At 36.6% G+C, this 461,373-nt stretch carries 425 protein-coding genes, 4 tRNA genes and 2 riboswitches (1 of these 431 only partly in view); of the genes, 191 read left to right on the forward strand and 238 right to left on the reverse strand.

The window, feature by feature from the left end; genetic code table 11:
- Positions 1-1,126 precede the first annotated feature (1,126 nt).
- The 7 genes from BMW64_RS09295 to BMW64_RS09325 all read right to left on the reverse strand — a co-directional run bounded on the left by BMW64_RS09295 (position 1,127) and on the right by BMW64_RS09325 (position 13,866).
- Entirely contained in the window at positions 1,127-1,423 is a 297-nt protein-coding gene (locus BMW64_RS09295; RefSeq protein WP_312903130.1) for a VanZ family protein, read from the reverse strand.
- A gap of 55 nt (positions 1,424-1,478) precedes the next feature.
- Complete coding sequence (gene gcvH / locus BMW64_RS09300) at positions 1,479-1,856, reverse strand: glycine cleavage system protein GcvH (protein ID WP_089855944.1); 378 nt, start codon at positions 1,854-1,856, stop codon at positions 1,479-1,481.
- 112 nt (positions 1,857-1,968) lie between these two features.
- Positions 1,969-9,033, reverse strand: a complete 7,065-nt coding sequence (gene sov, locus BMW64_RS09305; protein WP_394332262.1) for a T9SS outer membrane translocon Sov/SprA — start codon at positions 9,031-9,033, stop codon at positions 1,969-1,971.
- A gap of 51 nt (positions 9,034-9,084) precedes the next feature.
- The gene (gene ruvA, locus BMW64_RS09310) at positions 9,085-9,669 is read right to left on the reverse strand and encodes a Holliday junction branch migration protein RuvA (protein WP_089999721.1); all 585 of its coding nucleotides are present in this window, start codon (positions 9,667-9,669) and stop codon (positions 9,085-9,087) included.
- 583 nt (positions 9,670-10,252) lie between these two features.
- Complete coding sequence (locus tag BMW64_RS09315; protein ID WP_089999722.1) at positions 10,253-12,547, reverse strand: NADP-dependent malic enzyme; 2,295 nt, start codon at positions 12,545-12,547, stop codon at positions 10,253-10,255.
- Positions 12,548-12,568: 21 nt separating this feature from the next.
- Positions 12,569-13,420, reverse strand: a complete 852-nt coding sequence (locus BMW64_RS09320) for a BadF/BadG/BcrA/BcrD ATPase family protein (RefSeq protein ID WP_090000119.1) — start codon at positions 13,418-13,420, stop codon at positions 12,569-12,571.
- Positions 13,421-13,602: 182 nt separating this feature from the next.
- The gene (locus BMW64_RS09325; RefSeq protein WP_089999723.1) at positions 13,603-13,866 is read right to left on the reverse strand and encodes a hypothetical protein; all 264 of its coding nucleotides are present in this window, start codon (positions 13,864-13,866) and stop codon (positions 13,603-13,605) included.
- A gap of 232 nt (positions 13,867-14,098) precedes the next feature.
- Here BMW64_RS09325 and BMW64_RS09330 point away from each other — a divergent pair, with 232 nt between their 5' ends.
- The 10 genes from BMW64_RS09330 (at position 14,099) to BMW64_RS09375 (ending at position 24,870) form a co-directional block, all read left to right on the forward strand.
- A complete protein-coding gene (locus tag BMW64_RS09330) occupies positions 14,099-14,557 on the forward strand; it encodes a GtrA family protein (RefSeq protein WP_089999724.1) in 459 nt (152 codons plus the stop codon).
- A gap of 2 nt (positions 14,558-14,559) precedes the next feature.
- Positions 14,560-15,288, forward strand: a complete 729-nt coding sequence (locus BMW64_RS09335) for a lysophospholipid acyltransferase family protein (protein WP_089999725.1) — start codon at positions 14,560-14,562, stop codon at positions 15,286-15,288.
- A gap of 41 nt (positions 15,289-15,329) precedes the next feature.
- The gene (locus BMW64_RS09340; protein ID WP_089999726.1) at positions 15,330-16,775 is read left to right on the forward strand and encodes a sugar MFS transporter; all 1,446 of its coding nucleotides are present in this window, start codon (positions 15,330-15,332) and stop codon (positions 16,773-16,775) included.
- The gene (locus tag BMW64_RS09345; protein WP_228400902.1) at positions 16,765-17,826 is read left to right on the forward strand and encodes a DUF3810 domain-containing protein; all 1,062 of its coding nucleotides are present in this window, start codon (positions 16,765-16,767) and stop codon (positions 17,824-17,826) included. Before BMW64_RS09340 ends, BMW64_RS09345 begins: the two co-directional genes overlap by 11 nt.
- Before the next feature lie 424 nt (positions 17,827-18,250).
- The gene (locus BMW64_RS09355) at positions 18,251-19,780 is read left to right on the forward strand and encodes a thioredoxin domain-containing protein (protein ID WP_089999729.1); all 1,530 of its coding nucleotides are present in this window, start codon (positions 18,251-18,253) and stop codon (positions 19,778-19,780) included.
- Positions 19,781-19,832: 52 nt separating this feature from the next.
- On the forward strand, positions 19,833-20,648 hold the full coding sequence (locus BMW64_RS09360; protein WP_089999730.1) for a GLPGLI family protein: 816 nt from the start codon (positions 19,833-19,835) through the stop codon (positions 20,646-20,648).
- A gap of 44 nt (positions 20,649-20,692) precedes the next feature.
- Positions 20,693-22,894, forward strand: a complete 2,202-nt coding sequence (locus tag BMW64_RS09365; protein WP_089999731.1) for a peptidase domain-containing ABC transporter — start codon at positions 20,693-20,695, stop codon at positions 22,892-22,894.
- An 81-nt stretch (positions 22,895-22,975) separates the two neighbouring features.
- On the forward strand, positions 22,976-23,158 hold the full coding sequence (locus BMW64_RS21150) for a bacteriocin-like protein (RefSeq protein WP_312902485.1): 183 nt from the start codon (positions 22,976-22,978) through the stop codon (positions 23,156-23,158).
- A gap of 138 nt (positions 23,159-23,296) precedes the next feature.
- Positions 23,297-23,500, forward strand: coding sequence for a bacteriocin-like protein (locus BMW64_RS09370; protein WP_089999732.1), 204 nt, complete (start codon positions 23,297-23,299; stop codon positions 23,498-23,500).
- A 41-nt stretch (positions 23,501-23,541) separates the two neighbouring features.
- Positions 23,542-24,870, forward strand: coding sequence for an HlyD family secretion protein (locus BMW64_RS09375; protein WP_228400903.1), 1,329 nt, complete (start codon positions 23,542-23,544; stop codon positions 24,868-24,870).
- Positions 24,871-24,979: 109 nt separating this feature from the next.
- Here the strand turns inward: BMW64_RS09375 and BMW64_RS09380 are convergent.
- The 7 genes from BMW64_RS09380 to greA form a co-directional block, all read right to left on the reverse strand.
- Positions 24,980-25,053: transfer RNA gene (locus BMW64_RS09380), tRNA-Met, on the reverse strand.
- Positions 25,054-25,097: 44 nt separating this feature from the next.
- Positions 25,098-26,384 (reverse strand): TlpA family protein disulfide reductase, encoded by a 1,287-nt coding sequence (locus BMW64_RS09385; protein WP_089999733.1) that lies wholly within the window; start codon positions 26,382-26,384, stop codon positions 25,098-25,100.
- 60 nt (positions 26,385-26,444) lie between these two features.
- A complete protein-coding gene (locus BMW64_RS09390; RefSeq protein ID WP_089999734.1) occupies positions 26,445-26,666 on the reverse strand; it encodes a hypothetical protein in 222 nt (73 codons plus the stop codon).
- 5 nt (positions 26,667-26,671) lie between these two features.
- The gene (locus tag BMW64_RS09395; RefSeq protein WP_228400904.1) at positions 26,672-28,657 is read right to left on the reverse strand and encodes a T9SS type A sorting domain-containing protein; all 1,986 of its coding nucleotides are present in this window, start codon (positions 28,655-28,657) and stop codon (positions 26,672-26,674) included.
- A 75-nt stretch (positions 28,658-28,732) separates the two neighbouring features.
- Positions 28,733-29,920, reverse strand: coding sequence for an ATP-dependent Clp protease ATP-binding subunit ClpX (gene clpX / locus BMW64_RS09400; RefSeq protein WP_089999735.1), 1,188 nt, complete (start codon positions 29,918-29,920; stop codon positions 28,733-28,735).
- A 61-nt stretch (positions 29,921-29,981) separates the two neighbouring features.
- Positions 29,982-30,371, reverse strand: a complete 390-nt coding sequence (locus BMW64_RS09405; protein ID WP_089999736.1) for an HIT family protein — start codon at positions 30,369-30,371, stop codon at positions 29,982-29,984.
- A gap of 35 nt (positions 30,372-30,406) precedes the next feature.
- Positions 30,407-30,877, reverse strand: coding sequence for a transcription elongation factor GreA (greA, locus tag BMW64_RS09410; RefSeq protein WP_089999737.1), 471 nt, complete (start codon positions 30,875-30,877; stop codon positions 30,407-30,409).
- Between the two features lie 109 nt (positions 30,878-30,986).
- Here greA and BMW64_RS09415 point away from each other — a divergent pair, with 109 nt between their 5' ends.
- Genes BMW64_RS09415 through BMW64_RS09425 form a run of 3 tightly spaced genes read left to right on the forward strand, consistent with a single transcriptional unit; the run spans position 30,987 to position 32,602 of the window.
- Positions 30,987-31,439, forward strand: coding sequence for a hypothetical protein (locus BMW64_RS09415; RefSeq protein ID WP_089999738.1), 453 nt, complete (start codon positions 30,987-30,989; stop codon positions 31,437-31,439).
- Entirely contained in the window at positions 31,440-31,889 is a 450-nt protein-coding gene (gene dtd, locus BMW64_RS09420) for a D-aminoacyl-tRNA deacylase (protein ID WP_089999739.1), read from the forward strand.
- A gap of 29 nt (positions 31,890-31,918) precedes the next feature.
- Positions 31,919-32,602, forward strand: coding sequence for an FKBP-type peptidyl-prolyl cis-trans isomerase N-terminal domain-containing protein (locus BMW64_RS09425; protein WP_089999740.1), 684 nt, complete (start codon positions 31,919-31,921; stop codon positions 32,600-32,602).
- Positions 32,603-32,677: 75 nt separating this feature from the next.
- Here BMW64_RS09425 and BMW64_RS09430 read toward each other — a convergent pair whose 3' ends face one another.
- The 7 genes from BMW64_RS09430 to BMW64_RS09460 all read right to left on the reverse strand — a co-directional run bounded on the left by BMW64_RS09430 (position 32,678) and on the right by BMW64_RS09460 (position 37,175).
- On the reverse strand, positions 32,678-33,190 hold the full coding sequence (locus BMW64_RS09430; protein WP_090000122.1) for a hypothetical protein: 513 nt from the start codon (positions 33,188-33,190) through the stop codon (positions 32,678-32,680).
- A gap of 52 nt (positions 33,191-33,242) precedes the next feature.
- Positions 33,243-33,785, reverse strand: coding sequence for a hypothetical protein (locus BMW64_RS09435; protein WP_089999741.1), 543 nt, complete (start codon positions 33,783-33,785; stop codon positions 33,243-33,245).
- Between the two features lie 198 nt (positions 33,786-33,983).
- Positions 33,984-35,354, reverse strand: a complete 1,371-nt coding sequence (locus BMW64_RS09440) for a DUF4153 domain-containing protein (RefSeq protein ID WP_089999742.1) — start codon at positions 35,352-35,354, stop codon at positions 33,984-33,986.
- A gap of 15 nt (positions 35,355-35,369) precedes the next feature.
- Positions 35,370-35,855: a Coq4 family protein gene (locus tag BMW64_RS09445; RefSeq protein ID WP_089999743.1), complete on the reverse strand. Its 486-nt coding sequence runs from the start codon at positions 35,853-35,855 to the stop codon at positions 35,370-35,372.
- Positions 35,856-35,880: 25 nt separating this feature from the next.
- Complete coding sequence (locus BMW64_RS09450; RefSeq protein ID WP_089999744.1) at positions 35,881-36,171, reverse strand: hypothetical protein; 291 nt, start codon at positions 36,169-36,171, stop codon at positions 35,881-35,883.
- 63 nt (positions 36,172-36,234) lie between these two features.
- Positions 36,235-36,525 (reverse strand): winged helix-turn-helix domain-containing protein, encoded by a 291-nt coding sequence (locus tag BMW64_RS09455; protein ID WP_089999745.1) that lies wholly within the window; start codon positions 36,523-36,525, stop codon positions 36,235-36,237.
- Positions 36,526-36,557: 32 nt separating this feature from the next.
- A complete protein-coding gene (locus BMW64_RS09460) occupies positions 36,558-37,175 on the reverse strand; it encodes a hypothetical protein (RefSeq protein WP_089999746.1) in 618 nt (205 codons plus the stop codon).
- Between the two features lie 153 nt (positions 37,176-37,328).
- On the opposite strand from BMW64_RS09460, the gene BMW64_RS09465 reads away from it, so the two are divergent.
- Positions 37,329-38,126 (forward strand): hypothetical protein, encoded by a 798-nt coding sequence (locus BMW64_RS09465; RefSeq protein ID WP_143052674.1) that lies wholly within the window; start codon positions 37,329-37,331, stop codon positions 38,124-38,126.
- Positions 38,127-38,179: 53 nt separating this feature from the next.
- On the opposite strand, the gene BMW64_RS09470 is transcribed toward BMW64_RS09465, so the two are convergent.
- On the reverse strand, positions 38,180-38,944 hold the full coding sequence (locus BMW64_RS09470; RefSeq protein ID WP_089999748.1) for an enoyl-CoA hydratase/isomerase family protein: 765 nt from the start codon (positions 38,942-38,944) through the stop codon (positions 38,180-38,182).
- 253 nt (positions 38,945-39,197) lie between these two features.
- Between BMW64_RS09470 and BMW64_RS09475 the strand changes: the two genes are divergently transcribed.
- The 3 genes from BMW64_RS09475 to BMW64_RS09485 are packed head-to-tail and all read left to right on the forward strand — an operon-like array spanning position 39,198 to position 41,165.
- Positions 39,198-39,743: a phage tail protein gene (locus BMW64_RS09475; protein ID WP_089999749.1), complete on the forward strand. Its 546-nt coding sequence runs from the start codon at positions 39,198-39,200 to the stop codon at positions 39,741-39,743.
- A 30-nt stretch (positions 39,744-39,773) separates the two neighbouring features.
- Positions 39,774-40,319: a phage tail protein gene (locus tag BMW64_RS09480; RefSeq protein WP_089999750.1), complete on the forward strand. Its 546-nt coding sequence runs from the start codon at positions 39,774-39,776 to the stop codon at positions 40,317-40,319.
- Between the two features lie 18 nt (positions 40,320-40,337).
- The gene (locus BMW64_RS09485) at positions 40,338-41,165 is read left to right on the forward strand and encodes a T9SS type A sorting domain-containing protein (RefSeq protein WP_089999751.1); all 828 of its coding nucleotides are present in this window, start codon (positions 40,338-40,340) and stop codon (positions 41,163-41,165) included.
- A 108-nt stretch (positions 41,166-41,273) separates the two neighbouring features.
- On the opposite strand, the gene BMW64_RS09490 is transcribed toward BMW64_RS09485, so the two are convergent.
- The 17 genes from BMW64_RS09490 to BMW64_RS09580 form a co-directional block, all read right to left on the reverse strand.
- On the reverse strand, positions 41,274-41,957 hold the full coding sequence (locus BMW64_RS09490; protein WP_089999752.1) for an SMUG2 DNA glycosylase family protein: 684 nt from the start codon (positions 41,955-41,957) through the stop codon (positions 41,274-41,276).
- 53 nt (positions 41,958-42,010) lie between these two features.
- Positions 42,011-44,506, reverse strand: a complete 2,496-nt coding sequence (paaZ, locus tag BMW64_RS09495) for a phenylacetic acid degradation bifunctional protein PaaZ (protein ID WP_089999753.1) — start codon at positions 44,504-44,506, stop codon at positions 42,011-42,013.
- A gap of 72 nt (positions 44,507-44,578) precedes the next feature.
- Positions 44,579-45,409 (reverse strand): alpha/beta hydrolase, encoded by an 831-nt coding sequence (locus BMW64_RS09500; protein ID WP_089999754.1) that lies wholly within the window; start codon positions 45,407-45,409, stop codon positions 44,579-44,581.
- Between the two features lie 76 nt (positions 45,410-45,485).
- Entirely contained in the window at positions 45,486-46,067 is a 582-nt protein-coding gene (locus BMW64_RS09505; protein WP_089999755.1) for a transposase, read from the reverse strand.
- Between the two features lie 74 nt (positions 46,068-46,141).
- Entirely contained in the window at positions 46,142-46,735 is a 594-nt protein-coding gene (locus BMW64_RS09510; protein WP_089999756.1) for an acyltransferase, read from the reverse strand.
- 164 nt (positions 46,736-46,899) lie between these two features.
- Positions 46,900-48,105: a 3-oxoadipyl-CoA thiolase gene (gene pcaF, locus BMW64_RS09515; RefSeq protein ID WP_089999757.1), complete on the reverse strand. Its 1,206-nt coding sequence runs from the start codon at positions 48,103-48,105 to the stop codon at positions 46,900-46,902.
- 75 nt (positions 48,106-48,180) lie between these two features.
- Complete coding sequence (locus BMW64_RS09520; RefSeq protein WP_089999758.1) at positions 48,181-48,531, reverse strand: four helix bundle protein; 351 nt, start codon at positions 48,529-48,531, stop codon at positions 48,181-48,183.
- 67 nt (positions 48,532-48,598) lie between these two features.
- Complete coding sequence (locus tag BMW64_RS09525; protein WP_090000123.1) at positions 48,599-49,012, reverse strand: PaaI family thioesterase; 414 nt, start codon at positions 49,010-49,012, stop codon at positions 48,599-48,601.
- 239 nt (positions 49,013-49,251) lie between these two features.
- A complete protein-coding gene (locus BMW64_RS09535) occupies positions 49,252-49,566 on the reverse strand; it encodes a hypothetical protein (RefSeq protein WP_089999760.1) in 315 nt (104 codons plus the stop codon).
- A gap of 317 nt (positions 49,567-49,883) precedes the next feature.
- The gene (locus BMW64_RS09545) at positions 49,884-51,017 is read right to left on the reverse strand and encodes a 3-hydroxyacyl-CoA dehydrogenase NAD-binding domain-containing protein (RefSeq protein WP_089999762.1); all 1,134 of its coding nucleotides are present in this window, start codon (positions 51,015-51,017) and stop codon (positions 49,884-49,886) included.
- 105 nt (positions 51,018-51,122) lie between these two features.
- Positions 51,123-51,923 (reverse strand): enoyl-CoA hydratase/isomerase family protein, encoded by an 801-nt coding sequence (locus BMW64_RS09550; protein WP_089999763.1) that lies wholly within the window; start codon positions 51,921-51,923, stop codon positions 51,123-51,125.
- A gap of 91 nt (positions 51,924-52,014) precedes the next feature.
- Positions 52,015-52,452, reverse strand: a complete 438-nt coding sequence (gene paaD / locus BMW64_RS09555) for a 1,2-phenylacetyl-CoA epoxidase subunit PaaD (protein WP_089999764.1) — start codon at positions 52,450-52,452, stop codon at positions 52,015-52,017.
- 105 nt (positions 52,453-52,557) lie between these two features.
- Positions 52,558-53,346 (reverse strand): 1,2-phenylacetyl-CoA epoxidase subunit PaaC, encoded by a 789-nt coding sequence (gene paaC / locus BMW64_RS09560; RefSeq protein WP_089999765.1) that lies wholly within the window; start codon positions 53,344-53,346, stop codon positions 52,558-52,560.
- A 30-nt stretch (positions 53,347-53,376) separates the two neighbouring features.
- Positions 53,377-53,658, reverse strand: coding sequence for a 1,2-phenylacetyl-CoA epoxidase subunit PaaB (paaB, locus tag BMW64_RS09565; protein WP_027373980.1), 282 nt, complete (start codon positions 53,656-53,658; stop codon positions 53,377-53,379).
- A 108-nt stretch (positions 53,659-53,766) separates the two neighbouring features.
- Positions 53,767-54,705, reverse strand: coding sequence for a 1,2-phenylacetyl-CoA epoxidase subunit PaaA (gene paaA, locus BMW64_RS09570; RefSeq protein WP_089999766.1), 939 nt, complete (start codon positions 54,703-54,705; stop codon positions 53,767-53,769).
- Positions 54,706-54,819: 114 nt separating this feature from the next.
- Positions 54,820-55,905, reverse strand: coding sequence for a 2Fe-2S iron-sulfur cluster-binding protein (locus tag BMW64_RS09575; RefSeq protein WP_089999767.1), 1,086 nt, complete (start codon positions 55,903-55,905; stop codon positions 54,820-54,822).
- On the reverse strand, positions 55,906-57,222 hold the full coding sequence (locus tag BMW64_RS09580; protein ID WP_089999768.1) for a phenylacetate--CoA ligase family protein: 1,317 nt from the start codon (positions 57,220-57,222) through the stop codon (positions 55,906-55,908).
- Between the two features lie 364 nt (positions 57,223-57,586).
- Between BMW64_RS09580 and BMW64_RS09585 the strand changes: the two genes are divergently transcribed.
- Positions 57,587-59,449 carry a M1 family metallopeptidase gene (locus BMW64_RS09585; RefSeq protein ID WP_089999769.1) on the forward strand — a complete coding sequence of 621 codons (1,863 nt, stop codon included), beginning with the start codon at positions 57,587-57,589 and terminating at the stop codon, positions 59,447-59,449.
- A gap of 59 nt (positions 59,450-59,508) precedes the next feature.
- Here the strand turns inward: BMW64_RS09585 and BMW64_RS09590 are convergent, their stop codons facing one another.
- The 6 genes from BMW64_RS09590 to clpB all read right to left on the reverse strand — a co-directional run bounded on the left by BMW64_RS09590 (position 59,509) and on the right by clpB (position 66,117).
- On the reverse strand, positions 59,509-60,504 hold the full coding sequence (locus tag BMW64_RS09590) for a zinc metalloprotease (protein WP_089999770.1): 996 nt from the start codon (positions 60,502-60,504) through the stop codon (positions 59,509-59,511).
- Positions 60,505-60,693: 189 nt separating this feature from the next.
- On the reverse strand, positions 60,694-61,332 hold the full coding sequence (locus BMW64_RS09595) for a response regulator transcription factor (protein ID WP_089999771.1): 639 nt from the start codon (positions 61,330-61,332) through the stop codon (positions 60,694-60,696).
- Positions 61,329-62,114 carry a sensor histidine kinase gene (locus BMW64_RS09600; protein WP_089999772.1) on the reverse strand — a complete coding sequence of 262 codons (786 nt, stop codon included), beginning with the start codon at positions 62,112-62,114 and terminating at the stop codon, positions 61,329-61,331. The genes BMW64_RS09595 and BMW64_RS09600 overlap by 4 nt, the downstream gene beginning before the upstream one ends.
- Complete coding sequence (locus BMW64_RS09605; RefSeq protein WP_089999773.1) at positions 62,093-62,740, reverse strand: hypothetical protein; 648 nt, start codon at positions 62,738-62,740, stop codon at positions 62,093-62,095. The genes BMW64_RS09600 and BMW64_RS09605 overlap by 22 nt, the downstream gene beginning before the upstream one ends.
- 32 nt (positions 62,741-62,772) lie before the next feature.
- Positions 62,773-63,315, reverse strand: a complete 543-nt coding sequence (locus BMW64_RS09610) for a hypothetical protein (RefSeq protein ID WP_089999774.1) — start codon at positions 63,313-63,315, stop codon at positions 62,773-62,775.
- Positions 63,316-63,522: 207 nt separating this feature from the next.
- Entirely contained in the window at positions 63,523-66,117 is a 2,595-nt protein-coding gene (gene clpB, locus BMW64_RS09620) for an ATP-dependent chaperone ClpB (protein WP_089999776.1), read from the reverse strand.
- A gap of 555 nt (positions 66,118-66,672) precedes the next feature.
- On the opposite strand from clpB, the gene BMW64_RS09625 reads away from it, so the two are divergent.
- Entirely contained in the window at positions 66,673-67,251 is a 579-nt protein-coding gene (locus BMW64_RS09625) for a TetR/AcrR family transcriptional regulator (RefSeq protein ID WP_089999777.1), read from the forward strand.
- A 30-nt stretch (positions 67,252-67,281) separates the two neighbouring features.
- Here BMW64_RS09625 and BMW64_RS09630 read toward each other — a convergent pair whose 3' ends face one another.
- Positions 67,282-68,109: an endonuclease/exonuclease/phosphatase family protein gene (locus BMW64_RS09630; RefSeq protein ID WP_090000124.1), complete on the reverse strand. Its 828-nt coding sequence runs from the start codon at positions 68,107-68,109 to the stop codon at positions 67,282-67,284.
- Positions 68,110-68,258: 149 nt separating this feature from the next.
- Positions 68,259-70,205, reverse strand: coding sequence for a M1 family metallopeptidase (locus tag BMW64_RS09635; protein ID WP_089999778.1), 1,947 nt, complete (start codon positions 70,203-70,205; stop codon positions 68,259-68,261).
- Between the two features lie 1,055 nt (positions 70,206-71,260).
- Between BMW64_RS09635 and BMW64_RS09640 the strand changes: the two genes are divergently transcribed.
- Both BMW64_RS09640 and BMW64_RS09645 read left to right on the forward strand, forming a co-directional pair.
- A complete protein-coding gene (locus tag BMW64_RS09640) occupies positions 71,261-72,688 on the forward strand; it encodes a hypothetical protein (protein WP_089999779.1) in 1,428 nt (475 codons plus the stop codon).
- 280 nt (positions 72,689-72,968) lie between these two features.
- Positions 72,969-73,289 (forward strand): DUF4469 domain-containing protein, encoded by a 321-nt coding sequence (locus BMW64_RS09645; protein WP_089999780.1) that lies wholly within the window; start codon positions 72,969-72,971, stop codon positions 73,287-73,289.
- A gap of 284 nt (positions 73,290-73,573) precedes the next feature.
- Here BMW64_RS09645 and BMW64_RS20465 read toward each other — a convergent pair whose 3' ends face one another.
- Positions 73,574-73,813, reverse strand: coding sequence for a hypothetical protein (locus BMW64_RS20465; RefSeq protein WP_143052675.1), 240 nt, complete (start codon positions 73,811-73,813; stop codon positions 73,574-73,576).
- A gap of 251 nt (positions 73,814-74,064) precedes the next feature.
- Positions 74,065-74,946 carry an SDR family oxidoreductase gene (locus tag BMW64_RS09650; protein ID WP_089999781.1) on the reverse strand — a complete coding sequence of 294 codons (882 nt, stop codon included), beginning with the start codon at positions 74,944-74,946 and terminating at the stop codon, positions 74,065-74,067.
- A 188-nt stretch (positions 74,947-75,134) separates the two neighbouring features.
- On the opposite strand from BMW64_RS09650, the gene BMW64_RS09655 reads away from it, so the two are divergent.
- The 3 genes from BMW64_RS09655 to BMW64_RS09665 all read left to right on the forward strand — a co-directional run bounded on the left by BMW64_RS09655 (position 75,135) and on the right by BMW64_RS09665 (position 80,041).
- Positions 75,135-77,432 (forward strand): GH92 family glycosyl hydrolase, encoded by a 2,298-nt coding sequence (locus BMW64_RS09655; protein ID WP_089999782.1) that lies wholly within the window; start codon positions 75,135-75,137, stop codon positions 77,430-77,432.
- Positions 77,433-77,850: 418 nt separating this feature from the next.
- Positions 77,851-78,858 (forward strand): aldo/keto reductase, encoded by a 1,008-nt coding sequence (locus BMW64_RS09660; RefSeq protein ID WP_089999783.1) that lies wholly within the window; start codon positions 77,851-77,853, stop codon positions 78,856-78,858.
- Between the two features lie 286 nt (positions 78,859-79,144).
- Positions 79,145-80,041, forward strand: a complete 897-nt coding sequence (locus BMW64_RS09665; RefSeq protein ID WP_089999784.1) for a helix-turn-helix domain-containing protein — start codon at positions 79,145-79,147, stop codon at positions 80,039-80,041.
- Positions 80,042-80,168: 127 nt separating this feature from the next.
- On the opposite strand, the gene BMW64_RS09670 is transcribed toward BMW64_RS09665, so the two are convergent.
- A complete protein-coding gene (locus BMW64_RS09670; RefSeq protein ID WP_089999785.1) occupies positions 80,169-80,546 on the reverse strand; it encodes a winged helix-turn-helix transcriptional regulator in 378 nt (125 codons plus the stop codon).
- A 109-nt stretch (positions 80,547-80,655) separates the two neighbouring features.
- Here BMW64_RS09670 and BMW64_RS09675 point away from each other — a divergent pair, with 109 nt between their 5' ends.
- Positions 80,656-81,258 (forward strand): FMN-dependent NADH-azoreductase, encoded by a 603-nt coding sequence (locus BMW64_RS09675; protein WP_089999786.1) that lies wholly within the window; start codon positions 80,656-80,658, stop codon positions 81,256-81,258.
- A gap of 358 nt (positions 81,259-81,616) precedes the next feature.
- Here the strand turns inward: BMW64_RS09675 and BMW64_RS09680 are convergent, their stop codons facing one another.
- Positions 81,617-82,954, reverse strand: a complete 1,338-nt coding sequence (locus BMW64_RS09680; protein ID WP_089999787.1) for a dihydroorotase — start codon at positions 82,952-82,954, stop codon at positions 81,617-81,619.
- 158 nt (positions 82,955-83,112) lie between these two features.
- On the opposite strand from BMW64_RS09680, the gene BMW64_RS09685 reads away from it, so the two are divergent.
- The 8 genes from BMW64_RS09685 (at position 83,113) to ribA (ending at position 90,145) form a co-directional block, all read left to right on the forward strand.
- Complete coding sequence (locus tag BMW64_RS09685; protein WP_089999788.1) at positions 83,113-84,531, forward strand: lipopolysaccharide biosynthesis protein; 1,419 nt, start codon at positions 83,113-83,115, stop codon at positions 84,529-84,531.
- A gap of 135 nt (positions 84,532-84,666) precedes the next feature.
- The gene (locus BMW64_RS09690; RefSeq protein WP_089999789.1) at positions 84,667-85,683 is read left to right on the forward strand and encodes a sugar phosphate nucleotidyltransferase; all 1,017 of its coding nucleotides are present in this window, start codon (positions 84,667-84,669) and stop codon (positions 85,681-85,683) included.
- Between the two features lie 111 nt (positions 85,684-85,794).
- Positions 85,795-86,643 (forward strand): lipoprotein insertase outer membrane protein LolB1, encoded by an 849-nt coding sequence (locus BMW64_RS09695; protein ID WP_089999790.1) that lies wholly within the window; start codon positions 85,795-85,797, stop codon positions 86,641-86,643.
- A complete protein-coding gene (locus BMW64_RS09700) occupies positions 86,640-88,205 on the forward strand; it encodes a peptidoglycan DD-metalloendopeptidase family protein (RefSeq protein ID WP_089999791.1) in 1,566 nt (521 codons plus the stop codon). Before BMW64_RS09695 ends, BMW64_RS09700 begins: the two co-directional genes overlap by 4 nt.
- A gap of 30 nt (positions 88,206-88,235) precedes the next feature.
- Positions 88,236-88,442: a twin-arginine translocase TatA/TatE family subunit gene (locus BMW64_RS09705; RefSeq protein ID WP_042721620.1), complete on the forward strand. Its 207-nt coding sequence runs from the start codon at positions 88,236-88,238 to the stop codon at positions 88,440-88,442.
- Positions 88,443-88,458: 16 nt separating this feature from the next.
- Positions 88,459-89,073 (forward strand): DUF4254 domain-containing protein, encoded by a 615-nt coding sequence (locus BMW64_RS09710; protein WP_089999792.1) that lies wholly within the window; start codon positions 88,459-88,461, stop codon positions 89,071-89,073.
- The gene (locus BMW64_RS09715; protein ID WP_089999793.1) at positions 89,070-89,528 is read left to right on the forward strand and encodes a hypothetical protein; all 459 of its coding nucleotides are present in this window, start codon (positions 89,070-89,072) and stop codon (positions 89,526-89,528) included. The genes BMW64_RS09710 and BMW64_RS09715 overlap by 4 nt, the downstream gene beginning before the upstream one ends.
- A 20-nt stretch (positions 89,529-89,548) precedes the next feature.
- Positions 89,549-90,145 (forward strand): GTP cyclohydrolase II, encoded by a 597-nt coding sequence (gene ribA, locus BMW64_RS09720; protein ID WP_089999794.1) that lies wholly within the window; start codon positions 89,549-89,551, stop codon positions 90,143-90,145.
- A gap of 64 nt (positions 90,146-90,209) precedes the next feature.
- On the opposite strand, the gene BMW64_RS09725 is transcribed toward ribA, so the two are convergent.
- Positions 90,210-90,725 carry a hypothetical protein gene (locus BMW64_RS09725; RefSeq protein ID WP_089999795.1) on the reverse strand — a complete coding sequence of 172 codons (516 nt, stop codon included), beginning with the start codon at positions 90,723-90,725 and terminating at the stop codon, positions 90,210-90,212.
- Between the two features lie 121 nt (positions 90,726-90,846).
- On the opposite strand from BMW64_RS09725, the gene BMW64_RS09730 reads away from it, so the two are divergent.
- From BMW64_RS09730 to BMW64_RS09775, 10 genes are all read left to right on the forward strand, one after another.
- Positions 90,847-92,535, forward strand: a complete 1,689-nt coding sequence (locus BMW64_RS09730; protein WP_089999796.1) for a glycoside hydrolase family 3 protein — start codon at positions 90,847-90,849, stop codon at positions 92,533-92,535.
- Positions 92,536-92,585: 50 nt separating this feature from the next.
- Positions 92,586-93,734, forward strand: a complete 1,149-nt coding sequence (gene bshA, locus BMW64_RS09735) for an N-acetyl-alpha-D-glucosaminyl L-malate synthase BshA (RefSeq protein WP_089999797.1) — start codon at positions 92,586-92,588, stop codon at positions 93,732-93,734.
- A gap of 230 nt (positions 93,735-93,964) precedes the next feature.
- A complete protein-coding gene (locus BMW64_RS09740; protein WP_089999798.1) occupies positions 93,965-94,447 on the forward strand; it encodes a hypothetical protein in 483 nt (160 codons plus the stop codon).
- 549 nt (positions 94,448-94,996) lie between these two features.
- Positions 94,997-96,442 carry a hypothetical protein gene (locus BMW64_RS09745; RefSeq protein ID WP_089999799.1) on the forward strand — a complete coding sequence of 482 codons (1,446 nt, stop codon included), beginning with the start codon at positions 94,997-94,999 and terminating at the stop codon, positions 96,440-96,442.
- Between the two features lie 32 nt (positions 96,443-96,474).
- On the forward strand, positions 96,475-97,029 hold the full coding sequence (locus BMW64_RS09750; protein ID WP_317048317.1) for a DUF6705 family protein: 555 nt from the start codon (positions 96,475-96,477) through the stop codon (positions 97,027-97,029).
- 37 nt (positions 97,030-97,066) lie between these two features.
- Positions 97,067-97,630 (forward strand): hypothetical protein, encoded by a 564-nt coding sequence (locus BMW64_RS09755; protein ID WP_089999801.1) that lies wholly within the window; start codon positions 97,067-97,069, stop codon positions 97,628-97,630.
- A gap of 362 nt (positions 97,631-97,992) precedes the next feature.
- A complete protein-coding gene (locus BMW64_RS09760) occupies positions 97,993-98,223 on the forward strand; it encodes a hypothetical protein (RefSeq protein ID WP_089999802.1) in 231 nt (76 codons plus the stop codon).
- A 79-nt stretch (positions 98,224-98,302) separates the two neighbouring features.
- Positions 98,303-99,568, forward strand: coding sequence for a DUF2851 family protein (locus tag BMW64_RS09765; protein ID WP_089999803.1), 1,266 nt, complete (start codon positions 98,303-98,305; stop codon positions 99,566-99,568).
- A 1-nt stretch (position 99,569) separates the two neighbouring features.
- Positions 99,570-99,791 (forward strand): PspC family transcriptional regulator, encoded by a 222-nt coding sequence (locus tag BMW64_RS09770; protein ID WP_029297636.1) that lies wholly within the window; start codon positions 99,570-99,572, stop codon positions 99,789-99,791.
- A gap of 2 nt (positions 99,792-99,793) precedes the next feature.
- Positions 99,794-100,306 (forward strand): GNAT family N-acetyltransferase, encoded by a 513-nt coding sequence (locus tag BMW64_RS09775; protein WP_089999804.1) that lies wholly within the window; start codon positions 99,794-99,796, stop codon positions 100,304-100,306.
- A gap of 23 nt (positions 100,307-100,329) precedes the next feature.
- Here the strand turns inward: BMW64_RS09775 and BMW64_RS09780 are convergent, their stop codons facing one another.
- Entirely contained in the window at positions 100,330-101,103 is a 774-nt protein-coding gene (locus BMW64_RS09780) for a carboxypeptidase-like regulatory domain-containing protein (protein ID WP_089999805.1), read from the reverse strand.
- A 24-nt stretch (positions 101,104-101,127) separates the two neighbouring features.
- Positions 101,128-101,865, reverse strand: a complete 738-nt coding sequence (locus tag BMW64_RS09785) for a carboxypeptidase-like regulatory domain-containing protein (RefSeq protein WP_089999806.1) — start codon at positions 101,863-101,865, stop codon at positions 101,128-101,130.
- A 181-nt stretch (positions 101,866-102,046) separates the two neighbouring features.
- Between BMW64_RS09785 and BMW64_RS09790 the strand changes: the two genes are divergently transcribed.
- Positions 102,047-105,187, forward strand: a complete 3,141-nt coding sequence (locus tag BMW64_RS09790) for a UvrD-helicase domain-containing protein (RefSeq protein ID WP_089999807.1) — start codon at positions 102,047-102,049, stop codon at positions 105,185-105,187.
- 127 nt (positions 105,188-105,314) lie between these two features.
- On the opposite strand, the gene BMW64_RS09795 is transcribed toward BMW64_RS09790, so the two are convergent.
- The 8 genes from BMW64_RS09795 to folE form a co-directional block, all read right to left on the reverse strand.
- Positions 105,315-105,824: a ferritin gene (locus tag BMW64_RS09795; protein ID WP_089999808.1), complete on the reverse strand. Its 510-nt coding sequence runs from the start codon at positions 105,822-105,824 to the stop codon at positions 105,315-105,317.
- Between the two features lie 124 nt (positions 105,825-105,948).
- Positions 105,949-106,404: a Spy/CpxP family protein refolding chaperone gene (locus BMW64_RS09800; protein ID WP_089999809.1), complete on the reverse strand. Its 456-nt coding sequence runs from the start codon at positions 106,402-106,404 to the stop codon at positions 105,949-105,951.
- A gap of 180 nt (positions 106,405-106,584) precedes the next feature.
- Positions 106,585-107,586, reverse strand: coding sequence for a hypothetical protein (locus BMW64_RS09805; RefSeq protein WP_089999810.1), 1,002 nt, complete (start codon positions 107,584-107,586; stop codon positions 106,585-106,587).
- Positions 107,587-107,723: 137 nt separating this feature from the next.
- Complete coding sequence (locus BMW64_RS09810; protein WP_089999811.1) at positions 107,724-110,375, reverse strand: 4-alpha-glucanotransferase; 2,652 nt, start codon at positions 110,373-110,375, stop codon at positions 107,724-107,726.
- Between the two features lie 123 nt (positions 110,376-110,498).
- Positions 110,499-111,665 (reverse strand): T9SS type A sorting domain-containing protein, encoded by a 1,167-nt coding sequence (locus BMW64_RS09815; protein WP_089999812.1) that lies wholly within the window; start codon positions 111,663-111,665, stop codon positions 110,499-110,501.
- A gap of 249 nt (positions 111,666-111,914) precedes the next feature.
- Entirely contained in the window at positions 111,915-113,381 is a 1,467-nt protein-coding gene (cysS, locus tag BMW64_RS09820; RefSeq protein WP_089999813.1) for a cysteine--tRNA ligase, read from the reverse strand.
- A gap of 134 nt (positions 113,382-113,515) precedes the next feature.
- Positions 113,516-114,154: a putative polyvalent protein kinase domain-containing protein gene (locus tag BMW64_RS09825; protein WP_228400905.1), complete on the reverse strand. Its 639-nt coding sequence runs from the start codon at positions 114,152-114,154 to the stop codon at positions 113,516-113,518.
- Positions 114,155-114,179: 25 nt separating this feature from the next.
- Complete coding sequence (gene folE, locus BMW64_RS09830) at positions 114,180-114,845, reverse strand: GTP cyclohydrolase I FolE (protein ID WP_089999814.1); 666 nt, start codon at positions 114,843-114,845, stop codon at positions 114,180-114,182.
- A gap of 97 nt (positions 114,846-114,942) precedes the next feature.
- On the opposite strand from folE, the gene BMW64_RS09835 reads away from it, so the two are divergent.
- Together BMW64_RS09835 and BMW64_RS09840 are read left to right on the forward strand one after the other, a co-directional pair.
- Entirely contained in the window at positions 114,943-116,097 is a 1,155-nt protein-coding gene (locus BMW64_RS09835) for a hypothetical protein (RefSeq protein WP_089999815.1), read from the forward strand.
- A 17-nt stretch (positions 116,098-116,114) separates the two neighbouring features.
- Positions 116,115-116,600 carry a hypothetical protein gene (locus tag BMW64_RS09840; protein WP_089999816.1) on the forward strand — a complete coding sequence of 162 codons (486 nt, stop codon included), beginning with the start codon at positions 116,115-116,117 and terminating at the stop codon, positions 116,598-116,600.
- A gap of 95 nt (positions 116,601-116,695) precedes the next feature.
- Here BMW64_RS09840 and metF read toward each other — a convergent pair whose 3' ends face one another.
- The 8 genes from metF to BMW64_RS20915 form a co-directional block, all read right to left on the reverse strand.
- Positions 116,696-117,655, reverse strand: a complete 960-nt coding sequence (gene metF / locus BMW64_RS09845) for a methylenetetrahydrofolate reductase [NAD(P)H] (RefSeq protein WP_089999817.1) — start codon at positions 117,653-117,655, stop codon at positions 116,696-116,698.
- Positions 117,655-119,028 (reverse strand): Fic family protein, encoded by a 1,374-nt coding sequence (locus BMW64_RS09850; RefSeq protein WP_089999818.1) that lies wholly within the window; start codon positions 119,026-119,028, stop codon positions 117,655-117,657. Before BMW64_RS09850 ends, metF begins: the two co-directional genes overlap by 1 nt.
- A gap of 28 nt (positions 119,029-119,056) precedes the next feature.
- Entirely contained in the window at positions 119,057-121,717 is a 2,661-nt protein-coding gene (gene metH, locus BMW64_RS09855; RefSeq protein WP_089999819.1) for a methionine synthase, read from the reverse strand.
- Positions 121,718-121,721: 4 nt separating this feature from the next.
- The gene (locus BMW64_RS09860) at positions 121,722-122,813 is read right to left on the reverse strand and encodes a fatty acid desaturase family protein (RefSeq protein ID WP_089999820.1); all 1,092 of its coding nucleotides are present in this window, start codon (positions 122,811-122,813) and stop codon (positions 121,722-121,724) included.
- 83 nt (positions 122,814-122,896) lie between these two features.
- Positions 122,897-123,907 (reverse strand): homocysteine S-methyltransferase family protein, encoded by a 1,011-nt coding sequence (locus BMW64_RS09865; RefSeq protein WP_089999821.1) that lies wholly within the window; start codon positions 123,905-123,907, stop codon positions 122,897-122,899.
- A gap of 62 nt (positions 123,908-123,969) precedes the next feature.
- A complete protein-coding gene (locus BMW64_RS09870) occupies positions 123,970-125,136 on the reverse strand; it encodes an O-succinylhomoserine sulfhydrylase (protein WP_089999822.1) in 1,167 nt (388 codons plus the stop codon).
- A 117-nt stretch (positions 125,137-125,253) separates the two neighbouring features.
- A complete protein-coding gene (locus tag BMW64_RS20910; protein WP_228400906.1) occupies positions 125,254-126,792 on the reverse strand; it encodes an ACT domain-containing protein in 1,539 nt (512 codons plus the stop codon).
- A 3-nt stretch (positions 126,793-126,795) separates the two neighbouring features.
- On the reverse strand, positions 126,796-127,734 hold the full coding sequence (locus BMW64_RS20915; RefSeq protein WP_228400907.1) for an alpha/beta fold hydrolase: 939 nt from the start codon (positions 127,732-127,734) through the stop codon (positions 126,796-126,798).
- A gap of 56 nt (positions 127,735-127,790) precedes the next feature.
- Positions 127,791-127,897: riboswitch (SAM riboswitch) on the reverse strand.
- A 188-nt stretch (positions 127,898-128,085) separates the two neighbouring features.
- Here BMW64_RS20915 and BMW64_RS09885 point away from each other — a divergent pair.
- The gene (locus BMW64_RS09885) at positions 128,086-130,701 is read left to right on the forward strand and encodes an MGH1-like glycoside hydrolase domain-containing protein (RefSeq protein WP_089999824.1); all 2,616 of its coding nucleotides are present in this window, start codon (positions 128,086-128,088) and stop codon (positions 130,699-130,701) included.
- A gap of 234 nt (positions 130,702-130,935) precedes the next feature.
- Positions 130,936-132,618 carry a T9SS type A sorting domain-containing protein gene (locus BMW64_RS09890; RefSeq protein ID WP_089999825.1) on the forward strand — a complete coding sequence of 561 codons (1,683 nt, stop codon included), beginning with the start codon at positions 130,936-130,938 and terminating at the stop codon, positions 132,616-132,618.
- A gap of 81 nt (positions 132,619-132,699) precedes the next feature.
- Here BMW64_RS09890 and BMW64_RS09895 read toward each other — a convergent pair whose 3' ends face one another.
- From BMW64_RS09895 to BMW64_RS09925, 7 genes are all read right to left on the reverse strand, one after another.
- Complete coding sequence (locus tag BMW64_RS09895) at positions 132,700-133,125, reverse strand: OsmC family protein (RefSeq protein ID WP_089999826.1); 426 nt, start codon at positions 133,123-133,125, stop codon at positions 132,700-132,702.
- Between the two features lie 122 nt (positions 133,126-133,247).
- Entirely contained in the window at positions 133,248-134,570 is a 1,323-nt protein-coding gene (locus BMW64_RS09900) for a DUF58 domain-containing protein (protein ID WP_089999827.1), read from the reverse strand.
- Between the two features lie 42 nt (positions 134,571-134,612).
- Positions 134,613-135,644: an AAA family ATPase gene (locus BMW64_RS09905; protein WP_089999828.1), complete on the reverse strand. Its 1,032-nt coding sequence runs from the start codon at positions 135,642-135,644 to the stop codon at positions 134,613-134,615.
- A gap of 125 nt (positions 135,645-135,769) precedes the next feature.
- Positions 135,770-136,921, reverse strand: coding sequence for a hypothetical protein (locus BMW64_RS09910; RefSeq protein WP_089999829.1), 1,152 nt, complete (start codon positions 136,919-136,921; stop codon positions 135,770-135,772).
- 8 nt (positions 136,922-136,929) lie between these two features.
- Complete coding sequence (locus BMW64_RS09915; protein ID WP_089999830.1) at positions 136,930-137,730, reverse strand: DUF4129 domain-containing protein; 801 nt, start codon at positions 137,728-137,730, stop codon at positions 136,930-136,932.
- Positions 137,723-138,685, reverse strand: coding sequence for a DUF4013 domain-containing protein (locus BMW64_RS09920; RefSeq protein WP_089999831.1), 963 nt, complete (start codon positions 138,683-138,685; stop codon positions 137,723-137,725). Before BMW64_RS09920 ends, BMW64_RS09915 begins: the two co-directional genes overlap by 8 nt.
- Complete coding sequence (locus BMW64_RS09925; RefSeq protein WP_089999832.1) at positions 138,669-139,652, reverse strand: stage II sporulation protein M; 984 nt, start codon at positions 139,650-139,652, stop codon at positions 138,669-138,671. The genes BMW64_RS09920 and BMW64_RS09925 overlap by 17 nt, the downstream gene beginning before the upstream one ends.
- Before the next feature lie 27 nt (positions 139,653-139,679).
- Between BMW64_RS09925 and BMW64_RS09930 the strand changes: the two genes are divergently transcribed.
- Positions 139,680-140,429, forward strand: coding sequence for an RDD family protein (locus BMW64_RS09930; RefSeq protein WP_089999833.1), 750 nt, complete (start codon positions 139,680-139,682; stop codon positions 140,427-140,429).
- A gap of 181 nt (positions 140,430-140,610) precedes the next feature.
- The gene (locus BMW64_RS09935) at positions 140,611-140,901 is read left to right on the forward strand and encodes a GNAT family N-acetyltransferase (RefSeq protein WP_089999834.1); all 291 of its coding nucleotides are present in this window, start codon (positions 140,611-140,613) and stop codon (positions 140,899-140,901) included.
- Here the strand turns inward: BMW64_RS09935 and BMW64_RS09940 are convergent.
- The 5 genes from BMW64_RS09940 to smpB form a co-directional block, all read right to left on the reverse strand.
- Entirely contained in the window at positions 140,890-141,861 is a 972-nt protein-coding gene (locus BMW64_RS09940) for a glycosyltransferase family protein (protein WP_089999835.1), read from the reverse strand. The two genes, BMW64_RS09935 and BMW64_RS09940, sit on opposite strands and share 12 nt — an antisense overlap.
- The gene (locus BMW64_RS09945) at positions 141,858-142,685 is read right to left on the reverse strand and encodes a UDP-2,3-diacylglucosamine diphosphatase (protein ID WP_089999836.1); all 828 of its coding nucleotides are present in this window, start codon (positions 142,683-142,685) and stop codon (positions 141,858-141,860) included. The genes BMW64_RS09940 and BMW64_RS09945 overlap by 4 nt, the downstream gene beginning before the upstream one ends.
- Before the next feature lie 123 nt (positions 142,686-142,808).
- Positions 142,809-143,549 (reverse strand): YebC/PmpR family DNA-binding transcriptional regulator, encoded by a 741-nt coding sequence (locus BMW64_RS09950; protein ID WP_089999837.1) that lies wholly within the window; start codon positions 143,547-143,549, stop codon positions 142,809-142,811.
- A gap of 94 nt (positions 143,550-143,643) precedes the next feature.
- Positions 143,644-145,128 (reverse strand): OmpA family protein, encoded by a 1,485-nt coding sequence (locus tag BMW64_RS09955; protein WP_089999838.1) that lies wholly within the window; start codon positions 145,126-145,128, stop codon positions 143,644-143,646.
- 77 nt (positions 145,129-145,205) lie between these two features.
- Entirely contained in the window at positions 145,206-145,664 is a 459-nt protein-coding gene (gene smpB / locus BMW64_RS09960) for an SsrA-binding protein SmpB (protein WP_089999839.1), read from the reverse strand.
- A 195-nt stretch (positions 145,665-145,859) separates the two neighbouring features.
- Between smpB and BMW64_RS09965 the strand changes: the two genes are divergently transcribed.
- The 5 genes from BMW64_RS09965 (at position 145,860) to BMW64_RS09985 (ending at position 152,927) form a co-directional block, all read left to right on the forward strand.
- Complete coding sequence (locus BMW64_RS09965) at positions 145,860-147,482, forward strand: ABC-F family ATP-binding cassette domain-containing protein (RefSeq protein ID WP_072883960.1); 1,623 nt, start codon at positions 145,860-145,862, stop codon at positions 147,480-147,482.
- A 99-nt stretch (positions 147,483-147,581) separates the two neighbouring features.
- The gene (recJ, locus tag BMW64_RS09970; RefSeq protein WP_089999840.1) at positions 147,582-149,294 is read left to right on the forward strand and encodes a single-stranded-DNA-specific exonuclease RecJ; all 1,713 of its coding nucleotides are present in this window, start codon (positions 147,582-147,584) and stop codon (positions 149,292-149,294) included.
- A 5-nt stretch (positions 149,295-149,299) separates the two neighbouring features.
- Entirely contained in the window at positions 149,300-149,884 is a 585-nt protein-coding gene (gene nadD, locus BMW64_RS09975) for a nicotinate (nicotinamide) nucleotide adenylyltransferase (RefSeq protein WP_089999841.1), read from the forward strand.
- Between the two features lie 94 nt (positions 149,885-149,978).
- On the forward strand, positions 149,979-150,317 hold the full coding sequence (locus BMW64_RS09980; RefSeq protein WP_089999842.1) for a DUF3817 domain-containing protein: 339 nt from the start codon (positions 149,979-149,981) through the stop codon (positions 150,315-150,317).
- A gap of 312 nt (positions 150,318-150,629) precedes the next feature.
- Positions 150,630-152,927, forward strand: a complete 2,298-nt coding sequence (locus BMW64_RS09985; RefSeq protein ID WP_089999843.1) for a TonB-dependent receptor domain-containing protein — start codon at positions 150,630-150,632, stop codon at positions 152,925-152,927.
- 202 nt (positions 152,928-153,129) lie between these two features.
- Here BMW64_RS09985 and BMW64_RS09990 read toward each other — a convergent pair whose 3' ends face one another.
- From BMW64_RS09990 to BMW64_RS10085, 20 genes are all read right to left on the reverse strand, one after another.
- Positions 153,130-154,887 carry a discoidin domain-containing protein gene (locus BMW64_RS09990; RefSeq protein WP_090000126.1) on the reverse strand — a complete coding sequence of 586 codons (1,758 nt, stop codon included), beginning with the start codon at positions 154,885-154,887 and terminating at the stop codon, positions 153,130-153,132.
- 196 nt (positions 154,888-155,083) lie between these two features.
- Positions 155,084-155,377 (reverse strand): hypothetical protein, encoded by a 294-nt coding sequence (locus BMW64_RS09995; protein ID WP_089999844.1) that lies wholly within the window; start codon positions 155,375-155,377, stop codon positions 155,084-155,086.
- A gap of 121 nt (positions 155,378-155,498) precedes the next feature.
- Entirely contained in the window at positions 155,499-155,774 is a 276-nt protein-coding gene (locus tag BMW64_RS10000) for a hypothetical protein (protein WP_089999845.1), read from the reverse strand.
- Positions 155,775-155,842: 68 nt separating this feature from the next.
- Positions 155,843-156,016, reverse strand: coding sequence for a hypothetical protein (locus BMW64_RS20660; RefSeq protein ID WP_177175267.1), 174 nt, complete (start codon positions 156,014-156,016; stop codon positions 155,843-155,845).
- A 75-nt stretch (positions 156,017-156,091) separates the two neighbouring features.
- Complete coding sequence (locus tag BMW64_RS10005; protein ID WP_089999846.1) at positions 156,092-156,625, reverse strand: hypothetical protein; 534 nt, start codon at positions 156,623-156,625, stop codon at positions 156,092-156,094.
- A gap of 8 nt (positions 156,626-156,633) precedes the next feature.
- Complete coding sequence (locus tag BMW64_RS10010; RefSeq protein ID WP_089999847.1) at positions 156,634-160,095, reverse strand: DUF6443 domain-containing protein; 3,462 nt, start codon at positions 160,093-160,095, stop codon at positions 156,634-156,636.
- Between the two features lie 5 nt (positions 160,096-160,100).
- Entirely contained in the window at positions 160,101-163,559 is a 3,459-nt protein-coding gene (locus BMW64_RS10015) for a hypothetical protein (protein ID WP_143052676.1), read from the reverse strand.
- A 6-nt stretch (positions 163,560-163,565) separates the two neighbouring features.
- On the reverse strand, positions 163,566-165,350 hold the full coding sequence (locus BMW64_RS10020; RefSeq protein WP_089999849.1) for a T9SS type A sorting domain-containing protein: 1,785 nt from the start codon (positions 165,348-165,350) through the stop codon (positions 163,566-163,568).
- Between the two features lie 476 nt (positions 165,351-165,826).
- The gene (locus BMW64_RS10025) at positions 165,827-166,510 is read right to left on the reverse strand and encodes a hypothetical protein (protein WP_089999850.1); all 684 of its coding nucleotides are present in this window, start codon (positions 166,508-166,510) and stop codon (positions 165,827-165,829) included.
- 657 nt (positions 166,511-167,167) lie between these two features.
- Positions 167,168-168,091, reverse strand: a complete 924-nt coding sequence (gene ctlX, locus BMW64_RS10030; protein ID WP_089999851.1) for a citrulline utilization hydrolase CtlX — start codon at positions 168,089-168,091, stop codon at positions 167,168-167,170.
- 124 nt (positions 168,092-168,215) lie between these two features.
- The gene (locus BMW64_RS10035) at positions 168,216-168,617 is read right to left on the reverse strand and encodes a four helix bundle protein (protein WP_089999852.1); all 402 of its coding nucleotides are present in this window, start codon (positions 168,615-168,617) and stop codon (positions 168,216-168,218) included.
- Positions 168,618-168,705: 88 nt separating this feature from the next.
- Positions 168,706-169,620, reverse strand: a complete 915-nt coding sequence (locus BMW64_RS10040; RefSeq protein WP_089999853.1) for a dimethylarginine dimethylaminohydrolase family protein — start codon at positions 169,618-169,620, stop codon at positions 168,706-168,708.
- A gap of 196 nt (positions 169,621-169,816) precedes the next feature.
- Positions 169,817-170,284, reverse strand: a complete 468-nt coding sequence (locus tag BMW64_RS10045) for a hypothetical protein (RefSeq protein ID WP_143052677.1) — start codon at positions 170,282-170,284, stop codon at positions 169,817-169,819.
- A gap of 113 nt (positions 170,285-170,397) precedes the next feature.
- Positions 170,398-171,684: a citrate synthase gene (locus BMW64_RS10050; RefSeq protein ID WP_089999855.1), complete on the reverse strand. Its 1,287-nt coding sequence runs from the start codon at positions 171,682-171,684 to the stop codon at positions 170,398-170,400.
- Positions 171,685-171,769: 85 nt separating this feature from the next.
- Positions 171,770-173,062 (reverse strand): phosphopyruvate hydratase, encoded by a 1,293-nt coding sequence (gene eno, locus BMW64_RS10055; protein WP_089999856.1) that lies wholly within the window; start codon positions 173,060-173,062, stop codon positions 171,770-171,772.
- Positions 173,063-173,265: 203 nt separating this feature from the next.
- A complete protein-coding gene (locus tag BMW64_RS10060) occupies positions 173,266-173,781 on the reverse strand; it encodes a hypothetical protein (RefSeq protein WP_089999857.1) in 516 nt (171 codons plus the stop codon).
- Positions 173,782-173,816: 35 nt separating this feature from the next.
- Positions 173,817-174,017 (reverse strand): hypothetical protein, encoded by a 201-nt coding sequence (locus BMW64_RS10065; protein ID WP_089999858.1) that lies wholly within the window; start codon positions 174,015-174,017, stop codon positions 173,817-173,819.
- Positions 174,018-174,161: 144 nt separating this feature from the next.
- Complete coding sequence (locus BMW64_RS10070; protein WP_089999859.1) at positions 174,162-174,947, reverse strand: sensor histidine kinase; 786 nt, start codon at positions 174,945-174,947, stop codon at positions 174,162-174,164.
- Between the two features lie 637 nt (positions 174,948-175,584).
- Positions 175,585-176,304: a hypothetical protein gene (locus BMW64_RS10080; RefSeq protein ID WP_089999861.1), complete on the reverse strand. Its 720-nt coding sequence runs from the start codon at positions 176,302-176,304 to the stop codon at positions 175,585-175,587.
- A gap of 5 nt (positions 176,305-176,309) precedes the next feature.
- On the reverse strand, positions 176,310-176,942 hold the full coding sequence (locus tag BMW64_RS10085; protein WP_089999862.1) for a response regulator: 633 nt from the start codon (positions 176,940-176,942) through the stop codon (positions 176,310-176,312).
- 182 nt (positions 176,943-177,124) lie between these two features.
- On the opposite strand from BMW64_RS10085, the gene BMW64_RS10090 reads away from it, so the two are divergent.
- The gene (locus BMW64_RS10090) at positions 177,125-177,544 is read left to right on the forward strand and encodes a hypothetical protein (RefSeq protein WP_089999863.1); all 420 of its coding nucleotides are present in this window, start codon (positions 177,125-177,127) and stop codon (positions 177,542-177,544) included.
- Positions 177,545-177,600: 56 nt separating this feature from the next.
- On the opposite strand, the gene rplQ is transcribed toward BMW64_RS10090, so the two are convergent.
- From rplQ to rplC, 28 genes are all read right to left on the reverse strand, one after another.
- The gene (rplQ, locus tag BMW64_RS10095) at positions 177,601-178,125 is read right to left on the reverse strand and encodes a 50S ribosomal protein L17 (RefSeq protein ID WP_027381321.1); all 525 of its coding nucleotides are present in this window, start codon (positions 178,123-178,125) and stop codon (positions 177,601-177,603) included.
- 6 nt (positions 178,126-178,131) lie between these two features.
- Entirely contained in the window at positions 178,132-179,127 is a 996-nt protein-coding gene (locus tag BMW64_RS10100; protein ID WP_029297744.1) for a DNA-directed RNA polymerase subunit alpha, read from the reverse strand.
- Positions 179,128-179,160: 33 nt separating this feature from the next.
- A complete protein-coding gene (gene rpsD, locus BMW64_RS10105) occupies positions 179,161-179,769 on the reverse strand; it encodes a 30S ribosomal protein S4 (RefSeq protein WP_029297746.1) in 609 nt (202 codons plus the stop codon).
- Positions 179,770-179,788: 19 nt separating this feature from the next.
- Positions 179,789-180,178, reverse strand: coding sequence for a 30S ribosomal protein S11 (rpsK, locus tag BMW64_RS10110; protein ID WP_002983263.1), 390 nt, complete (start codon positions 180,176-180,178; stop codon positions 179,789-179,791).
- Between the two features lie 12 nt (positions 180,179-180,190).
- A complete protein-coding gene (rpsM, locus tag BMW64_RS10115; RefSeq protein ID WP_042720400.1) occupies positions 180,191-180,568 on the reverse strand; it encodes a 30S ribosomal protein S13 in 378 nt (125 codons plus the stop codon).
- A gap of 9 nt (positions 180,569-180,577) precedes the next feature.
- The gene (gene rpmJ / locus BMW64_RS10120) at positions 180,578-180,694 is read right to left on the reverse strand and encodes a 50S ribosomal protein L36 (RefSeq protein WP_007839480.1); all 117 of its coding nucleotides are present in this window, start codon (positions 180,692-180,694) and stop codon (positions 180,578-180,580) included.
- A gap of 62 nt (positions 180,695-180,756) precedes the next feature.
- Positions 180,757-180,972 carry a translation initiation factor IF-1 gene (gene infA / locus BMW64_RS10125; RefSeq protein ID WP_029297754.1) on the reverse strand — a complete coding sequence of 72 codons (216 nt, stop codon included), beginning with the start codon at positions 180,970-180,972 and terminating at the stop codon, positions 180,757-180,759.
- Between the two features lie 3 nt (positions 180,973-180,975).
- Positions 180,976-182,355, reverse strand: a complete 1,380-nt coding sequence (gene secY / locus BMW64_RS10130; RefSeq protein WP_066434454.1) for a preprotein translocase subunit SecY — start codon at positions 182,353-182,355, stop codon at positions 180,976-180,978.
- Positions 182,356-182,364: 9 nt separating this feature from the next.
- Positions 182,365-182,814, reverse strand: a complete 450-nt coding sequence (gene rplO, locus BMW64_RS10135) for a 50S ribosomal protein L15 (protein WP_089999864.1) — start codon at positions 182,812-182,814, stop codon at positions 182,365-182,367.
- A gap of 19 nt (positions 182,815-182,833) precedes the next feature.
- Positions 182,834-183,010: a 50S ribosomal protein L30 gene (gene rpmD / locus BMW64_RS10140; RefSeq protein ID WP_007839493.1), complete on the reverse strand. Its 177-nt coding sequence runs from the start codon at positions 183,008-183,010 to the stop codon at positions 182,834-182,836.
- 10 nt (positions 183,011-183,020) lie between these two features.
- Positions 183,021-183,542: a 30S ribosomal protein S5 gene (gene rpsE / locus BMW64_RS10145; protein WP_034712988.1), complete on the reverse strand. Its 522-nt coding sequence runs from the start codon at positions 183,540-183,542 to the stop codon at positions 183,021-183,023.
- 18 nt (positions 183,543-183,560) lie between these two features.
- The gene (gene rplR, locus BMW64_RS10150) at positions 183,561-183,914 is read right to left on the reverse strand and encodes a 50S ribosomal protein L18 (protein WP_089999865.1); all 354 of its coding nucleotides are present in this window, start codon (positions 183,912-183,914) and stop codon (positions 183,561-183,563) included.
- Between the two features lie 15 nt (positions 183,915-183,929).
- Entirely contained in the window at positions 183,930-184,475 is a 546-nt protein-coding gene (gene rplF, locus BMW64_RS10155) for a 50S ribosomal protein L6 (protein WP_089999866.1), read from the reverse strand.
- A 17-nt stretch (positions 184,476-184,492) separates the two neighbouring features.
- The gene (gene rpsH / locus BMW64_RS10160) at positions 184,493-184,891 is read right to left on the reverse strand and encodes a 30S ribosomal protein S8 (RefSeq protein WP_029297768.1); all 399 of its coding nucleotides are present in this window, start codon (positions 184,889-184,891) and stop codon (positions 184,493-184,495) included.
- A 148-nt stretch (positions 184,892-185,039) separates the two neighbouring features.
- Entirely contained in the window at positions 185,040-185,309 is a 270-nt protein-coding gene (rpsN, locus tag BMW64_RS10165) for a 30S ribosomal protein S14 (RefSeq protein WP_007839501.1), read from the reverse strand.
- A gap of 3 nt (positions 185,310-185,312) precedes the next feature.
- Positions 185,313-185,864, reverse strand: coding sequence for a 50S ribosomal protein L5 (gene rplE, locus BMW64_RS10170; protein WP_089999867.1), 552 nt, complete (start codon positions 185,862-185,864; stop codon positions 185,313-185,315).
- A gap of 13 nt (positions 185,865-185,877) precedes the next feature.
- Positions 185,878-186,204 carry a 50S ribosomal protein L24 gene (rplX, locus tag BMW64_RS10175; protein ID WP_089999868.1) on the reverse strand — a complete coding sequence of 109 codons (327 nt, stop codon included), beginning with the start codon at positions 186,202-186,204 and terminating at the stop codon, positions 185,878-185,880.
- A gap of 20 nt (positions 186,205-186,224) precedes the next feature.
- Positions 186,225-186,593 (reverse strand): 50S ribosomal protein L14, encoded by a 369-nt coding sequence (rplN, locus tag BMW64_RS10180; RefSeq protein WP_007839504.1) that lies wholly within the window; start codon positions 186,591-186,593, stop codon positions 186,225-186,227.
- Between the two features lie 2 nt (positions 186,594-186,595).
- Positions 186,596-186,850 carry a 30S ribosomal protein S17 gene (gene rpsQ, locus BMW64_RS10185; protein ID WP_076391860.1) on the reverse strand — a complete coding sequence of 85 codons (255 nt, stop codon included), beginning with the start codon at positions 186,848-186,850 and terminating at the stop codon, positions 186,596-186,598.
- Positions 186,851-186,862: 12 nt separating this feature from the next.
- A complete protein-coding gene (gene rpmC / locus BMW64_RS10190) occupies positions 186,863-187,048 on the reverse strand; it encodes a 50S ribosomal protein L29 (RefSeq protein ID WP_089999869.1) in 186 nt (61 codons plus the stop codon).
- A gap of 12 nt (positions 187,049-187,060) precedes the next feature.
- A complete protein-coding gene (gene rplP, locus BMW64_RS10195) occupies positions 187,061-187,486 on the reverse strand; it encodes a 50S ribosomal protein L16 (RefSeq protein WP_089999870.1) in 426 nt (141 codons plus the stop codon).
- Between the two features lie 99 nt (positions 187,487-187,585).
- A complete protein-coding gene (gene rpsC / locus BMW64_RS10200; protein ID WP_072883925.1) occupies positions 187,586-188,341 on the reverse strand; it encodes a 30S ribosomal protein S3 in 756 nt (251 codons plus the stop codon).
- A gap of 7 nt (positions 188,342-188,348) precedes the next feature.
- Entirely contained in the window at positions 188,349-188,747 is a 399-nt protein-coding gene (gene rplV, locus BMW64_RS10205; protein ID WP_029297778.1) for a 50S ribosomal protein L22, read from the reverse strand.
- Between the two features lie 2 nt (positions 188,748-188,749).
- Positions 188,750-189,028, reverse strand: coding sequence for a 30S ribosomal protein S19 (gene rpsS / locus BMW64_RS10210; RefSeq protein ID WP_002983209.1), 279 nt, complete (start codon positions 189,026-189,028; stop codon positions 188,750-188,752).
- 2 nt (positions 189,029-189,030) lie between these two features.
- Entirely contained in the window at positions 189,031-189,852 is an 822-nt protein-coding gene (gene rplB / locus BMW64_RS10215) for a 50S ribosomal protein L2 (protein ID WP_072883924.1), read from the reverse strand.
- 21 nt (positions 189,853-189,873) lie between these two features.
- Positions 189,874-190,164, reverse strand: a complete 291-nt coding sequence (rplW, locus tag BMW64_RS10220; RefSeq protein WP_029297784.1) for a 50S ribosomal protein L23 — start codon at positions 190,162-190,164, stop codon at positions 189,874-189,876.
- A 3-nt stretch (positions 190,165-190,167) separates the two neighbouring features.
- Positions 190,168-190,797: a 50S ribosomal protein L4 gene (rplD, locus tag BMW64_RS10225; protein WP_089999871.1), complete on the reverse strand. Its 630-nt coding sequence runs from the start codon at positions 190,795-190,797 to the stop codon at positions 190,168-190,170.
- The gene (rplC, locus tag BMW64_RS10230; protein WP_089999872.1) at positions 190,788-191,414 is read right to left on the reverse strand and encodes a 50S ribosomal protein L3; all 627 of its coding nucleotides are present in this window, start codon (positions 191,412-191,414) and stop codon (positions 190,788-190,790) included. Before rplC ends, rplD begins: the two co-directional genes overlap by 10 nt.
- 315 nt (positions 191,415-191,729) lie before the next feature.
- Between rplC and BMW64_RS20665 the strand changes: the two genes are divergently transcribed.
- Genes BMW64_RS20665 through BMW64_RS10240 form a run of 3 tightly spaced genes read left to right on the forward strand, consistent with a single transcriptional unit; the run spans position 191,730 to position 195,598 of the window.
- Positions 191,730-191,870: a hypothetical protein gene (locus BMW64_RS20665; protein ID WP_177175268.1), complete on the forward strand. Its 141-nt coding sequence runs from the start codon at positions 191,730-191,732 to the stop codon at positions 191,868-191,870.
- Positions 191,870-192,850, forward strand: coding sequence for a hypothetical protein (locus BMW64_RS10235; protein WP_089999873.1), 981 nt, complete (start codon positions 191,870-191,872; stop codon positions 192,848-192,850). Before BMW64_RS20665 ends, BMW64_RS10235 begins: the two co-directional genes overlap by 1 nt.
- Before the next feature lie 45 nt (positions 192,851-192,895).
- Positions 192,896-195,598 (forward strand): hypothetical protein, encoded by a 2,703-nt coding sequence (locus BMW64_RS10240; protein ID WP_089999874.1) that lies wholly within the window; start codon positions 192,896-192,898, stop codon positions 195,596-195,598.
- Positions 195,599-195,610: 12 nt separating this feature from the next.
- Here BMW64_RS10240 and BMW64_RS10245 read toward each other — a convergent pair whose 3' ends face one another.
- The 6 genes from BMW64_RS10245 to rpsL all read right to left on the reverse strand — a co-directional run bounded on the left by BMW64_RS10245 (position 195,611) and on the right by rpsL (position 200,536).
- On the reverse strand, positions 195,611-196,108 hold the full coding sequence (locus tag BMW64_RS10245) for a low affinity iron permease family protein (protein WP_089999875.1): 498 nt from the start codon (positions 196,106-196,108) through the stop codon (positions 195,611-195,613).
- Between the two features lie 82 nt (positions 196,109-196,190).
- Complete coding sequence (locus BMW64_RS10250; protein ID WP_228400908.1) at positions 196,191-197,015, reverse strand: GLPGLI family protein; 825 nt, start codon at positions 197,013-197,015, stop codon at positions 196,191-196,193.
- A 161-nt stretch (positions 197,016-197,176) separates the two neighbouring features.
- Entirely contained in the window at positions 197,177-197,482 is a 306-nt protein-coding gene (gene rpsJ, locus BMW64_RS10255; protein ID WP_002661363.1) for a 30S ribosomal protein S10, read from the reverse strand.
- A gap of 16 nt (positions 197,483-197,498) precedes the next feature.
- Positions 197,499-199,616 (reverse strand): elongation factor G, encoded by a 2,118-nt coding sequence (gene fusA, locus BMW64_RS10260; RefSeq protein ID WP_089999877.1) that lies wholly within the window; start codon positions 199,614-199,616, stop codon positions 197,499-197,501.
- Positions 199,617-199,622: 6 nt separating this feature from the next.
- Positions 199,623-200,099, reverse strand: a complete 477-nt coding sequence (gene rpsG, locus BMW64_RS10265) for a 30S ribosomal protein S7 (RefSeq protein WP_072883914.1) — start codon at positions 200,097-200,099, stop codon at positions 199,623-199,625.
- 23 nt (positions 200,100-200,122) lie between these two features.
- Positions 200,123-200,536 (reverse strand): 30S ribosomal protein S12, encoded by a 414-nt coding sequence (rpsL, locus tag BMW64_RS10270; protein ID WP_089999878.1) that lies wholly within the window; start codon positions 200,534-200,536, stop codon positions 200,123-200,125.
- A gap of 339 nt (positions 200,537-200,875) precedes the next feature.
- Here rpsL and BMW64_RS10275 point away from each other — a divergent pair, with 339 nt between their 5' ends.
- The 3 genes from BMW64_RS10275 (at position 200,876) to BMW64_RS10285 (ending at position 203,221) form a co-directional block, all read left to right on the forward strand.
- Positions 200,876-201,352 carry a Dps family protein gene (locus tag BMW64_RS10275; protein ID WP_089999879.1) on the forward strand — a complete coding sequence of 159 codons (477 nt, stop codon included), beginning with the start codon at positions 200,876-200,878 and terminating at the stop codon, positions 201,350-201,352.
- Between the two features lie 85 nt (positions 201,353-201,437).
- Positions 201,438-202,616 carry a nicotinate phosphoribosyltransferase gene (pncB, locus tag BMW64_RS10280; protein WP_089999880.1) on the forward strand — a complete coding sequence of 393 codons (1,179 nt, stop codon included), beginning with the start codon at positions 201,438-201,440 and terminating at the stop codon, positions 202,614-202,616.
- An 11-nt stretch (positions 202,617-202,627) separates the two neighbouring features.
- Positions 202,628-203,221: a hypothetical protein gene (locus tag BMW64_RS10285; RefSeq protein ID WP_089999881.1), complete on the forward strand. Its 594-nt coding sequence runs from the start codon at positions 202,628-202,630 to the stop codon at positions 203,219-203,221.
- A gap of 7 nt (positions 203,222-203,228) precedes the next feature.
- Here BMW64_RS10285 and BMW64_RS10290 read toward each other — a convergent pair whose 3' ends face one another.
- Positions 203,229-203,888 (reverse strand): SGNH/GDSL hydrolase family protein, encoded by a 660-nt coding sequence (locus BMW64_RS10290; RefSeq protein WP_089999882.1) that lies wholly within the window; start codon positions 203,886-203,888, stop codon positions 203,229-203,231.
- Positions 203,889-204,049: 161 nt separating this feature from the next.
- Here BMW64_RS10290 and rmuC point away from each other — a divergent pair, with 161 nt between their 5' ends.
- Positions 204,050-205,558, forward strand: a complete 1,509-nt coding sequence (gene rmuC / locus BMW64_RS10295) for a DNA recombination protein RmuC (protein ID WP_089999883.1) — start codon at positions 204,050-204,052, stop codon at positions 205,556-205,558.
- Positions 205,559-205,643: 85 nt separating this feature from the next.
- Complete coding sequence (locus BMW64_RS10300; protein WP_089999884.1) at positions 205,644-206,411, forward strand: TrmH family RNA methyltransferase; 768 nt, start codon at positions 205,644-205,646, stop codon at positions 206,409-206,411.
- 83 nt (positions 206,412-206,494) lie between these two features.
- Here BMW64_RS10300 and BMW64_RS10305 read toward each other — a convergent pair whose 3' ends face one another.
- On the reverse strand, positions 206,495-206,764 hold the full coding sequence (locus BMW64_RS10305; RefSeq protein WP_089999885.1) for a hypothetical protein: 270 nt from the start codon (positions 206,762-206,764) through the stop codon (positions 206,495-206,497).
- A 184-nt stretch (positions 206,765-206,948) separates the two neighbouring features.
- Between BMW64_RS10305 and BMW64_RS10310 the strand changes: the two genes are divergently transcribed.
- Together BMW64_RS10310 and BMW64_RS10315 are read left to right on the forward strand one after the other, a co-directional pair.
- Positions 206,949-208,112: a hypothetical protein gene (locus BMW64_RS10310; protein ID WP_089999886.1), complete on the forward strand. Its 1,164-nt coding sequence runs from the start codon at positions 206,949-206,951 to the stop codon at positions 208,110-208,112.
- Entirely contained in the window at positions 208,096-208,680 is a 585-nt protein-coding gene (locus BMW64_RS10315) for a hypothetical protein (protein ID WP_089999887.1), read from the forward strand. Before BMW64_RS10310 ends, BMW64_RS10315 begins: the two co-directional genes overlap by 17 nt.
- Here BMW64_RS10315 and BMW64_RS10320 read toward each other — a convergent pair.
- Together BMW64_RS10320 and trhO are read right to left on the reverse strand one after the other, a co-directional pair.
- Positions 208,626-209,174 (reverse strand): 5-formyltetrahydrofolate cyclo-ligase, encoded by a 549-nt coding sequence (locus BMW64_RS10320; protein ID WP_394332260.1) that lies wholly within the window; start codon positions 209,172-209,174, stop codon positions 208,626-208,628. The two genes, BMW64_RS10315 and BMW64_RS10320, sit on opposite strands and share 55 nt — an antisense overlap.
- Before the next feature lie 33 nt (positions 209,175-209,207).
- A complete protein-coding gene (gene trhO / locus BMW64_RS10325) occupies positions 209,208-210,575 on the reverse strand; it encodes an oxygen-dependent tRNA uridine(34) hydroxylase TrhO (protein WP_089999889.1) in 1,368 nt (455 codons plus the stop codon).
- Between the two features lie 351 nt (positions 210,576-210,926).
- Here trhO and BMW64_RS10330 point away from each other — a divergent pair, with 351 nt between their 5' ends.
- Positions 210,927-212,459, forward strand: a complete 1,533-nt coding sequence (locus BMW64_RS10330; protein ID WP_089999890.1) for a trypsin-like peptidase domain-containing protein — start codon at positions 210,927-210,929, stop codon at positions 212,457-212,459.
- 65 nt (positions 212,460-212,524) lie between these two features.
- Here BMW64_RS10330 and BMW64_RS10335 read toward each other — a convergent pair whose 3' ends face one another.
- The 3 genes from BMW64_RS10335 to BMW64_RS10345 form a co-directional block, all read right to left on the reverse strand.
- Positions 212,525-212,977 carry a hypothetical protein gene (locus tag BMW64_RS10335; RefSeq protein ID WP_089999891.1) on the reverse strand — a complete coding sequence of 151 codons (453 nt, stop codon included), beginning with the start codon at positions 212,975-212,977 and terminating at the stop codon, positions 212,525-212,527.
- Positions 212,977-213,357, reverse strand: coding sequence for a RidA family protein (locus BMW64_RS10340; protein ID WP_089999892.1), 381 nt, complete (start codon positions 213,355-213,357; stop codon positions 212,977-212,979). Before BMW64_RS10340 ends, BMW64_RS10335 begins: the two co-directional genes overlap by 1 nt.
- A 68-nt stretch (positions 213,358-213,425) precedes the next feature.
- On the reverse strand, positions 213,426-216,014 hold the full coding sequence (locus BMW64_RS10345) for a putative LPS assembly protein LptD (RefSeq protein ID WP_089999893.1): 2,589 nt from the start codon (positions 216,012-216,014) through the stop codon (positions 213,426-213,428).
- A gap of 65 nt (positions 216,015-216,079) precedes the next feature.
- Between BMW64_RS10345 and BMW64_RS10350 the strand changes: the two genes are divergently transcribed.
- The 8 genes from BMW64_RS10350 to BMW64_RS10385 all read left to right on the forward strand — a co-directional run bounded on the left by BMW64_RS10350 (position 216,080) and on the right by BMW64_RS10385 (position 220,434).
- Complete coding sequence (locus BMW64_RS10350) at positions 216,080-217,366, forward strand: N-acetylmuramoyl-L-alanine amidase family protein (RefSeq protein WP_089999894.1); 1,287 nt, start codon at positions 216,080-216,082, stop codon at positions 217,364-217,366.
- A gap of 56 nt (positions 217,367-217,422) precedes the next feature.
- Positions 217,423-217,494, forward strand: a tRNA-Glu gene (locus BMW64_RS10355).
- A 253-nt stretch (positions 217,495-217,747) separates the two neighbouring features.
- Positions 217,748-218,068, forward strand: coding sequence for a hypothetical protein (locus BMW64_RS10360; RefSeq protein WP_089856295.1), 321 nt, complete (start codon positions 217,748-217,750; stop codon positions 218,066-218,068).
- A gap of 68 nt (positions 218,069-218,136) precedes the next feature.
- Complete coding sequence (gene rpsT, locus BMW64_RS10365) at positions 218,137-218,391, forward strand: 30S ribosomal protein S20 (protein ID WP_042721082.1); 255 nt, start codon at positions 218,137-218,139, stop codon at positions 218,389-218,391.
- An 11-nt stretch (positions 218,392-218,402) separates the two neighbouring features.
- Positions 218,403-218,474, forward strand: a tRNA-Glu gene (locus tag BMW64_RS10370).
- Between the two features lie 93 nt (positions 218,475-218,567).
- Positions 218,568-218,639 (forward strand) — tRNA-Glu (locus tag BMW64_RS10375).
- 140 nt (positions 218,640-218,779) lie between these two features.
- Positions 218,780-219,637 carry an AraC family transcriptional regulator gene (locus BMW64_RS10380; protein WP_089999895.1) on the forward strand — a complete coding sequence of 286 codons (858 nt, stop codon included), beginning with the start codon at positions 218,780-218,782 and terminating at the stop codon, positions 219,635-219,637.
- 80 nt (positions 219,638-219,717) lie between these two features.
- Positions 219,718-220,434: an FAD-binding oxidoreductase gene (locus BMW64_RS10385; protein WP_089999896.1), complete on the forward strand. Its 717-nt coding sequence runs from the start codon at positions 219,718-219,720 to the stop codon at positions 220,432-220,434.
- Positions 220,435-220,625: 191 nt separating this feature from the next.
- Here BMW64_RS10385 and BMW64_RS10390 read toward each other — a convergent pair whose 3' ends face one another.
- The 15 genes from BMW64_RS10390 to BMW64_RS10460 all read right to left on the reverse strand — a co-directional run bounded on the left by BMW64_RS10390 (position 220,626) and on the right by BMW64_RS10460 (position 236,090).
- A complete protein-coding gene (locus tag BMW64_RS10390) occupies positions 220,626-222,248 on the reverse strand; it encodes a DUF5074 domain-containing protein (protein WP_089999897.1) in 1,623 nt (540 codons plus the stop codon).
- 28 nt (positions 222,249-222,276) lie between these two features.
- Positions 222,277-223,470: a cell surface protein gene (locus tag BMW64_RS10395; protein WP_089999898.1), complete on the reverse strand. Its 1,194-nt coding sequence runs from the start codon at positions 223,468-223,470 to the stop codon at positions 222,277-222,279.
- 9 nt (positions 223,471-223,479) lie between these two features.
- Positions 223,480-224,616 (reverse strand): YncE family protein, encoded by a 1,137-nt coding sequence (locus tag BMW64_RS10400; RefSeq protein WP_089999899.1) that lies wholly within the window; start codon positions 224,614-224,616, stop codon positions 223,480-223,482.
- Entirely contained in the window at positions 224,613-226,634 is a 2,022-nt protein-coding gene (locus BMW64_RS10405) for a TonB-dependent receptor (RefSeq protein ID WP_089999900.1), read from the reverse strand. Before BMW64_RS10405 ends, BMW64_RS10400 begins: the two co-directional genes overlap by 4 nt.
- A gap of 112 nt (positions 226,635-226,746) precedes the next feature.
- Positions 226,747-226,932: riboswitch (cobalamin riboswitch) on the reverse strand.
- Between the two features lie 126 nt (positions 226,933-227,058).
- Entirely contained in the window at positions 227,059-228,006 is a 948-nt protein-coding gene (locus tag BMW64_RS10410; protein ID WP_228400909.1) for a transporter, read from the reverse strand.
- Between the two features lie 3 nt (positions 228,007-228,009).
- On the reverse strand, positions 228,010-229,023 hold the full coding sequence (locus BMW64_RS10415) for a cytochrome-c peroxidase (RefSeq protein ID WP_228400910.1): 1,014 nt from the start codon (positions 229,021-229,023) through the stop codon (positions 228,010-228,012).
- A 34-nt stretch (positions 229,024-229,057) separates the two neighbouring features.
- Entirely contained in the window at positions 229,058-229,885 is an 828-nt protein-coding gene (locus BMW64_RS10420) for an MbnP family protein (RefSeq protein WP_089999903.1), read from the reverse strand.
- A 172-nt stretch (positions 229,886-230,057) separates the two neighbouring features.
- Positions 230,058-230,432 carry a hypothetical protein gene (locus tag BMW64_RS10425; protein ID WP_089999904.1) on the reverse strand — a complete coding sequence of 125 codons (375 nt, stop codon included), beginning with the start codon at positions 230,430-230,432 and terminating at the stop codon, positions 230,058-230,060.
- 8 nt (positions 230,433-230,440) lie between these two features.
- Positions 230,441-231,115 (reverse strand): superoxide dismutase, encoded by a 675-nt coding sequence (locus BMW64_RS10430; RefSeq protein WP_089999905.1) that lies wholly within the window; start codon positions 231,113-231,115, stop codon positions 230,441-230,443.
- A gap of 117 nt (positions 231,116-231,232) precedes the next feature.
- Complete coding sequence (locus tag BMW64_RS10435; protein ID WP_089999906.1) at positions 231,233-231,913, reverse strand: SCO family protein; 681 nt, start codon at positions 231,911-231,913, stop codon at positions 231,233-231,235.
- Positions 231,900-232,175 carry a YHS domain-containing protein gene (locus BMW64_RS10440; protein WP_089999907.1) on the reverse strand — a complete coding sequence of 92 codons (276 nt, stop codon included), beginning with the start codon at positions 232,173-232,175 and terminating at the stop codon, positions 231,900-231,902. Before BMW64_RS10440 ends, BMW64_RS10435 begins: the two co-directional genes overlap by 14 nt.
- A 230-nt stretch (positions 232,176-232,405) precedes the next feature.
- The gene (locus BMW64_RS10445) at positions 232,406-232,768 is read right to left on the reverse strand and encodes a hypothetical protein (RefSeq protein WP_228400911.1); all 363 of its coding nucleotides are present in this window, start codon (positions 232,766-232,768) and stop codon (positions 232,406-232,408) included.
- Positions 232,769-232,780: 12 nt separating this feature from the next.
- Entirely contained in the window at positions 232,781-233,029 is a 249-nt protein-coding gene (locus tag BMW64_RS20475) for a hypothetical protein (protein ID WP_143052678.1), read from the reverse strand.
- Positions 233,030-233,668: 639 nt separating this feature from the next.
- A complete protein-coding gene (locus BMW64_RS10455) occupies positions 233,669-235,630 on the reverse strand; it encodes a heavy metal translocating P-type ATPase (protein ID WP_089999908.1) in 1,962 nt (653 codons plus the stop codon).
- A 43-nt stretch (positions 235,631-235,673) separates the two neighbouring features.
- Positions 235,674-236,090 carry a Fur family transcriptional regulator gene (locus BMW64_RS10460; RefSeq protein WP_090000128.1) on the reverse strand — a complete coding sequence of 139 codons (417 nt, stop codon included), beginning with the start codon at positions 236,088-236,090 and terminating at the stop codon, positions 235,674-235,676.
- A 199-nt stretch (positions 236,091-236,289) separates the two neighbouring features.
- On the opposite strand from BMW64_RS10460, the gene BMW64_RS10465 reads away from it, so the two are divergent.
- The 9 genes from BMW64_RS10465 (at position 236,290) to pckA (ending at position 251,261) form a co-directional block, all read left to right on the forward strand.
- Positions 236,290-236,697 (forward strand): type II 3-dehydroquinate dehydratase, encoded by a 408-nt coding sequence (locus BMW64_RS10465; RefSeq protein WP_089999909.1) that lies wholly within the window; start codon positions 236,290-236,292, stop codon positions 236,695-236,697.
- Positions 236,698-237,327: 630 nt separating this feature from the next.
- On the forward strand, positions 237,328-240,372 hold the full coding sequence (locus tag BMW64_RS10470) for a SusC/RagA family TonB-linked outer membrane protein (RefSeq protein ID WP_089999910.1): 3,045 nt from the start codon (positions 237,328-237,330) through the stop codon (positions 240,370-240,372).
- Positions 240,373-240,383: 11 nt separating this feature from the next.
- On the forward strand, positions 240,384-242,033 hold the full coding sequence (locus BMW64_RS10475; protein WP_089999911.1) for a SusD/RagB family nutrient-binding outer membrane lipoprotein: 1,650 nt from the start codon (positions 240,384-240,386) through the stop codon (positions 242,031-242,033).
- Between the two features lie 89 nt (positions 242,034-242,122).
- Positions 242,123-244,060: a putative porin gene (locus tag BMW64_RS10480; RefSeq protein WP_089999912.1), complete on the forward strand. Its 1,938-nt coding sequence runs from the start codon at positions 242,123-242,125 to the stop codon at positions 244,058-244,060.
- Between the two features lie 11 nt (positions 244,061-244,071).
- On the forward strand, positions 244,072-245,658 hold the full coding sequence (gene bshC, locus BMW64_RS10485; protein WP_090000129.1) for a bacillithiol biosynthesis cysteine-adding enzyme BshC: 1,587 nt from the start codon (positions 244,072-244,074) through the stop codon (positions 245,656-245,658).
- Positions 245,659-245,695: 37 nt separating this feature from the next.
- Complete coding sequence (locus tag BMW64_RS10490) at positions 245,696-247,630, forward strand: amino acid ABC transporter substrate-binding protein (RefSeq protein ID WP_089999913.1); 1,935 nt, start codon at positions 245,696-245,698, stop codon at positions 247,628-247,630.
- Between the two features lie 70 nt (positions 247,631-247,700).
- Positions 247,701-248,576 (forward strand): ACP S-malonyltransferase, encoded by an 876-nt coding sequence (gene fabD / locus BMW64_RS10495; protein WP_089999914.1) that lies wholly within the window; start codon positions 247,701-247,703, stop codon positions 248,574-248,576.
- Positions 248,577-248,590: 14 nt separating this feature from the next.
- Complete coding sequence (locus BMW64_RS10500; protein ID WP_089999915.1) at positions 248,591-249,496, forward strand: GYDIA family GHMP kinase; 906 nt, start codon at positions 248,591-248,593, stop codon at positions 249,494-249,496.
- A gap of 127 nt (positions 249,497-249,623) precedes the next feature.
- Complete coding sequence (gene pckA / locus BMW64_RS10505; protein WP_089999916.1) at positions 249,624-251,261, forward strand: phosphoenolpyruvate carboxykinase (ATP); 1,638 nt, start codon at positions 249,624-249,626, stop codon at positions 251,259-251,261.
- Positions 251,262-251,526: 265 nt separating this feature from the next.
- Here the strand turns inward: pckA and BMW64_RS10510 are convergent, their stop codons facing one another.
- The 6 genes from BMW64_RS10510 to rimP form a co-directional block, all read right to left on the reverse strand.
- On the reverse strand, positions 251,527-252,294 hold the full coding sequence (locus BMW64_RS10510) for a RagB/SusD family nutrient uptake outer membrane protein (protein ID WP_089999917.1): 768 nt from the start codon (positions 252,292-252,294) through the stop codon (positions 251,527-251,529).
- A gap of 58 nt (positions 252,295-252,352) precedes the next feature.
- A complete protein-coding gene (locus BMW64_RS10515) occupies positions 252,353-253,759 on the reverse strand; it encodes a RagB/SusD family nutrient uptake outer membrane protein (protein WP_089999918.1) in 1,407 nt (468 codons plus the stop codon).
- 26 nt (positions 253,760-253,785) lie between these two features.
- Positions 253,786-256,638, reverse strand: coding sequence for a SusC/RagA family TonB-linked outer membrane protein (locus BMW64_RS10520; protein ID WP_089999919.1), 2,853 nt, complete (start codon positions 256,636-256,638; stop codon positions 253,786-253,788).
- Between the two features lie 992 nt (positions 256,639-257,630).
- Positions 257,631-260,642, reverse strand: a complete 3,012-nt coding sequence (gene infB / locus BMW64_RS10525; protein ID WP_089999920.1) for a translation initiation factor IF-2 — start codon at positions 260,640-260,642, stop codon at positions 257,631-257,633.
- Between the two features lie 78 nt (positions 260,643-260,720).
- Positions 260,721-261,956 (reverse strand): transcription termination factor NusA, encoded by a 1,236-nt coding sequence (gene nusA, locus BMW64_RS10530; protein WP_089999921.1) that lies wholly within the window; start codon positions 261,954-261,956, stop codon positions 260,721-260,723.
- A 14-nt stretch (positions 261,957-261,970) separates the two neighbouring features.
- Entirely contained in the window at positions 261,971-262,438 is a 468-nt protein-coding gene (gene rimP, locus BMW64_RS10535) for a ribosome assembly cofactor RimP (protein ID WP_089999922.1), read from the reverse strand.
- Positions 262,439-262,647: 209 nt separating this feature from the next.
- Between rimP and BMW64_RS10540 the strand changes: the two genes are divergently transcribed.
- From BMW64_RS10540 to BMW64_RS10620, 17 genes are all read left to right on the forward strand, one after another.
- Complete coding sequence (locus tag BMW64_RS10540) at positions 262,648-263,961, forward strand: UDP-glucose dehydrogenase family protein (RefSeq protein WP_089999923.1); 1,314 nt, start codon at positions 262,648-262,650, stop codon at positions 263,959-263,961.
- A gap of 5 nt (positions 263,962-263,966) precedes the next feature.
- Positions 263,967-265,046: a dTDP-glucose 4,6-dehydratase gene (gene rfbB, locus BMW64_RS10545; RefSeq protein ID WP_089999924.1), complete on the forward strand. Its 1,080-nt coding sequence runs from the start codon at positions 263,967-263,969 to the stop codon at positions 265,044-265,046.
- Between the two features lie 12 nt (positions 265,047-265,058).
- The gene (gene rfbA, locus BMW64_RS10550) at positions 265,059-265,922 is read left to right on the forward strand and encodes a glucose-1-phosphate thymidylyltransferase RfbA (protein ID WP_089999925.1); all 864 of its coding nucleotides are present in this window, start codon (positions 265,059-265,061) and stop codon (positions 265,920-265,922) included.
- Positions 265,923-266,092: 170 nt separating this feature from the next.
- Positions 266,093-266,941: an ABC transporter permease gene (locus BMW64_RS10555; protein WP_089999926.1), complete on the forward strand. Its 849-nt coding sequence runs from the start codon at positions 266,093-266,095 to the stop codon at positions 266,939-266,941.
- A gap of 27 nt (positions 266,942-266,968) precedes the next feature.
- A complete protein-coding gene (locus tag BMW64_RS10560; RefSeq protein WP_089999927.1) occupies positions 266,969-268,228 on the forward strand; it encodes an ABC transporter ATP-binding protein in 1,260 nt (419 codons plus the stop codon).
- Entirely contained in the window at positions 268,225-268,626 is a 402-nt protein-coding gene (locus BMW64_RS10565) for a sugar 3,4-ketoisomerase (protein WP_089999928.1), read from the forward strand. The genes BMW64_RS10560 and BMW64_RS10565 overlap by 4 nt, the downstream gene beginning before the upstream one ends.
- The gene (locus tag BMW64_RS10570) at positions 268,616-269,041 is read left to right on the forward strand and encodes a sugar 3,4-ketoisomerase (RefSeq protein WP_089999929.1); all 426 of its coding nucleotides are present in this window, start codon (positions 268,616-268,618) and stop codon (positions 269,039-269,041) included. Before BMW64_RS10565 ends, BMW64_RS10570 begins: the two co-directional genes overlap by 11 nt.
- Positions 269,028-269,807, forward strand: a complete 780-nt coding sequence (locus BMW64_RS10575; protein ID WP_228400912.1) for an acyltransferase — start codon at positions 269,028-269,030, stop codon at positions 269,805-269,807. The genes BMW64_RS10570 and BMW64_RS10575 overlap by 14 nt, the downstream gene beginning before the upstream one ends.
- 91 nt (positions 269,808-269,898) lie before the next feature.
- Positions 269,899-270,960 (forward strand): acyltransferase family protein, encoded by a 1,062-nt coding sequence (locus BMW64_RS10580; RefSeq protein WP_089999931.1) that lies wholly within the window; start codon positions 269,899-269,901, stop codon positions 270,958-270,960.
- Complete coding sequence (locus BMW64_RS10585; RefSeq protein WP_089999932.1) at positions 270,957-272,057, forward strand: DegT/DnrJ/EryC1/StrS family aminotransferase; 1,101 nt, start codon at positions 270,957-270,959, stop codon at positions 272,055-272,057. The genes BMW64_RS10580 and BMW64_RS10585 overlap by 4 nt, the downstream gene beginning before the upstream one ends.
- A 37-nt stretch (positions 272,058-272,094) precedes the next feature.
- On the forward strand, positions 272,095-273,015 hold the full coding sequence (locus tag BMW64_RS10590; protein ID WP_089999933.1) for a glycosyltransferase: 921 nt from the start codon (positions 272,095-272,097) through the stop codon (positions 273,013-273,015).
- A gap of 17 nt (positions 273,016-273,032) precedes the next feature.
- Positions 273,033-274,151, forward strand: a complete 1,119-nt coding sequence (locus BMW64_RS10595; protein ID WP_089999934.1) for a glycosyltransferase WbsX family protein — start codon at positions 273,033-273,035, stop codon at positions 274,149-274,151.
- Complete coding sequence (locus tag BMW64_RS10600) at positions 274,120-275,061, forward strand: glycosyltransferase family 2 protein (protein ID WP_089999935.1); 942 nt, start codon at positions 274,120-274,122, stop codon at positions 275,059-275,061. The genes BMW64_RS10595 and BMW64_RS10600 overlap by 32 nt, the downstream gene beginning before the upstream one ends.
- 36 nt (positions 275,062-275,097) lie before the next feature.
- Positions 275,098-275,766 carry an NAD-dependent epimerase/dehydratase family protein gene (locus BMW64_RS10605; protein ID WP_089999936.1) on the forward strand — a complete coding sequence of 223 codons (669 nt, stop codon included), beginning with the start codon at positions 275,098-275,100 and terminating at the stop codon, positions 275,764-275,766.
- A 42-nt stretch (positions 275,767-275,808) separates the two neighbouring features.
- Positions 275,809-277,605: an asparagine synthase (glutamine-hydrolyzing) gene (gene asnB, locus BMW64_RS10610; RefSeq protein ID WP_089999937.1), complete on the forward strand. Its 1,797-nt coding sequence runs from the start codon at positions 275,809-275,811 to the stop codon at positions 277,603-277,605.
- Positions 277,605-278,540, forward strand: coding sequence for a glycosyltransferase family 2 protein (locus BMW64_RS10615; RefSeq protein WP_089999938.1), 936 nt, complete (start codon positions 277,605-277,607; stop codon positions 278,538-278,540). The genes asnB and BMW64_RS10615 overlap by 1 nt, the downstream gene beginning before the upstream one ends.
- A gap of 5 nt (positions 278,541-278,545) precedes the next feature.
- Positions 278,546-279,484, forward strand: a complete 939-nt coding sequence (locus BMW64_RS10620) for a glycosyltransferase family 2 protein (RefSeq protein ID WP_089999939.1) — start codon at positions 278,546-278,548, stop codon at positions 279,482-279,484.
- Between the two features lie 5 nt (positions 279,485-279,489).
- Here BMW64_RS10620 and BMW64_RS10625 read toward each other — a convergent pair whose 3' ends face one another.
- Positions 279,490-280,518: an acyltransferase family protein gene (locus BMW64_RS10625; RefSeq protein ID WP_143052679.1), complete on the reverse strand. Its 1,029-nt coding sequence runs from the start codon at positions 280,516-280,518 to the stop codon at positions 279,490-279,492.
- Between the two features lie 25 nt (positions 280,519-280,543).
- Positions 280,544-281,314, reverse strand: coding sequence for a class I SAM-dependent methyltransferase (locus tag BMW64_RS10630; RefSeq protein ID WP_089999940.1), 771 nt, complete (start codon positions 281,312-281,314; stop codon positions 280,544-280,546).
- A gap of 91 nt (positions 281,315-281,405) precedes the next feature.
- Here BMW64_RS10630 and BMW64_RS10635 point away from each other — a divergent pair, with 91 nt between their 5' ends.
- The 9 genes from BMW64_RS10635 to BMW64_RS10675 all read left to right on the forward strand — a co-directional run bounded on the left by BMW64_RS10635 (position 281,406) and on the right by BMW64_RS10675 (position 289,360).
- Positions 281,406-281,951, forward strand: a complete 546-nt coding sequence (locus BMW64_RS10635) for an acyltransferase (RefSeq protein ID WP_143052680.1) — start codon at positions 281,406-281,408, stop codon at positions 281,949-281,951.
- A 33-nt stretch (positions 281,952-281,984) separates the two neighbouring features.
- Positions 281,985-282,824: a glycosyltransferase family 2 protein gene (locus BMW64_RS10640; RefSeq protein ID WP_089999941.1), complete on the forward strand. Its 840-nt coding sequence runs from the start codon at positions 281,985-281,987 to the stop codon at positions 282,822-282,824.
- Positions 282,824-283,987 (forward strand): glycosyltransferase, encoded by a 1,164-nt coding sequence (locus BMW64_RS10645; protein ID WP_089999942.1) that lies wholly within the window; start codon positions 282,824-282,826, stop codon positions 283,985-283,987. Before BMW64_RS10640 ends, BMW64_RS10645 begins: the two co-directional genes overlap by 1 nt.
- Positions 283,988-284,012: 25 nt before the next feature.
- Positions 284,013-285,164, forward strand: coding sequence for a glycosyltransferase (locus BMW64_RS10650; RefSeq protein WP_090000131.1), 1,152 nt, complete (start codon positions 284,013-284,015; stop codon positions 285,162-285,164).
- 10 nt (positions 285,165-285,174) lie between these two features.
- Positions 285,175-285,726: a serine acetyltransferase gene (locus tag BMW64_RS10655; protein WP_089999943.1), complete on the forward strand. Its 552-nt coding sequence runs from the start codon at positions 285,175-285,177 to the stop codon at positions 285,724-285,726.
- A gap of 224 nt (positions 285,727-285,950) precedes the next feature.
- On the forward strand, positions 285,951-286,619 hold the full coding sequence (locus BMW64_RS10660) for a carbonic anhydrase (RefSeq protein ID WP_089999944.1): 669 nt from the start codon (positions 285,951-285,953) through the stop codon (positions 286,617-286,619).
- A gap of 20 nt (positions 286,620-286,639) precedes the next feature.
- Entirely contained in the window at positions 286,640-286,939 is a 300-nt protein-coding gene (locus BMW64_RS10665) for a hypothetical protein (RefSeq protein ID WP_089999945.1), read from the forward strand.
- A 145-nt stretch (positions 286,940-287,084) separates the two neighbouring features.
- The gene (locus BMW64_RS10670) at positions 287,085-288,677 is read left to right on the forward strand and encodes a SulP family inorganic anion transporter (protein WP_089999946.1); all 1,593 of its coding nucleotides are present in this window, start codon (positions 287,085-287,087) and stop codon (positions 288,675-288,677) included.
- Positions 288,678-288,724: 47 nt separating this feature from the next.
- Positions 288,725-289,360, forward strand: coding sequence for a carbonic anhydrase (locus BMW64_RS10675; protein ID WP_089999947.1), 636 nt, complete (start codon positions 288,725-288,727; stop codon positions 289,358-289,360).
- A 1,027-nt stretch (positions 289,361-290,387) separates the two neighbouring features.
- Here BMW64_RS10675 and BMW64_RS10680 read toward each other — a convergent pair.
- From BMW64_RS10680 to BMW64_RS10690, 3 genes are all read right to left on the reverse strand, one after another.
- Complete coding sequence (locus BMW64_RS10680; protein ID WP_089999948.1) at positions 290,388-291,125, reverse strand: DNA-binding domain-containing protein; 738 nt, start codon at positions 291,123-291,125, stop codon at positions 290,388-290,390.
- A 112-nt stretch (positions 291,126-291,237) separates the two neighbouring features.
- Positions 291,238-292,497: a hypothetical protein gene (locus BMW64_RS10685; protein WP_143052681.1), complete on the reverse strand. Its 1,260-nt coding sequence runs from the start codon at positions 292,495-292,497 to the stop codon at positions 291,238-291,240.
- Positions 292,498-292,807: 310 nt separating this feature from the next.
- A complete protein-coding gene (locus BMW64_RS10690; RefSeq protein WP_177175269.1) occupies positions 292,808-293,290 on the reverse strand; it encodes a hypothetical protein in 483 nt (160 codons plus the stop codon).
- Positions 293,291-293,745: 455 nt separating this feature from the next.
- On the opposite strand from BMW64_RS10690, the gene BMW64_RS10695 reads away from it, so the two are divergent.
- Positions 293,746-294,183 (forward strand): hypothetical protein, encoded by a 438-nt coding sequence (locus BMW64_RS10695; protein WP_089999951.1) that lies wholly within the window; start codon positions 293,746-293,748, stop codon positions 294,181-294,183.
- 32 nt (positions 294,184-294,215) lie between these two features.
- On the opposite strand, the gene pth is transcribed toward BMW64_RS10695, so the two are convergent.
- The 7 genes from pth to mfd all read right to left on the reverse strand — a co-directional run bounded on the left by pth (position 294,216) and on the right by mfd (position 302,722).
- Positions 294,216-294,779, reverse strand: coding sequence for an aminoacyl-tRNA hydrolase (pth, locus tag BMW64_RS10700; protein ID WP_089999952.1), 564 nt, complete (start codon positions 294,777-294,779; stop codon positions 294,216-294,218).
- A gap of 87 nt (positions 294,780-294,866) precedes the next feature.
- On the reverse strand, positions 294,867-295,799 hold the full coding sequence (locus BMW64_RS10705) for a hypothetical protein (protein ID WP_089999953.1): 933 nt from the start codon (positions 295,797-295,799) through the stop codon (positions 294,867-294,869).
- A gap of 102 nt (positions 295,800-295,901) precedes the next feature.
- On the reverse strand, positions 295,902-296,756 hold the full coding sequence (locus BMW64_RS10710) for a hypothetical protein (RefSeq protein WP_089999954.1): 855 nt from the start codon (positions 296,754-296,756) through the stop codon (positions 295,902-295,904).
- 77 nt (positions 296,757-296,833) lie between these two features.
- Positions 296,834-297,583: a hypothetical protein gene (locus tag BMW64_RS10715; protein WP_089999955.1), complete on the reverse strand. Its 750-nt coding sequence runs from the start codon at positions 297,581-297,583 to the stop codon at positions 296,834-296,836.
- A gap of 3 nt (positions 297,584-297,586) precedes the next feature.
- Positions 297,587-298,408 carry a hypothetical protein gene (locus BMW64_RS10720; protein WP_089999956.1) on the reverse strand — a complete coding sequence of 274 codons (822 nt, stop codon included), beginning with the start codon at positions 298,406-298,408 and terminating at the stop codon, positions 297,587-297,589.
- A 17-nt stretch (positions 298,409-298,425) separates the two neighbouring features.
- Positions 298,426-299,244, reverse strand: coding sequence for a hypothetical protein (locus tag BMW64_RS10725; RefSeq protein ID WP_089999957.1), 819 nt, complete (start codon positions 299,242-299,244; stop codon positions 298,426-298,428).
- A 109-nt stretch (positions 299,245-299,353) separates the two neighbouring features.
- Positions 299,354-302,722: a transcription-repair coupling factor gene (mfd, locus tag BMW64_RS10730; protein WP_089999958.1), complete on the reverse strand. Its 3,369-nt coding sequence runs from the start codon at positions 302,720-302,722 to the stop codon at positions 299,354-299,356.
- Positions 302,723-302,962: 240 nt separating this feature from the next.
- Between mfd and BMW64_RS10735 the strand changes: the two genes are divergently transcribed.
- The 23 genes from BMW64_RS10735 (at position 302,963) to BMW64_RS10850 (ending at position 334,752) form a co-directional block, all read left to right on the forward strand.
- The gene (locus tag BMW64_RS10735; protein ID WP_089999959.1) at positions 302,963-303,355 is read left to right on the forward strand and encodes a hypothetical protein; all 393 of its coding nucleotides are present in this window, start codon (positions 302,963-302,965) and stop codon (positions 303,353-303,355) included.
- 189 nt (positions 303,356-303,544) lie between these two features.
- The gene (locus BMW64_RS10740) at positions 303,545-303,805 is read left to right on the forward strand and encodes a hypothetical protein (protein WP_089999960.1); all 261 of its coding nucleotides are present in this window, start codon (positions 303,545-303,547) and stop codon (positions 303,803-303,805) included.
- Between the two features lie 128 nt (positions 303,806-303,933).
- The gene (locus BMW64_RS10745; RefSeq protein WP_089999961.1) at positions 303,934-305,433 is read left to right on the forward strand and encodes a GH3 auxin-responsive promoter family protein; all 1,500 of its coding nucleotides are present in this window, start codon (positions 303,934-303,936) and stop codon (positions 305,431-305,433) included.
- A 69-nt stretch (positions 305,434-305,502) separates the two neighbouring features.
- On the forward strand, positions 305,503-305,865 hold the full coding sequence (locus BMW64_RS10750) for a hypothetical protein (protein WP_089999962.1): 363 nt from the start codon (positions 305,503-305,505) through the stop codon (positions 305,863-305,865).
- Positions 305,866-305,958: 93 nt separating this feature from the next.
- Positions 305,959-307,194, forward strand: coding sequence for an MFS transporter (locus tag BMW64_RS10755; protein WP_089999963.1), 1,236 nt, complete (start codon positions 305,959-305,961; stop codon positions 307,192-307,194).
- 89 nt (positions 307,195-307,283) lie between these two features.
- The gene (locus BMW64_RS10760) at positions 307,284-307,892 is read left to right on the forward strand and encodes a hypothetical protein (RefSeq protein WP_089999964.1); all 609 of its coding nucleotides are present in this window, start codon (positions 307,284-307,286) and stop codon (positions 307,890-307,892) included.
- Positions 307,893-307,922: 30 nt separating this feature from the next.
- Positions 307,923-310,025, forward strand: a complete 2,103-nt coding sequence (locus BMW64_RS10765; protein WP_089999965.1) for a T9SS type B sorting domain-containing protein — start codon at positions 307,923-307,925, stop codon at positions 310,023-310,025.
- 75 nt (positions 310,026-310,100) lie between these two features.
- Entirely contained in the window at positions 310,101-312,446 is a 2,346-nt protein-coding gene (locus BMW64_RS10770) for a T9SS type B sorting domain-containing protein (protein WP_089999966.1), read from the forward strand.
- Between the two features lie 166 nt (positions 312,447-312,612).
- On the forward strand, positions 312,613-314,205 hold the full coding sequence (gene dnaB / locus BMW64_RS10775) for a replicative DNA helicase (RefSeq protein WP_089999967.1): 1,593 nt from the start codon (positions 312,613-312,615) through the stop codon (positions 314,203-314,205).
- A 70-nt stretch (positions 314,206-314,275) separates the two neighbouring features.
- Positions 314,276-314,752, forward strand: coding sequence for a ribonuclease HI (rnhA, locus tag BMW64_RS10780; RefSeq protein ID WP_089999968.1), 477 nt, complete (start codon positions 314,276-314,278; stop codon positions 314,750-314,752).
- A gap of 162 nt (positions 314,753-314,914) precedes the next feature.
- Positions 314,915-317,167: a T9SS type B sorting domain-containing protein gene (locus tag BMW64_RS10785; protein WP_089999969.1), complete on the forward strand. Its 2,253-nt coding sequence runs from the start codon at positions 314,915-314,917 to the stop codon at positions 317,165-317,167.
- A 128-nt stretch (positions 317,168-317,295) separates the two neighbouring features.
- Positions 317,296-319,551, forward strand: coding sequence for a T9SS type B sorting domain-containing protein (locus BMW64_RS10790; RefSeq protein WP_089999970.1), 2,256 nt, complete (start codon positions 317,296-317,298; stop codon positions 319,549-319,551).
- 170 nt (positions 319,552-319,721) lie between these two features.
- Complete coding sequence (locus tag BMW64_RS10795) at positions 319,722-321,716, forward strand: T9SS type B sorting domain-containing protein (RefSeq protein WP_089999971.1); 1,995 nt, start codon at positions 319,722-319,724, stop codon at positions 321,714-321,716.
- A 380-nt stretch (positions 321,717-322,096) separates the two neighbouring features.
- Positions 322,097-322,657, forward strand: coding sequence for a hypothetical protein (locus BMW64_RS10800; RefSeq protein WP_089999972.1), 561 nt, complete (start codon positions 322,097-322,099; stop codon positions 322,655-322,657).
- Between the two features lie 313 nt (positions 322,658-322,970).
- A complete protein-coding gene (locus BMW64_RS10805) occupies positions 322,971-324,566 on the forward strand; it encodes a fibrinogen-like YCDxxxxGGGW domain-containing protein (protein WP_143052683.1) in 1,596 nt (531 codons plus the stop codon).
- 139 nt (positions 324,567-324,705) lie between these two features.
- Positions 324,706-325,440, forward strand: coding sequence for a DNA-binding domain-containing protein (locus tag BMW64_RS10810; protein ID WP_089999974.1), 735 nt, complete (start codon positions 324,706-324,708; stop codon positions 325,438-325,440).
- A gap of 786 nt (positions 325,441-326,226) precedes the next feature.
- Positions 326,227-326,853, forward strand: coding sequence for an NAD(P)H-dependent oxidoreductase (locus BMW64_RS10820; protein ID WP_089999976.1), 627 nt, complete (start codon positions 326,227-326,229; stop codon positions 326,851-326,853).
- A gap of 30 nt (positions 326,854-326,883) precedes the next feature.
- Entirely contained in the window at positions 326,884-328,455 is a 1,572-nt protein-coding gene (gene nadB / locus BMW64_RS10825) for an L-aspartate oxidase (RefSeq protein ID WP_089999977.1), read from the forward strand.
- A 12-nt stretch (positions 328,456-328,467) separates the two neighbouring features.
- Positions 328,468-329,328, forward strand: coding sequence for a carboxylating nicotinate-nucleotide diphosphorylase (gene nadC, locus BMW64_RS10830; RefSeq protein ID WP_089999978.1), 861 nt, complete (start codon positions 328,468-328,470; stop codon positions 329,326-329,328).
- A 210-nt stretch (positions 329,329-329,538) separates the two neighbouring features.
- Positions 329,539-332,145, forward strand: coding sequence for a TonB-dependent receptor (locus tag BMW64_RS10835; RefSeq protein ID WP_089999979.1), 2,607 nt, complete (start codon positions 329,539-329,541; stop codon positions 332,143-332,145).
- An 87-nt stretch (positions 332,146-332,232) separates the two neighbouring features.
- Positions 332,233-332,670, forward strand: coding sequence for a hypothetical protein (locus tag BMW64_RS10840; RefSeq protein WP_089999980.1), 438 nt, complete (start codon positions 332,233-332,235; stop codon positions 332,668-332,670).
- A gap of 33 nt (positions 332,671-332,703) precedes the next feature.
- The gene (locus BMW64_RS10845) at positions 332,704-333,696 is read left to right on the forward strand and encodes an aspartate-semialdehyde dehydrogenase (RefSeq protein ID WP_089999981.1); all 993 of its coding nucleotides are present in this window, start codon (positions 332,704-332,706) and stop codon (positions 333,694-333,696) included.
- A gap of 54 nt (positions 333,697-333,750) precedes the next feature.
- The gene (locus BMW64_RS10850; protein WP_089999982.1) at positions 333,751-334,752 is read left to right on the forward strand and encodes a cation diffusion facilitator family transporter; all 1,002 of its coding nucleotides are present in this window, start codon (positions 333,751-333,753) and stop codon (positions 334,750-334,752) included.
- Positions 334,753-334,780: 28 nt separating this feature from the next.
- Here BMW64_RS10850 and BMW64_RS10855 read toward each other — a convergent pair whose 3' ends face one another.
- The 3 genes from BMW64_RS10855 to xrtF all read right to left on the reverse strand — a co-directional run bounded on the left by BMW64_RS10855 (position 334,781) and on the right by xrtF (position 336,303).
- Positions 334,781-335,143: a helix-turn-helix domain-containing protein gene (locus BMW64_RS10855; RefSeq protein WP_089999983.1), complete on the reverse strand. Its 363-nt coding sequence runs from the start codon at positions 335,141-335,143 to the stop codon at positions 334,781-334,783.
- 205 nt (positions 335,144-335,348) lie between these two features.
- Entirely contained in the window at positions 335,349-335,786 is a 438-nt protein-coding gene (locus tag BMW64_RS10860; RefSeq protein ID WP_089999984.1) for an exosortase F system-associated membrane protein, read from the reverse strand.
- Positions 335,773-336,303, reverse strand: coding sequence for an exosortase family protein XrtF (gene xrtF / locus BMW64_RS10865; RefSeq protein ID WP_089999985.1), 531 nt, complete (start codon positions 336,301-336,303; stop codon positions 335,773-335,775). Before xrtF ends, BMW64_RS10860 begins: the two co-directional genes overlap by 14 nt.
- 48 nt (positions 336,304-336,351) lie before the next feature.
- Between xrtF and BMW64_RS10870 the strand changes: the two genes are divergently transcribed.
- The 6 genes from BMW64_RS10870 to BMW64_RS10895 all read left to right on the forward strand — a co-directional run bounded on the left by BMW64_RS10870 (position 336,352) and on the right by BMW64_RS10895 (position 340,413).
- The gene (locus tag BMW64_RS10870) at positions 336,352-337,371 is read left to right on the forward strand and encodes an aminoglycoside phosphotransferase family protein (RefSeq protein ID WP_089999986.1); all 1,020 of its coding nucleotides are present in this window, start codon (positions 336,352-336,354) and stop codon (positions 337,369-337,371) included.
- 36 nt (positions 337,372-337,407) lie between these two features.
- Positions 337,408-337,812 (forward strand): GxxExxY protein, encoded by a 405-nt coding sequence (locus BMW64_RS10875; RefSeq protein ID WP_089999987.1) that lies wholly within the window; start codon positions 337,408-337,410, stop codon positions 337,810-337,812.
- A 79-nt stretch (positions 337,813-337,891) separates the two neighbouring features.
- Positions 337,892-338,311, forward strand: a complete 420-nt coding sequence (locus BMW64_RS10880) for a RapZ C-terminal domain-containing protein (protein WP_089999988.1) — start codon at positions 337,892-337,894, stop codon at positions 338,309-338,311.
- Between the two features lie 100 nt (positions 338,312-338,411).
- Complete coding sequence (locus tag BMW64_RS10885) at positions 338,412-339,125, forward strand: nucleotidyltransferase family protein (RefSeq protein WP_089999989.1); 714 nt, start codon at positions 338,412-338,414, stop codon at positions 339,123-339,125.
- Between the two features lie 6 nt (positions 339,126-339,131).
- Positions 339,132-339,884 (forward strand): LOG family protein, encoded by a 753-nt coding sequence (locus BMW64_RS10890; RefSeq protein ID WP_089999990.1) that lies wholly within the window; start codon positions 339,132-339,134, stop codon positions 339,882-339,884.
- Between the two features lie 58 nt (positions 339,885-339,942).
- Positions 339,943-340,413: a DUF6702 family protein gene (locus BMW64_RS10895; protein WP_177175270.1), complete on the forward strand. Its 471-nt coding sequence runs from the start codon at positions 339,943-339,945 to the stop codon at positions 340,411-340,413.
- Positions 340,414-340,521: 108 nt separating this feature from the next.
- On the opposite strand, the gene BMW64_RS10900 is transcribed toward BMW64_RS10895, so the two are convergent.
- Complete coding sequence (locus BMW64_RS10900; protein WP_089999992.1) at positions 340,522-341,940, reverse strand: M949_1556 family lipoprotein; 1,419 nt, start codon at positions 341,938-341,940, stop codon at positions 340,522-340,524.
- A gap of 25 nt (positions 341,941-341,965) precedes the next feature.
- Entirely contained in the window at positions 341,966-344,851 is a 2,886-nt protein-coding gene (locus tag BMW64_RS10905; RefSeq protein WP_089999993.1) for a carboxypeptidase-like regulatory domain-containing protein, read from the reverse strand.
- Positions 344,852-345,097: 246 nt separating this feature from the next.
- Between BMW64_RS10905 and BMW64_RS10910 the strand changes: the two genes are divergently transcribed.
- Complete coding sequence (locus BMW64_RS10910; protein WP_089999994.1) at positions 345,098-346,288, forward strand: endonuclease/exonuclease/phosphatase family protein; 1,191 nt, start codon at positions 345,098-345,100, stop codon at positions 346,286-346,288.
- Between the two features lie 44 nt (positions 346,289-346,332).
- Positions 346,333-346,755, forward strand: a complete 423-nt coding sequence (locus tag BMW64_RS10915; RefSeq protein ID WP_089999995.1) for a DUF6146 family protein — start codon at positions 346,333-346,335, stop codon at positions 346,753-346,755.
- Positions 346,756-346,807: 52 nt separating this feature from the next.
- On the opposite strand, the gene BMW64_RS10920 is transcribed toward BMW64_RS10915, so the two are convergent.
- Together BMW64_RS10920 and rho are read right to left on the reverse strand one after the other, a co-directional pair.
- Positions 346,808-347,404, reverse strand: a complete 597-nt coding sequence (locus tag BMW64_RS10920; protein WP_089999996.1) for a superoxide dismutase — start codon at positions 347,402-347,404, stop codon at positions 346,808-346,810.
- A 213-nt stretch (positions 347,405-347,617) separates the two neighbouring features.
- Entirely contained in the window at positions 347,618-349,429 is a 1,812-nt protein-coding gene (gene rho / locus BMW64_RS10925) for a transcription termination factor Rho (protein WP_089999997.1), read from the reverse strand.
- A 145-nt stretch (positions 349,430-349,574) separates the two neighbouring features.
- Here rho and BMW64_RS10930 point away from each other — a divergent pair, with 145 nt between their 5' ends.
- The 5 genes from BMW64_RS10930 (at position 349,575) to BMW64_RS10950 (ending at position 354,568) form a co-directional block, all read left to right on the forward strand.
- A complete protein-coding gene (locus tag BMW64_RS10930) occupies positions 349,575-349,964 on the forward strand; it encodes a DUF4293 family protein (RefSeq protein WP_089999998.1) in 390 nt (129 codons plus the stop codon).
- 234 nt (positions 349,965-350,198) lie between these two features.
- Complete coding sequence (locus BMW64_RS10935) at positions 350,199-351,119, forward strand: M28 family peptidase (RefSeq protein ID WP_089999999.1); 921 nt, start codon at positions 350,199-350,201, stop codon at positions 351,117-351,119.
- A gap of 159 nt (positions 351,120-351,278) precedes the next feature.
- Entirely contained in the window at positions 351,279-353,117 is a 1,839-nt protein-coding gene (locus BMW64_RS10940) for an ABC transporter ATP-binding protein (protein ID WP_090000000.1), read from the forward strand.
- Between the two features lie 400 nt (positions 353,118-353,517).
- On the forward strand, positions 353,518-353,751 hold the full coding sequence (locus BMW64_RS10945; RefSeq protein WP_090000001.1) for a hypothetical protein: 234 nt from the start codon (positions 353,518-353,520) through the stop codon (positions 353,749-353,751).
- 61 nt (positions 353,752-353,812) lie between these two features.
- The gene (locus BMW64_RS10950) at positions 353,813-354,568 is read left to right on the forward strand and encodes a GLPGLI family protein (protein ID WP_090000002.1); all 756 of its coding nucleotides are present in this window, start codon (positions 353,813-353,815) and stop codon (positions 354,566-354,568) included.
- Positions 354,569-354,795: 227 nt separating this feature from the next.
- On the opposite strand, the gene BMW64_RS10955 is transcribed toward BMW64_RS10950, so the two are convergent.
- The 6 genes from BMW64_RS10955 to rsfS form a co-directional block, all read right to left on the reverse strand.
- Entirely contained in the window at positions 354,796-356,124 is a 1,329-nt protein-coding gene (locus tag BMW64_RS10955) for a peptide-N-glycosidase F-related protein (RefSeq protein ID WP_090000003.1), read from the reverse strand.
- Between the two features lie 183 nt (positions 356,125-356,307).
- A complete protein-coding gene (locus tag BMW64_RS10960) occupies positions 356,308-356,961 on the reverse strand; it encodes a phosphatidylserine decarboxylase family protein (protein ID WP_090000004.1) in 654 nt (217 codons plus the stop codon).
- A gap of 4 nt (positions 356,962-356,965) precedes the next feature.
- Positions 356,966-357,838 (reverse strand): phosphatidate cytidylyltransferase, encoded by an 873-nt coding sequence (locus BMW64_RS10965; RefSeq protein WP_090000005.1) that lies wholly within the window; start codon positions 357,836-357,838, stop codon positions 356,966-356,968.
- A gap of 25 nt (positions 357,839-357,863) precedes the next feature.
- A complete protein-coding gene (locus BMW64_RS10970; protein WP_177175271.1) occupies positions 357,864-358,445 on the reverse strand; it encodes an LUD domain-containing protein in 582 nt (193 codons plus the stop codon).
- 134 nt (positions 358,446-358,579) lie between these two features.
- Positions 358,580-360,592 (reverse strand): ATP-dependent zinc metalloprotease FtsH, encoded by a 2,013-nt coding sequence (gene ftsH, locus BMW64_RS10975; protein ID WP_090000007.1) that lies wholly within the window; start codon positions 360,590-360,592, stop codon positions 358,580-358,582.
- A 15-nt stretch (positions 360,593-360,607) separates the two neighbouring features.
- Entirely contained in the window at positions 360,608-360,976 is a 369-nt protein-coding gene (gene rsfS / locus BMW64_RS10980) for a ribosome silencing factor (protein WP_029298073.1), read from the reverse strand.
- Between the two features lie 86 nt (positions 360,977-361,062).
- On the opposite strand from rsfS, the gene BMW64_RS10985 reads away from it, so the two are divergent.
- Positions 361,063-361,779, forward strand: a complete 717-nt coding sequence (locus BMW64_RS10985; RefSeq protein ID WP_090000008.1) for a biotin--[acetyl-CoA-carboxylase] ligase — start codon at positions 361,063-361,065, stop codon at positions 361,777-361,779.
- Here BMW64_RS10985 and BMW64_RS10990 read toward each other — a convergent pair.
- The 4 genes from BMW64_RS10990 to BMW64_RS11005 form a co-directional block, all read right to left on the reverse strand.
- Entirely contained in the window at positions 361,773-362,882 is a 1,110-nt protein-coding gene (locus BMW64_RS10990) for an LptF/LptG family permease (RefSeq protein ID WP_090000132.1), read from the reverse strand. The two genes, BMW64_RS10985 and BMW64_RS10990, sit on opposite strands and share 7 nt — an antisense overlap.
- 140 nt (positions 362,883-363,022) lie before the next feature.
- Entirely contained in the window at positions 363,023-364,156 is a 1,134-nt protein-coding gene (gene tgt, locus BMW64_RS10995; protein WP_090000009.1) for a tRNA guanosine(34) transglycosylase Tgt, read from the reverse strand.
- Between the two features lie 6 nt (positions 364,157-364,162).
- Positions 364,163-364,540, reverse strand: a complete 378-nt coding sequence (locus BMW64_RS11000) for a DUF4296 domain-containing protein (RefSeq protein WP_090000133.1) — start codon at positions 364,538-364,540, stop codon at positions 364,163-364,165.
- Positions 364,537-365,253 (reverse strand): polyprenol monophosphomannose synthase, encoded by a 717-nt coding sequence (locus BMW64_RS11005; RefSeq protein ID WP_090000010.1) that lies wholly within the window; start codon positions 365,251-365,253, stop codon positions 364,537-364,539. Before BMW64_RS11005 ends, BMW64_RS11000 begins: the two co-directional genes overlap by 4 nt.
- Before the next feature lie 76 nt (positions 365,254-365,329).
- On the opposite strand from BMW64_RS11005, the gene BMW64_RS11010 reads away from it, so the two are divergent.
- The 4 genes from BMW64_RS11010 to BMW64_RS11025 all read left to right on the forward strand — a co-directional run bounded on the left by BMW64_RS11010 (position 365,330) and on the right by BMW64_RS11025 (position 369,284).
- On the forward strand, positions 365,330-365,998 hold the full coding sequence (locus tag BMW64_RS11010) for a DUF4271 domain-containing protein (protein ID WP_090000011.1): 669 nt from the start codon (positions 365,330-365,332) through the stop codon (positions 365,996-365,998).
- Between the two features lie 12 nt (positions 365,999-366,010).
- Positions 366,011-366,751, forward strand: a complete 741-nt coding sequence (locus tag BMW64_RS11015; RefSeq protein ID WP_090000012.1) for a uroporphyrinogen-III synthase — start codon at positions 366,011-366,013, stop codon at positions 366,749-366,751.
- 89 nt (positions 366,752-366,840) lie between these two features.
- Positions 366,841-368,883, forward strand: a complete 2,043-nt coding sequence (locus BMW64_RS11020) for a S9 family peptidase (protein WP_090000013.1) — start codon at positions 366,841-366,843, stop codon at positions 368,881-368,883.
- A 59-nt stretch (positions 368,884-368,942) separates the two neighbouring features.
- The gene (locus tag BMW64_RS11025) at positions 368,943-369,284 is read left to right on the forward strand and encodes a hypothetical protein (RefSeq protein ID WP_090000014.1); all 342 of its coding nucleotides are present in this window, start codon (positions 368,943-368,945) and stop codon (positions 369,282-369,284) included.
- A gap of 156 nt (positions 369,285-369,440) precedes the next feature.
- Here the strand turns inward: BMW64_RS11025 and BMW64_RS11030 are convergent, their stop codons facing one another.
- Positions 369,441-369,926 carry an SRPBCC family protein gene (locus BMW64_RS11030; protein ID WP_090000015.1) on the reverse strand — a complete coding sequence of 162 codons (486 nt, stop codon included), beginning with the start codon at positions 369,924-369,926 and terminating at the stop codon, positions 369,441-369,443.
- Positions 369,927-370,120: 194 nt separating this feature from the next.
- Between BMW64_RS11030 and BMW64_RS11035 the strand changes: the two genes are divergently transcribed.
- From BMW64_RS11035 to BMW64_RS11090, 12 genes are all read left to right on the forward strand, one after another.
- The gene (locus BMW64_RS11035) at positions 370,121-371,668 is read left to right on the forward strand and encodes a sensor histidine kinase (protein WP_090000016.1); all 1,548 of its coding nucleotides are present in this window, start codon (positions 370,121-370,123) and stop codon (positions 371,666-371,668) included.
- A gap of 91 nt (positions 371,669-371,759) precedes the next feature.
- Positions 371,760-372,446, forward strand: coding sequence for a response regulator transcription factor (locus tag BMW64_RS11040; protein ID WP_027380477.1), 687 nt, complete (start codon positions 371,760-371,762; stop codon positions 372,444-372,446).
- Between the two features lie 69 nt (positions 372,447-372,515).
- On the forward strand, positions 372,516-373,154 hold the full coding sequence (locus BMW64_RS11045; RefSeq protein ID WP_090000017.1) for a hypothetical protein: 639 nt from the start codon (positions 372,516-372,518) through the stop codon (positions 373,152-373,154).
- Positions 373,155-373,254: 100 nt separating this feature from the next.
- Positions 373,255-373,542: a hypothetical protein gene (locus tag BMW64_RS11050; RefSeq protein WP_228400913.1), complete on the forward strand. Its 288-nt coding sequence runs from the start codon at positions 373,255-373,257 to the stop codon at positions 373,540-373,542.
- Between the two features lie 111 nt (positions 373,543-373,653).
- Positions 373,654-376,326: a TonB-dependent receptor domain-containing protein gene (locus BMW64_RS11055; protein ID WP_090000019.1), complete on the forward strand. Its 2,673-nt coding sequence runs from the start codon at positions 373,654-373,656 to the stop codon at positions 376,324-376,326.
- A 137-nt stretch (positions 376,327-376,463) separates the two neighbouring features.
- Complete coding sequence (locus BMW64_RS11060) at positions 376,464-377,330, forward strand: helix-turn-helix domain-containing protein (protein ID WP_090000020.1); 867 nt, start codon at positions 376,464-376,466, stop codon at positions 377,328-377,330.
- An 89-nt stretch (positions 377,331-377,419) separates the two neighbouring features.
- Positions 377,420-377,839: an OsmC family protein gene (locus tag BMW64_RS11065; protein ID WP_090000021.1), complete on the forward strand. Its 420-nt coding sequence runs from the start codon at positions 377,420-377,422 to the stop codon at positions 377,837-377,839.
- A gap of 201 nt (positions 377,840-378,040) precedes the next feature.
- Positions 378,041-378,646 (forward strand): TetR/AcrR family transcriptional regulator, encoded by a 606-nt coding sequence (locus BMW64_RS11070; protein WP_090000022.1) that lies wholly within the window; start codon positions 378,041-378,043, stop codon positions 378,644-378,646.
- 10 nt (positions 378,647-378,656) lie between these two features.
- Positions 378,657-379,925 carry an acetyl-CoA C-acetyltransferase gene (locus BMW64_RS11075; RefSeq protein WP_090000023.1) on the forward strand — a complete coding sequence of 423 codons (1,269 nt, stop codon included), beginning with the start codon at positions 378,657-378,659 and terminating at the stop codon, positions 379,923-379,925.
- Between the two features lie 6 nt (positions 379,926-379,931).
- Positions 379,932-380,357: a PaaI family thioesterase gene (locus tag BMW64_RS11080; RefSeq protein ID WP_090000024.1), complete on the forward strand. Its 426-nt coding sequence runs from the start codon at positions 379,932-379,934 to the stop codon at positions 380,355-380,357.
- 59 nt (positions 380,358-380,416) lie between these two features.
- Positions 380,417-381,658: a beta-ketoacyl-ACP synthase II gene (fabF, locus tag BMW64_RS11085; RefSeq protein WP_090000025.1), complete on the forward strand. Its 1,242-nt coding sequence runs from the start codon at positions 380,417-380,419 to the stop codon at positions 381,656-381,658.
- 136 nt (positions 381,659-381,794) lie between these two features.
- Positions 381,795-382,916, forward strand: a complete 1,122-nt coding sequence (locus BMW64_RS11090) for a TlpA family protein disulfide reductase (protein ID WP_090000026.1) — start codon at positions 381,795-381,797, stop codon at positions 382,914-382,916.
- Positions 382,917-382,983: 67 nt separating this feature from the next.
- Here the strand turns inward: BMW64_RS11090 and BMW64_RS11095 are convergent, their stop codons facing one another.
- The 3 genes from BMW64_RS11095 to msrB form a co-directional block, all read right to left on the reverse strand.
- Positions 382,984-383,358, reverse strand: a complete 375-nt coding sequence (locus BMW64_RS11095; protein WP_090000027.1) for a cupin domain-containing protein — start codon at positions 383,356-383,358, stop codon at positions 382,984-382,986.
- Positions 383,359-384,123 carry a murein L,D-transpeptidase catalytic domain family protein gene (locus tag BMW64_RS11100; RefSeq protein ID WP_090000028.1) on the reverse strand — a complete coding sequence of 255 codons (765 nt, stop codon included), beginning with the start codon at positions 384,121-384,123 and terminating at the stop codon, positions 383,359-383,361.
- A gap of 131 nt (positions 384,124-384,254) precedes the next feature.
- Positions 384,255-384,695 (reverse strand): peptide-methionine (R)-S-oxide reductase MsrB, encoded by a 441-nt coding sequence (gene msrB / locus BMW64_RS11105; protein WP_090000029.1) that lies wholly within the window; start codon positions 384,693-384,695, stop codon positions 384,255-384,257.
- Positions 384,696-384,774: 79 nt separating this feature from the next.
- Between msrB and BMW64_RS11110 the strand changes: the two genes are divergently transcribed.
- A complete protein-coding gene (locus BMW64_RS11110) occupies positions 384,775-386,019 on the forward strand; it encodes a DUF445 domain-containing protein (protein ID WP_090000030.1) in 1,245 nt (414 codons plus the stop codon).
- Between the two features lie 56 nt (positions 386,020-386,075).
- On the opposite strand, the gene BMW64_RS11115 is transcribed toward BMW64_RS11110, so the two are convergent.
- The 3 genes from BMW64_RS11115 to BMW64_RS11125 form a co-directional block, all read right to left on the reverse strand.
- Positions 386,076-387,113, reverse strand: a complete 1,038-nt coding sequence (locus tag BMW64_RS11115) for a quinone-dependent dihydroorotate dehydrogenase (RefSeq protein ID WP_090000031.1) — start codon at positions 387,111-387,113, stop codon at positions 386,076-386,078.
- A 226-nt stretch (positions 387,114-387,339) separates the two neighbouring features.
- A complete protein-coding gene (locus BMW64_RS11120) occupies positions 387,340-388,035 on the reverse strand; it encodes a pseudouridine synthase (RefSeq protein ID WP_090000032.1) in 696 nt (231 codons plus the stop codon).
- A gap of 24 nt (positions 388,036-388,059) precedes the next feature.
- On the reverse strand, positions 388,060-389,115 hold the full coding sequence (locus BMW64_RS11125; RefSeq protein WP_090000033.1) for an alpha/beta hydrolase: 1,056 nt from the start codon (positions 389,113-389,115) through the stop codon (positions 388,060-388,062).
- A gap of 434 nt (positions 389,116-389,549) precedes the next feature.
- Between BMW64_RS11125 and BMW64_RS11130 the strand changes: the two genes are divergently transcribed.
- Entirely contained in the window at positions 389,550-391,091 is a 1,542-nt protein-coding gene (locus BMW64_RS11130) for a glycine--tRNA ligase (protein WP_090000034.1), read from the forward strand.
- A 102-nt stretch (positions 391,092-391,193) separates the two neighbouring features.
- Positions 391,194-392,336 carry a serine hydrolase domain-containing protein gene (locus tag BMW64_RS11135; protein ID WP_090000035.1) on the forward strand — a complete coding sequence of 381 codons (1,143 nt, stop codon included), beginning with the start codon at positions 391,194-391,196 and terminating at the stop codon, positions 392,334-392,336.
- A 173-nt stretch (positions 392,337-392,509) separates the two neighbouring features.
- On the opposite strand, the gene BMW64_RS11140 is transcribed toward BMW64_RS11135, so the two are convergent.
- Both BMW64_RS11140 and dinB read right to left on the reverse strand, forming a co-directional pair.
- Positions 392,510-395,575: a DNA polymerase III subunit alpha gene (locus tag BMW64_RS11140; RefSeq protein WP_090000036.1), complete on the reverse strand. Its 3,066-nt coding sequence runs from the start codon at positions 395,573-395,575 to the stop codon at positions 392,510-392,512.
- Positions 395,576-395,585: 10 nt separating this feature from the next.
- Positions 395,586-396,746: a DNA polymerase IV gene (dinB, locus tag BMW64_RS11145; RefSeq protein ID WP_090000037.1), complete on the reverse strand. Its 1,161-nt coding sequence runs from the start codon at positions 396,744-396,746 to the stop codon at positions 395,586-395,588.
- A 61-nt stretch (positions 396,747-396,807) separates the two neighbouring features.
- Here dinB and BMW64_RS11150 point away from each other — a divergent pair, with 61 nt between their 5' ends.
- From BMW64_RS11150 to BMW64_RS11175, 7 genes are all read left to right on the forward strand, one after another.
- Complete coding sequence (locus BMW64_RS11150) at positions 396,808-397,578, forward strand: XRE family transcriptional regulator (protein WP_090000038.1); 771 nt, start codon at positions 396,808-396,810, stop codon at positions 397,576-397,578.
- A gap of 148 nt (positions 397,579-397,726) precedes the next feature.
- Positions 397,727-398,227, forward strand: coding sequence for a M15 family metallopeptidase (locus tag BMW64_RS11155; RefSeq protein WP_090000039.1), 501 nt, complete (start codon positions 397,727-397,729; stop codon positions 398,225-398,227).
- A 185-nt stretch (positions 398,228-398,412) separates the two neighbouring features.
- The gene (locus tag BMW64_RS11160; RefSeq protein WP_090000040.1) at positions 398,413-399,450 is read left to right on the forward strand and encodes a patatin-like phospholipase family protein; all 1,038 of its coding nucleotides are present in this window, start codon (positions 398,413-398,415) and stop codon (positions 399,448-399,450) included.
- A 185-nt stretch (positions 399,451-399,635) separates the two neighbouring features.
- Entirely contained in the window at positions 399,636-399,803 is a 168-nt protein-coding gene (locus BMW64_RS20670; protein WP_177175272.1) for a hypothetical protein, read from the forward strand.
- A gap of 129 nt (positions 399,804-399,932) precedes the next feature.
- Complete coding sequence (locus BMW64_RS11165) at positions 399,933-400,853, forward strand: helix-turn-helix transcriptional regulator (RefSeq protein ID WP_090000041.1); 921 nt, start codon at positions 399,933-399,935, stop codon at positions 400,851-400,853.
- A gap of 249 nt (positions 400,854-401,102) precedes the next feature.
- Positions 401,103-401,528, forward strand: coding sequence for an energy transducer TonB (locus tag BMW64_RS11170; protein ID WP_228400914.1), 426 nt, complete (start codon positions 401,103-401,105; stop codon positions 401,526-401,528).
- 48 nt (positions 401,529-401,576) lie between these two features.
- Positions 401,577-402,008 (forward strand): nucleoside deaminase, encoded by a 432-nt coding sequence (locus BMW64_RS11175; RefSeq protein ID WP_090000043.1) that lies wholly within the window; start codon positions 401,577-401,579, stop codon positions 402,006-402,008.
- A 79-nt stretch (positions 402,009-402,087) separates the two neighbouring features.
- On the opposite strand, the gene BMW64_RS11180 is transcribed toward BMW64_RS11175, so the two are convergent.
- From BMW64_RS11180 to BMW64_RS11195, 4 genes are all read right to left on the reverse strand, one after another.
- A complete protein-coding gene (locus tag BMW64_RS11180) occupies positions 402,088-402,846 on the reverse strand; it encodes a type III pantothenate kinase (protein WP_090000044.1) in 759 nt (252 codons plus the stop codon).
- A gap of 126 nt (positions 402,847-402,972) precedes the next feature.
- Positions 402,973-404,814 carry a M1 family metallopeptidase gene (locus tag BMW64_RS11185; RefSeq protein ID WP_090000045.1) on the reverse strand — a complete coding sequence of 614 codons (1,842 nt, stop codon included), beginning with the start codon at positions 404,812-404,814 and terminating at the stop codon, positions 402,973-402,975.
- Between the two features lie 208 nt (positions 404,815-405,022).
- Positions 405,023-405,490 (reverse strand): DinB family protein, encoded by a 468-nt coding sequence (locus tag BMW64_RS11190; protein WP_090000046.1) that lies wholly within the window; start codon positions 405,488-405,490, stop codon positions 405,023-405,025.
- A 45-nt stretch (positions 405,491-405,535) separates the two neighbouring features.
- The gene (locus BMW64_RS11195; protein ID WP_090000047.1) at positions 405,536-406,369 is read right to left on the reverse strand and encodes a GLPGLI family protein; all 834 of its coding nucleotides are present in this window, start codon (positions 406,367-406,369) and stop codon (positions 405,536-405,538) included.
- A 177-nt stretch (positions 406,370-406,546) separates the two neighbouring features.
- Between BMW64_RS11195 and BMW64_RS11200 the strand changes: the two genes are divergently transcribed.
- From BMW64_RS11200 to BMW64_RS11220, 5 genes are all read left to right on the forward strand, one after another.
- The gene (locus BMW64_RS11200) at positions 406,547-406,759 is read left to right on the forward strand and encodes a hypothetical protein (protein WP_090000048.1); all 213 of its coding nucleotides are present in this window, start codon (positions 406,547-406,549) and stop codon (positions 406,757-406,759) included.
- 77 nt (positions 406,760-406,836) lie between these two features.
- On the forward strand, positions 406,837-407,853 hold the full coding sequence (locus tag BMW64_RS11205) for an ATP-grasp domain-containing protein (protein WP_090000049.1): 1,017 nt from the start codon (positions 406,837-406,839) through the stop codon (positions 407,851-407,853).
- The gene (locus BMW64_RS11210; protein WP_090000050.1) at positions 407,822-408,034 is read left to right on the forward strand and encodes a hypothetical protein; all 213 of its coding nucleotides are present in this window, start codon (positions 407,822-407,824) and stop codon (positions 408,032-408,034) included. Before BMW64_RS11205 ends, BMW64_RS11210 begins: the two co-directional genes overlap by 32 nt.
- On the forward strand, positions 408,021-409,028 hold the full coding sequence (gene gwsS / locus BMW64_RS11215; protein WP_090000051.1) for a grasp-with-spasm system SPASM domain peptide maturase: 1,008 nt from the start codon (positions 408,021-408,023) through the stop codon (positions 409,026-409,028). The genes BMW64_RS11210 and gwsS overlap by 14 nt, the downstream gene beginning before the upstream one ends.
- Positions 409,029-411,224, forward strand: a complete 2,196-nt coding sequence (locus BMW64_RS11220; protein ID WP_090000052.1) for a peptidase domain-containing ABC transporter — start codon at positions 409,029-409,031, stop codon at positions 411,222-411,224. It begins immediately after the preceding gene.
- Positions 411,225-411,282: 58 nt separating this feature from the next.
- On the opposite strand, the gene BMW64_RS11225 is transcribed toward BMW64_RS11220, so the two are convergent.
- Positions 411,283-412,971, reverse strand: a complete 1,689-nt coding sequence (locus BMW64_RS11225; RefSeq protein WP_090000053.1) for a DUF6909 family protein — start codon at positions 412,969-412,971, stop codon at positions 411,283-411,285.
- A 280-nt stretch (positions 412,972-413,251) separates the two neighbouring features.
- Here BMW64_RS11225 and BMW64_RS11230 point away from each other — a divergent pair, with 280 nt between their 5' ends.
- Entirely contained in the window at positions 413,252-415,447 is a 2,196-nt protein-coding gene (locus tag BMW64_RS11230) for a glutamine synthetase III family protein (protein ID WP_090000054.1), read from the forward strand.
- A gap of 412 nt (positions 415,448-415,859) precedes the next feature.
- Positions 415,860-416,573 (forward strand): C40 family peptidase, encoded by a 714-nt coding sequence (locus BMW64_RS11235; protein ID WP_090000055.1) that lies wholly within the window; start codon positions 415,860-415,862, stop codon positions 416,571-416,573.
- Positions 416,574-417,453: 880 nt separating this feature from the next.
- On the opposite strand, the gene BMW64_RS11240 is transcribed toward BMW64_RS11235, so the two are convergent.
- From BMW64_RS11240 to BMW64_RS11285, 9 genes are all read right to left on the reverse strand, one after another.
- Positions 417,454-418,188 (reverse strand): DNA-binding domain-containing protein, encoded by a 735-nt coding sequence (locus tag BMW64_RS11240; RefSeq protein ID WP_090000056.1) that lies wholly within the window; start codon positions 418,186-418,188, stop codon positions 417,454-417,456.
- Between the two features lie 113 nt (positions 418,189-418,301).
- Positions 418,302-419,858: a fibrinogen-like YCDxxxxGGGW domain-containing protein gene (locus BMW64_RS11245; protein ID WP_090000057.1), complete on the reverse strand. Its 1,557-nt coding sequence runs from the start codon at positions 419,856-419,858 to the stop codon at positions 418,302-418,304.
- Between the two features lie 1,013 nt (positions 419,859-420,871).
- Complete coding sequence (locus tag BMW64_RS11255; protein WP_143052684.1) at positions 420,872-421,429, reverse strand: hypothetical protein; 558 nt, start codon at positions 421,427-421,429, stop codon at positions 420,872-420,874.
- A gap of 446 nt (positions 421,430-421,875) precedes the next feature.
- On the reverse strand, positions 421,876-422,457 hold the full coding sequence (locus BMW64_RS11260) for a pentapeptide repeat-containing protein (RefSeq protein WP_090000060.1): 582 nt from the start codon (positions 422,455-422,457) through the stop codon (positions 421,876-421,878).
- 116 nt (positions 422,458-422,573) lie between these two features.
- The gene (rodA, locus tag BMW64_RS11265; RefSeq protein WP_090000061.1) at positions 422,574-423,803 is read right to left on the reverse strand and encodes a rod shape-determining protein RodA; all 1,230 of its coding nucleotides are present in this window, start codon (positions 423,801-423,803) and stop codon (positions 422,574-422,576) included.
- Positions 423,800-425,839: a peptidoglycan D,D-transpeptidase FtsI family protein gene (locus BMW64_RS11270; protein ID WP_090000062.1), complete on the reverse strand. Its 2,040-nt coding sequence runs from the start codon at positions 425,837-425,839 to the stop codon at positions 423,800-423,802. The genes rodA and BMW64_RS11270 overlap by 4 nt, the downstream gene beginning before the upstream one ends.
- Entirely contained in the window at positions 425,836-426,342 is a 507-nt protein-coding gene (locus tag BMW64_RS11275; RefSeq protein ID WP_090000063.1) for a rod shape-determining protein MreD, read from the reverse strand. Before BMW64_RS11275 ends, BMW64_RS11270 begins: the two co-directional genes overlap by 4 nt.
- The gene (gene mreC, locus BMW64_RS11280; RefSeq protein WP_090000064.1) at positions 426,335-427,189 is read right to left on the reverse strand and encodes a rod shape-determining protein MreC; all 855 of its coding nucleotides are present in this window, start codon (positions 427,187-427,189) and stop codon (positions 426,335-426,337) included. Before mreC ends, BMW64_RS11275 begins: the two co-directional genes overlap by 8 nt.
- Before the next feature lie 27 nt (positions 427,190-427,216).
- Entirely contained in the window at positions 427,217-428,242 is a 1,026-nt protein-coding gene (locus BMW64_RS11285; protein ID WP_027381028.1) for a rod shape-determining protein, read from the reverse strand.
- A 369-nt stretch (positions 428,243-428,611) separates the two neighbouring features.
- On the opposite strand from BMW64_RS11285, the gene hemA reads away from it, so the two are divergent.
- Genes hemA through hemE form a run of 4 tightly spaced genes read left to right on the forward strand, consistent with a single transcriptional unit; the run spans position 428,612 to position 432,572 of the window.
- Complete coding sequence (gene hemA, locus BMW64_RS11290; protein WP_090000065.1) at positions 428,612-429,886, forward strand: glutamyl-tRNA reductase; 1,275 nt, start codon at positions 428,612-428,614, stop codon at positions 429,884-429,886.
- Positions 429,873-430,781, forward strand: a complete 909-nt coding sequence (gene hemC / locus BMW64_RS11295) for a hydroxymethylbilane synthase (protein ID WP_090000066.1) — start codon at positions 429,873-429,875, stop codon at positions 430,779-430,781. The genes hemA and hemC overlap by 14 nt, the downstream gene beginning before the upstream one ends.
- 37 nt (positions 430,782-430,818) lie before the next feature.
- Positions 430,819-431,502, forward strand: a complete 684-nt coding sequence (locus BMW64_RS11300) for a uroporphyrinogen-III synthase (RefSeq protein ID WP_090000067.1) — start codon at positions 430,819-430,821, stop codon at positions 431,500-431,502.
- A 38-nt stretch (positions 431,503-431,540) separates the two neighbouring features.
- Positions 431,541-432,572, forward strand: a complete 1,032-nt coding sequence (hemE, locus tag BMW64_RS11305; protein ID WP_090000068.1) for a uroporphyrinogen decarboxylase — start codon at positions 431,541-431,543, stop codon at positions 432,570-432,572.
- Between the two features lie 580 nt (positions 432,573-433,152).
- On the opposite strand, the gene BMW64_RS11315 is transcribed toward hemE, so the two are convergent.
- From BMW64_RS11315 to BMW64_RS11350, 8 genes are all read right to left on the reverse strand, one after another.
- A complete protein-coding gene (locus BMW64_RS11315; RefSeq protein ID WP_090000070.1) occupies positions 433,153-433,896 on the reverse strand; it encodes an ABC transporter ATP-binding protein in 744 nt (247 codons plus the stop codon).
- A gap of 1 nt (position 433,897) precedes the next feature.
- Positions 433,898-435,364, reverse strand: a complete 1,467-nt coding sequence (locus BMW64_RS11320; protein ID WP_090000071.1) for a DUF5687 family protein — start codon at positions 435,362-435,364, stop codon at positions 433,898-433,900.
- A 398-nt stretch (positions 435,365-435,762) separates the two neighbouring features.
- Positions 435,763-437,412, reverse strand: coding sequence for a DNA repair protein RecN (locus BMW64_RS11325; RefSeq protein ID WP_090000072.1), 1,650 nt, complete (start codon positions 437,410-437,412; stop codon positions 435,763-435,765).
- Between the two features lie 64 nt (positions 437,413-437,476).
- Complete coding sequence (gene porD, locus BMW64_RS11330; RefSeq protein ID WP_090000073.1) at positions 437,477-438,385, reverse strand: type IX secretion system protein PorD; 909 nt, start codon at positions 438,383-438,385, stop codon at positions 437,477-437,479.
- A 36-nt stretch (positions 438,386-438,421) separates the two neighbouring features.
- A complete protein-coding gene (gene coaBC / locus BMW64_RS11335; RefSeq protein WP_090000074.1) occupies positions 438,422-439,624 on the reverse strand; it encodes a bifunctional phosphopantothenoylcysteine decarboxylase/phosphopantothenate--cysteine ligase CoaBC in 1,203 nt (400 codons plus the stop codon).
- A gap of 122 nt (positions 439,625-439,746) precedes the next feature.
- Entirely contained in the window at positions 439,747-440,070 is a 324-nt protein-coding gene (locus BMW64_RS11340; protein ID WP_029298198.1) for a DNA-directed RNA polymerase subunit omega, read from the reverse strand.
- Between the two features lie 41 nt (positions 440,071-440,111).
- Entirely contained in the window at positions 440,112-441,107 is a 996-nt protein-coding gene (locus tag BMW64_RS11345; RefSeq protein ID WP_090000075.1) for an outer membrane protein assembly factor BamD, read from the reverse strand.
- A 103-nt stretch (positions 441,108-441,210) separates the two neighbouring features.
- Complete coding sequence (locus tag BMW64_RS11350) at positions 441,211-441,840, reverse strand: TetR/AcrR family transcriptional regulator (RefSeq protein WP_090000076.1); 630 nt, start codon at positions 441,838-441,840, stop codon at positions 441,211-441,213.
- A 97-nt stretch (positions 441,841-441,937) separates the two neighbouring features.
- Between BMW64_RS11350 and BMW64_RS11355 the strand changes: the two genes are divergently transcribed.
- Genes BMW64_RS11355 through rnpA form a run of 3 tightly spaced genes read left to right on the forward strand, consistent with a single transcriptional unit; the run spans position 441,938 to position 443,681 of the window.
- Positions 441,938-442,564, forward strand: a complete 627-nt coding sequence (locus BMW64_RS11355) for a TatD family hydrolase (RefSeq protein WP_090000077.1) — start codon at positions 441,938-441,940, stop codon at positions 442,562-442,564.
- Positions 442,557-443,282, forward strand: a complete 726-nt coding sequence (locus tag BMW64_RS11360) for a tRNA threonylcarbamoyladenosine dehydratase (protein ID WP_090000078.1) — start codon at positions 442,557-442,559, stop codon at positions 443,280-443,282. The genes BMW64_RS11355 and BMW64_RS11360 overlap by 8 nt, the downstream gene beginning before the upstream one ends.
- A gap of 24 nt (positions 443,283-443,306) precedes the next feature.
- Positions 443,307-443,681, forward strand: coding sequence for a ribonuclease P protein component (rnpA, locus tag BMW64_RS11365; protein ID WP_090000079.1), 375 nt, complete (start codon positions 443,307-443,309; stop codon positions 443,679-443,681).
- A 64-nt stretch (positions 443,682-443,745) separates the two neighbouring features.
- Here the strand turns inward: rnpA and BMW64_RS20675 are convergent, their stop codons facing one another.
- The 13 genes from BMW64_RS20675 to BMW64_RS11430 form a co-directional block, all read right to left on the reverse strand.
- Positions 443,746-443,892, reverse strand: a complete 147-nt coding sequence (locus BMW64_RS20675) for a hypothetical protein (RefSeq protein ID WP_177175273.1) — start codon at positions 443,890-443,892, stop codon at positions 443,746-443,748.
- A 50-nt stretch (positions 443,893-443,942) separates the two neighbouring features.
- Positions 443,943-446,021 carry a hypothetical protein gene (locus tag BMW64_RS11375; RefSeq protein ID WP_090000081.1) on the reverse strand — a complete coding sequence of 693 codons (2,079 nt, stop codon included), beginning with the start codon at positions 446,019-446,021 and terminating at the stop codon, positions 443,943-443,945.
- 1 nt (position 446,022) lies between these two features.
- Positions 446,023-446,544 carry an LPS assembly lipoprotein LptE gene (lptE, locus tag BMW64_RS11380; protein ID WP_090000134.1) on the reverse strand — a complete coding sequence of 174 codons (522 nt, stop codon included), beginning with the start codon at positions 446,542-446,544 and terminating at the stop codon, positions 446,023-446,025.
- Positions 446,537-447,232, reverse strand: coding sequence for a DUF4013 domain-containing protein (locus BMW64_RS11385; protein ID WP_090000082.1), 696 nt, complete (start codon positions 447,230-447,232; stop codon positions 446,537-446,539). Before BMW64_RS11385 ends, lptE begins: the two co-directional genes overlap by 8 nt.
- A 10-nt stretch (positions 447,233-447,242) precedes the next feature.
- Positions 447,243-448,538: a sigma-54 interaction domain-containing protein gene (locus tag BMW64_RS11390; RefSeq protein ID WP_090000083.1), complete on the reverse strand. Its 1,296-nt coding sequence runs from the start codon at positions 448,536-448,538 to the stop codon at positions 447,243-447,245.
- An 81-nt stretch (positions 448,539-448,619) separates the two neighbouring features.
- Positions 448,620-449,048: a hypothetical protein gene (locus BMW64_RS11395; RefSeq protein WP_090000084.1), complete on the reverse strand. Its 429-nt coding sequence runs from the start codon at positions 449,046-449,048 to the stop codon at positions 448,620-448,622.
- A complete protein-coding gene (locus BMW64_RS11400; protein WP_090000085.1) occupies positions 449,032-450,084 on the reverse strand; it encodes a PDDEXK nuclease domain-containing protein in 1,053 nt (350 codons plus the stop codon). The genes BMW64_RS11395 and BMW64_RS11400 overlap by 17 nt, the downstream gene beginning before the upstream one ends.
- A gap of 3 nt (positions 450,085-450,087) precedes the next feature.
- Positions 450,088-451,527, reverse strand: coding sequence for a tRNA (N6-isopentenyl adenosine(37)-C2)-methylthiotransferase MiaB (gene miaB, locus BMW64_RS11405; protein WP_090000135.1), 1,440 nt, complete (start codon positions 451,525-451,527; stop codon positions 450,088-450,090).
- Positions 451,528-451,758: 231 nt separating this feature from the next.
- A complete protein-coding gene (locus BMW64_RS11410; RefSeq protein WP_090000086.1) occupies positions 451,759-453,492 on the reverse strand; it encodes a thiamine pyrophosphate-dependent enzyme in 1,734 nt (577 codons plus the stop codon).
- Between the two features lie 171 nt (positions 453,493-453,663).
- Complete coding sequence (lysA, locus tag BMW64_RS11415; RefSeq protein WP_177175274.1) at positions 453,664-454,863, reverse strand: diaminopimelate decarboxylase; 1,200 nt, start codon at positions 454,861-454,863, stop codon at positions 453,664-453,666.
- A 156-nt stretch (positions 454,864-455,019) separates the two neighbouring features.
- Positions 455,020-455,211 carry a DUF5808 domain-containing protein gene (locus BMW64_RS21115; RefSeq protein WP_394332261.1) on the reverse strand — a complete coding sequence of 64 codons (192 nt, stop codon included), beginning with the start codon at positions 455,209-455,211 and terminating at the stop codon, positions 455,020-455,022.
- Positions 455,212-455,232: 21 nt separating this feature from the next.
- Complete coding sequence (locus BMW64_RS11425; RefSeq protein ID WP_090000089.1) at positions 455,233-456,456, reverse strand: 3'-5' exonuclease; 1,224 nt, start codon at positions 456,454-456,456, stop codon at positions 455,233-455,235.
- A gap of 195 nt (positions 456,457-456,651) precedes the next feature.
- On the reverse strand, positions 456,652-458,178 hold the full coding sequence (locus BMW64_RS11430) for a helicase HerA-like domain-containing protein (RefSeq protein ID WP_090000090.1): 1,527 nt from the start codon (positions 458,176-458,178) through the stop codon (positions 456,652-456,654).
- Between the two features lie 269 nt (positions 458,179-458,447).
- Between BMW64_RS11430 and BMW64_RS11435 the strand changes: the two genes are divergently transcribed.
- Entirely contained in the window at positions 458,448-459,857 is a 1,410-nt protein-coding gene (locus BMW64_RS11435; protein ID WP_090000091.1) for an MBL fold metallo-hydrolase, read from the forward strand.
- 10 nt (positions 459,858-459,867) lie between these two features.
- Positions 459,868-460,167 carry a thioredoxin family protein gene (locus tag BMW64_RS11440; RefSeq protein ID WP_090000092.1) on the forward strand — a complete coding sequence of 100 codons (300 nt, stop codon included), beginning with the start codon at positions 459,868-459,870 and terminating at the stop codon, positions 460,165-460,167.
- Positions 460,168-460,227: 60 nt separating this feature from the next.
- Here BMW64_RS11440 and BMW64_RS11445 read toward each other — a convergent pair whose 3' ends face one another.
- Complete coding sequence (locus tag BMW64_RS11445) at positions 460,228-460,980, reverse strand: nitrilase-related carbon-nitrogen hydrolase (protein WP_090000093.1); 753 nt, start codon at positions 460,978-460,980, stop codon at positions 460,228-460,230.
- A gap of 104 nt (positions 460,981-461,084) precedes the next feature.
- Between BMW64_RS11445 and BMW64_RS11450 the strand changes: the two genes are divergently transcribed.
- Positions 461,085-461,373 carry the 5' portion of a DUF6646 family protein gene (locus BMW64_RS11450; protein WP_090000136.1) on the forward strand. The gene runs 152 nt beyond the window's last position, so only the first 289 of its 441 coding nucleotides appear in the window; the start codon lies at positions 461,085-461,087; the stop codon falls past the right edge of the window.

Here is a 461,373-nt window from a genome sequence, read left to right on the forward strand (position 1 = left end):
CTTTCTGTCAGTGTTGCTTCGTATTTGCGAGTGCAAAAGTAATAACTTATTTCTTAATGACCAAATGTTTTTGAAAGATTTTTTAAAGTTTTTTTCTTAACCTTAACTCTTTCCTAAACCTTCAATCCCTTACTCCTACGCTCCGTTTTACCGGACTGCAAAGATACAAATCTTTTTTAATTCCACAACTTTTTTCCTTAAAAAATTTTAAAGTCAAAAACTGTTTTTTCTGTATCCTTTTTAGAGTCTTATTTATTTATTACCGCTTATCTAAAAGCTCTTCTGCGCTACTTACTCATCTCTCGTTTTCAGTGGGGCAAAGATAGAGCTTATTACCAGTACAAAACAAGTAAACCAGGCATAAAGTTTACAATCCGTTCATATTAATCCTTAAATCACTGAAACCTAGGGAGAATAATTTTAAACTAACGTTTGGTTGTTGAGGGTTTAGGGGATGAGCGTTGGTGGAAATTGTGTTGGAGGGCGTGTTTGGGTTTTGTTTTAATTTAATCTCTCGCGGATTTGGCTGACGATGCAGATGGTGAATTTATAATATTCAGGCGCTTTTAATATGTGCAATCCTACTTTTATTAAAGATGTACTTGGGGAGTTTTGGATTATATGTTTAGGTATCTATTGAAAGAAAGCCCCATACCCTAGCCCGGATCGAAGCGGTTACCCCACAGCGGGGCTGGAGCGTTGGAGCGTAAAGGGTTGGAGAGCGTGTTTATCATTTTATTTTTAATTTAATCTCTCGCGGATTTGGCTGATGACGCAGATTCCGGATTTATAATATTCAGGTGCTTTTTATTTTGAGCGGCCCTCTTTATTAAATGTGTTGGAGAGTTTGGTCATAGGTTTGGAATGGTGACTGTTGAAAGAAAGCCCCATACCCTAGCCCGGATCGAAGCGGTTACCTCACAGCGGGGCTGGAGCGTTGGAGCGTAAAGGGTGTGGGTGCTGGAGCACATCGGTAAAGGTCGGCGCGAGGAGTATGAGCGGAGAGCCGGAAAAAGCTACCCGTAAAAATAGGTGAGTTGGAGAGTATGAGAGGAAAAGGGTTGGTGAGAGAGAGTTTGGGAGTTGGAGAATGTGAGTTCTGTGGTAGTGAATGCTTTGAATAAGATCAGAAAAACCTTTTGACAAGAAACTTATATGTAAAGTAGCCGATGAGACAGCCAATGGTATCTGCAACAACGTCCAGAGTCTCCATTGATCTTCCGAGTCCCATTTCTTCCTGAAGGATCTCTGTAAGAAAGGCATAAATCAAGATAATCTGAATGAAGTAGTAAAATCTGATCTTTGGAAATGCAGCCATGAAACAGAAGCCAAGTGCCGCAAAAATGCTGAGATGTAAGAGCTTGTCGATCCCGTCGAACATAAACCAATATTCGTGGTTCTCTTCTCCGGGTTTGAGAAGCATATAAGTAAGAAATGCCCAATAAATGGGCAGTATCTTACTAAATATTTTTGAAATTTTATCCAATGATGGCCTGATATTCTTCAGCGGAAAGTAATTCTGACTGATCTGCACCTTCAGCAACTTCTAATTTGATGATCCATCCGTTTCCATAAGGATCTGAATTCAATAGCTCAGGCTGATCTTCAAGTTCTGAATTGAACTCAATCACTTTTCCTGAAATTGGTAAGAATAAGTCTGAAACTGTTTTTACAGCTTCTACACTTCCGAAAACTGCTCCTCCTTCCAATTCATCATCTACAGTATCTACATCTACATAAACGATATCACCAAGCTCTCCCTGAGCAAAGTCTGTAATACCGATTGTAGCCACGTTACCTTCGATCTTAATCCATTCGTGATCTTTAGTGTACTTTAATTCTGATGGTGTGTTCATTTTTAATTTTTTATTTTGTACAAATGTATTCAAAATTCTACAAGCTTCAAATATCGGATATAAAAAATGTCCTCCAAAAGCTGAAGGACATTCAAATTTATTTTAGTTCTAATTAGAAACCTCCTGAATCCCCGAAGGTAAACGTAGCTGAGATTCCTGCTCTTATCGTTGACAGCGGGAATGCGGTTGAGATTTTATATTTTGAGGTCATCTGTTCGTAGAATACTCTAAGATTCAGATTTTCCGAAACGTTGTAGTCAGCAGATATTTTAATATTCATCAACCTTTGTCCTCCGGTAACCTGTGAGTCATCCAGCAGGATGTTGGTAATGCTGGTTCTACTGTCTCTTAAGGAGAAATCTCCTCTGATATTCAGATCGCTTCCTTTAGTCTTACCTCTTCCTCCCACATTGGTCATTCCAAGTCTGAAGTTTCTGATAATATATCCTACTCTTACAACATATTCACTGTTTGAATCTTCAGTGAGCGTATGATTGACTAATCCTAATAATAGTGTTCTTAATCTATTATACTGGATTCCGAACTGCATATTATTTCTCATTGTCATGTCAACCCCGATCAGTGGTGAGAAGTTTTCTACGTAACCCACCTGAGCAAATGTAAACGGATTGATGTAATCATCGTTGATATCTCGTTGTGTCGCATTATAATTATTAAGTGAATTAAAATAATCTATACTCGACTGAACTCCCGTTGCAGTGTACGTTGCCTGATAAGCATGGAGAATATCGAATTTGGAGAATTGTCCATTAATAATCGGAACATTCCTTAATCCTGAATAGGTGATCTTCCAGTTCGGGATCGGAAGCCCTGCTTTTTTAGGATTGCCCATCATTTTTGGAGTCTTACCTTCCACCGCAGCCCTGAACGCAGGAATAAGAATATAAGCATTTGATATTCCGTATCCGTCTTTGAATCCATTTGGTTCCAAAGCTCCCGGCATCTGCTGAGATAGTATCCTTGCGTTTTCCCTGATCGTCTGATAGATTGCAGTACCATCTTTAAATGCTGTTTTAAGGAGTACCACAGAATTGGTATAAGTTACCATATCATTGGCAAATGTATAATCAGGATTTGCGATTCCTGTAACTGGATCTCTGTAATTAAATCCTGTATGGGTAAAATTCCTGTTATAATTATGCAGCGCACTGATATCAATTCTGAGATCATTCATCGGCATGATCTGCAGATTTGCACGAAGCTCTTTTGTTGACATCCGGACATAAGGATCAGTCATAAATTCAGAGTCACTCACCCAACCATTCTCCATAACGGTTCTTCTGATATCTGCCTGTGAACCGAAAAGGAATCCGATTGTAGGACCACCTAATGTCTGACCATACCCGTACCAGTTTGGCGCAGAAAGTAATCCCGGAAGTACAGTACCATTATTTTCAGAATAGTTGATATCCAATTGTTTCATTGAGGTCAACAGATATGCCATACTCTGAAGTGGCGTTAGTCTGTTTTTAAACTTATATTTTTTATAAGCGTATTTGTTTTTCTCCCACTGTTGAGTGTACGCATTATTTAATGAATCAATTTCCTGCTTACGTTTCTGAAGTTTGGCAGAAATATTTTTGAAATATTTAAACTGACCGAAGAACTTCGTAAAGTCTGCTGTACCGGTAGCCAAAATTACATTGGTATTCTGCCCGATCGATCCTAAACTTCCATCCGGACCTGCCAAAAGAACAGTGGATCTCGCATTCCAGTTATAGGTAAATCCGTAACCTAATTCCGCATCGATGAAATCTAAGTACGGAAGATACTGGAACGGCAATTTATAATTTAACTGAACTCTGTGGTTATACAATACAGGTCTTCCGGCTCTGAACACATTTCCGAAAATGGAATTATTATCCATGGTGTTCACATCCACATTGTCATTCAATGTTCTGGTAGCTGAGTTGATTTCCAGTTTTAAAGATTTTGTGAAATTAAATCCTAAACCATACTGCCATCCGAAATAGAAGTTTCTGTTTTTGATTGCCCCGAAGTCATCATTATAGTTTCCATTTAAAATAGCATCAATATTACGGAACTCCAGTTCGTTATAATTTCTGTCAACTTCCGTTCTGAAAGAGAATCTTGTTGGAATTGGATTGAAATTAAATTCTTTTACCCATTTCAGGTATTTCGTAGATTTTGCCGTATCGCTGATCATTTTATTGAACGGACGGATTACCCACGGTTTAAAAGTATAATTGTAATCTATATACCCTCTCAGATATTGCCTGTAATTTCTTTTGGTGTAAATATCCCTGTAAAAATCATCGTTGTAAACGGCAGTCACAGAAATATTTTCCACATCATAGAATTTAGGTTTTCTATTCTGATTCATTCTTTCTTTGTGCATGTTTACGACACCGATGCTTCTCTGTTGAGTGTAGGTTCTTGCTACTTTTTTCAGTTCTTCCCTGTTAGCGGCTTTTTTAAATTCAACATCGGTATCCAAAGGATTGTATTTCGGATCTTCGATAGTCTGAGAATATGAATAGTTTAACGGGATTTTCACTCCTGTTTTTTCAGGTAAGAATTTATCAACGTTAATTGCCGTATTGATGCTGAAAGCAGACTGTGTAGACTGGTTTCTTTCTGCCGGTTTAGAATCAATATTTCCGAATCCGACGGATGTGTAGGATGCACTGGTATTCACCGTAGCAAAGTCTCCGAGGTTGAAATTTAAACTTGCATTTCCTGCATAACCTCCATCATTTTCAATTTCGGAAAGACGAATTTCATTTACCCAAAGAATTCTGTCGATAGCACCACCGGTACCTCTGTCATTCCCGTTTCGGATACCAATCATTATGGTCGTGATATTTCCTAAGCTCGGACGTCCTTTGATGTAAAGACTTTTAAAGGTATTTCCGGGATCAAAAACCTCATCTTTTAATCTCTGCACAATCTGAGTCGGATGATTCTTATCTCTTCTAATTTTAGCATCTACAAAATCCTGAATATTCAAGTCAACATCATTTTCCATCGGCCAGATTTCCATAGGAGCGGTCGCTGTGGTCGGTGTTATTTTTAATGAAGATTCATATTCGTAATAGTTGTCGGTAGCATCACTTCCAAAACGGATAAAGAATTTTGTTTTCTCATCAATCTGTCCGATATTCGGATCGCTGCTTCTAGGATCAGTATGGGTATGTACAAAAAGCTTCAGCTTTTTATATCTTCTCATATCCAATGTGGTGTTTTTAAATACACCTCTTGCTTCAGAAGAGGCAAGCGAGGTAGCTTTCAAATAGAGGGAGGCCTCATTTTGTCTTTGCGCTCCGGCGTTTCCGCTTAGAATCTGTCTGTCAATTCCCGGAGGTAATACATAAGGAGGTTGGTTTAAAGCATTTTCTTCAATATTCACACTCCCTACCTCAAAATCATTATTATTTACAACGACTGTACCTTCATCTGTTGCTCCGGAGTTTCCTGTAATTGCAATATTTTTAGGATATTTTCTCCAGTCTGATCTTACAAGATCCATTGTTCCGAATCTTAATGTAGAAGTCTGATCAAACCCTGTTAATAATAATCTTGCGAATCTTACATTATTTAAAATTGAAGGGTCCTTTTCTCCCCCAAGATTTGGTCTATTAGAGTTATTAAAATCTGAAACAGGGATTCTAAATAAATACCATTTCACATCATCAGTCTGACCATTTTGAAATGTAGCCTTAACAGTTTTCTGATCAACAATATAATTATCGGTTCCTGCTACTAAACTTGCCTGATCCAAATTAACAATATATTCATTATAGCTTTCGCTCTGATCAAGGTTATAATCTTTGTTAATATCTTCCGAATCCGGAGTCTGGGTAGAAACTTCCAGGGAATTACTCTGTGAATTTCCTTCCGGACCTCTGAAATATTTATAACGCTGTACTACAGATGCCGCCTGATTTCCGGTAAATCTGTCTGACATGTAGAATACGAAATCATCCACTGCAGGGTCAGATATGTTTGTAACCGGGTTTACAAATGTATTTCCAAATAAAGCCGCTTCCTGATCTGAACTTAATCCATCGTACCCTAAATCCTGTGCCGTTCTGTCTGCACCTTCGCTTGAGAAAGCGTATAAAATCGGTGGCTGCTTAGGCTGAACTCCCCAGTTCGAGTTTGTGGTAACCGATGGAGCAGAAGGTGTAGGCAATCCGTTCTCGTATTGCATTTGGCCGTCTTTAAGGATATCTTCAGATACGTTACCTAACTGTAATAAAAGTTTTGGATTTGCACCTAACGAATTTCCATCGGCATAAGGATCCATCATCCAGAATTCCACATATTCAATATTGGAACTTACAAAATTCGAAACCGAGATTGGTCTCATGATACCAGCCCATCTTTGCGATGTACTTTCAGCGGCAGGGTTTGAGTTATAAGGTCCTTTCTCTGCAGGATAGTATGAAATATCAAATGTGTTGGTATACGTCTGTTCTCCTGCAACGAAATCCCTGTTATTGAAAATCTCGGAGAACTGAACCCTTCTGGAAGCGTGGTTGGAAACCGACTGCGGGGTAATCCCGTTCGGAGCTCTTCCTCCTACTCCCCAGAATCTTGGGTCTATGTTATACCATGATAATAACCCTCTTCCATAGCCCTCTGTGATATCATTATTCTTACCGGCTCCTGTAAACAAAGGATTAGATTGGTTTTTTTCAGGTTTTGAAGCCAGACTCCATGCGGTCGGTTCTTTTAGAGTAATCTTTGAAGTGGTCTGCTCAAAATCGTCGATATAAGACTGATCATTAATTCCTTTATTTAAACCCGGAAGCAAATAAGCAGTTTCCATTTTGAAATTTAAATTGGAAGGTGCTTCTGTATTTACAAACGGAATTTTATCGGTTAATCGGGTCAGGAATGGCAACTGATTGTTGTACATCAAATTGATTCCCGCCATGGTATTGTTTACGGCTTCCTGTCCATAGTTTACTTTTTGAGTAAGCGGTGATTCGGAATAATTAACAACAGTTCCTCCTAAAATAAAGTTTTCATTAAATCTTCTTTCTAAATTTAATCCTAAGAAACGTTTTCTCTGGGTATTAAATGTAAGTTGATTTTCTAATGAAATATTAATCGCCTGACCGGATTGTTTCACCTGTTCATTGATAATGGTTACGGTACCGAGCATATAATCCACAGTATAGTCGATTCCTTCCGTCAGCTGAACACCATTTGCAGAAACTTTTACAGAACCCTGCGGAACATTTACGGCTCCTAAAGATATTCCTTGTCCTTGAGTTCCTTTGTAACGGCCTTCGATGGTATATCGCTGAGCAAGGTTACTGGATATGGCAACCTGCTTCTGCTGGCTGTACAGATCCGAGAATACATACTGCGGATCATTACTTCCGATCACCGACTGGATATAATTACCAAATGGCTGTGCTTTGGTAAAGATCACCCTCCCTGTTTCCGGTCTGATGGTGATTCCATTGACAAAGTCAAAAATTCCATCACCAGTTGTATTTCCATTGGATTGTAAGTCACCGTTGGCATTGAGTCGGTCCCAATTCAGTAATTTGATTAAAGGAACATTGTTCACCTGCGGATTATTAGCCACCGGAAGATAGTTTAGTTTACCTCCGGACTGCGGATCCCTGTATAAAACATTCAGTAGAAATCCGTCCTGAATAACCTGTCCTGCATCCAGCGAATAGATGTTTTTCATCATCAGATCCCACATTGGAGAGGAAGTCTTTACTGTGGTATTCGGTTTTAAAAGTTTTGCTACCAAAACCGTACTTTCTTCAGAGAATTCCCCGACTTTGTACACCTGATTGCTTCCGTTTACCGTATATGAAAATGACACCGCCAAAAGCTGGTTGTCATTCAGTTTCTGGTTTAATGAAATGTATCCTAATTGTGGCTGCAGGATATATTCGTTGGTATTTAATCTTCTTGCTTTTTTGTTAAAGATAAAATGTTCTCCGTCTGTATACGTTTGTGTTCCGCCCGATGCAACAGGAAGATTAGCTCCTTTTATAGCATCATAAGCTGTACTTGCATCTCTTAATCCAGGTAGCGCATTTACTGCAGAGTATAAATTAAATCCGGTTTGGTCGTTATTTGGAAGTACTCCCGGAGCGTCTCCAAGGTCCCTTACCCCAACTATACTTTTCTGATATTGTAAGTTGCTGTTTCCCTGATCCAGCACCCAAACTTCCATTCTAGTGATGCTGATCTTCGAATTGATCTGGGGATAATTTAATAAAGCATTATCATAATTGTTCAGGAAATAATGCCCGATAAAGTAATGCTGATTGTCTTCATAATCAATAGCATTCAGTTTAAACGTATTCATCACACCCCCTCCCTGAACGGTAATATTTCTGGCTTCTCCCTGTTGCTGGGATAACACAACAGTTCCGTAGGTTTTCCCTAACTGGAATTCTGTCTTTACCCCGAATAAAGATTGAGATCCACGGATCAGACTGGTTGAAAGCGGCATATTTACGTTACCGAATTCCACTCTTTTGATGATCTTGTCTTCACCGCCGGCACTAGGTTTATCAACATCCTGAAGCCCTTTCTGCTGAAGATCTTTCCAGCTTCCTTTGGCCTGCCATACGAGGTTCATCCTATTTTCGAAGGCAAAACCACTCTGAGTGTCATAATTGGCCTTTAACTGAAGATTCTCTCCTACTTTTCCTAATAAGCCAAGCTGAATTCTCTGATCTATGTCGAAGGTAAAACTTTTTCTGTTTTGCGGTAAAATCAGTGGATTGTCAATCTTCTGATAAAGCCCTGCAAAGTCAAATGAGACATATCCTGTGGGAATGATTTCAATTTTATTGCTTCCGAAAATTGTTTCAAAAAGACGGTTGTTAATGGTAAGAGAAGGAATTAACCCTTTTCTGGCCGCATCACTTTTATCCTTTCTGAACATCAGGCTGTAGCGGTCCGACTTTTCTTTGTAATAAGCCCTGGTCTGCTCTGCCATCATAAATTCTTTGTAGTCTTCGGGAGACATGGCTGTAGGAGGGCCGGTAATGGTATTTCCGATCTTCGGATATACGTAATACATACCGGTTTTTATATCATAATAGGCTTCGTACTGTGTAGGATCTGCCAGCTGATAGTCTTTTTTTATTATTGCTGTGTCTTGAACCGCCGGTCTCTGCTGGGCAAAAGTCATTACTGACATGCACATGAACGACAGGAACAGGAATATATTGAAATACTTAATATTTGCCACCAAATGTTAAATGTTTTTTAAAATTTGTTTTACCAATTCTTCGATTGAAATCTCCGGATTTTGCTTTATGATTCTGTCTGCAAGCTTCTCACTCATCCTCTTAGGAATACCCAAAACTTCTAATGCAGATAACGATTCTTCCTTCACTTTATTATTTGCCAGTGTAGAAATATTTTCTTCCGGATTGCTGAATTTCTGGACTTTATCTTTAAGGTCTACAATAATTCTTTCGGCTGTTTTAGCACCGATTCCTTTGGCTTTCTGGATCAATGCACTGTTCCTTGAAAGGATGGCCGAAGCAATCTCATCAAGAGCTAATGTTGAAAGTAAAATAAGAGCAGACACTGCCCCTACTCCGTTAACGCTTATTAACAGATTGAACATCTCTTTTTCTGATCTGGTTTTAAATCCGAAAAGCAAATGAGCATCTTCCCTGATGATCTGCTGAATAAAAAGAATGGTTTCCTGATTGGTGGTAAGGGTTTGTGAGGTCATTAAGCTAATACCTACATAGTAACCAACTCCCTGGACGTTGATCACTGCGTAAGTAGGCGTAAGTTCCTGAACAATGCCTTGTAGTGAAAATATCATTATTAATTTTTAAAACTCCCAAATATAGCAAATTAAACTAATTAATGTTTTCATTTCATGGACGAATGACTTTTAACTTAATTTTTAATTTGAATTTTAAAGATATGCCACAAAAACAAAAGACTTGAAAAACAGTCATCCGACATATATTTTAAATTCATCCTTATGAATCAGGAAAATCATCAGGATAAATTCGGGAAATTACCAGGATAAATTCCAAAAGTTATCAGGATAATATTTTCGGACAATACATAAAAAAACAAAGACTCCGGAAATGAAGTCTTTGTTTTATATATTTTTTAGCTTAAATAACCTGAGTTCGGATAAGAGATATTTAAATAATTGATTTTCAAAATAAAATTATTTTATCGCAAAGAGAAACAAAGAAATGTTTAATTTTTTGAGACGTTTTTAAGTTAAACAATGCCACTTCGTTTACCAAAGTAATACAAGAATTTTGTACTACTTTGATAAGTTTCACGCCTTTGTATATCTTTAATTTTTAAAAACCATGTAATTATACTTTTGTTTAGCTTTGCGTTATATAAACTTATCCCAAACTCAGGTTAAATACTGTGGAAGGTTATTTTTTCTCTTTAACCTCTCTTCTCTGAGCATCCAGTACGGCAATGGTTGCAAGATTTACAATTTCATCAACGCTTGAGCGCATTTGCAATACGTGAACCGGCTGCTTAAGTCCCATTAAAATTGGGCCGATTACCTGTGCCAGTTTCATTCCTCGAAGAATCTTGTACGAAAGATTGGCACTTTCAAGATTCGGAAAGATAAAGGTATTGGCCGGTGTGTTTCCTAATTTTGAGAACGGATAATCACTCAGGTGATCAGAATCCATGGCAAAATCTGGCTGTATTTCTCCGTCAACGATCATTTTAGGATATTTTTCGTGAAGAATGCTTACTGCTTTTGCCACTTTTTTAGATGTTTCGGAGATCGCAGCAAAGTTTTCAAATCCAAGCATTGCAATTCTCGGCTCGATGGCAAAAGATTTCACCGTTAATTCTGCCATTTTAGCAATATTAACAAGATCTTCGGCGGTAGGATTCTGGTTGATGGAAGTATCTGCAAAGAAAATCGGTTTTTTCTCAGAAAGAATCATCATCATTGCGGCTACTTTATCAACGCCTTTATCTTTTTCGATCACCTCTAAAACCGGTCTTAATGTAGACACATAGTTTTTAGAGAAGCCAACGATCAATCCATCGGTATCACCATGTCTCAGCATCAAAGGCCCGAAGTAATCTCTCTGGCGAACAAATCTTTTGGCTTTATATTCGTTCATCCCTTTTCTCTGACGAAGCTTCCACAGTGTTTCTCTGTATCTTTTTCTGTTTTCTTTCTGATCGTCATCACTAGGATCGATAATCGGAACATCAAGGGTAATTCCGAAACGCTCCATCTGTTCTTTGATGTATTTTTTGCTTCCTAAAAGACTCGGATAGGCAATTCCTTCTTCATACAGAATCTGCGCAGCTTTCAACACGTTGTATTCTTCAGCATTTCCTAGAGTAATTCGCTTAGGATTTGCTTTGGCGCGGTTCTGCATCATTCTCACTAACTTTTCATCTCTTCCCATTCTGTCGAGAAGGCTGTTTTCGTATTCTTCAAAGTCGGTGATGGTCTTTCTCGCTACTCCACTTTCTACGGCTGCTTTTGCTACGGCACTTGAAACCTTTGTAATCAGACGGTTATCAAATGGTTTCGGAATAAAATATTCTCTTCCGAACTGAAGATTCTGAAGGTTGTACGCTAAAATCACTGCTTCAGGCACAGGTTCTTTAGCAAGATCAGCAATAGCATGAACGGCAGCAAGCTTCATTTCTTCATTAATAGTTTTCGCCTGTACATCCAGTGCTCCACGGAAAATATACGGGAAACCAAGAACGTTGTTTACCTGGTTCGGATAATCACTTCTTCCTGTCGCCATGATCACGTCTTTACGCGTTTCAATGGCAAGATCATAGGCGATTTCCGGATCAGGGTTGGCTAATGCGAATACGATAGGATTTTCATTCATGCTCAAAAGCATTTCGGGTGTCATTACATTTCCTTTTGACAATCCTACGAAAACATCAGAACCTTTTACGGCATCTTCCAATGTATCAATATCGGTTTGAGCGATGAAATCCAGTTTTTCGGGTGTCAGATTTTCTCTTCTCTGGTTGATTACTCCCTTACTGTCGCACATCAGTACGTTTTCTCTTTTTAAACCTAAAGAAATATAAAGGTTGGTACAGGCAATCGCAGCGGCTCCGGCTCCGTTTACCACCATTTTTACTTCTTCGATTTTCTTATTGGCGATTTTTAAAGAGTTTATTAAGGCTGCAGCAGAAATAATTGCTGTTCCGTGCTGATCATCGTGCATCAAAGGAATATCCAGCTCTTCTTTTAATTTCTGTTCGATATAAAATGCTTCCGGAGCCTTAATATCTTCAAGGTTGATTCCTCCGAAAGTAGGCGCAATTCCTTTTACAATATCAATGAATTTGTCCGGATCTTTTTCGTTGATCTCGATATCAAATACATTGATGTCTGCGAAAATTTTAAACAAAAGACCTTTTCCTTCCATCACAGGCTTTGACGCCTCTGCACCAATATCTCCCAATCCGAGAACCGCTGTACCATTAGAGATAACTGCTACCAGATTTCCTTTTCCGGTGTAATCGTAAACGGTTTCCGGCTTATCGTGAATTTCCATACAAGGCACTGCAACTCCCGGCGAGTACGCCAATGACAGATCTCTCTGCGAAGAGTGCGGTTTTGAAGGAATCACTTCGATTTTTCCTTTAGGTTCGGCTTTATGATAATCTAACGCGGCCTGATTAAAGTTCTTTTCGTCGCGGTGGGTTTTACTTGACATATATTGAATTTTGTTATTTAGTTATAATACATATTGAATATGGTAGCTGACTAAGCTTTCGATAGGCTTCTGTACAATCTGCCCCACATTTAAATTGAGTTCTGCCGCTGCTGCACGCAGAATATCTTCATAGTAATAGGCAATCGACCCGATGAAATTGATCTCTGCATTTTTTGATTCTTTGTAAGGAATCACCTGGTAGTCGAAGAAGTTAAGCATTTCTTCATGTACCATTTGCTGTAAATAAGGATGATTTTTTCTTTCTACAACAAATTTATTGAAATCTGCTAAATAGGCATTTGGCCGGGTGGTATGATACATATTTTTCAATGCCTCATCCACGGTAAGGTTATACGTTTTTTCAAATTCGTTTGAAAGATCTTCAGGGAGTTTCTGCATAAAGAATCTACGTACCAGTTGTTTTCCGATGGCACTTCCGCTGCCCTCGTCCCCGACAAGGAAACCTAATGAAGGTAATTGAATTTTTATGTTTACACCATCAAAATAGCATGAATTTGATCCAGTTCCTAAAATACAGACGATGGCCGGCTTTCCTCTGTATGCGGCATAGGCTGCTGCGGTAAGATCTTCTTTTACGATGATTTCCGCATCAGTAAATACTTTCCCCAGTTCTTCGATAATGGTATCGCAATTCTGCTGAACGCCACATCCTGAGCCGTAAAAATAGATTTTTCTGATAGAATTTTTAACGGAGGTAAGGCTTGTATTTTTTTTAATTTCGGGAACGATGAGTTCCTTGCTGATAAAATTGGGGTTGAAGCCAATGGTTTCTGTTTTCAGGAAGACTTGTTTAAAATCGTCCAGAATAACCCAATCTGATTTTGTAGAACCACTATCAACAATAGCAACCATATTTTCCATTTTAGTTTAAGGATGCTAAATTATGAATTTATCTTTTAAGATGTGGGATAATTGACATGACATATGTGTTGTTTCTAAAATCTGAAAGTAGTGTTAATTTAAATGAACATTAAAATAAAAAAGAGCAAACCAAATAAGTAAGCTCTTTGTTGCAGGAGGAAAAAATTGCATTTTCATTGTTTTATCTCTGGATTTTTATCGTTAAACTGCACAAGCCAGTCTTCGATCTCATCTTCGAGATAGGAGGTCTGAAGGATCATGGCATTGATAAAGTCATCGGGAACGGGTTCGTTGTCTGAATTTTCAAGATTCCAAAGTTCCTCTGACATATTTTCATACTCTGAATAAACGCGTTTGAAACGTGAATTTTCTCTTTCTAGAGCTTCAATATTTTTCTGCTGAAGCTGAAATTTTCTGTATTTGTTTTGGCTTTTCATACAAATATTATTAAAATTTGGGCGTAAAAAAATTTGGATCATATGATTTTTAATCATATTACAAGATAGAAAAAACCATCAACACAAATAGTTGAAAATGAATTTATTATCAGGTATAGCTTGTCTCAATTGGAAAACTAAATTTAGAAATTATTTTGAATCTAAAAAAATTTTTAACAACTTTTTTCAGGGTTTAACATATAGTTATAAATTTGCACATTATATCAATCGGATGAGAGATTTACTACTACGACAGAAGCAGGTTTTATTCTTTATCATAGCAGGAGGGCTGAGCGCTGTTGTTGAAATCGGAAGCTTTAAACTATTTAGCACCACGATCCCTCAGTTCTTTCCTCGTGAAATTAATTTCCACGGAATTCATTATCCTTTAAGTAATATTTTCTCAACAAGCTGCGGAATTATCACCAATTATTTCCTAAGCATCTGGTTTGTTTTTGAAAGAGGAAAACATTCAAAAAGAAAGGAATTTGCCTATTTCATGCTTGTTTCATTTATTTCGACATTACTGAGTCTCGGCTTCTTCCAGATTTTTTACAGCTATGTCTTTAAAGATACGATTGATCTTGTGGTTTATGCATTAAGCCCTGAAATTATCAGTAAGATTGCAGCAATCCTGCTGGTTTCGATCCTGAACTATTCAATTAAGAAGAAATTAATCTTTAACGGATAGAAATGGCAAAGGTTTTAAACTATCTCTGGAGAGCCTGGCTTCTGATTCTGGCATTTGTCTTTACCCTAATTTTTGGACTTCCGGTTTATATTTTATCATTTAATAAAAAGCATTATAAATATGCCTACCGTTTCGTAAGATATTGGAGTTACTGTATATTTTACGGTATGGGACTTCGGTATGAGTTAACCAGATTATCGAGGGAAACGCTTGACAAGAATCAGCAATATGTTTTTATTTCCAACCACACTTCGATTATGGACATTATGCTGATGTGCATCTTGTGCGCTGATCATCCGATCTGTTTCGTGGGAAAAAAAGAGCTGGTAAAAATCCCGATCTTTGGCACTATCTATAAAAGGATATGTGTAATGGTAGACCGTGGAAGCGCCAGAAGCCGTGCAGATGTATACCGCAGATGCGCCGAGAAAATGGAAGAAGGTAACAGCATTGTGATCTTTCCTGAAGGTGGTGTCCCGGATGATACTTCAATAATTTTAGATGAATTTAAAGATGGAGCTTTTACACTTTCTTCGAAACATAATTCGCCAATTGTAATCTATACTTTTATCGGATTAAAGGAAATTTTTCCGTTTGACAATTCAAAAGGTTATCCGGGTAAAGCAAAAGTATATTTTAACGGAATTTTATACCCTTCCGCACCTCCGAAAGAGCTTAAATTGTCTTCTTTTGAGACAATAAAAAAAACATTGCTAAAACACTATAATTAAAAGAAATAATATATATTTGTTTTCAGAAATTTTCAACAAATATGTCAAATTATTCTAAACAAACTAATTGGGGACAATTCATCCCATTGGTTACTGTGTTTTTCTTCTGGGGATTTGTGGCGGCAAGTAATGACATTTTGATCCCAGTTTTCCAAAAAGCTTTTAAATTATCACAAACCGAAAGTATGCTGGTGCAGATATGCTTCTATGTAGCATATACGGTGGGTTCTTTGATTTATATGGCTATTTCCAAAGGTATAAAACAGGATTTGGTTAATAAAATCGGTTATAAAAATGGTCTTATTGTAGGGCTTCTTATTTCTGCGGCAGGAACACTTTTATTTTATCCTGCAGCCAATCTGCATTCTTTTACTCTGATGATCTCGGGTCTTTTTATTGTAGGACTGGGATTTTCATTACAGCAAATTGTAGCAAATCCGTTAGCTATTGAGGTAGGTCCTGCTGAAACAGGTTCTCAAAGGCTTACCATGGCAGGAGGAATAAATAACCTGGGCACAACGATAGGTCCGCTTATTGTATCTTTCGCGATTTTCGGTTCTGCAGCTGCTGCTACAACTGACGTAAGTGTTGAAAGTGTAAAGGTTCCTTATCTAATATTAGGAGTAGCCTTTGTTCTGGTAGCTATTATGTTGAAATTTTCTTCCCTTCCGGCCATTACGCCAACCGTAACTGAAAATACGGATGATGTCGTTCCTGGACAACATAGAAAGTCCGCTTTTCAATACCCGCAGCTTTTTATGGGGATGATTGCGATATTTGTGTATGTGGGTGTGGAAGTTTCTACAGCCAGTAATCTCCCTGCCTACATGGAAAAAAGTTTAGGTTTTGAAACTAAAGATGTTGCGCCTTACATCTCTTTATATTGGGCTTCATTAATGATCGGCCGTTGGACCGGAGCTGTAGAAGCTTTTGACGTAAGCGCCGGAATTAAAAAAATATTGAGATTTTTAGCTCCTTATCTTGCTTTTGGAGTTTTCTTATTAGTGAATGCAATTGCAAAACATGATCTTTCCCATTTTTATGTATATGGATTGATTATCATTGCGATGATCATTTGTGACATTATGAGTAAAGGTAATCCTGCAAGAATGCTTCTTATTTTCTCAGTTGCGGGGATTGCGGCTCTGTTAATCGGAATGTTCACCACCGGTATGGTTTCGGTATACGCCTTTACAAGTGTAGGCTTATTCTGTTCTACTCTATGGCCTTGTATTTTTGCTTTGGCAATCAATGGTCTTGGCAAGCACACCAATGAGGGATCCGGCCTATTAATTATGATGATCATGGGAGGCGGAATTGTAAGTCTTATCCAAGGATATGTAGCAGACCTTACTAATATCCACTTCAGTTATATTGTGGGAGTAATCTGTTTTGCGTACCTTGCTTTCTATGCAATAAGAGTAAGCGGAATCCTGAAATCCCAGGGTATTGATCTTGACAAAATCACAAAAGGCAGTGGTCACTAATACAACAAAAACAATATATAAGAAAAGAGTTTGGGCAGGTTTATTACTTGCCCAATTTCTTTTGTTCTTCGCGTTCTCCAGATCTTCGGTAATGATTTCTTTTTTTGAAAACTTCTTCGAAATTCAAAAGAAATTTCATCAGCTTATCTTTTCATGGATTCCTTTTTCGTTTGGAGATGTTCTTTATATTTTATTAGGAATTTTTCTTCTTTATCATGTTATAAGCTGCTTCAGTAAAAAGAATCGGAAAAACTCTTTATTCAAAATTCTTGTATCTATTAATATCTTTTACTTTATATATCAGGTATTTTGGGGAATGCTTTATTTCCAGACTCCGATTATAAAAAAACTTCCTTCTCAAAAAGAACCGACAGTTGATAAAGCCAAAATTTTAACATTAAAATATCTGCAAAAATGCAAAGACACCAGAAAACTTACGAAAGAAGATAAAAACGGTATTTTCGTGATTGCCGATTTGAAAGCTGTGCAGAAAGAGATTCTTTACCGGCAAGCCTTACTTCCTGGAAACATTTCAGGAAAAAAAGCTCCTGGGATTAATTCTTTTAAACCTAGTCTTTTTAAAAATATTATGAGCTACACCGGAATTTTAGGGTATTACAATCCTTTTACAGCAGAATCTCAATTTAATTCCCAGCTGCCAAATACATTTATTCCTTTTACATCTGCTCATGAAAGCTCACACCAACTTGGTTTTGCAAGAGAACAGGAAGCTAATTTTGTCGGATATCTCATTGGAATCAATTCTAAAAATTTAGATTTACGCTACAGCACGGAATATTTTACTTTAAAAAGCTTACTGAATTATATTGCAGATAAAGATCCTGATTTTGTAAAGAACATACTTCGAAATTATTCTCAAGAAATGAAAAAAGACAGGGCTTATGAAAAAGCTTTTATGATGAAACATCAGGGTTTACTGGATGATTTTTTCGGATTTACCAATAATCTTTTTCTTAAGAGCAATCAGCAGGAAGGATCGATCACCTATTCTTATTTCATTGATCTTCTTCTGAATTATGAAAAGGTATAAACAAAAGAATCGTATCAGGCGATACGATTCTAAAAACACAAATGATGAAAAAAAATTTATTACCTTGACTTGTTCCCTCATTCAAGGCGTTGTAAAAGTACAATATAATTTAGAAATAAAAAAATATTTTCAAGTTTTTTTTCACAAATTTTTGACAATTAAATTTCTGAAATTGCTATAAATTCTTCTTATACTCTTTACTTTTCTTTCAAAATGCCGGTCATTACTCATTATTAGGTGATTATATCTAATATTTTTTTTTGGAGATATTTATCATTCTGCAGGGAAATAAAATTTTCAATAAAATTATAATTAAAGTAAATTTAAAAGAAGAGCTTATTCCTAAAAAATTATATATCCCAGAAAATTGAAAAAAAAGTTTGTTTTTTTCAAACATCTCCCTATTTTAGACAAAAAAATTAATATGCTATTGGACAAACTCATTAATTATCTGAAACTGGACAAACAGGAGTTTCTGTTTCAGTTCAATTCTCACCCGAATTACCCATCAGCATTAGCTTTTAGTGATACCCTTAATTTTATGGGCGTGAGAAACGATGCCTATGAGTTGGATAAAGAATATTGGGACGAGCTTCCTGAAGAATTTATTGCCATTGTTGATAATTCTTTCTCCATAGTAAAAAAATCGGGGAATCAATATTCTATTTATTCTGATAAAGCGAAAACTTTAAACAAAGAAGAACTTCATCAAAAAGCCACGGACTTTGTCTTGCTTTTTGAAAAAGATAAAGCAGAAAGTAAATCTGTTACAAGTTATAAGCCATTTGTTTATGGCATTTTTGCAATTGCGCTTTTATATTCAGTTTTAACACAGACCTGGTATGAAGCTTTATTTAATCTCCTTTCTCTCACCGGAGTTTATATTTCGCTTGAAATCTTTAACCAGAAATTCGGAAATACTTCCGTAGTGATCGGGAGCATTTGCGGTGACACAGCTGGAAATCAATCTGTAAACTCTTGTAACAAAATAATTACACAAGACAAAACGAGTATTCTCGGTCTTAAGTTTTCTGATTTTTCTCTCATTTATTTTATCGGAATTACCATTTTAGGATTATTTCTACCTACAACTTCTTTAGTGGTGAAAGGTTTTTCGTTTGCTTCAATCATTGCCATCGGCTATTCATTATACATCCAGGGATTTGTGGAAAAGACTTTCTGCAGAGTTTGCCTTTTGATTATTTCTATCCTTTTAGCTCAGCTTTTCATCAGTGCTTTTTTGTTTGAGAATATTTATTTTGATACAGGAATTGCCTTACTAAGCCTTATTTTATGGATTGTTTTGTTTTCTTCAGTCTTATATCTTAATAATACGCTTGAAGAGAAAGAAAAACTTCAGAAATCGAATGCTAAAAATTTAAAGTTTAAAAGAAATTATGACCTTTTCAAAAGAGAACTTCTGGAAAAAGAAAAAGTAACTTTCACAAATAACGAAACATTTTTTATCGGAAATAAAGATGCAAAACTTCATCTTTCCATTATTTCAAATCCGTATTGTGGATTTTGTAAAGATGCTCATAAAATAATGGAAAATTTACTTGAAAAATATCCGGAATATATTTCTGTACAGATGAGATTCAATTATTCTCCTGATCAGCAGAATGAAAAATTCACCAATCTCATTTCCGATTTCATGTACACATATAAAAACAAAACTTCGGACGATTTTTTAAAACTTGTTGACTATTGGTTTGAAACCAGGGATGAAAATAAAATCAGACAGAAAGCCGGAGCCGTTTCAGGCATTGAAGATTTAACTCCTTTGGTAGAGATGTCAGCAGAAAACAGAAATGAAGGACTTAATTTTACTCCAATCATTCTAATCAATGGATATCAGTTCCCAGATAAATACGACCGGGAAGATATTTACTATTTTATTGAAGAGTTAATGGAGGATGAAGAAACTAATAATGAAATAGTTTCCGATTTATAATATTCACTTATATTAGGACAAATTAAGCGGAACCTGAAAGCTATATAATCAAATGAAAAAGATCTTGATCATCATTGCTATATTACTTATTAATTTGTTGTACAGCCAAAAGATGACAGGTATCTATGAATTAAAATTCAGAATTAATCCAGATAAAGATAGTTTGATAACAAATATTTTTTATTTAGATATTGATGGCTTTCAATCTACTTTCAGATCTGAAATAGAAAGAAAATCAGATTCTTTAATTAATAAAAAAGGCTTTGGTTACGGAAGAAAATCTCTTTTTATAACGGATTTATATTCAAAAAAAGATTTAAAAACTAATGAAATTCAAAAATTAATAATTTCAGGTCTGGTAGGTAATCGCTACTTTATAAAAATAGATGATGAACTAAAATGGGAGATTAAGAATGAGAAACAGAAAATAGGGAATTTAGATTGCCAAAAAGCAGAAGTGGATTATGGTGGAAGGCATTGGATTGCCTGGTTTTCAGAGACCGTAAACTTACAAGAGGGTCCTTATATTTTTCATGGCTTACCAGGGCTAATTATAAAGATAACAGATCAAAATTTAGATTATGATTTTAATCTCATTCAATTAAAAAAAGCAGAAAATTATAATATCTATTTTCATAAATCAAAAGAGAAACAAATAACTTGGCTAGATTTTCAACGAATGATACAAAACTATTACAATGATCCACTATATGAAATAAAAAATAGTGGGATGAAATATACAATCGTTGATGATAAAGAAAATATCTCTACATTAAACCCCAAAATGATACAGAAAAAGCACCAAACTAATTTAAAGAATAATGACAGTAATCTAATAGAACTGGATAAAATGATTGAGTTAAAATAACAATAATATTAGCAATAGCTAATCAGATATAAAAATATTATCCAATGCTTAAAAATAAGCAATTTCCATTTTATCGCCAGCCAGACTCTAAAGACTGTGGACCTACCTGCCTTCGTATCGTAAGCAAATATTACGGAAAAAGCATTTCTTTACAGCAGATCCGTAACCTTTCGGAAACTACCCGCGAGGGAAGCAGCCTTCTGGGGCTGAGTGATGCTGCCGAAGATCTGGGTTTTCGTTCTATGGGTGTACAGATCGACTTCAATACACTTGCAGAGGAGGTTCCGCTGCCGTGTATTGTGCACTGGAACAAAAATCACTTCGTGGTCGTATACAAAATCGATAAAAATAAAAAGATCTATGTTTCCGATCCTGGTTATGGCCTTATCATTTATACAAAAGAAGAATTTATCCGACTATGGATCGGTGAAAATGCTGATGAGAAAACCGAGGAAGGTATCGTATTAATTTTAGAAACTACTCCCGCCTTCTTTCAGACTGAATTTGATGACAAGGAAAGTAAAGCAAGTTTTTCTTTTCTTTCAAAATATCTTTTAAAATACAAATCACTCGTTATCCAGCTGGCAATAGGACTGCTGGCAGGAAGTTTACTATCGCTGATTTTCCCGTTCCTTACGCAGAGTATTGTCGATGTCGGTATTCAGAATCAGGATTTGAACTTTATTTATCTCGTTCTTCTGGCTCAGATCATGCTTTTTATAGGAAGAATGGGTATCGAGGTAATTCGGAGCTGGATTTTACTCCACCTCTCTGCCAGGATCAACATCTCCATCATCTCTGATTTCTTTATTAAACTGATGAAATTGCCCATCAGCTTTTTTGATACTCGAATGACAGGAGACATCATGCAGAGGATCAATGACCATCACAGGATCGAACAGCTGTTAACAAGCTCTTCTTTGAACACATTATTCTCACTAGTGAATCTCATTATCTTCAGTATTGTTCTTTTGTTCTATGATTACCGGCTGTTTATCGTTTATCTTGTAGGTGCGGCGGCCTATATCGGGTGGATCAGTTTTTTCCTTGGAAAAAGAAAGGAGCTTGATTACAAAAGATTTTCACAAGTTTCGGAGGAGCAAAGTAAGGTGATCGAGCTAATTAACGGAATGCAGGAAATCAAAATGCATAATGCCGAAAAGCAAAAAAGATGGGATTGGGAATTTTTGCAGGTAAAATTATTTAAAATAAGGATAAAATCGCTTTCACTGGAGCAATGGCAGTCTGTGGGGGGAAATTTTATCAATCAGATGAAAGATATCCTGGTCAGCTTTCTTTCTGCAAAACTGGTCTTAGAAGGAAACCTTACGTTGGGGATGATGCTTTCTGTTCAGTATATCATTGGCCAGCTCAACAGTCCTTTACTCCAATTAATCGACTTTATCAAACAAACCCAGGATGCCAAGATTTCTCTCGAAAGACTGGGAGAAATCCATGATAAGGAAGACGAAGAAAATAAAGATGAGCAGTATGCCCATGATCTTCCACAAAAGGATATCGAAATCGAGAATCTTTCTTTCCGTTATATAGGTTCAGATGCCTATGTTTTTGAAAATTTAAATTTAAATATACCTTACCAAAAAACAACAGCCATCGTGGGAGCAAGTGGAAGCGGAAAAACAACCCTGTTAAAGCTTCTCATGAAGTTTTATGAGCCCAATGAAGGAGAAATAAGACTGGGGAATACGAAGCTTAAACATATTTCTCCGAGATTCTGGCGAGATCACTGCGGGGTAGTGATGCAGGAAGGTTATGTATTCAATGACACGATTGCCCATAATATTGCCGTGGGTGAAGATTATGTTGACAAACAAAAATTAAGGAAAGCGGTAGAAATTGCCCACATTAAGGATTTTATTGAAGAATTGCCGTTAAGCTACAACACAAAAATCGGAAACGAAGGTCTTGGTGTAAGTGGCGGACAAAAACAAAGGCTCTTCATTGCCAGGGCCGTATATAAATCTCCGGATTATATTTTCTTTGATGAGGCAACCTCGGCTCTTGACGCCAATAACGAAAAAATCATCATGGAAAATCTTGAGCAGTTTTTTAAAGGCAAAACCGCAATCGTTATTGCCCATAGGCTTTCAACGGTAAAGCACGCCGATAAAATTATTGTTTTGGATAAAGGGAAAGTCGTTGAAGAGGGAAATCATTCTGAACTGGTGGCCTTAAGAGGTGAATATTACAGGCTTGTAAAAAACCAATTGGAATTAGGAAATTAATTATTTATACTTAAAATAAACTTTAAAAATAGTGGAATCCGAAAAACTAATAGAGTAGGAACAAATTAAAAACAAATTATTATGAAAAATTTAAAAAAACTAAATCGAAAAGAATTAAAAAACGTTGCAGGGAGCGGACCTGGTGACTGGCAATTGTATTGTGATCCAAATTACTCTGGAAGTGGTTCACCAAAAGGTACATGTGTTACAGGATACGTAATGTGTCTAGACTGTTGCTACAAAGTAGGTCAATCAATTTGCTAATCAAATCAAAGAGGCTGTTTAATATAGTCTCTTTGAAATTTATACAGGCAATTATTTTAATAATAAATAAACCATATTAAAGCAGAGACTAAATATATTTTGTTAATTTTAATCAACCAATTCAAAAATCTATTAGTTATGAAAAATTTACAGAAAATCGGAAGAAAAAATCTTCGAGAAATTCATGGTGCAGGACCTGTTCCTGTATTTCCGTGCAATTGTTTCTGCTACATCAACAATATAAAACAGTGGAATGCATGCAACCGTTACTGTCCCGATGGAGATATTCCAGGAGTAGAGCCTGGCAATAATCCGAAATGTGATTATACATTGCCATTATAGCATTAATTCAGAAATCACTCAATAATCTTCAGATCATAAAGATGATGGAGATTATTGAGTTTTATTTTTATATGAAAAAAGACGTTTTAGATACTATTGAATTACGCTCAGAAAGCGTTCAGGATATTCTTACACAGCCTCCTCACTGGATGATCCGATGGGGAAACACCATTATATTTTTAATTCTTGTGATGATTCTCATCATGAGCTACATGATCCGGTATCCTGAATTTATCCCTGCCCCGATTGTGGTAACCTCTCAAAATCCGCCGGAAAAACTGGAAGCCCGTACCAATTCGAAAATCGAAAAGATTTTTATTAAAGATCATCAGCATGTTAAAAAGAATGATGTTCTGATGGTCATGCAGTCGACAGCGAATTATAAAGATATCCTGGAACTGAAAAAGCTGGTTGATTCTATAACGCCGGATCAGCTGGCCTCATTTCCTTTAAGCAAAGCCTCAAACTTTAAACTTGGTGAACTGCAAGGGGATTACAACAATTTTGCAAAGGCATTTCAGGATGAAGCATTATTTACAAGGCTGCAGCCTTATGCCCCGGAAAATCTTGCCGCCAATCAAAGCCTCTCAGAATACCGTGTGAGAATCGCTACATTAAAACAGCAGAAAAGTCTTGAACAGGCCAAATATGAAATTACCAAAAAGAATTATCAGCGTTCGCAGGAGTTGTTTAATCAAGGCGTAATTGCGGCCGTAGAACTTGAAAATGAAAAAATAAAATTTCTGCAGGCTCAACAAAATTTAGAAAACATCAATATTTCTCTTTCACAGATCGAAGAGGGAATTTCCAATGTCAACAAAACAAAAAGCGGAACAGCAATTAATACCGAAAAGGATAAAATCACATATTCGTCACAAACTTTACAGCTTTTCGAACAGCTCAGAAAATCACTAAAAGAATGGGAACAGAATTACCTGATCATTTCCAATACAGATGGTGAGGCCAGCTTTCAGCAGTTTTTTGGTGAAAATCAATTTGTAAAGGCTGGAGATGCCATCTTATCCATTTTACCCGATAACAAAGAAAAGCTTGTGGGAAGAATGGCTGTTCCCGCCGCTAATTCAGGGAAGATCATTGCCGGTGAAAAAGTATTAATCAAACTCGATAATTACCGCTACCAGGAATATGGGATTGTGGAAGGAAAAGTGCAGAATATTTCTCTTTCTCCTGATAAAGACGGAAATTATTATGTAGATATTGCTCTTCCAAAAGGATTGAAAACTTCATACAACAAAACTCTGACATTCGATAAGGAATTAAAAGGTAGCGCCGAAATTGTGACACAAGATTTACGCTTAATTGAAAGATTCTTCTATCAAATCAGAAAATTATTGGGATACCAAAGCTAGCAAATTTTAAAGCCGAAGAGTCTTCTTTGGCTTTTACTATCTTATAGTAGAAAATACAATTATCTTAAAAAGTAAAAAGTCTGCAAGAGTATCTTACAGACTTTTTTTGTAGCGAAGACGGGAATTGAACCCGTGACCTCAGGGTTATGAATCCTGCGCTCTAACCAACTGAGCTACCTCGCCTTTTTGGTGGTGCAAATATAGAAAATATTTACAACTAACCAAAATTATTTTAGCTTAAAATATTCCAAAACATCACCTACATGTTCTGGTTTACTGATAATCTTATTGTTAGCATCCAAAATAAAATACGTCGGTGTTGCATGAACGTTATACGTATCGGCGTAGCTACTATTCCATCCTCTTAATTCGGTATCATTTACCCATGGAAATGCACTGATTTTTTTGGTATAAGAATCCTTGTCAACATCCAACGACAAACCAACAACCTGAATATTTTTCGCTTTTAGGTCATTATATTTTGCCAATAACTGCGGAAGCTCACTTTCACAGTGAGAACACGTAGACGACCAAAATATCACAACTTTTTGATCAGCCTTTATATCATGAAGGGTTTTAGCATTTGTATTGACCGGAGATTGAAATTTATAATTAGGAAAAACAGCACCGATTTCAACATTAGCATTTGATTTTAAAGTAGATGCCAATCTGTCTGTAATTGTACATTTCAGATTTTTAGCCAGACCAAGGTATTTATCTTTAAAATCCTGCATGTCGTATACATCGAAAATATCGATTAATTCAGAAAGAACAGTTTGCCCTCTAGGAGTTTCCACTTTTAATCTATCGAGGAGTTTATCTACAGATGTGCTGACATTGGTATTGCCTCCGGAATTAAGATATGACACAAGCACAGGTCTCAATAAAGACGATGTTTCCAGCATGTCATTCGATTTATCAATAAAATTAATTATATCATCCTGACTTACTTTTTTCGAGGTATCATTAGAAAGGAATTTATTATAATTCGTATTATAGTAATAAATAAACGGATGCTTTGCCTGATCTATCCCCTCAGAACTGCCGTTGAGTCTGTTTATTTCGGCTTTTAGCGCTTTACCAAAATCTGTATCATCTTTATAATACTCTTTTATCTGTGACAATGCGGGAAGTATGAGCTCTTTTTTCTGAGATCCTTCCTGGAATTTACTCATAAGATCATTGGCTTCATCAATATAAGTAATATCCTTAATTTTATTGTTCTGTGTTTCAAGTTTTACATTGACATTTTTATTTTCAGAAATAAAATTAAATGTATTGTTTGAGCTTGGGAAATAAACTTTCATCATTCCCATGTAATTCTTAGGATATTTAAAAATCCATGTATTATTTTTACTTTGTTCCTTTGAAAAAATAATGTCTTTGGAACCATTCAAAGTATATAAAATAGCATCTTGATCTTTGAAATCAGCAGGGGCCTTAATCGTAACGGAAAACTGTGCCTGTAATGAAAATGCAGCTATTAAAGCCGGTATTGTAAAAATCTTTTTCATAGGGTAAAAATAAAAAAACTCTCCGAGTAATCAGAGAGTTTAATATTTTTTTAATAAAAATTATATTTTCTTGGTTGTATACTTTCTACTGAAGAATATTATTAGCATAATCGCTACAATACCTAAAATGTATATATACATATCAATAGGTGAAGATTGTACTCCAGGTCCTACAATTCCTTTAGCACTTGAATTAGGCGGCGGAACTTTATCCTGGGCATTGATGATCAGTTGAAATCCGAGTAGAAAAAAAACAGGAATAAATTTATTTATTGCTTTCATATTTATTATTTTAAGATTTTAGCAGTAACGATTTCTCCCTTTTCGGAAACAACTTTTACTAAATAAGCATTTTTAATTTTATTATCTAGTTCAATGACAAAATCTGTTGAAGTATCCACAGCTTTTTTAGTGATAACCAGCTTACCACTCATATCATAAACGTCAATATCTGCCTTTTTCCAGTTAGGATCAAATCTCACAATGTAATTAGTTATTGCAGGATTATAAACTACCATAGTACGAGAAGGTGTAGACGTTTGGGTATCGGCTGTTGATAGTACAATGTTGCTTGGCTCTCCATAATAAAGATCAAATTCTGCAGTATTTACAGGAATTACCGCTCCCTGAACAGCCTGCTGAACAGTTCCATTTTGGGGTCTATAGTAGAAACCAATTCCTGAAGATAATGCATGGGTTCCATTACTCACTAAATTGGCATTTTCTCTTATTTCAAATTTGTAGGATTTTATTTTATTAAGATCATAATTTACCATCTTAATATTTTTTCCTGTAAAGTTATTTTCATTAGCCTCATTAATATACAACCAGTATTGGCCAGAATAATTGGTATCATATCCACCTGTAGGAGCTTCTTCAAATGTTCCTAAAATATCAGAAGTATTTGCCTTTACCTGAGTTAAGGCTTCGGAAGTAGAATGTCCTGTGGTACCATCAGGATAAACAACATAGTAAGTTCTTGCAACCTCATTACCATTAGCATCAAGCCCAATAACTCCTAATTGTTTTACTGTATTATTTAATGTATTTTTATTGGCAGTAACATTATAAGTTGTACCAGCACTTCTGCTATAATAATTGAATCTTCTAAGATTAGCAAAATTAATCTTATTATCATTTGGATCAACCACACTATTACTGGTAAGTTTAATAACAAAAGTTCCTAGCGGTCTTACCATTACATAGTCTACATCACCCGTTGGAACACCAGACATAAATGTTATATATTTATATGCACCACTTCCTAATGCAAAAGTTCCTCCTGATGTACTCTGAACGGCACCACCCGAAATTTCCAGTCTTACTCCTTGAATTGTTTTTAAGTTGACACCATCGCCGTTACTATCATCTATAGCGATTTGTGATAAATCAAGATTTGTTAAGAATGGATTTGCGTAGTGATACATGTACCTTCCATAGGTTCCGGACCAGGGTGTTGTCACAAACTCATCCTGAAGATAGGTATAGTACTTTTCATGATATTGATTTTCTGCATTACCATTAGTTCCAAAATTTACGGTGGCTCCTGCACCTTGAAGCGTAATAACACTGCCTTCACTTAAAGGACGTCCTTTGATTGTTCTAGTAACAGTGCTTACATCAAGGCCATTTCCTCCCAACATATAGTAAGCTATACTAGGATATTCAGGACTTCCTATATAAGAAGAAGGACTAACACTCATCGGAACAACATTGGTATTATTAACCATGAGAACATCGTTTTGAGATCGTCTTGCATTGTTAAATGTTTTACCTAGTTCCGTACTTAAGCTCCCTACTCTTTTATAATAGAAGGGTAATCCTATTTGCTGATAAGTACCATGATTGATGGCTCTAAATTCCTGATCTATGATACCTATAATGTTTAATTGATTTAGCCCTGAGATGTAGAGTTGGCCATAAGTGTAAGTTGGTGTAGCAGATGAACTATTTACATTATACTGGTCATACTTATCCGGTTCATTCAATTTATTGATAAAATTACCACCTCCGTTCGCTTCCGTTTTATCAATCCCTACCGGAGCAGACATATCAATAGTTTTAAAATAGTCGCTGGAAGTTCCTTCAATCATAAAATTACCATGATTTTCGATACTTCCACTACCTCTCATTTGTAACCCCCCACCAGAGTAAAACAGAGTTCCTTTACTGACGTAAGTAAGCGCAGTATCATCTACGTGAACTAATATATTCTGCGCCTGAACAGAATAAATAGCCGCTATTAAGCCAATAGCAAATAAATTTTTTCTCATTGTATGTATTATTTGTGTGTTATACAATATTTCAATTGCAAAGTTATATTTTTTTCATTAAAAAACAAAAATATTTTACTTATTAACAAAAATGTTATCCTCAGTTAATATAATTTTCTTTTCTTCACCGATGGAAAACATATAGTCTTCGAGCACTTTTTCCGTTGTCCCTCTGAGTCCTCTGGCACCTAATCCTTTTTCAATCGTTTCCTCTACAATTTTCTCAATTGCTCCATCTGTGAAAACAAGATCAGCCCCGTCCATTTTGAAAAGTTCGATGAATTGGTTAACAATTGAATTCTTAGGTTCCTTCATAATCCTGATCATCGTTTCTTTGGTAAGTTTGTCAAGATAAGTAATGATCGGGAATCGTCCCAACAACTCAGGAATTAAACCGAATGAACGAAGATCAATGGCATTAATATTTGTTAAAACATATTCATCTTCATCAGTTTTATTGATTTTCTCAGCACTGAAACCGATAGCCTGCTTATTCATTCTTCGTTCGATAATTTCCTTGATTCCATCGAATGCACCACCGGCAATGAACAGGATATTCTGAGTATTCACCTGAATATATTTTTGGTCCGGGTGCTTTCTTCCCCCTTGAGGCGGAACGTTAACAATACTTCCTTCAAGCAACTTTAATAAACCCTGCTGAACTCCTTCTCCGGAAACATCTCTTGTAATGCTCGGATTATCTGATTTTCTGGCGATCTTATCAATTTCATCAATGAAAACAATTCCTCTTTCAGCTTTCTCCACATCATAATCTGCCACCATCAGAAGTCTGGATAAAATACTTTCAACGTCTTCTCCTACATATCCTGCTTCAGTTAAAATAGTAGCATCAACAATACAGAAAGGCACATTAAGCTCTCTAGCGATGGTTTTTGCCAATAAAGTTTTTCCTGTTCCGGTTTCACCAATCATGATGATATTTGATTTCTCAAGCTCAACCTCGCGGTTTTCGTTCTGGGCGTGGAGTAATCTTTTGTAATGATTGTAAACAGCGATTGACAATTGTTTTTTTGCCTGATCCTGCCCGATAACATATTGATCCAAAAATTCCTTGATTTCTTTTGGCTTTTTCAGCTCTTCCATATTTTCAGCAGGAGAGAATCCTGTTTTTGCCGAACTGTCTTTTACGATGGCATGCGCCTGCTCGATACAGTTTTCACAAATAAAACCATTCTGACCGGAAATCAGCATCTGCACTTCATTTCTCTTTCTTCCGCAGAAAGAACACTGGTTTGAATTCATTTTTATATATAGGTAAATATAGATTAAATAAACTCGTAAAAATTTACGAGTTTATTGTTTTTTAAGAATTAATAATCGAGTTCTGAATTTCAGTATACTCTTCATTTGTAAGCTTCAGTCTTTCATTTCTGAAATTCATATCTTCCATTTTATTTAAAGGAATCAAATGAATATGAGCATGAGGTACCTCTAGTCCTACTACTGCTACCCCTACTCTAACACAAGGGATTGCATTTTTAATTTTTTTTGCAACTTCCTGAGCAAATCCCCAAAGATTTTTATATTCTTCACTTTCAAGATCAAAAATAAGGTCTATTTCCTTTTTGGGAACTACCAACGTATGACCTTTCACCAAAGGCATTGCATCCAGAAAAGCAATAAAGTGATCATTCTCGGCAATTTTGTATGAGGGAATTTCGCCATTGATGATCTTCGTAAAAATTGTGCTCATTTTTCTAAAATTTAGAGTTCAGCAGTCAGATTTGATTATAAAGTAATATCTAATACTTCAAAAGAAAGTTTATTTCCGTTAGGAAGTGTGATATCCGCAGTTTCACCGACAACTTTGCCTAAAAGACCTTTTGCAATCGGAGTATTCACAGAAATTTTTCCAGCTTTAAGATCGCTTTCATTATCAGGAACCAGCGTAAATACCTGCTCCTGTTTTGTGGCATTATTTTTCAGTCTTACTGTGGTAAGAATTGAAACTTTTGAAGTATCAAGTTGACTTTCATCTATGATCTTGGACGTAGCTATAGCATCTTTCAGCTTTGAAATTCTCATTTCAAGCATTCCTTGAGCTTCCTTGGCTGCATCATACTCTGCATTTTCAGACAAATCTCCCTTGTCTCTTGCTTCTGCAATCTGCTGGGTGATCTTTGGTCTTTCTACAGTTTCCAACTGTTCCAGCTCAGCTTTCATTTTGTCTAATCCCTCCTTTGTAACATAGCTTGCCATAATTTTCAAAATTTAGTTTTAGTATAAAAAAATAATCCGACATTTGCCGGACAATGTTTTCGAGTTGTAATCGTTTAATTTTTACAAATATATAAAAATTTAAATTGAAATGAAAAAAACTTTCTCAATATTATCTATAATAACATTATTGATAGTCAGTATTTTAGCCATAAAATCTTGTGGGAGCAGAGAAGATACCGTAAGTTGCTTCCCCAGTAATCCTATAAATGTCACACTTAATCTTAATCTTCCTGCCTATTACGTTCTGAACCAGGTTGGAGGATGGGTTTATATTAATGAACAACAATCCGGTACCAGAGGCCTTATCGTGGTAAGAGCCTCCGATACAACCTTTAAGGTCTATGACCGGAATGCTCCGCATATATGCCCTGATAATAATACAACACTTGAAGTTCAGGAAAACATCAGGGTAGTTTGTCCAAAGGATAATGCACAGTGGATACTTCTTACCGGACAACCTACAGCCGTGGCCAATGTACCTCCTAAAACTTATCTTTACAATTATGACCCATCGGGGAAAATTTTAAATATTTATTATTAAATGAAAGTTGTCGTACAAAGAGTTTCAGAATCCAGTGTAAAAGTAGACGGAAAAATTGTAGGAGAAATCGGAAAAGGATTGATGTTGCTGGTAGGAATTGACGAAAATGATACTCAGACAGATGCCGACTGGCTTGTGCAGAAAATTTTAAACTTAAGAATTTTCGGAGATGATGAAGGCAAAATGAATCTTTCCGTACAGGACATTAAAGGTGAAATCTTGTGTATCAGTCAGTTTACTCTGATTGCGGATTACAAAAAAGGTAACCGCCCGTCATTCATTAAAGCGGCAAAGCCCGATAAAGCCATTCCGCTATTTGATTATTTTAAAGATGAAATTTCAAAATCCGGATTAAAAACCGAGAGCGGAATTTTCGGAGCCGACATGAAAGTTTCACCAATTAATGACGGACCTGTAACAATTGTGATGGATTCTGTAATTAAATCTTAAATTTGCACCTAATTTTTAATTAACAAAAAATGAAAAAAACATTCGTTACTTTACTTATTCTCGGCGGAATAAGCTCTGTGTATGCTCAAAAAAGCTATACTGAAGATCAAAAAGCTTCTTATTATATCGGTCTTGATATTGCACAAAATATGAAGAGACAAGGTTTCGCAGTAGATCCCGACTTGCTTGCCCAGGCAATGAAAGATGAGTTTGGAGATAAGCCAAAACTATTTCCAAAAGAAGAAATGGGGAATTTTATGCAGGGCTTTATGCAGAAGCAGAATGAAAAAAGAATGGCTATAGAAAAAGCTAAGGCGGAAGAAAATAAAAAGAAAGGAAATGATTTTCTCGCTAAAAATAAGCTTAATAAAAATATAAAAACCACTGCCAGTGGCCTTCAGTACGAAGTGCTTAAAGAAGGCGACGGAAAAGCAAAACCGACTGCAACGAGCACCGTAACTGTTATCTATGCCGGAAAACTGATGGATGGAACGGTATTCGACTCTACAGAGAAAAACGGTGGAAAACCTGCTGAACTTAGCCTTTCCGGAGTAATAAAAGGATGGACCGAAGGTATACAGCTGATGAGTAAAGGGGCAAAATACAGATTCTATCTGCCTGCCGACCTTGCTTATGGCGACAATGGTGCCGGGAATATCATTCCTCCAGGATCAACGCTTATTTTTGATGTCGAACTGGTTGATTTCAAATAAATTTTAATCATACAAAAAACAAAAACGTCTTTCATTGCTGAAAGACGTTTTTTCCAATAAACTTTTATAAAAAAACTAATTCGCAGGAATACTGCTGAAATTAAGAGCAATTCTGAGATTCATGTCTGAACTTGTCTGATTTTTCAGTTCGTAAACCGTTCTTACGGTAACCCCTGTACTTTTCACGACCTCATCAAGAAAACCTGAATTTTCAAGATCAAGCGTTAGGCTTGAAGCATCGGTAGCGATATTCGTCCTTGAGGCAACCAGCCTTTCTCCTGTACCGCTTGATGATATATAAACTTTAATTGATTTAAAAGCACTTAAATTTCCTCCCGAAGGTGATACTACAGAAACTTTAGCATCGGAAATTCTTACATCTTTAATTTTTGCATTATTGTTTCCCCCAAACCAAGTTTGCACATTGGATGCTGTTGCGGTAGATGAAACTTCTTTATCTGCAGGAACGCCTGTTGAAATCAAAACATTAGCTGTATAAGGAAATGTATTCTGAACCAACGACTGCACTGTTCCGCAGCTTACTACAGCAAGTGAGGCCACTGCCGCTGTCAAAATCATATTTTTCATATTGATAAATTTTAAAGTTTTGCAAGCAGAAATTATACCAAATTCCAAAACATCATTCTATACTTACTGTAAAATTTCCTTTGGTATTTCCTGAGGCCATATTACTTTTACCGATAATCAGCCACACCTCGCCTTTATTTTTTATTTCATAGGTAAGATCTCTCCCGAAAGGACCATCGTAATCGCCGTTTGGTAATTTTATCTGATTGAAGCGTATGTTAAAATCCTTCTCTTTGGTCGAAATTCTGGCCTTTATTTCAGGATTACTGTAATCGGTAATTTTGAGAACAAGCTCCTGATTGTCTTTAGTAAATTCCTCACCCAATGTTATCGGAAGATGCTCACCGTCTACCGTTCTGATGATTTGTCCGTCCTTAACTTCTCTCATAACGCCGGTGCGTAAAACATCCTTCGTTTTTGGAGCATTATTGATAATGGAATCTTTCATCTTTACGGCAGAGGAATCTGTTTTTTCAGGATTTGCAGTTTGTTCCGTTGTCGACGCCAGTGAATCCGTATTCTGCGTTTCCTGTATTTTCGATTCTTTTTTACATGATATGATGATGAGTGGGATGAGAAAAAATATTTTTTTCATAATGGCTGTATTAATTTAATGTATTAAGCTTTAATTGTTTATGTTTAAATTTTAAACAAAATAATTTTCAGTATTTCAAACTTTGAGTATATGAAGATGCCAAAATTATTCCAATGGCTTATTTTTTAGCTTAAAAAAATATTAGGATTTGATTTAAAGAAAATCAATTGCGACTTATCATATTTAGATTTTTCACCATTATTTTATCGTCTGATAATATAGAATCTTTGAAAGCATTTTCTCCTCTTGTTGTGGTTTTACTTTATTTAATACTTTCTGCTTAAGCTTCTGGTTATGGTTTCTTTCTGCATATTCCAGTAATTGTTTTTCATTGAAATTAATGGTTGTTTCATAATAATTTATCATAAAATCTTTACGTTTCATATTTTGGGAGGTAATGATTCCGCCCCAGTTGATGTAGCTGCAAGCCAGAATTGTTCCATAGATGTACCACGTCATCACATTGAAAAGAAATACATTTCTTTTTCTGAGCTGTATTTTAATGTACGTCATCACCAATCCTATGAATGAAAGAATTAAAAATGCATACACACCAAATCTTTTATAAGTAAACCCATAATTTTCAATATATTCCGCGTTCTTCACCAATGCTGAAATGACGAGAACAGCATTCAGGAAGATCCAAACTTTTGCTAATATTTTCATTAAGCCTGCTTTAGGATCAAAATTGAAACTGGATTTAAAATAAAACATAATCACAAAAATGGCCATAACTATGGAAATAATCACAACATTCACTCTCTCATGTGTTTCCTGGGAAAGCCGGGACGGACTTTTTACTGTTTCATAAAACTGCTCGTAGTTGTAAGTAATTATGAAAAATACCAGCAGAATATTGAGAGCCAGTAAGGAAATCAAGCCGCTCATTCTTTCCGTATCAAGGTCAAAAAAAGAATAGGTAGGTTTCAGAACTTTATCCTTTTCTCCAAAGTTATTGTCCAAGAGCCCGTTAGTTTTGTAAATAATTCTTTCAACAATATAATTCCAGTAATTAAATGCAACAAAAAGTCCCAAAGCAGTAATGGCAATCAACTGCCAGAAATTAATGTCTAGTTCAATATTTGTAAAAAGATTGGCAAAATGATCGCTTCCTGCCGAGTAGACTCCGAAGAATACAGAAATCAGCAGTAACGGAATTAATATAAACGCAAACATTTTCTGCCAGAATCCGGGAATTTTTCTCTTTGGGAGCCATTTGTCAAAGCTAAAGAACCTGCATAAAAAAGTTGAGCAATTGGTAACAATAACGGGTACCAGCAAAAGAATTTTCATTCTTCTGTTTTTTGAGCGATAGCCCAAAAGTAATACCGAGCTTACGATAGCCAGAAATGAAGGGAAATCTCCGTACCAGGCAAATGCTGCTGCCGAAAATAAACTTGTAATAAAAAGGAAAAAGAAAGTGGGAGTTCTGTTTTTCACAGGCGTTCTGAAAAACGTGAGGATGGAATAGATTACAGTTATAATTCCAAGATTGAGTCCCATATTCTGGTCGTAAAACAGAATGATAAATAACACAGTTGTAAGGAAGATATAGTGATGTGTTTTCATAGTTTTTATTTAATTTTAAAAGTGAACCTCCGTATTTTTTTGTTGAATAAAATCTTTCAGATGCTCAAAATTTTGCCATAGTAAGGCCTCAAAATCCCATTCATAAAATGGGCGCATTTTTTGTCCCTTTCTGTAGGCTTTAATGTAGGTTTTATAATATTCCGGTAAAATCAGACTTCCTAAAACGATAGCTGCCAAAAGATGAGCATTCAGTTTGCCATTGCCGAGCAAAAGAAACTGCATGGCAATTTCATCTTCGAAATTAGTCCCACAGCCTGTAATCAGATGGTGAACATCATGATTTTCCATTTTCGGAATCATACTAAAACCGTGTTTTTTATAAAATTCACCTAATTTTCTTCCTAAAGAATCTTCCTGAAATTCCAGCAGCTGTTTTTCGGTAAACTGCCACTGCCTCTCCTTTTTCTTGAAATATTTCCGGTAAAGCTTTTGGGTTTTATCATAAATGAAAAGCAAAAATTGAACGCGTATTTTTTTCATAAAAAATTAAATTTTAAAGGTTCACTTAGTTTCCTGCAAAAGGACTCCCGAAAATACCTACAGCCAACTCGATCCAAACCAGACAAACGATCAGCAGTATGACAAATGAAACCAGAACTTTGGTGATAAAAGTTTTATTAGAAAGCACAACGAGATTTACGAAAAAAGCAGTTCCGAAAAGGATTACTGTGGCGACAATGAAATCAAAGATGGACCAATTCCAGTCTTTCATCAAAAGGTTTGCAAAAAATGCGGCAGCAAGCAATAAAGCAGGTACAGCGAAAATAATTGTTGTTTTTTGTTTTTGTGTAATCATTATTTAATATTTTAAATTAAAAAGTACTTTGTATTTCAAAGTTTATATTTAAAAAAAATTCCTTTATTTTCCAAGCAATTTTTCCAATCCATTCAGATGGTCAGTGAAAGCTTTTCTACCGTTTTGTGTAACACGGTAAGACGTTTTAGGTTTCTTTCCGACAAATTCTTTCTTTACTTCAATATATCCCGCCTTCTCCAATGCGTTGCTGTGGCTTGCCAAATTGCCGTCTGTGATCTCAAGCAGACTTTTCATTTCAGAGAAATCAACCCAGTCGTTGACCATGAGAACAGACATAATGCCTAATCGTACCCGGCTTTCGAATTCTTTATTGAGTTGATTTATCTTTATCATTATTATATCAATTAGATCTGCAAAAGTAATTATTATTTATACTTAATATGCATGATCATTCCATAAACAACATGTAATACTCCGAACCCGATCGTCCAGAAAAGCAATCCCCATCCCAAAACAAACAGTGAGATTAATCCTAAAATGATCTGACAATATCCCAGGTATTTTACGTCGGTTAAGGTATATCTTTCTGCACTTACCAGAGCTAATCCATAAAAAATAAGAGTTGCAGGTGCTACGAAAACAAAAAGATGATGATAAAGAAGGCCCAGGCAAAATACTCCACCGGTAACCAGTGGAACCGCAAAAGTGACGAGCAGACGTTTTGTCGTTGCATCCCAGATCTTCAGTCCGTTCTTTTTACTTTTGTGAGCTGTAAATAGATATCCGCTCAGAATAGCGACGACAAGAATAGCAGTTCCAATGAAAATCAGTTCTTTTACCAAAGAAGGTCCGAAAATATTTCTGTCACCATCAAAATAGTCAATTCCTTCTCTTTTAAAAACAAAATAAACATACACGGCACCGATGATAGCAGCCAAACCTGCTACAACTCCTGATAATCCGCTTAAAGAAATAAATCTTGAAGAACGCTCCATCATGGAACGAATATGTGATAAGTCTTCGTGATAGTTTTTTGATTCCATAAAAAGAACTTTGAATTACAAAGTTATTATTTTTTTTGAATTAACAAATATTTTTTATCAAAAATTACAATGTGAATTTGTTATTGAAAATATATTGTATACAAATAATGATTTTGTATTATTACATTTAAAAAAATGACTGATAATATAATTATGAAGAAAGTTTTTGTCATCTTGTTTCTCGCCTGTTTAGGATTTATGATTTATTTATTTGTATCTGATTATTCTGATAACACTGAACCAGTCGCAAAAAACCTAACCGCTGAACAAAATAAATATTCAAATATTTGCGATACCATTACGACCGTTGAAGGACAACCATTTCTTTTATTCACGGATTTTAAACCTTCAGAATATAAGGATCTTAAGTTTCAAATACTCAGAAATAAAAAGCTTATTGAAGACACTGTTTTAAAGAATAATTATAGTCCGGATAGACTATACCGCTTAAAAATTCCTTATAAAAGGTTTTACAAAACCGACACAATTATTGTAACAACAAGTAATAACCTTAAGTTTTCACTCTCCGGATTTCATCATGAAGCATTGCTTGAATATGGACAATTTGAAAACGTAATTAATCATCAATGTTATGTATCTGAATCTTATACCATTAATAAATCTATTACAAAAGGTAAAATCTCAAGATATTTGATAGAATTGCCTTCCAGTAAAAATAAGCGCTTGAAATTCGTTAATCCCGGTACAAAAGAATTTGACAACCTCAATCAAAAATTGAAAATAAACCTCAACACCGCCCAAGAGATTTTCAGAGAAAACAGAAAAAATAAAAAGTTTGAATCACAAATTTTATGCGGAATAGAAATTCTAAAAAATGGCAGCAATTATATTTTTGAAGAAGAAACTGAAAATGGAGATCACTTTGAAACTGTTACAATTAACACAGAAAGTGGAGAATTCAAAAGATATACTGATTACCCTTTTCATTAAACAAAAAAACCACCAAAGTCTAGACTGGTGGTTTTTATTTATAGCAAATTATATTATTTCGCCCTTAATCTTTCCTTAATGGCTCCAATATTCTTTTTTGCAGAATCTTCGAGGATCAGGCTCGCACTCATGTGAATTCTTGCAGGCATCAGTTCGTTGAAATCATCCGTGCCTTCCCAGGAAACCTTTTTAATCAAAGCTAAAGCATCACTACTTCTTGACGCAAGTGTCTGAAGGAATTTCTCAAGCTTAGCATCCATTTGTTCAATACTTTCAGAAACGGAATGATAAATATTATGCTGCTCCGCCCATTCTGCCGACCTGAAATCTGCATCAATAGCCATTGCCGAAAACTGTGATTTCCCGATTTTTCGCTCCACATAAGGACCGATCACGAAAGGGCCGATACCTAAATTAATTTCCGTAAGCGCCAGTGCAGCATCTTTTGTTGCGAAACAATAATCTGCCCCACAGGCAATTCCCACTCCACCTCCGGTAGTTTTTCCCTGAACTCTTACTACGACAATTTTACCGCAGTTTCTCATGGCATTCAGAACTTTAGCAAAGCCTCCGAAAAACTTTGTGGATTTTTCAAGCTCTTCAATTTCCAGCAATTCATCAAAGCTTGCTCCGGCACAGAAAGCTTTTTCGCCTTCGCTTTTTATAAGAATGGCTTTTACTTCATCTTTTAATCCCTCATCAAGAATAGTCTGTGCTAATTTTTCCAGGATGGCTCCGGGAAGAGAATTGCTTTTGGGTGTTCCGAAAGTAATTTCGGCGATATTATTTTTAAGTTCTGCTACTACAAATTCGTTCATTTTTAGTTTTAATTAGATTTTTACAAATGTAATAAATACAATGCTTTCAGAAGAAATACGCATGAACTAAATTTTTTCTAAACTCTCACTACGTAGAAATACGTAATCATGAATTTAGTATTTTCTACTCTATACCAACGTTTGTGATTGTCGTTACTTTGAACTGTCAATCAATATGACATTTACACCAAAAAGGGCGGTATCCGAAAAGCCATAAAAGAGTAGGAATTTAAAACTGAAAAAATTATTAATCATGGACGACGAATTAATGGGTGTAATCAAAGTATTCTCAGGAAACTTTGCACCCAGAGGATACATGTTCTGTAATGGCGCTTTATTAAGCATTTCACAAAACGAAGCACTATTCTCAATCTTAGGAACAACGTACGGAGGTGATGGTGTGACAACATTTGCGCTTCCTAATCTTAACGGACGTACTCCAATCGGTACAGGAAGATCAACTACGGGCGAATCTTATGTCTTAGGAGAAATGGGAGGAGCACCACAAACCACTCTGCTTTCTTTTAATCTACCAAGTTTTACAAGCCAACTGAAAATTGCCAACACAAATGCGACATCAATAACGCCTGGACCGTCTTCTGCTATTGCCATTACAGGGCAACCCAATGGAAGACAGTTTGATGCTATTCCTAGTTTCGTAGATGGTAATCCGGATACGGCTATCAATCCAATGTCTGTAAGTTATATAGGGCAAAATGTTCCTGTAGCAACAATGTCTCCTTACCTCGGAATAAACTACATCATATGTGTAGAAGGAATTTATCCAGTAAGACCTTAAAATATTAATAACTATCAAATACAAATAATCATGGACGAAGAACTATTAGGAACCATAAAATTGTTTGCAGGTAACTTTGCACCTAAAGGTTATATGCTTTGCAATGGAGCTTTACTAAGTATAAGCCAAAATACAGCCCTTTTTTCTTTATTGGGGAATACGTACGGAGGAGATGGAAGAACAACATTTGCTCTACCTAACCTTAACGGACGGGCTCCTTTCGGAGCAGGAACTTCAAATACAGGGAAGAACATTGCTCTTGGAGAAGCTGCAGGAAATCCGCAGACTACTCTTTTATCACAAAATCTACCAAGTTTTAACAGCCAGTTAAGAATAGCAAATACAAATGCTTCGAGCATCACCCCTTCGGCGGTATCATCTATTGCAATAACGGGTCAGCCAAACGGAAGACAGTTTGATGCTATTCCAAGTTTTGCGGATACCAATCCGGACACTGCTATTAATGGAACCTCTGTTGTGTATATCGGGCAGAATATTCCGATAAATACAATGTCTCCTTATCTAGGAATGAATTACATCATTTGTGTTCAAGGTATTTTCCCATCAAGACCATAAACAATAAATATCTAAATCATGAAAAGAACTACCATTTTATTAATCTACAGTCTGCTTATTTCTGCCTTTTCAACTGCGCAGACCAGTACAGAGCAATTTGAAACCGAATCAGTTGGAAGTACAAGCTTCACGGATAATGGTGTGATTTTTAATATTATATCCGGTGTGGCAACCTATGATATATATACTCTTAACGGAGGCGGCTGGAATGGTATAACGACAGACAACAGATTTATAGACAATACTGGAACTGCTACTGCAGCTTTCGCAAATTCATCATTAACTATAAAAACGACTTCGAACCTGTTTAAAGTTAATAGATTTTGGGTATATCTCGCAGACAGATTTAATGTTCTTTCTGCTCCTGGAACGATTACAGTCACAGGAAAACTTTCTGGTGTCACAAAATTCGCTCAGACAAAAACCACCGGTTTTACAACCTCTATTAACATCAATAACGGATATACGCTTATTGATCTTACAAATTTAAATGGCCAAAATTATAGCAATCTGGTGATCGACCAGCTTACCCTTACGATAGGTGGAGATTTCCGTTATATGGCGCTGGATGCCTTTACTTGGGTGAAAGACAGCAATCTTGTACTAGCGGCTAATGATGTAAAAGCTTCTAAAAAAGCAAACAACGTCTATCCGAATCCTACTAGCGGGCCTCTTACGATTGAAGCAACGGAGAATTCTAAATTTGAAGTATATAGTCAATCTGGGCAGTTGGTTAAAACTATTGAAGCAAGAAAAGGTGTAAATCAAGCAGATATTTCTGAACTTCCAAAAGGTAATTATCTGGTAAAATCTTCTTCAGAAGTTTATAAAATTATCAAAAAATAAAATACTTAACTAATAACCACGAAACTTTTTGATACAGGTAATTATACCGTGACGGTTCTAATGCATAAGTGTGTGATGTAAATCCCCTGAATTGAATTCGGGGGATTTTTATTTTTTTAATGCTAAAATATATTTGTCGATAAACAACTGCTTCTCTTTCGACTTATATTGCTGAATATATCGAGGATGCTCTAAAACGGTCATTTTATCAAAAAGTCCGGCTTCCTGATTAAGTTTTGAAATAAAATCTGCATTTTTCTTCCCCATAATAAATACTTCCGAAGTATCCAGATTGAGACTGATGTGTTTTTTTAAGGAATCAATCATAAAATCCTTTACATCATTAAACAAAGCTTTATCGTCATAATAATTAGCATTGACCCAGCTTCCTTTCGATTTTCTTACAATTGCCAACGGAAAAGGTGAATTAATATACACATCTCTATAGAATTCTTCTGCGCCTCCATATTCTGCAATCATATCATACACAAATACCGATGAAACTTCATGCGTACGTGCTGAGGTCATTGGAATTCCGCAAACACTTTCCAGGCGTTTGGTATCGGTAAAAGGAACTCCGGTAACCCCGGCTCCATGACGGCTGGGATTAATTCCAATTAAAAATTTCCGACGGTTTGAATCATTATAATATTTACAGTAAAACTGCTGCATGACTTCCAGCGTTTCCGGATTGTCGAGATAAGGATTCAACACCTGAAAATCTTCCGGAAGCTTTCCATTGTAAGTTAAATTTTTGTTGAATTCAATTATGTTGTCTGCTAAATTTCCCACAATACAATATAAAAAAATGTAGCAATTAAACTGCTACATTGTATATGATTAAATTAAATCAATCCAAACTGCTCAAAATGATGCGTAAAATGTTTTCTGTGCATCAGCTCCCACATTTCTTTATTCAACTTTCCGAATACGAAATTCATGTGTTCCGCCTGTGGATTTTCTTTATAATAAATTACGAATCTCTTAAGATTTTCCAGGAACGCCTGTTTGGCTGCTTCCAGGTTTTTATGTCTTAATTCCAAAAGCTTTTCATCATCCGCTAAGAACGGAGCAGGGAAATCTTTCGGCATTTTTCTATGATTGTAAAGTGAATCCTGCCATTTTTCCAGGTGTTCTTCCGGAGTATAGCATTTGTCTGCTTCAGGTTCTCCTAAGCTTACCAATACGCCATGTTCCAGATGCTCGATCATTTGTTGAGGTGACATTTTCCCCCATTTCGCAGTTGTGGTTTCTGTTAGGCCGTTGAGAATTTTCTGAACATTTTTTACATTAAGATCGATGAACGGTGACTGTTTTGCAACAAGCGTTAAAATTGTTGCTACACACACTACTTCTTCCCTCTGATTAACAACCTCAACCAACCATTTTACCACTCCAGAAGGAATATTTCTACCCTTCACTCCGCGGTTGATTTTTTCTTTCGCCGTTAAATAAACGGTAATCGTATCTCCTGCATAAACCGGCTTGAAGAATGAACAGTTTTCCAACCCATAGTTGGCAATAACAGGTCCTTTTTTACCTGATACAAACAATCCTGCCGCTGCAGAAAGGATAAAGTACCCATGAGCAACCGTTTTATCGAAAATAGTTCCGGATAAGCTTGTTGCATCAGTGTGTGCATAAAAATGATCCCATGAAACATTGGAAAAATTCACAATATCGGCATCAGTCACTGTTCTTCCTGCTGTTTCAAGCGAATCGCCAACTTCTACTTCTTCAAAATATTTCTGGAACGGATGCTTATCAGAATATTTCTTTTCAGCACCCTGCTGATATACTTTAGTAATTGCCGTCAATATATCCGGAGAACCCTGAATCGCTGTTTTCTGAAGGAAAAAATGAAGGCCGTTCAGTCCGCCCATCTCTTCGCCTCCTCCAGCTCTTCCGGGACCGCCATGCATTAATGTCGGAAGTGGTGAACCGTGACCGGTGCTTTCCTTGGCATTATCTCTGTTCAAAACAAAAATTCTCCCGTGCTGGGACGCCATTTTCCATGAAGTTTCTGCCACAAACTGATCGTCGTAAGAAACGATGGATCCAACCAGGCTTCCTTTTCCTCTTTTTGCCAAGGCAGCTGCCTCCTCCGCATCTTTATAAGGCATTAAAGTAGAAACAGGTCCGAATGCCTCTACATCGTGAGAGATATTTTTTTCAAAAGGTTTGTCATTTAAGAATAATTTCGGACTCATAAATGCTCCGTTTTCATAATCGGCATCTACCAGTTCATGCTGCCCATCATAAATCAGTTCGGTTTCAGCTTTCAGCAAATTGATCTTTCTTAAAACCTCATCATACTGCTGTTTTCCTACCAGAGAACCCATTCTCGTTTCCCTGCTTAACGGGTTTCCGATTTTGGTCTGATCTAAAGCTTTGGATAAAGCATGCTGCACATCTCCGATTAAGTTTTCAGGAACGATAATTCTTCGGATCGCTGTACATTTCTGTCCTGCTTTTGTGGTCATTTCGTTACGAACTTCTTTGATAAATAAATCAAATTCAGGAGTTCCAGGCTTTGCCTCCAAACCGAGAATTGAACAGTTCAAAGAATCTGCTTCCATATTAAAACGAACAGCATTTCCCGCAACAGATGGTAAAGATTTTAATTTTCTACCCGTTGTTGCAGAACCCGTGAATAACACAGAATCTCCATCCTGAACATAATCCAGAATATTTCCGGGCTCTCCGCAAACTAATTGTACGGCTCCTTCGGGAAGGATTCCGCTTTCAATCATATCCTGAAAAACGGCATTCGTTAAATAAGATCCAAACGGAGACGGCTTTACAATGGAAGGAACACCCGCCAATAATGATGTCGAAAGTTTTTCCAACATTCCCCAAACCGGGAAGTTGTAGGCATTGATCTGGACGGAAACCCCTTCACTTGGCGTTAAAATATGGGTTCCGAGGTGAGTTCCGTTGGCAGAAATTTTCTGTGTGTCTCCATCTACCCAAAAAGGTGTATTCGGAAGCATTCTTTTTGCCAAACCTGAGTATGTAAAGAAAGTACCAAAACCTCCCTCAATATCTACCCACGAATCGACATGAGTCGCTCCTGTTTTATAAGATAATTCGTAATATTTTTTCTTTCTTTCTAAAAGGTAAAGTGCTACTTTTTTCAGCATCTCCCCACGGTCATAGAACGTCATGGATGAAAGGTTTTTGTACCCAATCGTTCTTCCGTAATCCAAGGCTTGTTCAAAATTAAGCCCTTCTGTATCGGAGATAGCCACCTGTTCTCCAGTCACCGCATTGTACAAAGGAATTCCGTTTCCGGTACCTTCGATCCATTCGCCGTGGATATAGTTTTTTAATTTTTGCATAAAATTTAATTTAACAATGTAGCAATGTAACAGTTTACCAATTGATTATACATTTTTACATTGGGATTATATTTATTTTTTCTGTTCCTGATAGGGAAATAATTTCACCAACCCTTCGTATAGACTTCTGTGCAAAATCGTTGCATGATTGTCCGTTTCCATCATTTTATATTCTACTGCCCAGTTTTTTTTGTTTGATTTTTTAAGAACATCATATAAATCTTCTGCATCTTTTACCATCACAGGATGTTCGCCTTTTCCGACCGAAATGTAAATAAATTTCGTAGTATCAGGAATTTTGGTTAATAGCTGGTTTGCCTTCTTTAAAAGGCTTTCATCATCCCACCACAAGCTCGGGCTGATAATAAAATAGTGGTTAAACATTTCAGGTTTTTTCAATAAAATCTCTGTCGCTAATAGTCCGCCAAGGGATTGTCCGAAAATATAAGTATCGGTAGTTTTAAACTGACTTTCGATATAAGGTTTTAATTCATTTTCAAGGAAATTAATGAACTTATCAGAATGTCCTGTTGTAGGATAATCTTTTTGCAAATCTTTTAAATCGGTATGAAACGTGAAATCTCTTTTTCTGTCGACATTCGCAATTCCTACCACGATCGTTTCCGGCATTGAATACATTTGATTGAAAAACTGTACAAGCCCTGTAACGTGGATAAAATCTTCATTCATGCTTCCATCCAAAAGGTAAATAACAGGGTAAGATTTGCTTTTATCAAAATTTTGCGGAAGATAGATGTTTAACGTTCTATCTTCATTTAAAATTTTAGACTTAAATGTTCTGTTTTCTCCGATAGTCAGTGGTTTCACATTCCCGTTTTGGGCTAAAATCACATTTTGAAATACAAATAAAATACTACAGAAAATGAGAAGTTTTTTTAACATACTTTATTTCTTTGTTGGCTGTTCTCTCAAAACTTCATAGGTTTTAAAAACCTATGAGGTTTGAATTAAATTCTATTTATTCGATTGTTAGAAAATCATACTCTACATTTGATTTATGATATTCTACAAATTCATTTATGGTATCAAAATATTGCATCATTTCTTTTCTTTCAATTCTGCTTTCTTTAGAAAAATTAATATAAGACTGATAGGATGAATATTTCCAATCATTAATATCTTCTATAAATCCGTGATTGACAGGATTATTGTGGATATAATGTAATAATTTAAGTAAATATTTTTTATTATCAACTCTTTTACGCCTTATATAGTCAAGAAAAAGAGATCCTTTTCTATTATATCTTTTGTTATATGCTTTTGCATATCCGTTTAGTAAATTGCTAAAATGTTTCATTAAATAAAAATGCTCATTTTCGATCTCTTTCAATTCTTTAAATCTTAACAATAGGTGAAAATGATTTGGCATTAAACAATATGCATACATTTCAGTTATTGGATTTATATATTTTTCAAGTTTCTTTAAAAAATATCTATAATTTTCTTCTTCCCGAAAAATTAAATCATTTCCATTTGCATGAGTGTAAATATGATAAACATACCCACTCTCAAAATTTTCTGTGTTTGAGTTTTTCTTCATTTTGTGTTTTTAAAGCAAGGTATACTGAGTAAAACCACGTTGTAAACCTCATAGGTTTTAAAAACCTATGAGGTTTACTTCATATCATCCCAAATACTATAATTTATAATTTTAGTAGGAATCTGCTGAACATATTCTGTAAAAGGCTCGCAAGGTAAAATGGCATCTTTTCCTTCTCTTGCTAATTCCTGATACAATTTTGTTCCTTCGGTTTTCCATTTGATCATTTCATCTGAAACATCACGGATAATTTTTGCCGGGCTTCCTACGATTAATTTTCTTGCATCACATGTAAAGTTTGCGGGAACAAAAGCTAACGCCCCGATGATGCATTCATCACCAATAATTGCTTTATCCATCACGACAGCGTTCATTCCAACTAAGCAATTTTTTCCGATATGCCCGGAATGAATGATTGCACCATGACCGATGTGCGCAGATTCTTCCAAAACAGTTTCAATCCCTGGAAAAACATGCAGCGTGCAGTTTTCCTGGACATTTGCTCCGTCTTTAACGATGATTCTTCCCCAATCTCCACGGATTACCGCATTGGGTCCCACGTACACTTCTTCACCGATTTCCACATTTCCAATAATTACCGCCTGCGGATGAATGTAAGCGGAAGGTTTAATGATCGGTCTGATACCGTGATATGAGTAGATATTCATAAATTTTTTGTTAAAAATTTAATATAACAATGAATCAGTTTACCAATTTACCAATTGAAATTATTCTACAATTCAGTAGTAACTGATTTTCAATAAACATTACATTGTTACACTGTTACATTGATGCATTGTTAAATTGGTATATTGTTTCATTTATTGAAAAATTATACTTTTTCAATCACCATTGCGTAACCTTGTCCGACACCGATACAAAGGGTACACAGGGCATATTTTTTATTCTGTTTCTGTAATTCCATGGCAGCAGATCCTACGATTCTCGCGCCGGAAACTCCAAGCGGGTGACCGATTGCAATTGCTCCTCCATTTGGATTGACTCTTGAATCATCATCTTGTAATCCTAATGTTCTTGTTACGGCTAAAGCCTGAGCTGCAAAGGCTTCATTCAGTTCAATAATATCCATATCATCCAACGAGAGATTCAATCTTTTCAGTACTTTCTGAGTGGCTTCTACAGGACCGATTCCCATAATTCTTGGCTCTACACCGGCAACGGCTGAACCTAAAATTTTAGCAATCGGCTGGAGTCCGTATTTCTGTACCGCTTCTTCGCTGGCTAAAATCAATGCAGCAGCACCATCATTCATTCCTGAAGCATTTCCTGCAGTTACTGTTCCTTCTTTTCTGAAAGCAGGACGAAGTTTTCCTAGTCCTTCCATTGAGGAAGTTGGTTTGATGAATTCATCAGTATCAAAAACTTTAGGATCACCTTTCTTCTGGGGAATTTCAACTTTCACGATTTCTTCCGCCAGTCTTCCGCTTTCCTGAGCTTTGCTCGCTTTTTGCTGTGACCAAAGGGCAAATTTGTCCTGATCTTCACGACTGATCTGGTGCATATCCGCTAAATTTTCAGCTGTCTCTCCCATTCCATCTACCCCGTACATTTCTTTCATTTTAGGGTTGACAAACCTCCATCCGAAAGTAGTGTCAAACATCTGGCTGTCTCTTCCGAAAGCCGTGCTTGGTTTTGACATTACATAAGGTGAGCGTGTCATATGCTCTACGCCGCCCGCAATATAAATTTCACCTTCTCCTGCAGCAATCGCACGGAAAGCATTGGCTACCGCCGACATTCCTGAAGCGCAAAGCCTGTTTACTGTTTCTCCTCCGATTTTACATGGAAGTCCGGCCAGCAGCAGCGCCATTCTCGCCACGTTCCTGTTATCCTCACCGGCCTGGTTGGCACACCCGAGAATAACATCTTCAATTTCCTCTACGGGAACTTCCGGGTTTCTTGCTATGATTTCTTTAATAACTACCGCTGCCAAATCATCCGCACGAACTTCTGAAAGTCCTCCGGATAATTTTGAAATCGGTGTTCTTACATAATCTATGATATATACGTTGTTCATAATATTTTAAAGGTAACAATCTAGTAATGTAACAGTGTAACAATTGATACATCGATAAACTGTTACATTGTCAGGTTAATTTTTTAAACTTGTACTCAATATTTTATAAATAATTTTCCCAATCTCAGTAATCTGATTTTCTAACCTTTCGTTGAAAGGATAAGTTTTAGAATTTTTACAGAGATAGAGCCAGTATTTTGTTTCTTCTAATTCTTTAGCCGCAATTTTAATTTTATTAATAAAATCATTCTTGCTGTGAGGGTTTTGTGCTTCAAATGCATTGGCTCCAATACTCGTTCCGGAGCGTAACAACTGTTTTGCAATAACAAACTTTCTTTTTTCATCTAACAATTCACAAAATTCAATTATGTCTAAAGAAAATTGAACCGTTTTGTCAAGGAGTGGATTATTTTCAAAATTTATCATTTGTGTTAAAAATTAATTCTATTTTATGATTGGTAAACTGTTATATTGATACATTGTTATATTGAGCTTAAAGCTCGGTTACTTTTTTCCCTATTTTATACACCGTTCCGACAAATTTGGCAATCAGCTCGTTGTTTTGGTTGGTAATTTTAATGTCGTAAACAGCAGTTTTTTTGGTATCGTTCACTAAAATACTTTCTGCCCTGAAAATATCACCTTCTTTCCCGGCTTTGGTAAAATTGATGATACAGTTTAAGGCAACAGCAGCATCTCCTGAATTATTAGACGAAAATGCCAGCGCAGAATCGGCAAAAGCAAAGGTAACGCCTCCGTGAACGGTTTTTAGCCCATTCATCATTTCTTTTTTGATGGGCATTTCGATTAAACAATAGTTTTCTTTTACTTCAATCAGTCTGATATTCATCCATTGAGAGAACTCATCCTGATTCAACATATATTCTGCAACCTGTGTTGGAGTCATTTCCATATATTGATTAACTTAATCCGTTGTTTTTTGTTTTAAAAATATCTTTCCGGCTTAGCTCTTTATTTGCCAGAAAATAATTGGCTGAAAAATAAATCACAAAAAGTATGATCATGAAACGCCATGAAAAAATTTTCATATCTGAAAAGTAGTATGTCAGATAATTTGCGATTGCCATAACCGAAAATGAAATTGCTGTCTGCGTGAACGCTTTTTTAAGTTTTTGATTATTCACTTTACTCTGTATCTGCTATTCTTTCATATAAATCGTCTGCCATCTGGTCATAAATATTCATGGTTACACCGAGAATGACCTGTCCATTAGAAAGATTTTTCGACTTAGGATCATTTTTTTTCTGATAGAGAGCATTCAGATCCAAACCTTCCTCATCCGCAAGCCTTTTGATAAGCAACTTATATTTCTTATTAAATTTTGGCAGCAATTCAATCCGCTCCTGATAGGTTTTAATAGAATCAAGCTCCTGAATAATATATTCTTTTTCAATAAGAAGCCTTGTTTCCAATTCTGCCCTGAATGCATTTATATCCATTAACCGTTCTATTTTATCAAATCTTTTCGACCAGTCTTTTTAAAAAAAATCATCAGTCTATCCATAAAAAGACGACTTATAAACATCACTGAAAAATAGATGATTACAAATCCCCAACTAAACATTTTATCACCGTCAGCCGCTCTAAAACGAGTATCAGTTAAGTGAAATATACCTCCTACAAAAATTGTTGAGAAAAGGGCTACCGTAAAAGATGAGATCAATTTCTTTTTAATCATAATTATAAAGCAACAATTTCAAATGATATAGTTCGACAGGTTTGCTCAACATGATATTCGTTGTCAATTAGTATATTGTTACATTCTACGCAGCAGCGGACTTTGTCTGTATCTGTCTTCCTGGTATTCATCATAAAGATTTTCAAGGACTTCAGTTACCAGATCATATCCGATTTCTTTCCCCCATTGTAAAAGACCTTTTGGGTAATTTACACCTTTCTGCATGGCCAAATCAAGATCTTCATCACTGGCGATTCCCAATCTTTTTGCTTCAACCGCTTCATTAATAAGCATGGAGAGAATTCTGTGAAAAATATCATCATACAAAACTTCATCCTTCTGAGGAACAGGCTTTTCTGCCCCTTCAGAATAATCGTAGAAGCCTTTTCCTGTTTTTCTGCCGTGAAGCTTAGCTTCAGACATTCTTTGCTGCAACAAAGACGGTTTATATTTCGGATCGTAAAAATAGTCTTTATACACGGTTGTAGTTACGGAAAAATTCACATCAATTCCAATAAGATCCATTAATTCAAATGGTCCCATTTTAAAGTTCCCATAAGTTTTCATGGCATCATCTACCTGTTCGGGAGTTGCAATATTTTCCTCAACAATTCTTAATGCTTCTCCGTAATATGGGCGTGCAATCCTATTCACAATGAATCCTGGAATATCTTTGGCAATAACAGGCGTTTTGCCCCATTCTTTCATTAAATGGTAAATTTTATCCGCTAAAGATTTTTCAGTAAGCAAAGAAGGAATTACCTCCACCAAAGGCATGATAGGAGCCGGATTAAAGAAGTGAATTCCGATGAAACGCTCAGGATTCTTTAATTCTGCACCGAGTGAGGTGATGGAAATGGAGGATGTATTAGAACCAATGATACAGCTTTCTGAAACGTGGCTTTCCAATTCAGTGAATACTTTGGTCTTAATTTCTTTATTTTCAATGATGGCTTCAATGATGAGCTCACATTCTTTGAAGTCTTTCAGTTCTGTTGCGATAGAGATATTGGATAAAATTTCAGTCATTTTATCTGCTGAAATTTTCTGTTTGTCTACCAGTTTGATCAGTGTTTTCTCCAGACCAAGGGTTGCAGTTTCCGCTTGTTTGGGATTGGCGTCGTAAACCAAAACTTTGCATCCGTTGGTGGCGGCCACCTGTGCGATGCCAATTCCCATAGTCCCGGCACCGATAATTCCTACATATTTCATAATGTGACAGTGTAACAATGTATCAATGTAACAATCACTGTCATGCTGAGCTTGCCGAAGCATCTCACTGGTAAACTGCTACACTGGTACATTGTTATATTAATTTTATTTTCCTTTATAATCAGGTTTTCTTTTTTGTAAAAAGGCATTTACTCCTTCGATAAAATCTTCAGTTCCTGCAGCTTCCTGTTGCAGATCGGCTTCCAGTTCAAGTTGTTCTTTTAACGTATTGCTGTAAGAGTTGGCGAATGCTTTTTTCGTTAATTTAATTGCTGCTGTCGGCATATTAGCCATTTTTTCAAGAATCTCCATTGATTTTGAATTGAATTCTTCTTCCGGAAATACTTCAGCAACCAGACCGTATGATTTTGATTCTTCTGCAGACAATTTTTTTCCTGTAAAAGCTAAATAATTTGCCAGCTGACGGCCCATCAATCTAGGCAAAAAATATGTTCCTCCAGTATCAGGAATTAGTCCGATATTAGAGAAGGCCTGTGCAAAATAGGCTTTATCACTTGCTAAAACAAAATCACTGATCAGCGCCAACATAGCTCCGGCTCCTACGGCAGGGCCGTTTACCAATGCTACCACAGGTTTTTTGCAGCGTGTAAGTTCAATCACCAAAGGATTGTAATAATCCGTTACAATTTTTCTGATGATATCGTGATCATGATGCTCTTTGCCGGTAACGAATGCATCGTCCAGATTTTGACCTGAGCAAAAAGCCCTGCCTCTTCCTGAGATCGCGACACATCGTACAGTTGGATCTTCACTGCATTCTTTAAAAAAATCTTTTAAATCTGATAATGAAGGCTTTGTGAGCGCGTTCATGGTTTCCGGTTGGTTGAGATAAGCGATTTTTAGTTTTCCTTCAAAGTGCGTCTCAATATCGAGTTGTGTGTACATGGTTTTAAATTTAAGTTTAACTTATTTAAAAATTCAAAGATTTAACGATGCTCTAATTTAACAATATTAAATCATGTAACAAGACATCAATTTAATGACATTTAAAATAGTCAAAAGGTTCTAGACAGTCTAAGCATTGATAAGAAGCTTTACATAATGTAGATCCAAATCTGCTGATCTGCTTCGTATGCTCGGAACCACAGCGTGGACACTTCTTCGGTTTCCCGATATGATGTTCATCTGCTCCTTTTTCGGGAGGAGTAATTCCGTAAACACGAAGTTTTTCTCTTGCTTCATCCGTCAGCCAGTCTGTCGTCCAGATCGGAAACATTTTGGTGACTACTTTGGCTTCCCAACCGTTTTGTTTCATGATCTTGATAATGTCTTCTTCAATGGTAAACATGGCTGGACAGGCAGAATAAGTTGGCGTGATCGTTACTTCACAAGAATTCTCACCGATAACTTTAGCTTCTCTTACAATGCCTAATTCCACAATATTGATCACGGGAATTTCCGGATCGGGAACCATTTCTAATATGTCTAAAGGATCTCTCAATTTAATCTAACAATTTAACAGTATATCAATGTACCAATCATTGCTAGAGTGCTACATTGATATATTGGTACATTTTATTTACCACGTACACCCCGGATATGCTCTCTGCATATATTGTAATTCACAAAGGATATATCCGAAATATTCTGTGTGATAGCCTGTTCTTGATTTTGGCTGCATGAAAGGATTTACAGGATATTCCAGCCCGAAATCTGCAAAGTCTTTTTGCGTAATCGTAAGGAATTCTTCGTAAAGAATATCTGTATTAGGTGCAATATTTAAGGCAACTAAATCATCTTCACCTTCTGTTTTCGCAAATAATCCTTTTGTATATTCCCAGATATTTTCGATGCCTTTCACCAGCCGAATTTTACTTTCTTCCGTTCCCTGAGCGAAGATTTTCATCCAGGAAGCGGCATGGGTATAATGATATCTAACTTCTTTCAAAGATTTCTGAGCAATGGCAGAAAGCTCTTCATTCGCAGAGTTTGACAATGCTTCATACATCAGCTTCTGGTACACCGCAAATACATACACTTTTAAAATCGTCTGTGCATAATCTTCGTTGGGAAGCTCTACCCAATGGGCATTTACATATTCATGTTCGTATCTTAAAAAGGCAAGATCATCTTCACTTTTCCCGTCATCAATAACTCTTGAAGCGTAGACGTAAAAGTTGTTGGCTTGCCCAAGTTCATCCAATGCGATATTCGTTAACGCGATATCTTCCTCCAGATAAGGGCCCTCACCACACCACTCGGACAAGCGTTGTCCCATGATGAAGCTGTCGTCTGCCAGTCTTAACAAATAATTGTATAATGGGTTCATTATTTTAGCTTTTGGCTTTTGGCGTCTAGCTTTTGGCAAATTGCCAGCAGCTAACAGCCAATCGCTGTTTTACATATTTTTTACATCATTCGGGATCTCGTAGAATGTCGGGTGACGGTATAATTTGTCATCTGCCGGATCGAAAAACGCTTCTTTATCTACTCCTTCCGAAGTTACGATATATTTACTTGGAACCACCCAAACCGAAGTTCCTTCCTTTCTTCTTGTATAAACGTCTCTTGCATTCTGCAAAGCCATTTCTGCTGTGGGTGCCTGTACCACTCCAACATGTTTGTGGGATAATCCCGGTTTAGTCTGAATAAACACTTCCCACATATCTAAGTTTGCCATAATTAAATTAATTTAACAATGTATCAATGTAACAGTTTAACAATAATGAGATTCTTCGCTTTATACAGAATGACAATAGGATTGTTACATTTTTACATTGGTATATTGTTATATTGAAATTTTTTCCTGTTTCTCTGCAAAAGCCGCTGCGGCCTCTTTTACCCAAGAGTTTTCTCGCTGCGCTTTTCTTTTTGTCTCGATACGCTTTTTGTTGCAAGGGCCGTTTCCTTTTAAAATTTCCATAAATTCATCCCAAGGAAGCTCTCCGAAATCGTAATGCTGTCTTTCTTCATTCCATTTCAGATCTTTATCCGGAATGGTTAAGCCTAAAAATTCAGCCTGAGCAACGGTAACGTCAACAAATCTCTGACGAAGGCTGTCGTTGCTTTCTCTTTTCACTCTGTAATTCATAGAGATCTTAGAGTTTGGCGAACTGTCGTCATTCGGACCGAACATCATTAAAGCCGGCCACCAGAATCGGTTTAGCGAAGCCTGCGCCATTTCTTTCTGCTGTTTTGTACCACGACAAAGGGCCATCAAAATCTCGTATCCTTGTCTTTGATGGAAAGATTCTTCTTTACAGATTTTCACCATCGCTCTAGAGTAAGGACCGTAAGAATTCCCCATCAACATTACCTGATTCATAATCGCAGCTCCGTCCACCAGCCAGCCGATTGCGCCGATATCTGCCCAACTCAGAGTCGGATAATTAAAGATGCTGGAATATTTTGCTTTTCCTGAAAGCATATCGTCATAAGTAGCATCTCTGTCTGCTCTTACCGTTCCGTCTCCTAAAGTTTCAGTTGCAGAATAAAGGTATAAACCATGGCCCGCCTCATCCTGAACTTTTGCCAAAAGCGCCATTTTTCTTCTCAATGAAGGTGCTCTGGAAATCCAGTTGGCTTCTGGCAACATCCCTACAATTTCGGAATGGGCGTGCTGTGAAATCTGACGAACCAATAATTTCCTGTAATCATCAGGCATTACATCTTTTGGCTCTACTTTATTTTCTTCATGTACGTATTGTACAAATTTTTCTAAATCCATAGCTTTCAATTTAGCAATATATCAGTTTAGCAATGTACCAATTAGAGATGCTTCGACAAGCTCAGCATGACAGTGATTGTTACACTGGTAAATTGTTAGATTGTTACATTAATTTTAAACATCATAATTCAACATCACCACATTCGTTGTAGGATGACACTGACAGGTAAGAACATAACCTCTGGCTACTTCTTCTTCGGTAAGCGCGTAGTTTTTTTCCATGAAAACTTCACCTTCTAAAACTTCGGCTTTACACGTACAACAAACTCCGCCTTTACAGGCAAAAGGCACAGGGAGATTGTCTTTCAATGCTTTATCTAAGATACTTTCTTTTTTTGAATTTAAATGGAATGAATATTCATCATCATCAATGATCACCGTTACCATACTTTCGATATTGGCAATGGCTTTGAATTCATCGCTCATTTCTTCTGTATTTTCTTCATCCGGAGCGGTGAAATATTCAAATAAAACCTGTATTGCCGGTACTTTTTTATCTTTCTTTAAATAATCTGCAATCCCTTTGATCATTTCTGAAGGTCCGCAAATGAAGTAAGTAGCTTCTTTTACATCGATATCAGTATACCTTTCGAATAAAAGTTCCAATTTTTCAGGAGAAATTCTACCTTCGAAAATCGGGTCTTCATGCTGTTCACGACTTACTAGATAAACCACTTTCAACCTTCCGTTGAATTGTTCAACCAATTTATCGATCTCAGCTTTTTTCATCACATGATTCATGCTTCTGTTGCTGTAAAACAGATAAGCATTTGAATTCGGTTCCTGGTAAAGACTTTCTTTGATATTTGACAACACCGGGGAAATTCCGCTTCCTGCCGCTAAACCAATATAGGTTTTAACGTTCGTCGGGTGATAGGAAGTGTTGAAGCCGCCCATTGGAGGCATTACTTCAAGAACTTCATCCATATGAAGATGCTCGTTGAAATATCCGGAAACCTTTCCACCTTCCAATAGTTTTACCAATACTTCCAGCGTGTTGCTTTTTTCACTCGGCGCATTGCAGATAGAATAAGACCGTCTCTCTTCGTTTCCGTCGATCATCATTCTGAAATTAAGATACTGTCCCTGCTTAAACCTGAATTTATCCTTCAACTCTTCAGGAATTTCAACGGCTACATTTACTGCATCGTTGGTATCTTTCTGAACCTTAACCGTTTTTAGTTTATAAAATGAATTCATTTATTTTTTAAGTATTCTGTTAATTTTTCCACCTTCGCATTTCGGAAGACTGTCCTGGGCATGAATTTTTACTTTTGTAGTGATTCCTACCCGCTTTTTAATTTCGTTTTCTATACTTTTTCCAAAGTTTCCGACAAAAATAGCATAATCATCGGTATTTAAACTTAAATTTTGCGCCCGTACCAATTCATCATCTACTTCCACATCAACATCCAGCGCGACACACATTTGTTCTTTTTCTACAGGTGTCAGATAATAATTTGGAACAACTCCTTTCACGTGGGAAAATGCTTCCTCGATCTGACTCGGATAGACATTTACTCCCCTTACGATCAGCATATCATCGGCTCTTCCGAGAATGGGTCTCATTTTTACCATTGTTCTTTTACCTTTTTCGTCGTAATAGAGACTTGTGATATCATTTGTCCAGTAACGTAACAGCGGCATTGCTTTTTTCGTTAAAGTCGTGATTACCAAAACTCCTTCTTCCCCGAATGGCACCGGCTGTTTGGTAACCGGATCTAAAATTTCAGGATAAAAGTGATCTTCCCAAATATAAGCACCCCCTTTTTCCTCAAAATCTTCCATTGAAACTCCTGGACCGATAATTTCACTTAAACCATAAATATTGGTCGCGTGAACACCCAGCCTTTCTTCGATGTGATGCCTGATAATTTCTGTCCACGGCTCAGAACCTAAAACGGCATATTTCAAACTGATTTCATCCGCAGAAATTCCTCTTTTGGCAAATTCATCAGCTAGCGTTAAAGCGTAAGAGGGTGAACAGCAAAGAACTTCAGGCTTAAAATCTATAATTAAATCTACCTGTCTCGTTGTCATTCCTCCTGAAATGGGCAACACGCTCATTCCTAATTTTTCTGCTCCATAATGAAGTCCTAATCCGCCTGTAAAAATTCCGTAACCGTAGGCATTATGCAACTGCATTCCCGGTTTTGCTCCCGCTGCGTTTAATGATCTTGCAACCACTTCGCTGAATAAATCAACATCTTCTTTTGTATATCCTACTACCGTTGGTTTTCCCGTTGTTCCGCTTGAGCAGTGAATTCTCTGCAGCTCATTTTTCGGAACAGTAAATAATCCAAACGGATAATTATCTCTCAAATCCTGTTTGTAAGTAATCGGAAGTTTCGTAATATCTTCAATCGACCTGATATCCTGCGGAGATATTCCTAATTCATTAAATTTTCTCTTATAAAATTCCGACTTTCCTCCAAGATAATCTACCAATCTAGTCAATCGCTCAGATTGAAGCTGTCTCAATTGGTCAAGCTTTAAATATTCAACTGAAAAATCCATACTATAACTAACTAACACTTGTTAGGCGTAAATGTAAAAAGATTTTTTGTTTCTGCCAAATTTTTATGATTTTCGTCATATGGTTGATTAAAATAATGCAATACTTTATAAAATAATCCGTTTAAATACGCTGTAAATAGGACTTCTTTTTAATATACTTTTTATGGCATCCGTCCTAAATTGACGTATCTTTGCGCGTTCGATTAAAGCTGTACAATATATTCTGAAAGCAAAAAACCAAAACTGGATACAATTTGTCTTGAATTTTACTTGTTAACAGCTGATAAATAATAAGATGAAGTAATATTTTATTGCTGTTTTTCATTATTTTTATGTTAAATTAATTGATTATAAAAAAACTTTAATGAGAAGATTAGTTTGGGGATTATTGCTTTTGGCTTCATGGCAATTTTCCGCTCAGGAGCTGTATATGCCAAGAAATATAAAAAAGGCATACGAAAACGGAACCCGCGACTTGTCCGGTGCACCGGGAAAAAATTACTGGCAGAATAAAGGAATCTATAACGTAGAGGTAAAAGTAGATGCCGGAACAAAGATCGTTTCAGGGAAAGAGACGATCGTTTACAGTAATAACAGTCCCAATAATCTTAGTGAATTGGCTATCCGGTTTGTAAATAATTTACATAAGCCCCAAGCTCCAAGATCAGGAATGGTTTCTAAAGATTTTCTGACATCCGGATTGCATATTAAATCATTCTCTGTAAACGGAGAAAAATATACTGTGAACAGTGAAAATTGGGGAACAGTAGAAAAGGTCAAACTCCACACTCCTTTAAAGTCTAAAGGAAAAGCAGAAATTAAAATTGAATGGGAATATCCTCTATCGGTACAAAGCGGAAGAGAAGGCCAGATTGATCCGGAAACGTTTTATGTTGCCTATTCTTTCCCGAGAATATCCGTGTATGACGATTACAATGGATGGGATATGCTTCCTCACTCCGACCGACAGGAGTTCTATAATGATTTTAACGACTATAGTTTCGCCATTACGGCTCCAAAGAATTATGTAGTCTGGGCCACGGGGGATTTTCTCAATCCGGAAGCTGTTCTTCAATCAGAATATTTAAAAAGATTTAAATCTTCTTTAAAAAGTGACAAGGTCATTCATGTTGCTACTGAGCATGAAATGAAAGCCGAAAAAGTCACGAAGCAGAACAAATGGAACGTCTGGAAATTTAAAGCCAATCATATCACCGATTTCTGTTTTGCATTGAGTAATCATTATACATGGGATGCTTCCAGTGTTCAGCTAAAAACCAAAAGAGCCAGCGTACAGGCCGCTTACAAAGCCGATGCAAAGGATTTTGAACATTATGTAGAATGGATGCAGTACAACCTGGATTGGTTTTCAAAAAACTGGCCGGGCGTGGAATATCCTTACAATGTCATGACAGCCGTGCAGGGATATGCCGATATGGAATATCCAATGATGATCAATGACACCAGTATTCCTGATGATTTTCAGGATGCAAGGTTAACCGCGGATCACGAAATTGCACACACTTATTTCCCATTCTACATGGGAATTAATGAAACAAGATATGCTTTTATGGATGAAGGCTGGGCCACCACATTGGAATACCTGATCGGAATCGATGAAAACGGTGAAGCAAAAGCCAAAGAATTTTATAAAAATTTCAGAGTAAAAAGATGGATCAATGATCCTTCTGCAGAACAAGATCAGCCGATCATTACCATGAGCACACAGGTAAGCGGTGCGGGATATGGCAACAATTCTTATGTGAAAGCATCATTATCTTATCTTGCGCTGAAAGATTATCTTGGCGATGATGTTTTTAAAAAAGCGCTTCATCATTATATGGATAACTGGAATGGGAAACATCCTATTCCGTGGGATTATTTTTATTCAATGAATACAGGTTCAGGAAAAAACCTTAACTGGTTCTTTAATAACTGGTTTTATACTAATAATTATATTGATCTTAAAGTAACAGGAGCCATCCAGGTAAATGGTCTTCTTACCGTGAATATCAATAACATTGGTGGCTTCGCTATTCCATTTGATGCGGAGATCGGATATGATGACGGTACGGTTGAAAAGCTTCATTTTTCACCGTCCGTATGGGAAAAAGATCAGAAGCAGACGATGCTTACCATCCCCATTACCAAGAAAGTAAAATCGGTGAATATTGATGGAGGTATCTTTATGGATTATACGCCGGAGGATAATAAAAAATCTTTATAAAACAAGTCGGGCTGTTTCATTCTGAAACAGCCCGACTTTCGTATTGATGAAAAGGTTATTTAATATAGTCTTAAACCTGATCTTGCCCCGGATGAAGCAACTACTGACTGCATTCTTGTTTTCTGACCGGCAGAGAACATGAACATAGCCGCATCATCTACGTAATCCATATAATTCATGAACATAACAGATCTTTGAACACCGCCACAGGTATTATATAAAGGATAACTTGGCGTTCCATAATTTGGTCCTGTCTGTGTAGGAGTATCGGATACAAGGTCGTTTCCGCAATTGGCATCTCCCCAGATATGTCTTAAATTTAAATAATGTCCCACTTCATGAGTTGCAGTTCTTCCTTTGTTAAACGGAGCCGAAGCACCCGTTTTACCGAAATAGGAAGCAGCTATTACAACACCATCGTTCCATAGTCCTGAGGATTCAGGGAAAGTAGCATAGCCTAGAATCTGGCCCATATTTCCAACAACCCATATATTGAGATAATTGGCAGGACTGGTTGCATCAATACCGCCGCTGGAAGATCTTTTCATGGCATCATTTGTACTCCAGCTGGTTTTTGTGGTTGATTTTCTTACTGTGTTTGCCAGTCTGAATCTGACTTTTACATCCCCGGCTTTTACTCCCTGAAAGGCAGTTGGTATACTCGAAGCATCGGTATTTGTTCCTCCATAATCTGCATTCAGAACAGCAATCTGCTCTGCAATACGGGAAGCGGAAATATTCTCCGATGATGTTCGGTATAAAACATTTACCACGACCGGAATTTCAACCGTCCCATCAGAAAGTACTTTTCCAAGCTTAAGGTCATTTTGAAATTTTTCAGTTTTGGATTCAAGTTCAGAATATTTTTGTCTGAGCTCTGAGCTGTTCTGGAGGGCAATTTTCCTAATTTCCTCAGAAGGACAGCCTCTTTTTAAGGCTGATCCAGACAAAGATTCCTGCTTGTTTGATGATTCTTCGGTTTGGTTTGCAATGTTGTCGCTGTTACAGCCGGACATGAAGCTCAGTACGAGAACTCCGAATAGTAGTTTTTTCATAAAAGGAATATTTTGTTACGAAAATGAAATTATAAAATTCGGAATTACTACGCAAGTATTTCACCCAATTGTTATATATTTTTATTATTCAATCAATAACAATTTTAAACATAATCCCAAAACATATCAATACAAATAAGCTTTTATTGATAAAAAACTACTTAAATTTAATTTCTGTTAAACCTTAACTTAGCCCGCAAAACCATTTTTAATTGCAAATACAGCCAATCCTACACGGGTTTTAAGATCCAGTTTCTCGCAAAGCTGATCTCTGTAGCTTTCCACAGTTCTGGGGCTGCAACACATTTTGTCGGCAATTTCTTTATAGCTGAGCTCGGTAACGGTGTACTTTAGAAATTCTTTTTCGCGTTCAGAAATCCTGATATTTCCGGCAGGATCATGATTATTCATATTAGAAAAAATAATTTTTGATGCCCAGTCCGGATAGAAAAAACCCTCAGTATTAAGCTTAATTAAGGCGTTTTCGAGATCTTTTGGATGGGTATTTTTAAGCAAATATCCTTTTGCTCCGTTTTTAATCATTTTGATCACACTTTTATCGTCACCCTGCATGCTTAATGCCATGACTTTGATACCAGGATGATTTTCTTTGAGCCACAGAACAGTTTCGAATCCATCCATGATCGGCATGCTGATGTCCATTAAAATAATATCCGGAATACTGCTGTTATTTTCAAATTTCTGAATAAGATCTCTGCCGTTTTCGGCAACATAAATCACTTCGAAATCTTTAAAATTCCCAATAATACCCTCTAATGCTTTTGCAATAAGGATGTGATCGTCTACAATCACTATCGTTTTTTTCATGGCTGTCTTTTTAAAATAATGTTGAGTGTGGTTCCTAAATGTTCCTTACTTTCGAGGTTAAAATCAGCGCCGATAATCCGTGCTCTGTTTTCCATGTTGGTAAGGCCGATTCCGTTTGACCTGACGGATGATTGGTCAAAACCGATCCCATCGTCTTTAATATTCAGCTCCCAGAGGGCTTCTTCAGAAGTATTCAGACTAATAAAAATATTCTTGCAATGCGCATGTTTTATACTGTTCTGAATAAATTCCTGAGTAATTCTTAGCAGAACATTTTTATGAACAAATCCCAGATCGAGCTGTTGAAAATTATGCTTAAAATCGACATGACATTTTTTGAAAGCGTTGGTATTGTCCACTTCTTCCTGGATTAAAGTTACGATTTCCTTTTGGTTGATATTATCATCTGTCAGGGTTTTCGATAAGCTTCTGAGATCCTGTAATGACTGGTTGATAATTTGCGACACCTGATCAATTCTTTCGCTTACTTCAGGAGCTTTATTTTCGTATAGAAGTTGTTGGGTATAAAGACTCACCAGGGTAAGCTTTTGTCCGATATTATCATGAAGCTCCCGGCCGATCTGTTGCATGGTCGCCTGCTGGATTTCCAGTTGGGTAGCCAGAAGTTCACGTTTGTGAATTTCGTTTTTTACCTCAATCTCATTCAGGTATTCTTTTTTGCGCTGTCTGTATTTCCGGATGTACACCATCACGGCGGCTACAAACAACACAAAAAACATGTTGAATAGTATAATTGTTATCAGGAGCTCTGTTTTCCCCATATGAATGAAATTGAAAATAATATATACATAATGATTCCTGTCATAAGGAAATAATTAAAATAAATATTCCATAGCTCCGGATATTTGCTTAACAGGTTAAAAAATGTCCAGAATGGCAACGTTCCGATATAAAATAAAGTTACCCCCAGATTAATGTAAAACATTTTATTCTTATTAAAATGTAAAATTTCTGAAGAATTAATCTGTCTGTAATATTCCATTATTACAAGAATCATCAGAATAAGGCAGCCAAATGTATAATTGAACGAAAAAATTATTTTCCCTGCCCCGAAGAAATATTCATTGGGAATAAAGGAAAGCAAATAAAGAAGTGATACAATATAAAATAATTTAGGCTTTTTAAATGTTTTTGAAGCATATAGCCAATAGAGAAATAAAAATTCAATAGGAATGACAAAATAATTAAAAAATATCGGTTTGCTATATTCTATAAGATTGCCACCCCATTTTCCAAACACTTCACTTAAAAACATGACGATTAAGTAAATGGAAAAGTACTTCCAATAAGAATCCTTTGCATTTTTGTAAAATATGATAGAAATAATGGCAGCCAGCCCCTCAGTCCAGATTAAAGATTCCTGTAGTACTCTTTGAAATTCACTCATTGTGCCTGTTTGTATAAATATAAATTTTTATCCTAAAACAATTCTGTTATTTTTGTTGCAGGAGGAGATAATGTACCATGATTCTGACAAATAAATTCAATAGCTGTATCGGAATCCTTTCCAGAAGTCCCCGCAATCGTTCCTTTTCTGCTCATAACTAAAGGATTAAAATCGTAATCACCCATTTCTCCGTTATCATCTTTCCGTTTAATAGTAGGAACCATTACCAGCGTATGCCTTCCAGCGTATTCTTTTTGTACAGGTGTATGAACCATGAGATCCCAGTTTTCTGCTTTAGGATAAGCGGCATAGTAGAATCTTATACCAAGATCTTCTGTATTTATATCAGGATTATTTGTGATGGATAATGCTTCAATATCGGAAATAAATTTCTTCAGGGTCGTGAGATCAAAATGGATAGAATGAGCATCTTCGATTCCCAGTTTTTCTTTTACATACATCAATTGATTACTCCTGTAATTATCTACCAGCGTACGGATAAGATCGTTGGTCATTGTGTTGGGTAGCAGCTTAAGGTCCGGAGTTTCAGCTCCCGGGTTAGATTTTGTTTTCATAAGCTAGTTTTTTTTTAGAATGTTAGTTGATGCTGCAAATTTCGTAAAAAAACATATTGCAGTAATACGTTTTTTTCCTGTTTATTTATGGGGTTTTTACGGATTGTATAATTTGAACAAAACCATTAGCATAAATCAAAAAAATAAGTGCTGCAGAAAACCTGCAGCACTTACTTACAAAAATAATATATATATGAAAAAAACTACTTATAGATCTGTCGGTCTGAACACCAAACCTGTTTCCTCGAAATAATCTAAAGTGATTCTGTCACCGTCATTCACTTTTCCTGCAAGAATCTCTCTGGATAGTCTGTTTAAAACTTCCTGTTGGATTACTCTTTTCAAAGGTCTGGCTCCGAAAGCCGGATCATATCCTTTATTCATCAGATAATCTACCGCATCCTGAGTAGCGGTCATAATGATATTTCTTTTTGCGAGCATATCATTAAATCCTCTCAGCTGATACTGAACGATTTTTCCGATTTCTTTTTTTCTTAAAGGCTGGAACAATACCACCTCATCAATTCTGTTTAAGAATTCCGGACGTAAAGTCTGCTTCAATAAATCAAAAACTTCATCTTTTGTTTTGTCAACAATTTCATCCTGATTTTCATCGGTAATATTTTCAAAATTCTCCTGAATTAAGTGCGAACCTAAATTCGAGGTCATAATGATGATCGAGTTTTTGAAATTCACAACACGGCCTTTATTATCCGTTAAACGTCCATCATCCAAAACCTGCAGCAACGTGTTGAACACATCCGGATGCGCTTTCTCAATTTCATCTAAAAGCACTACAGAATAAGGTCTCCTTCTCACGGCTTCTGTCAGTTGTCCGCCTTCATCATACCCTACATATCCCGGAGGCGCACCCACCAATCTCGAAACGCTATGACGTTCCTGGTATTCACTCATATCAATTCTCGTCATATTGTTTTCATCATCGAATAAAAATTCAGCCAGGGCTTTTGCCAGCTCGGTTTTTCCGACACCGGTTGTTCCTAAAAATAAGAAAGAACCGATCGGCTTTTTATCATCGCTTAATCCCGCTCTGTTTCTTCTGATGGCATCGGCAACCGCTGTGATGGCTTCGTCTTGCCCAACTACTCTGTGATGAAGTTCAGTTTCAAGATTTAATAACTTTTCTCTTTCAGACTGAAGCAGTTTCGTCACAGGAATTCCTGTCCATTTTGCAATGACTTCGGAGATATTTTCAGAAGTCACTTCCTCTTTAATCAATTCATTCTGATGATTTTGCATCTCGATTTCAAGCTTGGAAAGCTCTTCTTCTTTTTCACGAAGTTTTCCATACTGGATTTCCGCTACTTTTGCATAATCTCCGGCTCTTGAAGCTCTTTCAGCCTCTAATTTCAGAGATTCAATATCTTTTTTAATCTGGGTTAAATCTTCAGATTTTTGTTTTTCTTTTAACCATTTTGCGTTGATTTCATTTCTCTGTTCAGAAATTTTGGCAATATCTTCTTTTAAATGGTCAATTTTCGTTTGGTTTCCTTCTCTTGAAATAGCTGCCAATTCGATCTCCAGCTGCATCAGTTTTCTGTCCAGGACATCCAGCTCTTCAGGTTTTGAATTGATTTCCATTCTCAGTTTCGCTGAAGCTTCATCAATCAAATCAATAGCTTTGTCCGGTAAAAATCGATCAGAGATGTATCTTTGAGACATTTCCACCGCCGCAATAATTGCTTCATCTTTGATTCTTACTTTGTGGTGCGCTTCATATTTATCTTTAATTCCTCGAAGGATGGAAATTGCGGATTCCGTATCAGGTTCTTCCACCATCACTTTCTGGAAACGTCTTTCCAACGCTTTATCTTTTTCAAAATATTTTTGATATTCATTTAAAGTCGTTGCACCGATTGCTCTTAATTCTCCTCTTGCCAAAGCAGGTTTCAGAATATTAGCAGCATCCATTGCACCTTCACCACCTCCAGCTCCCACTAATGTGTGAATCTCATCGATGAAAAGAATAATTTGCCCGTCTGATTTGATCACTTCATTTACAACGGATTTCAAACGTTCTTCAAACTCACCTTTGTATTTTGCACCGGCGATCAAAGCCCCCATATCCAATGAATATAAAGTTTTATCCATTAGGTTTTCAGGAACGTCACCACTGATAATTCTGTGGGCAATTCCTTCAGCGATGGCAGTTTTACCAACACCCGGTTCCCCGATCAGAATCGGATTGTTTTTCGTCCTTCTCGAAAGAATCTGCAAGACCCTTCTGATTTCTTCATCACGGCCGATTACGGGATCCAATTTCCCTTCTGCGGCTAATTCGTTGAAGTTTTTTGCATATTTATTTAAGGACTGATAGGTTTCCTCTGAGCTTGCAGAAGTGGCCTTGCTTCCTTTTCTTAATTCTTTAATTCCACCCTCCAGAAGATTTTTCGTAACGCCCATATCTTTCAGCATTTTCGAAACTTCTGAATTTGTTTCCAGTAACGAAAGCCATAAATGCTCGATCGTCACATATTCATCACCCATTTTCTTAGCGATGTTGGGTGCATCAAGCAAAACTTTATTCGCCGATTGTGAAAGATAAATATTTCCTCCCTGCACTTTTGGGAGCTTTTCTAAATTTTCACGGTTTCGCTCTCTTACCAAAGCAGCGTCTGCTTCAGATTTTTTTAATAAGAATGGCGAAATATTTTCATCCACCTGAAAAATACCTTCAAGAAGATGTTGAGGCTCAATACTCTGGTTACCAAACTCCATGGCTACCTGTTGAGCGGCCTGGATGGCTTCCTGCGATTTTACAGTATATTGGTTTAAGTTCATATTCTATATATTTTTGATGTAATTTAAAGTTCCCGATTATTGATTTCAGACATCAGATTTCAGATCATAAAGATGTAATAAATGTTAATTTTTATATCTGATTTTCTAATTTCTGATGCCCTCCATCTTTATTTAATCATTTAATTCGAAAACTATATCGCAAAAAGTATTCAATTATTGAATTTTCAAAAAATACAGACAAAATTTCCGAAATATATAGCGATAAGAGATATTATAAAGACAACTTTTCCGATTCTTATTAAATTTAATGAAAATTATCGGAAGAATAGTCATAGTTGGTAAATTTAAATAAAAGGCATGTGTTTTAAACCATTAAGACTTTAATTAAGAAGTAAAGTGGGTTTAAGATGGCTTCACTTATTCATATATAAAAAAATATCTCTTTCATTCTGAATGGAACAAAGTGAAATGAAGAATCACTTATTATTAATGTTATAGATTCTTCCTTCGTCAGTATGACAATTGTCGGATCAAAAATCATAATCCGAAAATCAGAATATTAAAATCAAAATAATTACTTTTGCCTTTTACCAGATGGAGCTTAAAGAAAAACAAAAGAAAATATTAGATGTAGCCGTAGAACTCTTCAAGGAAAAGGGCTATATGGGCAGTTCTGTACGGGATTTAGCCACGAAACTTAATATCAAAGCCGCTTCTTTGTATGCGCACATCCGCTCCAAAGAAGAAATTTTAGAATGGATTTGTTTTGGGATTGCCCAAGAGTTTTTTGATGAACTGCAGGAGGTGAAAAATACGGATATTCCGCCGAAGGAAAAATTAAACCTTTTTCTGGATAAACATTTATCGGTTGTCCTTAAAAACCGCGACGTTACCCATATCTACTCAAACGAATGGAAGCACCTGGAAGAACGTCTTCCCGAGTTTATTGCTTTACGAAAAAGCTATCAGCAGGAAGTGGAAGAGCTGATCTCCCAAATTCATCAGGCCGAAAACTGGGAACTGAAATCGCCGGCTTTTACCACTAGATTCATTCTACATACATTGAATAATTCTTATTTCTGGTTTAAAAGAAATACAGAATCTACATCAGAGATCACCGATGAGATCAGAGATAAGATTCTGTACGGTCTTTTGGGAAATAATAAACAGTGATAAGCTCACTGATTTCTCTCCAATGATATTTTAAAACTGCAGATCGGTAAGCACCGGAAAATGATCCGACGGATACAGCAGGTTTTCGCGTCTGTCGTTGATATGTCTGTGAGATTTAATTTTAAATCCTTTTACAAAAATATAGTCGATTCTGTCTTTTGGAATTTCGTTGACATTAAAACCCGTGAAAGTTCCTTTCGGTCCGTAATGTTTTGTTTCGGAATGATAGAAGCTGTCCTGCACATTCTGCGACATAATCTTAATGGGTTCCGAATTTTCCGTTAAATTAAAATCCCCGCTAACGGTTACCGGTAAATTTCTAGTATTAAGCTCTTTAATTTTCTTTAAGATCAGCTCAGAAGATTTTACCCTTGCCACGTTTCCGATATGATCGAAATGAAGATTCAGGGCCATGAATTCTTTTTTTGATTCTTTATCTTTGAAAAGCGCGTAGGTACAAATTCTGTTCAACGCTGCATCCCAGCCTTTAGAAGGCTTTTCAGGAGTTTCGGAAAGCCAGAAGGTACCCGATTTTATAACCTGAAGTCTGTTGGTATCATAAAATAGGGCAGAAAATTCACCTTTCTCCTTGCCGTCGTCTCTGCCCACCCCTACATAATCGTAATTTTTCAATCTGCTTTTAATATCCTTCATCTGCTCTGGCAGGGCTTCCTGAACGCCGAAATAATCCGGGTGATAATACGTCAGCAGATCTGCTACATCCTGTTTTCTCTTTGTCCACGAGTTTTCTTTATCAGAATCTACATTCAGACGGATGTTGAAGCTCATCACTTTAAGATCCTGCGAAAAACCTAATGCAAACATCATAAGACCTACGATTGAAAATCTGAAATTCATAATCATATATTTTTAATTAGCTCAGACAAAAGTAAGGCTTATCATGAAGACAACACTCAGTTTGAACTTAATTTAAAATAAAAAACTCCGGATTTCCGGAGTTTGCAGCATATTATGGTCCAGGACATTTAATTCCTGCTTTAATTTCCTTATGGTTTTGCATCTGCTGAAGTCCACATGTTGTTTGTCATGTTAACATCCGGGATCTGTGATTTAGGGTCAAGCTTTACCTCAATAATTTCTTTTGCTGAATCTAACCGGAATGTCCACTCGGCATTTCTTTTCCATACCTCAATCGGAATATTTGCCGTCTGCTCCGTACCATCCTTGAATTTCACCTGAACAGTCGTTGGCATAGGCAGCTGGCCGATATTCTCAACAGTGATGAGTGCTCCGTTTTTAAAGTCATCGTTCACATACTTTACACTTTTTACAGCTTGGTCAATTTTCCATTTATTGATAAACCATCCTCTCCAGAACCAGTTCAGCTCTTCTCCCGAAACGTTTTCCATAGTATGAAAAAAGTCCCAGGGCGTAGGATGTTTAAAAGCCCAGCGCTGAATATAGGTTCTGAAAGCCTTATCAAACTTTTCAGGTCCCAGAATTGACTCTCTCAGGACACCTAACCCTACCCCAGGTTTAAAGTAAGCCAGAATACCAATACTGCTTTCCTTCATATTATCCGCTCCTGTCATCATCGTCTCAAAACGGTCGTTCATCAGGAAAGATCCCATTTGCGCAACATTTTTCTTCTGATAATATTCGCCTTTATTAAAAGCTTCCGTAGAAAGTTCGTTAATAAAAGTATTAAATCCTTCATCCATCCATGCAAACAGTCTTTCATTAGAGCCTACGATCATCGGGAACCAGTTGTGTCCGAATTCATGATCAGTAACACCCCAAAGCCCTGCACCTTTAGAAGTCATATGACAGAATACAATTCCCGGATATTCCATCCCGCCTTCATTTCCGGCAACATTGGTGGCCGCAGGGTAAGTATATTCGTACCATTTTGCAGAATAATGCTCAATAGCCGCCTTGGTATATTCCGTCGATCTTCCCCATGCTTTTTCGCCCCCACTCTCCGCAGGATAAGCAGAAATAGCCAATGATTTCTTACCGCTCGGAAGGTTGATCCTGGCAGCATCTAGTACAAAGGCGGCTGACGATGCCCAGGCAAAATCCCTCGCCTGTTTTATTTTAAATTTCCAGGTTTTTGTTCCGGCCTGTTTATCCTTTCCGATCTCTGATTCAGGGCGGATCATAACGGTTTTATCGCTGTTCCTTGCCTGCTCCCATCGGCTGTTTTCTTCTTTGGTGTAGACTTCTTTAGCATTCAGAAGCTCTCCGGATGCCACGACGTAATGACTGGCCGGTACTGTAATATTAGCTGTAATATCTCCATATTCAAGATAAAATTCGGAGGCTCCCAGATAGGGCATGGTATTCCATCCCATGACGTCGTCATAGACACACATTCTCGGATACCACTGGGCCATGGTAAAGATCTTCCCGTTTTTGCTATCCTGTATTCCCATCCGATCGGATCCATATTGCGGGGAGATGAAAGAATATTCAATTGTAATCTTAGCAACACCGCCGCGGGCTTTTAGTTCAGATGGAAGATCGATCTGCATTCTTGTATCGGTGATGGTATAGTGTACCTCCTTACCCTCAAGTTTTACCGATTTTATCTTATAGCCACCTTGAAATTCTTCACCATGCGCACCGTTTCGACTTCCTGACATAGGCACCACCGCATTTCCGCGTGAATCTTTTTCAAATAAATTCTGATCAAGCTGAAGCCACAGAAAACCAAGTTTATCAGGGCTGTTGTTGGTATATTTTATTTCGGCTGTTCCGGTAATTTCATTATTCACTTCATTGAGGCTTACGTTGAGGTGATAATCCGCTGCATTCTGCCAGTAGGCATATCCTGGCTGCCCGCTTGCAGATCTTGTTGAGGTACCGGTCTGTGTATAGAAAAAAGGCTTGAAAGCTTCCACATAATCATACTTTGGTGATTCCTGCGCATAAGACTGCGAAAAAGCGACAACAGCTAATGCAGAAACAAGATTTCGAAATGTCATTTTCATAATTCTTTTTTGACGACAAGATAGTAAAAATAAACATCCCACAAAGAGGAAAAGGCATGATAATATTCCCGGTTTGGGATCGCTGTGCGAAAGGTTTTACCCTTCCTGGCCAAAGTAAATAACCAGTAAAGCTTATCGTTTAAAAGTCTGAATTCAATTTAAATCGGATGCTTTAGAAGAGTTCTAGCGAGATTTGCGATTTAACATATTAAAAAAACAAGATAATATTGTTTTATATAATCATAAAATATTTACATTTGCTGCCTAAATATAGTCTGGGAAAGACTACTTTATTGCACACTTGATAAAAAAAACAAATTGATGAACCATCTCCATCTACCTCTGTTCCTGCATTTCTGCTTAAGGATACTGTACTTAGTCCTATTCAGTAATATACCTTTTACTTTAAAAATTACCACAAGCTACTTCAGCCGTCCTCCACCAGCTTAATCATAACACAGTTTTTTACCACATAAGTCACATAAGAGGCAAGATTAAAAACTGTGAAACAAAAGAGCACATAAGTTTTGAAAATCGTTGATTTTCATTCGCAGCAAGCAACCATATACTATCCATTCGGTTTGTCATTGACTCCGTCGAATCTTCGATTTCCGTAGGGATCTCAGCAAAGAATACCACGTAACATTAGTTGAGTTCGTAGTAAACCATTAATGTCCTTCGTGTTTAATCTCTGCGAGCTCTTATAAGCGAAGCGCCTTTGTGAAACTTAAAGCATTATACATTAAAAAAACTTTGCGCACTCGTGTTCTATAGAAATAATGCATATGGGCTGAGTCATAAAATTAAATTATGGATGACTAGACACAACCACCCCGTCAAAAATTCATTGAATTTTCGCCACCCCCTCCGGAGGATGGGAATTTCCGGAGTTCGATACAATGAGTGGTCGTCCATCTTCAATAGTTTACTCCGTGAGCTCTTATAAGCGAAGCGGCTTTGTGAAATTTAAAAGCATTAGGCATTAAAAAACTTTGTGCACTTCGTGTTCAATAAATAAAGTCATCAAAACATTAACAACTTACAATACATAAACAATGAAAAACATTATTACACTGGCTGTTCTGTTCATCAGCCTTACGGCGTTCGCTCAGGTAGGGATTAATAATACTTCTCCGAAAGCAACCCTTGATATCAGTCCTAATACAATCGACGGCAGCAAACCGGAGGGACTTCTTATTCCACAATTAGACGGTAATTCGCTCAAAACCACAGCTTACGGAACTTCTCAAAAAGGAGTGATTGTCTATGCTAAATCAGCAGCTAGTCCCACCGATACCAAAACCGTGAATGTAACTACGGAAGGGTATTACTTTTATGATGGTAGTGTGTGGCAGAAAATGACCGGGGCAGCCGCGGGAGATACCACCAACGATGCCTGGGTAAATGACACCACCAACGGTCTGGTAAAATTAGGAACGAAAGCAGATGGTACAGTCAGAGCCGTAGGAGCAGACTTTGTGGCAAAAGATAATGGACAAGTGGGAATAGGAACAAGCAGCCCGGATGCCAGTGCAGCATTGGAAGTGGCTTCAACTAACAAAGGAATGCTTATTCCAAGAGTAGCCCTGACAGGTTCTACCGATCAAACCACCATCCCTTCTCCTGCTACCGGATTAATGGCTTACAATACCGGGGCAGCCGGTTTAGCTTTTAAAGGTTTTGTATTCTGGAATGGTACAGAATGGAGATCGGTGAATAATAATCCCACAATATCTCCTACTATTACAAGTCTTAAATGTACAGATGCTTATCTAGAGCCCAATACACTTTCAGCAGGAGTTGCTTACACAGGAGTACTTAAAGTTCCATATACGGGAGGAAATGCAGGGTTATTTTCAGGAGGAACCGGAATCAGTTCTACAGTAAATACTGGTTTAACAGCTACGCTGAACAGTGGGGAACTTGAAAGCGGATCAGGAGTATTAAGCTATACAGTAAGCGGAACACCCTCACAAAACAGCCCGATTGTAGCCAGCTTCAATCTGGGATCAACCGTATTTGGAGCGACAGGCTGTACAGTATCGGTAGGTGATGAGGTTGGAACAAATGTAACAACAAAAAAGATAATCTATACCTCGGCCAATGCTAATGCGGCCTATACTGTTAAAATGGATGATCTTGAATTTAAGATCAACCCCGATTCCGGTACTTATGGTATTGTTTACATGAGATTTACAGCTAATCCAAATCTTACTACAGCTATACGAGGCATGGATATTTGGCAGTGGTCAAATGATAACCAGAGGATAAGATCATTTTCAATAAGTACAACAACAGCTAATTCTTTGTCCTGGGCTATTTTACAGGATACGAATGGAGATTACTTTAATAATGCATTAGAACTTCAGTTTACTTCTGAGGTTATAGTCCCAGGAAGAAATAATCTTTACAAAGTTTATGCTACCCGATTTAGATCTTCAGGATCTAATGGAATATATGTATTAACAGTAACTAAATATTAATACATTATATGTTCCGATGGCGCGAGCATCTGGTTCTATAGGTTTAAAGCAATGCTTAGACAGGGTTTGGTCGCAAGCAGAACGCTTTAGCCAGCCAACTGATCTTACTTACAATCTATAACTGACAACCCTAAACCTTCAATCATTTTAAAAGCAAATTAATATGGCAACAATTCTTCGCAGAATCAAAGCATATCTATACGATAATGTTTTAATGAAAGACAAATCCCAATGACTTCACAGCGCGCACCGCGAGCGAGCGCAGCCTTAATGTTCAGCAGTGATCTTACAGGTTACGGACGTCAAAAGCGATTTTGTAAATGATCTGCTCACTTCGGGCAGAAACCTGGAGATCGCCGGCAGCACGATGAAAGTAACAGGCGAAGATCCTTCGGTGGGCGTGTTTTTTGTCAATGCCGCCATGCAGGCCAGAATAAAATTAGAGGCGTCCGATATTGTTACGAATAATCCTTCGGAGGTTATGGTGGTAATTCCTGAATTAGCAGCAGGAACTTATGAAATAAAGGTCGTAACGCAATATGCAGGCATTATTATTCTAAAGGAACCTCGCGTCGCAACCTTGACAGAGAATTGGCCGTAGAATAACAAGCGGATTGCATCGGTGCAAGCATGGTGATTGCTAGGAAGCAAGCAAGGGTCTTACTTCGAGGCTAACAAGACGCTTATTTGGTAGCAAGCAATCGGCTTGTTCTAACAAACATATCCCAATCCTGAAATTATATTATACAGTTAAGGTATATATAAGCGCAAAAACATTCCATCATGAGGGAATGGGTATTTTCATCAGTGTGTGATACTCCGGTCTGGGAACTCTTTCCCGGCCGGAGTTTTTTTGTGGGACTGGTGGCTTTGTGTATGGCAGCGTCATAAACCACCCCACCAAAAATTCTTTGAATTTTCGCCACCCCTCCATGGGACGGGAATTGTGAAGTGAGCGGTTTTAGATGATGAAGAGGTACATATCCTGGCAGGGCCGGTGGCTTCGACTCCGCTCAGCCACCACTCAAAACGATCCACCATTTTACTCGTAACAGTAAACCCAAAGTTCACCGTAAGAAGACTGTCGAAAAAATTCCCCTCCAGGGAGGGGTGCCGAAAATTCAAAGAATTTTTGGTGGGGTGGTTTAAGGAAGATTGCGGGACCTGATGCTTTCAGTGGCCGGTGGCTGAGTGGAACCAAAGTCACCTTTCGGAAATTGCGATTGAATTGTACGCCCTCGCACAGTGATTGCGTAATAAACCTCCCCGTCGTAAATTCCGGTGGAATTTCCGCCAACCCTCCTGAGAATGGGAATGTGAAAAAAAATGGCAGCCCCGGAATCCGAAGCTACCCTTGAGAAAGTCTTTATCTCAAATTAATTTGATTTCTTTGCTTTAATCATTGCTTCCAAAGCATCCCACATCTCCTGCGGGATATCTTCCAGCATGTTGAATTCTCCGGCACCCTGCAGCCATTCTCCCCCATCAATGGTCACCACTTCACCATTCATATAGGCAGAATAATCGGAAACGAGGTATGCAGCCAGGTTCGCAAGTTCCTGGTGTTCTCCTACTCTTCTCAACGGAACTTTTTTTCTCATATCAAACTTTTCCTGCAGATCTCCCGGAAGCAACCTGTCCCAAGCTCCTTTGGTAGGAAACGGTCCCGGTGCAATTGCGTTGAAGCGGATTCCGTATTTCGCCCATTCTACCGCCAGCGATCTTGTCATAGCCAGAACACCCGCTTTTGCACAGGCGGATGGAACGACATAGGCAGAGCCCGTCCATGAATAGGTGGTTACAATATTCAGAACAGTTCCCGGAGTTTTAGTATCAATCCAGTGTTTTCCGATGGAAAGGGTACAATTTTTAGTTCCCTTCAGTACGATATCCAAAATGGAATCAAATGCGGAATGCGTTAATCTTTCCGTTGGGGAAATGAAATTCCCGGCCGCATTGTTTAATAAAATATCTATTTTCCCAAATGCCTTTAAGGTAGCTTCTTTCATGGCTTCCACCTCATCCCAGTTGCGCACATCGCATGCTACGCAAAGCACTTTACCTCCTGTTTCTTCCTCAAGTTCTTTGGCTGTTCCCTGTAATTTCTCAAGATTTCTGGATGTGATGACCACCTTGGCGCCCAACTGAAGAAAGTATCTGGTCATGGCTTTTCCAAGACCGCTTCCGCCACCGGTAACAATGGCTACTTTGTCTTTCAGGGCATCTTCCCTTAACATCGGCTGTGTATATAGATTCATAATTTTATTGTTTCAGTAAATTTAATATTTTAAGTTATTCGGAACGTTATAAATAATATGCTAGCAATAAGAGGTTGTTATTAGTTTCGGCGGCGGCTTTGCCGCCGCCGAAACTAATCCTTCATAAAGACCTGTTTCATTACATTTAAATTTAACTAAATTTACGCTTCCACAAAAAATATGTATTCATGAAAAAGTCGGAAGCTTCTGTTTTTCTATTAATTTTATTTTTCAGTGTATATGGTAAAGCCCAGCAATTCGAAAAACTGATTCAGTATGTGAATCCTCTTATAGGAACCGAAAAAATGGGACACACTTATCCCGGAGCAACTACGCCGTTCGGAGCCGTACAACTGAGCCCGGAAACCGATACGATCTCTTATGCCCTAAACGGTAAATACAATGGTGAGGTGTATAAATATTGTGCAGGATACCGTTATGAAGACAAAACCATTGTAGGCTTCAGTTCGACACACTTCAGTGGTACAGGCCATTCTGATCTTGGAGATTTTCTGGTTACGCCGACAGTGGGAAAATTACAGTTAAATCCGGGAACAGCATCAAATCCTGAAAGTGGTTACAGAAGCCGATTTTCACATCAAAACGAAAAGGCAGAAGCCGGATATTATAAAGTAAGACTGGACGACCATCATATTTTGGCAGAACTCACCGCAACGACAAGAGTGGGTGTTCACCGTTATACATTTCCAAAGTCTGATCAGGCACATATCATTCTTGATCTGATGGCCGGAATTTATAATTACGACGGTAAAAACGTGTGGACCTACGTACGCGTGGAAAACGGAAATACCATAACAGGCTACCGGCAGACCAACGGCTGGGCGAGAACGAGAACGGTTTATTTTGCCATGACATTTTCAAAGCCTTTCAAATCGTATGGGCAGAAGAATTACGATGGTAAACAAGTGTACAACGGATTCTGGAGAAAGTTTGACCAGACGAAGAACTTCCCTGAAATCGCTGGAAAAAATCTGAAAATGTATTTTGATTTCGATACAAATGAAAACGAAGCCATTGAAGTGAAGCTGGCTATCTCACCAGTAAGTCAAGCCAACGCCCTGGAAAATTTAGAAAAAGAAGCCGGAAACTTATCGTTTGACCAGATCAAAGCTCAGACTCAGGAAAGCTGGAATAAAGAATTGAACAAAATTGTCATTAAAACCTCCGACATAGATAAAACGAATTTTTATACGGCCTTATATCACACATTTATCAATCCTACCATATACATGGATATAAACGGAGAATATAAAGGATTAGACCAAAATATTCATAAAGCAGAGGATTTCACGAATTATACCACTTTTTCGCTTTGGGACACGTACCGGGCGCTTCATCCTTTCTTTAACATTATCCAACCTAAAAGAAATGGGGATATGGTGAGATCGATGATGGCTCATTACGACCAGTTTTCGATGAAAATGCTGCCGATCTGGTCGCACTACGCCAATGACAACTGGTGTATGAGCGGCTATCACAGTGTAAGTGTTGTGGCTGATGCGATCATCAAAGGAAATTACTCCGATGATGCCAGGAAAGCGCTGATGGCTTGTGTGGAAACAGCCAACAAAAGAGATTACGAAGGAATAGGACAATACATTGATCTGGGCTATATTCCTGCAGAAAAAAACGGAACTTCAGTTTCCAATACACTGGAGTACGCTTATGATGACTGGGCTATTGCTCAACTGGCAAAGCACCTTGGGGAAACGGAAATTTATAATCAGTTTATCAAACGTTCTGAAAACTGGAAAAACAACTTCGACAGATCGACCGGATTTATGCGCCCACGTTTGGCAGATGGCAGTTTTAAGAAAGATTTTAATGCATTAAGCACTCATGGACAGGGCTTTATCGAAGGAAACTCATGGAACTACAGTTTCTTTGTTCCCCAACAGCCGGATGAACTTATTACGATGATGGGTGGGAAGAAAAAGTTTGCCTCCAAACTGGATGAATTGTTTACCATGCATTTGCCCGACGAGTTTTTTGCAGATACGGAAGATATTACAAGAGAGGGAATTATCGGCGGCTATGTTCACGGAAACGAGCCGGCACATCACGTGGCTTATCTTTACAACTGGGCAGGACAGCCCTGGAAAACCCAGGCGCAGATCAGGAGAATTTTAGAGATGCAATACAAAGCAACCCCTGACGGATTGGGAGGAAATGATGATGCGGGACAGATGAGTGCATGGTATATTATGAGTTCGCTTGGCTTTTATCCTGTTGCACCGGGATCGGAAGATTATGCGATCGGAAGTCCGGCCGTGGAGCATGCGGTATTACATTTAGAGAACGGAAAATCGTTTGAAATTGAAACTTTCAATCAAAGTCCGAAGAATGTATATGTACAGAAAATTCTTTTGAATGGAAAAGAAATTAAAAACTTTACGCTGAAACATTCTGATATTATGAATGGCGGAAAACTGAGTTTTTATATGGGTACTAAGCCAAGAAAGTAATCTGGTAAATATGAATTTTAATCTTACTTGATTTTCACATATGATTCCGTTGTATTTTGTCATTCTGAATGGAATGAAAACGGAATGAAGAATCTCCATTTATAATTTTTATCTCCCCCTGATTTTGTAGATAACGCAGATTATTATAATGTTTAAACTTCTTATTTAACCGCAAAAGCCACAAAAGATTTTCAGCGTGTTTAGATATTCAAAAGGTTACAAAATTTTTTCATTCTGCTTTTTTGAACTTTTGCCAATCTAAATGTTTTCCCGATTTTTCTTTTGTAACTTTTGCGGTTAAATCAAATATCAGTTAACATTATATTATAACTTCTGTAATTTGCATACGACAACCATGGTTTTGCATACACGTGGCTTTTAATTTCTGCTGAATTTTGTATCAATAAAAATCAACAATATGAAATTGAAACAGGTAAAATTAGGAAGTCAGGGATTAACAGTTCCCAATATTGGTTTGGGATGTATGGGAATGACAGGTTTTGGCGATGCAGACATGTACGGCAAAACCGATGAGAAAGAAGCTATCGCAACGATTCACCGTTCTTTGGAACTGGGCGGGAATTTCCTTGACACGGCCGATCTGTATGGCCCTTTCAAAAATGAGCAATTAATTGCCAAAGCGATTGAAAGCAATAGAGATCAGTATATCATTGCTACCAAATTCGGATGGGAAATTGATGATAATGACCAGGTAACCTGGAAGATCAACGGAACTAAAGACTATGTAAAAAAATCAGTAGAACGCTCTCTGAAAAATTTAAAAACCGATTATATCGACCTTTACTACATGCACCGTCTTGACAAAAACACTCCTGTCGAAGAAACCGTCGGAGCAATGAGTGAGTTGGTAAAAGAAGGCAAAATCGGGTATATCGGTTTGTCGGAAGTATCTTCTGAAACGGTGAAAAAAGCCCATGCCGTTCATCCAATTTCTGCAGTGCAGAGTGAATATTCTCTTTTTGAAAGAACCGTTGAAGAAAAAGGCGTCATCAAAACATTAAATGAATTGGGGATTGGTTTTGTGGCCTATTCGCCTTTAGGAAGAGGTTTCTTATCCGGACAAATCCGCACGATTGATGATCTTCCGGAAAATGATTTCAGAAGAGGAATTCCACGCTTTCAGGAACAGCATTTTTATAAAAACATCGAATTGGTAGATGCCATTGAAAGCCTGGCTAAAGAAAAGAATATCACCTCATCTCAACTGGCTCTGGCATGGATTATCAGCAAAGGAATTCTTCCTATTCCGGGAACGAAGCGCAGAAAATACTTGGAACAAAATATTGAAGCCGCCAATATTCAACTAAGTGAGTCTGAAATTCAGCAACTGGAAAGCATTGTCCCACTGGGAACAGATACGGGAGCTACCTATGATGAATTTGGAATGGGACTTTTGGATTATTAATTTGTAATTTTAATTATTTAAATTATTCTACAGTTTGTCATTCTGAACATAGACTGAAAGTCTACGAACGTAGGTCAGAAATGTAGTGAAGAATCTCCCCTTTATTTATTTGTGAGATTCTTCCTTCGTCATAATGACAGACTGCTAAATTTATAAACGCAGAAATGTCGCGTCCCGGCTTGAACGGAGCTCTTTTTGGAACAAAAAAGCGGGAGTCCTTCGACTTCGCTCAGGATAAATTACAGACGGAAAAAGACGCCCAAATTATCATTAAAGGTTAAAAGCTATGAACACAATAAAATCTATTTCGGCATTTCATAAATTACTTTCTCTGCCGGAGCCGAAGCATCCTATGGTAAGTATCATTAATCTTTATGAAAGTATTTTTATTGAAGATAAGGTGTGGGATGGTTTTGTGAGTAAGCATTACTGTGTAGCGCTGAAACGTAATGCGAAAGGAAAAATAAAATACGGTCAGCAGCATTACGATTATGATAAAGGCGTTCTAAGCTTTACGGCACCTAATCAAGTTCAGTATCTGGATCTGAAAACAATGGATTGTGAAAATACAGGATATTTACTGGTTTTTCATGAAGATTTTCTATTGAAGCATCCTTTGGCAAAAACCATTTCTTCTTATGGATTTTTCTCATACGCTGTGAATGAAGCCCTACATTTATCTGAAGATGAAGAGAATGATCTGCTTGAAATCATGTATAAAATCGATAAGGAATGTCAGCATATCGACCATCACACGCAGGAAATCATCCTGTCTCAGATTGAATTGCTGTTGAATTATTCCAAACGCTTCTACGAAAGGCAGTTTATTACCCGAAAAAGCGGAAGTCACCAGCTTTTAGCAAAATTTGAATCTTTCTTAAATGATTACTTTAACAAGCATTCTTCTGAAAAAGGCTTATTAACCGTTCATCAAATTGCAGAAGCGATGAATCTTTCTCCAAATTACTTAAGTGATCTTTTGAGAGTGCATACCGGGCAAAATACGCAGCAGCATATTCACGAAAAGCTGATCAGCAAAGCAAAGGAGAAACTTTCGATGACAGAATTGTCGGTAAGCGAGATTGCTTATGAACTGGGGTTTGAGCATTCGCAGTCGTTCAGTACACTCTTTAAAAAGAAAACGAATATGTCGCCTTTGGAATTCAGACAATCTTTCAATTAATGCTTTTCTTAATGATATTTTTTTCTCTCACAGATTTCTCAGATCTTCACAGATGATTGTGTTTAAAATCTATGTTATCTGCGGGAGAAATATTTTGCATAAAGCAAATGCTGATGATTAATTAAATTTAAAAAGCATCTTCTCTGATGTTTCGTTTATGCGTCTTGCCCCAATTCGAAAGTGCCATGATCACAGGCTGTAACGTTCGGCTATAATCGGTTGAAATATATTCTACGACCACAGGCGTTTGCTCTGCATGGACGACTCTTTTTACAAATCCGTTCAGCTCTAAATCTTTCAGCTCATTGGAGAGCACCCTTGCCGAAATACCCGGAATATTCCTTTGCAGCTCATTGAATCTGATATTACCGTTTTCCTGTAAAACAATGATAATTTTAAGCTTCCATTTTCCGCCAATTACATAGATGGCATCTTCAACAGCAGAAAGATGCTCGGTACAGCCTTGAGCCGTTATACGCTCTTCTAAAACTTCAGTATTTTTCATAAGTCCTATTTCAACTAACCTAAAAGTTACTACTAACCTTCTGTATACTACTAACTTTTGATAAGCAAATGTACATAATTTTGCTAAAGAGATTTTTAAAATTTAAAAAATGAAAAACATACTTCACATTATTTCAAGCCCGAGAATGGAAGTTTCCGCAAGCCGAAAACTGGGAAAAGCTGTAGTTGAAAAAATAAAAGAGAAATATCCTGATGCTGTAGTAAAAGAGCGGGACCTGGCAAAAAATTCTGTTCCTATTTTAGATGAGGTTCACATCAATACTTTTTTCACGCCGGCAGAAAGCCATTCTTCAGAACAGGCAGAAATCAATAAATACTCAACAGGATTAATTTCAGAGCTGCAGGAAGCCGATATTATCGTTGTTGAATCTCCGATGTATAACTTCTCGGTTCCGGTGGGGCTAAGAGCTTATTTTGACTTTACTTCCAGAGCAGGATATACCTTTAAATATGATGAAAACGGACCTAAAGGTTTACTGAATAATAAAAAGCTGTATATCGCTTTTACATCCGGAAATATTTATTCGGATGGTCCTCATCAGATCTATGATTCGAATGTTCCTTACGTTAAAAATGTTTTTGGATTTTATGGTATTTCAGACGTCACCGTCTTCCGGGCAGAAGGCTTATCAATTCCGGGAATCATGGAAAATTCGTTGGAAAAAGCAATTGAAGGTATTACGATAGATTAATTATACATATACACTGAAGCCTTTTTAAATTGAAAAGGCTTCAGTTTGTTTTAAGATAAGTTTTGGCTAAAGCCGACCGATGATTACAAATAAAAAGCGGGCTTTAGTTTAGCCCGTTCCTATTGATATAACGATATTTTTTTATTGTATGCCTGTTTAAACTTTTATATAACCGCAAAAGTTGCAAAAGACGAGCTCAACTTTTATTTAAAGTTGATAATGACAAATAAAAAAGGTTACAATAGCTTAAAAAATCTTCGATTTTTATTCTTTTGAAAACTTTAAATACACTAATCATTTCATTGTGATTATCTTTTGCAACTTTTGCGGTTAATTCTGAAATTAGTTTAAACAAGTTTTATTCCTGAACTTCAAAAAGCAGACGTTCTCCGAATTTCTGTTCATTAATTTTTCCGTTTTCGTACACCAGGTTTCCATTGACAAAAGTATGAGTCACTTTAGAATGGAAATTCATGCCTTCCAACGGACTCCATCCGCATTTATAAAGGATATTTTCTTTAGCGACTGTCCAGTTTTCATTCAGATCAACCAGCACCAGGTCTGCTTTATAGCCTTCTCTTACAAAACCTCTTTTTTCTATTCTGAACAATATCGCCGGGTTATGAGACATTTTCTCAACGATTTTCTCTAAAGAAATCTTACCGTTTTTATAGTTTTCAAGCATTACATTCAATGAATGCTGTACCAGCGGTGCTCCGGAAGGGCATTTGGTATACACATTCTGCTTTTCTTCCCAGGTGTGCGGCGCGTGGTCGGTTGCAATCACATCGATTCTGTCATCCAGCAACGCTTCCCAAAGTCCGTCTTTGTCTTTTTGTGTTTTTACAGCAGGATTCCATTTAATCAATCCGCCTTTGGTTTCGTAATCTTCATTGGTAAACGTAAGGTGGTGAACACAAACTTCGGCCGTTATTTTTTTATCTTTTAAAGGAATATCATTTCTGAAAAGTTCCGTTTCCTTTGCCGTTGACAAATGGAAAACATGAAGTCTCGCTCCTGTTTTTTTCGCAAGCTCGATCGCTTTTGAGGAAGATTTATAACATGCCTCTTCGCTTCTGATCAGATGATGAAATTTTACCGGAATATCCTCTCCATATTCATCCATATACTTTTGGGTATTGGCTTTAATGGTTGCCTCGTCTTCACAGTGCACCGCAATCAGCATTTTGGTATTGCTGAAAATATTTTCCAGGGTTTCCGGATTATCAACCAGCATATTTCCAGTGGAAGAGCCCAGAAACAATTTAATTCCCGGAACATTTCTCGGATTTGTTTTTAATACTTCTTCAAGATTATCATTGGTTCCGCCCATCATAAAGCCATAGTTGGCATACGCTTTTTGGGAAGCTATTTCATATTTGTCTGCCAGCAATTCCTGCGTCACAGCATTCGGAACAGTATTGGGCTGATCAATAAAGCTTGTGGTTCCGCCTGCAATTGCAGCTTTCGATTCGGTTTCAATATCTCCTTTATGAGTAAGTCCCGGTTCACGAAAATGCACCTGATCGTCGATCACTCCCGGCAGAAGATATTTCCCTGCTCCATCAATAATTTGGTCGGCATCGTAAGAAATTTGAGAGTCTATTTTAGAAATTAAATCGTTTTCAATTAAAATATCACCTTCAACGATTTTGCCTTCGTTGACGATTTTTACATTTTTGATTAAGGTCTTCATTTACTTTTTGAAATTAGAGATGAAAATTTGACTGTCAACTTTCTCAAAGTTCGAAACTTTGACAAAGTTTTTCAAAATTAAGGTTTATGAATGAATTTTAACCCAGCCAACAATAAATCAATTTCTAAATATTTACATTTGCATAAAATTTTCAGATTTTGAAGAAGCTTCTTAACGAAACAATTATATATGGAATCGGGGCGATCATGCCGAGGATAATTGTCGTATTGCTGAATTACCTATTTATTAAAAATATAGACAACAGTGCATTTGCCATTTTTACTAATCTCTATGCGCTGATATCATTTGTCAATATCGTCCTTTCCTTTGGTTTTGAAACGGCCTATTTCAGGTTTTCATCAGATAAAAATAATGAACAAAAAGTTTTCAACACCTCTTTCTGGTTCTTAACGGGCTTATCAACAGTTTTCCTGATTTTGGTTTTATTTTTTAACCAGCCTATTGCCAATGTTTTTGGATATTCGACCACTCCTGAATATATCAGATGGTTTGCATGGATCGCATTTTTTGATAATATTCTTGTTATTCCGCTTGCATGGTTCAGATTTCACAACAGACCAATAAAATATACGGCAGTAAGAGTCATTCAGGCAGTTTTCCAGAGTGCTTTTGCCATTGCTTTGTTTCTTTATATCCCGCAGGAATTCAGTTTAAAGTTAGGCTTAAAGGAAAAAGTTTCTTATCCTTTTTACAGTAATCTTGCGGCAAGCTTTGTAGGTGTTCTGCTAGTCTTACCTGTAATTTTAAAGGTAAAACTGCAGTTTTCAAAAGATCTTTTCCTGGAAATGCTCAAATATTCCTGGCCGATTATGATTGCCGGACTTGCCTTTATGGTCAATGAAAACTTTGATAAATTTATACAGAAATTCATTATTAATGATGGTGATGCCGGAGCTTACGGAGGATGCTATAAAATGGCTGTTTTAATGACGCTTTTTGTTACGGCATACCGAATGGGAATAGAGCCGTTTTTCTTTAAACAGATGAATAATGAAAATGCGAAGAACACTTATGCCAAAGTAACAGAATATTTCTCGTTTTTTGCATCAGTGGTTGCATTGGGAATTATCGCGAATGTGTCTTGGTTAAAGCTCTTGCTGGTACCCAATAGCTCGTACTGGATCGCACTCAATATCATTCCCATCATCGTTATTGCAAATCTTTTTTTCGGCATTTATTATAACCTTTCCACCTGGTATAAAGTCACTGACAGAACGAGAGTAGGAACATATATTTCCTGGCTTGGCGCCATCATTACGATTATTTTAAATCTTGTTCTTCTCAGAAAATATGGTTTTATGGTTTCGGCGTGGGTAACACTGGCTGCCTATTTTACAATGATGGTGCTGTCTTATTTTTTAGGCCAAAAATATTATCCTATCCCATACAGAATGAAAAAAATCTCTTTTTTCGTGATACTCCTGGCTGCATTCAGTTATATAATTGTAGAATTATTTGATTACAACCTGTGGATCGGAAATCTATTTTTTGTGGCTTACGCGGGTATTCTGATCTATTCTGAAAAAAATATGCTGCTGTCGAGAATTAAAAAATGACTTTGGTCTTTTATTTGTTGCTATGGGTTTCATTTAATATAAACAATACTTAAAAGAAGTATCGTACCTCAGCAACGGTTTTATTACTATCTTTATACAAAAATAACTTACTAAACGAACATACTATATATAATTATGAAAATTATCGTTCCTATGGCTGGACGTGGTTCCAGATTACGACCACATACTCTTACCGTTCCGAAACCTCTGATTCCTATTGCCGGAAAACCGATCGTACAGAGACTGGTAGAAGATATTGCCAAGGTCGCAGGAGAAGAAATTGAAGAAGTAGCTTTCATTATCGGAGATTTTGGTCCCGAGATAGAGAAATCACTGCTTCAGATTGCTGAAAAGCTTGGAGCAAAAGGCAGCATCTACTATCAGAATGAACCTCTTGGGACCGCACACGCGATCAAATGTGCAGAGCAATCAATGAGTGGCAATATTGTGATCGCTTTTGCCGACACTCTTTTCCGTGCAGATTTTGTTTTAGATAAAAATTCCGATGGCGTGATCTGGGTGAAAAGTGTGGAAGACCCGTCTGCTTTTGGTGTTGTAAAACTTGACAACTACGGATTCATCACAGACTTTGTTGAGAAACCTAAGTCTTTTGTTTCAGATCTTGCCATTATCGGTATCTATTACTTCAACAGTGCAGAAAAGCTAATGGATGAGATAAATTATCTTATGGATAATGACATCAAAAATGGTGGAGAATATCAGCTTACATCTGCTTTGGAAAACCTACGTGCTAAAGGTGCAAAATTCACATTGGGAAAAGTCAACGACTGGATGGATTGCGGAAACAAAAATGCGACCGTAGAGACCAACAGCAAAATTCTTGCTTATGAGCAGGAAGCGATGTCGCACTTTCCGGCTTCGGCTCAGATTGAAAACTCACTGATCATTCCGCCATGCTTTATTGGAGAAAACGTGAAAATATCCAATTCAAAAGTAGGACCTGGAGTTTCATTGGGGAACAATACCGTTGTTATTAATTCAAATATTGAAAATTCCCTGATCCAGGAAAATACAAAAATCAACCACGGAAATCTTTCCAATTCCATGATCGGAAATTCGGCGCAGTATTTTGGGGTAGCGAGGGAAATTTCTCTTGGTGACTATTCAGTTCTTGATTTCTTATCGAAATAATTTGATAGAGATATATCAACGTAAATAACTATCTTCAAACCACACAAAATGTTTTGTGTGGTTTGGCGTTAATATTGCACCGTAATTTTTTAAAATTGAAAAGGTAAATACATGAAAAACTGGATCATAGTACTGTTATTGCTTTTTGCTGTAACTTCTTGTAAAACGAGAAATGCGGCAAAAAAGTCTAAAAATAGCATTAAAGTTGATAGTACATTCGTTCTGGAAAATGACCAGAATCCCAAAGATATCAATGAACCCATAAGAAATAAACTTCCGTTTTTTGAGCACGTGATTCCTATGCCGCATTTTGAGCAGATCAAGATCAATAGCAAAGTTAATGTGGAAACAGGAAGCTTTATACCTACATTGGACGCTACCATTTATATTGAAAAAGATAAAAAAGTCTGGATGAATCTTCAGGCATTCATCATCACTGTAGCACGCGGAATGGCAACCCCGGAAGGCATCAAAGGCCAGGATAAAACCAGCAAAACCTATATCGATTCTGATTTTGATTATTTAAATAATCTTCTGAATGTGAATTTCATTGATTACAAATCTTTGGAGAAAATTCTCATAGGACGAACATTTGTAAAGGTTAATGATTCCCAGTTTACACTTACTCAAAATTCACAAGGCTTTAAGATGGCATCCAATGTCAATCAGAAAATTGTCACCGATGAAAAGACCAGAGAATACAAAATTGTTCTGAACTACGATACAAATTATGACCTTTTAAACGTAAATCTTAAGGATGTTCTTTCTCCTGATGAGCTTGACGTATCCTACAGTAATTGGGAAGAAATCAACGGAATTCGCTTACCCAGAAATGTTAAAATAATTATAAAAGGTTCGAAAAGCAGTCAGATTTTACTGGAAAATACGAAATTTGACTTTTCGAGGATGGATACACCTTATTCTGTACCATCCAGTTATAAGAAAATTGAGATTAAATGATTAAAAAATTTAGCTTTTTAATAGGTATTTTATTGTTCGGACTGCACTATGGACAAAGCGGTAAAAAAGAACAGTTGCAAAAACAAAATGCTGAACTTAAAAAACAAATTGCACAGATAAATACAGATTTAGCCAAAACAAGAAACGAATCTAAACTTTCAATCGCCTATCTTGATAATGTTAATAAGAAACTGGTACTGAGAGAAAAAGTGTACAACAACACTCAGAAGGAAAAGAGATTTATTGAAGATGAAATTTATCTCCGTCAGTTGGAAATTAATCGTCAGAACAGAGAACTGAAAGTCCTTAGAGAGAATTATGCGAAAGTTCTGGTGAATGCATATAAAAATAAAGGGGTACAAAATAAAGTAACTTTTATTCTTTCTGCCAAAAATTTGGGAGAAGCAATACGAAGGGTTCAGTATCTAAAACAATATTCCGATTATCAGGATAAAAAAGCGGCAGAAATCACAACTGCTGCAGCTAAAATTAAACAGTCTATTGCACAGAAACAGAATTCTGTAAAGGAAAAGGCTAATCTTCTTGTTAATCAGCAGAAAGATTTAACAACGATTAATGCTGAAAGAGCCCAGAAAGAGCAACTTGTAGCAGAATTTAAGAAAAATGAATCAAAGCTTACCTCTGAACTCCGACAAAAACAATCGCAATCCAAAGCATTGGAAGGGCAGATCAGATCGATTATTGCTGAAGAGATAAGAATAGCCAAAGCAGAAGAAGAAGCCAGAAAAAAAGCAGAAGCTGAAAAAATACGTCTCGCCAAAATAGCAGCAGAAAGAGAAAAAGCCAGAATAGAGGCTGAAAATAAAGCGCGAGCTGAAGCTTTGGAAAAAGAAAGGCTGGCTGCAGAAAATGAGGCAAGAAAGGCATCAGAACTCGCCGCCAAAAGAGCAGAAGAAGAAAGAAAACGAAACGAAGAGGCTGCCAGATCGGAAGCAACAGCGAGAGATGAAGCCCGAAAAGTAGCCGCAAAAAAAGCGTCTGATGAAGCGGCAGCAAGAGCAAAAGAAGCCTCTGAAAAACTCGCCTCAGCAAGAGCAGCAGAAGCAGCATTAGCCAAAAAGAAGGAAGACGACAAAAAAGCGGCGGAAACAAAAGCAATGACCAATTACGGCGTGACTACTGTTGCCGGAAGTAATTTCGCAGACAACAAAGGAAGACTGGGCTATCCTGCTGATAAAATTGGACAAATCACACACCGTTTTGGAAGACACCCTCATCCGGTATTTAAAAATATTGATGAGGAGAACAACGGCATCAAGATTTCAGTACCATCTGGCACACGTGCACGATCAGTATTTCCGGGAACTGTTTCATCTGTCCTGGCAAATAGTGACGGAACGAAAACCGTTATTCTTAAACATGGTAATTATTTCACCATTTATTCCAATTTGGGAAGTGTGAATGTATCAAAAGGACAACAGGTTTCTGCAGGAACTCCCGTAGGTGTTATAGGGCAGGATTTTGATGGCACCTATACTCTTGATTTTCAGGTATGGAACGGAAGTACACCAGTTGATCCTTTAGGTTGGGTTTCTTATTAAAAAAAGATTAACTTTGTAAAAAAATTAGCAATGAATACATTAACAATATTGTCATTATCATGGCAACACATCCTGATCGTAGCGATCATTCTTCTGTTGCTTTTCGGAGGTAAGAAAATTCCTGAATTAATGAGAGGAGTGGGCTCTGGTATCAAAGAATTTAAAGATGCTGTAAAGGAAGAGGATAAACCAGGTTCTGAAAACAAAACCACCAACAATAATTCTTCTAGCAACTAAAAATTCTTACAACTCAATGAATTTTACAGAGACCGCATGGAAAGTCTTCAATCAAAGTATTGAAGATTATCACGTGTCTGATGATGTTAACACTCTAATTAATAACCCGTTCGAAAAAGATACTTTGGAACGGATTTTGTATGCAAAGAACTGGATTGATACCGTTCAATGGCATTTGGAAGATATAATTAGAGATGAAAATATTGATCCGGCTGAAGCTCTCCAACTTAAAAGAGCAATAGATGCTTCTAACCAGAAAAGAACTGATCTGGTAGAATTTATAGACAGCTGGTTTCTTAAAAAATATGAAAGTGTAACTCCTAAACCTGACGCAAAAATCAATACTGAAACTATCGCATGGGCGGTAGACAGGCTATCAATTCTCGCACTAAAGGTTTATCATATGTCGTTAGAAGCTAATAGAGATTCTGCATCGCAAGAGCACAGAGCCAATTGTCAGGCTAAATTGGATGTATTGCTTGCACAACATGAAGATCTTTCAACTTCTATTAATCAGTTGCTTGCTGATATTGAGAACGGTGATGTTAAGATGAAAGTGTACAAACAAATGAAAATGTACAACGATGAAAGTCTTAACCCAGTCCTATATCAAAAGGGGCAGCAAAAATGAAACGATTTCTTTTTTTTGGAGTATTACTATTAACAATAGCATCTTGTGCAACGGAAAAACCAAATTTTTCTCCGTTGTCTACCAGTTTTTATAGCGAAACAAAAGCATCTGATTCTGATAAAGAAGCGAAAAACAGTATTGATATTAATGTAAAAGGTAATGTAAATGCTTCCGAAATTTCCAATCTAATCGCTACTTTTCCACAATTCAAGAATACAGCTTTAAACAATGAAATTGCAGCCTTAAAGTATAGTTTACAGAATTATCTTTATGCAATAGACGCTGATAATCTGAATGGGAAAAACAAAGCTATAAAAGACTTTGAAAAATCTTATAAAAAAGTTCAGAAACTGAGAGTAAATCTTAACAAAGATGACAATGAGGTTCTCAACCGCTATCTTGTAAGATTAAAAACCAATGTTTCTGCTATCGAAGACTATATTAAAGGAAATTAAAACTAATTTAAGGGGTATTAATGATTAAAATTCAGGCGGAATCCAATGTTCCTACGGAATATGGTACTTTCCGAATGATAGCTTTATCCGAAAACGAGAATGACTGGATGCCTCATATGGCTATCATCGCAGAAAAAACAGATTTTTCAAAACCTGTAAATGTGCGTTTCCATTCAGAATGCATCACCGGAGAAGTTTTCCATTCAAAAAAATGTGAGTGTGGGCAGCAACTCGACGCTGCCATGAAATATATCCATGAAAATGGAGGAGTTATTATCTACCTGAGACAGGAAGGTAGAAATATCGGAATCATCAATAAACTAAAAGCATATTCTTTACAGGAAAAAGGATTTGATACGGTAGAAGCCAATCTAAAGCTTGGACTTCCCGCAGATGACAGAAACTTTGGTGTTGCCATTGAAATCCTGAACTTGTTGGGCGTAAAGGATATTAATCTTCTTACCAACAATCCTGAAAAGGTAAAATATGTAGAAGAAAGCAATATTCATCTTAATTCAAGGATTCCTCTTCAAATTCCGGCCAACGAAATAAGCAGAGGTTATCTGCAGACAAAAAAAGACTATTTTGGTCATCTTCTTGATGACAACGATAAATAAAGCAAAAGCTCCGAAATAAATTCCGGAGCTTTTTTGTAATTATAAAAAACTGAAAAGATATATTTTAATTTACTTTAATGGTCTGTATTTTAGACTCATCAATATTATAGTATTTAATTACGCTGTTGTAATCCTCATAGTTCACATTTGCATTTTTACCAGCACTTGCAGGAACCAATACAATTCTGAATCGTTGATTATTTAAATACTGAGTTGCTTCAGCTGAAGTAAATCCTGTAGCGAGATTAAAATTTTGATCATCTATACTAATCTGTACATTATTCGTATCAAAAACAAAATTATATTGAAATTCTCTGTTTGTAGGCATTCCTGTAGCATCTGGTAAATACATCATTTTTGGAATCAACTGCCAAGAATCACCCAAATATCTATATACCAACACAACATCAGTGCCTTGTATAGCGATACCCTGTGTGAATGCATAACTATTTGAACTAGTAAAAGATCCTACAACATCTTTTGATTGTGAATACGTATCATAATCTGTATCGTCATCCTTACAACTGAATATAAATAAACCTACGAAGGCTAATAGTAAAATTGGAAGAAATTTTTTCATTTTATAAAAGTTTAGTTATTGTTTGTTATTTATAAAGCGTATTCAAATCATATACCAAAAAATTCAAAAACATTGTTTTGCTCATTTTTTTAATTGTATTTTTGTTATTATTCAAAAAAATATGAAGAAACTGGTTCGTACGTCGTTTTTTGTTTTTTTATTATTGAGCTCAAAAATTGCGGCCCAATATCTTCCGCAAAATCTTTCGAAAGAAGATCTTAAGAAAGCAAACCACTGGGTAGATAAAACCTATAGAAATCTTTCGCAGGACGAAAAGCTCGGGCAGTTATTTATTGTGGCCCTGTACACCAATAAGGGTGAAAATGAAATCAGTAATGTAAGAAATATTGTTACCAACGAAAAAATAGGCGGCCTGATCCTGATGCAGGATGATGCAGCAAGAGAAATAAATCTTGTTAACGAATTTCAGCAGAAATCAAAAGTTCCTTTGATGATCGGAATGGATGCCGAATGGGGAATATATCAGAGGATTGCTGCCGCACACAAATTTCCGTGGGCAATGACATTGGGGGCCATTCAGGATAAGAACCTGATCCGTCAGATGGCTGCAAAAATTGCGGAAGATTGCCACAGAATGGGCATCAACTGGGATTTCGCACCCGTTGTAGATGTAAATACAAATCCTAATAATCCAATTATCGGAAACAGAAGTTTCGGATCTGAGGTTAATAATGTGATCAATTCGGCTTTGGCTTATGCGAACGGGCTTCAGGACAATACTATTTTAGCAGCCATCAAACATTTTCCGGGACATGGCGATACAAGCACGGATTCTCATCTGGACCTGCCGGTTGTTTCCCATAATCTGGAAAGGCTGAATGCCGTTGAGCTCGCTCCTTTTAAAGCATTAATGAATAAAGGCATTGGTGGCGTGATGGTAGCGCATTTATATGTTCCGAGCCTGGAATCCGGAAAAGGAATTCCTGCTTCGGTTTCGAAAAATATCATTACCGGTTTGCTGAAAGATCAATTGGGATATAAAGGATTAATCATTACAGACGCTCTCAATATGGGTGCAGTGGCCAACAAATACAAACCGGGCGAACTGGATGCCATGGCTTTTAAAGCAGGAAATGACATCATGCTTTTTTCTCAGGGTGTAGCAGAAGGAAAGAAGCTCATTCAGAAAGCGATCGATAACGGAGAAATTCCGCAGTCAAGGGTAGAAGAAAGTGTGAAGAAGATTCTCCTGACAAAATATTTTTTAGGATTAGACAAATACAGTCCAAGAAATCCTGACAATATCAATTCAGATTTAAATAATGATTCGCATAAAACATTAGTTCAAAATTTATATGCTAACGCTTTAACATTATTAAAAGATGAAAAAAACTTACTTCCATTACAAGGCAAACAGGTTTATTATGTTCCTTTAGAAGAAGCCCCATACCATACATTTACCAATGAAATGGGTTCTGAGATCATCATTAAAAAAGCAAATGAAATCAGCACAATTCCAGCAAATTCTACCGTGATTGTAGGATTTCATAAAGATAATTCAACAGCGTATAAGCCCTACAAAATTTCTGACGCGTCAAAAAAGATTTTATCTGAACTTACTAAAAATCAAAATGTAATTCTTAGTGTTTTCGGAAGTGCCTATGCTTTGAAAGATATTGATATTTCAAAAGTTTCCACGGTGTTGGTTGCTTATGAGAATAATGATGATTCTATGACGGCTACTGCCAAAGCTTTAAAAGGGCAGACAAAAATATGGGGCAGGCTTCCTGTTTTGGTAAATGATGAACTGAAATCAGGAATGGGAATAAATTTGCAGCCCGCACAATAAAATAAAGTAAATCTAATATTTACATAACAAAATCAAACTACAATACAGCAATGAAAATAGGCATACTTTGCTATCCAACATACGGAGGGAGCGGAATCGTAGCAACTGAACTGGGAATGTCCCTTGCCAATAAGGGCTATGAGGTTCATTTTATCAGCAATGCGCTGCCGGCGAGATTAGATATTACCAATCCGAATATTTTTTTTCACAGGGTAAATGTTCAGACCTATCCCCTTTTCCAGTATCAGCCTTATGATATTGCGTTGAGCTCGATGATCTATCGTGTGGTGAATCTTTATAAACTGGATTTGCTTCATGCCCATTATGCTATTCCGTACGCTTATGCAGCTTTTACGGCGAAGCAGATGCTGAAAGAAGACGATAATGATATCCCATTGGTCACTACCCTTCACGGAACTGATATTACACTCGTTGGACAACACCCGAGCTATAAGCATGCGGTAGAATTTTCGATCAATCAATCCGATGCCATCACTTCTGTTTCCGAGAGTTTAAAAAGAGATACCCTTCAGTTCTTTAAGATCAAAAAAGAAATTCAGGTCATTACCAATTTTATTGATAATTCTGAATTTGATGAATGCAATGAATGCCAGCGGACACAGTTTGCCAACCCGGATGAAAAAATTCTGATTCACGTCTCTAACTTACGACCGGTAAAACGTGTGGATGAAGTATTGCAGATTTTCAAAAATGTACAGAAAAAGGTAAAATCAAAATTAATCATCATTGGCGAAGGCCCGGATATGGAAAAAGTCAACCAGTTTCTGGAAGAAAATCCTGATCTGATCTCAAAGATTCGTCTGCTCGGAAAAGTAAACGACCTGTACCGGATTCTTCAGCTTTCCGATGTGTTTTTATTACCCTCCGAACAGGAAAGTTTTGGATTGGCTGCATTAGAAGCGATGGCCGCCAATACACCAGTCATAAGCTCCAATGCAGGAGGAATTCCGGAAGTAAACATCCAGGGAGAAACCGGATTTTTAGCAGAAATCGGAAATGTAGAAGCGATGAGCAACTATACGATCAAGCTGTTGAGCAATGAAGAACTTTTAAACGAAATGAAGAAAAACGCAAAAGAACAGGCCATCAAATTCGATTTAAAAAACATTCTTCCCATTTATGAAGCCATGTACAGAACGACCATCGAAAATTTTAAAAGTGAGCTGACGAAAGCATAATCTTTTTTTATCTTGTAAAATACAGGCTGCATTTCTTGATGATGCGGCCTTTTTTATTGCTTTATTCCGATTAGACTTATTTTTTTAAGCACAAATCTTAATATTCATTAAAATTATAAATCCATTTAAAATTTTAAATTAATAAATTTCATATTATACTGATTTTTAAATATTTAAATGACGCTACAAAGTTTTTTATTATTTTAGTTTCCTTAATTAAAAAATTATAAATGATGAGTACAAACAATCAAATCAGTGTAGAAATCCCGAAGGCAGTACTTGATGAAGTAACGCAAAAGCTACAGGACTGCAAAACATTATTAGCACCCTATCTACAGGGGCTAACAGTAGAACAGAGAAAAAAACTTTTTAAAATGGGTGACAAGACCGTTGCTACCGTACAGAAAGTAAAAGACTATCTCGAAACCAATCCTGAATTTGCGCCGGCCTATATGGACAAAACAGAATTTCTGAAAGATGAAGCCGTGGTTACCGGTCTTAGCCCATTAGGAAATCTGGCAAACCAACTGGCTTCTGACATAGCCGACACCATAACGATCGCTGGAAGTGAAGCTTTAATCTCTGCTTTATTTTATTACGGAACGACCAAAGAAGCTGCCGATAAAGGGATTGCTTCCGCGAAACCCATTTATGACGATCTTAGCCAAAGATTTGTAAGAAAGGGAAACAAAGCTGTTCCTAAAAAAGAATAACTGATCACTTCTTATCTGAAAAACGACTCTTTTATACTCAATGACGAGTATAAAAGAGTCGTTTTTGAATATAAAAGACTCAACGTTGTCACAAAAAGACTCACCGACGAGGTAAAAAGACTCGACAACCACTCTAAAAGACTGGTTTTTGAGATAAAAAGACTCAACCGCCAGTCTTTTTACCTCAACGGCGAGTGTTTGAGTCTGTTTTCTGTTGAGACCGCAAGAGATTATTTTCTTCCTGAAGTTTTTTATTCTCATTTTTCAACCTTTCGTTCTCTTCTTTTAAAAGGCTGATATAACATTCCAGGATTTCATTTTAGATTCAAAAAATAAGAATTAACGCATGATGATTGATGAAAAAATATTATATTTAGCCCTTTAAAACTAAAATAACTATGAAGAGAAAAATCATTCTCAGTCTATCTTTTCTGATAGTCTCCCTCACTATTCTATGGTCGTGCCACAATGAAGATTTTACCAATGGAGAAAACAATCCCCAACGAAACAATGCCAATTTCTTTAAACATTCTCAAAAAGGCGGTTTGAATGAATGCCAAGGCAGGGGTAGATTATGTGGCTATTCTGGAAGCCTATAACAGAGAAACCGATTTTTTATCTAAAATGCCCGATCAAAGAGGAATGCCTATTTGGGACAAAATGCAGGTGGTAGATACGGAACAAGCAACAGGACTCATGATTCCCCTTTCGCATGATAATGAGACCATGAGTTCTGTACTTTTTGCCACTTTGGATGACAAAAACTCGGTAACAGGAGTGAAAGATTATGATAATACAATGCTGAAAGATATCGTTTATAATGAAGGTATTGACATCAAATTGCGAGAAAAGATGTTTTTTACCTTTATGTATATCGATAACAAAACTTTTGGAACAAAGCTTTTTACCAATGCCCCCGAAGGAATATTAGATGAAATGAAGTTTGATAAGGAGAATGGAAGGATTTTGATAAAAGATTTTGAAGAACCTAAACCTGTTCATAGTGAATCTTCAAAGATTCTGTTCTTTGAGAGTTGCGGTCTCAGTTGGTCCTGCAAAAATCATGAAACCTGGTCTAAATGCGATCATTGCCCTGCTTGCTATTCAACGTCCTGCAATACCATTATGGTCTACATCCCGGACGAAAGTTTCCCGGGGTCTCCGGGATCACCCGGCGGCGGAGGTGGCGGCGGCGGCGGCGGAACTCCCGGTTCAGGAACACCACCGAAGGATCCTTGTACTTTAAGCACGGATGTATTTTACAGATTAGCTCCCGGATGTAATGGTGGTGGCGTGGATCCGGGTATTGAGCTTGATGATCCTTGTGAAAAAACAAAAGCTTTACTTAATAATCCTGAAGTACAGACTAAATTAGACAGTCTTAAAAACAAATCTTTAAGTAAAGGAGAAATAGGTTTTAAAACGAAAAAAGATGGAACAGTAACAGGGTATATTAGTGGAGGGAAACACGAGGTAAATTTAGGTGTAAAAACCGGATACCAAGGAGGCTATCATAATCATACCCCTACAGGAATATCCATGCATTCACCACCAGATATTGATAATAACTTATTGGCATTTGCAAGAGCTCAGCCTGCCGGGGAACATAAAAATGCTTACTTTGGTATGATTGTAAAAAAGGCTTGCACAGGTTGCCCATCAGGTTATAAAATACATCATTATATCATAAGATTCGATGGAGAATATAGTGATGCTTTGACTAGTTTTTCACAATTAGATTTGGATAATTTTAATATCGATTATCAAAATAGAGAGTTTGATATGACAAATCCAACAGGTGCCTATGGCACAACTTATATAGATAGTACAGGAAAAATAACAGATGAAGGCTTAGAAAAATTATTTTTTGATACTTTAAAAGCAATGAATTTATCTAATAAAATTCTATTGCAACGTGTTGAAGAAGATGGGACTATTAATAATATTACTATAAATTCTGCTGGTACTCATACAACACCAATACCATGTCCATAAATTAATTCAGAAAAATTCAGAATATGAAAAAAATGATTTGCAAAAGCATAATATTCGTATGTTTAATTACAATAGTTAATTCCTGTAAGGCACAAATATTGCCGATGAATACAGCCTTAGACAACATTCCTGGTAATGCACATGTCAAAGATTTGAATAATGAATTAGATCCATATATAGGAACTTACAAAGCAAATTTCCAAGGTGATGAAATTACATTATTTATAATAAAAGAAGAAAATAAATTAGAGAAAAGAGTTAATAAACAATTTTATCGCGATGCTTTAGTAGTAAAGTATATCGTGAAAAATGCCAATGGGTCCATTTTGCAGAATACTCAAAACACCTCTACAAATCAGTTATATAGTATAGGCACAAGGCCATCTGAAAATTCTGTAATACTATATTATTATGGAACTAATTGCGGAGTTGGATGGGGCAAAGTAACCTTAAAAAAACTTAACTCCACTCAAATATCATGGGATTACGATCCCAACAGCACTTCTGTACGAGAAGACTGTCCTGCCACTGCTGACAAGACAGTTTATTTACCTGAAACGTCGGGCTTAATTTTTACGAAACAATAAACAAAAGCCCCCGAAGGGGCTTTTAAAATAACAAAATATGAAAGAAATAGTATTTATTTTATTGTTCCTCTCTGTTTATGGTAACGCTCAAGTTATAAAAGATACGGTTTTGGGTAAGCCAAAGTTTGTAAAAGAGTATGTGGTTTTTCTAAATGATTCCGGTCCTTCTACTTTTATGAAGAGTGATGATGAATATGGTCATGCGATGATTATGAGACCTGATAATTTAAGAAAAAGTATGGCGGGATCTTGGTTCGAAACAAACTTTTGCCGATATATCAATAACGAAACCGCTTATGACAAAAACCGCAATATCACAAAAGAAATATGGTACTATAGATCGGGAGAAATTGTAGATGATTATGATTATACGTATGATAATTTAAACAGATTAATCATCAAAAAATCTAAAAACAGTTACTCAGAAAATATTTTCCGCTATTTTTATGAAAAGAACAGTAAAACGGTTACATTTAAGGAATATTACTCAAAATGGAAGGATGAACCGATGAAGAAATATGTTGGAAAATATGAAAACTTCCAGCCTATGTTAACAACAAAATTCGACACTATTACAAAACCGACAGTATTTTCATTATAACAAATGATATTTGGAAAAAAGTTGGGGAACGTTCTTATACTGAAAGCAAAGATTCTATTTATCACAAGAAATTATGTCAGGTAAAAATTTACAATAACGAGTATAAAGTCATTGAAGCAAAATTCTTTGATTATAAACTTGATTATGAAAATAAAAAGATCTTTTTATCCGGACATATTAAATATGAATATGATGAATTTGGGAACCTAACAAAAAGTACGGATATTAAAGATGGAAAGTATCATTATTATAAAATATCAGGAAAAGGGAAAATAATTGAAGAGGAAAAAACCGGTGATTATGCCCAAACCAGCTACACAACTTATAACTATACAAAAGATCAAAAGTTAGAAAGGCAAACCATGTATTATAAAAACAACGTTTGGTCTGATATAAGATTTGAATATAATGGTAATTATATAGTAAAACTTTACTATTTAGATAAATTCGGACGTGAAGATAAAGATATTAAACCCACAGTAGTTACTTTCAAATATACCTTCGACAAGCATAAAAACTGGACCCAGATCATCAAAAACGTAGATGGCAAAGATCTTTATAAATGGGTAAGAGAAATAAAATATTATGAATAGATTGCGTTCAAATTGAGATAGATTTTTTTTATTGTCAATCATACAAATTCCCTAAATTAGCTCAACACAAAAAACACTCATGACAGAAAAATTACTCCAATACCTTTGGAACTATAAGGTTTTTACCCATTTTGACTTCAGAGACATTGAAGGAAATCCCATTGAAATTTTAGATTTTGGAAAATGGAATACCAATTCCGGTCCGGATTTTCTAACGGCAAAAATAAAAATCAATAATATCATTTTGGCCGGTCATATAGAGCTTCACGTAAAAGCTTCTGACTGGATTTTTCATAATCATTCTCACGATCCCAATTATCAAAATATTATTCTGCATGTTGTTTATCACAACGACATGGAAATCGAAGAACTAAAGAATAAAAATGTCCCGACTCTTGAGTTAAAAAGCTACATTGATCAGAATATTCTCTGGAAATACGAAAAACTGTTGAGCGGAAACCAGTTCATCGCTTGTGAGAATATTATTAATTCTGATAAAATTCCGATGCATTTTCATGAAGAAAATGTTCTTAAGAAACTCCATGAGAAATCTGCCGAACTGGAAAAAAGTCTTGACAAGTTTAAAAACAATTTTGAAGCGGTATTGTTTCATAGTCTTGCCTATTCGTTTGGATTGAAAGTCAATGCCGATATTTTCAGGCACCTTGCAGAAAGTATTGATTTTACTATTATCCTTAAAATCAGCCAAAACAAAACACAGTTGGAAGCTTTATTATTCGGAATTTCCGGATGGCTGGAAAGTCCACAGGATGAATCAATGAAAATCTGGAAGCGGGAGTTTGATTTCCTGAAAGCAAAATTCAACATATCTGAATTGAAATTTCATCCTAAATTTTTAAGGCTTCGTCCGCCCAATTTCCCGACCATTCGCCTGGCGCAGCTTGCTGATTTATACCATCAACATCAGAATTTATTTTCCAGGGTCATACATGTAAGATCAACAGAAGAATTATTCGATTTATTTAAAGATATAAAAGCTTCAGAGTACTGGAACAACCATTTCAATTTCGGGAAAATTTCCAGTGTTGAGCAGCCAAAAGTCATCAGCAGAGATTTTATTGAGCTGATTATACTGAACACGGTGTTGCCGCTGAAATATACGTACCATAAATATCACAACGAAGAAATTGCAGATCAGATGCTTGTTTTTTATAAAAGCCTTCCTGCAGAAAAGAATTCCATTATCGACAGCTGGAAGAAAATAAAAATCGAAATCCCGACTTCACTGGAAAGCCAGAGTTTGCTTTATCACTTCAATCATTCCTGTGTTGAGAAAAATTGCTTAAATTGCGGTATTGGATTTAAACTTTTAAAAGAATCTTAACATGCTAGACAACATCCGTCACAAAATGGAAAGAGAATGGTTCGGTGTCCTTACCAGAACCGGCGCAAAATTGGGTATTCCCGTATCCAAGCTCAGGGTTTTCTTTATCTATTCTACTTTCGCTACGGCTGGTTTCTTCTTTTTAATTTATCTCGGATTGGCCTTTACACTTTGGGTGAAAGATATTTTTATCACGAGACGACCTAATGTTTTTGATCTATAACTATGGAATTTTTACAGATTACATCCTCTGAAGACTACAGAGTAAAGGAGATTTATGATGCTTACTGCTCCACTTTTCCTGAAGATGAAAGAAGAGATTGGGATAAACTTGCCACGTTATTTTCACATCCGAAGGTAAAAATAATTTCGGTGTTGCATGAGTCTGAAAATATCGGATACCTCATCCTGTGGGAACTCAGTAATTATACATTTGTAGAACATTTTGAAGTATTTGAAAAATTCCGGAGCCAAAAACTGGGATCACATATTACCAAATATCTTTTTGAAAATTATCCAAGAATAATCCTTGAAATAGAACCTGAACATTCCGGTGAAGACGCAGCGAGACGCTACTCATTCTATCAGAGAAACGGCTTTCGACTGATCGATGAGATGTACGTACAGCCAAGTTATGGAAAAGGTAAAAAACCGTTGGATCTATGGCTGCTCTCTAACTACAACCCTGAAAATTTAAAAGAAATCAAAGACGAGATTTACGATATCGTTTATCATTAAAAAGTTCTTATCAAGCATCGAATTTACTTTTTATTACTTTCTTTTAATCTTTTTAAGAAAACAGGAAAGCATTCATCCATTCTTGATAAAGTACCTGTCAAATTTTTAGCTCTTACAAAAGTTCTTGTCTGAGGCTTATCCAGAAAAGAAAACTCGATAAATTCTGAAATTCTTTCTCTGGGAATTCCTTCTTTTGTAAAATAATCGTCCTCTACCCTTTCCCTGACCCATGCAATATCTTCCTGAAGATCGTCGTATCTGTACTGGCGTTTCATTCTTCTGGCATCTCCACTGATAAGATCATATAATCCCTGGATATTCAGATTTCCTAAAAGTATCGGAAACAGAACCTGCTTCACATTAGCCGGTTCTTCTCTCATTTTTCCTTTCGGCTCGGGAAGTCCTACGGCATCTTCTACGATTTTTCCTTTATCAATTTTTGCAACTGCCCGGGAATCTTTTGCAATGTCACCGGTGATTTTGGCAACCTCAACCTCTTCAATGGGCTGGGCAACCCGTATCAGTTTTATATTCAGATTTTTATTGATAAGATATTTAGCTTGTATCGAAGATCTTTCAAATCCTGCACGCACAAAACGGATCTCATCTTCCGGTGCAGCTTCTATGGAAAAAGTTCCATCTGAAGCGGTGTACGTTTTTTTATCTGAAGATATATTCATAATGGTAACAGCAGGCAGAACCACTCCGTCTTCATCGGAGATCGTAGCTTTTACAATTTCCTGCGAAAATATATTTAAAAACGGAAATAAGAGAAAAAGTAAAAGTTTTATCTTCATCACTTTTTAAATTGTACTACAAATTTATGGAGTTTTGTATGCGGAAATCCTATTCAGCACCGCATTTTTAAATCTGTTCATATCCGCTTCGGTTACATATCCGTATTTCAGAATATTTTTTCTTTCGAAGCCCGTTCTCAGAATATAAAGAATAAAATGCTGTATCTGAGATTTGTCAATTTTAAGTTCTTCAAAAAATTCATTTCCAAGAGCATTCTGAAGATAATTTAACAGGTCAACATCATCCCATTTATCTTTAATTTTTCCGAATGAGAATACCCCTTTGGTGACCGGCTGTACAAACTCACCAGGTCTTGGTGCCAAAACGGAAGGATCGGATCTACGGGACATATAAATAGCAAGATCATTTTTAAGCTTTTGTACTTTCCGCGGTGCATTCAGGTTTTTGGAATCAATTTTAATATCTCCTGTGATCTCTTTTTTTATTTCAACTTCTGCGATTAACGTTGCAGCTTTTATAAGCGTTATGTTAACCGGCGCACTGATGTTGTCATTTGTAATTTTCCTGTTAGCTCTTTCGTATCCGTTTTTTACAAAGCGAAGTTCATCGCCGCTTCTCCCGGAGATCATAAAATGACCGTCGCGGTTGGTAGGAACCCTTTCGTCCGTTCTGATATTGATGACCGTTACGCCAGGAATTTCAGCGTTATCTTCAGAAATTACTTTTCCGAAGATGTAATCCTGAGCTTTGGTATTGATGAAAAAAACAGTTAATAAAATAAAGAATAGTTTAATTTTCACGGAAAGTTTTTTGTTAGAGCAAAACTAAAATTATTTTTAAATATTACGTAAAGTTTAACCACACTTAACTCGTTTTAGGATTTCTTTTAGATTTTTCTTTCCAAAACTGTTAAATCACCAACCAGAATTGTTAAAATTTCATTTAAAAATTAATTAACTTGCAGATTGAATTCTACTCAAAATGCAAAATTCTTACACAGTCATCAACGCTTCAGCAGGCTCAGGGAAAACATATGCCCTTGTGCAGCGTCTTTTGATGATCTGTCTCCGCTATCCCAACCAACAACAGTCGATCAGGAATATTCTTGCGCTGACTTTCACCAACAAGGCAGCCAATGAAATGAAAGAAAGAATTCTTACGTGGCTTGGAAATTTTTCTTCAGAAGACTTTGCAACTAATGGAGATCTTAAGAATATTCAGAAAGCATTTGAGCAGGAAGGATTAAAAATTACGATTGATGAACTGCATATCCGCGCTAAAAAGTTGTTGGATTATGTTCTTCATAACTATTCTACTCTAAATATCGGAACGATTGACCGTTTCAATTCACGGTTGGTGAGAAGTTTCTCTTATGAATTAGGATTAGCAAAAAACTTCAACCTCGAAATTGAAGCCGAACCTTTTCTGATAGAAGCTGTCGACAAAATGCTTGACCAGATTGGGGAAAATGAAGTTATCTCCGAGTCTTTCATGGATTATGTCGATTACAGCCTGGAGAATAATGAAAGGATCAATTTAAATAAAAGTCTTTATGATTCAGCGAAAGAATTTGTAAAAGATATTCACTACGAACATCTTAAAAACAATAAAGATTTCAACAGCGCGAATTATGAAAATATAAAAAATACGCTCCGCAAAGAGATTGTATTATATAAAAAACAAGCAACTGAACTTGCAGAAAAATCAATTGACTTATTCCAATCAAGAAATATTGAGGTTGAAGATTTTGCACAGGGAAAAAACGGAATCGGCGGATTTTTTACCAAGGTTTTAGACTTTTACCAGCAAAAACGTCCTGGCTTTCCTTTTCCTACTACCGCAGAAGAATCTGTGGTGAACAATTACCGTAAAGGAGCTTCTGCAAAATCGAAACACAAGGAAACAGACATTTTGGAAATCCTGGATGAATTGCTGGAAAACAGAATGAAGCTGATTCTTCTTTATATTGAAACACAGAAGAAGGAGAAAATTTTATCAGCACTTTTACCGCTGAAGGTAAATAAAGACATCCAGGATGAATTGAGGAAAATCGAGCAGGAGAATGATCTTGTTTTACTCAGTAAATTCAATATCCTGATCAATGAAAATCTCCGAAACGAGCCTTCTGCTTTTATTTATGAAAAAGTAGGTTCGCAGTTTCAGCATTATTTTTTTGATGAGTTTCAGGATACCTCCGAACTGCAGTGGCAGAATTTTCTTCCGCTGAGAGATCATTCGATTTCGACGGAAAATACTTCATTCACATTGGTTGGTGATCCAAAACAGAGTATTTACCGTTTCCGTGGAGGAGAAAGCAAGTTGATGCTTGATATTATTAACAAAAAAGAAATTTCGCCTAAAGAAGCAGAGCTTCTCGTATTAAAAGACAATTGGCGCAGTGCTCAGAATATTGTCCGTTTCAATAATGATCTGTACCGATTTCATTCTGAAATTCTGGAAGAAGAGCACAAAAATATTTTCGGAACAGATGCGGAACAAAGTCCTAAATCTTCAATGGAAGGCCGGGTGAAAGTTAATCTGATTGAGAATCTCACCAATGACGATTTTTACAATGACACTTCGGAAAGAATGCGTAAAGATATCCAGGAAAGTCTGGATAACGGCTTTAAATTTTCTGACATTACCATTCTCTGCCGTGGAAACTTCGATATTTTCAGCTATTCTCAAAAGCTGGGAAATCTGAAAGTTTTTTATAAAGGTGAAGAAACCAATATCAAAACCATTTCTGATAAAGGACTTACCCTGGAACTTTCAAACACATTAAAAGCGGTCATTGAATTTCTGAAATGGGAAGTCAATCCGAAAAACAAGCCGAATCTGATCATGATGATGTATTACCTGAATCAGCTGGGAAGAATACATATGAATGATTTCACGTTGGAGATGAAAGAAATTCTTGATATTAATGCTCACGAGGAGGTTTTACTATTCATTCAAAATAAATATTCCTTACAGCTTAAGCAGGACCATTTTCCAAGATTTAATCTCTACAATTTTGTGGAATACTATATCAATGAATTTTCTGTTGAAAATAAGGAGACTGACTTTTTGTTGAATTTTCTTGAAATGCTGTTTAACTTTACCCAAAATGCAGGTGCCAGCACAAAAGAATTTTTGAAATATTGGGATGAAGAAGCTTCTTCATATACGATTCAGGCTTCCGAGAATATTGATGCGGTGCAGATCATGACGATTCATAAAGCGAAAGGTCTTGAATTTCCTATTGTTTTTATTCCGATGATGAATAAGAACCGCGATGCTGAATTTACCAACTGGTTTGAAACCTCACAGGATACTGCTCTAAAGTCGGTCAATATTAATCAGTTCAACAAAAATCTGGAAATTTACGATGAAGAGATTCAGAAATTTAACAAGCAAAATTCCTACAAAAATTTTGTAGACCGGCTTTGCCTGCAATATGTTGCCACCACCCGTCCCGTAGAACAGCTGTTCTTTTATATTCAAAAAGCTAATAAAACCTCCAATAATCTGGAATTGCTGGAATTTCTACAGTCGAAAAATACTGAGAATCTTGATGAGTTTGATCTTTATGAAGTGAATCCTGAACAGTTGAAAAAACATTCGAAAGAGAAAACCACTTCTTTTAAAACCAAAGACATCCATGTCCTAAAAAATATCAGCGAGAATACAACTTCGATCAAAATTGCAACGCCATCTAAAAATTATCAGGTCAGAAATGAAAAAGTGAGGATTGGTCTTTTTGTGCACGAGCTTTTATCACAGATCAATACCCAAAAAGACATCCCTAAAGTTCTGGAATGCTACATTCTTGAAGGCCAAATCACCATTGAGGAAAGCCATACGATAAAGCAGGAGCTGGAAAAAATCGTAGATACACACAGCGAATTTTTCGATGAAAAATGGGAAGTGATTAATGAAAAAGATATTATGATTTCGGAAAATGGAGAAAACAGAGTGTATAGACCTGACCGTATTTTAAAGAGCGACGAAGGTTATATTATTGTTGATTTTAAGACAGGGGAAGAATCCGCGAAAAATGAACGCCAGATCGAAAATTATAAAAATATTCTTGAAAAGCTGGGAAGAAAGGTATTGAACACACAACTTATTTATCTGTAAGATGGATCTCAATTTCTTAACTGAATCATAGATTTCCATAAGTAGATTTTAGAACTTCACCGTGGTTAAGAGATAAAGTTTCGGCGGCACCTTTGGTGCCGCCGAAACTGTTTTATGCTAGAAAAAATTAAGCTGTCGTATCTGGATTGAAAACCCTCTGTGCAAGTTCCTGGTCAAAAAGATACAATGCAGATGGGTTATCACTTACCATTTTTATTTTTGTCACCAGCTGAGAAGCGCTTGCTTCCTCCTCTACCTGCTCATTAATGAACCACTGTAGGAATGAGGTCGTTGCAAAATCTCCTTCATCATTGGCATTTTTCACGATATTGAAAATGCTTTTTGTTACTTTTCTTTCATGCTCCAATGCTCTTTCGAAAATATCGATTGCTCCTAAAAATTCGTGAGGTGGCTTTGGTATTTCACCAATGATGATTTCCCCTCCTACGTCATTAAGATAATCAAACATTTTATCGGCGTGCATCAATTCCTCTTTGCTCTGTACTCTGAAATAGTTGGCAATTCCGTCCAGGTCTTTTCCTGAAAACCATGCAGACATAGACAGGTAATATTGAGCAGCGTATTGTTCGTGAGCTATTTGTTCGTTAAGTAATTTCGCAATTTTCTCGCTAACCATAAGTAATAAATTTACGGTCAAAATTAGGGAATAAAACCCCGAAATCAAAAGTTTTAATAGAATTAATGGAAAAAGGGTGGAATAAATTCCACCCTCTAACACATTAAAAAATCAAAATTATAAACTACTTCGTTGCATCCGGAGCTACCGTATTCATTGGCTTATGCATTTTCGCTCCTCTCTCTTTCATTGCCATTCTTCTTTGTTCCATTTTAGCTTTTCTGTCAGCCTGCCATTTATCATATTGCTGAGGCGTCAGAATCTGTTTCATATCGGCATCCATTTGTGCTCTTTTAGCTTTCATCTCTTCCATTCTTGCCTGTCTTTCGCCCTTATTTTTTTCAAAGTCGGCTTTCATTTCTGCTTTTCTTTTATCCTGCAGCGCTTTGATTTTGTCGACCTGAGCTTGGTTCAGGTTTAAATCTTTCTGCATTTCTGCTAAGTGCTCTTGTTCCTTTTGCTGAAACTTCTGTTGCATCTCAGCTTTTCTTGCTTGTCTGTCCTGAGGAGTAGTGGTTTGTTGTGCTATTGCAAAACTTCCAAATCCGACAAATGCTGCTGCTAATACTAATTTTTTCATATTCTAAAATCTTTAATTATTTCTTTTATACCTTTTTGATTATTGGTTAAAACAAAAGTTAAAATGTAAATTTCATAAATTTTGTTAAAATTAAATATCAATTTGTCAATAATGATTATAAAAAAAAGAGCAGATTAAAAAAACCTGCCCTTCACACCACTTAAATATAATATATGAAAATTAATTCTTTGCAAATCCGTTTCTGAAACCGCCGTTGCCTTTTCTTTCACCTCCATTATTCTGCTGTTTCGGCGCTGAATTTTCACTTCTTCTAAAACCTCCTTCATTTCTGAAACCACCATTATTTTCTCTTCTCGGGGCCTCTTCTCTTCTCATTTCCCCACCTCTGAATCCGCCTCCACGATTTCCATTGTTTTCAGCTCTTTCATTACGGAATCCTCCATTATTTCTGATTTCGGGATTATTATTTCCCCTAAATCCTCCGTTATTTCTCGGTGCATTATTATCACTTCTGAAACCGGAATTGTCATTGCTTCTTTTATCTGCCTGGCCACGGAAGCTTCCATTATTACCATCTCTTACAGGACCTCTGAAACCATTATTTGGTCTGTCGGATCTTACGATTTTGAAAGTCGGATTATCCATTCTTCTGAACTTCGCTCTGTCGACCCTGTAGATATTGATGTTTACGTTTCTGTATCTTGGCATCGGTCTGCAGATTGCTGCATAATGCGTTCTTCTGTAATTCTGGAAATAAACTACCGGGCTATATCCTCTGTAATAATTATTCTGAAAAACTACAAAAACTCTCGGTCCCATAATTCTCTGTAACGCGTAGAATCTGTCATAGTACCATCTGTCCGGATTGTATCGGTAGAATCTATTCCATGATGAAAAGCTTACATAGAGATTGTTTAATCTTATAATCTGATCAATCTGCCATGGACTTAGCCTGTTTTGAGTAAAGAAAACATTCCAGTTGATATTAACGATACTGTTTCTGTAATCGTTGTAATTAGTCTGGTAATAATCCTGTGGATAATAGTCCTGAGGATAATTATAATAATAGTCATCCGGGAAATAGTTCTGATCATCTTCATCACTGTAATAGCCTCCGTCATTCTGATAATATCCGTCATCCTCCCAACCGTTGTTTGGATACTGCTGAGCAAAGGAAAACATTCCGAGGCTCAAAGCAAAACCGATCAATATTTTTTTCATTTTTATAGTCGTTAATTGGTTAATAATAGTCGAATTTCTTATTCTACCTTTTTGATATAAATCGAAAAAAGAAGTTAAATCTTACGATAAAACTTCTTTTAATTTTATATTAAATAATTGAAAATCAAATGTTAAATTTATAACCTTCCACTTTCTTTTACCCAATCGGAAATCTTTTTATTGAAATCTGCTTTGTCTTTAAGGTCCTCAAGTTTAAGATGCATACGGTACCTCCAGTAATGCGGGAAGACCGCAGGATTATTGATTCTTTCATTATCCATTTCTGCGTTTGCCAGCTCTTTATCAGTGGCTAAAAATTCCTGTATCGGGAATATAGCCAGCATGGCATCGTTGTATAAATGCTGCTTCATGATGATTTCGGCAAGATGCGGATCCAGATCTGCAGGCGCCTGCCCAAACTGAATCAGCTGAAGATTGAAATACTGCTGGGTAAGCTCAGGATTTTCTTTCCACCATTGTCTGAGTGTGGAGCTGTCATGGGAAGAGGCAGTTACTACGTTCAGATAACCCGCATTTTTAGGATTGTAAAAAGGAATATTATCAGAAGGCATTCTCTGAACTTTCAAAGCGACGATCGCCAGTTCATCCATTACAGCGGGAACACAATCCGGAACAAGTCCCAAATCTTCACCGCAGATCAGCATTTTGGTCGCATTCAGAATTACAGGAAGTTTTTCCATTGCTTTTTCATACCATAGATGATCCTGTCTTTTAAAGAAATAATCGTGGTACAGATCATAAATTACTTTCTTTTCCCAATCCGAAAGATAATGATAAGAATCCGTATGATATACGTTGAATCTTGGATGATAAACAACCTGCCCGTTTCTCTCTTCAATTAAGAATAAAACATTGGCACAAAGCGAAATCAACTGTTCTTCTATTGGACCTCGCGGATTTTTCTTAAAGAAATCAGATAACTTTCTCTGCGTATTGAATTCCTCTTTAAAAGAATAGGTTCCGTCATGATTGTTGTTGATAAATTCAAGTGCTTTTTCTCTGTCTTCTCCGAAATATTTCCACAAAATCTGATCATTGATAAATGGCTTGCAATATCTGTCAAAATTAAACGGAATATGCCATGCGCCGAATTCTTCCAATGTCACCGGCACAGCAGGATAAAAATAGCCAAGAATTCCCTGTATCGCTGAAATCGGCATTCTCCAGATTCTGAAAAATCCTAAAATATGGTCAATTCTCATCGCATCAAAATACTGTTCCAATGCTTTAAACCTGTTTTTCCACCATTTATAATCATCGGCTTTCATGGCTTCCCAGTTGTAGGTCGGGAATTCCCAGTTTTGGCCAAGCTCTGTAAACTGATCCGGTGGTGCACCTGCTTGGAAATCCATTCCGAATAACTCAGGCTCTGTCCATGCTTCTACGGAATATCGGTAAATTCCGATTGGCAAGTCACCCTTTACCGAAACACCAAGATGATGAGTATAATCAATGGCTTCTTTCAATTGCTTGTGAAGCTGATACTGTACCCACGCATGAAGCATTGAAGCATCATAATCTTTACTTTTGGCATTGAAGAAAGGTGCAATTTTCCCGGCTATGTATTTTTTGTGCGTTTTCCATTCGTTGAAATTAGGTGTTTTATATTTATCCCTTAAAACACAGAACGCAGAATAAGGAATAAGCCAGGATTCATTGTCTTTGATAAACTTTTTAAAGTTCCTGTCTTTGTAAATTTTATCTTTATCTTCATTAAAAACCGCTTTCAGGTATTTCCATTTACCGGAGATCATTTTTTCATAATCAATCAGCTCGAGGGAATTTAATTCAGATTTTTCATTTTCATATTCCGCAGTAAAACTTTCAGGTAAAGGGAAATCAAGATTTTCAAGTGAAATATACTGCGGGTGAAGTGCATAAACAGAAACCGCTGCGTATGGATAAGAATCCGTCCATGTATAATTTGCAGTAGTATCATTAATCGGTAGAATCTGAATGATTCCAAGATTGGTTTCATTTGCCCAGTCCGCCAGTTTTTTCAGATCAGAAAACTCTCCGACACCGAAGCCGTCATCTGTCCTGAGGGAAAAAATAGGAACGGCAACCCCTGCATCGTGATACATCTGATACAGTTTAAATTTAAAATAATGATCTGAAACGATCTGCAGAACATCTCTGGAGGAATTCGGTGACGCAAAGCGGTTCTCACCTGCTTCTACATCTACAATCTTTCCGGTCTGCTTATCATAGAGACAATATTTATACTGAATAAATTCATTTTCAGGAATTTCAACGGACGCTTCCCACACGCCAAAATCGGTTTGTGATAAATGAATTGCTTTTTCATAGTCCCAGTTCCCAAGAGAAGCTGTGCTCCCGAATAGCACAATGGCCCAGTTTGTATTGTAGATTGGCGCCTCAATTCTGAATAAATGAGTATGCTTTTTTAAAACTGATATTTTTTCAGGTTTAAATGTATTCAGTTTATTGTAAAGAATTTTGTTATTCAGGTAATTTTCGGGGAAATTTTTATTGTTCCAATGATCAAAAATGACGAATTCTTTATAATTATGAGGAAAGTTCAGACGATGCGGAACAAATTCTTCGCGCAGGATATTTCCCCTGTCATCTACAAGCTGATACTGATAAGAAATAAATTTTGAAAAATAATCAACTTCACATTTCCAAAGACCATTTTCTGTATAAAACATCGGATGAACCTGTGATACAGCATCTTCTTCGCTAATAACCAACTGAAGCCGTTCTCCGACTTTTGTACTGTAACCTACATTAAAATATAGCTTCATTTACATTTTTTTATAAAAATACATCATAATATTGAAAAATAAAACTTATTGAATATCAAATATTCATTAAAAAACCTTCTCAAAATATTTTGAAAAGGTTTAAATTTTATTAAAAATAAAGGCTTATTTCGTTACAATAATTTTTTTGTTAAGCAATACTTTTCCGGAATCGTCGGTAATATTAACCAGATAAGCACCGTTCACGAGATTCTTCAGATAAACCTGTTGATTTAAAGAGCCATTTTTCACTGATAAATTCTGATCCATTACATTTTTTCCTGACAGGTCAAAAATATTGAGTTTAATATTTCCTTTTACCGATTTGTCATTGACATTAATGTTGATCAATTTTTCATCTACTCTTGTCGGATAGATATCGAGATTAGCAAAAACATTGTTTAATACCGCTTTGTCATTAGCAAAATATTTACTGGCTAAATCATAAATATGCAAATTCTCCTGACCTGGAAGCTGTACTGCCTGCAAAGTATTAAGATCGACTTCATATAAAGCAGCACCCTTTGCACTGGCGATCACCACTTTTCCGTTAGAATTCACAGCAGATCCATTCACGGAGTAATTATCCGGAATGCCTGAAATTTTACCTACAAACTTTGCTTTTAAGTCTTTTGTTGAAACTTTAAATACATTTCCGGAAGCCGAAAAAATATAGAAATTATTATCTGCATCGGCAATCATATCACCTCCGAAACCCGTTTCAATCGTAGTGAAAGAATTTTTGCCGTTGGAAGCATCATCAGTAATGATTCCCAAATCACTTACAACATATTGACTTCCTATTCTGCTGATTTTCAGGAATTGCGTCCCAGAATTGTTGACTGCATAAATATTCCCATCATACCCCGTTGCCATTCTTGTAAAGTGAGAATTAATATCACAGGAACTCACTCTGGCTACATTATTTTCAATCAAAGTAATTTCCTTGGATTTTGCGTTCAACACATAAATATTCGACGAAAACATGGGTATGTACACAAGATTGTTATTGGAAGCATCATAAGCAAGGGTGGCCATATTCATAGCCTGAGCATTGTTATAGGCATTCTTATCTTCGGTTACCAAACCGTTTCTTGTTTGTGAAAAGACTTTTGCAGAAGTATCTGCCGTAAAAATCTTCTCCCCGGAATTTCCATTTGCTAAATCAATAGCACGGAAATCATTAAACACAATATTCGGAGTGTCTTTACCGACAAGCGCAAAAAAATCCTGTTGTGCAGATGCATTGGCACCGATTAAAAGCAGAAATAAAGGGAATAGATGTTTTTTCATAGTATATAAATTTAATTTTTAATCATTTTATTATGACTAAGTTACAAATTTTTGAATTGAATTTTAAAAAATTTTTGAGGTTAATAAAAAATTTTGAAAAGGAATCTCTGTCATTCTGACGAAGGAAGAATCTCATGCAATTATATATGAGATTCTTCATTTCGCTTTTGCTTCATTCAGAATGACATTTGCGCATAAAAAAACTCCCACAAAAATTGTGAGAGTTTGTATACCAATATTTTTAGAATTTTAATTTAAAACATAAGAAGTTCCATCTCTTCCGTCTTTCAATTCGATGCCTTCGGCAAGAAGCTTGTCACGAATCTGATCTGAAAGTTCGAAATTTTTTGATTTTCTCGCCTGATTTCTTAATTCGATTAAAACCTTTAATGTCTGATCAAGTTTTTCATTATTATTTTCTTCAATATTCTGAAGCCCTAAAACATCGAAAACAAATGCATTCAATGTAGATTTTAATTCCTCTAAGTCTTTCGTTGAAATCGTTTCCTTATTATCATTCAAAGCAAAGATATATTTTACCGCTTCAAATAAATGCGCAATTAAAACAGGTGAATTAAAATCATCTGTTAGAGCATCATATGCTTTATTTTTCCATTCCTCCAGACTGAAAGCTGATTCTTTTTCGTCGTTTGGAGTAATATTATGTAAAACTTTAATAGCTTCCATTAATCTGATGAAACCTTTTTCACTGGCCAGCATCGCATCATTGGAAATATCCAGCACACTTCTGTAATGAGCCTGCAGGAAGCAAAAACGTACAATCGACGGATGGAAAGGCTTTTCAAAGAAATCATTTTCACCAGTAACTAACTGCATCGGTAAAATATAATTCCCCGTAGACTTACTCATACGCTGAGAATTCATCGTCAGCATATTCGCATGCATCCAGTAATTTACCGGAGCGGCATCATTGCAGGCTTTTCCCTGTGCGATTTCACATTCGTGGTGTGGAAATTTAAGATCCATTCCTCCGCCATGAATGTCGAAAGTTTCACCTAAATATTTCGTGCTCATTGCGGTACACTCCAGGTGCCATCCCGGGAAGCCTTCTCCCCAAGGGGAATTCCATCGCATAATATGTGCCGGAGAAGCTTTTTTCCAAAGGGCGAAATCCTGTGGATTTTTCTTTTCTCCCTGTCCGTCCAGATCGCGGGTATTGGCAAAAAGTTCTTCAATATTTCTTTTGGAAAGCTCACCGTAGTTTAAACCTCTTCTGTTGTATTCCAGCACATCAAAATACACAGAACCATTGCTTTCGTAAGCGAATCCTCTTTCGATTAGCTTTTGGGTCAATTCGATCTGCTCTACAATATGACCGGTTGCAGTCGGCTCAATATTTGGAGGCAACAAATTAAACAGATCCAGCACTTTATGAAAATCCACAGTATATTTCTGAACGATTTCCATGGGTTCCAGCTTTTCGAGACGGGTCTGTTTTACAAAACGGTCGTTGTTTACATCACCATCATCAGTAAGGTGACCTGCATCGGTGATATTTCTTACATATCTTACTTTATAGCCAAGATGCATTAAACTTCTGTAAATAAAATCAAAGGAAAGAAAGGTTCTGACATTTCCTAAATGCACATTGCTGTAAACGGTTGGTCCGCAAACATACATTCCAACATTTCCTTCTAAAATGGGTTTAAATATTTCTTTTTCGCTGGTAAGCGAGTTGTATATTTTTAATTGCATGATTCTTTATAAGTGATAATTAATGATTGATAAATGATTTTTAAAATTTAATTCAAGATAAATCTTTCACAACAAATAATTGTCGTGATAAATATTTTATCTGAGATTTTTTTAAATTTTATCATTATTAAATTTTATTTCCAGAATACATCAGATTTTAAGTAAAAGACAGTATCAATGAAATATAAGATTCCCTTTTGTGTAAGAACATTTTCGTCATGTAAATCTTCCAGAATAATTCCCAGATCAGGATTATAATAATCATTATTTCTTGTATTTTCAAATCCGTTATTACCTAGGAAAATCTTAACCTCAGCAAGATCCGTTAACTGATCTACCTTTACAAACCTTTGTTTTACAACTGCATATAAGATATTTGAATTCATATGAAATCCAATCAATTCATATGCTGTATCAGGAAAAAAGTAATTATTCAGAAGGAGATTATAAAAGTAATCCAGCCATGATTCATAATATATCGAATCATTTAATTTTAAAACAAAATTTTCATCCTTTAAATAGACTTTTTGTTCAGCACCTTCAGACACAAATAAACTAAAATCTATTGCATCATACCAAAAGTTATTTCTATTGATCCAATCAACTAATTTTATTTCTTCTTGACTTTTGAAAGACTTTCCTTTTGAAGCCAACCCGCCTGTTTCTTTGCTTCTTCCAAGGTAACCGGTGACTGTTTGGATAATACTTCCATACTTAACTTCGCTCTTTCCTGAAAGGATATATTGGAGTTCATATTTAATGTCATTTAACATTGTTAAAAATAATACATTTTTTCATTTAATCCAATTTTGCATGGCTTCCCACATAATGAAGAAATTCCTGTCTTGTAATCGGATTGGTCCTGAAAATACCGCTCAATTCTGCCGTAATGGTAGAACTCGCTGTATCTTTTATTCCTCTGCAGTTTACGCAAAGATGCTTTGCGTCAATGATACAGGCAACATCTTTTGTACCTAAAGCCTCTTTTAAAGCATCCACAATCTGCATTGTAAGTCTTTCCTGAACCTGCGGTCTTTTCGCATAATAATCGACAATTCTGTTGATTTTAGACAGACCGATCACTTCTCCATTTGAAATGTAAGCAACGTGTGCCCTCCCGATAATAGGCAGAAAGTGGTGTTCACAGAATGAATATACTGTAATATCTTTTTCCACCAGCATCTGGCGGTATTTATATTTATTCGAAAAAGTGGAAATTCCCGGTTTGTTTTCAGGAAGGAGGCCTCCGAAAATTTCATTTACATACATCTTGGCAACCCGTCTCGGAGAGTCTTTCAATGAATCATCAGTCATATCTAATCCTAATGTTTCCATGATTTCTCCAAAGAGCTCTGTAATTTTTTCTATCTTCTCTTCTGGCGATTTATCAAAAGCATCTTTCCTTATAGGCGTATGTTCTTTTCCAGTGAAAATATCATCGTCGTTATCAGTAAAATCAACCATTTTTATTTAATTTGCACAAAAATACGGATAAAATCTGTTCGTCATATTTAATTTGGGCGAAAAACATTATCTTTCATCTCCACCATCATTTTACGTTATGATTATTGCTGAAGAAGTAAAAAACGAATCCCAAAAAAGGGAATTTTTAGAATTTCCGGTGAGACTTTATCACCATGACACAAACTATGTAAGGCCTTTGGATAAAGACATTGAGGAAATTTTTAATCCCGAAAAAAATAAGTTTTTTAAAAACGGAGAATGCGCAAGATTTTTATTTAAAAATAAAGAAAAAGAAACTGTAGGAAAGGTAGCTGTTTTTGTCAACAATCTTTACAAGCAGCAGCAACCGACAGGAGGAATTGGTTTTTTCGATTGTATAAACGATCAGCAAACCGCAGATTTTATTTTCAATTATTGTAAAAAATGGCTCCAAGAAAGAGGGATGGAAGCCATGGATGGATCGATCAACTTTGGAGAACGTGATAAATTCTGGGGTGTGTTGATTGATGGTTTTGCACAGCCTCTATATGGGATGAATTATAATTTTCCCTACTATAAAGACCTTTTTGAAAATTATGGCTTCAAAGTCTATTTTGAACAGCTTTGTTTTTCGAGACCGATTTTTGCGGACGTGTCCCGTGTTTTTACTGTTATGCATGCTAAACACAGTCGAAATCCGGATCTTACGGCAAAGCCGATGAAAAAAAATAACCTGAAAAAATTCGCACAGGATTTTACCGAAATCTACAATAAAGCCTGGGCAGCACACGGAGAAGGAAAACATATAACGGAATCTAAAGTTTTGAGAATGTTCAAAAAAATGAAACCGATTCTGAATGATCACATTTCCTGGTTCGTCTACGAAAAAGAAAAGCCGATTGCCATGTGGATGAATCTTCCTGATCTTAATCAGTGGTTTAAATATCTGAACGGGAAATTCGGTCTTTTTGAAAAGCTTAAGTTTTTATGGGTTAAAAAATTTAAGAAGAATGAAAAAATGGTTGGCCTTGTTTTTGGAGTCATTCCCGAATGGCAAAAAAAGGGTATCGAAGGATATATGATCTGGGAAGGCACACAGCATTTAAGAAAACACACTGATTTTAAAGTAACTGAGATGCAGTGGATCGGAGATTTTAATCCTAAAATGATTAAGATTGCAGAAAATCTTGATACTACAGTAACCAGAAAGCTGGCAACATATCGATATCTTTTTGACAGGAATAAAGAATTTGAAAGGCATCCGACACTATAATTTCAAAATAATATTTTATGAGCTCAGTTATTGTTTTAATTATTTTCTTTCTAATCATTATTTTTTCAATTCCGGCACTTATTTTCCTGATTGCTTATATTGCTGCAAAAAGCCGGAAAAAGAAACAGCAGGCTTTACTGGCACAGATCGGCACACCTGAGTATTATGCTTTTGTCCGTTATAATATGGGAAATGCCCAAAATGAGTTTTTTAAACTGAAAGCTTTTCAGGGTAGTGGAATTTTATATGTGGAGGGTAGAAATATCCATTTTACAGATACCTTACATCAGAATCCTCACATTTTTCCTATGAACGAAAGCAGTATAAAATGGGAAGACATCAATATTGTCAACGGTCTCCTGAAGTGGTTTTCCATAGAAGATCAGACTAAGAAATATTTTTTCAATATCGAAAGTGGAATGTTTATTTTTAACCTGGATTCTTCTAAGCCAACTACCAAAAGTGTATTTGACAGATTATTACAATATCAGAATGAGATTTAATTTAGGCTTCGGCGGCTTTGCCGCCGAAGCCTAAATTAGAAAATAAGAAAGCCTTATCATCCGACAAGGCTCTCTTTATGATCACTTTTACTCTATTAGAATAGCGCTCCCGCTACTTTTTTAATATTATCACTTTTCCCCATCGAATAGAAATGCAGTACCGGCACTCCGAAATCAAGCAATTCTCTGCATTGGGTAATCGCCCATTCAATTCCGATCTGTTTTACGGCTTCGTTATTTTTAGCATTTTCAACTTCAGTAATTAGCTCCTCCGGCAGATCAATTTTAAATATCTGTGGTAGGATTTTAAGATGCTTTTTAGTAGCAATAGGTTTAATTCCAGGAATAATAGGAACTGTAATTCCCATTTCACGTGCCTTTTTTACAAATTCGATAAACTTTTTATTGTCGAAAAACATTTGCGTTACAATATAATCGGCGCCTGCATCTACTTTTTGCTTCAGCCATTTTAAATCGTAATTCATGGAAGGAGCTTCCATATGCTTTTCGGGATAACCGGCAACGCCAACACAAAATTTGTTATGCTCTTCACACTCCTGGTCCTCATTATGCAGATATTTGCCTCTTCCCAGATTATTGATCTGATGAACTAAATCCATCGCACTGGCATGTCCTCCGGTGGTAGGTTCAAAATATTGATGTCCTTTCATAGCATCGCCACGAAGCGCCATTACATTGTCAATTCCAAGATACATACAGTCTACCAGAAGATATTCTGTTTCTTCTTTTGTGAATCCTCCACAAAGCAGATGCGGAACTGTATCAACATTATATTTATGCTGAATGGCGGCACAGATTCCCAAAGTTCCGGGGCGCATTCTGGTGATTCGGCGTTCCATCAAACCGTTCCCTTTATCGATATAAATGTATTCTTCTCTGGAAGTCGTAACGTCAATGAAGGGCGGTTTAAATTCCATTAAAGGATCAATATTTTTATAGAGATCTTCGATTCCGATTCCTTTTTGGGGCGGAACCACTTCAAGGGAGAACAGGGTTTTTCCATTTGCGTTTTTTATATGGTCGGTGATTTTCATTAATCTTGATTCGTTTTGCTTTTTATAAAATTTATAGTATAATTAATGATACTTGCTGTTACTTCATTATAAATAACATCAGGCTTATCATCATAAGTATATGTCTTATTAAATATTAAATCTACTTCTTCATTTCCAATAAAATCAAAGACTCCATTGAGATGTTCAGCTATATATTTTATTGTTTTTTTCTTAATTATAATTTTAAGAATAAGTTTAAAATTAAATTCTTTTTGGATGTGATCAATAAAATCTATTGGAAGCTTTACTTCAAGAGTATTGTTAACGAAGATACTTTCACTTCTATATCTTTTTACAAATGACTCGTAATTTGATAATAAAAATTTTGAAGGAGGATAAATTAAATACGACCCTTGAAAAAGTTCACCTATTTTGTTTAATTTAGGTAATAAATACATGAAATAATTAACTATATAATATTCAATTATTTCTTTTTTATTTTTCTCAAAATCTAAAATTGGAGCTGTATTAATCTGCGATTCTTTAACAAACAACTCAATCTCCTTATCCAAATCATCAGCTTCATTAATATTTTCTCCATTAATGGCTTTCTGGATAATACCAAAGCTATGTCTTACATTTTCTGCAAACAACTTTATCAAATCTTCATAAATCCCATTATCCGCAATATTTAAAGCAGCATAATATTGAAATTTATTTCTGTTCTTAATAACAATTACCGGATATGTATGTTTCAATAAAATAAAATTGCTTAAAATTCTTGCTAACCTTCCGTTTCCGTCATCAAACGGATGAATTGCTGTAAACTTGTGATGAAAGATTGCAGACATTACTACCGGATGAAGCCTTTCTTCTTCGGCATTTCTATACCATTCCAGCAGATTATTCATTTCAAAAGCAACATCTTCCGGATTGGTGTAATAATGAATATCTCCCGAAACTGTCTTTACATGATTCGGCGAAGTTTTATATTGCCCGATTTTTATTTCTTTTTCAAATTCAATTCCTTGCGGTGAAACAGTTTTTGAAAAATATGGTTCTATTAAAATTATTTTATGCAGATCTTTGATATCGCTTTCTGAAAGCGGACGATTCTCTTTAATCAATTGCAACATAAATCCAATTGCCTCATTATGACCTTTGATATCTAAATGATCTTTGAAAGGTTTTCCTTTTGCCGTCAATCCAAAATTTAAAAAAGCAACAGTTTCTCCATAGCTCAATTGATTTCCTTCAATGGCATTAGAATTATAATTCCAGTCTAATTTTAATTTCTGAAAGATCTTATTTTCCAGTTCTGTAGAAAACGGTCGATGAGTATCAATTAATTTTTTTTGTTCATCAATTAATTGTATTTCGTCTAAATTTTCTAATATTTTGATATTTTTCATGATGCTATTTTAATTACAAAAATAGATTTTAATCTGCTAAATTCGGCGACAGCCATTTTCTCGCCTCCTGTAAAGAAATTCCTTTTCTTACGGAGTAATCTTTCAGCTGGTCTTCGGCGATTTTCCCAAGGCCGAAATATTTGGCGTGTGGACTTCCGAAATAATATCCGGAAACGGAAGCAGTAGGAAACATGGCTAAACTTTCTGTTAAATAAACACCAATGTTTTCTTCCACTTTCAATAAGTCCCAAATGGCATGCTTTTCAAGATGGTCGGGGCAAGCAGGATATCCCGGAGCCGGACGAATCCCTTTATATTTTTCAGCAATCAGTTCTTCGTTGGTTAAATTTTCCTGATTGGCATAGCCCCAATATTCGGTTCTCACTTTTTTATGTAAAAATTCGGCGTAAGCTTCTGCAAAACGGTCTGCCAATGCTTTTACCATGATGGCATTATAGTCATCGTTTGCTTTTTCATATTCTGCCGCCAGTTCATCTGTACCGAAACCTGTCGTTACACAGAAAGCTCCCATATAATCAGTTTCCCCTGAACTTTGAGGCGCAATAAAATCACTTAACGCGAGATAATCTTTTCCTTTTGAACGTTGAGCCTGCTGTCTTAATGTCAGGAATTTTACCTGCTGTTCGTTATTTTCATCGAAGATTAAAATATCATCGGTTTCGTTAGAATTGGCTTTAAAAATTCCGAAAATAGCTTTTGCAGTCAGTAATTTTTCATCCAGAATTCTTTTTAAAATAACCTGCGCATCTTTGAAGAGCTCCTTCGCTTGAGCACCGACAACCTCATCTTCCAGAATATTCGGATATTTCCCATGTAGATCCCAGCTTCTAAAAAACGGTGACCAGTCGATGAAAGGCAACAATTCTTTTAAATCCTGATTTTCAACAACCGTAATTCCCAATTGATTTGGGGTAAAAATTTCTTCAGTTTCCCAGTCAATTTTAAACTTATTCTCTCTCGCTTCTTCAATAGAGACATAATCTTTGTCAACCTGCCTGTTCAGGAACTTTTCACGAAATTCAGAATAGTCATTTTTTAAATCTGCAACATATTCCTTATTTCGGTCGCCCAACAATGAGCTTACTACATTTACAGCCCTTGAAGCATCATTTACATGAACGACTGCATTTTTATATTTTAAATCAATTTTAACAGCGGTATGTGCTTTTGAAGTAGTTGCACCGCCGATCAGTAAAGGAAAATCAAGGTTCTGTCTTTCCAGCTCGGAAGCGATATATACCATTTCATCCAGACTTGGCGTAATTAGTCCGCTCAGCCCGATAACGTCTACTTTTTCTTCAATGGCCGTCTGGATAATTTTTTCGGCAGGAACCATTACTCCTAAATCAACGATTTCATAATTGTTACAGCCTAACACTACACTTACAATATTTTTACCGATGTCATGAACATCACCTTTTACGGTTGCCATAAGAATTTTACCGTTGGCAGGTTTTGAACCGTCTTTTTCGTCTTCAATAAATGGTTGTAAATACGCCACAGCTTTTTTCATTACTCTTGCCGATTTTACAACCTGAGGAAGAAACATTTTTCCGCTTCCGAACAGATCTCCGACAACGCCCATTCCGGTCATCAGATTAATTTCAATAACGTGTAATGGTTTTTCTGCCTGTTGCCTTGCTTCCTCAACATCTTCTTCAATAAAACGGTCGATCCCTTTAACCAAAGCATGCGTAATTCTATCCTGCAAAGGATGATTTCTCCATTCTAAGTCCTCAACTTTTTCTTTTTTAACCGATTTATGTTTTTCGGAATAGTCTAAAAGTCGTTCTGTAGCGTCTTCTCTTTTATCGAGAATAACATCTTCTACAAGCTCAAGAAGCTCTTTATTAATTTCATCATAAACCTCAAGCATTGCAGGATTTACGATTCCCATATTCATCCCAGCCTGAATGGCATGATACAGGAAAACAGAATGCATCGCTTCCCTCACGGTATCATTCCCCCTAAACGAGAAAGAAACATTAGAAACACCTCCGCTCACTGAAGCATATGGAAGATTTTGACGAACCCATCTTGTTGCCTCGATGAAATCTATTGCATTTCGACGGTGCTCATCCATACCTGTAGCAACCGGGAAAATATTTAAATCGAAAATAATATCTTCTGCAGGAAAATTTAAACGATTCACCAAAATATCGTAAGATCGCTTGGAAATTTCAATTCTGCGTTCATACGTATCCGCCTGCCCAACTTCATCAAATGCCATCACAATGACGGCAGCTCCATATCTTTTAATGGCTTTGGCCTGCCTGATAAATTCTTCTTCTCCTCCTTTAAGGCTGATTGAATTTACCACGCATTTCCCCTGCGCGACCTGAAGTCCCGCTTCCAGAATTTCCCATTTTGAAGAATCGACCATGAGAGGAATTCTGGCGATATCCGGTTCGGAAGCTATTAAATTTAAAAATTTTATCATGGAAGCTTTACCATCAATCAATCCATCATCGAAATTGACATCCAGAATCTGTGCGCCCCCTTCAACCTGATGACGGGCTATATCCAATGCTTCCGCAAACTTTTCTTCTTTTATTAATCTTAAAAACTTCTTGGAGCCGGCAACATTGGTTCTTTCCCCAACGTTGATAAAATTGCTTTCCGGTGTAATAATCAGCGGCTCGAGCCCTGATAATCTTAAATATTTCATCAATTTATTCTTCTAAAATAAAATATGCGTTATTCGCATTTTGCTTCAGCAAATCCACATGTTTGCCTAATGCTGTCGTAATTGGAAACCGTTTATAAGCCAATCCATGTTCTTTGGCGAAATGCTCGATTTCCTCTGTAATTTCATTATAATAGGCGTAACTATAATTTGGAAACAGGTGATGGGCCACATGAAAGTTGAAATTCCCCAGCACATTTCGTACAAACCAGTTATTTTCTTTTAAATCATTGGTTACCTCAAACTGATGGTGTAGCCAGCTGAAAGGCAGTCCGTTTTTCTCATCCAATTTTGGAAAAGCATTGTCAGGAAGCGGATGTAACGGCAGCAATACAAAAAGTGCAAAAATACTTGCCGCGATTACCTGCAAAAACCAAGCGCCCAACGCAAGACCGATAGAAACGTTAAAAAACAGAACAGGAACTGCAATCTGGTAGAAAAAATAGAACAGTTTATACGCAACCATCTTAACTTTTTCTCTCATCGGTATTGCCCCCTGCGTTTTCAGGATGACCCTATTGTTGTCAAAAAAATCCCTGAAATCACGGATAAACATCCAGTTAAATAAATATAAAGGATACACCAAAAAGAAAAACCTATGCTGATATTTTTGAATTCCTTTGGCTTTAATCCAAGGAATAATCAACAAAAGGCCACTCTGTTCGATATCTGTATCCCAACCGTCAACATTCGGATAGGCATGATGGCTTGCAATATGTCTTTTTTTCCAGATATAGGAATTGGCACCTACAAAATCAAAGATCTGCAACACCAGACCATTCATTTTTTTGCTTTTAAAAATATTGTTATGTGCCGCTTCGTGAATTAAGTTTAAATAAATCAACACCAAAGAAATTCCCATCAAAACAAAGCTTGCGATATATACCCAAGGCTTTTCCGCATTGAATAATGCAAATACATATAATCCAACATACAGCAAAGGCAATATAAATGCTTTGATCTGAATGTAAACATCCCGGTTTTCAGGAATTGCTTCTACTCGCTGGTTCACTTTCTTTCTTAATTCATTAAACAGTTTTGCATCATCAGAATCTTTTAAGTAAATAGGTTTTTCCATTATATTTAATTTTGTGTGATAATTAAAGATAATATTAAAAACTGTTCCCTTTCCTTATGATTCAATTAAAAAATTCTATTAAATCAGACAAATTCCTTCAATTTTCTTGGAGGATATTTCGAAACTAAATCTGCAATGGCTTTGATATGTTCCGGAGTCGTTCCGCAACAGCCTCCGATAATATTGATCAATCCTTTTTCTGCATATTCCCTGATCTGACCTGCCATATCTTCGGGCGTTTCATCATACTTTCCGAAGGCGTTGGGCAAACCTGCATTGGGATATGCTGAAACATAAAACTCTGAATTATGCGCCAATGTTTCCAGGTACGGCGTTAATTGATTAGCTCCCAGCGCACAGTTAAAACCGACACTCAACAGATTTAGATGTGAAACGGAAATTAAAAATGCCTCTGCGGTTTGTCCGCTCAATGTTCTTCCTGAAGCATCGGTAATCGTTCCGGAAACCATGATAGGAATCTGTATTTCTCTTTCATCCTGAATTTCATCAATTGCGAATAAAGCCGCTTTTGCATTTAATGTATCGAAGATTGTTTCTACCAGTAAAATATCCGAGCCACCATCTAATAAAGCTTCACACTGTTGTTTATAAGCAACTCTTAACTCTTCAAATGTGATCGCCCTGTAACCCGGATCATTCACATCTGGGCTTAAACTTGCTGTTCTGTTAGTCGGACCTACAGATCCTGCAACAAATCTTGGCTTATCAGGATTTTGGGTCGTAAATTCGTCGCAGACTTTTCTTGCAATTTTCGCAGATTCATAGTTCAATTCATAAACCAGATCTTCCATGTGATAATCAGCCATCGCAATGGTTGTTCCTGAAAACGTATTTGTTTCTATAATATCTGCCCCGGCTTCAAGATATTTTCTGTGCACCTCTTCAATGGCCTGTGGCTGTGTAAGAGAAAGCAGATCATTATTCCCTTTCACCGGGTGCTGCCAACCTTTAAAACGTTCGCCGCGATAATCTTCTTCTTCAAATTTATAACGCTGAAGCATTGTTCCCATGGCCCCGTCAAGAATTAAAATCCTTTCGGATAATGCTTTGTATAGTTGTTCTGAATTTTTCATATTATATTTTTTTCCATAGGTTTCACCTACGGCTATTATTGTTGAACCCTCCAGGTTCGTTATTATCCCAACGCCTGTTTCAAATCCGAAATAATATCCTCCACATGTTCCAAACCAACCGAGCAGCGAACAAGGCCTGCTGTAATTCCTACTTCATTTCTTTCTTCATCCGTCAATTTAGAATGTGTTGTAGAGGCCGGATGCGTAACAATTGTTCTCGTATCACCAAGGTTTGCAGAAAGCGAGCACATTTTAATCTTATTTAAAAATTTTCTGCCACCCTCAATGCCACCTTTGATTTCAAATGCGACGATATTTCCACCCAATTTCATTTGTTTTTTGGCAATTTCATAGCCTGGATGGGATTTCAGAAAAGGATATTTCACCAATTCCACATTCGGATGACTTTCTAAAAACTCAGCTACTTTTAATGCATTTTCACAATGTCTTTCAACTCGGATTGCCAGTGTTTCCAGGCTTTTCGATAAAACCCAGGCGTTAAACGGGGACATAGCGGGACCTGTATTTCTTGCGAAAAGGTAAATTTCACGAATTAAATCTTCTTTGCCGACAGCCACTCCTCCTAAAACGCGGCCCTGGCCATCAATCAGTTTTGTAGCAGAATGTACCACGATGTCTGCTCCGTATTTTATGGGCTGCTGTAAATAGGGCGTTGCAAAACAGTTATCAACAATAAAAATTAAATTATGCTTTTTGGCAATCTGTCCGAAAAACTCCAGATCCAAAACTTCAATGGCAGGATTGGTAGGTGTTTCCAGATATAAAATCTTTGTATTCGGCTGAATATATTTTTCTACGTTTTCTGCATCTTCTGCTTTGAAATAGGTCGTTTCAATATTCCATTTCGGGAAATATTTTGTGAATAAGGTATGCGTCGATCCGAAAACCGACTGGCAGCTCACAATATGATCTCCGGCATTCAGCAAAGTGGCAAAAGTGGAATAAATAGCCGCCATTCCCGTTGCAAAAGCATATCCTGCTTCTGCACCTTCCATTTTGACAATTTTATCGGTAAACTCCGTTACATTCGGATTTGAAAATCGGCTGTATAAGTTTTTTGATTTTTCTTCCGCAAAACTTGCCCTCATATCTTCCGCATCTTCAAAAACGAAGCTGGAAGTGAGAAAAAGCGGCGTTGAGTGCTCATCAAACTGCGTTCTTTCTGTTTGGGTTCTTATGGCAAAGGTTTCAAAATTTTCGTTTTCCATATTGTTTAATTTACCAATGTAGCAGTGTATCAATGAGATTCTTCACTTCGTTCAGAATGACAAAGGTTAGATATTGGTAAACTGCTACATTGTTATATTGTTATATTGTTACATTAATTACTTTGTTTCACTTAGTCTTAAAATATCTCCGAAAACTCCTCTTGCAGTCACTTTTGCTCCGGCACCGGCCCCCATAATAACAATAGGATGTTCTCCATAACTCTCTGTATAAATCTCGAAGATCGAATCGGAACCTTTTAACTGTCCTAACGCTGAGCTTGCAGGAACAGAAATTAAATTCACATCTAATTCACCTTTATCTTTCTGTAGATCTCCATGCAAGTCTCCGACGTATCTTAATACATGTCCCGGTTCTTGGTTTTCTTTTATTTTTTGATATTCTTCGTCCAATTCTTCCAGTCTTGAAAGGAATTCTGATTTTGAAACAGACAGAAAATTTTCAGGAACTAAATTTTGAATATTGATATCTTCAAATTCATTGATTAAATCCAGTTCTCTAGCTAAAATCAATAACTTTCTTGCCACATCATTTCCGGATAAATCTTCTCTTGGATCCGGTTCGGTATAGCCTTTTTCCAACGCTTCATTGATGATGGTTGAAAAATGATCATCTCTCAATGAAAAATTATTGAAAACATAGCTCAAAGTTCCTGAAAAAACACCTTTAATTCTTGTGATGTTTTCCCCTGAAAGATGTAGTAATTTTATGGTATCAATTAATGGTAAACCGGCGCCAACATTGGTTTCATAAAGATAACGTCTGTTATTTTTGTTCAACGTATATCTTAGTTTACGGTATTCTTCGATAGGAAGTGTGTTGAAAATTTTATTGGAAGAAACCAGATCAAAACCGTTTTCTGCTAAAGCATGATAATTTTTAACAAAATCCTTACTGGCTGTATTATCTACCACAATAAGATTTTCCAATTGATTATTTTTCGAAAAATTAATAAGTTCCTCAACATTTGAAGGGTTTTCTGCCGTTGCAATTTCATCATTCCAATTGCTGTCAAAACCTTTTTTATTAAAAGCAATTTTCTTTGAGTTGGCGACTGCTACGACTTTCAGATCTATTTTTTTCCGTCTTTTAATTTCTTCCGAAGATTCCAGGACCTGCTCAATCAGTGTCTTTCCAACATTTCCATGACCAATAATAGCTAAGTGCACTGTTTTTGGCTTTTTAGAAATTTCAGATTCGATGATATTTTTTGCTTTTTCGTCCTGAGAAGAAGTGACAACAATATTTACTCTTTTTTCGGCTGCAATCTGATTTAAAAGTAATGGGAAAACATTATTTCTTGCCAACTCGGCCAATACTTTATTTAAATCTTCTGCCACAAAGCCTATCACCGATACATTATTTATGCTGTAAATCTGGGAAACTTTTCCCGATTTTCTTTCTGCTTCAAATTCGTCAATCAGACAATTCACCGCTTTTTCAGAATCGCTTTCCTGAACCAGAATAGAAATTCCGTTTTCGATAGCCTGCTGAGAAATTACCCCAACACTGATTCGCGCTAAGGTCAGCGCTTTGAAAATGCGTCCGTCAATCCCGATTTCACCTAAGAAATCCTCTCCTTCAAATTTGATGATTGATCTGTTTTTTAAAAATTTTATTTCGTTTACATTCTTCATCTTCTACAAAATATTTTTAATGATAGTATTTAATTGTTCGTATTCCATTAAGAAGGCGTCATGCCCATGAATTGAGGTGATCTCGTGATAAAAAACATTATATTTTTTCTCTTTAACCTTTTCATAGCAACTCCTGATTTCGGAAGCCGGAAAAAACAAATCTGTATCAACGGAGATCATGTGCATTCGGGCTTGGATTCTTTCTAAATCACTTTCATCAACATTAATGTTCATCAGCAAATGGTTCATCAGCTGATACGATTTTAAACTAAATCTTTCGTTTAATGCTTTACCGTGATAAATGAGCCAATCTTCCGACTCAAGCCTCTTTTTTTCCTGATTGTATTTGTTCTGAAATCTGTTATTTAACGATTCCGGTGTCCGATAACACAACATCGCATGGATTCTGGCTTTCTGTAGAGGCTGATTATTTTGACTTAATAAAAATTTCTGCACCAGACATTGCGCGTGAAGCCAGTCATGGGTTTTATGATCGCAAACAACAGGGATGAAGATTTCGGAAAGCGCCGGCTTTTTAACCAGCATTTCCCAGCCAATTCCGCCTCCCAAAGAACCTCCGATAATGGCATGTAATTTTTTTATATTTAAAATTTCAAGGCCATGCAGAAATATATTCGCAATGTCTGAAACTGTAAAATCTTCATACTCATCAATAAAAAAATCATCGTAACCGTTTCCGGGAATATTGAAACATAAAATGGTGTATTTTCTGGCATCAATCACCTGATTGTCACCAATCAGCTGTTTCCACCATCCTTTTGCTCCCGAAACATCTGAATTACCTGTTAATGCATGATTTACAAGAATAACAGGAGCAGAAAACAGCTCTTTCCCGAAAAGCTGATAGCTCAACGGGATATGGTATTCCTTGCCGGAATCTGTACGATACGAAAAATTAATATGTTTTAGTTCTGTTCTCAATTCTATTACTTTAATACAATTGAAAATGCCACAGGAATGGCTGAAAGAACTTCAGTAAGTTATCTGTCCAAATAATTTTGGTAGAACGTAGCACCTTCTCCGCTTTCGCGAAGGGTTGCTAAGGTTTCATCGGGTCTAATCCCTCAACCTTTCTTGATAACATTTTCAATATTTGAATGAACGAATGGTGCAAAGATAAAACTTTTCTTTTAAAATTTTATAAAAATTTAATTTAATATCAGAAACCCTCATCGGCAGGCTGTTTGCAGGAAAATAATATATTAAATTCAAATTTGTGAAGTTGGAATTTTTTACCAAAAAAACTAACTTCGTAATGAAAAGTGACGAAATATGATTGCTGAAAAACAAAGATTACAAGATACAGAGTGGAAAAACTGGGGACCTTATGTAAGTAACCGGCAGTGGGGAAATGTACGGGAAGACTACAGTCCTAACGGCGATGCGTGGAATTTTGCCAATCATAATAATGCCGAAAGCTATGCCTATCGCTGGGGAGAAGAAGGAATCGCCGGAATCTCTGATGCAAAGCAGCTTTTCTGTTTTGCCCTTTCGTTCTGGAATAAGAAAGATAAGATGGTAAAAGAGCGTTTTTTCGGGCTGAGCAATCCGCAGGGAAATCACGGTGAAGACATCAAGGAAATTTTTTATTATCTTGACAATACGCCTACCCACAGCTATATGAAAATGCTGTACAAATATCCCATCAATGCTTTTCCTTATGATGATATTCGTGCTGAAAACGCCAGAAGGAGCAAAAAAGAACGTGAATACGAAATTTTCGATACCGGGATTTTTGATAAAGATGAATATTTTGATATTTTCATTGAATATGCTAAAGCCGATCATAACGACTTTTTAGTGCGCGTTACAATTTTTAACAGAAGTAGTGTCGACGCACCAATTGTCGTAGCCCCTACCGTTTGGTTCCGAAACAATTGGAAATGGGGATATAATGCTTATAAAGGACACACCAGCGCATCAAAAAGTGGCTGTATCGATATTGACCACGACAGTATTTCCATAAAAAAGTTTTATTCACGAAACACTCGTGCTGAAAGTGTTTTCTGCGAAAATGAAACAAATACTCCAAAACTTTATGGTGCCCCATATCCCGGAAATACGTATTTCAAGGATGGGATCAATGATTATATTATCTACGGAAGCAACACGGTAAATCCTGAGAAAATTGGAACTAAAGCATCTTTTCTTTTAGATGAAATCATCGAAGCGGGAAAATCGAAATCCTTTGATTTCCGTCTTTCTCCGGATGATCTGGACAAACCGTTTGAGAATTTTGATGAAATTTTCAGTACCAGAATCGCAGAAGCCGATGAATTTTATGAAGAGGTTCAGAATGACGTAGTGAATGAAGATGAAATAAATGTGCAAAGGCAGGCGTTTGCCGGATTGCTTTGGAATAAGCAATTCTATCACTATAATGTAGGAAAATGGCTCAAAGGTGATCCAAACTTTGAGGCTCCCAGAGATTTTAGCAATTATGTAAGGAATACAGAATGGAACCATCTTCATAACAAAGATATTATCTCGATGCCTGATAAATGGGAATATCCCTGGTACGCTACCTGGGATCTGGCTTTCCATTGTGTTCCATATGCAATTATTGATGCCGAATTTGCAAAAGGACAGCTTCTTTTGCTTACCAAAGAATGGTATATGCATCCCAACGGACAGCTTCCTGCTTACGAATGGAACCTCAGCGACGTAAATCCTCCGGTACATGCGTGGTCGTGCTTCCGGGTTTTTAAGATTGATGAGAAGCAGAATGGCAAGCCCGATCTTTTATTTTTAGAAAAAGTTTTTCAGAAACTGCTTTTAAATTTTACATGGTGGGTCAACCGAAAAGATAAAAACGGTAAGAATATTTTCGGTGGAGGATTTCTCGGGCTCGATAATATCGGAGCTTTTGATCGCAATATGATTCTGAAGGACGGACAGCATTTAGAACAGGCCGACGGTACCAGCTGGATGGCAATGTATGCATTGAATATGATGCGTATTGCGATGGAACTGGCTCAGTATTATCAGGTATATGAAGATATGGCGATCAAATTTTTTGAGCACTATCTTTATATCGCAGAAGCCATGGAGAATCTGGGAGAAGGAACAAAAGGCCTGTGGAATGAAGAAGATGGCTTTTTCTATGATGTTCTTCAACTGGGAAATGGAGATAGTGTTTCATTAAAACTCAGAAGTATTGTTGGGCTTATCCCAATGTTTGCCGTGGAAATTATAGATCATCACCTACTCGACAAAATGCCGAATTTTGTGGAGAGAATGGACTGGGTATTAAAAAATAAACCTGAGCTCACCAAACTGGTTTCGCACTGGGAAGAGGAAGGCCAGGGAAGAAAGCACCTGATGAGCATTCTGCGTAAAACAAGACTTACTAAAGTTCTGAGCCGTATGCTCGATGAAAAGGAGTTTTTGAGTGATTATGGAATTCGTGCGATGTCTAAAGTGTATGAAGAAAATCCATTTATATTTTCGGTTCACGGGACAGAAAATGTTGTTTATTATACACCGGGGGAAAGCGACAGCCGCATGTTTGGAGGGAACAGCAACTGGAGAGGACCAATCTGGTTCCCGATTAATTTCCTGATTGTTGAAAGCCTGCAGAGATTTCATTTTTATTATGGAAACAGCCTGAAGGTTGAGCTTCCGACCGGAAGTGGGGACAAAAAAAATCTTGATGAGGTCGCACAAAACATCAGTAACAGATTATGCTCTATTTTCCTTAAAGATGATGTTGGGCAAAGGGCTTTTAATGGTGGAAATGCGAAATTTAATTATGATGAAAATTTTAAAGACTACATCACCTTCTTTGAGTATTTTCATGGTGACAATGGCCGGGGGATCGGAGCATCTCATCAGACAGGATGGACTGCCACAGTTGCAAAGCTGATGAAACCCAGAATGACATTTTAAAAATTAACATAAATATATGAAGCTCTTTAATGGGGCTTTTTTTTATTATGTACCACACAATATTAATTTCTTCAATAAATCAAATAAATACATATAGTTAAAATCTATTAATTTTTAATATAAAGATACTATTACTTAAAAATTCATACAAATTGTTCAATATTTTTTAATTTAAAGTAATTTTTTAACATTATAATATCTATATTAGCATGATAAATTTAATAACAATTTCTTATGAAAGGAAAATTACTACCTCTTGCAGCTGTAATTTTATCAGCTGTATGCACTCATCAACTTTATGCACAGGAATATCAGCCAATGGCTGTTCAAAGTGGTTTCAATGCTGATGTCATTGCCAACGGTGTTGGGCCTTCGGCCTCTTCAACTAATAATGATGTTGATGGTGTGAGCTATGCTTTTATCTCACAGGATTTTCAATTAACGGCTGCAAGTACACCGCTTACTTATGGTCTTCCTACAAATGGTATTATTAATTCTGTTGTATCTTCAACGCCTGGTCTGTCTTATCAGATGGCTCCTTACAGTTCAAATAATAGTTTGAGATTGGAAACTGCCGGAGAAAATGGAACCCTGGTTTTTTCAAATCCCCTGCAGGCTCTTACGGTGTATATGCTTGCTACAGGAGGAAGCGGCAGCTGTACGGTAGATGTAGATGTGAATTTTACGGATAGTACTTCAGAGACATTTTCAGGAATTAATATTTCCGACTGGTATGGAGGAAGCAACTATGCAATCCAGGGGATCGGAAGAATTAATATTTCCAATGACAATCTTGAATCAGGCTCAGGAAGCAATCCAAGACTATATCAGATTCCTTTGGCAATAAGTACAGCGAATCAATCAAAGAGCGTACAAAGTATAACGGTAACAAAAGTAGGAACAGGAGGAATTCCTAATATTTTTGCTTTTTCTGCAGATGCTTATAATGCATGTGCTACTCCTATCAATATCACCTCTACGACTACCCCTACAGAGGCGACAATCAGCTGGACAGCACCGGCAAGTGCTCCGGCTTCAGGATATCAATATTACTACAGTACCTCTCCTACTGCACCTACCGCAACTACAACTCCTACAGGAGAAGTGACTTCCGGTACTTCGGTAACGCTTAATCAGCTTACTACAGGGCAGACCTATTATTTCTGGGTAAGATCCAATTGCGGAGGTTCTTCTCAAAGCTTCTGGAAAATGAAAGAATTTACGCCGGGCCAGGTAAGCTCAGTATATACATTGGGAGATATCAATACTCAATACATCAGCAGTTTAGATATTACGACTTCATCCACCACAAACTGTGCAGGGGGTGTAAGTATCGATGTTCCTGCAGGATTTAAAATAAAGTCTACAGCAGTTTCTTACAAGATGTCTACCGTTTCCAACGGATGGATGAGTGAGCAAAGAAGTCTATTGGTTTGTACCACAAACAATACTACTGAAACTTCAGTGACATCCGGGTCAGGGTCATCTACAGGTACCTATTCTTATAACAGAACCGGACTTACTTTAGCAAATGAGCTTACAGGAACTGTAAACTTTGAGCTTAGAGCATGGAGAACCTATGGAGGATCAGACTGTAATGCAGATTATAACAAAGTTGACAACAATACGCTTACCGTAACGGTTACTTTAGAGCCGCTATCTCTGGCAACAAGCGAGGTAACAGCAAAAGCAAAAGAAAGAATTGCTTATCCGAATCCATTTGCAGATACTTTATATATTGAGAAGGCAGAAAATGTGAAAAAGGCTGTAATCACTGACCTTTCAGGAGTTGTGGTGAAAACTATTGAGAATCCTTCTTCATCAGTATTTTTAGGAGGAATAAAATCCGGAATGTATATTCTAACTTTAACGATGAAAGATGGCTCATTAAAAAGCATGAAGACCATTAAAAAATAACATTTTACACATTCATACTGAAAAACGCGGATAAAAAATTCTTTTTTATCCGCGTTTTATTTTCTATAATTCCTGTTGATATTAAGGCTGAACAATTTCCCCATTGACGAAAACCTCATATCCAATTTCTACCTTAGGTTCCAGTGTTTTAGAAACAGAACAATATTTTTCAAAAGAGAGCTGGGCAGCTTTTAATGCCTTTTTAGGATCCATATTTCCTTCAAGAAGGAACTTCACTTTAATTGATTTAAAAGGCTTGGCATCGTCCACCGGGATTCTTTCTCCTTCCACTTCTGCTTTAAAATCAGTAATTTCCTGTCTTTGTTTTTTCAGAATAGAAACGACATCGATTCCGCTACAGCCGGCAACTGCCATCAGGACACTTTCCATAGGGGAAACGCCTTTAGCTCCAGGCTGGGTTGTATTATCTAAAAGAATTGAATTTCCCTGAGAATTGGTGCATTCAAACAAAAAATCATCATTGATTCTGTTAAGTGTTATTTTCATTATTGCTTATTACTTATTACTTATTGCTTATTGCTTATTGCTTATTGCTTATTGCTTATTGCTTATTGCTTATTGCTTATTGCTTATTGCTTATTGCTTATTGCTTATTGCTTATTGCAAAATTATAAAATTCCTCTGGCTTTGATCTCCAGATATTTATTGATAACATCGATATTTAAATTTTCCGGCAACGTATAAACAGTATAGATTCCGTATTTTCGGAGCTCCTGAATAATCAGTTTTTTTTCAAACTCAAATTTTTCGGCGATAATTTCATCATAAATTTCCTGCATACTTTCAGGATTTTTGTGAATTAATGTCTGAAGCTCTGAATTTTTAAAGAAAACTACTACCAGCAAATGGTTTTTGGCAATTCCGCGAAGGTATTTCAGCTGCCGGTTCAGTCCGTCAAGCGTTTCAAAATTAGTAAACAGCAAAATTAAGCTTCTCTGATTCAATGAATATTTAACGTCCTGGTACAGTCTGTTAAAATCACTTTCAAAAAAATCTGTTTTGATATTATAAAGTGCTTCCGATATTTTCCTCAGTTGTCCCGATTTATTTTCGGCAGCAATTTTATTTTCCGTTTTTTTCGAAAATGTCATCATCCCTGCGCGGTCGCCTTTCTTCAGAATGATGTGAGATAAAGCCATTGTTGCATTGATGGAGTAATCCAACAGGCTTAATCCATTAAAAGGCATTTTCATCGTCCTTCCGGTATCGATCAGCATAAAGATCCGCTGGGATTTTTCATCCTGAAACTGATTAACCATCAGTCGGTTCGTTTTGGAAGTCGCTTTCCAGTTGATGGTCCTGATATCATCACCGGGAACATATTCTTTGATCTGCTCAAATTCCATGGTGTGCCCTAGCTTTCTTATTTTCTTAATTCCACCCAATAAAAACTCACTCTGAATAGCCATCAGCTCGTATTTTCTCAGGTGAATGAAAGAAGGATAAGATGGTAAATTAGCATCTTTCTGAAAATTAAATCTTTTCGAAACAAAACCAAAAGGCGAAGAAACATACACGTTCAGACTTCCGAAATTGTATTCACCACGTTCTTTCGGTTCAAGAATATATTGAAAAAAAACATTTCTTCCGGGATCGATCTGTTTTTCAATCAGGAAATCACGCTTCTGGAATTGAAACGGAATTTCATCGATTACTTTAACATTAATCTTAAAGTCGTAATTGTTTTTAATATCGATTTTCACAGGATTTTCATCACCGTTTGATAGTTTTTCGGGTAAAATTCGCTGTGCTGAAATTCCTTTATTTCGGTTAAAAACAAATAGATAATCCACCATTGCTCCCAAAAAACACAACAGCAAAACGATATGTGCTGCCCATATGATAAACGGAAAGAAAAATGCAAAGACATACAGCACTCCCACTATGATGAGCGTATAGAAAAAGCGGGTATTAATGTATAAGTTTTTCATTTTTTCGGATGGTAGTTTTCAGGTAGCAGTTAATTTGGTTATCTATCTCGGAATTTCTATTCCTTCTAAAATTTGCCTGATGATTTCGTCGGCGGTAAGCCCTTCCATCTCTCTTTCAGGCGATACGATTACTCTGTGTCTTAAAACAGCATAGCTTGCTTCTTTGATGTCTTCGGGAGTTACAAAATCTCTTCCTCTTAGTGCAGCAAAAGCTTTAGAAGCGGTTAATAGTGCCAGACTCGCTCTGGGAGAAGCTCCCAAATACAGGAACTGGTTTTCCCTGGTATTCACAATAATCTTGGCAATATATTCCATCAGATGGGCTTCTACAATGATTTCTTTTACCAGCTGCTGATAATTTTTTAACTGTTGTGCCGTAATGACGCTGTTTACAACCTCAGTCTTATCTTCATTTTTACTTTCGTGCTGATTTTTAATGATTGAAATTTCCTGCGCCAAATCCGGGTAGCCAACATTTATTTTGAACAGAAAACGATCCAGCTGAGCTTCAGGAAGTCTGTATGTACCTTCATGCTCAATAGGATTCTGTGTTGCAACGACCAGGAAAGGCTCTTCCATCGTGTAACGGATGCCATCCATGGTAATCTGTCTTTCCTCCATTACCTCAAATAACGCAGCCTGTGTTTTTGCAGGAGATCTGTTGATCTCATCGATCAGAATAAAATTTGAGAAAATAGGACCCTTTTTAAACTCAAATTCTGAATTTTTTACGTTAAAAACAGAAGTTCCCAAAATATCGGAAGGCATAAGATCCGGCGTAAACTGAATTCTGCTAAAGTCTACATCAATGGTTTTTGAAAGCAATTTTGCAGTAATCGTCTTTGCCACTCCCGGAACGCCCTCAATAAGAACATGCCCGTTTGATAATAGTGCCGCTAAAAGATGGTCTATCATACTCTCCTGCCCTACAATCACTTTACCTATTTCGGATTTTACTTTATCCAGACTGGCACGAAGCTCAATCATGTCTATTCTCGACTGGAACTGCTCTTCTTTTTTATCAAGCTGTATAGCGTTCTGGTCTTCTGTATTTAGGTTTTCTAAGTTTTCCATATCATATAATTTTTTAATTTAACAATGTATCAATGTAACAGTTTATCAATATTTATTACCATTGTCATGCTGAGCTTGTCGAAGCATCTCATTTTTATATTGTTAAATTGTTATATTATTACATTTTAAATTATTTCGTCAAGCAATTTATTCATTTTTGCAAGATCTTCTTTCATTACCTGTGCATACGGATCCTGTGCCTTTCTGATCAGATGTATGGCTTCAGTGATCATTTCCATTGGCTTTCCGGTTTTAAGATGAAGCTTTTTCGCAAATTCCTCATCAAGATGCTGGGTGTCAATCAAAAAATCCATCCTGACTTTATTCAGAAAATACTGGGCTTTTTTGGCCATCATATCATGGAAGTCGCCTTCCTGCAGATACAGATTTCCGATACTTTTCACAAAATCGACCGATGTATTTTTTAACGGTTCTATAATCGGTACAATGCGTTGCTTTCTTTTTGCATTAAAGAAAATAAAAAGAACAAGACCGCCCAATAAGACCCACCATGCATACTTCAGTGCCGGATGCGAAAGGATAAACCTTAGAAAAAACTTCGAAACTTGTGCATCATTTTCTACAAACCATATCGTTTCCCGGTCTTTCAGGTATGAAAAAACATCTTGTGCGTATTTTACATTTCCACGTTTTAAAAGATAATAATTGGTAATAAAAAGCGGTTCGCAATGAACATAAATATTTCCATTTCCAAATTTAATATTAATAAAATTAGCTTGATCAGAATTGTTTTTCTCAACGGTTTTTCCTAAAATTTCAACGCCGGGCTTTATAAAGGTAAAACCTCTTCCGGAAGGAAATTTATCAAGATGAATAAAATCGTTCTGATATTTTTTATCTGTAAGCTTTAAAACATTCTCGTCTTCAAAAGAAATTTGAGAATCATAAAAGCCTATGCTGTCTGAGATTTCTTTTGGCATTTCACTCATGATAAGCATCGCATCCGATCCTTCCGAAACCTGATCAAGAATTTTATTCCAGGACTGCTTATCGATTTCTTCCTCTATAACGAGAATATTATGAACTTTTTTATCAGCCTGGTAATAATCATACGGTGTCTGACTAACTTTTTTAACGTTGTTTTTAAAAAGTGTATTTATTTCATTATTAAGAACAAACAATCCGAAAGGTGACTTCTGGTTGATATCAAAATTTTTTCTCCAGTCCGTACTTTCTGTCTTGTTCACTTCAAATAACGCCAGAATAATCATCACAACGATGAAAATTACAGCATATATTTTGAAAGTCTTATTCATGGCAAAAATTACGGTTTAAATGATTGATACTGGGTTTTAAATTTCTGATAGCTTTCCTCAGAAATATTGAATTCACCATACCACACATAATCAAAAATGTATGACAGATTAAAAAATTCATCCTTAAGATGTGCGGCTTTCAATTCTGCGACATAATCCTTATTGGTTTTTTCGGGATTCCAGGTGATAAGTTTTTTATCACTTAATTTTTTTAATACAAATAGAAACTGGTACCGAACTGCAGAACGGAAATCACCGGATTTTTCAAATTTAAGAATGCTTTCAGGAAAATTGATTTCGTGGATATTTTCACGCAGCTCCTCATCCTTGATCGTAACTTTCTTATTTTTCTTTCCAAAAAGGAAGTTTCCGTCTTTACTGATGAGATATTTAATGATAAAATAAAGCAGAAAACCAACCAGAAGGATCGCAAATAAACGCACTAGAATTCCTGCAATATTGCCGGACTTTGTGAAAATAGTCTCACCAAAAATGCTGTTCAGGATCTTTGCTATTTTTGCCATGAGCTTTTGCCATAAAGACATTCTTGGTTTTACCGTTGTATAATCAAAATCTTTCCCTTTGTACCTGGATTGAATATTTTCTTTAAATTTTTTAGGATAATTGGTATTCTCTGTAATCGGTTTCTGCAGTAAAACAGAATCAGCACGGTACATATTTTTGTAGTGTCCTGTATTCAGAGAATCAACATAAACTTCCGCAACCGGCGGCGGCGGATCGTCCTGTGTCTGCGCATGAACATGCACCACAGAAATAAAAATCAGTGAAATGAAAAAAAACTTATTCATTAATTCCGATGGTGTCTATTTCTGCCATTTCCATTTTCTGATGGAGATCGGTGCGGCTGTCATAATACATTAATCCTGAATTGACATACAGTACATTCATCAGCAAGGTTGAGATAACCGAAGAAATACCATATATAAGAAAAAATAATATACCAAAGCTTCCCGTAAATGGATCACGCTCAAACTGTGCATCGGGAGCCGTGGTCGAGAGTTTTATAAAAAACATAATCATCGGAATGGATGAGAAGAATATGCTTACAATATAAAATAAGATCGCCATAATAAGCGTTGCCGCCCAGTATTTCCAGTACGGAGACTTTTCTCTTCCGTTCGCATAAGAGAACTGCGAGCGAATCGCATAGCTTAGTGATTCAAAAAAGCCTCTTTTCCCATTGAAATAATCATAGCATAAAAAAGTAATGGTATTGAATAATGTCGGCCCCACAAACAGCATCAGCACAAGCCCTATGATAATAAAAATAAGAATATATGAAATTCCAAAAATAATGGTGGCACCAGGCAGCACCAGAAAAGTAAGCCCGAAATAGGTTGCGAAAACTTTCTTTCTGTTCGACTTGAAATCGCTCAAGATGTCATCCGCCTTAATATCTGTTTTTCCTTCTGCAATTCTTTTCATGTAAAAAACAGGAAACAGGAAATTGATAGTGATCAGCGCTGTAGAAAGTATAAAAAGCAATATTCCGGAAATAATAAATAATCCGAGATTATCATTGAAAAACTGCTCAAAATAATAGCTCTGTCCGCTGATATTGGATCCGAGAATCACTCCGAAGAATTCTTTGTAGCCGAAAACTATAACAACGACCATAAGAATCAACAGTAACCCGTTGAGGAGTAAAAAATTTTTAAAATAATTTTTTCCGTATAATTTGAAAAATGCGAAACTATCTGTTATAAAAGTTCCAAAATCTCTCTTTTTATAAAACTGCATCATGGATTTGGGTATTAGTTTTTCTGTTGACGATAGAAGGATATATACAATAATAAAATCCGATCAGAAATAATGATCCGAAGATAATAATTAAGTTTAAAAACAAAGGCATTTTCAAGGCATGTCTTGTAACATAGCCTTCGATAATTCCGGCACAGATGGTGAATGGCACGGTGCTTAAAAAAATTTTAAATGAATCTTTAAATCCATTTTTAAAAGAGTTAAATCTTGAAAATGTACGCGGAAATAAAATAGAAGCCCCAAGGATCAATCCGCACATCGCCTCTACCACCATGGAAAATATTTCAAAAACACCATGAAGCCAGATTCCCCTTGCGCTATCCTGCAATGCCCCGTAATCATAAAAAAAGTATTGGAATGCACCAAGCATTACGCTGTTAGAAGAAAGCGCCCACAACGTTCCCACGCCTCCGAAAATTCCATAAATATAAAGCTTTGCACCTACTCCGATGTTATTGAATATAATCCCGATGGTACTTCCCCACGTTGATCCACTCTGATAAACACCGACCGCATTTCCTGATTTTATATTTTCTATCGTTTGATTGACGTAACCTTCTCCTAAAATAATATTGACAAAATCTTTATCGTGATTGGCAGAAAGCACTCCAATTAACGTAAATAAAGTAAAGAACAAAAACGCATAACCTAAATATTTTCGGTACTGATAAACCAGCAAAGGAACTTCGGTCTTGAAAAAATACAGCAAGCGGTTTTCTTCAACTCTTTTTGTCTTGTAAATTTTCTGAAAGATCTGCGAAGACAGATGATTCAGATAGACTGTAGTGTTGCTTTTCGGGTAATAGGTCTGTGCAAATGAAAGATCATTAATAAGATTAATGTACAGCGATGACAAGTCATCAGGATTTTTTTTAATTTTCCCCTGGATAACCTGTTCGATTCCCAACCATTTTTCTTTATTTTGTTTAATGAAATAAACTTCTCTCATAACTGTAAGGCTAAAATAATAAAAATTATGTCTCAAATTGCGATTAATACTTCACAAAATGTAAATATTAATTTCAACGTCGCCAGTGTTGGAGACCGGATGATCGCGTTCTTTATTGATCTTGTGATAAAAATAGCATACGCCATTGCTGTCTTTTACACGTTTTTCAATATTCTCGATCTCGGTTATATTCTATCTGGCATGGATCAGTGGTCGGTGATGGCAGTCTATATTATTTTGCTTTTTCCAACGGTAGTTTATCCTGTTGTTCTTGAAAGTCTTATGGAAGGGCAGACGCCCGGAAAAAAAATTATGAAGATCCGGGTCGTAAAGATCGACGGCTATCAGGCAAGCTTTGGCGATTATCTCATCCGGTGGGTTTTCAGAATTATTGATACCTTGTTTTTAGGAGTTGTTGGACTCGTTTCTATGATTATCTCCAAAAACAACCAGCGTCTGGGGGATATTGCTTCCGGAACGGCAGTTATTTCTTTGAAGAATAATATTAATATTTCTCATACCATCCTGGAAAACATTAAAGAAGATTATATCCCGACATTCCCTCAGGTCATTGCACTAAGTGATAATGACATGCGAATCATAAAAGATAATTACTTAAAAGCACTAAGAGTGGATGACCGGCAGATTATCAGCAAGCTTTCAGACAAAATCAAAAGCATTTTAAAACTGGAAATTGATCCTACAAAAATGACGGAAAGACAATTCATAGGAGTCATTATTAAGGATTATAATTACTATACGGGTAGAGATAATTAAGGTGAATTGTCAATTTCGCTGCGCTGGTCAGTTGTGAATTTTTTTAATAAATAATTGTAAAATGAGCCGTAATTTTTGGAACATTTAAAATTAACAGCAAAGCTAATTCAGCATTAACAATTCACTTCTTCATTCTCCTCGGTGTGGTTTTTGTAGTTTTATAGTCATTAAAACTTATGATATGAAATTTGAAAATAATAAATCCGGAAATGGCGGCGTAATCACTTTAAACAACGAAATAAAAGAAGTCGGTAGGTTAACGTACACTATTTTTCCCGAAGAAAATAAATTAATTATTTCTTTTGTTCTGGTACATCCTGAATTTGAAGGTCGAGGAATGGGAAAATATCTCGTGGAAGAAGCCATAAAATTTGCGAGAGAAAACAATTGGAAAGTTTATCCTCACTGTTCTTACGCTAGATCTGTTATGATGAGAATGAATGATGTGAGCGATGTGTTTTTACAGCGCTAATACTTCCTTTACCAGAATTTCTTCAATATCATCCGGATAGTCAACTTTAAGGTGCTGGTCTGAATCAACCCATTTTTGTATTTCTTCCAGTTTTAGAACTTTGGAATTCGGGATCCCCATTTTATCCAGTGCACAGGCATTACATTCTTGCTCATACTGATTATGAATAGGAATAACAAATAATTTTTTATCCATAAAAAGTGCTTCTGCAGGACTTTCAAATCCGGCATTACATAAAATTCCGTCGCAGTTTTCAAAGCTTTTCAGATATTGAATTTCGTCAATGGGGAAAACTTCAACATTATTTTCTTTAAACTGCAGTTTAGAATATTTGGAAAAAACTTTCCATTCAACAGGAATTTGTTTTAAAACAGTAATAATATTCTGATCAGAAAAACTTGGAAGATATACCAGATAAAAACCTTTTTTGTTAGGATTGAGATTTCTTATTTTCTTCCTGATCACCGGCTTTTTAATCTGAGGATGATAATTTTCAAAGTGAAATCCTATTCTCCTTTCACTTGGTACATAATATTTCAGTACCAATTCTCCGAAAAAATCTCTTTTCTCAGGCTTTGGAGTCTCCTTAAATAACATAGAAGCCTGGTGGCTCAATTCGATTATCGGATATTTCCTAAGTTTGCATGCCCAGCCGGTAAGCGGTTCATAATCATTAATGATCAGATCATATTTTGAAAGCTCAATTTCATTGATTGTTTTAATTGCCTCTACAAAACTATTATCCGTAAATGTTTTACGGTAGGATAAACCGCCTGTCTTGTTATAGAGTAAGGAAATTCCTTTATGTTGGTAATTAACGTCAAAATCAGCCTTTAATTGGGATTGATGACCACTGATCAATGTTTCTACGGAAGCATATTTTTTCAGAATGGGAACTATTTCCTGTGCCCTGGCAACATGACCGTTTCCGGTTCCCTGAAATGCATATAAGATTTTCATTTTGTGAAATTGGTTACTATTTTTAAAAGCTCTGTACTGTTGATATCCTGGATTTCGTCGGCACCTTCATCTTTCAGCAAATGTTTATGTTCTTCGTAGTAAAAAATTTTCCATTCTTTATCATGATATTCCAGAGCAGATAAATTTTCAATCCAGTCTCCTGAATTAAGATATGTACAGCTTCCCTTTTTATTGCTTACTTCACGTACCTGTGGCTGATGAATATGCCCGCAGATTACATAATCGTAATGATTATCAATAGCCAGCTCCGAAGCGGTTAATTCAAAATCACCAATATATTTTACGGCTTTTTTTACATTGTTCTTAATCTTTTTAGAGAATGAATATTTTTCCTTACCCATTTTCTCTAAGAACCAATTTACAACATTATTGATTACGATTAGTAAATCATAACCTTTTCCTCCCAGCTTGGCAATCCATTTTGAATGCTGTACTGATGCATCAAAAACATCGCCATGGAAGATCCATGTTTTTTTATCGTTAATATCTAAGCAGATTTTATTGCAGACTTTAAGCTTACCCAATTCGAAGTCGGTAAACTTCCGGAACATCTCATCGTGATTTCCGGTGATGTAGTACACATCGGTATTTTTTGTGGCAAATGAAAGAATCTTTTTGATCACTTTCAAATGAGGTTTAGGGAAGTAAGACTTTTTGAATTGCCAGATATCAATAATATCTCCGTTCAAAACCAGTGTTTTCGGCTGAATAGAATTAAGGTACCTCAGTAATTCTTTAGCCTTACATCCATAAGTTCCCAAATGAACATCCGATATGACAACTAATTCAACGTTTCTTTTCATAGTTTTATGCAAAGAAACTACTTGAAAGTTAACTATATATGAATGTTATATTATTTTTGAGTATTAGAAAAAAACCTCACAGGCTTTAGAACCTGTGAGGTTTGTATGTTATAAATTCAAATATTAAAGACTGTTCATCATCTCTTCTGAAATTTCCATATTGTGATACACGTTCTGTACGTCATCATCATCTTCGAAGCGCTCAAGCATTTTCATATTGGCCTTAAACTGCTCTTCATTTACTTCTTTTGTATTGTTAGGAATTCTTTGAAGTTCTGCACTTTTTGCTTCTATTCCTAATTCATCCAGCTTGTGAGATAAAGACCCGAAATCTTCAAAAGCAGTGGTTATCATTACTTCTTCTTCATCTTTTTCTACGTCTTCTGCACCGCCGTCAATCATTTCCATTTCAAAATCATCCCAATCCATTTTTATCTGTGCCAAATCAATTGAGAATATTCCCTTCCGGTCAAAGATAAAAGCCAATTCACCATTTTTTCCAAGATTTCCGTCAAACTTATTAAATACAGCTCTTACATTGGCAACAGTTCTTGTGGGATTGTTGGTCGTACATTCAATGAAAAATGCAACACCACCCTGTCCGTATCCTTCGTAAGTAATTTCTTCATAATTTTCAGCATCTGCACCACTTGCCTTTTTGATTGCTCTTTCCACATTCTCTTTTGGCATATTGGCTCCTTTCGCATTCTGGATACATCTTCTCAATGCAGGATTGGATTCAGGATCAGGGCCGCCGGCTTTTACCGCTAATGCGATATCCTTACCTATTTTAGAAAAAGTTTTGGCCATCTTATCCCATCTGGCCATTTTAGAAGCTTTTCTATATTCAAATGCTCTTCCCATTTTATTTTTTAAATTTTCAACAAAATTAATTAAAAGTCAACGAAAAAAAAATACCTCCAGAAAACTGAAGGTATTTATATTTAGAAAAATTTAATTATTTTTTCTTTTTAACTACTTTTTTCTTAGTAGCCTTTTTAGCTGGAGCTTTTTTCACTGGAGCATCTTCGTAGTCTTTTTTCTTCAATGCATTCCACTCGTCAGCATTTTCGATAGCTCTTACAACAACTTTTCTGTCAACTTGTCTTTCAGCGTCAGAAGCTGTAGCAGGAACTGTAGCTTTAGATTTACCAACACCGATAGATTTAAGAGCGTTAGCATCTACACCTCTTGCATCTAAAGCAGCAACTACAGCAGCAGCTCTTTCTCTAGATAACTTCAAGTTGTAAGCCTCAGATCCTTTAGCGTCAGTTTGACCTTCTAATAGATAGTTACCACCATCTTGCTTAATTAAGTTAGCAGCTCTGTCTAATGCTGGAGTTGATTCAGCTTTGATTGTAGCTTTGTTGAAATCGAAATAAACATTTCTGAATTCTTGCTCAACCTGAGTAGCTGTTACACTCTTAGGTTTAGGACATCCGTTGTATTCTGGAAGACCTGGAACAGTAGGACAAGCATCATCTTTATCTAAGATACCGTCACCGTCTGTATCTGGCCAAGGACAACCATTGTTTTCAGCAGGACCTGCAACTGTAGGACAAGCATCATCTTTGTCGATTACACCATCACCGTCTGTATCTGGCCAAGGGCATCCGTTGTTTTCAACTGGACCAGCTACGTCTGGACATTGATCGTCTTTATCTGGAACTCCGTCACCATCAGTATCAGGACATCCCTGGAATTCTGGTAAACCTGGAGTATCAGGGCATAAATCGTCTTTATCTAAGATACCATCTTTATCTCTGTCTCTGTTACCAAATCTGAAGTTCAATGAAGCAGAAGCTTGCCAGAAGTTAGCAATACCTGACTTATCAGCTGGAGTTGATACATAATCTCCCTGAATACCTAAACCGAAGTTTTTAGTTACCCAGAAGTTAATACCAGCACCTGTAGCAACAGTAAAGAAGTTTGCCTTACCATTTTCATTACCTCCTTCTCCGTTTCCAATAACGTCACCGTTAGCATCTGTTCTAGGGAAAGTAAGAGATGTATAGTCATGTCTAAGGTAGTTAGCACCAACTCTCAAATACGGATCGAACCAAGATTCTTCATCCCATAAAAGACCTGCAGCTTTAGCCTGGAAACCAAGACCTGTCATCAACATGAATTCTTTACCCATGTTAAATCTCTTGTTTTCAACGTTACCTACAGTAGTTTGCCAGTCGATTACCAAACCTTTACCAATGTTCCTAGCAACAGTAAGTTTAGATAATGGCGGAGTAATAGAGAAGTTGTTCATATTGAACATAGTCTTCGTCAAATTATTAGCAGAGAACGTATTACTGAAGTTGGTTCTCTGTGCCATATGGTTTTCCGCGTGAGCACCAACTCCGATTAACCACGGATTGTTGGTAGTCTGAGCGAACACAGTAGAAGCGACAGTAAGCGCCAATGCTGAAATTCCTAATTTTAGATTTTTCATAGAATTAAATGATTAAATAATTGATAATGCAAAATAAATATAATTTTTCTTTATATACAAAGTTTTTCCGATGATTTTTAACTTTTCTTTAATATTCTGTCGAGGTTTCTTTTATTTTCTCTATCTTTAATGCTCTCCCTTTTATCAAAGAGTTTTTTACCCCTTCCAAGTGCAATCAGCACCTTTGCTTTTCCCTTATCATTAATGTATAATTTTAAAGGTATAACTGTATTTCCTGCATCCTTTAATTTCTTTTCCAGCTTTTGCAGTTCTTTTTTGTGCAACAGCAATTTCCGTTCCCTTTTTGTTTTATGATTATAAAATGTTCCCAATTTATACTCATCGATCATCATGTTGATGATATACAATTCCCCGTCAATAAACTGACAGAACGATTCTGCAATAGAAGCTTTTGAAGAGCGTAAAGATTTTATTTCCGTACCTGTAAGTACCATTCCAGCCTCATATTCTTCAAGAATTTCATACTCAAATCGGGCTCTTCTGTTTAATATATTGACTGTCTTTTCTATTTTCATTTTGGATTCGTATAAATCTTATATAACAGGCATCTGCCTATTATTCGCTTAAGTTATCCTTCTGGACTCCTTAATTTATATCAATTTAATTAATGAAATATATAAAAAATACCTCACATTTAAAAACTTGAATATTACATTATTACGAAATACCCAAATTCTTTTCGTATTTTTGCGCCAAATTTACAAAACTATATGTTAACAGTATCTAACTTATCTTTACAATTCGGGAAAAGAGTTCTTTTTGACGAGGTAAACATTATGTTTACGAAAGGAAACTGCTACGGGATTATCGGGGCAAATGGTGCAGGAAAGTCTACATTCCTTAAAATATTAACAGGAAAACAAGACCCAACAACAGGACACGTATCTTTAGAACCTGGAAAAAGAATGTCAGTTCTTGAGCAGGATCACTTTGCTTATGATCAATATACTGTTCTGGAGGCTGTTTTGAGAGGTAATAAAAAATTATTCGAGATAAAAGAAGAGATGGATGCGCTGTATGCGAAAGAAGACTTTTCTGATGAAGATGGAATCAAGGCTGGTGAACTAGGCGTGATCTATGATGAAATGGGAGGATGGACTGCAGAATCTGATGCCCAGACCATGCTTTCAAACGTAGGTATCACGGAAGATATGCACTGGCAAATGATGAGTGAGCTTGAAAACAAGGATAAAGTAAAAGTCCTTCTTGCACAGGCACTTTTCGGAAATCCGGATGTTCTTATTCTGGATGAGCCTACGAACGACCTTGACATCGATACCATTTCATGGCTGGAAGATTTTCTTGCAGATTATGAAAACACGGTAATTGTTGTATCTCACGACCGTCACTTCTTAGACACCGTTTGTACACACATCGGTGACTTGGATTATGCTAAATTAAACCTTTACACAGGTAACTACTCTTTCTGGTACCAGGCTTCACAATTAGCGACAAGACAAAGAGCGCAGGCGAATAAAAAAGCGGAAGAGAAGAAAAAAGAACTTCAGGATTTTATCGCACGATTCAGTTCTAACGTAGCTAAAGCCAAGCAGGCAACAGCAAGAAAGAAAATGATCGATAAACTGAACATCGACGATATTAAGCCTTCTTCAAGAAGATATCCGGCAATCATTTTCGAAATGGAAAGAGAAGCGGGAGATCAGATCCTGGATGTTAAAGGTTTAGAAAAAACAAAAGACGGAGAATTATTATTTTCAAATATCGATTTAAATCTTAAAAAAGGAGATAAAGTTGCTGTTTTATCTAAGAATTCATTGGCTATTACAGAATTTTTCGAAATTTTAGCGGGAAATGTTGAAGCAGATAAAGGAACTGTGGCATGGGGTGTTACGACAACACAGTCTCATATGCCTTTGGATAATACCAATTTCTTCCAGGAAGATTTAAGTTTGGTTGACTGGTTAAGACAATTCACGAAAAACGATGAAGAGCGTCACGAAGAATTCGTAAGAGGATTCCTGGGAAGGATGCTTTTCTCAGGTGATGAAGCTTTAAAATCTTGTAAAGTACTTTCAGGAGGCGAGAAAATGAGATGTATGTTCAGCAGAATGATGCTACAGAAAGCCAACGTTCTTTTATTAGACGAACCAACCAACCACTTAGACTTGGAAAGTATCACAACGTTGAACAACTCATTGTCTAATTTCAAAGGGAACATTTTACTGGCTTCTCATGACCACGAAATGCTTTCAACAGTCTGTAACAGAATTATCGAGCTGACTCCTCAGGGAATCATTGATAGAGAAATGACTTACGACGAATACCTTGCTGATAAAAAAGTAAAAGAATTGAGAGAGAAAATGTACTCTTAAAATATTTTTAAAAACCGTTCATAACCTGAGCGGTTTTTTTTAACATTCAGCTACAGCAATAAACTTCCTTTTTAAAATATATTTCCCTATTTTTGTGAAATGAGTCAAAAATGGATTTACAAGCCCGAACCCGATGAAGAAATTGTGGATGGATTAAGTTCGTCTCTTGGTTTTGGAACTTTTGAATCTAAACTCCTCGTTCTTAGAGGAATTGACAATTATCAAAAGGCCAGAGAGTTTTTTAAACCGAACCTTACCGATATCCACAATCCTTTTTTAATGGCAGATATGCAGAAAGCTGTAGAGCGTATTGCGACTGCGATTGAAAACGGTGAAAAAATACTGGTGTACGGAGATTATGACGTAGACGGAACTACTGCCGTTGCGCTGATGTATCTATACCTCAGCAAAATTGTACAGAAAAAATATCTTGATTTTTACATCCCCGACAGAAACTCTGAAGGATACGGAATTTCTACAGAAGGTATTGATTTTGCCAAAGAAAACGGCTTTTCATTAATTATCGCGCTGGACTGTGGAATCAAAGCCTTGGATATGATCAACTATGCCCAGAACCTGGGAATCGATTTTATCATTTGTGATCACCATTTACCCGGTGAAGAAATTCCGAATGCCGTTGCCGTGCTCGATCCCAAGAGAAGTGACTGCCGTTATCCTTTCAAAGAACTTTCCGGATGTGGCGTTGGTTTTAAGCTTTGCCAAGGTTTAAATACCATCTACAAACTTCCTGAAGCCGAACTGTTTGAGCTGACCGATCTTCTGGCCATCTCTATTGCTGCCGATATTGTTTCTATGACCGGCGAAAACAGAGTTTTGGCTAAAATGGGACTGAAAATACTTCGCAAGACGAGAAATCTAGGCTTACGATTATTAATACCGGAAGAGAAACTTTCTCATTTCGAGATTTCAAATATTGTTTTTGAAATTGCCCCAAAAATCAATGCAGCAGGAAGAATTTCCCACGGGAAAGCCGCGGTTGAACTGATGGTTTCAGATAACCTAAAACATGCCCACCAGATCGTGAGCGACATCATGGATCTTAATGATGAAAGACGCGAGCTGGATATGAATTCTACCCTTTCTGCTTTAAATCAGATTATTGAATCCCAACAGGAAACAAAATACACCACTATTGTTTACCATCCCGAATGGAACAAAGGCGTTATTGGCATTGTAGCGTCAAGATTAATAGAAACTTATTATAAGCCAACCCTGGTTTTCACCGACGGTAATAATGGGGAAATGGTTGCTTCAGCAAGATCTGTTGCCGATTTTGACGTTCATGAAGCATTGGATATGTGCTCTGAATACTTTTTAAAATTTGGCGGTCATCATGCGGCGGCAGGACTTTCAATGGAGAAAGATAAATTTGATGCCTTTAAGGAAAAATTCGAAAGAGTGGTTTCAGAAAAGATTAAAGAGCATCAGAAAGAACCTTCCATCACGATTGATTCTGAAATTCAGATCGACGAGATCAACAGAGAATTTATCAATTTCCATAGAAAACTGGCTCCATTTGGACCTCACAATATGAAACCGATCCTTGCTTTAACCAATCAGAAAGTATCAGGTTATTTTAAAACGATGGGGAAAGATAATAATCACCTGAAGTTTTATATCAGACAGGAATCTACCGGTAGAAATATCGAATGTGTAGGCTTCAAGCTCGGACAGTTTGCCGATGATTTCAGAACGAAAAGTTTTGATCTGGCCTTCACCCTGGAAGAAAATCACTGGAAGGGAAATGTTACGCATTATCTGAATATAAAAGATGTGAAATTCAGGGATTAGAATTTATGAAAAAAATCGGTTTATTTTTCGGATCATTCAATCCCATTCATATCGGGCATCTGATCCTTGCCAATTATATTCTGGAGCATTCGGACATGGATGAGTTGTGGTTTGTGGTAAGTCCGCAAAATCCATTCAAGGAAAAAAAATCTTTGCTGAAAGATCATAACCGGCTGGATATGGTGCAGCTTGCCGTGAAAAATTATTCCAAAATGCGGGCTTCCAATGTAGAGTTTTCTTTACCTCAGCCAAGTTATACGATTGATACTTTAACATACCTTCACGAAAAATATCCGGATTATTCTTTCAGCCTTATTATGGGTGAGGATAATCTGAAAGGCCTACACAAATGGAAAAACGCCGAAACTTTAATTAAAAATCATCATATCATTGTGTATCCAAGAGTTTTTGAGGGTGAGAAAAAAGACTCCGAATACCTGGAACATGAAAATATTTCTTTAATTAAAGCTCCTATCATTGAGATTTCTGCAACGGAAATCCGGAACATGATCAAAACCGGAAAAAATGTAAGACCGATGTTGCCACCAGAAGTTTTTGAGTATTTGGACGGCAGTAGTTTTTATAAGTAAATTTGTAGCTGCTTAAGGCTCGGTGCTGGAAGATGGATGCTGGAAGTTTCTGACTCTTTAGTCTCGAATATCTTTAATGATCAATTAAATAGTTATGAATTTCTTAGAAAAATTATTCTTAAAATATCCTCAGGAAAAAGTAATCAAATGGTTTAAAAATATTTGCCTGGCAGAAGCCGTTTCCTGGTTCTTTCTTTTTACGGCAATGATCTGGATCCGTACGAATCCTAAAGATATTTTTCCTATTGTCTACATCAGTACGATAGGCAGTATTCATGGCTTGTTTTTTACGATTTATCTTTTGTTTTTACCTGCCATCAGGAAAATATTTGTTTGGGATGATGAAGACAGTGTTTTCGCATTAATTGCCGCATTCTTTCCTTTCGCTACGATCTGGATTGATAAAAAGCTCGCCCGCTTCGACAGAGAATAAAAATTACTTTACGGATCTTTTTCAGATCCTTTTTTTATGCCCTTTTTCTAAATTTTTAATTTTTTAATGATCAATTTTCAAATTTTTTCTGTCTGAATGTAATATAACTTTGTCTCAAATTGTCTAAATAATAACAAAGGCAATATAATTTAAAATTTTAATTAAAAATTTACTTACTGAAAATCAATTAGTTAAATTTCGTTTAAAAACATTTTAAGTACTTTGTATTGCAAGATACTTAATTTATTATATATCTTTGCAATGTTAAATAATAACAAATACAAGCTATTAAACTCTCTAAAGAAATAAAACATGAAAACGACCATTCTAATTGCAGCCATATTTTTTAGCGGACTTACTTTCGCACAGGAAAAAAAACAAGATACCTTAAAAACAAAAAGTATTGAAGGAGTAACTTTAACCAAACAGGTTTTCAAAAAGCAAAGTGACCGTTTTGTATACGACGTTGCTGCTTCGCCTGGCGCTAAAGGAAATACAACCTTTGATTTGTTGAAACAAACACCTTTATTGTCTACCACAGATGATAAAACATTGAAAATCGTAGGAAAAAACAACGCACTGATCTACATCAACGGTAGAAAAACCAATATGGATGCGGAATCTTTAACGCAATTCCTTAAAAATACACCGGCTGAAAATATCCAGAAGATTGAAGTGATTACCGTTCCGGGCAGTGAATACCAGGTTGAATCTTCCGACGGAATCATCAACATCATTTTAAAGAAAAAAATGAGTGACGGTACGAGTGGAAACATGAGAATGTCTAATACTCAGAATAAATATAATGCAAACAGCGCCAGCTTCTCAGTAAATTACAGAAAAGATAAATTGGGAATTAATGCCAATTTAAGCGGCGGTGAAAATATCAATCCGCAGACCTACATATTAAGAAACGGAACCGATAAAATGCAGAATGAATCTGTCGGCGATATCGATGATCCGAATAAAAACCTTGGAGGATATTTAAATATTGATTATCAGCTGACCGAAAAAAGTAATCTTGCCTTATCATGGAATTCCTGGGCTAATAAAAGCTATAATTCTACGATCGATCTGTATAATACACTTATTCAACCAGATAAGGATGGAGTAATGACGACCAAACATACTTGGACGAAAAATAAGGAGGATTCCAGAAATTATAACAACTCTGTTAATTTAAATTATGAAATAAAGCTTGATTCTTTAGGAAGTAAATTCAACGCCAATGCAGCTTATCTGAACTATAAAAGGTTTCAGTTCTCAAACAACAATACGTTGGTGTATGATAATCAGAATGAGATTACAACAGGTAAGACAATTACTCAGAATATTCCGCAGATCATCAATAATTTCTCAGGGATGGTAGATTATATTCAGAAGTTTAAAAATGATTTTACCTTTTCTGTAGGAGGCAATTTTAATAAAACAAAAACGGACAATGACACTCAGAACTACAACTATCTTTTTGTAAATGAGCAGGGAGAGCATATTCCAAATGTGCAGCCTGATCCGGATTTTAATCACTTTATCTATGACGAAAACATTTATGGAGCATACCTGACTCTTGAAAAGAAATTCTCTGATAAATTCTCTGGAAAAGTAGGAGCAAGATACGAGATTACAAACAGTCTGGGTACCGCAGACAGTCCTACTCATGAAATTGAAAGTCAACGACATCAGCGTATCGAAAGAAACTACAATAACCTGCTTCCTTATTTAAGCTTTAACTATGCTATAAATGATAAAAACAATGTTTCTTATTCCTTTTCAAGCAGAATGCGGAGACCGAGCTTCTGGGAGCTGAATCCGGTAAGAAATTACATCACTGATTTCAATTATACGCAGAATAATCCATTTGTGAAGGCATCTTCTACATACAACCAAGAACTGACGTATATGTACAAAAACTCCTATTTCCTGATCCTTAATCATTCGTATATGAAAGATCAGATCACACAGGTACCATTGCAGGGTTATGTAAAATCAGTCGACGGTAAGATCGGGGATCAAAATGTATTGCGTTACATCAGAACAAACTTTGGCGACAAGCAGGAAATGTCTGCGATGCTGGGAATTCAAAAGTCTTTATTTAAACAATATTTAACCTTGAACTTCAACGCTGGGGTACAGCACAATATTAACAACGGAACGTTAGCCCAGGATCCTACAACAGGAGACACTTTTGTAGATAAAGAAGGAAATCCATTGATATACAGAAACAATATAAAATCAACCAGCCTTGTTATTACCAGTAACAATACCATCCGTTTAGACAAAAAGAAAACATGGTTCCTTGGTGTAAATTATTTTTATGTTGACAAACAACAGATCGAACTTGGAATGCTGAAAAACTTAATGAGCCTTGACCTCAGCATCAAGAAAAACTGGAACGACTGGACATTTGCTGTAAATCTGAATGATGTCCTTAGAACCAATGTCGTGGAAATCGAAGATTATCAGGCTAACGGAAATTACAATTATATCAAAAACGATATGTACAGAAGAAGCGTAAATGTAAGTATCACTTACAATTTCGGAAATCAGAAAGTTAAAAAAGTAAGAGATATCGAAAGTGCTTCCGACGCTATCAAAAACAGAACAAGATAAATCAATCATTCTTCATATAGATTATTTTTTGTGGTAACTCGCCGGTTTTCCGGTGAGTTTTTTATTTATCATGAATTTAACGGAGATCATCTCGGATGGGAAAAAGATTCCAATGCCAAATTTTTAATCCAAAAAACAGATGAATTTCTAAGAAATATTGACAAAAAATAAACGCTTTGAAAAATTTCAAAGCGTTTTAATTTTATTCTGATTTAAAGATTTCCGATCTTTCCGAAACTCCGTTCGCATTAAAAGCTTCGATCTGGAAATAATAAGAATCCGTTCTGTCGGCCCCGGTGAAGAAATATTCATTTTTACCGTAAACCATAATGCTTCCGTACAATTTCTCAGGAGATTTCCCCCAGTAAATTACGTATCCGTCGGCATCAGCATTTTGTTGCCACTTCATCCAAATGCTTCTTCTTTCTCCATATTTTTTAGGATCGGCTCTTAACGGGACAAAGTTCTGAACTTTTCCGGGAACTGTTCCCGCTCCTTTTCCGAATACTCTGAAACCGCTTAAGGCAAATTTTCCGGTCGGCATTTTCAAATTTTCCATTTTCAGGAATCTTGCTTTAGCCGGCTTTTCCAGTTCTACATAATCATGAGGAACATCTTTCGTATTCTTACTTTTATCAACAATGACATTCCATTTTTTACCGTCATTGGAGCCATAAATCTTATACTGATGCATTTTGCCTAAGGTTTTTCCCATAAACTCAACATCCTGATCCGCATAATTGATCTGAATCGCATTAATGGTGGAAACCTCTCCTAAATCCGTCTGAAACCACTCACCCGAATTTCCTGTTTTAGCACTCCAGTAAGTTTTAATGTCTTCATCCACCGCGTAATTAGAGTGATAGCCTCCCAATGTTGATGATACCTGAACTGGCTTGTTATAATTTAGCAACATCCAACCGGCGAAAAGCCCTTTAGAAAAATCTTTTCCCTGCGCATACTGCGGAAGATAAGTCGGATAATCTCCATACGCTGTATTACAGTACATCACATCATCCTTGTCGAATCCTGCAGGCCAGATTCCCAGACGTCTTTCAAAATTATTTTTAGTGGAAATAAATATCGTGGAAACATGCCACCAGTTTTTATAGTTGTCCTCGAAAGTAGCACCGTGTCCGGCTCCCCTGGCAAAACCTCCCGGCTTATATGAAAAAGGGTTGTGCTGCTGATATTCGAAGCCTTCCAACGGTTTATCACTCACATATACTCCATCAGAATAACCACTGAATTCCGTTGCCGGAGCACCGTACTGCATATAATATTTACCGTTGTGCTTGGTCATCCATGCTCCTTCTACAAACGGCTGAAGAAAAACATTGTCATTGTATTCCCCGAATCTTTCCCAGCCATGATCTTCAGGCTTCAGTCTTACAATCGGCTTTACAAAACCTTCCGACTGAAGCGTATTCACTTTCACTTCCGTTCCTAAAAGAGGCCACTCGTTGCTGGAACCCCAATACAGATACAGCTTATTTTTATCTTCGTCATAATGAAAAGCCGGATCCCAGGCCCCAACCTTCAGGGTGTCAACGGCAATTTTCCAGTCGTCTTTTGTTGGGTTGGTACTTTTCCAGATCGGGAAATCCTGTTCCCACGTTGAGCCGAAAACATACAACGTATCCTTCATCGCCCAAACAGCCGGAGCATTCAGGTCATGAATATATTTGTTATCTCTCAGGAATTTTCTTTTCACGAATTTCCAGTCGAGCATATCGTCGCTGTACCAGTATCCTTCCTGGTTGGTAGAGAAAAGGAAGAGTTTATTTTTAAAATTAACAATCACCGGATCAGCTGTAGCGCGGTGTTTTCCCTGTTTTGAAAAAACCTCGAACGGTGTATAGCCGTAATCAATATTGATCGGGTTACAAAATGTCTTCTGCTGGGCATTCATACTGAATATACCCAACAAAAGGATGAATGAAAGAAGATACTTCTGCATTTTCATACGTTTTAACTTTAAAAACAAAAATAGGCAAGTTTTTTGGGTTCTTTAATTGAGTGGTGGATTTTTTTGTAGTGGTTGTTAAAGATATTCGAGGTAAAATGTTTTTGCCTTATAACACAAAACCCACCGCAATTACGGTGGGATTTGTTATCTGCTCAAAATTATAAACTTGCCAGGGGTGAGGTTCACTTTAATTTATAACAAAAAATTCATCAATAAAATTTTGATCTTTATCTAAATATAAAATATAAGAACCTATGCTTTTCATTTTACACTCTATACTTACTTCAATCTTATAACTATTCTTAAATAGTTCATTCTTGTCATATAAAATATAAGAAATATTCTTGTTTATCAATTGCATATTCTCATTTTCACAAGATTCTTTTAACTCTTGTAAAATTTCTTCATCTTTTAGAATATTATTTACATACTCCGCAGAAAGTTTAAATAAATTTTCTGTATCTATATTTTCCTCTAACATTTTTCAATAAAATAATATTAATATCCCATTACTTTTTCAAAAATAATATGCCCACTTACATTACTATAAATTCGAATGTATTTATTTGCATTGACAACCGTTTGAGAAGCATATTTAAAATTTATATTTTTATTTTTTGAATGATTTCAATTAGTTCATTATATATAATTTCTTTCTCTTGCTCAATTATTTCTCCAGTATCATATTTTTCAATAATAACATTGTATTTATGAGTTGTTTCATAATTAAATGTTGATATGTATATTAAATTATTTCCTATTTGAATACCTATTGCTGTGGTATCAGCTTCCCAAAAATCAACAATTTTATAGTCTTGTAGTGATTCTTCATTTAATCTTACAAGTAATTCATTTATTTCGGTGTTTTTATTTTCCATTATTTTAAAAATCTACTAACAATTGTTTTTTTCAAGAACTTCTATGCTGCTGCCATTACGTAAATAACTTACGCGCACATTTCCCAAATGGTCTCCGTCTGCAACTCCTTTCCGTTGTACTTATACTGATAAGCTGAATTTCCAGCCAATACATTATACCCTTCATGCTTCAACCCAAAAGGATAATAATCGTTTTCTTCAAGAACTTCTATTTCATTGTCATTGAAATAACTTAAATGCACGTATTGTTTTTTTAATCTATTAAACCCACCGCAATTGCGATGGGTTCTTTTTATAAGATTAGTTTAATGAATAAATTATGAACAATCTGGGGAAGAATTAGAGAATGTAATATCTTCGTATGAATCCGAAAAGTTTAATTTTTTACTCATTAAAATTGATTTCATACAGCCTGAAATTGGAATCGGTGATAAAAAAGTTATTTCATCTTTTTTGTTTAAAACAACATGCCAATTTTCAAAATCGTAATTGACTATTGTTTTCTTTTGATTGAAATTTTCATATGCAACTTTTTTAAACATTTTCTCTATGCTTTTACATTTATTATCAGGTAATATGAGTTTATACCCTTCAAATATATAAACATTCTTATACTGAATGTCTTCCATATATTCAGGTTTAAAAAAAGCAATATCAATTGAATATTCACTTTTTTCTTTTGTTTGGTCATGAAAGGTTACTGCTAATATTTCTTTTTTATTATCAATTTTTCTTTTTTTAGAAATATATTCTATATATCCTTTGATAATATTATGTAAATCTTGCTTCTTAACAGCACTTTTACTACATGTAAAAAATAAAATAAGAGTGATTAAAAATATTTTTTTCATAGAATAAGTTATTTATTTTTCTTTCCTGTATATACTGCTTGGTTATAATCATATTTTACATATCCTCCATTCGCGCCATTATTTTTAAGCCACGTATTGTAAACATACTTAGATATTGCATTATTATTTTTTGAACGACCTTTATCACCAGCCTCTTTATATGCTGTACCAAATGTTGGATTTCCTTTATTCCATCTTCCTTCACTAAATCCAGAAGGATTATATTCAAATCCTGGATGCGAGTGAACAGCTTCAGAATATACACCATCTTTCGTTATATGCATAGTGCCAGATCCCATACTCAAATTATGATTTGCTAAAACATCCGCTGCACTTGCATGACTTGTCTCATCATAATTGGTACTTATTATGTTTGTCGAAAATCCGTCAGAAAAATCAAATTTATCTTGTCCAAATTCTACTTTAGTGTTGTCTGCTATGAACTCGAAAATTTGTGTTGCTATATTATAATCATTTACTTGGAAATATCCAAAATCAGGTCCAACTCCTGCTATAGAAATTTTTTCATTCTTCAATTCTCCTATTTGCGAATCTCCTGTAGGATTATCTTCTGTTACATTAGTACGAGCAATTTTGATAGACTTAGATTCATTTTCATTGGTAACTGTGTCATAAGTATTATTATCTTTTGTTCGCTCTATTTTACCATCATTGAATATCTTAATTTTATCTTCATTTTGCATTCCGTCCGGATCTATAAATCTTATAGGGTTATTATAAGCATAAGTATATGGGCTCCATCGTCTCGAAGTTTCTGCCAGCGGATCCACGACTCCCCATCTCCCTAAGTCTGGCATATACATCCTAGCTCCGTAATCATACATTCCTGTTTCTGTCTGCAGTTCCTTACCGTTATACTTGTAGTTATACGAAGGATTTCCCGCTAACGCATTATATCCCTCATGCTTCAACCCAAAAGGATAATAATTGTTTTCTTCAAGAACTTCTATGCTGCTGCCATTATGAAAATAACTTACGCGCACATTTCCCAAATGGTCTACATAGTTGTAAATATACTTATTATTTTCAAAATTATAGTAGCCTTCAGCAGTAGGCACAAACTTAAGTCCTACGGTAGGTGACGGGCAATTTAAACAATCAGAATACAAATCATTAGCTAAGTATTGGAACCCATCTAAATATTCGGTTATTGTAATTGTAGCATAATCGGTATAAGATTTTTTAATTTTGATTCCATCAGCTCTATAAAGATAATTAGTATTTGTTCTGAATATTGTTGGTGTACTTATAATAAACGAAGGAAGATTTAGGTAATTATACACAATTGTATTTATTCCTTTATCCAAGTGAGTTTTGATATTTCCATTGAGGTCATATGTAATAACCTTTTGCAGCGCATTATATCCTGATCGGTTATTAACAACTCCTGTAGGAAGGGTAATCTTATCCAGTCGATTTCCTGTATAGTTATAAATCAAATCATCAATTTTCAAAGGAATTCCTCCGGTACTGGGTGCTGAAAACCTTTTCAGTGTACTGATGTTTCCGTTCAGATCATAGCTAAGGATCTCATTATAGTAATCATTACCTGGCAATGATGATCCCGGCTGAGAATACAATCCCTGCAAAAGCCTGTTGAGTCCGTCATACTGATAAGAATACCTGCGTTTAGTGCCATTAGGAAATGTTCCCGTCATCCAGTCAATCTCCGCAATATTCCCATTGAATCGTGCTGGGGCAGTGACTGGATTTTCCGGATTGTTATATTTTATTTCATAGCCGAATAATTTACCATTAAGGTTAGCAGGATCATTAATTTTCGTCATCCATCCTCTGATATTATAGCTGTAGCTAATATCCTGAAGCGGAACTGATGGCGATATCCCCCCGACTTTCTTTCCCGAAAGCTGGGATAGCTCATTATAAGTGTTCTGGGCTAAATATTCTGTAGGACCGCTGTCCACCTGATGGGTATGGGTCAGTAATCTGTTCTGAGGATCATAGGTAAAGTTTTCAGTAATCACTCTGTCGGTATCCGCATCCAATCGTTTGTGGCGGGTGATACTTTGTTGAACCACTCCTGCAAAATCCAGCCTGAATTCTACCTTTGTTCGACCACCCAAATGGTTGATCGAGTAGCTTCCGATGGTTCGTCCTTTTTTGTCGTAGTAGGTGTAGTTTTTTGTCCAGTTATTATCTTCAATGTTTTTAACCAAACTCATTACCGGAAGGCTTTTGGTGCTCAGACCGTTAGCATCGGGAGTTTCTGTCAGAACATCTGCTCCCAGAATCGTTGTAGGGAAAGCAGGATTAAAACTGTAAGTAGGATACGTGTCATAATAATTAACAGTCAAAATGCTGAAATTTGATTCATTAGGATAAGCTCCGCTTTTAGTATAATACACATCCATTCCATTATTATTCCAGCTTGAAGCGGCTCTTGACTCATTGGCCGAGCCAAAGCTTTCAACGGCCTCCACATGTTGAATTCTACTTGAACCACTATATGATATTCCTGTATAAACAGGTCGTGAAAACTGATCGTATTTCGTGAAAAGCCACTGGTTATTCTCTCTTAAATTAGCATCTTGGGTAAGAACCAATCGGTCCTGCTTATCATACACCATATATTCCCAGCCTTTGCCCGGAAGCTTCTTCTCCACCAACCGATTCCTACCGTCGTATTTGTACTGGTAACAAAGATTGTCTAAGTCGGAGAGTGATAGAGAATTAGTGTTTGAGGCTAAAGGAGGAATAACAAAAGCCAGCTGATTGTACTCATTGTACACATAATACGTATCTGCTTTTTCCGTGGCACTCAGCATTTTCCTGACTAACAACACCTGTCCCTCTCCATTCTTGAATTCAATGGTCTGGTTGCCGTCTTCATCCGCTACCGTGTTTTTATACAATTGAGCATCACCATAAACAGTACTTTGGGTGATGGTACTTTTTGTGGCTCCGTTTTCCCAGGTGGTCACCGTAATATATTTCTTTACCGCATCCGCTGTAGTGTTGGCATCATAACCAAACTGGACCGGCTTCGTATCCCAGGCAGTACCTACCTGTTTCTGCTGCAGAATCCTGTCCAGCGGAGAGTTTTCCAGGATTTTCTCCGCAAAGATCTTCTCCGAACCATAAAGAGTGGGCTGAGTAGCATTGCTTAACGGAGATGCGTAAATGGCTCCGTTCTGCGTTCCCTGCTGGGGTACTGGAAGGTAATCTTTCACCTGCCTTCCGAAACCATCGTATTCGATATGGGTTACCACATCTTTGCCTTGCGGAGAGGCTTTGACATTCACTACCTGCTTGGGTCTTCCTAAGCCATCAAAATACTGTACGGTTTCCGAGGTTTTCGTAGCGGTAGTTCCATTATAATCTAAATAAGTCTTCGTGTAAACAAAATTCTCTGTTGTACTGGATTGATTCTGGCCACTCGCCAGTCCGGACAACAGTAAAGCGCCTATGGGGATTAATATTTTTTTCATCTGTATTAGTTTTTGTAGTTGTATTTGAATTCTTTTAAGAGCTTTCCTGTTTGATTATTCTCTCTGATCTCCATTAACCTGTTGGCAGTATCATATAAGTAAACTTCTCGTATTCCTGAAGGAGGTGTGATGCTTCTTACTCCAATCAAAGGATCATACGTGTAAGTAGTAATCTGATACCCTGCCATGCTGCTGTCTTTTCTGAAGTTATCCAATGCTGTTAAGATTGCTGTCTCGTCATTGTTCGGAGCTGCTGAAGCATCCGTATCCGAAGCGGAAATAATGGCTGCTGCTAAGCTGCTTACCTGTGCATATGTGGCTCCTACAACTTTGGCAATAGGCTGAGTTTGATTATACCCCCAGATGATAACCGTTGGGATACCGTCTTTCGTGGTGTATTGCTGTAAATTGCCTTTTATATCATACTTATTATAAGTAATATCTATGGACTGGTTATCTTGCAAATCATAAGACAATTCCGTTAATGGCAGCACCAAATTTCCCGTCTCTGCGTTAGGTGTTGTCATTGGATAAACTGTTACAAGATTTGATATTGTTTTGGTTATTGCACCTGTAGTTAATGTTTTTATTCTTTCGAGGGGAATACCTACCATGTTCTTATTAATCAATAACTGGTTCCCTACATCCTCGGCATAATTTGTTATTGAAGTAATTACCTTATGGTTATTTTCATAATAAGTATCTTCTTGATTAACAAAACCACGAGAATTATAATTGTATAGATTTTTCGTCTTAACAATCCTATTTCCGAAGCTTTCTTTTGTAATCAAAGAATCTGATTTGTATGAACTAGAAATAAGTGGGGTTACATTATAAACATATTTAGTTCTTCCTAATGCCGGAGATAATGGATCAGCACCATTCGTCAGGAAAGTATTCTGAATATCGATATTGGGAAAATTATTCTCCGGAATAATATTTTTGTAGTAATAACTCTTACTTAAAATAATATTATTAGAAGCATCATAAACCTTTTCGCTCATAGGAAGACCATTTTTTTCTTCTTTTCTGACAGGGAAATAATTGGCAGTGGTATTTTGTAGATTATTATAATTGTGAACAGTTTTCTTACTTACAGTCGTTGTCCCGTTATTAACATCAATATTTTTTTCTGTAACTACATCATAACCCACTGCATCAAAATTTCGATCAGCCATATCATCTGATAATTCATAGGCATCCATTGAAGACATTTGCGTACCATCAGCACATGAGGTTAAAGACGAGCAATCATAGCAATAGTATGTTTTTCTTTTAAAAGGATCGTATCTATTATGTAAGATACCGCCTTGATATTCATATTCCTTCCATTCCCCTAAGACCCCTTGATCAGAATAGTTTTTTATAGATTTAATCCTTAACCCATGACCTTCGCTTATCACACCATTTGTTAAAGCATAATTAGCAATCGTAAATCTCAAATCGACACCTGCCAAATGATAGGTGTCATCAGGTAAATACATTGAATTATCAATCGAAAGAACTACTTTTATTTTCCCAGCTGGTAATTGTACAAATTCCTCTTTATCACATGTACTTCCTGCATTAAAGGAAACTGAATTACACATCCCAAATTCCCATGATTTAATAAGTGTATATGTTGGACTTCCGTTATTATATGTTATTGAATATATTTTAGCACTTGGCTGTGCTTGAGCCATTTGGCTAAAGCTATATTTTCTCGCTCCCATACCGAAAACTGATCCGTCAAAACCGGGAGAAAAAGCAACATAGAATTTTACATTTGTGCCGCCAGGAGGAACATCAAATTCCAGCGGCGAAAATGGAGGATACGGTCCACCAATACCACGATTAGCTAAATTGTAGTTAGTATAAAAGTTTATTTTATTTTGCTCACTTGGTATGTATTGGTTTGCAAAAGTGTTTGGCTGATACTCAAACTCACTATAACCTTTTGTAGGATAGGTTATCTTTTTTAAGATGTATGCATCAGCATAATTTTTATCGGCATGTCTGTTTACACCCTGATAATCACTTGGCACTGTTAATGGATAAGGAAAATATGTAAAATCAGGCATTAATGTACCATTCCCTTCTTTTCCATTATAATAGCCCCAGAAATCTTTTGCAAATGAAATTTTTAAAGGAAGTGTATTTTGCATGTTATATTCAAAACTATGAATATCATTTGTATGAACTTCTGTTCCATTGGCATCATATGTAACTGCTTCTACACTATTTAATTTTAATCTTTTACCAAGAACAGCTTTATTAGCATCTATAAATGCGGTATTACCAACACTTGGGAACGAACTTGTATATGGAAAATAGCTATAATCAAATTTATAGCTTTTTATTTTTTTGTTGTTTAAAGTATTGATGAAATCAACGCTAGCTAATTTTTTTAGTGTCCCATCACTCCCTGCATACTGATAATCAAAATTGATATCTTCCCTATCTTCAAGATTAAAATTAATGGTAAGCTCTGCAGTCTTAATACTTTTCAAAATCTTAACACTACTTGAATAATTATTTTGAACAGGCGGTTGGTAAAAATAGTTCAGTTTGTTGCTACATGTAGAATTGCCGCCTCCAGTTTCAACACTAACCTGAACATTTCTATTTTGTGAAAAATAAATATTCTGAAATCTTGCATTCTGATATTCAAAATTGATAGTTTTTTGATTAGTGAACTGTATTTGGGTCAATTTAAAGTTTTGCCCATTTTTGGTCGAATAACCGCCACTCCCCATATAGTCGATTACTTCTAAGTCGGAGAATATAAATTTTGTTCCATCAGAAACTATTGCTGTGATACTAGCATTTTGCACAACAAATTTTATATCATCCTTTTTATTAAGTAAAACCGGTTGCTTTGTCGTTGGATGTAGAAAAAAGCTACCACTATATCCTGCAAAATTAAAATTATAAATATCTGGCTGACCACTCCCATTGATAAGGGATTGCACAACGAAACTTGTATCTTCGTTTGTCTGTGACCAAGGTCCGCAAGACGTTGAATAACCACAATGTATCCAACCAGCAGTACCTAACTGAGGAACTACTTTATAAGTAGAAGTAGGACCTGTAGTATTGATTCTTTGTAAAAATGTGTCATAACCTGCTGGGGGAACAGCTGTTTTATATACATCATCATATTCATCTCTTATCCCCCTAACTTCCTGAGTTATCGTCCCCTCAGGAGCAAGATTCCATCCAAGACCTACCCAAGTAGCCTGTTCATCGACTTTTATACCAGATGCATTATATTGTAAAGTAATCGGTAAAGAGAAACTTCCCTCTTTTATAGTGTATAACTCTACTGGGACATTCATGGTTCCCGTATATAATCCTACAGGAATATCACCTACTTTTTTTATCATCGCAGCTTCTGGGGAAGTTGGCTTATTCCACCCCCGAATATCTTGCGAATGATAATTTATTGATAACAATGAAATTATTATTATTAAAATTTTCTTCATCTTCGTTTATTTCTTTATGAGTTTAGCATTTGCTGTTTTATTATCATTTATTTTCACGCTCACCAGATACGCTCCCTGCACCAGCGCCTGCGTATTAATTTTCGTCACCTTATTCTTTGTTTTTACGCTCTGCAGCTGCCTTCCTCCCATATCATAAACCGTAATGTCCGCTTCAGTCTTCCCATCTCCCAGCATCCCACTTCCGGCATCCATATTGATTTCCACATAAGCATAATCACTCACTGGATTCGGATAAATCTTAATATCCTGCTTTTCGATCAGCTGGTCAATCAGCTTGTCTCCCAGCTTTACAATCTTCCAATTCTCTTTGCCCAATTCTTCAGCACTTGTTCCGGCCAACACAATTGAACCGTCTCTGTTTAATTTAATATCTGAAAGTCTTTCCTCCTTTTTCTTTGATTCTCCCTTCACGTGTTTTCTCCATTGCTCATTTCCGTTCTGATCCAGGTACAGCATCCAGAATGTCTCATCATCACTTTCTATTCTTCCTTCCGCCTGCGTGTAACCGCCCAGCAATATCCCTTTAGTCAGGTGGGTGGATTCCCCTCCTCTGGAGGGGTTAGGGGTGGATATTACACTCATCCCCATCAGCACATCCCGTTTTTTGAAATTGTAGGATTTCTGCCATATTTCTTCCCCGCTTTCATCCAGGGAGATCAGCCAAAGGTCAGTTCCTTCTTCAATACCGACTGTTTTATTTCCCGATCTTTCCGATCTTGATTCTCCACCGATTAAGTATCCTGTAGAAGTTAACGCCAACGTTCTCAAATGATCATCACCTTTTCCTCCAAAGTTCTTTTCCCATTCCACTTTGCCGTCTTTGGAAAGCTTGATGATCCAATAATCGCCCTCACCATAGTTGCCGCTGGCTTTAGCATGATTGATGATTGATAATTGATGATTGATTCCTGAATTAGAATTTGTGTTCTGTGGGTTATCATTCATCATTGATCGCTTATCATTCATTGTTACCGCATTACTCCTGGAATACACGCCCAATAACGCTCCGCCGTCTTTCGTCGGAATCATCTTTTCTACTTCATCTAATCCTTTTCCACCCAAAACCAATTGCGATAATTCCTTTCCATTTTTATCCAACCGTACCACCAAAACATCCTTTGATCCATAACCTCTAGTTCCCTGCGTCCCAGACGTTCCCTGAGGCTTTCGAAGGGAACCTTGTGCCGTTCCCTGAGCGGAGTCGAAGGGAAGAGAGCCGAAGGCAACATTCCCCGCCACAAAAAATCCCATATCCGTCGTCTGGATCACCGCTCTGGCTTCTTCATCCGAAGCACTGCCAATGGTTTTCTGCCACAATTCATCTCCGAATTCATTGATCCGGATCAGCCAGATATCAGATCCGCCTTTAGAATCATCCTTTTTATCCAGCCCTTTTCCGCTGAACGTCGTACCCGCAAGAAGAAACCCTCCTTCCTGGGTATTCACCGTAGCGGATAGAAAATCATGGTTCTGTCCCGAGAAATATTTTTCCCAGATCTCTTTACCCTGCTGGTCTAATTTAATCAAGTGATAGTCGTAACCGTTGTTTTGCTGTCCTTGAGCTTGTCGAATGGTACTTCGAGCATCCTGCTTCCCGCTTCCAGCCCTAATAGAACTTCCGGTTATCAAATACTGCTGATCAATAGTCGTGGTAATCTGAGAAAGAAAATCCTGTGTTGAGGATTCGATGCCTTTCTGCCAGATGACTTCCTGGGCGGAAACGCCAAGGACTGAGCATAAGAACAATGCTCCTGAGTAGATTTTATTCATACTTAGTGTCTATTTTGAGTTGTTATTAATTATTAATTTTTAAATCGTTGCAAAAATATTCTTTTTATTTCACGCCGAAAAGATATAGAATGTCAATTTTTTGTGAATATTATCATGCTGTACTGTGATGCATTTTAAGTTGTTATCGTCACTTCGAGTAGCTTTGAAAAAGCGTATCGAGAAGTTACACTACCAGCCGATCATACTCAAAAATTCTCGATATATTTTTTCTTCACTTTGTTACGGAAAAATACTCGAATTGACGAAAGCAACACTAAAATTTCGCAAAATAACAGCGGGTTATTTTAAATGTAATTTTCATTGATTTCTAAAGCAAAAGTATTGTTGTACCGCGACAAAACCTGTCGTATTATACAGGAAATGGTCTTTAAAAAAACATAAGCCTAGCAGATTCATTTCAGATATCTGTAAGCTTATGTTGAAAAAAAAATCAATGCTACATCTCCATCTCCCATTTAAGATTCTTCTTTCGGAGAAGAATCTGTGCTAGCTGTTCTTTTTGATGCATGAAGCATCGCGAGAATGTGGTCAATCGTGTATTCCGAAGCTTTCTGCTCGCCGCTGAAAATAATTTTTCCCAGCTTAGCCACTTCACTGATGTACTTGTAGAGTTCTTTATACAAATGCTTGTTTGTTGATGTGAAAGCTTTACGCTGTTGTTGAAAGGCCGTCTGTTCATTACTTTTCGTGGTAATTGCAGTAAAGGCATCTTCCAGTGTTGCCAGCATGTCGGCTTTCATCCCATTGGCCTGTAATAAAGCTGATTGTGCAGAAACAATCTGCTTCAGTGAATTCAGTGACATTAATGCACCTTCAAAATTTCTTTTCTTAATTTTATTCAGGATGTCGGTCGCCACAGACGTTTTTATATTCGCCTTTTTGATGACCATGTTAAGAATTTTCAGAGGCTTGTTGAGCTGATCTCCCAGGATGTAAAGATCTTCAGTAGACTGCATTTGCTGTGCAAGCACCAGGTCAGCCGCTTCTTTGGCACGCACCTCATCTGTTTTGCTCTGCATAGCCTGCAGGTATTCGGAATTGAATAAATGATTCTCTGCTTCGAAAATGGACAAATCCCTACTGAAGCTTCTTAATAGAACGTCCGCCATCGGAACGTATTCTTCTTGCTGTAATCTCATATGTGTTTTTTTAAATTAAAAACTGGGTAAATATATCTTTTTTTTGATAATCCTGTAAAAGTTTTTTTGATTTTTTTCACCCTCAGATGATAATTTGATATGATCCTATTTCTTATCCGAACTGCTTAATTTAGTCAAAGGGAATTCTTCCTGCTGTCCGGTATTGACGTACTCCTTTGGGTATTGCTCTACTACACTACGGTAACGGTCTACTTCACCTTGGTAACAGTCTACTTCCCTTTGGTAACAGTCTACTACACTCCGGTAACAGTCTACTTCACTCTGGTAACGCTCTACTTCCCTTTGGTAACAGTCTACTACACTCCGGTAACAGTCTACTTCACTCCGGTAACAATCTACTTCTCTTTGGTAACAGTCTACTTCACTCTGGTAACAGTCTACTTCACTCTGGTAACAGTCTACTTACCTTTGGTAACAGTCTACTACACTCCGGTAACAGTCTACTTCCCTTTGGTAACAGTCTACTACACTCTGGTAACACTCTACTTCTCTTGGGTAATGCTCTACTGACCTCGGGTAATACTATACTTACCTTCAGCTTTTTTAATATTGTCACTATCTGATTCAAAAAAAAATCTGACTTCGTTTCTGAAGTCAGATTTTTATCAATGGTGATCGCTAAATGGATCAGAATAATTATTTTTTCGGCAGGAAAACCTCAGCAAGCATGCAGCGTGCACTTCCGCCGCCATTCACCTCAATGGTATTGAGATCTGAATAAATGATCTCGCAGTATTTTTCTATGGCAGAAACCTGATCCGGAGTCAATGACTTATATGCGGTTTCGCTCATGACTAAGAATTTCTCTCCATCTTTATTCTGAACCTGAAGCATGTTTCCGGCAAACTGATGCATCTGGTCTTCAGAAATTTCAATAATTTCTTTCCCTGAATTTTTAATGGTTTCAATGACCTTACTTCTTTCCAGTTCGTCATCGATACAGTCAAGGCAGATGACTACAAATTTATCGGCTACACACATCATGACATTGGTGTGGTAAATAGGAAGCCTTTCATCCCCGACAGTCTGAAATGAATGGAAAACCACCGGCGTAAACCCGTATTTTTCACAGAATTCTCTGAACAGATTTTCATCGAGTCTTAATGATACCGAACCATAAGCGATTTTGTTATCATGGTCGAAAATCATACTTCCGGTTCCTTCAAGATAATGTCCCTGTGTTTCCGGGAAAGACCAGTCATCGATTTCATCGACTTCAAATCCCTGTTCTTTGATGGTTTCAATAATATCATCACGTCGTTCTACTCTTCTGTTGGATGCAAACATTGGATATAAAACTACTTTCCCATCATTATGGAAACTTACCCAGTTGTTCGGGAAAATAGAATCCGGAGTGTGGGGATCCAGTGTATCCTTTATGGTAATCACATTAATTCCTTTGCTTCTCAGCTTTTCAACGAACATTTTAAATTCTGACAGCGCTTTAAACTGAATATCAAAACCTTTCTGCTCGCTCTGGAAGTAATTGTTCTTTGCTGTTTCTTCGTTAAAGCCAAATGCGATCGGCTCTATCATTAATACGGTATCTGTTGTCTGCATAGTTTGTGTTGGAGGGTGTTTTGGGTTTGAGAGTATTAGTGTTTTAGGGGTTAGGGGTTTAGAGTCTTAGTGTTTGAGTGTTTGGGTGTTTTAGGGTTTTAGGGTTTTAAGGTTTTAGTGAAAGCTACTTTTTATTTTTATCTGTTGAAGAAAATGTGCACCAATTCTGTGACTGACTTATCATATTTACCAACATCCCGATTATCTGGTTGTATTGATTGTTTAAAATTTTAAATTGTTCTTCATTGATATACTCACAACTTCTTGCAAATTGCAGCCATGTTTGGGTTTCTCTTGCTTCGCCTTCCGAATCTGTAAGTTTTGCAATAAAAGATTTCTCATATTTTCTTTTGCCCCAGGCTTCACTAATATTTGCTGAAACTGAGCGTGAGGACCTTCGTATCTGATCTGTAAGAGAATAACGCTCTTCTTTAGGGAAAATTTTTGAAAGCTGGTAGATTTCCATTGCTGTATCAAAAGATTTCTGATAAACCTTTAGATCCTGATGAAATTTTATGGTAGGCATAATCATTTGTATTTAATTTAAAAATATAAACTTTTTAAAGAAACACAAAGACACTCATACTCTAAAACCCTCAGACTCTCAAACGCTCCTACTCTCTCACAAGCGGCATGGTGGAACATCTCAGCAATCCTCCCATTTTTGAAATTTCACGATAAGGAATTTCTTCTACGGTCATTCCCCATTCGTTTCTCAGGTGGTTATTCATTCTCGTGAAAGTTTTGTCTGAAACCACAACTTCAGGAGAGATTGAGAAAATATTCGGGAACATTTCAAACATTTCTTCCGCTGTAACGTGAAAGCAGTTTTCTTCTCCGAAAATATCGATAATCAGTCGATAATCGCTTTCATCCACAAAACCATCCTTGTAAATGATGCATTTATCTTTACCAATCGGATTAAATGTGCAGTCGAGATGCAAAATACCTTCATAAGGAATTTTGTCGTTCTTCTTTAATTCGAGATCAATAATTCTTTTTTTAGGAAAGTATTCTTTAAGAATTTCAATCGCATATTCATTCGTTCTGGCTGTTTTATAACTTCTGTAATCTTCACTGAAACAGGTTCCGATAAATAGAAAATCGTCCCACACGATTACATCGCCTCCTTCGATATGAGCTGTTTCAGGGAGGTTAATAATCTTTCTCCACTCTACTTTTTTAAAGATATTTCTGTAGGCATCCTGTTCGTCTGCCCGGTCTGCAATGACATTGGAAATGATCATTTTGTCATCAATCACGAATGCTACGTCTCTTGCAAAAACCTGATTGTAATCTTCTATGATGCTCGGACGCAAAACTTCGACATCATATTTCTTCAATACATTTTCAAAAGCATTCATTTCACTGATGATATCTGCCTCTTTAGGATATATATTGTGCTGTATGGAATAATATGATTTGGCGTCATAGCTTTCTTCAAGGGTGGGAACGCTTCCCATTGAATTGGGTTGTCCCAAAACCACTGATTTCAGCCTACCTGTTTCGTTTTTTATATTCAGTTTCATAAGATTTATGCAATGCTACAAATATAAGTAAAGGATGGTATCTGGAAAACTTTTACAGCTTTTTTAGGCAGTCGCTGCAATATAATTCTGAAAAAGATTTCTATTGCAGTTTTTTATTCAAGTAGGTTAGTAGACTTAAACAGTTAATTGCTCAGATTAGGATTTTTTGCAGATATTTTATTATCTGGATTTTCTGTTAAATGGCTGAATTATCACCAGAATCCGGAAAATTCTGTATGTTGGAATTGTTTTTTAATGCTTTAAAGGCGTACCAAAGTGTAATAATGCCGACAATTATCTGTGCGGGAACAAAAGTTCTTCTGAACAGTATGCTGAAGTCATTTGCTCTTTTGTAGATAAACGGAATCCATCTTTCTTCAGTTTCGTAAAAATATAAATAGTAGACCGTTCCTACCCTAAAAATCAGCAGTATGAGACAGATGTAAAAAAGAATTTTCAAAGATTGCTTCGTAGAGACTAAGATAATCAAACCAAAAGCGCACAGGAAGCAGATAAACATTTCCATCTGATAAAAAATTACATTTACCAGGCTATACGTTGGCGAATAATCTGCCGGTTTTGTATGCAGCATCTCAAGAAAATCGAACGTTTCAATCATAAGAAAAAGTCCATAAATAATATACAGAACAATATTAATTCTCATTGCCTTTTTTAATGAATGTAATTTCTCATTTTCCATACTTTAAGTTAAAAAAATTCCCCGAAATAAAAAATCCCAAAGCGAACTTTGGGATTGATGTATCGTAATATAAAATATTATCTGTTTACCATATCGATGTAATCTCTCTTCTGAGCACCTTGATATACCTGTCTTGGTCTTCCGATAGGGTCTCCTTTCATTCTCATTTCTTTCCACTGAGAAATCCATCCCGGAAGTCTTCCCAATGCAAACATTACTGTAAACATTTCTGTAGGAATTCCTAATGCTCTGTAGATAATTCCTGAATAGAAGTCTACATTCGGATATAGTTTTCTTTCCACGAAGTACTCGTCTTCCAACGCCACTTTTTCTAATTGCATCGCGATATCCAATGCTTTATCATGAATACCTAATGCACTAAGGATATCATCTGCCGCTTTTTTAATGATCTTCGCTCTTGGATCAAAGTTTTTGTATACTCTGTGTCCGAAGCCCATTAAACGGAAACTGTCGTTTTTATCTTTAGCTTTAGCCACCCATTTGTTTACATCACCACCGTCTTTTTCAATAAGCTCAAGCATTTCGATTACAGCCTGGTTGGCACCACCGTGAAGCGGCCCCCAAAGTGCTGAAACCCCTGCTGAGATGGAAGCGAAAAGACCTGTGTGCGCCGATCCGACCATTCTTACTGTAGAAGTAGAACAGTTTTGTTCGTGATCTGCGTGAAGGATTAATAATTTATCCAACGCCTGAACTACTACAGGATCAATTTCGAATTCCTGGTTTGGCATTCTGAAAGTCATTTTGTAGAAATTCTCTACATAATTCAGACTGTTGTCTCCGTGGTTAAGCGGTAACCCCTGAGTTTTTCTGTATGTCCATGCACAAAGATGAGAGAATTTAGCGATCATTAGCTCTGCAGCAAGGTCCATTTCTTCTTTAGAGTTTACGTTAACTGCTTTAGGATTGAAAGCCGTTAAAGCGGAAGTCAAAGAAGACAGAACTCCCATTGGGTGAGCAGAACGAGGGAAAGCATCGATGATCTTTTTCATCTCCTCTGCTACGAAATTATATTTTTTAATGTTTGATTCGAAACAATTGTACTGATTCTGAGTAGGTAATTCACCGTTCAATAAAAGATACATTACTTCTGTGAAGTTGGATTTATCAGCAATCTGCTCGATTGGATATCCTCTGTAGAATAATTCTCCTTTATCTCCGTCTAAGTAAGTGATTTCGCTAAGTGTAGCTCCGGTGTTTTTGTAGCCTAAATCAAGAGTAATTAAACCTGTCTGGTCTCTTAATTTTGAAATATCGATCCCTCTGTCTCCGATAGTACTATCCACAATTGGATATTCATACGAATTACCGTCGTAATTCAATATTACTTTGTTGTCTGACATTATTTATTTTTTTTCTAAATATACTACTTATTACAAAATACGGCAAACTAAAAATTCGCTTGCCGTAATTTATAAATTCGATTAATTATCTTTTGATTTTAAAGGCTTCTAAGCCTGGGAAAACGGCAGTTTCGCCAAGAGCTTCCTCAATTCTCAACAGTTGGTTGTATTTTGCCATTCTGTCTGATCTTGAAGCAGATCCTGTTTTGATCTGTCCACAGTTCATGGCTACTGCTAAATCAGCAATTGTAGAATCTTCTGTTTCTCCGGATCTGTGAGACATTACGGAAGTGAATCTGTTATTCTGAGCCATTTGTACCGCTGCCATTGTTTCAGAAAGAGAACCGATCTGGTTTACTTTTACCAGGATTGAGTTGGCAATTCCTTCTTTTACTCCTCTGGAAAGTCTTTCTACGTTTGTTACGAATAAATCGTCTCCTACCAACTGTACTCTGTCTCCGATTTTATCGGTTAACATTTTCCATCCTTCCCAGTCGTTTTCCTGCATTCCGTCTTCGATAGAGATGATCGGATATTTCGCTGCAAGCTCCGCTAAATAAGAAACCTGCTCACTGCTTGAGAACTGGGCAGCATCCGGCGTCTGGAATTTTCTGTAATCATAGATTCCGTCTTTGTAGAATTCGGAAGCAGCACAGTCAAGCGCCAACATGATATCGTCACCTGGCTTATATCCTGCCTTTTCGATTGCCTGAAGCAATGTATCCAATGCATCTTCAGTTCCTTTAAAAGTTGGTGCAAAACCTCCTTCGTCTCCTACCGCGGTAGATAAACCTCTTGAGTGAAGAATAGATTTAAGGTTATGGAAAATTTCAGTTCCTTTTCTTAAAGCATGAGAGAAAGAATCTGCTTTTACCGGCATAATCATAAATTCCTGGAATGCGATCGGTGCATCTGAGTGCGAACCTCCGTTGATCACGTTCATCATCGGAACAGGAAGTGTGTTGGCATTTACGCCACCCACATATTTGTATAAAGGCATTTTCAGCTCAGCAGCAGCAGCTTTGGCAGCAGCTAAAGAAACACCAAGAATTGCATTTGCACCAAGATTTCCTTTATTGTTTGTCCCGTCAAGATCAATCATAATCTGATCAATAAGATTTTGATCATATACAGGAAGTCCAACCAATTCAGGTGCAATTACCTCTCTTACATTTTCAACAGCTTTAAGAACACCTTTCCCCATATATTCTGAACCGCCATCACGCAATTCCACTGCTTCATGTTCTCCCGTAGATGCTCCTGAAGGTACTGCTGCACGACCCATCGCACCGCTTTCCGTGAATACATCTACTTCAACTGTAGGATTTCCTCTTGAATCTAAAATTTGTCTCGCTTCTATGTAAGAAATGTAACTCATTGTTCGTTTTTTTATAGTTCAGACAAATTTAATCAATTTTTAACTTTTCAAAGCAAATGAGAGGTAATTTATACGTTTATGCAAAGTTAAATTTTAGTTAATATCTCAATTAATAATTAACTGAAATTTAAGAAAATGACACTTTTATTATTTAATCATAAATAAAAATTAAATATCTCAGCTCTGAACTTATCGAAATCTTTTTATTTTAAATTATATTTCTCCCTTTCTTCAGGCGTAAGTACTCGTAATGTCTTTGCTTCTTCTGCCTTAGCATCACTAGCGGCTGTTTCAGAAATTTTCCCCTGCAGCTCGACTATTAAATTCACAACATTATTAAAGCTGTTAAAGTATTTATCATCCTTGCACTGTTCAGGGAAATTCACACAATGTTCCTCAAGTCTGTATAGTGCGTCTCTAAGCATATTTACCGGCGCCGTTCTTTCTCCCAATTTTGATAACGTTTCTGCTATCTTTGTGATTTGTTCAGCAGATACATCAGCGCCTGATTTTAATTTGGCCGTCAGCTGACTGGTAATATCTGTCGTGGTTGCAATTGCTGCATCCGGTTGAACTTCTGATAAAATTTTATCAATTTTACCGTTATTATCAAGGCTTACGACCGCTCCTCTACGTGTGGCATCATATGACATCTGGTAATTTGAACCTTTATTTTGAAGTTCTTTCAGCGTAGCTTTATGTCTTATATTACATGACATACATGACAAAATAACGAGTAAGTAAAAAACTATTTTCATGGCATTACGTTATAAATTGAGTTTTCTTTTTCATTAAATTTTGCATTTCCTTTTTCAAGCACTATTGCTAATGCTGAAAACTCCTGAAAGTCCAAATCGTCTATAATTTCAGGATCCGTATCTTTAAGCTTTAATATAACTTTACCTTTTTTTGAAGTTATATTCCATTCTAATAAATAATCTACAATTGTTTTCATGATTTATTTTTTAAGTAATAAATATTTTTCACGACTAAGTTATTTAATATATTCAAAGTTATTTAAAAAATCAACGCTATCAATTACACAAACAGATAATTATAAGAAGTACAATTAATGAGTATTCTAATCGTAAATTCGCTTTTACAAATCTATTCTGAAAAACAGGTGTGTTCCATTTTCAGTGGTAATATCACAGTGACCGTTTTGTTCCTGCATTCTTCGTTTCATATTCCGGAGTCCGTTTCCTTCGGGTCTTTCATTGCTAATTCCAATTCCGTTGTCTGAAATCTTCATCATAAATTCATGATTGTTTTGAATAAAAGAAAGTGTTATCTGATTGGATTGGCTGTGTTTGTAAGCATTATTCAAAGCCTCTTTTAAGCATAAAAATAAATTCCGTCTTTGTTCTGTTGAGATAGCTGTTTCTTCAATAATATTTTCACTTTCTGTTATGACAAGGATTTTCGTTTTCTTCAAAAAATTTTGTGCGTACATTTTAGAATAATCTATAAAACTCCCTAAGGTATCATTTCCGGCATTCAGGCTCCAAAGCATTTCGCGCATAGAAATATTCATTTCTTCGGAAGTTTTAAGAAGTTCGTCGATATCGTTTTTCAGATTGTCATCTTCTGCCCGTTGTTTTAAAAACTCCGCCTGAAGTTTTAATGCTGAAATTCCGGCGCCTAGATCATCATGCATGTCATGGGAAATTCGTTCACGTTCTTTTTCTATTGATTTTTGCTTTTCAAGTTCTTTCTGGAGGAGCTGGTTTTGGTATTCGGATTCTTTGAGTTGTTTTTCTTTGAGAAATAAAATCTGTCTTTTATTATACATGAGGACAACAAAAATGATAAAAATCACAAAGATCATTAAAATCCCTATAGCAATAAGGTAGGCAAGTTTTATATCGTCTTCAATATGATTCATGGCTTAAACTTTTATATTTTAACAATGAAATATAAAACATAATGTACATTCCTATATTAATTATATTTTGCCCCAATTTCAGAAATTTCAAAAATTCTTCATCCTCTTTAGCAAAATAAAACATCGGTGTAACTCTGAAAAGAAAAAAACAGCTCCACATCATTAAAGCGGTAGAAATCCAGAATGCCGGATCATCACTGATTTTCCTTTCATCAAAAAAAGTTATTTTATGATAAAACCATAATAGAGATATAACGATATAAAAAAGCGTGACAGTAATTCCTATTTTATGATCGAAATCTTGACTGAGAAAATTAGTAGTGGAAAAAATATATCCCAAGGAAAAAATGGATATTACAATTAATACTTTCTTTATAATTTTTGAGAACAGTTTAAAAAAATAAAATGTAAAAAAAAGAATGCAAAATACAAAATAGACATTATATTGTAATCCTACTTTAACATTCGGGTTTATTATGTTTCTTACAAACGATATACATTCATTAGTGAAAGTAATGAGTAAATACAGAAAAAGATAATTTTGGGCAGAAAAAGAATATTTCCTACCCGAAATATATGATTGTATAAGAGTTAAAAATAATACTGTTTTATATACAATTCCTATAAGCATTTTTCATTATGGTTTTAAGTCGCCTGCATCAAAACCTTCGTCAATTGAACCGTTCGAGTATATGGAATGAACAGCAAAAGAAATTCTGTCATGCTTATTACTATCATGATCATAATCGCTATTATCTTCGTTTTTCGCCATATAGAAATATATCATTGCCAGATCCAATCTTGATATTACTTTACCTTCGTTTTCTCTTTTATCATAATATTTTTTAATAACCGAAGTATCATATATCACACACTCAGTGGCTGGTTTACCATTAAATCCTGTTTGTGTTGCCAATGAGGATTGATAAAATTTAATTTTATCTTGTAATTTTTCATCATTTTGAAATTTATTGTTTATCAAAATATACTTATCATCGGAACTAATATTTTTATAGTCATTATTATTTGAAAATGTGACGCCCAAGTTCATTTTAGAATTAAATGCATCCTGAATGAAATAAAACTTAGTGTAAGCATAATTCTTATGATTTTCTATTAGTTTTTTAAAGCTTTGGTAATCCAGAGTAAATTTCTTAACAAGATTCGGATATTTTAATGACATTTCGCCAAATTTTATAACATATTTCTCCTCGATATAGGCAGGAATACTTTCTTTAAAAATAGCCATCGTATCATTTCTACTATCAGATGCATTTCTCGAAGCCTTTTTATTTACACAGCCAATAATGACAAAACCGATCATTATTGTTAAAGAAATAAATTTTAAAAGTCTCATAATTCTTAGTTTTTAAAATGGTTAAGTTTATTAATAGCCTCCACTTTATTACTGACGTGGAGTTTTCTGTAAATATTACCGACATGTTTTTTTACCGTATCAATACTGATGAATTTCTTATCAGCAATTTCTTTATACAATAAACCTTGTGACAGGAGTTCCAGAATTTCTTTTTCCCTTTCCGTTAATTCATCAAAACCTTTTATTTCTGGCAACTTTCTTTCGAAATGCCCCAATACTTTTCTGGCTATTGAAAAGCTCATGGGTGCACCTCCGTTGCAGACATCACGAATCGAGGAGAGAATTTTGTCCATGCTTTCACCTTTTACCAGATATCCCATTGCACCGGCTTTTAAAGAATTAAAAACTTTTTCATCATCTTCAAAACTGGTACACATGATAAAATAAGTGTCCGGAAGTTTGTTTTTAAGTTTCTCGATGATTTCAATTCCTAGCATATCCTGCAGTTGAATATCCATCATTACTACATTAGGAGAAATATCAAAGAGATTTTCTAAAGCCTCATTTCCATTGAAGAACTGAGCAACAACTTTCATATCATCCTGATAATTGATGACTTTCTTCAATGCATTATTGTAGTTTTTTTCGTCTTCTACGATAGCTATAGAAATACTCATGTCTTGATTGTTTAGTTACAAATTTCACCAGAAAATAAAGAAAAGTCAATTACTCTTTCGGGTAATTTTAAAAGTTTTAAGTTTCATTTATTGGTTTAGTTTTTGTTTTTATTAAATTTAGTAAAAATTTTATTTCATTTCTAAATTATTTAATAATCAATACATTAAAAAAAATTAACATCATGAAAAAGGGGATTCTTATTGCACTTGGAATGATTATGCTATCGTTAACAAGCTGTAAAAAAAGTGAAAGCGGGAATAAAAACGTAATAAAATCAGACAGTTCAGGGGTAGTATTAGCTGATAATGGTAAAGTGGACTCTACCGTTCAGTACGAAACTGATATTAATGGGAAAAAGTATATAAAAACAGATTACGTTTATAAAGCAACTGATGGCAGCCTTGCAAAAGTAGTTTTTAATTATGATGAAAAAACAATGAGCGTCAGAAGCAATAATAAAACTTTTATCTTAAAAAAAGTTGAATCTAAAGGGAACGAAACAATATATGAAAAAATGGACATGAAAGCCACTGTGAAAGGTGACAGCCTCATTCTTGATCAGGGAAATAATATCATTCAGCTGGTAAAAACGAAAATTTAAGCATAAAAAAACCGCTCAGCAATCTGGGCGGTTTTCTATTTATATCTGAATGAATATTATTCTTCAGTTTTTTCCTCTGTAGAATCAGCAGCTTCAGCAGTTGGCTCAGCAGCTTTTTCTTCTACTACAGGAGCTTCAGCAACGACAGCTTCTTTTTTAGCCGTTGTAGATCTTCTGCTTCTTCTTGTAGCTTTTTTCTCTTCAGCATTAGGATTGTAAAGCTCATTGAAGTCTACCAATTCGATAAGAGCAGTATCAGCAGCATCACCTGGTCTGAAACCTGTTTTAATGATTCTTGTATAACCACCGTTTCTCTCCGCGATTTTAGGAGCTACTGTTCTGAACAATTCAGCAACAGCTTCTTTATTTTGAAGATAAGAGAAAACAACTCTTCTGTTATGTGTAGTATCTTCTTTTGCTTTTGTTAATAGAGGCTCAACATATACTCTCAAAGCTTTTGCTTTAGCTACAGTAGTGTTGATTCTTTTATGCTCAATTAGAGAACAAGCCATATTAGAAAGTAAAGCACTTCTGTGAGAAGCTGTTCTTCCTAAGTGATTGAATTTTTTACCGTGTCTCATTATTAATTATTTATCAGCGTCTAACTTATATTTTGCAACGTCGAAACCGAAGTTAAGACCTTTTGAATGCACTAATTCTTCTAGTTCTGTCAAAGATTTTTTACCAAAATTTCTGAATTTCATCAAATCAGACTTACTGTAAGAAACCAATTCTCCAAGAGTTTCTACTTCAGCCGCCTTCAGACAGTTAAGGGCTCTTACGGAAAGATCCATATCTGCTAGTTTAGACTTAAGGAGTTGTCTTGTATGAAGCGTTTCCTCATCATATTGGATAGATGCTTTTACGGCTTCTGTTTCAAGCGTGATTCTCTCATCAGAGAACAGCATGAAGTGATAGATTAATATCTTGGAAGCTTCTGTTAAAGCATTCTGCGGACTGATAGATCCGTCAGTTTCTATATCTAATACAAGTTTTTCGTAGTCTGTTTTTTGCTCTACACGATAATTTTCAATGCTATACTGTACTTTCTTGATTGGCGTGAAAATAGAGTCGATTGCAATAGTACCTACAGGTGCATTGTTTGACTTATTCTGTTCAGAAGGAACATATCCTCTACCTTTTTCAATATTGAAAGTAATTTCGAAAGTTACATCACTGTTTAGGTTACAGATCACCAAATCCGGGTTTAATACCTCAAATCCGTTGATTGATTTTCCTAAATCACCAGCAGTAATAACCGTCTGTCCTGAAACTTTGGCAACAACCTGCTCATTAGACTGGTTTTCTGCCGTAGCTTTTAATCTTACCTGCTTAAGGTTAAGAATAATTTCGGTAACATCTTCGATTACTCCTGGAATAGTTGAAAATTCGTGCTCTACACCTTCTATTTTGATAGATGAAATAGCATAACCTTCCAGAGAAGAAAGCAACACTCTTCTCAAAGCATTACCGATTGTAAGCCCGAAACCTGGTTCTAGTGGTCTGAATTCAAATTGACCTCTAAATTCATCAGAGTTAAGTAAAATTACTTTATCGGGTTTTATGAATTGTAAAATTGCCATATTATTGGGTTGAGCAAAAATTTGATTAAAAAATTATTTAGAGTAAAGTTCGACGATAAGCTGTTCCTTGATGTCTTCCGGAATTTGGATTCTCTCAGGAGCAGAAACGAAAGTACCTTCTTTCTTCTCATCGTTGAATTGTAACCACTCATAATTTGCTTTAGAAGCTAATGCGTTTGTAACAACTTCAAGAGACTTAGATTTTTCTCTTACAGCGATTACATCACCTGCTTTTAGCAAATAAGATGGAATATTTACCAGCTCTCCGTTCACAGTAATGTGTCTGTGAGAAACAAGCTGTCTAGCAGCAGATCTTGTTTTAGCAAAACCTAATCTGTAAACTACATTATCCAATCTAGATTCGCAAAGTTGTAATAGAACTTCACCTGTTACACCTTTACTTCTGTGTGCTTTGTCGAATAAGTTAGCAAACTGTCTTTCTAAGATACCGTACGTATATTTAGCTTTTTGTTTTTCAGCCAACTGAACTGCGTATTCAGATTTTTTAGCACCTCTTCTTTTGTTAGGACCGTGTTGTCCTGGCGGTTGGTTTTTTCTTTTCTCGAAGTTTTTATCATCTCCGTAGATTGCAGCACCAAACTTTCTAGCAATCTTAGTTTTAGGTCCAATATATCTTGCCATAATGGGTAAATTCTAAAAATTAAACTCTTCTTCTTTTTGGTGGTCTACATCCATTGTGTGGCATAGGAGTCACATCAATGATTTCGCTAACTTCAATTCCTGAATTGTGAATAGATCTGATCGCAGATTCTCTACCTGCACCCGGACCTTTCACAAACACCTTTACTCTTCTTAAACCAGCTTCGTGAGCTACAGCAGAGCAATTTTCAGCTGCCATTTGAGCAGCAAATGGAGTATTCTTTTTAGAACCTCTGAAACCCATTTTACCGGCAGAAGCCCAAGAGATAACCTCTCCGTTTTTATTTGTTAAAGAAATGATGATGTTATTGAAAGAAGCCTGAATATGAGCTTCACCAATAGCCTCAACTTTTACTTTTCTTTTCTTAACTACTTTAGTTTGTTTTGCCATAATTCCTAACGATTATTTACTAGCTTTTTTCTTGTTAGCAACAGTTTTTCTCTTTCCTTTACGGGTTCTAGAGTTGTTTTTCGTTCTCTGGCCTCTTAAAGGTAATCCAAGTCTGTGACGTATTCCTCGTTGGCATCCTATGTCCATTAATCGCTTAATGTTCAATTGCACTTCAGATCTTAATTCTCCTTCTACTTTTACGTTTTCAGAGATATAGTTTCTGATTGCAGCCAATTCATCGTCATTCCATTCGTTGACTTTCTTGTCTTCGCTGATACCGGCAGCTTTAAGGATTTCTGAAGAAGTACTTCTTCCAATTCCGTAGATGTAAGTTAAACCGATAACACCTCTTTTGTTTTTTGGTAAATCAATACCTGAAATTCTCGCCATAATTTAATGTTAGCCTTGTCTTTGTTTAAATTTTGGGTTCTTCTTGTTGATTACGAATAGTACACCTTTTCTGCGTACGATCTTGCAATCAGCGCTTCTTTTTTTAATTGATGCTCTTACTTTCATTTGAAAATATTTATTTTTTAACAATAGCCAAATGGAACGAGTGCTCCACTTGGCAGATTGTATTAATATCTAAATGTAATTCTCCCCTTCGACAAATCGTAAGGAGACATTTCTAATTTTACCTTATCACCAGGTAATAACTTAATATAGTGCATACGCATTTTACCAGAGATATGAGCAATAAGAACATGCCCATTTTCCAGCTCAACACGGAACTGAGCGTTCGAAAGTGCTTCCGTTATAACGCCGTCTTGTTCAATATGTTTTTGTTTTGCCATAAATTAATATCCAGTCGTTCTTGATAATTTAGACTGCATTAAGCCATCATAATGATGGTTCAGCAGATAGGTATTAATCTGTTGAACAGTATCTAAAATTACTCCCACCATAATCAATAGTGACGTTCCCCCGAAAAATAAGGCGAACGCATCTGTCTGAACAAAGCTTCCGTGTACAATTGCCGGAAGGACTGCAAAGATAGATAAAAAAATCGCACCTGGCAAGGTAATTTTTGATAAAATATCATCTAAATAATCAGCGGTTTCTTTTCCTGGTCTCACTTTTGGTACTAAACCTCCGTTTCTCTTCAAATCATCAGCCATTTGGTTTACCGGAATTGTGATCGCAGTATAGAAGAATGAGAAAATAATAATCAATAGCGCAAACAATACATTGTACTGCCAGCTAAAAACATTCTTGAAACCTGCAAGAAAAGTGTTTGACTCATCTACTTTTGTTAATAACCCCGGCACGAACATCAGCGCCTGTGCGAAGATGATCGGCATTACACCGGCAGCATTCACTTTCAATGGAATCCACTGTCTTGCTCCTTGCATAAGATTTCTGTTTACACCTCCTCTCGCCTGAGCTCTGCTTACATACTGGATCGGGATTTTTCTAACAGCAACGGATAATACCACCGCCAAAAGTACAACCAACATCCAGAAAATTACTTCAATAAGGATCATGATTGATCCCATTCCTCCTTTTCCGTTCTGAACTGCCATTTCCTGTACGAATGCTTCAGGTAATCTTGAAAGAATCCCCACCATAATAAGGATAGAGATACCGTTTCCGATTCCTTTGTCGGTGATTTTTTCACCCAACCACATCGCGAATACTGAACCGGCAACCAAAATAACGATACTTGGCAACCAGAACATGATAGAATTTGGCTCTACATAATATGCAGATGAGAACTGAGCATACGGTAAGAATAATTGAGTAATAGAAGTTAAATAAGAAGGTGCCTGTACAAGACAAACTCCGATCGTTAACCATCTAGTAATCTGGTTCAATGTATTTCTACCTGACTCTCCATCTTTCTGAAGCTTCTGAAGATAAGGAATAGCCATCCCCATCAACTGAACAATAATAGAAGCAGAAATATAAGGCATGATACCTAACGCCATTACGGAAGCGTGGCTGAAAGCACCCCCCGTAAACGACGAAAGCAAGCCAAGGAGACCAGCTCCTTGCTTGTTACCGCCTTGATTTTTATAATGCTCTAAGAGATCTCCTACTTCTGCAAGGTTAATCGCAGGTAAAGAGATATAAGATGCGAATCTATACACAAGGATAATCCCTAAAGTAAAGATAATTTTATCTCGTAATTCTTTAAGGCTCCAAATATTTTTGAGGGTTTGTATAAATTCTTTCATTAGTAATTATTATAAGGTAATTGCTTTTCCACCTGCTTTAGCAATAAGCTCTTCAGCAGATTTAGTGAACTTGTCAGCAGAGATTGAAACCGCAGATTTCAATTCTCCTCTACCCATAATTTTCACTAATTCGTTTTTAGTAATTAAACCGTTTTCAATTAAAACTTCTCTTGTAATATCTCCTGTGATAGATTTATTCTCGATTAAAGTCTGGATTGTATCAAGGTTAATTCCTCTAAACTCTTTTCTGTTTACGTTTTTGAATCCGAATTTAGGTAATCTTCTTTGCAAAGGCATCTGACCCCCTTCAAAACCGATCTTCTGAGAATAACCCGCTCTTGATTTCTGTCCTTTGTGACCTTTTGTAGAAGTACCACCTTTTCCGCTACCTTGTCCTCTACCAATTCTTTTTGAATTGAAAGTAGATCCTGCAGCTGGCTTTATGTTGTTTAAATTCATTTTAAAATTATTTTAAAAATTATTTTTGAACTTCAAGTAAGTGACTAACTGCAGCTATCATTCCTAAGATAGAAGGAGTAGCTTCGTGTTCTACAACTTGGTGAAGTTTCTTAAATCCTAATGCTTCAAGCGTTCTCTTTTGGGTTTTTGTTCTTCCAATAGCGCTTCTTACTTGTTTTACTTTGATTGTTGCCATTGTTTATATATTAACCGTTAAACACTTTACTTAGAGAAACTCCTCTCATTCTAGCGATTTCTTCAGGTCTTCTGATATCCAATAACGCTTTGAAAGTAGCTTTCACCACGTTGTGAGGGTTAGAAGATCCTTTTGATTTTGAAAGGATATCGTGAATACCAGCAGATTCTAATACCGCTCTTACCGCACCACCGGCGATAAGCCCTGTACCGTGAGAAGCAGGTCTTAAAAAGATATCTGCACCACCGTATCTGGCAGTAGTCTGGTGAGGGATTGTGTGGTTCATTACAGGAACTTTCACAAGGTTTTTCTTAGCATCTTCAACTGCTTTAGCAATTGCAGAAGCAACTTCCTTAGATTTTCCTAGTCCGTAACCGATTACTCCTTCTTCATTTCCTACAACTACGATTGCAGAAAATCCGAAAGCTCTACCCCCTTTAGTTACTTTTGTTACTCTGTTAACAGCTACGAGACGATCTTTAAGTTCTAATCCTCCCGGTTTTACTCTTTCTATATTATCTAGTCCTAACATATTTCCGAAATTTAATGATTAGAATTTAAGTCCACCTTCTCTCGCACCATCAGCTAGAGCTTTAATTCTCCCGTGATATACGAATCCGTTTCTATCAAATACAATATTTTCGATTCCTGCAGCGATAGCTTTAGCAGCGATAGCTTTACCTACAGCAGCAGAAACTTCAGTCTTAGTTCCGTTAGCTTCAACCCCCTTCTCTCTTGAAGAAGCAGAAGCTAAAGTTTTTCCACTGTTATCGTCGATTAACTGAGCGTAAATTTCCTTATTACTTTTGTATACAGATAATCTTGGCAATTCAGAAGATCCAGAGATTTTTCCTCTTACTCTTCTTTTGATTCTTATTCTTTTTTCTACTTTACTTAATGCCATAATACTTATAATTTATTAAGCAGATTTACCAGCTTTACGTCTAACAATTTCTCCTACGAATCTTACACCTTTTCCTTTGTATGGCTCAGGCTTTCTGAAAGAACGGATCTTTGCAGCTACCATCCCTAGAAGTTGGTTGTCGTGAGACGTTAAAGTAATAATTGGGTTTTTACCTTTTTCAGTCAATGTATCAACTTTTACTTCGCTAGGAAGTTCCAATACGATACCGTGAGAGAATCCTAAAGCCAACTCAAGTTTTTGACCTGCGTGTGAAGCTCTATATCCTACCCCTACTAATTCCAGTTTCTTTTCGAAACCTTGATTTACACCAACAATCATGTTGTTGATCAACGCTCTGTATAAACCGTGAAGCGCTTTGTGTTGTTTAGCTTCAGATGGTCTGTTTACGTTCAGCTCTCCATCTTTCTGTTCTATAGTAATTCCGCCTGTAAGCTCCTGAGAAAGTTCTCCTTTAGGACCTTTTACAGTTACCACACCATTATTTTCAGTGATTGTAACTCCTGCTGGAACTGTTATAATTGCTTTACCAATTCTTGACATTTTCCTGTGATTAAAAATTAATAAACATAGCAGATTACTTCACCGCCTACTTTCTCTTCTCTAGCTTTCTTGTCAGTCATTACTCCTTTAGAAGTAGAGATGATAGAAATACCCAAACCGTTTAGTACTCTTGGAAGTTCAGTTGAACCTTTGTACTGTCTCAAACCTGGTCTAGAAGCTCTTTGGATAGACTTAATAGCTGGTTTGTTGGTTTGCTTGTCGTACTTTAAAGCGATTTTGATCGTTCCTTGAACAGCGCTATCTTCAAACTTGTAGTTTAAGATATACCCTTGATCAAATAAGATCTTAGTAATCTCCTTTTTGATTTTCGATGCAGGAATTTCCACCACTTTGTGGCCTGCGCTTTGTGCGTTCCTTACTCTTGTTAGGAAATCTGAAATTGGATCTGTTACCATTTTTCTTTATAAATTATTGGTTAAAGAACAATCAGTATTGCAAGGACTTGAAGCGTAAAAATATCAGACCTCAGAAATCTTCAGTCTGATATTGTTTATTCTTTAGTATCCAGACAACTTAATTGTCCCGATTTTTAACTAGTAATTATTACCAACTAGCTTTTTTAACTCCAGGGATAAGACCGTTGTTTGCCATTTCTCTGAAAGTTACTCTGGAAATACCAAACGTTCTCATGTATCCTCTTGGTCTTCCTGTCAGTTTACATCTGTTGTGTAATCTTACAGGAGATGCATTTTTTGGTAATTTCTGAAGTGCTTCATAATCACCTGCTTCTTTTAAAGCTTTTCTTTTATCAGCGTATTTAGCAACTAACGCTTCTCTTTTGCGCTCACGCGCTTTCATTGATTCTTTAGCCATTTCTTAGTTCTTTTTGAATGGTAAACCGAAGTGAGTTAATAATGCTTTAGCTTCTTTATCTGTTTTCGCAGTAGTAACGAAAGTGATGTCCATCCCTTGGATTTTTTTCACTTTGTCGATTACGATCTCAGGGAAGATGATTTGCTCAGTGATCCCTAAGTTATAGTTACCTCTACCGTCGAAACCATCAGCTTTGATTCCAGAGAAATCTCTGATACGAGGCAATGCAGAAGAAGTTAATCTGTCTAAGAACTCATACATTTTATCAGCTCTAAGAGTAACTTTAGCACCTACAGGCATTCCTTTTCTCAATTTGAAAGCAGCTTCGTCTTTCTTAGAGATCGTACCAACAGCCTTTTGACCAGTGATATTCGATAATTCTTCAACAGCATAATCGATGATTTTCTTGTCTGCTGTAGCATCTCCTAAACCTTGAGATAAAACAATTTTCTCAAGTCTTGGCACCTGCATTACAGATTTGTATCCGAATTCTTCCATCATTGCTGGAACAATCGTTTCTTTATATGCTTTTTTGGGTCTTGCTATATATTCCATGTGTTATTTAAAATTATAAAGTTTCACCCGTTTTTTTGTTGATTCTTACCTTCTTATCTCCTTCGATTTTGTAACCTACTTTGATAGCTTTTCCGTCTTTACCAACTAAAGCTACGTTTGAGATATGAATAGAAGCTTCTCTTTCAACGATTCCTCCTTGAGGATTTGAAGCTGAAGGCTTAACGTGTTTTTTAACGATATTAAGTCCTGCAACAACTACTCTAGGGTCTCTTCCTTCTTTTTTGATCACTTCAATAACTTCACCAGTCTTACCTTTGACATCTTTCTTACCAGTAGTAATGATTACGTTATCTCCTCTTTTTATTTTTAACTTTGACATTTTTTTTAAAATTTTAAATATTAAAGTACTTCAGGAGCTAATGAAATGATTTTCATATATTCTTTGTCTCTCAACTCACGAGCAACTGGTCCGAAAACACGTGTTCCTCTCATTTCTCCCGCTGCGTTTAGCAATACACAAGCATTGTCTTCGAATTTGATGTATGAACCATCTTTTCTTCTTACTGCTTTTTTAGTTCTTACCACTACAGCTTTAGATACCTGACCTTTCTTAGCGTTTCCTGATGGTGTAGAATCTTTGATAGTAACAACGATTTTATCACCAACTGAAGCATATCTTCTTCTGGTTCCTCCCAGAACTCTGATAACCAATACTTCTTTAGCACCTGTGTTATCAGCAACTTTTAATCTTGATTCTGTTTGTAACATTATTACTTAGCTTTTTCAATGATTCTTACTAATCTCCATCTCTTGTTTTTGCTCATCGGTCTAGTTTCCTGGATCAGAACTGTATCACCTTCTGTGCATTCGTTGTTCTCGTCGTGTGCAGTATATTTTTTCGTTTTCAATACGAATTTACCGTACATCGGGTGCTTTACTCTTGTAGTTTCACTAACAACAATAGTTTTTTCCATTTTATTGCTGGAAACCACTCCGATTCTTTCTTTTCTTAAATTTCTATCCATTGTAAAATGAAATTATTGTTTGTTAGTTAACTCAGTGTTTAGTCTAGCGATTGTTTTTCTCAAATCTCTGATTTGGATCGGGTTTTCAATTGGGCTGATTGCGTGAGCCAATTTCAGTTTTGAATATTGAGCTTTAGCTTCAGTTAATTGGTTTTGAATATCACCCGCGCTTAAATTTTTAATATCAGCTTTTTTCATTGTATTCAAAGATTAAAGAGGTTTAACAAAATCGTTAGCAACTATAAATTTAGTAACAACTGGTAATTTTTGTGCCGCAAGTCTTAGTGCTTCTTTCGCTACTTCGTAAGGAACACCTCCTACTTCGAACATAATTTTACCTGGTTTTACTACAGCTACCCAATATTCCACGGCACCTTTACCTTTACCCATCCTTACTTCGGCTGGTTTTTTAGTAATCGGCTTATCCGGGAAGATTTTGATCCATAGCTGACCTTCTCTCTTCATATATCTTGTCGCAGCGATACGAGCAGCTTCAATTTGTCTTGCAGTGATCCAAGCACCTTCTGTCGCCTTGATTCCGAAAGTTCCATAAGCAAGTTGATTACCTCTCTGGGCATTCCCCTTCATTTTCATCTTATGTACTCTACGGAACTTGGTTCTTTTTGGTTGTAACATAATTTCTAAATTTTAGATTTTAGATTTTAGATTTTAGATTTTTTTTATTTTAAAAAAGTAACGGTAATTTAAAATTCAAAATGTTCTAATCTAAAATTTTTAATTATTATTGTTATTATTGTTATTGTTCTTTCTAGGTCTTCTGTTGTCTCTGTCTCCTCCTCTGTTATCTCTTCTGTCAGACTGACCACCTTTTTTCTGTTGTCCCACTAGTGGAGAAAGTTCTCTTTTACCGTAAACTTCACCTTTCATGATCCAAACTTTTACACCTAGTTTTCCGTACTGAGTCAATGCTTCACCGATATGGTAATCGATATCTGCTCTGAAAGTAGACAATGGAATTCTTCCTTCTTTGAAAGATTCTGATCTTGCCATTTCAGCTCCATTCAATCTACCAGAGATTTGAACTTTGATACCTTCTGCACCCATTCTCATTGTACCTGCCATCGCCATCTTAACAGCTCTTCTGTAAGAGATTCTGTTTTCGATTTGCTTAGCAATGCTGTCAGCAACTAATACTGCATCCAGCTCAGGTCTTTTGATTTCGAAGATGTTGATCTGAATATCCTTTTTAGTCAATTTTTTCAACTCTTCTTTCAGTTTATCAACTTCCTGACCTCCTTTACCGATGATAAGTCCCGGTCTAGCGGTAGTAATTGTAACTGTTACTAATTTTAATGTTCTTTCAATATAAATTCTTGAAATCCCACCTTTAGATAATCTAGCTTCAAGGTATCTTCTGATTTTGTAGTCTTCCGCGATTCTGTCTCCATAATCGTTTCCGCCAAACCAGTTAGAATCCCATCCTCTGATGATACCTAATCTGTTACCAATTGGATTTGTCTTCTGTCCCATACCTTGATTAATTTTCTTTATTACCTAAGATTAATGTAACGTGGTTAGATCTTTTTCTGATTCTATACCCTCTACCTTGTGGAGCTGGTCTTAGTCTCTTCAATTGTCTTGCACTATCCACGAATATTTCTTTAACGATAAGGTTTGCTTCCTCGATGTCGGCACCTTCGTTTTTTACTTGCCAGTTGGCAATTGCAGAAAGAAGTAATTTTTCTAATTTGTTAGAAGCTTCTTTCTTAGAATATTTAAGGATATAAAGAGCTTTATCTACTTGCTCTCCTCTAATGATATCAGCAACTAATCTCATTTTTCTAGGAGAAGATGGGCAGTTATTTAATGAAGCTTTAACAACGTCTTTGTTTGCTTCTTTTCTTGCGATTGAACTATCTTGTTTTCTTGATCCCATGATTATCTGCTTCCTTTGTTTTTGTTACCACCATGACCTCTGAAAGATCTTGTTGGAGAAAATTCGCCTAACTTGTGACCTACCATGTTTTCTGTAACATAAACAGGGATAAAAGATTTCCCGTTGTGTACAGCAATAGTTTGTCCTACGAAGTCCGGAGAGATCATCGATGCTCTAGACCAAGTTTTGATAACTGTCTTCTTACCAGACTCTATATTTGCCTGAACCTTCTTATCTAAAGTATGATGAATGAACGGTCCTTTTTTAAGTGATCTTGCCATAATTATTTTCTTTTAGATACGATGTAACGGTTAGACACTTTGTTTTTCTTTCTAGTTTTGTAACCTTTAGCCGGTTTACCGTTTCTAGATCTTGGGTGACCTCCAGAAGAACGTCCTTCACCACCACCCATTGGGTGATCTACAGGGTTCATTACAACCGCTCTTGTTCTTGGTCTTCTACCTAACCATCTGCTTCTACCAGCTTTACCTGATACAGTTAATTGGTGATCAGAGTTGGAAACTGAACCGATCATTGCCATACACTCAGTAAGGATCATTCTAGATTCTCCTGAAGGCAATTTGATGATCGCATATTTTCCGTCTCTTGAAGTTAATTGAGCTGAAGAACCAGCACTTCTTGCTAAAATAGCACCTTGACCAGGCTTCATTTCAACACAAGAAATCACAGTACCCAATGGAATATTTTTCAATTTCATTGCGTTTCCTACGTTTGGTTCTACGTTCTCACCTGAAACTACTTTCTGATCTACTTTGATACCGTTTGGAGCGATGATATATCTCTTCTCTCCGTCTGCGTACTCTAATAAAGCGATAAATGCAGTTCTGTTTGGATCGTATTCTACAGATTTTACAGTTGCTTCAACGTTTGCTTTGTTTCTTTTGAAGTCAATAATTCTGTATTTCTTTTTGTGTCCACCTCCGGTGTAACGCATGGTCATTTTACCTGTTTGGTTACGTCCACCTGACTTTTTAATACCAACGGTTAGAGATTTCTCTGGTTTGTTGGTAGTAATTTCCTCAAAATTGTTTACAATTCTGAATCTCTGTCCCGGGGTGATAGGTTTTAATTTTCTAACAGACATTACTATTATTTATAATTATAATTAATTTACAGCAAAAATATCGATAACCTCACCTTCAGCAAGTTTGATTACCGCTTTTTTCAATTTATTCGTCTTTCCAACCTGAAGACCTTTTTTAGTATATTTCGCAGATACTCTAGGAGCATAAATCATTGTATTTACGTCTGCTACTTTTACACCGTAAGCTGCCTCAACAGCTTTTTTAATCTGGATCTTATTCGCTTTGGTATCTACCAAGAAAGAATAAGTACCTCTTAAATCCGTAAGGTAATTAGCCTTTTCTGAAATAACTGGTTTAATAATAACTGACATGATTTATTTCTTTAAATTTTCCTGGAATTTTTCAACTGCACCTTCGAAGAATACGATCTCACCGGCATTTACTAAATCGTAAGAACTGATTTCGTTGAAGTTCATTACTTTAGTTTTAGGTAAGTTTCTTGAAGATAAATATACATTCTTGTTAGCTTCAGGAAGAACGAATAAAGATTTTTTACCGTTAAGTTCCAATGCATTTAATACATTGATAAAATCTTTAGTCTTAGGAGCATTAAGGCTCAAATCTTCTAAAACTCTGATGCTGTTATCTCTCATTTTCTGAGATAAAACAGATTTTTTAGCTAATCTCTTAAGCGCTTTGTTCAATTTGAATCTGTAGTCTCTTGGTTTTGGTCCGAATACTCTACCTCCACCTCTGAACACAGGAGATTTGATATCCCCGTATCTAGCAGAACCAGATCCTTTTTGCTTCTTAAGTTTTTTAGTAGAAGCAGTGATTTCGCTTCTTTCTTTTGCTTTATGAGTTCCTTGTCTTTGTGCAGCAAGGTACTGTTTAACTTCTAAGTAAACCGCGTGCTGATTTGGCTCGATTCCGAATACTGTTTCGTCCAGAGTTACTTTTCTTCCGGTCTCTTTTCCTGATGTATTTAATACTACTAGTTCCATTTTCTGATAATTACATAAGAATTTTTAGCTCCCGGAACAGCACCTTTTACTACTAAAAGATTCTGATCTTGATCCACTTTTAATACCTGAAGGTTTTGTACAGTTACCTGCTTACCTCCCATTCTACCAGCCATTCTCATCCCTTTGAATACTCTTGAAGGGTCAGATCCAGCACCGATAGAACCTGGAGCTCTAAGTCTGTTGTGCTGACCATGAGTTGCCTGCATTACACCTCCAAAGCCGTGTCTTTTAACAACCCCTTGGAATCCTTTACCTTTAGAAGTACCTGTTACGTCAACGAATTCACCTTCAGCGAATAAGTTTACAGTTACTTCCTCTCCTACTTTCACTTCATCAACGAATTCTCTGTAGAATTCTACCAATTTAGCTTTAGGAGCAGAACCAGCCTTTTTAAAATGACCAGCTAACGCTTTACCAACGTTCTTCTCACTCTTGTCATCGAAACCTAATTGCACAGCTTTATAGCCGTCTTTTTCTAAGGTTCTGACCTGTAAAACCGAGCACGGACCAGCTTGAATAACTGTACAAGGAATGTTTTTTCCTTCTTCGTTAAACAAAGATGTCATACCGATTTTTTTACCAATAATACCTGACATTGTTTATATAATAATAAAATTTATCCTTTATTTATCACCATTTTCAGGAAGTCTGAAGTAATTTCTACGTCTGATGTAGGCATACTACGCCCCTAAAATGAGTGTGCAAATTTATGAATAATTTTATAACTGACAAATATTTCATGCAAAATATTTTGATTTTTAATCAATTAGAGCATTTTGGGAAAATCGAAAGAAAATTCAGGAGAATAATTTGTGAATCTTAAAATCTTTTGATAAGATACAAGGGAAAATTCTGAAATTACGGTTTGATTTTTGTTAGGTTAAAACTATTTTATAACCTGTCAGAAAAAAATGAAAAACACATATAACATATTACCAAAATTGAAGATAGCATTCAATAGTCCTTTTCATTTTTTTGAAAAGACCTTGAGTAATGCTGTAGGAGCTATCAATTCTGCTTTCACCTTTGATGATATCGACTTTTATCAGTAATGAAAGCAGTTAGATTTTTATGTATTTTATTGCTCCTTCTATTTTCCTGCAATAAAAAACAGAAACATCCATACACTTTTTATTACTGGAAAACTAAACTTGTTCTTGATCATGATGAAAAGAAAGCTTTGGATAAAGCTACTGTTCCTTATCTTTATACCCGCTTTTTTGATGTGGATAAATCCCGAGGAAAGTTTCAGCCTGTAGGCGTCATTACCAAAGATAAAAGTTTTGAACTCCGTCAGAAAATTGTACCTGTGGTTTTTATTACAAACCGCACTTTCCTTTATATACAAAAAGAAGAAATTACTTTTCTCGCTCAAAATATCAATGACCTCATACAGAAAAAAACATCTGAATATCATTTAAACACAATACCGGAAATACAAATTGACTGTGACTGGACTGCAGGTACCAAAAATGATTATTTTAATTTTCTAAAAGAATTAAAAAAGATCTCCCGTAAAGAGATCACCTGTACACTTCGACTTCATCAGGTAAAAGATAAAGCCCAGACAGGAATTCCGCCCGTGGAGAAAGTTTACCTGATGTGCTATTCCACTTCTTCGCCTCTGGAGAATTCTGATAAAAATTCTATACTGGATGTCAACATATTAAAAAGTTATCTCGCAGATCTTAATGATTATCCTTTAAAAAAAATAGAAGTTGCGCTGCCAATTTACTCATGGGGAATTGTAACCAATTATTTAGGAAAACATAAACTGATCAATGCTTTATCGGAAAAAGATCTTGAACATCCGAATTTTAAAAAGATCTCTAATCATGAAATTGAAATCCTTAAAGACGGTTTTTACTTTGGAAGCTATATGAATAAAGGCTTCAGAATCAAAATTGAATCTATTTCAGAAAACCAGATCAGGGAAGTTGTAAGTTTTCTTGACAAAAAAATACCTCAGTACAATATTATATATTACCAGTTGGATCGTAAATTTGTTAATGATAAGAATTTTGAACTTTAACATTTAACTTTCAAAAATCACCCGATAACCAAACACTTCAATAAAATGAAAAAGTATCTTCTATCACTCGCCGTTGTTTCGCTTTTTTATACAGAATCAGACGCCTGTGCCTGGTCTGATCCGGATTATGAATACTTTAATCTTTTTACCCAAAGTATTATTAAAGATAAATCTTATCTGCCTTTTCTACATAGCTACTCGACAAGATTTTATACCGATTTCAGATCGTCGTTGATTCCCGATGAAAATATAGATGCATGGAAAAGATATTTCAACAATCAGATGAGCTATGCTCAAACGGAATATCTTGTCAACAAAATGAGCATTAATGATCTTAATGCGTTAAAGAAAGGCTCTCCTACCAATCAGCTTCTGATCACATTAGGTCCGGGATTTTACCAGAAATATCATGAAGGGATCGATTATCTCATTGAAGCCAAATACCTGGAGCCGTATATGAAGATTAATTATATCGAAGGTGCTGATTCATTTTACTACCGGGAACCCGGAACAGGGAAAAATGCAACTAATCTTGATTATAATAAAACCATCGCTGCATTGACTTCGTTGTATAATGCTGCAAAAAATCCGGAAATCAAACAAAGATATGGTTATCAGCTTGTGCGGTTTAACCATTATACAAGAAATTATGATGCTGCCGTAAAAGCTTTTAAGGCTTATGTAGAACCTTTAAGATTGAAAGGTGCCCCTTACATTATGGCACTTGACCAGCTTGCCGGTGCCCAGCGAGGTTTGGGAATGAACAGTGAAGCCAACTGGAATTTCTTTCAGGTGTTCAGAGACAGCAAGAGCCGTAAAGAATCTGCTTTTGTTTCAATGAAACTTTCTGATACAGCATCTTTCAACAACATTTTAAAACGGTCCAATACAAATGAAGATAAAAATATGGCTTATTTCCTGTTGGGTTATGAAGATTTCAACAATCCGATTCCTGTGATGGAAAAGATGTTTGAAATTAATCCTGATTCAGAAATACTGAAAGTCATGGCAGTACGAAGCATTAACGAATTAGAGAGGAGTTATCTTCCTATTTATTATTATTCGAATGACGATACTATTACTTCTCAGAAAAACACTGCAGATAATAACGACGTAAAAAATAATTCAAATACCACCGAACCAAAAAAAGAAGAGCTTTCCTTCTGGCAGAAAATTATAAGATTCTTTAAAAATCTTTTCAGCAGTAAAAAAGATAAAGGATCGGATGAAAGTAAAGCCGACCAAAGTGACGACGAACTTCTTGATAACCCGGACAGAATTCCTGTCTTTACCAAAAACAACTATTGGTATGATGATAAGACGAAGGATTTTTTGGATGACCTTGAGAAATTTACCTCAAAAACAAAAGAAAAATCTAAGGATGAATACTGGCAAATTGCTGACGCTTATCTGAAATTCCTGAAAAAAGATTATAAAGAAAGTACGGAAATTCTTGAAAATATAAAAACCACCAATCCAGAATATCTTGAAGAGATCAAAAGAATGAAAGTACTTAATGATATTGTTTCCCAACCAAAGATTGATGCGGAATACGAAGATCATTTAATGAAAGACTATTCAGAATACTTTACTGAAAAGCCTGAAGTAAAAAAAGACAGTACTGAAACAGATGAATATGATTATTATGGCGAAGTTCCTTCAACGGCAGATTTTCTGAAAGATGTTCTGGCAAACCGTTATTTCCTTCAGGGTGAAGACGGAAAATCTTTCCTCATGAATAACAAGCTTTCGGATCTGCAGTACAATCCGAATTCCAGCTTGGTGAAAAGTGTTGAAGATTTTTACAGAAAACCCAATAAGACACAATTTGAACAGCAGATCATTGCTAAAAATATTAATGACGTAGGAAATATCGACGCATTTTTCGCCGTGATTTATGGCGACAGAGCAATGAGACAGGCAGATTTTGAAAAAGCCAGATCCTACTATGCAAAAGCACAGAATTTCTCCGGAATTCCAAGATCAGAATGGAATTATGATGACAAAAAAGTCACTCCTTTAAAATATGCTGCGGGAGCTTATAATGGATTGAGCAATATTTCGGATCTTGTATTTGGGCATAATGTATGGGAAAGCTACCAAAGCTCTCCGGAAGAAAGTATGAAGAAAGAAGATTATTCAGTATTTCCGTTTATAAAACCAACAATGAACAAACTGGAACTGACTGATGCTTTAATTCAGCTTAAAAAGATTGGAGCAGGAAAAAACCATGACGCCGCAACGGCCAATCAGCTGATCGGAAATCTTCTATACAACACCTCTATTCTCGGATATTACAGACAGCTTTTTGTGATGGATATAGATAACACAAACGGCGGAAAATATGATTTCCAAACTTCAGACCGCAAAAATCCGTATCAGTATTACTATAAAAATTTCCTGGACAGAACTTATATCGAACCGGATAATTTTGACCTGGCTATTGGATATTATAAGAAAGCATTAGACCTTTCATCCGATAAAGAACAGAAGGCAAGAATTCTGTTCCAGATGGCAAGCGCAGAACAAGGGAAGTATTATCAGTACGAGGCTAAAAACCCTTCAAAAGTTGATTATTCTGACCCTCAATACAGCGAGAAAAGTGATGCTTACCAAAAGCAGCTTGATCAGATTAAAAATCAAAAATACAGAACCTATTTTGCAATGTTGAAATCTCAATACGCCGATACTGAAACCGCGAAAGACCTATTGGGAAGCTGTACTTATTTTAATTATTTTATGAATTAATAAAAAAAGGAATCAGATCGATTCCTTTTTTTGTTCTTGCTCCCGTAACCATTCTTCATGTTTTTTTCTGAATAGCTTATCTTTATAATCCTGATTTCGCTGTGCTGCATCAATAGAATGGGAAGAATGAATGTCACTATCTTCCTCCGCAAAATCTGCAAGTTTTTCGTAATAGCAGTGGAGTTGATCAAGTTCCTTTTCCGTTAAATCTTCTATATCTACAATTCTGTTACTGGCCTTCTCGTTGGCTGCAATCAGTTCATTCAATTTTATCTGAATTGCTTTTGAATCTTTATTCTGAGCCTTCTGAATTAAGAATACCATCAGAAAGGTAATAATTGTCGTTCCGGTATTAATGACAAGCTGCCATGTTTCAGAATAATTGAAGATCGGCCCGGAAATTCCCCAGGCAATAACGATAATAGTTGCTCCAATAAAAGCATACGAACTTCCCGTAAACTTTGTTGCCCAATTTGAAAATCTTTCAAATATACCTTGATCTTTAGACATAATATTAATTTTTCAATGAACAGGCAGCAAAAACTCCGCCGAAACAGCAGAGTTTTAAGGTTAAATAATAGTTTGAATGATTTTAATATTTTATCGCTTTATCAATTTCTATAGGATTATTATTTTTCTTAATATTTTCCTGCATCATTTCTGAGAGTTCTTTGAGCTGTTCAGGTCGCTTCACCTCAATTCCCATAACCATAAAATGTGCATCAGGATTGGTATTATTTCTATAATGCTCTTTAAACGTATGAAGCGGATCGTTATAATAATCAAGCATCAGTTTTCTAAGTCTGGATTCGGGAATTTTAACGGGTTTCTGACCTCCAAAGTTCTCAAGAATTCCAAGTGTTTCGTATGTTTTAGGGATTTTATAACTTTTTACCAAAGAAAACTTAAAATTATCTTTATCATCATAAATTTCAAATATCATTCCCGGTAAACCTTGGAATTTATACGGTCCTTCGCTTAGATTGATGTCTTTCGTAAACCAGGCAGTCCAATTTCTGCCTCCGTATTTTGTAGTGGCTTTCTGAACTTTGTACCCACCGATGGTTCTTGTCTCGTTATCGAGCTTCCAATTCATTTTGTCATTTGTTTCTACAATGAACATATTCTGAACCATAATATAATTGGAATTAACCGTAGAATTTTTCTTCCTTGTAAGCGCAGGGGTGTCATCCCATATCACATTATTCTCACCTCTCGTTTTGTTGATTGAATCGGTGACTACAAAATCATAATTGTAAAATTTTACCTGATCCGGATTTACATCAAGGACCATACTTACTTTTCTTTTTTCCGGAGAAGCAGAATCCATCTTGAAATGATATTCATAAATAAAGCGATGGGTTTGTGCATTAAATGATAAGCTTAACAATATCATTACAAGTAGAAATTTTCTCATAGTAATATTTTTCACAAATATACATATAAAATAGAACCTTGCAATACATAATACTAATTTTAACATTTTATTAAATAAAAAAATCCCTCTTCTTTCGAAAAGGGATTTATTATCATAGCAAAGTTGATTTGCAATAAAGACTTTTGGTCTTCAGGCAATTATCACACTTTAATTTCTACGTCTACACCAGAAGGAAGTTCTAATTTCATTAGAGCATCAACCGTTTTAGAAGAAGAAGAGTAGATATCCATCAATCTCTTGTGAGCAGAAAGTTGGAATTGTTCTCTTGCTTTCTTGTTTACGTGTGGAGATCTCAACACAGTGAAGATTCTCTTATTTGTTGGCAATGGAATCGGGCCGTTTACAACAGCACCGGTAGCCTTTACCGTTTTTACGATTTTCTCAGCAGATTTATCTACCAAATTGTAATCGTAAGACTTAAGTTTTATTCTGATTCTTTGTGACATTTTAATCTAATTTAAATTAACCTTTTGCTTTTGCGATTACATCTTCAGCAATGTTCTGCGGAGCAGCTTCATATCTTTCGAATTCCATCGAAGATGTTGCTCTACCAGAAGATAATGTTCTCAATGAAGTAACATAACCGAACATTTCAGATAGTGGAACGAAAGCTTTGATAACTTTAGCGTTGTTTCTATCGTCCATACCGTTTACAGTACCTCTTCTTCTGTTAAGGTCACCTACGATATCACCCATATATTCTTCAGGAGTTACTACTTCAAGCTTCATGATTGGTTCCATGATAACCGCTTTAGCAGCTCTACCCGCTTCTTTGAATCCCATCTTAGCAGCTAATTCGAAAGATAACTGATCGGAGTCAACCGCGTGGAAAGATCCGTCTTTAAGGACAATTTTCATCGCTTCAACTTCGAAACCAGCCAAAGGACCGTTCTTCATTGATTCTTTGAATCCTTTTTCAACAGCAGGAATAAATTCTCTAGGAATGTTACCCCCTTTGATTTCGTTGATAAATTCAAGCCCCGTTTTACCCTCATCTGCTGGACCGATTTCAAATACGATATCTGCGAACTTACCTCTACCTCCAGATTGCTTTTTGTAAACCTCTCTGTGGTTAGCTTTTTGTGTAAGAGCTTCTTTGTATTCTACTTGCGGTTGACCTTGATTAACTTCAACTTTAAACTCTCTTCTCATACGGTCTACGATGATATCTAAGTGAAGCTCACCCATACCTGAGATAATTGTTTGTCCTGAAGCCTCGTCAGTCTTAACCTGGAATGTCGGATCTTCTTCAGCTAATTTAGCTAGAGCGTTACCCATTTTATCCTGGTCAGCCTTAGTTTTAGGTTCAACAGCGATACCGATTACCGGATCTGGGAAGATCATAGATTCAAGAACGATTGGGTTCTTTTCATCAGATAATGTATCTCCTGTTTTGATATCTTTAAATCCTACAGCTGCACCAATATCTCCAGCTTCGATAAACTCAACCGGGTTTTGCTTGTTAGCGTGCATCTGATAGATTCTTGAGATTCTTTCTTTGTTGTTTGAACGAGTATTCAATACATAAGAACCTGCATCAAGTCTTCCTGAATAAGCTCTGAAGAATGCTAATCTACCTACGAACGGGTCAGTAGCAATTTTGAAAGCTAATGCAGAGAAAGGCTCATCAACAGATGGTTTTCTTTCGATATCAGCATCAGTTCTAGGGTCTGTTCCTTTAATATTATCCTTATCAAGTGGAGAAGGAAGATATTTACAAACAGCGTCAAGCATGAACTGTACACCTTTGTTCTTGAAAGAAGAACCACAAGTCATAGGAATGATAGAAAGGTCGATAGTCGCTTTTCTTAAAGCTTCGTTAATTTCGTCTTCCGAAATTGAATCCGGATCTTCGAAGAATTTCTCCATCAAAGTCTCATCGTAGTCAGCAACAGCTTCTACCAATTTCTCTCTATATTCAAGAACTTCATCTTTCATATCGTCAGGAATTGGAACTACCTCGAAAGTAGCACCTTGTCCTGCGTCATCCCAGATGATCGCTCTGTTTTTGATTAAATCAACAACTCCTTTGAAATCTTCTTCAGCACCGATTGGTAAAACGATTGGAACTGCATTAGATCCTAACATTTCTTTAACTTGTTTTACAACGTTTAAGAAGTCAGCACCTTGTCTGTCCATTTTGTTTACGAATCCCATTCTAGCTACTTTGTAGTTGTCAGCAAGTCTCCAGTTTGTTTCAGACTGAGGCTCTACTCCATCTACGGCAGAGAATAAGAATACAAGACCATCCAATACTCTCAAAGATCTGTTTACTTCTACAGTGAAGTCAACGTGTCCCGGTGTATCGATGATGTTGAAGTGGTAAGGTTTTGTTTCAGGTAAAGTTTTCCCCTGGTCAGTTGGGAAGTTCCAAGAACAAGTTGTTGCAGCAGAAGTAATGGTGATACCTCTTTCTGCTTCCTGCTCCATCCAGTCCATTGTAGCGGCACCTTCGTGAACCTCACCAATCTTGTGAGTTTTACCTGTATAGAATAAAATTCTTTCTGTAGTGGTCGTCTTACCGGCATCAATGTGAGCGGCAATACCAATATTTCTTGTATATTTAAGATCTCTTCCCATTTCAGATTAGAATTTGAAGTGTGAGAAAGCTTTGTTAGCTTCCGCCATTTTGTGAGTATCGGTTTTCTTTTTGAAAGCAGCACCTTCTTCTCTTGAAGCAGCTACAACTTCGTTAGCTAATTTCAAAGCCATAGACTTATCATTTCTGGCTTTAGAATATTTGATTAACCATTTCATGGCCATAGAGATTTTTCTATCAGCTCTGATTGGCATCGGGATCTGGAAGTTAGCTCCACCTACTCTTCTGGAACGTACTTCTACGTGAGGCATAACGTTTGTTAATGCATCTTTCCAGATTTCAAGGGCTGTTTTCTCAGTATCACCTTTTTTAGTTTCTACAATATCCAACGCATCATAGAAAATTTTGAATGCGATTGACTTTTTACCATCAAGCATCAAATTATTTACGAATCTAGTTACCAACTGATCATTAAATTTCGGATCTGGTAACAACGGTCTTTTTTTCGCTTTTGTCTTTCTCATTGTTTCTGTACCTTATTTAATGATTATTTTTTCTTTCCTTTTGTTGGTGCAGCTGGTGCCTGACCTGGTTTAGGTCTCTTAGCTCCATACTTCGATCTTCTCTGTGTTCTTCCATTTACACCTGCAGTGTCTAATGCACCTCTTACGATGTGGTAACGTACTCCCGGTAGGTCTTTCACCCTTCCGCCTCTTACCAATACTATCGAGTGCTCTTGAAGATTATGTCCTTCGCCCGGGATGTAGGCGTTAACTTCTTTACCGTTAGAAAGTCTTACCCTTGCAACTTTTCTAAGTGCAGAGTTAGGCTTCTTCGGTGTAGTAGTATATACTCTCGTACATACACCACGTCTTTGTGGACAAGAATCAAGGGCAGCCGATTTGCTCTTCTTGGCAAGCGTGGCTCTTCCTTTTCTTACTAATTGTTGAATAGTAGGCATTTAATTGCTTTTTATTTTAGGGTGCAAAAATATAAATAATTTTTTAATTAGCAAACACCTGCATGAAAATAAAAATCAACACTTTAACTCCTTAAAAAAGAAATTTTATTACAACATCAGGATTTCAGCGCAAAACCGGCAAATAGGCGGAGATAATAATTACTTCTGGTTTAATTAAATTATTGTTAATTATTAATATTTATTCTGACCAGCAATCATAAAGACTAATTTCTTAATGAATTATAAAAATTTTAAAGATAAGCATCATCAATCAGCACTTTTAGAATTCGGCATAATATTTTCTTAAATTTGTTTCAAGAAAATAAACTACCTTATTATATGAAAAATTCGAACATCATCGGCCTTCAGGAAGCCGACTGCCAGCAGATCGCAGAAAAATTAAATATCCTTTTGGCAAATTATTCCGTATTTTATCAGAATACAAGAGGCTCTCACTGGAACATTAAAGGAGATCAGTTCTTTACACTTCACCCGAAGTTTGAAGAGTTATACAACAATCTTGTGCTAAAAATCGACGAAATTGCCGAGAGAATATTAACGTTGGGCGCTACCCCTGCACATAATTATTCTGATTATCTTAAAGTAGCTACCATCAAAGAAAGCCAGGAAGTGAGTGACGGAACTAAAAGTGTGGAAATTATTTTAAATTCTTTTAAAGTTGTGATTGACCTTCAGAGAGAACTTTTAGACATTACAGAAAAAGCAGGAGATGAAGGAACCAATTCCCAGATGAGCGATTACATCACTGAACAGGAAAAAGAAGTATGGATGTATAATTCATATCTTGGAAAGTAATAAATTTAACAGTAAAATAAAAAATCACCTTATATTTAGGTGATTTTATTTTTATTAATTATATTTGCGTATAAATTACACAATTATGCATAATGTACGATTAACCTCCATTCTGGACAACGATTTCTATAAAATAACAATGCAGAATGCTGTGGTAAAATTATTTCCCAGTTCTATAGTAAAATACGAATTCATCAACAGAGGAAAACATCAGTTTCCTGAGGGCTTTGATGCTGCTTTAAGAGAAGCTGTTAACAAAATGGCCGAACTTAAACTTACAAAAGAAGAGAAAAAATTCATGGCGAAAACTTGCCCGTACATCGATCTTCCCTATCTGGATTTTCTCGAGGGCTACCACTACGATCCGTCTGAAGTAAAAATTCATCAGGAAGGAAGTGAGCTTTCTGTTATTGTGGAAGGACTTTGGTACAGAACGATTCTCTGGGAAGTACCTTTGCTTGCCTTGATCAGTGAGCTTCATTATGAAATGAACCACATGGAAAGGGATCCTAATGAAGTCATCATGAAAAGAACTCTAGAAAAAGCCGCAACACTGGAAAAGCTCGGGGTTAATTTTGCTGAATTCGGAACCAGGAGAAGACATTCTCACAAAGTGCAGAACCTGGTCATGGAAGCTCTCACCCAGAAAAAAAATTCAACATTCATTGGAAGTTCAAACGTACATTTTGCAATGAAATATGGTGTAAAACCTATCGGAACCCATGCCCATGAATGGTTTATGTTTCATGCTGCCGAATATGGCTTTAAAATGGCCAATGAATTGGCATTGGAACATTGGGTAGATGTCTACAGAGGCGACCTGGGAGTTGCGCTATCAGACACTTATACTACGGACGTTTTCTTTCAGCAGTTTGATAAAAAATTCGCCAAACTATTTGACGGAGTGCGACATGACAGTGGCGACCCACTCGAATTTGCGGACAAAACAATCGCTCATTACCAAAAACATGGCATTAATCCTTTATTCAAATATATCATATTCTCTGATGGATTAAATCTCGAAAAGGTAGAAGAAATTACCAACTACTGCAAAGGAAAAATCGGAGTATCGTTCGGAATCGGAACGAACCTGACCAACGATGTTGGTTTGAAGCCGATGAATATTGTGATGAAATTAATTGGTGTGCAGGCACCTAACCACGAATGGATCCCTACCGTAAAACTTTCCGATGAACACGGGAAATATACAGGAGATCCTAAAATGATCGAATTAGCCAAAGAGTTTTTAAGAATTCGGAATTAATAAATTTATAAGTGAGTTTTTATAGTAAATTTTCAGAAAAAGATCTGATTGAATCTTACAAGAATCAATTGGATTACCAAGGCAAAGCCAGCCAAGAGCTTTTAGATGAAATTTCAAAGAGAGGAAATATTAATGATTTCGAGCTGACCATAGAAAATCAGAAAAAACTCCAGAATGAACGGAACAGACTTATACGAGAAATTCATCAACATTACATGAATAAATGTTCAAAACAAGAATGCCTTTCTTTAATAAGTTCAGATCTGTTATCGGAGAAAGATATGGAAGAACTTGTTCAAATTAAGTACGCACATATTCATCAAAACATTGAAAATTTAAAAGTTGATTCTATAACAATACTAAAAAGCTTTTATGCTGCTCTTATTTCCTCTATAATCACTTTTGTTTTACTAACAATAGCTATTTATACAATGAAATTCTTAATAGCATTTCATTTTTTTCTCCTTATCCCTGTGTATATAATAAATTATTGGATTATAAGAATGATTGTAAGGAAGACAAGAGAAAATATTGTAGTTTTTATAGCAACTTTTGTAGCCACCTTGTTGAATGTTTTTTATTTCCTCTTTTTTATCTCTAATTAAAATTCAGTTAATTCTTACTCAGTTTTTTCATTAAGATTGCTTCCATTTTTTCATACCCTTTTGCCGTCGGATGAATTTCATCTTCCGTGTAAATTTTGTCAAGCCCATTTCGAGAATCTTTCATTTCGGAATGATAATCCACATAAGGAATGATGTGCTTTTTTGCATACCCCTCAATCATTTTATTGAGAGCAATCACCTTTTCCGCCGGATGCATATCTTTTCTCCAGCCAAAATCATAAGCAGGAAGAACGGAACATAAAACAACTTTAATACTATTCACCTTTGCCAGCTCTGCCATTGAAACAATATTTCCAAAAACCTTATCCAGAGAAATAGATCCCTGATTTTCGGCAATATCATTCGTCCCGGCAAGAATAATGACACGTTTTGGTTTTAAATTGATAACATCTTCCCTGAATCGTAACAGCATTTGAGAAGTCACCTGACCGCTAATTCCACGCCCCACAAAATTATTTTTAGTAAAGAATGAAGGATCCGTAGAAAACCAGCCTTCTGTAATAGAATCTCCCATGAATACAGTATTCGGAGCTATATTTTTAGATAAAACTTCCTGATTTTGCTTTTCATATTTTGCATAATTGGCAAAATCCTGCGCTGATAAGACTGATGAAAAAATAAGGGTTGTAATAATTAACAATTTCATAAATGTATTTTATATTTAAATTGATGAAACAACAAAACAAATATACGTTTTGAAACAATTAAAACCATTACTTAAAAGAATTTTAAAGAAAAATCATTAATAAAATAGAACTTACGGTTTCCCGTAAAAGAAATCAATTTTCCTTTTTGTAATTTTGAAAAATGGAGATCATGTATTTAATAATAGGCTGTATCGCAGGAGGAATAATCGGAGCGATCATCCAATATTTTGCCTCGAAATCATCAATGATTTCAAGAAATTCTTTTGACGAGCTGAACAATCTTTACATCAGGACCCGTGCAGATCTTGAAAATTCAAATCTCAAAATTCAGGAGTTGAATCAAAATATTATTGATGATAAAGAATTGAATCTGCAGCAGGCCGATCTAATGAATGATCTTAAAAATGAATTTTCCAAAATTTCGGCAGAATACGCTTCATTAAACACTCAATTCCTGGAGCAAAAACAACTGCATGCAAAACAAACGTCTCAAATCGAAAGTCTATTGACAGAAAAGCAATCTCTTTTTGCAAAAAACTCAGAACTTTCTGCCATCAATGAAAGCCTGCAGAAATCTCTTGAAACCCAAAAAGAAGAGATCACAAAAATTCAGGAAGAATCTAAATTACAGTTTGAGAATCTTGCGAATAAAATTCTTGAGGAAAAAGCAGAGAAATTCACCACTTTAAATCAGAATAATTTAAAAACTATCCTTGAGCCTTTTCAGGAGAAAATAGCTGATTTAAAGAACCGAGTGAATGAAGCTTATGAAAAAGAAAATAAAGAACGTTTTTCTCTTGCGGAAAAAGTAAAGGAACTGGCAGAACTCAATCAACAAATATCCGAAGATGCAAAAAAGCTGACCCGTGCCTTAAAAGGAGAAAGCAAAACACAGGGCAACTGGGGTGAAATGATTTTGGAAAGTATCCTGGAAAAATCCGGCCTTGTAAAGGGAAGGGAATATTTTCTGGAGCATGAACTTCGTGATGAAGACAACAAAGCTCTCTTCTCTGAATTCTCCGGCAAAAAAATGCGCCCTGACGCCGTTGTAAAATATCCGGATGAAAGAAATGTAATCATTGATTCTAAAGTTTCTCTCACAGCCTTCACGGAACTTGTGGATGAAACCGATCAGGATATTTACCAGATAAAGATTAATCAGCATTTGTCATCCATTAAAAATCATATCACCCAGCTTAGCCAGAAAGCATATGATGACTACGGAAAGTCACTGGATTTTGTAATGATGTTTATTCCGAGTGAGCCCGCTTACATTGCCGCCATGCAGGCAGACCAAAACCTTTGGAACTATGCTTACGACAGACGAATTTTGCTGCTCAATCCAAGCAACCTGATCACCTCATTAAAACTGATTGCCGATCTCTGGAAACGTGAGTATCAGAACAGAAACTCCATGGAAATTGCAGACCGAGGAGCCAGACTTTATGACAAGTTTGTAGGATTTGTCGATAATCTAGAAAAGGTCGGTAAGAATCTCGATCTGGCAAAGAATGTATATAATGAAGCCTACAAACAGCTTTCTACAGGAAATGACAATCTTGTAATTCAGACACAAAAGCTAAGAGCCCTGGGAATAAAAAACAAAAAAGATCTTCCTCAAAGCCTGATCGATAACGCGCAAACCTATCTGGATATCTCAGGTGAATAAACTCACTCCGCCCCAAAACCGGAGTTTTTCTTTTCTAAATCTGATTTAAAAGTATCTTAAAGATAATTTTACATAATTTTGTGGAATGTTAATAGAAAGCTTTCAGAACGAAAAAGTAAAATATATCACCAAACTTCTTACGGACAACAGGTTTAGAAAAAAATCAGATGTTTTTGCCGTTGAAGGGCAGCAGGAAAACGAGCGTGCACAGACCTTCGGATTTGAACCTGTTGAATTTTTCATCTGTGAAAATATCTTTCAGAAAGAAATACCAAAAGGGAAAATTCATTTCGTAAGTGAAAAAGTATATGAAAAAATAGCTTATCGTGGGAGTTCGGAAGGCATTATCGGTATTTACAATACAAAAACATCAGACCTTCTTTCTTTCGCTCCTAAAAAAGATTCTACCATCATTGTAGTTGAAGGTGTTGAAAAACCCGGCAATTTGGGGGCTATTTTAAGAAGCTGTGAAGCGTTCGGGATTGATGCACTAATTGTATCTGATGGAAAAACTGATTTCTACAACCCTAATGTTATACGTTCAAGTGTAGGTTGCCTTTTCGGAATGAATGTATTTCAGGCTGATAATGAGGAGACCATAGAGTTTCTTAACAAAAACGGATATCAAATCTATACGACCATTATGGATGAAAGCTCACAGGATCTTTACACAAGAGATTTCAAAGAGAAATCCGCTGTTGTATTTGGAACGGAACATTCAGGCTTAAGTGAATTTTGGATAAATAAAGGAAAAAATACACTTATCCCAATGAGCGGAAGCATAGATTCCCTTAACCTGAGTAATGCGGTCGCGATTACCTGTTATGAAACGCTGAGACAGAAAAAATCATAATACAATCCACTATTGATGATATATAAGCATAAAAAAACCGCATCACTGGGTGAGCGGTTCTTTTATTTTAAAGCGTGCTTTAATTATTTTTTAGCAGCGTCTTCTTTCTTAGCTTCAGCTTTAACTTCTTCTTTAGCTACTTTAGCATCAGCTTTAACTGAATCTTTAGCAGCATCAGCGTTAGCTTTTACTGTATCTACAGTAGCGTTAGCTGTAGAATCGATAGCAGCAGTAGCTGAATCAGCTGTAGCGTTTACTGAATCAACAGATCCTTCAGTAGTGTTAGCTTCAGTTTTTTTACAAGCAACTAGAGAGATTGCAGCGATAGCAGCTACGAATAATGACTTTTTCATAATAAATTAAATTTAATTTTGTTAATATTGTTTTATAAAATCTTTTCTCTGTTCGGTTATTTGAACAAGACAAAGGTATAGCAGATAGAAAATTTGTTTATGAAAAATAATTGTAATACCTTTGTAAAACAGTTTTACAAATAAATACAACTGATAATCAATAATTTAATTATTTTAAAATAAATTGACGGATTTAGATCTATTACATTTTGAGCAGCTGAAAAAGGATGTACAGGCTCAATATTTGAAAGAATACACCCCTTCCTATGATGAAATTTCAAAATGGAAGGGAATTGATATCATCTATTTTCAGGAAGATCTTCGTAAAAAGGCTAAAGGAAACATTAGCGAAAAATCTTTTTACACCTATTTTAAAAACTCACCTGTTACAAAACTTCCCCGTATTGATATGCTCAATTTATTGAGTATTTATGCGGGTTACGATTCCTGGTACGAATTTAAAAAACAACATCTTTTTGCAGATGAATTGCTGCAGAATGATGAAGAGCTGAGCGAGGAAGAGCTTCAGGAAATTCAAAAGACAGTTTCTTCGGCTCCTATCCTTCCCGATAACGACATTTTACTTAAAAAACAGGAAATAAACACACAGGAAAATACAGATTTACAAAAATCAATTACTGAAAATCAATCAATTAATCAAAATAAAGAAAAATCAGTAACTACAAATCCGGGACAGGTAAAATCTAAAAAAAACTTCATCAAAAAAAATGTTTGGGTTATTGTAACTTCGGTTTTGGTTGTCCTCACTGGTCTTTTAGGTTTCAAAGATGCTCTTTTTTCAAAAACCTACAAATATTGTTTTACGGATGCAGATAGAGGAGTTGGTGTTGTGAATACATTAGAAATAAAAGTAATTAAGGAAAATGAATCTCCTATTCTTTATAAAATAAAACCTGGAGAATGTTTTTATTACTCTACGAAGGATAAAAACCTGAAAATGCAGATCAGCTCACCATTCTATGAGTATTTAGAAATCAACCGTAGTCTCGAAAACGCACCAGATGAGGAAATTATCGAGCTGAAACCGGATGATTACAAAATGGCAGCGTATTATTTCTCTATTAAAGATGCCAATGGTGATCCTGAAGAGCTTAAAAGAAAAAGAAACCAGCTTGAAAGCCTTATAAGCAGCAATGCTGTCATTTATCAGATATATGACAATAATATCTACGGCATAGAAAGACTAGATAAACAGAAATATATTACACTGGTAACAACCCCAACCACTTCACTGAAGAATTTAAGTGTAATAGAAATGAAAAAAGATAACAACGGAAAAATCATCTCCATCAAATTTAAAATTGCAACAGATGAAAAGAATAAATAACTTTTTAATTTTTACTTTATTGCTTCTCGCATTTGTTTCCTGCAACAATAAAAAAACGGAAATCAGTGATCTGGATAAACTCCGAAACAGCAATAATACCAAAACATATCCTGCCGTACAGATGGACAGTGCGCAAGCAATCAACTACATCACCAAACAAAAGGTACAGGAACTTCTTGATCTTTCAACGCTATACCTATCGGGAAACAAAAATACTGAAATAGATACCCTGATTTTTTCCCAGATGCAAAGCTATTTTCATAAGCCTGACAGTGCAACATTCAAAAATCTCTTTCGTGAACTCGACAGCCTGAAAGTAAAAAGCGTAAAGGTAAATAACCTCGAAGTCTACAAAGACATCCAAAATCAGGACACCTTGGATTTTGCAAAATTCAATGTGGAATATTTTGACAACAAGAATAAATCATTGGGAACATTCGAGAAAAATGCACAATACATTCTTGTTTCTACGCCTAATACGAAAAAAGAATTCAAATTTTTCTTTCTGAATTTTTATTCCAATCCTTTATTGAAGAAAGACAGTACATCTGTAGGAGTTACCAGATAATCCAACGGAATATCGTTCTCCCAAACATCATCGATATTTTCATCGGGGTTAAAGTAATTGACTCCGATTTTTTTTGATTCTTTAGAGATACTTTCAAAAAAACCGTCATAAAAGCCTTTGCCATATCCTACTCTGTTGCCATTTTTATCAGCATAAAGCAATGGTGTAATGATATAATCGAAATCTAAAACTCCGGAATTTTCATTCGAAACAGGCTCTGAAATATTCCACTGATTAAATTCAAATTTTGTATTATTAAAAATTTCTACCGAAATCAGCTTTGTATCCACTATTTTAGGAACAAAAACACTGATATTCCGGCTGAAAAAATAATCAATAAACAACTGCGTATCAATTTCTTTGAATTTAGCAATTGGGATAAATAGGTGAATTTTGTCTCCTGAAGCAGGTTTAAAATATTCAACAAAATTTTTGAAAATAGCTTCGGATAACAAGAAAGCCTCATCATCTGACAAGGCTTTTCTTTTTTGCATATATTTTTTTCTAAGCTCCGCTTTTAGCATGACTTATGCGTTTTCGGTGTCAAGAATTTTATATAATTTATCAGAAAGACGTACTCTGAAAGGCAACTCGAAAGTAATCTGCTCTCCTGGTTTTGCCACATCGCTAAAGCTACCATTCACAAAAATCTGTGACACTGTAACTTCCTGATCTCCTGTTGTCGGCCCGGAAATCAAAACTTTATCTCCCACAGAAAGCTCATTATTTTCAATTAAAAACTGAGCAATTTTAGATTTTGAGAAATAATGCTCTGCTTTTCCGACCAACGTCTTTTTAACTTTGATTTTCTGACGGATATCCTTTATTTCAGCTTTTGCTAAGGGCTTATCTGGCAAATCACCGGATTTTTTGAATTTTAAAGCTTCAGATTTTCCTTTTCTGAAAACTTTATTTCCAACCTGAAGGCCTTTTCTTAGCTCAACCTGTTCTTCCCATGGCAAATGGATAATGCCCTGACATTCCGTTGAACAACAGTTTTCCATTGCAGCTTTACATTCATCGCACTGGATAAATAAGAGATGACAGGCATCATTTGCACAATTGGTATGATTGTCACACGGTTTTCCACACTGGTGACACTGGGCAATAATATCGTCGGTAATTCTTTCTCCTAACCGGTGATCGAACACAAAGTTTTTACCAATAAATTTACTTGCTATTCCTTCCTCTTTAATCTGTCTGGTATATTCAATAATTCCACCTTCCAGCTGGAAAACATTTTTAAAACCCTGGTGTTTGAAGTAAGCACTTGCCTTTTCGCAACGAATTCCACCGGTACAGTACATAAGAAGGTTTTTATCTTCTTTGAAATCCTGCAATTGTTCATTAATAATAGGCAAACTTTCTCTGAAGTTTTCAACATCAGGAGTAATAGCGCCTTCAAAGTGCCCTACTTCACTTTCGTAGTGATTTCTAAAGTCTACAACAATTGTGTTAGGATCTTCAAGCAGGTCATTAAATTCTTTAGCTTTTAAATGAACACCTTTATTGGTAACGTCAAAAGTTTCATCGTTCAATCCATCGGCAACGATTTTGTTTCTGACTTTAATTGTTAGTTTTAAAAATGAATGATTATCCTGCTCTACCGCTACATTGAGGCGAATACCTTTCATAAAATCGTACACTTCCAGAGTGTCGCGAAATGCCTCAAATTGATCTGCAGGAACACTCATCTGTGCATTGATTCCTTCATGTGCTACATATATACGGCCAAGCGCATCAAGGGCGTTCCAGGCTATAAATAAATCGTCACGAAATTTTTTGGGATCTTCAATTTTGGCATACGCATAGAAAGATAATGTAAGGCGCTCTTTTCCGGCCTCATCTATAAGTCGAGCTCTTTCTTCTGCGCTTAAGGTGTTGTACAGTTGCATGCTATAAACGTTTTAAGTGAGAAAAATTTTTGCAAATATAATTATTTTTGATGTAATCAGAAATAAGATTATTAAATCCAAAACCGGAACCATAGTTTTTGTAGTCCTATGATTTTTAACTTTATGACAATATAAACATCAATATGTCATAATGTCATTAAGTTTTTTTTAATCTTAGTTAATTGAGATTTTAAAATTTATTGTATAATATATAAATTATTCCAATTGCTGTTAAATTTTAGTTAAAACTGAAACAATTAATACCAAGTGCATACCTATTTAGCATTAAATTTGTTTACAATAAAACGATAAGTTAATCAATAAATAAAAACAATAAAGAAAAGATATACAATGAAGAGTACTTTAAAAAAACTATTACCATTTGCCGTAGTAGGAGTTATTTCAGGAGCTACTACCGTTGGAACACTACAATATTTCAACCACGATTCCAACAGTCCGGACCAGTCCTATTTTACAAAATCGGCACCCAATGTCAGTTTTGCAGGGATGAATTCTGCTGCCGTCGGGGATGATTTTGTAAAAGCTGCTAAGACAACAGTTCCTGCCGTGGTTACTATTAAAAATTATCAGTCCAGATCTGGAAACCGCGCATCTGAACAGGATCTTTTTGACTTCTTTTTTGGAGATCCGTTTGGAGGAAGGGGCCAGCAAAGACAAAGACAGCAACAACAGGCTCCGGACAATATGCCTTCAGGAATGGGATCGGGTGTGATCATTTCTCCTGATGGTTATATTATTTCAAATAATCACGTGGTGGCTGGCGCCAATAAGCTGGAAGTTGTTTTAAGCAACAAAAAATCTTATATCGCCACATTGGTTGGCACAGATCCAAACACAGATATTTCACTGTTAAAAATTGAAGAAAAAGGTCTTCCTTATTTAAATTTTGCCAATTCTGACAACATTGAGGTAGGCCAATGGGTACTTGCTGTCGGAAATCCATTGGGACTTAATTCTACTGTTACAGCGGGTATTGTTTCAGCGAAAGGGAGAGGTATCGGAATTTTAAGCTCACAAGGGAAAGCGGCTAATCCTATTGAAAGCTTCATTCAAACCGATGCGGCGATCAATCCCGGAAACTCAGGAGGTGCACTTGTGAATACGAACGGAGATCTGATTGGTATTAATTCAGCGATTCAGTCTACAACAGGATATTATCAGGGATATGGATTTGCGGTTCCTTCAAATTTAGCACGTAAGATTATTGAGGATATCAAAAAATTCGGTATTGTACAAAGAGGATTCCTTGGGGTACAGTCTTTAGATTTATCCAATGATATGCAGGTAGCTGCTTATAACAGAGAGAAAAAAGCCAATATTAAAGCGGGCTCTGGAGTGTATGTAACTGGTTTTGGAGATAACAGTGGCGCTGAAGATGCAGGATTAAAATCTGGCGACATCATTACAAAAATTGACAATACAGTAGTCACTGATTTTGCAGATTTATCTGTTGCCATTGGCAGCAAACGTCCTGGAGATAAAGTGGCTGTAACTTATTTGAGAAATGGTAAAGAAAATACTGCAACCGTTACATTGAGAGACCAGAAAGGTGGAACCAGCACGAGAACAAAGGCTGACCTTAGTGTAACTGAAAAAATTGGGGCAGAATTTGAACCGCTTAGCGACAGAATTAAAACAAACTTTGGTCTAAGTAGTGGGGTTACCGCTAAAAATGTTTCAGAAGGTGGTGAGATTGCTAAGATTGGAATTGTAGACGAATACATTATAATGGAAATTAATGGTAAGCCTGTTAATTCACAAAAAGATGTTGAAAAGATTCTTGACAAATACTCAGGAAATGTATCGGTAAAATTCGTGGATGGATATGGCCAAATTTATACTAGAGGATTCAAAATGCCTTAAGATATCAACTTAACTTTCATATCAACAAAAAATCGCTGCAGTCTTGCAGCGATTTTTATTTTAATTTATGATTGATTTACCTTTTCGGAGATCCTTTTTTTCTTTTGGCGTTCATAAATAATTTCCACTATTTTACCTCCAATCCATGAGAAAGGAAAGAAAGTAAGGAAAATAGAGATCTTATAGAATGTCGGATGATAAGGAAAAACGATAACGTCCAACATAGCCAGGAACAGCATGATAAATCCGATAAGAATAGCATAAGCTACTTTTGCATATTTAACAATCATTGCCGTTGCTACACCACCTATCGTGGTTGCCAACCCAGAAATGAATAAAAGAAAGCCAAAGAACGCATCATCGTGCTGCATGCTTTGAAGAAATCTCTCCCAGTGCTCAAAAGGAGCAAAAGCATCAAAAGTAACCCATTGCGGAAACACCCTTATACCAAGAGTAATAATAAGCCCGGCGATCCCAAGACCTACAATAACCGCAATTGTATTCCTTATAAAATTCATTAATCCTGATGAGCAATCATAGAAATTTCGATATCCACATTTTTCGGCAGGCAGGAAACCTGTATAGTTTCACGAGCCGGGAAGCTTTCAGCATCAAGATAAGATGCATAAATATCATTCATTACCGCAAAATCATCCATATTTTTTAGGAAGATGGTAGCTTTTACAACATTTTTAAAAGTCATTCCTGCTTCTGTAAGGATAGCTTCCAGGTTTTTCATTACCTGATGCGTTTCCTTCTCAATACCTTCCATCAATTTACCTGTTGTAGGATCTACAGGAATCTGACCAGAGATATAAAGAATCCCGTTTGCCATATTGGCTTGTGAGTAAGGTCCGATAGCTGCAGGAGCATTTACAGTGTTGATTATTTTTTTCATTAGAATTTATTTTGGGTGCAAATATAAAATTTATATTCTATTTCTATAATCAAATATCAAATCTAATGCTAGAATGGTGCATTTGGTTGTGTAAAACTTCTGTCTTTATATTTTAAGGCATCACTTAAGATATTGGCTTTAATCCCAATAAAGAAATCATACACTTTGTACTGTCCAAAAGGTACCCAGTTGAAATTGATCGTAAAGCTTCGCTGATCTCTGGAGAAACCAATTCTGGTATACGCCAGTTGCTTTGTCACCATATCATAATGGGTGCTACCATTGATATTCCAGTACGGGGTAAGCTTTATACTACCATCAAGACCTACCGAAGCCAGCCTTGTTGGAGTTCTGGAAGCATAGCTTTTGGTGTAGGCATAATTGGCATTTACATTTAAAGTCCATGCCTGATCAAAGTGTGCATAATTATCATCGTCAAAATAATAATTTTCATTTCTCACTTCACCTTTCGCTTTGTATTTTTTGGCATAATCTGTTTTCTCTCCAAATATTTCACTGCTCAACGGATAAGAGAGCTGTAGATTGAATCCCTGCACACTGAATCCTCCAAGATCTTCCGTTCTGATCCCGGTATCCTGACCCGGCAGATAGACAATTTTATAGGGATCTAGTGACAAACTTGTATTGACGTTTAGTTTATTATTAAAGAACGAAGATTGTCCGTTAATGGTAATAATAGAAAACGGGTGATCTTTCGCGGCAAAGTTGTAGTTTCCGGATAGATTTAATGATTCAAAGATCTTCAGTTTTTTTACTCCTGTAGAATCTTTTTTAGACCTTACTTTCATCTCAATATTGTTTCCAATATTGAATCCTAATGCACCAACCATTCCGCTGCTCGGGCTTCCGATGATTCCTCCATCAAATATAGAATAGGGCGTTAAAGCTCCATTTGCGTCATAATAATTTTTATAATATCCAAACCCTGAACCACCAAAATCCGGAGAATAAGTAAATCCTATGCTCGGTGTCACCATATGTCTGATCGCTTCAATGGCCGAACCTTTTTTAAAATTTGCCTGCCCATATAAAGTGGTCTGAATACTTGCTGTTGTAGAAAATGTAGAATATCCCGATATCCCTTTATTGGTTTCAGTAACCGGTCTGTTTAATAAAGGATCATAATATTTTTTGATGGTTTTAGTTGTAAGAGCATTATCAATATTCGCTCCTAAACTGAAAGTAAAATATTTTGCAATCGTAGTATTGGTCCCTAGAGCAATATTATTTTTAAGTCCGGTTTGCATTTTATCCCACATGGCTGCAGTGAAAAGCTCTCCCTCATTAGTCTGTACGAAATTGGTAAGATTAAGACCCGTATTTACTGTAATGTTTTCCAATAATCCTGTTCTCGTTCCCGTTTTTGATCCAAAAAGATAAAACTGATTAATAGCTACGTTCATCTGTGGCAAACGAAGATCTGATAATCCGGTAGCAAAATTCTGGGAATAAGAAGCCGTTGCTGTAATGGTTGACGGTAGCTTCAAAAACCTTTTGGTAATGGTAACCGTTGAATTTTGCTGGGTATTTAATACATTTTGATTTAAAATATAATTGTTGTTCAGCGTATTGTTATAGAATTTCGTACTCACGATATCCACAGACGCTGAAAAATTCAGAAAAGGATTTGCTTTCGTATCCTGTGTATGTCTCCATGCAATTCTGTAAGTACTTGTTTTGCCATAGTCATCAAGACCTTTAATCCCTCGTACTGCCGTTCCAATATCTGCAGAAAAATTACCCGAATAACGGTATTTTTTCACATAGTTCATTTCCGGGCGTAAGTTCCAGCTTCCTTTCGTATAAATATCTGAAAGAATTTTAAGGTCAAAATGCTCTCCAATCGGCTGATAATACCCCAGTCCATTCAGGAAAAACCCAACGTCCTGTCTTTCCCCAAAACTCGGTATAAGAATACCTGCTGATCTTTTATCCGAAAAAGGTAAAATTGCAAAAGGCATGATAAGCGGTGTAGGAACCTGCTCGATATACATCTGAATAGGTCCTGAGATAATGGAGGATTTATTTTTGGTCTTCACCAATTTAATATTTGAAGCCCGTAAATGGTAATCTGCCGCGGTATCTTTCTTTTTAATGAAATAATCATCGGTGGTATAATTCGCCCGTCTCATCGCAAAAACGGAATCATTATACTTCTTTGTTTTTTCAGCAACAATTACCCCTTCACTTTCTTCCGTTCTGGCGTTAAAAGCGATGGCTTTTTTGGTTTTTGTATTGTATTGAAACTCATCGGTTTCATACTTTTTGCCGGCCTGTGTAATTACAGCAGGTTCTATATATTTTCCTGAAGAATCCTGTTTCCCACGGGCATACATGAGACTCTTAGACTCATTAATAGAGATATAGTCTGCATCGATCTGCACATCCTGGTATTTTACCTGGGCATTCTTGTTGAGATAGATCATTTTTTTCTGAAAATCCCGACGGTTATAGTCTGCTTTGGTCTGAAGAACACTTTCGAGAGGTTCTTTTTTCAGAACGATCGTATCTTGCTTGGGAATAGTATCATTAGCCGTATTTTCAGTCAATTTTCCAGGAGTTTCCTGTGCTAAAAAATTGTTAAAAATTAGGATAATTAAAATTTGTAATATATTTTTGGAGACGGTTTTGGCCAATTTATTTGTTATATTTATGATATATAATTAAGGCTCAAAATTAATATAATTTTTAAAACTGTAGGATGCACAAAGTAAATTTTAAAATAATTTTATCATTTCTCCTTATTCTTTCGATCAACTTTATTTTTTCGCAAAAGAAATTCACCATTGTTCTCGACGCAGGACATGGGGGAAATGACCACGGAGCCAACAGAACCTATACAGACATAGGCAGAATTGCAGAAAAAGACATTACCCTCGCTATTACCCTAAAGGTAGGGGCGATGCTTGAAAAGAACAAAGACTTTAAAGTAATATATACAAGAAAAATAGATGAATACCCTTCTCTTTCTGACAGAACCAACCTGGCTAACAGAAGTAAGGCAGATCTTTTTATTTCCATACACTGTAACTCTTCTAAAAAGCCAACAGCCTACGGAACAGAAACTTTTGTACAGGGGCCCGATCAGAACGACACCAACCTGGAAGTTGCCAAGAGAGAGAATGATGTGATCTTTCTAGATGAAAAGGATAAGCAGACCTTTGGTTCTTACGATCCGAGTTCTCCGGAATCGCTTATTGCCCTGAAGCTTCAGCAAAGTAAATATCTTGAATCAAGTTTGCTTTTGGGAGGGTTGGTCGAAGAAAATTTCGTCAACAAAGATAAAAGAACATCCAGAGGCGTATGGCAGAAAAACCTGCACGTACTTCGTATGAATGCCATGCCTTCCGTACTTATAGAAACAGGATTTATCAATCACCCGGAAGAAAGTCATTACCTGGCTTCAGATAAAGGTCAGGAGGAAATTGCAGAAAGTATATATAAGGCGGTTATTGATTATAAAAAAGCGGTTGACCGTAAATCAGGATACACCGTTTCTACAAAAAAACCAGAACCTGAAAAACCTGTAGAAGTTGCCCTGAAAAATGATTTCAGAATTTTATTATTAAGTTCTCCAACAAAATACAACGATGGGGATCCGGCTCTTAAAGGATTGAACTATATTTTACCTATTAAAGAAAACGGACAATATAAATACTATTATGGTGTAACCAACCTGGCTTCTGTAAAAGATATCAATATCAAAACAGCAAAAGACGCAGGATTCCGAAATGCTTATGCGGTTGGATTTATGCCAAATCAGAGACTGAATACCGGCTATTACACGATTGAAGTCTACACGGGAGACAAACTGAACGGTAACTCATTCATTCTTCAAACCCTGAAAGACGTTGACCGAAACAAGGAAAACGGTGTTTTCTATTATACGTACGGAAAAGTCTTCACACTGGAAGATGCAGTAAAACTTCAGAAAGATCTTGAAGCTAAAGGAATTAAGAATACGGTCATTCAAAAAGTGTCTAAATAACACGATAAAATTTTGAAGTTAAAAAGTTAATAGTTACTTTTGCAACCTCAAAATTTGGCCTATTCGTCTAGTGGTCAGGACTCAAGATTTTCATTCTTGCAACAGGGGTTCGATTCCCCTATAGGCTACTCAATTACTATTTAAAGCAAATCCCTTTTAACCATCGTTGAAAGGGATTTTTATTTAAAGTGGTCATATTATATATATGGATATATATGATTATAGAAATATAATTATATGAATAAAATTCATTCTGACAGAGAATAGCTTACAGAAAAATTGATTCAAAAATTAAGCAGATATTTTGTTAAAAAGAAAAAAATATTATCTTTGCACCGCTTTAACGGGGAATGATTATTCCTGATAAGGCCACAAATTATCATGCCGGATTTAAAAATACAAGAGGCAAAATTGCTTTTTAAAAAAATCCACTCTAACCCAAAAAGTTACGATTTAAAGATCAATGAAGGCGGGATTACAGGCAGTGATGAAAAAATAAGTTTCAGACTTTACAGGACAGGAGAAAGAGTCGATTTTGCAGTAACGATTGACGGACTTACCTTCACCAATACCACTGGAGAATGGAACAACGCGATGGCTATGCTTACGGCAACCATCAAAAAATTAGAAAGAGAAGAAGAGAATATTAAAATAGAACAAGCAATCGATAAACTACGCAAATATTTATCAGAAGAAAATTGAAAAAATTTTAAAGATAAATTTGGTAGATAAAAAAAAAGTTTATACTTTTGCACTCACATTTGAACGATATGGCAAATCATAAATCAGCATTAAAAAGAATTAGACAAAACGAAGTAAGAAGACTTCGCAACAGATACTACCACAAGACTGCTAGAACAGCAATGAAAGTGTTAAGAAATGAAGAGGATAAAGCTGCTGCTGCAGAACAATTGCCAAAAGTTATCTCTTTGTTGGATAAATTAGCTAAGAAAAATATTATCCACAAAAACAAAGCTGCTAACTTAAAAAGCAAATTAACTAAGCACGTTAATAAACTAGCTTAATAAGTATAGTTGGCCCGTTCGTCTATCGGTTAGGACCTCAGATTTTCATTCTGGTAAGAGGGGTTCGATTCCCCTACGGGCTACAAAATAATCATGATCTAACCTGATGATTATTAATAAGAGTTGCAACTTATAAAAACAAAAAACTAGCACACTGGAAACAGTGGAAGATAGCTGGCCCGTTCGTCTATCGGTTAGGACCTCAGATTTTCATTCTGGTAAGAGGGGTTCGATTCCCCTACGGGCTACTAATTCTAAGATAACAATATCTAAACCTTGCAAAATTAATTTGTAAGGTTTTTGTTTTTTTAATAGTTTTAGAACATTTAAAAGTCACATAAAAAAATCTTTATCTTTAAGTCTTGAAAATTAATAAGGCAAAGATTTCATGGCCGGCAAATCAAAATATATTCCTGTAAATACTTTAGCAAAGGAATTTGACAAAGGCATTGCTGTTGGAAAATATCCCATTACTGATCTACGACTACCAAGAGAAGCCGAAAATTCGCATCGACATGATTATCATTTTTTTATTTTGCAGGAAAAAGGAACATCCCATTTTGAAATTGATTTTGAGAAGCATCAAATAAAAGAGCCATCGGTTATTTATATTGCGCCCAATCAGGTCCACAGAATTTTAAAAGCAGAAAATATAAAGTTTTATTTATTAGCGATCAACAATGAAAACCTACACTCTGAATATCTGAAATTATTGCAGGAAATCTCACCCACAAAACCGCTGCCGGTGAGCTCAAAACATCTTTCTATTATCAGCCAGGCATTCTTGCTGTGCATTAATCTGTTTGAAGAAAAGGAAAGCAAATTATATCTGTCCTCGCTAAAAGACAGTTGCAATACTTTAATTTCATTATTCGTATCACAATATTTGGATAAATCAAAACAAGTGGATACTATTTCCCGATTTTACCTTATCACCAAAGCATTCAAATTAGCATTAGAAAAGAATTTTACCCGAGATAAACGGCCTGCCGACTATGCTCAAAAATTAAACATTTCCGTTCCCTATCTTAATGAATGTGTGAAAAATACGACAGGATTTCCTGTTACCTATCATATACAGCAGCGCGTTATTCTGGAAGCCAAACGATTGCTTTACCATTCAGATAAATCGGTCAAGGAGATTGCTGCCGAATTAGGTTATGAAGATTACGCTTATTTTTCTCGTCTGTTTAATAAATCAACCGGAATGACTGCATTAACTTTCAGAAACAAAAACCACGATTAGTCCTATATTTACCACTTTCATTCTATTTTTTATCTTCACTGTTAGCTGTTCCTTTGTGTTATGATTTTAATGCAATAAAGATGATTTCAAAACTACCAAAATGGGCTGCTGATTTGACGGAAAAAACGTCTTCGATAATGACTGATATGAAAATATTGGAAACAGTTTATATAAGTCCCAACGTAAAAAAAATACGTTTCCAGGGCGACATATCACGAATGAACTTCCAAATCGGGCATGCCAATGTTATTCGTGTAAGCGATACGGAGTTTAGAAATTATACCACTTCCTATCATCATGTCGATAAAGGGGTTTTAGATATTATTTTTCACATTCACGGAAATGGTGTCGGAAGCCAATACATTGACTCGCTGAAACCGCTAGACGAACTACGAATCAGCATTCCGAGAGGAAAAAAAATGTACAACGAAAACATACAGCAGCAATTTATTTTTGGTGATGAAACATCTTTGGGACTTGCCTGCTCAATGTTACCAATACTGAAAAAGAATAAACATCAATATCAGTTTTATTTTGAATTGGACGATGAGAATCAGAATATCCCTGAATTATTAGGCTTGGAAAATTATACCGTGTTCTCTAAAAAAAATACGTTCAGAGATGAAGAATGGATAAATGAGCTGCCAATTTTTAACTCTGATGAATGGAACACAGCAAATTTTATATTGACAGGAAACGTAAAATCAGTTCAGACATTCAGAAAAGTCTTGAAGGATAACTCACGAAATAATATTTCTTCACAAGGTTATTGGCTTGAGGAAAAAAAAGGATTATAGCATATAATAAACGGAGTATCAATCATCATTTATTATTTTAAATCAGAACACATTTTAATATATATATATATCTTCAGCAATTATACATCTGCCATTTCTATATTAATAAAACTGATACTATTTTAAATAAAAAAGGCCTTCACCAAGGCAAAGGTGAAGGCTAACACAAATTGGATATACTAAAAAGATATTTAGTTCTTGATTAATTTCTGTTGATAAACCGCTTTTTCAGTTGTTGCTCTCACAATATAAATCCCTTTAGAAAGTGTACTTAGATTAACCTGCCCGTTTTTGTATGATACTTCAATCTTTCTACCTGTCATATCAAATAAAGACACATCAATAATCTTTTCCGAAGTACGGATATTCACAAGATCTGTCGCCGGATTTGGATATATACTGAGCGATATCTTTTTGGTTTCAGCCGTTCCCAATACCTGCGTAGAACCTGTTACCGACAAGGTTTTTTCCACAATTTTACCGTTTGAATTAAAACTTAAAACAATTTCAGCAGTTCCGGCTCCCTGTCTGCTTAATACAAGCTCTTCGTCGGCATTAATAACCGCAGAAACAGCTTCGGGATTTGTGTTGGATTTTACAGTTTTTACAATGGCTGCGGACAGATTATCCGTATCTGAAATAACAGTTTTAAGATCAATCGTTGTTGTACCGCTTATTGTCATCTGCGTTGGTAATGTTGTGCTGATTACCGGTGAAGTATTATCAGGAAATACCGCCATTGCAGGGAACCAATAATAATCATTCAGCTGTTTAGTATTGGTCAAATTTCCGTTATTGTCAAATGTATGAATCCAGTTGTTCTGATAATGTGTTCCGTATCCGCTTTCCGTTGTATTTAGAATCAACTCATCTGTAACAGGATTCACCCTAAGTGCAGCACCGTAAGGAATCTGTTTATACGTTCCTGTCTGGCCGGGAAGCGTAGCAAAGTTTTCATTAAATGTTTTATTGGTGACATCAAACTTCACGATCTGTGTTCCGGAAACGAAACTGTTAATGGAATTGATCCAGTATAATGTATTATTCTGAACACTTGCGGTAAAGCTTCCTGCATTCCAGGCTCCCCAAGATCCGATGTATTTGGTGGTAGGAATATTATAATTGGTTGTAGCAAAAGTAGACTCATTGACATTGACTACTTTCTGATCCTGAACAGTCCATACACTTCCGTCCTTAGCCTGTACAATTGAATGATAAGAACCAGGAATGGTTGTAACTACCGCATCCGTATCAGGGTTAATAACTAAAATTCCAACGGCCTGTTTCACTGCATAAACATATCGGGAAGTTCTGATCATATTTCCGATTTGCCCTCCGCCTGTCGTGGGAATAAGATTCCCAACCTGTAAATTGTCGATATTAAAAGTATAAATTCCATTGGATGTTCCGATGTATCCTTTATGCTCATTAACGCCAACAAAAGATCTTCCGTCTGCACTTCCAATCGTATTGAAACCTGCAATTTTTTGCATAGTCTGCGCATTGGCAATGACCAATCTCCCTCCAGGAGTATACTGTGTATCTCCGCCATCAGCAGCCTGTTTTGAGATAAAATAAAATTTATCGCCATAGATGGTTCCATACTGTGTAGTTGCGCCGAAAGCCTGGTTATTGTTCACAGTGCTATATACTCTGTAGTTTACAGTTCCGTCATTTTTAATGAAATTCACTGAACCGTTGGTATGGCCAAACCAATCTTCATTTACCATGAAGAAACCGTCTGTATAGGTAGATTGGGCATTCGCAGCAGATGCCGATAAAAAAAGCGCTGTAAAAAGATAAAACTTTTTCATTTTTTAATTATAAATATTATTTTGATTGTTAATTCATGTGGAGATCATAAGCTCCTCCCACTTCTGTAGAAACTTCGCCAACCCAGCCGGCTTCCTGATTCACACCGGTATATACTTTTATAAAATCGATTCCGGGAAGCTTGACATATTTTCCGTTTCGGTCAACGGCCCACGAAATATCAATATTGGATGCTTCATCATTATTCGGTGCATTGTCTGCATAGCCAAAATCATAAGACTTTCCGGCCCAGTAATCTCCCGTTCCACTCTGATCAAAGTAATTATTCATCAGCTTTGTTCCGATAAAACTGTAAGAAGCATCTCCGATCCACAGTGGATAATAACTCTGTGAATGAAAGGCATTCTTTGTTTTATAACCGAGATTCCCGAGGTTATCCTGCCATTTGACATATTCTGTATCTGCCTGCCAAAATTCGTTTCCGGGAACGGGCGGCTTATTCTCGTCGGGTTTAAAATAGGTAATGCTGTAATTTTTTACCGTTGTATTTTTAAAATATTCACTCCCGGCAATTTCGTACCATTCATCATCATCTGGTTTTCCGTTTTTATTACGATCGTAGGCAACCATAATAATTCCCGGTTCGCAAGAACCTGAGCGTGGCTGGGTCGCGTCATTTCCGAAAAAAGCATTACCAAGAATTTTAAAATCCTTTCCATCCATATTCGGTATCGTATGATCAAAACCAAAGACCACATATCCTCCAAAACCTCCCAAGGTGATCAAAGAAGGACTGCTTCCTACCAAAGATTCCTTAGCTTTCTGAAGGATCTGGCTAAAGGTATCACCAGCTGCATATTCAGGCATTTCGTTGGTAAACTGCCCCACTGCGGGACGATAATCAAATACATTGGAAATATGCTTGCTAAACGGAACTGCTTCCTGCTTGACAATTATTTTTGAATGATACGTCCTGGTATTTCCGGCAACGTCTATCGTGAGTGTTAAAGGATACGTTTTTACTACCGGACTGATAAAATCAAGATAGTTTTCTTGTGAAATAATAGAATCGTTGATGCTCCATTTGAAATTTCCTCCTACTTTCGGATCAATATTCAGAACCCTGAAGCGGTCTATCGTGTAAGATTCTTCCAGTCCGGTAAAACTGAAATCCTCTTCCCTTTCGCTTTTACAGCCAAGAGCACTGATAAGGACAGTAGATACAAGCGATAGTTTAATAATGTTAAAAGTAAATTTTTTCATTTTTAATATTTATTTATACAAAAAGGTAAAGTGGGCAGGAATATTTCCGCCTTCCGTTTTCCATTTGAAATGTCCGTTTTTGTCGAAGCAATACACAAATCCTGTTGAGACATAATTTCTTGCATCAGTGAGGTAGATATCTTCCGTAATCGGATTTACGGTGATTCCGTATGGTGTTTTAATAGCATCGGCGTATTGCTGGTCGATCATTATATTCGAAATTACCTCTTCCGTTTTTACATCGATAATGCCAAAGGTTTTTGTATAAGAATGGGTATTGTAATTAAATTCATTTCCGAAGTAATACAGCTTGTCGTTCACGATCGTCATATCGCTCACCGAAATATGAAAGTTCTTCTTTACCGTTCCTGTAGCCGCATCAAGCAAGAATAAACTTGAAGGCACTGTATAATAATCACCTCTCGACGTGACATAAAGATCCCCGTAATTATCTTTTCTGATTCTGTGAAGATTGATGGCTACTTCGATTTTTTTTATTTCTGAAAAAGAAGTAAGATCAACAACAGATACAGTATTGTCATAATTTGGAAATTTATATCCTCCAGAATTAGCTACAAAAAGCTGATTGTCGACAATTTCTATTTCTTCAGGCTGATAACCGACTACCGCGCTCCTCTGAATCACTAATGAAGCCGTATCGATTTCTACCACTTTGCCCAAAGGAGCATTCGGATCTATCGAGACGGGGCCGGCGTAGCTTGTTGCATAAGCATTTCCGTTTTTAAAGGTTATGTACCGGCAGTTTTCAAGATTAATGGTTTTAATTCTTTTTGCCGTTTTTGCATCCAACACTTCAATTTTATTGGAAACATTGATTACTGCATACATTTTACTGCCATAAATCTGGATGTCATTTCCCACATCCCCAAGCTCTTTTACCACATTCGGATTGATTTCTGCGTAGATATTCCGATGATAGGTTCCCGTTGTATAGTCGAAGAAATCCAGTGTGGCTTTATTGCTGCCCATATTTCCTTCATTCAGAAGGTAAAATCCTTTAATGGCGGTATATTCCGGCAAAGCCAACCCCGTTTCCGTTTCCTCACGTGGAATATATTCGTCCGTTCTGCAGGAATACAGTGAAAATAAGACACAGATAAGTAGATAAAAGGTTATTTTTTTCATAATGTGAAGCTTACAATGAGTTTAAAGGTCCTTCCAGGCATCGGATAATTCAATACCACATCGTAATACTGGTTTAGTATATTATTGACTTCAAAACTTGCTTTGAACTCATGCTTTTTCCAGTAAATTTTTCTCTGAACAGACAGATCATGGGTATACCAAGGCTGGATATAATTATACTGAATGTTATTCTGCTGACCGTCATAACGCTCTCCGACATAAATAAAACTGTAATTGAAACTCCAGTTTTTATAATCAGACATGAGCGCAAAAGATCCGCTGTGCCACGGGGTGTAGGGAATCTGGTGCCCGAAATAAGACTCTTCCCGATCAGAGAAATCTCTTGCCCTCTGAAATGTATAGCTCAATAAGGGCCGGATTTTTAAATCACCAAAATTAAGGTCGGCCTGAAGATTGATATCCGTTCCGAGAATCTCAACTTCTCCTAGATTCAGCATCATCCATCGGAACATACTTCCGTTCGGAGCAGCAATAATTTTATTTTCAACTTTATTAAAATAGCCATCTGCTTTTGCAAAAATTCTCTGCAAAACTCCACTACCAAAGCTTTTGGAATAGCTGAATCCTAAATTATACTGATTAGTAAATTCAGGTTGCAGGGAACTGTTCCCAATCATCGTGTAATAAAGATCATTGAATGTAGGCATCCGGAAAATCCTTTTATAAAAGGCTCTTACGGTAAAATCTTTTCCTGTGAAAGGCTGATAGCTCAAAAAAGCAGCCGGAGTCCATACCGTTCTGTCGGGTGATTTCGTGTTCTTTTCTACTTTTTCAGCAATGAAAGTTCCCAGAACACTTCCCAGAAATTTCAGATTTTTCCACTGATACGTCGTGGCAAAAGCAGCCAGCGTTGTATATCGTATAGGATAAGAAAAATTGACAAGATCGGCATCAAGACGATTATACTGAAAATCAACACTTGCACTGAGGTCCCAATCCGGGGTTACAGAATACAAGTTGGAATTAGACAGGTACACTTCCCGTTGGATGTATTGGTTCTGGATCTTTATTGAAGAGGCGGTATCAATATAGTGCGTGTAATCATAGGCGAACTTAGCTTTCAGCTGCGTTTCAAGTTTTGGAAATATTTTCTTCCTGAAACTTCCCTGAACAAAAAGGTTTTCATCGGTCTGCCTTTCTCCCCTTCCGTCAAATCGGTTGTTGACAATCGCTGCCGGTATGCCCCTGTCGGAAAGATAGCCGTAGCCACGGATATTCCAGCTTCCATTATTCAGGTTACCGTTTAATGAAGTTTCGAAACGTTTTGCCCGAATATCTGAATCATGCCGTCTGGCAATCGTATCATTGGCAATTTCGCCGTCCGGATATTTCTTTTTATAGCGGAATTTATAAACACCGTCACTCTGAATAAATTCTGAACTGAAACTCGCCGAGATATTCTGTGATATTTTCTGCTCCAGCCTGAATGAAGGATTAAACAAATCAATAGAACTGTTCTTGAATCTCACGACCAAATTTGTTTTTCTCTGATCTTTAAAAACAGGAATCTTTGGCTGCAGATAAATGGATCCCGAAGATCCGAAGTCTTTTGCGGGCTGGAAGATCTCACTTTTCTGGCCATTGTAAAGCGATATTTCATCCAGATCATCCAGAGAATATCTTCCCAGGTCTACCACACCATTCTGAGCATTCCCGATCTGAATTCCATCGTAGAATACGCCCACATGCTGACTTCCCATGCTCCGGATATTAATGGTTTTCAGTCCGCCAATCCCGCCATAATCTTTAATCTGTATTCCGGAAAAATACCTCAGCGCATCCGCTACGGAATGGCTGTTGAGCCTTTCCAGTGTTTCTCCTGATAAAACCTGTGCCGGAAGGATTTCTTTAAAATTTTTCTTTTTGAAATGAACAGGAACAATCGACTGTTCTTTTATGGTATCCCGTATGGACTGTGAAAACACAAGCTGTGCTGTAAACACAAATATTGTGAAAACAACTTTCTGAAGTCGCGATGTTAAAAATATTGTCACCATTAGCTCAACATAGGATAATGATGACGCTAACGGATATAAGAATACAGCGATAAAGCACAGCTGCACACTGCACAGAATCATTGATGTCCTAAGCTTTATTCCACGAAAGCGTCAAACGATAAATCCTCCGGCAGGTCTTCTGACTTACTCCGTTTCCGAAATCCTTCCCATTAAAAAACAGTGGATATACTTTCCGGAAACTTTTGGTTTGGAGCTTACAGCAGCGGGTCTGTTCCGGATTTTCACCGGATTCCCTTTTAAGCGCTTTTTATGGCTCACCAGATTGCGGCAAAGATAGAAAATAAATCATAGAATCAAAATCGAATTTTAATCCTGTGAATATGAATTAAGTACTTTAAAAAGATATTGTCCGAAAGCTGTTTTCTCCCCCGGACAATACCTGAAACCTATGATTAAAATTGAGCTAAATCCCAAAGTTCACAAAAACACTGAATCTTGACCGCGCCTCAATATCGCCTCCCGCCAGATTAGAATATGCCGGAAGCATGACTTCACTTCCCAGGCTTATTTTCCGGTAAGATACTTCGAATCCTAACTTCCCATACAGAGCACTTCCGGAAGTATTGGGCAAAATTTCACCAAACTGCTGATTGGCATCATAAACTTCTCCCTGCAAACCCGCCTTACCGGATACAATAAATGTATCATTCCCGATAATCCTGTAAAATCCTGTCGCAGAATAATTCCACTGATTCCCGAAACGGTAATGCTTTTTGTTTTCGGTTTTTATGGTATAATCCGTATTCAGTAAAACGGCAATTTTATCTTTCTGGAATTTGTAATTTAAGGCCAGCTGATAATCCCAGCTTCCAGTTCCCAGCTGAAAGCTCGGGTTAACTCCCGACACTCCTTTTTCATCGAACTTACCCAACGGAATTTTCACCCCAAATCCACCATTCAATTGATGAATATTCTCTTTTGAGTTGATCAACCGGTAAATTCCCATCAGGTTTACATCGCCAACACCCTGCATTTTTATATCTCCCTGTAATGTTTTCTTTTCATGGAAATGGAACGGAACACTGGCATAAACACTGATCTTCTCAGTTAACGGAATTTTACCCCACAGCTGAATGGTATTGAAACACTGATCTTGCGTGAGATCATTAACAAACAGATTTTCTTTTGCCTTATAATGCTGGGCAAAATATTTAATCCCGATAAATTGCGGATTCAGTAAAGATTCAAAGCCGGAAGAACCGTTCCCTGCAGCACAACCACAGGCATCACAGTCGTCATATAGAATAGCTTTGGTGAAACTGTAGGGAATGTAAAGACTGTCATTGATCGTTTTGGCCTGATTTATATAAAAACACATCAGACTTACTAATAAAAATATCCTTTTCATCATGATTTACTCGGCAAATTTTGGGTTGGTAATGAAACTTTGATCGCTTAAGGTTCTCAGAAATGCAATAATATATTGTTTCTCCTGGTTGTTCATGGGAATTCCGATATGTCCGTTTTGCTTTAAAAGCGGATCGAGATTCGGCTGTTCTTCTACATTCTCATAATAAAAATTCAATACGGCATCCAAGGTGTAAAACCGTCCGTCATGCATATAAGGCGCAGTATATTCTACATTTCTGAGACTCGGCACACGGAATTTCATATTGTCATTCCAATCCAACGTAACTCTGTATCTTCCTCTGTCGTCAAATTGCGGATTATAGTACATTCCTGTATTGCGGTAACTTTCATCGGTAAACATCTCTCCCGAATGACAGGATGCACATTTATTCTGAAATAAACTCATTCCCTGATTTTCTTCATTGGTAAAAACGGCCGTTCCTTTTTTCATACGGTCGTATTTGGAATCTGCTGAAACCAGTGTAGCCATAAACTGGGAAATCGCCTTTAAAACTCTGTCTCCTGTAATATTTTCATCTCCGAATGCCGCTTTAAACATTTTTTTATAATTGCTGTCAGCGTTAAGTTTTCCAACCGCTTCGGGGAGTGAACTATCCATTTCAAAATCGGTCGTGATGGGAACCAGCGATCTTTCATCGAGGTTGTGGCTTACTCCGTCCCAGGTATAATTTTTCAGGAAAGCCATGTTCTGTATCGGCGGTGCATTTCGGATTCCAAGTCTGTCGTCAATTCCGTGACTTACATTATGCCCATGATGGGTAAATGCATATTCCTGAATATGACAAAAACCGCATGAAATCGTATTGTTTCGTGATAATTTACCTTCATAGAACAGTTTTTTACCCAAAGCAACTCCATTGATGGTAATGGGATTACCGGTGACATCAAATGTCATCTCAGGAAAACCGGCAGGCTTCTCAAGCGGGTACGCCTCATTTTTTTCCAAAGGCTCCATCACCTCATCGGAACACGCGGTAGACGTCAGCAGACTTAGCATAAATATACCGACACGCCCACATTTTTTTAATCTCCTAATCATTATGAACATGATCTACTTTAAACATTTTCACGATATTGTCGGTGACATTCACTAGATGCTGGCTGGAACCCATTGCCATATCATTGGTATTGTCGAGTGTTAAAGCAGTTTGCCCGCTCAGATATTGATTAAGATCAGCCAGAATATGGATGGAAGGGGTGATTTCTTTTGTCACTCTCGCTGTAGTTGGCAGATCCAGGGTAATTTCACGATACAGATCAGGCGTGTTGTTTGCGGAAGTATTTCCCATATTTCCACAATGATTCATAAACTCGTTGGTCGGTGCAGAAGTTCCGTATTTCCCTTCCAGTTTTGTGAAAACGTAACCTGCTGCCCACGACCAGGCCATTCCGGAAGTTTTTGCTTTTTGCCAGAATATCCCCTGCCCTTCCTGGCCGATAAGGTAAGCGTTCTGACTGATGCCCAATCCTAATTTTATCTTTTTATAATTATTCTTTGGAATTTCCGTAAGGTTGATATAATTAATTCCTGCTACAGCTTCTGCCTGATCGATGATGAAAGCACCTTTATCAGGGTCATTATTATGATATTTAAATTCATTTCCGTGTTCATCAATTAAAGTGATATTGCTGATGATATATTTTAAGGTTGAAAACTGATGCTTTTGTCCGTTAGAAGAAGTTTGTGTTGTTTGGTTCAGCACAATATCTCCAAGATTATTAAATCCGTTTTCAAACTTGAGCTGAAGATTTCCCGGAGTAGCATCCTGCATCTCATCGTCGTCATGACTGCTGCATGATGAAAGACTAAATAACGTACATGCAATAAAGAATAATGATAAAAATTTATAAATTTTCATTGTTGATTTTTTAGTGATAAATATATTGAATGCCCCATCGCGATAGGGATGGAAGCGGTTATCCTTTTTTTGGATTCTGACGTAAGGAAGAATCTAAAAAAAGATATGAGCGGACAGCCCGACCCAGGCGGCTGGAAAAGTCAGGGAAAGGGGATCGCCCTAAAAAATAAAATTATACACTAAAAACAGGCGGTCGGAAAATATGCTTCAGAAAAAGAAAAGAATATTCTGATTTGAAGAGAAAATTGAAATGTGAAAAGAAAGTATTTTCAGTTGTATTGATTTCGACTATATCAGGAAGAACATAAATATCAAGTAATTTCTGCCCGGAATTTTTGGTCTTGTTTAAAGGAGAAGAATCAGTATCATTAATTTTTGACAGCTGTTTCCGGAGATAACATTTTCCGTTGCAGTGCAGCTCCACATTATCTTTGTTGACACATAAAACTTCAGAGATGTAATTATAATGTACAGCATACTCCACCAGTGGTGCCAGAGGTCTGAATACCACAAATAAAGTGAGGAATATGCTGCAAATATAATTCATTGGTCAGCTTATTTTTTGCTAATCGCTTGGTCGTATCTTCTGCTGATCTCCTTCCAGTTGGTTACATTCCAGATGGCTGTAAGATAATCTGCTCTTTTGTTCTGATATTTCAGATAATATGCATGTTCCCAAACATCGATCCCGAAAATCGGGGTTCCTTTTTCTTCCACCACATCCATCAAAGGATTGTCCTGATTAGGCGTAGATGATACGAACAGCTTACCGTTTTTGTCTACCGCAAGCCAAGCCCATCCTGAACCAAAACGGTCCGCTCCCGCCTTACTCATCTTTTCCTTGAAAGCATCCATGCTTCCGAAAGCGTCGTTGATCGCTTTCGCTAGTTTTGCAGACGGCTGAGTATTTTTCTCAGGAGTCAAAACCGTCCAGAACAGCTCGTGATTGTAATGGCCACCGGCATTGTTTCTTACCGCCGGACTTAACTTTGACACATTCGACATGATCTCAAACAAGGTTTGCTTTTCCTGTGGTGTTCCGGCAATCGCTTTATTCAGATTCGCTACATACGCGGCGGCATGCTTTGAATAGTGAATTTCCATGGTCTGCGCATCAATGTTTCCTTCCAGTGCATTGTAGGCGTACGGCAGAGGCGTCTGCTTGAATTGTGCCATGGCAAACTGAGCCGCAAATACTGCCGTCAAAGCAGCAATTTTCATAATTTTCATACTTTTTTATTTTATATATGGTTAATATTTTTTTGGCTGGAAGATGGAGGCTGGGAAGAATGGAAGTTATTTTAAACACCATTAAACTTCCAGCTTCCAGCTTCTAACTTCCATTCTTTACTTCAACAACTTCCTGATATCCTCAATCAGGATTTCCCGGTCCGGGTGATATTTTCCGTTTAGCTTCGGAACCTTTCCTTCCGGATCTTCATAATTTAACCCCGAATAATAAAGGATCGGCATATTTTCTTTATTGTACCGGCAGCGGATGTTTCCTTCTTTATCCACCAGGGCGATCATCCCGCTGTGGTTCAGACTTTCACTTTCATCTTCTTTATCGCCTACATAAATATTGAACTCATCGGCCAGGTTTCCGATATAATCCCTGTTACCTGTCAGAAAATGCCAGTTGGGAGATTTTGCTCCGATCCTCTGCGCATGTTCTTTCAGCAGTTCAGGAGTATCGTTTTCCGGGTCAATGCTGATCGAAATAATTCCGAAATCAGGATTATTGATCTGGTCTTCGATGTGCCTCATGTTGGTATTCATCACCGGGCAAATCGTAGGGCATCTGCTGAAGAAAAATTCTACCAGATAAACTTTTCCCAGCATATCTTTATTGGTGATCATTTTATTATTCTGGTCGGTAAGCTTAAAGTCGGGGACTTTCATTACCGTGTACAGATTTTTTTTAAAATAGCCCATTCCGACCCCGATACCCACGAAAAGCAAAGCAATGACTACAATCGGTACGATGACTTTGCTCTTTGTATTGTTGGTCTTTTTATTTCTGGACATACTTCTCCGGATTTTTCTTAAACTCGTCACGGCAGTATGCACTGCAAAAACCGTACGTTTTATTTTTGTAGACTGCCGTATCTTTCATATCGGCTTCGGTCGGCATGTTGCAGATCGGGTCTGTGGCGTTGGCAAACTTTACCGGTTTTGCATCAGACTTTACCGCCGTCTTTGCTTTTTTATGCTTTACTTTAGGGGTTTCCTGGGCACAGGCCATCAGGGAAACAGACAACAGGGCTGTTAATATAACTTTTGATTTCATTTTATTTAAATTGAAATTAATACTCGTATGGAAAAAAACAGGTTGATTTTTAAACTAAATTTAATAATGAATTTAGTTAAACGCCAGGATCGCAAAGTTTTTTGTAAAACTTCATGTTGATATGTTCGCAAGGGTACTTCGACAGGCTCAGCATAAACTAAACACTCAGCAAATGATAGCCAAATTTATTTCAATGTTAAATTCAACTAAAAAATGAGCTGAAAACAGTTTTATGCTAAAGGAGGATGGAATACTCCGGAAAAATATTCTGATGTACCGAAGCGGGTATAGTCCGGTAATGGATTCTTGAGATGAGAGGAAAATGGATTTTCTGCTGTGAAGGAAAGAATTTCATGGGAAATGAACACGTCCAGGCTGCCGATTTTAATATTCTGATTGTTGCTGGATTGCTTTTCCGTTTTTGCCAGCTCTTTGGCCACGTAGCATTTTCCTTTGCAGGTAGATTGGGGGATGTTTCTGTTTTCGCAGAGATTTTTTACGATATAATCATAGTTGACCGCATAATTGATCAATGGCAGAACCGGACGTAATGCGATCGTAAAGATGATGAATATGGAAATGAAAAACCTCAACTTTCTTTTTTGTTACCACAAATATACTACTGAAAATCTTTCTGTACAGCATTTATGATGAAAGTCATTGATAATTTCCCCGAAACCTTGCTGCATGATGCAGGAAACTTTCGGAGTCTCCCGAAAACGTGCTGCAACCTGCAGGAGACTTTCGGGAACATCCGAAAACCTGTTGCACCCTTGCGACAAACTTTCGGGAACCCCCGAAAACGTATTGCGACCTTGCAGGAGACTTTCGGACGGAAGGAAAATGTATGTCATTTATTTAACCTGAGTTCGGGGATAAGAGATATTTTAAATAATTGATTTTCAAATAAAAATTATTTTATCGCAAAGAGAAACAAAGAAATGTTTAATTTTTGAAACGCTTTTAAGTTAAACAAAGCCACTTCGTTTATCAGAGTAATACAACAATTTTGTATTACTCTGATAAGTTTCACGCCTTCGTATATCTTAAATTTTAAAACCATGTGATTAATACTTTGTTTAGCTTTGCGTGGTATATAAAATGATCACGAACTCAGCTTATTTAAATTTTGGCTGAAGCCAAATCGTTCGGCCGATTATAAAAGTTTAAAATCTTCTTACGAGACAATGATGATGAAAGCGATTTATATTTTCCGGAAAACCCGCTGCACCGTGCAGGGAACTTTCCGGAACACCAGAAAACTCGCTGCAACCTGCAGGAGACTTTCCGGAACACCAGAAAACCTGTTGCACCCTTGCGACAAACTTTCTGGAGTACCAGAAAACCTGTCGCACCCCTGCATGAAACTTTCTGGTAGAATGAAATGAATGATGCTTATTTTAAATTTTGGCTGAAGCCAAATCTTCCAGCCTATTATAAAAAACGGGCTAAAGCCCGTTCCTATTGAAATTTAAAGTTCTTCTTAGCTGTATTTATTCCGAAGTAAAAGTCATTCTCTGGATTCTCACGGCATTCAGAATAGCCAGTAAAGCAACGCCAACATCTGCGAAGACGGCTTCCCACATGGTAGCCAACCCGCCGGCACCTAAAATAAGAACCACCGCTTTTACAGCAAATGCCAAAATGATATTCTGCCAGACAATCTTTTTCGTCTGCTTTCCGATATTAATGGCCATCGGAATCTTACCTGGTTTATCATCCTGTATCACGACATCGGCCGTTTCGATCGTGGCATCACTTCCGAGCCCGCCCATGGCAATTCCTACATCACTGAGTGCTACAACGGGAGCATCATTTACGCCATCACCGACAAAGGCAACGGTTTCTCTTTTTGCTTTTATTTCTTTTACTTTATTGACTTTATCTTCCGGCAGCAGATCACCGTAGGCAGCAGCAATTCCTAACTGATCTGCCACATGCTTTACCACTGAAGCCTTATCACCACTCAGCATGGTTGTTTTTACATTCAGTGCTTTCAATTTGTTGACCGCTAACTGCGCATCAGGCTTTACCGAATCTGCAATGGTAAGATATCCTGCAAACTTTTTATCATAAGCCACTGCAATAAGGGTATAGACGATGTTTTCAGCATTGACATCATAGCGGATATTAAATTTATCCATCAGCTTCAGGTTTCCGACCAGCAGTTCTTTTCCATTAACGGTAGCTTTCAGGCCATGTCCTGCAATCTCCTCCACATGATCCAGCTGAAGAGCGTGATCAACTTCTCCTGCATATTCGTGGATAGCAGTTGCCACAGGATGTGAACTTTTACTTTCTAATGCATTAACGAGCTTAAGAATTTCATCCTTATTGATATCGTCTTTAAAAATGACTTCCTGCACTTTGAAAACCCCTTCTGTGAGCGTTCCGGTTTTGTCCATCACCACATTCTGAATATTGGCCAGCAGATCGAGGAAATTACTTCCTTTAAATAAAATCCCATTCCTGCTTCCGGCACCGATCCCTCCGAAATACCCCAGCGGAATGGAAATAACCAATGCACAAGGACAGGAAATCACCAGGAATATCAATGCCCGGTACAGCCATTGGCTGAACTGATACTCTTTTACGAACAGGAAGGGTAAAAGTGTGATTCCTATAGCAAGAAAAACAACAATCGGGGTATAAATTCTGGCAAATTTCCTGATGAACAATTCGGTAGGGGCTTTCTGAGTGGTTGCATTCTGCACCAGCTCAAGAATTTTGCTCAGCTTACTGTCTTTGTAAGCGGCCGTAACTTTTACCTGGCTGACGGTATTTAAATTAATCATTCCTGCCAGAACAATATCCCCTTTTATTTTGGTATCGGGCCTACTTTCTCCCGTCAGTGCCGCCGTATTGAATGATGCGGTTTCGGATAACAATTCTCCGTCCAGCCCCAGCTTTTCCCCTGATTTTAGCTGAATAATTTCGCCCACGGTTACTTTTTCCGCTTTTACTGTCTGCGGTTTTCCATCTTGTATGACGGTAACTTCATCTGGCCTCTGATCGAGGAGTGATTTGATATTTGTTTTTGCCCTGGTGACCGCTATTCCCTGGAAAACTTCGCCAACAGAATAGAACAGCATCACCGCTACGCCTTCAGGATATTCACCAATAGCAAAGGCGCCCACCGTAGCAATTCCCATCAGGAAAAATTCGGAAAAAACATCTCCGTGGGTTATGCTTTCGTAAGCTTCTTTCAGCACGGGCAAGCCGACAGGAATATATGCCACCAGATACCATATAATGCGAATCCATCCGCTGAACCAATCCGGTTTTACAAAGTGGTCTAATAAAATACCGATTAATAACAAAATAAAAGAAAACAGGGCCGGGAGAAACATCTGAATTACAGACTTATCTTTCATATCATGTGAATGATCGTGGTCGTGGCCTTCATGATCATGCTTATGGTCATTTTTGGGTTTTGTGCTGCAACATTCTTCCATAACTTAATTTTTATCCAAAATTATACCTTCGTACGATGCAATACTATTGCAAACTCAGGCAGCTTTCACAGATTCCTTTGGCAAAGAGACGTATTTCATCAATACGGAAATCGGTCTGCACAGGTTCGCGGAAGGAAATATCTTCCCTGCAAGTGGTCTGTTTGCATATTTTGCAGTAAAAATGCAGATGCCAGTCTTTGTGTGTATTTTCGTTGCAGCCGTCGTGGCAAAGCTTGTATCTGGTAGTTGTATTTTCCTGAATGCTGTGTACAATTCCTTTTTCCTCGAACGTCTTTAATGTTCGGTAAATGGTCGTCCGGTCTGCATGTTCAAAATGATTTTCAATTTCAGATAATGATAAAGCAGCTTCCTGAGAACTCAGGAAATCATACACCAGAATTCTCATGCTGGTGGGCTTGGTATTTTTGTGGATTAATTTATCTTCAATGTTTTTTTTCATGACCGATGTAGTGATATTCATATGTTACTCAAAGTTAATGGTTTTAAAACAGATGAACAGTGTGTTTTGAATGACTTTCATCTGGCAGGTTCTTTTACAGTGATTTCTATTGAACCGTAATAGTATGTAGAGTATATTTAAATCAAAAAATAAATTCTGAAACTTTTTCCCATCCCGTAAAAACTATTAATTTTATCCTATGAAAGTTTTAATCGTAAACGGCCCCAACCTGAATCTTTTAGGAACCAGAGAACCTGAAATCTACGGTAATGTATCTATGGAAGATTATCTGGACAATTTAAAATCTGAATTTCCTTCTCATGAGATTCAATATTATCAATCGAATATTGAAGGGGAAATCATCAACAGATTACAGAAAGATGATTTTGATGCTTTGGTAATTAACCCCGGCGCCTTTACCCATTATTCTTACGCGATTTCAGATTGTTTAAAGAATATCGATAAACCCAAAGTGGAAGTACATATCAGCAATATCTATAAAAGGGAAGAGTTTCGACAAAAGTCTGTAACGGCTGCAAATACTGATGCGGTGTTGTCTGGGTTTGGAATGGATGGATACAAGCTGGCTGTTTTAAGTTTAAAATAAAAATCACCACATTACACTTTACTTTCGGTATTTTATTGCCTTTAAAAAGATTTTTGAGAGCAGCTTTAAGCTAATTTCCTTTTTGCATGGTTATTAACCATAGCCACAAGCCTGGTTATATTTCAACTTCACTCTTCCTATCTATAAAGTTTGTTTAGATGATAGAATATGTACATCATACATTTGTATTTTCAGTTAAATCTTCATTGTTTCTAATTTCAAGTTTTTCAAAATAAATTACAAAATTCAGTATCGATCTGCTTAAATTTTAAATAGGCTGTCTCGAAAGGCAAAACTAATACTCTGAGAATCTTCTAAATGACAAAATTTGTCAAACAGGAGTCCGAGAGAGGAGGTACTTTTTGAGACAGCCTCTTTTATTTTAAATAAACACCATAATGAAATTTAGAACAATTCTAAATAATTTTCTATTATTAAAAAATAATAGTGAGTAATAATATGAAGCTAATTTTTTTTTACAAAAATTAATTATGAAATAAAATTATTAACTATAATTGTATTTTTAACGAATACATTTATTTGATTATCAGTGATTTACATCTATATATTTTTTGGTGATTTTAATATTTATTAACATATTTGCCATTATAAATATTAAAATTTGTTAATATGAATGTGAAATTACGTGTACTGAGTGCTGGAGCACTGTTCTTTTTAGGACAAATGACTTTTGCACAAAAAACAAAAAAAGACACAATAACTAAAGAAAAGACAATAGAAGAAGTTGTTGTTACTGGCGCATTGGGTATTAAAAAGAAGCAAGATGCAGTAATTGGTAGTAATGCAGTTATTAAAACAGATGAACTTAAAAAAGCCGGAAATCCAAATGCTGTACAAGCATTAACCGGGAAGGTTTCTGGATTACAAATTAATGTTCCTAACACTAGCGTGAACTCACAGGTAACTATTAATCTTCGTGGTCAGAGATCAATTACAGGTGACAATAGTGCGCTTGTTGTTATTGATGGTGCAATTTCAACTGCTACAATTTTCCAGCAATTGCCACCTGAAGTTATAGAAAGCGTGAATGTTATCAAAGGACAGCAAGGCGCTGCATTATATGGTTCTCAAGGGAGTAATGGTGCGATAATAGTAACGACTAAAAAAGGAAGTAATTCAGAAAAGATTACTTTTACATTAAGTTCTAATATAGATTTTACATCAATTTATAAGCTGCCTAAAGTTCAACAAAGATATGGACAAGGATGGGTAGGTGAACCTGATTTTGACCCTACTGATTATAATGGCACCAATTGGGTTCCTTATGAGAATGGTAGCTGGGGACCAGAGTATTCAAATCCTGCTATAGCGGGTCAAATTTTACCAATTGGTTTACCTCAGGCTGATGGTAGTTTTATAACTGGCGCTTATGCTCCTGTAAAAGATAATTATAAAAAGTTTTTTAAGACAGGTGTTTTGTACCAAAATGGTATATCTATGAATGTTGGAGGTAGAGATTCTTATGCGTTTTTATCATTGAATAGGGTACAGAATGATTTTGTAGTGGATAAGGATCAATTAAAAAGAAATAATATTCTCTTTAAAGCGGGAAAAAAGCTGGGCAATTTTAGGATTGATGGTGTTTTTAATCTAATAGATCAACATACTTCTGAAACTGATTCTAACCTTTATAATGAATTATTGAATACACCTACAAACGTAGATGTTTCTAAATTTGCGCATTCTGGAGCAATGGGGGCTTGGACGGTATATGGTCATAATCCTAACCCGTATTGGCAAATAGATAATGTAAGATATGATAATAAATCTACAACTTTTGTGGGTAATTTAAAAGCTGAATATGAAATTAATAAAAACATAAGTGTTTCCTATTTGGCAAATATGCGTACTCTTTCTACTTTGGGAGAAAGCCATAATAATGGTTTTCTTTATTCTACAAAGCAATGGGCAAATTCGGGAACATTTTTGGATGGTTTAAATCCAACTGCTTTTGGTACTGAAGACGTAATATCTAATTATTATAAGAGTATAGGTAGAACGTTTGATTATTATGGTGATTTATTAGTTAATTTTAATTATGACTTAACTAATGATATTAATATGAAGTTAAACGTTGGTTTTAATAATACTGATATTAGCACTTCAGTTGTTACTCAAGGTGGTTCTAATTTGCAGGTACCCGGTTTCTATCATATAAATAATGTTCAGAATCTTGATACGACTAGTAATTTGGCAAATACACAGTCTAGAAGAAGAACTGTAGCGGGTTTAGCAAACTTAGATTTGTCGTATAAAGATTATTTATTTGTAAACTCTACATTTAGATACGAAGGAAATTCCGCGACAGCTACCAGACCTACTGGTACGGATGAATTTAGAACTAAGGCTCTCCCTTATTATTCTGTTGGAGCGTCATTTGTGCCTACAAAAGCATTTGATGTTTTAAGAGATAATAATGTACTAAGTTATGCTAAGATCTCTGTTGGATATACAAAAGTAGGGAGTGCTGCAGCGATTCCAACTTATGGAACCGATGAAGTTACAGGTTTGATACCTACAGGTTTTCCTTTTAACGTATCCTCGTTTGCTATAAATAGAAGTCCTACGGATCCAAATATTAATCCTGAATTTACCTATTCTAAGGAAGCATCTTTACAGTTAGGGTTCTTTAAAGATAGAATTTCATTAGGGGCTGCTGTTTATGATTTAAAGGTTAATGATCTTATTACAAGAAAAACTACTTCTTCTGCTGCTGGGGTTTCTACTTTTTTAGGAAATGTTGGAGATATGACTAATAAAGGAAAAGAATTCGATCTAGAAATAGTGCCTTTCAGGTCTAAAGATTTTGAATGGAAACTAAGTGGTTCTTATTCATCTTATAAATCTAAAGTTACAGCACTTGATGGTGGTGTAGACAGAGTTTCGTTATTAGCTTATGCTCCCTATGGTGTATATGCTAAAGTAGGTGAGGATTTTCCTTTAATTATGGGGTCTACATACCAAAGAGATGACCAAGGCAGAGTAATTGTTGGTGCTAATGGTATTCCTTTAGTAAATTCTGACTTGCAAGTTCTTGGTAAAGTAAATCCTGATTATATTTTAGGTTTTAATACATCGTTCAGATACAAAGGTTTTACACTTTCTGGTACCGCAGATTATCGTACAGGAAATAGTTTTATAGCTACGATTAAGAATGGTCTGTCGCAAAATGGTCAGTTAGAAGAATCTGCAAATTTTGATAGATCTAAAGGTTATATTGTACCTAATTCGGTACAATTAGTTGGTGGAGCCTATGTTACAAATACTACTCCAGTTAATGGTGCAGCAAATTATTCAAGTGTTGTTAATTATTTTGGGGCAAGTTATCCTGCAGTAGGTGAAAACTATATAGTAGATGGTACTGCTCTTAAAATAAGAGAGATTGCTCTAAGTTATACTCTTCCAAAATCTTTATTACAAAATACTTTTGTAAATAGTATGTCTTTTGGTATTTATGCGAGAAATCCTTTTGTTTGGTATGCAGATTCTAATGCAAACTATGCAGATCCAGAAACTACAAGTAGTTCTGGTGCTATTAATAAGCAACCAGGTCAAGCCTTGGGTGTAGGTGGTCCAAATGCTAATGGTATAGCTCAAACTGGGCAGTATCCTACTACCAGAACTTATGGCTTTAGTTTTAGTGCAACCTTTTAAAATTTAAAATTATGAATAAAATTAGAAATACAATCCTTATACTAGCTCTTTCTTTGGGAGTAGTATCTTGTAATGACTACTTGGATATAAACGAAAATCCAAATTCTGCACATATTGAAGATGTTTCACCTAAACTTATTTTCCCGGGTGCTGCAGTTTCTATTCATGCAGTACAAACTAACGGTGCAGGCTCTATGATGGAACTTGGTAGCACGATGATGAATAGTTGGGGTATTAATTGCTATTCTTTTACTAGTGGGTACTTTGGTAGAGAATTTACTCTCAGTACAGTAGATGGTTCTTTCTATTCAGGTATTTGGTCTACTATATACCTACAATGCGCGAATTTTAAGCTTATAGAAGATTATAATAATGCAGATCGTTCACAAGATAATTATGTTGCTATGGCAAAAATTATGAAGGCTTTCTATATGCAATATATCGTAGATCTTTATGGAGATGCTCCTTATTCTGAAGCTTTTAAGAGAGGTTTTAATACTACTCCTAAATATGATGATGATAAGAATATTTATAAAGCGTTAATTTCAGATTTAGATGCTTCAATTGCTTTAATTGATAATGCCGGTTCCACTGCAATTGTACCAGGTGCAGAAGATGTTATTTTTTCTGGCGCTATGGGTAAGTGGAAGAATTTTGCAAGAACAATCAAATTAAGAATGCTATTAAGAATGTCTAATGTTACCGATGATATGGCAGCATATAGAGATTCTAAACTGGCAGATTTTAATGGTTCTACAGACGCAGATTTCAATACGGTTAATGTTTTAGTAAATCCTGGTTATAGCAATGCAAATGATGATAAAATGAATCCATTTCTTGTTTCGTACAGAGTAAATTCTGCTGGTTCCACTGCTGCAAGGTACAACTGGATAACAGCATCTGAACACATGGCAATAGCTTTAAATGGTAATAGAGTAGGTAGTCTGACTCCATTTTCAACTCTTCCAAGTGATGCTAAATTTAATGGTATTGTAGATCCTAGAAGTTTTAGATTATTTTCTTCAGTAACTTATCAAGGAGTACCTCAGGTTAAAGGTACAAGACAAGGAGCTTTACCGGGAGAGCCTGGTGCTCCGTTAGATTTGACTACTGTTTCTAAATTTGCTAGTGGTAATTTTGTTGGTAATACATCTGTTTCCACAATAGGTGCACTTATTTCAGCTTCCAATACTAGAGGTAGTATGATAATGTCATTGGCGGAAACCAAGTTTTTACTTGCTGAGGCTGCTCTAAGGTATCCTGCAATTTTTGGATCAGATGCACAAGCCAGCGCTAATTTCAATGCAGGCATAGATGCTTCCGCATCATGGCTTGGTGCCACAATAGGCACTTATAAGACAACTATTGCAACCAGAACTGGTTTAGGATGGACAGGCTCATTTAATAATAAACTAGAAGCTATTATGACTCAAAAGTGGATTGGGTTAACAAATGTATCTCCTATAGAGTCTTATATAGACTATTTAAGAACAGGATATCCCTTTACCCCTATGGCGGCTTCTGCAACTGTTGCAAATAAACCATATCGCCTGATGTATCCGATATCAGAATCTTCTGCTAATAGTGCTAATGTTCCTAGTTTATCTATGAATCAATTATTCACGAAAAATCAATATACTCCATTTTGGAATCAAAATTAAAATTGATTATTTTTATTATGCCCTGCACATTATTGTGCGGGGTTTTTTATTCCCCATTATTTCTTATTTTTGCCTTACAAAAAAGAATAATGAAGTATATACTTTTTATAATAATTTTCTTCGGATGTATAACTAATGCTCAGGTGGTCAACAAGACGGATTCAAACCAGCTTCCTGAAAAGTCAGAAGACACTTTGGTTATTGATTCAGGAAAGAAAGATTCCTTAAAAATATTTAAACCAACCATTAATGACTACCTGTATCAGACACAATATTCAGAAAAAAAAGTGTTTGACACCGTAATGACATTTGATAAAACGTATATATTTTCACAATATAACAACAGGGATAATTTCGGCAGGGTGCAGGTAGCAAATATTGGTGCCGGATTTAACCCCATTTCTTACGAGTTTAATTCAGAACAGAATTTGGCATTATTACCTACCAATAAGTCGTACGGTATTCTTGGTATAAACGATATTCATTATTATGATGTTAAAACGCCTACCGCTACTTTCATTTATCATAATGCCATGAAAAACGGAGCGGCTCTAAGATCATCTTATACTCAGAATATCGGTAAAAGATTCAATTTTTCATTGGAGTACAGCGGATTGCGCTCTCAGGGGATGTACAGGAATTCATTAGCATCGAACAATAACACATTATTTTCCGGCCATTACGTTTCAAAAAGCGGGATTTATGAGTTATTCGCTCATTACCTACATCAAAATGTTAACAACCAGGAAAACGGAGGTATCGCTGTAGACAGCCTATTCCAGAATGGTAACAGTGATTCCCGGAACAGGCAGAACATGCAGGTTAATCTAGCTTCATCAAGCTCACAGTTTTCGTATCGAAGATATTATCTGACACATCAGTTTGCACCTTTCAATTCGGAGAAAATACCTTTCAAAATCAGGCATACAATTTCTCATCAGGGAAATAAATACTACTATACTCAAAGCTCACCTGAAGCGTTTTGGTATGAGGCTCCACAACAGCTTGTCGCAAACGGGCCTGTATCATCAAGAAAATACTCAGATAACTTTAGCAATACCGTAAGTCTGGTTTGGGACAATGAAAAATTTAAACTTGACGCCGGCGTTCGGTATCAGATATTGAAATTAGGAACGAGTGAGATCATTTTGCCTTTACTGGAAATCCCTACCGAGATAAAGGAAAACAGAATTGGCGCTGTAGGAAATTTACAGATCAGACTTTTTGATAAATTTCAGCTGAATTCATTTTTAGAGTTTTCAAATGGAAGCCAATTCGGAAACTACCTGAAAACTACCAATAACCTTAAGTTTGAACCGGTAAAAGATTATTTTGTAAATGCTAAATTAAATTTTCAGACCGCTTATCCGTCATTCAATTACCTGCTAAATACTTCTATTTATAATAATTTCAATTATTATTTTCAGAATGCACAAAACCAAACGGTGTTGGAAGCGGGCGGAAGTCTTAATCTGAAATGGTTTAAAACGGAATTATTTGCCAATTATTTCAGAATTGAAAATTATACCTATTTTGATCTGGCGGCGATGCCAAAGCAAAGTGAAAGTTCAGTTAATATTTCCCAGATCGGAGGTGATGCCACCTTCAGCTACGGTAAATTTCATTTAAATACAAGATTACAGTTTCAGAATGTACTTACCAATAAAGATCTTTTGCCTTTGCCGGATTTCATTGGAAGAGCCAATTTCTTTTACCAGTCGAAAGCATTTAAAAATGCGGCGGAAATTCAGGCGGGAATAAAGGTTTATTATTTCTCAAAATTTGCATCAAGAGAATATTTCCCGATTCTTAATGAATATATTTTACCCGGAGCCAATTCGTTCTCAATTGGAGGACAACCAATCGCTGACGTCTATTTTAATATGAAAGTTAAGAAAATGTTCTTCTTTATTGAAGGGCAACAGGTCGGAACTTTTATTTCTCACAATAAAGCCTACGCATTCCCAAGTTATCCGGTCTATGATTTTAGATTAAATCTCGGAATTGTGTGGTATTTATTCAACTAAAACAAACAGAGTTGAAAACAATTAATAAAATATCGTTTCAGGATATAGCAAGCATACCTCAATTAGTAAAGGATTTTTTAAATCAGGAGATTGAAGGTTTTGAAGAATATACATTTTCTTTGGACAACTTTATGAAAAGACTCCACGAAAAACAGAATTCTTTCACTTCAGATCAGAGAGAAATTCTCGCTGACGTGTTGGAAGATCAGCTTTCAGGTCTTACGCTGTCATCAAAGCAAAAACAAAATTTAAATGATTTAAAGCTTAAAAATACTTTTACAGTCACCACGGGGCATCAATTGAATCTTTTTTCAGGACCTGTTTTTTTTGTCTATAAAATTTTGCAGACCATTAAAACATGTTCTTACCTTAAGGAAAATTTTCCTGATTTCAATTTTGTTCCTATATACTGGATGGCATCTGAAGATCATGATTTTGCGGAGATCAATCACTTTAAAACTGAAAATAATTATTACGAGATTAATGAAAAATCCGGTGGTGCAGTAGGAAGAATCCAGATCACGGATACATTTTTTATTTCAGAATTTGAAAAAGAATTTAAAGACTTTGTTTTCGGAACCGAATTAATTTTAATGCTGAAGGAAGCGTATAAAACAGGAAATACGCTAACGCAGGCAATTCAGATTTTAGTCAACCGACTGTTTTCTGATTTTGGATTGTTAATTCTTGACGGAGATTCTAAAGAATTAAAAAACAGAATAAAAGAAACATTTAAGAATGAGCTTCTTAACTTTACTTTATATAAAACCTCAAAAGAAAAAGTAGAATTATTAACGGAGAAGTATGGTAAAGTTCAGGTAAATCCACGAGAGATCAATCTTTTTTATTTAACCGACACAAGAGACAGAATTGATTTTGATGGGAAGAAATATGTTATTGTTGATAAAAATATACAATTTACAGAAGAAGAAATTCTCAGTGAACTGGAAAATTATCCGGAAAAATTCAGTCCTAATGCTCTTATGCGGCCTGTTTATCAGGAAACCATATTGCCTAATCTGGCATATATCGGTGGGAATGCAGAAATCATGTACTGGCTGGAATTGAAAGACTATTTTAAAGAGATCAATCTTCCGTTTCCGATTCTGATTCCAAGGAATTCAATGTTATTTTTAAAGGAAAAGACATTAGGGAAAATTGAAAAGCTACAGTTGAAAATTGAAGATTTTTTCCAAAATTTTACAACGATTACAAATAACAAGATCTTAGATAATAATGAAATCCTAAGATTGCTTGAAGAAAAAGAAAGTCAAATAATCCATCAGTTTTCAGAATTAAAACAAGCCGCAGAAACCACAGAAAAATCTTTCGGAAATATGGTTAAGGCGGAAGAGGTAAGGCAGGTGAAATCTTTTAAAAGAATGAAAAAACGTCTGCTGCATGCCGAGAAAATCAAACAGAACGAAATGCTTGAAAGGCTTGAGAATTTGTTCCTTGATGTTCATCCTTCCAAAAACTGGCAGGAAAGGGTTTATAACTTCAGCGTGTTCTTTGCAGATCACGGATATTTATGGCTTGAGACTTGTTTAGAAGAAATGCAAATTGAAGAGTCAAAATTAATAATCCTTGCCATTTAATTTTAAAGAAGTATTTTTGTAAATATAATGATCCAATATGATAAAGAGGTTTTTTATTCTGTCCAGTTTATGTATGGTTTTGGGGGTGTCTGCTCAGAAATCGCACACCGTTGTAAAAGGCGATACTCCTTATAATATTGCAAAAAAATACGGACTTTCCGTAGATGAATTGCTGAAACTCAATCCATCTGTAAAAGACGGGAAGCTTGCAATCGGTGATGTTTTAACTGTTAAAAATGATAAAGCAGCATCTTCATCAAAAGCAAATGTTGCAACAAAACCTGCCGGCAATGCTCAGTTGGGTAAAATTGTTCTTCAGCCAAAACAGACCATTTACGGAATTACAAAACAATACAGAATTTCAGAAACTGATCTCAGAAAACTGAATCCTGAGCTGGATTCCCATATGAAGATCGGTGATGAGGTTACTTTACCTCTTGAAAGTATTAAAAAATATGGTGAAAGTCAGCAGGCAGTTGCGCCAACTGTAAAACCTGTGGAAAAGGTAGTTGAATCGCCGACAGGAACAGTTGCTGAAGGCGAATATATCATTCAGCAGAAAGATAATTATTACAGAATTTCAAAGCAATTCAATATCAGTAAGGAAGAGCTTTTTGCGTTAAATCCTGGTTTGGAAGAAAAAGGGTTAAAACCTGGAGAGAAAATTTTAGTTAAGAAATTAAATGCCGGAAACGATTCCGGAGCTGCAGTTTTTGAGGAAACGCCTAATTCCAAAACGAAAGTGGATTCCGGGAATGAAAGATCATCAGCAAATACAACTTCTACCGCTGCCGACGACTATGTTACTTATACTGTTCAGCAGGGAGATACTGTGTTTTCCATTGTCAATAAATTTGGAATTTCTATTGATGAATTAATTGCGCTTAACCCTGAATTATCCAGGGGATTAAAAGCAGGAATGGTTCTTAAGATTAAAAAATTGGATCCCGCTTATGTAAAGAAAAACGGAGATGCATTAAGTGTTGTGATGATGCTTCCTTTCGGCTACAGTACAGGTGAAACACAGTACAGAACAATGGCGTTGGATTTTCTTACAGGAGCCAAGCTTGCTATTGAAAGAAACGCTAGAAATGGACAGAAGCTTGATGTAAAGATTGTAGATTCTGGAAATGAAGCCTCTTTCCGAAATTCATTAACACAAATCAATCCTGACAATACAGATTTAATCATTGGCCCGTTCTTTAAATCGAACGTTGTTGATGTACTTGACTTTACAAAAAATCAGAAAATTCCGATTGTTGCTCCTTTTGCCAACTCTCCGGAATTATACAACTACAGCAACCTTATTATCGTTGAAACAAACGACCAGACCTATGCTGATAAAATTGTAGAAGAAGTAAAAGCAACATATTCCGATCAGAAAATATACATTGTTGCGGATGCTAAAAAAGAAAATGCAAACTACATCAAGGCAGGTCTTGAGAAAATATTGAAAAATCCGAACATTACGATTGTAAATTCAGCAGCAGATGTTCAGCTGGATCAGAATATGATGACCGGCCAATCAGCTCCTGTAATTGCCATTCTTGCAAGTGATAACGACGCTGTTGGTGAAGCTTTTGCTAATAGAATCATTGCTTTGGCTAAAGAAGTTCAGGGGGTAAAAGCATTCAGTATGCATTATGTTCCGGCTTTCGAAAAGAAGGTGGATGATTTAGTCTTGGCAAACTTGGTTTATCTCATGGACAGAACAATCAATACAGAAGGAAGTTTTGAAAAAGAAATTCTTGCCGCTTATAAGAGTAAATACTGCAAAACGCCTCCACGATACGCAATCATAGGTTTTGATGTGGTTAATGATATGTTGACCAGAGAGAACAAAAAAGGTGAGATTTTTAAACAAATGAATAAAGTTCAGACTCAGTTGGCTACCAAATTTGAGTTTGTAAAATCTAAAGCAAACGGTGCCTACGTAAATACAGGTTATCGTGTCATCAGGTTGGTCCCATAAACCACCGGGTGATTTCTAAAGAATATTATTAACATTATATTTATATTTGCAAAATATTTTAAATTAATAGATGAAAGCACTTGTGTTTCCCGGGCAGGGTTCTCAGTTCGTAGGAATGGGAAAAGAATTGTATGATTCTAGAAAAGACATCAAAGATCTGATGGAATCTGCCAACGAAATTTTAGGATTCGATATTCTTTCTGTGATGTTCAACGGAACGGATGATGATCTTAAAAAGACTGAAGTTACCCAACCTTCAATTTTTATACACTCTGTTGCTGCATTGAAAGCAGTAAACGGTCTTGGCGCAGAAATGGTCGCAGGACACTCTCTGGGAGAGTTTTCAGCACTGGTTGCCAATGGGGTTCTGTCTTTTGATGACGGACTGAAGTTGGTTTCTGAAAGGGCAAAAGCCATGCAGGCAGCTTGTGACGCCAATCCAAGCTCTATGGCAGCAATTTTAGGATTAGATGATGCTAAAGTTGAAGAAATCTGTTCCCAGATCAGCGGAATCGTAGTTCCTGCTAATTACAATTGTCCAGGTCAGCTGGTAATCTCCGGCGAAACAGCAGCAGTTGAAGAAGCATGTGTGAAATTAAAAGAGGCAGGAGCAAAAAGAGCTCTATTGTTACCGGTAAATGGTGCATTTCACTCTCCTTTGATGCAACCGGCACAGGAACGACTTGCAGCAGCAATCGAACAAACGAAATTCAGAAAAGCGACCATTCCGGTATATCAGAATATTACGACAACCGCAGTTTCTGATCCTGATGAGATCAAGAAAAATTTGATTGCACAGCTTACAGGTCCTGTAAAATGGACACAGTCTGTACAGAATATGATTAAAGACGGCGCAACGAATTTCGTAGAAGTTGGGCCAGGAAAAACATTACAGGGATTGATCAAGAAAATTGATGGTTCTGTTGACGTTGCTTCCGCAATCTAAAAATCAATTAAATCATGGGCGAGATATTTTCACCGGGAAAGCTGATGCTTACTTCAGAATATTTCGCAATAGATGGAGCTCTTGTCCTGGCTGTACCTACAAAGCTGGGACAAGAGTTTTCTTTTAAAGAAACAAATGATGGGAAATCCCTGATCTTCTGGGAAGCCTATCATCAGAATACCTTATGGTTAAAAGCTGTCATTGACTATCAGAACTGGCAGATTCTGGAAACCAATATTCCTACAAGTGCTGAGTTTATTTTAAAAACATTAAAAAACGTTCAGTCACTTTCAAATACTAAATTCAAAAGCAATTTTACGTATCATTTTACGACCAATCTTCAGTTTCCGGCAGATTATGGCTTGGGAAGCAGTTCTACTCTAATGAACAACCTGGCAGAGTGGGCAGTGATTGATCCTTTTTATTTAAATACGATAAGTCTTGGCGGGAGCGGTTATGATATCGCCGTAGCAAAAGAGAAATCGGCGATCCTTTATCAGAGCAAACCGGAAATAAAATATGAAAAGGTAAATTTCAGTCCGTCCTTTAAAAATGAACTGATTTTTATTCATCTCAATCAGAAGCAGGACAGCCGTGAAGGAATCAACTTTTATCGGTCAAAAAATAAGTCTCAAAAACTGGTTGATGAATTTTCGGATCTTACAAGAAAAATTTTGTTATGCAACGAATTGGAAGATTTTTCTGATTTATTATTGATTCATGAGCAAAAAATATCAGATTTCCTTGAAATTCCCACAGTTAAGGAGCGTTTTTTCGCCGATTGTCCTGTTTTTATTAAAAGTCTGGGGGCATGGGGTGGAGATTTTGTCATGAGCTCAAAATTTGATGGCTTTAAGGACTATTTTTGGGGAAAAGATTTTAACACAATTTTTGAATGGTCAGATTTAATAGACTTATAGTCAATAGATTATAAAGTTTCATTTTTATTTGCCATTTTGACTTATATCATTATATTTAAACCACTTTTAACAATTAATTAATATTAATTTTGTTAGACCCAAAAAAGAAATAGAAAATATAAGTAAAATGAAAAACGCTAAAATCATCCAGGATTTAGAAAAATTAGGGATTAAAGGAAACTATGAAGTCGTTTACAATCCTTCTTATGAGGAGCTGTATCAGGCTGAAGTTTCTCCTGAGAATCAGGGCTTTGAAAAAGCTGAGCTTACGGAATCTGGTGCAGTATCAGTAAAAACAGGAATTTTCACAGGTCGTTCACCTAAAGACAGATATATTGTTCAGGATGATGTTACGAGAGATACAATTTTCTGGGACGGTAAAGTAAATCTTTCTACAACACCTGAAATTTTCCAATCTTGTAAGGAAATAGTACTGAATCAACTTTCAACATCAAAGAAAATCTACGTAGTAGATGCTTTTTGCGGAACAAATGCTGACACCAGGCTTAAAGTGAGATTCATTGTGGAAGTAGCCTGGCAGGCGCACTTCGTTACGAATATGTTCATCCGTCCCTCTCATTACGAATTGCAAAACTTCGGGGAGCCGGATTTCACGGTAATCAACGGTTCTAAAACGACGAATCCAAATTGGGAAGAACAGGGATTGCATTCTGAAAACTTCATTATGTTTAATCTTACTGAAAGAATTCAAATTATTGGAGGTACTTGGTATGGCGGCGAAATGAAGAAAGGAATGTTTGCCATGATGAATTATTACCTTCCGTTAAAAGGCATGGCTTCTATGCACTGTTCTGCCAACGTAGGAGAAGAAGGAGATGTTGCTCTTTTCTTCGGACTTTCAGGAACCGGAAAAACAACCTTATCCGCAGATCCTAAAAGATATCTTATTGGAGACGATGAGCACGGATGGGACAACAATGGCGTGTTCAATTATGAAGGCGGATGTTATGCAAAAGTGATTGATCTTTCGGCAGAAAAAGAACCGGATATTTTCGGAGCCATCAGAAGAGATGCACTTCTTGAAAATGTTGTTGTACATAACGGTATTTCTGATTATACAGACAATTCTATCACAGAAAATACGAGGGTATCTTATCCTATTTATCATATTAATAAAATTGTTTTACCTTCAAAGGCGGGACATGCCAAAAAGATCGTTTATCTTTCGGCAGACGCGTTTGGAGTATTGCCTCCGGTTTCAATTTTGGATGAAGATCAGGCACAATATCATTTCCTTTGTGGATATACATCAAAATTAGCCGGGACAGAAAGAGGAATTACAGAGCCTGAACCATCGTTTTCACCGGCATTCGGAGAGGCGTTCCTAACACTGCACCCAACCATGTATTCAAAGACACTGATCGGAAAAATGAAAGAACACGGCGCAAAAGCCTATCTCGTAAATACAGGCTGGAATGGTACAGGAAAAAGGATTTCATTAAAAGATACAAGAGCAATCATTGATGCCATTATTGATGGCTCTATTGAAGATGCCCCAAAGACAAGAATTCCAATCATGAATCTGGAAGTCCCAACATCATTACCGAATGTTTCTGAAGGCATTCTGGATCCGCGAGATACCTATAATAGTGTGGAAGAATGGGAAGAAAAAGCAAAAGATCTTGCCGCTAAATACATCAAAAACTTCGAACAGTACTGCAATTCGGATGAAGCTAAAAAATTAGTGAAATCAGGTCCACAGTTGCAGGAACAGACCGCAGATAATACACTAAAAAATAGTTAGTGATTTTAATGAATAATATTATTTGGTGAGATTTTTTCTCACCTTTTTTAGTGGTATCGAATGATCTTTGTAGTTAAACATCATGAATTAAATATATCACAGTTTTTATTTAAAATTTATGGGAATATTTCATAATACTTTTCTTTTTAAACTTATAGAAAGTATTTATAAGTGCCTTACTATTATTACTAAGTAAATATCCACCTAACACAACTTACAAAAAAATAATAAAAAAAGGCTGTCTAAAAAGACAGCCTCTTCTATTTTAGAAATTAGGATTATCATCAATTTCTCTTTGAGGAATCTTGAAATACATTCTTGGATCATTATATGGTAATGGTGTACCCACTAAGAATAAATGATTTGAACCTCTCACAACTGTTGCTTTATTTCTTTTTAAAGCGAGATAAGATTTACCTTCACCCCAAAGTTCTATTCGAGTTTGTTTATATATCTCGTTTTGCAAATTTACTCCTGACAATGCATCAATGTATGCTAAAGTCGTTGTTGGATTATTATATCTGTTATCCAATAATGTTTTAAGTATTGTTCTAGCCTCAGTTTCTTGCCCGCTTTTTGCTAAAGTTTCGGCTGCCAATAGATAATACTCGTCTACCCTCATATATAAATAATCAGCTGTAATCTGTCTTTGGCCTTGTACTACTCTCTTTGAGTCATAAAACTTATTTGTTGGTATACGTACCGTGAACTGAAACTGTGACCTCCTTGCGTCATCCGTGCTAATACTGCTGTACAAATTATTATCCATACCTTTATAATCACCTGCAGATGCGTAGCTGTAAGTAAATCTATCAACTTGTCCCCACCAGCTTACTAAATCTAACCCATTAACAATTTGGATATCAAAACCCCAAATCCAGCTGTTTGTATTAAGATCGTTAAAACCTCCTTGAAGACCCGTATCCTGAGTCCATGCTAGCGAATCAAGAGCAGTATATAAGGTATAGCTGCTGTTGAAGCTTCGAAGTCCGGGGTAAAATATTGAAGTAAGTAAAATAAGAAATAATTGCATAAAAAAAGACTGCCTAATTTTTAAAGCAGTCTCTCAAATTATATATTAATATTCTTTATTAGTAACCATTATTTTGTTTAACATTTCCATTAGCTCCAACTTCACTTTGTGGTATAGGAAAAGCATATTTGAAAGAGCCATAGTTAATAGTACCAAACTTTTGTCTAACAGGATCAACTAGAGGAATTGATTTTCCAGTCCTTGCTAGGTCATCAAATCTAAATCCTTCAAAAGCTAACTCTCTTCTTCTTTCCAATAAGATATTATCCATTGTTGCAGCAGTATAAGTAGAAGCATTTCTATTTGCTGGGATCTTATTTAATTGAATTAATGCATCTGCTGCTTTACCATTGTTTAATAATGCTTCAGCATATATCAACACAACTTCTTCAATTCTTACAATAGGAACGTCATCAGCTGGTGTCGCAACAGTAGGATACTTACCTATATTTCTATACTCTAACGTCGAGGAACCATTTGGTGCAATAAAAGTTGTTGTTTTTCTAATATCACCAGTATCATATGCATCATAAAGATTTTTTAAGGCAACAATATCTCCATAAGCTGAACCTCTGTATATAGAAGCTAAAGAATTATTTCCTAGATTATCATTAGCATTAAAATCTAAAGAAAAAATAATATTTGGCGTTGAATCGGTTTTAAAGGTTGCTGCATAATTGGTTGCACTAGCAACAGTATATTTTCCTGAATCGACCACAATTTTAGCTTCATTTTCAGCAATCTGATATTTTTTAAAATATAGTGCTACTCTAGCCTTAATTGCATGCGCTGATAAAGATGTTAAGTAGTGTTTTGATGGATCATCATACGAAGCATTCATCAAAGATATAGCATTATCTAGATCATTTATAATACTATCGTAATTTTCTTGAACGGTATTTCTTGATGGATATAAATTATTGGCATCTCTAAATGTCGTAACATAAGGAACTCCAAGAGCGCTCATTCCGCCTTGTCCATCGACAAACTGCTGTCCAAAAATTCTTACTAAATCAAAATGCCCCAACGCTCTCATTATTAAAGCCTGCCCTTTAATATGATTAATTTCTCCTGTATCTCCTGATAATTGAGAGGAAGATTTGTTAATTACAATATTTGCATTACCAATAGCTTGGTAAATTCTTGTCCAAGTATCTGATGCATAAGCATCTGAAGGCAACATACTCATTTGACCAACTGAGACAAATCTATTTGAATTAGCATTAGAAAAACAGTTATCTGTTCTAACTTCTCCAAATATTATTAAATCTCTACCATAATAGCTTACTGATGTCATCCTATCATATCCTCCAGCCAATACAGTCCTCAAATCATTGACTGTATTAATACTAGCCTCAAGATCTTTTGCTTGAGATAATGTTGGGTCTAGTCCTTCATCATTACATGCGGAAATAACAGATAATATTAAAGCACTAAAAAAAATTTTGATGAATATCTTTTTCATAATTTCTTTTTAATTATTAATTAATTTTAAAATTGAACATTCACTCCAAAAATAATTGACTTAACAGGTGGAGTTGTTAATGTAGTATATCCAGCAGCACTCACCTCAGGATCTAGTTTTAAACCTTTATCAAAAACGTAAGTCCATAAATTGGTTCCTCTTACCGTTAACGAAAGACCGTCAATGCCAATATTTTTAATAAAATCTTTCGGTAAATTGTATCCTAGAGTTATATCTTTTAATCTAATAAAAGATCCATCATACAAATGTCTTGATGAAGTCGCATGAAAATTATCATTTTGAGAATAACTAAGTACAGGTACATCAGTGACATCTCCTGGTTTCTGCCAAGCGTTTAAAAGGTCTTCACTACCATTATATGACGCTAATGTAAAGCTATTTGTTCTCATATAGAACTGGGCATATTGTTCATATATTTTGTGACCTCCCGCATAGTAAAAATTAGCATTCAAGAATATATTTTTGTATGATAAACCGGTGCCAAATCCACCCGTATATTTAGGTATTGCAGTACCCTGAAAAACCCTTTTCGCTGCATTATAATTAGAAGTTCTTTCACCATCAACCCCATTCAAGTACCATTCTGGAGCTCCAGTTTGAGTGTTCACCCCAGCCCATGTAGGCATATACCAAGACATAAATGGCAGACCAATTTCAGCTTTACGATAAACACTTCCTGCGTAAACATCAATTGGAAGACCATCACCACCTGTAGCTAGCTTCTCAATCCTATTATTAACGGTTGCAATTGAACCAAAAATATTCCAATTAAAACTGTTTGACCTAATTACATCAAATTTTAATGAGGCCTCAATTCCTTGATTTCTCATTGCTCCTAGGTTTTGAGCCTGTGATGTAAAACTTGTAGTTCTTGACAAGGGAACACTTTGTAATAAATCATATGTATATCTATTATAGTATTCTATAGATCCTGATAATCTTGAATCAAAGAATGCAAAATCTAAACCTAAATCATATGTTTTACTTTTTTCCCAAGTTAAATTAGGATTACCAAAATTATTAGCATACGCTGCTCCATTTTGACCATATGCTATATCGTATGCTAATGTAGCTTGATATCTATTTAATCCTACCCCGCTGTTTCCAGTAATACCATATGAACCTCTTAACTTCAATTCATTAACAACATCTGGCATGAAGTTTTCTTTATGTAGATTCCACGCTCCACCTATAGACCAAAAAGTTCCAAATCTATTTCCCGACGCAAATCTTGAAGATCCTTCTCTTCTAATTGTAGCATCTAAGATATACTTATTGTTATAAGAATAGTTTAATGTCCCGAAATACGATGTATTTTTCCAATCTTCATAGTTAGAACCCGTAGAATAATTGGCACTTGTATTATCAATATTTGTTAATCCATCAGCGGGAATATTTTCTCCATAGCCACTTAAAACATCTTGCTGATTTTTTTGATATTCAAAGAATGCTGAAGCATCTATTCTATGTTTATCAAATTTTACAATATAATTTAATTGATTTATAGTTACTAGATTAAAGTTTTGTGACATTCTTCTTTCAGAAGAACCATTTGCATCTTTAGCATCCCCATGATATCTATTATAGTAAGCTTTATAATCATTAAACAAAAAATCAACATTTAAACGAGAGGTAAATGTAAGGTTTTTAATAATTTTGTAATCAACTTTATTATTAATCAAAGCCCTCATTTGTTTTTGCCAAATTACGTTGTTAGCTTGAGTATATAAAGTATTTGCAATTGATGTCATGTCAGAGAATTCATCAATATTATAAGATCCATCTGCATTATAAGGTCTTACCCATGGAGAAATCAATACTCTTGTTAAATATGGATTCCCGAAGAAGGAACCTGCTTCTAATATAGGATTTTGCTTTAACCAAGATCCAGTAAAAGATGATTCAAAGCTCACTTTATCAGTAAGATCTCTTTTATAACTGAATAAGCCCGTAATTCTTTCAAATGGATTAGCAATTGAAGTAGATTCAGTTTTGTTATATCCTAGTGAAGCATAAAACGTAGATTTAGCATCCCCTCCTGAGGCATTCAAATTAACTGAATATAAGCCCGCATTTTTTTTTGTTAACAGATCCTGCCATCCGTACTCCTTACCATCCCATAAGCTATATCCGCCAAGATCATTATCAATGATTGTTTGCATAGCCTCATCCTGCGTTTGATTAAATTGATTTGCTATACCATCCTTTAACAAACTAAGCCTTTGAGCTCCACTTAACATTTTCAGTTTATTATATGCTTCATTTTGGAAGCCTACTGATGTATCTAAATTGAATCTAGTCTTTCCTTTAGCTCCCCTTTTAGTGGTGATAACAATCACCCCATTAGATCCTCTTGCTCCATATATCGCTGTTGATGAAGCATCTTTTAAAACAACAATTGATTCTATATCATCATTATTTATACTAGCTAATGCGGATAGAGTTGAAAGACTTGGACTAGCACTTGCATTATCTGCTGTAGTATTTCCATTTACCATAGGAACACCATCAATAACAAACAATGGGCTATTGGAAGCAGTAAAAGACCCTACCCCCCTAATTCTAATATCTTGAAATGATCCAGGTGTACCTGAAGTAGTATTAACGACAACTCCTGGCACTTTTCCTTGAAGAGCCTGATCCACACTTATTGCAGAAGGAGTATCAATATCTGCTGATTTTAAAGCAGTCATACTACCCGTCAAACTAGAAACACTCTTCTTAACATAACCCACCATAACGACTTCCTCAATCTGAGTTTCTTTATTTATCGTATCTTTTTGGCTTCTTTGTGCAAAAGTGTTTTGCCCTAAGAAAAACAAAACCCCAGCACTCAATACACGTAATTTCACATTCATATTAACAAATTTTAATATTTAAAAGTTTAACAAATATGTTAATAAATTTTAACATTAGCAATTTTTATATTTAAGAATTTATTAATAGTAATACAATTATGCTTAAATATGCTCAACTCATTAGTAGCTTTTTTTTTAAATTAAACACAAGTAATTTGAAATTTAAACAAGTGAGTAACATTATTATAAAAATTTTAACACTTCTTAAACGGTTTATAAAATATTATTTAGAATGTTTATAAATTTCTAAGTTAGAATAATAGTATTATTTCAATGCAAAGTGATATTTAATAGAATATTTTACAGAGAATACTTATAGATACATTATTATTTTTTAACATTTATTTACATTATCTTAAAAATAATAATAGATATTCAACAAGTCAATTTTTTCCAAGTATCAAAAACTTTTAGAAAAAAAATATTATAGTTTTTATGGCCATGCTTATTTCTACTCACTAGAAAAGTAAGGAAATTCGCACATATTACAATCATCCGTATTGAAATTGATCTAATAAAAATGAAAACGTACAATGTGCTTATTATATTTTAAATTGAAGCTAATCTCATAGAAAAAGGTGAATTCAATTACAAAACATTTATGCAAAAGCATTGTTTGGTTTGGGTCTAAAGAAAAGCGGATATGAATACTGAAAATGCAGTCAAGGTTACAAAATAACTGTAAGGAAATAGAGCCACAATCTTCCCCTCATCTATCACTCAGATGATAGACTATAACATTGCTGTGAAATTTATCGAAAAGCCTAGAGAACAATGATAGATATAATTTCTCATTTACAAATACAAAATATTCATGACTTAAAACAATTAAGTGAATGAAACTATTCATATTTATAACAACAAAAGAGCACACACTAGCCTGAAGATGAAAATCATGGAAATAATGCATAAAAAATCCGGAAAATCAAAGTCTTCCGGATAATATTTTAATCGAAAATTGTTAATGTATTTTTGGACTAGCCATAAAAATACTACTTCAATTTCTTCTTCACAGCAACTTCTTCGTAAACCTCAAGAATATCTCCTACTTCGATATCATTGTATCCTTTAAGGTTAAGTCCACATTCGTAGCCTTTGGTTACTTCTTTTACGTCGTCTTTGAAACGTTTTAAACTTTCAAGCTCCCCTTCAAATTTCACAATACCATCTCTCAACAGACGTATTTTTGATTGTCTTGTAACCTTACCGGTAAGAACCATACAACCTGCAATGGTACCTACTTTTGAAATTTTGAACACCTCACGGATCTCAACATTACCAATTACCTGCTCCTGAATTTCCGGAGAAAGCATTCCCTCCATCGCTTCTTTCACCTCATCGATCGCTTTATAGATTACAGAATATGTTCTGATCTCGATTTCTTCACGGTCTGCAAGTTCTTTAGCGTTCGCACCAGCTCTTACATTGAATCCAATGATAATTGCATCAGATGCTGCAGCCAGGTTGATATCGGATTCAGTGATTTGTCCTACTCCGGAGTGAAGAATTTTCACACTGATTTCTTCTGTTGACAATCTCTGTAACTGATCAGAAAGTGCTTCAACAGAACCATCCACGTCCCCTTTAAGGATAATATTCAATTCCTTGAACTCTCCTAAAGCGATACGTCTTCCCAATTCCTCAAGTGTCGTATGTTTTTTCGTTCTGATCGATAATTCTCTCTGAAGCTGTTCTCTTTTGTTTGCAATCGCTTTACCTTCACTTTCATCAGCATATACACGGAATTTATCCCCTGCTGTAGGAGCTCCGTCAAGACCTAAGATCGTTGCCGGGATAGAAGGACCTGCTTCGGCAAGATTTTTACCTCTTTCATCAAGCAAAGCTTTTACCTTACCATGATTTTTACCTGCTACTACATAGTCTCCAACTTTTAAAGTACCTGATTGTACAAGCATGGTTGCCACGTATCCTCTTCCTTTATCCAATGATGCTTCGATCACAACTCCGTTTGCAGAACGTGCAGGGTTAGCTTTTAACTCCAATAATTCTGCTTGTAACAATACTTTTTCTAATAAAAGATCAATATTGTTACCCATTTTAGCCGAAATTTCTTGTGCCTGAACATTTCCTCCCCATTCTTCAACTAAAACCGGAGGGTTTAATCCTGAAAGCTGCTGACGGATATTATCCGGATTCGCATTTGGTTTATCAACCTTATTGATCGCAATAATCATTGGCACCTGTGCAGCCTGAGCGTGAGCAATCGCTTCTTTTGTCTGAGGCATTACATCATCATCGGCAGCAATTACAATGATTGCAATATCCGTAATTTGTGCTCCTCTGGCTCTCATCGCCGTAAAGGCTTCGTGACCTGGAGTATCTAAGAATGTAATTCTCTGACCATTTTCCAATTTCACATTATAAGCACCAATGTGCTGGGTAATACCTCCGGATTCTCCCGCAATAACGTTCGTCTTTCTAATGTAATCAAGTAATGAAGTTTTACCATGGTCAACGTGTCCCATTACCGTAACTACCGGTGCTCTTGGTACTAAATTTTCTTCATTATCAATTTCATCTTCAGCCTCTGTTTCTTCGAGATCTGCATCAGAGAATTCGATTTTATAACCAAATTCGTCAGCTACTAATAACAAAGTATCAGCTTCAAGCCTTTGGTTCATGGTAACCATTACCCCTAGTGAGAAACATGCAGAGATCACTTCTGTAGGCGACACATTCATTAAACTTGCCAATTCACCAACAGTGATGAATTCGGTTACTTTTAACGTTCTGTCTGCTGCATCAAGCTCCTGCTGACGTTCATCCTGTTCTCTACGGAAGTTTCTCTTGTCTTTTCTGTGTTTTGCAGATTTAGACTTACCTCCTTTATTGGTTAATTTTTCAAGGGTTTCCTTGATCTGGTTTTTAACTTGTTCATCAGTTAGTTCAACAGGCATCGTTCTTTGCCCTGGTCTGTTGTTTCCAAAACGGTTTCCGCCGCCCTGACCTTGTGGACGGTTGCCCTGGCCTTGCGGACGATTACCCTGGTTATTTCCGAAACGGTTTCCACCACCCTGACCTTGTCCACCTTGACCTTGAGGACGGTTTACTTGTCCACCACCCTGGTTGTTTCCAAAACGGTTTCCGCCTTGTCCGCCTTGACCCTGGTTGCGGTTTCCACCTTGTCCACCCTGGCCTTGAGGACGATTTCCTTGTCCCTGGTTGTTTCCTCCCTGTTGATTATTATTGTTTCCACCTTGCTGGTTCTGACCACCTGGCTTTTCAATTCTCTTTCTTTTCTTTTTAGCTCCGGCTCCTTGTTTAGGGGCAAACTGAGTTAAGTCGATTTTTTCACCAACAATTTTAGGACCGTCAAGTTTTTGGTAAACGGTTTCAATTTTTTGAGGTTCCTGCTGATCATCATCCTGTTTCGGAGTTTCTTCTTTTGCCACTACAAGCTTTGACGGAACTTCTTCAGCCGGTTTAGGTGTTTCTTTTACAGCCTCAACTGGTTTTTCTACAGGTTTTTCCTCTTCTTTTTTATCCTCTGTTTTTGGTTTGTCTTTTTTCACCGGTCTGTTTCTAGACTCGATCTGAGACAAATCTATTTTATCCAGAACTTTGAATTCCTGTTTTTCAGGAGTCGCTTTTGTTTCAGGAGCAACTTCTTTTTTCTCTTCCACCACAGGTTCCGGTTTCGGAGCAGGAGCTTCTTCCACTTCAGGTTTTTTAGGCTCTAAGTCTATTTTACCTAAAATCTTAGTTTCCGGTTTATTAGCTTTAGCTCTTATTACTTCAGGGGTTTTCTTTTCTTCAATTTCCAGCTTTTCTTCCGGAACTTTTGTGATCACCACCTCATGGGAAGCCTTTCGCTGTTCGCCGTCTTTGGCAAACTCAGCTTCCAATGCAGAATATGCCGCTTCTTCCAATTGAGCGTTAGGATTGCTTTCAACCTCAATGCCCTTTGATTGTAAAAATTCTACTAATCTGGACATCGAAATGTTGAATTCCTTAACCGCTTTATTTAATCTAATTTTTGGCATCTATATTATTTACTGTTTTTTAATTCTTAAAATTAAAGTATTTCTTTTTTACTGTTTATTAAAATTTACTTAAAAATCTTAATCTTCAAATTCTTCTCTCAGAATACGTTTCACTTCTTCAATAGTCTCTTCTTCAAGGTCTACCATATTCAATAAACTTTCAGTCTCTTTATCAAGAACTGATTTTGCAGTCGTAAGACCCACTTTCTTAAATTCATCCAGAATCCATTGGTCGATGTCATCATTGAATTCTTTTAATTCAACGTCATCATCTTCGCTGGCCTCTCTGTGCACATCAATCTCATAACCCGTCAACCAAGAAGCAAGTCTGATATTCTGACCCTGTTTTCCAATCACTTTGGAAATCTCTTCAACCGGCGTATATACCAATGCATAAGTACTATCTTCATTGATATCAATCTTGTTGATGGTAACATTTCCTAAAGCTCTCTTCACCAAAATCTCAGGGTTTTTCGACCACTGAATAACATCGATGTTTTCATTTCTCAACTCTCTTACAACGCCGTGAATTCTTGATCCTTTCACCCCAACACAAGCACCTACCGGATCTATTCTGTCGTCATAAGCATCTACTGCAATTTTTGCTTTTTCACCAGGAATCCTTACTACTTTTTTCAACATAATCGTTCCATCCTGGATTTCAGGAATTTCCAGCTCCAATAATTTCTCAAGGAATTTAGGTGCAGTTCTGGAAATAATAATCTGCGGTTTTGAACCTTTGAAATCTACTGTTTCCACAATAGCTCTTATATTCTCACCCTTTTTAAAGAAATCCGACGGGATCTGATTTTCTTTAGGTAAAATAAATTCATTTCCTTCATCGTCAAGCAAAATGACATGCTTATGACGGATGTGGTGAATTTCTCCTACTACGATCTCCCCGATTCTGTCTTTAAACTGCTCGTATAGCATCGCATTGTTGTGCTCCTGCAATTTCGTAGCCAAAATCTGCTTCAGTGTAAGAATATTTCGTCTTCCCAATTGAGCAACAGGAATTTCCATTGTAAAATCTTCTCCCACTTCAAAAGTTGGATCGATTTTTTTAGCTTCAGAGATTTCAATTTCCAAATCATCATCTTCAGACATCTCGTCTTCTACGATTGTTTTATTTAAAAATATCTGAAAATCTCCTTTGTCAGGGTTTACAATCACATCAAAATGATCATCTGAATCATATCTTTTTCTTAAAAGAGTTTTCAGTGAATCTTCAATAATTGCCATAAGATCAATCTTACTGATCCCTTTTTCGTCTTTAAAATCACCAAAGGATTCAATCAACGCTATATTGTCCATTTATTCTTTTTCTTTTAAAATTTAATTGTTACTAATGCTTTTTTAATCTCAGCGTAAGGAATTTCCTTGTCCTCCTCCACATCTACTTTTCCTTTTCCGATATCTTTCGGTTTTCGGTAACGCAGAATAAGAGTAATCTTTTCATCATCCACTTTTGCAAGCTCACCTTCAATTTTCGTAGAATCATTCAGGAGAACCTCAATTTCTCTTCCGATATTTTTATTAAACTGTCTGGGAGTTGCCAGGGGCTCACTCAATCCGGCAGACATTACCTGAAGGCTGAAGTCATGCTCTTCACGATCCATATTGAATTCTATGGCACGGCTGGCGTCAAGACAGTCCTGTAAAGAAACTCCGTTGTCTCCATCCAAAATAACTGTAATATCATCTCCGGCAGAAATTTTCAGATCTATAAGAAATAAATCCTTTCTGGTTTCCAGAAAATCATTTAATAATTCTTCAATTCTTTTTCTAAACTCCATATGTTATTTAATCTTGATTTACCGTACGAAAAAAGGCTTTCTTCCGAAGGCCTTCCCATGTTTTTCCGTAAATCCACTGCAAATATACGACTTTTTATTAAAAAAGCAAAATATCTTAATTATCAAGCGAATAAGTTAATTATTATTTAAAAGTGTAGCATGAAGGTATTTTTATTATTTTTGTATTTATTTTAAAAAAAACATATATTTTGAATATTACCATTGTAGGAACAGGTTATGTAGGCTTAGTCACAGGAACGACTTTAGCAGAACTTGGAAATTCAGTATACTGTGTAGATATTGATGAAAAAAAAGTAGAAGGTATGAAAAACGGCGTAGTTCCCATTTATGAGCCGAACCTTGAAGAAATGTTTTTAAGAAACATCCAGTCCGAAAGATTATTTTTCACCACCGATTTAAAAGAAGCACTGGACGAAAGTGAAGTCATATACCTGGCTTTGCCGACACCGCCGGGAGAAGATGGCTCAGCAGATCTTTCTTATGTCCTGAAGGTAGCCAATGATATTGGTGAAATGATGACGGAGTACAAAGTAATCGTCAACAAAAGTACGGTTCCGGTAGGTACTGCCGATAAGGTAAAAGAGGTAATCGGATCAAAAACTCAAATTCCTTTTGATGTAGTTTCCAACCCAGAATTCCTGAGAGAAGGATTTGCCGTAGAAGATTCCATGAATCCGTCGAGAGTGGTTGTAGGATCAAGCTCTGACAAAGCAAAGGAAATCATGGCAAAAATTTACCAGCCTTTTACCAACACCGGAGTTCCTATTATTTTTATGGATGAAAAATCTTCGGAGCTCACTAAATATGCTGCCAATTCATTTCTTGCCGTAAAAATCACTTTCATGAACGAAATTGCCAACTATTGTGAAAAAGTAGGGGCAGATGTTGACAAAGTAAGATTGGGAATGGGTAGCGACGACAGAATCGGACACCGATTTTTATTCCCGGGAATCGGATACGGCGGCAGCTGTTTTCCTAAAGATGTGAAAGCTTTAATAAAATCAGGAAAAAACGATGATTTTGATTTCAGAATTTTAGAAGCAACGGAAAAGGTGAATTCGGCTCAAAAAGTAATTCTTATTTCTGAAATCGAAAAATACTTTGGCGGGAATATCGCAGGAAAAACGATTGCTGTTTGGGGACTGGCCTTTAAAGCAAATACGGATGACATTCGCGAAGCCTCGTCTCTTGATAATATTTCTATTCTTTTGGAGAAAGGCGCAAAAGTTGTAGCATATGACTCCGTTGCAGAAAATAATGTTAAAAAACTTTTAGGAGATAAAATTCAATATTCCAAAACCATGTATGATGCGTTGGAAGATGCGGATGCTCTGTTTATTGCTACAGAATGGCCTGAATTTAAAAATCCTAATTTTGAACTGATGGCCAGAAAAATGAAAAACAAAGCAGTTTTTGACGGAAGAAATATGTATCCTTTGGAAGTTCCCGAACAAAACGGCTTCTATTATAAGAGTATCGGCCGAAAAACTATTATAAACTAAAATTAATGAAAAATATAATCATTACAGGTGGCGCCGGTTTCATAGGGTCACACGTTGTAAGAGAGTTTGTAAAAAACAATCCGGACAGCACAATTATCAACCTCGATGCTCTTACCTACGCAGGAAATCTTGAAAACCTGAAAGACATTGAAAATGAACCCAATTATGTTTTCGAGAAGGCAGACATTACACGACCTAACGAATTAAGATTGATTTTTGAAAAATATCGTCCGGATGCAATTGTACACCTTGCTGCAGAAAGTCATGTCGACAGAAGCATTACAGATCCGATGGCTTTCATTAATACTAATGTTAATGGTACTGCCAATCTTTTAAATTTATGTAAAGAGTTCTGGGCTCTTAACCCGGATCATACCCACGGAAGATTTCCGGATGAAAAAAGAAAAAATCTTTTCTACCATATTTCTACCGATGAAGTATACGGAAGTTTAGGTGATACCGGATTCTTTTTAGAAACAACTCCATATGACCCGCAATCACCATATTCGGCTTCGAAAGCGGCCTCAGATCATTTGGTAAGAGCATATGGAAATACTTACGGAATGCCTTTTATTGTATCCAACTGTTCCAATAATTATGGCCCGAATCATTTTCCTGAAAAATTGATTCCCCTTTGTATTTCGAATATCATTAATGAAAAACCATTACCTATTTATGGTGACGGAAAGTACACAAGAGACTGGCTGTTTGTCATTGATCACGCGAAGGCGATTCATCAGATTTTTAATGATGCTAAAATCGGGGAAACGTATAATATCGGAGGATTCAATGAATGGCAAAATATTGATCTGGTAAAAGAATTAATTAAACAGATGGATTCCAAACTTGGCAGACCTGAAGGTTATTCCGAAAAACTTATTACGTTTGTAAAAGACAGACCGGGGCACGATAAACGCTACGCGATTGACGCAACCAAGCTTAATAAAGATCTCGGATGGAAACCTTCTGTAACATTTGAGCAAGGCTTGGCAAAAACAATTGAATGGTATCTTGAGAATAAAGAATGGCTGGAAAATGTAACAAGCGGAGACTACCAGAAATACTACGAAAAACAATACCATTAAACACAAATAAAGATGAAAGGTATCATTTTAGCCGGAGGTTCAGGAACAAGGCTTTATCCTCTTACCATTGCGGTCAGCAAACAGCTAATGCCCATTTATGACAAACCGATGATCTATTATCCTTTGTCAACACTTTTACTAGCCGGAATTAAGGATATTCTGATTATCACCACCCCTCACGATCAGGCTGGTTTTATAAAGCTATTAGGTGACGGATCACAAATTGGCTGTAATATTCAGTATGTGGTACAACCTAGTCCGGACGGGCTGGCACAGGCCTTTATACTTGGAGATGAATTTATCGGAAATGATGCGGCAGCTCTGGTATTGGGGGACAATATTTTCTACGGTTCTGAAATGGGTACTCTTCTCAAAAACAAAACAAATCCTGAAGGAGGAGTCGTTTTTGCCTATCATGTTTCAGATCCCGAAAGATATGGAGTCGTAGAATTTGATGATGATTTTAAAGCGGTTTCCATTGAAGAAAAACCATTAAAGGCAAAGTCTAATTATGCTGTTCCGGGACTATATTTCTATGATAATGAAGTCGTTGAAATCGCAAAAAACATTCAGCCTTCTGCAAGAGGTGAACTTGAAATAACAGATGTAAACAATGTCTATCTTAATAAGGGAAAACTTGAAGTAGGCGTTTTAGACAGAGGTACCGCCTGGTTAGACACAGGAACTTTTGAATCATTGAATGATGCCTCAGAATTTGTACGGGTGATCGAAAAAAGACAAGGATTCAAAATCGGCTGCATTGAGGAGATTGCATTCAGAAATAAATTCATCAATGAAGAACAACTACTTGAAACCGCAGTAAAATACGGGAAAAGCGGTTATGGTGAATACCTGAAGAAACTCATCCATAAATAATCAATACATAATCATATTGTAAAAACTGTTGCTTTTTAGCGGCAGTTTTTTGTTTAATGCGGTAAATATTCATATAGTTTAAAACTTTTTTATTCATTAATGATAATTTTTTAAGAATAAAAGTGTAAGATATAATTAAAAAATATAAATTTGCAGTAAACTTTACACAAATGAATGAACCACAACAAAAGTGGACCGAAATAATTGAAGCCAGGCATTCTTTATTCGACTTAAAACTTAAGGAGGTATGGAAATACAAAGATCTCGTGTACATGTTCGTAAAAAGAGATTTTATATCCAGTTTTAAGCAAACAATCTTAGGTCCCATCTGGTTTTTTATCAATCCGATATTAACTACTATAACTTACCTTATTATTTTTGGAAAAATTGCCAACTTACCTACAGATGGTGCTCCACCTTTATTGTTTTATCTTTCTGGGGTAACACTATGGAATTATTTTTCGTCATGCCTTTTGAGTACATCTTCCACATTTGTAGGAAACGCAGGTATTTTCGGAAAAGTATATTTTCCCAGATTAGTTACTCCTTTGTCTATTGTTATATCAAACTTGATGCGTTTCGGCGTACAGTTTCTTTTATTTCTGATTGTCTGGGGATATTATCTGGCAGAAAAACAGATACAGCCTACTATTTGGATACTGGTAACTCCATTTCTTATTATCCTTATGGCACTATTTGCTTTGGGAACCGGGATGATATTTTCTTCACTTACGACAAAATATAAAGACATGAGTATGCTTTTGGGGTTCGGTGTCAGTTTGTACATGTATGCAACACCTGTGATCTATCCTACTTCGGCTTTACCTGGTTTTTTCAAAAAATTAGCATTCTATAACCCATTAACCGGAATTTTTGAATGCTTCAAATACGCATGGCTTGGGATCGGAAAATTTTCTCCGATAATGCTTATTTTCAGTACAGTTATTATTCTTTTACTCTTATTGATTGGTACACTTACATTTAATAAGGTTGAAAAAACTTTTATGGACACCGTTTAAATCGTTAACATTTTCAAATTTTAAAATATGCTGGCTTTAAAAGCAGAAAACATATCGAAACAGTACAGGATAGGACAGGTAGGCACCGGAACATTATCCCATGACCTCAACCGTATGTGGTATAAAATCAGAGGTAAAGAGGACCCTTATCTGAAAATAGGTGAGGTAAATGATCGTACTATAAAAGGAGAATCGGAATATGTATGGTCTTTGCGCAATATTAATTTTGAAATTGAGCAGGGAGATGCCGTTGGAATCATCGGAAGAAATGGGGCGGGAAAGTCTACGCTCCTGAAACTTTTAAGCAAAGTAACAAAACCTACTACCGGAAAAATATATACCCGGGGCCGAATTGCATCGCTGTTAGAAGTAGGAACAGGTTTCCATCCGGAAATGACCGGAAGAGAAAATGTATTTCTTAACGGCGCCATTCTGGGCATGACCAGAAAAGAGATCAATAGAAAATTTGATGAAATTGTAGATTTCTCCGGAGTAGAAAGATATATTGACACACCCGTGAAAAGATATTCTTCCGGAATGTATGTACGTCTTGCTTTTGCCGTTGCCGCTCATCTGGAATCTGAAATTCTGATTGTAGATGAGGTCCTGGCAGTGGGAGACGCAGAGTTTCAAAAAAAATGTCTGGGAAAAATGGGAGATGTAACGAAAGGAGAAGGTAGGACGATCCTTTTTGTAAGCCATAATATGACTGCCATAAAAGAGCTTTGTAATAAGGGAATTCTTTTGAATCAAGGAAAAATCACTTATCAGGGTGATATTCTAAAAACGATTATAGAATATCAAAAAAGCAGCACTAAGGAAAGCTCTTATCTCTACAACGGCAATTTGGATGATGCCATAGGTAATGAAAATATAAGAATAAAAGAGTTTTCCGTATCTCCCATTTATGGAGAATTACTGGATATTGAATCAGGAGTACATGTTAAGCTTGTTTTTCAGAATTATTGCCAGAATATTAATCTTGACGCCACGTTTGAGCTGAAAAATTATGAAGAATTAGTCATTTTTCATGTAGGAAAGTTTTTGTCTGAGAACAATGATTCAGAAATAGGCGAATACACCGTAGAATTTGATATCCCAGCCGGACTTTTAAATGCAGGAAATTATTATTTCAAACTGTATTTCGGAAAAGATCAAAAAATTCTTCTATTTGGAGTTGACAACTTTATAGGATTTGAAATAGAAAATGTAAAAGTTGGAACGATGACGTACATTTATCCCGGAATAACCAGACCAAATTTTGAATATAAATTAAAAACACCATGATTCCCGAAAGAATACAACTTCCTAAAATATATGATAAAAGAGGAAACTTATCTTTTTTTGAGCATCCCAATCAATTACCTTTTGAAATCAGAAGAACGTATTGGATATATGACGTGCCGGGAGGAGAAGTAAGAGGAAGTCATGCCTTCAAAGAGCAGCAGGAATTTATTATTGCTCTTTCAGGAAGTTTTGATGTTGTAATCCATGATGGAAAAGAAGAACAGAGATTTTCTTTAAACAGATCCTACTACGGATTATATATACCTAACATGTTTTGGAGAAGACTAGAAAATTTTTCTACAAATTCATTAGCATTGATCGTGTCTGACAAACATTATAATGAGCAAGATTATATAAGGGATTTTGAAGAATTTAAAAATATGAACAATGAAAAATAATATTTCTGTATTCAATTGTAATATTATTGATTTAGGCAAAATTAGTTTTAATGAAGGTAATCTTACCGTTGTTGAAAACGACTCTTTTTTTCCTTTTAGTGTAAAAAGAATTTTTTATCTGTATGATATCTCAGGAGGAGAAAGCAGAGGCGCTCACTCTCATAAGGAATGTCACCAATTTTTGATTGCAGCAAGTGGGAGCTTTGAAATTTCCTTAGATGACGGCATATTCAAAAGGCATGTATTTCTCAATCGTCCCAATATTGGATTACATATTCCTCCCGGCATCTGGGCTTCAGAGATCAATTTTTCTTCCGGAGCTATTTGTCTGGTGCTTGCTTCTCATTTTTATAATGAAGCCGATTATATAAGAAATTATGAAGAATTTAAAAATTATCAAAATGAAATTCAGTAACAGAAACGTATCCATAAGTGATAAAGCAAAAATTGGTAAAAATGTAAAAATAGGTGACAATACTGTAATCTATGACAACGTTACTATTGGTGACAATTCAATCATTGCTAATGATTGTATTATTGGAGAACCCCTTAATGATTATTATTTCAGAGATAATTATGTAAATCCTGAAACAATCATTGGAGAAAATGCGTTAATAAGAAGTCATACGATCATATACGCCGGATCTCAGTTCGGCAACAGCTTCTCGACAGGGCACAGAGTCACGGTAAGAGAAAACTCAGTTTTTGGTAATAACTGCAGATTGGGAACCGTTACCGACATACAGGGGCATGTTACTTTTGGAAATAATTGCTGGCTTCACAGTAATGTACATATAGGCCAGAGATCTACAATAGGAAATTTTGTCTTTATTTATCCATATGTAGTATTTACAAATGATCCCACACCTCCTTCTGATATATGTATTGGTGCCACTGTAGGAGACTTTTCACAGATCGCAGTAGGCACTGTATTATTACCTGGAACAAAAATCGGAAAACATTGTTTAGTAGGTGCCCAATCTCTGATCGGAGGAAATTATGAAGACTATTCTTTAATAGTTGGTAATCCCGGAAAAAAAATCAAAGACGTACGCGAAATGAAATCAAGAGAAACGGGAAAGTCACATTATCCATGGCCTTATAATTTTTCCAGAGCCATGCCTTGGGAAAAGGAAGGATTTGATAAATGGAAAAATGAAAACGGATACGAAAACGATTAAATACCACTAATTGACTATTGATAGATTTCAAACAATATTTCTTCCTGAATGAATTTGTACTCTAAAATTATCAAAATATCGACAACTAAAAATGATTAAGCCTTTAACATCACTTAGATTCTTCTTTGCATTTTTTGTTTTTTTAAGTCATTTGTCTTATTTAAAAGAAAACAAAAATTATAAAGACCTATTTGAAGTTTTCTTTTCAGAAGGCTTTTTGGGAGTAAGCTTTTTCTTTATACTAAGTGGTTTTATACTTGCTCTGAATTATAGGAACAAATTTATCAATAAAAAAATTACTCTAAAAAAATTTTATATTGCCCGGCTTGCAAGAATTTATCCCTTGCATTTTATAACATTGCTTTTTTCTATCTCAGCTTTTTATAGTGGATATAAAAATTTGCTATATAATGCCTTGCTACTTCAAAGTTACATACCAAATTCCAAAATTTTTTTTTCATATAATGCTCCCTCTTGGAGTATTTCAGATGAAATGTTTTTTTATACATTATTTCCAGCTTTAGTTATTAATATATCTAAACTATCTAAATATTTCAAAATACTAATTTTAGCTGCATTTATATTTGTTGTTATTTTCTTAAATATCACATTATTAGATGAAGTAAAAGCACATTATTGGTTATATATATCACCATTTGTAAGAATATTTGATTTCATTTTAGGGATTCTTTTATTTGAAGTAATTATTTATCTTAAAAATACAAGCCCAAAACTAAAGCAATCGCTATTTAATTTTTTAGAAATAGGTGGTTTCATTATTCTTGTGATACTCCTTACATTTCATGATAATATTCCTGTACATTATAGATTTTCAATTTATTATTGGCTCCCTATGTGTATGATCATTTTAGGGGCATCAAGCTCTTTTATTTATACAAAAACTACAACCTGGACGTCTAAGGTTCTTTCATGGAAATGTCTTGTATACTTAGGTGAAATAAGCTTTGCATTTTATATGACTCATTATTTAGTATTGGCATATACAAATAATCTTAATTGGCTAATTGGACTACACCCTAAGAATCTTTCCTATGGGGTAGAAATGTTCATTATTACACTTGTTGTAAGTATATTTTCTTTTGAATTTCTCGAAAAACCATTAAACAATAAAATAAAAAATTTATTTCCATGATAAAATTCTTAGATCTCCAAAAAATAAATTTACTACATCAAGAAGAAATCGAAAAAAAAATTTCGCAGGTTTTTCAGTCTGGCTGGTATCTTATGGGGCAGGAAGTTTCGGCTTTCGAAAGCCATCTTTCTCATTATATAGGAACCCAAAATGCTATTGGTGTAGCTAACGGCTTAGATGCTTTGCGCCTTATCCTTCGCGGATATATTGAAATGGGAATAATGCAGAAAGGAGATGAGATTCTTGTACCATCCAATACGTACATTGCTTCAATTCTTGCCATTTCAGATAATGGTTTGGTTCCTATTCTCATAGAACCTGATATTGATAATTATAATATTGATATTGTAAAAATTGAAGAAAAGATTACCTCAAAAACAAAGGGAATTCTAATTGTTCATTTGTATGGACGAATTGTTTTCTCTGATAAGCTTACAGACCTGGCAGAAAAATATCATTTAAAAATTATTGAAGACAATGCTCAGGCGATCGGCGCAGAGTGGAAAGGAAAAAAAACAGGTAACTTAGGAGATGCCGCCGGATTTAGCTTTTATCCGGGGAAAAATCTTGGTGCTTTGGGAGATGCTGGGGCAGTCACAACAAATGATGATAATTTAGCAAAAACCATCAGAGCATTGGCTAATTATGGATCTGATCAGAAATACGTAAATATATATCAGGGGCTCAACTCAAGATTAGATGAGATCCAAGCAGCTGTTTTAGGCGTTAAATTAAAATATATTGACGAAGAAAATACAATAAGGAAAAAAATTGCCAGAAAATATAATTTGAAAATCTCAAATCCAAAAATAATTCTTCCGGCAAATCCTGTTGACGAAAATGAACATGTATGGCATGTATTTGTAGTCAGGTTACAAAACCGTGATAAATTTCAAAAATATATGACTGATAATGGCATCCAAACACTAATACATTATCCTATTCCACCTCATAAGCAACAAGCATATAAAGATTGGAACGGCTTATCATTTCCAATAAGTGAAAAGATTCATCAGGAAGTATTAAGCCTGCCTATATCTCCTGTAATGACCGAGGAAGAGACTGATAAAGTAATAGAAATTGTGAATCAATTTTAACTTTTTAATTTGATAAAGATAAAATTTAAGAAATCTTATGTTTCAAATACCACTTGTTTCAATTCTATGTCTTTGTTATAACCAGGAAAGGTTTATAACAGAATCGCTCGAAAGCATAAAATCCCAAACATATAGTAATATTGAGATTTTAATCTGTGACGATTTTTCTAAAGACCATTCTGTAGAAGTAATCAATAATTGGATTAAAAACAATTCACAACTAAATATCCAATTCATCAGTCATAAAGAAAATCAGGGTATCTGCAAGTCTTTAAACGAACTGCTGAATCTCTCAAAAGGAAAATATACCATCACCATAGCATTAGATGATTTGATGGAAGGTGATAAAGTGGAACGACATGTTAAAATTCTTGAAAACTCCTCTCCAAATGAAGCTTTAGTATTTTCAAATGCTTACTTAATAGATGATCATTCGGTACGGTTTCAAAATACATTTATCCCCTATTTTCATAAATATTTAAGTCTTGAGTCCGGGAACTTTTATGAAACATTGCTTAATGATAATTTCATTCCTGCCATGTCATGTGTCACGAAATCCTCTTTGATAAAGGATATTGGAGGATGGGATGAAACATTAACCTTCGAAGATTACGATATGTGGTTAAGGTTAAGTGAAAAGTATGATTTTATCTATGATGATTATACATCTTGTAGCTATAGAATACATGCTACAAACTCCCATAAAAAGAAAGATTTTTTAAATGCTTCTTTTTTTGATATTTATTTAAAACACAAAGAACAGCCAGTCATGAAAAAAAAAATTTTACAGCTTATACATCAGGCATATAAAGAAAACAAATTGACAGAAAATCATAAAAACTACCTTAAAGAACTTGATAATAAAACACTTACAGAAAAATTAATCTTGAATAATGCAGGAAATTTCACTTATCATGCATTGCTTTTTTTTCAAAAAATTTATTATAAAAGTTGGTAAGAATATAAAAACATAAAATGGAAACAAAAGCCCGAGCCATAGCATATTATCTCCCTCAATACTATCCTATTCCCGAAAATGATGAATGGTGGGAAAAGGGCTTCACGGAATGGACGAATGTAACAAAAGCTAAACCACTCTTTCCAGGGCACTATCAGCCGAATCTGCCTTCGGAGCTAGGGTTCTATGATCTCAGAGTTCCTGAAGTAAGAATACAACAGGCACAACTTGCAAAAGAACACGGAATTGAAGGATTTTGCTATTGGCATTATTGGTTTGGGAATGGAAAAAGGATTCTGGAACGTATTTTTAAGGAAGTACTGGAAACAGGAAGTCCGGATTTCCCATTTTGTCTTGCCTGGGCCAATGAAACATGGAAAGGAATATGGCACGGATTGGATAATCAAATTCTTGCCGAACAAAAATATCCTGGAACAGAAGATTATATCGCCCATTTTTATGAATTATTACCCGCATTTCAGGATAAAAGATATATTCGGGTTAATAACAAACCCCTGTTTGTTATTTACAAACCCCTTGATATTCCTGATATAGGTTTTTTCATGGATTTGTGGAATTCTTTAGCCAAAGAAAATGCCCTGGAAGGGATTTATTTCGTAGGACATCTTTTCGACTACAGAAGATATCAGGAAGTTTTGAATCTCGGCTTGGACGCCGTAAACGTTGTTCGAATGAATGAGGTTCAACGTCAACTGCCAAAACCTAAGCTTAGTTTCAAAGAAAAATTTAAATATAAACTTAAAAATATTCCTACAAATCTTCCTGTCTATCAATACAAAGATGCCATAAATGTTTTGTTGGGCGAGGAATCAAAAAAAGACCATATTATTCCTACTGCTTTCCCGAACTGGGATCACTCCCCCCGAAGCAAAGGAAAAACACTGATTCTTCATGATTCTACACCCGATCTTTTCAGAAAACATATACGTCAAGCAATTAAGCTGGTAGAAAGCAAACCGAAAGACGAGAATATTATTTTTATAAAATCCTGGAATGAATGGGCTGAGGGAAATTACCTGGAACCTGACCGTAGATATGGTAGAAAATATTTGGAAGTATTAAAAGAAGAAAATACAAAAGAAGATGACCATTACAGTAATAATCCCGGTTTATAATGCTGAAAACTTCATTGAGAAGGCAGTAAATTCTGTGACGCAGTTCCCGGAAGTCAGAGAAATACTGCTGATTGATGACGGTTCAAAGGACAACTCTCTTGAGATATGCAGAGAAATTGCTGAATATCATAAAATTGTAAAAGTTCTTCAACATCCGGATCAGAAAAATCATGGGGTGTCTGCCACAAGAAACTTGGGGATGGATATGGCGACATCTGAATTTATCACTTTTCTTGACGCCGATGATTATTACCTCTCAAACAGATTCGATGCAGAAAGGGAATATTTTAAAGATCCCATAATAGAAGGGGTTTACGGCGCCATTTCAACAGAATTTGTTACAGAAAAAGGAAGAGAAATATATTTGGAAAAATTTCTTAATGATGATCTTACCACAGTTTATCAGGAAGCTGAAGGTCTTGATGTTTTCAAAGGTTTGTCTGAAATCAATAAAGAGCATGGAACATTTTTTTCCATGATTGCTCTTACCATTAGGAAAACAGCTTTGCAAAGAACAGGGCTAAGACTTAATGAAAAGCTAAAAATAAGTGAAGATAAAGATTTTATTGTAAAACTTTCTTATCTCACTTACCTGAAATCCGGCTTTATCACTAGGCCTGTTGCTGTACGGACAGGACATGAAAACAATACCATTACCAAGATCAGAAATTATTCCTCAGATTACTTTTATCATCAGTCCCTCATTTTTGAGTCACTTTACCGGTGGGCAAAAAAACAGCAGAAAATGCCTCAAGAAGCACTTGAAATTTTTAGGTATAAATATTTATCATCCAAAATTGCCTCTATGAAAGGAATTGAAAAGTATTGTAATTATATCAGATATGTATTATTCAATCCTAAACTTCTAAAAACAAGATATCGGTATTACGCCCTCAAAAACAATCACTGATAACTTAAAAATATAAACTTAAAAAACACAAATACTATGATAATTGGAAATGGCATGCTGGCCAATGCATTAAGAAAATATGACAGAGATGACGTTGTATTTTTTGCTTCAGGAGTTTCAAATTCCCAGGAAACAAATAGATCAGAATTTGAAAGGGAACTTTCTCTGCTGTACTCTACGTCAGATCAATACAAAGACAAAAAGCTGATTTATTTTTCGACCTGCAGCATGTATGATAATTCTAAATCTGACAGTCTTTACGTACAACACAAAATCAATATAGAACATATCATCTCTGAAGTTTACAAGGACTTTTTAATTTTTAGAATTGGAAATGCCGTTGGTAAAGGCGGAAATCCTAATACTCTGATTAATTTCCTGAAAAGTGCCATTGAAACCAATAAAAAAATTACACTCCATAAAAATGCCGGAAGAATCCTGGTAAGCGTCGATGATATTGCAGAATTTGTTTCAAATGCCTTAATGCAGTTTAAAAATCAACATATTGACTTTGCGTATCCTTATCAATATAAGCCACTGGAAATTGTATCCGGAATGGAAAATTATTTAGGCAGAAAGGCAAATTATGAAATTATAGACGAAGGAGCCTTATATGAAATGGAGTTTGACAGGATCATTAAAGATTATTTCAGAGATATATCGCCATCAGAATATTTAGATAAAATCTTTAAAAGCCACTTATAAAGATCTTGAAAGCGAATTATAAATCATTAATAAATACATTTTATGTGTGGAATAGCAGGAATCATTGCCCATAATGCCCGGAATTATAATGAAGAACTCCTCAACATGACTGATGCTATGGCACATCGCGGGCCCGACGCTTCACATTGTGAGTTTTATGATAATGCAGCTTTAGGACATCGCAGATTATCGATCATTGATCTCTCTGAAACAGGAAGACAACCTATGTTTTCTGATAGCGGAAAAGAATGCATTGTTCTGAACGGTGAGATTTACGGCTACCAGGATCTTAAAGTTAAATATTCAGAATATCATTACCGTGGCAGCTCAGATACCGAGGTGATACTGGCTATGTATCAGATAAAAAAAGAAAACCTCATTCATGACCTCTCTGGAATGTTTGCTTTTGCAATTTGGGATAATGAAAAACAGCAACTTTTCTGTGCCAGAGACCGTTTTGGAGAAAAACCTTTCTATTATGCAGTCGGTAAAAACAATGAATTTATTTTTGCATCGGAAATTAAGGCCATTCTTGCATCCGGTCTTATTCAACCAAGAGTAAATCAGGAAGCACTTTCCCATTATCTTAAACAGGGATATCTAAGTGCCCACCAAAGTATTTATGAAAATATATATACTCTGCCCCCGGCTCATCAACTGATCTGGAAAAACAGGGAAATAGCTGTGTCGAGATATTATCGTATTCCTTCAAAAGACAGATTATTGAGTCTTTCTGAAGCTAAAGAAGAATTCAGCTATCTTTTGAAAAAAGCAGTTCAGAAGCAGCTTGTAGCGGATGTAAAAGTTGGTTGCTTTCTTAGCGGTGGTCTTGATTCCTCTACTATCGTTGCTATGGCAGCAGAATTTCTGCCTCACCAGACGACCATTAGTTTTGGTTATGATCACGAAGAAAGTGAACTGAAATATGCAAAAGAAATTGCCCTAAAATATAATACCGATCATATTGAAGTTCATGAAAAGAAGGAAGATTTGGCCACATCACTGCTTAAAATATCTCCTTTTTTTGATGAGCCTTTTGCGGATATATCGTTTATTCCACATTTTGAGATTTGCAGAAATGCAAGGGAAAAACTCACGGTTGTTCTCTCCGGAGATGTTGGTGATGAACTATTTGGTGGATATGATTTTTATAGGGTAGAGAACCTCTTGCGAAATCATTTTAGTTATAAAAATATCATTGCCAAGTTTGGTTTAACATTATATCAAAAGTTTAGACCAATTTCTTTTTTAACACAGAAAAATCTAGAATATGAAAACATTCTTGATTTTCATCAGAATGTTGTAAGAAATGTATTTAATAAAGAAGAAAGAGCTTTCTTAGGCATTACAGCGAATTATTGTCAGCCTTTTAGCTTCTCACCTGATCCGGATTCTCTGAATGATATCATGCGGCATGATCTGGAAAAATATGTTCCCGGAAATATGCTGGTAAAATCCGACAGGATGGCTATGGCAAATTCACTGGAAGTGAGAACTCCTTTTCTTGATATTGATTTTGCAGAGTTCTGCATTCAGCTCCCGGAACAACTAAAGATTAACCGTGAAAATGATAAGATTATTCTGCGGCAAGCAATGGAATCTTGCTGGACGGAATCCATCAGAAAAAGAAAAAAACAAGGCTTTGGTATGAGTGTAAAAAACTGGTTTGAAGAAGAAAACCTTATGAATCTTTCTGATGATCTGCTAAAAGACCCTGCCCAGAAAGTATTCAATTACATAGATTTTAAAACGACACAACAATTTCTTACTAAAGACCATAGACATTGGAATTTGCTGCAATTAGCCTTATGGGCACACAACAACCAAAAATATTTATAATGCTTTCCATTTCTGTAATTATCCCTGTATACAATGCTGCGCAGTTTCTGGAAAAATCTGTACAGTCGGCTCTGTATTTTGATGAGGTAAAAGAGATTTTATTAATTGAAGATCAGTCTACAGATAGTTCACTGGAGCTATGTCGGAAAATAGCTTCAGAAAATGCCAAGATAAAATTATTTCAACATGAAGACAAAGGAAATCATGGGGCCGGAGCCTCAAGAAATCTCGGAATTGAAAAAGCTAGCTGCGAATTCATTGCATTCCTTGACGCTGATGATTATTACCTTCCTAATAGGTTCGAAGCAGAAAAAGAAATTTTTAAAAATTCTAAAGTCGATGGGACTTTCGGTGCCATTGGTGTGGAATATCTCACAGAGAAAGGCATGAGGGAATTTAAGGATAAATTTAAAGATATATCACTTACTACCGTAAATTATCCTGCTGAAGGAGAAGAGGTTTTCAGAGGCTTGCTCGGACTTACTCCAAGAATCTTCGGTACTTTTTTTCATTTAAATGCACTTACTGTAAAAAAAGCAGTGCTTGAAAAAAACAGGCTTAGGTTCAATGAAGATTTGCGTGTACATCAGGATTCAGATTTTAATATAAAACTTTCTTATTCATGCTATTTAAAATCAGGATTTATCACTAAGGCTGTTGCTATCAGAGGAGTTCATGATAATAACAGGATTACCAAGATCATTCAGTATTCGCCTCAATATAATGAGAGACAGCTTATTTTGTGGCAATCTCTCTACAACTGGGCTGTTATCAACAATTTACCTTCAAAATACCGGAAAAGAATTTATTTAAGTTTTAAATCTTTTGACCTTTCTCAACAAAAAGGTTTTAGAAAGTATGTAAATATCATATGGGAAGCCTTTAAGAATTATGAAATATTAAAAACAAGATACCGATACAATTACTATAAATAATAATCATGAAAATTTCCGTTATCATTCCCGTATATAATGCGGAGAAATATGTAACCCAAGCTGTAGAATCCGCCCTTCAGTTTCCTGAAGTTTCCGAAGTTATTTTGATTGAAGATAGATCTCCGGATAATGCCCTTGAAGTCTGCCGAAAACTGGCAGTGATTTACGACAGAGTAAAACTTTATCAGCATCCTGATAGAGGAAACCATGGTGCAGGTCCCTCAAGAAATCTTGGAATCGAAAAAGCGACGGGTGATTTTATTGCTTTTCTGGATGCCGATGATTACTATTTGCCCAACAGATTTAATGCAGAGAGAGAGGTCTTTAAAGATCCTGCCATAGAAGGATTATACGGAGCTTTAGGCGTTAATTATTATTCTGAAAAAGCCAAAAATGACTACTATAGAGTATTTGGTGACCGATTGACTACCGTGTATCAAAAGTATCATCCTGAAGATGTTTTTCCCGGGCAACTAGGCATGAGAGGAAGTTTTGGACTCATCCATCTGGATACCTTAACAATCCGGAAAAATGCATTACATAAGCTGGATTCTTTTTTTAAGAAAACTTTACGACTTCACCAGGATACAGAATTTCTTTTCCGTTTGTCATTTTGTACCAATCTTTATCCCGGAATTTTAGATCAGGCTATTGCGATGAGAGGCGTTCATGAAAACAACCGGATCACAAAAGTTGATACAAAAAAAATAAATCCTGCCACTACAAGGGTTTTGCTATGGAGAGAAGTCAACGAATGGGCAAAAAGTCAAGATGCCATCCCGGGAGATATAAAACTGCATATAACGAGAATGACCCGAAGTTTTGAAATTGCTGTTGCACCATTTTTTAAAAAGTGGTTCATGATTTTAAAATACCTGATCACTGATTATCCCAGCATCCGTTCCGGGTTATACAACATTAATTTCAGACGGGATTTATTTTAAGATATTCATCTAATCCTTAATCTTTTCAAATAATCCCTCGCCGGTTTTTCAATAAAACGGTAAAAAATCGCTGAAACGATAATCAAAACCAAAAGGTAGATCCAAAATACCGTATTGCTTTCATAAACCTGGAAATAATCCCACAAAACAGATCTTAAAATATACAACACAGGAATATGAACAATATAAACTGCATAGCTGATTTCTCCAAGAAACTCCAAAGGCTTTAAGGAGAATAATTTTGTCAGCATCCCATTGTTGCAGGAGATTAAATAGATCAGGGGAATAAACAGAACTGCCATTAAGCCATTATGGAAATTCAGCGGAATAAAAATGAGTGATAATAAAATTCCGATAAAAACTAGAGTAATGGCAATATCATAATTTTTTTTCTTACGGTTTTTCACAAAAAACAATCCTGCCAGATTGCCAATTAAAAACTCATTGACATGCCAAAGAGGAAAATAGTGACTGAATTCATGACTTACCGTATGCGCGCCTTTATAAGCGTGAGAATTAACATACAGATTTGTAAAAAATTGGGTTCCTGTCCAAATCAGTATCGCAATAATCCATATGCTTTTATTCCCTTTTGAATACAAATAATTGTACAGCCAAGGAAAAATAAGGTAAAATAAAAATTCTACCGAAATAGACCAGCCCGGAAAATTGAGTACCAGCGCTTTCCCCGGAATCCAGCTTTGGATACCCAGAAGATATAAAAGACATTTATAAATACTAAAATCCGAATATCTGGTCACAAGATACAGCAGTAATCCTGCCACGTACAAAGGATAAATTCTCGCAAATCTGTTCCTGTAAAAATCCTTGTAGCTGATCTTCACCTTTTGATGATAAGCCACAATCATAATAAAGCCAGAAAGAATAAAGAAATAGCTTACCCCGACATTTGCTCTGAGAAATATATCAGAAACATATCTGATCTTATATAAAAATAAATCTTTATTAAAATGAGAAATAACGATCGCCATGGCAGCGACAAACCGGGTAAATGTAATCTGACCTATTTTCACGGGTCAAAAATACATCTAAAAGTTATTATTTTACAAAAACCCCGATGTATTTTCCTTCATATTCCACCACTGTGGTTTCGATATTGTTTTTTTCACAAAAGTCCTGGTAAGCAGAATTATCTCCAATGTCATCACTGATGAATACTGCGCCTGGCTTCAATCTGTCGTAGACCTCATTATAAGCCCACATTCTGCCATTATAACTTTTATCTGAATCATAATGGAACACATCGAAAGAGGAGCTTTCAGCAAAAATTTTAGGCAAGGACTCTTTATCGGCAAACCGGAATAATTTCCAGTATTTTTTAAGATTATCAGGAACAATACACCCTACAAATTGATCTCCATCCTGTGCAAGATAGGGCATATCTGAGCTATATAGTGTACCCTTTCTCTTTTCTAAAGAGAGTAAAGCGGCCAGAGAAGACCATCCGTAAGCAACTCCTGTTTCCAGGACATGTTCTGCTTTGGTGAATTCACATGCATAATAAATAAGTTCAAGTGCACCCGGACCGCCCATTTTTATGGGACATTCTTTTTCTTTTTGGACTGCTGTCTGTAAGATTTCAGCAAACTGACTTCTGAAATCATCAATATCCATAGAAAAAAGCCTGGAAACAGCTTCTTTCTGGGAAACCGCTACGGATGCAGCCCAGGAATTTGTCTTTTCCTTTCCTTTGAATGCGCTTTTTCGGTTTACAGTATTTTTAATGATTTTTCTTCCCAACTCGGGATAGAGACCTGGCCTCTTGAGATAAGCCACAAATGTTTTGAGAACTCTCGATATTTCAGTCATTGTGTTAAATTTAAAAACAAAAATATATATTTTTTTTAATTACACAAAACTATTATATTTGTGAAGCAAATATGACGAAAAATTTACACCGATGGCTTTCAACATTTTCGAGAAAATCCAGAGAAGAAATCAAGTTTCCCTGCTCAAAAAACATAAAAAAGTTTCCTTTGCAGATATCAGATTGGGGAATTATAATCACTTTATCCTTGATCCAGATATTAAAATCCTGAAAATAGATGATTCTGCGTCATTAAGAAATTTCATTCATATTTTTGTTGGTAAAAAAGCATCGCTTGAGATTGGAAAAAATTTTTTCATGAATAATTTCTGCTCTATCAATTGTCTTGAAAGCATAAGCATAGGTGATAACACATTATTTGGGGAAAATGTAAAGCTGTATGACCATAACCACAGTTACGAAACCACGCCGGATTTTAAAATTCATTCTAATCAATTTAATACAGAACCGATAACGATTGGTAATAACTGTTGGTTGGGAAGTAATGTCACTGTTCTTAAAGGAGTTACAATTGGAGATAATTCCATTATTGGCGCCGGATGTGTGATTTATAAAGATGTTCCACCAAACACCATCCTTATGAATCGCCAGGAATTGATTAGCAAAAGCATTATCTGAATTCATTACATTTCAAAAGCATAAACACAAATAATGAAATTTTCGATACTTATTGCCAATTACAACAACGGTAAATACTTTAAAGACTGTTTTCAATCTCTTCTGTCTCAAAATTATCAGAACTGGGAAGCCATTATTCTTGATGATGCATCCACTGATAATTCTGTAGAGGTTATTAAAAAAATGGTGGAAAATGATGAGCGGTTCAGAATTTATCATAATGAAACCAACAGCGGAGTCGGTGTCACCAAAAGCAGGCTGATAGAATTGGCAGAAGGAGAAATCTGTGGTTTTGTAGATCCTGATGACGCTATCCTGCCGACAGCAATATCTTCGAGTATAAAAATTTACCAAAAGAAAATGGATGTAGTACTTACCTATTCTCTTTTTACAAAATGTGATGGGAATCTCAATCCTCAGGAAGTTTTCAATGGCGGAAAACAGGTCATCAATCAATCTCCTTGTTTTTTTAATAGTCCTATTGAAATCGCTCATTTTGTTACGTTTAAAAAAAAGATTTACAATCAGACGGAAAAAATGGACACCTCTATGAAAATCGCAGAAGATCAGGACCTCTATCTTAAAATGTATGAAAAAGGGAAAGTATATTTTATTAATGAGTCTAATTATCTCTACCGAATGCACTCCGGTGGAATTTCGCAGAATGAAAATAAACAGAAATCAAGAGAATATTTTGCTCAAGTGATTTTCAATGCAATGAAACGAAGAAATTTAAAAAACATCAATGGAAGGCCTGTTCCGGGTGAATTTGAAAATGCTGATGAAATCTATAGCCTCCTTGAATACCAAAATACACTGATTTCAAAAATAAAGAGAAAGGTAATTATCCTTATCCAGCAAATTTTTAATTAATGATTAAAAAAGATAAAATAAAAGTTCTGTTCAGGCATCGCTCTATGGAAATGGGCGGTGTGGAAAAGGTGGTTTTGAGCATGCTTAATAACCTCAACAGGGAAAAATTTGAGCTTACGATATGTCTCAACATCAATCAGGGTGAGCTGCGGAACGAATTTCCTTCTCACGTCAGAAAAGTATATATTGCAAAAGGAAAGGAAGATTTTTCAAAAAATCCACTGATCCGGAAATTACAGTTGGCCATAAGAAAATTGAAGCTTAATAAAGCTCAAAAAGATCCGTCTGTTGCAGATCGCATTCTTCAGGACCAATTTGATGTGGAAATAGCAACAACGTACGCAGTTTACGAAACAGTTCTTAATTCCAGCAATAAAAACTCAAAAAAAGTTGCGTGGCTGCATTCTGATCTTACCCTTCCCTCTTTCGATCCTTACCGTGAAAATATTTTCAACAGTATGAAGCAGTTTGACTATATCATTTATGGTTCTCAGCAATGCAAAGATATTCTGGAAGAAAAATATCCTGATGTACATTTCCCGCCGGGAAAAGTGATACTCAATGCCATTCCTATGGAAGAGATTAAGGAAAAGGCGCTGGCTTTTATCCCCGAATTTGAAAACGTACCTATATTCGTTTCGGTGGGCCGACTGGATATAAGAAAAGGATACAGAACTCTTCTGGAAACACATCAAAAACTTCTGGCAGACGGATATACCCATCATATTTACGTGATTGGAAACGGCGAAGATTACGAGATGCTCTCGAAAAGAATTGATGAACTGGGAGTTAAAAATTCCTTCAAACTTTTAGGCACACAAATTAACCCCTATCCGTATGTGAAAAACGCTGATTTCTACATTATGCCTTCTGAAAGTGAAGGCTGGCCTTTAATCATTGCGGAAACCTTGATTCTTCAGAAACCAATCATAGCAACAGCAGTGGGCGGCGTTCCTGAAATGATCGATCACAAGATCACTGGATATCTCACCGAATATTCCCAGGAAGGTCTTTATTTTGGAATTAAAGAGTTCCTAACCAATAAAAATCTAGTTGAAAATATTCAAAAGAATCTGGTAAATATTGAGGGTAAATTCGACAATAAAAAGATTTTTGGAGCTGTCGAAGAAATCATCCAAGAACTGACCGGAAGACATGAATGATAAATAAAGGAACTAAAATACAATGATGAAAAAGAAAAAAATCCTTATCCGAATTGGTTCATTGCGCCACGGTGGTGCCGAAAAAGCATTGATCAATTTTTTGAAAAATATTCCTTCAGACAAATATGAGATTGATCTTTTACTCAATCTTTATTCCGGGCAATATATTAAGGAAGTTCCGGCATGGATCAATCTGCGCTATCTCATCAAAGGTGATATGATCACGACAAACAGGATACAGGATATTCCTTTAAAAGCTTTCAGAGTACTTTATCAGAAAATGTTGCTCCTATTTCCGTCCATTCTTTATAAAATCATTTTGAAAGGCAAACAATATGATATCGAAATAGGAGCTATTCATGGGATATATAAAGAGATTCTTTCAAGCCCGCAGAAAAATTCAAGAAAGATTCTCTGGATACAAAACGATATTTTTAGTTTAAAAGAATATACTTCTGATATCATCCGGAAATTCTTTAAATTTGATAAGATACTGGTAATTTCCAATAAGCTGGAAGAAGAAATGCTTAAGCTTGCCAGCAATGAAAAAGAAAGAAATTCAGTTGTTAAAATCTATAATCCGATTGATAAAAAAGACACATTGGAGAAAGCGAATGCTGCCATCGACGATATGCCCTTTAAGGATTCCGAATTTCCGCTCTTTGTTTCAGTAGGTACGGTGTACCCGCAAAAAGGATATGACAGGCTTCTGCACATTCATAAAAAACTATGGAACGAAGGATTTCACCACAACCTCATTATCATTGGCGATGGTTATGATTTTGAAAACATTTACCAACTGCTTGATAAACTAAATATTGGTGAAAGTGTAAAAATGCTGGGTTACCGTAGTAATCCCTATCCCTATGTACAACAATCGGATTTTTACATTATGTCTTCACGACACGAAGGTTTTCCTACGATTATTGCAGAAGCACTGATTTTAGAAAAGCCTGTTTGTGCAACCGATATTTCAGGCATCAAAGATCTTTTACAGGATGGAAAGATGGGAATAATAACCCAAAATTCAAAAGAAGGAATTTATGACGGAATGAGACAATTCATTACAGAAAAACATTTGTCAGAAAAATATAAAGCCGCAATCCGAAATACTGAGCTCCCTTTCATTCTTGAGAAATCCGTACAGCATCTTCAGGAAATCATTGATCATATTTAAATAATCTGTTATGCCACGTTCTATCATCCAAAAAGATTTTTACCGGGAAAGTGGAAAATGGCTTTCCGGGTTACAGATTATGACAAAATGTATCAATCCGAATCTGCATTTTATCTATATTTTAAGGAAGGCACAGAAATACAGGAAAGTTCCATTAATGAGTATTTTTTGGAAATTGATTTTAAGACATTATCAAATTAAATACGGCTATCAGATTTATCCTGAAACTGAAATTGGAGAAGGTTTCTATATCGGACATTTTGGTGCCCTGGTCATTAATCCGAAAGTGAAAATCGGAAAAAACTGCAATATAGCCCAAGGGGTAACAATCGGACAGCAAAATAGGGGAAAGAACGCAGGTGTCCCCGTGATTGGCAACGAGGTATGGATCGGGACAAACGCAGTAATCGTAGGAGGAATTACCATTGGTGACAACGTTTTGATTGCTCCTAATGCCTATGTTAATTTTGATGTTCCTTCCCATTCTGTTGTCGTGGGAAATCCCGGTACGATTTATCATTCAGAAGCAGCTACAGAAGGCTACATTAACCATAAGATATGAAAATCAAATCTTTAATATTGATTTTTTATGAATTGTTCGTACTTTTAACAAGAAAATAACAAACATAGAATAAGATAAAGGATGATTTAAGCATATTTTAATATTAAACTTTGTTAAAAGTATTTGCTTTTTCATCAAATATTCTATTTTTGCAGTATTATTGATTTAGTCTATTGATTTTAAAAATAATTTACACGAAATAAATAATTATAAATAGTTAAATTATGTCACAATCGTACGAAGTTATTTTTGAAAACAACAGAAAATGGGTAGAATCCAAATTGGCAGACAACCCTGATTTCTTTCATGAACTGGCCAAAACGCAGACTCCTGAATACCTCTACATAGGATGTTCAGACAGCAGGGCTACCGCGGAAGAACTGATGGGAGCAAAGCCCGGTGAAGTTTTTGTTCACAGAAATATTGCCAATATTGTCAATACTTTGGACATGAGTTCTACAGCCGTTATTCAATATGCTGTAGAACATCTTAAAGTAAAGCATATTATTGTCTGTGGGCATTACAACTGCGGCGGTGTAAAAGCAGCCATGACGCCTGAAGATCTCGGATTGCTGAATCCATGGCTGAGAAACATCCGCGATGTTTACAGACTTCATCAGAAAGAGCTTGATTCTATCAGTGATGAAAGCCAACGTTATGACAGGCTTGTTGAGCTTAATGTTCAGGAGCAGTGCATCAACGTTGTAAAAATGGCCTGTGTGCAGGAAAGATATATTCTTGAAGAATATCCTGTTGTTCACGGGTGGGTTTTTGACCTCAGAACAGGTAAGATTATTGATCTGGAAATTGATTTTGAAAAAATTCTCAAAGACATCCAGAAGATCTACAACCTTACAAGTTCTGACTGGGTAATGAGCAGAAAGACCAAATAGTTTTTCTAAAAAAGTGTAAAATGAAACTTTGGAGTATTATTACATTGATGTTTTTTCTGAATTTCACGGCTTTACCGGGTATAGCCTCGGTTTTTGGCTGGGATCTCACCAGGACGAATGTAGTGATCAACGAAGAAGAACCGCACTCTCACCCATCATCATTCATTGTTTACGAAAAGACCCTTCCAAAACCTTTGAATGTATTCGATTATCTTAAATTTTTCGAAACGTCTTTGGAAGAAAGATCTTTTGTGCCGGTAGATGATTCCTTTCATCTGTCGCCTTTATTAACCATATTTTCTCCGCCTCCGGAAGCTTAATTAGTATAAACCAGAGTTTTTAATGCATATTCATATCATTTTTGATATCGGATACTCATGTACATTACAAAATTAATTTTCCAATCTTATGTACTGATTTACTGAAATATGGATAAATCAGTTCTATTCACAGCAGCTTGATATCATGAAAAAAACATCATTAATAGGAGGAATAAAGGAGAATTTCCCTTCAGGACTCGTCGTATTTTTAGTAGCACTTCCCCTTTGTCTGGGGATCGCACTGGCTTCAGGAGCTCCGCCCTTATCCGGCATTATTGCGGGTATCGTGGGAGGTCTTGTGATAGGCTCCATTAGTAATTCCAACATCTCGGTGTCTGGGCCGGCGGCAGGATTAACAGCCATCGTTCTCACTGCAATTACTGACCTCGGAGCATTTAATATTTTCCTTTGTGCAGGGATTGTTGCAGGCGTTATTCAATTGATCTTAGGATTTGTAAGAGCAGGAAGTATTTCCAATTATTTTCCTAACAACGTTATTGAAGGGATGCTCGCTGCCATCGGAATCATCATTATCTTAAAGCAGATTCCGCATGCTCTGGGATTTGATAAGGATTATGAAGGCCACCAGTCGATTTTTGATAATGGATTAAACTTCGGTTATTTCTCAGAATTATTCGGAGCCGTGCATCCGGGGGCCATTATTGTGACGTTGGTTTCTGTTACTATTCTGATTATTTGGGATAAAGTATATGCTTTAAGAAGAATAAAAATGCTTCCTGGAGCGCTTGTCGCCGTAGTGGCAGGGATTATCCTGAACGAAATCTTTAAAATGACAGGCAGTTCACTTGCTATACAAAGTCAGCACCTGGTATCCCTTCCCGTTCCGCAATCTCTGGAAGATTTTAAGAACCTAATTACGCTACCTGATTTTACAGGTTTTACCAATCCAAAGGTATGGATCGCTGGGGCTACCATTGCTATTGTAGCGTCTATTGAAACCCTTCTTTGTATTGAAGCTTCTGACAGACTGGATGTGCAAAGAAGAATCACGGATACCAATCTCGAGCTTAAAGCGCAAGGAATCGGAAACCTGGTAAGCTCATTTATCGGAGGCCTTCCGATGACTTCAGTGGTCGTAAGAAGTTCTGCCAATGCCAATGCGGGAGCTACTTCAAAATTATCTGCGATAATTCATGGATTTCTTCTATTAATATGTGTTTTGTCTATTCCCGTTGTATTAAATCTTATTCCTCTGGCTACTTTGGCAGCAGTATTGATCTTAGTCGGATACAAGCTGGCAAAACCGGCGACTTTCAAACATTTCTGGCATTTGGGTAAATTTCAGTTTATTCCGTTTGTGGCTACCGTGATTGCCGTTGTAGCAACAGATCTGTTGAAAGGAGTAGGAATCGGACTTGCCATCTCGGTTTTCTATATTCTGCAGGGAAATATGAAAAGAGCATATTATCTTAGCAGGGAAAAACTTAATGATGCAGATGGGATCAATATCAAACTGGCTGAGGAAGTTTCATTCCTGAATAAAGCAGCGATTAAGAAAACATTGAAAAATATAAAACCGAACTCTTCAGTAACGATTGATGCCAGAGGAACGTCTTATATTGCGACCGATGTATTGGAAATGATTCAGGATTTCGCCAATATAAGGGCAAAAGAAGAAGACATCAATGTAGAACTGTTAGGGTTCAAAACATCATACAGAGACTATGAAAGAGACGAAAATTCTCATATCGTAGTTACTCATAAAAGAGCGATGTAAGCTCTTTGTTTAAATAAATTTTAACTTTAAAAATATAAATAAATTATATGAAAGCACACACTCACGAAACTCAGTCTACCATTACACCGGAAAAAGCATTAGAGTTTTTAAAGGAAGGAAACCAGAGATTTGTTAATAACTTAAAAGCCAACAGAGATCTTCTGGAGCAGGTAAACGCTACCCGTGAAGGACAATGGCCGTTTGCAGTAGTCTTAAGCTGTATAGACAGCCGTACTTCTGCAGAGCTTATTTTTGATCAGGGCCTTGGGGATATCTTCAGTATCAGAATTGCAGGAAATTTTGTGAACCAAGATATTCTGGGGTCTATGGAGTTTGGATGTAACGTAGCAGGATCCAAGCTGGTTGTGGTTTTAGGACACACCAAGTGCGGCGCTCTAAAAGGAGGTCTGGATGCTGCAAAGATTGAAGGATTAGGAATGGATAATCTGAATCACCTTATCAACCATTTTGATCCGATCATTAAAGAAGTAATGGAAGAAGGTGAAGAGCGTGCTTCAAGCAACAGCTCACTTTTGGAAAGACTTAACCATCAGAATGTAAAAAGCGCCATTGAAGATATCCGTAAACAAAGCTCAACACTCAGAAAGCTGGAAGAAGAAGGTAAAATAAAAATCGTAGGCGCTAATTATGATGTTGAAACGGGTGCCGTAAACTGGTTATAGGATCAAACCTAAGAAATCAGGAGAAAAATAATAAAATATGTTAAGTTAGATAGATTGGAAATTAACTTTTTTAAAAGTACATCTGAAGGCCATCGTTTACGGTGGTCTTTTTTTTATTCAATCCTTTAAATGTATGCGTGCCTTCGAGAGCCTCAAGCGCCGCCAATCGATTGCTTCTAAATTCCCCTCCTCCGGAGGGGTGGCGGAAATTCCATTGGAATTTACGACGGGGTGGTCTGTTATGCTATCAGAATGCAAAGCATGTGCTTTAACCATGGTTTGCTTCTCGTAGTTTTATAGATTATCAGAGCAATACAAATAATGACATCTGTTCAATGGTAGCTTCGACTCAGCCCAGCTGCCAATCCCGGAATCTTTCCTAAACCACCCGTCAAAAATTCTTTCGAATTTTTGCCACCCCTCCAAGGGAGGAGAATTTTATGCCGCTTAGACTCTTCAGCACTCCCACTCTCAAACCCTCAAACCCAGGTGGAGGTTCTCGAAGCCACCAATCCTTCAAGGGTAGTGCGGGCCTTCGGCTCCGATCAGGCGTCGCTAATTGACTACTTTTTGTCGTTCCATAGGAATCTCGACATAACAGGTAACGTTAGATTTAATTTTTAACGCTATGTCCGCAGGAGATTTATGTAGTATGCATATTCTTTGAGCGCAAAGGTACTTCGACAGGCTCAGCATAAACTTAAACACTCAGCAAATGATAGCGAATCTTAATAAACTCTCATAACAACCCTCAAACCCTCCAACCCAACGGTGGCTGAGCGGAGCCGAAGCCAAAACTCCGGCCGGGAAAGATTTCCCAACCGGAGTAACACACTGATGAAAATACCCATCTTTACGATGGAATGATGGATTGTTCTTGCGCTGAGGTAGCCGTTTACAGTACAATATTACTTACGTACTGAGGACATACCGTCCCTCGAGCGAGGGAAACACGGTCCTCCGAGTGAAGGAAATACCTTCCTTCGGGCGAAGGACAAGGTAACTTACGGGCGACACCCTTGATTTCCTATTCAACGGTTAATAATTTATCTAATAGTCCAACTCTTGGTTCCTTTAGAAAAGCACTGTTCTTGGAAAACTGCGTCACCACTTCCAGATTATAAGTTCCTGCTGCCAACGTCGGAATCACGACAATAACCTCCGAAGGATTATTGGTCACGATATCACTCTGCTCTACTTTGGTTCTTCCCTGTGTTGCGGTGTCTACGAAAAAGACTCCCACTGAAGCATCATTGCCTGCAACTTTGATCTTGCTGCCCACGATCTTCAGGTTTCTGCCCGGAGTAAGCAGATCATTTACCGAACCACTCTTCACATCCGTTACCTGTAAGATCACGGCAGAAGATTCTGCTACGCCCAAGATGTTAACTTCAATATTGGGAATCTCAGTACGTAGCTTTTCTCCCTGGTTGAACTGGAAGATAATGCTGTGCTTGTCTTTGTTAAAAGTCTCAGATGGACTGTCGAATACCCCGCGGATGGTGGTGCTTGCGGTAAAGTAGCCGGTATTCACTGAAAAGCCGTCACACAGTTGATAGGCCATTTCTTTCAGGAAAAGCTCGGTTGCCTGTTCCATTGCCGAAGCGGGAACATCTGCACCACCACGGCTGGCGGCGGCTTCACATATCTGCTTTACGGAAAGGGAACGCTCGCTTGCCGTACGGGCAATGAAATCATTGGGGTTGTCTTTGGTTAAAACGTTATCGTACAGATACGCTTTGATTCTGTGAAGAATTGTTGACATAAGTATTGGTTTTAAAATTATTGTTGGTTTTAAAAACCTCCAAGGTTTTGGAAACCTTGAAAGTTAGGATTGTCAGTTATAGATTGCAGGCAAGATCAGATGGCTGGTACGCTTACTTGTATCTGGTAATGGTAAATAATCCATACGTATTATTATGTCCTAACCCATCATTTGCAGACATTAAAGACCAGGTCCCGATATAGAATTGCACACTGCCATCGGTAGTATTATGAATTAAGATATTAGCATTTACATATTCGCTACCATCATTTGTAGCATAACCAAATCCATCATTACCGTCGATTTGCTTACATACAGCTCCGGCTGCTAACCACATTCCTGTACCCCAGGACAGATTTGCATCATATGTTGATAAAGCGTTTAAGCTATAAAATATTGGAGAAGAAGAAGTATTTACGAATTTTGGAGCTACACAGCATCCTGCATAACCTCCGGAAGAGAAATCCATTCTTAAAGCGCCATTTGGTCCAAAATTCACGAAACCAGCAGTATTTCCGGCAGCATCTGACAAAAGTTTATAATTGACACTTTGAGTATTGTTAATAGCCCTTCCATTCATCCATGTACGGTAAAGACTTATTGTTGAGTTTGTCACAAATGAAGATGTAGGTACTGTAATCACTGCTGTTCGCGTTTCTCCAATGTTCAAATCTGTAGCTGAGGAAGCTCCTCCATCACCCTTCAAACTTGTCCATTGCGATCCATCCCAATAATACATTCCTGAACTTTTAAGAGTTCCTGTACCTGTATTGTAGACTAATAATCCCGCAGTTGGAGAACTAATGGTACTTGTATCTGTTTTGCTGTTAAGTGCTACCCTAGGAGGAAGAAAACCTTTATTAGTAGAAGTGACATCCAAGGCAGCACTCGCATCCGGGCTGCTTGTTCCTATTCCCACTTGCCCATTATCTTTGGCGATGAAATCTGATCCTGCTGCCCTTGCTGTTCCATCTGCTTTGGCTCCTAATTTTACCAGACCGTTGTTTGTGTCGTTTATCCAGGCATCATTGGTAGTATCTCCTGATGATGCACCTGCCATTTTCTGCCATGCATTTCCATCAAAATAATAATATCCCGCAGTGGTAATATTGGCTGTTGGCCCGGTAGGGTTAGTGTCAGCTGCAGAGGCATAAACAATAAGCCCTATTTGGTTTGCTCCATAGATTCCTGCTGCTGTTGCCGTATGGATATTATTACCGGATAATTGCGGGATAATGAGCCCTTCGGGTTTGGTTCCGCTTGTTTTGGCGGTAATGTCAAGGGTTGCTTTTGGAGAATTGTTATTAATCCCCACTTGTGCGAATGCGATCATGCTGAACAGCAGAGCGGCGGTTACAAATAAATATTTCATTGTTTTGTATTTAGGTTGTTGTTTATATTTTTAATTGTGAACACGAAGTGCGCTAAGGCTTCTTATCTATGATATGCTTTTGAGTTTCACAAAGGCGTTCTACTTATAAGAGTGCGCAAAGCTGGCTTTTAACACGAATGGACACTAATGGATTGAACACTAATTTCACAATTGTTGTGTGAAAATGTTTGCTAAGATCCCTACGGGAAGACAAACGGAGTGGGAAGTTTCCTCTTGCATTAAAGCATTTGTCTTATTTGTGCATAGCTATTTGTGCTCGTTTGTGTTTACTAATTCGTGTCATTTGTGTTTAATAAAATATCGCAACTACGGGCGGAGGGCGGCTGAAGTGGTTCGTCGTGATTTTTAAAATATGGAAATCGTTAATAAGAAGATATAAAAGCTTCTTTTTAGCATGATTTACGACCAGGAAAACTCTCAGAGCGGAATCCATCATTTTGTGATGTTGCTTTACCGGAGAGGAATTTCCTAAAACAGCTGTTAACAGAGGATTGTTCGTGTTTCCAATATAATGCGAGCTCTTTGGAATTGTAAAGCAGGCTTGATTTATTTGGTTGATATCTTTTTTGCTAACGGACGTCGATTTTAGCTCAAAGAAAACTTTGCGCTTGTTGGCGCTGAGCTGTTTTGATGATGTTTGACTTTTTCGTGATAAAGATTTAGCAACGTAAATTTCAACCGGTGATTCAATATACAGATAAGAATTTTCAGAGATAAAAAGTATCGAATCGGAGTAAGAAAAAGGAGTCTGGGAACTGATAAAAACGACCATGAAAAACATCGTGCAAAACACTATTCTTACGCTAAAGCGCAGGAGCAGAGGGAATTGTAGAAGGAGCATCATTTGTTTTTTCATTGTGTAAAAAAAGGTAGTCTCGACTGGACTACTTTTAATACCAATGATTTAGAAATCAATGTGGTTCTGTTTTTTTAGGGTAAAAATGGGAGCGGTTTTTTTAGCTCTGAAACGGTCAATTTTTAAGGAAAACTACAGCTGCTAATTAATTAACATATTAAAAAACAACAGCTTATTATTTGGAGATTATGAGAATTTGTTTACATTTGTCACAGAAAAAGTAGTCCAGTCGAGACTACTTTTTTGTTGAAATATATGCTGATTTTTATGAATATGAAGTAGGCTACTTTTACATAATTCGGTTAAAATAATTTTCAAGATACGAGTGGTTAAAAATACTTACTTTTGAATATTAAATACCAACATTCATTATGAAGATAAATATTCATATCCTTTCTATCCTTTGTTTATTATTTTTCGGGACTATAAATGCTCAGGAAACTTCCGGTAAGAAAACCGTCAGTGATACCCTGGCCTATGCCAAAAGATTTGAAACCAATAAAGAGAAATACATAGGAAAAGCTTTTTCTCTTCTGTTAAAAGATATGGCTCAGATAACTCCTAAAAAAGCAAAGTCCGAGTTCAAAGAAGATAGAGAAAATCCTCTTCCCAGTACCACATTCACATTTTCTGATAAAGATATCAATGCTGGAAATGAAGTTTTCATGATGATAAAATGGAAAGCCGATGATTCTACTACGACGCCATTAGAATTTTTTGAGCAGGAACATAACTATCGCTTTACAGTCAACGAAAAAAACTTTCTTGAAAAAAGAATCATAACAGACATCACCGTCTACAGACGATAATCTGCAACAAATCTGTTGCCTGCTCCATGTGATTATTTACCATTAAACGCAGACATCGTATTATTAATTCCTGCAAATACAAATGAAAGAGAGGCTTTTGCAAACTTTTCTATTCTTTCGGGCAGTGCGGCATTTTCCTCCTCATTCCAGGTCCCGAGCACATAATCTACCTGCCTGCCTTCAGAAAAATCTGCTGAAATTCCAAACCGGAGACGTGCATAGTTCTGCGTCTGTAGAACCTCATTGATATTCTTCAACCCGTTGTGACCGGCATCAGACCCTTTAGCTTTCATCCTTAGCGTTCCGAAAGGGAGGTCAAGATCATCCGTAACGATCAGAACATTTTCCAGTGGGATATTCTCTTTCTGCATCCAGTATCTTACAGCATTTCCTGAAAGGTTCATATAAGTATCCGGCTTAAGTATCAAAACTCTTCTTCCCTTGTATTTCCCATCAGCCATCCAGCCAAAATTGGTAGTTTGGAATGGAACTTCTAATGTCTCTGCAATTTTATCTGCTACTTTAAATCCTATATTGTGACGTGTATTTTCGTATTCGGAGCCTTTGTTTCCCAGGCCAACTATTAAATATTTCATGAGAAATTTTTTGCAAAATTAAGGTATTAAAATAAAAAACTCAATCTAAGTAAAGATTGAGTTTGATATTATTGTAAAGATTATTCTTTATAATGGCTTGTAAATATAATTTATACCATATCCTTTACTCATATAGGTCTGTGCATCGTAATTGTAATTTGTAGAGATTACTACTGGTACCGGAACCAGCTGCATAAGATCTGTAATTGATTTTCTTGTAGGACTATTTGGCGATAATATCCAGCTATCCAGATCATTTTGTTCAGTTGACAGAATTCTGGAAATCTTATATTCTATTGGCAGTAATGTATACGGATTGATCTGAGCATCATAGTTTGAAAATTCATACTGATACTTTGTATTTACAGTTCCGTGTACACCTCCTGACATCGGCCCATAGCCTCTTACAACTTTCGATACATTGTCGCCCGCGTATTCATAAGCGGTTTCAGAAAAATTGGTATATGCAAACTGTACACCTGGATCTTCATCTCCGGTTTCCATTACAATTTTAGCAAGTTTTGCTGTTGTAGAGCTATATGTTAATTTGTAAAGTGTTTTAGACTTTCGAAGGAGCACCCATGGTCCCGCTGGAGTTGTTGGTGGCACCGCTGGAGTTCTATTATATACCGAGCGGTTTTCAGAGATCGATTCTAATCTGCCTGTAGCACCATAAGTGAATTGCTGCTCGTATGAAGTACTGTCGACATCAAGCGTTCCATCATTATCTGCATCGAGAAAACCTTTGAATGTAACTCTGCTGATTTTATTACCACTGTACTGCACATCTGTAACAGAAGCTTTTCTACTAGTCACTTTTGCCATTTGCAGGCCATTATAGTAATAGGTTGCCAGTGTATCAGAGTCTGTAATTTCTCTGTAAAGTGCACGTGCACCGTTTAGTCCGCTGTTTTCATTGATATCAAGCAGAGGGTTTCCGTCTTCATCTAATAGGTCTTTGCACGAATGAACTGCAGAAACGCTCACTAAAAGCAAAAGAAAATAAAAAAGTCGTCTCATTCCAATGTGGGATTATTTATTTTTCCACAAATATAATTTTTTTTTGAATAAAAATCATATTTTAATTCATTTTCAGGCAAAACTATTAAACATAAATTATACTTATAACGCTTTGTATATATATTTAACCACCTGCCCCTGATCCGAAACCGGATAATTTTGAGAATCATACAGATATCCTTTTGGTACACTTATTGGCGGACCAGACGGATTCTGCAGGGTGATTTTCCCCACGTTATTAAACGAAATTGAATTAGAATTAATCGGGAACAAGGTACCTGTAACCATAAAATACTCTTTCGGCAGCGTATTATATGGATTTATTTTAGAATCATAATTGTCGTATGCATAGGACATAAGGATTGAAGTTGAAGGATCAGGATTGGCTCCGTCCATCAGCATGGTGGTATAATCCAGTCTTGCTACATTACCTGCTGAGAATGTAAATTTGCTTTCAACATAATGTGTATAATCCGCGCTGTTGCCCATTTTTTTCTTTTCAACAATTCTGTATAACTGACCGTTTGCATCATAATAAACTGTGAAGTCACTGTGATTGGTGATTGTCATTATCGTTTGATCCATGGTGAATCCCGATAATTTGCCAGCAGTGTAAGAAAGGTTGTAGACATTATCTATAACGTGCGGATTAACATTATCCTGATATTTTATTTTTGTAATCTTGTCAGCGGAATACGTTACAGTAGCCGTAATGGTATTGGTACTTCCCACATCTCTTATGTATGCCTGAGAAAGAATTCCGGCATTGGTAATATATTCTTCCATCGCTATATTTCCGCTTGTGATCTTGCTTAAAATTCTTGGCCCTGTAATGGTGGTTCCTCCTCCTGAATTGCCGTTATTCTGATTTGGCGGATCCTCCGTTGTATTGTCGCAGGAAATGGTAAAACTTAGTGCTAAAACAGCAAGAGATGAAAAAAGAAATTTTCTGATCATAAGTTATTAATTTTAAACGTCTCAAATATATTGATTTTCTTTGATCAGGAAACAAAATCTTTAATGTAACTGATTAATTATTGATAAGACTGCAGTACGGAGGTAGTAAGGATAGACTGTGACATTGTCGCATTGAGATAAGGATTGTTATCAGTAGCTGGTTTACCTATGCCTAATGTTCCGCCGTTCAACGTTCTTTTTATACACGCTGCTTTTACCTTATAATCATTTTTCGGGGGAATATTAGTAAGTGTTGCATTCAGGTTAAAGATTTTATAAGATCCTTCCGGTCCCAATAAAACATCTGTCCTTACAGCTTTTAGATAATTATCTAAGAAAATACCGCAGGCAAATCCTGATGAAGAATTTCCATTCCCCATTTTCTGTGCAGTAGTCTGAAATGTAAATACAATTTTGTTGACAGCATTACTTACTGAGAATGCATATTCTGTGTCCTCCAATACCTTCCAATCCGTTGTAATTTCAGAATTTTCAGTATATGGGACTGAATTTCCATTTTCAGTGAATACGGCTCCATGCTGATCTTTGGCTGTATTAATGAAAAATACAGACATACTGCCTTGCCCGTCAGCAATTTTTATTTCTTTCCAGTCATTCACCTGAAGATCGGCATTGTTATGAAAAATTGTTCCCGTTGCCCCTGCGTTCCCTTTTACATTATCTGTTCCCCCCGTTCTCAGCGAACTTCTTATATTGAGATCACCATTAATGTCCAGAACGCCTACTGGTTCGGCTATTTTAATACCAATTTGTGCATTCGCATACCCAAAAAATGCAGATAAAAATATAATAAATATCTTTTTCATAATTTAATTTATAATTGTATTAAATACCTGAGGGACTTCGTAAACATCAACTCTAAGAAATGATTGTGTAATAAAGCTATTTATATTATTATGAACATAAGTTCCTATACCAAGTGTTGCATTGGTATTATAAGATTTTAGCCTTTTACATCCTACACTTATTGTATGTATCCCTTTAGAAAGGTTTTGAGCCATTCCGATCTGATTATGGGTGATAAATGTATTTGTTGCTGAGCTTGCCTTAATATTTCTGAGTCTTATATTCGCCAGTTTTTCGTCAATAAAAACCCCACAGGCATAATCTATTGAGCTATCGGGATTTCCATTAGCATCAAAAGTCCCCTGAACTACCGTCTCAAATTGAAAATATACTTTACTCTGCGCACTATATGCCTCAAACTGCTGCGATAATGATGGGATTTTTTTAAATGTATCCAACGAACTGAAACTGGTACCCTCAATAAATAAATTGGATAATGCAGTTAATGCAGACTGATTAGCAGGCTCTTCCGTGGAATTAAAAGTGGTCCCCGTTTTATCTGAAAAGGAATTATTGTAAATAAGAAAGAATTTATTTTTTTCATAATCAGGAATACGAAGACTTTTCCATATAGGTGGATATCCCTCACCCTGAGAAACTAATATTTGATCATTTGTTCCCTCATAGATGGTATTGTTGTTGGTATTTAATACCGATAATTTTCCTCTGAGGTTCATATCACCATTTACGTCAAGAATAGCTTTCGGAGACTCCGTTTTTATACCTATCTGTGCAGATATTAAAAATCCTGAAACAATTGATAACAGTAAAACTAATTTTCTCATCCTTGGTTAATTTTTAGTTAATAAGTAATGAATTCAATGATGTCCATTTTAAATTCAGATTCTAATATGAAGTTATTGGAAACATAAGGATCGCCAGTCTGGGTTACTAAGCTATGTCCAATTGCGAAAGCACTGTTAGGATTTGATGAATTTATTTTCCTGCAAGCAACCTCTATTTGATGAGTTCCTACAGGGACATCCTGCTCAGTATAATTAAGGGTAAAAATATAATCCTGCAAGCCGTTCTTTCCAGAATTATTATTGGATGATATTTTGTCCGGCCGTACTGCTACAAGCTTTCCGTTTCTAAAAACTCCACAGGCAAAAGTAATATTTTCAGAAGTTGTCGAGACTGGAGCCCGCATTTCAACTCCTGTCTGAAACTGATAGGTAATTCGGTTATTTCCATTTTTAATTTCGATGGCATTTGCAACGGCGCCTAATTTGATCCATTTACCTGTATTAGTATCACTGATATCGTCCCCTACATTACTCTTATAAATGCCATCACCACTATTTGTAAAGGTCGTAATACCATTCTGGTCTGAAAAAAGATATGAGTTGGTCAGCTTGTACTGTCCCGTTTCCACGAGAGGTACATTTAATGATTTCCAAGCGGGTGGCAATCCTTCTCCCTGCGAAACCAAAACCTGCCCGTTTAGCCCGGAATTTCCAACTTGTGTGGAAGTACCTCCCACTCTAAGTTCTTTTCTTAGTGTAGTCGCTCCGTTTACATCAAGGGTGGCATTGGGAGAAGCTGTTTTGATACCTACCTGTGCATTGGTTTGTATAAAAAGCAATACTCCTGCAAATAAACTATAAGTTTTTTTTTCCATAATAAGTGATTGCAAATGTAAAAAAAATCACAATACAAAAAACACATTTTTTCCCTGAAATAACAGGTTATATAAGATTAATAAATCAAAAAAATTAGAATTATATATATCAATTTGTTTTTAGCATTGATTTTAAAAGAGAATTTACCTCATCTACATTATTTATTTTATCTTTTCTCATCATCAGCTGATTTCCATCCTTGCCTGTCTTTTCTTTCAGCTGAGCCTGGGCAGGATTTTGAGTAAGATAATTTATGATATGCCTGAACTTATTGGTCTGATAGAATTTATCCTGAGGATTCCCCGGAAAATATCCTAAGAACACGCCATTTTTCATCACTATTTTTTCAAAGCCGATCTCTGCGGCAAGCCATTTCAGACTTACACTTTTTAATAAATTTATGGCTTCTTCAGGAAGATTCCCAAAACGGTCTATCAATTCAGATTCAAATTTTTCCAGATCTTTTTCATTGTCTATTTCGGCGAGTTTCTGGTATAACAATAATCTTTCTTCCGTGTTGGAGATGTAGAAATCCGGCAGCATCAGCTCAAGATCTGTATCAATATTGATGTCTTTTGTTGTTTTAAAGAGCTTGTTTCTTTCTTCTTCATTTTCAAAAAGATTCTCAAATTCCTGATCGTCTTTAAGCTCTTCAAGGGCTTCCTGCATTAATTTCTGATAGGTTTCAAATCCCATTTCATTAATAAATCCGCTCTGTTCGGCACCCAGCAAATCTCCCGCTCCACGAATCTCCAGATCCTTCATGGCAATCTGGAAACCGCTTCCTAAATCAGAAAACTGTTCGATGGCCTCCAGTCGTTTTCTGGCATCAGAAGTCATCATGTCGTAGGGTGGCGTAATGAGGTAGCAAAATGCTTTCCTGTTGCTACGTCCGACTCTTCCTCTCATCTGATGCAGATCTGCCATCCCGAAACGTTGTGCATCATTAATAAAAATGGTATTGGCATTCGGAACATCCACCCCACTTTCTACAATGGTCGTGGAAACAAGCACATCATATTTTCCTTCCATAAAATCCAGGACATTTTTTTCAAGCTCTTTTCCTTCCATTTGTCCGTGCCCTGTAATAACTCTCGCGTCTGGAACCAATCGCTGAATCAGGCCTGCAATTTCTTTAAGATTTTCAATTCTGTTGTTGATAAAATACACCTGTCCGTCGCGCTGAAGTTCGTACGAAACAGCATCACGAATAATTTCTTCATTAAATCCAACCAGCTGTGTATCGACAGGCTGCCTGTTCGGAGGTGGTGTTTTGATAACGGATAAATCTCTCGCCGCCATTAAAGAAAACTGCAGTGTTCGCGGAATCGGAGTTGCCGTAAGGGTTAAAGTATCGACATTGCTTTTAAGTGTTTTTAATTTATCCTTTACGGAAACACCAAATTTGTGCTCTTCATCTATGATCAGCAATCCTAAATCCTTAAACTTGACGGTCGAACCTGCCAGCTGATGCGTTCCGATCACAATATCTACTTTCCCGTTTTTAAGCGCTTCCATTGTCTCAGATTTTTGTTTTGCCGTTCTGAAACGGTTGATATACGCCACATTTACCGGAAAATCTTTTAGTCTTTCTTTAAAGCTTCTGTAATGCTGGAAAGCCAGAATCGTTGTAGGAACAAGCACAGCTACCTGTTTACCGTCTGTTGCCGCTTTGAATGCTGCACGAATAGCAACTTCAGTTTTACCGAAACCTACATCCCCGCAAACCAGCCTGTCCATTACCGTGTCTGCTTCCATGTCTTTTTTTACATCAATGGTTGCCTTTTCCTGATCCGGAGTATCTTCATAGAGAAAGCTTGCTTCCAGCTCATTCTGTAGGTAAGAATCCGGGCTATAGGCAAATCCTTTGGCTGTTTTTCTCTGGGCGTAAAGTTTGATGAGGTCAAAAGCAATCTGCTTTACTTTTGCCTTTGTTTTTTGTTTTAAAGATTTCCAGGTTGGGGATCCGAGTTTACTTAAAACCACTTCGCGTCCTTCAGGACCATTATATTTTGAGATTTTGTGAAGCGAATGAATACTTACATACAACAGGTCACCGTTTTTATAGGTAAGTTTAAAACATTCCTGAATTTTCCCATCATTATTAACTTTTACCAATCCCATAAATTTTCCGATGCCGTGATCGATATGGGCAATGTAATCACCTATTTTGAGAGACATTAAATCTTTCAGGGTAAGCTGTTCAGATTTGGCAAATGTATTTTTGGATTTATACCGCTGATAACGGTCGAAGATCTGGTGATCGGTGTACACAAGGATTTTATGGTCATGATCTACAAATCCCTCATGAATTTCTGATTTAAAACTTTTAAACGGAAGCTCATGTTCCAGCTCTTCAAAAATAGATTCCAGTCTTTCTTTCTGCTTTTCCCCGGAAAAAGAAATCCAGGTATCGAAGCCTTCGTTTTGTTTTTCTTCAAGATCTTCAATCAATAATTCGAAATTTTTATGAAAGGACGGTTGAGGAATCTGGTCTATTTTTATATCCTTCATCTCGATGAGGCCATCAATAGAAACGCTTCCGAAATCGACGGTATTAAACTTTTTATAATCAAATAAAAATTCCTGATCAGAAATGAAAAGCTCCTGGGGTGTTCCGTGGGCGATATCTTTGCTTAACGTTTCATATTTTTCCAACGCTTTTTCGTAAAAGGTCTTCAGCTTCTGCATACCGATAATTCCGTTTTTAGAAACTACGATACTTTCCTTAGGCAACAGCTGAAGTAAAGAGACACGGCTTCCGGTCACCGTAAAATTCATATTGGAAACCAGCTGAAATTCTTTCACCTTATCTACGGAAAGCTGGGTTTCAATATCAAAAGTTTTAATGCTTTCTATTTCGTTTCCAAAGAAAGTGATACGGTAGGGCTTTTCATTGGAAAAAGAAAATACATCTACAATTCCTCCTCTCACAGAGAATTCTCCGGGTTCCGAAACGAAATCCGTCTGTTGAAAATTGTAGTGATTCAGCAATTCATCCACAAAATCAAAATCTAGCTGATCTCCAACTTTAATATGATGCGAAATGGCTTTGAAGTCTTCTTTCTTCAGAACTTTTTCCGATAAGGCGCCTGCATAAGCCACAATGACTTTTGGAGATCTTCCGGAAGTAATTTTATTAATAGCTTCGGTTCTCAGAACCAGGTTTGCATTCTGCGTTTTTTCTACCTGATAAGGTTCCATGTGAGCTGCGGGAAAATACAGCACTTTGTCCTTTCCGAGAAGATCTTCCATTTCCGTATTGGCATACAATGCATCTTCTTTATCATCAATGATATAAAGGATATGTTTGTTGCGACTAAGAAAAAGCTCTGCCACAAAGATCGAAACAGCTGATCCGGCACTTCCCTTAACGGATATATGTTGATTTTTTTCCAGTTGATTGAAAATTTCTTTTCCGAATTCTTTCTGAAGTAAATCCGGCAGAAATTTCTCGCTAATGGTTTTTAACTGCATAGATAATTCTGTATAAACGACAAAAGCGATTTCGGGAGTTTCCGAAACCGTTTGATCTATACAAAGATAATACTTATTAATCTTTTAAACGACATTACCATATATAATGATATTTAAAAAAAAGCCTGTAATTCTTAATTTTTATTAAAATCCAAAATAAAAAGTTAAAATATATTTCACTTTTTCAAATGGCACATTGTTTGAAAATCATACTCTACCAAAAATTAAAGAAATAATATTATGAAAAAAGCAATCAGAATTTTAGGACTATTCATGCTCATGTTTTTTGCAGTCACGGCAATTACATCATGCAGCGATGATGACGATCCGGCGAACAACGATTTTTTCGCAGGAACTTACAAAGGTAGCGTAGGCTATACAGACGGAGACACTAACATCAATTCAGATAACGGAAGTGTATTTGTAACAAAAATCGCAAGCGGAACAAAGTATAACTTTGCCTTTTCAAACGGAATTCCTGACCTTAATGGAGTTGAATTTAATCAGCAAGGTGATAACACCCTTGTAATGGTAGGATCTACTGCGACGTCATACATTAGAATTGACAATAATGAACTAAAAATATTATATATAAAGGATGGAAAATCGTGGACTGCTAACTGTACTCGATAACCAACTTTTCATACATTATGTTAGGGCCTGCTTTTCTTCATCAAGGAAAGCAGGTTTTTATTTGTATTTACCGTACCGTTTAATGTTTTTTTAAGCTGTAATAAACTTTAGTTAAGTTTCTGAAAATGAGATTTGCCTTTACAATTTTGACTACCTTTGACTCAACAAACAGCAAAAAAACAATTTACTATGAAAAATTTATTATCTGCATTGTCAATCATTTTGGGACTTGGCTTTGCAACAGCTCAAACGACCGCGCCGGTTAAATCTGCATCCCAGCAAACTGTTAAAGGAACAAAAACGGTAAAAACTGCAACAGTTACCAAAGCTGAAGCAGCGCCTTCGGCTGCGAAAATGAAGAAAGACGGAACGCCTGACAAAAGATATAAGGAAAACAAAAAACTCAAAAAAGACGGCACACCGGATAAAAGGTACAAAGAAAACAAGTAGACTCAACAATAGTTGTTATTTTCATAATCAAATTTCGAAGAACCGATGACTACTCATTCATCGGTTTTTTTGTTGGATTATTGGTTATTGGATATTAAAGTTTCTTCAGTTATTTATAAATTTGAAGAATGTTAAACTTCCTAAAGAAAAATATCGCATTGCTCTGGGCAAAAAAGCATGTACGCGATGCTGAAGAATTCAAAAAAAATGCTGAGGAAAATCAGGAGAAATTGCTACTTTCTCTTACGGAGACCGCAAAAAAAACGCTTTTTGGGAGAGAGCATGATTTTGAAAATATTAAATCTATAGCCGATTTTCAGAAGAAAGTACAGATTTCAGATTATGAAGATCTCAAACCTTATATTGAAAGAGTAAAAAAAGGACAGGCCAATATTCTCTGGACAGCTATTCCGGAATATTTTGCAAAAACTTCAGGAACGACCTCCGGCTCAAAATATATTCCTATATCAAAAGAAGGAATGCCCTTTCAGGTAAAGGGTGCTCAAAGTGCTCTTTTTCATTACATTGCCAAGAACAATAATGCTGATTTTGTAAACGGGAAAATGATCTTCTTACAGGGAAGTCCCGAACTTGAAGAAGTTTTCGGAATAAAAACAGGCCGTCTCTCAGGAATTGTCGCTCATCATATCCCAAAATACCTGCAGAAAAACAGGCTGCCAAGTTGGGAAACCAACGTAATGGAAGACTGGGAAGCTAAAGTCGACAAAATCGTGGAAGAAACGGAAAAAGAAAACATGACTCTTATTTCCGGAATTCCACCATGGCTGATTATGTATTTTGAAAAGCTGGTTGAAAAGCATCATAAAAAAATCAAACAGATATTCCCGAATCTTCAGCTGATCGTGACCGGTGGCGTAAATTATGAGCCTTACCGCGATAAAATGGAAGAGCTTCTCGGAGGAAAAGTAGATATTGTACAGACATTTCCTGCTTCTGAAGGCTTTTTTGCTTTTCAGGATGACTATACCAAAGAAGGATTATTACTTTTAACCGATCATGGTATATTCTACGAATTTGTTCCGCTGGAAGAATATAGCAAACCTGATGCGAGAAGATTAACCTTAAAAGATATTGAGCTTAATAAAGATTATGCTTTGATCTTAACAACCAATTCAGGACTTTGGGCGTATTCTATCGGTGATGTTGTAAGATTTATTGATAAAAATCCGCACAGAATTTTAGTAAGTGGAAGAACCAAACATTACACTTCTGCTTTTGGAGAACACGTGATTGCCTATGAAGTGGAAGAAGCCATAAAAGCAACCCTGGAAAAATATCCGGCCCAGATCACGGAGTTTCATCTCGCTCCAAATGTAAATCCTAAAGAAGGACTTCCTTACCACGAATGGTATATAGAATTTGAGAAAGAACCTGAAGATTTAGAGTTGTTTAAAAATGAACTCGACCTACAGCTGAGAAAACGTAATACATATTATGACGACCTGATTTCAGGAAATATTCTGCAAAAACTTCATATCATCAATTTGAAGAAAAATGCCTTTCATGAATATGCCAAATCGCAGGGAAAACTGGGTGGGCAAAATAAAACCCCAAGACTCGCCAATGACAGAAAAATTGCAGAATTATTGGAAAATTACAAACTTTAAGCACTTTTTTTCAATTCCGGAAACGTATATTCGAAAAAAATTATAAATTTGGAAAACTAAAAAATAATAATGAAAGCATCTGTACTTTTAAAATCATCTTTATTGACGTCGTTATTTGTAATTTCATCCTGTGCAACCACAAAATACAGTATGGATACTGCGAAAAATGATTATTCTAATCTTGAAGCAGGAAGAACATATACTGTAATGATGAGAGATGGCTCAAAAAACCAAAAAATATTATTCCGTAATGTAGAAGGAGATAATATCATCGGAACTGCCGGTAAAAAAGACAGTACAGTTGTTACTATTCCTAAATCTAATGTAGCTGCCGTAAGAGACAGCAGAAAAGCTAAAACAGCAATCGGAGCCACAGTAATCGGAGCTGCGGGAGTTGCGGCTTTGGTTATCAGCGCATCGAGAGCAGACTAAATAGATTTTATCTTTTAACTGTCATACAATATTTCATTTAAAAAAACAGCATATGTATAGCCTTGAATTAATATTTGAGGCTATTTTTGTGAGATGATTTCGTTTACCCCGTTACAGACACTACAAAATGTCGAGTTCAGAAACCTTCTTACGGGAAGATTTTTTATAGTTCTTGCTTTCAGAATGCTTGCCACTTTATTAGGATGGTGGGTGTATCAGCTTACAAAAGATCCCTTTTCAATTGGTTTAATAGGACTTTCGGAAGTGATTCCGGCGGTAAGTTGTGCATTATATGCAGGTCACGTGATCGACATGAATGAAAAGAAAAGACTATTATTAATCTGTAATTATGCTTATATTTTCTTAATAGGATTATTGCTGATTCCCGCCTTCTTTAATGTCGAAATGCATTTTACGGGACATCAGATCACCTATTTTATTTATGGTGTTATTTTTTTCACAGGAATCGCCAGAGCATTTATCGGTCCGATCGTACCTTCCATGATTCCTAAAATTGTAAAAAAAGAAAACCTCCCTAATGCAGTCACTTTAAACCAGGCGACATTTCTCATTTCTTCAGTTTGTGGCCATGCGACGGGCGGATTTCTGATAGGATATTTTGGGGTAAGATGGACGCTGGTTGTGATTATATTACTGATCTTTTTAGCTTCTTTATTCTTTTTTCAATTAAATAAACAACATTCCGAATACAAAAAAGAGAATATTAACGTTATAGAAAGTATGCGGGAAGGAATTTCTTACATCTTTAAGACAAAAGAAATCCTGGGAGCTCTTTGCCTTGATATGTTTGCGGTTCTTTTCGGAGGTGCTGTTGCGATGATTCCGGTGTACGCCACCGATATCCTCAAAGTGGGAGCAGAAGGCTTTGGACTTTTGAATGCGGCTTCAGATATAGGATCGATGTGTATTATTACCATTCTGTCGATTATTCCGCTTAGGAAAAATCAGGGAAAAATTTTATTGACAGTAGTTACAGGATTTGGGCTTTGCATCATTGGTTTTGGATTATCCCGTTTGTATTGGCTCTCTTTCATGTTTTTAATGATGAGTGGGATGCTGGACGGAATTTCGGTAGTTATCAGAGGAACAATCGTTCAATTGAAAACACCAGACAATATCAGAGGCAGAGTATTGAGTGTGAATTCAATATTCATTATGTCGAGTAACGAAATGGGACAATTTGAAAGCGGATTATCAGCAAAATTACTCGGTGTAGTGCGCTCTGTAGTGTTCGGAGGAACGATGACTGTGCTTGTAGCACTGCTAGTAGGAACGACAAATCCAAAATTGAGAAAAATGAAATATTAGGAGCATAAATACTAATTTATTAAATTAATTTCAAAAACTTTAGTTTAAAATCAATAATTTTTTATATTTGTAATATAAAAATCCCTTACATGAAAAAAACTCTACTTATTTGTTTTTGTGTAGTAGGCTTTTGCTTACAAGCGCAAACCTTCAGTGAAAAAGACTTCAAACAAACTGTTTCACAGGTAAACTCTGCTAAGACAGAAAGTGATTATGAAAACGCTTTTCAGAAATTTTCCAAGTTTACCTCTACAAAACCGACAGAAAAATGGGAAGCATATTATTATGCGGCAGTGGCTGTCTATATGAAAGCGGAGCTGCAACTCAAAAAAAATCCTTCTCTGGATGTTTCTGGGTTAAGCAGTTTAGCTAAAAAATATGTTGATGGAGGACATACTCAACAGGATAGCAATGAAGTAAATCTATTGACTGGACTTATCTGCCTTCAGAAGCTTCAGATGAAAGGTGCTATGGATGAAAAGAAATATCTGGATATTATTCATCAGGCAATTGCAAAAGCTGATGCAACAGCCCCTGACAATCCCTTATTAGCAATCTTAAAGGCGAAACTTGCAGAAAGATCAAATGACCAGGCGAATGCAAAGGTACTTTACGAAAAAGCTTCTAATGAATTTCAGAAGTCAAAAGGTAATGCTTTGCTAAGCTGGGGTTCATCACTAATTCCAGGGAGCAAGTAATAAAGAAGTATTAATTTTTAAACTAAACAAATGAAAAATTATCTACTTCTTTTTTTGCTTTTCGTGAGCTGTACCTTTTTTGGACAATCACCTGCCGGTCCACAGGACTGTATTTATGCTATTCCAATTTGTAGCAACGCCGACATTTCCCTCACACCGGGAGGCACCGGAATCTATGATGAATCTGAACATTCAACAGGATCCTGCCTGTATGGTGAAAGTAACTCTATATGGCTGACCTTCAGCGTACAAACTGCCGGAACACTAACGTTTCTTATCACACCTGCGGCTCCAAGTATAGATTATGACTTTGCATTATATGGTCCTAACCATAATTGTGCAAATTTAAATGTTGCTCCACTGAGATGTTCTTATGCCGGCATCAATTTTGGCGTAGTAAACCCTACCGGTTTAAGCATGACGGCTACCGACACCTCTGAAGATGGTGGTGGAGATGGCTATGTTAAATATATAGATGTACTTCCGGGGCAGGTATATCATTTGCTTTTAAACAATTTTTCCCAAGATATTGCTCCGTTTTCACTGACTTTTGGGGGCACTGCAACACTTCTTACTCCATTTGACAACGGTTCTGCGCAAATACACCAGCCATTTCCATTTTTAGAGCCCGGTCCAAATCATGACGGTAAGATTGATATCTGTGGTAATCCTGTCACTTTTGACTTCTCCACATTGAGTTCTCAGATATTAAATGGTAACCCCAACTTTATCGTAAAATATTACAGGAGCGGAACAGATGCTTTTGATGATATCAATGCAATAACAACGCCGATTCCTGTGAACACAACGACGACCTACACTTATGCTATTGCTTATGTAGACCCGTCAAGCCCTACAAGCTTTTTAAATCAGTGTAGAGAATATGGAACGATCAATTTTACTGATCGATCTTTCCCTCTTAATCCTGCAACGCTAACATCCTGTAGCAATAACAATTCTGGAACAGCACTATATAATCTGACTTCAGCTGCTATTGGTAATACAACAGGTCTTACATTACAATATTATCCTTCATTAAATGATGCTAATAATGGGACTAATGAAATAATGGAGCCATATGCTTACACATCTGCTGCAGGCTATGCATTTGTAAAAGCAACCAATACATACGGATGTACGAAAATTGTTCAGATTACATTAAATTTCTATCCGATTGTAACAGTAACCGATGCTACACTAAGATCATGTTTTATTGAAGGAAATCCTTCCACCGCCATGTTTAATCTTACAACAGCACCTGTTACCAGTATGACGGGAATTACGAAAGAATACTATCCATCTGTAGCTGATGCTGTAAATGGCACCAATATAATTTCAAACTTCCAGACTTATGTTGCCCCTACCGGCGTAGTATATGTAAAAGTGATCAATTCAAACGGATGCTATGCCGTTGCCAAAGTAGATCTGATTGTTCTTCCTCCTGTTTATTCAAATGTTTTGGAAGACAAAATAATATGTATGGAAGATACTACTACTTTGGATGCAGGTCCCGGATTTAGCGGATATAAATGGAGTACCGGCGCAACAACTTCTTCAATCAGTAATGTTACCGTTGGTACCTATTGGGTAGAACTGAAAACAGGAAACTGTATTGCCAGACAAACGGTAAAGGTTTATGCTTCAGAGCAACCTGTTATTTCAAATGTTGACATTACAAATAACACAATTACAGTAAATGTAATTGGCGGAGCTGCTCCTTACAAATATTCTCTTGATGGGATCAACTGGCAGGATTCCAATGAATTCAAAAATGTAGCCAGAGGTGATAATACCGTATATGTAAAAGACGGATATGATTGTGATCCTATTACGATAACGGTAGTTGTTCCTAACCTGGTAAATGTCATTACGCCAAACGGAGATGGTGTAAATGATGTAATCGACTATTCTGCATTAGCCAGCAAGCAAAACTTAGTGCTTAGTATCTTTGACAGATATGGTGTAAAAGTTGGGCAGGCAGATAAGTTCAACGGATACAAATGGGACGGAACCACAGGTGGCAAAAAAGTACCTACCGGCACCTACTGGTACACCGTTACATGGAACGAGAATAACAAAAAAAATACACCATTCAAATTCTCAGGATGGGTAATGGTAAAAAACAGAGATTAAATTAATTACTAGTGAAATAAAACCGCTTTTTCAGGCGGTTTTTTTCACATAACAATAAATAATAAATCATTTCTAATGAAGAAACTAATACTACTGATTGTTTTATTTTTCTCACAAATAATCTTTTCGCAGTCGGATTGTACTTCAGCAATTGCGGTTTGTGGAAATTCCGGACAGTCCTATACACCAAGTGGACATGGGACCGTACAGGAAAGTCCCTTAGGGGGATGTTTAGGGTCAGAACATTTCTCTGTATGGTATAAATTTACCATCGCCACTTCCGGAACATTAACATTTGTAATTGACCCGAATGTTTTTGAAGATGATTACGATTGGGCTGTGTATGGTCCAAATCCGACATGCGGCAGCTTGGGAACTCCAATAAGATGTAACTTTTCCGGAGCAGATGGCCCTACAGGACTTAATATGACTGCAACAAATACTTCAGAACCCGCAGGAGGGCCTACTTTTTGTTCATATATGGATGTTGTTGCCGGTGAAACCTATTATCTTATCGTTGACAACTTCTTATCTACTGCCAATGGTTTCGATTTAACATGGGGAGGAACTGCTACTCTGGCATCGCCATTTACAGATCCCAATTTAACACCGAATCCTTTTGTACCACCTGGCACTCCAAGTGCAACACCTGACGGGCCAAATCAAATCGTGCAGTGTCAGTTGCCAACAACATTTGATTTCAGCACTCTTACTGCAGGAATCGTTAATGGAAATCCTAATTTCCAGGTAACTTATCATTACAATGTAAATGATGCCATTACTTTATCTAGCCCTATTACAACACCGATTACAATAAACGGGACAACTATTTATTATTATAGCATCCATTATCAGGATCCTACAAACCCTAATAACCCTATCAATAGCTGTACACAGATTGGATCAATAAAATTTGTGCCGGGAAATATTACACCCAATAATGCTACACTGACCAGCTGTAATTACAACAATTCAGGTACAGGTATTTTTGATCTGACTTCGGCCAGCGTTTATACGCCGACCGCAGGAGTTACAAAAAAATACTACCCTTCTTTGGCAGATATGAATGCAGGAACCAATGAAATTACGAATCCTGGTGCATATTCATCAGCAGCTCCGAAAACGATTTATGTAAAAATAACCACGGATCAGGGATGTTACGGGAATGCACAAATCCAGCTGCAGTTCTTTGCACCGCTTCCTGCCGTAAATATTACATTAAAAGCCTGTAACAACAACAATGCAGGTACTGGTCTTTATGATCTGACATCAGCAAACGTATATCCTCCGGGTAACGTTACTAAGAAATACTACCTGAGTGTTGCAGATATGAATGCGGGAATCAACGAAATTGCGAATCCTGCAAGCTATACCTCAGCAGCTCCTAAAACAATTTATGTACGAGTAACTAATCCACAAGGATGTACAGGACAGTCGGAAATTTCTTTACAATATTTCCCTGTTGTCACAGTAACTGAAGCAACATTAGAATCATGCTTTATTGAGACAGCTACCAATACGGCTACTTTTGATCTTACGCAAGCAAATGTTACTTCTCAGACCGGAGTGGTAAAAGCTTACTTTACAACACAGGCTGATGCACTGGCAGGAACCAATCCTATTGCAAACCCTTCAAATTATATATCAACTACTACGACAATCTATATAAGGGTAAGTAATGCAAATGATTGCTTTGCTATCGCAAAAGTTAATCTTAAAGTGTTACCTCCTGTACAATCCAGCGTTCTTAAAGATAAAATTATCTGTATAGAAGATAAAACAACTTTAGACGCAGGACCAGGCTTCGATGCCTACGAATGGAGCACGGGGGCTACCACCCAATCTATTTCCAATGTTGGAGCAGGTGCATACTGGGTTAGACTGAAAACTGGAAAATGCTGGACATTACAGTTGGTAAAAGTAAATGCTTCTGTACAACCTGTAATCACCAATATTGACATCAATAATGATTCATTTACGATAACCGTTAATGGAGGTAAAGGACCTTATCAATACTCACTTGACGGAATCAACTGGCAGGATTCAAACGTATTCACAGGGCTTCCGAGAGGAGAGAACAAAGTTTATGTAAAAGACTCTTATGACTGTAATCCGATCAGCGTTCAGGTAACGGTTCCTAATCTACTTAATGCCATTACACCGAACGGAGACAACAAAAATGATTATATCGATTATTCTGCGTTGTCTTACAAGAAAAATGTGGTATTCACAGTATACGACAGATATGGAAACATGATGTACCGTGCAGACAAAATCAGAAATTACACATGGGATGGTACTTCCAACGGAAAGAAAATCATGACCGGAACGTATTGGTATACGATCACATGGACTGAAAACGATAAAAACAATACCGAAACCAAATACAGCGGCTGGGTATTGGTAAAAAATATCGATTAATTATTAATTTAATTTTCAACTACTTAAATCACCTCTTATTAGGGGTGATTTTTTTATTCACATCAACACAAAACTGCATCATTAGTATATTGACGTACCACTGTGTTCATAAATTGTTGAATACTATTTTTTAATTGCTTATCAAAAAAACTATCTTTGCAGAACTATGGCGCAGAAAGAAACACTATCTTCATTGACGAACGGAAACTTTGCAAAAGAACTCTCTATTGCAGATGGTAAAATGCCACCAAATGCACTGGATTTCGAAAGACTGGTTATCGGAACTTTTTTGATCGACAAAAAAGGTCTTGATCATTCTATTGACTTACTGACACCGGAAGTTTTTTATGATCCGAGACATCAGGTAATTTTTTCTACCATTTTAAAACTTTACGAAGGCAATCAACCTGTGGATTTAATGACCATTATTCAGGATCTGAAGAAGGATGGCAAATTGAATTTGGCAGGAGGAGACAGCTATATTATTGATCTTACAATGGGAGTAAGTTCATCTGCACACATTGAATATCACGTTCGTGTTATTCTGGAAAAATATATCTTAAGAAGCTTAATTAATGTTTCGGCAAATGTTATCGATGCGGCCTATAAAGAAGCTACCGATGTTTTTGAACTTTTAGATAAAGCCGAACAGTCATTCTTTGAGATTACCAACGGAACAATTAAAAAGGGGTTTGATACAGCTAACTCATTAGTGAAACAAGCTATTGACACCATTAAATCACTTAAAGATAAAGAAGGTCTTTCCGGAGTTCCTTCAGGATTCCGTGACGTGGATAAAGAAACCGGCGGATGGCAGAATTCCGACCTTATCATTATTGCGGCACGTCCGGCGATGGGAAAAACAGCATTTCTTCTTTCCATGGCAAGAAATATTGCGGTAGGACACAAAATTCCGATGGCACTGTTCTCTCTCGAGATGGCTTCCGTACAGCTTATCACGAGGATGATTGCCTCTGAAACAAGAATTTCTTCAGAAAAATTAAGAAAAGGAACCCTGGACGATGAAGAATGGCAAAGACTATTCTCCAACGTTTCAGAACTGGAAAATGCTCCTTTATATATTGATGAAACCCCTTCCCTTTCCATATTCGACTTCCGTGCAAAGTGCAGACGACTGGTAATGCAACATGGAGTCAGACTCATCATGGTCGACTACCTTCAGCTGATGACCGCCGGCGGTGGAGGAAAAGGAACCGGAAACCGTGAACAGGAGATTTCCATGATCTCACGTTCCCTGAAAGCGATTGCAAAAGAACTTAACGTTCCTGTGATTGCCCTTTCCCAGCTTTCGCGTAGTGTGGAAACCCGTCCCGGGAAAAGACCTCAGCTTTCCGACCTTAGGGAATCAGGAGCGATTGAGCAGGACGCGGATATCGTATCATTCATCTTCCGTCCGGAATACTATAAAATTACCGTTTGGGATAATGACGAAGAAGGCCAGGAAACCTCCACCGAAAACCAGGCCGAACTTATCATTGCCAAGCACAGAAATGGAGCAACAGCTGACGTAAGATTATCTTTCTTAAAACATTTTGCCAAATTCGGCGATATCGAGGCAGCTTTTGACGGAGGAATGGGAGGCGGATACCCTTCAAATTTCGGATCCGGAGAACCGAGCGGCTTTGATAAAATCAAAACAACCATTCAGCCGGGGGCGGCATTTGACCTGCCAAATAATTCCCAGGTATCAGGATCTTCCATGAACGATTTTGATGATGATGACGATTTTCCATTTTAAAAAATAAAAACTAAGATTTAGATTAAGGATATAAACCTTAGCCTCAATCTTAACCTCATCCTTAAGCCTAATGAAAATTGAAATATACACCGATGGAGCGTGCAGCGGAAATCCTGGAAAAGGCGGATATGGAATTCTCATGCGGGTACCCGAAAAAAAATATCAGAAAACATTTTCGAAAGGTTTCAGGAAAACAACCAACAACCGGATGGAGCTTCTTGCAGTCATTACTGCTTTGGAAAAGCTGAAATCTCCGGAAAATGATATTCATATATACACCGACAGCAAATATGTTGCAGATGCCATTAATCAGAACTGGCTCGCCGGTTGGATCAAAAGAGGCTGGAAAAATGTCAAAAACCCCGACCTTTGGCAAAGATTTGTGGTATTATATAATTTATACAAGCCAAAGATGCACTGGATCAAAGGGCACGCAGGCCATTTCGAGAACGAACTTTGTGATAAACTTGCCGTAACTGCCGCAGCATCAGCTGATTTGGAAATCGATTCCTATTTTGAAAATCAGGAAAACAATTCTTTATTTTAATTTATATTGAAACTAAATATTGCTGACAACTTTTCAGTATTTCATGTTTTAACTTATCATTTATTACAATATCACCATCAATTCCAGTAAAATTAATATTAAATATATATTTATTGATTAGGATTTAATATCTTTGACACGTCTAATTTAAGTGTCTAATAAATGAGTAAAAAAATCTACCTTCTTTTATTTCTGAATTTACTGCTGTGCTTTCCGCAACATTTTTTCGCCCAAACCTATCAGCTTACAGGAAACCCTGTAAATACCACGGGTTGGACGATGGTTGCACCCACTGTAGTGAATACAGATTTTGTACAGCTGACCCCGGACACCAACAATCAATCCGGATCTATACGGCTTAACGAACCTATAAACCTTAAGTATTGTGATAAATGGAGAGTGGAATTCGATTTCAGAATGGATTCTAACCAGACTGCAAACGGTGACGGTATTGCTTTCTGGTACCTTGCCAATCCGCCGGTTGCCAGTGTACTGGGCTCCGGTTTAGGTGTATCACAGAATGCAGTGGGCTTTATTGTAGGATTTGATACCTATAACAACACCACGACTGCCGTAATGAGTAAAGTTCACGTAGCATACGGACAGGTTGCCAATACAACGGATAACAACAATGTTGAATTTTTCAATGTTGCCGGAAGTTCTTTCCACTCACCGGATATGAATACCACCCTTCCTTTCCAGGGAACAACGTATAAGCATGTCGAGGTAACTGCGCAGGTAGATCCTGCTGCCCCGGCCAACTGGATCGTAAAAATTACCATAGATGGAAATTTGATCTGTAGCCAGTCTTTTGCACCATCTGGAACGGCAGCTGGAATGACAGTAGGCTATTTCGGATTCTCTGCTTCTACCGGAGGGAACAGATCCAGACATTCGATTAAAAATGTAAAGGTTTATATTGATAAAGTAGCGATTAATCAGGCTACCGTAACAGATACTTTTTGTCCAAATCCTTCTACCGGACAGGGAACTGTAAACTTAACGAATTATCAAAGCCAGTTTGTAACCAATCCTGCTAATTACACGTTTTCATACAGTGTATCAGGAACACCGATTACAAATCCTAATAATTTTCAATTCAGTGCCAATACTACGGTGTCAGTGCTAATTAAGGATAATTCGGGAATTCTGTGCGATAACCCGGATGGTAAAATACAACTTAATCTTTCGCCATTTACGGCAACACCGGCAACGCTTACTGCATGTAACAATAATAACGCAGGAACGGCAACCTTCAATCTGACTCAGGCTAACGTTAATGAGCCCGCCGGATCAACAAAAAAATACTATAAAACACTGGAAAACCTGAATAACGGGGTCAATGAAATCACAAATTTTGCAAATTATGTATCTGCTCCGGGAATTGTCTATGTAAAAGTAACTACACCGTTAGGATGCGTGGGTTCTGCGCCGATCACTTTGGCATTTTTCCCACCGATTGTGTCGAATGATGCGACGATAGAATCATGTTTTATAGAGGGAGCGCCTACTACAGCTTCTTTTGACCTGACACAGGCCAATGTAACTTCAGCGTCTGGCGTTACTAAAAAGTATTACAAAACTGAAGCTGATGCACTTGCCGAAACCAACGAAATTGTACCAGCCAACAACTATATTTCGACATCATCAACAGTTTATGTGAGAATTACCAATCTTGCAGGATGTTACATTATCGTTAAAATAACCCTTAAAGTTTTACCTCCAATCTATTCTTCAGTACTGATGGACAAAACCATCTGTATTGATGACAAGACAACTCTTGATGCAGGTGCCGGATTTGATACTTACTTGTGGAGTACGGGAGAAAACACCCAGACTATTCAGGATGTAACCCCTGGTTTATATTGGGTTCAACTGAAGTCAGGAAGATGTACTACCATGCAGATGGTAAGAGTAAATCCTGCTCCTCAGCCAGTTATTTCAAATATTGACATTACCAACAATACGATTACAGTAAACGTAAAAGGAGGAAAAGCTCCGTATCAGTATTCTCTTGACGGTGTTAACTGGCAGGATTCCAATATCTTCACGGGTCTTGCGAGGGGCGAAGTGGTTGTTTATGTAAAAGACGCTTATGACTGTACGCCAATTCATGTACAGATCACCGTTCCAAATCTTATCAATGCTATTACGCCGAATGGAGATAACAAAAATGATTATATCGATTATTCCGCATTGGCATATAAGAAAAATCTTGTCTTCACGATCTATGACAGATATGGAAACAAACTGTATGAAGCAGACAAACTTAGAAACTACAAATGGGACGGAACCACCGGAGGCAAAAAAGTGATCACCGGAACCTACTGGTATACCATCACCTGGAACGAAAATGACAAAAACAATACACAGACAACCTATAATGGATGGGTATTGGTAAAAAACAGAGAATAATCAGCATTAAAAAAGATCACCCGCAAACCGGAGTGATCTTTTTTAAAACCTCATCAGAATATCATATAGATATCAGCTAAAAACACAAATGACCAGTAAAACTTATTAATTAAACAATTAACCACTTCATGAAAAACAATGGTTTTTATTATCTTTTCCTGATTCTCTTATTTTTATCTTGCAAGTTTTCTGCGCAAACGTATCAGCTTGCCGGCAACCCTGTCGTTACTACAGGGTGGGATCTCGTTTCCAGTGCCACTGTAAATACGGATTTCATACAACTTACCCAGGATGTTGGAAATCAATATGGCGCCATAAAACTTCAGGATCCTATCAACTTAAAATATTGTGACAAATGGAAAGTGGAATTCGATTTCAGAATTGACGGAAACGGAACTGCGCAATATGGAAGAGGTGACGGCTTTACATTCTGGTATCTCGCCAATCCGCCAACAGGCTTCGTATCGGGAGGAGGACTGGGAATTCCGGCTAATGCCAGCGGACTGATGGTCGGTTTTGATATTTTCAACAATTCAACGGAAGGACAGATGAGTAAAATTCATGTCTTATACGGAACGAATAACGGGCTGAACAATAATATCGAATACAATAATACAGCGGGAAGCACATTCCACTCCCAGGATCTTAATCCTACCCAACCATTTGTAGGAGCCACTTATAAACACGTGGAAGTGAATGGGGAAACAGATCCAGCCAATCCCACCAGCTGGATCATTAAGATAAAAATAGATGGTGTACAGATTGTAGATCAATCTTTTGCACCTTCCGGAGGGGCAATAGGAATGACGACCGGCTATTTTGGTTTTTCTGCGGCAACCGGAGGGGCAAGCGCAAGGCATTCCATTAAAAATGCAAAAATCTATATCGACAAGGTTCCGATCTTAACGAATACTATTAATCCTTTTGTCTGCGTAAATCCTGCAACAGGTAACGGAACAGTAGATTTAACTTCTTTCCAGAACCAATTTGTGACCAATCCAGCAAACTATACTTTTTCTTATTTTGGGCCCGGAGGAACACCAATCTCCAACCCTTCCAATTATCAGTATGCTACAGGAACAACCACTATTACCGTCGTTGTGAAAGATCCTTCTTCCACTTTATGCGACAATGGTGACGGAAAGATCGTTCTTACACCAAGTCCTTTTGCTGCAAATGATGTAACGCTGACGGGATGTAACAACAATAATGCGGGAGGTGCTGTATTTGATCTTACTTCAGCTGCGGTGTCATCAGTTCCCGGAAGTACCTCCATATTCTACAATACGATGTATGATCTCAATAATCACATCAATCCTATTACCAGTCCTTCGGCCTATCTTTCGCCTGCAGCTACCATTTACGCTCAGGTGACTACCCCACAGGGATGTACGGATGTTGCTCAGATCACACTGGCTTTATTTCCAGTGGTAGAGGTTCAGGAAGCGACTTTAAGAGCTTGTGCTATTGAAAGTAATCCTTCAACTGGATTATTTAATCTTACTACTGCACCTGTTAACTCGCAAAGTGGTATAACCAAAAAATATTATCCTTCTTTAGCAGATGCCCAGAACGGAGTCAATGAAATTTTGACCTTTAATTCTTACATTTCTCCAAACGGAGTCATTTATATAAAAGTTACCAACACAAACGGATGTTATGCGATTGCCAAGGTGAATCTCGTTGTTATCCCTCAGGTTTTCTCTACCACACTGGATGACAAGATCATCTGTATGGAAGACACTACAATCCTTGATGCAGGTCCCGGATTTACGGCGTACGAATGGAGCACCGGCGCAACTTCCAGAACAATAACGGCTGGAGTAGGTTTATATTGGGTAAAATTAAAAACAGGAGACTGTGTAGTTACCCAGACCGTAAAAGTCTATGCTTCAGAACAACCTGTGATAACCAGTGTTGATATTTCAAATACAACGGTTACCGTATATGTAAATGGTGGAGCTGCTCCTTACCAGTATTCTACAGACGGGATCAACTGGCAGGAGTCTAATGAATTTAAGAACATGCCGAGAGGTGATAGTCACATTTTCGTAAAAGATGCCTATGACTGTAACCCGATTGAAATTACCATTGTAGTACCAAATATTATTAATGTAATCACCCCGAACGGAGATGGAATAAATGATGCCGTAGATTATTCAGCGCTTGCCGGAAAACAGAATTTAATATTTAATGTCTATGATAGGTATGGTGCTAAAATTCACCAGGCAGACAAATCCAACCGATACAAATGGGACGGAACTGTAGCAGGTAGAAAAGTACCTACAGGAAATTACTGGTATTCCGTTTCATGGAATGAAAATGACAAAAAGAACACTCCTGTAAAATATTCAGGATGGATTCTTGTGAAAAACAGAGATTAACTATTAATTTATAAACGAAGATCACTTCATTCTTTTGGAGTGATCTTTCATTAAGAATAATATAAATTCCGGTACACATTATCTACTCATCAGTATGACATAAAAGGAAGGCACCACAAATGCTTTTATAATTTAACTACATTTACAATCATAAACTAATACTTTATTATATGAAGAAAAACTACCTTTTTTTATTTTTTATTTTCGTACTTGTATTCTACAACAAGGCAGCTTCACAAACCTACCAGCTTACAGGAAATCCTGTAAATACTACAGGTTGGACGATGGTTGCCCCCACTGTAGTGAATACAGATTTTGTACAGCTGACCCCGGACACCAACAATCAGTCCGGATCTATACGCCTTAACGAACCTATCAACCTTAAGTATTGCGATAAATGGAGAGTAGAATTCGATTTCAGAATGGATTCTAACCAGACCGCAAACGGAGACGGTATTGCTTTCTGGTATCTTGCCAATCCGCCGGTGGCCAGCGTGCTGGGTTCTGGGCTCGGGGTATCACAGAATGCAGTAGGTTTCATTGTAGGATTTGATACCTACAACAACACCACGACTGCCGTAATGAGTAAAGTTCACGTAGCATACGGACAGGTTGAAAACACAACAGACAGCAACAACGTTGAATTCTTCAATATCCCGGGAAGCTCTTTCCACTCACCGGATATGAATACCACCCTTCCTTTCCAGGGAACAACGTATAAGCATGTCGAGGTAACTGCAGAAGTAGATCCTGCCGCCCCGGCCAACTGGATCGTAAAAATTACCATAAATGGAAATTTGATCTGTAACCAGTCTTTCGCGCCGTCAGGAACCGCAGCCGCAATGACGGTAGGTTATTTCGGATTCTCTGCTTCTACCGGAGGAAACAGATCAAGACATTCGATCAAAAATGTAAAGGTTTATGTAGATAAAATTCCGTTGCTGGTTTCGACAATTACAAAGAATATTTGTCCGGATGTAACGGGTATGGCGAGTATTGATTTAACTTCATTAAACTCCCAGTTTACTGCTACTCCAAGCAATTATAACTTTACGTATTATGTGACAGGAAGCGGAACACCGATTGCCAACCCTACTAATTTCCAGTATACCGCGGATACCAATATTTCAGTAGTTATTAAAGACCCGTCTTCGGTGTTGTGCGATAATAATGATGCGACAATCGCATTGAAAGTTGCCCCTACCGTTACAACAACTGATGCTTCTTTAAGAACATGCTTCCTGGAAACCAATCCTGCTACAGGGCATTTTGATCTTACGACTGCGGCAGTTATCGGCACATCGGGTGGTATCACGAAAAAATATTATCCTTCTTTAACGGATGCCCAGAATCAAACCAATGAAATTCCGAATCCGAGCAACTACATTGCTCCAAATGGTGTTATCTACATCAGGGTAAGCAATTCATTCGGGTGCTTTGATATTGCAAAAGTGACACTGGAAGTTATTCCACCAGTCTTCTCTAGCGTGCTTGAGGATAAGATCATTTGCATGGAAAGCACAACAACCCTGGATGCGGGACCTGGATTTGCAGCGTATGAGTGGAGCACAGGAGCCAACACCAGAACCATTTCTAATGTTGGAGTAGGTACCTACTGGGTAAAACTGAAAACAGGAAACTGTGTGGCTACGCAAACCGTAAAAGTATATGCCTCTGAACAACCTGTGATTTCAAGTGTTGATATTTCCAATAATGTGGTTACAGTGTATGCGATCGGAGGAACTGCACCTTATAAATACTCTACAGACGGAATCAACTGGCAGGATTCTAATGAATTTAAGAATGTGCCGAGAGGGGATTTAAAAATTTATGTAAAAGATGCCTACGATTGTGAGCCTATTGACATCACCGTGGTCGTTCCGAATATCATCAATGTGATCACCCCTAATGGTGACGGCGTAAATGACGGAATCGATTATTCAGCGCTTGCCGGAAAACAAAACCTTGTTTTCAATGTGTTTGACCGTTATGGAGCGATGATTCACAAAGCCGATAAAACGAATCGTTACAGATGGGACGGAACTATGGGCGGAAGAAAAGTTTCTACAGGAAGCTACTGGTATTCCATTTCCTGGAATGAGAATGATAAGAAGAATACCCCTGTAAAATATTCTGGATGGGTATTGGTTAAAAACAGGGATTAAAAATTAATTTATATCTTTAAAGAGCGGCTGTATCAACACAGTCGCTTTTTTTATGCTTAAAAGGATACAGTCTTAGTGAATGTTGAGATAATAACTGATGTTGAGATTTAGGCAGGCTTCAAAGAAAACTTATAAAAAAAAGTAGTCAGACTTAGACTACTTTTTCTGAGACAAATGTAAACAAATTATCATTACTTCCAAATAATAATCTGTTGTTTTTTAATAGGTTAATTAATTCGAAACCCCAATTATCCTTAAAAATTGGCCGTTTTAGAGCAAAATAAATCATCCCCTTTTTCACCTTAAAAAAAGAAAACCTCATTGATTCTTAAATCGTTGATGTTAAAAATAGTCTAAGTCTGACTACCTTTTTTTACACAATGAAAAAACAAATGATGCCCCTTTCTCAGCTCCCTTATTTTCTGCGTTTTAGCTTAAGGATGCTGTGTTTGCAGGTATTTTTCATTGCTATTTTCATCAGTTCCCAGACTTCCTTTTCTTATTCCGACTCAACACTTTTTATTTCCGAAGATTCTTATCTCTATGTTGAATCACCGATTGAAACATCGTCTTCACAGTCTCTTTCGGAAAAAAATAAGATCGTAAAACAGTTTAACGCAAACAAGCGTAAAGTTCTCTTTAAGCTAAAACTGCCGTCCAGTGGCAAAAATGTTAACCTATCAAATCAAGTCAGCTTTATAATTCCGAAGAGTTCCCATTATGTTGGAAACTCAAGCAATCCTTCATCAATTGCCATTTTGGGAAATACTTTTCCGATAAAGCTAAATCATAAAATAACAGGCTTTGACTTTTGTGTTTTGTCAAATGTGATTGTCTCAGAAAAGAAACTTCTATATAAACATATTAACCATTTAAACCTTTTAGAAATTATCACCAACCATTTTAGTCGCCCTCCTCCCATATTTGCAACATTTTATTAAACACAAATGACACGAATTATTTAAACACAAATGAGCACAAATACCTATGCACTAATTTCACAAATGCTTTAATACGACAGGACACCTTTTCACTCCGTTTGTCATCCCGTAGGGATCTCAAGCAAAGATTTTCACACAACATTTGTGAAATTAGTGCCTAACCAGTAGTGCCATTCGTGTTTAAAGAACCAGCTTAGCGGACTCTTTTTAAGTAGAACGCCTTTGTGAAACTCAAAAGCATATCACAGATAAGAAACCTCAGTGCACTTCGTGTTCACAATTAAAAATACAACAACAACCTAAATACAAAACAATGAAACATTTATTTACAACCATTGCCCTGCTGTTCAGCATGACCGCATTCGCTCAGGTGGGGATTAATAATACCTCTCCTAAAGCCACCCTCGATATTACCGCTAAATCTACAGGCAGCACCACCGCCGAAGGACTTATTGCCCCAAGATTAGAGGGGGTTGATATTAAAGGAAAAGACGCAAATTACGACACTGCTCAGAAAGGAGCTATTGTCTATGCTCTTTCAGCGGTTGCTTCTCCCAGCACAAAAACGGCTAATATTACCGCTGAAGGATACTATTATTTTGATGGAAGTGTCTGGCAGAAACTTTCCAACTCTTCCGTTCCGTCCGTAGTGGTAACGTCTTCGGCCCTTAACGGAACTTACAAAGCAGGGACGGCCATGACCGCTTCTAACACATTTACAGTAACTTTAACCAATAATTCCTTCAGCACGGCTACCATTGCTTTCAGTACGTCAGACCTTGCGCTCTCAGGCGTTACCGGTCTTTCAGTCGCTTCTGTAAGTCCTACCTCCAGTACTTTGATAGCGGGAGGAACGGTGACGGTAACTTATACATTATCCGGGACTCCTGCGGCATGTGGAACGCTCAGTGCAACATGGAGCAAGCTTACGCTGAGTTCGGTTAAAACTTCCACAGTAATGCCTAATTTTACCTGCAGTGCAGGATCATGGGGAAGCGTATCACCTGAATATAGGCTCAATGGGCTGATCAACGGAACATCTTATTCAGGAACCTATACATTGCCATACACGGCAGGGGGAAGCTCATGTGCTTACACAGGGGAAACGCTTACTCAAAGTGGACTCACCCTAACGCTTACCGCAGGAAACTACAGCATCAGCGGAAATCTTACCTATACCTTATCAGGAACTTACACCGGTGCAACCAATGGAGCGGTAACCTTTACGACTGCTGGCGGATGTACCATCTATCTGGGACCTTGTGCAAGCTGTAAGGAAATTAAAGATAAAGGATTGACAACAGCAGACGGAGTTTATTATGTAGATATCGATCAGGCAGGAGCTACATATGCACCGATGAAGGCGCAATGTGATATGACAACCGACGGAGGAGGCTGGACCTTAATCAGCAACTATACACGGACAGCAAACAATGGAACAATGGGGACTCAGCTTGCTTATTTCCCTTTGATTCAAGGAAGCCTAGGAGCCAATGAAGCTTCAAATACAATAACTTGGGGACAGATAAATTCTTCCATTTTGAATACGATTTCTTTTACGGAAGTACGTTGGAGAGCAGAAGGAGGTTATTATAGCTCAAGTGATATTTTGGATATAAAGACAAGTTTAGTTGCGAATATAAGCGCATTGAAGGCCAATACAGCACTTACAAACAATTTCAGTAAGCTTCCTGCTCATAATATCTTAAACTATCCTGAATCTTTTACTGGATTTGGTAATACGCCAATGGTTATTTCAGCTAATAGAAGTGTCGCGGGAGGATGTAGCGGAATAGTACTCTATAGAATGTTTGGATATGGAGTTATCAATTCTGAATACCATTCCGATTGTGGTGGAACTTATACGAGCAATGGTACATCATCATTGATAAGGACTTATGTACGATAAAACTTGCTAGTGCGAGCATTCGCTAAAATATAAAGAGATTTAGGCTCGTACCAATAGTCAGATAACAACTATAATAATTAATTCTAACTCTAAACCTTGAAGGTTTTTAATACCAACGATAATTTTAAAACCAATACTTATGTCAAAAATTCTTCACCGCATCAAAGCGTATCTGTACGATAACGTTTTAACGAAAGACAACCCCAATGATTTCATTGCCCGTACGGCAAGTGAGCGTTCCCTTTCTGTAAAGCAGATATGTGAAGCCGCCGCCAGCCGTGGTGGTGCAGATGTTTCCGCTTCGGCTATGGAGCATGCGACCGAGCTTTTCCTTAAAGAAATGGCCTACCAGCTTTGTGATGGCTTTTCAGTGAATACCGGGTATTTTACCGCAAGCACTACTATTCGTGGGGTGTTCGACAGTCCTTCGGAGACTTTTAATAAAGACAAGCACAGCATTATCTTCCAGTTCAATCAGGGAGAAAAACTACGGGCAGAGATTCCCAACATTGAGGTTAATATTCTGGGGGTAGCAGAAGCTTCTGCGGTCATCTTACAGGTAACCGATGTGAAGAGCGGTTCAGTGAATGATCTTTTGACTCCGGGAAGAAACCTGAAGATCGTGGGCAGCAAGATCAAAGTCGCTGGCGAAGATTCTTCGGTAGGGATCTATTTTGTAGACACTGCAACACAGGAAAGAACCAAAGTAGAGCAGAGTGATATTGTCACGAATAACCCTTCGGAGGTTATGGTGGTAATTCCTCAATTAGCAGCAGGCACCTATAATCTGGAAGTGGTAACGCAGTTCACCCAGGGCGCTCTTCTGAAAGAAGTGCGAACGGCTACCCTTGATAAAGTACTTACTGTGGTGTAAGGGAAAAAGAAGCGCTACAGTCAACACCGTGTTGACCGCCCGATCAAGGGTGCGTTGACCGCTCGGTCAAGGGTGTGTTGACCGCCCGAGTGTGGGTGTGTTGACCGTACGGAGGTTATTTAGTACCATAGTAAGGCTCAACCTCAACGCAAGAACAAGCTATCATTCCATCGTAAAGATGGGTATTTTCATCAGTGTGTTACTCCGGTTGGGAACTTTTCCCGGCCGGAGTTTTGGCTTCGGCTCCGCTCAGCCACCGTTGTGTTGGAGGGTTTGAGAGTTTTAGAGTAGGAGCGTTCCCTTCGGTTAGGATATATAGACTTCTACGGAGCGACAAAAGTAGTCGAGTGGCGGCGCCTGGCTCTCGAAGGCCCGCATTACTCTGGAAGGACTGGTGGCTTCGAGCTACCTCAGCCGCCATTAAACGGATGTCATCATTTCCATCATCATGGCAACTACAAAGTTCAGCGTTAGAAAACAGTAGGGAAAATTCCCCTCAATGGAGGGGTGGCGAAAATTCGAAAGAATTTTTGACGGGGTGGTTTAAGAAATATTCCGAGATTGGTGGCTGAGCGCAGCCGAAGCCACCTTTTGTTTTCAAATTCTATATATAACTGACTAATTCAATTATTCATTACTTATATATCGAAAAGATGATCTTTTAATTCAAAGAGATTTTTGCATTTGGTCATCAAAAATTAACTTTTTGCATATAAAAGAATGTTTTAATACAAAAAGGATGTTTTTAGGCTCAGTTAATTCACACTCAATTCTTAAATTTGTCATATGAATTATTTGGAAGCTTTAAGCAGAAGATATTCTGTGAAAAAATTTAATGCCGAAATTATACCCCGGGAAACATTGCAGAACATTCTGGAATCCGGAAAATTATCGGCAAGCTCTCTGGGTCTTCAGCCTTACAAAATCATCGTCGTGGAAAGTAAGGAAATGAAAGAAAAACTGATTCCGGCATTTTATAATCCGTCGCAGATTTCCACGTGCTCACATCTGATCGTTATTATTTCAAAGAAAATCTTAGACGAAAGCTATGTAAACGGATACTTCCGCCATATTTCAGAAGTGAGGGAAACCCCGCCTGAGAAACTTGATCTTTTCAGAAACAGCATCAATCAGCATATTAACCAAAAAACCCAGGATGAAATATTCAACTGGGCAGAAAAGCAGTCTTATATAGTCTTGGCCAACCTCATGTATACGGCAGCTATTGAAAGTGTAGACACCTGCCCGATGGAAGGCTTCCGCCAGGATCTTATCGAAAAGATTTTAGATATAGATCCCGAATCCGAAAAGGTAACCGTGACCCTCGCTTTAGGCTACCGCTCGGAAGAAGATCATTTCCAGCACATGAAAAAAGTAAGAAAACCAAACGAAAAATTGTTTAAATTTATTTAATTATTTAGACGATTGTCTTAAACTAAGGATATGATAAAAGCGGATGTATTAGTAATCGGTTCCGGGATTTCGGGACTTTCCTATGCCATTAAAGTTTCTGAGCAGCTACCTGATGCCAAAATAATTATCGTAACAAAATCTGACGAAGATGAAAGCAATACCAAATACGCACAGGGCGGTCTTGCAGTGGTTACGGATTCTAAAAATGATAATTTCGACAAACATATTGAAGACACCATGCGTGCCGGTGACGGCGAAAACAAACGCGATGTCGTAAAAATGGTCGTCACAGAAGCTCCCGCAAGATTCAACGAAATTGTGGAATGGGGTGCCAACTTCGACATGAAAAACGGGGAATTTGCTTTAGGAAGAGAAGGCGGACACACGGAAAACCGGATTGTACATCACAAGGATATCACAGGTTTCGAGATCGAAAGAGCACTGTTGGAAACAGCCAATAAAAGTGAAAATATTGAAATCTTGGATCATCATTATGTCATCGACATTATCACCCAGCACCACGTTCCGGGAAAAGAGCTGAATGAAGGAGACATCCACTGTTATGGAGCTTATATTTTAGATGAAAAGTCTAAAAAAATAAAAAAGATCACTTCAAAGATAACCCTGGTAGCTACAGGTGGTGCCGGACATGTTTACAAAAACACCACCAATCCTACGATTGCAACCGGTGATGGAATCGCTTTTGTGGCGAGAGCAAAAGGAAAGGTCTCGAATATGCAGTACTACCAGTTCCACCCTACTGCTTTATACAGTAAGATCGACGGAATGCTGTTCCTGATCTCCGAAGCAGTACGTGGAGACGGTGCAAAATTAAGAACCAAAAGAGGAGAAAAATTCATGCACAAATATGATGAGCGTGAAGAACTAGCCTCGAGAGATATCGTAGCAAGAGCCATTGACGCCGAAATGAAAATTACTGGTGATGAATATGTAGGGCTAGACTGCCGCGAAATGAATCATGAGAAATTCCTTGAGCATTTCCCGAATATTTATAAAAAATGTAAAGATGAAGGAATTGATCCTTTCACACAGCTGATTCCCGTGGTACCGGCCTGCCATTATCTGATGGGTGGTATTGAAGTTGATAAAGACGGGCAGTCTTCCATAAGAAACTTGTTTGCCGTGGGAGAGTGTACCAATTCAGGGCTTCATGGGGCTAACAGACTGGCTTCAAATTCATTGCTCGAAGGACTCGTTTTCGGTCATAATGCCGCTATGAAAACCGTTGAGCTTTTAAATGAAAACAATTTTAATTTCGACGATTTAAAAGCCGTTCCGGAATGGAATGAAGAAGGAATGAAGATCATGGATGAAATGGTAATTGTTTCTTATCTAAGAAAACAACTTCAGGAAATGATGAGCGACCTTGTAGGAATCGTAAGAAGCAACCGCCGTCTGAATATGGCGCTTCAGAAACATCAGGAAATCGCGGCTGCCGTAAATGAAATTTACCACTACTCTATTCTTTCCCCACAACTTTCGGAACTGAGAAATTTAACAACCGTTGCTCACCTCATCATTACCCAATCGATGGAAATGAAGGAGAATAAAGGAGCATTTTACAATAAAGATTTAGCCTAAGCCTCACAAAATATGAAAAGACCCGCATACGTCACAGATAAAGCTTTAAAACAATTCATCAAAAATGCGTTGGAAGAAGATATTCAGGATGGAGATCACTCTACCCTTTCCACTATTCCAAAAGACCTTGAACAAAAAGCAAAACTTCTTGTAAAGCAAGACTGCATCATTGCAGGAGTTGAATTGGCAAAAATTATCTTTAAAACATTTGACAAAAGCCTTAAGGTTGAAACATTTGTTAAAGATGGAGACGCTGTAAAAATCGGTGATATTGCGTTCATCGTAACAGGAAACGCAAGGTCTATATTATCAACCGAAAGACTTGTTCTGAACTGTATGCAGCGAATGAGCGGGATCGCAACCCTTACCCACGACTGGGATTCGCGACTGATAGGAACCAAGACCAAACTTTTAGATACCAGAAAAACGACTCCTAATTTCAGGATTTGTGAAAAGTGGGCGGTAGCTATTGGCGGAGGAACCAATCACCGGTATGGACTTTATGATATGATCATGCTAAAAGATAATCACATTGACTACAATGGAAGCATTACCAATGCTGTAAAAATGGCGAAGGATTATATTAAAAAACATAAAAAGAAATTGAAGATCGAGGTGGAAACCAGAAATCTTGAAGAAGTACAGGAAGCCATCAACGCAAAAGTCGACAGAATCATGCTTGACAATATGGATGTTGCAACAATGAAGAAAGCTGTAAAGATGGTTAATGGCTCTTGTGAGACAGAAGCTTCCGGCGGAATTACCCGTGATCAGCTTAAAGAAATCGCTTCCACAGGCGTTACTTACATCTCGGCCGGAGCCTTAACCCACTCCGCAGAAAATATGGATCTCAGCCTTAAGGCCATTAAATAACGTTGAATTTTTAATAAAAACAAGGGCTTTTTGTTAAAAATTCAATAATGTGATTTTTTTCATATGAAATGTCGATTATTATTCAACGCATTGTAAATCAGAAATATAATACTTATTAAGATCGAGTAAAAATTAACATACAGTTAATATTAGTTAAATTTTATTTTACCAATTTTGCAGAAAATTTAAATCTAACTATTACTAACGATTATGAAATTAATCAACAAATCAATACTGACTGTAGCTATTACGCTATCTACAGCTAGTGTTTATTACGCTCAACAGGTTCAGGACACTGTAAAAGACACAAGGTCCAAAGATATTGAGGAGGTAATTTTACAAGGTGTAACCGATATCGCGAAGGATAGAAAGACACCGGTTGCTGCATCAACTATTAAGGCAGCACAGATTATAGAAAGATTGGGAAATCAAGAAATTACCGAGATCCTAAACACAACCCCTTCAGTTTATGCGACTAAATCGGGTGGAGGTTTTGGAGATGGTAGTATTACTATGAGAGGTTTCGAATCCAGAAACATTGCTGTAATGGTAAATGGTATGCCGGTAAATGATATGGAAGGAGGTACTGTATACTTCTCAAACTGGACAGGTTTACAAGATGTAACAAGTACTATTCAAACACAAAGAGGTTTAGGATCATCCAAATTAGCAATTGCTTCTGTTGGTGGAACAATTAATTATCTTACCCGTTCTGCTGATATGAAAAAAGGAGGAGTTATAAGATTGGGAGTTGGAAACAATGATTATCTAAAAACATCTTTTGCATATAATACTGGTAAAAGTGACAAAGGATGGTCTTCTTCAATTTTAATGAGCAGAATCTCAGGAGGAACTTATATAGAAAATACAGATTTTGAAGCATATGCATATTACTTTGCTTTAGGATGGGAGCCAAATAAAAAACATAACTTCCAGTTTACACTTACTTCTGCTCCTCAATGGCATGATCAAAGAACATTTGCTCCAACAATCGGCAATTACATCAGATATAATCCTGATAAAGATGGTACACCATACAGACAATACAATTCAGATTTTGGATATTATACTGATACAAATGGTGATCGTGTAGCATTAGCCAACAGATCCAATTATTATGCTAAGCCTGTAATGATGCTAAACTGGGACTGGAACATGAGTGAAAAGTCAAAACTAAGTACTGTACTTTATATGTCGAATGGTAGAGGCGGTGGAACAGGTGATTTAGGAAGAGTAAATAACCAGACCTTAGTAAATAATTTTACAGACAATACAGGACATTTTAATTATGACGCTGTTTTTGCTGCCAATGCAGCGGTTAATCCTTATGCACCAACTTCTCCAAATGGTGGAACACTTATCAGAAGAGCTAGTATAAACTCTCACAACTGGTATGGTATCTTAGCGAATTTCCAACATAAAATCAATGACAACTGGAATTTTTCAGTAGGTACTGACGATAGATATTATTATGGCTATCATTATCAAGTAGTATCTGATTTGTACGGAGCTACCGGTTATAAAGAAGGAGGAAATGCTAACGAGGCGCCTTATGTTGTTAGCAAAGCATATGACTACAAAAAGTTATCATGGAATCCGTTTGGAGGTTCAATTGCACCTCTAAATGAGCAGATTGGCTACAGTAATGATGGAGAAGTTTTGTGGTATAGTGGTTTTGGTCAATTAGAATATACAAATGATAAACTATCAGCATTTGTACAAGGATCAGTATCCAATCAAAGCTATCAGAGAATTGATAATTTTGTAAAAGATGGAAGTATTTTAAAAGGACAAACTGTAAATACAAAAACTGGATTTAAAGATCTTTTCGGGTTTAATATCAAAGGAGGAGCTAACTACAACATTAATGAGAATCATAATGTCTTTGCTAATATTGGATATTATAGTAGACAACCATTCTTAAATTCAGTTTATCCGAATAACCAGCAATTATTAAACCCTAATCTTACTAATGAAAAAGTATTTTCTACAGAGATTGGTTATGGATTCAGATCTCCTAAACTAAGTGCGAACATTAACTTATACCGAACTGAATGGGCTGATAGATGGCTAAGAAGATCAAATGTCCAATTCCAAGTTCCAGATGCTTCAACTCCTACAGGAACAAGAACTGTGAACGGATATACTGAGATTAATGGAATCACACAACTTCATATGGGAATTGAATTTGATGGAGTATATAAGCCTGTCTCTTTCCTAGACATAAATGCAATGGTTTCTATCGGCGATTATAAATATAAAGGTAATGCTACTGGTACAAACTTTGATGACAATAATAATCCTATTGATGGAGCAGCTAACACAACTTTATATTTAGATGGTGTGAAAGTAGGAGGAAGTAGTAACAATAGTATTCCACAATTTACTGCGTCTTTAGGAGCAACAGTAAGGCCAGTAAAAGACCTTAATATCTATGGAACTTGGAGATACGTTGGTGAAGTTTATTCAACGATCGATGCACAAACGTTCTCAAATGTGGCAAATCAGGAAAGAGGAACACTTAAATTACCAGATTTTAATCTTTTTGATATAGGTGCTTCTTATAAAATCAGATTAAGAAATCATGATCAGTATTTTACAGTTGGATTTAATATCTACAACTTATTAGATACAACCTATATTTCTGACGGTGCAACAAACATCTTTGGAAGTGATACTATTACTGCTAATAACGACCCTGATAAAGGTAAAACTTACGAGCAGGCAGGAAGAATGTATAAAGGAATTGCTGATGGTAACAGAGTATTCTTCGGATTCGGAAGAACTTGGGCAGCCAACCTTTCATTCAACTTCTAATAAAACATAGATTTTATAAATATCAATCCCGGCTTTTCGCCGGGATTTTTGTTATCTTTGCCACTAGAAAACAAGAAAAAATAGACTATGGACTTTTACAACATTTTGCTTAATGCTCACAAAGGATTCGGATATCTGGAAATACTTTTAGTGACCTTATTTGTTATCGCACTTTTAGCAACCATGTTTGGCTACAGCGGAAAAGTGAATAATTTCCTTAAGAAAACAACACTTTTCACAATGATCTTTTTCCATGTTCAGTTCTTGGCTGGGCTTGCTTTATTGCTTGTATCGCCAGGAGTAAAGACCGCTTTATCCGCAGGAACCTTAATGAGTGATTCTTATGCAAGATTCCAGTATGTAGAACATCCGTTTTCGATGCTGATCGCGGCTATTCTAATGACCGTTGTAAACAAAAAAGTAAAAACCAATCCTACCCTATCTCTGGGAGTGGTGATCATGGGACTGATCGCAGTAGGTTTATTTGCATTCGCGTTCCCGTGGGCCAGAGTCTTCGGGGCATAAATATATTAACATAAACAATTTTTAATTAAATCAATGAAAGTAGCTGTAGTAGGTTCAACAGGAATGGTTGGACAAGTTATGCTTAAAGTTCTCGAGGAGAGAAACTTCCCTGTCACAGAATTAATCCCGGTAGCATCCGAAAAATCTGTTGGTAAGAAGGTGAAGTATAAACAGGAAGAATTTACGATTGTAAGCATGAAAGACGCTATAGCTGCCAAACCTGATATCGCCATCTTCTCTGCCGGAGGTGCCACTTCACTAGAATTTGCTCCTCTTTTTGCCGAAGCGGGAACTACCGTGATCGACAATTCTTCTGCATGGAGAATGGATCCTGATAAGAAACTGGTCGTGCCGGAAATCAATGCAGATGTATTGACTAAAGAAGATAAGATCATTGCCAACCCGAACTGTTCTACCATTCAGCTTGTGATGGTTTTAGGGCCTTTAAATAAAAAATATGATCTGAAAAGAGTAATTGTTTCTACCTATCAGTCGGTTACAGGTACCGGAAAAGCTGCCGTAGATCAGCTGAATTCTGAGATCAGTGGTGATGAAACCATTGCCAAAGTATATCCTTATCAGATCTTTAAGAATGCTCTTCCTCACTGTGATGTTTTTGCAGATGATGATTATACCAAAGAAGAAATTAAACTGATGAAAGAACCTAAGAAAATTTTAGGTGATGACACATTTAATCTTACGGCAACAGCAGTAAGAGTACCGGTTCAGGGAGGCCATTCGGAAAGTGTAAACATTGAGTTTGAAAACGAATTCGACCTGGATGAAGTAAGAAAAATATTATCTGAAACCCCAGGAGTCGTGGTAGTAGATAATGTTAAGAACAATGAATACCCAATGCCGTTGTACTCGGAGGGTAAAGATGAGGTCTTTGTTGGGAGGATAAGACGGGATCTTTCACAACCCAAGACCCTGAATCTATGGATCGTGGCAGACAATCTTCGGAAAGGAGCCGCAACCAACGCAGTACAGATCGCAGAATATCTTGCAGCCAACAACTTAGTGTAAACTAACAAAACATAAAAGAGTCTCAGAATTGAGATTCTTTTTTTTATCAAACCTATGAACGTTCAGAAAAATAATAATAAAGATAAATTAGCCTTCCAGAAGCTTATTGCCGCATTTGGGGTTATTCTTTTTATCGGAAAGCTCATTGCATGGAAGCTTACCAGCTCAGATGCCGTATTTTCTGATGCCATGGAAAGTATCGTTAATGTCATCAGTGCTTTTATGGGATTATATTCTCTCTATTTAGCAGCAAAACCTAAAGATGAAGACCATCCTTACGGACACGGAAAAGTAGAGTTCGTTACTTCCGGTATCGAAGGTGCGCTGATTGCTATTGCCGGCATCATGATCATTTATGAAGGTATCAACAGCCTTATTACGGGCAAAATACTCCAGAAACTTGACTGGGGAATTGCCATTATTGCAGCCACAGCCGTTATTAATTATCTTTTAGGATATATCTCCATTAAAAAAGGAAAACAGGAGAACTCACATGTACTGATTTCATCCGGCAAACATCTTCAGTCGGATACCATTACGACATTAGGTGTTGTTATCAGTTTAGTGGTGGTTTATTTCACCAAAATTTACTGGCTGGATTCTGTTGTGGCGCTTTTCTTCGGATTTTACATCATCATTATCGGATATAAGATCATCCGAAAATCCCTGAGCGGTATTATGGATGAGCAGGATCCTGATCTTTTGAATCAGATCATTAAAGTGCTGGAAAACAACCGCCGAACGGAATGGATTGATGTACACAATATGAAAATCCAGCAATTCGGAGCGAATTTACATATCGATGCCCATATTACTCTGCCCTGGTATTACAGTCTGCGCGATGCCCATAATGAAATGGAAAAAATGATCATTCTTCTTGCTAAGAATACCAAAAGAAGTATTGAGTTCAACTTTCATATGGATGACTGCAAACCTATCTCCTGCCCTATCTGCCAGATCGCAGACTGCCCCGTACGTGAAAGGGATTTTGTAAAAAGAGTAACATGGACACCGGAAAATGTAACCTGTGTGGATAAACATACTGCTGAGGAATAAAGTATTTAATTACACTCTGTTAACGGCTTTATTGTTTAATTCCCAAGGCACTTTTATAAATGTTGATTTCTTTCTGAAGGTCGGCAATCAGCTTTGTTTTTTCATCCAGCTCTGCTATCACTTTAGAATCGGGATTAAGAATTAATTCGGGAGGATAATAATTAGTAAGTTCTGTAAGAAAATCATATTCCATAGCAATTCCGAGATTCCAGAGGATTCCGAACTGGAGGGAAGGTTGTTTGAAATAATTGGCGAGAGAAGAGGGGCTGATCGTCATTCGTCTTGCCACCTCAGCCTGGCTGAGCTTTTTATCCCGCATCACCTTTTTTACCAATTGCCCTATATGAGTATGTGGATGATTGCTTTTCCGAAGATATGTTCTATTGATCATAATATTTATTTTTCTTAATGGTTAGGTTTATAAATAGGTCGATTGACGTTGAGGACACCTCGCTATACGTCTTAGATATATCCATTGACGTTTAATATAGATAGAGACACGTCTTAAATATATCTGTCTGCGTCTTATAATAATACGTATACGTTTAAGATGTATAATTACATATGTTAAACGTATACGGATGGGTCTTAAACGTCTAAATATCTTTCTCAGACGTATACCGACGGTAATAAAACATCGGTATAATAAGTAAAAGAATCAGTGGCTGTATCACAAACCGTCTCAAATAAAATGAAAAGAGATATCCTATCTCAAATTGTGCATATATACAATATAAATAAACCGGAAATACAACTACAAAGACGATACACATCAATATGATGCCCTGAAAAGTCCATACTTTATTTTTAAACCAAAAAAAGATGATCATCGCTGAAAAGAAAAGGTTTAACCCAAATCTGAAAATATAGCTTAGAATCATTTTTCCCCATTCAAAGTGCGGAAAAGCAATATTCTTATTTGCTTCATGGAAATATTCAAGAAAAGGATCGTAAAAAATCCTGTCCTCAAATGCCCGTACTGCAATAAGTCCTGCAATTCCCACTAAAACAAAGAACCAGTTAAGTATTTTCATATTGTAACGCAAAAAATTTAATCCATATCAACCAAAGAAGCACAACGGTACCATAAATAACAGCCGGAAATATGTAATCGTGGGCGATCTTGCCATACTGACTGTAATCGGTCATTACCAAATTAAGTCCTACAATTCTCAAGACATTCATAAGATACAATATCAGAAGACCGGCCATTACAAAAAAGAAAGTTTTTTTACCCTTATAAAAAGCAAAAACAAAAGATACAAAAAGAATCATCACGGATATTGCATTGCATCCTTCCACCATTCTTGTCGCGTATATACCTTTCACTTTAAAATATACCTGCTCCCCTTTGATATCGTCAAAAAGCTCAGTAGGATATCCCAAATAGTTCTGAATATCCCTCACCTGCTCAGCAATGAAATGAGAAAATGAATCTAACCCTAGCTGTGCGAAACTGTTCAAATAAAATTGGTATACTAAAAGCAACACCACATAAACTGTGATGAAGCGTAATAAAATACTCAGTACCGGTTTGAAATCCTTTAACATAATGCAAAGATAAAAATTAGACTGTAATTTACTATATTTGTTTCGAATATGAATTTTGAAAACGCGAAACAGTTTTTTGAAAATACTACAGGAAAGAAATCTTCTGAGTTTATCACGTTAGCTCAAAGCGGTTCTGCGAGGGTGAATTTTCTGGCAGTCACCGAAGACAACAAATACATCGTTACCTGTAACGAAAATATAAGGGAAAATGAAGTTTTTTTATACTATTCAAAAATTTTCTCAGGTCTCCATCTAAATACTCCTTCCATTTGTGAAATTTCAAAGGACAGAAAAATGTACATCCAGGAATTTCTGGGAGAACAAACGCTTTCCGACATTATCGAAAAAGAAGGACTTTCGGAGAATGTAAAAAATTTGGTCAGACAGACTCTAGAAAAACTTTACCAGCTACAGTCTCTCACCCAGAATAAAATTGATTATGAAAAAGCTTTTGAATACGAACGGTATGATGAGCTTCCGGTAATTCACGATCTGTATTATTTTAAAAATTTCATCGCTGATGTTCTTGAGCTGGAATATCACAAATCTTCTTTACTGAAAGAATTTAAAAAAATAGCTGCACTGATTGAAAATTTACAACCTAAGGGTTTAATGATCCGTGATTTTCAGGCAAGAAACATTATGGTGAACGAATACAATAAAGTTTCATTCATTGATTACCAGTCTGCTATGGAAGGTCCTTTCATGTATGATGTAATCTCTTTTTTGTTTCAGGCTAAAGCTAATTTCCCTGAAGATTTTAAAAATGAAATGCTCGATTACTATATCAATCAGTTTGATGATAATGAGAAAAAGCTTCAACTAAGAGAATCGGTAAAACCGTTGCAGCTGATGAGATTTCTTCAGGTACTGGGCGCTTACGGTTTCAGAGGTTTGATACAGAGAAAACAACATTTCATAATAAGTCTCGAAAAAGGAATCAAAAACATTACTGCATTTGCTGAAACATGGGACGATATGAGAGACTACCCGGAACTGAAGAGAGTAATTGAACAATTAAGCCTGGATCGTACAAAATTTAAAATTGAGGAAATTTTGAACCATTAAGATTTTGTTTTAAGAAGTTAAGTTTAATTAAGCTTTATGACGAAAAAAGAAGTTACACAACTATCTTATGAGATAACAGGTTTTGCTATAAAAGTTCATAAAACTCTTGAGCCAGGCTTACTTGAAAGCATCTATGAAGAATGTCTGAAAATTGAACTTATAAAAAATGGATATAATGTAAAGCAACAACTTTATACTACAATCAATTATGAAGGCATTGATATAGAAACTAAATTAGTTGTTGATTTGCTTGTAAACGATATTGTTATTGTAGAATTAAAAGCCATTGAAGAAGTTCTTCCTATTCATGAAGCTCAATTATTGACATACATGAAGGTATTGAAAAAACCGCAAGGATTATTGATCAACTTCTTTACTGATAATATTACAAAATCTTTAAAACCTTTTATTAATGAGTATTTTAAAGGACTGCCAAACTGAATTTGATTTATCAAATCTTAATTAAACTTAACTTCTTAATAGACCTTAATGGTTAAATAAAAAAATAAATTAAAAAGAAATGCTACACATCGACATACACAGTTTTTCATACAAAAAAGGAGGAATTCCTAAAGACACAACAGGCAACGGCGGCGGCTTTACATTCGACTGCCGTGGAATTCTTAATCCCGGAAGAATTGAAGAATATAAGATCCAGACCGGAAATGATATCGGTGTTCAGGAATACCTGGAAACAAAAACCGATATGCCTAAATTTTTAGAACTAATCAAAAGCCTGATCTCGATTAATATTGATAATTATCTGGAAAGGGGCTTTGAGAATCTTCAGATCAACTTCGGATGTACGGGAGGACAGCACCGATCTGTATATTCTGCTATAAAAATAGCACATTTCATCGAAGAGAAATACGATAATAAAGTTGAAATTAGCCTTCATCACGATGAACAGCACCAACTTAATATAAGTAATAAGCAATAGGTAATAAGTAATATTTTTAACTTCGTTAAATTATTATCTATTACCTATATTTTACATCATCATTGATTACACATTACCAATTACTTATTACCCATAAAATATGAAGGCTTTAATTTTTGCGGCGGGAAAGGGAACCCGGCTGAAACCATTTACCGATCATCATCCTAAAGCTTTGGCGAAGGTAAATGATATTCCGCTTCTGGAAAGAAATATTAAATATTTAAAAAATTTCGGAATAAATGACTTTGTCATCAATATTCATCATTTTGGAAATCAAATAGTTGATTTTTTAAAGCGAAATGACAATTTTGGATGTAAAATAGAGATATCAGACGAATCCAATGAACTGTTGGAAACAGGTGGCGGCTTAATTTTTGCTAGAAAATTTCTCGATCATGGTGAAGATTTTCTGATCATGAACGCCGATATTCTTACAGATATGAACATCACCCATTTTGTAGAATACCACAAAAAGATAAAAGATTTTGCTACATTAGCTGTTTCGGACAGAGAAAGTTCGAGAAAACTGCTTTTCAATGATGAAATGATTTTAAGGGGCTGGCTTAATGTGCAAACCGGTGAACAGAGACTCGCGGAGTTCAATAAAGGTTTCAAAGCTCTTGCTTTCAGCGGAATTCACTGCATTAATCCTTTTATCTTTGAAAAAATTAAAAGAACAGGCAAATTTTCAGTGATGGAAGAATACCTTGATCTGATGCAGACTGAGCAGATTCATGGTTTTGTGCATGAAAGCATCCTTATTGATGTCGGAAAACCGCAATCCATAACAGAAGCCGAAAAATATTTTAAATAATTTGTAATGGGAATTGAAGGAACCAGAGACGAAAGTTTGGTAAATCCTGAACTTGATATTAATGAAACAAAGCTCCAGAATAGTCTGCGTCAGAAGACCTGGGACGAAACCATCACCAAAGACAGCTGGATGGTTTTCAAAGTAATGGCGGAATTTGTGGATGGTTATGAAAAATTGGCTAAGATAGGCCCGTGTGTTTCTATTTTTGGATCTGCAAGACTGAAACCTCAGAGCAAATATTATAAAATGGCGGTGGAAATCGCAGAGAAAATCACAAAAATCGGTTTCGGAATTATTACAGGAGGAGGCCCAGGAATTATGGAAGCAGGAAATAAAGGGGCTTTTAATGTTCAGGGCAAATCTATAGGCCTTAATATCGATCTTCCTTTTGAACAGCACTTCAATCCTTATATCAATAAATCATACTCCATGAACTTCGACTATTTCTTTGTAAGAAAGGTCATGTTTGTAAAATATTCCCAAGGATTTGTCGTGATGCCGGGAGGTTTCGGAACGTTGGATGAATTTACAGAGGCATTAACTTTAATTCAGACCAATAAAATAGGAAGATTCCCTATTGTGTTAGTAGGAACTGAATTCTGGAGTGGCTTGCTGGATTGGTTTAAAGCAACTTTACTTAAAGAAAAAATGATTCATGAAGAAGATCTCGATCTTTACCGTGTGGTAGATACCGCTGATGAAGCAGTCGCGCATATCAAAGCATTTTATGATAAGTATTCTGTAAATGTGAACTTTTAATTGGCATATTATTTGTCACCTTTAATAAACAATCATGATTGTAACTATATTATCTAAGATGAAAAATTATTTTTATATATCAGGAATATTAGCACTTTGTGTGTTAATGAGTTTCATGTATGTAGACTTTTTCTCTTCAATGACAAAAGTGGACTATATCGAAGGAAGCAAAACATTGAAGTTTACCACAAAAATGAATACCAATCATATTTCCGATGCTATTAAAATAAACCCTAATACGGCAGCTTTTGAGGCAGAAGTAAAAAAATATGTAAACAATAATTTTGATGTGTATGTCAATGGCTCTCCGAAAACGGTAACTTTCACGGGAAGTCAGGTAAGCGGAGAAACAGTATGGGTATATTTTGAGACCGGAGGCGTTTCAGATATCAATACCTTAAAAATTAAAAACACCATCCTTCTGAATGCTTTTCCAAAACAGATTAACCTTGTCAATATTGCTTATAAAGGAAAACAAAGGACAATGAATTTCCAACGGGGAAAAGAAGTGAATGAGGTTTCTTTTTAAAATTAAATAAATAATATCAACCACTGCTGATGCGGTGGTTTTTTATTTTAATGTAAACTTAAAGCTGCCTTTTTCAGACAGCTTTAAAGATTAATATTGCAACAATGATTATTGAACCGTGATATCATCTAATTGAACGGTTGTAGTAATTCCTGAACTGTTCCCCTGATATTTAAATACAATAAATCCATTTCCTGTAAGGTTAACCGGAAGGCTGAATGTACCCGCCGAAACGAAAGTTCCATATCCACTTGCAGGAGCGGTAGGAAATGTAAAATTTGATGTGATTTCATTCAATGTAGCAGTAGAGATATCTGAACCCGGAGTATAATTTGTTGTCGTATAAACTTTTAGGGCTACTCCATTGTAATATCCTACATTTACTCTGAATGAAAGAGAATTGGCAGCCGTAAAATCTACAGGAACCATAAAAAAAGTATCATAGGCTGTACCCGCTGTTCCACCGTTAGCCGAAAGCTGAATGTATTTATTGCTGCTAAAAGATCTTACTTCCCAATATCTGGATCCTGTATATGCATAATTTAAGTATTTAGGAAATGTATTGAAATACGGAGAAGAAGTATTGGCCGGATAACTTTCAAAATTTTCTGTAAATGATCCTGAATAAGAAATAGTAGTACCTCCTAAAACACCTTCTGCAAAACGTGATCTGGTAAAATTAATATCACTAATTCCTCTGATTATATTTTGGTAAGGAGTTGCTCCGGTTCCATATTTGCTCACAACGAAAGTAATATCTCCGCTTTTATCAGGAATAACATAAGAAGTTGGTTTGAAGAAACCATCAGTTCTTAAAATACCCGTGTTTCCGGCAGCATCAACCAAAGTCCTGTTTGTATCGACAAAAGCTCCGGATGCATCTTTATTCATTAAAGGTAAACCTACTTCATTTTTTACAAACTGAACATTTTTAACAGTTGCCAATGTATTTACATACTTCGGATCCTTGATCTGAGCCAATGTCAGTTCCTGAGGAACTATGTTTGCGATATCAAGGCCTGCTCCATTACAAACACCTGAAATATATCTGCTGATAATAGATTCAGGAATTCTACCGATTGCATAATCAGGATCTTTAACTCCCAAAGTGATTACATCGCTTGATTTCCCGATTACCATTCCGTTTGCCCGGATTCTGATGTGTGATCCGACAGGAAAATCAGCATAGTTCAGGGATTTATTGATCCCCACAACCAATCCTACCGTTGGATTTTGTGGTTTATCCTGGAAAACAAGTGTTTTATAAAAGTTTCCATTCCCATCAGAAGAAACAACATATCCGTCAAAAATTACTTCAGGGTGTGTGCCGTCCTGAGCAGGAACCGTGTATACACCGGAAGCCGGCGATAGTGCCACAAACTCAGCCATCGTCATGGTAGGAGCATTAAATTTATTATTACATACAATTTCCGGTGCATCCCATTTATCGTCATGAATGCAGGAAAGCTGGACAGCTCCTAATACGGCTATTCCCAAACTGATTTTTAAGAAATTTTTTATATTCATTTTTTTATGTTTCTGTGATTAATTTTTAGAATCTAAGCTGTAGATTTACGAAATAAGAGCGTCCTTGCGTATACCAGTATTTTGGAGCGAAATTAGGATATCTGCTATTGTAGTCATTTTCAAAATCTACATTACCATTTGCACTTCTTATTTGTTCAAAACCACCGGTAATATATTTCCTGTTATCCAATATATTATTCACTGAACCGGAGATCATAACATAATATTTGCCTGCAATCCAGGATTTTCCGACGTTTGCATTTACGAAGAATGATGAAGGAAGCTTTACCTGTTGCATGTATCGCTCTATTTTCGGATCATCAAGATTAATAAAAGGCGTACTGCTGCTATTGTTTTGAATGAATTCATCTGTTCTGAGAATCGCAGAAGGATCGAGATTATTATCATCAAGATAATTCCAGTTAGCTCCAAACCACCAATATTTCGGAGAACTGTATCTGAATCCTGCAGAGAAAGCTTTTTGGGCAGTTCCTCCAACTTTAAAATCTTTTATATAGGCAGTTCCTAAGTTTGCATAAGGAGCCGCCATTACATCTGAAGAAATATATACATCCGGATTGTTTGTATATTTATATTCTCCCCAGCTTGCAACACCCTGTAATGAAAGAGTGGGTAATACTTTTATGTCAACCCCCAATTCTGCCCCCATGCTTCTCTTATTTACATTAGACATGGTCTGCGTAACAAATGCGCTGGCTGTTTTATCCTCTGTTCCTGCATCTGCCTCGGAAATATTAATCACTAAGCCGTCTGCAAAGAACCGCTGAACACTGGTGTCATTTTGTGTATTTACAAGATATCCTGTAGCTCTTAATTTCAGCAAAGGCGTTGAGATAACATAACTTAAATCATTTGCGATGACAACAGAACTTTTAATATTTGGGACGGAATAATTGTTTACTCTTGGATTGATAAAGATATCTTCTAAGAAAGGCGCCTGAGAAAAATAGGCTCCATTGTAGACAAAGAAATTTCTCCCGTTAAGCCTATAAACAGCCTGCCCTTTTACACCATAATTCCAATAATCGTAATCCTTGCTTTTTCCGAAAGAGTTGTTCTGGTAAAGATAATTTTTAAAAAGACCTTCTCTGTTTGATGTAGAATAGCCTAAAAGAGCACTAACGAATATATCAAATTGTCCGGATGATAATTTCACTTCGGGATTTACTTTTACATCCTGTCTTCTAAGAATATAATCATAATTGATCTTATCGCTAACATGTTTCGCCAATTGTGAATCATTTATATTATAAAATCCGGAAGATCCTGCTTTATTAGAATCCGCATACGGATCGACATTCAGTGCAAAATCAGCTCCCAAAAGATCATTAACCTCTCTATAATATTCTGATTTGAAATTCTGATAAGAAACGTTTAATAAAAATTTTGTCTTATCGTTTAAATTATAAGTGTAATGTGTTGTTGCATTTAAAATTTTATCATCACTTACATCATTGACTAAAAAATATTTAGCTCTTCTTCCTGTAAGACCGTATCTTGTTGACATTTCTGCCTGATCAACAGCATCATTTGCCTGATTTGCCGCGTACAATGCGTTCCAGTTGATCTGAGTAAAGTCCTGATTATTATTGAGCCAATTATCATTTGCTGCCTGATATGCTTCGAATAGTTTTTCATAGTTAACAGCCGGTGTATTATTATGATATTGACTATAGATAATACTGTTCAGATAATAACTAGGCAATTTTTTGTAGTAAGTCGGTGAAGGATTCTGGGCATTCTGCCAGTCTAATCTAGAACCTTTATCTTTTCCGAATTGGTAAGAGATTGTAGTCCACAAATTTGATTTACTATTGATTTTCAGGAAATCCTGTAACTGGAAAATAGGCTGAAAGCCTTTTCTCACCCGTTCATTTCTCTTTTCTCCATCCTGCCATCCCCAGTAAGAATTGTAGTGTACCCCTCTGTAATCGTAAACTTCCTGAGTACTTGGACTTGATGTTGATCTTCTGTAAGGTGAAGCAAAAGCATTAAAAGTAATGCTATGATTGTCATTGATTTTCTTTTCAATACCTAAATAAGTTCCATACGCATCATAAAAAGTTCCTTCCTGAATCCCTTCTTCAGCCCATCTTTTAGCACCCATAACCGTAAATGCCCAGCCTTTTCTGTTCATCCCCGAAGTATATCGTAAAGAAACTCTTTGACGATAATTCCTGTTGGTAACGGAATATGTAGCCTGAAATCCTTTTCTGTACTCGCTGGCTTTCGTATTTTTATAAATGATCCCATTAGCACCACCAAAAGCATATTCAGAGGGAGAATGGTTGGCAGAAATTTCCGGATATCTTACAATTTCATTAAGACCTCCCCAATTAGAAAAATCAACATTGCCATTATCTGATTTTACCATTGAAGCACCGTTCAATATATTTTCAGAAGTTCTGCCGTCAATTCCTCTTGGTCGGAACCAGTAAAATCCCAAATCAAACGCAGAAATTCTGTTGAATACATCTTGAGAAGATTGAAGTAAGCCTACAGTAGAAACCTGATTGCTGGTTTCACCATCATCTCCGCCCGTGTCGATAATTGCTAAACCCTGATCTGCAGCTGTAAGTACAGAATAGAGGGTAATCACTCCAAGATTCTTCTGCTTCTCATTGTCCATCACATCAAACTCCATTATTTTTGTTTCGTAATTTGGTTTTGTGATTACAATTTGGTAGTGTCCTGGCATCAGATCAACAAATTGGAAATATCCGATTTTGTCCGCCGTCACATCATTGTCTTTCCCTTTAATATCTACCTCTGCCCTTTCGACAGGTTTCCCATTATCATCCTTAATATACGCAAATACAGTACTCTGCGCAAAATAATATGAAGCTGGAAACAGAGTAAATAAAGAGACTAATGATAATTTTTTCATCATGAGTAATTTATTTAAATTTTTTTTCTTCTTAGTTTTCGAGCTTAAAAGTTTAGGGCGACAAATTTAAATAAAGTTTACATTTTATCATAAAAACAGTCGTTTTTTTTATTAATATTGCAATAAACAAAACCAAAACCACAAGTTACAGTCAAACAAAACGCGTTTAATTTAATGATTAATCAAAGTATTATAATTATAAATAATTAAATTTTAAGATTAAATAATTATTAATGATAATTTAAAATAATGAAGAAATTTTCGAGTTTATTGGCCGTCATTTTTTCGGTCATGACATTCTCTCAACAGCACGGAACACTGAGAAAAGTTGCAACAGTAGGATTTTTGAATGTTGAAAACCTTTGGGACACGATTCGCTCAGCAGATTATATTGATGGAACAAGAGACATTAAAAATCCTGCATTTCACAGGAGTATCCCTTTGGATTCTATTAAATTTTTAGAGGCAGAAAAATATGACGGCATATGGAGTGACGGAGCATTAATCGACAAAAAAGTAATAAGATATCAAACCGGATCTGATGAATTTACTCCGAAAAGTGCAAAAAATTATAACACTAAGGTTTATAAAACAAAACTTGCCAACGAAGCAAAAGTCATTTCAGAAATGGGCGCTCAGTACACAAAAACTGCTCCGGCAGTAGTAGGACTCATTGAAGTTGAAAACAGGCAGGTAATTGAAGATCTCATTAAAGAACCTGCATTAAAGAAATATGACTACGGTATTATTCATTACAATTCTTACGATTATCGGGGAATTGATGTCGCGCTTATTTATCACAAGAGAAGATTTACGCCCACCAACTCATTAAAAAAAGAACTTAAAATTTTCGGCGACAATGGAAAAAGGGAGTATACCAGAGATATTTTGGTAGTTACCGGTTTTCTTGATAATGAAAAAGTAGCATTTTTCATGAATCACTGGCCGTCCAGGAGAGGAGGTGAAGCAGTTTCACTTCCTAAAAGAAATGCTGCTGCAGCCTTATTGAAACAGCAAATGGACAGTGTACGAGCAGCAGATCCTGACACAAAGTTATTTGCTATGGGTGATTTTAATGACGATCCGGTAAGTTCAAGCTTAAAAAATTACCTTAAAGCCCAGCCAAGTCCGAAGGAATTAAGCCAAACAACTCCTTATCTTAATTTAATGTATCCTTTGTACAAAAAGGGCGTAGCATCTCTGGCCTATCAGGATGCACCCAATTTATTTGATCAGATCATTGTTTCTAAAAACCTGATATCCGATCAGGTAACAAAAGAATATTCAGTATACAAAGCAGAAATTTTCGCTCCTGCTTATCTTATAAACAAAGAAGGGAACTACAGAGGTTATCCCTTCAGATCCTGGAACGGCGATCAGTTTACAGGAGGATACAGTGACCACTTTCCGGCATTCGTAGTTCTCCAGAAAGAGCCATAAAATTAAGGTACTCATTTGAGTATTTTTTGTATAACTTTATGTCTATGAAAAATTTAGTTGTAATATGTATCCTTTCTCTTCTATCATTTAACTGTTCGGCCCAGACTGATCATAAAAATGACAAAGAGAAATCCGAAATGAAACCTTCAAAAAATGAAGATGGCGAATGGGATCTTACCGTAATTGATACACAATTCGATTATTTTCTGAATGCTGTTGCAAAGCCAATCAACCAGTATTCTGAATCTTATTTAAAGAGCAGAAATATATTATTGGTTTCCGAATGGAATTCCTATTATACATCAGGAAAGTACAGAAACATTATCGAATCTTCCATCGATTATGATCCCAAAGAAAAATACGGATTAAAATTTGAATACAAGCTGTATCAGGTTTTCGCCTATGTAAACTGGAAATACGGTTTGAGAATGAATGGATTGTCAGGAAGCGACGCAACACGATATTAAAAAAGGTTCAGAGCAATTCTGAACCTTTTTCATTTTTATAAATAGTTTTAAATTATTTGTTGAATAATTCCTCAACTTTATCCCAGTTTACCACATCAAAAAATGCAGCTACATAGTCGGGTCTTCTGTTTTGGTAGTTCAGGTAATAAGCATGTTCCCAAACGTCAAGTCCTAGAACCGGAGTTCCTTTTACGTCCGCAACAGGCATTAAAGGATTATCCTGATTCGGTGTTGACGTTACGACAACAGAACCGTCACCATTTTTTACCAGCCAAGCCCATCCTGAACCGAATCTTGTTTTTGCAGCATCAGAAAAATCAGTTTTGAATTTTTCGAAACCACCGAATGCTTCAATAGCAGCTTTTACATTTCCTACAGGCTCTTTGCTTCCTCCAGGGGTAAGGATTTCCCAGAATAAAGTATGATTAAAATGTCCTCCTCCGTTGTTTCTTACAGCAGGTTTATCAGTTCCTGTCTGGCATATTTCTTCAATGCTTTTTCCTTCAAGATCAGTTCCTTTAATAGCATTGTTTAAGTTGTCGATATATGCCTGATGATGTTTTGTATGGTGGATTTCCATTGTTTTTGCATCAATAGTAGGCTCTAATGCATCGTACGCATATCCTAGTTTTGGTAATTCAAATGACATAATTTTATTTTTAATGTTATTAACCCAAATTTAACCATAAATAAGCCGATATTCAAAAAACAGGTATTACTTTAATAAATCTTTAACATTGATATATTGATTTAGAATGAATTAATTTTTAATTCAGTAATGAAGTCAGAAGTTCAAGCGTATATAAAACAAAAGCACGAACCAATTGATCCGTGCTTTCTATTTAACAAAATAAATTAATTATTATTTATTCATCGACATCAGGAATTCTTCATTATTTAAAGTTCCTTTGATGTTTTTATCAACAAATTCCATTGCTTCGATAGGATTCATTTCAGAAAGATATTTTCTTAAAATCCACATTCTCTGCGAAGTAACCTCATCAAGGAGTAAATCATCTCTACGCGTGCTTGACGCAACGAGATCAATGGCCGGATAAATTCTTCTGTTGGCAATTTTCCTGTCAAGCTGAAGTTCCATATTTCCTGTTCCTTTGAATTCTTCAAAGATTACTTCATCCATTTTAGACCCTGTATCAATAAGCGCTGTTGCAATGATCGTTAAAGAACCGCCTCCTTCAATTTTTCTGGCTGCCCCGAAAAATCTTTTCGGCTTGTGAAGAGCATTAGCATCCACCCCTCCGGAAAGCACTTTCCCAGATGCCGGTGTTACCGTATTATAAGCTCTTGCTAATCTTGTAATAGAATCTAACAAAATTACAACATCATGCCCACATTCTACCATTCTCTGAGCTTTTGCCAGGACTAGGTTAGCCACCTTTACGTGTTTCTCTGCTGCTTCATCAAAGGTTGATGCGATAACTTCCGCATTTACACTTCTTTCCATGTCGGTAACTTCTTCAGGACGTTCGTCGATCAGTAGTACCATCATGTAAACTTCAGGATGATTGGCAGCAATAGAGTTCGCAATATCCTTCAACAACATGGTTTTACCTGTTTTCGGCTGGGCAACGATCATCGCTCTCTGTCCTTTCCCGATCGGCGCGAATAAATCAACTACCCTGGTGGAAATTGTGGAACCTTTTCCTGCCAGATTAAATTTTTCCTGTGGGAAAAGCGGAGTTAAATATTCAAAGGCTACACGGTCTTTGATAAAAGCCAGATCACGTCCGTTGACTTCAGTTGGTCTTAATAAAGAAAAATATTTTTCACCTTCTTTAGGTAATCTTACGATTCCTTTTACGGTATCCCCAGTCTTCAGACCGAAATTTCTGATCTGAGCCGTAGAAACATACACATCGTCCGGCGAAGAAATATAACTGAAATCTGATGAACGTAAAAATCCGTAATTATCCGGTAAAATCTCCAGAACACCTTCAATGCTAACCATTCCGTCGAAACTGAATTCTTTTTTCTGTTCCTGCTGGTCATCGTTTTTCTCAGAATGCTGCTGTTGCTGCTTATTCTGGTTCTGGTTTTGATTCTGGTGATTGTTTTTATTTTGATTTCCGTTGTTATGCGGATTGTTGTTTTGTCCTTTCTGAGGTCTGGCCTGATGATTTTGAGGGATATTTGGCCTTTCTTCTGCCGGAGCAGGTTCTTGAGATTCTGTGTTTTTTTGGGTTTCAGGTTTTTCCGGTTGAGCTTCTGCAGTAGCAGTATTGGTTGCCGGAACCCTTTTCCTTTTTTTCTTCGCTGTAGAGGCAGGGTTTTCTTCTGCTGCGGTTGCCGTTTCGGCTTTTATTTCCTCTTGTTGAGGTTCTTCAGAAGGTTTTTCTTCTGTCTCTATCTTTTCTTCAGCCTTTGGTTGTTCTGCTTTTGCCTCCGCTTTGGGTTTAGCTGTCGTTTTCTTGGGAGCAGCTTTTCTGGCAGGTGCTTTTGCGGGTTTTTCCGCGGCTTTTTCTTCAGCAGTTATACTGGTTTCTGTAGTGTTGAAATATTCTTTCGCCACTTTTGGATTTGAAGCCTGAAAGTCAAGAATTGCAAAGATTTTGTCATTTTCAGTGCTGTTTCTTGCAACTTTAACGCCCAAATCCTTTAAGATTTTAGTCAGCTCCGTTACGGATTTTGACCTTAACGTTTCAATGTTAAACATATTTAATGTAAAAAATGTAATTAATTGTGAGTAAGAAAAGTAAGTCCGGTGACTTTTGTTTTCAAGTACATTTGTATAATGCAAATCTACACTTATTTTTGAATTGTGCAAAATTTATGTTATTTTTGCAAGGAATTTAATTGTAATGATACAAAGAATACAGACGATATGGACATTTCTGGCAGTTTTAGCTGCTGTATTTCTGTTCATTACGGGACAGGATGTTATCATTTCAGAAGATATCCCTGTACTGGATATTGCTTGTGTAATCCTTGTTTTAATAGGTTTATTGAGTGTATTCAGTTATAAAAACAGAAAAAGACAAATTTTGCTGAATAACATCAGCATCATTATAAACGTTTTGTTGGTTGGTGTATTGACGTACTGGTTACTAAAATTATCCGGAGGAATTCATTTTCCTGAGAAGGGTATTGAGCCAATATTTCCGTTGATTGCGATTATATGTTTGTTTATATCAAATATATACATCAAAAAAGATGAGAGGCTCGTAAAATCTGTAGACAGACTTCGATAACCTTACAACGATTTTTTGAGTGAGAACAGCTTCTTTTGGAGCTGTTTTTTATTTTTCCCTACTGATTCCAAAGATCTAATGTTTAATTTTTTATCTAAATAAAATATACACAATTAATTCTACGGAAATCTAAATTAATTATTTTGCAGATTAAAAGCTGAGGAATAAAAGCAAATTTAAATGCAACATTTCCGTTTAAATAACGACAGATCACCATAAATAAATAGTATTCATATGAAAAAACTTACCTACCTTGCCTTTTCGATGTTCTCCATTGTTACTTTCGCACAGGATGTTTCGAAAGAAAGAATTCAGACCGTACTTTCAACACTGGCATCAGATGAAATGAAAGGACGCGAAATCGGAACCGCAGAAAATGAAAATGCGGCCAATTACATCGCAAAACTTTTTAAAGAAAACAATTTAGAATATTGTACAGGAAATTCTTATCTCGTTCCTTTTGAATACAAAGGAAAAACAGCATACAACGTTTGCGGTATCAAAAAAGGAAAAGCCGATAAATTTTTAGGATTCTCGGGGCATTTTGATCACATCGGAACCAGCAACAATCCGAAAGACAATATCTATAACGGCGCAGATGATGATGCAAGCGGAATCACAACACTTGTAGGAATTGCAGATTATTTTAAAAATAAAAAGCCTGAATTTTCGATGGTATTCATGGCGTTCAACGGCGAAGAAAAAGGAATGCTCGGATCAAGAGCTATTTCTACTGATAAAAACCTGGATAAAATTTACAATAATATGACAGCACTTTTCAACTTCGAAATGGTAGCTACAGAATCAGCTTTTGGGAAAAATGCTCTCTTTATGACGGGTGATCAGTTTTCAGATCTTGATGAGCTTTTCAACCAGAATGCAGCAAACGGATTAAAAATCAATCCAGATCCCTATGCGGCTCAACAACTGTTTTACCGCTCTGATAATGTAAGCTTTGTAAAAAAGAAAATCATTGCCCACTCTTTTTCAACTGTTGATATGACAAAAGCGACGCATTATCACAATGAAAGCGATGATGTAAAAATTGTAGATTTCGACAACCTCACGCAAATCGTTAATAATTTCGGAAAAACACTTGAGAAGCTATCACCTTCTAATTTTAATCCGCAATACAACGATACTGTTAAGTTTTAATCAGATACGACCATCGGGAAACTGGTGGTTTTTTATTTTCCGAAAGCTAAACTTTGTAACAAAAGCTCAGGGAATGAAACATATTAGATAAAGTATAAGGCTATAAAAAACGTCTTATCATTTAAATTGTGTAATTTTGCTATCCAATTTTTTCATTGAATGAATCAATACATTAAAATACTTAAGTTCGCAAGACCTCATCAAAAATACATCTACGGAAGTTTATTTTTCAATCTGATGTATTCTGTATTTCAGATTGCTTCCTTAGGGACCATTCTGCCGGTTTTGGGAATGCTTTTCGGAACAATTGAGGCTAAGAAATACAGCACACCGCCGGTATATTCAGGGGAAATCCTGGATTTTTTCTCTTATGCAAAAGAATATGCCAATTATTATGTTCAGAGCCTGGTAACAGAATACGGTGCCCTTACCGTTTTGGCGTGGCTATGCGTAATAACAGCATTTATGTTTCTGTTAAGGAACCTTTTCAGATATCTCGGATCTTTTTTGCTGATCAATTACCGTGTGGGTGTTACCAAAGACCTTCGCGGAGCGATGTACAGAAAAATACTCTCTCTGCCTGTAGCATTTTTTACGGAAAGCAGAAAAGGAGATCTGATGTCGCGTATGTCTAATGATGTAGGCGAAGTGGAAGGAAACATCCTGGGAAGCCTTGTTGAGCTTATCAATGCGCCTTTCATGCTGATCAGTACGTTGATAACGTTGTTTTTCTTAAGTACGGAAATGACACTTTTCTCGCTTCTGGTGTTACCGGTAATGGGAACGATGATCGCCCTGATCGGAAAAAGCCTTAAAAAAGATTCTCATAAAGCACAGAACGAAATGGGAAATATTTTCTCTATTGTGGACGAAACTCTGAAATCCACGAAAGTGATCAAGATCTTCAGTGCTGAAAAAATAATGGATAACCGCTTTATGCAGTCGATGCAACGATGGATCAACAGTTCCATAAGCCTGGGAAGAAAAAAAGAACTGGCTTCCCCAATGAGCGAGTTTTTAGGCTCTGTGACTTTCCTCATTATTGCCTGGTACGGAGGAAAGCAAATTATCGTAGACCAGAGTATCTCTCCTGCTGATTTCCTTGTGTTTTTAGGAATTTTCTTCCAGATTTTGCCTCCGGTAAAGAGTTTATCTCAATCCATTTCAAATGTTCAGAAAGGAGAAGCATCGTTGGAAAGAGTACTGGAAATCCTGGACGCCGATGTGAAAATTGACGAAGTTCCGAATCCGGTAAGCATTTCAACCCTTAATAACTCAATAGAATTTAATAATATTGGTTTTTATTACGATAAAGACCATACGATTCTTAAGAACTTCTCACTGAGCATTCCAAAAGGAAAAACAGTAGCCCTTGTCGGACAAAGTGGAAGTGGAAAAACAACCATAGCTAACCTTTTAGCTAGATTTTATGATGTTTCCGAAGGTGAAATCCTAATCGACGGACAAAACATTAAAAATTTAAAATTAAAAGAATACCGCAAACTATTAGGAATGGTTACCCAGGAATCCGTTTTATTCAACGATACGGTGTATAATAACATTCTGATGGGTAAACCTGATGCAACACGTGAAGAAGTAATTGCAGCCGCAAAAATAGCGAACGCCGATTCATTCATTTCACAGCTTCCGGAAGGGTATGATTCTAATATCGGAGATGATGGTGGAAAACTGTCAGGAGGACAGAAGCAAAGAGTTTCTATTGCAAGAGCGGTCTTGAAAAACCCTCCGATCATGATTCTGGATGAAGCAACATCTGCATTGGATACAGAATCTGAAAGATTTGTGCAGGATGCCCTTGAAAAAATGATGGAAAACAGAACTTCACTGGTTATCGCTCACCGTCTTTCAACCATTCAGAAGGCCGACTGGATTGTCGTAATGGAGAAAGGAAATATTATGGAACAGGGAACACATCACGAACTTATTGCCAAACGAGGTGTTTACCATAAACTAGTGGAGCTTCAAAATTTTGATTAACATTAATTATTTCATTTAACCCATAATCATATACCATAAAAGCATCTTTAATAAAAAGATGCTTTTTTTATTAAATATAAAACATAATTAATTTATTTAAATAATAACAAAACCCAAAATAAAAATTAAATAAACTTATAAATAAGTATAAAATTATTTAAATAATATATTAATTTGCTGTTTTAATATAAATTATATATTTTTGATTGTCTTATAAAAAATCTTGGATAATCACTATAACAACACTTTGATTGATTATAGGAAAATAAAAAGATTAGCCAAAGTAGAATAAACCTGAGACAGGCTAGAAAGATCCTAATCTCGCCCCTTCTTGTGAAGAAAATAAATATTGATAGTGACAATATTTATAAATATTAGGATAATAAAAATATATTAAATCATGAAAAAAATTTTTTTTATCTTAACCTTAGTTTCTGTAACAGCTTTAGCAAAAGAAACCAAACAAACTTATAATTTAGAAAGTTCAAAAAAACTGACTTTTATAAAAATGCATTGTCAATGGTACACATTTATGACGAGTGATGGTGAAGTTTTTAATGTTTATGCAAATTCGCAAAGCGAGGCTAGAGATGAAGTAATAAGAATGCTTATTGATAGAGAATTAGGCGTTTGAATTTAAGAAGTAATTAAATTTACAACCTACCTCACTGAGGTAGGTTGATATAAAAAGAAACATGAAACATTACATCAATTTACTTTTAATTTTTTTTGTAGCTCTGGTAAAGGCACAAGCTTTACAATTACAAAAATTCAAATACGAAGCAATATATAATTTTATCTCAATTCCCGATTCCCTTAAGGCGGATAGTATAGAGCAGAAAATGGCTTTATATATTAATAATGATGAGTCCCTTTACCAAAACCTGTATAAAAAGTCTATTGATTCAATGACTCAACAGAAAATAATTACTGGAGATATTTCTTACATCGATTTAAATAAAATAAAAATTCCGAAATCAACGATTTCAATCTATAAAAAATACGACGAAAATAAAATTATTTTTACGGACAGAATAGGAACTTCTAATATTGGATATAATGATACTTTTAACGATTTTGATTGGCAAATAACCAATGAAAACAAGAAATTGTCTGGATATAATGCAACAAAAGCTTTTTTAAAATTTAGAGGACGACAATATACTGCCTGGTTTACCGATGAAATTCCATTTCAGGATGGCCCGTACAAATTTTCAAAATTACCCGGTTTAATCTTAGAATTGTATGATAATAAAAAATATTTCCATTTCGTATTGCTGAGTTTTAAAAAAACAGAAAACAATGTCTATTATAATTCAAAGTTTATTGATATCGACAGAGAAAAATATTACGAAAAAAAAATAGATTATCACAATAGCCTGCTCGCTAATCCTGTTCACAAAGGCAAAATAAAGAAGATAGACACTTACAACCCTATAGAATTAAAATAGGAGATACAGTCGGATTACAATTGCCAAACAGAGATATAAGGTGAAAAATAGGCAATATAAATGACCATCTCTTTTTTATTGCATTAAAAACGTCTCGACATTTTACCAAAAACGTTTCGACGTTTTATACAAAAGGTCCCGACGTTTTCCTGAAGACGTCGGGACTATTTATCAGCAATCTTAAAATAAGAGGAATATAATCAATGATAAGCCTCTCTATTAGTTCTTTATTTCTTTATTATTTTATGTTTAAACTGAATTCCACCCTCAAGGATAATATACAGCATGTATACTCCAGCCGGATAGGCTGAAAGATCAACTTTAGAGTCTTTCACTTCATTCAATTTTCTTCCTTCTGCAGAGTACACTGTAATACTTCTTGTCTTTTTATCTGAACGGATATTCACAAAGTCTGTGGTAGGATTAGGGAAAACAGATACATCTACCGTTGAAACATCTTTCACAGACAGTTGCTGGCTGGTGCTTTGCATATACATTGATAGAACGATTCTTCCGTCCTGTCCGTAAAACACGGCACTCGGCACCTCATATTTAATTGTGTGATTTCCTGCCGATAAAGAAGCAGTTGTAAAGCTTCTTATAGGTACAGCATTACCGGGACACCAGTTATTCCAGGATGTCCACCATGATGTAGAATGAACAGATGTTCCGTAGATACCATTTCCCTGGGTGTTATAAACCCTAAAAGGCTCACAAGAAATTCCTCCCGGTGTGAAAGTCAGCACCTGATTATTATCCAGTGATACAAAATTCTGTCTTCTCACATATTCTTCTCCGTTAGTATTCGCTCCATGTGGAGTGGAAACGATGAAAAATTTAGCGTTGGTTGCGCTTTGTGTAAGATTAAAATTAACCAGTCTTACTGTTTGCCCTGCCTGATCTGTATTGTTGTAATTATTTAATTCATTAGAATCTAAAAGCGGAAGAATGTTATTATAAGTTGTGTTGACCGAAGAGTCATTATAAGTAACAAAGCTAAGTGTTCCGGCGAATACATCATTTCTTCCTGCACATCCGCTAACCTGTGTATTTGCTGCATACGGCACCCCGAAAACATCCAGCTCTATCCAGATATCATATGCTGCGCGAATAGCAGTATTGCTGAAAACCGAATAAAGATTATCTACCTGGTAGCTATAAGGAACTTCTGTAGGAGACAGATTTTTATTCATGAAGGGGGTAATATATCGTCCTATTTCTATTCTTTTTACACCGGTGTCATTTAATGTATAGGATGCCTGGCCCTTCGGAACTAATGCCAGGTGAACACCTCCAATCCTGTCGTAATTATCGCAAAGTGCCCCGATCGTTACATTCATCTGGATCTTATTCTGAAACGAATTCAGTTCGGTATCGCTCAGCTTTTTGGTATATCTGTAATTTGCTAATCTGATCGTGTTGGCAGGAACCGGCTCGGAAACATTTGCTGCATAGCCATCATAGAAAACTATTTGTGAAAATACATTCACGGTTGTTTGGGCCGCAGTTTTGCAAAATCCTGTAAAGATCATTAAATAAAGTAGAGATTTTTTCATGAAGATTAAAGTTAATTCATCAAAAATACAAATTTAACTACCATTACATACCACAAAGTATCTAATAAGTATCAAAATAATGACAATAATATCAATATTGATACAGATTTCTCAATAACTTTTGAGTGTAAATAAAAAAAGGCCGTTCTTTTAAGAAACGGCCCGCTATATTTTAATAACATTTTAGTCTTTCATTTTCGCGATCACATCAAGTCCCCCTTTTGTAATATCACCGATCTTACAGATAATTTCTGTATCAAGAGGAAGAAAAACGTCCATTCTTGAACCAAATTTAATAAAGCCGAATTCATGTCCTGCTTTCGCTTCATCTCCTTCATTACAATAGAAAACAATTCTTCTGGCAACATATCCTGCAATCTGACGGAAAACAACCTTATGATTTGTTAAGCTTTCCACAGCAACGGTAGTCCTTTCGTTCTCGGTAGAAGATTTCTCATGCCACGCGACAAGATATTTTCCGGGATGATATTTTTTGTAAATAACCTTTCCGGATACCGGATATCTGCAGATATGAACATTTAAAGGTGACATGAAGATAGAAACCTGAATCGCTTTTCCTTTGATAAATTCATCTTCTTCCACTTCTTTGATCATTACCACTTTCCCGTCAACCGGAGCAATTACATTCTCCCTGTGTTCAAGAATATCACGATTCGGCACCCGGAAGAACCAAAATACAAGACTGTAAACGACCAGCAAAGGCAGAATGATCACCAGTGACCACATTTCAAGAAAATAAATGGCCAATGCACTTAGAATGATGAATAATAAGGATGCAACGGTGATTGTTCCTTTCGATTCTCTGTGTAATTTCATGAGATTAAATAAATTTTTCTAAAATAAAGTACAAATATACGACAGGAACGCAGATTAAAAAACTGTCAAGCCGATCTAATACTCCGCCATGCCCCGGAATGATGTTTCCACTGTCTTTAACACCGAAATTTCTTTTCAGCTGACTTTCCACCAAATCCCCTACAGGAGCAAAAGCGGCAACCAGAAATCCTACGACCATCCAATTTCCACGAAGATCCGGCTGATATCGTTCAATAAAATATGATAAAACCAAGGTAAGAACTACACCTCCTATATAACCCTCCCAAGTCTTCTTAGGCGAAATTTTAGGTGCCATTTTATGCTTTCCGAAAAACTTTCCGGTAAGATAAGCAAATGTATCACTGCTCCAGATCAGAATGAAAAGAAAAAGTACCTCGAGGGAAAACCTGTCATCAAATCTTGAAAATTTCGGTAATCCTAAGGCAAAACTGAAAGGAAGCGCCACATAAATAACGGTAAAAATCAGTTTCCCACTGTCATAATACAATTCATTCGGGTATTTGAATAGCGTAACTACAGCAATAACTATTAAGAGTAAGGCAAGAATCTCACTGATCCTGAAATCGAAAAAGAAATCAAAGTGGAAGTATCTTTTAGAGAAAATATAAAAAATAAAAATGATCAGCGGGAGAACGATCCATCTTTCGTATCCGTTTCCAAACTTCATGATCTTAAAACATTCCCACGAACCTACTCCGAGAAGAAGGGTGATTAACCCATAATATAAGTACTCCTGCTTTACAAGATCGGGCACAATACTGTTGATCAACTTCGCCCCCAACGGTGTTGTACATAGAACGATAACTGCTACATAAACAATTCCCGATAGAGTTCTTTGAATGAGATTTTTGTCCAAGATTTTAAAGTTTATAAGTTGACGCTTAGTCTTCAAGCAACAGTAAAAATAGTTTGGTGTTGCTATTGGAAGATGGGTCCAGTTTTGACTGAGCTCCACTGATGGAAGTAAGATTTTTTATATTTCCGTTTCTTTTGATCTTCCCCATAGCATCATTCAGATTGTTTACAATCTGTGAAACATTTGCCATAACGATGATCTTATTCGGTAATCTTGACGAATGATAGTGAAGGATATTATTGTGGGAAAGCATAATTCTTCCGTCGTAAGCAATAAGATATTCACAAGTGATAAAACTTGCATCATTATCACTCTGCAGTTCTGATGTATAAGGTGTTTTTACGACATTTAAAAAATTCTGAAGATCTTTGTCCCAGCAGAAAACATTGCTGATACCTTCTATTTTGATGATCTGATTTAAGGTCTGTAAAGCCTCAGCTTCATCTGCACAGTAATTGAAAAATCCTCCTGAATGAGTAAACAATTGGGCAAATTTGTAGTCAAGATCCGCATTTTTAAGCGAATCTCCTAGCTTTTCCAGACTTGGTTTTTCTTCTTCTTCAGGCTGGTTGGTAAGTTTGCTAACAATCCTCTTGAATAAACTCAATTTAATTTATTTTTAGTCACTTTATACAAAAATATAAAATTAATCATTTGGAATTCCAAAAACATGCCGATAAATATGAAAAAACCTGACAATTCAAAGACTGTCAGGTTTTCTTTATCTGATTTTAAAAATATTTAAAGCTGTGTCGGACTTTCAGGTGCCTGAATTTCACTTTCTTCCTCTTTATCTTTAATGATGATCTCTTCACTTGGCTCCTTTGCCGTCGGAATTGTATTGGTAACAGGTTTTTCCGTTAATTCCGGATCCCATGCTCTTTTTCCGAAAACTTCTTCCAGGTCTTCCCTGAAAATAACTTCTTTTTCCAAAAGCTTATTGGCAAGCGCATCCAGCTTATCTTTGTTCTCCGTTAAAATCTGAACAGCCCTTTCATATTGAGTTTCAATAATTCCTTTGATCTCAATATCAATTTTCTTGGCTGTTTCTTCAGAATATGGTTTTCCGAAGTTGTATTCTGACTGGCCTGAGCTGTCGTAGTAAGAAATATTACCGATATTCGGGCTTAATCCATATATCGTAACCATCGCCTGAGCTCTTTTCGTTACACTTTCAAGATCAGATAGCGCTCCAGTTGAAATATTATTGAAGATTACCTGTTCTGCGGCTCTACCTCCTAATGTGGCGCACATTTCATCAAGCATTTGTTCAGTAGTTGTCAGCTGTCTTTCTTCCGGAAGATACCAGGCTGCCCCTAAAGAACGTCCTCTCGGCACGATTGTCACTTTCAACAGTGGTGACGCATGTTCTACCAACCAGGAGATTGTTGCATGCCCTGCTTCATGATAAGCTACTCTTTTCTTTTCAGAAGGTTTGATGGCTTTATTTTTCTTTTCAAGACCGCCAATGATACGATCTACCGCATCAAGGAAATCCTGTTTCGTTACCGATGCATGATTGTTACGTGCTGCAATTAAAGCGGCTTCATTACAAACATTGGCAATATCAGCTCCACTGAAACCAGGAGTTTGTTTTGCTAAAAACTCACGGTCTACATTTTCATCAAGCTTGATTTTCTTTAAATGCACGTCAAAAATCTGTCTTCTTTCATGTAATTCCGGAAGATCTACATAGATTGAACGGTCAAAACGACCTGCTCTCATTAATGCTTTATCTAGAATGTCTGCTCTGTTAGTTGCTGCCATTACGATAACATTCGTATCAGTGCCAAAGCCATCCATTTCTGTAAGAAGCTGGTTTAATGTATTTTCTCTTTCGTCATTTCCTCCTGAGAAATTACTTTTCCCTCTTGCGCGTCCGATTGCATCAATCTCGTCGATAAATATAATGGCAGGAGATTTGGCTTTAGCCTGGGCAAAAAGGTCTCTTACCCTTGAAGCACCAACTCCTACAAACATTTCTACGAAATCTGAACCGGATAATGAGAAAAAAGGCACTTTAGCTTCACCCGCTACCGCTTTAGCCAATAAAGTTTTACCAGTTCCCGGAGGCCCTACTAAAAGAACTCCCTTAGGAATTTTACCTCCCAATTTTGTATACTTTTCTGAGTTTTTAAGGAAATCAACAACTTCCTGAACCTCTTCTTTTGCACCCTCCAATCCCGCAACATCTTTGAATGTTACCTGAATTCTTTCTTTTTCATCAAAAAGCTTGGCTTTGGATTTTCCAATGGAGAAAATTTGTCCTCCTGGACCTCCTCCGCTTCCCATTTTTCTGAAAAGAAGGAAATAAAATAATCCTAAAATCGTGATCCAGATCAGAGCCTGAATAAGAATACTCATCAATGGGCTTTCTCCTTCAGCATAATCTTTCGAGGTCGTAATTTGTGGATTTTGTTGTTTTAAAGCATCAAATTTTTCCAGGAATAGTCTAAGGTCTCCGTATTTAAGCGTATAATCTGCTTTTGGAGCCATTACCAGATTTGAAAAAGGGTTTGCTTTATCGTCTTTTTTCACCGTAGCCGTTTTAGCATTCTGTGTTAAAAACACATCAGCCTTCTGGGCTTGTTTATCTATCAAAACTCTCTGGATTTTTCCTGCCTGCATTTCTTTAAAGAAACCATCCTCATCAATAGATTTTGCACTATTATCTCCTAAAAAATTAGGGACAAAGAATAACAAAAGAGCTATGATCGCAATCGGAAAAAACCAGTTAAATCCTTTATTGTTCATTTATACTTTTTAAAATTAAAATTCATTTTCAATTCTGGTAATGACAGCGTCACCCCAGAGTTCCTCTATATCGTAGTACTCCCGTACCTGTTTCTGGAAAATGTGTACGACTACCGAAACGTAATCTACTAACACCCACATTGCGTTTTCTGTTCCTTCTACGTGCCAAGGTCTTTCTTTTAATTCGTTTCTTACCTTCTTCTCGACACTTCCTGCTAATGCAGCAACCTGTGTATTGGAGTTTCCGCTGCATATCACAAAGGTTTCAGCGACAGAGTTTTCGATGTTTGAAAGATCGAAGATCATGATATCTTCACCTTTTACATCCTGAATTGCCTCAACGATTTTATCTAATAATTCTTGTTTTTCTGCTGTTTTATTCATTAAAAAATACTATAATCTGCAAATTTATTGTTTTTCTTTCACTTTAGCCTTACTTTTAGCCCCCGAAAGTCTTAAAGTTTTCTTAAATGAGTCAACTATTCTACCTGAAAGAATGTTCTTCTACTAATGACGAAATTTCAAAGTTTTTACTTTATGAAAATTCTGATTTTGTTGCGTTACATACATTTAATCAAACCAGAGGCAGGGGTCAGTATGGAAATACATGGTTATCAGCTGCTGAAAAAAATTTAGCTTATACACTGGCTGTAAAGACGGAAAATTTTTCGCTGTCCGATTTCATGTTCAATTATTATACCGCAATTACAATCAGTGATTTCCTTGCCAATTTGACTGAAAATATGGTGAAAATCAAGTGGCCGAATGATATTATCCTTAAAAATAAAAAAATCGCCGGAATTCTGATAGAAAAGAAAAAAATTAATCAAAACAATTATTTCATTATTGGAATGGGTCTTAATATTCTTCAGGAGAAATTTAATGAAATATCAAATGCGGGATCTCTTGCAACACAGACCGGAAGGTATTTTGAGCTTAATGACCTCACCTGTTCTCTTCATGATTTTTTTGTTGAAAAATTGAGAAAAATTCCTTCAGAGAATGAAATTCTGGATTGTTTTAATGACAATTTATTCCGAAAAGATCAGATTTCTGTTTTTGAATTGAATGGAACGCGACAAAATGGCATTATAAAAAATGCTGACAAAAACGGAGAGATCTGGATTGACCTCGAAAATGACGGCTTAAAGTCTTTTTACCACAAAGAAATAAAGCTCCTTTACTGATTAGCTCTTTTTAGATATAAGAATAAAGCCAGCGGTGAGAAAACAATATTTGGAAACCACATTGCCAATGCCGGCGACATGCTTTTGTTTTCTGATACCACTTTTAACGCTTCAAAGGAGAATACGAAAACGAATGCCAGTGAAATCCCTAAAGCAAGATTAATCCCCAATCCTCCTCTTTTTTTCTGTGACGAAAGAGAAAGTGCCAGAAAGGTAAGAATTACAATGGAAACAGGCATAGAGGTCCTCTGATAAAGCTCATTTAAGTGAGCGTTAAGATTACTGTTACCCTTTTCAGTTTCTCTTTTGATGAATTTTATGAGTTCAGGTGTTGTTTTGTTCTGCCCTAACAGTTCATTCGGAAAAAGTTCTTCCGGGTCATGACCGTAACTTTTCTTCAGATCAAAACCGTTTGCTAGTTTTTCCGTATCATCTTTATTGATCGTCTTTTCAGTGTAGGAATTAAGAACAAAAAGCTTTTTATCTTTATCCCAGGAAACATCAGAGGCTTTAAGCTCGTAGGTCATTTTCCTGTTTTTATCAAACTTCTGATAAATAAATCCGGAACCTCTTTTTTCGCGTTTGTTCCATGAGTTAATAAAAATATATTCTGTTTTGCTTAGCTGTGCAGAAACAGGAGCCGTTCCCAATACCTTTTCCTTATTAGCTGCATTATAGGTATAAGCTTCCAGCTGGTTTTTCTGAATATTGGCCCATGGCAGGATAAAATGGTTAATCCCTAAGGATATTACAGCAATGAAAAGAGACGTCAGCAAATAAGGCCTGGCAAAGCGGTGAAAACTCGCTCCACTACTGATAATCGCCACGATTTCCGTATTATTTGCCATTCTGGAAGTAAAATAAATCACTGAAATAAAAACCAGAATGGAAAGGAATGTCATCACGAGATTAACAATCCAGAAAGGGTAGAAATGCACCAGAAAGTAGGTAACATTTAGCTTCGGATCAATTGCGGTTGCATTTTCAATTCTTGGAATCTTCTGCTGAACGTCGATCACCAAAACCACTATAGACAAGAGTATCAGCATGAAACTGAACGTTCCAAGGTATTTTCTAATAATATATCTGTCTATAATTTTCAGCATTATCCTAATTTTTAATGCGTTTTATATTTAATTGAAAATGATTACCCATTTTCTGTTAATTGTTTTAAATCTAATAGGATTACATCCTATCCTTTTTTAGGTCGTCCCTTCGGGACTCCCAAACTCTGCGTTTAATCTTACAACCTCTGACGAAGAACCGGAACTACAGAATTTTTCCACTGATAGAAATCTCCTGCTAAAATATGTTCTCTTGCCACTTTTACCAAGTCTAAATAAAATGCTAAGTTATGAATCGAAGCAATTTGTTTCGCCAAATATTCTTTAGAAACAAATAAATGTCTTACGTAAGCTTTTGAATATTCTCTGTCGACGAAACTTGTTCCAAACTCATCAAGGGGAGAAAAGTCTTTTTTCCACTTTTCATTTTTCATGTTCATCACCCCTTTCCAGGTGAAGAGCATGGCGTTTCTGGCGTTTCGTGTAGGCATTACACAATCCATCATATCAATTCCCAGTCCGATAGATTCCAGAATATTCCACGGAGTTCCTACGCCCATCAGATACCTTGGTTTTTCTTTTGGTAAAATATCCGTTACTTCATCGGTGATTCTGTACATTTCCTCTTCAGGTTCTCCTACAGAAAGGCCTCCGATCGCGTTTCCTTCTGCGGCGGCTTCTGCGATAACTTCTGCTGAAATTTTCCTTAAATCCGAAAAAGTAGATCCCTGTACAATTGGGAAAAGCCTTTGTTTATAACCGTATAATTCAGGATTATTTTCTGTCCATTCGATACATCTTTTCAACCAACGGTGTGTAAGTTCCATCGATGTTTTTGCCTGGTTGTATTCGCAGGGATAAGCCACACATTCATCAAAAGCCATAAAAATATCAGCTCCGATCTGTCGTTGGATTTCCATGGATTTTTCCGGAGAAAACATGTGGTAACTTCCGTCGATATGGGATTTGAATCGGGCACCTTCTTCCGACATTTTCCTGCTGCTGGCGAGTGAAAACACCTGAAAACCTCCTGAATCCGTCAAAATAGGAAGATCCCAATTCATAAATTTATGCAAACCTCCGGCTTCCTGCATTACTTCCATTCCCGGACGAAGGTATAGGTGATAGGTATTACCCAAAATAATCTGGGCTTTTATATCTTCTTTTAATTCTCTTTGGTGAACTGTTTTTACACTTGCAACAGTTCCTACAGGCATAAAAATAGGAGTCTGAATTTTACCGTGATCTGTGGTAAGCTCTCCTGCTCTTGCCTTTCCCTCCGAGGTTTTTTCTATATTAAAAAATTTTTGCATCTTAAATTATCTCGATAAAACGGGAGCATTCTGAAGATTTTCCGTTTTATCTTTTTTATCCTTTACATATTTCTCCGCTTTCGGATCTTTTTTTAATAATATTTCCTGTGCATCTTCAGTGATAGCGCTCATTTTCTCTTTTACAATGTAATATTTGAAGCTGTCAATATAGTCTGCAGACTTTACGTTGTGTGTTTTAAGAACATATCTTGTCCCTGCCTCCAGATTTGAATTCGGATACATGATAGTCGCCTGATCATTGATCGCGAGGTCAGCCATGATTTCAGCCATTTTATCTTCCGGGATCAGATTTTTAGGTTTATCAATATAATCCCCACAGGAAAAAAGGCTCATGAAAACGAAAATGAAGATCAGTTTTTTCATAATCTGTTGATGATGGATTTCCATTTTAAATTTAAAACTCCAAAAACCGCTTCATGAATGATTCCGCCATTCATTTTGCTTTCTCCCAGGATTCTGTTGGTAAAAATAATTGGTACTTCCACAATTCTGAATCCTTTCTTAAAGGCTCTGAATTTCATTTCAATCTGAAATCCGTATCCTTTTAATCTTACATTATCCAAGCCAATTTCTTCAAGCACTTTTCTCGAAAAGCAGACAAAACCCGCTGTTGTATCATGAATCGGAAGTCCTAATACAAATCTTACATATTTCGAAGCGAAATAAGAAAGCAGTACTCTTCCCATCGGCCAATTGACCACATTTACTCCTTTTGAATACCGTGAACCGATAGCCATATCAGCATTCAGGCAGGCTTCAAAAAGTTTTGGCAGATCGTTTGGGTTGTGTGAAAAATCTGCATCCATTTCAAAAATATAATCGTAATTATTTTCGATCGCCCATTTGAATCCATGGATATAGGCTTTTCCCAGACCGTCTTTGACTCTCCTTACAGACAAATGCAGGAAATGCGGATGTTTTTCCTGAAGATCCTTTACCAGTTCTGCTGTTCCGTCCGGAGATGAGTCATCCACAACCAGGATATGAAAGTCATCTTCCAATGCAAAAACTGCGGAAATAATATTTTCAATATTTTCCTTTTCGTTATATGTGGGAATAATGACGAGTTTTTTCATTTCAGTTTGCAAAGATAGTTTATTTAACCTTTTTATTTTATACAAAATAATCTATAATTTTGCAAAAAATACTCGTTTGCCGTTATCACAACATTTTACAAATCAAGTAAGAGTACCTGAGAATAATGATTGGGTGATCTTTATATTGCTTGGCTGCATCTTTTTATATCTTTTCATGATGAATATCGTTGAGAGGGAAGCAAATCTGAGAGACTTTCTGATCCAGAAATATTATGATGCCAGCAATAATCTTCCAAGTTGGGTTATTACCTCCTGTGTAACTGCACTTACCTTATCTGTTCTGATTTCGCAGTATATTCCTACAGTACCAAAGTTTGTGGCAGACCTGCAGGTTTTGGGATATCAGCTGAACAAATTCGGATTTTGTCTGATTGCCGTTATCCTTTTTTACCTTATAAGAACCAGTCTGGGATTTTTATTTTTCCAAAGTATCGGCGACGGAAAAAAGTGGACAACTTTTTATTTTACTGCTACAAAATTTTACTTTATCCTGTCTTTTCTGTTAATAATTTTATGTGTCATCCACTATTATTTCCCGATCGACAGAAATAAAATGTTTTTGTATTATCTGTTCTTTTTCTCTTTTGTGTTCATTTTCAAGCTTTTTTTCTATTTATTTCACAAGAACAACATCTTACCTGAAAAATGGTATTATAAATTTTTGTATATTTGCACCCTCCAAATTGCACCTCTTTTGTTGCTTTGGAAATTATTATTTTTTTAATAACTGTCAGTGATGAGAATAAAGTCTATATTGGTTTCTCAACCAGCGCCAAGTGAGTCGTCTCCGTACCTGGATATTGCAAAGAAGGAAAAGATAAAAATAGATTTCCGCCCTTTTATCCACGTCGAAGGAGTTGACAATAAAGAACTGAGAACACAGAAGATCGATCTTACGCAATATACCGGAATTATTTTCACGAGTAAGAATGCGATTGATCATTACTTCAGATTAGCCGAAGAGCTGCGTTTTGCGGTTCCTGACACGATGAGATACATCTGCCAGTCGGAAGCGATCGCCAATTATCTTCAGAAACATATTGTTTACAGAAAAAGAAAGATCAGCTTCGGGGAAAAGAACTTCTCTGACCTTCTTCCTTTATTCAAAAAATTCCCGACAGAAAAATATCTGTTGCCTTCATCAGACGTTTTAAGTCCGGATATTGTGAAAACAATGGAGGCTTCTAATGTAGACTGGAAAAGAGCCATTATGTACAGAACGGTATGCAGCGATCTTACAGATATTAATGTGAAAGATTATGACATGCTGATATTCTTCAGTCCACAGGGAATAAAATCTTTACAGCAGAATTTCCCAGACTTTAAACAGGAAGAGACAAAAATCGGTGTTTTCGGAACAACTACGCTGGCAGCCGCGGAAGAAGCCGGATTAAAGGTAGATCTTATGGCGCCTACAAAGGAAACTCCGTCTATGACAATGGCACTTGAAAAGTATATTAAAGCACTTCATAAGTAAGCTTTAAGGATAAAAATATAAAGCAACCGTCTTTTCATAAAGGAAAGATGGTTTTTTTTTAACTAAATTTGAACAAGAATTAATATTGAATGGAAGCTCCAAAGGCAAAAAAAATAGAAAAAATACTTGAAACACACGGTGATAAAAGAATTGACAATTATTTCTGGCTCAACGAAAGGGAAAATCCGGAGGTTATAAAATATCTTGAAGAAGAAAACGCTTACGCAGATTTCATCATGAAAGATACGGAACAGCTCCAGGAAGAACTTTTTGAAGAAATGAAAGCCCGTTATAAAAAGGACGACGAATCATTGCCGTATTTCTTCAACGGATATTGGTACATCGTACGTTATGAAGAAGGAAAAGAATATCCTATTTTCTGCAGAAAGAATCAAAGCTTAGAGAATGAAGAAGAAATCATTCTTGATGTCAATATTCTGGCGGAAGGGCAGGATTATTTTGAAGTCGGAAGCGTCGCGGTGGCTCCAAATAATGAGCTGGCTTCTTTTTCTACTGATAACGTGAGCCGAAGAATTTACAGCATCAATTTTAAAAATCTTAAAACTGGAGAAATTCTTCCTGATAAAATAGAAAATACTACCGGAAAAGCAGTCTGGGCAAATGATAACGAACATGTTTTCTATATTAGAAAAGATGAAAGCTTAAGAGCTTTTCAGGTGTTCAGACATAAGCTCGGAACTGATCCTTCGGAAGATGTTTTAATTTTCCATGAAAAGGATGATACTTTTGATGTGAATGTTTTCAAAACAAAATCTTTAGAATATATTTTCATCGCAAGCTCCAGCACGATTTCGGATGAGCACCGGTTTATTCCTTCTGATAATGTTTTTGCAGACTGGACGATCATTCAGCCAAGAATGGATGACCTGGAATATTCAGTAGAACATTATGAAGACGAATTTTACATCATCACCAACGCTGACGATGCCTTCAACTTTAAAATCGTAAAAACAAAGATCAATAACTGCGGCATGGAAAACTGGGTAGATGTTATCCCTCACCGTCCGGAAGTTCTGTTGGAAGGTTTTGAAATATTTAAAAACTATCTGGTTCTCGAAGAAAGAGAAGAAGGTCTTCTGCAGATTAAAATTATTGATGAAAAAACGCAGGAATCGCATTATCTGCCGTTTTCAGATCCAACTTATACTGCTTATATCGGGGTAAATCTTGAATTTGATACGGAAGTGCTGCGGTACGGTTATACTTCTTTGACACAGCCAAGTTCAACATACGAATATAATATGAAGGAAAAAACCACCAGACTTTTAAAACAGCAGGAAGTTTTGGGTGGAAAATTCTTTGCTGAAAATTATATTTCCGAAAGAATCTGGGCCGATTCGAGAGATGGAGAAACCAAAATTCCCATTTCTTTAGTTTATCATAAAGACACAAAAAAATCTTCAGATACCCCATTACTTTTGTACGGATACGGAAGTTATGGACATACCGTGGATGCAAGCTTTTCAAATGTAAGATTATCGATTCTTGACAGGGGCTTTATTTATGCTATTGCCCATATCAGGGGTGGTGAATATTTAGGAAGAGAATGGTACGAAGACGGGAAAATGCTGTTTAAGAAAAATACGTTTTTCGACTTTATTGATGCCGGAAAGTTTTTGATTAAAGAGAATTATACCTCTTCAAAACATTTGTACGCGATGGGCGGAAGCGCGGGTGGATTGCTGGTAGGTGCCGTGATGAATTATGAGCCGAATTTATTTAATGGCATTGTAGCACAGGTTCCTTTTGTGGATGTTGTGACAACGATGCTGGATGAGACTATTCCTTTAACCACAGGAGAATACGACGAATGGGGAAATCCGAATGACAAAGAATATTACCATTACATGAAAGAATATTCACCGTATGACAATGTAGAAGAAAAGAATTATCCCAATATACTGATTACAACAGGATTACACGACTCCCAGGTTCAGTATTGGGAACCTGCAAAATGGACAGCAAAGTTGAGAGAATTGAAAACCGATGATAATATCCTTATTTTCAAAACAGATATGAGTGCAGGACATGGCGGAGCAAGCGGAAGATTTGAATCACTTAAAGAAGATGCGCTGGAATATGCATTTCTTCTGATGATCGATAAAAGATAAATGATTTTTCATAAGACGCTGATCTTATTGAAGAAAACGATAAAAACGAATTATAATTTATGAATGAAGCAGAATACTGGCAGAAAATACAACAATTTTTTATTGAAAATTTTGACACTGAAAAAGATGCACCTATAGAAACATATCTGTTTTTAATTGGTCTTCAGGAGCTGGGAAGCGGTCAGCAGAAATATACGAAAGACGACAAGGTTAATTTGATTCATATTGCAGTTTGCAGATTATTGGAACCTTTCGGATATTATAAATTTTCGCATTACGATGAAGACGGATATCCGCATTTTGAAAAACTGGAAGATCTTCCTGAACTTAAACCGAATGAACAGCAACTTTTAATGAAAAAAGCTATTATTCAATATTTCCAGGAAGAGGAATTAATTTGAATATAAAATTAAGTTTGAGTATAAAATAAAAATGGAAGGTAACTTTACTTTCCATTTTTTATGTGATTCGGCTAAAGCCAATTGATCTACCTTTATTGAAGACGAGCTAAAGCCTGCCTTTTATTGATAAACTATTATGCTCATATTTAGAAAAAATTAATTCAGAATTTCTTCCAATTGATTTAATCCCGTTTTAAAACCTTCTTCAAAACCCATTTCTAACAATTGATTCATGGCGGGTTCAGATGCAAAATGGATATTTACGGTAACTTTTGTACCTTCTTCAACTCCTGTAAAGCCAAAAAGCCACTGAGCTTCAGGAAAATCAGGATTACTGTTTCCTTTGTCATCACAGAAAGTATCTGTGCCGTCAAAACTTCGATGTTCCATTATTTCACCATATTTCACCTGGGCATAATGTTTTTCACCTTCTGGGCTTACCATTGAATATAGCCATACTCCTCCGCTCTTAAATTCCTGAGATACCGTTTCGCATTTCCAGGGCTTTGGTGCCCACCACTGATCCAGCAATTCAGATTTTGTAAAATAGTCCCATACTTTGGAAACATCAGTATTGTAAATTTTCATCACATATACACTGGCTGCATCCAAATCTTTATTAAAAATGATATCAGATTTCATATTAATTGTTGTTTACCCAAATTTACTTTTTTTTATTTTACATCACGATAATCTTATGCCAAGCATTTTATAATTTATAAATAAATGTTAAAAAGCGGATTTTTAAGAAAAATTATACAATTTTTTGGCGCGTTTTTTGTTTATGAAGTCATAAAATATTTAATTTTAACATTCTATTTTTTAAAAAAGAAAATATGAATAATAAATTCATCCCAATAATATCGGTGTTTATGACGATCTCACTGATTGTATTCGTCACACTCCAATTTTATTGGCTGAAACGTTATTATAGTGCATTGGATCAGGATTTCTCTTCGAAAGTATATTCGGCGCTGGAAAATACTTCAAAGATCATTGGTGAGGCTGAAGTTGACAAATACCTCAATGTTGAGAATAAAGATTTCAGAAATACCATTCTTGCAAACGGCAATCAACCTTCTTTAACCACCATCCAGCAGGTAGAAGATTCCGGGACGCAGCGGCAAATCGTTTATTCGAAAAGTATTATCGAGAAAAATCAGCTTCCGATTTCCCCAAAAGGAGATTCGCTGAACCTTACTACTTTATATTCCGATGAAGCTACCTACAAAATAAAACGAGACACCACCAACCGGGAGCTGCTTACGTCGGAAATCAATAAAGACATTGAAAATGGCGATTATGCGATGAAGGAGTTCGTTAAAGTTAATGGAAACAATCTTCCCATTACCCGCAGAGTCGATGAAAAAGTCCTCGATTCTGTGATCACCAAAGAACTGAGAATAAGAGGAATATCAGCAACTTTCGGCTATGGAATCACCGATAAAAACAACAAACTTACGAGTGTTGTTAATCAATTGTTCAAAGAAAAAAAGGACAACAATACCTATAGCTATCCTCTTTTTACGGATTCAAAGGAAAGAACATTATATACGCTGGCGTTGGTTTTTCCTAAAAAAGAATATTCCCTGGCCATGAATAATTGGCCGATGCTGTTGGGAACATTTCTTTCTCTGCTCACCATTCTCGGAATTTATATCATTTCCATCAATTATATGATGAGGCAGAAAAAGCTTGCTGAAGTGAAAACCGACTTTATCAACAATATGTCTCATGAATTTAAAACTCCACTAGCAACGATTTCCGTTGCTACAGATTCTTTGGCAAATGATAAGATCGCGACAAATCCTGATAAGGTAAAATATTATTCAGAACTGATAAAACAGGAAAACCTGAGAATGAAAAAACAGGTAGAAAATGTGCTGAACATGTCGAAGCTGGAGCGAAATGAAGTAAAATTATTTTTAAAGGAGGCAAATGTCAGAGAGCTAATTAAAAAAACAACAGAATCCTTTAATCTGATTGTGCAGCAAAGAAACGGATCTCTCACCCAGGAATTCAATGCTACTGAATATAATTTTAAGATCGATGAATTTCACATTTCCAATATGCTGGTGAATCTTTTGGATAACGCCAATAAGTATTCACCGGAAGCACCTGAAATCACGATTAAAACAAGAAACGAAGGACATTGGTATGTCATTGAAGTCTCTGATAAAGGAATGGGAATGGAAACCCAGAATAAAACGAAAATTTTCGAAAAATTCTTCAGAGAAGAAACCGGGAATATTCATAATGTGAAAGGCCAGGGACTAGGACTTTCTTATGTGAAAAAAATTGTAGAGCTTCATAAAGGCCAGATTATAGTGGACTCCCATAAAGGAAAAGGAAGTACATTTACGATCAAACTGCCAATGAGCTGAATGAAAATCAAACCAAATAACAAAATATAGGAAGAAAAGAGTGATATGTTCATTCTTATTATTAAAATTTTAATTCTAAATTATTAAAATTATGAGCAACAGAATATTATTAGTAGAAGACGATCAGAGTTTCGGGGCGGTATTAAAAGATTATTTAACGATAAATAATTTTGAGGTTACTCTTGCCACTGATGGAGAGCAGGGATTAAAAGAATTTACAGAAAACGAATTCGATATCTGTATTTTTGATGTGATGATGCCAAAGAAAGACGGATTTTCATTAGCTGAAGACGTAAAAAAAATTGATAAAAACACACCCATTATTTTCCTGACAGCCAGAAATATGAGGGAAGACATTCTGAAGGGTTATCAGCTGGGTGCCGATGATTATATTACAAAACCTTTTGATACTGAGCTTCTTTTATACAAAATAAAAGCCATTCTCCAGAGAAGTTCTACCCTGGAAAATGAAGAGCAGGAACAGTTTAAAATCAGCAATATTTTCTTTGATTCTATGTTGAGACAATTAAGAGTCGGTGACAACGAATACAAACTTTCACCTAAAGAAAACGAGCTGCTGAAACTTCTTTGCATCCACAGAAACGACTTTATGCCGAGAGATCTTGCCTTGAGAAAAATCTGGAAAAAAGAAAATTACTTCACCGCAAGAAGTATGGACGTATATATCGCAAAGCTTCGTAAATTACTTAAAGATGACGAAGGCCTGGAGATTATCAATGTTCACGGGGAAGGATTCAGACTTTTAGTTAAAAATTAAATACAAAATATCCTTATCAACTATAAAATTAGCAAAGCAATTCAAAATGTTTTGCTAATTTTGTTTTATATGAAGAATACAATTTTTGGCTTAATCACTATTTCCATACTGACGATTTCATGTAAAAAAGATGAGAGAGCAACCTATTTAAAAGAAGAAGCGGGCGTTCAGCCACCGTCGCTTGCGGTAAATCAAACCCCAAAACCGTCGCTTTTGGATCAGGCAGGAATTCAGACAGCACAGAATACACCGACTGCAACAGTTACTCCTCCGGGAATGAACCCGCCTCACGGCCAACCGGGACACCGATGTGATATTCCTGTGGGGCAGCCTTTGAACAGCAAGCCTGCTCCTGTGTCACAAAATTCAGCTCCAGCACAGAACAATACCCAGACGATACAGATCGATCCCAACGCTTTACAGCCTGGGAAATTCACTGTAGACAATAATGGAAAATCAAAGAATATCAAAACACCTAAGGGTATGAACCCTCCACACGGAGAGCCAGGCCACCGATGTGATATTCCGGTAGGGCAGCCACTGAACAGCAAACCTGCTCCTACAGCACAGCCAACACAAGTTATTGCCCAAAACACGCCGGCCCCGAATCCAACACCAGCGCCGACAGGTCCTAAACCCGCCTTAAATCCGGCCCATGGTGAGCCTTGGCATAATTGCGGCGTAAAAGTTGGCGAACCTTTACCATAATTTTCGTACTTTTGTGGTAGTGAAACTGGCTCAGATCATAACAATTATTTTTTGCCTAGGAATTTTTCTGATTCCTAAAGATAATTTTTATGCTCAAAATATGCAGGAAACATGCTGTAAGGAAAGCTCCGGAAGTGATTGCTGCAAAAAACAGCACAAAGAACATTCGAAAGAAAATCACAACAAAAAGCAAAAAACTTCCTCGTGTAATGACAACTGCTGTTCGTATTGTGCCACCTGCTACAGTTTTATAGAAACTCCTTTTTCCAGAAGCCTAAAACTGGATATTTCTTTTTACAAAGCCAATAAAAATTTATATTTCCAATATTCAGACCCATATCTTCCGGGACGGCTGAAGGAGATCTGGCAACCGCCGAAAATAGGTTAATTAATTAAAAATAAATGTAACAATGTTGCAGTTTATCAATCTGCTAATGATTGTTAAATTATCACATTGTTAAATCGTTACATTAATTGAATTAATCTAATTTTAAACAATATGAAATCATATATTTCCAGGATTATTCTTGGTCTATTCTTATTATTTACATCATTTGTATTTGCGCAAAATCTTTCTCAAAACCAGTTTAAAGTAAAAGGAAACTGTGATTTGTGTAAAGATCGAATCGAAACTACTGCGAAAAAATCCGGCGCCAAAAAAGCAAGCTATTCCGTTGATTCGCAAACCTTAACATTAGAGACTGATGACACTGTTTCTACAGACGATATTTTAAAAGAAATTGCAAAAGCAGGGCACGACAACGAAAAATTTAACGCTTCAGAAGCTGATTACAATGCCCTTCCAGCCTGCTGTCATTATGAAAGAGATCAATTGACCGCAAATGAGCATCATCATATCCATTCAAAAAAAGAGAATGAATTTTATGTGAAAGGAAACTGTGAATCCTGTAAAGCAAGAATTGAAAAAGCTGCAAAAGACGCCGGTGCCGATCTTGCAGAATGGGATGCAGAAAAACAGACTGTTATTTTAAATTTTGATCCGAAAAAAACCTCATCAGATAAAATTCTGAAGAAAATCGCCGATGTAGGTCACGACAATGAAAAGTATAAATCCAGCGACAGTACTTATAAGAATCTTCCTTCCTGTTGTCTTTATGACAGGGAAACGCCATTTGGAGAAGCAAATCCGAAGGTCCATTCGGAAGAAAATGGCAAGCAGGATCATCAGGCGCAGGAAACTTCCCACACTGAAAACAACAATGAAAAAGCCATCGAAGGTGTTACAGTAACAGGCGGAAAGGCATCTACTTCACTGAGTAAAAAAGAAGCGGGATTAATTTTTAACATCGATAAGAAAGAATTGCTGAAAGCTGCCTGCTGTAATTTATCCGAAAGCTTTGAAACCAATGCCACAGTGGATGTTTCTTTCAGCAATGCGGTGACGGGAACGAAACAGTTGAAAATGTTAGGTTTAGATCAGAAATACACCAGCCTGACAAAAGAACTTCTGCCTGAAGTGAGAGGACTGGCATCCGCATACGGATTAAGTTTTATTCCCGGAAGATGGATCGAAAGTATTCAGCTTACCAAAGGTGGAAGCACGGTGACGAACGGTTACGAAAGCATTACAGGACAAATTAATACTGAATTATTGAAGAATTCAGAAAAGCCCGAAACATCGCTCAATCTTTTTGCAGATTTCAACGGAAGAACGGAAGCCAACATTACCAGTGTTTCTAAAATAGATGATAAATGGTCGCAGACGTTTCTTCTTCATGGCAACGGAACTTTTGGGGATACAGATATGAATAACGACAGCTTTCTGGACAGGCCAAAAGGCACACAGCTCAATGCAGCTTATTTGCTCAATTATAATGACCTTGAAAAATCAGGTTTCGGATCTCATTTCGGAATCAATTTTATCAAGGATGAAAGAACAGCGGGTCAGATTGGATTTGATAAAAAAATGCCGCAGAATCAACAGTCGTTGTATGGTGTCGGGATTGATATTTCACGATTTCAGGTTTGGAATAAAACGGGATATGTTTTTAAAGGAAAACCTTACCAAAGTCTGGGCTGGATGAATCAGTATACTTTTCATCAGCAGGACAGTTTCTTTGGTCTCAGAAATTATTCCGGAAAACAGCAGACATATTATTCAAATTTAATTTTTGAAAGTATTTTAGGTAATACAAATCATAAGTACAAAGCAGGAGCGAGTTTCATGTATGATGGTTACGATGAAACTTATTTAACAGGAAATTTTAAAAGAAATGAGATCGTTCCGGGAGCCTTTGCAGAATATACTTTGACAGGAGTAAAATATACTTTGGTCGCAGGTGCCAGGGTTGATTTTCACAATCTGGCAGGAACTCAGTTCTCGCCAAGATTAAATTTTAAATACGACATCACTCCGCAGACTATTCTAAGACTTTCAGCCGGAAGAGGTTTCAGAACAGCGAATGTTTTTGCGGAAAGTCAGCAGTATTTTGCTTCCAACAGGAATATCCAGATTCTTGAAAACGGAGGAAATATTTACGGGTTAAGGCCTGAAATCGCATGGAATTATGGAGCAAGCCTGCAACAGGAATTTAAACTCTTCGGGAGAAAATCGACCATTGTAGCCGATTTTTTCAGAACAGATTTTCAGGATCAGGTGATGGTAGATCTGGACCGTTCACCTCAGCAACTGACTTTTTATAATCTGGAAGGAAAATCATTTGCCAATTCTTTTCAGACGCAGTGGGATTTTACACCTTTTAAAAATTTTGATATAAGACTTGCTTACAAATATTATGATGTGCAGGCTGATTATCTGAGCGGAAGAAGAGAAGTTCCCTTTATGGCCAAACACAGAGGTTTCGTAAATGTAGCTTATTCTACAAACAAAGATAATAACGGTGGTTTCTGGAGTTTTGATACGACTTTGAATCTGGTAGGAAAACAAAGACTTCCGGACACTTCATCAAATCCTGAGGAATTTCAATTGTCTTCATATTCGCCATCTTATGCTGTTTTAAATGCGCAGATTTCGAGAAATTTCAACAAAAAAATCAGAGCCTATCTGGGTGGTGAGAATTTAACTTCTTATTATCAGAAAAATGCAATTGTTGATGTAAAAAACCCTTTCGGAAATTATTTTGATGGAGGAATGATCTATGCTCCGATTATGAAGGCTAATTTTTACGTTGGATTGGATGTGACTTTTTAAGTTTTAGGTTTGAGAGCTGTAGAGTTTGAGTGATTTCAAATTATTTTCATTCTCAAATTTCATACTACTACAAGCATGGTTTTAACAATAATGATTAAAGCCATGCTTTTTTGTATATTTATCATAAAGTAAAATTCATGTCACAAACACTTATTTTTGAAGATCACTACAAGAAGCTCGGTATAGAAAATGTTTCCGAAAATCCTCTTGAAGCCTTCAGCGGAAATAAGTTTCGTTATGATATTAAAGTTTTATATATTCCATCCGGTTCTGAGATTTCTGTTGACTTTAATCATTTTAAAACGGTAAAACCAAGTCTTTTTTTCCTGACAAATCAGCATATAAAAATCTCTAAAACTAAAGAAGATGCTACTTTACTGTATTATAACCGTGATTTTTATTGCATTCAGATTCACGATAAAGAAGTAGCCTGTGACGGTCTTCTTTTTCATAATGTTTTTGAGATTCCTTTTGTAGAGCTTGATGACGAAGAAAATTTAATCATTAAAAATTTGTTTCAAAATATTCAGGAAGAGTTGCAAGGAAAAGATTCTTCTGCAGAAGAAATGATCAGGACATACGTAAAACAGATCATTATCCGCGCTACAAGGAAATGGAAAAAACAAAATCTTGATAATGACAACCGGAAAATTCCAAGTAACGAAATTGATATCTTCCGGGACTTCAGCAGATACCTGGAGATTCATTTCAGAGAAAAACACAATGTTTCAGAATATGCAGATCTTCTCCATATAGCCCCTAAAACGTTAACACATAAATTTAAAAATTTACATCTTGAATCTCCCAATCAATTGATCATCAACAGAATTCTACTTGAAGCGAAAAGGCTTCTCATTTACACGGATAAACCTGTCAAAGAAATTGCTTATGATCTGGGCTATGATGATCCGGCCTATTTTAATCGTCTTTTTACCAACAAAACAGGAAGTACTCCGTCAAATTTTAAGAAAAATTACAGTTCGGGAAAAAAGTACAATATTTAGTTCATTTTATGTATTTATTTGGAATACTATCTGATATATCTTTGTAACATCAAAACAAACAATATTAACAACAAAAAAATTAAAGTATTATGAGACGTAACGCAACAGCCGTTTGGAACGGTACCATCAAAGAAGGAAATGGACATCTTACTACACAAAGTACAACACTAAACCAGACGCAATATTCATTCAACAGTCGGTTTGCAGATGGCGTGGGAACAAATCCTGAGGAATTATTAGCTGCGGCACACGCAGGATGTTTCACCATGAAATTAAGCGCGGAGCTTTCTCAGGCAGGATTTAGCCCCGAAGAATTAAAAACCACTTCAGTAATTACCCTTGATCCAAGTGTAGGAAAAATTACAAAATCCGAATTAACTTTAACAGCAAAAGTTCCGGGAATTTCAGAAGAAGAATTTCAGAAATATGCAAAAATTGCAGAAGAAGGATGCCCGGTAAGCGCTGCATTCAACTTTGAAATTACTTTAAATGCTACTTTGAAGAGCTAAATTATAAAGTATAAATCATTAATAGGGACGGGCTTTAGCCCGTTTTTTCATTTAAAACAATCAAATGGCTTTAGCCAAACCTACATTTGAACCGTCTTTCAACTTAAATAAAGTTAAATAGTTTGAGTTAATAGATTAAATCCATAAATATAAAATATACCGATTGGTATTTTATGTATATTTGCATCATAAAACTGAAAAATGTCTAAAGCAGAAAAGACAAAGCAATTCATTATTGAGAAGACAGCATCTTTGTTTAATACCAAGGGGTATATTTCTACGACATTATCAGACATCACAGAAGTTACAGGATTAACGAAAGGCAGTATCTACGGAAATTTTGAAAACAAGGATGAAGTTGCCCTTGAAGTCTATAAATACAATGCAAAATTATTAAAGCAAAGCATGTCACGTTCTTTCAGTGAAGAATTTCCTTCTTCAATTGACAAGCTGCGGGCGTTCGTTGCATTTTACAGGAAAAACTGGCAGCCGGTATTTCTTAATGGAGGTTGTCCTTTGATGAACGCAGCAACCGAAGCTGATGATACAATGCCGGATCTTAAGAATCAGGTGGTAAAATCTTTTGAAGAATGGATAATCAAAATTTCAGAGGTTATTACACAAGGACAAAAAACCGGAGAGATGAATGAAAAGGCTGATGCCGGAGAATACGCTTCACTATTCGTCATGCTGATTGAGGGAGGTATTTTACTATCAAAAACCACCGGAGAAGAAAAATTTCTCAATCAGGCATTAGACAGAATTCTTAGTATTATCGATAAAGAACTGAACAAACACCCATCATAAACTTCAGCCTATGGAAACAAAAAGAGTGGCTATCGTAGGATACAACAGGATCCCTTTTGCCAGAATGAATACAGCTTACGCAGACAAAGGAAATCAGGATCTGTTGCTTCCTGCTTTGAATGGTTTGATCGACCGTTACAACCTTAAAGGAAAACTCCTTGGAGAAGTTGCGGGAGGTGCAACGATCAAGCATATTTCTGAAAGCAACCTCATCAGAGAAACTGTTATGAATACAGATCTCGATCCTGCAACTCCGGCTTGTGATCTGCAGCAGGCTTGTGACACAGGAATTGAAGCGGCAATTTACATTGGAAATAAAATAGCCTTAGGGCAGATTGAAAGCGGAATTGCCTGCGGTGTTGAAGCAATGAGCAATATTCCTTTTGAGTCTTCTCCAAGATTAAGAACAGCTTTATTAAAAGCCAATAAAGAAAAATCTGTCTTTGGAAAAATCAAACAACTATTAACTCCGAAATTAAAAGACTGGATGCCGATTCCATACAAAGGCCAGGAACCTAAAACAGGTCTGGTGATGGGTGGTCATACAGAAATTACTGCAAAATATTACGGAATTTCTCGTGAAGAACAGGACGAACTTGCTTTTAAAAGTCATCAGAATATGGCAAAAGCTTACGACGAAGGATTTTTTGACGACATGATCTCTCCGGCTTACGGCTTGAATAAAGATAATAATCTTCGTCGTGACACGAGTTTAGAAAAATTAGCTACTTTAAAACCTGCTTTTGACAAACAAAACGGAACATTGACAGCAGGGAATTCAACACCATTTACCGATGGAGCTTCTGCCGTTTTATTAGCGAGCGAAGAATGGGCAAAAGCGAATGATTTACCAATTTTAGCCTATATCACTTTCTCTGAAATTGCAGGAATTGAATACGTGGAAAATAAACAAAACTTACTTCTTGCTCCTGTTTTTGCCGCCGAAAGAATGTTGAAAAAAGCAGGAATGAGCCTCGAAGACTTCGATTTTTACGAAATTCATGAAGCGTTTGCCGCACAGGTTTTAGCCACATTAAAAATCTGGGAAAATGATGATCTGGCTAAAAAATTCGGATTAGAAAAAGCATTAGGAAAAATAGACAGAGATAAATTAAATGTAAAAGGCGGAAGTCTTGCCGTAGCACATCCTTTTGCTGCCACTGGTGGAAGAATTATTGCAACATTAGCCAAGCTTTTAGACGAAAAAGGAAGCGGAAAAGGATTTATTTCCATCTGCGCTGCACGTGGACAGGGAATTACCATGATTTTAGAAAAATAAAAAATAATGGACAGACTTGCACAGTTAAAACAATTTATCGGAAAAGAATTTACGCAATCCCCATCTCCTTTCATGAAATGGCTGAACCCAATTATACTTTCTGCAGAAGAAGGGAAACTTGAATTTCAGTACACCATAAGACACGAATGGCTGAATCCTGCGGGAAATCTCCATGGCGGAATCACTGCTGCTATCGTCGACGATATTATTGGCGCAACTATGTTTTCGTTAAATGAAAGTTCCTTCATCACAACCATCAATAATGTCATTGATTATTTTTCTACTGCAGGAGAAAATGATATTATCATCGCAGAAACAAAAATTATTAAGAGAGGTAAGCAGTTTGTAAATGCCCAGTGTGAAATCTGGAATGCAGATAAAACGCGCATCATTGCGAGAGGCTCCTCCAATTTATTTAAAATTAATAACTAAAAAATCATCGCTTTACTTAAAATAACCGATGATACAACAAAAAAGATAAATCAGTACCTATGAAGAGAGTGGTCATTACAGGTCTCGGTGCAGTAACACCTTTGGGAAACACTGTCGGAGAATTCTGGAAAAACAGCATCAACGGAATAAGCGGAGCCAACAAAATAACCCATTTTGATACAGAAAAATTCAAAGTACATTTTGCCTGTGAAGTAAAAAACTTTGATCCTAAAGCTCATTTATCCCACAACGAAATTAAAAGAAGTGATCTTTTTTCACAATATGCCATGTATTCCACAGCTGAGGCTCTGAAAGATTCAGGGCTCGAACTTGAAAATATGGATCCTTTCGACACCGGAGTTATCTGGGGAACCGGACAGGGAGGAATGTGGACTTTCGAAAGTGAAGTAATGGAATTCACGAAAGGTGACGGCACGCCAAGGTTTAATCCATTTTTTGTCCCAAAGTTTATTGCTAACATGGCTTCGGGAATGATCTCTATGAAATTTGGGCTTCAGGGAATCAACTATACTACGATTTCTGCATGCGCCACCGGAAATACTGCCTTAATGGATGCATTCAATTATATCAGGCTCGGGAAAGCAAAAGTTATTGTAAGTGGAGGCTCAGAGGCAGCCATTACGCCGGCATCGGTAGGAGGCTTCTCAATTATGAAAGCTATGTCTACCAGAAATGATGATTTTGCCACCGCAAGCAGACCGTATGATGCAGACCGAGACGGGTTTGTGATGGGAGAAGGAGCCGGAGCATTGATTTTGGAAGAGTACGAACACGCCAAAGCAAGAGGAGCAAAAATCTACGCAGAGCTTGTCGGGGCTGCAATGACGGCAGATGCCTACCATATGACAGCACCCCATCCTGATGGAGTCGGTGCCATTAGAGCCATGCAGCTGGCATTAAATGAAGCGCAAATTAATACAGACGACATCGACTATATCAACCCTCATGCAACCTCAACGCCTATGGGAGACCTGGTGGAACTGAATGGTATTAATAAATTATTTAAAGGAAGCAAAAATCTGGATATCAGCGCAACAAAATCCATGACAGGGCATTTGCTGGGTGCTGCCGGAGCTGCGGAAGCAATTCTTTCTATTAAAGCTATTGAAACGGGAATTATTCCGCCAACGATTAATCTTCATACAATAGATGAGAATATTCCGAAAGATCTTAATATTGTCTTTGGAGAAGCTAAAGAGAAGGATATCAATTACGCTTTGAGTAATGCTTTTGGCTTTGGAGGACATAATGCTACGCTGATTTTCAAGAAGTTTTCTTAAATACAGCATTAAATAGTATCTGATTAAGAATTATTTCATGGTGTAATCTTAAAATTATTCCTTGCGTTCAGGCGCAGGGATTTTTTATGTATTGAAGTTTTTGTAAGTTAGCCGCAATTAAATCACACTGTTTTTTATGAAAAACCTTCTGTATATTTTCTTTTTAATTTCTAATGTAATGTATTCTCAAAATAATTTTGAGATCAATCTTACATCTCCTTTATATGTTAATGACAGTCTTATGCTCAGTACTCCGGTGATAAAAAAGAGTTTTGGAGAGCTTTATAATTTCACATTACAGCCAAACGCAGATATTGTAGATTTCGGTAAAAATATCGATGCAGACCATTCAATGTACTTTTTAAAAATACATAAAGAAAATCTTATTCATGGATATATTGAGTATCCGCAACCTGTTGCCTTTATATATCTCGATAAGAAAAAACAATCCGGTTACTGGACAAAAACTTTTTTCCTGGAAAAAGGAAAATACAATATTCATTTGCCTGATAATATAAACAATATGGAAGTTCTTGCAGAAACACCGACTAATAAGGACTATAAGATGTTACAGAAATCACTAGAAGAAGTTTACATAAGATCCAACAATTTTAATAAAGCAGACAGTCTTATCAATTTTGTTAAAAAACAGGAACTTCTTGCCAGGTATATCAAAAAAAATCCTGATTCTTATGCTGCTTTGTGGGAAATCGTCAACGATTATATGCTCTATAATTATCATCCGGATTACCTGAAGAATATGAATTTATTTTCAGAAAAATTCAAACAGAATAAACTCTTCATAAATATTAAAAGCCGCCTGAACGCTGAAAAACTGACAGGCATTGGAAATAAAATTCCCGATATTAATTTTGACAAACAGAATAAACTGACTTCGGAAGATTTTAAAAAATATAAACTCACGTTTATTGATTATTGGTCAACAACCTGTGCGCCCTGCATAAAAGGCATGCCCGAAATTGTAAAGCTACAAAACGAACTAAAGGATAAAAATGTAAATTTCATCACCATTACCGATGAAAGGACACCCGAAAGAATGGAACAAGCCACGAATATCCTGAAGAAAAATAACGCGACATGGATTAATTTTTTTGATATTAACAAAGATTTTCAGAAAAAGGTAAATGCCACTTCTTATCCGCTTCATTTTATTATCGATGAAAATGGAAAAATAATTGCAAGAATCAGCGGCAATCTTGAGGAGGCGAAAAATAAGATGCTGGAATATCTACAGTAATAAATGAAAAAGCAGTCATTTTTTGACTGCTTTTTTATAAATTAATTAAAAATTTTTCTAATCAGGATCAATCGGGAATAAATCCACTTTCATCATTATCATCAACCGGAATATAAAGCCTTTCCCATTTTTCACCTTCTTCCAACTCCCAGCTGTGCCCTTTCCCTTCTACATCTTCAGCTAAAAGAATAATCCCGGGTTCGATAATAAATGTTGAACCATCGCTTACCTTAAACCTGATTTTACCTTTTAACGTTACTACAAATTGCTTTCTGGGTGCCGGATGCTCTGCTTTTTCCCATTCTTCAGTTTTATTGCTGATCCAGAAAGAAGTCGTTTTTATCGGCTTCAGAACAGGAATTCTACCCATTTCAAAAGCGCTGTTTCCGTCAGGATTATTGATGAGTCTTATTGCTGCAATAAATTCTGAGGTTTCATTCATTTAAGCTGATGTTTTTAACCATTCTGATTTAGAAAGATAATTCTGATCGGGATAATAAATAAAAAGAAGATTTCTTCCTTTGATCGTATTAATGATCGGCTGCGTAAGATCTCTTGGCACAGCAGGACATCCCCAGCTTCTTCCGATTCTTTTGTGCATTGCTGCAAATTCATCGCTTACGTAGTCTGCACCGTGCATAACGATTGCTCTTCTGTAGGCTGCATCATTAAAACCTTTATCCATTCCCAGTAATCTCAGGGAAAATCCATTGTCCCCATTGTACGTTGCATCCGTAATATAAAAACCTAAGCTGCTCTGAAGTGAGCTTTCGGTATTTGAAAAATTCGTTGCAAACTCTTCTCCGGTATTTTTTCCGTGAGCGACCAGTGAATTGAACAGTACTTTTCTCTCATTCATATCAATTACCCAAAGTCTTTTCGTATTTGAGGACATAGAAAAATCGCATACCGTAAGTAAATGCGAATCCTGATTAAGCAAACCAGCTTTCTTCAAATTCTCAAAACCAGTTAAGGCTTTGAAGAAAACTTCTTCGTTAAGTTCATGTCCTTGTTCAAATGCGATAGATCTGTATAACTCTTCTGATGAGGATACTGTTTTCTCTGTGGTGCTTTCCGATCTTGTGCCGGCTACTTTTTCAATCTTTTTTGTCCTGATTTCATTCTTTGCAATCTCCTTTTCAGGCGACAGATAGAATGAAGTAGTTACCATGTAAACAATACTTAATAAGCTATAAAATCCTTTCATTCAATATATATGTTAAATCCAATTGAGTCAGCAAATGTATAAAAACATAGATATCTGAAAGAATAACTCCACAAGTTTAACTCAAATTTAAGAAACTTTAACTTACTGATTTCGTGCTTAAAAACAACTTATTATTGCTCATCAGGAACAAACTCCAGGCTTACGGAATTCATGCAATACCGTAGTCCGGTAGGTTTCGGACCGTCATCAAAAACATGCCCAAGATGAGAATCGCATCTTTTACAAAGTACTTCTACCCTGTCCATCCCGTAGGTTAAATCTCTTTTATAATAAACACCTTCTTTATCGGCCTCAAAAAAGCTGGGCCATCCGCAGCTGCTTGAAAATTTTGAGGTAGACCGGAACAGATGATTTCCGCATACGGCACAGAAGTATTCTCCAATTTCATTGAATTCATTGTATTTTCCGGTAAAAGCTCTTTCGGTAGCAGCTTCCCTTGCAACCGCATACAGATCCGGAGAAAGTATATTTTTCCACTCGTCATTAGAAACATTCAACGGTGCACGGTCTGTTCGTGAGTAGTATGGATTGTTTTTTGCTTCGTTTTCCATAAAATTATTTTAAATATTTTGTGACTTTATGTTTACAATAACTCATAAATTCACAATCAAATGTACTAAATTTGAGCATATGAATGATGAGGCAAAGAGAAAACAGCTTAGAAAATATAAAGCATTTGCTACCGGGCTTTTCCTCCTGATGGCAGTAATCTTCATCGGTACCACGCTATTACAAAAAAATGTCAACTCTCATTGGGTTGGCTATGTACGCGCCTTTTCAGAAGCGGCCATGGTGGGAGCTTTGGCAGACTGGTTTGCAGTTACGGCTCTTTTCCGACATCCGTTGGGCTTACCCATTCCTCATACTAATCTGATTGAAAACAGCAAACAAAGGCTGGGTGATAATCTGGGCAGCTTTGTGGTGAGCAACTTCCTTTCCCCTCAAAATATCAGACCTTATATGCAGAAGCTGAAAATTTCAGGATTCGTAGGAGAATGGCTCGGAAAGGAGAAAAACCAGGAAATTCTGATTAAAAATCTTTCAGATATTGTTCTGGATATTTTAAATAAGCTTGACGATTCTTCAGTGAGTCAGTTTATCACGAAGAAAGTTCAGGAAATGACTGATGATATTAAACTTAATAAAATTGTAGGAAACGGGATCAGTTATATTATTGATAAAAATGATCATCAGAGAATAGTAACCAATCTTTCGTCACAAATCAAAAACTATATTCTTGAGAATGATGAAATGATTAAAGAAAGGGTAAAAAAAGGCAGCTATACATTTATTCCTGCTTTTGTTGACAATAAAATCGCCGACAAAATTGCCAACGGTCTGTCAGATTTTTTCAGAGAAATTGAAGAAGATCCACAACATGAAATCAGAGCGTTGATTACAAAAAAAATCCATGAATTTTCTGTTGATTTAAAAGAAGATCCGAAATGGGATGAAGAATTTAAAAATATCAAAAATGATCTTTTAAAAGGTGAAAAACTCGAAGAATATTCGAATGACATCTGGATTTCCATTAAAAATACGCTCAAAAATGAACTTCAGGAAGAACAGTCTACATTAAAAATGTATCTTTCTAAAAACCTGAATGAATTTTCAGAAAATTTGAAAACTGATGAAAACCTCCAACAAAAGATCGACAATTGGGTACGGGTAACGGCTTATAAATATATTCTGAAAAACACTCACCAATTCGGAAACCTCATCAGCTCAACGGTAGGAAACTGGCAAGGAAAAGAGCTCAGTGAAAAGCTTGAACTTGAAGTAGGGAAAGATCTTCAATTTATACGGGTAAACGGAACTTTAGTCGGGGGATTGGTAGGATTAATTATTTATACGATTGCCCATTTTTTTCTTTAAAGCTGCAAAAAAAAGAGAGCTCTACTGAACTCTCCTTTTATTTTTCTTAAAATATTTTATCTCGAAATTCTGCTTGCTCTGGTCAGTATTTCTTTATTAATATCGTTAATCAGTTTAGGACCTTCATAGATAAAACCGGTATATAACTGAACCAGACTTGCCCCTGCATCCAGTTTTTCAAGAGCATCTTTAGCGGAATGAATTCCACCAACTCCGATGATCGGGAAAGCACGGTTACTTTTATCAGAAAGGTATTTGATCATTTTTGTACTTCGTTCTCTGATAGGTTTCCCGCTAAGACCGCCATTTCCGATCTGCGCCAATACTTCAGGAGAAGTCTTTAGCCCTTCCCTGTTGACAGAAGTATTTGAAACAATCAATCCGTCGATTTTTGTTTCTGCAATCAGCTCTACAATTTCATCAAGCTGATTGTTGTTCAGATCCGGAGCTATTTTCAGCAAAACCGGTTTCTGTATAGCCTTTGATTGATTGATTTTTTTAACTTCTGTGATTAATTCCCTAAGATATTCAACATCTTCTAGTTTGGCGTGGCTTCCTACATTCGGGCAACTTACATTCAGTACGAAATAATCAACGTAAGGATGAAGGCCATCAAAACATTCCAGATAATCCTGAGTGTAATTTTCCGGGGCAGTCTGGGTATTTTTGCCGATGTTTCCGCCGATGATGATTTTCCCTTTATTGCCTTTTAATTTTTCAATTGCTGCTTCAAGACCGTCATTATTAAAGCCCATTCTGTTGATAATTCCGCCATCTTTGATGAGACGGAAAAGCCTTTTCTTAGGATTTCCGGCCTGGGCTTTTGGGGTAACCGTTCCAATTTCTACAAATCCGAAACCTAAGTCTCCCAATTCATTAAATAAAACCGCATTTTTATCAAACCCGGCCGCCAAGCCAATGGGATTTTTAAATTTCAATCCGAAAACTTCTCTTTCCAGACGCTTATCTTCAATCGGTTTTGGGAAAAATAATTTGGTAAGAAATCCAAAATTCTTCAGCATAGAAAATGTAAAGTGATGAACTTCCTCGGGATCAAATTTAAAAAGTATGGGGCGAATGAGCGATTTGTACATTGAAAAAAAGTTTTACAAAAATACTCATTTTAAAATTAATGTTTGGTTAGCCTATGATATTTTATGGGAAAAAGTATTATATATGTTATCTATAAAGCTAAAATTTTTGAGATATTTTAACGCAAAGTCTTAGTATTAACCGTTTAATTTTTAAGTAAACAAAGTATTAATCAACAAGTTGATTTGAAGAAGCAAGTTTTAAACTTCGCGAAGCATATGTATTTCATTAAGAATAAGAACTCAAATCCAGTTTTAAAATATCTCCTACTCTTTTGAACTCATCATCTATAGTGGCATTTACAGTAATTCTTTCGTTAGAAACCGGATGATTGAAAATCAATTGATGGGCATGAAGCGTCATTTTGTTGATATTAAAAGTTTGCAGCCACAGTTTATTTTGTTTATTGCAGCCATGTTTACGACATCCTAAAATTGGATGCAAAATATGTTTAAAATGCTTTCTCAACTGATGGAAACGTCCTGTTTCAGGAATTGCTTCTACTAAACAATATCTCGAAGTCTGGTGTTTTAAAAAAGGCAAGTCTATTTCCGAAGTCTGTAAGCGACGATAGTAAGTAATGGCATTTTGCTTAACTTCATTTTCGTTAATTAAATCATAATCGATGGTTTCTTCTTCTTTTGCCCAACCACGAAGAATGGCGATGTATTTCTTTTCGACTTCTCTTGTTGCAAACTGCTCACTCATTGCTTTCAACGTTTCTCTGTCTAAAGTAAACAATAAAACGCCCGAAGTTTTCCGGTCTAATCGATGGACAGGGAAAACTTTTTGTCCGATTTGCTTTTTCAATTCCTGAATCGCATACGTGTCGGCCTCTCCTGAGTAAAAAGATTTATGAACCAGCAATCCGCTGGGTTTGTTGATGGCAATAAGATGTTCGTCGCGATAAAGAATTTCTAGCATTTGGCAAAAGTAGAGGTTTTTGACTTATTCCTCAAACTTTAAATTTGCATTGAAAAATGGCAACAACTGATTTTCTATTCGTCCGTTTTCTTTGCTGACCTCACTTCCATGCGTTCCGATATATTCTTCAGCTTCATGTCTTATTTTCAGCATTTCTAATGTTTTGCTGAAATTCATGCAGCTTGGCGAAATGTGCTTCAATTCATCATTTCTTCCCCAGTCAAATTTTATAGCCTTTAATTTTTTAAGATTTTCGTAATGTGAAAAAGGCAATTCTGAAGTTGAGTTTTTCTTTAGTTTTTCAACAACAGAAGGGTTTATTTTTAACCTATCACCATCAAACGAAAACGGCAGATCTGCAAAAAACGGAGGCTTATTTTCATTTCCGTTGTATGCTCTCGCAATGGCAAAAATAATGTTTGCTCTTGCATTTTCAGGTTTTGATAAATCTTTAACTTCATTTATCTGCTTTATATTTTTGTATAAATCTATCTCAGAAAGCGCAAAATATTGTGCATCTAAAATTCCGGGAGAAAGCGCATAAACCGAAGAAAAAACCTCAGGATGAAGAATAGCATTTCGTAAAGCACCATTGCCTCCCATGGAATGACCTGCAATGCCACGACTGTCTTTATTTGTAATGGTTCTGTAATTTTTATCAATAAAATTTACCAGCTCAACCGACGTAAAATCTGACCAATTTCCCGAAGATTTTGAATTGGCATAAAAACTCCCTTTAAAAACTGTGCTTTCATCCGGCATCACCATAATGAAGGGCCTTATTTTTTTTGAATTAATGGCCCTGTCAATAATATGATTAATCCGGTCACTGTTGACCAACAGGCTGTCACTCCAGAAAAAGCCATGTAAAAAATAAATAACAGGATACCTTTGGGAAGATTTTTCATAATCCGGCGGAAGATAAACGGAAACTCTGCGTTTAGAATTTTCTCCGGCTTTATTCTGTAAGGTTTTGGCCGTAATATATGTGGTAACAACCTTTCCTTCCGGAATGTTCTGCGCCCGGAAACTTTGGATCAGCAAGATATAAATTAAAATAATAAATCCTCCTTTTTTCATTGTAAAAACTTTAGCTGAGACAAATTACGGTAAATTGTCTCAAATTAAGACAATAATATATTGGGATAATTAATATTGAATGAAATTTAACATTTTAAATTGTTTTGATAGAGTTTTTATTTTATCCAAAATTTCATAGAACTTACAATTCTTACAGCATTTTTCTGTTATTTATTGAGAGTTAGTAGGGCTGTTGTTTTTAACTCCGTAAGGTTTTATATAATCTTTATCCATAGCCCTGATTGAGCGGCATGTCTGAGCTCTTTTCTATGATTTCAGCGCGGCGGCTCCGCCGCCGCGCCGAAATCATAGAAAAAGCGAGTAGCGAAAGCAGGTTCCCGGCTCCTTATCAACCTGTCCTGTAAAAACTTCCCCTTCCTTCTCCCAACTTCCCGCTTTTTCACTATTTTTGCAAATTCAGACGTTAAAAAATTATGGCAAAGCAAGAAGATGTTTTCAAGAAAGTGATTTCTCACGCTAAAGAATATGGTTTTATTTTCCCTTCGAGTGAGATCTACGATGGTTTATCCGCTGTTTATGATTATGGACAGAACGGTGCCGAACTCAAAAATAATATCAAGCAATACTGGTGGAAAGCAATGGTACAGCTTAACGAAAATATTGTGGGTATTGATTCGGCGATTCTTATGCATCCTACGACATGGAAGGCATCGGGCCACGTAGACGCTTTCAATGATCCATTGATTGACAATAAAGATTCTAAAAAACGTTTCAGAGCAGACGTTTTAGTGGAAGATTATTGTGCTAAAATTGAAGATAAAGAGAACAAGGAAATCGAAAAAGCAGCGAAGAGATTCGGAGAGTCTTTTGATAAAGAACAGTTTGTTGTGACAAATCCAAAAGTTTTGGAATACAGAGCCAAAAGAGAAGCTATTCTCTCAAGACTGGCAAAATCTCTGGAAAATGAAGACCTTGCAGATGTAAAAGCGTTAATTGAAGAACTGGAAATTGCAGATCCTGATACCGGTTCTAAAAACTGGACGGAAGTAAGACAATTCAACTTAATGTTTGGAACTAAATTGGGTGCTTCTGCTGATTCTGCGATGGATTTGTATTTAAGACCGGAAACCGCACAGGGGATTTTTGTTAACTTTTTAAATGTACAGAAAACATCCCGTCACAGACTTCCTTTTGGTATTGCACAGATTGGAAAAGCATTCAGAAATGAGATCGTAGCGAGACAATTCATCTTCAGAATGCGTGAATTTGAGCAGATGGAAATGCAGTTTTTTGTTGCCCCGGGAACAGAGCTTGAATTTTACGAACAATGGAAACAAAAGCGTCTGAACTGGCACTTAGCTTTAGGTTTGGGTGATGAAAACTACAGATTCCATGATCATGAGAAACTGGCACACTATGCGAATGCTGCGGCTGATATTGAATTTAATTTCCCATTCGGCTTTAAAGAATTGGAGGGAATTCACTCAAGAACAGATTTTGATTTAAAAGCGCACGAAAAATTCTCAGGAAGAAAGCTTCAGTTCTTTGATCCTGAAAGAAATGAAAATTACGTTCCTTATGTGGTGGAAACATCTGTTGGTCTGGACAGATTATTCCTTTCTATTTTCTCTCATTGCCTAAAAGACGAAACATTAGAAGACGGTTCAGAAAGAACGGTTTTATCATTACCTCCAGCTTTAGCGCCAATTAAAGCGGCTATTCTTCCGTTAATGAAGAAAGACGGTTTAGCAGAATACGCAGAGAAAATCTTCAATGATCTTAAATATGATTTCAATTTATTCTACGAAGAAAAAGATGCGATTGGAAAACGTTACCGAAGACAGGATGCGATCGGTACCCCTTACTGCATCACGATAGACCACGATTCATTAACGGATCATACGGTGACTATCAGAGACAGAGACACGATGCAGCAGGAAAGAGTTCCAGTTTCAGAGTTGAGAAGAATTATTGATGAAAAAACAAACTTCAGAAATTTACTTTCTAAAATATAAATGGAAGCCTTGAGAAATCAGGGCTTTTTCTTTGCAATAATAAATTGTCATTCTGGTTCTTCTTGTCAAATTTATTTTAAATTTGTTTCAAGATCAATCTCTATGACAATTCTTATTTACTTTCTGACATTCGTTGTCATTGCGGCAGTGCTTTTTTATATCCTCGGCTACAGCTATATTTTCAACGGAATTTCAAAAACCTACCTTAAGGGAAAAATGAGTGCCCATATTGATGATGGAAAATTTTTCTCCCATAATGTAATTGCTGCCGGAAATCCCGTTCCGTGGGAGGAAGATCCTGAATACAACAAAACCGAATTACCGAAAAATATAGTTGAAGATTTAATCCATTCTAATACAGCTTCTTTTCTTGTTATTCGTAATGGAAAGATCCTACACGAACAATATTGGAATGGTTATAACGAATTCTCAAAAACCAATTCTTTTTCGATGGCAAAAGCTGTTACGGTAATGCTGTTAGGAAAAGCTATTGAAGAAGGAAAAATCAAAAGTATCGATGAAAAGTTTTCTTATTATTTTGGAGAATTTAAGGACAAAGAATTTGCAGAAAATTTAACCTTAAAAAATCTGGCTCAGATGGAATCCGGACTCAACTGGGAAGAAGATTACAAAAACCCTTTCCTTCCGAATGCAAAAGCCTATTATGGAAGAAGTCTTATGGGCGCTACCTTTTCGAGAAAATTCAAGCAAAATCCGGGAGAGAGATTCGAATACCAGAGTGGCTCTACGCAGCTTTTAGGTTTTGCTGTAAGAAAAGCAGTTAGCCAATCACTTTCGAGTTATTTATCAGAAAAATTCTGGACCCCGCTTGGGATGGAACAAGATGCAGAATGGAGCACCGACGAAAGCGGAATGGAAAAAACGTATTGCTGCATCCATTCAACTACGCGTGATTTCGCAAAACTGGGACAATTATTCTTAAACAATGGAAAGGTAAACGGCGAACAGATTTTAAATCTTGATTTTATTAATCAGATGCGGACGCCGACAGAAAAATCTGAAGAGATCTACGGAATGGGATTCTGGATTAATAATGATAATCCGATTAAACATTACTATTTTTTAGGTTTGCAGGGACAATACATCATCATGATTCCGGAACATAATATGGTCATCGTAAGAACCGGAAGCTACAACAATCTTCCTAAAAATGATAGAGGAAGACCGGATCAGGTGAAATTTCTGGTGAATGAAACGGTGAAGTTTTTTAGCGGGAATGAATGATTTATAAAACACATAAAACCACCCCGTCAAAAATTCTTTGAATTTTCGCCACCCCTCCGATCCGGAGGGGAATTTGAACTGTATATTCTAAATCATTGAATCTACGATACCCAGCTTAATTTTTATTATCCTTTCATAAGTTTAATAAGTACAAATTTTATTTACATAAAACTTTACCTCAGCCCACTATTAATCCTCTGTCTCGGCAATCCGATTTCATGGGCCTGTGGATAAGGTTTCCGTGAGGTCATGCTTACATCTTCCCGGATCTTATGATGCACCTGGTAATTTTTTTCCTGGTCGGAAGAATACCGCGGATCGGGAATCATCTGCATTTTTGCCATTTTGTGGATGGTAATGGTAGGAAAATGATAATCAATTTCTACAGTTCCGAGCAGCAGGTAGCACCCTCCGCCCTGGAAATCGTATTCCTTCAGGCTGTCTGGAAAGTGCGCGGTGTCAAAATATTCCCCGTTGGCATCGATCCAGGTTCCGAAATACATCGCTCCTTTCTTCGTCGGCACATGCTTTCTGGAAATAAGGTAAGCCAGCATTTTTACCTGCTGTTTATGGTATTTTGCCAGATCTTTTACAAACACCGAACCCCGGTATTGAGTCTTCAACAGGTCGAAAGGGGTACATGAAATCGGGAACCCGATGATTTCAATTTCATCAAAAGCATCTTCAAAACGTTCTCTTTTCAGCTCCGGAAGTCGGAATTCCTGCACAGGCTCTTCAATCAGTGTCATGCCACGGTTTTCAGGTCTGAAATTGACCAGCAGCATCCGGGCTTCTACCAGCAATTCATTTTTTTGTTTGCCGGTAAACCGGAACGCACCAATGAAGATCAAATTCTGAATGGTTTCTACCCCAGCAACAATACGCCTGATGAAATCTTCTAAAGAAGTATAATTTCCGTTTTTTTCACGCTCTTCTACCATTCTATTGACTATTTTTGTTTCGAGCCCTTCCAACAGGCCGAATCCAAGATAAATATCATTTCCTTTAAGCGTTGTCTGTACTTCACTTGAATTTATACAGGGCAACTGAATATTTCCACCTGACATTTTCGCTTCATGAATATAGACTTCGGTACGGTAAAATCCGCCTTGATTGTTGATTACTGAAACCATAAACTCCAATGGATAATAGACTTTCAGATACAGGCTCTGATAGCTTTCTACCGCATAAGAAGCCGAGTGTGCCTTGCAGAAAGAGTAGCCGGCGAAAGATTCAATCTGCCGGAAAGCTTCTGCCGTGAGTGCTTCGGAATGTCCTTTGTCCAGGCATTTTTCAAAAAAATTGGCCTTTACTTTTTGCAGTTTCTCTATGGATCTTCCCTTTCCGCTCATCGCCCTTCGGAGCGTATCTGCATCTGCCAGGGATACGCCTCCGAAATACTGGGCAATTTTAATGACGTCTTCCTGGTAAACCATGATTCCGTAAGTCTCTTTCAGGTTTTCTTCAAATACAGGGTGAAAATATTCGAACTGATCCGGATGATTGTGCCTGAAAATATACTCCCGCATCATTCCGCTTTGAGCCACGCCTGGTCGGATAATAGAGGAAGCAGCGACCAATATTCTGTAATTGTCACATTTTAATCTTCTGAGCAATCCACGCATCGCCGGAGATTCGATATAAAAACAGCCGATGGTTTTTCCTATGGCCAGGTATTCATTGCATTTTTGTTCATTTTTAGAAATTCGGGTATCCCGGATATTAATATCAATTCCCCTGGTTTTCTTAATGAGTGCGACTGTATCATTTATCGTACCCAATCCGCGCTGGGAAAGGATGTCTAATTTTTCAAGCCGCATGTCTTCCGCCGTATCCATATCGAACTGAGCGATCGGAAAACCTTTGGGCGGCATTTCCAGTGCGGTAAAATTGGTAATCGGTTCTTCGGAGATCAGGATTCCGCAGGCGTGCATGCTGCGCTGGTTCGGGAATTTTTCCATTAAAGCGCCATAGCGGTGAACATGCTTTACGATGGAATTCCGGTCATGTTTTTCAATAGGATCATTCGCCAGGCTGTCGAGTTCTTCTTTGGGGAGTCCGAAGACTTTTCCTACCTCCCGGAAAATGGATTTGTATTTAAACTGAACATTCGTTCCGCAAAAAGCAACATGTTCTTTCCCATATCTTTTAAATATATATTCCAAAATCGTATCCCTGTCCTGCCAGCTCCAGTCGACATCAAAATCGGGAGGGGAATTACGGTTCAGGTTCAGAAAGCGTTCAAAATAAAGATCCAGTTCCAGCGGACAGATGTCGGTAATCCCCAGGCAATAACTTACAATTGAATTTGCACCGCTTCCCCTTCCCACATGCATTAATCCCATACGGTTACTGTAACGTACGATATCCCAGGTGATCAGGAAATAAGAACAGAAATTACGTTCATTAATCACCTTCAGTTCTCTTTCTACTCTTTTCCTCGCTTCCTCATGATTGGCTCCATATCTTTTTTCAAGTCCAAGATGCGCCAGCCTGGTCAGCATCTTCAGGTCGGCAGCTTTTGATTTGGTATAATGCTGCTTGTTTCGGACTTTTTTAAAATCGAATTCAAAGCTGCAGGCCTCAAGAAGCTTTTGGGTATTTTCAATAATTTCGGGATAAAACTGAAAGTCTTCGGTCAGTTCTCTTTCAGATTTAAAATATTCGGATTTGCGGCAAATATCATGTTCGGAGAGTTTGGACAACAATGTATTGTTATCAATCGCTCTTAGGATCATGTGCAGATTGTATTCTTTTTGGGAAATAAAGGTTACCGGCTGGAGAATTACCATCCGGTCCATATGCTTCTTTAGTTCAGACCGTACCAGGAAATTCAGCTCTTCTTCCCGGATGCCGATATATTCATTGTCTTTAAGTTGCTTCGGAATATTCTGCAATGGGTAAACCACAAATACGTTTTCAAAAGCGGGAGCTGTTTCCGAAAGTTCTGCGCCGTCGCAGTTGTGTGCGGTCATCATCCGGTTCACTTCTCCGATTCCGGAAAATTCCCGGGCGATTGCGATGTACAGCAACCGGTTTTCTTTCCTGATTTCCATTCCGGCAATGGGCTTTATTCCTGCATCGTTACATTGTTTTTTAAAACCATAAATGGCGGTAACGGTATTGATGTCGGTAAGCACCAGGGTTTTAATATCCAGGGCTTGGGCTTTCTGTACGAGTTCTTCTACGGAAAGAGTGCCGTAGCGAAGGCTGTGGAAAGAATGGCAATTGAGATACATAGCAAAAAGATTAAAATGTTGTTTTGTGTTCGAAATCAAATCCCGAAGCTCTGCCAACAGCATCTGCTCCGAAACGGTTTTTAAGGTAATCCATGGTCTGGTATAAATTCATCTGTTCTTCGGTATCTTCAAACAGGTTCATCTGGTGGTTGCCGTGAACCAGATCAGTAAATCGTAGGCCAATCAGTCGAATCCGCATCCTTCGGGTATACAGCCGATTGAATAACTCAATGGCTACTCTCGACAAGGTATGGTCTGCCGAAGTATAGGCTACCCGAATCTGCTTGGTTTCGGTGTCGAAATTGGCGTAGCGGATCTTCACAACGACCGTTGATGTAAGCCATTTTTCCTGCCGTAGCTGATAGGCCAGCTTTTCCGACATCCCGGTGAGGATTCTTTTTAACTCCGGAACATCAATAGTATCTGTAGAAAATGTCTTTTCCGTAGAAATAGATTTGCGCTCGGAATACGGAATTACCGGGTTTTCGTCGATGCCATTGGCTTTTTTCCACAATTCTTTTCCGCTGATCCCGATCATCTGCTGAAGTACCAAAACAGGCATCTCAGACAACGTACGAATCGTGCGAATACCCACTCTGGAGAGAAGCTGAAAAGTTTTATCGCCAACCATCGGAATCTTCCTGATGGAAAGAGGATTTAAAAATGGGCGGATCTCCGTTTGTCGGATTTCCATCTTTCCGGCAGGCTTGGCTTCTCCGGTTCCTATTTTGGAAACGGTCTTGTTAGCAGACAGGGCAAAGCTTATGGGAAGTCCGGTTTCTTTTTTTATAGTAGAAACGATTTCCTGTGTCCACTGGTAGCAGCCGAAAAATTTGTCCATCCCGGAAAGGTCAAGGTAAAATTCGTCGATGCTCGCCTTTTCCATGACAGGAACTTTCCCCTGAATAATATCCGTCACGGTGTGGGATAAATTGGAATACAACTCATAATCGCCTTTAATAATCTTTGCCTCAGGACAAAGCCTCAGCGCCATCCGGATCGGCATGGCAGAGCGTACTCCGAATTGTCGAGCCTCATAAGAACATGACGCAACTACTCCACGGTCACCGCCTCCTATAATAAGAGGAATGCCATGAAGCTTAGAATTATTAAGCCTTTCACAGGATACAAAGAATGCATCCAGGTCCATATGTACAATCGCTCGATCCACACCACAAAATTAGTTACGTTTTTAAACAAAATTTGTATTTTTGTTGTTACAAATTATAACAATGTCAGTTTTTTCAGATAACATCAGGTTTTTAAGAGGTAAGAAAATGATTACCCAGCAGGATTTGGCGGATACTTTAATTATCACCCGGTCGCGGTATGTTTCTTACGAAGACGGCCGATCGGAACCGCCGATTGAAGTATTGGTGAAGATTTCAAAGTTTTTTAATGTAAGCATTGATCTTCTCGTATCAGTAGATATCAGGAAATACCCGCTGGAAGAAATATTAAAGCTTCCGGACAATAGGATTGTTCTTCCGGTAGTAGTAGATAAACTGGGAAACAACAGCATTGAGATCGTTCCGCAAAAAGCATCGATGGGCTATCTGTCCGGTTACAGCGATCCTGAATATATTGAAAGTTTACAGAGAATTTCCCTTCCTTTTCTGGTCAACGGAAAATACAGGGCTTTTCCTGCCAAAGGGGATTCGATGCCGCCGTTTAAAGACGGCTCGTACATCATCGGAAAATATGTTGAAGATATTGAGCATTTAAAACCCAATAAAAGTTATGTCTTTGTCACACTGAATGACGGGATTTCCTATAAAAGGTTTAAAGCTAAAAAGAAAAAATCAATAACGGTGGCTGCTGATAATTCATTCTACAAGCCTTATGATATTCCGCTGGGGGAAATTGTGGAGATCTGGCAGTATGCATCAGGTATTTTTCCTGAGGATTTTGAGCCGGATAATTTCGAAAGTTACCCGGTGAAAGATATGTTTTTGGAATTGAGAAAAGAGATCCGGGAGCTGGAAAGGAAAATTTCAAGGTAACAATTATGCTAAATCCACATATCAATAGTTGGTCACCGATTTTATATTCTCGTTTAGTTCTTAGTATTACATTTATTAATTAATAAAAACGTCAAGTTTTGTCGCCTATGCGCTATAATTTTGTTTTCCAAACTTTAAAATTATTGATATGGATAAAGTAACATTACAGAGAATTGAAAAACTTCATCCCCTGGTAAGGGAGGAGGTAAAACAGATTATTAAAGACTGCGACGAAGCCTTAACCGGAAGAGCAAAAGTAAGAATTACGCAAGGCTTGAGAAGCTTTGAAGAACAGGAAAAACTGTATGCGATCGGGAGAATTACTTCCGGAAAAAAAGTGACCAATGCCAAAGCCGGACAAAGCATCCACAATTACGGACTGTCTGTTGACATCTGCCTGATCATAGATGGCAAAGCAGCCAGCTGGGACACCGTAAAAGACTGGGACAATGATCAGGTTGCCGACTGGTATGAATGTGTGAAAATTTTTGCCAAATACGGATGGAACTGGGGTGGCAACTGGAAAACTTTTAAAGACCTTCCTCACTTCGAGAAAAAATCTGTTTCTGCTCAAAAAGGGACAATTACAACAAGCTGGAGAACACTCATCAAAATGAAAAGAGATAAAGATGATTATGTGGTATTTTAAATCTCCATTGTTTGAAAAATTATTTTAATACGACAAGTTCTGTCGCTTTCCCGCCCTACTTTTGCTTTAGAGAAACACCAAAACAATCTCTATAAAAAATTAAAACCAATAGATATTTCTTCCGGAATCTATTGGTTTTAGTTGTCTAATGTTGTCAGGGATTTCTCCAAAAAAAGTAAAATCAAATGAAAAAGACAACCATTCTTTCTTTGGACGGGGGCGGAATCAGGGGTATCATCACCTGCATTATTCTGCGCTACATAGAAGAGCAGCTGCAGATTCATGATAAGCCGGGCGCTAAACTCGGTGATTATTTCGACTTTGTAGCCGGAAGCAGTACAGGAGGCCTGATTGCGTCTATCATTCTATGTCCCGACGAACACCGGAAAGCAAAATATTCCATCCAGAAAGGGCTGGAACTATATGCGGAAAAAGGTGGCGACATATTTCAGGTTTCTTTTTGGGAAAGACTGATTAACCCTTTCGGATTGATTAATGAAAAAATATCCCAGGAAGCCCTTGAAAAAAATCTGAATGACTTTTTTGGAAATTTAGAATTAAAAGAACTGATAAAACCTTGTTTAATAACAAGCTATGATATCGAAAACCGAAGAGCCAAATTATTCAACTCATGGAAAGCGAGTCTCATTACAGACAATTTTTATGTAAAAGATGTGTGCAGGGCCACTTCAGCTGCACCGACCTACTTTTCACCAGTTCAGATTAAATCAATGTACGGACAAATATTCAGCCTGATTGATGGTGGAATGTTTGCCAATAACCCTTCGCTTTGTGCCTATGCGGAAGCGAGAAAAATTCCTTTTGCGGAAGTGTTGAAAAATCATCAGAAGGCCAATCATCCTGTGGTGAATGATATGATCATGATTTCCATCGGAACAGGCATTGAAGCAAGATCCTACTCTTTTAAAAAGCTGGAAAAAGCCGGAAAAATAAGCTGGGTAAATCCAATTATCGATATTTTAATGTCGGCAAATGCAGAAACGGTAGATTATCAGCTTTGTCAGATGTTTCAAACGTTAGGACAAAGAAACCAGAAAAATTATTATCGTCTCAATCCATCATTGAAAAATGCTTCTCCGGCAATGGATAATGTAAGAAGATCCAATATTGAGAATCTCATACAGGCCGGCCTGTGCTATATCGATGATAACCGAGATATGCTTAATCAAATTGTTCAAAAACTAATAAAAAACAAGATATAAGCTTTTTCGCTTATAATAAGTATAAATAAGCTAAAAAACTTATAATTCAATTTCAAATTTTAATTTTATTACGTCAAGTTCTGTCGCTACACGAGTATATCTTTGAATCAGAAACTAATAACCATGAAAACATCAAATAAAAAGTACTCAACATTTAATCTGACTATTAAATCAAACTAAATCTAATGGAAACACCAAATCACAGTTCAGAGAGTGTTTTTGATGAGGATCTTTACACCATCGATTGGACCGATATCGAAAACACAGAAATAGATTATGAAAATTGCCTGAATGATATTGAAAATTTCTTCAGAGAAGATTTTAAAAATGATATTTTTGAAGAGGAAATATAAGTATGATGTAGTATGTTGTCATAAGTATAAAGAATTAAGAAATCAAATCTTTAAAACTTATCCACAAAAATAAAACACGACACCTTTTGTCGCATTAAGCACATATATTTGTGGGAGAAACTTTTAATAATGAAAAAAGACTTTTACCTGACAAGATATGCCTTGATCATCAAAAGATTGGAAAGCTCTCCGGCGACTTATTCACAGCTGGAGGATTATCTGCTTAATTCTTTTGAATTTCAGGATGCAGAAATCAAAAGCTATTCGATCCGTACTTTGCAGAGAGATATTCGTGAAATTTCCAATCTTTTTAACCTGTCCATTCACAACAAAAAAAAGGGTGACAACCGATATTATATTGAAAGCCGCCCAATTATGGAAGTCGATGAATACAACCAGAAATTACTGGAATCTTTTCAGGTAAGCAATGCCCTGAATTTTCATCCGGATTTTTCAGATTTTATTTTTTTTGAAAGCCGTAAGCCGACCGGTGTTGAACATTTTTATGATCTTTTCTTTGCCATTCGAAATAAAAGAATTATTTCTTTCGAACATTATAATTATAAAAACAAGCTGATGACTTCCCGAAAAGTTCATCCATTAGCACTCAAGGAATCTAAAGACAGATGGTACCTCATCGCGATTGATACCAAAGATAAAATGCTGAAATCTTTTGGTTTGGACAGGATTAATTATCTTGATGTGAGCGAGAAACAGTTCAGGGAAAAATATAAATATAATTTCAGGGAACATTTTAAAAATGCTTTCGGCGTTATGAATCTCACTGCTCAGAATCCCCAAAGAATTGTTCTGAAATGCAGCAGACATCAGGGAGAATATATTAAAAGCTTTCCTCTTCACCAGTCACAAAAAGAAATAAAAGAAACGCCCGAAGAAATATTTTTCGAGTTTTTTCTTCATCCTACCTATGATTTTATGCAGGAAGTTTTATCTTATGGAAAGGAAGTACAGGTTTTGGAACCTAAAGTTTTAGTTGATGAAATCCGTAAGCACCTTCAAGAATCATTAAACAGCTATTTGAAAGGCTAACCATCTAAAGGATTTTTTGAGTACATTTACATTAAATATATCAAAGTGAAAGTCCTGTTTTCATATCTTTTTTGTTTAATTTTCTCCTTTTGCTTCTCACAGCAAACGGAAGACTTCAGACTTGTTAAACAATATTATAACCAGCACCGATCTATGCTGGGCAACGAGTTCAAGAAAAAATTTGATGCCGAAACAGATAACTTTAATAAAGCTTCGATAAAAAATGATTATTTGCTGTTTATGCAAAAAATGGACAGTATAGAAAATGTAGCACTGACTGCGGTTTTACTTAAAACAAAAAATCTGGAAGATCTGTCCAGACTCAATATAATAAAGAAAAATACTGACGATAAAACTGCTGTTACCTCGTCTCCAGCCATCGATAAAGCGGCAGATTATCCCGGAGGAATTAATGAGCTTAGAAAAGAAGTTGCCGGACTTTTTTATCTCGGGGGTGTATATTCTGAAGTTAAAACCATTAAAGCCGATGTAGCCTTTATCGTAGAAAGGGATGGCACAATCACAAATGTTGAGGCACAGGGAAATAATTTCACCTTTAACCGGCAGGCCGAAATTGCCCTGTATTCTGTTTCGCAGAAGTTCTCTCCCGCCATCGTCAATGGCAGTCCGGTACGATATCGTTTCCGGCTTCCTCTAACAATGAATATTGAATAATTTTCTAAGATTAGGTTCCAAACTCCTCTTAATTTAAATTTTAATTAAATGTTTACCGACGAATATTTTATGAAAATGGCGCTTAGCGAAGCCGAACTTGCTCTTGAAAAGGATGAAGTGCCGATTGGCTGTGTCGTGGTATCCAATAATCGTATTATAGCAAGGGCCCACAATCTCACCGAAACATTAAATGATGTTACTGCCCATGCAGAAATGCAGGCCATCACTTCTGCAGCCAATTTTCTTGGTGGAAAGTATTTAAAAGACTGCACACTTTATGTAACGCTGGAACCCTGTGTGATGTGTTCCGGAGCACTGTCTTGGGCACAGATTTCAAAAGTTGTAATTGGCGCAAGAGATGAACAGCGTGGCTTTATCAACAAACATCTTTCGCTGCATCCTAAAACAGAAATCGTAACAGGAATTATGGAAAATGAGTGTTCTTCCATCGTTAAAGAATTTTTTAAGTCAAAGAGGTAATTAAAGGTTGAGGATGAGGTTCAGATAACTTGCATCTGAATCGAGCAAACAAATACTCAGCCTTCACCTTAACCTCATTCTACAAATCTTTTCCTAGAAAGTAAAGCCCCTTTAGCGTATGAAGCCTGTCCATTACATGAATCTTGTCTGTTAATGGTTTGTATATATGTGACACGCCGCCGGTAGCCACAACAAAACAATTGTCTTCTACCTCGTCATTGATCCTGTCGATAAAACCTTCTACCATTCCGAGAAAACCATAAACCATTCCACTTTGCATGCAGGTTACAGTGTCCAGCCCAAGAACTGTTTTCGGTTTTACCAGTTCAATTTCCGGAAGCTGGGCCGTTTGGCTGATCAGGGAATTCAGGGCCGTCACAATTCCCGGAGCGATAATTACGCCTAATGTTTCACCGTTTTCTGCGACACAGCTTGCTGTAAGAGCAGTTCCAAAATCCAGAACAATCTTTTTCCTATCCGGATACATATTGTGGGCCGCCACAAGATTGGCATAAATATCCGTTCCCATCTGCTTAGATTTTGCCTGAACTCCGGACGGTGTATTTCTGTCGACAATTACAGGATTTAGATCGTGAATTTTCCGTATAGCCGCACTCATAACTTTTGTAAGCTGAGGGACTACCGAACCAATAATCACTTTATTAATTTCTTTTGGCTCTATTTTATAGGTCTGGTACAGCATCATCATCTGCACATACAGCTCATCTGTCGTTCTGTAAGGTTTTGTATTGATCACCCAGGAAATATCACAGTTGTCATCATTAAAAAGGCCAAATCTGATATTGCTGTTTCCTATATTGATTACAATTGAATTCATTTATTTATGGTAAAATGGAATCTTATTATTTAAGGCCTTAAATTTAATAATTTTAATGTAAGCGAAAAATGCATCCATCAAAAAATCCCCAAAGAGCAGCTCTTTAGGGATTTTTGATTTAATTAATTATTTCACTTCAACAACATTATCCTCAAGATTCACATCTGCCAGTCTCTGACTCAGGTCAATGACTAACGCTGCTAATTGAGATTTGCTGTAAGGCACGGTGATGGTATATTCTTTTTGAGTCCATGGCCAGTAAGGCATTGTTTTGAACTCACCGTAGATATCTTTTTCTTTCCAGGCATGGGTCATATTCATCGGGATCTGATAATTAATAAGCTTATTATCTTTTGTGATCACACTGAAATCTATAGGCATCGGGACCTGACCGTTATTTACCAATGTAATGGTCGTTGATTTTTCACCGTAATTTACATCCTTGATTCCATAATCGATAGTCTTTGTTGTGTTGATCCAGTAGTGATGAAACCATTTCAGATCCATTCCTGAAACCTGCTGCGCAATATGTAGAAAATCCCTGTCGGAAGGATGCTTTAATGCCCACTGATCATAATATTGCTTCAATGTTTCAGCAAGGTTTTGCTCGCCCATAATGTATCCTAATTCCACCAGATACAATTCTCCTTTTACATAAGAAGCGTACGTATAAGAAGTTCCGTTGTCGTGGTGATCGCCAAGCCAGACAGCCGGTTCTTCAATTCCTTTTTTAATAAAATTTCTATAACCATCAATTGACTTTACAAAAGGATTAGGAAGCTCTTTTGCAGGCGGAAACAATTGATTCATGACATATGCTTCCGCATAACTCGTAAATCCTTCATCCATCCATGGACGCATAGGCTCATTGGAAGCAAGCATCTGCTGATACCAGGAGTGTGCGCCTTCGTGGGCCATTAATCCCATTAATCCTTCTATATTTTTAGCTTCTCCAAGAATCATGGTACACATTCCATATTCCATTCCGCCGTCACCACCCTGAATAAATGCGTAGGTAGGATAAACATACTTCCCAAAGTGAGCATTCATCAACTGATAATATTTTGTAAGATATGGCTGTGCCTCTTCCCAAACTTTTGTTTTGTCGTTGTTTTGATATACCAGGAAAACTTTTGGTCCTTGGGGAACGTCGAAGCTTTTTACAATATAATCTTTATCGGCTGCCCAGGCAAAATCGAGAATATTTTTTGCCGACCATTTCCAGGTAGCTTTATTTTTTTCGGCTTTAATTTTGGCATTTGCATCATAACCCTTCACTTCTGAAGGATTTTCAAGAATTCCACCCGCTCCGATCACATAATCTTTGTTAATTTTAATGGTCACATCAAAGTCTGCAAATGGCGCATGAAACTCTCTTCCGATATAATCGAAAGTCGCCCAGCCGTCATAGTCATATTCTGCGATTTTTGGATACCATTGGGTCATGGTCATATCCACCCCTTCCTTATTATTTCTTCCGCTTCTTCTGATCTGTTGAGGAATGACAGCGTCCCATTCAAGGGTAAATGTCGTAGATGAATTTGGTTTAATTGGTTCTTCCAGGTATACTTTCATCACGGTTTCCTGCACTTCAAATTTCAGGGTTTTCCCATTTTGTTTGATCCAGTGAATATTCTGTGCGCCTTCCTGGTCTTTTGGAATGGAAGCCAGCCTTGAAATCCCATCTTTCTGCAATCTTGAATCACCGTTTTTTCCTTGTCCGGCAACTCTTTGATCCATCATAGAATTAGGTTTAAAAGCATTCCAGTACAAATGAAAATATACTACATTCAGCTCGTCCGGTGAGTTATTTTTGTAGTCTAAAGTCTGTTTGCCTTCGTAAGTGAATTTTTCAGCATTTACATCAATATCCATTTTATATTTTGCACTCTGCTGATAATAAGGCCCCTGCTGGGCGTGAAATTGTGAAATGATAAACGCAAACAGGATTGCAACCGATTTTTTCATTTAAAATTTTATTTTTCTAAAGGTATGTATTTTAAGTAAAAACCTCAACACGTGGTATGATGAGGCTTTTTATGTACTGTAGTTTTAGATTAATTTTATGGTAAAGGTTAAATTCACTACAGTAATTTTGTTAAATGCTTACCACAGATTTGTATAAAATTAATTTTAACAATCCTTGGCGTTTTCGCACAGATTTAGAAATATGGTGCTAATTTATCAACAGCTTTTTGATTAAAGTAATCTGTCCCAAATGATAATAGCAATGCTCAATCATTCCGTCAATATTTCTAAGATAAGTTCCGTATTTTTCGTCTACAAAAGATTCATTCATTTTTGCATCGGGCATCTGTTCTAGTAAGCTTGCGAATTTTTCGGCATCACTGAAAAGTTTATTTACAAGTGTTTCCCATTGTTCCTGAGATTTAACCGCAGGGAGATCAAAACTATATTTATCCCTTATTTCCAAATCACCGCCTTCAAAAACATTAATCAGTCCGGCAATGTAATAATCAATATGAAAAGTAAGCATCGCAATTGTATTTAAGGAGCCTATTTTAGTTGTGGCATGTTCCCAGCTTACATCTGACAGCTGATCTTTAAAATTTGTGTTGGCAATCCACAAACCATCCAGCAACACTTCTCTGAATCTTTTGGCTAATTGTAAAGTTGTACTCATTTGTTTATTTTTTTAAAGATAACAATAAGCAACTATAAAATATTACTATTTATACATTTCGAGTTCGATAAAATTGTTTTCTGACTTAATCTTCTCCAGTGCCTGCTCTTCGTACTTCTTAATGATTTCTCTTTTAGAAATAATTTGCCCTCCAACATTAAGATTTCCACCTGATGAGGGACCAGAATATTTCATCCTGTAATCCCTGGCCGGATCTTTTTTATGATTCTTCCAGAGTTTTGAAAATTGTTGCTCATTAACCTCAATACTTTTTCTATTGATAAAATTTGAGGTACTAATTTTTTCTGTGCCCATTTTTTTAATTCCGATCAGTGTAAAAATATGATCTGCTTTTTGATCTTCAATTTTTAAAATTAATCCTGGCAGTCCGTAAAATCTGTAAGGCCCATCCTGAATTTGTATTTCAGGTGTAAACCAAGCTGTCCAGCGGCGTCCCTGAAAGTTAAGAATGGCTTTTTGTACAGGATATCCTTCCAGGGAATCTTTATCGGGGAGTATATTCCACTCAAGTTTTTTGTTACTGCTCATATTCACTGCTGTAGGTCCGATGCTGGTGTATAAAACTGAAGCATAGTCCGGATACTTTTTTGTCACAAAAAATTTCACTTTAGCCCTATCTACAGTTTCATAGGTACTATTGCCTCCACTTTTCGAGATTGAATCCTGTTGATATTTCTTATAGCTATAAAATTCTGAACCATTTTCAGGACTAACATCCAAAGCCATAGTTTCGCTGGCCTGTTTTTCCCTGTGCAATGAATCTGATTTAAACTGATAATTGTAAAGAAACCTCATCGTCTGGGAATTCAAAGAGGTACAAATGATCAAAAAAATAAAAACCGGAAGTATTCTGTTCATATAATCTATATAAATATTATGTAATTTTTCATTTATCAGAGATCTAAAACAATAAAAAAATGAAACTAACTTACATAAGTACAATTTATTTAATTAGTAAAAAAATCACTTTTGTGTGTATTTTTTAATTTTTATTTATATATTTGAGATACATTTATAATCATAAATTTTAAATCCATGAAAAAAACTATTAAGTCATTCAAAGATTTTGAAATCAAAAAATCACCTCTTTCAACAATGAAAGGAGGAACATCTACCACGGTAATGATCGAAACAGGGTATACAGAGAACGAATATCCTGATAATGGAAACGGTGAACCAGACTTCGATTACGAACCTGTTGTTGTAGAAATTCCATCAAAGCCTAAAAAGAAGTTAGGTACCAACTAATACAGGAAGATTTCTGTGTACTATAAAAGACTGTATTTTACAGTCTTTTATTCTTTATACCAAAAACTAACATATAGATGATTCTTATTTTAACCAGTGAAGCCGGCGATTATTCGCATCCCAGATTTGTAGAATGGCTGCATTTTTACAAGGCAGATTATATGGTACTCTCTGCAGAAAGCATTATAAAAGGAGAGGAAGCCGTAGAATATACATCTGAAGGATTACTTGTAAATGGTATAAATCTCAGTAAAGAAGTAAATATTGTGTTTAACAGAAGGTGGCTTGTTTCAGCAGAAATCCCCCATATCATCAATGATGATATTTTTGCAAGGGATTTAAAGAGAAACATTAGCCGGGAATTGTATGAATTCAGGGATTCCTTTTTTCACGAATTTAAAAATGCGCTCTGGATTCCCAATCTTGAAAACTTTTATGTCAATAAAATCTCAAATTTATCGCTGGCAAAAAAATGTGGCCTCCTGATTCCTGAATATCTGATCACTAATTCTAAAGAGAAGCTTAAAGATTTTGTTTCATTTCATAAAAAAATAATCACTAAAGCGATCGGAAATTTTACATTAAGCTATACAGAAGATTCTTATGCTGTAAATCCTATTTATACAAAAGTGGTTACGGAAGAGCTTATTGATTTGTTGCCGGATCATTTTATGCTCTCACTTTTTCAAAGATATATTGCCAAGAAAAAGGAATACAGAGTTCTTTATTTTAATAAAAAATGTTATTGTGTAGAGCTTCTGACCCAGGAAAATGATTTTTCTGTTATAGATTCCAGAAGATCAGATAAATCAAAAGAGACTAAAGAGGAAATAAGGCTGGTCCAGAGCAGTCTTCCCGTTGATGTAAGCTCATCGATTGTAAAATTTATGACTGAAATTAACTTAAATATAGGGTGTCTCGATCTTATTCAGGATGAGAGCGGTAATTTTTATTTCCTTGAAGTAAATCCTGTGGGGCAGATTTCCGGATATTCCCACAGAGCCAATTTAAATTTTGAAAAGGAAATCGTTGAATATATGATAAAAGAAGACCAGATAAAAAATGAAGAAAAAAGAATTAGAGAAATCTGTTGATACCCTCGTATGTAAGGGCTTGATACCCGTTGCTTATTACGAATGTGACATTTTTATACATAAGGAAAAGGAAGATGTTGTAAAAGTAAATAAACAACCGGTGAGTCCGTTCTTCAAACAGTACAATTTGCCCAGAAAAGAATCTGAAAAGCTTATTTCCAAAATATATGAGCTATATTAATTTTTATGCCTGCTGTCATATTACAAAAGGTTTTACTTACTCGATTATTACGGATCTCGAACGTGGAATTTATTTTTCTTTTCCTACCGAATATTTTGAAATTTTATCTCAGAAGAATATACCTGCACAAAACAATCCATATTCTTCGGATCCATACTTTCAGGAGCTTCTTAATTTCTTAGAAAAAAATAAATTTATATATCAGACACAACAGAAAGAAAACATTTCTGAAGTGAATACTGAATTCATTTTACCTTATGAAATAGAGGATATTATAATAGATGCAGCTAACGGCGAAGATCTAAACTATAAAACAGAAAAGATTGATATTTTCTGCGAAGCCATACAATTTAGAATATATGGAGATTGCACTGTTGATAATTTATATCACTCTATCAACAATATCCGTGCAATAGGAATTTCAAGTATTGAAATTATAATAAATTATAATGAACAGCTGATAACACAAGAAGCCTATGCCGACCTATACCAGAAAAACAATATCATTTCAAGAATAATAGTAATGAACTCTCCGGAAGCAAAGAAAGCAGAAGGAAGCTCCATTTTATTTACAACTTCAAAACTATCTTCATGTGAGCAGTGTGGTATCATCAGTGAAAGCCTGTTTATGCCAAATCAAAGAACATTTCTTACTTCTCAGAAGTTTAATTCCTGTCTCAACAAAAAGCTGTCTATCGATATTAATGGCGAAATAAAAAATTGCCCTTCGATGAAGGAAAGCTTTGGAAATATCTCGGAAATTTCTTTGAGTAAAGCATCTGGAATGCCATCTTTAAAAAAATACTGGGACGTAAAAAAGGATGATATTGAGATTTGCAAAGATTGTGAATTCCGTTACATCTGCACAGACTGTAGAGCATATACACAACAGGATGAAATTATTAACGACATTGATTATTCCAAGCCATTAAAGTGTTCATATGATCCTTATGAAGGAAAGTGGTTTTCCGAAAAGCCTATTCTTTATAAATAAATGTATTTTAAAAAATTTCCAAATTATATCCAACCCGGCGCAAAGGATTGCGGTCCTACCTGTTTACAGATAATCAGTAAATATTATGGTAGACACATCCCATTGCAGGCTATTCGTGATTTTTCCGAAACAACTCGTGATGGAAGCAGCGTACTGGGAATCAGCACAGCTGCAGAAAAGATGGGATTTGAGGTATTAAATGTTAAAATAAATTTTACCATTTTATCAGAAGAAATACCTCTGCCATGCATTTTGTACTGGAATAAAAATCACTTTGTTGTTGTTTACGAAATTTCTAAAAATAAAGTAAAAATAAGTGATCCTGCATTCGGCCTTATCAACTATTCTCATAAAGAATTCATCAAAAACTGGATCGGTAATAATGCAGATGTGCACACACAGGAAGGCATTGCAATATTATTAGAAACAACACCAGATTTCTTCGAAACTAAATTCGAAGTATCTGATAAGAAAATGAATTTTTCATTTTTGCTAAAATATCTTTTTATATATAAATCGTTAATACTTCAGTTAATTTTAGGCTTATTAGCAGGGAGCATTTTATCTTTAATATTGCCATTTCTTTTTCAGAGCATCATTGATGTGGGATTGCAAAACCGTGACATCAATTTTATATATCTTATTCTTATCGCTCAAATAATGCTCTTTGCTGGCAATACCGGTATTGAAATAACAAGAAGCTGGATCCTGCTTCATCTTTCCACCAGGGTAAGTATTTCATTTATTTCGGATTTTTTCGCAAAGTTAATGAGCCTTCCACTAAGTTTTTTTGATACCAGACTTACAGGAGACATCATGCAAAGGATACATGATCATCATCGAATAGAAAAATTACTTACGGGATCTTCTCTCAACACTTTATTTTCTATTATCAGCCTGGTGATTTTCAGCATAGTTCTTTGTTTGTATAATTACAGATTATTCATGCTTTATACAGCCGGATCAATTCTTTACCTGGCCTGGATTACCATTTTTCTGAGAAAAAGAAGAGAATTGGATTACAAACGTTTTGCCCAGCTCTCAACAGAAAGCAGTAAAGTAATTGAACTCATCAATGGAATGCAGGACATAAAGCTAAAAAATGCAGAAATACAGAAACGCTGGAATTGGCAATTTTTGCAGATCAAACTTTTTAAACTTAAAAAAGAATCTGTTTTACTGGAAAATTGGCAATATGTCGGAGGTACCTTTATTTACCAGACTAAAGATATTCTTACGAGTTTTCTTGCCGCAAAATTGGTGCTGGATGGAAGCATGACCTTAGGTATGATGCTATCCGTACAATATATTACAGGACAATTAAACGGACCCCTTATTCAGCTTATAAATTTTATTCGTGAATTTCAAGACACAAAAATATCTATGGAACGGCTGGAAGAAATACACCTTAAAGATAATGAAGAAAATGGCAGTCCAGACATTATATTCCCTTCCGGAAATAAAGATATTGAAGTAAAAAATATTAGTTTCAGATATACGGGTTCAAGTAATTTTGTATTCGAAAATCTGACTTTACATATACCTTATAAAAAAACTACAGCTATTGTAGGAGCAAGTGGCAGTGGAAAAACAACACTCATGAAGCTTCTGATGAAATTTTATGAACCTAATGAAGGAAAAATAACCATAGGAAATGAAAATCTCAATAGAATCCCTCCAAAATTATGGAGACAATATTGTGGAGTGGTTTTGCAGGAAGGTTTTATTTTCAATGATTCCATTGAAAAAAATATAACGATAGGAGATGAACATATTGACAAACAAAGGCTTATGAATTCTATCAATATAGCTAATATCAAAAGCTTCATAGAAAGCCTTCCATTAGGTTATAAAACTAAAATCGGAAATGAGGGCCTTCCTTTAAGCGGAGGCCAGAAACAAAGAATACTGATAGCCCGTGCATTGTATAAGGTTCCGGAATTTATTTTATTTGATGAAGCCACCAGCGCACTAGATGCTAATACAGAAAAGGACATTGTGGAAAATCTGCAAGATTTTTTCAAGGACAGAACTGCAGTTATCATTGCGCATAGATTATCTACGGTAAAATCTGCAGATAATATTATTGTTCTTGATTCAGGGAAAGTTGTAGAAGAAGGAAATCATGAGGAATTAGTCAGACTTAAAGGTGAATATTACAGATTAGTCAGGAACCAATTGGAACTCGGAAGCTAAATAAAAATCCTCCAGGATTTGAAATCTTGAAGGATTAAGTTCTTAATTGAAATTAAAATTATTTTTTAGTAGAAATTTCTTTCTTTCCGCTTTGTAAGATCTTTTCCAGGATTCTAAGGGTAATCAGATAAGTAGGTTTTACTCCTGTAAGCCCCAAGCCTCCTGAAGAAAGCGTACTTCCCGTTTCCAGCGGATTATCAGATGCATAATAAGCATACATGACAAACAGATCCGGCGTGATATGATGCCTGATCTTTGAAGCCACCTGAATTGCTTTCTGGTAGTGGGCTCCTTCCATTTCAAGTCCGATCGCTTTCCAGGAAGTATTCATAAAATAAGAAAGAATATCTCTGTTTTGAAGCGAGGTTCCCAAAACGGTAATCATCGGTCCTTCAAAAGCCTTCAATTCGTCGTCTTTAAAATCTTCCAGTTTTAAGGCATTTTCAAAAGGATAATTATCTGCTGTACCTTCAAAGATATGAGAGGTTGGGATCATGATATCGCCTTTTCCACCCGCTAAGATTCCTGCTTTACCCATAATGGAAACAGATTTCACTTTCATCATATATACTTCTCCTTTATGCTCGAAAGGTCTTAGCAACTCATCCATTACCTCAAAAGCCTGTTCGCCGAATGCATAATCAAAAACCATGATCACATCATCTCCTCCAAATTTAATATCCTGGAAAGGTGTATTCTTAAGATCTGTTTTGCTGAGGTCAATGATCTGAACATCAATATTGCTTCCGCTTTTATCATTAATATAGATCATTCCCTGTTCCAAAGCGTACTTAGAAACTTTGTCGCGAAGTTCTTTTTTATCGGAAATTTCACCGTACAGCTTGTAATCTACCTTATAATCTTTTTTCTTCAGGGCTTCATTGGCGTAAAGCATATTTTTCACCGAATGCATATTGGCCGAAATAATATGAAGCGGGCGCATATGAAGATCATTTTCGTACAATACTTCTTTCACCTTATGAGCCCATTTTTCACCAAAATAGTGATGTCCTACCCTTTCTCTGAGTATCGAACTGAAATGAATCTCGCGCTCTCTGGTTTGCTTTGCATCTTCCAGGCTGACTTTCGCCAGATTATAAATAATTTTAAACAGACGGTCCGGATTATTGTCGTCCCCGAATGTATTATATGCATTTAAAGTTTCATCAAAAGTTCTTCCTATTAAAGAAGAAAGATGGATAAGCGCTACTTCTTTTTCCTTTCTGCTGAATTTCTTTTCACCTTTCACCACCTCTTCAATAATTTTGAAAGCTCGCGTCGGCTTCCAGTTTTCATCCTGAATGAAGGCTAAATTTCTCACTTTATCCGCTTCTATAAATAAGAACGTTAAATGCGTAAGAATGTCATAAATTTCAGAACGCCCCAGAAGAACTTCAATATTCATCTGGTGTTCATCAATTCTGTAACAGTTTCTTCTTCTCTTTTTGGGAACAATCGGTTCGAAACTTCCTTTATCAAACCCTTCATCCGATGTAAGATGAATAAAAGCACATTCTTCAATTCCTTCCGGAAGCCTGTCGAGCACATACATCAGCCCGTTGAGCTCAAGCTTGCTTGGAATATTCATGCTTCCATAAATTTCCGGATTGATAATTTTTAACAAACTTCTGATCGTCTCCCCCGAAACACCGGCAGGTTTAAAAAAACCTCTGTAAAAGAGGTGTCTCATAGAAATATACAATCTTTCAATTGCTTCCGTTGTTTCTCTTGCTCTAGAATTTGTCATAAAATAAATTTCACACAAATATACAAAATCTCCGCCTAATGTATTTTAAGTGTCTTTTAATAAATGAATTAACATAATATTTTATTATCTTTATCCATAGTTATTATTTAAATATTTTTTTGATTCAATTTTTTACTCCTAAAAACATTTTACCCCTTCAAAAATCTAAATACCTGTTTAATTTTTTTGTTAAATTTTAATTCACCCCTGAAATTTTAAGGGTGAAAATATTTTCAATTCATTTTTTTCGTAAATTTGCACCGTAAAAATCAAACCTAATATGTCAACTTTAAGATTCAAAGCGTTAGAAACTTTACCATTTAAGGACTTTAGAAGAGATAATTCTGTAGAAGTTCCTGTAAAACTATCCGAATTATTTTGCCAAAATGTTTTCTCAGAAGAAACAATGAGAGAATATTTAACAAAAGAAGCATTTAATTCTATTCTGGATGCAGTAAAAAAAGGAACTAAAATCCAGAGACACATTGCCGATCAGGTAGCCGTAGCTATGAAAGACTGGGCAATGAGCAAAGGAGTAACTCACTACACTCACTGGTTCCAGCCTTTAACAGGAAGTACTGCTGAAAAGCACGATTCATTCTTCACTCCAATTGAAGGCGGAAGAGCGATCGAAAGATTCAGCGGAAATCTACTGATCCAGCAGGAGCCGGATGCATCTTCTTTCCCGAATGGTGGTATCAGAAACACTTTCGAAGCGAGAGGTTATACAGCTTGGGATCCTACATCTCCGGCATTTATCATGGGGACAACTTTATGTATTCCTTCAATTTTCATCTCTTACACAGGAGAAACTTTAGATTATAAAGCACCTCTTTTAAGAGCTCTTAATGCTGTAGATGAAGCTGCAACTAATGTAATGCAGTATTTTGACAAAAACGTAACCAAAGTAACACCTACTTTAGGTTGGGAGCAGGAATATTTCCTTATCGATTCTGCTCTTTATCAGTCTCGTCCGGATCTGGTACTAACAGGAAAAACCTTATTAGGTCATTCTCCTGCTAAAGGACAACAGTTAGACGATCATTATTTCGGTTCGATTCCTACAAGAGTAATGAACTTCATGAAGGAACTGGAAATCGAATGTATGAAACTGGGAATTCCTGTAACGACAAGACACAATGAGGTAGCACCGAACCAATTCGAGCTTGCGCCAATGTTTGAGGAAGTAAACGTTGCAGTAGACCACAATTCTTTATTGATGGACGTGATGGCAAGAATTGCTCACAGACATCATTTCCATATTCTTTTACACGAAAAACCATTTGCAGGCGTAAACGGTAGCGGAAAGCACAACAACTGGTCTTTGGCAACAGATACAGGAGAAAACCTTTTAAGCCCGGGAAAAAACCCTAAGAAAAACTTACAGTTCTTAACTTTCTTCGTAAACACAATCAAGGCGGTTCATGAGTATGCTGACCTTTTAAGAGCAAGTATTGCCTCTGCCAGCAATGACCACAGATTAGGGGCCAATGAAGCTCCGCCAGCTATTATTTCCGTATTCATCGGAAGTCAGCTTTTCAGAGTATTGGAAGAGCTTGAAAAAGTAACGGAAGGAAAACTTTCTCCGGATGAAAAAACAGATCTTAAACTAAATGTAGTTGGAAAAATCCCTGAAATTTTGTTGGATAACACCGACAGAAACAGAACTTCTCCATTTGCATTCACAGGAAATAAATTCGAAATCAGAGCGGTTGGATCTTCTGCAAACTGTGCAGAATCTATGACCGTAATGAATACCATCGCAGCAAAACAGCTTCGTGATTTCAAAAAAGAAGTTGATGCATTGATTGAAAAAGGTCTTAAGAAGGACGAAGCGATCTTCAACGTATTGAGAGAATACATCAAGCAGTGTAAAAACATCATGTTTGAAGGTGACGGATATTCTGATGACTGGGCAAAAGAAGCTGAAAAGAGAGGTTTAAATAATTTAAAAACCACTCCTGAAGCCCTTAAGCAGGAAATGGATGAGAAGTTTTTATCGCTTTATGAAGAAATGGGAATTTTCACCCACAGAGAAGTTGAAGCAAGAAACGAAATCAAATTAGAAAAATATTCAACAGTTATTGATATTGAAGCAAGAGTATTAAGTGATATTGCAAGAAACCACATTATTCCTTCTGCTTTAAATTATCAGAACAGACTGATTGAAAACGTAAAGGGTCTAAAAGATATCTTTGGAGAAAATGAGTTCAAATCTTTAGCAAAAGAACAAATGAGCTTAATTACCGGCATCTCAGAAAATGTATCGAAGATCAAGTTAGGTGTTGAAGATCTTATTGCAGCAAGAGAAGAAGCAAAAGCTGTTTCTGAAAGCCAAAAACAGGCGGAAGATTACTGCAACAAAGTAAAACCGTTATTTGACGTAATCAGAGAAGCGTCTGACGCTCTTGAGATGATGGTAGATGACGAACTTTGGCCAATGACAAAATATAGAGAAATGTTATTTACAAAGTAACATCTGTAAAGTTCCATATTAGTTAAACTCTCCGGCGCGCTTTCGTTCCGGAGAGTTTTTTTATGATTAAAGCAACCATTAACAACCGTACCGTTTGATGGAAATGTTTAATTTCAAGATAAATATGAATTTAAAACATTATCCTTAAAATTAGAGTTATCCTACAAGATACCACACTAAGTAAGTGATATTTAAAATGGTTTTGTTAAAGAATCTTAATAAAAAAAACCGCATACTCACCTGAAACAGGCTGTTGCGGTTTATTTTTCTTTAACATACTTAAACAATATGTTAAATTGTGTTAAAAAGAGAACTCAGCAATAACCATATCAGAGTCCTTTTACAAGGAATACATATTTTTGTAATGCTTTTGAAAAATACTATTCCTTATTAACACGGTAATCAAATATATATGAAGAAAAGAGTTTTGTTTTATCTAGTTGCTTTAGTTTCTACAGTATCGTTACAATCGTGTGTTACAAACTACGTAGTTTCAAAACCAGCAACTTACGCTAAAGAATACAAAACAGATGCCAAACTAGCATCTATTGATACTCACAAAATGGAACAGGATAAGCAACAACTTATCAATTCCTTTTTAGCAGAAAAAGCAGCAAGTATTGCAAATGCTAAAAATTCTATTAAAAATTCTGAGATTGCAAAGGCAATCATTCACAATAAAACCATCGATAACATTTTAACGGAAGCTCAGACTTATCTTGGAACTCCTTACCGATACGGAGGAATGACAAGAAATGGGATCGACTGTTCAGCTTTTGTTCTTTCGGTTTTTGGAGCTGCAGCAGGTCTTAGCTTACCAAGAGTAGCCGCTTCTCAATCTCAGGAAGGTGAAACGGTAGAGAAAGAAAATTTACAGAAAGGAGATCTTATTTTCTTTTCTCACGGAAGAAGAATTTCTCATGTAGGTATTGTAGAAAGTGTAGATGAAAACGGTGAAGTAAAATTTATTCATGCTGCCACTTCAAAAGGGGTAATGATTTCTTCACTTAATGATTCATACTGGGGCCCAAAGTACAGATTCGGAAAAAGAATCATTAATGAAAACGGAGAAGCTTACAATAATCTTGCTACAACCACTCCGGCATCAAACGGAACAAGTTTTTAATTTTAAATAATTGATTTAAATAATGAAACCATCAAATCCTGATGGTTTTTTTATTTTTGGCTTCAAGAGCTGCTTCCTATCACCAATATGCAACCTGCAAACTTCCCTCCTAATTAAGGTATCAACACACTACCACTTAAACCTTCTCCCATAAGCTTTGTCATTCTGAACACAGCGAAGCGTTGTGAAGAATCTCTTTTTAGTTATTAACGCTATGCTCGCAAGAGATATTACGATATGCACATTCTTTCGAGCGCAAAGGCGTTTCACTCAGCAAATGATAGCGGCACAAGATATCCCTGAAGATAACCTCTGTCCTTCTGGTAAGATGGAGTTTCTGAAATTTATGGTGAGCCTTCACGGTAGTTGGCTTTGCGTACTCTTTTAAGTGGAACGCCTTTGTGAAACTAAATAAGCACAATACTTTTCAAAAAATCTTAGTGCGCTTAGTGTTCAAGATCAAGTAATTTCCCCATTGTCAGACACCAACACTTCCATCACTTGTGGCGTCGGCTAAGCTCGGCCACCTGTCTTCCTATGTACGCGGGCCTTCGAGAACCTCAAGCCCCGCCAACCGACAACCTTTTGTCGTTCTGTAAAAACTCCCATACTCAGATACTCTAAAAACCTCCGACGCTCAAACGTTCAATCTCCGACTCCCATGGTGGCTGAGCGGAGTCGAAGCCACAAAAAAACTCCGGCCGGGAAAGATTTCCCAAACCGGAGTCAACACACTTGATGAAAATACCCATCCCTCACGATGGAATGTCGTAGCACTGATGGCAAGAACCGGTCCGCCCGAATGGTTGGGTCCGGACAGTACTGATGGCAGGGTTCGGACAGTGCGAGTGTTGATGTCTGGTCTGTAGCATCCGTTTTGTTATGCCACGGTAAGTTGCTTATCCAATGATGCCGTTCTTGGCTGTTTCAGCATACTGCTTTCTGTAAACTGCGTCACTACTTCCAAATGATATGTCCCTGCCTCCAATGCCGGAATTACCACAATAAGCTCCGAAGGATTATTGGTAACAATATCCGAAGTCTCTACTTTTGTTCTGGCCTGCGTAGCGGCGTCGACAAAGAAAACGCCCACCGAAGGATCCTCGCCTGCTACCTTGATCTTGCTGCCCGCGATCTTCAGGTTTTTGCCCGGCGTAAGCAGGTCGTTTACCGAACCGCTCTTGACATCGGTAACCTGTAAGATCACTGCTGAAGAATCAGCAACGCCTAAGATATTGACCTCAATGTTAGGGATCTCGGCTCTTAGCTTCTCGCCCTGGTTGAACTGGAAGATAATGCTGTGCTTGTCTTTGTTAAACGTCTCCGAAGGACTGTCAAATACCCCGCGGATGGTCGTGCTTGCCGTGAAGTATCCGGTGTTTACGGAAAAGCCGTCGCACAGCTGGCAGCCCATTTCTTTCAGGAACAGCTCGGTAGCGTGTTCCATGGAAGAGGCGGAGATGTCTGCCCCGCCACGGGATACTGCTGCCTGACAGATCTGTTGAACGTTAAGGCTTCGCTCGCTGGTCGTGCGGGCCGTGAAGTCATTGGGATTGTCTTTCGTTAAAACGTTATCGTACAGATACGCTTTGATGCGATGAAGAATTGTTGCCATAAGTATTTTCTTTAAAAATGATTGTTGATTTTAAAAACCTTCAAGGTTTTGGAAACCTTGAAGGTTTGATAATTTTTTATATTACTTCACGGATTATATAACCGCGAATCCAATTACCTTACCCAGGTAGATGCCCATGGATCACCAGGATTTGTTCGATTAGCAAGTTGATCTGACATAAACCAATGTACTCCGGTAGAATAGCCACAATCATGGTACATCGTTGGCCATCCACCGGCAGTAGAACTTGTGCAAGTAGCTCCATACCAGGTCCAGGTACCTACGTTAGGGATTGTCGTATTGTTACTGAAATCTTCCGGACCTCCGGATCTGTGCCAGGTTCCAAGCCCCAAAATAGTAGTATCCGAGCTTCTTAAGGCCAGAATAGCAGGTCCTCCGCTCTGAGAAGTTGTTTTATTAGCATAGCTGGTCGATGAATTTCCAGCCCTCAGCTGAACCTGTGTACTTATGCTGGCAATTTGCATTACAACTGCACGGGATAGGTAACCACTGCTACCAGGACTTGTCATTTCAGTTTTCTGGGTTGGTACAGAAAGACTGGAACCGTTTACAGCGAGAAGCATCCAACCACCGCCATTAGTAGTCATATCACAATATGCTCTCATCGGTGCATACGTAGTTCCTGCCTGATCAATATCTACATAATAAACTCCATCTGCCGTTGTCAGTCCTTTATTTAAAATTTCCTTACAGCTTGCACAAGGCCCCAGATAAATAGTACATCCACCAGCTGTCGTAAAGGTTACCGCTCCATTGGTTGTACCGGTGTAAGTTCCTGATAAGGTATAGGTAAGATTTCCGCTGGTGCTGTATGTGCCCGCTGCGATGCTAAGTGTAAGTCCGCTTTGGGTAATGGTTTCCGCGGGATAAGTACATGCTCCTCCGGTGTATGGTAATGTATAGGTTCCTGAATAAGATGCTCCGTTGATTAGTCCATTGAGTCTGTATTCAGGTAGTACATTTGACCAGGATCCGGCGCTGCAGCTAAATGTTGGATTGGGAGCTACGCTTATCGTTTTGGTTGAGCTCAGCGTAAGCTTGCTCCATGATGCCGTAAGGGTTCCACAGGCTGCCGGAGTTCCGGATAAAGTATAGGTAACCGTCACTGTTCCTCCTGCAATCAAAGTACTTGAAGTGGGACTTACCGAAGCCACCGACAGACCGGTAACCCCTGAAAGCACAAGGTCTGATGTACTGAAAGCAATGGTAGCAGTGCTGAAAGAGTTATTGGTCAGTGTTACCGTAAATGTGTTAGAAGCCGTCATGGCCGTCCCTGCTTTATAAGTTCCGTTAAGCGCGGAAGATGATACCACTACCGCCGGAACAGAAGAATTGGAAAGCTTCTGCCACACACTTCCGTCAAAATAATAATATCCTTCCGCGGTAATGTTAGCCGTTTTGGTGCTGGGAGAAGCAACCGCTGAAAGAGCATAGACAATAGCTCCTTTCTGAGGGGTATCATAGTTTGCATCTTTCCCCTTGATGTCAACCCCCTCTAATCTTGGGGCAATCAGCCCTTCAGCAGTGGTACTGCCTGTGGATTTTGCGGTAATGTCAAGGGTCGCCTTGGGAGAAGTATTGTTAATCCCCACCTGAGCGAACATCGTAAGGCTGATGAATAAAACAGCCAGTGTAATAATGTTTTTCATTGTTGATGTATTATAAGTTGTTAATGTTTGATACTTTATTTATTGAACACAAAGTGCACAAAGTTTTTTTTAATGCATTGCGCTTTAAGTTTCACAAAGCCGCTCCGCTTATAAGAGCCTACAGAGACTTGAACACGAAGGCCACTAAGGTTTTTTCCAATACCTGCTGCTTTAAGTTTCACAAAGCCGCTTCGCTTATAAGGGCCCGCAGAGTAAACTGTTGAGATGAAAGACCACTCATCGTACCGAACCCCGGGAAATTCCCATCCTTTGGAGGGGTGGCGAAAATTCAACGAATTTTTGACGGGGTGGTTGTATCTATTCATCTATCATTTAGTTGTAGTAAAGCTGTTGTTTGAACACGAAGGCCACTAAGGTTTTTTCCAATACCTGCCGCTTTAAGGTTCATAAAGCCGCTTAGCTTATAAGGGCCCGCAGAGTAAACTGTTGAGATGAAAGACCACTCATCGTACCGAACCCCGGGAAATTCCCATCCTTTGGAGGGGTGGCGAAAATTCAACGAATTTTTGACGGGTGGTTATATCTATTCATCTATCATTTAGTTGTAGTAAAGCTGTTGTTTGAACACGAAGGCCACTAAGTCTTTTTCCAATACCTGCCGCTTAGGTTCACAAAGCCATTTCACTTAGAAAAACCCGCAGAGTAAACTATTGAAGATGAAAGACCACCCATTATACCGAAAACCGGGAATTCCCATCCTTTGGAGGGGTGGCGAAAATTCAACGAATTTTTGACGGGGTGGTTATATCTATTCATCAATCATTTAGTTGTAGTAAAGTTGTTGTTTGAACACGAAGGCCACTAAGTCTTTTTCCAATACCTGCCGCTTTAAGTTTCACAAAGCCGTTCTACTTAGAAGAGCCCGAGGAGTATGGATTCGTAAAGCTCTTTTGATATCTTGTTGAGATCCCTACGGGGATGACAAACAGAGTGGATTATTCTCCTGCTAAATCTTCGTGTTATTTGTGCAAGACCATTAGTGCTGTTTGTGTTTAGATCACCGGTGGCGGGCGACTGTATTGCTGGAGGCTGATCTTAATGACCCTGATAGGATAGAAAGCTAAACCAAAAGGTTTTTCTTTAGATGACATTATGCCATGAAGCTTTAGGAGCCCAGGACTTATTACCTGCATGAGCAGCTTACGGGAGAAAAAGTTTCCCGTAACAGCCTGTGAGCAGAAACCTCCGGGATTGCTGAACTGCTGGCTACCGGCAGGCGCTGTAAAGCAGAAAGAAGATCCTTTCTCGTATGTGGTATAGACTGTGGCAGGTGCTGTTTTTAAAGTTGATTTTAAAATTTTAGCTTTATGGTATACCGTGGGACAACCGCCAGAAGGCTCAATACCTACCGGCGCAGTAACGGATATTAAAGTATGGGAATCTGCATACACAGAGGCTTCTTCGGAAATGTAAATAATGGAGTCGGAACCTGAAAAGAGCGTTTGTGAACTGATGAAAACACTCACCAAAAACACCTGGCAACACAGCATCCTTACGCAAAAACGCAGGAATAAACGGGATTGAGGGATTATGATTACAGGTATTTTCATCCTTTTTGTGCTTGAAATAGTAGTCACACTCAGACTACTTTTGTTGCTAAACACTTAGGAATCAATCCTTTTTTTAAAATATTGGGTAAAAATGCGGTTGAATTTTGTGCGAATAAAAAGTAGCTTTAAAACAAAATATGATCCCTCTTCTTATTTAACATATTAAAAAACAACAGATTATTATTTGGAAGTCACAATTATTTGTTTACATTTGCCACATAAAAGTAGTCTGAGTGTGACTACTTTTTCTCTAAATTATCGTACTGACACAGATAAAAATTACCACTTGTACAGTAGTTATATTTCAAAACCTGAAACCGTCTACCCTTTTAAGCTCTATCTATTAAAAGAAATCCCACTTAGAATAATTTTTTGTTGTTACCTATTTTATCATCAAGGAACCTTTTTACATAGCCCTTAAAAAAAGATATGACATATTTCCACAGCTAGCTGTTTTTATCAATATCAATATCGAATTTATATAAGAGTCCGTAAATTTCAGAAAGTGAAAACCTGGTCTTTTTAAGCCTGTTTTGGGAAGGATCTATTGCATAATTCACCGAAGTCCTGAAGTCCGCTTTTTCAAGGTTGGTATTGTCGAAAACGGCACCGGATAAATCGCATGTGTTAAATACAGAATTTGATAAATTACACTCGGAAAAATCGACCTCATGAAGAATACAGTTTTTAAAAACCGTTTTTCTTACCGTTGCTTTATAAAACACGCAATTATTCATTAAGCATCCTTCAAAGCTGAAAGCCATTCCGAATTCGTTGCAATCGCTGAACTGAAGTCCGAACATCTTACATTCCCTGAAAATCACATCACGGAAAGCTGTGGAAACAATTTTTGCCATGCTCAGATTGCATCCGATAAAACCACAATCATTGAAATTAAAACCTGAAAGATCTGCGTACTCCAAATTGCAGTTTGTAAACGTACAGTTTTCATATTCGCCTTTATCTAAAGGTTGTTGTGCGAAATCTGTGTTCTCGAAATTTTGATCTGAGAAATATGATTGTTTCATTGAATTTTGATGATATTTTTTGTCTCGCGGATTTAGCAGATTGCGTAGATTTTTCAATGTAAAATTTAAACAGAATGGTGTAAACTTCCATCATCCCGCTTCCAACTTCAAACCTTTTAAACCAAACTATTCTTATCCGAGTAATTTAATTTAAAGAAAATAAAAGTCATGATCGAAAAGGCAAGCAAAGAACTTCCTCCGTAACTAAAGTAAGGCAACGGAATACCAACGGTCGGGAAGAGCCCCATCACCATTCCTAAATTGATTGTAAAGTGCATCAAAAGGATCGAAGCAAAGCAATATCCGAAAACACGATTAAAACCCGATTTCTGTTGTTCTGCAAGGTAATATATCCTTCCGATGTAGATCATATAGCAAAGAATCAATACGGCACTTCCTGCAAAGCCCCATTCTTCCCCTACCGTACAGAAAATATAATCGGTTTCCTGCTCAGGTACAAATTTCCCCTGAGTTACGGAACCTTCACGGTATCCTTTACCCCAAAGTCCACCGGAACCAATAGCTGTTTTTGAGTATAGCAGGTTATATCCTGATGTATCTCTGAAAGCTTTTTCACCTTTATACAAAACCTCAATTCTTTCTCTTTGATGCTTGGGCAGCTTTTCTAAAATATAAGGAGATCCGAAGGCTAGTCCGCAAAGCAATACGACAGAGCCTACAATTCCAGAAATTGAGATGACATTCCAGGACATTTTGTAGTAATTCATCGCAATCCAGGCTCCTACGATCACAATAATGGTGATGGCTACCCAGATAGGATTGACCGCCAGTGAGATCAGGAATACGCCGGCAAAAAGAAATCCAATTCCGAATAATAATCCGCTAAGTCCTTCGCGGTATAAGGCGATGAAAAACGCAATGAATACCAACATAGAACCGACATCGGGAATTGCAAGAACAACCACTGCAGGAATGCCAACAATCGCCAGTGTAGTCAGCAAAGATTTTCTGTTCTTCAAATTAAATTCAGGTCCTGAAACATAATTGGCAAGCATAAGCGCCGTCCCGATTTTAGCGAATTCCACCGGCTGCATGGTAAAACTTCCGAATTTATACCAGTTTTTCTGTCCGAGAATCTCTTTACCAAATGGAAAAAGACCAATCAGCAACAGTACACCACCAATATAGATAATTCCGGACATGTTCTCAAAAAATTTACTCCTTCCGACAAAAATAACGAGCCCCACAAAAAGAGAAATACAGAAGAAAATCAATTGTTTTTCTCCTAATTTCTGATCTACGCTATAAATATTTGCAATGGCAAAAGCACAAAGCAGGAAATATAAGCCAAGACCTAATTTATCTATTCCTTCTGCCCATTTCATTGCTTCACCGGTTTTGTTTTATTTAGTTTCTTTTTTTCGTCTTCTGCTTGTTTCTGCATCTTAGCTTTTTGCTCTTTCACCAATTTTAAGCTGTCCTGAATTCTTTTTTGCTTTATAGAATCTTCGCTTGGTTTGTAAAGGCCTTTACGTTTAAGATCGGCAATCCATTGTCTTTTGTATTCAGGCATGAAACTGGAAGTGATCATTTTCTTATAAAGATGTTCTCGTTTGATATCTCCCGTAATATATTTTTCAGCAATAATTGTTGCTGCCGGCCCCGCCCATGTTGCCCCAAATCCAGCATGTTCCATGACGGCTGCCACTACAATTTTAGGCTTATCTGCGGGGGCAATCAATACAAAAATCGAATTATCTTTTCCCTGAGGAACCTGTGCAGTACCTGTTTTGGCAAGCTGTGTAAAATCGCTGGACTTTAAACCGCGTGCCGTACCATTTAATACAACCGCTTCCATACCTTTAAGCACCGGATCAAAATGTTTTTTATCAACCAATGTCTGATGTTTCTTTTTGAATCTCGGATCGGGATTTGGTTTTCCGTCAATCGCCTTTACAATATGGGGCGTATAATACCAACCTTTATTAGCAATTGCCGAAACATAATTTGCAAGCTGAAGTGGTGTCACCAATACATCTCCCTGTCCCATTCCGTTGTAGATGGCACCGGTAGACATTTCGTCCCAGTTTTTAAAATCTGTTCTTTTGGATCCGCTGGCTTTCATGATTGCCTTAAATCTATTTTCGTAAAAATCACCTGAAGGAATCCTGCCTCTTGCGCCTACTGCAAAATCATTATTTAAAAATTCACCTACCCCGAAACTGCTCATGATTTTTTTCCATTCATCCACCCCTCTGGAAGGATTTCCGGGATATTTTTTAATGATGGCAATGAAAGCATATGTGAAAAAACAGTTACTCGAAACCTGAATGGAAGGAATCAGAGGATCGGCGCCTCCATGACCTTTAATTCTTTTTCCTTTATAATAAAATCCGCCACCACAAGGAAAGATCGTATTTTCATCCATTACCCCCATCTGCATTGCTGCAAGAGCCGTTAATAGTTTAAATGTTGAACCCGGCGGATACGCTGCCTGTAGTGACCTGTCAAAGGTTGGCTTATTCTCGTAAATGGTATCTTTTGAAAGCGCATACAGATTCCTGGATTTATTCGGGCCCGTAAAAAGATTAGGATCAATATCAGGACCTGTTGCGGCAACCAGAACTTCACCATTATTCGGATCAATCGCCACAATCGCTCCATGTTTGTTGATCATCATTTCCTCTGCAATTCGCTGCAGATCATAATCAATGGTAAGGGTAATATCTTTTCCGGTAACCACATCCTTGTCTAAGGAACCGTTTTTATAAGGACCAACATTCCGTAACTTAATATCTTTCTGAATGTATTTCATTCCTTTTATCCCGCGGAGCTCTTTTTCATAGGCTTTTTCAATTCCTGTTTTACCGATGAAATCTCCAGGCAGATAATAGGCAGAATCTTTTTTAATTTCCATCTCATTGACTTCACTGGTATATCCCAAAAGATTTCCGGACGTTGAAACTTCATACTGACGTTGAGGTCTCGAAACAATGCTGAACGCAGGATATTTAAATATAATTTCCTGAACTCTGGCGATATCTTCCCGGCTGAGGTTCTTCATAAAAGTCATCGGAGTCAGCTTGGAATAGTATTTTTCTTTTTTAATATTGTCAATCGTCCTGATAAAATCATTTTTTGAAATTTTCATCAGATTACAGAAAGCCAGCGTGTCGAAATCCGGCCGCATCAATGCCTGAGTGAAAGATATTTCATAGGCAGGCTGGTTTCCTACCATAATTTTACCATTTCTGTCGAAAATAACACCACGCTGTGGAATAACGTATTCTATTTTAATAGAAGTATTGGCTGCATTGAGCGCATATCTGTCGGTAAAAAGCTGCAAATAAGCAAGTCTCGCTACAAAAATTGCGGCGACTATAATGAGAACGGAAAAAATTTTTAAATAACGTGTGTTCAAACTTTTTGTTTGATTTTAAATATTAATGCGTAAATAACTATAAATATAAACGAAATTATACTCGTTACCAACACATTAAATAATATTTCAAAAAATCTACTCAGCTTAAAGAATTCTATATATTGTACCAAAAGCTGATGTAAAAAGATACTTGTAAATAAAAACAGCAAAAACTGCGCCCACTGAAGGGACTGAAAAGAGAAAAAATCTGTAGAAGTATCTGTAGAAGTCCTGAAAATCAAGGTTCTGAAATAGGCTATAAGCGTTGTTGCAAATGCATTGATTCCCCAGGAATAGAGGAACGCGTCAACCGACAAGCCGATCAGAAAACTTAAGGCTAAAAACTGAAATTTATTTCTGAAGAACGGATAAAACATAACAAACACAGGATACAACACCGGCGTATATTTCCCGAAAATAGTAATCCTGTTCAATACAAAAATTTGTAATGCAACCAGAAAAATCATGATTAATATGTCCGTAAATAAAGTTCTGCTAATCATCTTCCTTTTTTATTACAGATTGCATCGTATCCTGAATTTTTTGTACTTCTGCCTTTTTAAGGTTTTTAACGACATATACTTTGCTCAAAGCACCCATTTTCTCACTTAGTTCAACCGAAATATCCCAAAAACCGGTTTTATTATCAACAGAATAGCCTGCGATCGTACCAATCATAACACCTTTAGGGAAAATGGCAGATTTTCCGTCAGTGATCACTGTATCTCCTATTTTCAAGGCTACATATTTTGGTATATCAGCAAGATGCATCACTCGTGAATTGTCTCCATTCCAGGTAAGCGTCCCGAAATATCCTGAATTTTTTAAAGCAGCATTGATGCGGATTTTATTCACACTCAATACTGACTGTACCAAGGCGTAACTATCTGTGGAATTGATCACGATTCCCGCAATACCTTTAGGAGCCATCACTCCCATCTGCGGAAATACACCATCTTTTCTTCCTCTGTTGATGGTAAAGTAATTATTTCTACGGTTGATACTGTTGAAAACGATTTCGCCATCTACGAAAGTATAGATCTGTCCGCCTCCCAATGTATCATGCACTTTTCTGAATTGCGGATTTTGTGCACCCTGCTTTCCGTAAAGCTCGACCATAAGCGCCTTGTTCTGAGCCACCAGATCTTCATTGATCTGCTTCAGCTTAAGATAAGAAACCCCTTCATCTATATATCCCGACACCCAAGAATTGAGCGCTGCAGACTGTCCTGCGATCCAGGATTGCTGCATGGCATTTTTAGAGAAAATCAGAATCAGAGCAATAATTTGCAGAAATATAAAGAAGACAAAAAGTGCATTCTTCGAAAATAATCTCAGCAAAAATCCCATTCAGATATGTGTCGTAAAAAGTTAGAATTATTTTATTAAGAAATTGAATTTATCCATATTCTTAAGGGCGATACCCGTTCCGCGAACGACAGCTCTTAACGGATCTTCTGCAACAAATACAGGAAGACCTGTTTTCTTATGTAATCTGTCTGCAAGACCTCTCAATAAAGCACCACCACCGGCAAGATAAATACCGGTTTTATAGATATCGGCTGCCAATTCCGGTGGAGTTAAAGAAAGCGTTTCCATTACCGCATCTTCAATTCTGATAATGGATTTGTCTAAAGCTCTTGCAATCTCTTTGTACCCAACCATGATTTCTTTTGGCTTTCCTGTGATAAGGTCTCTACCCTGCACCGGAATATCCTCAATATCCACATCAAGATCTTCAACAGCAGAACCTACTTCAATTTTGATTCTCTCTGCGGTTCTTTCTCCAATATAAAGATTGTGATGTGTTCTTAAGTAATAAGCAATATCATTGGTAAATACATCACCTGCAATTTTCACAGATTTATCACATACGATACCTCCTAAAGCAACCACAGCAATTTCCGTAGTACCACCACCTATGTCGATGATCATATTCCCTTCAGGCTTTTGTACGTCAATACCAACTCCTATAGCTGCGGCCATTGGCTCATAAATCAGACGAACTTCTTTTGCATTTACTTTCTGTGCCGAGTCTCTTACCGCTCTTTTTTCAACTTCTGTAATTCCGGAAGGAATACAGATCACGATTCTCAAAGCCGGCTGAATGAATTTACCTTTAATTCCGGGAATTTTTTTGATAAACTCTTTGATCATGTGTTCAGAAGCGTGGAAATCTGCAATTACCCCATCTTTCAACGGACGAATAGTCTTGATATCTTCGTGAGTTTTACCCTGCATATGTTTCGCCTGTTCACCGACAGCAATCGGTCTTCCTGTTGAGCGTTCAATAGCAACAATCGAAGGCTGATCTATAACAATTTTATTATTATGGATGATAAGGGTGTTGGCGGTACCCAAGTCTATCGCAATCTCTTGCGTAAACATATCGAATAAACTCATACTTTTACTTCTGATTTTTTAAAGAGTTACAAAGATATAAATTTAAGACGTCTAAAGAAATTTCACAAGCAGATAATTTGGTTAAAATTTTATTAAAATTTATAATCACTTATTAACTTTTACTTTAAGTATTTACAGACTTTGATTTAAACCAGATTTAAGATAACATCGGATTAAAAGGGAATGACGGAAATATGACGATAAGTATTGCAGTTAGTTTTCAAAAATTTAGACTTAATTGCAACCCTTCTTATCTTTAACAATCATTATTTCACTATTTAGAATAATCCCAAAATAGTTTTTTACGATAATTATCATATATATTTTCAGAAAGTCATTAATCAAAATTTACGTAAATTTGCCCCGCTTATGTTACAGTATTCAAACATACATCAGACGTCCAATTTTGCGGTACTTTCCATTAGTTATGAAAAGGCTGATGTAGAAACGAGGGGAAAATTTGCATTTTTTGATGAAAACATTAAAAACTTTGTCACCCGGATTCACAATGAAGATTTAGGGGATGCCTTTGTTGTCTCCACCTGTAACAGAACCGAGATCTACACCACCTCTCCGAATTACCTTTTGGTTGCCGAAGAATACTGCAAAACGATCGGCGTAAATCTTATGGATTTCCTTCAGTTTGCCAATATCCTTACGAAAGAGGAAGCTTTAATTCACCTTTTCAGAGTAGCGGCAGGACTGGAAAGCCAGATTATCGGAGATTTTGAGATCATTGGTCAGATTAAAAAAGCATACAGCCGGTTCAGAAAAGAAAGACAGAATTCCAATCCTTACCTGGAAAGAGCTATCAACGCGGCCATTCAGATTTCCAAGAGAATCAAAAACGAAACAGGAATTTCCAACGGAGCAGCTTCAGTTTCTTATGCAGCGGTTCATTATATTTTAAATAATCAGAAAAGACTTACCGAAAAGAATATTCTTCTTTTAGGTGTAGGTGAAATAGGACAAAATACGGTTGAAAATCTTGTAAAACACGTATATCAGCCTAAAATTAAAATCGCCAACAGAACTCAGGAAACGGCTGAAAAGATCTCAGAGAAATATCGTATTCCTCATATTGACTACACAGAATTTGATCAGGAACTAAAACAAACAGACATTCTGATTGTCGCTACCGGTGCGAGACATCCTATCGTTAACAAATCTCATTTTCCGAACGGGAAAGAAACTTTGGTAATCGATCTTTCTATTCCAAACAATGTTGATAAAGATGTTACAGAGAATAAAAATGTAACGTTGATTGATGTTGATGAACTTTCAAAACAAATTCAGGAAACCATTCAGCAGAGAGAGAAGGAAATCCCAAAAGCTGAACAGATCATCAAAGAATTGATGAAAGATTTCCTTGAATGGGAAAAAAAGAGAAAGTTGGCTCCCAATATTCATCATTTCAAAGCGGTTTTAAAGAATATGGAACGCAATGAAATGCATAATTTTTACAAAAAAAATAAATATATAAATATCACGGACATGGAACTTTCTGACAAAATGATTCAGAAAATCACCAACCGTTTTGCAAAATATATCATCGATAATCCGTTAAAAGCCGAAGAAATTAGTAAATTAATGCACGAAATATTAGTTGAACAACCAAACAACGAATTTAATGAAAAGCATTAGAATCGGAACCAGAAATTCCGCACTGGCACTTTGGCAGGCTCGAGAAGTTGCCCGGCACCTTCAGAACAGCAATTATTTAACGGAAATTGTTCCCATCGTATCATCCGGAGACAAGAATCTTCATCAACCGCTTTACGCTCTTGGAATCACTGGTGTTTTCACCAGAGATCTGGATATCGCATTATTAAATGACGAGATCGACATCGCTGTACATTCCCTGAAAGACGTACCAACCAATCTTCCGGAGAACCTTGAGATTGTCGCTTATCTGGAAAGAGATTATCCTCAGGATGTTTTAATAAGAAAAGACTCTGCAAGAGATAAAGAATTCCACGAATTGAAACTTGCCACAAGCAGTTTAAGAAGAAGAGCTTTCTGGCTGAAAAACTTTCCTAATGCAGAATTTTCAGATATTCGCGGAAATATCCAGACAAGACTTAAAAAGCTGGAAGAAGGTGATTTTGACGCGACTATCCTTTCTCTAGCCGGAATCAAAAGAATGAAAATGGATATCGATTATGAGATGATTCCATTTATGATACCCGCACCATCTCAGGGCGTTATTGCCGTTGCCGGTCATTCTGACAAAAAGGAAATCAATGAAATTCTGGGCATGATCAATCATAAGCCTACCCAAATCTGTGTAGAAATGGAAAGAAACTTCCTGAACACTTTGGAAGGAGGCTGTACGGCACCAATCGGGGCTTTTGCAGAAATTTTTGATGACCAGATCCGTTTTAAAGCAGCACTTTGCTCGTTAGACGGCAAAAGCTGTATCGCCACTGATGAAAATTTCATCTATAACGAAGAAGAAAATTTCGGAAAGAAGTTTGCTAGCGTTGTTTTGGAAAACGGAGGAAAGGAATTAATGGCTGAAATTAAAAATCAGATTTAAAACTTCTATAAGCCAGCTTCAAGCTTAAGCTTTAAATATGAAAATCTTATTTACCAAAAATATAGACCGTAATATGATATCCAGAGAATTAGGAGATGATATTGCGGTCGACTGTATTGAGGTAATTAAAACAACTCCAGCGCATGTGAAACCTTTTGATTTAAAGAACAAATCTCTGATTTTCACCAGCGCAAACGGAGTAGATTCATTCTTTAAAAATGGCTTTATGCCTAATGAAGATTTTACCGCAAAAAACTACAACAAGATCTACTGTGTCGGCGAAAAGACAAAAAAAGAACTAAGAAAGCATGGTTTCGGAACTTTCAAAGTGTTGAAAAATGCTGATACCCTTTCTAAATTTATTACTGCAAAATGCCAGCACGAAAACTTCCTTCATTTCTGTGGTAATCTGGCAATAAGCGTCCTTGACAAAGACCTTCCGCTGCAAAATATTAAATACAAAAAAATTATCATTTACAAAACGGAAGAACTTAGCCCCATGATAAATGAAAAATATCATGCTGCCGTTTTTTTTAGTCCGAGCGGAGTTCGTAGTTTTGCAAAACAGAATTCACTTGAAGGAATGAAACTGATTTCCATTGGAGAAACGACTTCCCGTGAACTCAGAAAACATACTTTAGAAAAAGTTTTAACCTCGGAAGGAAACAATTTTTTATCCATTCTTAAACTGATTCGAAAAGAAATTTTAAACAAAGACTGATATATAATTACATTGGCAACAATGCTGTTTAATAGATTATGATTAAGAACGACCTATATTTAAAAGCGCTTCGCGGAGAAACCGTAGAAAGACCTCCGGTATGGATGATGAGACAGGCCGGAAGATATTTGCCGGAATTCATTGCCTTACGTGACAAATACGATTTCTTCACAAGATGTCAGACTCCCGAGCTGGCTTCTGAGATCACTGTGCAGCCTATCAGAAGATTTCCTCTGGATGCGGCCATCCTGTTTTCAGATATTCTTGTTGTTCCGCAGGCGATGGGAATTGATTTCAAAATGAAAGAATCCGTAGGCCCATGGCTGGACACTCCGATCAGAACGATGGAACAGGTTCAGCAAGTTGTGGTTCCGGATGTGAATGATACTTTAGGGTACGTTTTTGATGCTATTGAACTTACGTTACAAAAATTAGACAATGAAATTCCATTGATCGGTTTTGCTGGTTCTCCATGGACGATCCTTTGCTACTGCGTGGAAGGAAAAGGAAGCAAAGCTTTTGATATTGCCAAATCTTTCTGTTTCCAACAGCCGGAAGCGGCACATCTTCTTCTGCAGAAGATTACGGATACGACAATTGCTTATTTAAAAAGAAAAGTTGAAAAGGGCGTTTCTGCTGTTCAGGTTTTCGACTCGTGGGGAGGAATGCTTTCTCCTGCAGATTATCAGGAATTCTCTTGGAAATATATTAACCAGATCGTTGATGCACTAAGCCCATTAACTCACGTTGTGGTTTTCGGAAAAGGATGCTGGTTTGCGCTGGAAGATATGGCACAGTCTCCGGTTTCAGCGTTAGGTGTAGACTGGACGATTACTCCGGAATTTGCGAGAACACTGACCAACCATACCATGACTCTCCAGGGAAATTTTGATCCTGCAAGATTACATTCAACGCCTGAAACAATCAAGAAAATGGTGACTGAAATGATCAACCGTTTCGGAAAAGACCGATATATTGCCAATCTGGGTCACGGAATTTTACCGAATATCCCGGTGGAAAATGCAGAAGCATTCATCAGAGCGGTGGTGGATTGGAAACCGACCGTTTAAACTTTATAAAATTTCACAAGTTAAAAACATTATCCCTTTCAATTCCGGAAGGGATTTTAATTTTAAAATATTTTTATACATTTGATATAAAGCTGTTTGAACTTTTTTATATAACCACAAATCAAAGGTTAATTCTACAATTCGTTTAAACAAGTTTATAGAAAAAATATATTTAATATATAAATTAATAAGCATAAAGTATATAAAATCAAACTTAATGCATAGAAAACCAATCTTAATGTATAGAAAATTAATCTTAATGCATAAAAAACTAATCTTAAAGTATATTAAAGCATACTTAAAGTATAGTAAAATGAGCTTAAGATATACAAAAGCATATCTTAAGTTTATTTTTAATGCAAAAATCATTTATTTTTCCTCCATAAAAACGGTTCTTGTATACAGAATATCTGAAAACAGGATAAATCAATTCAAAACGACAGCTGAACTGCTTTCAAAATATTAATGGAATACCAAAGTAGTATGGTCAGAATTTTCCAAAGAATTATAAAAAATCAAAAGAGAAAAATAAAACACCCTTCAATGCTTGAAAGGGTGCTTTTTACTTTATAATGAAGTTTTAATTTGAATTATCACTTACAGTAACTGTTTCCGCAGGCTTTGAAATCTGATCTGCGAAATACTGCTCCAATTCTCTCAGTGTCTCAGGATTGGTTTGGATATCTTTCACGAGTTGTCCTTTATTTACTACAACAATCCGGTTGCATACTTCTGTTGTATGAGAAAGGTCGTGGCTGGAAATCAGGAATGTCACGCCGTCCTGTTTTGAAAGTTCTTTAATAAGATTTTTCAGCTTAATTTGTGTTGAAGGATCCAGATTGGCAAAAGGCTCATCCAGGATAATAATCTCCGGGTTACCTAAAATAGCTCCTACGATTCCTACTTTTTTCTGATTTCCTTTTGAAAGGTCACGTACATATTTACCGGAGTTTAAAATCTCTCCATTAAAAAGATCGTAAAACTGTTTTAGAAATTCGTCTACAGAAGCTTTATTCTGCCCTCTCAGCTCACCGATGAAGTAGAAATACTCCTCGGGAGTCAGGTAACCAATAAGGAAAGAGTCATCCACAAAAGCGGAAACTTTATTTTTCCATGCTTCAGATTCGTTGACTTTAATTCCGTCGATGCTTACAAATCCGGTTGTTGCCTGAATGAGATCCAGCATCAAACTGAATAATGTTGTTTTTCCTGCTCCGTTATTCCCTACAAGTCCGAAGGTTTCACCATTAGGAATTTCAAGATGCTCTATATTTAAAACGGTTGCTTTTCCGTATGTTTTTGATAAATTCTGTATTGTAATCATATTAGTCTTTGTTTTTGAATGCTTCCAGTGTACTGTATTTTTCTACCTTATAATGTTTAACAATAATATCGAAGATTTTTTCTCTCAATAAAAACCCGAGCAGTCCCAAAATAGCCACACTCGAAACGCCTGCCTCAATTCCGAAAGAAAATTTTACGATCGCAAATACGACCATCGGTAAAAACATTTTAGGAATGAGGAGGAGAAGAGATTTCAGATTGAAACTATTTTTTTGTCCAAACCTTTTTTCTTTAGAATTAAGATCGATCTGCATTTTGTTGAAAGCCCCGGACCAAAGGGTAAATTGTGAATTGACACCGATATTATAAATTCCTGCCGCGAAAAACGTAAGGTACATTTCCCAACCGAAATAGGCGTAGCAGATTGCCAGGATCATTGAAACTCCGGTCACGATATTCATCAGCCACCATTTTGCCTTTAAATATTCTTTATAAGGGACATTCAGCGTCATCATCAACGGATAATAAGAACTGTCGAATGCCGGAACCCTTTGTCCAAACAAAAACTGAAATCCTCCTGTCACAAAAAGTCCCATAAACATCATCATGGCGGGTGTCTTATAAATAGGCGAAGTAAACATCAGCATTCCATAGAAAAGAAATAAAAGACTTCCCCAAAGAATTCCTTTCGTGACTTTATTTCTCTTCAGCATTTTAATATCGTTATTGATAAACGTCCCGATCGCACCGTATTTGTTAAGGAAAGCAATATTTTCAGTCTTTCCAACCGTTTTCTTTGCTTCAAGCCCTTCGTCAAGATAAAATACTTTTCGGATGTGATCAAAGCAGATTTTCCATAAAGCAATAAACAGGATTGCGGGAACAACAGCAAAGTAAGGCCTGTTATAAAAATTATAAAACACCTTTTCGGAATATTCTAATGTAGGAATAATGTTGTAATAAGTAAGTGCGGCGACCACTACAATTACTGACCCTACGCCGATAGCAACCGTTTGCTTGTCATTAAAAAGAATATTGATGAAATTATTCAGATAAAACAATAAAGAAACTCCGATAAACCAACCTATAATACCGGTTGCATCATATCCGTTAAATATCGCAATAATGGAAAAAGTAATGAAAAACAGGGAATTCAGCCAGCTGAACGCAGATAAAAACGTCTTTACAAACATATAGTTCACCAGCGTTTTCTTACGAATATTCAGTGTAAGAAAAGGCTTGATATTCTGAGTCGGCATTTCCTGCCAGATGTACTTTATAATGAGATCAATGGCCCAGCCCGCAATTAAAAACCGGGAAACGATCTTAATTGGGTCCTGATGCATTTCTTCCTGAATATAGAAAAAGGCACCGAATGCTCCCCCCACCAGACATAACATAAAATAGAGAATCCCAATAAGCCTGAGAATCTTCATCGCCAGATTGATTCCTAAAGAACTGCCACGAAAAAAACTCTTGATTTCTAACCTGAGAAATTTTAAAAACATAGTTATCTTTTTTACATTAGTTCATGTAAAGATACAATTGTTACAATTTTTAACTTTAATCGACACGTATTTTTTACAATAATAATCAAAAACAACACTGTTTTGAACCACCCGCCTTCTCCGGAGATTACAAACAGTTTGCTTACGTCTTCAGGAGATCGCAGTTTGTTTAAAACAATGCTGCGGGTAACCAACAGAGAACTCCGGAAGTCTCCCGCAAGTTGCAGGAAACCAAAGAACATCTCCGCAGGTTTCCAACATATTTGTTTTTATCTTACGGAGATTTTTAATTTGAATATAAATTCTTCACAGGAAAATAAACAAGTTGGATAAATTGATTTAAAGCAAAAAAGACCTCCGAAACATCAGAAGTCTTCATTATATTTTTATTCCCAAAATTATCCGATCAGTTCTTTAGCCTGTGCTAAAGCTGCTTCCGTGATTTTACTTCCTGAAAGCAATTGGGCAATTTCATTCAGCTTTTCCTCCTCGTTAAGGGGAACAATAGTAGATTGAGTCCTTCCGGCAACATCCTGTTTTACGACCTTATAGTTGTTATTTCCTTTCGCGGCTACCTGAGCAAGATGCGAAATAACGATCAGCTGCATATCGGCAGACATTTCACGCATCAGATTTCCAATTTCTTCAGCCACTTTACCGGAAACTCCTGTATCAATTTCGTCCAAAATAAGGGTCGGCAACTCATCACTTTCAGCGATAATTTTCTTTACCACCAGCATCACTCTGGATCTTTCACCTCCCGAAATAGCAGTCTGGATCGGCTTTAAAGGAAATCCAGAATTGGCCTGAAATAACAACTGAATATTTTCTTTTCCAAACTGATTGAATTCCGCAGTATTTTGCAGCTCAATATCAACTCTTGCTTTTTCAAGCCCAAGCTTTTTGAGCATTTCTTCCGCTTTTTTAATGAATAGGGGAATACTTTTTTTCCTGTTTTTGGAAAGTTTTTCTGCAAGGTTCTGCAGTATCTTTTCTTTTTTTGTAATATTTTCAGAGATCTCGGCAATCTGGAATTCCAGTTCTGAAGCGCCTTGCTGCTCGCCAGCAAGCTTATCTCTGATTTCTTTTAATTCAGTAAGATCACCGGCATTATGCTTAAGAAACAAAGCATTGATTCTGTTGTTCAATTCGGTGAGCAAAAGAAGATTTTCCGGGTTTACTTCTATGCTTTCGGCTTCGTCTTCAAGCTCGGAAATAATATCTTTTAATTCCACAAAAGAGGTTTCCAGCCTTTCATCAAGTTCGGCAAAACTGCCGGATACTTCTGCTATTTTTGAGAGTTTATTTTTAGCTTCATTAAAGAAAGACAAAATTCCCACTTCTTCCTGATGAAATCTTGACAATACCTGAGCCAGATTATCGGAAATCATTTCTGCATTCTCCTGTATAGAAAGCTGGTTCTGAAGCTCGTCATAATCGACATCATCCAGATGAAGCTCTTCAAGCTCATTGAGGAGAAACGCTTTATAGTCACTTTCTTTATTCGATTCTGAAAGCTGTGTCTGAAGTTTTTTAAGCTGTATTTTCTGACTCTGAAAATCTGAAAATTCATTATGATAGTCTTCCGCCAGCTGTTTGTTTTCTGAAAGCCCGTCGATAATTTTAAACTGATATTCAGAAGTGAAAAGATTGGAAGTCTCAAATTGGGAATGAATGTCAATTAACCGGGAAGACAATTCTTTTAAAATATCCAACGTAACCGGAACATCATTAATAAACGCCCTTGATTTTCCGGAAGGTAAAATTTCTCTCCGTATGATTGTCTGATGTTCATAATCAAGATCGTTTTCAATAAAGAATTTTTTAAACTGATTGTTTAAAGAAAACTCGGTTTCAACGATGCTTTTTTCTTCCGTTTTTGAGATCGACTTTACGTCGGCTCTTTCGCCAAGAATCAACCGCAAAGCACCGAGAATAATAGATTTTCCGGCACCGGTTTCCCCGGTAATCACCTGCAGACCATTGTGCAATGATACTTCAAGGGTATCAATAAGGGCAAAATTTTTAATATAAATTCTCGAAAGCATTGATAATAGCGATTATTTAGCTATTGCAAATATAGAACTTTAGATTTCAGGATTCAAGCGAAGATTACTGTTTCCATTTGTTCCATCGTGACTCTGTACTTTTAGGAGAAATAATGGTCATGACGTTTTTCAGATCTCCCAACACAATACCTCCGTTATTTCCGGAATTGAATATATTGAAAATTTCATCGGCTTTTGTATCCATAAAAAGATTAAAGAAATAAGCCTGCTGGAAGGAATTTTCGTATTGTTTCAACTGCATTAAAGCATCAAATATTACCTTCTTCGCGGCAGTCTGGTCTTGGTTAAAAAGATTATCCAATCCTGCCCTGTGATACGAATAAATGGTTGCACGTAGCTGGCTCCAGTTCGGACTTAAAATTTCCTTGATTAAAATAGAGCGGCTTCTTGGCTCATTGATCTGCTTCCATCCATCATATGTATTCTGAGATTCTCCGTTTTGTGCGATCTGCTGTGCTTTTTGAAACCATTGCGTCCCCGCCATCGACTGAAAGCTGTCGGCATCAATACCCAGAATTACATAAACATAGAAACTGATAACGTCAATCAAATTCTTTCCTGAAAACTGTCTTTCGTTGAAAATCAGGTTCTCATTTTCCACATAATCAAAAGAAAATCTCTGATCCTGAAGGTTGATAAGCGGCGACTCATACGTAGTATTAAAAACCGGACGCACCGCCTGTACAACGATGCTTCCCCTGAATCGGTTTCCGTCTCTTTCGCTGATAACAATCGCAAAATTTGATTTTATTTTTTCAAAGTTCTGAAGTCTCTTTCCCGTCCAGCTTGTGTTATTGATAAAGTCTCTTAAACTTTTCTCCAATGCCTTGTATGCAGACTGATTACTTCCGCCCAACTGCTGTGAATTTACCTGAACAGTAGCCAGCAGCTCCTGGGAAAAACTAAGATTATACAAAAACAGAAGTAAAAATATGCTTATTATTTTTTTCATTTTCTAGTAAAGATTGAGAACGGAAATTTATTAAAATTATTTTAAAAGTTGAGTATCAACGAAATCCAAAATATCTTTTGCGACCTCATCTTTTGATTTAAGCTCAAATTCTTTCTTTTCCGTTGGGGTAAATATTTTTATTTTATTGGTTTCGTTTTTGAATCCTGCCCCTTCGTCGCGAAGAGAATTGAGAACGATCATATTCAGATTTTTCTTTTCAAGTTTTGCTTTTGCATTTTCTTCTTCATTCTGGGTTTCCAATGCGAAACCAACCAAAAACTGATGTGTTTTCTTCTCGCCCATCGTTTTAAGAATATCAGGATTTTTTACCAATTCAATTGTTAAATGATCATCATTCTTTTTAATTTTTTCTTTGGCCACTTCTTTCGGAGCATAATCTGCGACAGCAGCACTGGCAATTCCAATATCAGCTTTATCATAGAACTCAAAAACCTTTTCCAGCATTTCTTTTGCTGAAGTTACTTTATGAAGCTCAATATTTTTATGATCCGTTTTTTCAGAACTCGGCCCTGAAATTAAAATAACTTTCGCTCCTCTTTTTGAAGCTTCTTCTGCTAAAGAAAACCCCATTTTCCCGGAAGAATGATTTCCGATAAACCGTACAGGGTCAATGGCTTCATATGTTGGTCCGGCTGTAATTAAAACCGTTTTTCCTTCAAGTGTTTTTTTAGTATCTGAATTAAAAAAATCTTCAATGGCTTTAGCTATTGTTTCAGGCTCAGACATTCTTCCTTGCCCGATCAATCCGCTTGCCAGTTCTCCGTTTTCTGCAGGAATAATCACATGTCCAAAACTTTCCGCCAACTCAATATTTCTTTTGGTTGATGGATGCGCATACATATCCAGATCCATCGCAGGAGCGATGAAAACAGGGCATTTTGCAGACATATACGTTGCAATCACCAGGTTATCACACATTCCGTGAACCATTTTGGATAATGTATTGGCCGTACACGGCGCAACAAGCATTATGTCTGCCCATAAAGCCAGTTCTACGTGACTGTTCCAGGTTCCGTTGTCTCCATAAAAATCTGTGTATACCGGTTTTTTAGACAATGTAGAAATGCTGAGTTTAGTCACAAACTGTTCCGCATCAGGAGTCATAATTACCTGTACTTCAGCTCCCTTTTTAATAAAATCTCTGATGAGAAAGTGGATTTTGTAGGCTGCAATTCCTCCGGAAACCGCAATGAGAATTTTTTTGCCGGAAAGACTCATTCAATTTTAATTTTAAGAATACTAAATTACTTATTTTTTCTCACAAACACCTGTTCAAACAACAAAGGTCATAAAGAAAAGATTTCCTTTATGACCTTTATATATAAAAAACACATTGATTTTTATTTTCTCTCTTCAGTTTTTCTGAAGTAAACATCTCCGTTCAGCCATTCTTCGATCGCAATAGAAGTTGGCTTCGGAAGTTTTTCATAATGCTTTGAGATTTCGATCTGCTCTCTGTTTTCGAAAACTTCTTCTAATGTGGAATTGTGAACTGCAAACTCATCAAGCTTATTGTGAAGTTCCGTACGGATTTCAGCATTGATCTGCTCTGCTCTTTTTCCCATGATAACAATCGCTTCGTAGATTGAGCCTACTTTGTCTTCAATCTTATCCTTATCGTAAGTAATGGTATTTACTTCTGCTTTTGTATCTTTTACACTCATTTTGAGAATATTATTTTTATTTAAGTTCGCAAATTTACGAATTATCTTTGAATTTTGAAAGTGGCTGCCGGCGGAGGTGTATTAATCGCTGCACTATCTCTACGGATCTGGGTTGCTTTTTTCTCTGCATCTACCTGATCCTTCATCTGCTGCTCTGTTTTTGTCTTTTCCGCATTCTGAGCTTCAAGCTTCTTTTGTCTTTCTGTCAGAGCGGCAATTTTTGCTTCGGTCTGCTTTTTAACAACTACAAAATCTTTCTTTTCCTTTTCCAGCTTTTCTCTGAGATCTATTGCTGTTTTGGCAAGATCGGTATTTGGCATTTCTTTTTCAACCTGTTTTGTAAAGGCTAATGCGCTTTCAATACGCTCATCTTTAAGATCATAAACCGATTTATTGGCCAGCTCATAGCGTGATTTTAAGATATAATCATAAATCTGAGGACGAAGTTTTGTACTTGGAAAATCTTCCAAAACATTTTCAAAAGCAACGTTTGCAGCCTTGTATTCACCCATTTTGTAATACTGTTTTGCATTTTCATAAGCTTTGAATTCCAGCTTATAAGAAAGTTCATCAATCAGGGTGTTAATATTTTTGGCTCTTTCAGAATTCGCATAATTATTTAAAAATTCCTGAAGCTGTGCGATTGCCGACTGTGTCGTAGACTGATCCAGGTTATAATCCATAGATCCTTCATAGTAACATAAAGCCGCCATATAAGCTGCTTCTTCTGCTCTCGGATCTTTAGGAAAGTTTACCGAAAAATTTTTGAATTGGTTCCCTGCCAGCCTGAAATTTTTATCATAGTAGTTAGCATATGCTGTATTAAAGGCAACATTGGGAAAATCATCCGTTCCGGCTACCAAATTGGTAAGTCTGTCATAAAGCGCCAACGCATTTTTCCATTTCTTTTTGGCAAAATTTTCATTAGCGGTTTTTAAGATGAGGTTTTTATCCGCACTTTTCATTGCTTTTTCCTGCTTGCTCACGCATGATGCAACTACAGCTACAGCAAAAAGACCTAAAATATATTTTTTCATATAAAAAATTCAACAGTTTTCGGATTATACAGCCGATATACTAATTTGCAAAAATATAACTTTTTTGTCAATAGATTTTTTTTTATGATTATTTAACGTAATTTTAGTCTGCTGCGTATCCCAAAATTGCAAAAACACTCATTAATAGATTCATTCTTACTTTTTTTTCGGCTTCTTTCGAATAGGTTTCCTCGCTTTTGTTAGGAACATACAGCTCGTAAAAATTTCTGTTTCGGATAACAAATAAAGTAGAACCAATAATAGTTGTTAAAATATCTTCCGGTTTGGGAGTAAAAGTAAAAACTCCAGAAGTGACACCTTTTTTGATAACTTCATCTAGCTTTTTAACGAATAACTGGTAGAAATCCATTAATTCGTCTTTAAGATTTTCGGTATGACGAAGCTCCTGCGTAACAAAACCGTGAAAATAATTATATTTAAATAACTGAGCTACAATATATTTAATAATTTCTTTCATCTGCATTTCCGGCTTTCCGTCCTTAATGGTATCTGCAAATTCTGAAAAATTTTCCCTTGTCTTCAATACCCGGTACTGGTAAAGATAAGACATCATTTTTTCTTTGGAACCAAAGTAATAGGAAATCATCGCAACGTTGATACTAGCTTTAGAACAAATATCTCTCACAGATGTACCCTCATAGCCTTTCTTGGCAATCAGCTCTTCTGCAATGTCTAAAATGTGTATCTGTTTTTCAGTAAATTTTTTCTTCATGTAGTGCACTTTTAGTAAAGTTAAGAAATTTTTAACAGATTTATAAACGTTCGTTTAAGAATTTTACATTAAATCTAAATTAATAGTATTTTTGAATATGGATTTTTTTGATTTTCATCACCATAACAAAAATGTTTCCTTTGGAATCTATAATCTCGACTGGCAGGGCTTTCCGGCGGAAGTTCCTTATTCCATAGGAATTCATCCAAAAGACATTGACTCCTCTGCGATCGAAAAACAATTTCATTGGCTGGAATCTCACATTACTGAAAAATGCGTGGCAATCGGAGAATGCGGTCTGGATTCATTTGTAGATATAGATCAGAAAATTCAGGAGAAAGTATTTTTAAGACAGATAAAATTCGCCAATGAAGTTAAAAAGCCCATCATTATTCATTGTGTAAGAAAATTTTATGAAATAATTTCTTTTAAAAAATATGCAAAACAGCCGATGATCATTCATGGATTTAATAAAAAAGAAAGCATTGCAAGAGATCTGCTTAAAAATAATTTTTACCTGAGTTTTGGAAAAGCGGTTTTGTATAATTTATCTTTGCAAAATACTTTGAAAATTACTCCTTTAGATAAGATTTTTTTAGAGACCGACAATGACGATTTCGATATCAGAGAATTGTATTTAAAAGTGTCGGAACTGAAAGGAATTTCTTTAGAAAGTTTAAATGTACAGATTTTAGAAAATTTAGAGACAATAAAAAATGGATAAATACTGGTTGGAAAGAACGGAGCTTCTGATCAAGGAAGAAGGCCTCGGGAAGCTGGGTAAAGCAAATGTTCTTGTAGTAGGTTTAGGAGGTGTAGGATCTTTTGCCGCAGAATTCCTTGCAAGAGCCGGAGTCGGGAATATGACAATCGTAGACGGCGATACGGTGGATATTACCAACATCAACAGACAATTACCTGCTTTACATTCAACTATTGGAAAGCATAAGGTGGAAGTGGTAGCGGAAAGACTTTTGGATATTAATCCTGAATTAAATTTAACCAAAATCAATGAGTTTCTGAATCCTGAAAGAATGGACCAGATCCTTGATGAAGGGAAATTTGACTACATTCTTGACTGTATTGACAGTGTAACTCCAAAACTGACCTTATTAATTGCCGCCCGAAGAAGAAAAATAAAAGTAGTAAGCTCTATGGGAGCGGGAGGAAAAACAGACCCAAGCATGGTGATGGTAAGAGATATCAGCAAAACTCATAATTGCTTCCTGGCGAAACAAGTCCGAAAAAGACTTAAAAAAGAAAAGATCAATAAAGGAATCCGATGCGTTTTTTCTAATGAAATACAGAAGGAGGAAAGCCTTAAAATGACTGACGGAAGTAATTTTAAAAAATCTTTTTACGGAACAATCAGCTTTATTCCCGCTATTTTCGGGTTGTATGCGGCGGCGGAAGTTATTAATTATTTAGTGAAAAAAGATTAAAATTCTCTTATATTTACGTCGTAAATGACAAACTTCAAATATCCCAAAGCCGAAAAACTCAAGAAAAATACTGAAATTTCTTTACTTTTTGAAAAAGGTAAATGGAGAACAAATGGGAATCTGAGAATCATTATGCTTAAAGACAAACCCGCAAACCCTGTTGAAAGCACAAAATTTGCAGTTTCGGTTTCAAAGAAATATTTCAAAAAAGCCGTTCATAGAAACCGCATAAAAAGGCTTTTGCGGGAATGCTACCGTTTGAATAAAAATCTCTTTAAGGAATCTTTCGGAGATAAAACAATGGCAATGCTTTTTTGGGCATCTTCTGAAATGCCGGAAAAGTTTCAGGATGTTGAAGAGCAGTTTATCAAACTATGCCAGGGCCAGAAAAAGTCATAATCAGTATTCTTAAGGAGTACACATTATAAAAAAATAAAACGGGCGGAAAAATTTCCGCCCGTTTTTATTTTATTTTCTTAGTATAATTTCCCATAACAATTCCTAAAGGTCCTATTACCGGAAATACCAGCAATATCAGATAAGGCAACAGTCCTGATTTGTTTTTGAATAAGATCGCTATTGCGGAAACATATAATACTACTATTGCCATCAATAGGAATATAATCTGGAAAGGGGTAATTGACAGTACATTCATGGTGATTATCCTTTGGTTCTAAAATCCTTTATTTCCTGAATTCTTCCTTCATAATATTCTTTCTTCTCAGGCGTTTTTTTAATTAAAATTTCGAATGCTTTGATCGCTTTGGTGTAAAGTTTTTGCTCAAAGTATAAATTGGCCAGTGTTTCCGTCATCAAATGTGAAATATCATCACCTTTTTCCTTTACTACAAAATTGCTTTCCTCTTTCAGCTGACTGATTTTCGGGTTGGTTTCAATAAAAGTTTCGATCACTTTATTTTTGATTTCGGCTTTCTCTTTTTGAACTCCTTCTGATCGGTCAATCTTCAGCCAACTCTGCCAAGTGTTGATAAATCCGGGAATATTGCTATCAAGCGCAGTTGATTTCTGCTCTTTAACAACATTCTCTGATTCAGAATCCATTTTTTCTTCTTCGTGATGAATTTCCTGCTGTTTCTCGGGCTGAGCGATTGTCCACCCTGACCCAAAGAATGAAACATTCATTACTGGTGCTTCTTCCTTGTTCTCGTCCTGTGCTTCCTGCTGTTTTTCTTCAGTATGAATATTTTCGGACGGTTCTATAATTTCAGCAGCTTGTTTCGCCGGTTCAGAAATTTGTTCCGGTTCGGATACAGTTTCTTCTTTTGGTTCGGCTTTAATGTCCTCTGCGATCGTTTCCTTTAATGGAATATCTGCCTCATGACTTTTAATTTCTTCTGATTTATTCAGTAAAGAGTCAGGAAGGTTGGATTCAAATGACATCGGCTTCCATACAGAATGTACTTCAGCTTTTTCTTCAACATCCTCATTATATTCTGCTGGCTCTTCATTTAATTCTTCAGAAGTTTGAGGCTGTACATCGATTTCTCCAGCTTCTTTTTCAACTTCCGGCTGAGGTTTTACTTCAAAACTTTGAGTTTCTGCAAAGCTGATATCATGTCCTGTGTTTTCCGGTTCCTCCTGTTTTTCAGTTTTTTCAGAAGCCGCTTTTTCTTTCATCTTTCTTTCGACCTCTTCGATCAGTCTGCGCATTTCGTCCTCATGTTTGCTGACATTAGGTTGAGAAATTTCGGCTATTCTTTCTTCAGGTTTATTTGCCTCAATTTTAACTTCAGGAAGAAATGATTCCATACCGTGAAAGCTTAATTCTGCTTCATCATTAACTGATTCCTCTTCTTTTGATGAAATTTCATCTTCATGAATAATTTTTTCATGTGTAAAATTCGCATCCTCTGCAGTTTTGTCTAAAGGAGAATTGTCATCTACCTGGACTTTTTCCTGTTCTTCATTTGATGATATCTGAACATCAGGAAGGAAAGTTTCTGTTTCGTGAAAGCTTAAATCTGACGAACCTGACACCTCTTCTTTTTCCGCTTCCTGAGTAATTTTTTCTTCTTCAATAATTGTTTCCGAAGTGAAATTTTCGGCGTTTTCGGCTTCTTTTTCTTTTTGCTCCGGAACTTCTTTATCGTAGATTTGAGACTGTTCTTTTTTCTCCGCTTTGTATGTGATGATAGAACCAGATTCTAATGTCGATTCGAGATCAATGGTTTCCACATCGTCATTTTCAAGAAAATCTTCTTCACCTTCAAATAAAATTCTGTTCCGTTCTCCATTTACAAAAACCTCTTTCGCTTCAAGTTTTGGAGCAGGAGTGACACCAAAGGTTTCCTGATCGCTGATAAGCTGCGTTTGCTTTTCAACAATTTCAGGCTCTGCATCAACAATTGGAACATCAACCGGAGTTTCTTCTCTTTTTAGCGGGAATGCTGAAGCTTTAGACCTCAGTAAAAGCTGAAGCGGATTTTCGGCCGGTATTATTTTTTCCTTTACAACTTTAACAAGACTTTCAACTTTGGTTTTTTGCTGAATTTTACCATTAATAAGCTGATACAGAATCTTTTTATCTGTGGTATAAGCCGCGGTAGTGGAAAGCACTTTCTGATAATTATCTTTATCATACAAATGTACCCCGTACAAATATAATGCTCTGATATTTTGAATATAGGGAAAAGAATTAATTTCCTCTTCCAGAAGATGGAGATCCTCTGACTGAATGCTTTTTGGGGTCTTTAATAATTCTAAAACTCTATGATTCATCTTACCAATTCGCTACAATATCGTTAAATATCTTATTAATAATTCTGTCCGTCGCAATTTTCACCTGAGAGCTCTCGATATCAGACTGCGACAAACTACTGTTGAAAACCGCTTCATCAGAGTAGGTTCTGTCGAAACTTAATTCAGGGTGAAGCTTATTTTCATAATGCACTTTCACCGTGATGGTAAGTTTATTCTGAGATTCCTGCACCGTTCCTCCTGTCGTCGTAGGCACTGTAGTAGAACTGATGGTCGTAGGCGTAATGGAATAATCTGTAATTTCACCTTCAACCAGAATATCAGGATTTTCTTTAGTCCCTTTTAAAGTAGTTCTTTGTAAAAACCGGTTCTGGATATCCGTAGAAAACTGCTGCGACAAAGTAGGATTTACCAAAGGAGCATTATTTGGGAATTCATTGATCTGAATCGTTTTTTCATCCTTGAGAGATGAACCCGAGAAGGTGTAACATTGCTGAAACAGTATGAGAATAATACATCCGAAGATAATTTTTATCTTATTCATAACTAATTTTTTGATTTTGTGTCTCAAGGACATCTTTATATGCTGCATATTTTATGCAGATTCCTATAGGAATTGTAAAAAACAAACCTATTCCGCATGCGAGAATTCCTAATTGTGAAATAATGCTTACAATGATTGTAAATAGAAAGATCAGCAGAAAATTCTTTTTGGCAATCTTCCATGAAAGTGAATATGCCTGTCTCACACTTTGAACTCTATAAAGAGAAATAAGTGGTTGCACAAAGAAAAGAGAAACTGAAAATGCAATCAGAAACAAAACATACAGGATAAACCAAATCCCCATTCCTCCTGCCAACATTGCAGCATTGATGTTTTCACCATCTTCAGATGCAGCAATTAAAACAGGAATCAATGTTATTTGCATCGGAATCATGAGAATCATAACAATAATGAAAACCAATACCAATAATTTCAAATACACCACAAAGTCTGTAAAATCGAATATATCACCTGCTTCCACTTTTTCTCCCTGATCTGCTTTTCTGCAGATCTTATAAAAGTTTCCGATAGCAAGTATTCCACAAAACGGAATGATACTCATGATAAAGGTTAATAACGTTGCGAGTATGAAACCACCAACATCCTTTTTAAAAAGATCATACCCTTCTGCAATATATTTTCCTATATTAAAATTATAGCCTTTGTTTGTGATTAAATCAAAATTCATTGTTAATAGTTTATTCTTCTAAATTATATTGTTTTATTTTTCTGTATAATGTTCTTTGTGAAATTCCCAGTTCATCTGCCGCTTTATTCCTTCTTCCTTTATGTTTCTCTAATGCTTTGATGATCAAATCCTTTTCATTATTCTGCAGAGATAAAGATTCCGGTCTGTGTTCTTCAATTTCAATATCCTCAATATCTTCATAGCTGTTTTCAGGCTCTGAAATAATTGTCGGATTCTGAATTGCAGAATTATTATTGTTGTTGCCATTTTCAAAATACAGCAATGAACTCGGCGCTACATTCTGTTGACTTTCAGGAGTATAAATTCTGTTAATCAAATTTTTCTCATGATTGCTCAGATCCGAGGTTCCGCGGTTTTTTATCAATTCCGAAGTTAAGGATTTTAAATCATTAATATCGCTTCTCATGTCAAATAGAATTTTGTACATGATTTCCCTTTCACTTCCGAAATCGCTTTGTTTTTGGGAATTAGGTGTATTGACAACCATCGGAAGATGAGACTCCATTGGGATATATTCTGCCAGTTTTTCAACGGTGACATGTCTGTTTCTTTCTACAACAGTCATTTGCTCCACAAGATTTCTTAGCTGACGCACATTTCCGGGAAAAGTATAATTTTCGATATAATGTACCGCACCCGGCTCAAGCTCGAGCTCCGGCATTCTGTATTTTTCGGCAAAATCGATAGCAAACTTCCTGAATAACAAGTGAATATCACCTTTTCTTTCTCTCAAAGGAGGCATATCGATCTGTACGGTGTTCAGACGGTAATAAAGATCTTCACGGAATCTACCGTCCTGAATAGCCTTCATCATATTCACATTGGTCGCCGCAACAATTCTTACATTTGTTTTCTGAACCTGCGAAGAACCAACTTTCATGAATTCGCCACTTTCCAGCACTCTCAATAGGCGAACCTGCGTCTGTAAAGGTAATTCACCGACCTCATCAAGGAAAATTGTTCCACCATCAGCAACTTCAAAATATCCTTTTCTGGTAGCTGTAGCACCGGTAAAAGCTCCTTTTTCGTGTCCGAATAATTCAGAATCAATAGTCCCTTCCGGGATAGCTCCGCAGTTAACGACGATATAAGGCTGATGTTTTCTTTTAGACTCTGAATGGATAATTTTAGGAATAAACTCTTTCCCTACGCCACTTTCACCGATGACAAGAACAGAAATATCTGTCGGTGCAACCTGAATAGCTTTTTCCAATGCACGGTTTAACGCCGGAAAGTTTCCGATAATACCGAAACGATTTTTTATACTTTGTAACTCGTTACTCATAAATTAGATTATTTTGATCTACAGTTTTATGTTTTTACTGTAAATGATTAATGTTTAAATGATTTGAATTCTGAAATTAAATCAACTTAAATGTAAATAATCTTTATTTCTGACTTTTGAAACTTTAGCTTTAAAATATAAAATTCCAGCAAAGAGATTTGCTTTACTGTTTTTTTCGTAATTGTAAAGGAGCAGGGAATGTTTTTGATGATTATTGACAAAATCTCCTCCGAATTTGCTTTTGAAACAAATGTTTTGATGCTCAGGAAATCCGCTTCCAATCAGGTCAATGGCATTTTCTTTATGGCCTATTGCAAAGTTCCGGATCGATCTGTTATTGATACAAAATCCTCCGGAAAATTCATGTTCCTGATTTAAAATCTGATGGTAAAGCCTGTATAACTGCTTACAATCATCATTTTCCCCAGAACCATTACTGATCTGCGCGGAAATGTTACTGCAGATTATTACCAACAATACACTTAGGCAATATTTATGAAGTTTTTCCATTGTCTGAGTTTAAAATGTTAATAAAATCTTGTTTACTTGGTAACACCGTAAAATATTTACTTGCAAAAATCTGTTCATTGTCTTCCGGCAAAGTGTACTGAACCAATGCTTCACTTTTGTCCTGACAAAGAATAATTCCTATAGTTTTATTTTCGCCTTCAAGACGCTTTTCTCTGTCGAAGTAATTCACATACATCTGCATTTGTCCGATATCCTGATGTTTCAGCTCGCCAATTTTTAAATCAATTAGCACAAAGCATTTCAGGATCCTGTTATAAAATACCAGATCTATATAAAAATGCTTCTCTTCAAAAGTAATTCTTTGCTGTCTTCCGACAAAAGTAAAACCATTTCCCAATTCTAAAAGGAAATGTTCTAATTTGTCAATTAATTGAGATTCCAGATCTCCTTCAGAATATGTTGATTTTTCAGATAAACCTAAAAATTCAAGTACATAAGGATCTTTGATGAGATCTTTTGGCTTTTCTATGATCTGACCTTTTTCTGCAAGCTGAAGAATTTCTTCTTTATTTTTACTTAAAGACAGTCTCGCATATAAAGCAGAATCATATTGTCTTTGCAGTTCGCGTAAGCTCCAGTTATTTTTATAACTTTCTATTTCGTAGAATTTTCTTTCATTACTATCTTTGATTCTCATCAATTTAAGATAATGTGACCATGAAAGATTGAATTCCGCAGACGGAGTTTGCGAAATTTGGTTTTGAGAATCCGTCAACAGTGTTGACGAAATTTGTTTTGAATAAGTTTTGTAAAAAAATCTCATTCTATCAAGATTTTCAACTGAGAAACCTTTTCCAAATCTCTCTGAAAGATGGAAAGATAAATCTTTAAGAACAGCCTTGCCGTACTCTGCACGGTTTTCTCCTTTCTGCTCATCTTCTACAATCATTCTTCCGATTTCGTAATAAGTAAGAACAATGGTTTGATTAACGGCAACAACAACTTTATTTCTGGCATTTTCAAGCAATGCAGAAATATTTTGTACAAGATGTTTATTCGTTAAATCCACGGTCATAATTTATTTTGAAACAGTTTCCCCTAAAAGTGTGCCTTGGGTATTATCAAAAACAAAAACGTCCACAATGTCACCAATTTTCTGCCCTTCCAGTTTATCAAAGACACAAACGGCATTCTGGGAATTTCTTCCTTTCCATTGGTTTTCGTTCTTCTTGGAAATCCCTTCTATTAAAATCTGATGAACTCTTCCAACATAAGATTTCATTCTTTTTCTGGATAATTCTCCCTGCAAAGCAATCACCTCAGCCAGACGTCTTTGCTTAACATCAGCCGGAATATTGTCTTCCATTTTCTTGTGTGCAGGCGTTCCAGGTCTTTCCGAGTAAGCAAACATATAACCATAGTCATACTCTACTTCTCTCATCAGGCTTAATGTATCCTGATGATCTTCTTCAGTTTCATTGCAGAAACCAACAATCATATCCTGAGAAAATGCTACTTCTGGAACAATTTCTTTCGCTTTTTTAATTAAATCTAAATATTCTTCGCGGGTATGTTGTCTGTTCATGGCTTCCAGCATATTATTGCTTCCGCTCTGAACCGGTAAATGAACATACTTGCAGATATTATCATGTTTTGCCATCATCCTGAATACATCCAGACACATATCCTGCGGATTGGAAGTCGAGAATCTGATTCGCATCTGAGGCACTGCTTTAGCTACTAAATCAAGAAGTTGCGCAAAATTAACGGCCGTTGCTTTCTGCATTTCGGATGCTTTAGCAAAATCTTTCTTAGGACCACCTCCGTACCACAAATATGAATCTACATTCTGTCCCAAAAGTGTTATTTCTTTATATCCACTTTCCCAAAGGCTTTTACATTCATCCAAAATTGAATGCGGATCGCGGCTTCTTTCTCTTCCTCTTGTAAAAGGAACCACACAGAAAGTACACATATTGTCGCAACCTCTGGTAATGGTAACAAATGCCGTAACACCGTTTCCACCCAGACGAACAGGATTGATATCCGCATATGTTTCCTCTTTAGAAAGAATAACGTTGATCGCATCTCTACCGTCTTCGGTTTCTTTTAAAAGATTGGGTAAATCCCTGTAAGCATCGGGGCCAACAACAAGGTCGACCAATTGTTCTTCTTCCAGGAATTTTGTTTTCAGCCTTTCGGCCATACAGCCCAAAACACCAACGGTCATATTAGGCTTTTCTTTTTTAAGATTCTTGAATTGGGAAAGGCGCATCCTTACGGTCTGTTCGGCCTTTTCACGAATGGAGCATGTATTGAGAAGAATCAAATCAGCTTCCTCTGCCTTAAGCGTGGTATTATATCCCTGTTCATTAAGAATAGATGCAACAATCTCAGAGTCAGAGAAATTCATCTGACATCCATAGCTCTCAAGAAATAACTTCTTTGAGTTTCCGTCTTTTTCAGCAATTGCAAATGCTTCTCCTTGTTTTGTTTCGTCTATATATTTTTCCTGCACAATAATCTGTTTAAAGTTCAAATATGTAAAGTTTAAAGTTTTCCGACCATAAACTTTAAACTTGAATTAATTTGCAAAGATACAAAATATTGTGACAGAATGTCAGGACAGTAATTTAATTAAACAAAGCATTTTAATAAAAATGGGAGATTCAAAATGTAGAACTCCCAACTATAATAATTAGTTTTCAAAAAAATCAAAAACTTTAGTGCATTTAATTATGATTAAAAATTATAAGAGATCTTTAATATGCTTGAAATTACTTTTCACCGTATCCAGCGCTTCTTCCATTTTTCCACCGAGCATCAGCTGCGCCATTGACTTAGTCATTCCAAGTACCTGATCAAATTCAATTTTTGGAGGCAATGCCAAAGCATTAGGATTGGTAAAAATATTCAGCAGGTAAGGACCGTTATAATCAAGACATTCTTTAATAGCAAACTCTACTTCTTCAGGTTTATGAACGTTTTTACCGGGATATCCCATCGCGTGGGCAACCATTGCAAAATCCGGATTTACCATATCTGTTTCGTTATCCGGCATACCACCAACTTCCATTTCGAGTTTTACCATTCCCAAAGAACGGTTGTTAAAAACAATGAGCTTAACAGGAAGTTTATACTGAAATATGGTAGCCATATCTCCCAATAGCATGGAAAGACCTCCGTCGCCGCACATGGCAATCACCTGTCTTCCCGGGTAAGCCAGAGAAGCTCCGATGGCCATTGGCATTGCATTAGCCATAGATCCATGATTAAAGGAACCCAACATTTTTCTTGCACCCGTCCCGGTAATATATCTTGCGCCCCACACGCAGCACATTCCCGTGTCTACCGTAAAAACAGCATCTTTTGCGGCTAATTTATCTAAAGTATGAGTGACAAATTCCGGCTGAATGCCGTTTTCCGTTCCGGGATCTTTTACATAGGTCAATTGATTTTCTTTAACCTTTTCATAGAATTCCAGTTGCTGCTTCAGGAAATTTGTATCTGTCTTTTCTTTTAATAAAGGCAATAAAGCTTTGATCGTTTCTTTTATATCTCCTGCAAGTCCCAATTCAAGCTTGGCTCTGCGCCCCAATCTTTCAGGACTTTCATCAATCTGAACAATCTTATTTTTTACGGGCATAAATTTCTCATACGGAAAATCTGTTCCCAGCATAATTAAGAGATCCGCCTCATGCATCGCATGATACGCAGAAGGAAGCCCTAAAAGGCCTGTAAGACCCACTTCATTAGGATTATTCGGCTGAATAGCCATTTTTCCACGGAATGAATATCCTACAGGAGCTTTTAAATATTTAGACAACTCTACTACTTCCGCATTGGCATTTTCCGCTCCGATTCCGCAATAGATTGTTACTTTTTTGCTTTCATTGATTAAACCTGCCAATTGCCCCAACTCTTCATCAGAAGGGCGAATAATAGGATTGGTTTTGAAAATTTTATTGGAAGTCACTGCCTCTTCTGCATCCAGCTCCGAAACGTCCCCCGGAAGACCAATCACCGCAACACCCTTTTTAGAAATTGCATGCTGAATGGCCGTCTGAACGGTACGTTGCACCTGTTCCGGCCTCGTGATCATTTGGTTGTAGTAACTGCAATCGTCAAAAAGTTTGATGGTATTTGTTTCCTGAAAGTAATCCATGCCCATTTCCTCGCTCGGAATAGTAGAAGCAATGACCAACATCGGAACATGAGAACGGTGCGCTTCATACACACCATTAATGAGATGTACGTGACCTGGACCACAACTTCCGGCACATACTGCAAAACCATCCAGCTCGGCCTCCGCGGCTGCGGCATAAGCTCCTGCTTCTTCATGTCTTACGTGAATCCATTCAATACTGCTTTTTTTAACGGCAATATTCAGGTGATTAAGACTGTCGCCGGTAACTGCGTAGATTCTTTTCACATTCGCATTTTCGAGCATTTCTACTATTTGCTCTGCTATGTTTTTAGCCATAATTAATATTTTTTTGGTGTTTATTTTTTGTGAATGAACTGGAATGGATCAACAGCTTATCTCTGTAAAGATTATGCCACTAACAAATGTAAGAATTATCGGAATCCGAAGTAAGGGGTTTTATAAAATTTAAAATAAAAAACTCCACAATTTCTGTGGAGCCAATATCTATTAAATTATTTCAATCTGATTTCTCAGAAGATCTTCAAATTCATCTCTTTTTCTGATCAGGTGTGCTTTTCCGTCTAAAAACAAAACTTCTGCCGGTTTGAGCCTTGAATTAAAATTAGAACTCATCTCAAAGCCGTAAGCGCCCGCATTATGGAATGCCAAAATATCACCTTCTCTTACTTCATTCAATTTTCTGTCCCAGGCAAAAGTATCAGTTTCACAAATATTTCCGACTACGGTATAAATTCTCTCTGCACCTTTAGGGTTAGACAAATTTTCAATAACGTGATAAGAATCGTAAAACATAGGACGGATCAGGTGATTGAATCCTGAGTTTACTCCTACAAAAACCGTTGCTGTCGTATGCTTGATCACATTAGCCTTAACTAATAAATATCCGCTTTTCCCGACAAGGAATTTCCCTGGTTCAAACCACAATTCAAACTTCTTTCCTGTAGATTTTGAAAAATCGGAGATTACCTTTTCTACTTTTTTCCCTAAGGTTTTTACATCCGTTTCCTCTTCGGTATCCTGATAAGGAATTTTAAATCCACTTCCCATGTCAAGGTATTTTAAATTAGGAAAATGTTCAGACAATTCCAGCATGATATCCAAAGCCTGCAGGAATACATCCGGATCTTTGATTTCACTTCCGGTATGCATATGCAGCCCTTCAACATTAAGGTTGGTAGATTTCATCACCCTTTCGATATGACGAACCTGATGAATGGAGATCCCGAATTTGCTATCGATATGCCCCGTGGAAATTTTATAATTACCTCCCGCAAAAATATGCGGATTGATTCTTACTAAAATAGGATAGGTATTTCCGTATTTATTCCCGAACTGCTCAAGAATGGAAATATTATCAATATTAATATGCACGCCGAAGCTCATCGCCTCTTCAATTTCAGCAAGATCCACACAATTTGGCGTGAATAATATCTTTTCCTTCGGAAATCCTGCTTTAAGTCCCAGCTTTACTTCATTAATCGACACGCAATCCAAAGAAGCACCCAGGTTCTTGACGTACTTGAGGATGTTGATGTTTGTCAACGCCTTCGCAGCATAGAAGAACTTTGTGTGTTTAAGAAAAGAAGATGTAAGTTTCTCATATTGAGTCTTAATGGATTCAGCATCGTAAACATACACCGGTGTACCAAACTCATTGGCAATCTTCAGTAATTCTTTTGAATTCATAATTAATTAAGTAAACTTCTTTTATATTATTAAGAGGATACAAAGGTAATAAGAAATTATTTATCATTTAAAATCAAATACATAGAACGTTATTCTTTTATTTTCAATTTTAAAGAATAAAAAACTTTTAAACAAGCTTTAAAAAGTTTATTTCACTTACTTAGCAAACCTTCTTGATATTAAAAAGATTAAAATTATAATTAATAAAGAGGCAATAATAGAAAATGGATTAGCAAAATTGATGGTCCATCCGAGACCAAATCTTTTGGGAGGGAACAGTCGCTTATCCCTTTTATTATAATAGAAGAGCCCAAATTTCCAGAACGAATTTTCCTGATGATTTTCCATAATTAGTTGTAATAAAAATAACTATTTAGGCAGCGGTAAGGTTTCAAAATCTCCGCGAATAAGTGCAAGCTGCAATTCATTCACCAAATCACCGGATTGATACTGGAGGTCAATTTTCAATTTTGATATTTTACTCATGGTCTGAATCTGGGTAAAAAGCTCATAAAATCCATAAGAAATCACTTTGCCATTTTCAATAATGAGAAAAAGTTTTTCGCCCAATTTTCTGCCTTGTCCTAACCACAATTCGTTTCGTTTTCTGAAATCAATTTTCTTTTTAAAAAACTCAATCTCAGAATAATCATCTATTTTCCCGATAAACTGAACCGCTTTTGAGCCTTGTGTAAATGATCTGAATTTGAGGATAGGCTTTTCGGTTTTATTTAGTTTATTTTTCTCGACAAGATAATTATTGTTCCTGTAATAAAGACCAAAAGGAAGTATTTCTCTTTTTTTAATTCCCTTTGAATTCTGGATCAGCTTTGCAATAATATCGGTCCCGGTAAGCTCATAATTGATCTGCTCAACAGCTTGCTGAACTGCTTCCCATTTTTTAGATTTGGAATTGAATACTTTTTTCGAAAATTTATTAACATCCTGAACATGATCTGAAAAAATAATTTTTCCTTCCTCATTCTGGAAATAAACAAACCCTTTTTCATTCGGGAGATCCTGCGTAAGTTCCTTGATCTTATTGATATAGGTTTTAGCATTAGACTCTTCGTGTTGCTTTTGGATGATCTCGTTCTCAGTATCTTTTGAAACTAAAAGTTTAAATAACTCTAATGTTGCCCGCGCATCACCGTCTGCCCTATGATGATTGGTAAGAGGGATTCCTAGAGATTTTACCAGTTTCCCGAGTGAGTAGCTTACCTCATCAGGAATCAGTTTTTTAGCAAGCGGAATAGTATCTAATGTATTGATTTTAAAATCATAACCTAATCTCTGAAAAGACTGACGAAGCATTCTGTAATCAAAATCGATATTATGTCCTACTAAAGTGGTATTGGCCGTGATTTCCACAATTCTGCGTGCGATCTCATGGAATTTCGGAGCCGTTTTTACCATGTTGGGAGTAATACCGGTAAGCTTCTGTACAAAAGGCGTGATATCACTTTCAGGATTTACAAGAGAAATAAACTGGTCCGTAATTTTCTGCCCGTCATACCTGTAAACAGCAATATCTATAATGCATTCTTTTCTGTAACCTGCACCATTGCTTTCTATATCAATAATTGAATACATTAAATTTTTACAACTTTCTTTAGATTAATCTACTAATATCACGTACAGACTGTACTTTACTGTTAAAATTTATAACATAACTTATGCCATAACGCGTGTGTATTTGTCTTTGACAATCCTGCTAAATTAGGAAAAATTATAACAATCTTAACAAATTCAGTTTGAATCTGTCTACAATCTCTTATGCTAATCGAATCACCTTCTTCTGCCGCCAAGTCCCAGCATGCCCAATATTGCTTTTGCACCTTCCCGCATCAATGTGCTTGTAAACGTTCTCCCCGCTTTACTCTGCAGAACTTTTTCAAACATTCCGGGTTCTTCTTTTACAGGCTTCGTTTTTTGATTTGAAGGCGCTTCGCCGGCAGCCTGCTCCATTCTTCTTACTAAAATCTCATATGCCGATTCGTTGTCAATAACTTTCTCGTATTTAGCCACTAAAGCAGATTTGCCGGTCAGCTCAGAAATCTCTGCGTCGTTGAGAACGTCCATTCTTGATTCCGGGGAAATCAGATAAGTATGCACCAAAGGGGTAGGAATTCCCTTTTCGTCAAGAGCGGTTACAAAAGCCTCTCCGATTCCAAGATTCTGAATCAATGTCGGAGCGTCATAAAATGCTGTTGTAGGATAATTCTCCACCGCTTTAGAAATTTCTTTTTTATCTTTTGCCGTAAAGCCTCTCAATGCATGCTGAATTTTTAATCCCAACTGAGAAAGAACAGCTTCCGGAACATCTCCCGGAATTTGAGTAATAAAGTAGATTCCCACTCCTTTTGAGCGGATGAGCTTTACCATTGTTTCGATTTGGGAAACCAATGCTTTGGAAGATTCATCAAAAATCAAATGTGCCTCATCAATAAAGAGAACCAGTTTCGGCTTGCCACTGTCTCCTTCTTCAGGAAAAGTCATGTAAATTTCCGCAAAAAGAGAAAGCATAAACGTAGAAAACAATTGTGGCTTGCTTTGAATATCCGCCACTCTCAAAATATTGACAACTCCTTTTCCATCTCTTGTCTGCAGCAAATCATGAACATCAAAACTTAATTCTCCGAAAAATTTTGCCGCTCCCTGCTGTTCCAACGCAACAATTGACCTCAGAATTGCCCCTAATGAAGAAGAGGCTATCGATCCGTAATCCGCAGAAAGTTCAGCTTTACCCTGAGGATTTTCCGTAACGTACTGAAGAACTTTTTTGAGATCATTTAAATCAATTAAAGGCAATCCTTTGTCATCACAGTATTTGAAAACAATAGCCATAATGCTTTGCTGCGTATCATTCAGCTGTAAAATTTTACTTAATAAAACAGGCCCGAATTCCGTAACTGTGGCCCTTAATTTCACTCCTCTTTCTCCTGAAATCGTCATTAGCTCTACAGGAAAAGGTTGTGGATTATAAGGCAGCTGCGTCTTTGCATATCGTTCCTGAATAACAGGGTTTTCTTTTCCTACTTCGGCAATTCCCGAGAAATCTCCTTTGATATCAAGCACCAGAGATGGAATTCCTGCGTGGGAAAGCTGCTCAGCAAACACCTGCAGGGTCTTGGTTTTTCCCGTTCCTGTAGCTCCGGCAATGAGCCCGTGACGATTTATGGTTTTTAAAGGAATTGTAATATTTACTTCTGGAACAACTTCCCCATCCAGCATCCCTTTTCCCAGAATAATATGTTCTCCTTTTGGAGTATATTTTGCATTCAGTTCATTAATAAATTGTGTTTTATCTGCCATTTGATTTTTTACATAAATATAAAATTTTTTAGAAATATGAGAGCGTCGCTTTTCTCAAGATTAATTTAAATTCCAGATATTAACATTTATAGCTAACTTAGTACCTCAATTTTCAACTTATATCAAAGTGTATTTGAAAGGCTGTGATAAAAAAAAGACAGACTTTATAGATTTATTCTATTGTTATCGATTTTTTAATTTAGCATTTTTTAAAAAAATAAACACGATTTTTGTACATCTTAAACATTAAAAAAGTCACGAACCACCTAATGAAAGTCGAACAAATATATACAGGATGTCTTGCTCAGGGCGCATACTATATCGTATCTGAAAATGAAGCAGCAATTATTGATCCTTTAAGAGAGGTTAAACCTTATCTCGACCGTCTGGAAAAAGACAACGTAGCATTAAAATATATTTTTGAAACGCATTTCCATGCAGATTTTGTTTCGGGACACCTGGATCTGAGTAAGAAAACAGGAGCACCAATCGTTTATGGCCCCACAGCACAGCCTGAATTTGACGCCATTATCGCAGAAGACAATCAGATTTTCGAGTTAGGAAAAGTGAAAATAAAAGCTCTTCATACTCCCGGTCATACGATGGAAAGCACAACTTATCTTCTAATCGACGAAAACGGCGTGGAAACAGCTATTTTCACGGGTGACACCTTATTTTTAGGAGATGTGGGAAGACCTGACCTTGCGCAAAAAGCTACCAATCTTACCCAGGAAGATCTTGCAGGAATTTTATATGACAGCCTGCAGAACAAAATTATTCCGCTTGACGACAGCATTACTGTTTATCCGGCACATGGAGCCGGTTCTGCTTGCGGAAAAAACATGCAGAAAGAAACAGTGGATATTTTGGGAAACCAGAAAAAAACAAATTATGCGCTCAATCAGCCTGATAAGGAATCGTTTGTAAAAGAGGTTCTTGACGGACTGACCGCGCCGCCTAAATATTTCGGGATGAATGTAGCCATGAACAAAGGTGGCTACGAAAGTCTGGATGCTGTGATGGATAAAGGCTTGACAGCAATTGCTGTTGAGGATTTTGAAAATTATGCGGAAGAAACCGGCGCCTTAATTTTAGATACAAGAAGTCCTGCAGAATTCTACAAAGGATTTATTCCGAATTCTGTAAATATCGGATTGAAAGGCGATTTTGCGCCGTGGGTAGGCGCATTAATCGTTGATGTAAAACATCCTTTATTATTGGTTGTTGAAGAAGGTACGGAAGAAGAAGCGATTACCAGATTAAGCAGAGTCGGGTTTGATAATGTGGTAGGATACTTAAAAGGAGGATTTGCAACATGGAAAAACAGCGGTAAAGAAACCGACGAAGTAAAAAGAATATCCCCTGCAGAATTCGCAGAACAGTTTACAGAAAAATCTAAAGTAATCGATGTGCGTAAGATTTCAGAATATTCTGCAGAACATATCGACAATGCTTACAACAGGCCTTTGGATATAATCAGCGATTGGGTAAATACAATTGATGATTCTGAGCACTTTTTCCTGCATTGCGCAGGCGGATACAGAAGCATGATCGCCGCAAGCATTCTTAATTCTCACGGAATCAGAAATTTCACTGAGATTGAAGGAGGTTTCAACGGCATTAAAAAAACAGAAAAATTCCCGACTTCGGATTTTGTCTGCCAGTCAAAAACTATATAAAATATAAGCTATGTCACAAAAATTCCAGGAAATTATAGACTCTGAAAGACCTGTATTGATCGACTTTTTTGCAACATGGTGCCAGCCTTGCAAAGTACAGTCTTCGGTCCTCAATACCGTAAAACAAAATGTATGTGAAGGCGCAAGAATCATCAAAGTAGATGTCGACCAATACCCTGCATTAGCGGCGCAATATGGCGTGCGGGGCGTTCCAACATTAGCGATATTTAAAAAAGGAGAAATGTTATGGAAAGAAAGCGGCGTACACGATGTCAATACGCTGACGCAGCTTTTACAACAATATGCTTAATGAAGTAAGGTTGAGGTTGAGGTTGAGATATTTTCCTGAACCTTAGCCTTAACCTCAATCTTATAATTCAATTGAAAAAGAATCGCGGTCATTTAAAAACTGAAAGTGATTTCTGAAATCATTCAACTCTTCTAAATTTAATTCCGCATTAACAATATTTCCTTGCCTTTCTGAAATCTCTTTTCCGTCGGCAAAAAAACAATGGGAACTTTCCTTATAGAAAAGATTATTTCCATCCGTTCCGATTCTGTTGAGTCCGAAAACAAAGGATAAATTCTCAATCGCCCGCGCTTTCAGAAGATGCTCCCATGCTTCAACTCTTTTTTCGGGCCAGTTGGCCACATATAAAATAACATCATAATCATCGTTATTCCTGGCAAATACCGGAAAACGGAGATCATAACATACCTGCAGCAAAATCCGGAAACCTTTATAATGTACAATCACCCTTTCTTTTCCAGGCGTGTACACTTTATCCTCCCCGGAAAATGAAAATAAATGTCGCTTATCGTAGAAATCTGTTTTTAAATCAGGAGCAACAAAATACATTCTGTTATAAAATTTTCCATTTTCTTCTACAGGAGCACTTCCGCAGAACACTGCGTCTTGTTCTTTTGCCAATTTTTTTAAAAATTCCAATGATTCCTGATTTTTATCTGAAACTTCTGCCGCATCCATACAAAAACCTGTCGAAAACATTTCGGGCAGAAGAAAAATGTCTGCCTGCTGATTTTGTAATTCTTTTTCAATTTGTTGAAAATTCTGCTCTTTGTTTTTCCAGCTGATATCTAAATTAAGTCCTGTGATTTTCATAAACTTTGTTAAAAACTTCATTAAAAATACGATTTTCAGATGATTTCAGTTCTATCTTTGTTGCAGATAATTTTTTTTTAAATAATAACATAAAAGAATATATTATGAAGAAATTGGTTTTTATGCTGATGCTGATTTTTGCAGGAGCAACAGCCAGCGCACAAGCCTGGACCGGAAAGGGTGACCAGAAAATCAATGCCGGTTTGAGCGCCTGGGGATACGGAACCGGAATTACAGGAACTTATGACTATGGACTGAATGGACTGATCTCCGTAGGGGCCGGACTGAATGCCTATTTCAGCAATTATAAAGACAATGACGATGACAACCGCATTTTTGTTTTCGGAAGATTGAATTTTCACTTAAAAGATGCATTACAGCTTCCCGAAAAGC

This window comes from Chryseobacterium taichungense (assembly GCF_900109935.1).
GTDB classification, from domain to species: Bacteria; Bacteroidota; Bacteroidia; order Flavobacteriales; family Weeksellaceae; genus Chryseobacterium; species Chryseobacterium taichungense.

What these genes read in the sequence shown, in the direction of transcription:
- BMW64_RS09295 (WP_312903130.1), bottom strand. Translation starts at nt 1,423, where the DNA reads ATGCTTCTCAAACCCGGAGAAGAGAACCACGAATATTGGTTTATGTTC.
- gcvH (WP_089855944.1), bottom strand. Translation starts at nt 1,856, where the DNA reads ATGAACACACCATCAGAATTAAAGTACACTAAAGATCACGAATGGATT.
- sov (WP_394332262.1), bottom strand. Translation starts at nt 9,033, where the DNA reads ATGTGCATGTCAGTAATGACTTTTGCCCAGCAGAGACCGGCGGTTCAA.
- ruvA (WP_089999721.1), bottom strand. Translation starts at nt 9,669, where the DNA reads ATGATATTTTCACTACAAGGCATTGTTCAGGAACTTACGCCTACTTAC.
- BMW64_RS09315 (WP_089999722.1), bottom strand. Translation starts at nt 12,547, where the DNA reads ATGTCAAGTAAAACCCACCGCGACGAAAAGAACTTTAATCAGGCCGCG.
- BMW64_RS09320 (WP_090000119.1), bottom strand. Translation starts at nt 13,420, where the DNA reads ATGGTTGCTATTGTTGATAGTGGTTCTACAAAATCAGATTGGGTTATT.
- BMW64_RS09325 (WP_089999723.1), bottom strand. Translation starts at nt 13,866, where the DNA reads ATGAAAAGCCAAAACAAATACAGAAAATTTCAGCTTCAGCAGAAAAAT.
- BMW64_RS09330 (WP_089999724.1), top strand. Translation starts at nt 14,099, where the DNA reads ATGAGAGATTTACTACTACGACAGAAGCAGGTTTTATTCTTTATCATA.
- BMW64_RS09335 (WP_089999725.1), top strand. Translation starts at nt 14,560, where the DNA reads ATGGCAAAGGTTTTAAACTATCTCTGGAGAGCCTGGCTTCTGATTCTG.
- BMW64_RS09340 (WP_089999726.1), top strand. Translation starts at nt 15,330, where the DNA reads ATGTCAAATTATTCTAAACAAACTAATTGGGGACAATTCATCCCATTG.
- BMW64_RS09355 (WP_089999729.1), top strand. Translation starts at nt 18,251, where the DNA reads ATGCTATTGGACAAACTCATTAATTATCTGAAACTGGACAAACAGGAG.
- BMW64_RS09360 (WP_089999730.1), top strand. Translation starts at nt 19,833, where the DNA reads ATGAAAAAGATCTTGATCATCATTGCTATATTACTTATTAATTTGTTG.
- BMW64_RS09365 (WP_089999731.1), top strand. Translation starts at nt 20,693, where the DNA reads ATGCTTAAAAATAAGCAATTTCCATTTTATCGCCAGCCAGACTCTAAA.
- BMW64_RS21150 (WP_312902485.1), top strand. Translation starts at nt 22,976, where the DNA reads ATGAAAAATTTAAAAAAACTAAATCGAAAAGAATTAAAAAACGTTGCA.
- BMW64_RS09370 (WP_089999732.1), top strand. Translation starts at nt 23,297, where the DNA reads ATGAAAAATTTACAGAAAATCGGAAGAAAAAATCTTCGAGAAATTCAT.
- BMW64_RS09375 (WP_228400903.1), top strand. Translation starts at nt 23,542, where the DNA reads ATGATGGAGATTATTGAGTTTTATTTTTATATGAAAAAAGACGTTTTA.
- BMW64_RS09385 (WP_089999733.1), bottom strand. Translation starts at nt 26,384, where the DNA reads ATGAAAAAGATTTTTACAATACCGGCTTTAATAGCTGCATTTTCATTA.
- BMW64_RS09390 (WP_089999734.1), bottom strand. Translation starts at nt 26,666, where the DNA reads ATGAAAGCAATAAATAAATTTATTCCTGTTTTTTTTCTACTCGGATTT.
- BMW64_RS09395 (WP_228400904.1), bottom strand. Translation starts at nt 28,657, where the DNA reads ATGAGAAAAAATTTATTTGCTATTGGCTTAATAGCGGCTATTTATTCT.
- clpX (WP_089999735.1), bottom strand. Translation starts at nt 29,920, where the DNA reads ATGAATTCAAACCAGTGTTCTTTCTGCGGAAGAAAGAGAAATGAAGTG.
- BMW64_RS09405 (WP_089999736.1), bottom strand. Translation starts at nt 30,371, where the DNA reads ATGAGCACAATTTTTACGAAGATCATCAATGGCGAAATTCCCTCATAC.
- greA (WP_089999737.1), bottom strand. Translation starts at nt 30,877, where the DNA reads ATGGCAAGCTATGTTACAAAGGAGGGATTAGACAAAATGAAAGCTGAG.
- BMW64_RS09415 (WP_089999738.1), top strand. Translation starts at nt 30,987, where the DNA reads ATGAAAAAAACTTTCTCAATATTATCTATAATAACATTATTGATAGTC.
- dtd (WP_089999739.1), top strand. Translation starts at nt 31,440, where the DNA reads ATGAAAGTTGTCGTACAAAGAGTTTCAGAATCCAGTGTAAAAGTAGAC.
- BMW64_RS09425 (WP_089999740.1), top strand. Translation starts at nt 31,919, where the DNA reads ATGAAAAAAACATTCGTTACTTTACTTATTCTCGGCGGAATAAGCTCT.
- BMW64_RS09430 (WP_090000122.1), bottom strand. Translation starts at nt 33,190, where the DNA reads ATGAAAAATATGATTTTGACAGCGGCAGTGGCCTCACTTGCTGTAGTA.
- BMW64_RS09435 (WP_089999741.1), bottom strand. Translation starts at nt 33,785, where the DNA reads ATGAAAAAAATATTTTTTCTCATCCCACTCATCATCATATCATGTAAA.
- BMW64_RS09440 (WP_089999742.1), bottom strand. Translation starts at nt 35,354, where the DNA reads ATGAAAACACATCACTATATCTTCCTTACAACTGTGTTATTTATCATT.
- BMW64_RS09445 (WP_089999743.1), bottom strand. Translation starts at nt 35,855, where the DNA reads ATGAAAAAAATACGCGTTCAATTTTTGCTTTTCATTTATGATAAAACC.
- BMW64_RS09450 (WP_089999744.1), bottom strand. Translation starts at nt 36,171, where the DNA reads ATGATTACACAAAAACAAAAAACAACAATTATTTTCGCTGTACCTGCT.
- BMW64_RS09455 (WP_089999745.1), bottom strand. Translation starts at nt 36,525, where the DNA reads ATGATAAAGATAAATCAACTCAATAAAGAATTCGAAAGCCGGGTACGA.
- BMW64_RS09460 (WP_089999746.1), bottom strand. Translation starts at nt 37,175, where the DNA reads ATGGAATCAAAAAACTATCACGAAGACTTATCACATATTCGTTCCATG.
- BMW64_RS09465 (WP_143052674.1), top strand. Translation starts at nt 37,329, where the DNA reads ATGAAGAAAGTTTTTGTCATCTTGTTTCTCGCCTGTTTAGGATTTATG.
- BMW64_RS09470 (WP_089999748.1), bottom strand. Translation starts at nt 38,944, where the DNA reads ATGAACGAATTTGTAGTAGCAGAACTTAAAAATAATATCGCCGAAATT.
- BMW64_RS09475 (WP_089999749.1), top strand. Translation starts at nt 39,198, where the DNA reads ATGGACGACGAATTAATGGGTGTAATCAAAGTATTCTCAGGAAACTTT.
- BMW64_RS09480 (WP_089999750.1), top strand. Translation starts at nt 39,774, where the DNA reads ATGGACGAAGAACTATTAGGAACCATAAAATTGTTTGCAGGTAACTTT.
- BMW64_RS09485 (WP_089999751.1), top strand. Translation starts at nt 40,338, where the DNA reads ATGAAAAGAACTACCATTTTATTAATCTACAGTCTGCTTATTTCTGCC.
- paaZ (WP_089999753.1), bottom strand. Translation starts at nt 44,506, where the DNA reads ATGCAAAAATTAAAAAACTATATCCACGGCGAATGGATCGAAGGTACC.
- BMW64_RS09500 (WP_089999754.1), bottom strand. Translation starts at nt 45,409, where the DNA reads ATGTTAAAAAAACTTCTCATTTTCTGTAGTATTTTATTTGTATTTCAA.
- BMW64_RS09505 (WP_089999755.1), bottom strand. Translation starts at nt 46,067, where the DNA reads ATGAAGAAAAACTCAAACACAGAAAATTTTGAGAGTGGGTATGTTTAT.
- BMW64_RS09510 (WP_089999756.1), bottom strand. Translation starts at nt 46,735, where the DNA reads ATGAATATCTACTCATATCACGGTATCAGACCGATCATTAAACCTTCC.
- pcaF (WP_089999757.1), bottom strand. Translation starts at nt 48,105, where the DNA reads ATGAACAACGTATATATCATAGATTATGTAAGAACACCGATTTCAAAA.
- BMW64_RS09520 (WP_089999758.1), bottom strand. Translation starts at nt 48,531, where the DNA reads ATGATAAATTTTGAAAATAATCCACTCCTTGACAAAACGGTTCAATTT.
- BMW64_RS09525 (WP_090000123.1), bottom strand. Translation starts at nt 49,012, where the DNA reads ATGACTCCAACACAGGTTGCAGAATATATGTTGAATCAGGATGAGTTC.
- BMW64_RS09535 (WP_089999760.1), bottom strand. Translation starts at nt 49,566, where the DNA reads ATGGATATAAATGCATTCAGGGCAGAATTGGAAACAAGGCTTCTTATT.
- BMW64_RS09545 (WP_089999762.1), bottom strand. Translation starts at nt 51,017, where the DNA reads ATGAAATATGTAGGAATTATCGGTGCCGGGACTATGGGAATTGGCATC.
- BMW64_RS09550 (WP_089999763.1), bottom strand. Translation starts at nt 51,923, where the DNA reads ATGTACACACAACTCGATATTGAGACGCACTTTGAAGGAAAACTAAAA.
- paaD (WP_089999764.1), bottom strand. Translation starts at nt 52,452, where the DNA reads ATGGTTCCCGATCCGGAAATTCCCGTGATCAATATTGTGGAATTAGGC.
- paaB (WP_027373980.1), bottom strand. Translation starts at nt 53,658, where the DNA reads ATGGCAAACTTAGATATGTGGGAAGTGTTTATTCAGACTAAACCGGGA.
- paaA (WP_089999766.1), bottom strand. Translation starts at nt 54,705, where the DNA reads ATGGATTTAGAAAAATTTGTACAATACGTACATGAAGAAAATAAAGTA.
- BMW64_RS09575 (WP_089999767.1), bottom strand. Translation starts at nt 55,905, where the DNA reads ATGAATTCATTTTATAAACTAAAAACGGTTAAGGTTCAGAAAGATACC.
- BMW64_RS09580 (WP_089999768.1), bottom strand. Translation starts at nt 57,222, where the DNA reads ATGGATTTTTCAGTTGAATATTTAAAGCTTGACCAATTGAGACAGCTT.
- BMW64_RS09585 (WP_089999769.1), top strand. Translation starts at nt 57,587, where the DNA reads ATGAGAAGATTAGTTTGGGGATTATTGCTTTTGGCTTCATGGCAATTT.
- BMW64_RS09590 (WP_089999770.1), bottom strand. Translation starts at nt 60,504, where the DNA reads ATGAAAAAACTACTATTCGGAGTTCTCGTACTGAGCTTCATGTCCGGC.
- BMW64_RS09595 (WP_089999771.1), bottom strand. Translation starts at nt 61,332, where the DNA reads ATGAAAAAAACGATAGTGATTGTAGACGATCACATCCTTATTGCAAAA.
- BMW64_RS09600 (WP_089999772.1), bottom strand. Translation starts at nt 62,114, where the DNA reads ATGGGGAAAACAGAGCTCCTGATAACAATTATACTATTCAACATGTTT.
- BMW64_RS09605 (WP_089999773.1), bottom strand. Translation starts at nt 62,740, where the DNA reads ATGAGTGAATTTCAAAGAGTACTACAGGAATCTTTAATCTGGACTGAG.
- BMW64_RS09610 (WP_089999774.1), bottom strand. Translation starts at nt 63,315, where the DNA reads ATGAAAACAAAATCTAACCCGGGAGCTGAAACTCCGGACCTTAAGCTG.
- clpB (WP_089999776.1), bottom strand. Translation starts at nt 66,117, where the DNA reads ATGAACTTAAACCAATATACTGTAAAATCGCAGGAAGCCATCCAGGCC.
- BMW64_RS09625 (WP_089999777.1), top strand. Translation starts at nt 66,673, where the DNA reads ATGGAGCTTAAAGAAAAACAAAAGAAAATATTAGATGTAGCCGTAGAA.
- BMW64_RS09630 (WP_090000124.1), bottom strand. Translation starts at nt 68,109, where the DNA reads ATGAATTTCAGATTTTCAATCGTAGGTCTTATGATGTTTGCATTAGGT.
- BMW64_RS09635 (WP_089999778.1), bottom strand. Translation starts at nt 70,205, where the DNA reads ATGAAAATGACATTTCGAAATCTTGTTTCTGCATTAGCTGTTGTCGCT.
- BMW64_RS09640 (WP_089999779.1), top strand. Translation starts at nt 71,261, where the DNA reads ATGAAAAACATTATTACACTGGCTGTTCTGTTCATCAGCCTTACGGCG.
- BMW64_RS09650 (WP_089999781.1), bottom strand. Translation starts at nt 74,946, where the DNA reads ATGAATCTATATACACAGCCGATGTTAAGGGAAGATGCCCTGAAAGAC.
- BMW64_RS09655 (WP_089999782.1), top strand. Translation starts at nt 75,135, where the DNA reads ATGAAAAAGTCGGAAGCTTCTGTTTTTCTATTAATTTTATTTTTCAGT.
- BMW64_RS09660 (WP_089999783.1), top strand. Translation starts at nt 77,851, where the DNA reads ATGAAATTGAAACAGGTAAAATTAGGAAGTCAGGGATTAACAGTTCCC.
- BMW64_RS09665 (WP_089999784.1), top strand. Translation starts at nt 79,145, where the DNA reads ATGAACACAATAAAATCTATTTCGGCATTTCATAAATTACTTTCTCTG.
- BMW64_RS09670 (WP_089999785.1), bottom strand. Translation starts at nt 80,546, where the DNA reads ATGAAAAATACTGAAGTTTTAGAAGAGCGTATAACGGCTCAAGGCTGT.
- BMW64_RS09675 (WP_089999786.1), top strand. Translation starts at nt 80,656, where the DNA reads ATGAAAAACATACTTCACATTATTTCAAGCCCGAGAATGGAAGTTTCC.
- BMW64_RS09680 (WP_089999787.1), bottom strand. Translation starts at nt 82,954, where the DNA reads ATGAAGACCTTAATCAAAAATGTAAAAATCGTCAACGAAGGCAAAATC.
- BMW64_RS09690 (WP_089999789.1), top strand. Translation starts at nt 84,667, where the DNA reads ATGAAAATTATCGTTCCTATGGCTGGACGTGGTTCCAGATTACGACCA.
- BMW64_RS09695 (WP_089999790.1), top strand. Translation starts at nt 85,795, where the DNA reads ATGAAAAACTGGATCATAGTACTGTTATTGCTTTTTGCTGTAACTTCT.
- BMW64_RS09700 (WP_089999791.1), top strand. Translation starts at nt 86,640, where the DNA reads ATGATTAAAAAATTTAGCTTTTTAATAGGTATTTTATTGTTCGGACTG.
- BMW64_RS09705 (WP_042721620.1), top strand. Translation starts at nt 88,236, where the DNA reads ATGAATACATTAACAATATTGTCATTATCATGGCAACACATCCTGATC.
- BMW64_RS09710 (WP_089999792.1), top strand. Translation starts at nt 88,459, where the DNA reads ATGAATTTTACAGAGACCGCATGGAAAGTCTTCAATCAAAGTATTGAA.
- BMW64_RS09715 (WP_089999793.1), top strand. Translation starts at nt 89,070, where the DNA reads ATGAAACGATTTCTTTTTTTTGGAGTATTACTATTAACAATAGCATCT.
- ribA (WP_089999794.1), top strand. Translation starts at nt 89,549, where the DNA reads ATGATTAAAATTCAGGCGGAATCCAATGTTCCTACGGAATATGGTACT.
- BMW64_RS09725 (WP_089999795.1), bottom strand. Translation starts at nt 90,725, where the DNA reads ATGAAAAAATTTCTTCCAATTTTACTATTAGCCTTCGTAGGTTTATTT.
- BMW64_RS09730 (WP_089999796.1), top strand. Translation starts at nt 90,847, where the DNA reads ATGAAGAAACTGGTTCGTACGTCGTTTTTTGTTTTTTTATTATTGAGC.
- bshA (WP_089999797.1), top strand. Translation starts at nt 92,586, where the DNA reads ATGAAAATAGGCATACTTTGCTATCCAACATACGGAGGGAGCGGAATC.
- BMW64_RS09740 (WP_089999798.1), top strand. Translation starts at nt 93,965, where the DNA reads ATGATGAGTACAAACAATCAAATCAGTGTAGAAATCCCGAAGGCAGTA.
- BMW64_RS09745 (WP_089999799.1), top strand. Translation starts at nt 94,997, where the DNA reads ATGAATGCCAAGGCAGGGGTAGATTATGTGGCTATTCTGGAAGCCTAT.
- BMW64_RS09750 (WP_317048317.1), top strand. Translation starts at nt 96,475, where the DNA reads ATGATTTGCAAAAGCATAATATTCGTATGTTTAATTACAATAGTTAAT.
- BMW64_RS09755 (WP_089999801.1), top strand. Translation starts at nt 97,067, where the DNA reads ATGAAAGAAATAGTATTTATTTTATTGTTCCTCTCTGTTTATGGTAAC.
- BMW64_RS09760 (WP_089999802.1), top strand. Translation starts at nt 97,993, where the DNA reads ATGTATTATAAAAACAACGTTTGGTCTGATATAAGATTTGAATATAAT.
- BMW64_RS09765 (WP_089999803.1), top strand. Translation starts at nt 98,303, where the DNA reads ATGACAGAAAAATTACTCCAATACCTTTGGAACTATAAGGTTTTTACC.
- BMW64_RS09770 (WP_029297636.1), top strand. Translation starts at nt 99,570, where the DNA reads ATGCTAGACAACATCCGTCACAAAATGGAAAGAGAATGGTTCGGTGTC.
- BMW64_RS09775 (WP_089999804.1), top strand. Translation starts at nt 99,794, where the DNA reads ATGGAATTTTTACAGATTACATCCTCTGAAGACTACAGAGTAAAGGAG.
- BMW64_RS09780 (WP_089999805.1), bottom strand. Translation starts at nt 101,103, where the DNA reads ATGAAGATAAAACTTTTACTTTTTCTCTTATTTCCGTTTTTAAATATA.
- BMW64_RS09790 (WP_089999807.1), top strand. Translation starts at nt 102,047, where the DNA reads ATGCAAAATTCTTACACAGTCATCAACGCTTCAGCAGGCTCAGGGAAA.
- BMW64_RS09795 (WP_089999808.1), bottom strand. Translation starts at nt 105,824, where the DNA reads ATGGTTAGCGAGAAAATTGCGAAATTACTTAACGAACAAATAGCTCAC.
- BMW64_RS09800 (WP_089999809.1), bottom strand. Translation starts at nt 106,404, where the DNA reads ATGAAAAAATTAGTATTAGCAGCAGCATTTGTCGGATTTGGAAGTTTT.
- BMW64_RS09805 (WP_089999810.1), bottom strand. Translation starts at nt 107,586, where the DNA reads ATGAAAAAAATATTGATCGGTTTTGCTTTGAGCCTCGGAATGTTTTCC.
- BMW64_RS09810 (WP_089999811.1), bottom strand. Translation starts at nt 110,375, where the DNA reads ATGAAGCTATATTTTAATGTAGGTTACAGTACAAAAGTCGGAGAACGG.
- BMW64_RS09815 (WP_089999812.1), bottom strand. Translation starts at nt 111,665, where the DNA reads ATGAAAAAACATCTATTCCCTTTATTTCTGCTTTTAATCGGTGCCAAT.
- cysS (WP_089999813.1), bottom strand. Translation starts at nt 113,381, where the DNA reads ATGCAATTAAAAATATACAACTCGCTTACCAGCGAAAAAGAAATATTT.
- BMW64_RS09825 (WP_228400905.1), bottom strand. Translation starts at nt 114,154, where the DNA reads ATGTTAAATGACATTAAATATGAACTCCAATATATCCTTTCAGGAAAG.
- folE (WP_089999814.1), bottom strand. Translation starts at nt 114,845, where the DNA reads ATGGTTGATTTTACTGATAACGACGATGATATTTTCACTGGAAAAGAA.
- BMW64_RS09835 (WP_089999815.1), top strand. Translation starts at nt 114,943, where the DNA reads ATGATTATTGCTGAAGAAGTAAAAAACGAATCCCAAAAAAGGGAATTT.
- BMW64_RS09840 (WP_089999816.1), top strand. Translation starts at nt 116,115, where the DNA reads ATGAGCTCAGTTATTGTTTTAATTATTTTCTTTCTAATCATTATTTTT.
- metF (WP_089999817.1), bottom strand. Translation starts at nt 117,655, where the DNA reads ATGAAAATCACCGACCATATAAAAAACGCAAATGGAAAAACCCTGTTC.
- BMW64_RS09850 (WP_089999818.1), bottom strand. Translation starts at nt 119,028, where the DNA reads ATGAAAAATATCAAAATATTAGAAAATTTAGACGAAATACAATTAATT.
- metH (WP_089999819.1), bottom strand. Translation starts at nt 121,717, where the DNA reads ATGAAATATTTAAGATTATCAGGGCTCGAGCCGCTGATTATTACACCG.
- BMW64_RS09860 (WP_089999820.1), bottom strand. Translation starts at nt 122,813, where the DNA reads ATGGAAAAACCTATTTACTTAAAAGATTCTGATGATGCAAAACTGTTT.
- BMW64_RS09865 (WP_089999821.1), bottom strand. Translation starts at nt 123,907, where the DNA reads ATGAAAAATTCAGAACAACTATACAAAGCATTATCCGAAAGGATTTTA.
- BMW64_RS09870 (WP_089999822.1), bottom strand. Translation starts at nt 125,136, where the DNA reads ATGGAAAACGAAAATTTTGAAACCTTTGCCATAAGAACCCAAACAGAA.
- BMW64_RS20910 (WP_228400906.1), bottom strand. Translation starts at nt 126,792, where the DNA reads ATGAAGAATGTAAACGAAATAAAATTTTTAAAAAACAGATCAATCATC.
- BMW64_RS09885 (WP_089999824.1), top strand. Translation starts at nt 128,086, where the DNA reads ATGATTGCTGAAAAACAAAGATTACAAGATACAGAGTGGAAAAACTGG.
- BMW64_RS09890 (WP_089999825.1), top strand. Translation starts at nt 130,936, where the DNA reads ATGAAAGGAAAATTACTACCTCTTGCAGCTGTAATTTTATCAGCTGTA.
- BMW64_RS09895 (WP_089999826.1), bottom strand. Translation starts at nt 133,125, where the DNA reads ATGAAAATAACACTTAACAGAATCAATGATGATTTTTTGTTTGAATGC.
- BMW64_RS09900 (WP_089999827.1), bottom strand. Translation starts at nt 134,570, where the DNA reads ATGAAAAACTTATACATTAATACCCGCTTTTTCTATACGCTCATCATA.
- BMW64_RS09905 (WP_089999828.1), bottom strand. Translation starts at nt 135,644, where the DNA reads ATGGAAAACTTAGAAAACCTAAATACAGAAGACCAGAACGCTATACAG.
- BMW64_RS09910 (WP_089999829.1), bottom strand. Translation starts at nt 136,921, where the DNA reads ATGAATAAGACTTTCAAAATATATGCTGTAATTTTCATCGTTGTGATG.
- BMW64_RS09915 (WP_089999830.1), bottom strand. Translation starts at nt 137,730, where the DNA reads ATGAATAAGTTTTTTTTCATTTCACTGATTTTTATTTCTGTGGTGCAT.
- BMW64_RS09920 (WP_089999831.1), bottom strand. Translation starts at nt 138,685, where the DNA reads ATGATGCAGTTTTATAAAAAGAGAGATTTTGGAACTTTTATAACAGAT.
- BMW64_RS09925 (WP_089999832.1), bottom strand. Translation starts at nt 139,652, where the DNA reads ATGAGAGAAGTTTATTTCATTAAACAAAATAAAGAAAAATGGTTGGGA.
- BMW64_RS09930 (WP_089999833.1), top strand. Translation starts at nt 139,680, where the DNA reads ATGTCTCAAATTGCGATTAATACTTCACAAAATGTAAATATTAATTTC.
- BMW64_RS09935 (WP_089999834.1), top strand. Translation starts at nt 140,611, where the DNA reads ATGAAATTTGAAAATAATAAATCCGGAAATGGCGGCGTAATCACTTTA.
- BMW64_RS09940 (WP_089999835.1), bottom strand. Translation starts at nt 141,861, where the DNA reads ATGAAAATCTTATATGCATTTCAGGGAACCGGAAACGGTCATGTTGCC.
- BMW64_RS09945 (WP_089999836.1), bottom strand. Translation starts at nt 142,685, where the DNA reads ATGAAAAGAAACGTTGAATTAGTTGTCATATCGGATGTTCATTTGGGA.
- BMW64_RS09950 (WP_089999837.1), bottom strand. Translation starts at nt 143,549, where the DNA reads ATGGGAAGAGCATTTGAATATAGAAAAGCTTCTAAAATGGCCAGATGG.
- BMW64_RS09955 (WP_089999838.1), bottom strand. Translation starts at nt 145,128, where the DNA reads ATGAAAAATCTAAAATTAGGAATTTCAGCATTGGCGCTTACTGTCGCT.
- smpB (WP_089999839.1), bottom strand. Translation starts at nt 145,664, where the DNA reads ATGAAAATAGAAAAGACAGTCAATATATTAAACAGAAGAGCCCGATTT.
- BMW64_RS09965 (WP_072883960.1), top strand. Translation starts at nt 145,860, where the DNA reads ATGTTAACAGTATCTAACTTATCTTTACAATTCGGGAAAAGAGTTCTT.
- recJ (WP_089999840.1), top strand. Translation starts at nt 147,582, where the DNA reads ATGAGTCAAAAATGGATTTACAAGCCCGAACCCGATGAAGAAATTGTG.
- nadD (WP_089999841.1), top strand. Translation starts at nt 149,300, where the DNA reads ATGAAAAAAATCGGTTTATTTTTCGGATCATTCAATCCCATTCATATC.
- BMW64_RS09980 (WP_089999842.1), top strand. Translation starts at nt 149,979, where the DNA reads ATGAATTTCTTAGAAAAATTATTCTTAAAATATCCTCAGGAAAAAGTA.
- BMW64_RS09985 (WP_089999843.1), top strand. Translation starts at nt 150,630, where the DNA reads ATGAAAACGACCATTCTAATTGCAGCCATATTTTTTAGCGGACTTACT.
- BMW64_RS09990 (WP_090000126.1), bottom strand. Translation starts at nt 154,887, where the DNA reads ATGCAGAAGTATCTTCTTTCATTCATCCTTTTGTTGGGTATATTCAGT.
- BMW64_RS09995 (WP_089999844.1), bottom strand. Translation starts at nt 155,377, where the DNA reads ATGTTAGAGGAAAATATAGATACAGAAAATTTATTTAAACTTTCTGCG.
- BMW64_RS10000 (WP_089999845.1), bottom strand. Translation starts at nt 155,774, where the DNA reads ATGGAAAATAAAAACACCGAAATAAATGAATTACTTGTAAGATTAAAT.
- BMW64_RS10005 (WP_089999846.1), bottom strand. Translation starts at nt 156,625, where the DNA reads ATGAAAAAAATATTTTTAATCACTCTTATTTTATTTTTTACATGTAGT.
- BMW64_RS10010 (WP_089999847.1), bottom strand. Translation starts at nt 160,095, where the DNA reads ATGAAAAAAATATTAATCCCCATAGGCGCTTTACTGTTGTCCGGACTG.
- BMW64_RS10015 (WP_143052676.1), bottom strand. Translation starts at nt 163,559, where the DNA reads ATGAAGAAAATTTTAATAATAATAATTTCATTGTTATCAATAAATTAT.
- BMW64_RS10020 (WP_089999849.1), bottom strand. Translation starts at nt 165,350, where the DNA reads ATGAATAAAATCTACTCAGGAGCATTGTTCTTATGCTCAGTCCTTGGC.
- BMW64_RS10025 (WP_089999850.1), bottom strand. Translation starts at nt 166,510, where the DNA reads ATGAGATTACAGCAAGAAGAATACGTTCCGATGGCGGACGTTCTATTA.
- ctlX (WP_089999851.1), bottom strand. Translation starts at nt 168,091, where the DNA reads ATGCAGACAACAGATACCGTATTAATGATAGAGCCGATCGCATTTGGC.
- BMW64_RS10035 (WP_089999852.1), bottom strand. Translation starts at nt 168,617, where the DNA reads ATGCCTACCATAAAATTTCATCAGGATCTAAAGGTTTATCAGAAATCT.
- BMW64_RS10040 (WP_089999853.1), bottom strand. Translation starts at nt 169,620, where the DNA reads ATGAAACTGAATATAAAAAACGAAACAGGTAGGCTGAAATCAGTGGTT.
- BMW64_RS10045 (WP_143052677.1), bottom strand. Translation starts at nt 170,284, where the DNA reads ATGAGAATTAATATTGTTCTGTATATTATTTATGGACTTTTTCTTATG.
- BMW64_RS10050 (WP_089999855.1), bottom strand. Translation starts at nt 171,684, where the DNA reads ATGTCAGACAACAAAGTAATATTGAATTACGACGGTAATTCGTATGAA.
- eno (WP_089999856.1), bottom strand. Translation starts at nt 173,062, where the DNA reads ATGAGTTACATTTCTTACATAGAAGCGAGACAAATTTTAGATTCAAGA.
- BMW64_RS10060 (WP_089999857.1), bottom strand. Translation starts at nt 173,781, where the DNA reads ATGTCATGTAATATAAGACATAAAGCTACGCTGAAAGAACTTCAAAAT.
- BMW64_RS10065 (WP_089999858.1), bottom strand. Translation starts at nt 174,017, where the DNA reads ATGAAAACAATTGTAGATTATTTATTAGAATGGAATATAACTTCAAAA.
- BMW64_RS10070 (WP_089999859.1), bottom strand. Translation starts at nt 174,947, where the DNA reads ATGAATCATATTGAAGACGATATAAAACTTGCCTACCTTATTGCTATA.
- BMW64_RS10080 (WP_089999861.1), bottom strand. Translation starts at nt 176,304, where the DNA reads ATGAGACTTTTAAAATTTATTTCTTTAACAATAATGATCGGTTTTGTC.
- BMW64_RS10085 (WP_089999862.1), bottom strand. Translation starts at nt 176,942, where the DNA reads ATGAGTATTTCTATAGCTATCGTAGAAGACGAAAAAAACTACAATAAT.
- BMW64_RS10090 (WP_089999863.1), top strand. Translation starts at nt 177,125, where the DNA reads ATGAAAAAGGGGATTCTTATTGCACTTGGAATGATTATGCTATCGTTA.
- rplQ (WP_027381321.1), bottom strand. Translation starts at nt 178,125, where the DNA reads ATGAGACACGGTAAAAAATTCAATCACTTAGGAAGAACAGCTTCTCAC.
- BMW64_RS10100 (WP_029297744.1), bottom strand. Translation starts at nt 179,127, where the DNA reads ATGGCAATTTTACAATTCATAAAACCCGATAAAGTAATTTTACTTAAC.
- rpsD (WP_029297746.1), bottom strand. Translation starts at nt 179,769, where the DNA reads ATGGCAAGATATATTGGACCTAAAACTAAGATTGCTAGAAAGTTTGGT.
- rpsK (WP_002983263.1), bottom strand. Translation starts at nt 180,178, where the DNA reads ATGGCAAAACAAACTAAAGTAGTTAAGAAAAGAAAAGTAAAAGTTGAG.
- rpsM (WP_042720400.1), bottom strand. Translation starts at nt 180,568, where the DNA reads ATGGCGAGAATTTCAGGTATTGATTTACCAAAAAACAAAAGAGGTGTT.
- rpmJ (WP_007839480.1), bottom strand. Translation starts at nt 180,694, where the DNA reads ATGAAAGTAAGAGCATCAATTAAAAAAAGAAGCGCTGATTGCAAGATC.
- infA (WP_029297754.1), bottom strand. Translation starts at nt 180,972, where the DNA reads ATGGCAAAACAAAAACATATTGAACAAGACGGCGTTATAACGGAAGCA.
- secY (WP_066434454.1), bottom strand. Translation starts at nt 182,355, where the DNA reads ATGAAAGAATTTATACAAACCCTCAAAAATATTTGGAGCCTTAAAGAA.
- rplO (WP_089999864.1), bottom strand. Translation starts at nt 182,814, where the DNA reads ATGAATTTAAACAACATAAAGCCAGCTGCAGGATCTACTTTCAATTCA.
- rpmD (WP_007839493.1), bottom strand. Translation starts at nt 183,010, where the DNA reads ATGGCAACAATCAAAGTAAAACAAGTAAGAAGCGCTATTGGAAGAACA.
- rpsE (WP_034712988.1), bottom strand. Translation starts at nt 183,542, where the DNA reads ATGTTAGGACTAGATAATATAGAAAGAGTAAAACCGGGAGGATTAGAA.
- rplR (WP_089999865.1), bottom strand. Translation starts at nt 183,914, where the DNA reads ATGGCATTAAGTAAAGTAGAAAAAAGAATAAGAATCAAAAGAAGAGTA.
- rplF (WP_089999866.1), bottom strand. Translation starts at nt 184,475, where the DNA reads ATGTCAAGAATTGGTAAAGCAATTATAACAGTTCCAGCAGGAGTTACA.
- rpsH (WP_029297768.1), bottom strand. Translation starts at nt 184,891, where the DNA reads ATGGTAACAGATCCAATTTCAGATTTCCTAACAAGAGTAAGGAACGCA.
- rpsN (WP_007839501.1), bottom strand. Translation starts at nt 185,309, where the DNA reads ATGGCTAAAGAATCAATGAAAGCGCGTGAGCGCAAAAGAGAAGCGTTA.
- rplE (WP_089999867.1), bottom strand. Translation starts at nt 185,864, where the DNA reads ATGGAATATATAGCAAGACCCAAAAAAGCATATAAAGAAACGATTGTT.
- rplX (WP_089999868.1), bottom strand. Translation starts at nt 186,204, where the DNA reads ATGTCAAAGTTAAAAATAAAAAGAGGAGATAACGTAATCATTACTACT.
- rplN (WP_007839504.1), bottom strand. Translation starts at nt 186,593, where the DNA reads ATGTTACAAACAGAATCAAGATTAAAAGTTGCTGATAACACAGGTGCT.
- rpsQ (WP_076391860.1), bottom strand. Translation starts at nt 186,850, where the DNA reads ATGGATAGAAATTTAAGAAAAGAAAGAATCGGAGTGGTTTCCAGCAAT.
- rpmC (WP_089999869.1), bottom strand. Translation starts at nt 187,048, where the DNA reads ATGAAAAAAGCTGATATTAAAAATTTAAGCGCGGGTGATATTCAAAAC.
- rplP (WP_089999870.1), bottom strand. Translation starts at nt 187,486, where the DNA reads ATGTTACAACCAAAAAGAACCAAGTTCCGTAGAGTACATAAGATGAAA.
- rpsC (WP_072883925.1), bottom strand. Translation starts at nt 188,341, where the DNA reads ATGGGACAGAAGACAAATCCAATTGGTAACAGATTAGGTATCATCAGA.
- rplV (WP_029297778.1), bottom strand. Translation starts at nt 188,747, where the DNA reads ATGGGATCAAGAAAACAAGATAGTTCAATCGCAAGAAAAGAAGCAAAC.
- rpsS (WP_002983209.1), bottom strand. Translation starts at nt 189,028, where the DNA reads ATGGCAAGATCACTTAAAAAAGGACCGTTCATTCATCATACTTTAGAT.
- rplB (WP_072883924.1), bottom strand. Translation starts at nt 189,852, where the DNA reads ATGTCTGTTAGAAAATTAAAACCTATCACCCCGGGACAGAGATTCAGA.
- rplW (WP_029297784.1), bottom strand. Translation starts at nt 190,164, where the DNA reads ATGTCAGTTATTATTAAACCAGTTATTTCAGAAAAGGCTAATTACCTT.
- rplD (WP_089999871.1), bottom strand. Translation starts at nt 190,797, where the DNA reads ATGGAACTAGTAGTATTAAATACATCAGGAAAAGAGACCGGAAGAAAA.
- rplC (WP_089999872.1), bottom strand. Translation starts at nt 191,414, where the DNA reads ATGTCAGGTATTATTGGTAAAAAAATCGGTATGACATCTTTGTTTAAC.
- BMW64_RS20665 (WP_177175268.1), top strand. Translation starts at nt 191,730, where the DNA reads ATGAAAAACACATATAACATATTACCAAAATTGAAGATAGCATTCAAT.
- BMW64_RS10235 (WP_089999873.1), top strand. Translation starts at nt 191,870, where the DNA reads ATGAAAGCAGTTAGATTTTTATGTATTTTATTGCTCCTTCTATTTTCC.
- BMW64_RS10240 (WP_089999874.1), top strand. Translation starts at nt 192,896, where the DNA reads ATGAAAAAGTATCTTCTATCACTCGCCGTTGTTTCGCTTTTTTATACA.
- BMW64_RS10245 (WP_089999875.1), bottom strand. Translation starts at nt 196,108, where the DNA reads ATGTCTAAAGATCAAGGTATATTTGAAAGATTTTCAAATTGGGCAACA.
- BMW64_RS10250 (WP_228400908.1), bottom strand. Translation starts at nt 197,015, where the DNA reads ATGAGAAAATTTCTACTTGTAATGATATTGTTAAGCTTATCATTTAAT.
- rpsJ (WP_002661363.1), bottom strand. Translation starts at nt 197,482, where the DNA reads ATGTCACAAAGAATCAGAATAAAACTTAAGTCTTACGATTACAATTTG.
- fusA (WP_089999877.1), bottom strand. Translation starts at nt 199,616, where the DNA reads ATGGGAAGAGATCTTAAATATACAAGAAATATTGGTATTGCCGCTCAC.
- rpsG (WP_072883914.1), bottom strand. Translation starts at nt 200,099, where the DNA reads ATGAGAAAGACAAAAGCGAAAAAAAGACCGTTGTTACCAGATCCGAAA.
- rpsL (WP_089999878.1), bottom strand. Translation starts at nt 200,536, where the DNA reads ATGCCTACTATTCAACAATTAGTAAGAAAAGGAAGAGCCACGCTTGCC.
- BMW64_RS10275 (WP_089999879.1), top strand. Translation starts at nt 200,876, where the DNA reads ATGAAAAATTCGAACATCATCGGCCTTCAGGAAGCCGACTGCCAGCAG.
- pncB (WP_089999880.1), top strand. Translation starts at nt 201,438, where the DNA reads ATGCATAATGTACGATTAACCTCCATTCTGGACAACGATTTCTATAAA.
- BMW64_RS10290 (WP_089999882.1), bottom strand. Translation starts at nt 203,888, where the DNA reads ATGAAATTGTTAATTATTACAACCCTTATTTTTTCATCAGTCTTATCA.
- rmuC (WP_089999883.1), top strand. Translation starts at nt 204,050, where the DNA reads ATGGAGATCATGTATTTAATAATAGGCTGTATCGCAGGAGGAATAATC.
- BMW64_RS10300 (WP_089999884.1), top strand. Translation starts at nt 205,644, where the DNA reads ATGTTAATAGAAAGCTTTCAGAACGAAAAAGTAAAATATATCACCAAA.
- BMW64_RS10305 (WP_089999885.1), bottom strand. Translation starts at nt 206,764, where the DNA reads ATGAAAAAGTCATTATTCGTAGCTGCTATCGCTGCAATCTCTCTAGTT.
- BMW64_RS10315 (WP_089999887.1), top strand. Translation starts at nt 208,096, where the DNA reads ATGAAAAGAATAAATAACTTTTTAATTTTTACTTTATTGCTTCTCGCA.
- BMW64_RS10320 (WP_394332260.1), bottom strand. Translation starts at nt 209,174, where the DNA reads ATGCAAAAAAGAAAAGCCTTGTCAGATGATGAGGCTTTCTTGTTATCC.
- trhO (WP_089999889.1), bottom strand. Translation starts at nt 210,575, where the DNA reads ATGCAACTGTACAACACCTTAAGCGCAGAAGAAAGAGCTCGACTTATA.
- BMW64_RS10330 (WP_089999890.1), top strand. Translation starts at nt 210,927, where the DNA reads ATGAAGAGTACTTTAAAAAAACTATTACCATTTGCCGTAGTAGGAGTT.
- BMW64_RS10335 (WP_089999891.1), bottom strand. Translation starts at nt 212,977, where the DNA reads ATGAATTTTATAAGGAATACAATTGCGGTTATTGTAGGTCTTGGGATC.
- BMW64_RS10340 (WP_089999892.1), bottom strand. Translation starts at nt 213,357, where the DNA reads ATGAAAAAAATAATCAACACTGTAAATGCTCCTGCAGCTATCGGACCT.
- BMW64_RS10350 (WP_089999894.1), top strand. Translation starts at nt 216,080, where the DNA reads ATGCACAAAGTAAATTTTAAAATAATTTTATCATTTCTCCTTATTCTT.
- BMW64_RS10360 (WP_089856295.1), top strand. Translation starts at nt 217,748, where the DNA reads ATGCCGGATTTAAAAATACAAGAGGCAAAATTGCTTTTTAAAAAAATC.
- rpsT (WP_042721082.1), top strand. Translation starts at nt 218,137, where the DNA reads ATGGCAAATCATAAATCAGCATTAAAAAGAATTAGACAAAACGAAGTA.
- BMW64_RS10380 (WP_089999895.1), top strand. Translation starts at nt 218,780, where the DNA reads ATGGCCGGCAAATCAAAATATATTCCTGTAAATACTTTAGCAAAGGAA.
- BMW64_RS10385 (WP_089999896.1), top strand. Translation starts at nt 219,718, where the DNA reads ATGATTTCAAAACTACCAAAATGGGCTGCTGATTTGACGGAAAAAACG.
- BMW64_RS10390 (WP_089999897.1), bottom strand. Translation starts at nt 222,248, where the DNA reads ATGAAAAAGTTTTATCTTTTTACAGCGCTTTTTTTATCGGCATCTGCT.
- BMW64_RS10395 (WP_089999898.1), bottom strand. Translation starts at nt 223,470, where the DNA reads ATGAAAAAATTTACTTTTAACATTATTAAACTATCGCTTGTATCTACT.
- BMW64_RS10400 (WP_089999899.1), bottom strand. Translation starts at nt 224,616, where the DNA reads ATGAAAAAAATAACCTTTTATCTACTTATCTGTGTCTTATTTTCACTG.
- BMW64_RS10405 (WP_089999900.1), bottom strand. Translation starts at nt 226,634, where the DNA reads ATGGTGACAATATTTTTAACATCGCGACTTCAGAAAGTTGTTTTCACA.
- BMW64_RS10410 (WP_228400909.1), bottom strand. Translation starts at nt 228,006, where the DNA reads ATGATGAAAAGGATATTTTTATTAGTAAGTCTGATGTGTTTTTATATA.
- BMW64_RS10415 (WP_228400910.1), bottom strand. Translation starts at nt 229,023, where the DNA reads ATGCTAAGTCTGCTGACGTCTACCGCGTGTTCCGATGAGGTGATGGAG.
- BMW64_RS10420 (WP_089999903.1), bottom strand. Translation starts at nt 229,885, where the DNA reads ATGAAAATTTATAAATTTTTATCATTATTCTTTATTGCATGTACGTTA.
- BMW64_RS10425 (WP_089999904.1), bottom strand. Translation starts at nt 230,432, where the DNA reads ATGAATTATATTTGCAGCATATTCCTCACTTTATTTGTGGTATTCAGA.
- BMW64_RS10430 (WP_089999905.1), bottom strand. Translation starts at nt 231,115, where the DNA reads ATGAAAATTATGAAAATTGCTGCTTTGACGGCAGTATTTGCGGCTCAG.
- BMW64_RS10435 (WP_089999906.1), bottom strand. Translation starts at nt 231,913, where the DNA reads ATGTCCAGAAATAAAAAGACCAACAATACAAAGAGCAAAGTCATCGTA.
- BMW64_RS10440 (WP_089999907.1), bottom strand. Translation starts at nt 232,175, where the DNA reads ATGAAATCAAAAGTTATATTAACAGCCCTGTTGTCTGTTTCCCTGATG.
- BMW64_RS20475 (WP_143052678.1), bottom strand. Translation starts at nt 233,029, where the DNA reads ATGACATACATTTTCCTTCCGTCCGAAAGTCTCCTGCAAGGTCGCAAT.
- BMW64_RS10455 (WP_089999908.1), bottom strand. Translation starts at nt 235,630, where the DNA reads ATGGAAGAATGTTGCAGCACAAAACCCAAAAATGACCATAAGCATGAT.
- BMW64_RS10460 (WP_090000128.1), bottom strand. Translation starts at nt 236,090, where the DNA reads ATGAAAAAAAACATTGAAGATAAATTAATCCACAAAAATACCAAGCCC.
- BMW64_RS10465 (WP_089999909.1), top strand. Translation starts at nt 236,290, where the DNA reads ATGAAAGTTTTAATCGTAAACGGCCCCAACCTGAATCTTTTAGGAACC.
- BMW64_RS10470 (WP_089999910.1), top strand. Translation starts at nt 237,328, where the DNA reads ATGAATGTGAAATTACGTGTACTGAGTGCTGGAGCACTGTTCTTTTTA.
- BMW64_RS10475 (WP_089999911.1), top strand. Translation starts at nt 240,384, where the DNA reads ATGAATAAAATTAGAAATACAATCCTTATACTAGCTCTTTCTTTGGGA.
- BMW64_RS10480 (WP_089999912.1), top strand. Translation starts at nt 242,123, where the DNA reads ATGAAGTATATACTTTTTATAATAATTTTCTTCGGATGTATAACTAAT.
- BMW64_RS10490 (WP_089999913.1), top strand. Translation starts at nt 245,696, where the DNA reads ATGATAAAGAGGTTTTTTATTCTGTCCAGTTTATGTATGGTTTTGGGG.
- fabD (WP_089999914.1), top strand. Translation starts at nt 247,701, where the DNA reads ATGAAAGCACTTGTGTTTCCCGGGCAGGGTTCTCAGTTCGTAGGAATG.
- BMW64_RS10500 (WP_089999915.1), top strand. Translation starts at nt 248,591, where the DNA reads ATGGGCGAGATATTTTCACCGGGAAAGCTGATGCTTACTTCAGAATAT.
- pckA (WP_089999916.1), top strand. Translation starts at nt 249,624, where the DNA reads ATGAAAAACGCTAAAATCATCCAGGATTTAGAAAAATTAGGGATTAAA.
- BMW64_RS10510 (WP_089999917.1), bottom strand. Translation starts at nt 252,294, where the DNA reads ATGCAATTATTTCTTATTTTACTTACTTCAATATTTTACCCCGGACTT.
- BMW64_RS10515 (WP_089999918.1), bottom strand. Translation starts at nt 253,759, where the DNA reads ATGAAAAAGATATTCATCAAAATTTTTTTTAGTGCTTTAATATTATCT.
- BMW64_RS10520 (WP_089999919.1), bottom strand. Translation starts at nt 256,638, where the DNA reads ATGAATGTGAAATTACGTGTATTGAGTGCTGGGGTTTTGTTTTTCTTA.
- infB (WP_089999920.1), bottom strand. Translation starts at nt 260,642, where the DNA reads ATGCCAAAAATTAGATTAAATAAAGCGGTTAAGGAATTCAACATTTCG.
- nusA (WP_089999921.1), bottom strand. Translation starts at nt 261,956, where the DNA reads ATGGACAATATAGCGTTGATTGAATCCTTTGGTGATTTTAAAGACGAA.
- rimP (WP_089999922.1), bottom strand. Translation starts at nt 262,438, where the DNA reads ATGGAGTTTAGAAAAAGAATTGAAGAATTATTAAATGATTTTCTGGAA.
- rfbB (WP_089999924.1), top strand. Translation starts at nt 263,967, where the DNA reads ATGAAAAATATAATCATTACAGGTGGCGCCGGTTTCATAGGGTCACAC.
- rfbA (WP_089999925.1), top strand. Translation starts at nt 265,059, where the DNA reads ATGAAAGGTATCATTTTAGCCGGAGGTTCAGGAACAAGGCTTTATCCT.
- BMW64_RS10555 (WP_089999926.1), top strand. Translation starts at nt 266,093, where the DNA reads ATGAATGAACCACAACAAAAGTGGACCGAAATAATTGAAGCCAGGCAT.
- BMW64_RS10560 (WP_089999927.1), top strand. Translation starts at nt 266,969, where the DNA reads ATGCTGGCTTTAAAAGCAGAAAACATATCGAAACAGTACAGGATAGGA.
- BMW64_RS10565 (WP_089999928.1), top strand. Translation starts at nt 268,225, where the DNA reads ATGATTCCCGAAAGAATACAACTTCCTAAAATATATGATAAAAGAGGA.
- BMW64_RS10570 (WP_089999929.1), top strand. Translation starts at nt 268,616, where the DNA reads ATGAAAAATAATATTTCTGTATTCAATTGTAATATTATTGATTTAGGC.
- BMW64_RS10575 (WP_228400912.1), top strand. Translation starts at nt 269,028, where the DNA reads ATGAAATTCAGTAACAGAAACGTATCCATAAGTGATAAAGCAAAAATT.
- BMW64_RS10580 (WP_089999931.1), top strand. Translation starts at nt 269,899, where the DNA reads ATGATTAAGCCTTTAACATCACTTAGATTCTTCTTTGCATTTTTTGTT.
- BMW64_RS10585 (WP_089999932.1), top strand. Translation starts at nt 270,957, where the DNA reads ATGATAAAATTCTTAGATCTCCAAAAAATAAATTTACTACATCAAGAA.
- BMW64_RS10590 (WP_089999933.1), top strand. Translation starts at nt 272,095, where the DNA reads ATGTTTCAAATACCACTTGTTTCAATTCTATGTCTTTGTTATAACCAG.
- BMW64_RS10595 (WP_089999934.1), top strand. Translation starts at nt 273,033, where the DNA reads ATGGAAACAAAAGCCCGAGCCATAGCATATTATCTCCCTCAATACTAT.
- BMW64_RS10600 (WP_089999935.1), top strand. Translation starts at nt 274,120, where the DNA reads ATGACCATTACAGTAATAATCCCGGTTTATAATGCTGAAAACTTCATT.
- BMW64_RS10605 (WP_089999936.1), top strand. Translation starts at nt 275,098, where the DNA reads ATGATAATTGGAAATGGCATGCTGGCCAATGCATTAAGAAAATATGAC.
- asnB (WP_089999937.1), top strand. Translation starts at nt 275,809, where the DNA reads ATGTGTGGAATAGCAGGAATCATTGCCCATAATGCCCGGAATTATAAT.
- BMW64_RS10615 (WP_089999938.1), top strand. Translation starts at nt 277,605, where the DNA reads ATGCTTTCCATTTCTGTAATTATCCCTGTATACAATGCTGCGCAGTTT.
- BMW64_RS10620 (WP_089999939.1), top strand. Translation starts at nt 278,546, where the DNA reads ATGAAAATTTCCGTTATCATTCCCGTATATAATGCGGAGAAATATGTA.
- BMW64_RS10630 (WP_089999940.1), bottom strand. Translation starts at nt 281,314, where the DNA reads ATGACTGAAATATCGAGAGTTCTCAAAACATTTGTGGCTTATCTCAAG.
- BMW64_RS10635 (WP_143052680.1), top strand. Translation starts at nt 281,406, where the DNA reads ATGGCTTTCAACATTTTCGAGAAAATCCAGAGAAGAAATCAAGTTTCC.
- BMW64_RS10640 (WP_089999941.1), top strand. Translation starts at nt 281,985, where the DNA reads ATGAAATTTTCGATACTTATTGCCAATTACAACAACGGTAAATACTTT.
- BMW64_RS10645 (WP_089999942.1), top strand. Translation starts at nt 282,824, where the DNA reads ATGATTAAAAAAGATAAAATAAAAGTTCTGTTCAGGCATCGCTCTATG.
- BMW64_RS10650 (WP_090000131.1), top strand. Translation starts at nt 284,013, where the DNA reads ATGAAAAAGAAAAAAATCCTTATCCGAATTGGTTCATTGCGCCACGGT.
- BMW64_RS10655 (WP_089999943.1), top strand. Translation starts at nt 285,175, where the DNA reads ATGCCACGTTCTATCATCCAAAAAGATTTTTACCGGGAAAGTGGAAAA.
- BMW64_RS10660 (WP_089999944.1), top strand. Translation starts at nt 285,951, where the DNA reads ATGTCACAATCGTACGAAGTTATTTTTGAAAACAACAGAAAATGGGTA.
- BMW64_RS10665 (WP_089999945.1), top strand. Translation starts at nt 286,640, where the DNA reads ATGAAACTTTGGAGTATTATTACATTGATGTTTTTTCTGAATTTCACG.
- BMW64_RS10670 (WP_089999946.1), top strand. Translation starts at nt 287,085, where the DNA reads ATGAAAAAAACATCATTAATAGGAGGAATAAAGGAGAATTTCCCTTCA.
- BMW64_RS10675 (WP_089999947.1), top strand. Translation starts at nt 288,725, where the DNA reads ATGAAAGCACACACTCACGAAACTCAGTCTACCATTACACCGGAAAAA.
- BMW64_RS10680 (WP_089999948.1), bottom strand. Translation starts at nt 291,125, where the DNA reads ATGTCAACAATTCTTCACAGAATCAAAGCGTATCTGTACGATAACGTT.
- BMW64_RS10685 (WP_143052681.1), bottom strand. Translation starts at nt 292,497, where the DNA reads ATGAAATATTTATTTGTAACCGCCGCTCTGCTGTTCAGCATGATCGCA.
- BMW64_RS10690 (WP_177175269.1), bottom strand. Translation starts at nt 293,290, where the DNA reads ATGGTCGTTTTTATCAGTTCCCAGACTCCTTTTTCTTACTCCGATTCG.
- BMW64_RS10695 (WP_089999951.1), top strand. Translation starts at nt 293,746, where the DNA reads ATGAAGATAAATATTCATATCCTTTCTATCCTTTGTTTATTATTTTTC.
- pth (WP_089999952.1), bottom strand. Translation starts at nt 294,779, where the DNA reads ATGAAATATTTAATAGTTGGCCTGGGAAACAAAGGCTCCGAATACGAA.
- BMW64_RS10705 (WP_089999953.1), bottom strand. Translation starts at nt 295,799, where the DNA reads ATGAGACGACTTTTTTATTTTCTTTTGCTTTTAGTGAGCGTTTCTGCA.
- BMW64_RS10710 (WP_089999954.1), bottom strand. Translation starts at nt 296,756, where the DNA reads ATGATCAGAAAATTTCTTTTTTCATCTCTTGCTGTTTTAGCACTAAGT.
- BMW64_RS10715 (WP_089999955.1), bottom strand. Translation starts at nt 297,583, where the DNA reads ATGAAAAAGATATTTATTATATTTTTATCTGCATTTTTTGGGTATGCG.
- BMW64_RS10720 (WP_089999956.1), bottom strand. Translation starts at nt 298,408, where the DNA reads ATGAGAAAATTAGTTTTACTGTTATCAATTGTTTCAGGATTTTTAATA.
- BMW64_RS10725 (WP_089999957.1), bottom strand. Translation starts at nt 299,244, where the DNA reads ATGGAAAAAAAAACTTATAGTTTATTTGCAGGAGTATTGCTTTTTATA.
- mfd (WP_089999958.1), bottom strand. Translation starts at nt 302,722, where the DNA reads ATGCAGTTAAAAACCATTAGCGAGAAATTTCTGCCGGATTTACTTCAG.
- BMW64_RS10735 (WP_089999959.1), top strand. Translation starts at nt 302,963, where the DNA reads ATGAAAAAAGCAATCAGAATTTTAGGACTATTCATGCTCATGTTTTTT.
- BMW64_RS10740 (WP_089999960.1), top strand. Translation starts at nt 303,545, where the DNA reads ATGAAAAATTTATTATCTGCATTGTCAATCATTTTGGGACTTGGCTTT.
- BMW64_RS10745 (WP_089999961.1), top strand. Translation starts at nt 303,934, where the DNA reads ATGTTAAACTTCCTAAAGAAAAATATCGCATTGCTCTGGGCAAAAAAG.
- BMW64_RS10750 (WP_089999962.1), top strand. Translation starts at nt 305,503, where the DNA reads ATGAAAGCATCTGTACTTTTAAAATCATCTTTATTGACGTCGTTATTT.
- BMW64_RS10755 (WP_089999963.1), top strand. Translation starts at nt 305,959, where the DNA reads ATGATTTCGTTTACCCCGTTACAGACACTACAAAATGTCGAGTTCAGA.
- BMW64_RS10760 (WP_089999964.1), top strand. Translation starts at nt 307,284, where the DNA reads ATGAAAAAAACTCTACTTATTTGTTTTTGTGTAGTAGGCTTTTGCTTA.
- BMW64_RS10765 (WP_089999965.1), top strand. Translation starts at nt 307,923, where the DNA reads ATGAAAAATTATCTACTTCTTTTTTTGCTTTTCGTGAGCTGTACCTTT.
- BMW64_RS10770 (WP_089999966.1), top strand. Translation starts at nt 310,101, where the DNA reads ATGAAGAAACTAATACTACTGATTGTTTTATTTTTCTCACAAATAATC.
- dnaB (WP_089999967.1), top strand. Translation starts at nt 312,613, where the DNA reads ATGGCGCAGAAAGAAACACTATCTTCATTGACGAACGGAAACTTTGCA.
- rnhA (WP_089999968.1), top strand. Translation starts at nt 314,276, where the DNA reads ATGAAAATTGAAATATACACCGATGGAGCGTGCAGCGGAAATCCTGGA.
- BMW64_RS10785 (WP_089999969.1), top strand. Translation starts at nt 314,915, where the DNA reads ATGAGTAAAAAAATCTACCTTCTTTTATTTCTGAATTTACTGCTGTGC.
- BMW64_RS10790 (WP_089999970.1), top strand. Translation starts at nt 317,296, where the DNA reads ATGAAAAACAATGGTTTTTATTATCTTTTCCTGATTCTCTTATTTTTA.
- BMW64_RS10795 (WP_089999971.1), top strand. Translation starts at nt 319,722, where the DNA reads ATGAAGAAAAACTACCTTTTTTTATTTTTTATTTTCGTACTTGTATTC.
- BMW64_RS10800 (WP_089999972.1), top strand. Translation starts at nt 322,097, where the DNA reads ATGAAAAAACAAATGATGCCCCTTTCTCAGCTCCCTTATTTTCTGCGT.
- BMW64_RS10805 (WP_143052683.1), top strand. Translation starts at nt 322,971, where the DNA reads ATGAAACATTTATTTACAACCATTGCCCTGCTGTTCAGCATGACCGCA.
- BMW64_RS10810 (WP_089999974.1), top strand. Translation starts at nt 324,706, where the DNA reads ATGTCAAAAATTCTTCACCGCATCAAAGCGTATCTGTACGATAACGTT.
- BMW64_RS10820 (WP_089999976.1), top strand. Translation starts at nt 326,227, where the DNA reads ATGAATTATTTGGAAGCTTTAAGCAGAAGATATTCTGTGAAAAAATTT.
- nadB (WP_089999977.1), top strand. Translation starts at nt 326,884, where the DNA reads ATGATAAAAGCGGATGTATTAGTAATCGGTTCCGGGATTTCGGGACTT.
- nadC (WP_089999978.1), top strand. Translation starts at nt 328,468, where the DNA reads ATGAAAAGACCCGCATACGTCACAGATAAAGCTTTAAAACAATTCATC.
- BMW64_RS10835 (WP_089999979.1), top strand. Translation starts at nt 329,539, where the DNA reads ATGAAATTAATCAACAAATCAATACTGACTGTAGCTATTACGCTATCT.
- BMW64_RS10840 (WP_089999980.1), top strand. Translation starts at nt 332,233, where the DNA reads ATGGACTTTTACAACATTTTGCTTAATGCTCACAAAGGATTCGGATAT.
- BMW64_RS10845 (WP_089999981.1), top strand. Translation starts at nt 332,704, where the DNA reads ATGAAAGTAGCTGTAGTAGGTTCAACAGGAATGGTTGGACAAGTTATG.
- BMW64_RS10850 (WP_089999982.1), top strand. Translation starts at nt 333,751, where the DNA reads ATGAACGTTCAGAAAAATAATAATAAAGATAAATTAGCCTTCCAGAAG.
- BMW64_RS10855 (WP_089999983.1), bottom strand. Translation starts at nt 335,143, where the DNA reads ATGATCAATAGAACATATCTTCGGAAAAGCAATCATCCACATACTCAT.
- BMW64_RS10860 (WP_089999984.1), bottom strand. Translation starts at nt 335,786, where the DNA reads ATGAAAATACTTAACTGGTTCTTTGTTTTAGTGGGAATTGCAGGACTT.
- xrtF (WP_089999985.1), bottom strand. Translation starts at nt 336,303, where the DNA reads ATGTTAAAGGATTTCAAACCGGTACTGAGTATTTTATTACGCTTCATC.
- BMW64_RS10870 (WP_089999986.1), top strand. Translation starts at nt 336,352, where the DNA reads ATGAATTTTGAAAACGCGAAACAGTTTTTTGAAAATACTACAGGAAAG.
- BMW64_RS10875 (WP_089999987.1), top strand. Translation starts at nt 337,408, where the DNA reads ATGACGAAAAAAGAAGTTACACAACTATCTTATGAGATAACAGGTTTT.
- BMW64_RS10880 (WP_089999988.1), top strand. Translation starts at nt 337,892, where the DNA reads ATGCTACACATCGACATACACAGTTTTTCATACAAAAAAGGAGGAATT.
- BMW64_RS10885 (WP_089999989.1), top strand. Translation starts at nt 338,412, where the DNA reads ATGAAGGCTTTAATTTTTGCGGCGGGAAAGGGAACCCGGCTGAAACCA.
- BMW64_RS10890 (WP_089999990.1), top strand. Translation starts at nt 339,132, where the DNA reads ATGGGAATTGAAGGAACCAGAGACGAAAGTTTGGTAAATCCTGAACTT.
- BMW64_RS10895 (WP_177175270.1), top strand. Translation starts at nt 339,943, where the DNA reads ATGAAAAATTATTTTTATATATCAGGAATATTAGCACTTTGTGTGTTA.
- BMW64_RS10900 (WP_089999992.1), bottom strand. Translation starts at nt 341,940, where the DNA reads ATGAATATAAAAAATTTCTTAAAAATCAGTTTGGGAATAGCCGTATTA.
- BMW64_RS10905 (WP_089999993.1), bottom strand. Translation starts at nt 344,851, where the DNA reads ATGATGAAAAAATTATCATTAGTCTCTTTATTTACTCTGTTTCCAGCT.
- BMW64_RS10910 (WP_089999994.1), top strand. Translation starts at nt 345,098, where the DNA reads ATGAAGAAATTTTCGAGTTTATTGGCCGTCATTTTTTCGGTCATGACA.
- BMW64_RS10915 (WP_089999995.1), top strand. Translation starts at nt 346,333, where the DNA reads ATGAAAAATTTAGTTGTAATATGTATCCTTTCTCTTCTATCATTTAAC.
- BMW64_RS10920 (WP_089999996.1), bottom strand. Translation starts at nt 347,404, where the DNA reads ATGTCATTTGAATTACCAAAACTAGGATATGCGTACGATGCATTAGAG.
- rho (WP_089999997.1), bottom strand. Translation starts at nt 349,429, where the DNA reads ATGTTTAACATTGAAACGTTAAGGTCAAAATCCGTAACGGAGCTGACT.
- BMW64_RS10930 (WP_089999998.1), top strand. Translation starts at nt 349,575, where the DNA reads ATGATACAAAGAATACAGACGATATGGACATTTCTGGCAGTTTTAGCT.
- BMW64_RS10935 (WP_089999999.1), top strand. Translation starts at nt 350,199, where the DNA reads ATGAAAAAACTTACCTACCTTGCCTTTTCGATGTTCTCCATTGTTACT.
- BMW64_RS10940 (WP_090000000.1), top strand. Translation starts at nt 351,279, where the DNA reads ATGAATCAATACATTAAAATACTTAAGTTCGCAAGACCTCATCAAAAA.
- BMW64_RS10945 (WP_090000001.1), top strand. Translation starts at nt 353,518, where the DNA reads ATGAAAAAAATTTTTTTTATCTTAACCTTAGTTTCTGTAACAGCTTTA.
- BMW64_RS10950 (WP_090000002.1), top strand. Translation starts at nt 353,813, where the DNA reads ATGAAACATTACATCAATTTACTTTTAATTTTTTTTGTAGCTCTGGTA.
- BMW64_RS10955 (WP_090000003.1), bottom strand. Translation starts at nt 356,124, where the DNA reads ATGAAAAAATCTCTACTTTATTTAATGATCTTTACAGGATTTTGCAAA.
- BMW64_RS10960 (WP_090000004.1), bottom strand. Translation starts at nt 356,961, where the DNA reads ATGAAATTACACAGAGAATCGAAAGGAACAATCACCGTTGCATCCTTA.
- ftsH (WP_090000007.1), bottom strand. Translation starts at nt 360,592, where the DNA reads ATGAACAATAAAGGATTTAACTGGTTTTTTCCGATTGCGATCATAGCT.
- rsfS (WP_029298073.1), bottom strand. Translation starts at nt 360,976, where the DNA reads ATGAATAAAACAGCAGAAAAACAAGAATTATTAGATAAAATCGTTGAG.
- BMW64_RS10985 (WP_090000008.1), top strand. Translation starts at nt 361,063, where the DNA reads ATGAGTCAACTATTCTACCTGAAAGAATGTTCTTCTACTAATGACGAA.
- tgt (WP_090000009.1), bottom strand. Translation starts at nt 364,156, where the DNA reads ATGCAAAAATTTTTTAATATAGAAAAAACCTCGGAGGGAAAGGCAAGA.
- BMW64_RS11000 (WP_090000133.1), bottom strand. Translation starts at nt 364,540, where the DNA reads ATGAAAAAACTGATCTTCATTTTCGTTTTCATGAGCCTTTTTTCCTGT.
- BMW64_RS11005 (WP_090000010.1), bottom strand. Translation starts at nt 365,253, where the DNA reads ATGAAAAAACTCGTCATTATTCCCACATATAACGAAAAGGAAAATATT.
- BMW64_RS11015 (WP_090000012.1), top strand. Translation starts at nt 366,011, where the DNA reads ATGAGAATAAAGTCTATATTGGTTTCTCAACCAGCGCCAAGTGAGTCG.
- BMW64_RS11020 (WP_090000013.1), top strand. Translation starts at nt 366,841, where the DNA reads ATGGAAGCTCCAAAGGCAAAAAAAATAGAAAAAATACTTGAAACACAC.
- BMW64_RS11025 (WP_090000014.1), top strand. Translation starts at nt 368,943, where the DNA reads ATGAATGAAGCAGAATACTGGCAGAAAATACAACAATTTTTTATTGAA.
- BMW64_RS11030 (WP_090000015.1), bottom strand. Translation starts at nt 369,926, where the DNA reads ATGAAATCTGATATCATTTTTAATAAAGATTTGGATGCAGCCAGTGTA.
- BMW64_RS11035 (WP_090000016.1), top strand. Translation starts at nt 370,121, where the DNA reads ATGAATAATAAATTCATCCCAATAATATCGGTGTTTATGACGATCTCA.
- BMW64_RS11040 (WP_027380477.1), top strand. Translation starts at nt 371,760, where the DNA reads ATGAGCAACAGAATATTATTAGTAGAAGACGATCAGAGTTTCGGGGCG.
- BMW64_RS11045 (WP_090000017.1), top strand. Translation starts at nt 372,516, where the DNA reads ATGAAGAATACAATTTTTGGCTTAATCACTATTTCCATACTGACGATT.
- BMW64_RS11050 (WP_228400913.1), top strand. Translation starts at nt 373,255, where the DNA reads ATGCAGGAAACATGCTGTAAGGAAAGCTCCGGAAGTGATTGCTGCAAA.
- BMW64_RS11055 (WP_090000019.1), top strand. Translation starts at nt 373,654, where the DNA reads ATGAAATCATATATTTCCAGGATTATTCTTGGTCTATTCTTATTATTT.
- BMW64_RS11060 (WP_090000020.1), top strand. Translation starts at nt 376,464, where the DNA reads ATGTCACAAACACTTATTTTTGAAGATCACTACAAGAAGCTCGGTATA.
- BMW64_RS11065 (WP_090000021.1), top strand. Translation starts at nt 377,420, where the DNA reads ATGAGACGTAACGCAACAGCCGTTTGGAACGGTACCATCAAAGAAGGA.
- BMW64_RS11070 (WP_090000022.1), top strand. Translation starts at nt 378,041, where the DNA reads ATGTCTAAAGCAGAAAAGACAAAGCAATTCATTATTGAGAAGACAGCA.
- BMW64_RS11075 (WP_090000023.1), top strand. Translation starts at nt 378,657, where the DNA reads ATGGAAACAAAAAGAGTGGCTATCGTAGGATACAACAGGATCCCTTTT.
- BMW64_RS11080 (WP_090000024.1), top strand. Translation starts at nt 379,932, where the DNA reads ATGGACAGACTTGCACAGTTAAAACAATTTATCGGAAAAGAATTTACG.
- fabF (WP_090000025.1), top strand. Translation starts at nt 380,417, where the DNA reads ATGAAGAGAGTGGTCATTACAGGTCTCGGTGCAGTAACACCTTTGGGA.
- BMW64_RS11090 (WP_090000026.1), top strand. Translation starts at nt 381,795, where the DNA reads ATGAAAAACCTTCTGTATATTTTCTTTTTAATTTCTAATGTAATGTAT.
- BMW64_RS11095 (WP_090000027.1), bottom strand. Translation starts at nt 383,358, where the DNA reads ATGAATGAAACCTCAGAATTTATTGCAGCAATAAGACTCATCAATAAT.
- BMW64_RS11100 (WP_090000028.1), bottom strand. Translation starts at nt 384,123, where the DNA reads ATGAAAGGATTTTATAGCTTATTAAGTATTGTTTACATGGTAACTACT.
- msrB (WP_090000029.1), bottom strand. Translation starts at nt 384,695, where the DNA reads ATGGAAAACGAAGCAAAAAACAATCCATACTACTCACGAACAGACCGT.
- BMW64_RS11110 (WP_090000030.1), top strand. Translation starts at nt 384,775, where the DNA reads ATGAATGATGAGGCAAAGAGAAAACAGCTTAGAAAATATAAAGCATTT.
- BMW64_RS11115 (WP_090000031.1), bottom strand. Translation starts at nt 387,113, where the DNA reads ATGTACAAATCGCTCATTCGCCCCATACTTTTTAAATTTGATCCCGAG.
- BMW64_RS11120 (WP_090000032.1), bottom strand. Translation starts at nt 388,035, where the DNA reads ATGCTAGAAATTCTTTATCGCGACGAACATCTTATTGCCATCAACAAA.
- BMW64_RS11125 (WP_090000033.1), bottom strand. Translation starts at nt 389,115, where the DNA reads ATGAAAAAAGGAGGATTTATTATTTTAATTTATATCTTGCTGATCCAA.
- BMW64_RS11130 (WP_090000034.1), top strand. Translation starts at nt 389,550, where the DNA reads ATGGCAAAGCAAGAAGATGTTTTCAAGAAAGTGATTTCTCACGCTAAA.
- BMW64_RS11135 (WP_090000035.1), top strand. Translation starts at nt 391,194, where the DNA reads ATGACAATTCTTATTTACTTTCTGACATTCGTTGTCATTGCGGCAGTG.
- BMW64_RS11140 (WP_090000036.1), bottom strand. Translation starts at nt 395,575, where the DNA reads ATGTATCTCAATTGCCATTCTTTCCACAGCCTTCGCTACGGCACTCTT.
- BMW64_RS11150 (WP_090000038.1), top strand. Translation starts at nt 396,808, where the DNA reads ATGTCAGTTTTTTCAGATAACATCAGGTTTTTAAGAGGTAAGAAAATG.
- BMW64_RS11155 (WP_090000039.1), top strand. Translation starts at nt 397,727, where the DNA reads ATGGATAAAGTAACATTACAGAGAATTGAAAAACTTCATCCCCTGGTA.
- BMW64_RS11160 (WP_090000040.1), top strand. Translation starts at nt 398,413, where the DNA reads ATGAAAAAGACAACCATTCTTTCTTTGGACGGGGGCGGAATCAGGGGT.
- BMW64_RS20670 (WP_177175272.1), top strand. Translation starts at nt 399,636, where the DNA reads ATGGAAACACCAAATCACAGTTCAGAGAGTGTTTTTGATGAGGATCTT.
- BMW64_RS11165 (WP_090000041.1), top strand. Translation starts at nt 399,933, where the DNA reads ATGAAAAAAGACTTTTACCTGACAAGATATGCCTTGATCATCAAAAGA.
- BMW64_RS11170 (WP_228400914.1), top strand. Translation starts at nt 401,103, where the DNA reads ATGGACAGTATAGAAAATGTAGCACTGACTGCGGTTTTACTTAAAACA.
- BMW64_RS11175 (WP_090000043.1), top strand. Translation starts at nt 401,577, where the DNA reads ATGTTTACCGACGAATATTTTATGAAAATGGCGCTTAGCGAAGCCGAA.
- BMW64_RS11180 (WP_090000044.1), bottom strand. Translation starts at nt 402,846, where the DNA reads ATGAATTCAATTGTAATCAATATAGGAAACAGCAATATCAGATTTGGC.
- BMW64_RS11185 (WP_090000045.1), bottom strand. Translation starts at nt 404,814, where the DNA reads ATGAAAAAATCGGTTGCAATCCTGTTTGCGTTTATCATTTCACAATTT.
- BMW64_RS11190 (WP_090000046.1), bottom strand. Translation starts at nt 405,490, where the DNA reads ATGAGTACAACTTTACAATTAGCCAAAAGATTCAGAGAAGTGTTGCTG.
- BMW64_RS11195 (WP_090000047.1), bottom strand. Translation starts at nt 406,369, where the DNA reads ATGAACAGAATACTTCCGGTTTTTATTTTTTTGATCATTTGTACCTCT.
- BMW64_RS11200 (WP_090000048.1), top strand. Translation starts at nt 406,547, where the DNA reads ATGAAAAAAACTATTAAGTCATTCAAAGATTTTGAAATCAAAAAATCA.
- BMW64_RS11205 (WP_090000049.1), top strand. Translation starts at nt 406,837, where the DNA reads ATGATTCTTATTTTAACCAGTGAAGCCGGCGATTATTCGCATCCCAGA.
- BMW64_RS11210 (WP_090000050.1), top strand. Translation starts at nt 407,822, where the DNA reads ATGAAGAAAAAAGAATTAGAGAAATCTGTTGATACCCTCGTATGTAAG.
- gwsS (WP_090000051.1), top strand. Translation starts at nt 408,021, where the DNA reads ATGAGCTATATTAATTTTTATGCCTGCTGTCATATTACAAAAGGTTTT.
- BMW64_RS11220 (WP_090000052.1), top strand. Translation starts at nt 409,029, where the DNA reads ATGTATTTTAAAAAATTTCCAAATTATATCCAACCCGGCGCAAAGGAT.
- BMW64_RS11225 (WP_090000053.1), bottom strand. Translation starts at nt 412,971, where the DNA reads ATGACAAATTCTAGAGCAAGAGAAACAACGGAAGCAATTGAAAGATTG.
- BMW64_RS11230 (WP_090000054.1), top strand. Translation starts at nt 413,252, where the DNA reads ATGTCAACTTTAAGATTCAAAGCGTTAGAAACTTTACCATTTAAGGAC.
- BMW64_RS11235 (WP_090000055.1), top strand. Translation starts at nt 415,860, where the DNA reads ATGAAGAAAAGAGTTTTGTTTTATCTAGTTGCTTTAGTTTCTACAGTA.
- BMW64_RS11240 (WP_090000056.1), bottom strand. Translation starts at nt 418,188, where the DNA reads ATGGCAACAATTCTTCATCGCATCAAAGCGTATCTGTACGATAACGTT.
- BMW64_RS11245 (WP_090000057.1), bottom strand. Translation starts at nt 419,858, where the DNA reads ATGAAAAACATTATTACACTGGCTGTTTTATTCATCAGCCTTACGATG.
- BMW64_RS11255 (WP_143052684.1), bottom strand. Translation starts at nt 421,429, where the DNA reads ATGAAAATACCTGTAATCATAATCCCTCAATCCCGTTTATTCCTGCGT.
- BMW64_RS11260 (WP_090000060.1), bottom strand. Translation starts at nt 422,457, where the DNA reads ATGAAACAATCATATTTCTCAGATCAAAATTTCGAGAACACAGATTTC.
- rodA (WP_090000061.1), bottom strand. Translation starts at nt 423,803, where the DNA reads ATGAAATGGGCAGAAGGAATAGATAAATTAGGTCTTGGCTTATATTTC.
- BMW64_RS11275 (WP_090000063.1), bottom strand. Translation starts at nt 426,342, where the DNA reads ATGATTAGCAGAACTTTATTTACGGACATATTAATCATGATTTTTCTG.
- mreC (WP_090000064.1), bottom strand. Translation starts at nt 427,189, where the DNA reads ATGGGATTTTTGCTGAGATTATTTTCGAAGAATGCACTTTTTGTCTTC.
- BMW64_RS11285 (WP_027381028.1), bottom strand. Translation starts at nt 428,242, where the DNA reads ATGAGTTTATTCGATATGTTTACGCAAGAGATTGCGATAGACTTGGGT.
- hemA (WP_090000065.1), top strand. Translation starts at nt 428,612, where the DNA reads ATGTTACAGTATTCAAACATACATCAGACGTCCAATTTTGCGGTACTT.
- hemC (WP_090000066.1), top strand. Translation starts at nt 429,873, where the DNA reads ATGAAAAGCATTAGAATCGGAACCAGAAATTCCGCACTGGCACTTTGG.
- BMW64_RS11300 (WP_090000067.1), top strand. Translation starts at nt 430,819, where the DNA reads ATGAAAATCTTATTTACCAAAAATATAGACCGTAATATGATATCCAGA.
- hemE (WP_090000068.1), top strand. Translation starts at nt 431,541, where the DNA reads ATGATTAAGAACGACCTATATTTAAAAGCGCTTCGCGGAGAAACCGTA.
- BMW64_RS11315 (WP_090000070.1), bottom strand. Translation starts at nt 433,896, where the DNA reads ATGATTACAATACAGAATTTATCAAAAACATACGGAAAAGCAACCGTT.
- BMW64_RS11320 (WP_090000071.1), bottom strand. Translation starts at nt 435,364, where the DNA reads ATGTTTTTAAAATTTCTCAGGTTAGAAATCAAGAGTTTTTTTCGTGGC.
- BMW64_RS11325 (WP_090000072.1), bottom strand. Translation starts at nt 437,412, where the DNA reads ATGCTTTCGAGAATTTATATTAAAAATTTTGCCCTTATTGATACCCTT.
- porD (WP_090000073.1), bottom strand. Translation starts at nt 438,385, where the DNA reads ATGAAAAAAATAATAAGCATATTTTTACTTCTGTTTTTGTATAATCTT.
- coaBC (WP_090000074.1), bottom strand. Translation starts at nt 439,624, where the DNA reads ATGAGTCTTTCCGGCAAAAAAATTCTCATTGCGGTTTCCGGAGGAATT.
- BMW64_RS11340 (WP_029298198.1), bottom strand. Translation starts at nt 440,070, where the DNA reads ATGAGTGTAAAAGATACAAAAGCAGAAGTAAATACCATTACTTACGAT.
- BMW64_RS11345 (WP_090000075.1), bottom strand. Translation starts at nt 441,107, where the DNA reads ATGAAAAAATATATTTTAGGTCTTTTTGCTGTAGCTGTAGTTGCATCA.
- BMW64_RS11350 (WP_090000076.1), bottom strand. Translation starts at nt 441,840, where the DNA reads ATGAAGAAAAAATTTACTGAAAAACAGATACACATTTTAGACATTGCA.
- BMW64_RS11355 (WP_090000077.1), top strand. Translation starts at nt 441,938, where the DNA reads ATGGATTTTTTTGATTTTCATCACCATAACAAAAATGTTTCCTTTGGA.
- BMW64_RS11360 (WP_090000078.1), top strand. Translation starts at nt 442,557, where the DNA reads ATGGATAAATACTGGTTGGAAAGAACGGAGCTTCTGATCAAGGAAGAA.
- rnpA (WP_090000079.1), top strand. Translation starts at nt 443,307, where the DNA reads ATGACAAACTTCAAATATCCCAAAGCCGAAAAACTCAAGAAAAATACT.
- BMW64_RS20675 (WP_177175273.1), bottom strand. Translation starts at nt 443,892, where the DNA reads ATGGCAATAGTAGTATTATATGTTTCCGCAATAGCGATCTTATTCAAA.
- BMW64_RS11375 (WP_090000081.1), bottom strand. Translation starts at nt 446,021, where the DNA reads ATGAATCATAGAGTTTTAGAATTATTAAAGACCCCAAAAAGCATTCAG.
- lptE (WP_090000134.1), bottom strand. Translation starts at nt 446,544, where the DNA reads ATGAATAAGATAAAAATTATCTTCGGATGTATTATTCTCATACTGTTT.
- BMW64_RS11385 (WP_090000082.1), bottom strand. Translation starts at nt 447,232, where the DNA reads ATGAATTTTGATTTAATCACAAACAAAGGCTATAATTTTAATATAGGA.
- BMW64_RS11390 (WP_090000083.1), bottom strand. Translation starts at nt 448,538, where the DNA reads ATGAGTAACGAGTTACAAAGTATAAAAAATCGTTTCGGTATTATCGGA.
- BMW64_RS11395 (WP_090000084.1), bottom strand. Translation starts at nt 449,048, where the DNA reads ATGGAAAAACTTCATAAATATTGCCTAAGTGTATTGTTGGTAATAATC.
- BMW64_RS11400 (WP_090000085.1), bottom strand. Translation starts at nt 450,084, where the DNA reads ATGACCGTGGATTTAACGAATAAACATCTTGTACAAAATATTTCTGCA.
- BMW64_RS11410 (WP_090000086.1), bottom strand. Translation starts at nt 453,492, where the DNA reads ATGGCTAAAAACATAGCAGAGCAAATAGTAGAAATGCTCGAAAATGCG.
- lysA (WP_177175274.1), bottom strand. Translation starts at nt 454,863, where the DNA reads ATGAATTCAAAAGAATTACTGAAGATTGCCAATGAGTTTGGTACACCG.
- BMW64_RS21115 (WP_394332261.1), bottom strand. Translation starts at nt 455,211, where the DNA reads ATGGAAAATCATCAGGAAAATTCGTTCTGGAAATTTGGGCTCTTCTAT.
- BMW64_RS11425 (WP_090000089.1), bottom strand. Translation starts at nt 456,456, where the DNA reads ATGTATTCAATTATTGATATAGAAAGCAATGGTGCAGGTTACAGAAAA.
- BMW64_RS11430 (WP_090000090.1), bottom strand. Translation starts at nt 458,178, where the DNA reads ATGGCAGATAAAACACAATTTATTAATGAACTGAATGCAAAATATACT.
- BMW64_RS11435 (WP_090000091.1), top strand. Translation starts at nt 458,448, where the DNA reads ATGAAAGTCGAACAAATATATACAGGATGTCTTGCTCAGGGCGCATAC.
- BMW64_RS11440 (WP_090000092.1), top strand. Translation starts at nt 459,868, where the DNA reads ATGTCACAAAAATTCCAGGAAATTATAGACTCTGAAAGACCTGTATTG.
- BMW64_RS11445 (WP_090000093.1), bottom strand. Translation starts at nt 460,980, where the DNA reads ATGAAAATCACAGGACTTAATTTAGATATCAGCTGGAAAAACAAAGAG.